Genomic DNA, 380,499 nt, shown 5'->3' on the forward strand with positions numbered 1-380,499 from the left:
CGCCGCAAAACCCAGCCCGCTCAGCGCATCGACGCAGTTACCGGCAATCTCTGGGCTTGAATCACGAAAATCGCGGCCGACCAGGATCGTAGCGCCAGGATTGACCCGCCCGCTGTCCAAGAGATAGCGGCCAAACGCGGTCGCATAAAGCGCAGAGGCGCGGCCCTTCAGGTCCTCAGAAAGGCCGCGAAGCCCGCTTGTCCCAAATTTCATCCTTTAAAAGCCCCCGGATGCGCTTGAATTCGTGATTGTTTTGAAAGCAATCTACACAGACTTCGTAAATTTTGGCGGCAGGCGACCAATAAAATGTCTGCCAATTCCCTTTTCGAAGCAAGTTCAAAGCTCGTACAGCGGCTCGCCGGAGGAGGCAATTGCATGAATGAACCGACGATAGCGCTGGAAGGAAGCTGGAGAAGCGCGCTCGCGGCGGAGTTCGAAAGTCCATACATGCAGAAGCTCAATGCCTTTTTGACGGCGCAGAAGGAGAGCGGCAAAAGGATATTTCCCAAGGGGGCGGAGTATTTTAGAGCCCTGGACCTGACGCCGCTTGCGGAAGTCAAAGTGGTGATCCTGGGGCAGGACCCCTATCACGGGCTGGGGCAGGCGCATGGTCTATGCTTCAGCGTGCGTCCCGGCGTCCGGATTCCGCCCTCGCTGGTCAATATCTACAAGGAGATGCAAACCGATCTCGGTATTGCGCCGGCACGCCACGGATTTCTTGAGCATTGGGCCAAGCAGGGCGTTCTGCTGCTCAACAGCGTGCTGACAGTGGAAGAGGCGCAGGCTGCGTCACATCAGGGAAAGGGGTGGGAGACGTTCACCGATGCCGTGATCGGCAAGGTGAACGATGAATGTGAGGCGGTGGTGTTCATGCTTTGGGGTGCCTATGCGCAACGCAAGGCAGCTTTTGTCGATAGCTCCCGTCACCTGGTCCTGAAGGCCGCCCATCCGTCGCCACTTTCTGCTCATAACGGATTTTTCGGTTCGGCTCATTTCTCGAAGGCGAATGCATTTCTGGAGTCTCATGGTCGCACGCCGATCGACTGGGAGCTTCCCGCTGCGCCACGGCAGCACGGATGAGGCATTCTGAACGACATTGCTTCGTCGTTCACTAAAAGGAAACAATGCGTTCCAGTCGGCAGGGCTATTCCAATCCGCTCGGAAGGCTCATCTATGACCCATCGAAAGCCCGCGCGGCGGGCCAGAAAGGGGTCTCAAATGATTGATCAAATCAAGGGTCTGCACCACGTCACGTCGATGGCTGGGGACGCCCGAACAAACAATCAGTTCTTCACCAACGCGCTTGGTCTGCGCCGTGTCAAGAAGACGGTGAACTTCGATGCGCCTGACGTCTATCACCTCTACTATGGCGATGAGACAGGCGCGCCGGGTACGATCATGACCTATTTCCCGTTCCCGCAGATGGCCCAGGGCCGTCCAGGCACCGGAGAGGTCGGAACGACCGTTTTCTCGATCCCGGAAGGATCGATCGGCTTCTGGAGCGATCGTCTCGCCAAGCTGAATGCAGGCGGTCTGAAGACCGAAGAGACGTTCGGCGAGAAGCGCCTGAACTTTGCCGGCCCAGACGGCGACGGCTTTGCGCTGGTCGAGGTCAAGGACGACAAACGCCTGCCCTGGACGCATGGCGGCATCGGCGAGGATCATGCGATCCGCGGCTTCCATTCTGTCGCCATGCGGTTGCGCGACGACGGAGCGACGTCCGAGCTTTTGAAGTTCATGGGCTATGAAGTGCAGGAAGAGCGTGACGGCGTGAAGCGGCTGACCATCCCTGGCGGCAACGGCGCGCACCTCGTCGATCTCGAGACGACGCCGAGTATCTCGCGGGCATTGCCGGGTGCCGGTTCTGTCCACCACGTCGCCTTTGCGGTCGAAAACCGCGAAAAGCAGCTGGAGGTCCGCAAGGCGCTGATGGACACAGGCTATCAGGTTACCCCTGTCATCGACCGCGATTACTTCTGGGCGATCTATTTCCGTACGCCGGGTGGCGTGCTGTTCGAAGTCGCAACGAACGAACCCGGTTTCAACAGGGACGAGGATACCGCGCATCTGGGAGAAGCGCTGAAATTGCCGCAGCAGCATCAGCATCTGCGTGCGTTGATCGAGCAGCATCTGCAGCCGCTTGAAGGCTAAGGCAGGGAGATTGTCATGACCGATAACAGCTATGTGTACCGGCTGCATGCCGGTGCACCGGGAAAGCCCATTCTGTTCGCTCTGCACGGCACGGGCGGGGATGAAAACCAGTTCTTCGATTTCGCAAGGCGCCTGCTACCGGACGCGACCATCGTTTCGCCGCGTGGCGATATCTCCGAATTCGGGGCGGCACGCTTCTTCAAGCGAACGGGTGAGGGCGTCTACGACATGACTGACCTTGCACGGGCGACCGAGAAAATGGCGGCGTTTGTCGGCAACCTTGCCGACGAGCACAGCGCGTCGGCAATACTCGGACTGGGCTTTTCGAACGGTGCCAACATCCTTGCCAACGTGCTGATCGAAAGAGGGCTGTTCGACGCCTCTGCGTTGATGCATCCGCTAATTCCCTTTCAGCCCAAGGCAAATCCGGGGCTTGCCGGGCGCAAGGTGCTGATCACTGCCGGCGAGCGCGACCCGATAAGCCCTGCAGGCGTAACGCAGGCTCTGGCCCATTACTTCGAAAGCCAGAAGGCGTCGGTCGTCACCGAGTGGCATGCGGGCGGCCACGACATCCGCCCGAACGAAGTCGATGCGGTCGGCGTTCTTTTCGCGCCCTACCGCTAAATGGCCCGATGCGACGGACAGTCCATGGAGGCTGTCCGGTTGCTCGGCTGCATGCTCCAAGCCAAGGAGCATGTTGGTATCTCATCAATCGTCCGGAACTCGCTTTCTGTTCATGCAGCGGGACCGTGGATGCTCGCCGGTGCAGGAAACGTCGCAAGTAAATTCTTCGGACCTTCGTCCGGTTCATGTTGTCTTAAGTAATTGTCTTGAGACTAGAGTTTCGTTGTTCCATGATGCTTCCGATGCGAAGAACTCTCGCGTCGTGCCTCATGACGATCGATGCAGATCGCTTCAGCCATGAACATGTTGTGCCTAGCTGCCGCTAGAATTATTATTCTCTAATATTCCGCCTGTGCGCGCTTGCGGTGGACCTGATTGGGAAGGTTGCATGAATTCGGAGTTTGCCGTTCGCCCGATGCGGCCCGGTGAGTTGGAGCTAGTGCTCGAATGGGCGCGTCAGGAGGGATGGAATCCGGGCCTGGACGATTCGCTTGCCTTCAACGACGCCGATCCTTCCGGCTTTTTCGTCGGTGCACTTGGCGAGGTGCCCGTTGGCTCCATTTCCGTCGTTAAATACGGCGAGGCATTTGCCTTCCTCGGCCTCTTCATGGTTCATCCGGATTTTCGCGGGAAGGGCTACGGCAAAGCCATCTGGGATGCTGGCATCGCATCTGCCGAAGGGCGCAGCATAGGTCTCGACGGCGTCCCCGCGCAGCAGGACAACTACCGCAAGGTTGGGTTTGAAGAGGCTTACAAGACGGTTCGCTATGGCGGCACGATCTCGTCCGTGCCGCCATCGACCCTGGTCGCGAATCCGGTGTCCGGTAAGCTCGACGGGCTGTTGCGCTATGATGCGACCGTCTTTTCCGCACCTCGACCGGCTTTCGTGGCCTCCTGGTGCGTCGGACGCAAGCACCGCCGAACGGCTGTCGTGCGCAAGAACGGCAAAATTCGCGGCTATGGGACAATCCGCCGTTGCTATGAAGGCTACAAGATCGGCCCGCTCTTCGCCGCCGAGGCCGACAGCGCGGCCGCGTTGCTTGCGGAGCTCGTACCGGAGGCGAAAGGCGCGCCTGTGTTCATCGACATTCCAAGCGAGAACAAGGAGGCGATCGCTCTCGCCGCAGGCATGGGGCTCGAACCTGTTTTCGAGACCGCCCGGATGTATCGCGGAACGGCGCCATCGATCCCGCTCAGGAACGTTTTCGGTGTGACGACGCTGGAACTCGGCTAATCCATGGCCGATGCCGGCACGGTCGGCACGGCACGCTTCGGCCGCCCTCTTTCGGCAATGGCGATGCCGCCGAGAGCCAGCGCCAGCGCGATGATATGAAACGTCTCGAGTTGCTCACCGAGCAGAGCCACCGAAAGCAGTGTGCCGAAAACGGGCACGAGGTTGATGAACAGCCCGGCTCGGTTGGCGCCGATCGATTCCACGCCCTTGATATAGAGTACCTGTGCGAGCAGGGAGGCGAAGATTGCCGTGTAGAAGGCGATCAGCCAGCCCCTCTGATCCGGCATTTGAGCTGCGCCTTGCGCGCTTTCCCAGACGAGCAGCGGGATCGCGGACAGCATGGCGCCGAGCGAAGGGACGGCCATCAGCGTTCGCCAGTCGAGCGGAGGCTTCCAGCGCAGGAAAATCGTGTACACAGAATAGGCCGCCACGGCGATCAGCATCAGTCCGTCGCCGCGGTTGAGGGCGAGCTGCAGCAGGGTCGCAAGGTCGCCATGGGCAGCTGTCAGTGCGACGCCGAAGAGCGTCAGTGCGAAGCCGGCGATCTGCGCGAATGAAATGGCGGTACGAAAGAAAACGAAATTGAGCAGGAAGATCAGCATCGGAATGCCGGCTTGCTCGATTGCGACATTGATTGCCGTCGTATACTTTACTGCCGAGTAGAGCATGGCATTGAAGAGCGTGTAGCCAATAATGCCGTAAAAGAAGAGCAGGGGCAGGTTTTTCCGAACGATCGGCCAGTCGCGCTTCAATTGGGGCACGGACAGGGCGGCAATAATCGCCGTCGCCAGGAACCAGCGCAGAGAGGTCAGCATCATCGGGCTGATGTGCCCGAGAGCAAGTTTTCCGGCGACGGCGTTTCCGCCCCAGCAAAGCGCCGCGACGACGAGACAAATATAGGCGGTAAACTGCACGGCCGATTCTTTCCTACGTGCGCGGGAAGGGCGCAAAACCACTTCGTATGATCGGGCAAATAGCCCGCGCTGAGCTGATTTGTCACGTAAAAAGCCGATTTGGGCGGCAATACAGGGTCGCTTTCCCAAAAACAAAGTTTTATAGATGCGCGGGTTTGAGCAGGGTGCGGTAGATCCGCCTTTAACAGGAAGACGTGAATGACGAACGTAGTCGTGGTCGGTTCGCAATGGGGTGACGAAGGCAAGGGCAAGATTGTCGACTGGCTTTCAGAACGCGCCGATGTGATCGTACGCTATCAGGGCGGACACAATGCTGGCCATACGCTGGTCATCGACGGCGTGAGCTACAAGCTTGCGCTTCTGCCCTCCGGCCTCGTGCGCGGCAAGCTCAGCGTCATAGGCAACGGCGTCGTGGTTGATCCGCATCATTTCGTCGCCGAAGTCGAGAAGCTGCGCGGTCAAGGTGTGACGGTGACGCCGGCGGTCCTTCGCATCGCTGAAAACGCGCCGCTCATTCTCTCCCTTCACCGCGACCTCGACGCGCTTCGGGAAGATGCTGCGTCCAACAGCGGCACGAAGATCGGCACGACGCGCCGCGGCATCGGCCCTGCATACGAGGACAAGGTCGGCCGTCGTGCGATTCGCGTCATCGACCTTGCCGAACCGGATACGCTGCGCATGAAGATCGAGCGTCTGCTGACGCACCACAACGCGCTGCGCCGCGGCATGGGTCTCGAAGAGATTTCCGGCGATGCGCTGGAAGCGGAACTGCTTGCTGTGGCCGACCAGATCCTGCCTTACATCGATCATGTCTGGCGTCTGCTAGACGAGCAGCGCAAGGCCGGTGCGCGTATTCTGTTCGAGGGTGCGCAGGGCGCGCTTCTCGACAACGATCATGGCACCTATCCTTTCGTGACGTCGTCGAACACGGTCGCCGGACAGGCGGCTGCGGGCTCCGGTCTCGGACCGACGGCAATCGGATATGTTCTCGGCATCACCAAGGCTTACACGACGCGCGTCGGGGAAGGTCCATTCCCCTGCGAGCTGAACGACGAGGTCGGCAAGCACCTTTCGACCGTCGGGCGCGAAGTCGGCGTCAATACGGGCCGCCCGCGTCGTTGCGGCTGGTTCGATGCCGTTCTCGTGCGCCAGACCGTGCGCACTTCGGGAATCACCGGCATCGCGCTGACCAAGCTCGACGTTCTCGATGGGCTGGACGAGTTGAAGATTTGCGTCGGCTACCGCCTTGACGGCGAAGAGATCGATTATCTGCCGGCAAGCCAGGGCGCGCAGGCACGGGTGGAACCCATTTACATCACGCTCGAAGGATGGAAAGAATCGACCGTTGGCGCGCGCAGCTGGGCCGATCTGCCAGCGCAGGCTATCAAGTATGTGCGCCAGGTCGAGGAGCTGATCGGGGCACCTGTCGCGCTCTTGTCTACAAGTCCTGAGCGAGATGATACGATACTTGTGACCGATCCGTTTGAGGACTAAGGTCGCGGGTCATTATTTGTGTGGTTCGGCTGCCGAACCACACTCTTAGAGAAAGTGCGAATGGCGGATTTTATCGCAGTTATCCGGCGGGCGGTTGACGGCCTGGCCGACAACACTCCCGAGATGCGGGTGAAGGTTTACGAGCGCGCTCGCGGTGCTGTTCAGCGGCAGCTCGAGAATATGAAGCCGCGTCCGCCGGAAGCCATGCTGCAACGGCAGCTTGAAAAGCTTGAAACCGCAATTCGCGAAGTCGAAGCAGAGCACGCCGTGGCCCTGCCGGCCGAGGTCGGAACGCCGATCGCCGATGTCGCTGCCGACATGGCGTCGCAGCCAGCGGGCGACGCGCAGGAGCAATCGGCCGCAGCTGAGCATGCTGAGCCTGTCGCGGATGCTGCTGAGGCGGAAGAACAACCGGTTCGCGAGCCGCTGCATCATGAAGAACCTGTAGCGGCTGAAGCGGCGGCAGTCGACGCGACTGACGACCACGAGCCTGCGCCGTACGGGGAGCCGGACCAATACCAGGAGCCCGCCTCGTACCAGGAGCCTGCCCAATACCAGGAACCGGCACCGGCACCGTATCACGACCTGCAAGCCGACGCTGCGATGGAGCCTCCTGCCCAGCAGGCAGAGCCTTGGACGGCGCAGGAGCCTGACGCACCTTACGTTCCCGAATCGGTTGAACCGTGGCAGGTGCCGCACTACGGTGAGGCTGCTCACGACGAGCGTCTCCACGATTTGTCACCAGAGCCTGTGGCCGAACCGTACCCGGACCCGGTCGAGGTTGCCGAGGAACCGGCGGAAGAAGTCGAGCCGGTCGCTCGGCCAGTCGCGGGCGATTTCGACCTCAGCAATCGTCTGGTCGAGCCTGTCCCAACATTCGACCGGGCGCCGAAGGAGTTCGTCGAGCTTAGCCGTGAAGAGCCGCTGCATGCCGACGCGGCCGCACATTTCGACCCCGTTTGGTCTGAGCCCGCCGAGAAAGTGCCAGAGCCTGTCAGCAAGGAAGCGGTGACCGATTGGGCCCTGGAAGAGTTGCGGCAGTTTTCCGAAACGGAACACGTTCAACCGGCAAACGATGCGGCGCGGGCATTCGAAGACGTGATTTCCGGGATCGAGAATCCGCCTGAGCCGGCGAAAATGCCCGCTGCCAATGAAGGTTTCTCGTGGGAGGCAGCAGCGTTTGACGACCTGCCTCCGATTGACAGCGAGAGGAAGGTTTCGGTCACCGCCCATTTCGACGACAGTGACCTATTCTCCGAAGTTCATGGCACGTCGAGCCCGAAGGGTGAAGCCGCAAGCAGCGATGCCTGGCAAGAGGCCACGCAGCTGCGGGGATACGACAATCGCGGCGTCGTAGCCGAGGATGACGCCGCGCTGTCGCCGACTGACAGCGACAGCGCTATCGCGTCCAAGTTCCAGGGCAAGAATTTCCGCATGGAGCCGAAGCGTCGTCGCTTCGGTCTCGGTTCGATTTTCGGCATTCTGCTCGCTCTGGGCGTGATCGGTGGTGGCGGTTATGCGGCATGGACCAACCAGGGCGCGTTGATCGATATGGTCAAGGGTCTCGTCAGCGCCGCGCCGTCTCAGACAGCCAAGACCGACCCGCAAGCGCCGGCAAAGCCTGGTACAGCGGCACCTGCATCGCAGGCCGGCGACCCAGTGGCAAAACCCGCCGAGAGCCAGAAGGAAGTTGCATCGCTGAACGACGGGTCCTCTGCAAATAGCAAATTCACCCAGCGGCTGCTTGCCGATGGTAGCGAAGTCGATACCGGTCCGGCTGCCGATGCAAGCGCTCAGACCGCTGAAGGCAAATCGGTTGCCGAGCAGAACGTCGCGTCTTCGGATGCTACGGCGCCTGCGGCATCGGCGACTTCGCCTGTTGCCGCGCCGGCTGGTGCCGCACCGGCAACAGGCGCGTCGGCTGCAGCCACGCCTGCCGCGACCCCGACCACAGCACCCGTTGGCTCAAGCGAAAAGCTGTTTCTCTATGAAGAGCGCATCGGGCAGAGCTCGCCGACGGCGATCCAGGGTTCTGTGGTCTGGAGCCTGCAGCACGAAGCGGGACCGGATGGGAAGCAGCAGGCCGTGGTTCAGGGCATGGTCACGGTTCCCGAGCGCAATCTGACGGCTCAGCTGAACTTCAAGCGCAACTCGGACCCGTCTTTGCCGGCAAGCCACATCGTTGAGGTCGTGTTCTCGCTGCCTCCGAACTTCGAGGGCGGCGCCATCGATAGCGTTCAGCGCATTTCGATGAAGCGGACCGAGCAGGATCGTGGCGATGCATTGATCGCGGTGCCGGCGAAGATCACCGACGACTTCCACATGATCGCGCTCAATGATTATCCCGACGCCCGCAAGGCCAATCTGGACCTTCTTGCAACCCGCGACTGGATCGACGTTCCGATTACCTATCGCAACGGCCGCCGGGCACTGCTGACCATGCAGAAGGGAACAACCGGCGGCGAGGCATTCGCCACGGCGATCAAGGAATGGGCCGCTTCCGGCGACGTGTCGACGAGCCAGTGATCCAAGACAAAATGGCATATAAAAAGGGCGGGTCCTAGGATCCGCCCTTTTTTTATGCGTGATGAGGAGGAGCTTAGGCTGTCGCTTCAACGACGCGAACCGCCTTTGCCCGCTCCAAGGCTTCCTTGCGCACAGCGTCCTGCACCTTCTCGAATGCGCGAACCTCGATCTGGCGGACCCGCTCGCGGCTGATGTCGAACTCGGTCGACAGGTCTTCCAGCGTAACAGGATCCTCCGAGAGACGGCGCGCCTCGAAGATGCGGCGCTCACGGTCGTTGAGCACGCTCATCGCCTTTGCCAGCATGCGGCGGCGCGTGTCGAGTTCGTCCTGTTCAATCAGAACGGCTTCCTGGCTCTCATGGTCGTCGACAAGCCAATCCTGCCACTGGCCGGAATCGCCTTCGGCGGCCTTGATCGGCGCGTTCAGCGAAGCGTCGCCGGACAGGCGGCGGTTCATCGAAACGACCTCCTCCTCGGAAACTCTCAACTTCGTGGCGATCTCGGTGACATGCTCGGGCTTCAGATCGCCTTCGTCGATTGCCTGGATTCGGCCCTTCAGACGGCGCAGATTGAAGAACAGCCGCTTCTGGTTGGCGGTCGTGCCCATTTTCACGAGCGACCACGAACGCAGGATATATTCCTGGATCGAGGCCTTGATCCACCACATTGCATAGGTGGCAAGACGGAAACCGCGTTCGGGATCGAACTTCTTGACGGCCTGCATCAAGCCGACGTTACCCTCGGAGACCACCTCGCCGATCGGCAGGCCGTAGCCGCGATAGCCCATGGCAATCTTCGCCACGAGGCGCAGATGGCTGGTGACGAGCCTGTGCGCGGCTTCGCGGTCGCCATGCTCCGAATAGCGCTTGGCGAGCATATATTCTTCCTGCGGTTCCAGCATCGGGAACTTGCGGATTTCGTCGAGATAACGGTTAAGACCAGCCTCACCGGCTGTAATGGACGGCAAACTACTCCGGGCCATGATTGCACCCTCCTATCTGAATTCCGGTCCCCGATCGAACGCGTCCCTGCGTTTTTAAAGGCGAACCGGGACATGCGGCTTTGTCCAAGCCCGCACTAGGTCAATGTACAGATAAGTATGGCAGAACAGCGGTTCAAGATATGGGGCAGCTTCACGAAGGCGTTACCCTTCTAGGCGCGCAACACCTCGACCAGCTTCACCATATCGTCCGGCAACGGCACTTCGAAGTGCATGACTTCTCCGGTGCGGGGATGCTCGAACTGCAGCATATAGGCATGCAGCGCCTGCCTGCCTAGGCCGTTCACCGCCTTCTTTGCTGCATCCGGCAAGAGGTTGGCCTTGGTCTTGAAATGCGCGCCGTAGACAGTATCGCCGAGCAGCGGATGGCCGATATGCGCCATGTGAACGCGGATCTGATGGGTGCGGCCGGTTTCCAGGTGGCATTCTACAAGCGCGGCAAGCGAGGTCGCGTCCGGTTTTTCGTGAAAGCGTTCGAGCACCTCGTAGTGGGTGATCGCCTCATCCGCATCTTGCGTGCCGGGGCGCTTGACCGCTCGACGCGTGCGGTCCCCGGTGTCGCGGCCAAGTGGCGCATTGACGGTGCCGGTCAGCGAGCGCGGGCGGCCCCAGACGATGGCTTGGTAGGCCCGTTCCAGCGGCATGGTGCGGCCATGGTCGGCAAATTGCAGCGACAGATGGCGGTGCGCGACATCGTTCTTGGCAACGACCATGACCCCTGTCGTGTCCTTGTCCAGGCGGTGGACGATGCCCGGGCGACGGACGCCGCCGATGCCTGAAAGCGTATCGCCGCAGTGATAGATGAGCGCGTTGACCAAAGTGCCGTTCCAATTGCCGGCTGCCGGGTGGACGACCATGCCGGCCGGCTTGGAGATGACGACGAGATCGTCGTCCTCGTAGAGAATGTCGAGGGGGATGTTCTCGCCCTTCGGCGTCGGGTCCTCAGGCTCCGGCAGATTGATTTCGAACGTGTCGCCCGGGCGTACCTTCTTCTGCGGATCGGCAACGACGGCCCCCTTCGAAGAGACCTGTCCTTCCTTGATCAGCACCTTGATGCGGCTGCGGGAGAATTCCTCCCCCAGCTGTGCCGTCATCCACGCGTCGAGACGGCCTTCGGCATGCGCATCGGCCGTCAGGACTTTCATAATGCCGGATGCTTGTTTAAAGGGGTCGTTCACGACGCTTCTTCTCCGAAGTATTTTATAGAAATGGGACGCCACAGATGACGAATATCCAGCCAGAAGTCGATCAGGAAGAAAAGCCCCTCGATCCGGCTATGGAAAGTGTCCGGCGCAAGATGATCCGCCTGCAGATCGTCTCGGGCGCCATCATGTTCGTGAGCCTTATGGCGGTCTTCGGCGCAGTTGTCTACAAGACGATGCGTGCCCCTGCGAAGGAACCGGCAGCCGTTGCGGCCCCAGGCGTACCGTCGGACTCGCCGATATCGACGACGGTCAGCCTCCCGCTCGGCTTCGTGATTGAATCCACGGCCCTGTCCGGTGGCCAGATCATGTTCTACGGCAAGACTTTCGATGGCGTGATGAAGGTCCTGGTGTTCGACATCAAGGCTGGCCGTACTGTCGCTGACGTGACCATCCACGGCGGCTGAGCGCCATGGCTTGCGGTCTCATCGCGATTGAAAGCGCCGACGATCCCCGCATCGCGGAGTTTCGCGACATACGCGAACGCGACCTGACCGGCCGGCAGAACCGCTTCATCGCGGAGGGCACCGTCGTTCTTCGGATGCTTGCCGAAGCACATCTCGGGCACGGCGACTTTGTCGCCGAGAAGGTCTTGTTGCTTCGAAACCGCGTCGATGGGGTTCGCGCGATCCTCGACCGGTTGCCGGATCATGTCCCGGTATACGTCGCGGAGGCAGAGGTGCTTGATCGCATCGTCGGGTTCCACCTGCACCGGGGCGTGCTTGCGCTTGGGAGGCGGGAGACCGCGAATGGCGATCTCATCGAGCGCCTGCCGGATCGCGCGCTGGTTCTGGTCGGCTACGGCATTTCAAACCACGACAATGCGGGCTCGATGTTTCGCAACGCGGCGGCTTTCAAGGCGGATGCCATCCTTCTCGACGAGACGTCGTGCGATCCGCTCTATCGCAAAGCACTTCGCGTATCCGTCGGTTCCGTGCTCACCGTGCCCTATCGGCGCGGCGGCGATGCGATTGATATCCTGACGCGGCTTGCAGCGCGCGACTTTGCGATCTGGACGCTGTCGCCGCGCGGCGAGATCGATATCCGCTCCATACCGCCATCTGATCGCATGGCGCTGGTTGTCGGCACCGAGGGCGAGGGGTTGCCGGAGGCGGTACTCTCGCGGTTCCGCAGCGCCCGCATCCCGCAATCTGTCGGTCTGGACAGCCTCAATGTCGCGACCGCAACCGGCATTGCGCTTTTCGCCATGTCCTCAGCCGCGAGGCGAATCTGAGATCAGCCTGCCTCCGAGAGGATCGTTGCCGCGCGCTGCGCGAGGTCGATGCGCTCGCCTTCCGGCGTGGCCGCGCTGTCGGGCAGGAGATCGCGAATGGGAGACGACGGCCCTTCGTTGATTGCGGTCAACGCCACCATGCTTGCGGCGATCGTGGCAATCTCTTCCCGTATCGCGCCGTCACCGGTCGAATCTGTCTTGACGCTCAGAAGTCTTTCGGACACGGCGGCGCTGCGGGCGCGGACCTCTTCGGCCAGGTGGGCAGCAATCGCTGCGGTGTCGAGCTCCGAGGCTGGTGCGTCGTCGGTTGCCCGATTCTCCTTGGCCGGTTCAGCCAATACGGGGGCAAGCCCGGCACTGCGAAGCGAACGGTTTGCCTTGCGCAAATCTACATTGGCGGCCTTGACCTGTTCCTTCAGCTTGGAAATTTCCTGTTGCCGCCGGTTGAGGAGCGCCGCGTTATCGGACAGTGCGGTGGCGTCCCTCCGGCCCTTGTCTTCAAGTCGCATGACTGCGTGCTCCTGCTGCGTCAGCTTCTGCTCGGCATCCTTGGCGCGCTTCTGCAGCAGGGTCACGTCCTTACGCAGGTTGTCGCGTTCGATGCGCAATGCATTCGATTTGAGATTCAGGCTTTCAATTTCGGTCTCGTGGGCTGCCATGTCGATCTTCAGGCCGTCGGCCTGATCCGCCAGCCGGTTGAGGCGCGTGCGCAACGCATCCAGCTCGCCTTCCTTGGAGGCGCTCGCCTGCTCGACAATATGGAGGCTGGTCTTCAACTGGCTGATGTAGTTCTCGTCCTTGCGCAAGTGGGAGCGCAGTTCAGCGGCTTCGACGCTCATATCGCCGATCTGCGCCTGGAGCGCACCGATCTCGGACGCGAAGTGACCGGCATCGCGCGCGATCGAATCATGCTTCAGTTGCAGCGACAGGGATTTTTCGCGCTCACGCATGAGGTCCTGCGTGGTGCGCGCGTTTTCCGCCGCGTAGAGCGCACGGGCCATGTCCTTCTGCGCGCGCACTTCCTGCGGGCTGAGCGGCATGGTCGCCCGCATGCGGTTCTCGGTATACCAGACAATGCGACGGTGAACGGCGGGCGATATCAGAAACCCGAGGAACGCCGCGGCCAGGAAGCCCAATCCGAACAAGAGAGCGTATTCGATCACGGCGAGGCCACTGCTTCCAGAAGTTGATTTGCGTCAGAACCAATGATTAAGCGGATGGCCCACAGAGAGCAAGTACCTGAAAAGGTGGTTGCGGCGGAGAGCCCGCCGTTGCGCAAGCTTCAGAACGGGTTCCAGGTCGGGTTCGGCGTTACCTTGAGATAGCCGACATTGAGGCCGAGGCGGGCGCCGACACCCGTGCGGATCGGCACCACAAGCACGTTATTGTTCTTGAGCAGCGTCATGCCAAAGCCGGCGACGACGAATGCCTGGCCGCTGACGCCACCGAAACGGGCGTAGATCGCGTCGGTCGATGGCAGGTCGTAGACCAGCATCATCACACGCGTGCCCTGGCCGCCGTAGTCGATGCCGAGGGAGGGACCCTGCCAGTAGAGCGGATGCTCACCGGCGTTCTTGGTGTTGAGCTGCCCTTCACCGTAGGTCAGGCCGGCTATGAAGGCTCCCGAGCCTTCCTGTCCGAGGATGTACCCATTCGGCAGCCCGTATTTCTGGAAGGCTGCTTCGATGACCTTGGCAAGACCGCCGCTGGTCGAGCCGAAGAACGAGTGTCCCGTATCGACGATTTCCTGCGCCGTGTAGTGTTCGCTGTTGGCCTGCTGTGCGGATGCCTGTGTTGCGGCCAGCATCACAGGCGACAGCGTCAATGCGACGAGCAGTCGGCAAAAAGCGGGAAATCTTCCGAAGATTGAGGGGCGCATGGCTGTCATCCGTTCATCATGGTCGGTACTTTGGTCCGTTTCCGGCGGTTCATGCATTTTGCGCGGATGGTCTTAACAATCGGTTTACCAAATATGGTGTCATTATGGCGCCAAACACGCGCGCAAACTTCGTGCAAACTTCGATGAAGCAACATGTGCGGCGGAATGAGACCGCCCTCTGGAGACGATGATGTCAAAGAACCCCAACCTCACCCTGACTGGCCCGGATCTGGCTGCGCTCCTTTGCAGCCGCGTTTGCCATGACGTCATTTCGCCAGTCGGTGCAATCAACAATGGCCTTGAGCTGCTCGACGAAGGCGGCGCCGACGCCGATGCGATGGATCTTATTCGCACAAGTGCGCTGAACGCCTCCGTCCGTCTGAAGTTTGCACGGCTTGCCTTCGGCGCCTCCGGATCGGTCGGCGCCTCGATCGACACAGGTGAGGCCGAGCGCGCTGCGAAGGATTTTGCGGCTGCGGAGAAGAAGACCGAGGTCACCTGGACCGGTCCGCGGGCTATTATCGCCAAGAACCGCGTCAAGCTTCTGCTCAATCTGTTCCTTGTTGCCTATTCGTCTATTCCACGCGGTGGGGTGCTCGATATCACACTGGAAAATCCCGAGTTCGATGCGAAGTTCAAGATCGTCGCGAAGGGAAAGATGATGCGTTTGCCGCCAAAGTTCGTGGAGATTTCCACGAGCGACATCGAGGAAGCCATCGACGCGCACTCCATTCAGCCCTACTACACCGTACTTCTTGCCGAGGAATGCGGGATGCAGCTCGGCCATAGTGCGACTGCCGAGGAGATTGTCTTTACGGCTGATGTGGTTGCCGCCTGAAAGCCTCCGGCACCTCACCACTTCCTCGGGGTAACAATTCCTTAGCCAAATCTTTCTATCCTTGAAGGCGAGACGCCCGCCGGACAGAAGCAGGGCCAAGGAGCAGGCATGCAGAGGTTCATGATCACCGACGCTTCGGACGTCGTCCGCAAGGTCGGAAGGCGTATTCTGTCCGAGCTCGATTTCCTGGTCAGCGAAGCCTCCAATCTCAGCGAAGCCCTTTCCCGTTGCGGGGCTGAAATGCCCGATTATCTGATCGTCGATTCCGGTATGGAAGGCGCGCTCGATCTGATCTCCACCATCCGCATGATGGAAGGTGGAAGGGAGGTCAAGATCTACTACTGCGTCGTCGAAGCCGATCTCAAGAAGCTGATGATGGGCAAGCGGGCAGGGGCCACGGATTTCCTGCTGAAGCCGTTCGACAGGAAGATCCTGACGTCCGTGTTCGGCAATCGCGCCATCGCCGCTTAGCGCGGTTTCACGCCGAGGGCACATCTGAAAGGGCCGGCCGCTCCAAAGGGCGGCCTTTCAATGGATGCCACAGACGAAAAATCCCGCCGGAAAGGGCGGGATTTCCTGTCTTCGCAAAGGGGATGCAGCGTCAGGCGGTTTCGGCGTACTCGGCGCCATCCGGCTCGCGCAGAACATAGCCGCGACCCCAGACGGTTTCGATGTAGTTCGCGCCGCCGGCAGCATTCGCAAGTTTCTTGCGCAGCTTGCAGATAAAGACGTCGATGATCTTCAGTTCAGGCTCGTCCATGCCGCCGTAGAGGTGGTTCAGGAACATTTCCTTGGTGAGCGTGGTGCCCTTGCGGAGCGAAAGCAGCTCCAGCATCTGGTATTCCTTGCCCGTCAGGTGAACGCGCTGGCCACCGACTTCGACGGTCTTGGCGTCGAGGTTGACGATCAGTTCGCCGGTCATGATGACCGACTGGGCGTGACCCTTGGAGCGGCGGACGATTGCGTGGATACGTGCAACCAGTTCGTCCTTGTGGAACGGCTTGGTCATGTAGTCGTCGGCGCCGAAGCCGAGACCGCGTACCTTGTCTTCGATACCGGCCATCCCCGAGAGGATCAGGATCGGTGTCTTGACCTTGGACAGGCGGAGTGTACGCAGGACTTCATATCCGGACATGTCGGGAAGGTTCAAGTCGAGAAGGATGATGTCGTAATCATACAACTTCCCAAGGTCGACGCCTTCTTCACCAAGATCGGTGGTATAAACATTAAAACTTTCAGACTTAAGCATCAATTCGATGCTCTGCGCTGTCGCGCTATCGTCTTCGATGAGTAGTACCCGCATTCTTATCCCCTTTACCGCCGCCGAAAGGTGGTCTGGCCCCTACGCGATACAGAAATGTCACTGCGTGATTTGGAAGCTGCCACGAAATGGTTAACAAATTCTGATTCACTCTGGCAAGAGGTAACGAATTTATTAAATAATTTGTCCATTTCGCTGTTTTCCAACGAGAATCCGCAAAGCCGACTTCTCAACTTTTACATTAAGAACGACTGGTAAGCGATTCATTCGACTCACCAATGAGAAGGTGCCGGAAATCGCGTAGTAATGTTTACCGACCCTTAAATCATCGGGACTATCATTAACGATGCCCGTAAACGAAAGGTTACCAGCGGTAGGTTTTTGTTAACACCGACGGAAATTTTTTGGGCAAGCCGTATGAAAGCGGCACGCAGGGGTGGTTTCAAGTGGAGCCTGGGTCTCGCATCACTGGAGTAATGCGTATGAAGTCGCGTGAGAGCCTAGTTCGTCTGAAGGAGTTTCAGGTGAACGAAAAACGTCGTCAATTGCAGCAATTGCAAATGATGATGTCCGAATTCGAGCGGATGGCGAAGGATCTGGAGAGCCAGATTGTCGTCGAGGAAAAGAAATCCGGCATTTCCGACCCGAATCACTTCGCCTATCCGACCTTCGCAAAGGCAGCACGCCAGCGCGCGGACAATCTTCAGGTCTCCATCAAGGAACTGAAGATGCAGGAAGAGGCCCTGGAGCAGACGCTCGAAGAGATGCAGGCGGAATATGCACGTGCCGCCGCGCTCGAAGAGCGCGACGGAGCGGTCCGGGCACGAGCCTAAGGCACGTCGGCGGACGCCTCAGGGCGTCCGGGCGGCGTCACCTGATAAAAGCCATGCATGGTGGGCCGCTGCCCGTCATACATGGCTTTTGGCGTTCACCTTGCCTTCAGGTGTTGACGACGTCGCGCCATTCTTCGTGCCGCTGCGATTGCGCCTTGAAGAATGGGCAAAGCGGAAATATCTTCCAGCCGCCTCTTCTGGCTTCCTCCACCGCGTGGAGCGCGAGCGCCTGGCCGACTCCTTTGCCACGCAAAGCGTCGGGAACACCGGTATGGTCAATGATGATGAGTTTCGGCGATGTGCGGGAATAGGTCATCTCGGCCTGATGGCCGTCGAGCTCGGCAATATAGCGGCCGCCCGATGCATTCTGTTCGTTCTTGATATCCATCGCTGTTCCCCTCGCAGGTTCTGTTGACCGGGAGGGTGGCACGGAGCGAGGACCGCGCCAAGACCACTGATGTAAACGCACTGTTCGATGGAATGCCGTTGGGACGGTTAGGGGCTCATGAGAGCCCCTCGCGCACTACACCATCGTCGCTCGCGCGGCCTTAGTCCGAGTGGTCTTTGATGGACTGGGGCCGAGCGGAAGCTTCGATTCCGTCGCATTGCGACGGTTAAATGCTTGTCATTCAATCAATAATTTCGTGCCGTGTTACGATCCCAGAGGAGTGAATTCGGCCCGATCAAATAGCTATTGCGTTTGGAAACTGATCAATGGCGGTATTGCTGGATGCGCGTCGTGCGCAGTCCGGCAAGGCCGTGACTGTTGATGGAGGACTGCCAGGATAAGAACTCCTCGACTGTCAGCGTGTAACGTTCGCAAGCTTCTTCCAAGCTCAACAAGCCACCGCGAACTGCCGCGACAACCTCTGCCTTGCGGCGAATTACCCAGCGCCGAGTATTCGGCGGCGGCAAATCCGCAATCGTCAGCGGGCTGCCATCGGGGCCGATGACATATTTCACTCGGGGACGTATCATTTCGGTCATTGGACTCTCTACACAACTCAAGACCACGAGAGCCACTCTAGCTTGTCACATTTAAAAATTGCCTAAGCGCATAGTAAGACTTTGATAATAAGTTTAGTCGACCGGCCACGGAGCAACATCGGGGAAACCGGCGGCCTTCCGTTGGGTAAATTTGCCATGCGTGCATGGGAGCCATGCACATTAGACATTGTGAATTTGACATTCGTCATCTTATAAGCACCGCAACATAGATGTAAGCGCAAGACCTCGTCTCCATTCTTCTCGTCATGCCCGGAATGATCAAGGCTATTTGCTTCGTATCCAGTCGGTACGGGCGCTGTTTGCTTTTCTGGTCTCCCGGGAGCCAGCACAGGCTGTTGGGCGAGAAATTCGGGCCGAAGCCGGACGCCAAGGGATAAACTCGATGAAGAAGCAAGTGCACGCCGTCTCTGACGGCGTAGGGGATGCTATTTTTTCGCGTTCAGATGTTGGGGCACCAATGCGCCAGACGCTTCTTGAGGAGCGGATCGGCGAAATGGCGAAGGACTCCGGCTTCGCCTACTATCTGGTGGCCGCCTTTCCGCGGGGGGACCTTAACGGCTTTGTTGTCAACTGTATTGCCAGCAACTGGCCGCAGGAGCTCATCGCGCTCTACGACGAGGTCGATCTTTTCTATTGCTGCAACCTCGTCAGCAGGATGAAGCGCTCGATCATGCCTGTCTTCTGTGACAAGGCGCCGTTCGAGAGCACGGCGGCAAACCAGGGGAACCAGCGTCTGACGACGCTCTTTCGCGATCACGGGCTGAAGAATACCTTCGCGTTTAGCCTGCACGACGCCGAGTTGCGGCAGTATATATTCGCCTTCTCCGGCGATCGGCCTGACCTTCCCCGCGACGAGACCATGTCTCAGCTATTCAGGGTGATGGAATTCCTCGACCTTTTTGCCCAGCACAATCCTGTCGATCGACCTTCGGAAAGCCTCAGCAACCGCGAGGTCGAATGTCTGCGCTGGTCGGCGGCAGGCAAGAGCAGCGACGAGATTGCCATCATTCTCGATCTCTCGCCACACACGGTCGTGGGCTATCTGAAAAGCGCGATGCGCAAGCTCGATTCGGTCAACCGCATGCAGGCAGTGGCACGCGCCTTCCGGTATCGTTTGCTCTAGCCACATTAAAGCATACCCGCAGAGGCTCCGCGATGGACCGCGTCCAGTGCGGCATTGATCGCGACAGAGCCGACCGTCGCCAGCGCTATGCTTTTCCATGCCGCGCCGTCGAAGCCTCGCGGGTGCCAGGCTTCAATAGAGAACGCGCGGCCAGATTGGGGGCGACAAATCGAGCCAGGCGCCGTCCTGCCACACGGCCACCAGCCCCGCCTTGCCTGAACCATACGCCGCTGCGCCGCAGGCGACGAGGTAGCCTCTCCCTCTCGGACAATTCGCCTGTGACCGCCAATTCGACGATGGTGCCGATACGCTGAAGTGCTTCATGGTGGGCACGCGTTTCTGCGCAGCGAGGGCAGGATGTAGGGCAGGGCGAGATTGTTGGTCTGGTCGGACAGAATATGGGCTCACCGTCCTGCCGACCTGGACTTTGGTGTGAATGAATCGCCGCAGATCGTAAAAGTCGGAGATGAAAGGCGCTGAAGGGGACTGTTTCGACACCGCTTCTCGGAAGGATTATGCCCGCTCGATCTCCGATGAAGCGCCACCCCAGGAAATAAAGTCCGGATTGGCGAAATCACAATCATGGGTCTGGCTGGTCTTTCCGTAGGTTAGCGGCTTGCCATCGAGCGTCAGGGTCGAGCCCCCCGCAGCACGCAGAACGGCGTCACCGGCTGCCGTGTCCCATTCCATCGTGCGGGTAAAACGCGGATAGACATCCGCTTGGCCCTCGGCCAGCAGGCAGAATTTCAGCGACGAGCCGATGTTGGTACATTCCGAAATGGCGTTCTTGGACAGAAACAGCGCTGTTTGCGGGCTGTCATGCGAACGGCTCGCCAAGGCTGTCCGTTTGACCGGCTGCGGGCGCACGCAGATGACCAGCCGCCGTTCGACGGCAAAATCTTGGTCGATAAACAGCTTTTCGGCCCTGCCGTTTTCTCCTGAAAAGGCAACCCCGAGGGCCGGCGCAAAAACGATCCCGACGATTGGCCGGCCGTCTTGGACCAATGCTATGTTGACCGTGAATTCGCGCCGTCTGTCGAGGAACTCCCGCGTGCCGTCGAGAGGATCGACGAGGAAGAACGATGCCCCGATGGCAGGAACGATGCCAGCGGCAACCGATTCTTCGGCGATGACTGGCACGTGTGGAAAATCGCGCCGGAGATGCTCCAGAATGATCCGCTCGGCGCGTTCGTCGGCGATCGTAACGGGGCTGTTGTCGGCTTTGCTCGCAGAGGTGCAGCCGCTCTTGAACACTTCCATGATGGCTTTGCCAGCTTCGAGGGCGGCGCGTTCAAATGTCTGGAGCATCACAATTGAATTGGATCCGTTTTTTACCGACTTCATACATATAGGTGACTTTATCTGGGATTGCATGATCGGCGCAATGCCCACGCGCATGGCCCGTGATTGGGCCAGGGACGATGCGCCCGGGGCGTTCGGCTGAAACGCCTCAACGGGACCAGCAACAGACTTTTTCGGTTAAAAGCCGCGTTTTGCGTCATTCGATGTTGAAAAAAACGACTTTCTGAGTGTGGAAAAGTCATTTTCACCAAAACGGCAAAGAACTTTGGAGCATTGCAATTTTGCACTTCCCTTTTGTCTTGAAAGCGGTATGAAATCGTAAATAAGGGCTCAACAAGGGCTTTAATAACAAGAGATGCAGGCCGATCCGGTTCTGCGTCCAGGGGAAATGGTTTATGGAATATTTTGTCCAGCAGCTCGTTAACGGGCTGACTCTTGGATCCATCTATGGGCTTGTGGCTATTGGCTACACGATGGTTTACGGCATTATCGGCATGATCAATTTCGCCCATGGCGATATTTTCATGATCGGCGGTTTTGCTGCCCTTATCGTCTTTCTCGTCCTTACATCGATGTTTGCAGGTCTTCCGGTCGCTGTTCTGCTGCTGGTGATGCTGCTCGTCGCAATGCTGATGACCAGCTTGTGGAACTGGACGATCGAGCGGGTCGCTTATCGTCCGCTGCGCGGCTCCTTCCGCCTGGCGCCGCTGATCACCGCGATCGGCATGTCGATCACGCTGTCCAACTTCATTCAGGTGACGCAGGGTCCGCGCAACAAGCCGATCCCGCCGATGGTGAGCAGCGTATACAACGTTGCGGGCATTTCGATTTCGCTGAAGCAGATCGTGATCATCGTCATCACTGCAGTTCTGCTGACGGTGTTCTGGTATCTCGTCAATCACACGGCTCTCGGACGCGCCCAGCGCGCCACCGAGCAGGACCGCAAGATGGCGGCGCTCCTCGGCGTCAACGTCGACCAGACGATTTCGGTGACCTTCATCATGGGTGCCGCGCTCGCGGCCGTCGCCGGCACGATGTATCTGATGTATTATGGCGTGGTGAATTTCAACGACGGCTTCGTCCCTGGTGTGAAGGCGTTTACCGCAGCCGTCCTCGGCGGCATCGGCTCACTGCCGGGCGCTGTGCTGGGCGGCCTGATGATTGGTTTGATCGAATCCCTTTGGTCGGCCTATTTCACCATCGCGTACAAGGATGTGGCGACCTTCGCCATCCTCGCTTTCGTGCTGATCTTCAAGCCGACAGGTATCCTGGGCCGGCCGGAAGTCGAGAAGGTTTAACGTCATGGCAAATGTTGAAAACGCCTCTGGCAAGCCCGCACCCGGACTTGTCCAGAAGGGTATTAAAGAAGCTCTGTTCGCTGCTGTCATCTCGTTTGGCATGTTCGTGCTCTATGTCGGTCTGAAGACCGACCAGAACATCAGCAACGAACTCATCATCGTTCAGCGCTGGGGTCTGCTGGCAATCTTCGTTGCTATCTCGGCGGTCGGCCGGTTCGCAGTCGTCGTCTTCCTGCGCCCGCACCTGGATGCGCGCAAGCTGGCGAAGGCACGGAGCGGCGAGCTGGATATCTCGACCGACAAGGGCTTCTTCCACAAGCACTTCCTGAAGATCGCGTTTGTCGCGCTGCTGCTCTACCCGGTCGTCATCGTGGCGCTCGTCGGTGCTCAAGGGTCGCTGAAATGGGTCGATAACTTCGGCATCCAGATACTGATCTACGTGATGCTCGCCTGGGGCCTCAACATCGTCGTCGGTCTCGCAGGCCTGCTTGATCTCGGTTATGTCGCCTTCTATGCGGTTGGCGCCTATTCCTATGCGCTGCTGTCGAGCTATTTCGGTCTGTCTTTCTGGCTGCTGCTGCCGCTCTCGGGGATTCTCGCTGCACTTTGGGGCGTCATTCTCGGCTTCCCGGTTCTTCGCCTGCGTGGCGACTACCTGGCGATCGTGACGCTGGCGTTCGGTGAAATCATCCGCCTCGTCATCATCAACTGGACCGACGTCACCAAGGGCACCTTCGGTATCTCCAGCATTCCGAAGGCAACGCTGTTCGGCATTCCCTTCGATGCGTCGCCTCACGGTTTTGCCAAGCTCTTCCACCTGCCGATTTCGTCTGCCTACTACAAGATCTTCCTCTTCTATCTGATCCTGGCGCTTTGCATGCTGACGGCCTACGTCACCATTCGTCTGCGCCGCATGCCGATCGGCCGTGCCTGGGAAGCGCTTCGCGAAGACGAGATTGCCTGCCGTTCGCTCGGCATCAATACGGTCACGACGAAGCTCACCGCGTTTGCAACGGGCGCGATGTTCGGTGGCATTGCCGGCTCCTTCTTCGCGGCTCGCCAGGGCTTTGTGTCGCCGGAATCCTTCGTTTTCCTGGAATCGGCTGTCATCCTCGCCATTGTCGTTCTTGGTGGCATGGGCTCGCTGACAGGCATCGCGATCGCCGCGATCGTCATGGTCGGCGGTACCGAAATGCTGCGCGAAATGGACTTCCTGAAGGCAATATTCGGGCCGGACTTCACGCCGGAACTCTACCGCATGCTGCTCTTCGGTCTGGCGATGGTCGTCGTTATGCTGATCAAGCCCCGCGGCTTCGTCGGAACGCGCGAGCCAACGGCCTTCCTCAAGGAGCGCAAGACCGTCTCCGGAAGCTTCACCAAGGAGGGCCACGGCTGATGAGCCCCCAGGAAACCAACATGACCAGCGATACTTTGCTCAAGGTCGAGCGCCTGTCGATGAAGTTCGGCGGCCTGATGGCAATCAACGACTTTTCGTTCGAAGCCAAGCGCGGCGACATCACCGCGCTGATCGGACCGAACGGCGCCGGCAAGACAACCGTGTTCAACTGCATCACAGGCTTCTACAAGCCGACGATGGGGATGATCACGATGCAGCAGAAGAGCGGCAAGGAATTCCTGCTCGAGCGGCTGACGGACTTCCGTATCACCAAGGAAGCCAAGGTTGCTCGTACGTTCCAGAACATCCGGTTGTTTTCCGGTCTGACCGTTCTGGAAAATCTGCTCGTCGCCCAGCACAACAAGCTGATGAAGGCGTCCGGCTATACGATCCTCGGCCTGCTCGGCGTCGGCAGGTACCGCGCAGAAGCGAAAGCCTCGATCGAGCTCGCGCGTCACTGGCTGGAAAAGGCCGACCTGATCGATCGTGCCGATGATCCGGCCGGCGATCTGCCCTACGGCGCACAGCGCCGCCTGGAGATCGCCCGTGCCATGTGCACGGAGCCCGAGCTGCTGTGCCTCGATGAGCCTGCTGCGGGCCTCAACCCGCGTGAATCGGCGGTGCTCAATGCGTTGCTGCGGGACATCCGGACCGACACCGGCACATCCATCCTGCTGATCGAGCATGACATGTCGGTCGTGATGGAGATTTCGGACCATGTGGTCGTGCTCGAATACGGCCAGAAGATTTCGGATGGTACGCCCGATCAAGTGAAGAATGATCCGAGGGTCATCGCGGCCTATCTCGGTGTCGAGGACGAGGAAGTGGAACAAGTGATCGCAGCCGTCGAGAACCTCGAGGGAGGCTCAAACTGATGACCGGTCAACCACTTCTGAAAGTTCAGGGCGTTGAAACCTACTACGGCAACATCCGCGCATTGGCGGGCGTCGACGTCGAGGTCAACCAGGGCGAGATCGTCAGCCTGATCGGCGCCAACGGCGCCGGCAAGTCGACGCTGATGATGACGATCTGCGGCAGCCCGCAGGCCCGCAACGGCTCGGTCGTTTTCGAAGGGCGCGACATCACGCGGATGCCGACGCACGAGATCGCAAGACTGCGCATTGCGCAGTCACCCGAGGGACGTCGCATCTTCCCGCGTATGACCGTCACGGAAAACCTCCAGATGGGTGCGGGTCTCGACAACCTCAAATATTTCAATGAGGACGTCGAGAAGATCTTTGCGATGTTCCCGCGTCTCAAGGAGCGCCAGTCGCAGCGCGGGGGAACGCTTTCGGGCGGCGAGCAGCAGATGCTATCGATCGGACGCGCGTTGATGGCACGTCCGAAGCTTCTCCTTCTCGACGAACCGTCGCTCGGTCTTGCGCCGCTGATCGTCAAGAGCATTTTCGAGGCGATCAAGAAACTCAACAAGGAAGACGGGCTCACCGTGTTCCTTGTCGAACAGAACGCCTTTGCGGCGTTGAAGCTGTCCGACCGTGCCTACGTCATGGTCAATGGCAAGGTCACCATGAGCGGCTCCGGGCGCGAGTTGCTGTCAAATCCGGAAGTGCGTGCCGCCTATCTCGAAGGCGGACGGCATTGAGCATGACGAAGGGGAGACTTTGATATGCAGGGACTTTTCTTTGAAAGCGATACCGGCGTTCGCAGCGTCATCCGTTTCGTGGTTGTGCTCATCGGATTCTGGACGGCATGGCGCTCCGGGCGCGCCGCCGCCGAGGGATGGAGCAACTATCCGCTGGTCATCGCCTACACACTTTTGCTGGGGGTCGCGATGCAGTTCCTGCATCACGCGCTCTTCGACGGGCCATTCCTCAGCGCATTTTACTACGTCATCGACGTGGTTCTTCTGTTGATCTTCTCGACGGCCGGCTATCGCTATCGCCGGACCAACCAGATGGTCAATAACTATTACTGGCTGTACGAAAAGACGTCCCCCTTCTCCTGGAAGGCAAAACATTGACAACCGGTTGAATCTAGGGACAGATTGCCCCTGGAGTAGAACAAGTTTCCTGGCGCGGTAAAGTGGGTATTGCGCTGGGTCGTGGAACGGAACCCGCTAAAAAATTGGGAGTAACATAATGAAGAAGTCTCTTCTGTCGGCAGTGGCTCTGACGGCGATGGTCGCCTTCAGCGGCAACGCTTGGGCCGACATTCTCGTTGCTGTTGCCGGTCCATTGACAGGCCCTAACGCGGCATTCGGTGCTCAGCTCCAGAAGGGTGCCGAACAGGCAGCTGCTGACATCAACGCTGCTGGTGGCATCAATGGCGAGCAGATCAAGATCGTGCTCGGCGACGACGTTTCCGACCCGAAGCAGGGCATCTCGGTTGCCAACAAGTTTGCAGCTGACGGCGTCAAGTTCGTGATCGGTCACTTCAACTCGGGCGTTTCGATCCCGGCTTCGGAAGTCTACGCCGAAAACGGTATCCTCGAAATCACCCCGGCTGCTACGAACCCCAAGTTCACCGAGCGCGGTCTGTGGAATACGTTCCGTACTTGCGGTCGTGACGACCAGCAGGGTGCGATCGCCGGCAAGTATCTGGCCGACCACTTCAAGGATGCCAAGATCGCTGTCGTTCATGACAAGACCCCTTACGGTCAGGGTCTCGCCGATGAAACCAAGAAGGCCATGAATGCCGCTGGTATCACCGAAGTCATGTACGAAGGCATCAACACCGGCGACAAGGACTTCTCGGCACTCATCGCAAAGATGAAGGAAGCCGGCGTATCGATCATCTACTGGGGTGGTCTCCACACCGAAGCTGGTCTGATCATCCGCCAGGCTGCCGACCAGGGCCTGAAGGCTACGCTCGTTTCGGGTGACGGTATCGTTTCGAACGAACTGGCATCGATCGCTGGCGACGCTGTCCAGGGCACCCTGAACACGTTCGGCCCGGATCCGACACTGAACCCGGCCAACAAGGACCTCGTTGCGAAGTTCAAGGCTGCCGGCTTCAACCCTGAAGCCTACACGCTGTACTCTTATGCTGCGCTGCAGACGATCGCTGCCGCTGCCAAGGCTGCCGCTTCGACCGATGCTGAAGCCGTTGCGGCTGCCATGAAGGCAAAGGGCCCGTTCCCGACCGTTCTCGGCGACATGTCGTTCGACGAAAAGGGCGACCCGAAGCTGCCTGGCTACATCATGTACGAGTGGAAGAAGGGTCCGGACGGCAAGTTCAGCTACTTCCCGCAGGAAGCGAAGTAAGAGCTTAGCCTCTGATCAGTATCGAAGCCCGGCACGCGTGCCGGGCTTTTTTCTTTCGGGGGATCGCTTTTAAGGACCCCTTGCCAGTCCGATGCAATTGCCGCATCGTCCCGGCTCAGCCAACAGATACGGAATTGCCATGTCCCGCCCGACGCTTCTCCTGACCCGGCGCTGGCCCGTCGCGGTCGAGTCCGCGCTGTCCCAGCGCTTCGATGTACGCTTCAATCATGAAGATCGTCCGCTGCAGGTCGAGGCAATAGCGGCTGCGTTGCGGGATTTCGACGCCGTGCTGCCGACGGTGTCGGACAAGTTGCCCGCTTCCGTCTTTGACGGCGGTCCGATCCGGACGAGAATTCTTGGCAATTTCGGTGTCGGCTACAATCACATCGACGTGGCGGCGGCGAGAGCGCGGGGCATCGCAGTCACCAACACACCGGGCGTGCTGACCGATTGCACGGCCGATATCGCCATGCTGCTACTCCTTTCGGTCGCGCGCCGCGGCGGGGAGGGCGAACGTCAGGTGCGCGCGGGCGACTGGCGGGGATGGTGCCCAACGCACATGATCGGCACGAAGGTCACCGGCAAGACGGTCGGCATCATCGGCTTCGGCCGTATCGGCAAGGCGTTCGCACAACGCTGCCATTTCGGTTTCGGCATGGATGTCCTCTTCTACAACCGATCGACGATCGATCCCGTGGAGGCAGCGCGTTATGGCGCCCGTCAGTTGCCGACCGTCGAAGATGTGCTCGTGGCATCCGACTTCGTGTCGCTGCATTGCCCGGGCGGAGCGGAGAACAGGCATCTTATGAATACGGCGCGGTTTGCGGCAATGAAATCAGGCGCTTTCCTGATCAACACCGCCCGCGGTGACGTCGTCGATGAGACCGCATTGATCTCGGCCCTGAACCAGGGTGTCATTGGCGGTGCAGGCCTTGATGTCTACGAGGCGGAGCCGCACGTGCCTGAGGAGCTCAGAGCCATGGAGAATGTGGTGCTGCTGCCGCATCTCGGTAGCGCGACCGAGGAAACCCGAACTGCGATGGGTATGAAGGTGGTGGACAACGTCACTGCGTTCTTCGAGGGCAGGGAGCCACCGGACCGGGTGGCTTGAGCTCACTGGGCTGGGTAAGAGATGTCGGGCGCTAGTTTCCGCTTTTTTCCGAATTGCGAAAACGCTCCATCCTTTTGTTTCGACGCAAGGCCGAACCCAAAACCGCTCTACACCTTTGCTCGAATTGCTCCAGGCGCGATCACGTATCGCACTGGATGATCTGGCCGTTGCAGCGCGTTGCAAAAATCCTCAGACGATCCACATCGTGGAGCCTGTCCTTTATTGCCCGCTGTAAGTCCATTGCAGCTACGACCCTCGTCAGGCCTTCTGCTGGCGTACGAGAGAGGGGGTCAAGAATGGCCGCCTAAGCCCGGTAAAGTCCGAGCCTTCGCGTTTCTGTCGTGGCGAGTGATTGCAGGCGGGCGACATCACATCTCGTGCAGGACATGCGCCGCCTTTACCGCTGCCGACGCGCGGTTTTCGACGCCAAGCTTCACGTAGATCTGTTCGAGATGTTTGTTGACGGTGCGGGCCGATAGGCCAAGGATTTCGCCGATATCGCGGTTGGCCTTGCCTTTTGCGATCCAGAGCAGCACCTCGGACTCCCTTTGGGTCAGGGAAAAACGCTGCCGGAGCACCTCGTCGTTGGCACGCTGATTGTTGGCGGTCAGGCGGAAGAGGTATTCGTCCGGGCCGATCGTTCCGAGGAAGGCAAGGTGGAGCACATCCTGGCCGCCGTGCGCGACAGAAATGGGGATTTCCCGCACGGACGAGGCGCGGTTCTTCATCCAGCCCCCGATCGTACCGATGACCGTATCCATACCGTCGTCGCTGCCCATGGCCGCGTTGACCAGACGCGTTGCCTGCGGCGTCGACCAGTGGATGTTCCCGTCACCTTTCACCGCCAGCAGGTGGCGACCGGCTGCATCAAGTGCCACGCGGGCGCTTTGGGCCGAACGGGCGTTTCTCAGGTGGACGCCGATGCGCGCGCGCAGTTCATCGATGTTGATCGGTTTTGTCAGGTAGTCGACGCCGCCGGATTCGAGCGCATGCACGACGTGCTCCGTCTCCGTCAGCCCGGTCATGAAGATGACGGGTATCTGGCTGATGGCAGGGTTTGCCTTCAATCGCCGGCAGGTCTCGAAACCGTCCATCGCCGGCATGACGGCGTCGAGCAGGATCAGGTCGGGGGTGATGCGTTCGACAATGCTGAGTGCGGCGGAGCCGGAGGTGGCAATCAGCACGGAGAAGCCGGATTGCTCCAAGGCATCGGTCAGAAAACCGAGCGCATCCGGCGAGTCATCCACCAGCAGAACGATATCGCGCGGGAGCTCAGCCAAGGGATTCTACCTTTTCGTCGAAGCGGTGCAGGAAGGTCATGAAGCCGTTGAGATCGAAGGCGGCGACATAGGAGCGAAGTTCTTCGGTAAATGGCTGATTTGCCTCTATCTTGGCAAGGTCTGCAAGTTTCGCTTCGATGCCTCTGATATAGCCGATTTCACCCAGCCTCAGCAGCTCCTGCACATGAGCGGCGCCTGGGCTTTGCAGGCGCTGCGTCGACTTGACGGGCGGCGTGGGCGGCGTTGCCTCGGCGTAGATCCATTTGAGGCCAAGATGCAAGGCAAGCTTGTCGCGCAACTGCCTGATATCGACGGGCTTGCCGATCGCGTCATTGTGGCTGTCGTCGCTGCCGCTATGGGCCGCGGCATCGCCGATGTTCGCCGACAGCATCACGATAGGCGACGTCTGCCCGGCCTCGCGCAGGCGAGAGACGAGCTGCCAGCCGTTCATGCCGGGCATCGATATGTCGACCAGGAAGAGGTCCGGCTGGATACCTTCTATCAAGGTCAGGCAGTCAGTGCCACCGGCCGCTGTCAGCACGACGAAGTCGAGGGGGGCGAGGATTTCGCGCATCATCTCGCGGTGATCCTCATTGTCGTCAACGATGACGATCGTGCGTCGAGGGCCGTCGTAGCTGACGATCTTCTTTTCCTGGGGCGGCGGCGTCATTTGGCGCAGGACGGCCGACAGCATCAGCCGGACGCGGAAGGTGGAGCCCTTGTCTTTCTCACTCGTCGCCGAGATCTCGCCGCCGAGCGTGTTGGTCAGCAGTTGAGTGATGGTCAGCCCAAGGCCCAGACCGGGCATCGGCCGTATGTTCTCGGCCTCGCCACGCTGAAAAGGTTCGTAGATGCGGCTGAGATCTTTCTCTGCGATGCCGCGGCCGGTGTCGGAAACCGTGAAGGTGGCAACCTGGCTGCGATAGCCGATGTCGAAGGTGACGATGCCTTCGTCTGTGAACTTGATGGCGTTGGAGAGCAGGTTGACGAGGATCTGGCGCAGGCGCTTCTCGTCGGTCCGCACGAATTGCGGCAGGGCCGGTGCACGCACATGGTTGAAGGTGAGGCCCTTTGCGTGAGCCTGCGGCCGGAACATGTCGACGACCTGGTCGAGAAAGTCCTGGATATTGATCTCGTTCGAATAGACCTGGAGGCGCCCTGCTTCGATCTTGGAGATATCCAAGAGGCCGTCGATCAGGCCGGACAGGTGTTCGGCGCTGCGGCGGATGACCTTGATCGAGGATTGGCGCGGGGTCGGGATCGTTTCGTCGCGCTCGAGAATCTGCGCGTATCCGAGCACTGCGTTCAATGGGGTGCGCAGCTCGTGGCTGAGGCCGACGACGTAGCGGCTTTTGGCGCGGTTGGCAGCTTCTGCGGTTTCCTTTGCGTTCTGAAGTGCCGCATCCGTCTTTTTGTGGGCGGCGATTTCCTTCAGCAGGAGCGTGTTCTGGCGCGAGGATTCTTCCTCGGCCACTACGCGGCTATCATGCGCCAGCACGTAGAACCAGCAGACCACGCCGGCAATGACGGCGAAGACGAAGAAAACGATCAGGATCGTCCCGTTGACGACCTCGGCGGTGGCCGGGGAGGCGGCGGACACCTGATGCGCGATCATGGCGAGAATGGCGCCCACGGCGGTCAGCGCGAGCACCACAGCGATGCCGTAGCGGCCAAGGCGCGTGGTCAGCTTCTCGATCACGGTTTCCGGTAAAACGGCCTTTGCCACCGTGCCGACTTGAGCGTTGAAGCGCGCCTTGGGCTTGCACATGTCATGGCAGCGGCTGTCGAGCGAACAGCACAGCGAACAAATGGGGGCGGCGTAGGCCGGGCACCATGCCATGTCCTCCGGCTCGAAGGGATGCTCGCAGACGGAACAGGTTATGTTCGTCAGGTTCTTCCAGCTATGGCGCGGCTTGCGCGCCAGATAGAACTTTCCCTTTGTGCCCCACGCGATCACCGGCGAGGCGGTCAGGGCAACCACCAGCGTGATATAGGGAGCGAGCGACGCTGCGACCGTGCCGAAGACGCCGAAATGGGCGATCAGCGCGATCGTTGCCGACAGCGTCATCGCGCCGAGGCCGACGGGGTTGATGTCGTAGAGGTGGGCGCGCTTGAACTCTATGCCGGGTGGGGCAAGGCCGAGCGGCTTGTTGATGAAGAGATCGGCCGAGATCGTGCAGAGCCACGCCATGGCGATGATCGAGAAGATGCCGAGGGTTTCCTCGAGCAGCTTGTAGATGCCGAGTTCCATGAGGAGGAGGGCAATCGCCACGTTGAAAACCAGCCAGATGACGCGGCCGGGGTGGCTGTGGGTAAGTCGCGAAAAGAAGTTCGACCAGGCGAGAGACCCCGCATAGGCGTTCATGACATTGATCTTCAGCTGCGAGATGACGACGAATGCAGCCATCAGCAGGAGTGCGGCGTTGTGCCAGGGGATCATGTAGCCGAAGGCCGTCAGATACATCTGCGCCGGATCGGCGGCGCGGTCGGCCGGCACGCCCGATGCGAAGGTGAGTACGACGAGGAAGGAGCCGGCGAGCAGTTTGGGCGCACCGATGACGACCCAACCGGGGCCGGCGAGGAATACGGCGAGGCGGTGACGCCATTTGGTCGGTTTCTCCGGTGGCAGGAATCGCAGGAAGTCTGCCTGCTCGCCGATCTGCGACATCAGCGCCAGAATGACGGCGGAGGCGGCGCCAAACTCGACAAGATCGAATGGCGCGACCGTGCCCGGCGGACCCGAGGCGTGGCGGATGCCGGAGAAGGCACGCCAGAGATCGAATTTCTCCCAGTCCGAGAAGGCGATAAACATGAAGGGCAGGACGTTGAGGACGATCCAGAAAGGTTGTGTGAGCAGCTGGAAGCGGCTGATCAGCCGGACGCCGTGCGTGACCAGCGGGATCACCATGACGGCGCTGATGATATAGCCGATCCACAGTGGAATGCCGAGCGTCAGCTCCAGGGCGCCGGACATGATCGACGCTTCGATCGCAAAAAGCATGAAGGTGAAGCTGGCATAAATCAGCGACGTGATGGTCGAGCCGATATAGCCGAAGCTGGCGCCGCGGGTCAGAAGGTCGATATCGACACCGTGGCGAATGGCATAGCGGCTGATCGGCAGGCCGATCGCCAGCATGGCGATGCTGGCGACGACGATGGCGAAGAAGGCGTTGGTCGTGCCGTAAGAGAGCGTGATCGCGCCGCCGATGGCTTCAAGCGCGAGGAAGGAAATTGCGCCGATTGCCGTCTGCGAGATGCGTTGCGAGGAGAACTGCCGCGCGCTCTTGGCGGTGAAACGGAGCGCGTAGTCCTCCAGCGTCTGGTTGGCGACCCAGCGATTGTATTCCCGTCTCACCGGGATGATGCGTTGGCGCGCTGCCATGCGTGTGTATCGGCCCCTTTATGCCCCTTGTGCGACGTTCGTAACATGTATCCGCACGGTTCTTAAGAGTGCACTGCAACGCAAAACTGCACATTTCGCCCCGTCTACTACGTCATATTACGTATACGCTTTCGCAGTGCAGCACCGGATAGTCCCTTAAGCAACAGTTAACTTGCGTTTTCGGTCTGTTGTCGAACAACAAGAGGGGATCAAGATGAATCTGAGATCATATGTTTCAGGTGCCGTTCTCGGCGCCGTCATGTCGGCTTCGGCCGCATTTCATGGAGCCGTTGCCGCTGACGACACCATCAAGGTCGGCGTTCTTCATTCGCTGTCCGGCACGATGGCGATCTCCGAAACGACGCTGAAAGACGCCATGCTGATGCTCATTGACGAGCAGAACAAGAAGGGCGGGCTTCTCGGCAAGAAGCTTGAAGCCGTCGTCGTCGATCCGGCTTCGGATTGGCCGCTGTTTGCCGAAAAGGCGCGCGAGCTGATCGAGAAGGACAAGGTCGCAGCCGTATTCGGTTGCTGGACGTCGTCCTCGCGCAAGTCGGTTCTGCCGGTTTTCGAAGAGTTGAACTCCATCCTGTTCTACCCGGTTCAGTATGAAGGCGAGGAGTCTTCGCGCAACATCTTCTACACGGGTGCCGCTCCGAACCAGCAGGCCATCCCGGCCGTCGATTACCTGATGGCAAAGGAAGGCGTTAAACGCTTCGTTCTCGAAGGCACCGACTACGTCTACCCGCGCACCACCAATAAGATCCTGGAAGCCTACCTCATCGCCAAGGGTATTCCGAAGGAAGACATCATCATCAACTACACGCCGTTCGGCTTCTCCGATTGGCAGACCGAAGTTTCCAAGATCAAGGAATTCGGCGCGGCCGGTAAGAAGACCGCCGTCGTCTCCACCATCAACGGTGACGCCAACGTTCCGTTCTACAAGGAACTCGGCAACCAGGGCGTCAAGGCAACCGATATCCCGGTCGTCGCCTTCTCCGTCGGCGAAGAAGAACTTGCGGGTCTCGACACCAAGCCACTCGTCGGCCACCTGGCCGCCTGGAACTACTTCGAGTCGGTGGAAAGCCCTGCCAACAAGAAGTTCATCAAGGAATGGCATGCCTACACCAAGAACGACAAGCGCGTGACCAACGACCCGATGGAAGCTGCCTATATCGGCTTCAACGCTTGGGTTAAGGCTGTCCAGGCTGCCGGCACGACCGACACGGACAAGGTTCTCGACACGATCATCGGCACCACGGTTCCGAACCTGTCGGGCGGCTATGCGACCGTCATGCCGAACCACCACATCACCAAACCGGTTCTCATTGGTGAAATCCAGGGCGACGGCCAGTTCGAAATCGTCCAGCAGACGCCTGCTGTCGTCGGCGACGAATGGTCAGATTACCTGCCGGACTCCAAGGATCTGATCTCCGATTGGCGCAAGCCCATGAACTGCGGCAACTTCAACGTTGCCTCGGGCAAGTGCGGCGGCAAGGGCTCCTGAGTGCGAACCCCGTCACTCCGATAGCCTGAATCAGCTTCCGTCCGGCCCTCCTGTCCGGGCGGAAGTTCCATCTTCGAAGTGCAGCCTTGATACTTCGGACGGCGAACGGTCCTCGCTGCGGATCGAAGCCGACTTGAAGGCATATTTTTCCCGATTGCGCCGGAAGGCCAACGATAACCGAGGCAAGAAAGCCGATGTATCGCGCCATCAAGATTTTGCTTCTGACGCTCTGCCTGGCAATGCCGGCCTTTGCGACCGTGCTCAAGGCACAGGAAGACATTCATCCGCTCATCGACGCGCTTGGTGTGGGCGATTTTCCCGAGCGCGAGGCAGCCATCAAGGCGCTTGTCGCATCAAAGAGCCCCCAGGTCAGCCAGATTCTGCAGCAGCTCGGCGCCGGTCAGCTTTACGTCAATCCTGACGGCGGCCCGGTTCTCCTGCAGGGCGGCACGGATGATGAACCGACCTATTCCGATCCGATCAGCGGCGAAGCCGCCAGCGACGTCGATCCCGACGTCATGTCCAAGGTCAAGATCAACAATTCGCTTCGTGGCGTCATCAGCTCTGCGATGAGCCAGCTGACGCTGCTGAGCCCGGACCGTGGCGCGCGGCTTGCCGCTGCCCAGGGCCTGCTCAGGGATGCCGATCCTGCAAATCTCGATCTCTTGAATTCCGCAATTGCAGGCGAGAAGGATGCCGACGTCAAGAACACGATGGAAGCGGCCCGCGCCGTGATGATGCTGAAGAGCGACGTCAGCGCCGAGGACAAGAAAGCCGCCATCGACACGGTTGCCGCCCGCGGAGGGCGCAACGCACTGACCATTCTGACCGCGGCGATGGAAACCGCGCCGGATGACCTCAAGGGCGAGCTCCAGGCGCATATCAACACGATTAATCGCAGTCTTGCACTGTGGGATGTGGTGCAGAACGTCTGGTACGGCCTTTCGCTCGGCTCTGTCCTCCTGCTCGCAGCCATCGGCCTTGCCATCACGTTCGGCGTCATGGGCGTGATCAACATGGCGCATGGCGAGATGGTGATGATCGGCGCCTACACCACCTATGTCGTGCAGGAGTACATTACCTCGACATTCCCAGGACTTGCTACCTATTCGCTGGCTTTTGCCGTTCCCGCCGCCTTCCTGTTTACCGGCCTGGTCGGCCTGGTGATTGAGCGCTCCGTTATCCGTTATCTCTACGGTCGTCCGCTTGAGACGCTGCTGGCAACCTGGGGCGTGTCGCTGATCCTTCAGCAGGCCGTCCGCTCCATCTTCGGGCCGACAAACCGCGAGGTCCGCAATCCGAGCTGGATGTCGGGCGCCTTCGAACTCGGCGGCCTATCGATCACCTGGAACCGTCTCTGGATCATTGTCTTCTCGATGGCCGTTTTCGTGACGCTGCTGATGCTCCTCAAACGCTCCGCCTTCGGTCTGCAGATGCGCGCCGTCACGCAGAATCGGCGAATGGCCTCGTCGATGGGTATTCGCACGGGGTGGGTCGACGCCTTCACCTTCGCGCTCGGCTCCGGCATCGCCGGGATGGCGGGCGTGGCGCTCAGCCAGATCGACAACGTCTCGCCCAACCTCGGCCAGAGCTATATTATCGATAGCTTCATGGTCGTGGTCTTCGGCGGTGTCGGCAACCTCTGGGGCACGCTGGTCGGCGCGCTGTCGCTCGGCGTCGTCAACAAGTTCCTCGAGCCCTTCGCCGGTGCTGTGCTTGGCAAGATCCTGGTGCTCGTCCTCATCATTCTCTTCATCCAGAAGCGGCCGCGTGGGCTCTTCGCACTCAAAGGAAGGGCGGTGGAAGCATGATTACGGCCTTCCTTCTCCGGTCTCTCGATCGCAAGATCGTCGTTGCACTCGTCCTTCTTCTGGCAACCGCCGTGCTGGTTCCCGCCCTCAACCTCATGACGGCGCCGAGCAACCCGCTGCATGTCCCGACCTACATCATGTCGCTGTTCGGCAAGTACCTGACCTATGCGCTTCTGGCGTTGGCTCTCGATCTCGTCTGGGGCTTTTGCGGCATTCTCTCGCTCGGCCATGGCGCCTTCTTCGCGCTCGGCGGTTATGCGATGGGCATGTATCTCATGCGCCAGATCGGCGCGCGCGGAAGCTACGGCGATCCTGTCCTGCCCGATTTCATGGTGTTCCTGAACTACAAGGCGCTGCCCTGGTTCTGGCACGGCTTCAACCATTTCTGGTTTGCGGCATTGATGGTGCTTGTCGTGCCCGGTCTGCTTGCCTTCGTGTTCGGCTGGTTCGCTTTCCGCTCCCGTGTCAACGGGGTCTACCTGTCGATCATCACGCAGGCGATGACCTACGCGCTGCTGCTCGCCTTCTTCCGCAACGACATGGGCTTCGGCGGCAACAACGGCCTCACCGATTTCAAGGATATCGTCGGTTACAACATTCAGGCGGATGGCACGCGCGCCGCTTTGTTTGCCGCGACTGCGCTGTTCCTGGCGCTCTCGCTGCTGCTGGCGTCCGCCATCGTGCGCTCGAAGTTCGGCAAGGTGCTGGTCGGCGTTCGCGATGCGGAAAGCCGCACGCGCTTCCTCGGCTACCGCGTCGAGCATTTCAAGCTGTTCACCTTCGTCGTCTCGGCGATGATGGCGGGGATTGCCGGCGCTCTTTATGTGCCGCAGGTCGGCATCATCAATCCGGGCGAGTTCGCTCCGGCCAACTCGATCGAAGTCGTCATTTGGACCGCAGTCGGCGGGCGTTCGACGTTGATCGGCCCGATCATCGGCGCCATCCTCGTCAATGGCGGCAAGTCTATCTTTACGGGTCTCTTCCCCGAATTCTGGCTCTTCGCGCTTGGCGGCCTCTTCGTCGCCGTGACCATATTCCTGCCGAAGGGGATCGTGGGCACGCTCGGTCAGCACATCGGCAAGCGCAAGGCGGTTTCCGGCGATGTGTCGTCTGTCAGGCAGGAAGACGGCGTCGATGCAAAAATCCAGGCCGCGGAGTGAGCGCCATGATCCCCGACGTCAAACCAAACAGCGTTCTCTACCTCAATAACGTCTCGGTCTCCTTCGACGGCTTCAAGGCGCTGAACTCACTCTCGATCGTCATCGAACCGGGCGAGCTGCGGGCCATTATCGGTCCCAACGGTGCCGGCAAGACGACGATGATGGATATCATCACCGGCAAGACGCGACCCGATGCCGGCGAGGTGTTCTTCAACGGTCAGACCGATCTGACGAAGCTCGACGAAGCCGATATCGCTCAGCTCGGCATCGGCCGCAAATTCCAAAAGCCGACGGTCTTCGAGAGCCACACGGTATGGGACAATCTGGAACTGGCGCTGAACCGAAGGCGCGGCGTCTTCCCGACGCTGTTCTACCGGTTGTCGGCGGCCGACCGCGAGCGGATCCTCGAGATCCTTGAAACGGTCAGGCTGACGCATCGCCGGGATGATCTGGCGGCCAATCTCTCCCACGGCCAGAAGCAGTGGCTGGAGATCGGAATGCTGCTTGCCCAGGAGCCGAAGCTGCTTCTTGTCGATGAGCCGGTTGCCGGCATGACGGATGCGGAGACGAGTGAGACGGCTATCCTGCTCAAGGAGATCGCCAGAACGCGTTCTGTCGTCGTGGTCGAGCACGACATGGGCTTCATTCGCGACCTCGGGGTCAAGGTCACCTGCCTTGCGGAAGGGTCCGTGCTTGCCGAGGGGTCGATCGATTTCGTGAGTTCCGATCCGCGGGTGATCGAAAACTATTTGGGGCGGTAAGATGCTGACAGTCGAAAACGCAAATCTGCACTATGGTGCCGCTCAGGCGCTTCGCGGCATCTCGATCAAGGCGGAGATGGGCAAGATCACATGCGTGCTGGGGCGTAACGGCGTGGGGAAGAGTTCTCTTCTGCGCGCTGTTACCGGCCAGCACCCGTTGTCTGGCGGTACCGTCACGTTCAATGACACGAAGCTCAACGGTCTGCCGCCCTATGCAAGAGCCAAGCAGGGAATCGGCTATGTGCCCCAGGGCCGCGAGATCTTTCCATTGCTGACGGTCAAAGAAAACCTGGAGACGGGCTATGCCCCGCTCGGCCGGCGCGACAAGAACATTCCCGACGACATCTTCAGCCTATTCCCGGTGCTGCAAAGCATGCTGGGACGGCGCGGCGGCGACCTCTCGGGCGGGCAGCAGCAGCAGCTGGCGATCGGCCGGGCGATGGTCACGCGGCCGAAAATCCTCGTCCTCGACGAGCCGACGGAAGGCATCCAGCCGTCTATCATCAAGGATATCGGCCGAGCGATCCGCTACCTGCGCGACAGTACCGGCATGGCGATCCTGCTGGTCGAACAGTATCTCGATTTCTGCCGCGAGCTTGCCGACTACGTCTACATCATGGACCGCGGCGAGATCGTGCATCAGGGGCGTGCCGAGACGCTGGACACGCCGGAGGCGCGCCGTCACCTGACCGTCTGATCGTCCGGCTGGCAATTGCTGCTTTTCAAGGCAGGCGATCTGTCTGGTTCGGCGTGGCTTGGTTGTGTTGTCGCGCTCTTGGGGCGGCACAAAAATTGCTTGCTTTCAATCATTTGCAGGATTGAATGAAAACAGCCGGGTAAACCCGCGGACTTTCGAGGGATGGTGAGGGGATGGAATGACGAACGCGGCCGCAGCCACGAGACCGCAAAGGGCCGAGGGGCGAGGGCATCTGGCTGCGAAGTCCCTTGGCGGTCGCACGCGCATCCGCGAACTCTATCAGGAGGGTGCCGCCAAGATCCGGCTGCCGGATACGTTCAACGCCTCCATGGAAGCGGTCATCATCAATACGGCGGGCGGGCTGACGGGGGGCGACCGGATGACCTGGAGCGTCGTGGCCGGCCCCGACACGCGCATCGACGTGACCACCCAGGCCTGCGAGAAGATCTACAAGGCGTCAGCCGGAACGGCTGAAGTGACGACGACGATCAAAGTCGGCGCCAGCGCGCGCGTCGACTGGCTGCCGCAGGAAACCATCCTCTTCGACCGCTCGTCGCTGTTCCGGAAATTGGATGTCGAACTTGACGAGGGTGCGGAGTTCCTCGCGGTCGAAGCCGTTCTGCTGGGACGCAAGGCGATGGGCGAGGCGGTGGAGACCGGTCTTTTTCGCGACCGCTGGCGCATCCGGAGGGCGGGCAAGCTATGTCACGCCGAAGATCTTTGCCTTGCAGGCAGCGTGTCCGCGCTCGCCGGCGAACAGACGGTCCTTGGCGGCAAGGTTGCCTTTGCAACGCTGCTTTATGTCGGGCCGTTGGCCGAAGCCTATCTCGGCGCCGTGCGATCGCTGCTCGACGGCCATATGGGCGGCGCCAGCAGCTGGGGCGGCAAGCTCGTCGTGCGGCTTGCGGCGCCCGATGGTTTCGCTCTCAGAAAAATCCTGATCCCGACCATTTCCGCCTTGCGCAACGGCGCGCCTGTGCCGAAAGTCTGGAATCTATAGTTTCAAGCAGATGGATGCACGATGAACCTAACACCGAGAGAAAAAGACAAGCTGTTGATTTCCATGGCGGCGATCGTCGCCCGGCGGCGGCTGGAGCGTGGTGTCAAGCTCAACTATCCCGAGGCCATCGCGCTCATTTCCGACTTCGTCGTCGAGGGCGCACGGGATGGCCGCCCGGTCGCGGAATTGATGGAGGCCGGCGCCCACGTCGTAGGACGCGACCAGGTGATGGAGGGTATTGCCGAGATGATCCATGACGTGCAGGTCGAGGCGACGTTCCCTGACGGAACGAAGCTGGTGACCGTCCACGAACCTATCCGCTGAGATCGATATGCTGGAGCTTCGACCCAACTGCGAGTGCTGCGACAGAGACCTGCCGCCCGATAGCCGTGACGCCATGATGTGCACTTTCGAATGCACTTTCTGCGCCGATTGCGCCGGCGTCGTTCTGCGCGGAGCCTGCCCGAACTGCGGCGGCGAGCTGGTGAGCCGGCCGGTGCGGCCGGCCGCGATGCTCGCCAAGCACCCGGCATCGACGAAACGTGTCCTGAAGGCCGAGGGCTGCCCGCCCAAGGCCGCGTGAGGAGAAGACCATGATCCCAGGCGAAATCATTACCGCGAGCGGCGACATCGAATTGAACGCCGGCGCGCCGACCATCACGCTCGACGTGTCCAACACGGGCGACCGACCGGTGCAGGTTGGCAGCCACTATCACTTTGGCGAAACCAATGCAGGTCTGTCCTTCGACCGCGAGAAGGCCCACGGCATGCGGCTGGATATTCCGGCCGGGACCGCGGTGCGCTTCGAGCCGGGGCAGACCCGCTCGGTGACGCTCATCCCGCTCTCGGGAAAGCGGGAAGTCTACGGCTTCCGCCAGCTTGTCATGGGCAAGCTCTAAGGCAATACCGGGAGGGGCCGATGCGCCTTGGAATGCACATCACTGCGGGGATGTTTGTGCTGTTTTTGGCCGGGGGCGCGAGCGCGCAGGCGGTCGATTGCAAGACCCCGACGACGCAGTCCGACATGACCTCGTGCGAGCAGGCGCGTCAGGGGGCCGCCGACAAGGCGCTGAATGCCCAGTACAAGAAGACGCGCGCCGCCATGGTCGCCGTCGACACTGACCTGGACGGTAACATGAAGGGGGCCGAGAAGGCGCTGGTCACGGCGCAGCGCGCCTGGATCGCATATCGGGATGCGGAATGCGAAGCGGAGGGCTTTCAGGCCCGCGGCGGTACAATGGAGCCGATGCTGGTCGCCGGGTGCATCGCCAATGTGACCGATGCGCGAACCAAAGAGCTGAAGACGCTCGAAGACACGATGAGCAACTGAGGTGGCAGGGTCTATCATGATCGTCGGCAATGGAGACATCGGGGAGACGGCAGCGGCTGCGGTGGCTGCTGCCGGGTTCGTCATCCGGTTCAACGAGTGCCGATCCTATGTGGCGAGCCCTGGCCGCACGGATGTCGTTGCGGTGTGCAACACAGGGCGCCCCGCAAAGACGATGCTGGGATCCCGGGAATGGGCGGAACACCCGGCGGTCCGAGAGGCGACGGCAATCTGGAGCGTTCGCGACCCCCAGAAATTCGCGGCCTTTCGCTCGCCGCTCGCCGTCTCCCATCCGGAACTCGGTGACTTCTGCGACGACTATACGGGTCAATTCAGCGCTTTCTGCGGCCATGCCGGCAAGACACATGTGGTCGTTGACAAACTGATTCATGAAGGCGTCGACACTGCGCTGGCGGCATTCGATCCCGACCCGTACGTCGTGCCGAGCAGCGGCCTGATCGTGATTGCCGAAGTCATGAACCAATTTCCAGATGCACACATCTTGCTCGCGGGCTTCGGCCATACGGGCTGGGAATGGCATCCGTTTGCTGCCGAGAGGCAGCTCGTCGACAGTTATGTCGCCGCTGGCCGCGTCACGCGGTTTCCGGCCATTGCATCCCTTTTTTCCTCCCAAGGAGCCTGACATATGTCCTACAAGATTTCCCGCGCCGCCTATGCCGGCATGTTCGGCCCTACCGTCGGCGACAAGGTCCGCCTCGCCGATACGGAACTCTTCATCGAGATCGAGAAGGATTTCACGACCTACGGCGAAGAGGTGAAGTTCGGTGGCGGCAAAGTCATTCGCGACGGCATGGGGCAGAGCCAGGCGACGAGGGCGGCGGGTGCTGTCGATACGGTCATCACCAACGTGGTGATCATCGACCACACCGGAATCGTGAAGGCCGATATCGGTCTCAAGGATGGCCGTATCGCTGCGATCGGCAAAGCCGGCAACCCGGACACGCAGCCAGGCGTTAACATCATCGTCGGCCCGTCGACCGAGGCCATTGCCGGTGAAGGCAAGATCATCACCGCGGGCGGGATGGACGCACACATCCATTACATCTGCCCGCAGCAGATCGAAGAAGCGCTGATGTCCGGCGTGACTTGCATGCTGGGCGGCGGTACGGGCCCGGCGCATGGCACGCTCGCCACCACCTGCACCGGGGCCTGGCACATCGAGCGGATGATCGAGAGCTTCGATGCGTTCCCGATGAACCTGGCGCTTGCCGGAAAGGGCAATGCCTCGCTGCCCGCAGCACTTGAGGAAATGGTGCTCGCGGGTGCTTCCTCGCTGAAGCTGCATGAAGATTGGGGCACCACGCCGGCTGCGATCGACTGCTGCCTTTCGGTGGCCGACGAATACGACATCCAAGTGATGATCCATACCGATACGCTGAACGAGAGCGGCTTCGTCGAAGATACGATCGGCGCGCTCAAGGGCCGCACCATCCACGCCTTCCATACCGAGGGAGCAGGTGGCGGCCACGCGCCCGACATCATCAAGATCTGCGGTCAGTCGAATGTCATCCCGTCTTCCACCAACCCGACGCGGCCCTATACGGTCAACACCATCGCCGAGCATCTCGACATGCTGATGGTCTGCCATCACCTGTCACCGTCGATCCCGGAAGATATTGCGTTTGCCGAAAGCCGCATCCGCAAGGAGACGATCGCCGCCGAGGACATCCTGCACGACATCGGCGCCTTCTCGATCATCTCGTCCGACAGCCAGGCCATGGGCCGCGTCGGCGAAGTGGCTATCCGTACCTGGCAGACGGCGGACAAGATGAAACGCCAGCGCGGTCGGCTGAAGGAAGAGAAGGGCGAAAACGACAACTTTCGTGTACGCCGCTATATCGCCAAGTACACGATCAATCCGGCCATCGCTCAGGGCCTCAGCCATGAGATCGGCTCGATCGAGGTCGGCAAGCGTGCCGATCTCGTCTTGTGGAACCCGGCCTTCTTCGGCGTAAAGCCCGAGATGGTCCTCCTCGGCGGCTCGATTGCGGCGGCTCCCATGGGCGATCCGAATGCCTCGATTCCGACGCCACAGCCGATGCACTACCGGCCGATGTTCGCTGCCTACGGCAAGCTGCGTACCAATTCGTCAGTCACTTTCGTCTCGCAGGCGTCGCTCGACGCAGGACTGCAGCAGAAGCTCGGCGTCGCCAAGAAGCTGCTGGCAGTCAAGAACACCCGCGGCGGCATCTCCAAGGCCTCGATGATCCACAACAATTTGACCCCGCACATCGAAGTGGATCCGGAGACCTACGAGGTGCGCGCCGATGGCGAATTGCTGACCTGCGAGCCCGCTACCGTGCTGCCGATGGCGCAGCGCTATTTTCTGTTCTAGGCAATCTTGGCGGCCGGCGCCAAGACGCCGGCCGTGTCTCGCCCGACACTTTAGCGAAATCCCCTTAAGGTTGTTATTTCACGGAGAAGTGTTCCACCTTGGGGCGGTGCGTCCGCAATGACACAACAGCAAAAAACCGTTCTAAAAACCTATTTAAAATCAGTGATTTGGGTTTCTGAACCGGCAATCTGATTCAGGTCCAAAAACGTAGCGTTTTCAGTCATTTTTCAGTTGACGACCAATTCATTGAACTCGGTCAAATCTTAGCGATTCACTTAAGAACTCGGCAGCGGTTGGCATCTAATCAATGTCCCTGGCGCTTGGCAAGAAGGTCGATTCGAATGAAAATTTCACTCCAGGCAGAGCTTGGCGATTTTCAGAATCGCAGTACGATTTACACGTTCGCTCTCAAGATGAGCTTTCTTGCGGTGATGCTTTCATCGGTCGCGATCGCGGTGCTCCTGCCGTTGTTCGACTTGCTGGGAATGTTGCCGGTCTCGCTTGCGCAGGCTGTCGTTTACGGCGTCGCACTTTCCTGGTTGATCGGCTGGACCGTCTCGTGGGCGCTTGCGTTGTTGGCCGGCAACGCCCTGCACCAGCTCAGCGTTTCGCGCGCCCAGTTCGAGCAGCTGAGCCGAACCGACATGTTGTCCGGTCTCCTCAATCGACGTGCATTTACCAAAGCGCTGGACGATGTCTGCGACGAGGCCTGTCTTGCGATCTTCGACGTGGACCGGTTCAAGGCCATCAACGACCGGTTTGGGCATGCCTGCGGAGATGCGGTGATCGTTGCCATATCGTCGTCGCTGGCGTCGTCGTTTGGCGACGGGTCCGTTGCAGCACGGCTCGGCGGGGAGGAATTCGGAGCGATCGTCGTCGGTGCGCTGCAGGAAGACCGCATCGCACAGGTCCGACTGGTCTGTGCCCGGCTCGCAGAACAGCCGATCGTCGTCGATGGTTGCGCGATGAACATTACGGTCTCCGCCGGCATCGCTGAGTTCGGCGCAGGGCGGAGCAAGGAAGCCGTATACTCCGCCGCCGACAAGGCACTCTATCTTGCCAAGGCGCTTGGTCGCAACCGCGTGGTGCACGAGGACGAAGGGCTGCATCGCAATCGGCGGCGGCATCTGATGGAAAGCAAAAAGGGCGCTCCGCCGATCGACAGCGACTTCGTCGCCGTCGTGAAGAATTTGGGATAGCAGCCGTTTCGGTGCTTTGACGCTTGCATGCGGCAGGGCTATTTTGCATGGTCAGGGTCTCAATCGAAATGGACATGTCATGCAGCACGTTACCTCCTATCTCCCGGCCGGCACGCCGTCGTCCAATCCCACCGGCAAGGTCGTTCTGCCGCATGATCTGAGGCACCTGCGCCGCAAGCTTCTGCATCTCGAAAATGGCGACATGGTCATGCTCGATCTCAAGGAGCCCGTGCTTTTCGCCAGCGGCGACATGCTGGTGCTGGAGGATGGAGAACTGATCGAAATCATTGCGGCGGACGAGAAGCTCTTCGAGATCAAGGGACGGGATCGGCTGCATCTGATCGAGCTCGCCTGGCATCTAGGCAACCGGCATCTGGGGGCACAGATCGAGGAAAACCGGATCCTGATCCTGCGCGACCATGTCATCCGTGCGATGCTCGAGGGCCTGGGTGCGACGGTGGCGGAGGTCTCAGAGCCGTTCCAGCCGGCGCGCGGCGCCTATCATTCTCACGGCCACGATCACGGCCATCACAACCATTCGCACGACTGAGCACGCATGACCGACGATGGCGATCTGCAGGCTCTGCTGCGGCTGATGGCATGGCTCTCGCCGGCCTTTCCGGTGGGCTCATTTGCCTATTCGGGCGGTCTGGAACGCGCCGTGAATGACGCTCTTGTACATGACACGCCATCGCTGGCGAACTGGGTCTCAGGGCTGATCGCTCGCGGTGCGGTCTGGAACGACGCCGTCCTTCTGGCGGAAAGCCATCGCGCCCAAGGAGAAGCCGCTTCGCTCGCAGCGGTCGCCGAGGTTGCGGAAGCCCTTGCCGGTTCGCGCGAGCGTCATCAGGAAACGATGCTGCTTGGGGATGCGTTTCTCACTGCCGCCGGCGCCTGGCCGGATGGCGTGTTCGACCGGCTGCCGCGGGCTGTGGCCTATCCGGTGGCGATCGGTGCCGTTGCGGGCGCGCATGGCGTCGTATCCGAAAAGGCGATCGCCGCTTTTCTCCACGCGTATGTGTCGCAGGCCATTTCAGCCGGCATCCGGCTTGGCGTTGCCGGTCAGAGGGATGGCGTGGCTATCCTTGCCGCCCTTGAAGGTGAAATCGCCGCGACCGCACGCCGAGCCGCGGCATCCACGCTGGATGATTTGGGATCTGCTTCTATCCAAGCCGACATCATGTCGCTTCGTCATGAGACACAGTCGACGCGGCTGTTCCGGTCGTGAGGTTTTCCGCTCGGAAGGGCTGTTGCAGGCCCGCCCTGCGTCATTTGCCGGTGGTCGCCTTTCGGGCGCCGCGCTATCATCCTTTTGGATTGGAGTTCAGAACATGAAATCAGCAAATGGACCTCTGCGGGTCGGGATCGGCGGGCCGGTCGGCTCAGGCAAGACGGCATTGACCGAGAAGCTCTGCAAGGCAATGCGCGACGAGTATTCGGTCGCCGTCGTCACCAACGATATCTATACGACCGAGGATGCCGAGGCTCTGATGCGCATGCAGGCGCTGCCGTCGGAGCGTATCGTCGGCGTGGAGACGGGCGGCTGCCCGCATACCGCTATCCGCGAGGATGCGACGATCAACCTGCAGGCCATTGCCGGGCTCAACGAGCGTATTCCCGATCTCGACGTCGTCTTCATCGAGTCGGGCGGGGACAATCTGGCTGCCACCTTTTCTCCTGATCTTGCCGATATCACCATCTACGTGATCTCCGTCTGCCAGGGCGAGGAAATCCCTCGCAAGGGCGGGCCGGGCATCACCAAGTCGGACCTTCTCGTTATCAACAAGAAGGATCTTGCACCGTACGTCGGGGCGGATCTCGATGTCATGGATCGCGATGCGACGCGCATGCGTCAAGAGCGACCGTTCGTGTTTTCCGACATGAAGCGCGGCGATGGCGTCGGCTCTATCGTGAGCTTTCTCAAGGAGCACGGCGGTCTCTGACCCCTAGATATGCTTCAGCGCATCCACATCGTCGATCGCAATGGCGCGGCCCTGAACGGTGACGCCGGCCGTGCGCAGGGCCGAAAAGGCGCGGGAAAGCGCTTCCGGCGCCAGACCCAGCTTGCGCGCAAGCAGGCTCTTCTGGAAGGGAAGGCGCAGCGAGGCCGCAGCACCGTTCTTCTGCGAATGGGTCAACAGATAGCTTGCTACGCGCTGTGGTGCGGTCTGCATGCGGTCGCTCGCCAGGCAATCCAGCGTCGACAACAGATGCCTGGACAGGCTGCGCATGATGGCGGTTGCGATGCGCGGCTGTTCCTCGAGCAGCTCCCTGACTTTTGCCAGATCGAAGCGTGCAAGGATCGCATGATCCATCGACTGCGCGCTATAGTTGTATCCTTCGCCGGACAGGATCAGGCATTCGCCGAAACTGTCGCCCGGTTCGCAGATGCTGAGGTCCGCCGCTCGCCCGTCGGCGCCCGGCCGATAGAGCCTGACATAGCCGCTGAGGACGCAGTAGAAGTGGTGCGCAGTCTCGCCTTCATAAAACAGGATGTCCTGACTTTCATAGCGAATTGCCACGGCGCAGGACAGAAGGGCATTGCGCTCATCGTCGTCGAGCCCCGAAGTTATCAGGGCACCGCCGAGCACCGCCCGTTGTGAACCGCTCAATTTCAAACCATTACTCATCAGTTTCTCCCTGGCTGCGCGGCAAGAGCCGCCACCCGCGACATACTGACGAGGATAACCGGAGCCTGGGGGTAAGGATTTGATCTCGATCAATTCCTGATCGGAAAAGGCCTCGTTTTTTCGGCGGTTGCCTTCACTTTGCACCGCCCACGACTTTCGGAATATCTCGCTGGCGCTGGTTGCACAGAAAGGATGTCGCCATTGACGGCATACAGATTTCTGTCGAGCTGTAACTGTCATGAAGATCGCGTCCGGCGAAAGCATCCATGCGCGATACGCAGGCTCCCGACGTGGGCCTTATTTTATGCCCTGAGTGCGGGCTGTGCCTCGTCAGGCTCGCAAATATCCCACTGGCAAGATCGACAAAAACATGGCGGGCGATGATCCCGTTCAGACTTCGTGCAGGCCAATGCGTGGACCCCCGGTGGAGGCAACCGCGACATCAACATGGACGACCTGCGCGAGCACAAGAAGCTCGCTCTGCGTCAAGCCGCATGACCAGCTTCTTGACCGCTTATCCTCCATCGGCGGTCTGCTTTTGACCGACACAGGTGGAAGCCATCGGTGTGAGGCTGGTCTCGGCATCGCCTGCGCCCTTGGCGGCACTTTGCGCAGCTCTTGTCGGTCGGCGTCCTGGTTTTCCGCAGCGTTACTCGGCTGCGAATGGCGGTAAGCGGACGACGTTTCCGCCCGATTTGCCGCGCTTCGTTTCCGGTTTCTCGATGGCGGAGACGCGGTCGTCGAGAGAGCCGACAGCCTCCGTCAGCTCTTCGCGCGACAATGGCAGCTCTTCCTGGTCCTTCTTGCCGACCAGGCGGCCGAACGTCCAGCCGAGCAGGCGGGACAGGTCGTCCATGATCAAAAAGAACGAGGGCACGACAACCAGAGACAGAACAGTCGACACGATGATGCCGCCGATCACGGCAATCGCCATCGGTGCACGGAACGAACCGCCTTCTCCGACGCCGAGCGCCGAGGGCAGCATACCTGCCGACATCGCGATCGAGGTCATGATGATCGGGCGCGCTCGCTTGCGTCCGGCCTCCACCATTGCTTCGACGCGCTGCATGCCGCGATGGCGCATTTCGATGGCAAAATCGACGAGCAGGATCGCATTCTTCGTGACGATGCCCATCAGCATAAGGATGCCGATCAGCACCGGCATCGAGAGCGGATTGTTCGTGACCAGCAGGCCGACGGCCACGCCACCGATGGCAAGCGGCAGCGAGAAGAGGATGGTGAAGGGCTGGATGACGTCCTTGAAGAGGAGGACCAGCACAGTCAGCACCAGCATCAGTCCCATCAACATGGCGTTGACGAAGCTCTGCTGCATCTCCTTCTGCACCTTGGTATCGCCGCTTTCGACAAGATGAACCGTGGGCGGAAGGTTGGCTTGCCTGACGATCTCGCGGAAGCGGGCGGATGCGGTGTCGAGCGCCACGCCCTGCGGCAAATCGGAGCCGATCGCGACGACACGGTTGCGGTTGTTGCGCTTGATCGAGCTGACGCCCTCCGAATAGTCGATATCGGCGACAGTGGCCAGCGGAACGGTTCCACCGCTGGCCGTCTGTATCTTCAGCGCCCGGAGCGCTGCAAGATCGCGTCGCATGTCAACCGAGGCCTGCACCCGGATCGGGATCTGGCGATCGTCCAGGCTGATCTTGGCAAGGGCTGAGTCGACATCGCCGATGGTGGCGACACGGATGGTCTCCGAGATCTGCTGCGGCGTAATGCCGAGGCGGGCCGCCTGATCCTTGCGCGGGCGAACCTGCAGCTCCGGGCGGGGCAGAGCACCATCGGCACTGACGTTTGCCAGCGACGGGTCGGCGCGCAGCTTTCCTTCCAGAATCCCGACGGCATTGCTCAGATCCTGTTCGTTCTTGGAGAGGAAGTTGAACGAAAGGTCACGCTCGCCGCGATCGTTGAGCTTCAGGATGCGAACGTCCGGGATGTGCCGGAGCTTGGCGAAGACTTCCTTCTCGATATCCCATTGCGGGCGGACGCGGCCGTGAAGTTCGACCTTCGGGAGGTGTGGGCCAATGACCGGGATCGATCCCAGAAAATCGTTCACAAGCTTCTTTACCAGGGACTGGTCGAGTTTCTGCAGAGCGAGTGTCACCGTTGCGCGGCGCAGTTCCAGATCGCCCTTCGGCGACGCGCCGCCGAGCACGAAGACGCTTTCAACGCCGTTGATATCCTTGACGTTCTTGAACACTTCGTCGGTGGTCGCCTCGGTGTCCTCAAGAGTCGCGTTCGGCGGCAGTTCGACGGAGAGAACGATACGGGACGCATCTTCGGGCGGCAGGAAGCTGCCCGGCACCTGCGCGAGCAGGGCCATCGAACCGATGAGGAACCCGATTGCTGCAATCAGCGTCGCATAGCGGGTCCACCAGCGGCTGGTCGTAACGCGCACGAGCCGCGTGTAGCCGCGGAAGAACCAGCCGTCATTGTCGTGGTGGTCTTCGATGCCGTCTTCGGCACGCATCAGATAGGCGGCCATCATCGGCGTGATGAGGCGCGCGACCATCAGCGAGAAGAAGACGGAGAAGGCGACCGTCAGACCGAACTGGATGAAATACTGGCCGGGAATGCCCGGCATGAACGACACCGGTACGAAGACGGCGATGATCGTGAATGTCGTGGCGATAACCGCAAGGCCAATTTCGTCTGCAGCCTCGATGGCGGCGCGATAGGGCGTCTTGCCCATTTTGATATGGCGCGCAATGTTCTCGATCTCGACGATCGCGTCATCCACGAGAATACCGGTCGCCAGCGTCAATGCCAGGAAGCTGACGAGGTTGAGCGAGAAGCCCATCAGGTCCATGATCCAGAAGGTCGGGATCGCCGACAGCGGCAGGGCGACAGCGGAGATCAACGTCGCGCGCCAGTTCCTGAGGAACAGGAACACGACGACGATGGCAAGCAGGGCCCCTTCGAGCAGCGTATGCATGGCCGCTTCATAGTTGCCGTAGGTGAAGTAGACCGAGTCGTCGATCAGCTCGATGTTGACGTTCGGGTTCTCGGCCCGCACCCTTTCGAGGCTCTTCGACACGGTTTCCGCGACACTGACTTCGCTGGCACCCTTCGAGCGGAACACGCCAAAGGTGACCACAGGCGTATCGTTGAAGCGCGAGAAGGATTTCGGCTCTTCGTAAGTGTCCTTGATGGCGCCGAGATCGGAGACCTTGACGAAGCGGCCGTTCGGTAGCGCGATCGTCGTATTGGCAAGTTCTGCAACATTGCGGGCGTCGCCGAGGACGCGGATCGCCTGCTCGCTGCCGGCAACCTGACCGCGGCCCGAGCCGAGGTCGACATTGGTGCCGCGAAGCTGCTGGTTCACGTTTGCGGCGGTGATGCCGTAAGCGTTGAGCTTGTCGGGATTGAGTTCGATCCGCACCTCGCGTTCGGCGCCGCCGTAACGGTCGACACGACCGATGCCGGTCTGACCCTGGAGCGAGCGTTTGACGGTGTCGTCAACGAACCAGGAAAGCTCTTCGAGGGTCATATCAGGCGAGGAGACTGCGAAGGTCTGGATCGCCTGGCCTTCGACGTCGATCTTGGAAACGATCGGCTCGTCGACGTTGGAAGGCAGGTTGCCGCGGATGCGGTCGATTGCGTCCTTGGTATCCTGCACGGCCTGTTCGGTCGGCACTTCCATGCGGAACATGATGACGGTCTGCGACTGGCCGTCGGTGACGGTCGACTGGATTTCGTCGATGCCGGTGATACTGGCGACGGAATCCTCGATCTCTTTCGTCACCTGCATTTCTAGCTCGGCAGGCGACGCGCCGCTCTGGGTCACGACGACCGAGACGAGCGGGACGTCAATGTTCGGGAAGCGCGTGATCGGCAGCTTGTAGAAGGCCTGAACGCCCACGAAAAGCAGCAAGGCAAAAGCCAGAAGCGGGGCAATGGGATTTCGGATTGACCAGGCTGAAAAGTTCATCGGGCCGTCTCTTAGTTGGAAGCCGGTGGCTGTTCGCGAACCGGCGTGATGCGGTCGCCGTCGCGGACGTAGGCGCCCGCCTTGGCAACGACTTCCTCGCCGCTCTTCAGCCCTTTGGTGATCTCGACATAGGCGCCATCCTGGATGCCCGTCTCAACCTTGACGAATTTCACGACATTGTCCTCGACCTTGCGGGCCGAGGAGCCGTCATTGCCGGTCAGCACGGCCGACAGCGGCAATGCGACATTGTCAGCCGTCCGCACGATGATTTCCGCGCTGCCGTACATGCCCGAGCGGGCCTTGCTGCTATCGTCGATCAGGATGTGAACCAGGCCAAGGCGCGTCAGCGGGTCGACCGTCGGCGAAACGAGGCGAACTGAGCCGGATAGCTTCTCCCGGCTGCCGGAAAGCGAAAGCGTTGCCTTCTGGCCGGGCTCGATCTTGACGATGTCGGTCTCGCCGACTTCTGCCACGAGCTCGATCTTGTCGTCGCGGATGATGGTGAAGAGCGGTTCGCCGGTGCCTGATGCAATCGCGCCGACCTTGGCGCTCTTGGCAGAAACAGTGCCGTCGACGGGAGTTTTGACATCCGTCCGTGCAAGTTTGAGATTGGCGTCGGCGATCTGGCTCTCTGTGACCTTGATATCGGCAATTGCGACCTGGATCGCCTGTTCGGCGGAAGATACGCGCGCGTTGGCGGAAGCTGCGGCTGCATCGGCCTGCTCGACCGTCGCTGTGGAAACGGTTCCCTTCTTCCCCATTTCCTGCGCGCGAGCCTGTTGCTGCCGCGCCTGTTCGGCATTGGCCTGTGCTTCGATCAGCTGAGAGCGCAGCTGTGCCAGGCTCGCCTCGTTCTTTGCCTTCGTTGCCTGCAGCTGGCTCTTCTGGAGCAGGAGCGCGTCATCGTTCAGCGTGGCCAGCGCGCTGCCGGAGCGGACCTTGTCGCCGACGTCGGCGTTCAACGCGCGGATCGACAGGCCCTCGACCTGGGGCTGGATGTATATCTCTTCGACCGGCTTTACCGTGCCGGTCGCAATCACGCGATCCACCAGCGTCCGGTTGGATGCCTTCGTTACCACGATCGCGGGCGGGCTCTGCTGCGGTTTGGCGACCGGTGCCTCCTGGGCAAACGCCGTCGAGGCCGCCAAAGCAGCCAGGAGCACAGTGGAGGCGCAAAGAATGTTGAGCGGCGTGCGTGCCATGCGTCTTCGTCCAGTCTTTCACAAGGTCAGCCAAACTCGCGCGTTGTCCTCAGCTCGCGAAAAGGCCTGTTTCCATATTTGTATGCTCAGAGGTATTCCCGCGTCTCTTGCCGTCTCTTACGTGAGAAGTCCCTCGTCCCGGCAAAATCGGATTGTACGTGGTATCGTTTTGTCCATCGCACAAGTCCGGCAGAAATTAATTCCTCATCAGATTCACAATAATTACCATCGGCATGCAAATCAATCACTGGTGGGTTATGCAAGCATTACGATAGTTGATCACTTTCGTATGTCATAATGACGTCCGTGCCAGTCGGGATGCGACACCGGCCTCGAAATTTCTCCCTTCTGCCAAAGAAAAACGCGCGGATCAGCTCCGCGCGTTCCTGTTCGAGCCGGATGCAGATTACTTGGCCGCTGCGTCCGTGATGTCGTGCGTCCAGGCGCCGGTAGGCTCCTTGCTGATGATTTTCTGATCGAGAAGTGCCTTGGCCGTACGATCATAGAGCGTCGTGTCGAGCTTGCCGGTGCCATCGCCGATCAGCTTGGCGACTTCGCCCATCATGCGCTTCTGATGGTTCTCGTCCTGGCCACCGGCATCGACGACGATCCCAGCCGCCTCATCGGGGTTCTCGACGGCGTACTTCCAGCCCTTCATCGAAGCCTTGACAAACTTGGCCATCTTTTCTTTGAAGGCCGGGTCCTTGAGCTTTTCTTCCGAGGCATAGAGGCCGTCTTCGAGAAGATCGTTGCCCATGGCGGTATAGTTGAAGACCGTCAGTTCTTCCGGCTTGAAGCCTGCATCGATCGCCTGCCAATATTCATTGTAGGTCATGACGGAGATGCAGTCGGCCTGTTTTTGAAGGAGCGGCTGCACATCGAAGCTCTGCTTGAGGACGGTCACACCGTCAGCGCCGCCTTCGGTCTTCAGGCCGAGCTTGTTCATCCAGGCGAAGAACGGATATTCGTTGCCGAAGAACCAGACCCCGAGCGTATGCCCCTTGAAATCGGCTTCGGTCTTGATCGGGCCATCCTTGCGGCAGATCAGCTCCATGCCCGACTTCTGATAGGGCTGCGCGATGTTGACGAGCGGAACGCCCTTTTCGCGCGCCACCAACGCACCGCCCATCCAGTCGACGATCACGTCGGCGCCGCCGCCAGCGATCACCTGTTCGGGCGCGATGTCGGGGCCGCCCGGCTTGATGTCGACGTCGAGACCTTCTTCTTCGTAGTAGCCCTTGTCCTTGGCAACGTAGTAGCCGGCGAATTGAGACTGGGTCACCCATTTCAGCTGCAGCGTCACCTTGTCTGCAGCCATGGCATTGGCTGCAGCAAGCGACATCGCGCTCGCCATCATTGCAACAATCAGTTTTTTCATTTTCTTGTTCCCTCTGAAGTTATGCCCCAATCCCGTTTGCGGGAATAAAGCGACGCCTAGCCACCACGGATAGACGGATGCCAGAAAGTCACCGCCCGTTCTGCAAGGGCGACGACGCCGTAGAAGACCGAGCCGGCAAGCGCCGCAACGGCGATTTCCGCCCAGACCATGTCGACATTCATGCGCCCGATCTCGGTGGAGATACGGAAGCCCATGCCGACGATCGGCGTACCGAAGAACTCCGCGACGATGGCACCGATCAGAGCCAGCGTCGAGTTGATCTTCAATGCATTGAAAATGAAAGGCATCGCTGCGGGGAGCCGAAGCTTGAGCAGCGTCTGCCAATAGCTGGAAGCGTAGGTCTGCATCAGGTCGCGCTCCATCGGTCCGGATGCCGCAAGGCCGGCGACGGTATTCACCAACATTGGGAAGAACGTCATGATGACAACGACCGCTGCCTTGGACTGCCAGTCGAAGCCGAACCACATGACCATGATCGGAGCGACGCCGATCATCGGCAGCGCGGAAACCATGTTGCCGATCGGAAGCAGGCCGCGGCGCAGAAAGGCGACCCGGTCGGCGAGGATCGCGACGACGAAACCGCTGGCGCAGCCGATGACGTAGCCGGCGAGCACGGCCTTGAAGATCGTCTGTCTGACATCTTCGCCCAACGTCGGCAGCGATCCGACAATGCGAGCGCCGATGGCACTCGGCGGCGGCAGCAGGACGAACGGAATGCCTGCGCCGCGGGTGAGCGATTCCCAGATGATCAGGATCCATGCGCCGAAGATGGCGGGAATCAGGAGTCGCAGGAGCGAGCGTTCGGAGCCGGATGCCGGTTTCATCTCGGAAAGCTCGGTGACGCAGCGCCAAGCCAGCAACCAGCAGGCGGCCATCAGGCAGAAGAAGGATTTCGTGGCAAGGCCTTCATTGCCGGCGATGGTGGACAATAGCACCCAGGCGGACCAATGCGCGCCGACGAACAGGGCGATGGTGACGTAGAGCCTCGACAGCGGGGCGAAAGAGACGAGTGCCGTTGCAACGATCAAGGCGATCGTCAAGGTCACCGTCGCATGCGACACCTGTTGCGGCGCACTGTCGCCGATGATCGGCAACGTCACCAGTGCCAAGGCGGTGAGGAATAGGGCGAGCGCCCCCTGCCAGGAAAACGCCATGTGCTTCATGCTGGTCTCCCGCCCATCGATTTGTTGACGAGCGTGGCGACCAGCCCGACGACCGCAATCAGAAGCGCCGCAAGAACCGAGCCGGCGACAAGGGCAGCCCAGATGTCGATGGTCTGGCTGTAGTAGGAGCCGGCCAGAAGCTTGGAGCCGATGCCGGCGACCGCGCCGGTCGGCAGTTCGCCGACGATGGCGCCGACAAGGCTTGCGGCGATCGCAACTTTCATCGACGTGAAGAGGTAGGGAACGGAGGCGGGCACGCGCAGCTTCCAGAAGGTCTGCGCTGACGATGCGTTATAGGTGCGCATCAGGTCGAGGAACATGACCTCAGGCGAACGGAGGCCCTTCACCATGCCGACCGTCACGGGGAAGAAGGACAGATAGGTCGAGATGAGAGCCTTCGGTATCAGCCCGGTGATGTTGATGGCGCCGAGGACGACGATCACCATCGGTGCAATCGCCAGGATCGGTATCGTCTGCGAGGTGATGATCCACGGCATGAGGCTGCGGTCGAGCGCCTTGATATGGACGATGCCAACGGCAATCAGGATGCCGAGCAGGGTGCCGAAGCTGAAGCCGAGGACCGTGGAGGAGAGGGTTACGCCACTGTGATAGACGAGGCTGCGGTTGCTGGAGAGCTTGCGCAGGAAGGTGTTCTCGAACACGTTCTGTGCCACCTGGTGCGGGGCAGGCAGCAACGGCTTCGGCTGCGAGAGCGTCTGTTCGATGAACTCGACGGTTCCGGGCGTCTGGTTGGCACGGGTGTTCATGTCGCGCTGGAAGGACGCGTTCATCAGCACGGCGGCAATGTACCAGATGACGACCAGCGCGCAGAGGATCGAGGCGACGGGGATAAACTTGTCCTTGAGTGTGTCCGGTTTCATGCCCCTTGCTCCTCTTCTCTCCAACGGGGAAAGGATGCCCCTAGGGCAGATGAGGGCCTGGGCGAGGAAGGGAGCGAACCGCCGGAGCGACAGGTGGCGGACGCGGGTGCAGCGAAGGTCCCCTCATCCGACCCTTCGGGCCACCTTCTCCCCACCGGGGAGAAGGAAATGCTGGCGATCCTAGTGGTCATAGCTGTGCCCCGCTCTCAGGCCTTCGCGGACGCGGTGGGCGATTTCGAGGAATTCGGGGGTCTCGCGGATGCCCAGGGGGCGCTCCTTGGGGAGGGGCGAGTCGATGATATCCGTTACACGGCCCGGGCGTGGCGACATGACGACGATCTTGGTCGAGAGGTAGACCGCTTCGGGGATCGAGTGCGTGACGAAGCAGATCGTCTTGTTGGTGCGCGCCCAGAGTTTCAGAAGCTCTTCGTTGAGGTGATCGCGAACAATTTCATCGAGTGCGCCGAAGGGCTCGTCCATCAAGAGCAGGTCTGCATCGAAGGCCAGCGCGCGGGCGATCGACGCGCGTTGCTGCATGCCGCCCGAAAGCTGCCACGGGAACTTCTTTTCGAAGCCGGAGAGGTTCACCAGTTCGAGCGCCTCGGCGATCCGTTTTTTCCTGTCGGCGGAGGGATAGCTCATGATCTCCAGCGGCAGGGCGATGTTCTTTTCGATCGTCCGCCAGGGATAGAGTGCGGGCGCCTGGAAGACATAGCCGTAGGCGCGCGCCCTGCGGGCTTCCTCCGGCGTCATGCCGTTGACGGTGATATCGCCCGAGGTCTTCTTCTCAAGATCGGCGATGACACGCAGAAACGTCGTCTTTCCGCAGCCCGAAGGGCCGATGAAGGAGACGAAGTCGCCCTTGCGCACATCGAGGTTGACGTTGCTCAGCGCATGCACCGGAGCATCGTTGGCCTGGTATGTGAGACAGAGATCCTTGGCGGATACGACGGAGGCAGCTTGCGTCAATGCTGATGGATCCTGTTTTCCCCGCGCCGCGGCGGTTTGCGTGATATTATGAGTACCGGTTTTCAATGAACCGGCAAGCTCCATGGAGGATGAGGATGGACGCGACATCAAAGCCTACCTGTCATGTTGTCCGCCCGAGCCATGCCTATGACGGCAAGCAGGGGCTGAGCTATTTCGAAGGTATCGCGGCCGAGACGGTCGGCGCCAAGGGCATCTGCATGCACCTCATGACGATTCCGCCTGGCGTGCGCGCCAAGGCTCATCTGCACGAGGCGCACGAAACGGCGATCTACATGCTGTCGGGCGAGGCGCACACCTGGTACGGCGACCAACTTGAGCATCACGTCATCGTTCACGCCGGCGAGCTGTTTTACATTCCGGCCGGTGTGCCGCATTTGCCGGCGAACCTCAGCAGCACGCCCTGCACGGCGATCATCGCCCGCACCGACCCGAACGAGCAGGAGAGTGTCGTGCTGCTCCCGGAATTGGACGCGCTGGTGCAGGGCTGAAGCCACTGATCAGACCCCGCTTGCCGGAATGCCCGATCGCTCGACCTTGCGCGGCGCGGTGATTTCCTTCCAGGTCGACAGCGCCTTACTGACGGCAGTGACCGGCTCGCGACTGACGAACTCGCCGTGGCCCTCGCGGGTCTTTATCGTATCCTCTTCGATCGCGACCACCCCGCGCGTCAGCGTGTAGCGCGGCAGGCCGGTGACTTGCTTGCCCTCGAAGACGTTGTAGTCGATCGCCGACTGCTGGGTCTTGGCTGAAATGGTCTTCGAACGCTTCGGATCCCAGACGACGAGGTCCGCATCCGCGCCAACCAGGATCGCACCCTTGCGGGGATAGATGTTGAGGATCTTGGCGATATTGGTGGAGGTGACGGCGACGAACTCGTTCATCGTCAGGCGGCCGGTATTGACGCCGTGCGTCCAGAGCATCGGCATGCGGTCCTGAAGGCCGCCGGTGCCGTTCGGAATCTTGGTGAAATCGCCGATGCCATAGCGCTTCTGGTCCGTCGTAAAGGCGCAGTGATCGGTGGCGACGACCTGCAATGAGCCGGAGGCAAGGCCTGCCCAGAGCGAGTCCTGATGCTGCTTGTTGCGGAACGGCGGGGACATGACGCGGCGGGCGGCATGGTCCCAGTCCTTGTCGAAGTATTCGGTCTCATCGAGCGTCAGGTGCTGGATGAGTGGTTCGCCATAGGCGCGGATGCCCTTCTGGCGGGCCCGGCGGATCGCTTCATGCGCCTGTTCGCAGGAGGTGTGGACGATATAGACCGGGCAGCCCGCCATGTCGGCGATCATGATGGCGCGGTTGGTGGCTTCGCCTTCGACTTCGGCGGGGCGGGAATAGGCGTGGGCCTCCGGGCCGGTGTTGCCTTCGGCCAGCAGCCTCGCCGACAGGGAGGCAACGACGTCGCCGTTTTCGGCGTGGACCAGTGGCAGGGCACCGAGCTCGGCACAGCGCTGGAAAGAGGCGAACATCTCGTCGTCGTTCACCATCAGCGCGCCCTTGTAGGCCATGAAGTGCTTGAAGGTGTTGATGCCTTTTTCCTGAACGACGGTCTTCATCTCGTTGAAGACCTGCTCGCTCCACCAGGTGATCGCCATGTGGAAGGAATAGTCGCAGTTGGCCCGGGTTGATTTGTTGTCCCACATCGTCAGCGCTTCCAACAGCGACTGGCCGGGCGAGGGGAGCGCGAAGTCGACCACCATTGTCGTGCCGCCGGCCAACGCTGCGCGCGTGCCGCTTTCGAAGTCGTCCGACGAGTACGTGCCCATGAACGGCATTTCGAGGTGGGTATGCGGATCGATGCCGCCCGGCATGATGTAACAGCCCGATGCATCCAGCGTCTCGTTTCCGGAAAGGTTCGGGCCGATTTCGACGATCTTGCCGCCGTCGATCTTCACGTCCGCCTTGTAGGTCAGGTCGGCGGTTACAACGGTTCCACCCTTTATGACTGTGCTCATGATCGTTCCCTCAGGTTTGATTTGCCGCGGCTCTGCGGTCGCCAGGAATAAAGAAGGCGGGAGTGATCCCGCCTTCCGTCATGCAACGATTTCCGCCGTCTCGACGACCGCATGGAAAAGGACATCGGCGCCGGCCGTGGCCCATTCCTTGGAGATCTCTTCCGCCTCGTTGTGCGAAAGGCCGCCGACGCAGGGGCACATGATCATCGTCGCAGGTGCGACCTTCGCAGCCCAGCAGGCGTCGTGGCCAGCGCCCGAGATAATGTTCATGTGGCTGTAACCAAGTCGCTCCGCAGCGTTGCGAACGGCGGTGACCAGCTTTGGGTCGAAGGTCACCGGCTCGAAGTGACCGATTGGTTCGATCGAACAGCCGACGCCGAGCGCGTCGGTAATCTTTGGCGCCTCGGCCTCGATCTTCGCGCGCATGCGGTCGAGCTTGGCCTTGTCGGGCGAGCGGATGTCGACGGTAAAGACGACCTTGCCCGGAAGCACGTTGCGGGAATTCGGGGAAAAGAACACCTGGCCAACACCGCCGACAGCGCCGGGCTGGTTTTCCATAGCGACGCCCTGAACCATTTCGATGATGCGCGACATTGCCAAGCCGGCATTGACGCGCAGGTTCATCGGCGTTGAACCGGTATGGGCTTCCCTGCCGGTCAGCGTGAATTCGAGCCACCAAAGACCCTGACAATGGGTGACGACGCCGATCTGCCTGTCCTCGGCCTCGAGGATCGGGCCCTGTTCGATATGATACTCGAAGTAGGCGTGCATCTTGCGCGCGCCGACCTCTTCGTCCCCGATCCATCCGATGCGTTTGAGCTCCTCGCCAAAGGTCTTGCCCTCTGGATCCTTTCGGTCATAGGCGTATTCCAGCGAGTGAACACCGGCGAACACGCCGGAAGCGAGCATTGCAGGCGCAAAGCGCGCACCTTCCTCGTTGGTCCAGTTGGTGACAACGATGGGATGCTTGGTCTTGATACCGAGGTCGTTCATCGTCCGCACGACTTCAAGCGCCCCGAGCACGCCAAGCACGCCGTCGTACTTGCCGCCGGTCGGCTGCGTGTCGAGATGTGAGCCGACGTAGACGGGCAGGGCGTCCGGATCGGTTCCGGGGCGGGTGGCAAACATCGTGCCGATCTTGTCGACGCCCATCGTCATGCCGGCGGCTTCGCACCATGTCCTGAAAAGGCTGCGCCCTTCGGCATCCGCATCCGTCAGGGTCTGGCGGTTGTTTCCGCCGGCAACGCCGGGGCCGATCTTTGCCATGGCCATGAGGCTGTCCCAGAGACGATCCCCGTTGACGCGCATGTTCTCGCCTGGTGCTGCCACCATATCCGTATTCCTCACCTGTTTTTTCGCAGTCATGCAAGGCGCATGCCCGCTTGTTCCCGCAGTCAATTTCTGGCGCGCTTGTTTGTTTTGTTTAGCGCCGGAAAATCGCCAGTTGCCTTTGTTTTGCATCTGGCAGATAATTTGACCGATTGGTAAACATTACAACTTCCATCGCCGGGCTCAAGACGAAAATCAGGAAAAATACAGACAAAATTGTGGGCAAATGATTATTTTTTGAGCAATCCGTCGAATTTGTTCGAAATCAAGCGAAGCAATTGAATTTTAAGGGAAAATAAGGGCGATATGGCAATTCCGAGAGCAGCGAGGACGCAGCGGCGTACGCGCATTCAGGAAGAGAAGGAGGAGCAGATCCTGGAAGCCGCGCTCGATGTGTTTTCGGTCAGCGGTTTTCGCGGTTCGACGATCGACCAGATCGCCGAAGTGGCGGGAATGTCGAAGCCCAATCTGCTCTATTATTTCCGAACCAAGGAGGCGATGCACCGGGCGTTGATCGACCGCGTGCTGTTCACCTGGCTCGAGCCGCTGCGCGCCTTCGATGCCGAGGGAAATCCGGAAAGCGAGATCCGCAGCTATATCAGGCGCAAGCTGGAGATGGCGCGCGACTTTCCGCGGGAGAGCCGGCTCTTCGCCAACGAAGTGCTGCAGGGCGCGCCGCATATCGAAGACGAACTCAAGGGGCCGCTCAAGGAGCTCGTCGATGAGAAGGCCGAGGTCATCCGCGCCTGGGCCAAGACCGGGAAGATCGCGACATGCGATCCCTATCATCTGATTTTCTCGATCTGGTCGACGACGCAGCATTATGCGGATTTCGATGTCCAGGTGCGCGCCGTCCTCGGTCAGGGACAGGCGGGCGATGGTCGGTTCGAGGATGCTGCCCGTTTTCTCGAGCAGCTGTTCATCGATGGGCTGACTATCCGGCCCGCTCAGCCGACCTCATGATTTGATGATCGGCGGCATTCGGCCAACAGCGCCCGCGACGCTTTCGATCGTGTAGGGCTTCTGCAGCACGGTGGCGGCGAAAGCGCCGTATGCTTGCGGGACACCTTCGCCGTAGCCGGTTGCGACAATCACGGGTGTCCCCTTTGCCGCCAGCCTTTCGGCCACTGAAACGCTTGTCTCCTCGCCGAGATGGACATCAAGCACAGCGAGATCGAAGTCATGACTGTCGATCGCCTCGAACGCCTGCGCAACGTTGGGGGACAGCGTGACGCGGTGCGCGCCCAACTGAAGGAAGATGTCTTCGCCATCCATCGCAACAATCAGATTATCTTCGAGCAAGAGGATGTCGAGGCCGTTCAGCGGTCTCACTTCGACAGGCTCAAGGGTGCCGTCATCCGATGGCCTTGATTGCTCGGAAACCAGGGCAACCTCGCCCTCGGCAAAGGTCGTAAATTTCGCGGGGATGCAGAAATGCGCTCGCAAGCCCTGTGGTTCGTATCGAACCTCCGCCTTGCCACCAAGCTCGTAGGGAATGGATCGGCGGATGATCGTTGTGCCAAAACCCTGCCGCGTCGGCTGCGCAACCGGAGGCCCGTCGCTTTCCTGCCAGTCGATGGCGAGATTACCGTCCTCATCCTTCCGCCAGGCGATCGTCACGGCGCCGTTATCGCCGAGGCTGCCGTACTTCGCGCTGTTGGTAACGAGCTCGTGAAATACCAACGCGGCGATCGAGAATGCCTGCGGCGCCAGCAGTACCTCCGGGCCGGAGATGGCAACGCGTGCCGCGTTCTTGCCGAAAAAGGCTGCGACTTCGGCCTGAAGCAGAACGCGGAGCGGCGCAGGTGCCCAGTGATCGCGCGTAATCTGGTCGTGGGCTCGCGCCAGCGCTTGGACGCGGCCCTCGAGATGGCCGATGAAATCGGACGCGCTGTCCGTCGTGCCGCGCGACTGGCGGATCAGCCCGCTGATCAGGCTCAAAATGTTGCGGACGCGGTGGTTTAGTTCCGCAATCAGGAGCTGCTGTCGCTCATTGGCCTGCTGGCGCACAGCATTCGCCTTGTCGGTCAAGCGCAAAACGACTTCGATCAGCGTCACGCGGATCGTCTCGGCGACACGCCGCTCGGCTAAAGAGAACGGATGCGAGCGATCCCGAACCAGCTCGGACCAGGTCTCGAAGCTCTTGCGCGGAGTGAGGCGCGGGCCGTTCGGGCCGTATTCCACCGGCTTGTGCGGATCACCCGCCCAACGGACGCGGCGGACGATCTCCTGCCGGAACAGGACCACGTAGTCTCGCGGCGATCGAGATATGGGAATTGCGATGAGGCCGGCCACGACCCCGCTCGGCATTACCCCGGGCGCGGATTGTGCGATGCTGTCGGTCGCAAAGACGCAGCCGGCCGCATTCCGGTTCAAAATCCGGACGAGTTCCGAAAACTGCTGCTGCGATGGCACCAGGCCGCTCAGTGCGGAGCGGCCGTCGATCCAGACACCGATTCCATCCGCGGGAATTGCGTCGGCAAGCGCCTCGATCAGCCAGGAGGGATCGTCCAGCAGGCTGGCATTGTCCGCGACCGATGTCAGAAGACGATCCGCGATCTGCCGGGCCTTCGTTTCGAATTCCAATGCCAGCCGTCGTTCGCGGCTTTCAAGACGGGAGGCGAACATCTGGCCGAACAGCTCCGAGACGGTGCGGCGTTCGAACGAGGGGAGACGCGCGGAATAATGATGGCAGGCCAACAGACCCCATAGCTTTCCGTCGACGACAATCGAGATGGAAAGCGATGCGCCGACCCCCATGTTCTTCAGGTACTCGATATGGATCGGCGATACCGACCGCAGGATAGACATCGACAGGTCGAGCGGGCGACCTTGCGCGTCGAGTGCGGGCAGCACCGGCACATTGACGGCATCGATGTCGGCAATGATCCTGAAGAGGTTGCGCGTATAGAGCGCGCGCGCCTGGACCGGGATATCGGAGGCAGGATAGTGAAGGCCGAGGAACGAACCGATACCCGCACGCGCTGCTTCCGCAACGACTTCGCCAGCGCCGTTTTCGTCAAACCGATAGACCATCACCCGGTCGAAGCCCGTCAGTGCGCGGGCTTGCCTTGCCCCTTCCCGGAAGAAGGTTTCCAGTGTCCCGGCCTGATCCAGCCTCGCCACCATGCTTCGGATCGACGCGGAAGAGCCCCCCTGGCTTGCCTCCTGCGAAGGTTCGGCCTCGAGGACGACCTGATCGTCGCTCATGTGAAGCGCAATGTCGAAAAGCGGGCCGCCTTCGGACAAGGCCACGCCGAACAGCCGCTCGACCATATCAGGCCCCCGCATGATGCTCAGACGATTGCGGAGCGCGTGCATGGTGCTCGAATGGATAATCTGCGAGACCGGCCTACCGGTGATCTCCTCATGGGACACGCCAACGAAATGTTCGAGGTTGGCGGAGGCGCGTGCCACCAGCCAGTCGGATGAAACGACCAGCAGGAACCCAAAGGGTTGAATGGCTCCCAGCCTATGGATCGGCTCGCGATCACAGTTGGTCAGATCGACCCTATCAATCTTGTCGGTCACGAGACGGCAAGCTCCAGCTGAAGCTCCGCTGCATTGCGGAAGAGAGCGAAAACAGTCCGGGCTGCTTCGACCGCCCGGGCCTCGTCTATGCCTGAACTATCCAGGGCATCCATGAAGCTCCGGGCGCCGCTCTTCGGGCCAAGCGGCGCCAGATAGCGCGACGGCAAAGATGCGGGCACCCTTTTGGCCAGCATGGCACCGCCCAATTTCGAGCCCTCGAGAACATAGGCCGCGCCCCATAGTGCCGCGTCACCTTCGAATGCCGGCACCGGTAACAGTGGGGCCGTGTGGGCACCAAGGTCTGCCAGATCGGCAACAAGCAAATGGCGGCGCCTGCGGGCCGGCCAGTCGGGCAATAGCGACTCGATACCGGCCCCTTCGAGGCGAACCTCCATGGCAGGGACGACCCTTGCGTGTGCTGAAAGAAAGGCGCAATACGCGATCGGATCTGCCAGATCGAACCGTCCAAAGATGGCGTCTACCGCGGCGTGGCAATCGCTTGTGTGGGCGCGAAGCGCGCTGCGAAGAGGCATACTGTTGATTTCCGATCCCGGCTATCGAGTTCCTGACAGGATTTCAGATATGAGGCAGAAGGTTCGCATTTCCACTGCAAACGTCAAGAAACTTGAACACTGCGGCCCGAGAATTCAATTAGGCGGGCGCTTTCACGCTCGCCCCGCGCCCCCATGAAAAGGCGGTGGAGGAGGCGGAGGCTGCCGACGCGAACGGTCCGCCGGCAATTGGTCAGGCAGCCGCTGTCACCTCGTCGCCTTCGAAGGCGAAACCTTCGTCGGCCCAGCCGGTCATTCCCCCGATCATCACCTTTACCAAGAGCCCGAGCCTGGCGAGGCGAAGGGCGGCCTTGTCGGTACCGTTGCAATGCGGGCCGGCGCAATAGACGACGAATAGCGTGTCAGCCGGCCATTGCGACATCCGGTGCGCGGTCATCTTGCCGTGCGGAAGGTTGATCGCGCCGGGGATATGGGACGCCGCAAAAAGCGTCGGCGAGCGTACGTCCAAGACGACGAAGTCTGTTGGGACGGCGCAAAGCGATGCGTGGACATCCCAGCAATCGGTTTCGAAGGCGAGCTTGCGGGCGTAGTAGGCGGTGGTGGCTTCAGGGGAGGCGGCGGGGATTTCGGTGACGGCGCTTGGCATGACATTTCCTTTCCCGGTTTGAATTGCCGTGGAGGATGCAAGATGATAGATCAGATGGAAATTGGCCATAATGACGATTGGCGTAAAGATCGTGCCAAATGCAGTTTCACTGTCCGGTCCTAGGGTTGTTGTGCTCGCCTATGACGGGCTCTGCACATTCGAATTCGGCATTGCCTACGAGGTTTTCGGACTTCCGCGTCCGGAGATGGGCGCCGGCTGGTATCGGTTTGCTGTGTGCGGCATAGAGCCCGGGCCGCTCGGGGCTGCCGGCGGATTGACGGTGACGGTCGATCGCGGCCTCGATATCCTCGACCAAGCCGACCTGATTGTCGTGCCCGGCTGGCGCGCCATCGATGCGCCGGTGCCGGATGCCCTGGCCGGTGCGCTCCGGGCCGCTCATGAACGCGGTGCGCGCATCATGTCGCTATGCTCCGGCGTTGCGGTCCTTGCGGCCTCCGGTCTGTTGAAGGGGCGCCGGGCCACGACACATTGGCGCTACGTTTCGTCGATTGCGCAGCGCTATCCCGATGTCAGTCTCGATGCGGGCGTGCTCTACATGGACGAGGGCAGCATCCTGACTGCGGCGGGCAGCGCGGCCGGGATCGATCTCTGTCTGCACGTGGTGCGCGGAGATTTCGGCACGGAGGCCGCCAACAGCGTTGCCCGCCGGCTGGTGGTCCCGCCGCATCGCGAGGGCGGGCAGGCGCAGTTCATCAGCGCGCCGGTGCCGCAGGAACGTGAGGGTGCGCGGCTCGGGCCGTTGTTCGAGTGGATGCGGTCACGCCTTGATGAAGATCAACCGATCAGCCTGCTTGCCCAGAGGGCGGGCATGAGCATGCGCACATTCCAGCGCCGGTTCGAGGCGACGACGGGCACAAGCGTTGGAGAATGGCTGCTGAAGGAGCGACTGCGCCACGCGCGCGAGCTTCTGGAAAAAGAGCTGGCGATATCGCTTGACGACATCGCCACCGCCAGCGGTTTCGGCACGTTGGCGACGATGCGACACCATTTCCGCAAGCGGCTGGGCACGAGCCCAAGCGCTTACAGGAAGGGGTTTGCTTGTGGCTGATTCTTGAGGCGCGAGAAGGAGGTCGCCTGTAGGTGCCTCCTTCCTGTGCTGGTCACAGGAATTCCGCCGACGGGGGTCTGCGCGATGGAAGACACGTCGCCATGTTTTCATCACGTCGATCACGTCGAGGTTCGGTAGCTCGGGCCATTTTCTTGATTGTGCTTTCGCGAGTGACGCTGAAAACAGTCATTCACGGCACAGCCGTGTCGTGGCTGGATTCCTGTGACATGCAAGGGAATGAGAAAGAGCGGAGGCGCCAAATCGCCCCCGCGGCACCTGTCGTGATCCTACTCCGCAGCCTGCTTGGCCATCGGATTGTTCGGATGGGTCGTCCAGTTGGCGTAGTTTGGATCGACAATCTTGCCGGTGCGCTTGTCAAGTTCGCCGGCGGGCAGCTGCTCCATGGTGATGCAGTTTTCGACCGGACAGACGTTGACGCAGAGATTGCAGCCGACGCATTCGTCTTCCATCACCTCGAAATGCCTGACGCCATTGACGAACTGGGTGATCGCCTGGTGCGAGGTATCCTCGCAGGCGATGTGACAGCGGCCGCATTTGATGCAGGCGTCCTGGTCGATCTTCGCCTTGGCGATGTAGTTGAGGTTCAGGTATTGCCAGTCGGAGACGTTGGGGACGGCGCGGCCGGTAATGTCGTCGAGGTTGCGATGACCCTTTGCATCCATCCAGCTGGAGAGGCCCGTGATCATCTCCTGAACGATCTTGAAGCCGTAGGTCATGGCTGCGGTGCAGACCTGCACATTCCCGGCGCCAAGCACCAGGAATTCTGCCGCGTCGCGCCACGTGGTGATGCCGCCGATGCCCGAGATCGGCAGTCCGTAGGTTTCGGGATCGCGGGCAATCTCGGCCACCATATTCAATGCGATCGGCTTGACCGCCGGGCCGCAATAGCCGCCATGGCTGCCGCGACCGTCGATCGACGGCTCGGGCGCGAACGTATCGAGGTTGACCGAGGTGATCGAGTTGATCGTGTTGATCAGTGAGACCGCGTCGGTGCCGCCGGATTTGGCGGCACGCGCCGGCTTGCGGACGTCGGTGATGTTGGGCGTCAGCTTGGTGATCACAGGCATCCGCGTGTACTGCTTGCACCAGCGCACGACCATTTCGATGTATTCGGGCACCTGTCCGACCGCAGCACCCATGCCGCGCTCGGACATGCCGTGAGGACAGCCGAAATTGAGCTCGATGCCGTCCGCACCGGTTTCCTCGACCAGCGGCAGGATCGCCTTCCAGGCATCTTCCTCGCATGGCACCATGATCGAGGCGATGAGCGCACGATCCGGCCAGTTCATCTTCACCTGCTTCATTTCGCGAAGGTTGGTGTAGAGATCGCGGTCAGTGATCAGCTCGATATTGTTCAAGCCGAGCAGGCGGCGGTCAGCGCCCCAGATCGCGCCGTAGCGCGGGCCGTTGACATTGACCACCGGTGGGCCCTCTTCGCCCAGCGTCTTCCAGACGACTCCGCCCCAGCCAGCCTTGAAGGCACGCTCGACGTTGTAGGCCTTGTCGGTCGGCGGCGCGGACGCCAGCCAGAACGGGTTCGGAGACTTTATGCCGACGAAGTTATTGCGGAGATCAGCCATTGTTCATTCTCCTCTTCACGCGACGGCTACGGCCTGCTGCACGCCGGCAGCAAGCACGCGGTTGATGGATTCTGCGGCATCGCGGCCTTGCGCTACTGCCGAGACGGTCAGGTCATCGCCGCCAAAGACGCAGTCTCCGCCGGCCCAGATCCCATGTAGAGACGTGCGCCCTTCGCCATCGATGGCAATGCGGCCGGATTCCATGCGCAACGCGCCGAGGCCGGACGCCTCGAACGTCTGGCCGATCGCCTTGAAGACCTGATCTGCCGCGATCACGCCGGTTTCACCGGTCGTCGTCAGGCGACCGTCGACCAGCTTGGTGTATTCGACCTCGATTGCGGCCACCTTGCCGTCCTTTGACAGGATCGATTTCGGCGCCAGCCAGTGGCGGATGATGACGCCCTTGGACGTCGCCAGGTCCTGCTCGAATTCGGAGGCGTTCATGTGCTCCTTGCCGCGGCGGTAGCAGATCGTCACCTCGTCGGCGCCGAGAAGCTTTGCCTGTACGGCGGCATCGATCGCTGTCATGCCGCCGCCGAGAACGATAACGCGGCGGCCGACCGGAATGCTCGCCTTGCTTCCTGCCTGGCGAAGGGCGGCAATGAATTCGACGGCGTCCTCCACGCCCGGCAGTCGTTCGCCTTCCACCCGAAGAGCGTTGACGCCGGCAAGGCCGATACCGAGGAAAACGGCGTCATATTCAGTCTGCAGGTCGGAGAGAGAGAAATCGCGGCCGAGCAGCTGCTCGTGCTTTACCTCGATGCCGCCGATCGAGAGGACATATTCGACTTCCTTCTGCGCGAAGTCATCGACGGATTTGTAGGTGGCAATGCCGTATTCGTTGAGGCCGCCCGATTTCGGCTTCGCGTCATAGATGACGACGTCGTGGCCGCTGACGGCAAGGCGATGTGCTGCGGCAAGGCCCGCCGGGCCGGCGCCTACGATTGCGATCCTTTTTGCCGTCGACGCAGCGCGGCTATAGAACTGCTTGCCTGCCTGCATCGCGGTATCGGTCGCATAGCGCTGCAGGCGGCCGATCTCGACGGGGCGCTCCTCGGCGGTGTTGCGCACGCATGCCTGTTCGCACAGATCTTCGGTGGGACAGACGCGGGCGCACATGCCGCCCAGAATGTTCTGGTCGAAAATGGTCTTGGCGGATCCGAGCGGGTTTCCGGTCGATATCTGCCTTATGAAGAGCGGGATATCGATCGAGGTGGGACAGGCCGTCATGCATGGCGCGTCATAACAGAAATAACAGCGGTCTGCAGCGACCAGCGCCTCATGTTTGTCGAGGCGCGGATGAAGATCGGAGAAATTGTCGTCGTACTCGGCGGACGAAAGCCGGCCAGCACGAATCCCAGTTTCCAGACGTTCCATTGAAGTTCCCTCATTATTGGTAAACGGCCAGTGGAAGGAAGCGTAACTCAGGTCAAAAAATTTATCAAACGGTAAAATTTTAGGCCTGGATTTCGGGGGGCGGCAGGCCTATCCACTTGTTATGAAAGCCTTTTTTGGATGCCGATCGGTCATCGACTGGGATATGCCGCAGCGATCGGTGGGCATCGCGGGCGCTGAGCGAAAAAAATTCAAAAAAAGCGCATCTTTTCGACGTGCGGTCGGAACCATTCGGGTGTCGGGCCGTTAACGCGATATCCGGACGGTGATCGCATCGACCCAAAATGCGCGCCCCCAAAACACCGTTCGGATCCGCACTCACGGTCCCCTCCCGGTGAGTGAAGACAGCCGGTGCGCCGCCCTCGCACTGGCTGTTTTCTTTCGTTGGATCTGGCTAGCGTACGCTGACCTGCTGAGGCGCGCGTTTGAGGATTTCGAACTCGGCGTCCGGGATCAGCAGATGGTATTCGATGCGCCCGGGCGACAGGCGAAGGTCGGCCTTGCCGTTGACCGAGGAGGGCACCACGCGCTCAAGCACGATCCTGCCGAAGCTGTTCTCGATGAATTCGTGTGTTGCGTTCCTGGCCGGCAGACTTTCGACCCACGAAACACGGATGGCCTTGCGGTCGGAAAGAACCGTCTCCTGGCAATCCAGCGTAATCGAAGGGGCACCGCCGGAAATGGCGCCGAAAGTGGCGGAGTTGACAATCAGCTCGTGCAGAGCCAGGCCAACGTGCACGGCGGCGTTCGGCGTCAGATGGACGTTCAAACCCGTGACGGGAAGCGGTCCAACAGTGTCGGGCCAGTAGGGGGCGAATTGCTTTTGCGTAAGCTCAAACAGGAAAGCACCGCGCCAACTTGAGTCCGTGATGAGATCTTGCGAGTTCGATAGTGATTGCAACCGTCCACGAAATTTTACGAGGAAGCTGTCGAGGGAAAGCGTGTTGCGGGCGGTCTGGGTCGCGATCCCCTGGATGATGGCGAGGAGGTTCTTGGAGCGGTGGGACAATTCCCGCAGCAAGGATTTCAGCACTTTCTCGCGGTGCCGTGCCTCCGTAATCTCGGTGATGACTGACAGCACGCCCTCTTCCTTGCCGAGGCCGACGCGCTGGACCTTGATCTCGTAGTGGCGCATCTCGCCGTCGATGGTGATATCGACCTCGGTGCTTGCCGGGCTACCGCTGTCGAGAACCGTCCGCTTCAGGGCTTCCAGGTTTCGTCCATGCGTTTCGCCGAACATATCGGCATCGCTGCCGCCTGGAACCGAGAAGGTCTGAAAGTGGGGGGGAAGGTTTTCCGTGTAGACGACGGCGAGATCGGGATCCTGGTAGACAACGGATATTCCGGCGCTGGCGAGCGCGCGTTCCATCAACAGCTCTTTGCCTTCCAAGGCGAAGGTCGTGCCGGCCAATGGTCCAGTCCTATTCACCCAGCCGCCTTCCTTCGATCCTTTTGACGCCGCAGGCGGATGAGTATATCCACCGGCGGCCAAGCCTGCTGATCGTTTCTATCTAGGCGCAAGCGCTGGATAAAATCTTAATATTTCGGGGAGCGCTCCAGATTGACTGGAACGCTCTCGATTTCGCTTTGTTCCGCAATGTGCGAAACATTGCGTCAAGCCGCTGCTTTGGTGGTTTCGTTGAAGAAAAGCGCCTGACTGATCAGTGCCTTTACCATGTCCGGGTTGAACGGCTTGGTCACGAGGAAGGTCGGTTCCGGGCGTTCGCCCGTCAACAGGCGCTCCGGGAAGGCCGTGATGAAAATCACCGGCACGCTCGACGTTTTCAGGATGTCATTGACAGCGTCAATGCCAGAGCTGCCGTCCGCGAGCTGAATGTCGGCCAGAACCATGCTGGGCTTCGTCTTGTTGTAGAGTGCAACTGCTTCCGCATGCGTGCGCGCGATGCCGGTAACGCGATGGCCGAGACTTTCCACCATCTGCTCGATATCCATGGCGATCAGCGGTTCGTCCTCGATGATCATGATATCCGTTGCCACCTGGCGGGAGATTTCGCGCGATGCGCTGTCGAGAAGCTTCGTGACTTCGTGTTCGTCCGCGGCCAGGATTTCGGCAATCTCTCCAACCCGGAAATTCTCGACGGATGCCAGGATGAAAGCCTGACGGGCGCGTGGAGAAACCTTGCCGAGATTGATCGTGGCCCGCTGCTCCCAGGCGTAGGGCGATGACGGCTCTGGAATTTGCACCGTCGCGGAACCAAACAATGCGGTGAAAAGTTTGTACAGTGCGACGCGGTCATCTGCCGTATCCGGGAAAATGGATATGTCCGCAATGATGGCTTCCAAAACTGCCGCGACATAAGCGTCGCCGGAGGTCTGTGTGCCGGTCAGGGCCCGGGAATAGCGGCGCAGATAAGGAAGGTGCGGCGCAATTCGAGTAGAAAGTGTCATTGATAGCTCCCGTATGCAGGGCCGGTAACGGCTCCAGTGGCATTTGAACGCAGCATGCGGCAAAAAAGTTCCTAGATATCAGGAACTTTTTTTTCTCAGGCGCATTCTGTTGGCGATAGTCGACGCAAATGAAGGGCGGGACCGTGGCGACCGGGATACGACAATGTGTATTCTATCTGTCCGGTGACGCACCCCAATGACAACAGGCAAGAAGTGAAAAGTTAATGACAACCCGCAAGAATGAAGAATTGGACGGCCATCGGGAGATGCGCGCGAGCGATGTCTTGGATCCCAACAGTCAGATCGGGGTGCGGTTGAGATCACTCTATGCAGCCGTTCAGGAAGAGGCGATCCCCGACCGCTTTCTCGATCTGCTGGAAAAACTTGACCAGGCCGAGCTGATGGCTTCGGCCAAAGCCGTCAAGTAGGGTGGACCGATGGAAAAGCAGCAACCAAGCTTCAAGCGCGAGCTTCTCGCCGCCCTGCCGAGTTTGCGAGCCTTCGCAATCTCGCTGATCGGCCGACATGACCGTGCTGACGATCTCGTGCAGGACACCATCATGAAGGCCTGGGCCAAGCAGGACCACTTCGAGATGGGCACCAACATGAAGGCATGGCTCTTCACGATCCTGCGCAACGAACTGTACAGCCAGATGCGCAAGGCCGGACGCGAAATACAGGACAGCGACGGCCTTTTCACGGAATCCATGGCGACGCACCCGTCCCAATACGGCGCGCTCGACCTTCAGGATTTCAAGAAGGCCCTCGAACAACTGCCGCCGGATCAACGCGAGGCGATCATTCTTGTCGGTGCATCGGGCTTTTCTTACGAAGAGGCCGCCGAGATCTGCGGCTGCGCCGTCGGAACGATCAAGAGCCGCGTCAATCGGGCTCGCCAGCGTCTGCAGGAATTGCTGCAGATTTCGGGTGAAGCCGATTTCGGACCGGACGCGACGTCATCACCCCTAACGTCGAAGGCGTTCGCCTTCTGATAAGCGCCCAGACGAACGGAAAGCCGGTACCTCGAGGGTGCCGGCTTTTTTGTGTTGGCGGGCCGTTTGGGTCAGTCGCTGCTCTTGGATCCCAACAAAGTGGACGCAACCAGTGCGGCGATTATCCCTGCGGTCAACAATGGCTGGGCACGGACAAGACCGATGCCGGCTGCAGCGAGAGATTCAACCGCCTGTCGCCGCTCCTTGGCGCGTCTCGCCTCCTGCGTATTGATGATGGTCATTGCGATTAGAACGACAATGGCGATCAGAAGGGCGCAGGCTGCCAGGAAAAGTGCTGCACCGATAGGACCATAGATGCCCGCGAGCCAGATGGTGCCCGCCACGACTGCCAAGGCATAGGCGGTCAGTACGAAGAGGACGGCTATGGCAATGAAAATACCGTTGCGCTTGGTTCGCGCAACGGTACGGTGAACGCTCGTGCCTACCAGGAGGCTGAGGATCGGGAACAGCATCTAGCCTCCTAACGGCGGGCAAGGAGAGCGAGGACAAGCCCGAAGGCTGCCACCGCGCCCACGGTCGCGATCGGATGTTTGCGCACGGTATCACGTACCTCGTTGGCGCCACGAAGATAGCCGTCTTGAAGCTCTCTTATCAAGTCCTCGCTTCGCCCCATCAGTTCATCATAGCCGGCGGACGCCTGATAGCGCACTTTGTCGCCTTGACGCCGTGAGCTCTTCCCGGCTGCTCGAGTGAGCGCCGCGATTTCGTCCCTCAGGGACGCAATCTGTTCTTCGATCGTCGATTCGATATCATGAAGCGTATCGCTGCCATTGCGACGGCTGCGAACGGAGTGAAGGAAGGAAGAAGCCACAGGTTTTCTCCATTGTTACGACGCCAATCCGCGTCGCCTGGTTCAACACTGGATCACCACCCAAGCTTGCATGAGGAATTTTGCCCGGCAATGACCCAAATCAAAGGCTTAACGCCCCCGACTTCCAAAAGTTCCGCGCTGGTCAGCCTTGCATGGCACTGTGGGCAAGGACGAAGGGGGTGTCATCGGCAGGCAACGCGTTGACACGCAGCGCGCAGCCGAACACGGATTGCATCGTATCGTCCGTCAGAACCTCGTGGACGCTGCCGCTGGCCGCCATCCGCCCCGACTGCATCAGCAGGATCCGGTCCGCAAAGAGGGCCGTCAGGTTCAGGTCATGCATTACTGCGATGACGCCGCCGCCGTCGTCGCAGAACTTGCGCGCCAGGCGCATGATGGTCAGCTGGTGGCTGATGTCGAGACTGGACACCGGCTCGTCGAGCAGGAGCCAGTTCGGTTCTCCCTCGGTGGCGGGCTCTGCAATCTGGCAGAGAACGCGGGCTAGCTGCACGCGCTGCTGTTCGCCACCGGAAAGCTGCTGGTAGAAACGCCCCTCGTACCCGCTGAGGTCTACGGATGCCAGCGCCGTTGCGGCAATCTGTTGGGCCTTTGCGGGATTGCGGTTGAGGCCGGACGTCAGACCCATGCGCACGACTTCCCGAACCGTAAAAGGGAAGGAGATGACGCTTGCCTGCGGCAGTACGCCCCTGATCGCCGCCAGTTGCCAGGGCTCAAGCGCGTTCACGTCATGCCCGTTGATGCGAATGCTGCCTTCGTAGGAAAGCTCGCCGGATACGGCTTTCATGATGGTGGTCTTGCCGGAGCCGTTCGGTCCCGCAATGGCGGTCATCCGCCCGGCTTCGGCGGTGAAGCCGACATCGTACACGATGGTCTTGCCCGACAGTCGGACGGAAACGCCGGATAGTTCGATCATTCTATGTCACTCAAAGGGCAAGGCGGGCGCGCTGGCGCAGCAGGATCCACAGGAAGAAGGGCCCACCGACCGCTGCGGTGATGATGCCGATCGGCAGTTCTGCGGGCGCCACGACCGTGCGCGCAATCACGTCGGCGAAGATCAGCAGCGAGCCGCCGAGAAGGGCCGACGCCGGCAGCAGAAAACGATGGTCCGGGCCGATTGCCATCCGCAGCACGTGGGGCACGACGATGCCGACAAAGCCGATGCCGCCACTGACGGCGACCGAGGCACCCGTGGCGGCCGCAACGCTGACGATCGCTATGTTCTTCAGCCGCTGCACCGGCACGCCCATGTGAAAGGCGGCAGCCTCGCCCAGCGTGAGCGCGTTGAGGCCGCGGGCTATGAACGGGATGACGGCGAACGAAAGCAGAATGATCGGCGCGGCGGCGGCAATCTTCGACCACGTGGCCCCGGCGAGCGAGCCCATGCCCCAGAATGTAAGGTCGCGAAGCTGCTGATCATTGGCCATGTAGATCAATAGGCCGGTCAATGCCCCGGCGAGAGAGCCCAGGGCGATACCGGCGAGCAGCATCGTTGCAACCGAGGTCTGTCCATTGCTGGTCGCGATACGATAGAGCAGAAGCGTGGTGAGCAGGCCGCCGGCAAACGCGGCGATCGGCAGTGCGTAGATGCCGAGCAGTGCATAGAGGGGCGCCGCGACCGTGCCGCCGAGCACGATCATGACGACCGCGCCAAAGCCTGCTCCGGAGGAAACGCCGACAAGGCCGGGATCGGCCAGCGGATTTCGGAACAGACCTTGCATGACCGCGCCCGACACTGCCAGGGAACCGCCGACAAGAAAGCCGAGAATGGCGCGGGGCATTCGGATATCGAAGATGATGATCCGGTCGCGGGCATTGAGCGCATCCGCAGATCCGGCTGCGTTGGCGATGACGTCGAGGAAGGATGCGTCGGACGCGCCCGTCGTGACCGAAAACAGCAACGACAGGACGGAACCGAGAAAAAGCAGGCCAATCGTCAGCAAAGCAACCGGTCCGCGGTCGCCGGCCCGATGCCGCTCGCGGAGCCTTGCCGGCGAAAACACTGCGCGTTCCCTTTCCATGGCGTCCTGCAGAGCCACGCTCAGCTCCCGTAGATCGCTGCGTTCAACTCACGAACGGCGCTTGCGGTACGAGGGCCGAAGCCGAGCAGATGGAGACCGTCCATGCGAACGATCGCCTTGTTCTGAATGGCGGGGGTCAATGCGAGTGCCGGCTGTTTCATCAGGTCGTCGTTCTTGGTCGATGCGCCGTCACCGCGGTTCATCATCAAGATCACGTCCGGCTTGGCCTCGATGATCGCCTCGTCCGTCAGCGGTTTGTAACCGGGGAAATCGCCGGCCGCATTGATGGAACCGGAGAGCTTGATCATGCCGTCGGCCGCAGTACCGGTTCCCGACGCCATCACCTTGCCGCCCTGCATGCTGAGGATGAACAGGATCCGCTTGCGCTCGCCCTCGGGGCGCCTTTGCGCATCGGCAATTGCGGCATCGAGATCGGATTGGACTTTCGCCTTGAGGGCCGCTGCCTTGTCCTCGACGCCGAGCAACGCTCCGACCTTCTCGATCTTCGCGAGAATACCCTCGTGGGTATAGGCATTGGGTACAGTCTCGAAGGGAACGCTTGCGCTCTTCAGGACCGTCAGGGCTTCGGGTGGTCCGGAGCCATCGACGGCAATGATCGCGGTCGGGTTCATTGCGAGAATTCCCTCGGGCGAAAGCGCGCGCATATAGCCGACGTCGGGCAGCTTCAGGGCCGCTTCCGGGAACATGCTCGTGGTATCGCGAGCGATCAGATGGTTTTCTTCGCCGAGTGCGTAGATGATCTCGGTGACGTCGCCGCCAACCGACACGACGCGGGCCGTGTCGACTTTCTCGGCAGCTTGCGCTGCGGGCGAGAAGGGGCCGCCGGCGAAGCCGACCAGGGATAAAGCGAGCGGCAGAGCCAGGAGGCCCCGCGCAACGGACGTCCGAAGCCTTGTGCGGCTTGCCTGCTTGCGCATCGTCATTTCCCCACCTCAGGCGGCAACGCTTGCTGCCGCGCGCGGCAGGTTTTCGATGATATTGCGCCAGTCGGTGCGCTCGTCGAAGCCTTCCTTTCGCTTGCCGAAGAACTGGATGATCATTTCGCCGTTGGCGTCATAGGCCTCGAGCGAGGTGACGTGACCGTCCTTGGTCGGCTTGCGCACTGCCCACGTCTCGGCGATGTGGTCCTGACGAAGGTGCAGGTGGAACGTCTCGTCGAGAACGTTGATCCAGGGACCCATCGGCTGCACGTTGAAGATCGGGCCGGAATGGATCTGCACGATGCCGTTGTTGGCGACGAAGCACATGATCGGCAGGCCGGCCTTGACGGACGCGTGCATCATCTCGGCTGTCGCGTCATTGTCCAGCTTCCAGGCATAGTCGTCGCCCACGGTGCGGACGGCCGCCTGGCGGCCGATCTTCAGCTTGCGCAGCATGCCGAAGAACTCGTGGGTATCCGTCAGTTTGCTCCAGTGATCGCGTAGCTCGTCGCGGCTGACGTCGCCGTTCTCGTCATTCGCCTTTGTCGCCTGTTCCGCGACGAATTCCTGCGACTGGTCGTCGAGCTTCAAGTCCTTGACGATGGCACGATAGGCCTCGACGTTGGAGGTCGGGCGCAGGTGGACCTTGTGGACGGCATTTCCGGCCTTGTCGAAATATTGCAGGCTGAGCCGCTCCTGCTCGCCGTCTTTCTTGGACACTGCAAAGCCGTGAGCCCAGCGGCCCGGGAAAATCCGCAGGTCGATGTTCTCGCCGAGCACGATTGCCGCGTGCGGGCCGGCATTGATGTTTTCGTAGACGCCGATCTTTTCATGGACGGCGCTCTCGTTGCGCGAAAGAGCCATGACTTCGCCGAGCTCGGCGACGCGCTCCAAAAGCTTCAGGGCGCTCCCGTCGATTCGGGTCGCGGTGATGCCGACTTCTGCCGCGACGAGCGCAGCCTCCGAGATTTTCAGCTGAGCGGCGATGTCGCGCTCGCGCATTTTCGGATTTTCGATGCGAAATGCGCGGATGTCGGCCGGAGCCGGTCTTGTGTCCTCAGTCATGTCCTAACCCCTTACTTATTCAGAATGAGCTTGCCCTGCCGGGTGATCTTCATGCGGTAGACGGCCCCATCGTGACGAATCATGATCTCGTTGGAGCCGCGGAAAATCTCGGCGCTCTCCAGAACCCGGATTCCGGCCGAGGCCTCCTGTTTCAAGGACGCACGCTCAAATGTTTCCGGCTTCTCGACCATCATTTCGGTTGGCTTGTTCCGCTCGTTCCATGGAGGGCAAATGCCCGCCTGGCTACAATTATCTTGACTTTCATAGTCATCATTTTTTAAACACGCAATAGCGGAGTTACATACTCAAGTTTCAAGAATTGTTGGAGAAGCGCGATGGCGGTCAAGAGGGTTGCAGCACTTTTGGCGGGTGGTTTTATAGCCGTCGCCGCTGTCGCTCAGGCCTTTGCCCAGGACGCGGCGGCAGTGTCGAGCCTCGACGTCGAGCTCAACGGTCTGGCGCCCTCGCAGAAGGGTTGCATGATGACATTCGTGGCGCTCAACAAGCTGGCCACGCCGATCAACAAGGTTTCCTTCGAACTGGCATTCTTCAACGACAAGAACGCCGTCGATCGTATCACGGTTCTCGATTTCCGGGATTTGCCGCAAGGCAAGAAGCGTGTGCGTCAATTCGACATGCCGAACGTCAAGTGCGAGAGCGTCACGCGCGTTCTGATCAACGACACGCCGGTATGCGACGGTCCTGCGACAGGCGAGTGCATGAAGGGTCTCGTGACCCGTTCCCAGGTTTCCGTACCCTTCGAGGGGTGAGCGATGCGCCGGGGATGATCTCCGGCTGGCTTCAGTTTCAACTGGCCGAGGCAAGTGCAGATGGTGGTTTCAGCAAGAGCCAAACCGAGACATGGTCTCATCGACGAGACGGTCTCTGATCTTGGCCTCAACGACAACAGCCCGGGCATGCATCCGGGCCACGAGTTGTCGGATCTTCGCAGTGCGCCGCGCCAGCCTGCCGCAGAAGCCGTGCTTCACTACACGCGCCTGTCGCTGATCGAACCGTTTCCGCAGGATCCTCGCAGCGCCAGCAGCGGCCAGGCGACTGTGCCGGCGATGGACGAAAACGTCGAGATGCAGGCGACGGGTTCTGTTATCGGCAAGCGTGGCGTCGCCATCGCGTGCGTCGGTTCGTTCATCTGTCACGTTGCCCTTGTCGTCGCCTTGCTGGTCGGCTTCGTCGTCACGCCGCAGGCGCCGGTGGAAGAAGCCGGCGAGGCCGTCAGCGTGATCATTCTCGGCGATTCCGAGGCGGATCAGGCCGCTGCCGGCGAGCAGGCCGAGGAGCCTCAGCCGGAAGAGATCGTAGCCGAGAGCGTGCAGCCGCAAACGATCCAGGCTGCCGAGGTTCCTCCCGTTGCGGAACCGGCCCAGGCCGAAGCCGTTACGCCGACACAAGAGGTGACGCGCGTTTCGCCCGAAAATGTCACGGCGGTGGAACCGGAAATTCTGACATCGCAGGCGCCGGCGCAATCCGCAGTGGTTCAGCCCATGGCGAGCGAAGTGCCCGCCGAGGTCCGCCCGGAAGTACTGCCGCTTGCGCCGACACCGCCTGCGGAAGTTGCACCGGTTCAGCCGACCGAGACAGCCGAAATCTCCCCTGAACCGGACAATACTTCGAAGCCGGATCCCAAGCCGGTGGCAGAGAAGCCCGTTCAAAAGCCGAAGCCGGTCGAGAAGAAGCAGCCGCCGAAGAAGGCCAAGGTCACCGCGGGGTCGCAGGGCGAAAACAATCAGGACAGCAAGCGGGGCTCGGCCGACGGCAATGAAGCCGCCGCTTCCGACCAGAACTCGCGCAGCGCCGGCAGCCGTGGAGGCGCAGGCAGCGCCGCCGTCGCCAACTACCCCGGCAAGGTGCAGTCACGCATCCGTCGCTCCGTGAAAGTGCCTACTGAATACAAGCGCATGAGCGCGTCGACGAGTGTCCGCATCCGCCTGTCGATCGGCTCCAGCGGCGGCATCAGCGGTTTGTCCGTTGCCCGAAGCTCGGGCATTCCCGAACTCGATCAGGCCGTTGTCGACGGCGTTCGCCGCGCCGCGCCGTTCCCGCCACTTCCTGCAGAATGGGGCAAGCCGGTCTGGACCTTCACGCAGGAGGTGCAGGTCACCGGCCGATGATAAAATATGATAAAAATAATCAACTTTATACTTTACTCTAAAAATCAGGTTTAATAAGGTCCGCTTGCACACGCAGGAATCGTGTGACGATCAACGAGCGAACGGGTGGTAAATGGCTCGCAAGGCGAAGAAGGGTTCGAACCGGGAGATCCGCGTCAGCGCGGATGCGCGGACGGCCCAGGAGGCTTCCGGGCGGTCCAAACTCGATGGACGCAGCTTTCTCTACGTAGGCGGCCGGGATTGCCAGGTGGCGCATCTTCGTCAGATCGCAAGCAGCTTCGGGGCAGAACTTATTCACCACGATGGCGGGCTGCGCGAGGCAGTGTCGCGCATCGATACCGTGCTTCCGTCGGTCGACTGCGTTTTCTGCCCCATCGACTGTATCAGCCATGATGCCTGCCTGCGCGTGAAGACCGGCTGCAAGAAGTTCGGCAAGACCTTCATTCCGCTCAGGAACGGCAGCAAGTCCAGCCTCGAGAGGGCGCTGAACACAATGAACGAACGAGACAACGCCCAATGAGTGAAAAGCGCCCTGACCGGTTCACGATGATCGGCCTGCACAAGCTGGCCGCCCAGAACGGTGACGGCCTTGTGCCGGAACTATACGATCTGCTGAAGAAGCATGCCGAGCAGCGCGAGCATTGCGCCAACGTTGCTGAATTTCCCGTGTGGGACGCCAGAATGCCGGGTGAGCAGCCTGAAAAGCCGCTTGGACTGGAGGCAGCGAACGGCGACAATGTCGTGGCTTTCGCGCCGGTGCATGCAAGCCGCAAACGCAAAGCGTGAGGATCGTTCAATGTATATTGCGATGAACCGTTTCAAGGTCGCCGCCGGCTCCGAATCCGCTTTCGAAGCCGTTTGGCGCAATCGCGATTCCAGCCTGTCGGAGGTGCCAGGGTTTGCGGAGTTCCGGTTGTTGCGCGGCAAGGTCAATGCCGAAGAGGGCTATACCCTGTTTTCCTCGCATACCGTCTGGCGGAGCGAAGAGGACTTCCTGAACTGGACCAAGTCCGAGAGTTTCCGCACAGCACATCGCAATGCGGGCGATCGCAAAACCATGTATATGGGGCCGCCCGTCTTCGAGGGTTTCACCGTCGTGGACGGCATCTAGGGATGGCCGACAGCCATCCCGATCGCATCGAGGTCCTGCCGGTCCTGCCATCGCTCGATATTGACGAGACGCTGGCCTTCTACCGCGGCGAACTCGGCTTCAACGAGATCGTCCACCAGGCGCCGGACTATCTCATCTTGAGGCGCGAGGGGATGGAACTGCATTTCTGGCGGGCGGCAGACCGTTCGCTTTGCGAAAACACGTCCGTTTATCTGCGTGGGGGAGGCATCGGAGCACTTCACGCCGAATACACCGCAAGAGGCGTCAAGAGCCTGACTAGCCTTGAGCTGCGGCCCTGGAACATGGACGAGTTCCATATCCACGATCCGCACGGTAATCTGCTGCGCTTCGGGCGCGTGCCGATTGCCTGAGGTTCAGGCGCGGATGCGGAAGAACGCCCCGATCGCCACAGCCAGCCAGCCGAACATCATCGCAAAGCCGCCGGTCGGCGCGGCCATCGGAAACAATCCGAGGCCAGCGTAACGGACCATCAGCAGATCCCCCGAAAACAACAGCGTGCCAATCCCGATCAGCAGGCCGGCGATTCCGGCTGTCTTCAGCCTTTCGGCGCCGATTGCCAGTGCCAGCAGGGCAGGTGCGTGCGCCAGGCACATCGCCGAAGCAGAGGCGATGAGATGGGCGTCGCCGCCGCCATGCGCGGCAGCGGCGGCCAAAGCGACGCCGGAAAAGCCGAAAAGGCCGGAGAAGGTCAAAAACAGCGGCACGACGCGCTGGTTGAAGGTCATGGCCGGTCCTGCTCCTTGTTCTGCATGTGGTGGGCGAGCCGCTCGATCGGCTGCCAGACAATGTCCCGCAGCGTTGCATTGCCGACCGTTTCGTCCAGGGCCCGGCGGAAGCAAAGCAGCCACTCGTCGCGTTCGACGGGACCGATCTCGGCAACGAAATGGCGGCTCCTGAGGCGCGGATGGCCACGCTTGTCGGTGTAGAGCGGCGGACCGCCGAGATAGCCGGTCAGGTATTCGTAGAACTTCTCTTCGCTGCCCCCAAGCGTCGGTGGGTGCACCGCACGGACATGCGATGCCTCCGCAAGGGTGTCCATCAGCTCGTAGAAGCGGCGCGACAGCGCGCGAACGGTCTCGTCGCCGCCGATCGCCTGATAAAGCGTGATGACTTGTTCGCTCACAATCCAGTTCCTTGAAATCCGTCCTTTAATGCACTGCCGCCGCGCGGATCGCAACAGCAACCGTCAGGCGCCGGCGCGGCATTTTGCGCCGCCGGCTCTGTGTTGGCGTCGTCTATCTAATCTTGACAAGACCGGCTGGACGGTATCTTTTACAGTAATGTCCCTAGCGCATCACCGTCGTAAGCAGCCCGCTCTCGTACGCCAGCAATTGCTGGAGGTCGCCGCGCGCCTGACGATGGAGCAGGGCATGGCCGCGGTTACGCTCGATGCGGTCGCTGGCACATCGGGGGTGAGCAAGGGCGGATTGCTGCATCATTTTCCGACGAAGAACGCGCTGCTGGACGCGCTTTTCGAAAGCCTGCTTGAACGGTTCGATTCGGATCTTGACGCGCGGATGCGTGACGATCCGGTCCCGCATGGCCGCTTCACCCGTGCGTATTTGCGGGCCGTTGTGGATCTGAAGGACAGCCCAGGGGAGGCCGCCCACTGGGCACAGGTGACGATCGCCCTCCTTGTCGAGCCGCGCCTTCGCCAGCGCTGGCGCGAGTGGGTTCAAACGCGCGCCGAAGAGTATGTCGGAACCGATTCCTCCGTGGACGCACAGATCGTCCGCCTCGCAGCGGACGGGCTCTGGCTCGCCGACATGCTCGACAGCCACGATCTCGAGCCTTCGCAACGCCGCGATCTCGTCGCGCGACTCCTCGAGTTGGCAGACAGATAGTCCAAGATAAAGCAGAGGATAGCGGACATGGCTCCCATTACCGTCTACGCGTTGCTGTTCGTCGCGATCGTGCTCGAGGTTATCGGCACCACGGCGCTGCAGCTGTCGCAGCAGTTCACGCGCGTCGGGCCGACCATTCTACTCGTCGTCTGCTATGCAGCGGCCTTCTATTGCCTGTCGCTGACGCTGAAGGTCATTCCCGTCGGCATCGCCTACGCAATCTGGAGCGCGCTTGGGATCGTTCTCATATCGCTTGTGGGGCTGGTCTATTTCAAGCAGCGGCTCGACGTGCCTGCGATCGTTGGGCTAGGTCTGATCATTGCCGGCGTGCTCGTGGTTAATCTGTTCTCGAAATCTCTGTCCCATTGATTCCCCCTCCGGTCCTACGCCGCGCCGGTTCTGGAGGCATGCGGGGAGGATTGTCATTCTATCGCCACATTTGACCCGATCTCACGGATGCCTGACTTGCGAAACAGGTTGCCATGTCGATATCCTGGCTCGAATTCGACAGTTTGCATTGCGTATTGGAAGACCCATGACTGACGGTACTGCTGAGACCACTCTCCCCGATACCTCCAACTCCAAGTCCGACGGTCAGTCGTTCGGGACCAGCGGCATCGCGCCGATGGATCGCCCCAGCGCGGTCACGCGGTTCTTCATGGGCATCGTCGCCTGGGCCGAAAGGCTCAATTTCAAATATGCGATACTCGGAAATCCGCCGGTCTATGAGACTGCGACGTTTCCCTGGGCGGCAGAGGTCGAGAAGGCGTGGCCACAGATCCGCAAGGAGCTCGACCGCGTTCTGGTGCGCCAGAGCGAACTGCCGACCTTCCAGGACATTTCCACCGACGTAAAGACGATTTCGACCGACAGCGGCTGGAAGACTTTCTTCCTCGTCGGCTTCGGCGTGAAGTCGGAGCAGAACATTGCCGCGTGTCCCGAGACCTGGCAGGCGGTACAGACGATTCCGGGCCTGAAAACGGCAATGTTCTCGATCTTCGAGCCCGGCAAACACCTGCCGGCGCATCGTGGCCCCTATAATGGCGTTCTGCGCCTACATCTCGGCATGATCGTGCCGGAGCCGGCCGACAAGCTCGCCATTCGTATCAAGGATCAGATCTGCCACTGGCAGGAGGGAAAAGCGCTGATTTTCGACGATGCCTACGAGCATGAAGCCTGGAACCATACGGACAAGACGCGCGTCGTGCTCTTCGTCGACTTCGTCAAGCCGCTCAAATTTCCGGCCCGCTTCGTCAATTGGGCGCTGATGAATCTTGCGGTATTCACGCCGTTCATTCGCGAGGGACTCGATAACCACAAGGAGTGGGAAAAGAAGTTCTACGCGCAGGCCGAAGCCTTCAGAAACCGGCCGCAGTCGCAGAAGGACTAGTTGTTGTTGGCCGCCGTCAGCCGGGACTTCGGTTTTGTCGCCAGGTAGATCACATAGTTTTCAGCGGCATCTGCCAGGTGAAGAGCGATTTCCTCTTCACGCCATCCCGCCGCTACGGCGCGGCGGACAACATCGGTAATCGCACCTGCGCAGACGCTTTCGCATTCCCGCGACCGGGCCATTTCTTCGGCGTTAAATCTTGGAGAGCGGATGTTTGTCATGGCCAAAGCTTGCCATAACGATGGGCCTTTTCAAGGCGATGCTAATGTATTGGTTAGCCGGTAAGGTTAAGTACGCGGGCTGTGTTCAGATGCGACCGCCGCTGTTGCCTCGAAAAGAAACGGCGGTCGCATATGCACTATTTTAGTACTTCCATACTGTTCTAATATATGGCGGATTTATTAATAATTTCCAAATGGCGATGCACTGAGTATACGCGGGCATGTTTGCAAGCCCGTGCGAATTCCTTTGCTTGCCCGAGAGAGTTTTCACGATCTTGCGAGAGTGCAGCAATAGAGGGAGCACATGCTTCATCATATAACTTTTGGCGTCTCGAAGATCGAGCACTCGGCCGCATTTGACGCTGCTCTCGCTCCCTCGGATAGGTCCGTGTTTGGGAAATCAGGCAATCGGTTACGCAATCCCCAGAGGGGGCGACAAAATAGCAATCAAGTTCTGTCCAGACGGGCAGCGCCCCTCCCGGTCCGGGCTTTCATCTCGCCTTCGCCTCGGGAAGCAGGCGCGACATTAATGCTGCTGCCGTAGCTCACGGCCGAACAGACAGCGGGCGGCCGGGCTTTCGGCCTCACTGCGGAACGAATTATTTCGCTGTATTCGTCGCGGACCCCGATGGTCACGAGTAGTCGTAAACGACAGAGCTTCGCCGATTTGTGAAGTCGAGGCCTGACTTCAGCTAGCCTTTGGCGGGGCAACGGTTTGTCGACCGCCCGGATTGTATCCGCCGCCGATGGCGACGTTGAGGGAGACGTAGTCCTTGGCCATCTGCTGGACGGAGGCGGCCAGGCTTGCCTGGGCAAGCGAGACCTGACGCTGGGCGTCGAGCACGTCGAGCAGCGAGGAGGCGCCGTCCTTGTAGCTGGCGGTCGACAGTTCGAGGGTTTCCTGGGTGGTCTTGACCTGGGCGCGCAGCGCACTCACCGTCAATGCGTCGCGGCGGACCGCCGACAGCGCGTTCTCGACTTCTTCGAYGGCCTGCAGCACCGTCTGCTTCCAGGTCAGATACTGGCTCTTGGCGTCGGACTTGGAGATGTCGACATTGGCGCGCAGGCGGCCGCCGTCGAAGATCGGCAGCGTCAGCGTCGGACCGAACGACCAGCTGGTCAGGCCGCCGCCGCTGACGCCGGCCGCCTTGAYGTAGGAGGGCGAGATGGCGCCCGACAGGGTGATCGTCGGGTAGAGCTGCGAGATGGCGACGCCGATGTTGGCGGTGGCGGCGGCCAGATTGCGCTCGGCGACGCGGATGTCGGGACGGTTGCGGATCAGGTCGGCCGGAATGCCTGAGGTGATGCCACCGCGGAAGATCGGCTGGGTCGAGCCCTTCATCAGTTCGTTGAGCATCGAGCCGGCCGGCCGGCCGAGCAGGGTGGCGATGTGATGGGCCGAGACGAGCACGCTGATCTCGAGGTTCGGGATTTCGGCCTGGGTCGACTGCACCAGACCTTCGGCCTGAACGACGTCGAGGCGCGAGGCGGCGCCGGCSTCGAGCTGGAACTTGGTGAGMTSGTAGGTTTCCTGGCGCGACTTGAGGTTGGCCTTCGACAGCGCCACGCGCTCCTGGAAGTAGCGCAGGTCGACGTAGGAATTGGTCAGATCCTGAATGTAGGYCAGCTTGGCAACGTCGGAGGTGGCATAGGCCGCATCGAGCGAGGCCTGGGCGCTTTCCTTGGACCGGCGGTACTGGCCGAAGAGGTCGAGCAGCCAGGAGACRTTGGCATTGGAGCCGCTGGTGTTGGTGGCGCCGGCGGAGGTGCGAAGACCGCCCATGCTGCCGCTGACCGTCTGGTTGGCGCCGACCAACAGGCTCGGCAGCGCACCGGCACCGGCCACCGTGACGTTGGACGAGGCGGCGTTGATGCGTTCCAGCGCCTGCTGGATCGTCAGGTTCTCGCTCAGGCCTTCACCGACCAGCGAGTTCAGCCGCGGATCTCGATAGGCCGTCCACCAGGCAACCGTCGAAACGTCGCTGTCGACTTTCGCCCCGCCCTCGTTGAACTTGGCCGGAAGCGGCATCTCCGGAGGGACGTGATCCGGACCACTCACGCAGCCCGCGAGAACGGATAACGCGGCAAGGACTGGATGGCGGCGCATGGGGTCTCCATCAACAACGGGCATTAAACGATTCACTATTGCCGTTAGTCGTTAATTTTTCACCCCCAGTCCACGTGCCTGACGTAACGTTTCGGGGCGCGGGGAGGGTGGCTGCCGAAATCCGATAACCATCGCCACACCTCATGTGGAATACCATTGAATTCTAATCGATAGGATGTTATCTAATTTCATGACCAAAGGAATGAACAAGACTTGGGCAGAGTTCGCACCCTTGCTTATGATTTGCGGGCGTGGATGGCGCCGGGCGTTGAACGCCGTTTTGACAGAGCACAAGCTTTCCGATGCCAGCGCCGCGCCGTTGATCACCTTGCTGCGCCATGGTGACCGGATCCCGCAAAACGTGCTTGCCGAGCGGGTCGGCGTGGAAGGGCCGACACTCGTTCGCGTGCTCGACAGTCTGGAGAATGATGGCTTGATCTGCCGGGTACCCGATGAAGCCGACCGGCGCATCAAGCTGGTGCAACTCACCGAAGGGGGCATAGCTGTCGCAAAGCGCGCCGAAAGCTGTGCGGCAGAGCTGCGAGAACAGATCCTTGGCGATATCGAGCCGGAACAGGTCGAAGCAGCCTTGGCCGTTCTGCGCGCGATCGCGGAGAAGACCGCGGCCCTAACCGGAATTCAGGACAATGACGAGCAGCAGTAATGCGATGGGCCTGCGTGTCGCGGACGTCGTTTTTTCCATCAAGACCTTCGCCGCAGCGATGCTGGCGCTGCTGATTGCGCTGTGTTTCGACCTGACCAATCCCTATTGGGCAGTCGGCACCGTCTATATCGTCGCACACCCCCTGTCGGGCGCGAGCACGTCGAAGGCGATCTATCGCCTGGTCGGGACAGCGCTCGGCGGCACCGTCACGGTCATCCTCGTCCCCAACTTGGTCAATTCGCCGGAACTTCTGACACTGGCGATCGCGTTTTGGATGGCGTTCTGCCTCGGCGTCAGCCTGCTCGACCGTACTCCGCGCAGCTATTCGTTCATGCTTGCCGGCTATACGACGGCACTCACTGGATTTCCGATCGTTGCCAATCCGGACACGGCCTTTACCTATGCGACCGCCCGCGTGGAGGAGATTGCGCTCGGCATCATCTGTGCCGCAGTCGTCAATCGTGTCGTTTTTCCTCGCCATGCCGGACCCGTCCTCGCCGGCCGGATCGATGCCTGGCTGAAGGACGGGGCGGAACTCGCGATCGGCACGCTGAACAGCAGGGGACGCGATGCATCGTTCCAGTCGGCGGCAAGCAAGCTTGCTGCCGATGCCGTCGATCTGCACAGTTTCACCACCCACGTCGCTTACGACACGTCAGCCCTTCGCGATATGGTCGGCCGCACCAGGACCCTCCAGCAGAGGATGGTTGCGATGCTGCCTGTCGTCTCGGGTCTTGCCGACGTTCTGCAGGCATTTGGCAGGGCAACGGACGGAAAGTTCACGCCTGCGGCCAATGCGTTGATCGATAGAGTGACCGGGATGCTCGCAGCGAAGGCGTCGTACGGCGACGAAGAGCGGCTGGAGCTTCTCTCCCTTATGGAAAGGGCAGAAGAGGAGGGCCGCGAACAGGAAGAGTGGAACGGGCTTCTAGTCCATAACCTGACGGCCCGCCTGCGCGACCTCCTTCAGATCTGGGGCGACTGTCTGGTCCTGCGTCAGGATATCGAATCGGGCACTCGCCATGACCTGCGCTGGAAGCGTTTCGGCACGCTGTTCGACCGCGCGCCGATTCACAAGGACTACGGCATGGCCATTCACTCAGGGCTGTCCGTCATGCTCGCGACCTTCATCGCGACCGCGATCTGGATGTTCACCGGCTGGCCGCAGGGAAGTGCAGCCGCGATGATGGCCGGTGTTCTCTGCTGCATCTTCTCGACCATGGACGATCCTGCTCCGATGATGCTGAAATTCCTGAATGTTGCAATCGTCACGGTTCTGGCTGCCTTTGTCTTCGAGTTCGGCTTGATGCCGCTGATCCACGGCTATGTTCCGCTTGCGGCCGCGCTCGGTCTTGTGCTCGTTCCAGCCGGGCTCATGATGACCCGGCCGTCGCTCGCTCTCTACGGTCTCGGCTTCTGCGTGAACTTTCCGAACATGCTTGCGCTGCAAGATCGGCTGAACCTCGATCTGTCATCGTTCCTGAATTCCAACCTGGCGATGATCGTGGGGATGATCGTCGCCTGCGGCACGACGGCGCTAGTGCGCTCGGTCGGCGCCGAGTGGAGCGCCTATCGGGTTCTTCGGTCGGGCTGGGCCGATATCGTGGCAGTGGCGCGCAAACGGGACGGACCGGACTTTACGCGGCTACTCAACCGGATGGTCGATCGGTTCGGACTGGTTGCGCCCAGGCTTGCGGTGATCCCGCCAGAATCGGCCGTCGCCCAGACCGATATCCTGCGCGACCTGCGCAACGGGCTGAACACGATGGAGCTGCAGCGCCACAGGCAGCTGCTGGCCCGCGACAAGCGCGACGCGATCGATAACGTGCTTGCCGGCGTTGCCGATCACTATCAGGAAAAGCAGCGCAAGCGCGATGCGCGACCCAGCGAAGGCCTGCTCAAGGCGCTCGATCATGCCCTGCAGCAGCTGGTTGACCTTACCCGGTCGTCGGCGGTCGAGGGCGCATGCCGGGCGATCACCGGGCTCAGGTACAGTCTTTATCCAGATGCCGCCTCCGCGCTGCCGGCGCTGTCGGCGGTGGACGGCAAGGCCGGCCGCCAAACAGCAAAGGAGAACGCAGCATGAGACCCGAAATCGATCTCTACGGCGTCTTCGTACCGACGCTCGGCGCAATTGCCGTCGTCGCCTTCGTCCTCAACGCAATCCTGCGGCGCGTGCTGGCTTTTGCCGGCTTCTATCGCCTCGTCTGGCACAGGCCGCTCTTCGATGCGGCAATGTATTTCTGCTTGCTCGGCGCGCTCGCGCTGTCTGTTAACAAGGTGTCATTATGAAATCGCTTCTCGCTTACTCCGGCCGCTTCCTGCTGACCGGCGCCGTGGTGGCGCTGGCGGGCGTGCTCGGCTGGCATCTATGGGACTACTACATGGACGAACCCTGGACGCGCGACGGCAAGGTTCGCGCCGATGTGGTCCGCGTTGCGTCGGATGTGTCCGGCATCGTCAGCGAGGTCGACGCCAGGGACAACCAGACGGTTCACAAGGGCGATATCATCTTCCGCATCGATCAGGCGCGATTCACGCTGGCATTGCGCCAGGCCGAAACCCAGATGCAAAGCAGCAAGGCCGCGCTCGACATGGCCAAGAGCGACCTGGAGCTTTACCGCAAACTCGGAGAAAGCTCGGTTACCCGCCAGAAGATCCAGCAGGCCGAGACGACTGTGCAACAGGACGAAGCGACATACGATCTGGCCGTCATCAGCCGTGATACGGCGCAGCTCAATCTCGATCGCTCCGTCGTGCGCGCGCCCGTCAACGGCGTTCTGACGAACTTCTCGATGCGCCCCGGAAACTACGTCGCCGCCGGAAGCGCGGTTACCGCGCTGATAGACAGCGATTCCTACTACATCTCCGGGTACTTCGAGGAGAACAAGCTCGATCGCATCCAGGTCGGCGACGAAGCGCTCGTCTACCTCATGGGCAGCAAGACCCCGCTGAAGGGCCATGTCGACGGTGTCGCCGGGGGTGTCGAAGATCGCGAGCGCAGCGATACGAGCGCTCAACTTGCCAATGTCACGCCGACGTTCACCTGGGTGCGGCTTGCACAGCGCATACCTGTCCGGGTCGCGCTCGACGACCTGCCGGACGGAACGGCTCTGGTTGCCGGGCGGACAGCCAGCGTGACCATCATCAACTAACCACCAATTTACGTTGGGGGGCCCGGGCCCTGCCCGCATTCCTGAAATTCACTGGTCCAGAACCTCCCGCTTTACGGCTTCTGCAAGCGGTGTCGCTCCTAAGGGATGCCTGTCGAGCGGTCCGTCGCGGTGATGGACCCGGCAGTGAACGAGGTCAGCCGCATCATGTGGCTTTGTCGGTCGTTGCAGCGCAAGAAGCCGATGTCGGCAAGCTTCGCGGCAATCGCTCAGCAGGCGCAACTCGACAATCTGCTGTCGATCGGCGCGCACGCCCTTCCCGAGGTCAATCGCGCACAGGAACGCTTTGCGCTGATTCCGGGTCTGTAAGGACGACCGTTCTGGGGACTCTCACCGTTATAGTCATGACGGGGTGGCCGCAAAATGCTCTTCAAGCAGCCGGGAGAGTTTCGACGCGACAGCGTCAATATCACTGGGTGCAACGCGCGCGATCCCGAAGAGCAATCCGGGCCGCGGTGTACCGATGTGAAAGCGCGACATGGATTGCGGTGCCATTCCGTGCAAACGGAGAGCTGCGACAACGGTCTCGTCGTCAGCCGCGGGGTCTCGAAACCAGGTCGCAAGCTGCAAGCCCCCGGAACCACTGCCGATATCAAGAAGGTGGCCGCAGTGGCGTTGCAGCGCCCCGACTGTTGCCGTCATTCTTTCCGCATACTTCGCATTCATCTGCCTCAGATGCGTCCGCAGACGGCCATCGCGGATGAAATCGGCGAGTGCTGCCTGGATATGGATCGCGACGGCGGCGCCGCGCATCCGGAGCGCCGCCGATGCGTCCGCCACCAGCCAGGACGGGACGACGGCATAGGCGACGCGCAGGCCAGGCGCCAGGATCTTGGAGAAGGTGCCGAGATAGGCAACGACGTCATGGCGGTCTATGCCCTGCAGTGCTGCGATCGGACGCGAGCCATATTGAAAGTCGCTATCGTAATCGTCCTCGAGCACCAGTGCCCGGCTTGCCTGCGCCATCTCAAGCAAGGCAAGCCGACGCTGCAGGCTCATTGTCGCGCCTGTCGGGTATTGGTGGGACGGGGTCACATATATCAGCCGCGGCTGGGGGCCTTCGGCCCGGCTGACGTCGATGCCGCTTTCGTCGCAGCAAACCGGTATGACGCGCGCACCGGCGGCGCGCAGCAGGGACTTTGCGGAGGGATATCCAGGCTCTTCCACCCAGGCGATATCGTCGCCCTCGGCGCGCACTCGCAATGACGCGAGCAGATCTATCGCCACCCTCGTGGATGGCACGACCAGCACCTGCTCGGGCCGGGCTGCCACGCCGCGCGTGGCCGTGAGATGTTGGACGATGGCCTCCTGGAGATCGCGAATGCCAGAGGCATCGCTGTAACCGAGATCGTGGATGCGCAGAGCGCGGGCCCGCGAGGCCAGGCAGCGTGCCCAGACCGCGTGCGGAAAATCGGAAAGATCGGGCACTCCGGGTTCCAGCAGCATTTCATTGGCAGGCAGCGCCGCTGCCAACGGCGGAGGCAGTGGAGGCGCATAGTGTCCGCCGAAAGGCGACATGGAAAGCAAGGCGACACGGCTTGCCGACCCCGCGGACGCTTCGAGATAGCCTTCCGCCTTCAGACGTTCATAGGCGCTCACGATCGTCGAGCGCGCGAGGCCGAGCGATGCGGCGAGCGCCCGCGTTGACGGCAGCGGCCGACCGGCCGGGATATGGCCCGAAAGAATGCGGTCGCGCATTTCCCGATAGACCTGACCTTCGAGGTCGCCAGCAGCTCGCTCTATGGGAATCCATGCGGAGGAAGAGAGGGACATGTGGGTCTTCAAAAGTGGTCTGCCTGGAATGATCAAAGTGGAAGTTTACGCCAGACCTCTTTACGTGAACAACAGATGGGCTGCAAAACGGTTCAGGAGGAACTGTGTGCGGCAAATGATGTTCCTTAGTGCGATAACAGGGATTTTCGATGAACCTCTTAGATTGGAAGGGCGTAGCGCGCCCCGACCGCGTGTCGCTGGATGGCCGCTACGCACGTCTTGAACCGCTGGACCCCGAGCGGCACGGCAACGATCTGTTGGCCTCGGCTCGGCAACCCGGCGCGGATGATCGTTTCCGCTACCTCTTCGAGGAGGCGCCCGCCGATCTTTCCGCCTTTTCGCCGTGGCTCGACAAGGCTGCTGCATCGCAAGATCCGCTGTTCTTTGCGGTGATCGACAAGAAGACCGGGCGGGCCGAGGGACGCCAGGCCCTGATGCGCATCGATACGGCAAACGGCGTGATCGAAATCGGCAACATTCTGTGGGGGCCGGCCATCGCGCGTACGCGCATTGCGACCGAAGCGCTATTTCTGTTTGCCAGCCATGCCTTTGACACGCTGGGCTATCGGCGTTTTGAATGGAAGTGCAACAATCTCAACGAACCCTCCAAGAAGGCTGCCTTGCGTTTCGGCTTCACGTTCGAAGGAATCTTCCGGCAACACATGGTCGCCAAGGGGAAGAACCGCGACACGGCATGGTTTGCCATGATTGACGCCGATTGGCCGCGCCTGAAGGCGGGTTACGAAGCGTGGCTGCAACCTGTCAATTTCGACGAGGCCGGGCAGCAGAAGTCCAGGCTTGGCTTCGAGTCATAAGACGAGATCAGCCGTACACCAGCCGGGCACACGCCAGCAACATCTGGCTGTGCCCAAGCCTTCATCGAAGCAAGCGGAATTGTCAATCTCTGGCAACGGGACGCGCCCGGTTCTTGTTCCAGTCCAGCCAGGCGTCGGCATGGGGAGTGGCGGGCGCGGGAGCGCCTTTCTGTTGCCCGGAAGCGGCGTGCCCGCCGGAATGATACAATGCACTCAAGAATGTCCTAATATTAACTATTGCTTAATTAAAAGAGCGCATCTTCATGGAGCTGCAAGGGAATATGTGCAGCACGCATGTAAGACATGGCAGTGCATTGACTTTGCTTAAAAAAAAGGGGTTCGCTGTCACCTGCTGCGAGCCCCTTTTTCTGTTTGAGGTCTGGCGCTACTGTCCGCCTGGAAGGGCTGGGGACGGCACGCCGACACGGATCGCCTTTGAGAAGTTCGGCGACAGGCCATTGTCTCGAGCCCGCTGGTCGATATGGGAGATGGCCCTCAGTTCTGCCAACGGAACCGATGTATCCAGGGCACCGCGATCATAGGCGTAGTCCGGGAGGTAGCCGTTGACGATGAGCCGCCAGTCGAGCGGGACCGTGTCACCCACCAGGCGCATCATCTTTACCACAGTCGTCGTACAGTTGGTGGTGATCGAGTTGTAGAATGCCGGGGTCTTGGCAAGCGCATTGGCATCGGCGACATACTGGCGCAGCAGGAGCCGTACTGCTTCCGGGGACGCTTTGAGCCGATAGATTTGCACGTCTTCGTCCCGAAAGTTTGATCGAACGCCGACGACGTCGCGTTCATCCGCGGCGATGATCACCAGCGAATTGCTCTTGAACAGATCGGCGAGCGGCGAAAACTCTCCGCCGATCCGACGACGCACTTCAATCGACCAGGGGAGTTGATCGCCATCCTCGAAGCCGAAGCTCATGATGACATGTGCAATCTCCGGCCCCCCCCAATATGACATGAACATGTCGATTGTCCGCAGCTTGCCGAGGTCGTAGGTCCGGGTCGTCCATCGCTCCGTGAACTCATCTTTGCCATGCCATTCGAAGTCGCGGACGTTGGTCAAGGTCAGCATGTCACCTTTGATTTCGCCCGTGACCTGGCGGGCGACCTCCGGAGCCCAGTCGGCTTGTCCCAAGGGCTTGATCGTAGCCCAACAGGCCACGACCATAACCAACGCGATTGCAAATGCGAGAATTGCCCAGAGACGCCGACGACCGAAGAGCATGGTGATCACGCAAAGCCCGAAAAGGCCGAACAGACCCGCGGCAAACCCTCTTGCGAATTCGGGAACCGGCAATCGGTACCAAATTGCCAGCGAAGACCACGCCGCCGCAAAGGCGACGACGAGTGCCAACGCAGCGATCAGAACAAGCCTTATCAGTCGAGGCAATCTCGTCTCCGTCTTTCGGGTCAATCGCAGCGGGCAGCGTGGAAGATCATTCGAAGGTAGCTACTTGCATGAGGAGAGACCATAGAGGTTAAACGAATGAAATGTGAACACAAACAATAAAGAAGTGCTTGCCCATCCTGCTATCGGCAGGCAATGGCAAAGGGGAATGCGTACTCCAGATCACGAGGCATTCATGAGCGGCGAGGGCGGAGCGGTATCACCCCGACTGTCTGCAGGACCGTCTTGGTCTCCTTCCCTAGGCTATCGATGAGATCGACGCATTCCGCGAGCGTGGGCGCGCGGCTGCGCCTTCGCACCGTTTGTGAGACCTACTCCTCAACGCGATTCGTGGCGTCACGATCGCGGTCGTATCGTCTTGTGAGCGGAAACGGCGGTAACCAGGACTCGCGACGGATGATCCAACTTTCATAGGTTGGCATCAGCTGGTCAGGGGCATCCAGCGATCCAAGGTTCACTTCGATCTCGTCTGCGGTGCGTGCGAAAACCGACGAGCCGCAGCGGGGACAGAAAAACCGACCGGCGTAGTCGCGTGTTTCGCCATCAATCGTCACAGCATCTTGCGGGTACACCGCGGAAGCGTGAAAAAGGGCCCCATGATGCTTGCGGCAGTCGAGACAATGACAAAGGCCGACCCGGTATGGAAGTCCAGACGCCACTATTCGGACGTTGCCGCACAGGCAACCGCCCGTGAACCGGTCCATACTGCGCCTCCTCTCATGAAACGGTCGGAATCTTTACAACGAACAGTGCGGGCATTGCAATTGCCGCTCCGGCTGCGAAACGTGGCTGGTCTCTTGGTCGATGGACCTGACGAGGTTGTCGGACCATACTTTGTAGGGGTTTCCGATATCGTTGCGGACGCCATCTTGGGCTTTATGTCGTAACAACAGGAGGTCAGAACGATGAACAGGTTCACGGTCGCCATAAACCAGGAATTCGAGGCGGACACTGCGGAGGAAGCGGCGCTGCTGATGTATCAGGCGCTCGCCAAGAGGCCACCGCTTTCATACGCAGTCACCGACGAAACGGACGCTGTCTTCACCCTTACTCTCGATCCCTCGAAGGCGGACGAATTTGCCAAGACAGATCAAACGGCTGACCCTGGCAACTGGTAAAATCGCCTGAAAAAGTCTGATGCTGATCTTAGGTGTCGGCAATACCTATGTGTACTGTCCTTGCGGCGGCTCGACATGCTGGCCTCCTAGCCACGGCGTTGACCGTGTCGCATGAGGAGTACACGATGATCGCGACGTCTCGGCCGGCTCGACACCGGCTGATTTCGTTTCAGGATCTGACGAATAGCGCACAAATACACGGCCAATCGCGGAGTGACCGCGAATGGTGAAAAAATTCGTTGCCCGTCAGAAATGGCCGGTTCCAGATGAGCTGGGGAAACCGTCAAGCCACCTCTCTTTGGGAAGAGGGATCATGCAACCGCCCCGCGGTCGATCGCTCGGCTGTTTCTAGTTCAGGGTGAGAGGCGTTTAGGCGGCGGGCTACGATATCATGGTTGAGCCATTGAACCGGACCAGAAGGCGATGACGATTCGCCAAAAATCAACTGCCCCGTAGCCTCCACCACGAGAGCGCTCAGGTGGTCGCTGATAAGCGCCTTGCCATCCCGATGCATCTGTGTGATCTCGTGAGACGTGCCGATGGTCAGATCCGACTGGGCTTGGCTGTTTGGCATTGGCCATGCCAAAAAATCGTAGAACGGGATCATCACTTCGCTTGCCTGCAGGGCGGTAATCTTGCGGATGACATCTTCCAACGTAAATCCGTCAGCAAGGAGCTCCTCGCAAGCGCGCCGCTGTTCAGCTGCCCACTCACCTCCGCCCTCTTTTCTCAATGCAAGCAGGAGGGGGATCAGCGGCAACTCGATGCCCGTAAACACGTCGGAGGAATTAGTGCGGATTTCAGGGCAGTTGTAGACGGTCGCTCTGACACCTACTGCCCATGCCTCTTCAGCTATGCCCTCGAGCCGCATCTTTGCGTAGCCCTGGGTGTAATTGGTGTAGGTCTGCCAGCGATAGTCTCCGTCGATAAGGATTCCCGTTCCGTGGTAGCCGTAGGCCGTATACCGGACCTGGCCACCTGACGCCTCTATGCGCTCGCGGATAGCCGAGCTGAACTCGATAAGATGCCGGAAGGTGTTCGCTGAGACCTCGTCGAAATTCCGAAGGATCAGCTTACCCAAGTCGCTGTCGAGCAAGGCCTGCGACGACATATGGCGGGGCCCTGTTCCCTTGTAGATGCGGTTGGCCAGAACAAGGAACACCTTCGCCTTCGGGATGCCGCCGGCCATGGTGTGGGCGAAAAATACATTCCGACCAGACGGTACCATGCCGTCGAGAACTTCCATCACCTGCGACATGGCTTCCGTGAACCGTTTGGTCCCAACTTTCTGGCAATCCTCGATGTAGGACCAGTCCAGCTTCTCGGCTTCCCAGCTCTCGAGCGTCATTTTCGAGAGCAGATCGGACGGTGTCAGGCCTCCCACAGGCGCATCAAGATCGAAGCCGGCCATGAGCGGAACATTGATGATCCTGCCGCCCAGCCGTGCCTCGGCTGCCGAAAGCTCGTCGGCGTTCAGCGGTCGCAGTAGGTTGTTCTCGTCACGGCGCCCGACCGTTATCCCAACAATTTCCATGCCGGCCTTTCGGGCCTCTTCCACCAACCCGGTCGCGTAGCCGCGCCCGAACAGTTCGCCGAAGAGGACGAAGACGTCACCTTTCCGAAAAACGTTGTTCTCCGAGATTCGTTCTAAAGCGATTGGGTTCTTCATGTTGCATGTTCTTTTGGTCGCGCCGTCATTGGCTCAGGTAATCTCTGACACTTACTTGAACCAATCGGGTAGGAATAAGAAGTAATATTGAGTGACAGACCATTTCACAAAGTGAAGCGTTGCGAGAGTGTTAGCTTCCATCAAAGCATCTCTCGGCAGCACGGCGGTCTAACGGAGATTGCCGAACGATTCGAGCAGGGGATGGTCAAGCGCCTAGTCCTTTCTCCGCACGAACAATGGTGGAGCTGGACCACCAAGGCCGCGCGCCACGGCCGCATTCGCGAGGTTACCTCGTAGGTACAGTGACAGCGTCGCAGTTGGGCGTGAACAGGCGTCCGGCTCAGAAATCGTAGAACCCCCGACCGCAATGACGAGCTTTTTGTAAACACTGGATCGCAGGGGATTCACATGGGGGGAAACCGCGGCATTATGGTGCAGTTCCCCATGCCTTCACTGACGTTTGGTAAGCGCTTGCTCGCTAGGGCCGCAAAAGATTGCTCACAACGAGGAACGGCGGCGCTACCATTCGGCTATTTTCGTGTAAAATCCCGGTGACGAACGGTGAGGGCAACGGCGAACTCATCAGACGCTAGACGGAGAAAGTGTTGTGAGATTGCTGACGCGCCTTTTCCAGAGGTTTCTGGTTTTCTGTCTTGGGCTACTCAGCGTCTGGCTGATAGTGTACGTCGTTTTCGATACTGCGGACCACAGACTTCCATGGGTTCTTGCGGTGTGCCTTACATATGGCTTGGCTGCTTATGTCATTCTGCCGAATGTGGTCCGGTTGTGCCTGAAGGTTCTGCATCGGGGGCTTATCCCTAGATACACGATCGCGGCTGATGGTCTGCCTGGCGATCCTGTAAATATCGTCCTCATAGGAACTCTTCAACAGCTCCGCGAGACCTTTGCAACAGTAGGCTGGTCTACCGCCGACCGTTTGGGGATCGCAAGCTCGTTGCGAATGATAGGAGCGTTTCTGATGAGCTCTGCCTATCCCACCGCACCTTTCAGTACTTTCTATCTCTTTGGGCGACGGCAGGACATAGGATTCCAAGAGCCCATCGACGACAGCCCCCGAAAGCGCCATCACATCCGCTTCTGGGCCCTTGGTCTCGCCCATTCCGAGGACGACATGAGCAAAACGAGCTTTTGGTTGAATACGGAAAAGCCGTCGCCCGACGAGCGCGTACTATGGGTCGGGGCGGGCACTAGAGATACTGGGCTTTCGCTAACGTGGCTAACGTTCCAAGTTACACATGCTACCGATTCGGATACAAATGCCGAGCGCGACTACATAGTCAATGAGCTGAGAGCAAAGCGCGTAGTCTGGGATGTCGCGCGGCACGAGGCTGGTTCACGTTTGATGACCGGAAAGGTTAATCACTACATCACCGATGGTGAGATCGCGTTTGCCAGCTTGACTGTCGGTGCCACAGGTGACGATCAAGCCGGTGCAGTCGTCGGGCCGGGTAAATGTTGATTTGGCAAGCTAGCAAGAACGAGTTCAGACCTGTCGAACGGGTTGGATCTGCGGCAGCGACGTTTCCAAGACGAGCGGCCGCCGCAATGCTGTGAGCATGATTGCCGGCCTGACCATGCGATTACGCCGACCTCTCAGAGGCGCGCGCCCGAAGAGATGGAGCATTGCACCGCTATATTATTGAAATTTCTATGTAATTTTAGCTTTGCTCTGCAGTCATCTTCCACACCCGGCAGCTCTCGAAATCTAACTTTCGCGTATTTGAAACACGGGAAGGTTTTAATTTAGGTTGACTTTCCCAAGGTAGGTGCGCTAACTTTCCCGTATGTGATACACGCGAAAGTTAGAAAATGCCTCTCCGCCTCGTTGGCGAAAATATCGATAAAAGCCGCGCGCACTATCAGGCTGAGACGAACAAGCTCGTCCAACTAATGCGGGGCATATATGTGGATGCCGGTGATGACGTTGAAGCGACAATCGTCAAGCACGCTGTCCGCATTGCAAAATATCTATATCCCCGGGCCTATCTGTCCGCCGCCAGCGCCGTGCTCTTGGGGCCGACCCGTGACGGTCGCTTGTTCCTGAGCGGGCGGCGAATACAGCGCACACGCCTGCGGTCGCTGGAAATCATTCAGAACCAGGCACCAGATCACGCCTCCATCGCATCCGCGGTGATCGACGACGGCATGGGCGAATTTCACGTCGAAGTCTCCTCCGTGCGTCAACGCTTTCTCGAAGCTTTTCGGCTGCGCAGCGAGCATGCGGCCTCGATCGATGAGGCCACGCGCGAAGCGATCGCGGCCCGGCTGATGGAAGAGTATCGCGACGCAAAAGGCGCAGCTGACGCGGTATGGGCGCTTGCACGAGAGAACCAGTGGTACCGCGAAGGCGAACTTGCCGAACGCTATCTTTTGCACCGCCCCGCTGCCGTGCCTACTCGCAACGAGGCTGCACTCGATCTGATCGTGGCATGGCACGGCAAGCCGATCGGCAATCTGGCACATGACGGCTTTGAATGGCGCTGGCGGCAGACTGACGAGAACGGACCTCCCTTGATCCGCCAAACGACACCCGGCAAACTTCCTCCTTTTATCCTCTCCCTTCTGCCGGAGGGCTGGCTTGAATCCGTCCTCAAGGACCGTGACGAACGCGCGATGCTGCGCTCTGGCAAGCGCTACATGTCGAACATCACGATTGTCGAAAGGCAAAGCGAACTAGCTGACCTCCCTGCCGACATTCTGTTGACGCGTCTCGCTGCCTTTTCCGAAGGGGGTATCTTCACGGGACGATATGACGGCCCTGGCCGGGGCGACATCGAGCAAAACTTTGAGCGCAATCTCGCGCAGATATTCGCGAGCGCCGAAACCCCGCGCCTCTCCGGCGTTCAAATCAAGGCCCCTATGTTCCTTGGCAGCGACGGGAGGCTTTCCCCAAGCATCGCCACGCCCTTTACCCATATCCTCAAGCCCGCCGGAACGAGCGGCTTTGAAGCGTTACCGGCGATCGAATGGCAATCTCTCACATTGGGGGCTGCCGCAGGGTTTGCGACGCCTTCGATGGCACTCGTTCCCATGCCAGACGGGATGCCGCCCGCTCTGCTGGTCGAACGTTTTGATATCCGCACCGACAAGAGCGACCGGCGGCTCCTAGCTATGGAAGATTTTGCATCTGTCCTAGGAGTACCGACAGAGGCAAAATACGACGGCACAATAGAGCGCATAGCTCGCGCTGTGCGTTCCCTTTCGACCGCCCCGGATGAGGATGTGATGCTCATCTTCAAGCGCGCGCTGTTTGCATGGCTAATCGCCGATGGCGACATGCATCTGAAGAACCTGGCGCTTCTAAAGGTCGCCGAGCCGGATAGCCGCCAGTTCAATTCTGTTAGCATGGCCCCGCTCTATGATGCGGTCACCACGCGTGTCTTTCCGAGATTGGAACGTGATCGAATGGCCTTGAAGCTGAACGCGAAAGATGACCGGCTGCGCCGTGCGGACTTCCGCACCACCGCCGGCATAATCGGAATCAGGGCGGCGGATGCCGACGGCGCACTCGACGAACTTGTCTCGCTGCTGAGGCCCTGTCTTGACGAAATTACGCTTCCGCCGGTGGCGCCGGCTGGATCACCTGTCAATGAGGCGGCACAACGCATGCTCGTCCTCGTCAGGAAGCGGCTCGATGACTTTGTTTGATCGATCTCATTTTGCGTGCATTCGCCGGCTGCAACCATTCGGTGGTCGTGAATAAACGAGAATGACGTTTCCCGCGCCGCCCCTCGAAGGATTCATCGTCGTCGTCCAGCATCGCCCGGACGTCGCCCGCGCCTCGAAGGCGCGCTCGCGCAGTCGGCGTTTCGTCGCTTGGTACGCCGGAGGGGCTGGCTGAGCATATCGACAAGCAGATGTCGCACTGTATTCGGACAAGAACGCGTGGCGAAATCGAGTGAAGATTGCGGCAGGTGATCGCCTCCGGATCTGACCAATCGCACAAACGCCGGGTACCGCGCTATGATAGTCGCGACATTACGTTCGGTCCTCAAGGAACTGCTCTGCCCCTTCGACGGGTTGGAGCCAAGTCTCGCGGCGCTTGATCCAGAGTTCGCACGTGGGCGTCAGGGGAGTCGGAGTGTCGGTCAGAATGCCTGGCTTGATTTCGCCCTCATGGCCGTCGGCCGAAACAGCCTCGATCCGCAGCTGGGACAAAACTGGCGACCATCATATTCGCTCGTCTCACCTTTGGTTTCGAAGTTGGCCGCAGGCCAGACACCGAAGAAGGTGAACGCCGACCCGCTTTCTTGCCTGCAGTCCGTGCAGTGGCAGATGCCAATCCGGCTCGCCGAGCCTCGGACGGCAAGTCGAGCGTCCCCGCATTTGCAAGATCCGGTCAGCGGCGTCATCTCGTCGAACCCTTGGCGTCGTCCACGACCTCGGTATCCGGCCGGTCGCCGCCATCCACGTGTTCCGTCTGCCAGTGCCCGTCGGGGAGCTGGTAGGTTATCTCGGCATCGCGTCCTTCGAGGTGCTGCCGCTCCGCTGCAGACTTGGCGGCTCTGAGCGCCGTGTCATGATCAGGGAAGGTCTCGGACCACACGTCGCCGAGCCTGTAACCGTAACCGCCGACATGCTGGCCCACATGATACGTGAGTTTTGTCATTCAATTTCCTCCGTTGGAGGGAGGTATCTAGGGCGGCGGGTGTGACGGTCCAACCATCCTTCGTTGACGGATTGAAGCTCTTTTTCACAGTCCTACGTGTTGAAGGAGGGAAGGAGCAGCTGAATGAACACAGAGCTCCACAAGCCCGACTTTAAGACGATGTCCGAAGCCGTGCAGGCTTGGTACCGCTTCTACGAGGTGGATCCGAAAGACGGCCTTTCCGACGTACTTCGCCAGGCGGCGATCGACTTCTACCAGGAGGGGCATCGCAATTCCGACGATATCGCGACAGCGCTCATCGGCACCTATGTCGGCGTCCACGCCACTCGCGTGAACGCGCCGACGTCGGTCGCATTGCATTGACCCCCAACCCTTTCATGGAAAGACGGCCTTGCGGGGTCGTGAGGAGACAGTCGAGACGCTTTCATTGTTGGCGTCGGTGCGACCTTCTGCCTGGTTTTATTGGAACCGCTTTGGCCACCATGGGTTAGCTTAACGAGGGACAACCACGGAGAAGACAAATGTCATTCAACGTACTGATTGTCGAAGATCAGCCCCTGATCGCTTTGAACCTGCAGGATGCGGTCGAAGAACTTGGCCACAACGCTGTCGGCATTGCGAGCAACATGTATCAAGCCCTCTTGCTTTCCACCGGCGCGGACATCGCGTTCGTTGACGTCAATCTTGAAGATGGGCCAACCGGGCCGATCATTGGCCGCACTTTAGCGGACACGGACATTTCGGTCTTGTTCATGACCAGTGATCCCGGCGCAATACGCGGCGCTGTGCCTGGAGCGTTGGGCGTCATCCAGAAGCCGATCCTCGATCTCGAGCTTGTCGAAGCGATCCAGTATGTCGCCGATCGGCGGGCTGGGAATACGGACATACCGCCGCCGAAATGCTTTATCGAATTTTCAAACGTCGCCTGAGGCGCTACACTCAACACGCCCGTAGTTCACGCTACACGCATCGTTGCGGTCTCCCGCACGAGCCGCAGTCGCTCAAGCTCGAGGCGAGCATCGGGGAGAGCACGATGAGCGGTCTCTGCAGGCTGGGATCGGGCGATAACGTCGGCGACGAGACTTGGAACCTACATCGGCGATCCCGGCATCTTCGAACACGCGTGAGGCGACCTCTCCTTCCCCAGAACGCTCAGATCGCTTTTGACGAGGTCAAAGCGAGCCAGGCGCCTGCGCCTGCGTCCATTGGAAAGTGATCCTCGATAGTAGAGTCAGAATTGAGTGTCAGTCCAGTTCGACTGTCACGTCGAGGAATTGCGGAAGTGCCTTTGAGAATGGGCAGATCTGACGCGCTTCATCGACTAAACTGATCGCCGTGCTTCTTTCGATACCAGGCATGACAATGCGCATTCGCGCCGTCAGAGCGTAGCCGTCGGCGCGGTTTGTTATCCCTACTTCGGCGCGGACGTTCACGTCTGCCTGAAGTGCCGCTTTACTCTTCAAGGCGACAAGCGCGATCGCGCTTGCCAACGATGCCGACCAGCCCGCTGCAAGAAGCTGCTCCGGGTTCGTTCCGATGCCTGTCGAACCCGGAGCTGAAAACCGGATGTCGAGAACTCCATCCGAGCTGCGTGAAACTCCGCTTTCGCGGCCGCCGATCGTTTCCGTCCTCGCCGTGTAAATCTCCTTCGGAATATTGCTCACCTAGATTCCCGTGCGCCCTTGTCTAAAGCTGGCGTCTTGTTGAATGGTCGTGGTTCAAGACGGGAGGGTCCCCCCGGCCTGCTCCTGTACGATGTATTCGGCGTACCAGTCCGGCCAGTTGACGTCGTACTCTCCGCCGTTCAGTTTCTCGTGTACGCCGTGGGCTGCGCCTGCTCGACGTAGCGTCGCCGCGAGTTCTCCCGCCGAGTTGAAGGTCGTCGCCGCTTCTTCGATCCGTCCTGGCTGCCGGATCGTTATTTCCTGAAGGAGCCAGCCATTGCCATCGGGGTCGCGGAACGACGCAAACGAGCGATAGCTTCGACCGTCGGGATCTCGGCCGCTCGTCCGGCGGCTCCCGAAGAGGTAGGGTTCATCCTCTCCGACGTAGATGCCGGCCGCGTCGTGGAACACTTCGCTGATCTCGATTCCATCCGCACGCAGTTTCTGACGCGCCGCAACGACGTCGGAGACGATCAGATAAAGGCCTTGCGAGGAGCCGGGGACTGCCGAAGTCACGTTCTTTCCGAATATGACCGAGCAGTCGGAGCCTGGTGGGGTGAATTGAAGCACCCGGAACTCGCCATCATCCGAAGCGTAGTCGGCGTCGGACCGCCATCCAAGCTTCGCATAGAAGCTCTTGGCTCGATCCACGTCGGAAACCGGTAGGACGACGATCTCCAGTTTCATATCCATCCTCGAATTCCGACCTAATGGTTGGTTGTCGCTCATCGTCATCTCCTGATGCGGTTGCCTGAGAGCGACGACGGCACTGGCCGTCATCGCACGTAGGTGTTGGGAGGTTTGATTCAGTTCGTTCCAGCCGCCTAGCTTGTGCGAAGCGTCTTCAGGCCGGTGCGAAGTTCTTCGGTGAGAAGCTTCGGTTGCTCCCACGCGGCAAAGTGCCCGCCCTTGGCGACCTTGCTGTAGTGGATGAGATTGGGATAGGCCTTTTCCGCCCAGCTTCGCGGGGTCTGGTAGAGCTCGTCGGGGAAAACGCTGACAGCCACGGGAACCTTGACCCCCTTGGGGCTGAAAAAGGCCAGCTTGTTCTCCCAGTAGAGGCGCGCCGCCGAAACCCCCGTGTTGGTGAGCCAGAATAGCGTGACGTTGTCGAGGATATCATCGGGGGTCAGGCCTTCGGGCGTGCCATCGAACGACCTTGCGATCAGATCCAGGCTGCGGGCGTCGTGATCGATCATAAAAGTCGCAAGACCAATCGGGGAATCCGCAAAGGCTGCTGCCGTCTGCGGGCGCGTTCCCATCCAGAACGCATAGTAGACATTCTTGTAGAAAGAGACGAGCTGGTCGTACGTGCTTCTCTCTTCGTCGGACAGACCCGATGGGGCCGGAGCACCGGAAAAGGTAGCCTGATCGATTTCAGTGGGTATGGCTCCGGGCATGTTGACATGGATGCCGACCAACTCTTTCGGCGCCTGCACGCCAATCATTTCGGTGACGACTGCACCCCAGTCGCCGCCTTGAGCCGTAAATCGCTTGTAACCCAAGCGCTGCATCAGGACGATCCATGCGCTTGCGATCCGCTCGGGACCCCAACCCGTTTCTGTCGGCTTGCCGGAGAAGCCGTAGCCGGGCAGCGACGGTATCACCAGATGGAAAGCGTCCGCGGCAGTGCCACCATGCGCGGTCGGGTCCGTGAGGGGTCCGATAATCTTCATCTGTTCGACGATGGAACCTGGCCAGCCATGCGTCACGATCAGAGGTAGGGCGTCTTCATGCTTTGAGCGGATATGCATGAAGTGGATGTCGAGCCCGTCGATTTCGGTAATGTAGTTCGGCACCGAGTTCATGCGGGCCTCGACCTTGCGCCAGTCGTAGTCCTTTTCCCAGTAGCGAAGAAGTTGCTTGATCGTCTTGAGCTGGACGCCCTGCGACTTGTCGGAAACAGTTTCCTGCTCCGGAAGCCGCGCTTGGGCGAGCCGTCGACGAAGGTCGGCAATGTCGGCCTCTGGAATGTTCACCTTGAATGGACGGATGGTGTCGCCGCCGGAAGCCGCGGCGGGCTTCGGCAGTAAGCTTGCTGCGTTCATTGCAACAACGCCGGCTGCTGCCGCTCCCCGAAGGGTGTGCCGACTTTGGTGGATTGTTTCCGATGTCACCTTGGGCATGAATTTCTCCTCGGGATTAACGCTTGAGCGGCTGCACCTCCGTGCTGCCGAATACCTACTCCCGCACGGCGAAGATTGCCCGTTATGCATTGTTAGATTTTCATAGCGGACGACGCCCAAGTCCCGCACGCGCTGGTTCGTGGCGAGAAGTGATAGTCTGAGCTATAATGCCAGAGACCATGAGGGGTCAGCGCCATGACAGCAGGGGGCGGTCCGGCCAGCGACGAGATTTCGTTCGGTCCATTCCGGTTGCGAGCGAACGAACGGCTGCTGACCAAAGAGGGCGTCGTCGTCGAGCTGGGAGCGCGCGCCTATGATATATTGATCGCGCTCACTTCCGCTCCCAACGAGGTCATCAGCAAGCAAGATCTTATCGCCCGCGTCTGGCCCGACGTCGTTGTCGAAGAGGGCAGCCTCAGATTCCATGTGAACAGCCTCCGGAACGCTCTTGGCGACGGTAAGGAAGGCGGTCGCTTCATCAAAACGCTTTCCGGGCGCGGCTACTGCTTCGTGGCCGCTGTTTCGGGCGCTTTGACCACGAACGAGAAGACAACTGCTACGCCCTCATATTTCCCTCATGCAAACCTTCCAGGCCGCCTGAACCGCATTATCGGCAGGGACGAGGACGTGTTGCAAATTACGGGCCAGCTCAGATCATCCCGTCTCGTCACTGTCGTCGGTGCGGGTGGGATCGGCAAGACCACAGTCGCCGTCGCGGTGGCCCATGGCTTAAGCGACGGTTTCGACGGCGCCGTTCTCTTCGTCGACCTTGGAATGCTCAGCGACCCCCGTCTGGTGACGACGGCGCTCGCATCCATGCTCGGGATGCCTGTGGGCGCTGGCGATATGCAGGCCAGCCTGATCGCGTTCTTACGCGACAAACGCGCGCTTCTCGTCCTCGACACATGCGAGCACGTCGTGGAGGCGGTTGCACTGCTCGCTTCTCGTTTGCTGGAAGCGGCGTCGCAGGTCTACATCCTGGCGACCAGCCGCGAGGCTTTGCAGATCGAAGGGGAACGGGTCTATCGGCTCGATTCCCTCGCTTATCCGCCCGATGACCGGGTGGTGTCGGCAGACACGATCCGGCAGTTTCCGGCAACGCGGCTCTTCGTCGAGCGTGCGGTCGCGCACGACTCCCATCTTGATATCGACGAAGCGGAGGCTACGGTCGTCGCTGGCATCTGCCGGAAACTGGACGGCGTCGCATTGGCGATCGAACTGACAGCCAGGCGCGTTGAATCCTACGGTTTACGACAGACGGCTGAGTTGCTTGATCAGCATCTGACACTCTTGTGGACTGGTTCACGAACGGCGCAGCCTCGACACAGGACGCTGCAGGCGACCCTGGACTGGAGCTACGAACTCCTGTCTGTCCTGGAGCGCGTCGTGCTCCGCCGGCTTGCGGTGTTTGTCGGACACTTCACTCTCGACGCCGCCGTGGAGGTCGTATCGGGTTCCGATCTTGAACGTTCGAAGGTGTTCGGTGCAATGGACAGCCTCGTTGCCAAGTCGATGGTCGTCACCCGCCCGATCGGCGCGATGCTGCGCTACCGACTTCTTGACACGACGCGCGCATACGCGATGGCGATCCCGCTCGAAACGCAAGAGCGCGCCGATCTCGCCATCCGACACGCTGACTATTACGGCCGCTGGTTGGCGCAGAGCGCGGGCGACTGGGCAAGCCAAACGACAGGATCTGAACGCGCCTCGTACTTCGCTGCCCTGAACAACGTCCGTGCCGCTCTCGAATGGTGTTTTGGCGAGGATGGCGAGACCACGGTCGGGGTGAGACTTGCCGCTGCCGCCGGACCTGCGCTTCTTGCAATGTCGCTGATGCCGGAAGCGCTCAGATGGTCGCAACGCGCTATTCTGGCGCTTGACGACAGCACGCGGGGAGGCGTCGAGGAGATGCATCTTCAGGCCGTTTTTGGAATGGTGGCGACGCATCTCCATGGAAAAATCGACGCTGTGCTCGTGGCCTTGAACCGGGGTCTGGAAATTGCCGAAGCGCGGCGGGACGTCGTCAATCAGGTCGGGCTACTCAGCATGCTGCGGACGTTCTACTTCCGCAGCGGAGACTTCAACACCGCGCACGCATACGCTCGCCGCTGCAAGGCCGCTGCCGACACCATCCAGGATTTCGCCGCGTCGGCACAAGCTCGGTCCATTCTGGGGAGATCGCTCCATCTGGCGGGCGAGCTGGTGGATGCACATGCCGAACTTGACGCAAGCCTGGTCGACTGGGCGCGGGCAGGGAGAACGACGATCTATCTCTCGCATGAGCTTCATTTCCCAAGTGAAGTGACGATGGCCAGAAATCTCTGGCTGCAGGGATACCCAGATCAAGCGACGGAGCGCGCTCAAAGGGTCATCGAGAGCGCGGTGAGAACCGACCGGGCTGCCGCGTTGGTCGTCGCCTTGGGATGGGCGGTTTCGGTTTTCCTTTGGAACGGAGAGTGGGAGCAGGCGCAGGAACACGTCGATGCCTTGATCTATCAGGCCGAAACCAATTCCTTGGGCCCGTTCGTCGCTGCAGGGCAGGCCCGCCGGGGAGAGCTCTTGATCCTTCGGGGCTCAGCGGAGGAGGGCATCAAGGATCTGAGGGCGAGCCTGGCCACCATCCATTCGATCGGCTACGAGGTGCTGACGACGGAGTTCAATATCTCGCTCATCCGAGGATTGAAGGCCGTCGGCAAGGCGATCGAGGCGAGGGAACTGCTGGAGCGGACCATTCGGAATGTCGAGATCAACGGTGACAACCTCTACATGCCGGAGCTTCTGCGCGTGAAAGGGAACCTGCTCCTTGCCGCGCCGCAGATGCATGATGAAGCGCAGGCATGCCTCCGGCGATCAATCGAGGTCAGCCGTCTTCAAGGTGCCCGTGGCTGGGAACTTAGGACTGCCACCGATCTCGCCCGCGTCATGACCTCACGTGGACACTTCGATGATGCTCGCAAGCTCTTGCAGCCGGTCCTCGGGCGGTACGACGAGGGAGCGGGTTCCGTGGATATCCGAGTGGCGGAACGGCTTTTGGCCGAGATACCCATGTCTTCCGCGTCATAGATTTTTCCGGCATCGAGTAAAGCGCCCGGCTGGTTCGTGTACGCGGACGTCAGACTACGGGAATCTGCACCATCGTGCTCTTGGAGACGCCGAGCCGCCGAAGTAATGTCGGCATCAGTCTCGGCACGTGGAGGGAACATGGATTACGTGAACATTGCGGCGATCGTGTTTTTCATTGTCGTCTGGATAGCATTGGAGCCGCTGATGGCGGCAGGCTGGCCCAGAAAGAACGATAGCCTGTCGGGGGATATGGTCAGGGTCCGGACCGCGTGGATGAGGGAGGTGCTCACACGCGACAATAACTTCATCGGCGACGCCGCGATCCTGGGGCACACCATCAATTCGGCCTCGTTCTTCGGCTCGGCGAACTTGATTGTCATCGTGGGTCTGAGCGGCGCATTGTTCATGGAGCCCAACTACGGCAGCGGCCGCGGCCTTATCGCAATGTTCGCTGCGCAGGACCCCGCATGGTTCTTCCAATGCAAGGTGCTGCTGATCATAGCGACCCTCCTGCGAGGTTTGTCCGATTTCATTTGGGCAGTAAGGCAGATCAACTATTGTCTGGCTGCGATCGGGGCCAGTCCGTCTCGGGAGGAGGAACGGGACATCGTGGCGTGGACGAACGCGCTGACAATGGTGCTGAATCCTGCGCTCCGATCTTTCAGCGTGGGCGTTAGGTCGTACTATTTTACCGTGGCAGCCGCATTCTGGTTTTTCGGACCAGTACCCTTTTTCGTCGCTACGCTGCTCGGCATGGGCCTGCTTGTCTGGCGTCAATCATGGTCCGACACCGCACAGGGCATTATGGCTATACGAAAGCTCCTTGATTAGGGTCAGGACTCGTTAAATCACAGCCAGAAGATAACGGTTGCAGCGATGCATATGCTTGAGAAGAAAGTGTGGGCGCAGCGGTCGTATCTGGTGTGAATTCGTCGCCAGTCCTTGAGCCTGCCGAACATGTTTTCGATCTTGTGGCGCTTTTTATAGAGTACCGGATCATGGGCGATCGCTAACTTGCGGTTTGCCCTCGAAGGAATACAGGCGGTGATTTTGCGCTCCGCCAAGGCATCTCGGAACCAGTCGGCATCATAGCCCTTGTCGGCAAGCAACGTCTTGGCTTTAGGAAAGGCCTCAAGCATCCGAGCGGCACCTTTGTAATCGCTCATCTGGCCTTCGCTCAACAGCAGGATCAGTGGTCTGCCGTCACCATCGCAAACCGCGTGTAGTTTGGAGTTCAGGCCGCCTTTGGTGCGTCCGATACGTCTGGGAACATCCCCTTTTTTAGCAGGCTGGCTGCAGTGCGATGTGCTTTCAGATGGGTGGCGTCGATCATCAACTGCTCAGGCTTGCCGCGTTTAGCCGTCAGTTCGGCCAAAATCCGGTTGAACACGCGCCGAGCCTGAAGGGCGCGAAGCAGTCGGACGCTTATGACGCGATTGTCGAAGAGAAAACTTACGAAACGCCTACGATCGCGATCGCGACCCTGCCGAAGATCGTCCGGGCGCAAAGGCGGAGGAACCGTCGAACGAGTGGCCCGGCGCGGTGCCGTGAGGACAATAAAAAAGGCCGGGGCGAAATCGCACCGACCCTTCAAACATCGCTCTTCACACCAGTGCCAGTACATCCGTGGTCAAAAGTAAGATAAGCAACTCCGGCAGTCGCGAACGCTCGTCGAGCACTCACCAGCAACGCCGATGACGATTAGATAGACGAGCAATGTGTTCGTTTCAAGACGTGCATACCGACTGCCTTATAGATCGTTACGACATCCAGGACGAAGCCCTAGCGAAGAAGTCCATCGCTATCGAACTCATCCCAGCCGCGGAGCTGCGACGTTGGTTCGTCCGACGTAACACCACTGGCCTTCTTCGCCTTGTCGGCCTTCTTCAATGAACGCGTCAGCTTTGCCTTGTACGCCGCCTTCCGACGGTTCTCCGCCTTGGCTTCTGCATCTTCCTCCCGCCATTGGTCTACGGCCCCGCGGTCAAGCAGGTCCGCGACCAGCTTCGGATCGAAGACATGAAAAGTGATCCTCCAGGCGCGGCCGTTCAGCCTTACGGTCCGAGTTCCTGGACTCGGCAGGCGGCCGTCCGCTAGCCAGCGGTGCCTTTCGCCGACCTTGATCGTGAGGATGTCCTGAATCTCCCGCGGAATGACGGGAAGGGTTTCGACGTCCTCCATCGCCTTTGCGACGACAGTGGCCGCCGCGTTGAAAACGGCTTTCTCGCTGGCAGGCATGGCGAGGATGACGTCGCTGCCGTCGAGAGCGAGCGACTTGTTCGAGGCGGCAGGAACTCGCGATTGAAGTTCTTGGAGAATTCCTTTTGCCCGCACTGCCGATCCCATGGTTGCCGCCGGTGACAACGTCCATGTCCTGATGAGCTCTACGTCGTTCTTTTCGTGTTTCGGCATGACGCGTAGATGGGATGGGCGCCCTTCCACGTCAACGAGTTAATTCGACCTAGAGAAGCCACGAAACGAGGAATAGCCCTCGCGAACTACCCGAGTTCCTCGGCAAGGCCGATCAGAAGACCTTCGGGTCCACGGATGTAGCAAAGCTTGTAGGCATCCTTATATCTGACCACCTCGCCGACGAGCTTGGCACCATGCCCGCGCAGTCTCTCAACCGCTTCCTCGACGTCGTCCACCGTGAACATGGCCCGCAGATATCCAAGGGCGTTCACTGGTGCGTTCCGATGATCGGCGATGACTTCAGGTCTGAGGAAGCGCGAAAGCTCCAGTCGGCTGCGGCCGTCCGGGGTGCGCATCATGGCAATTTCGACGTGCTGATCGCCCAGGGCAGTGACGCGACCAGCCCATTCGCCGTCGATCGTCGCACGGCCCTCAAGTTCGAGGCCCAGTTCCTCAAAGAAGGCTATCGTCAGCCCGAGGTCTTCGACGACGATCCCGATGTTGTCCATCCGCTTGAGCGCCACTCTCCATCCTCCGGTCTTGGTTGCAACTTTATTCTAGGACGTGGATGAGCCATCGGTCCTTCGGCAAGCTGTTTGCGGCACGAGCGAACTCCGACACGAGACCCGTGGTCACCGTCTCGATGCGTGAGTTGAACATCGCCGCCTTGGGCAACTCCTTCGCCCAGAAGGGGACTAGCCACCATCTCGCGGTCTCGGCCACCTGTTTGCCTACGGCGTCGTTGTGCACCATCAGGTCGTCCTGCGTCGGCGAGATGTTGAACCGTGCCGACGTGTTGCGGCCGCGTTCCTCGTGCCAGCGGAGATCGTAAAGATCGATGAAAGCTGGCCATTCATGCTCGAACGTGCACCTAGCGTACATCAGCGATCTCCTACTTCCTGAGGACCCGCAAGATCGCGCGCGAGATCTCGGTTGGCAAGCACGGAAGCATGTGGTTGTCGGCAAGCTCGACGAGAGCGGCCGCCACTTCAATTCAACACTTGCTCCATAATGCCGCAAACATACGCTCTCCGGTAGCAATTGCCACCAGCATAGGGGAGAGCGACGGCAGCTTTGCGGCTCAAAGTTGCCGTTCTCTGCCGTTCTGGGACATCACCAAAGCCACGAAGATAAGACCTCCCCTGTGTCTGTCCACGAAGTGGGCCTCGCAGGATCAAGCCGTACTCGCTGGTCCGTGTTGATCCGTTCTAGGCCGAAATCGATCACGGTCGAATTTCGGTCGAGTCAGACTTTTAGACGCTGGCCCCCACAAATCGCAGATGGCGATGACTCTTTTCACCTCGTTGGAACGTCGCGTTGTTGCGACCGTCGTCGAGCGGTCGGACTCCACCCAAATGAGGACTGAGAGATGGATCTGGAAGGAAAGCGAATCGTGGTTGTCGGCGGCAGCCGCGGCTTGGGGAGGGGGCTCGCCGAGGCATTTGTGGTTCGCGCGGCCGACGTCACCGTGGTAGCCCGAAACGCGGTTGCCGTGCAGGGGCCAGGCGAGCAACCGGCCGTCACCGCCATATCGGCTGATGCAACCGATGTCGACGCGGCATGGCGGATCATGGAGCAGACGCGACCCGATCTCGTCATCATGAATGCCGGTGCGGAACCGCCCATGGAACGGATCGACCGGATTGGCTGGGAGGCATTCACGACCAATTGGAATGTGGACGTCAAGGCCGCGCTGCACTGGGTACAGGCTGCTCTGACGTTGCCGATGACGCCAGGCGGGCTTGTCGTCCTGGTCTCCAGCGGGGCCGCCGTGCAGGGGTCGCCGCTATCGGGCGGTTATGCGGGAGCCAAGCGCGCGCAGTGGTTCATTGCAAAATATGCCGAGAGCCTGTCGGCGGAACTTGGCCTGGGTCTGCGCTTCCGGGTCATCGTTCCCCGGCAGATCTTCGCCGGAACCGGGGTGGGCGATACCGGCATCGCGGCCTATGCCGCGGCGGCGGGTCGGACATTTGCCGAACAGGCTGCCACCTGGCCGGACATGACGCCGCGGGCTTTTGGCGATATGGTCGCCGACCTGATCGGCAGGACAGGCCTCGCCGACGCCATGGTCTACGCGGTGCGTGGGGATACGGGTGTGACGGTCATCGAATGACAGAAGACGCTGCTCTCGAAGACGAAGAGAGGAAAACTCTGCTCGCAGCCCTGGCCAGGGAAGCGGACGCGCTTCGCCCCGAACTGCACCGCTATGCTGCTCGTCTGGTGGGTTCGGTGATCGACGGCGAGGATGTGATTCAGGACGCGTTTGCCAGGGTATTTGCGACGGCTGGCTCGATCCCGCCGGGTACGCCGCTGCGACCCTGGCTATTTCGCATTGTCCACAATCGAGCCATAGATGCCCTGCGCCAGCGCAGTACGCGCCGATCGGAGCCTCTTGAGATGGCTTTCGATCTGGCCGATATCAGCGCCGTCGGCCCGGAGGACGCGCTGATCCAGCAGGACGCGGTGCGGGTCGCCCTGGGCCACTTTGCAGAATTGCCGGTGCCGCAACGCAGCGCGGTGATCCTCAAGGATGTGTTGGGAGAGTCACTTGCGGACATCGCAGCGCTGCTGGAACTGAGTGTCGATGCCGTCAAGGCCCATCTGTCGCGCGGTCGGGCGAGATTGCGCGCCATGTCCGACGTGCGGTCCGAGGTTCCGCCACCGCCGAGTCCCGAGGTCCTGAACTTTGCAGCGCTCTTCAACGCCCGAGACTGGGACGCTTTGCGTCGCACGCTGGCGCAGGATGTTCGGCTTCGTCAAGCGCGCCGGCCGGAAATCTCTGACGCCGCCAATGTCGGTCGATTTTTCACCTTTTATGCCGAGTATCCCCCGGTCAGGATCGAACCGGCTTGGCTGGAAGGCCGGGAAATATTGCTGGTATCAGCCGAACCGTCGGGCGGTCCTTCATATTTCATGCTGCTCGAATGGCTGGGGCAAAAGATAACGCTGATCCGCGACCATCGCTATGCGACATATGTCATGGACGGTGCGGACGTAATGCTGGCCGCATCACGGTGACCTACATTGATTAAGACGCGCTTTCTCGAAGTCCAATTGCGGTCATTGGCTGTCTGCGCTTTCCAGGGGTCCGGCCCCACCCTTCGATATGATTGCCTCGGTCGACGCTAACAGTCCCAAAGGTGCCGCTTCCCGCCAAGGAGTGGTCGGTCGGCTCAGACCGATCACTCCTTGGCGGGAACGCGGAACAGTGGCGGGTCCTTCTGGACTGCCTTATACCGCACTTTTCTCGGGTTTTTGAAGTGGCAGTGCAGGCTCTCCAGCGCCGCCGCTGCAACGATGGCGTCCTGCCGGCCTGATCCGCGCGGCGCCTGCCAGGGAAGAACCATTCGAAATACAGACAGATAAGAAAGAGCACAAAGTGGACCGTGCCACGCACGGCGTTGAGCTCAGGCGACTGGACCGCGCTGGTCCACATCAGCGGGATCGGGATCTTCGCCGACTAAAAGTAGAATTGCATCCCGCTGCTGACTAAGAACGCGCCGGCAAGGAATTTGCGGCACTCGCGGCGCATCGCGACGTAGAGTGTAGGCAGCCCAATAACGATGATCGCGGCAACAAGATATGGAAGCATGGGCCTCATCCTGGGCTCGCGCTTGCCGCCGGCCCGTTATATGCCCAATATATAAAACAAGGTGGGCGAGGACGAGCGGCGCCTCGTGGAGGACGTGGCTCGGCTGCTCGTGCTATGAGGCGTACCACCCGTCGCCGCCCGGCTCTATGGGCGTCTGCTTCTCTGTCCTAATTCCGTCGGCCTCGACCAGATCACCGAGGATCTTGGGATCGGCAAGGGCAGCGCACCCATGGTCGGTTGCTGGAGAGCTCCACGCTGTCGCGCCGCCATCATGCGCCAGGTACGAAGCGCGCGCTTTTGCTTCAATCGGGAGAAGCATGAAATGGGCCTCGTTCTTAATCTTCTTGCCCAGACAATCGTCTGGTTCGGGCTCATGGGCGCGATCATCTTCGGTGTTGCAGGAACGATAGACTACACCGGCGGGTGGCTCTATCTGGGCGTGATGATCGCCATCTCAGTTGTATTTGGGTTGCACATGGCGCGCGTCGATCCCGGCTTGCTTCAAGAGCGCCTGAAGCCGCCCGTGCAAAGGGACCAACCGCTCGCGGACAAGCTGGCCCTGGTCGATAATGCCACCTTCCGTGCAGTGGGCAGGATGTGGCTTACTCCTGGCGGCGATTTTGCTCATATACTGGACCATGCGCACGAACAGCTTCGCGGCGCCGGTCGTGAAAATACAAAGGGACCGCGGGCAGGCGGTCATCACGACAGGCCTTATGCCATCGTCCGCCACCCGATGTATTTCGGCGCGCTTTTCTACATCGCTGGGACGTCGCTCGTGCTCGGCTCGTGGTGGGGCCGCCGCGTGCGCTGGCGCCTGATTCCGCTCGTCTGGTGAGACTGCCACCGCCCACATTCCGGCAAGACTGGCAACCGTCGCCAAGCAGCACTACTCTTGCGTGCGGGCAACCGCGCGAAGGAAGCTCTGTGGCCATCGATCCGTTCAAGCGCAAGACAATGCCGACAGCCGGACAAGCGGTGGATCTGTCCGGATGCGGACAGAACTTTGGCGGCGGCGGGGCGGCACCTGCAATGGTACGGGCAAGACACCAAACAAACCTCCCGAAGGATATGCCGTGACGCTGAAGCCGGGGACCTACGACGGTCTCGAAATCAAGGGCAATGTGAAAATGGTGGCGTCGTCAGAGACATCTGGTCAGTCGGGGGATGCTCAGCGGAAGTAAACGCTGACATGCCTTCCGATCAGGACAAGCCTGTCGAAGACCTGGCTGGGCTCAGGGTGCGATGGAGGAAGGTTCATGGTCCAGAAGCCCGTGCCAAGGGGATTCTGTTATATATTAGTTTCCTGAATCCACGCTTATGGGTTCACAGTCCACGCTTAGTGGTATCCAGTCCACGCTTTTGTGGCGATCCGGATGAAGATTGTGGCGCACCCGACAGGATTCGAACCTGTGACCTTTGGAATCGGAATCCAACACTCTATCCAGCTGAGCTACGGGTGCATGCCTGAAGCGATTTGAATCGCCTGTCCGATGCGTGGTTCTTAGCCTAGCTTTCTCTCAGCATCAATGTCCAAAATCGAAAAGTCCGCCGTTCTTGCAAACGGCGGACTTATTGTTCTCGTTCTGCGCGTTCAAACCTGCATGGCGCCGGGGCCGGGGATGGCTTTGGGCGGTACCTTTCCGAGGATGATCATGCCCAGGACCTCGTCCTTGGTGACGTCTTCGGTGCGAGCGTGGCCGACGACCTGGCCGTTCTTCATGACGGAGACTCGGTCGGCGAGGTCGAAGACGTCGTGGATATCGTGGCTGATGAGGAAGATGCCGATGCCTTCCTTCTTCAGCTGCTTGATGAGCTCGCCAACCTGGGCCGTTTCCTGCGGACCAAGGGCGGCCGTCGGCTCGTCCATGATCAGGATGCGGGCGTTGAAGAGGATCGCGCGGGCGATCGCCACCGATTGGCGCTGGCCGCCGGAAAGCGCCTTCACCGGCTCCTTGAAGCGGCGGAAGTTCGGGTTCAGGCGTCCCATCACCTCGCGGGCGGAAGCCTCCATGGCGACGTCGTCGAGCGTGCCCCACTTCGTTTTCAGCTCGCGGCCGAGGTAAAGGTTGGCCGCGGCGTCGACATTGTCGGCGACGGCGAGCGTCTGGTAGATCGTCTCGATGCCGTATTTCTTGGCATCACGCGGATTGCGGATGTCGGCCGGTTCGCCTTCGATCAGGATCTCGCCGCTGTCGCGCTTGTAGGCGCCGGAGAGGATCTTGATCAGCGTCGACTTGCCGGCGCCGTTATGGCCGAGAAGGGCGACGACTTCGCCGGGGTAGAGGTCGACGGAGGCGTTGTCGACGGCATGTATGCCACCGAAGGAGATCGAGATATTCTTCAGCTCGACAAGAGGCGTGTTCTTGCTTTGGGGAGTGCGTTGATCAGTCATGTTTCGGACTCCTCTTACTTGGCACGCGAGCGATAGACGGTGTCGAGCCAGACGGCAACGACGAGGACCGCGCCGACAACGACGCTTTGCAGCGGCGTGTCGACGTGGGCCAGCACCATGCCCGACTGGAGTGACTGCATCACGAGCGCGCCGAGCATGGCGCCGGCAATCGTGCCGGTGCCGCCCGCAAGCGACGTGCCGCCGATAACGGCTGCAGCGATCGTATAAAGTTCGTCAAGTGTGCCCTGGGAATTGGTGGCGGCGTTGAGACGTGCCGTCGAGATGGCCGCGGCAATCGCCGCCAGGATGCCCATCAGGGCGAAGATGCGGACGGTCACCCAGCGGGTCTTGATGCCGGCGAGCTCAGCTGCTTCCGGATTGCCGCCGATGGCGAAGACGTAGCGGCCGAAGCGCAGGCGGGTGGCGATGAACGTCATGATGATGCCGGTGATGATCGCGATCAGAACCGGAACAGCAATGCCGTATGGGATCTCAAGGCCGGCTTCAGGCCAGGGGATGTTGTTCGTTTCGGCGTATTTCTTGGCGATGTTGATCGGCCAGTAGTAGCTGTTGGCGATCCAGACCGCTCCGAGGATGAGCACGCAGGACAGGGCGGAGAGGAAATACTCCGCCCAGAGCGGACGGCGCGGGAAGCCGAAGCGCTTGCGCTGGCGGCGGGAGTTGATGATGCTGCCGATGACGAACAGGCAGGCGATGATGCCGACGATCCAGCTCCAGGTCGCACCGATTGAGCCTTCGGCGCCGCCGCCCATGATTCGGAAGGTCTGATCCATCGGAGCGACCGTCTGGCCGCTGGTGACCAGCCAGGTGGCGCCACGCCAGACGAGCAGGCCGCCGAGCGTCACGATGAACGAGGGAACGTTGAGGAAGGCGATGATGAGGCCCTGAAAGCCGCCGATCAGCGCGCCGGCCAGGATGCCGACCAAGAGGGTGATGATCCAGGTGAACTGGCTGTCAAAACCGACTATCCCCGGCAGGATCTTGGCCTGCGTCACGCCCATGATCATGCCGCAGAGGCCAAGCACGGAGCCGACCGACAGGTCAATGTTGCGGGTCACGATGATGAGCACCATGCCGGTTGTCATGATCGCGATATCGGTCGTCTGGACCGACAGGTTCCAGAGGTTGCGCGGCGTGAGAAACAGACCGCCGGTGATGAAGTGAAAACCGATCCAGATCAGGACGAGCGCGCCAATCATGCCAAGAAGGCGCGTATCGATTTCGGTGGCGCGGAAGAAGCGGCTGATAGCACTGCCCTCGGCCACGCTCGGTCCGCTTGAAGTTGTGGATTTTACCATTTCGGCCATGGGTTTGCCGTTCCCCCACTGTTTGGACTTGCTGCCGGACACCGTCAAACCGTTGCCCGCTTAGCGTCCTGTTCTTGTACTGACCATCGCCGTGCTTCCGGAATTTCGGTCGCTCGGGTCCCGCGACACGATACCGGCAGGGAATCAAAGTACGCGATGGTGCGATGAGGCGGAGAAACCATCGGTTGATAGTTCAAATCCGCGTCCGGCGCCGCAACGGTGCTGACCGCTGCGGCGCCGGTGATTTTTGCCTTGCGGCTTGCTGTTAGTCGCAAGCCTTGGTGCTGCCGGCCTTGACGCCCTGGCAGGCTTCAGCCTTGGAGATCCAGCCCGCGTCGATGACGACGTTCAGGTTGTCCTTGGTGATCGGAAGCGGCTTGAGGAAGACCGATTCCATGGCTACGCCCTTGGCGCCGCCCTTAAAGGTCTGAACGCCTTCGACTTCGCTCATTTTCTTGCCACCCGCCAGATCGAGAGCGATTTCGGCAGCGCGCTTGCCGAGCTCACGCGAGTCTTTCCAGACGGAAACCGTCTGCGTGCCGAGCGCGACGCGGTTCAGAGCTGCCTTGTCGGCGTCCTGACCGGAAACAGGCACGGAGCCGGCGAGGCCCTGTGCGTCGAGAGCGGCGATCGCGCCACCGGCAGTGCCGTCGTTGGCGGCAACAACGGCGTCAACCTTGTTGTTGTTCGCGGTCAGGAACTGTTCCATGTTGCGCTGCGCGTTTTCAGGCAGCCAGCCGTCGGTGTAGGCTTCGCCGACGTTCTTGATCTTGCCGGCGTCGATGGCGGGCTTCAGGACTTCCATCGCACCTGCGAAGAGGAAGTCAGCATTCGGGTCGGACGACGAACCCTTGATGAAGACGTAGTTGCCTTCCGGCTTGACGTTGAAAACGCCCTGTGCCTGCATGCGGCCGACTTCCTTGTTGTCGAAGGTCAGGTAGAACGCAGCCGGGTTTTCGATCAGGCGGTCGTAGCCGACAACCGGGATGCCTTCAGCAGCAGCCTTTTCAATCGCCGGGCCGATTGCGTCCGAGTCCTGAGCGAGGATGATGAGAGCGTTCGCGCCCTGAGAAATCAGGGATTCAACGTCCGTCAGCTGCTTTGCGGCAGACGATTGTGCGTCGGCGGAGATGTATTTTGCGCCCTTGGCTTCCAGTGCCTTCTTGATGGCAGCTTCGTCGGTCTTCCAGCGTTCTTCCTGGAAGTTGGACCAGGAAACGCCGACGACGAGGTCAGCAGCCATGGCAGCGGTGTGTACCGTCACAAGGATGGCAGCACCGGCCATCAGCTTCAAAATTGACTTCATATTATCCTCCCGAATGGATTGCGGCCAGCCCCAGCCAGTGGTTCCTCCGACCGCCGCGGTTTGCTGTCGAGAAGGTTTGAATTATTTTCTCGACAGTCGAGAAATTAAGTGTCAGAGATTTTTTCAACTGTCAACACTGCACTACCGGCTTAATTTCCATCGTGGAAAGGTTGTTGGAGATGGAGTGTGAAGGAGGGCGGAATGCGAGGGGGAGAGGCGGGCATACATGCTGACCAAGTCGAGCACGGAGTTGGTCCGGCAGCGTAACAGTGTGCTGGTGCTCGCCTCGCTTCGACGGCACGGCGCGCTTGCGCATACGGAGATTTCGGATTTCACAAAGCTTTCGTCTGCTACCATTTCGGCCATCACCGCCGATCTGGAGAAGGCGCAGATCATCGAGAAATCCGAGCATCAGGCGGCAGGCGGTCGGGGGCGGCCGCGGGTGCTGTTTCGGCAGCGGCGCGATTGCGGCTACCTGATCGTGGTGATCATTTCCTCGAACGGTGTCCAGTACTCGCTCGTCGATTATGCGGGGAAACTGATCGACCGGTTCAGCGAGGATCGATCGCACGATCCGGCCGGTGCGGAGCGCTTCGTGGCTTCGGTCCGAGCGGGCCTGGTGCGGCTGCTTGCCCGTTCACGGATAGTGCAGCAAAAGGTCCTGCTCATATCGATCAGCAGCAAGGGGCTGGTGAATTCGACCGAACCCGTGCTCCTCTGGTCGCCGATCTTCGGCAACGACCAGATCGACTTCGGTTCGGCGTTGCGACCAGATTGGCAGGCAAAGATCGTCCTGGATAACGAGACCCTGCTCGTTGCTGCTGCACTAGGTGCCCATGAAGAGAATCGGAAAGGCGCGGACTTTCGCTCGCTCGCTGCCTTGTCTCTCGGCCACAGCATCGGACTTGGCATCGTCAAGCGGACGGCGCCGGGAGAGCGCGAAATCTCGGCGCCCAATTTCGGGCACATGCTGCATATGGCGAACGGCGGCCTGTGTCGCTGCGGCAGCAAGGGGTGCATCGAGGCCTATGCGGGTTTCTATGCCATTCTCCGAATGGCCTTCGAGGTCCCACTCGATACGATCCCGGCCACGTTCGTGCCGATCGCCGAACTCGACAAGATTGCCGTCAAGGCGCGTCAGGGGCATCGCATGCCGACGTTCGCCTTCCGGCAGGCGGGTGTGGCGCTCGGCAATGGGCTTTCGCGCTTGCTGAGCCTGACGGAGCGCATGCCGATCGCAATCACCGGTCCCGGAACGCGCTACTACGATCTCCTGCGCCAGGGGATCGAGGAAGGCCTCGGCCAGTCGCATGCCGTGCGGATGGAAGGAATGCCGGAAATCCGGGTCGTCGCGGACGAGGAGATGCTCGTCTTCGAAGGGCATCTGAACAGAGCGTTGTCAGTAATCGACCAGGATATAGTATTGTCGGGCATACAGGGGACGATTTGAGCACCCGGACATTGGGCAGAGCAAGAAAGTCTCCGATCAACCGCGTGCAATGGAGTTGGTCAACGAGAAATGGCCGGGCAGATGCCCGGCCATCTCATGTGCGGCTTTCGGTCGGGAGAGGGGCCGTCAGCCGATCTTGATGAGCTTGCCTTCCTTGACGGATTGGAGGGCGGCGTCCGCCAGCACCAGCGCCGCAAGGCCGTCGGCACCCGAAGGCGAGATTGCAGTGCCCTTCTCGATCGACGCGATGAAACTCGCGATCTCGTTGGCGTAGGCCTGCGTGTAGCGGGTCATGAAAAAGTCATGCAGAGGCGGCCTGGTGTAGCCTTCGCCGTTGGCGACCTCGATGGAGACCGGGCGCTGGTTCTCGGCGGCGACCATGCCCTTGGAACCGTGCACTTCTATTCGCTGGTCGTAGCCGTAGGTCGCGCGGCGCGAGTTGGAGATGATCGCCTGCTTTCCCGACTTGGTCTGCAGGATCACCGAGACGCTGTCGTAGTCGCCGGCTTCGCCGATGGCCTTGTCGACGAGGACTGCTGCCGTGGCCGTCACAGAGACGGGCTCTTCACCGAGCAGGAAGCGGGCCATATCGAAATCATGGATCGTCATGTCGCGGAAGATGCCGCCGGAACGCTTGATGTAGTCGACGGGTGGGGCGCCCGGATCGCGCGACGTGATCGTTACCATTTCGACGTCACCGATGCGGCCGTCGTCGATGGCCTTGCGCACCGCCATGAAGTGCGGGTCGAAGCGGCGGTTGAAGCCGACCATCAGCTTGCCCTTGGCTTCGGCGACCACCTTGATGCAGGCGTTGACGCGGGCAACGTCGAGATCAACGGGCTTTTCGCAGAAGATCGCCTTGCCGGCGCGAGCGAAGCGCTCGATCAGGTCGGCATGGGTATCAGTCGGAGTGCAGATGACGACGGCGTCGATGTCCTTGGCGGCCTCGATCGCCTCGATGGTGCGGACCTCGCAACCGTATGCCGATGCGATCGCATCGGCAGCCTGCGGGAAGGCGTCGGCGACGGCCACCAGCTTGGCGTTGGCGTCGGCGCTGACCGCCTTGGCGTGGACCTTGCCGATGCGGCCGGCGCCAAGAAGACCAAATCTGACTGTCATGAGAACCTCCCTTGAATTCGGAATGAATTAACCGAACTGCTATAATTGTGGAATTTTCATTCCATTTTCTGTGCTCGACGTCAAGCCCGCCGCCCTTTCACATTTATGAAAACCATCCTAAAGACATGCGACAGGTTTACACGCGGGAACGACATGCAGTTGATTGATCCAAACCATCCGGTCTACCGCCCGATTTGGGTGCGCATTCTGATCGTCGCCGTCTGCTTCGGCTGGGCATTGATGGAAGCCACCAGGGGGGATCCATTCTGGGCGGTGCTGGCGGCCGGCGCGGGTGCCTATTCCATCTATATGCTGTTCTGGAGCTACAAGCCTCAGGCGCCGCTGCAGGCAGAGCCTGAGGCCACGAGCGAGCCGGGAGAGCAGGATGTCAGAAAAGAAGCGGAATGATCATCGACCGAACCGCTTGATCGCCTCATCGATCAGCAGGTTCGCGATCGTCATGCGCTTTGCGGCATTCTGGCGGAACAGCATGTCCACGCCGTCCGGATGATTCTTTTTTGCAAAGGCGCGGCGTTTCTCGCCAAGGCTTTGAACCGTATCGCGCGCCGAGATGGAGAGTTCGGCGGCAACGTCCTGTGGGGCAATGCGGGAGAGATGCTCGGGCATGACCGGCTCGGCCTCGGCCTGAGCCTGGGGGATCTCTTCCCCAGCCGGCACATTGAATTCCAGGATGTCGAGATAGGCCTGGCCGGGCTGCGCCGACGCGACCGACACTCCTTCCATCACGTTAAAGGCAAGTCCGGTCGTGAAGCCGTGAATGCGGCTGGAAGCCGGGACGTCATGCTCATTCCGATCGTCGTCGTCCGCCTTCAAGCGGTCGAGCACGGACTGGAATACCGATTGGCCAAACAGCATGGGCGCTTCCTTTCAACTGCGTGCATTAGATGCGCGCAACATGGCGCCGAGCTTGTCAGGCTGGGCGGCCCCTCTTGCTTTCGGCCAGGACCAGATCGTAGAGCAGCCGGGCGCTTGGAGGCAAAGCGCGTTCCCTTGCCGTAATCAGGCTGTAGGGCCTGACGTTGATCTCGAAATCAATCGGCAGCACCCGCACGTCTGCCGCCTTCGATTGCTGCGTGGCCAGAAACTGGGCGACATCGATGGCGATCGGCGCAATGGCGTCCGTTTGACAGATGATTGCACAGGTCAGCAGCAGCGACGAGGTATTGACGATGTTCTCAGGCAGCGGAACACTGTGAGTGAGGAAGAGATCCTCGATCGTCCGCCGCAGGAGCGTCCCGGGCGGCTGGAACACCCAATCATAAAGCGGTAGGTCGGCGAGGCTTGCGGACGCCTTATTCAGAAGCGGGTGACCGCTGCGAACGATCAGGCAGGCCCTCTCGACGCCGATTTCCTGAACCTCGAACAACCGCGGGTTCAGGTCGTCGGGAATACGGCTGATGATGAAGTCGTGCCGCGCGGCGAGCAGTTCGCGCGCCAGCACGTTGCTCGTCTCGACCTGGATATTCACCTCAATGCCGGGAAAGGCCGTCCGCACTTCCTTGATGGCCGGGACGACGAGGCTCATGGCCGGCGCGGTCACCGCGCCGATGAACACGGAGCCGCCCTTTCCGGACTTCAGTTCACCGATTTCGCGGCTAACCTCCCGCAGTTCCAACATGATCTTGCGCGCTCGTCTTGCGAGAGCCGCGCCGAAGGTCGTCAGCACGACGCCCCGCGCGACGCGCTCGTAAAGCGGGGTCTTCAGAATCGATTCCATTTCCGCCAGCATCCGCGACGCAGCCGGCTGTGAAATGTTCAGCGCTTCCGCTGCGGCTGAAATCTGCCCGCTATCTTCGATTGCGACAATCATGCGCAGGTGATTCAGCTTAAGCCCCGCCCTTAGAAGGCCGTCGTCCCCCAGGGTATCGGTTCGTATGTCGACGGTTTCGAGCGCCGGAGGTTCCAAAATAAACGCCATGGTTGCAGCCTCCCAACTGCGTTCCATCAAAAGTAATACTTTTTAACGATATACCAAAATTGTTATGCACTTTACCAGTTATTCTATTTGACAGTTATAGGAATCCATACCAGTTTGCCGCCGTGTGCTGGTTGGCACTCAACACGTGTGAGAGCGTGGAGGAGACCTACTTCGTTTCTCACAATCTGAAGTAATTATCCAAGACGGAACCTGCCACAGTTTCGGGGCGGGCGATTTTTCGTCCCGCCGATTTATTAACAAGGGAGAGAGAGATGAAATCCATTATCTCATTGATGGCTGCGGCTGCTTTCGGCGTCGCGTCGTTCGTAATGCCAGCGGTTGCCGCCGACAAGGGGACTGTCGGTATTGCAATGCCTACGAAGTCGTCCGCACGCTGGATCGACGACGGCAACAACATCGTCAAGCAGCTCCAGGAAGCTGGTTACAGCACAGACCTGCAGTATGCTGACGACGATATTCCGAACCAGCTGTCTCAGATTGAGAACATGGTCACGAAGGGCGCGAAGGTTCTCGTTATTGCTGCTATCGACGGCACGACGCTTTCCGACGTTCTCCAGAAGGCCCACGACGCAGGTATCAAGGTCATCGCGTATGACCGTCTGATCCGCGATTCGGGCAACGTCGACTATTACGCGACGTTCGACAACTTCAAGGTTGGTGTTCTGCAGGCTGGTTCCATCGTTGACGCCCTCGGCCTCAAGGATGGCAAGGGCCCGTTCAACATCGAGCTCTTCGGCGGTTCGCCTGACGACAACAACGCCTTCTTCTTCTACGACGGCGCTATGTCTGTTCTGCAGCCTTACATCGACAGCGGCAAGCTCGTCGTGAAGTCGGGCCAGTCCGGCATGGACAAGGTCGGTACGCTGCGTTGGGACCCGGCAACGGCCCAGGCTCGTATGGACAACCTGCTCTCGGCTAACTACACCGACGCGAAGGTCAATGCAGTTCTGTCGCCTTACGACGGTCTGTCCATCGGCATCATCTCGTCGCTGAAGGGCGTCGGCTACGGCACCCCGGACCAGCCGCTCCCGGTCGTTTCCGGTCAGGACGCTGAAGTTCCGTCGGTCAAGTCGATCATCGCTGGCGAGCAGCACTCCACGATCTTCAAGGATACCCGTGACCTCGCAAAGGTTACTGTCGGCATGGTCAACGCGCTGATGGAAGGCAAAGAGCCTGAAGTCAACGACACCAAGACCTACGACAACGGTGTAAAGGTCATCCCGTCCTACCTGCTGACGCCGGTAGCGGTCGACAAGACCAACTACGAGAAGATCCTCGTCGAAGGCGGTTACTACAAGGCTGACCAGCTGAAGTAATTGTTCCAAGTTGGCCGGAACCCGCTGCTTGCGGGTTCCGGTCTTCACTTTTATGATCGTCGCGCCGAGTTTCCGGCTGCTGGCGTTGGATATTGACTATGGACAATACAATCCTCGAAATGCGGAACATCACCAAGACGTTCCCGGGCGTAAAAGCGCTTGAGAATGTGAACCTCAAGGTTCGGCAGGGTGAAATCCACGCATTGGTGGGCGAAAACGGGGCCGGCAAATCGACCCTCATGAAAGTTCTCTCCGGCGTCTACCCCGCCGGCACCTATGACGGCGATATCGTCTATGAAGGTGACGTCCGCAACTTCAAGGTCCTCAAGGACTCTGAAGAGATCGGCATCGTCATCATCCATCAGGAGCTGGCGCTCGTGCCGCTTCTGTCGATCGCCGAAAATATCTTCCTCGGCAACGAAGTCGCGCAGAACGGCATCATCAAGTGGCAGGAAGCCTTCAACCGCACCAAGCAGCTGCTTGGCAAGGTCGGACTGAAAGAGTCTCCCGAGACGCTCGTGACAGACATCGGCGTCGGCAAGCAGCAGCTGGTCGAGATCGCCAAGGCGCTGTCGAAGAGCGTCAAGCTCTTGATCCTCGACGAGCCGACGGCTTCGCTCAACGAAAAAGATTCCGACGCGCTGCTCGATCTTCTGATCGAGTTCCGCAACCAGGGTCTGACGTCGATCATCATCACGCACAAGCTCAACGAAGTGCGCAAGGTCGCCGACCAGATCACGGTTCTGCGCGATGGCATGACGGTCAAGACGCTCGACTGTCATACCGAAGAGATCAGCGAAGACATCATCATCAAGAACATGGTGGGTCGCGAACTCGCCGATCGTTATCCGCCGCGCTCCGTGCCGATCGGCGAGACGATCCTTGAGGTGAAGAACTGGAACGCCTTCCACCAGCATCATCGCGATCGCCAGGTTCTGCACGACATCAACATCAATGTCCGCAAGGGCGAGGTGGTCGGCATCGCCGGCCTGATGGGTGCCGGCCGCACCGAATTCGCCATGAGCGTGTTCGGTAAATCCTACGGCCACAAGATCACCGGCGACGTGTTCATGGACGGCAAGAAGGTCGATGTGGCTACCGTCCGCAAGGCCATCGACGCCGGCCTGGCCTATGTCACCGAAGACCGCAAGCATCTTGGCCTCGTGCTTGGCGAGAACATCGTCCACAATACGACGCTCGCCAATCTTGCCGGTGTTTCGAGCGGAACGGTGATCGACAGTATCAAGGAATCCAAAATCGCATCGGATTATCGCACGAAACTGCGTATCCGCAGCTCCAGCATCTTCCAGGAGACCGTCAATCTTTCGGGCGGAAACCAGCAAAAAGTGGTGTTGTCCAAGTGGCTGTTCTCCGATCCGGAGATTTTGATCCTCGACGAACCCACGCGCGGTATTGATGTCGGTGCAAAATACGAAATCTATACTATCATCAACCAGCTCGCCGCCGATGGTAAGGGCGTTCTGATGATCTCATCGGAAATGCCGGAACTGCTTGGTACGTGCGACCGCATCTACGTCATGAATGAAGGACGTATCGTTGCGGAACTGCCAAAGGGAGAGGCGAGCCAAGAAACCATCATGCGCGCTATCATGCGCTCAGGGGAGAAGAAACAATGACTCCGGTCAACCCTTCAGCTGCCACCGAGGAAAGCAACGTCGTTTCCGTTACGGACTACATCCGCAGCAACATCCGTGAATACGGCATGCTTATCGCGCTGGTCGCGATCATGGTGTTCTTCCAGTTTTATACGGGCGGCATCCTGTTCAAGCCTGTCAACCTGACGAACCTCGTTCTGCAGAACTCGTTCATCGTCATCATGGCGCTCGGCATGCTGCTGGTCATCGTGGCCGGCCATATCGACCTTTCGGTCGGTTCGATCGTCGCCTTCGTCGGCGCGGTCGCGGCCATCCTGACCGTCAACTGGCAGATGAACTTCGTACTTGCGGGCATTCTCTGCCTGATCATCGGTGGTGCCATCGGCGCTGCACAGGGATACTGGATCGCGTATCACCGCATTCCGGCCTTCATCGTGACGCTCGCCGGCATGCTTGTCTTCCGCGGTCTGACGCTGTTCGTGCTCGGCGGCAAGAACATCGGCCCGTTTCCGAAGGACTTTCAGGTCATCAGCACGGGTTTCCTGCCCGGAGACATGATCGATTTCGGCGGCATTCCGCTACATTCCACTTCGCTGATCCTGACCCTGATCATCCCCGCCGTGCTGTTCTATCTCGCCTGGCGTCGTCGCAAGGTGAACGAAAGCCACGGCATCGACGTCGAGCCCACGAGCTTTTTCATTGCGCAGAACGTCATTCTCTCGCTGGCGATCCTGTTCCTCGGCTATCAGCTGTCGAGCTACAAGGGCCTGCCGAACGTTCTCGTCGTCATGCTTGTGCTGATCGCGGCCTACGCGTTCGTCACGCGTCGCACCACGATCGGACGCCGCATCTACGCGATGGGCGGCAACGAAAAGGCCACCAAGCTCTCCGGTATCAATACCGAGCGCCTCAGCTTCTTCACTTTCGTCAACATGGGCGTTCTTGCCGGTCTCGCCGGCATGATCATCGCGGCCCGCCTGAATTCGGCAACGCCGAAAGCCGGCGTCGGTTTCGAGCTCGACGTTATCGCAGCATGCTTCATCGGCGGTGCTTCGGCATCCGGCGGCGTTGGCAAAATCACTGGTGCGGTCATCGGCGCGTTCATCATGGGCGTCATGAACAATGGCATGTCGATTGTCGGCCTCGGCATCGATTTCCAGCAGATGGTCAAGGGACTGGTGCTTCTCGCCGCGGTCTTCTTCGACGTTTACAACAAGAACAAGGGCTAGGCGCCAAGCGCCAGCCACGCATTCGCCGTCGTATGAACTTACCGATCCGGCTCCTTCGGGAGCCGGAAAGGCGGAGCATTTTCCGCGCTATCTAAAAAAGGATGAAGACCGTGCTTATTTCGCAGATCAAGGGTTCCAACGGAGAGATCATCGTCGCCGTGCGCGAGCCGGGCGGTATCGCGAAAGCCGTCAAGGGTGCGGACAGCGTCTATGCGCTGGCCATGGAAGCGGCAAACAGCGGCAAGTCGCTGTTGCAGGTGATCGATTCGCACGGCCTCGGCGATGCCGTCGAACTCGAAAAGGCCTATGCCGAGGGCCGCTTGCTGCCGCCGATGACGCATCCTGATGCAGCGCACTTGCATCTGACGGGCACCGGTCTGACGCATCTTGGCTCCGCCGCAACGCGCGATTCCATGCACAAGAAGTCCTCCGAGGCGGCCGAGGAAACCCTCACCGACTCGATGAAGATGTTCAAGATGGGCCTTGAGAACGGCAAGCCGAAGGCCGGCGAGAAGGGCGTGCAGCCCGAGTGGTTCTACAAGGGCAACGGCTACGGCTCGGCTGCTCCCGGCGCGCCGCTTGTCTCTCCCTCCTTCGCGCTCGATGGCGGCGAGGAGCCCGAGATGGCCGGTATCTACGTGATATCAGAAGACGGCACGCCGTTCCGCGTCGGATTTGCGCTGTCGAACGAGTTTTCCGACCACGTCACCGAGCGGATCAACTACCTCTACCTCGCCCATTCCAAGCTGCGTCCCGCAAGCTTCGGCCCGGAAATCCGCATCGGCGCCGCGCCGGAGGATATCCGAGGTACCTCGCGCATCAAGCGCGGCGACACGGTGATCTTCGAAAAGCCCTTCCTTTCGGGCGAAGCGAACATGTCGCATACTTTCGCGAACCTCGAATACCACCACTTCAAGTACGGCCTGTTTCGTGTGCCGGGCGACGTCCACGTGCACATGTTCGGCACGGCGACGCTGTCTTTCGCGGAAGGCATCAAGGCTGAAGAGGGCGACGTCTTCGAAATCGAAGTCGCCGAATTCGGCTTGCCGCTGCGCAATCCGCTGCAGATCGAAGCTGAAGAAGAGATCGTCGTCAAGCAGCTCTAGTTTCACATGGCCCGGGCGCCTGCGCGACCGGGCCATTCTTTCGTAAACGGTAAAGGAGGCTTGTTTAGCCCATGACCATTTATCAGAACCTGATCGCCGGCGAATGGATCGGCACCGACGCGACGAAGAACATCAATCCGTCCGACACCAACGAAGTCGTCGGCCTGTACGCCGAAGGTTCGGCCGAAGACACGAGGAACGCCATTTCGGCCGCCAAGGCTGCTTTCCCGGCGTGGTCGCGCTCCGGCATCTGGGAACGCCACGTCATCCTGAAGAAGGCCGGCGACGAGATCATGGCCCGCAAGGACGAGCTCGGCGCGCTCTTGGCGCGCGAAGAGGGCAAGACCTTGCCGGAAGCGATCGGTGAAACCATCCGCGCGTCGCAGATCTTCGAATTCTTCGCGGGCGAAGCGCTGCGCCTTGCCGGCGAAGTCATCCCGTCGGTGCGTCCCAACATCGGCGTCGAGATCACGCGCGACCCGCTCGGCGTCATCGGCATCATCACGCCGTGGAATTTCCCGATCGCCATTCCTGCCTGGAAGATCGCGCCGGCTCTCTGCTATGGCAACACCATCGTCTTCAAGCCTGCCGACCTCGTTCCAGCCTGTTCCTGGGCGATCGTCGACATCCTGCATCGCGCCGGTCTGCCGAAGGGTGTGTTGAACCTGGTGATGGGCAAGGGCTCAGTCGTCGGCCAGGCCATGCTCGACAGTCCTGACATCGCCGGCATCACTTTCACCGGTTCGACCGGCACCGGCAAGCGTGTCGCCGTTTCCTCGCTCGAGCATAATCGCAAGTTCCAGCTCGAAATGGGCGGCAAGAACCCGATGGTGGTTCTCGACGACGCCGATCTCAGCGTTGCCGTCGAGGCGGCCGCCAATTCCGGCTTCTTCTCGACCGGCCAGCGCTGCACGGCATCATCGCGCCTGATCGTCACCGAAGGCATCCACGACAAGTTCGTCGCGGCGCTGACGGAGAAGCTCAAGACGATCGTCGTCGATCACGCCATGAAGCCCGGCACGCATGTCGGCCCGGTTGTCGACGCGCGCCAGCTGAAGACCGATACAGACTACATCGAGATCGGCAAAAACGAGGGCGCCAAGCTCGCCTTCGGGGGCGAGCTGATAACCCGTGACACGCCTGGCTTCTATCTGCAGCCGACGTTGTTTACGGAGGCGACCAACCAGATGCGCATTTCGCGCGAAGAGATCTTCGGACCTGTCGTGTCCCTCATCCGTGTCAAGGACTACGAAGAGGCGCTTGCGACTGCCAACGACACGCCGTTCGGCCTCTCCTCCGGCATCGCGACGACGAGTCTCAAGCACGCCACGCACTTCAAGCGCAATGCCGAAGCCGGCATGGTCATGGTCAACCTGCCGACGGCAGGGGTCGACTTCCACGTTCCGTTCGGCGGCCGCAAGGGCTCGTCCTACGGTCCGCGCGAACAGGGCAAATACGCTGCCGAGTTCTACACGACCGTCAAGACCGCATACACGCTGGCGTAATGACCGTTTGACGATCCGAGCCGTCACGAGGGCGGCTCGGGGTCACCCACAAGGCAAAGATAAATGAAAAAGAAAGCTGAATGGCCGCGCAGGCTGCGTTCGTACGACTGGTTCGGCGGCACCGGCAAGAATGCGATCATGCATCGCTCCTGGATGAAGAACCAGGGCCTTCCGGCCGATACGTTCGACGGTCGTCCGATCATCGGCATCTGCAATACCTGGTCGGAGCTGACGCCATGCAACGCGCATCTCCGAGACCTCGCCGAGCGCGTCAAGCGCGGCGTCTATGAGGCCGGCGGCTTCCCGGTCGAGTTTCCCGTTTTCTCCGTCGGTGAGAGCACGCTTCGCCCGACGGCGATGATGTTCCGCAACCTGGCGGCCATGGACGTCGAGGAAGCGATCCGCGGCAATCCGGTCGATGGCGTCGTGCTGCTTGGCGGCTGCGACAAGACCACGCCAAGCCTTTTGATGGGCGCGGCGTCCGTCGATATCCCCGTCATCCTCGTTTCCGGTGGCCCCATGCTGAACGGCAAGTGGCGCGGCAAGGACGTCGGTTCGGGAACGGCCATCTGGCAGTTCTCGGAAATGGTCAAGTCAGGCGAGATGTCGCTCGACGAGTTCATGGACGCGGAGCAGGGCATGGCTCGCTCGGCCGGCAGCTGTATGACCATGGGCACGGCCTCGACCATGGCGTCGATGGCCGAAGCCCTTGGCATGACGCTGCCCGGCAACGCTGCCATTCCTGCTGTCGACGCGCGCCGTCGCGTGATTTCGCAGCTTTCCGGCCGCCGTATCGTCGATATGGTCAAGGAAGATCTGAAGCCTTCCGATATCCTGACAAAGGAAGCCTTCGAGAACGCCATCCGTGTCAACGGCGCGGTCGGCGGCTCGACGAATGCCGTCCTCCATCTTCTGGCGCTGGCCGGCCGCATCGGCGTCGACCTGTCGCTCGACGACTGGGACCGCCTCGGCCGCGACGTGCCGACGATCGTCAACCTGCAGCCGTCGGGCAAACACCTGATGGAGGAGTTCTACTATGCGGGCGGTCTTCCGGTCGTCATCAAGGCGGTCGGCGAGATGGGCCTGCTGCACAAGGATGCGATCACCGTCACCGGCGACAGCATCTGGAACGGCGTCAAGGATGTCGTGAACTACAATGACGACGTCATCGTTCCGCGCGAAAAGGCGCTGACGCAGTCGGGCGGGATTGCCGTTCTGCGCGGCAACCTCGCTCCGAAGGGTGCTGTACTGAAGCCTTCTGCAGCCTCTCCGCACCTGATGCAGCATACCGGCCGCGCCGTCGTCTTCGAAAGCATCGAGGACTACCATGCGCGCATCAACAAGGACGATCTCGACATCGACGAGACGTGCATCATGGTGCTGAAGTATTGCGGCCCGAAGGGGTACCCCGGCATGGCCGAGGTCGGCAACATGGGCCTTCCGCCGAAGGTGCTGAAAAAGGGCGTCAAGGACATGATCCGCATTTCGGATGCGCGTATGTCCGGCACCGCCTACGGCACCGTCATCCTGCACACCGCACCGGAAGCCGCCGAAGGCGGACCGCTGGCGCTGGTGCAGAACGGCGACATGATCTCGGTCGATGTTCCCGCGCGTACGATCCAGCTACAGGTCTCAGACGATGAACTGGCCAAGCGCCGTGCGGCATGGGTCAAGCCCCACATGCCGATTTCGGGCGGCTACGGCAAGCTCTACATCAATACGGTCATGCAGGCCGATGCCGGCGCCGATCTCGACTTCCTGGTCGGCCCGCGGGGCTCGGACATTCCGTTGAACCGCGACAGCCACTGAGGCGTCACACAACCGACTTTGGACGGCGGGCGCTCATGAAAGGCGGGACGAGAGTTCCGCCTTCTTAAGCGGGTAGAGGCCGCTTTCGGTTTTTGGCGGACATCTCCGATATCAGACGGCAAATGGCCGGAGGGTTGGTCCTTGCCCCATGGCGGTCATTGACCACTTATTTCGCTTTTCCGAAGCCAGCGCTCCTTGGTACTGACATAAATTAGGGTTTTTGCGGCACCTCCGGATGACTGAAGGTCTGCGCCAATTCTTTTGGCAACCGCGACGGAGGCCTCATTTTCAGGGTGAATGAGGTGGATTGCCTCCAACCAGCCAAGCTCCTCGAACGCCCAAGTCAGGCAGCGATTTGCCGCTTCAGTTGCGTATCCCTTGCCCCAAGCATCGCGACTGAACGCCCAACCGATCTCGGGGCCGGGCCATGCGGGGGGGAACCAAGGCCCGGCGCGGCCTATCCAGCGACCGGTTGCCTTCTCAAACACCGAAAAATTGCTGAATCCTTGAATGCTCCACGCCCCCGCGAACAGGCAGAGATTGCGCCACGCACCGGTGGCATCTTGCTCACCACCGATGAACCGTGTGCCCTCGGAGTCAGCGAGGAAGGCAGTCCACGCTGGAAGATCAACGGCGCTGGGGGGACGCAAAAGAAGACGTTCCGTTTCTATCATTTCATGGCCTTTCAAGGAATGCCATCACCGGCCACAGCGCGTGCTCGCGTCGTCGCGCCATCGGCCCAGCCAACGCCGAGACGTCAGGCTGAGCGCCGGTCGCAAAGCGATCGGTGTCAAACTTGCGAGTCGATCGGCAGGAGTTTCACGAGGTCGGCGACGAGCCGCCGCCGGAATCCCGTTTCGGGCTCGTCCCCGTAGCTGACGATCTCGCCGTCCCGCACCGTCTTCCAGACGATCCCGCCATTCGGATCAAGGAAGACGCGGTAGCTGTTGGCAGGCGCGACGCCGGTCGCCATATAGGCAGTCAGCCTCGCGGCAAGCTCCGGACTCTCGATATACAGGCCCGCTTCCGTGTTGATCACGGCAGATCGCGGGTCGAGGTTGAAGCTGCCGATGAACACGGCCTTGCTGTCGAAGACCATGGCCTTGGTGTGCAAGGCCGCCCGCGACCGCCCGGAACGGAGCGACCAGCCCGGCCGGAAGGCGTCGGTGTCCGCGCGCAGCTCGTAGAGCTCCAGGCCGTACTCGAGTAGGCGCCTGCGGGTCTTGGCATAGACCGAATGCGCGGCGAGCTGGTTGTTCGAAGCGAGCGAGTTGGTCAGCACGCGCACCCGAACATTGCGCTCGTGCAGCGCCTTGACGATTGCCTGCGCCCCGGCGGGCAAGACGAAATAGGGCGCCTCGGCGAGCAGCTCCTCCTTCAATTCGGTGACCCGTCCGCGAATGAAGGCGACCACGTCGTCGGCCGCCTTGCCGCGGGCGATCGCTTCCGGGTCGTCGGCTATGATCCGGCCTGGCGCCCACACGAGACTGTCGCGCAGCTCCGCGCTCTGGGTCGCCAGCTCGCCGAGATCCTGATCGATCGGATAGGGGTAGTCAGCAGTAGCAATCTCCTGGCGCAAGCGGGTCAGGATGGCATCGAGATCGGCGGCTCCATAGGTGCGCTCGACGATGGTTGCGATCGGCACCGTCGAGGCGCTGTTCCAGTATCGGTCGAACACCTCCGACAGATCGCCCACAACAGGTCCGACCGCCAGCACATCCAGATCGCGAAAATTGGCGACGGTATTCACGCCATAGTAGTCGTCGCCGATATTGCGACCGCCAACGATCGCCGCCGAATTGTCGGCCACCACCAGCTTGTTGTGCATGCGGCGGTTGACCCGGCGGAAGTCGACAAGGAAGTCTAGTCTGGACCACCTCCGGTTTTTGGTCGGGTTGAATAGACGGATTTCGATGTTGGGGTGGGCGTCGAGGGCAGCTTTGACCTGATCGCTGGCTTTGTAGTAGGGATCGTCGACGAGGAGCCGCACCCTGACCCCGCGATCGGCCGCCCTCACCACCCGGTCGACGATGATCCGGCCGGTCGTGTCGCCGTCCCACACATAGTACTGCATGTCGAGAGTTCGCTCGGCCAGGTCGGCCAGCGCCAAGCGCGTGATGAACGCCTCTCGCGCCTCGCTCAAGAGGCTAAAGCCGGAGAGGCCCGGATGCGCAGCGGCGGCCGGGCCGAAGAACTGGCCCAACCGGGTTAACGCGGTATGCTCGAACCCCGTCATGGCCTTCGTCTCTGGTTAGCGGCGGCGGCGCCTAGTCCTCTTCGAGAAGCTTCATGAACCCCGCCTTCATCGTCGCGTCGTCTTGGGAGGCGAGAATCTGGTTGATGCAGCTGGTTTTTGTGCAGATCCAATTCGACCACTCCACGGCGCCAAAGTTGACCGATCTCGGGATCGACGCGTCGGCGGTCGGCCCAGTCATCGTCCTGGACGCACCCAATCCGGGCGCCAGGGAAAAGGCGCCAATGGACAGTGAGCGCCGCTGTTATCCCCGTCTGTATTGGGATGAAACGATAACACGGTTCACATGCAATGTCGTCACCGTTCAATGTGAGCGGTGCGAGCGAGGGTGCTGACTGGGGGATGATGGCGAATCGCCGCTGGCGATCTCCTGTGCAGCGCAGGTGACGGGATCATGCGGCGAGATCAATGGGGCTGGCTGAGAGAGGCCTCGGCGGGCATCTCTCAGGCCGTCGACCTTACGCATGACGATCGGAAGGCATTGACCTGACCGTTCTCGATCCCCCGCCAAAAGGGCGAGAATGAGGGAGGGAAAGGTGCCTGCAAGAGGTACTCTGCCGCAGCCCAACGACTTTGCAAATGTCACATCAACGTCGTCAGTGAAACGGGCGCACCTCGACCGGCGCGCGGCAGGCGACGGCGGCCTTGCGCCCCCATGCCAGCGCCTCGTCCGGGTCAGCTGCCTCCAGCACCCAAAAACCACCCACGTGCTCCTTGGTCTCCAGGTACGGCCCGTCGGTGACGAACACCTCACCATTGGCCTGCGCCCGCAGTGACCTCGCGCTGCTCGCCGGGCGCAGGCCGCCGACGAAAATCCTGACGCCAGCGGCCTTCATCTCGTCGTTGAGCGCGTCGATATCGCGCGACATCGCTTCGTCCTCCGCGACGGAGGGGTCGTAGCCATCGGGATGGTGAATAGCAACCAGGTACTGCGTCATGGCTCCTCCTGTAACAGCGTTTGCCGCAACGGGCGTTCGGGTAGGCCTGTTGCCCTGCCTTCAATATGAAGACGAACGGCCGAACCGCAATTCGACAAACAGTCCAAGAAATTCTCCCAACGCCGGCCTTCACATTGCTGTCGACTTCGATCCTGCCCTCATTGAGGAACCGGGACAGAAGGCTGAGCCTTCTGCATCATTCCGCAAAGCGTCTGCCCCTCATTCCCTGCTTGATACTGGCGTCCAGCACCGCGCGTCTGCGCGTTATGAAGAGAACCCCTGCGTTCAAGGACTGGAACGTGCCGGGTTCCCGCCACGAGGTCGAGAATGAGGAGCCACCGGCCTTGCAAAGCGCCACTATCAACATCGTCGGCGATCCAGAGAGGCGGGGCGAGATCTCCGCCTTTTCTTAGCCCGCCGGCAGTTCTACCGGAACGAATCCGGGCGCACTTCCGTTATCGCGGCAGGAGGGTGCGTGCCATGCCTGGAATTAGAAAACTGATTGTCCTCAGCGCCTTCAATCGCGACGACTACGGAAAGCTGGTACCAGCATTCGAGCCGCGGCAGATGAAGGGGGAGGACACGGCCGTCTATGTCGCTCAGACGCTGGTCAACGATTACGCGGGCGTGGTCGTCTGGTGCCGCGAGGGAAATGTCGCGATCGGCGAGCAGGGACCGTCGGTCATCCTGTTTCAGTCTGGACAAGTGCCCGAATTCAATTAGAGCATTCCGCTTTTGTTCGATTAGCGAAAACGCTCCATCTTTTTGTTTTTACGCAGTTCCGGAGGCAAACCGCTGCGCACTCTTGTGGAATTGCTCTAGACTGGCGGTGACGGCTATTATCAGACCGTGACGGACGAGGGTACAATGACCGTTTTTTCCGTCAGGCATATTACACACTATTCGTACAAACGACCGGTGGCATTCGGCCAGCATCGCGTGCTGTTTCGGCCGCGTGACAGTTTCGATCAGCGCCTTCTCGATGCAACGATGACGATCGAGCCGGAACCTGCTCAAATTCGTTGGATCCACGACGTCTTCGGCAATTGCATTGCCCTGGTGGATATGGATGGGCCTTCGGATCAATTGCGGTTCGAAACCAATATCCGTCTCGACCACACGCCGCAGGTTCCGATCGATTTCGAGATGGACAGCGAGGCGCTGACCTATCCCTTTTCCTACGACGATGAGGAGAAGCCCGACCTGTCCTGCACCATCGCCCGCTACTATGACGATCCCAATGGCGAGGTTGACCAATGGGCGCAGCAATTCGTCGGCGCCGGCGCTTCCGGGTGGACGGGTCACGTGCTGATGACGCTGTGCTTCGCGATCCGCCAGAGCTTCGTCTATGCCCGCCGGGTCGAGCGGGGGACGCAGACGCCGATCCAGACGTTGCAGCGGCGGCAGGGCACGTGTCGCGACTTCGCTCTGCTGATGATGGAGGCGGCCCGTTCGCTCGGCTTCGCCGCCCGTTTTGTCACCGGCTACATCTACGTGCCGGATCGCGATGGATCAAGGACGCTTGGCGGCGGTTCCACGCATGCGTGGTGCCAGGTCTATCTTCCCGGCGCCGGCTGGGTCGAATTCGATCCGACCAACGGGATTGTCGGCAATCACGATCTGATCCGCGTTGGTGTCGCGCGCGACCCGCGCCAGGCAATTCCGCTCTGGGGCAGTTATGACGGGAATGCAGACGACTTCGACGATATGGTCGTTCAGGTCAACGTGACCACCGAGCCATGATGTGCTGCGAGCGCTCACGGGTATGGAACTCATCGGCTCCCCTGACGTTCCCTGATAGCCTGCCGATCGACCGGCGTAGCTTTGCAAAGGAAACACCATGAAGATTCACGCTGGTTTCACGATAGGCTATCAATGTGTGCAGCCAACGCCGATGCTTCTGGTCCTGAACATTCATCCTTCGCGGCGGGGCGATCTGCTGACCGACCAGATGATCTCCTTCAATCAGCCGATCGATGCATGGGGCTACACCGACAATTTCGGCAATTCCTGCGCGCGGATCGTGGCGCCGGCGGGATTGACGACGATTTCGACGGAATTCGATATCTACGATACCGGCTTGCCGGACGTGGTGCCGGTGAACGCTGCGCAGCACGAGATCAAGGATTTGCCCGACGATGTGTTGGTGTTCCTTCTTGGCAGTCGCTATTGTGACACCGACCGGTTGGCTGACTTCGCTTGGGCAAATTTCTCGAATACGCAACAGGGATGGGCTCGTGTTCAGGCAATAGCCGACTTTGTCCACGGCCATATCAGGTTCGATTACATGAACGCCGATCTCCTGCGAACCGCCTATGGCGGCTATACTGACAGGACCGGCGTCTGCCGCGACTTCGCGCATTTGGCGATTACGCTTTGCCGATGCATGAACATCCCGGCGCGCTATTGCACCGGCTACCTCGGCGATATCGGTGTGCCCAAGGATCCGGCGCCGATGGATTTCAGCGCCTGGTTCGAGGTCTATCTCGGCGGGCATTGGCATACGGTGGATGCGCGACACAACACACCTCGCATCGGGCGTATCCTGATGGCGACGGGCCGCGATGCAACCGATGTTGCGCTTTCAACGGCTTTTGGCCCGGCAACGCTGGCACAGTTCGACGTCGTCACCGACGAGATTCCCGTCAACGACGCCGTGCCCATGCAGGCGCAGTTCAGCTCTGAGTCTGGCTCTGCATTTGCCCCTGGTCTTCGACCTTGACGATCACTGCGAGCTTTTCGCCCGGCGTGCCGATGCGCATGCCGGAAACAGGGGCGGCGTCCTTGTAGCAGAGCCCCGTGGCGACGCGCACGTAGCGCTCATCCGGGCAGATCTTGTTGGCAGGATCGAAGCCGACCCAGCCGAGGCCGGGGATATGGGCCTCACCCCATGCATGGGTGGCTGCCTGCTCGATCTTTTCTTCCATCATAAGGTAGCCGGAGATGTAACGGGCCGGTATCTGCAAGGTTCTCGCTGCCGCCACGAAGATATGGGCATGGTCCTGGCAGACGCCGCTCTTCTTCTCCAGCGCCTGCTCTGCCGTCGTGTCGGTGTCGCTGGTGCCGGGCCGATAGTCCACCGTTTCGTGGATGGCAGCCATCAGCGAGTGCATCCTCGCAAGGTCGTTGTCGCCGTTGACGCCCGTGATCAATTCCCTGATCAGCTTGCCCGGCTTCGTTCGCGGCGTGTCCCGCAGGAAAAGCCACAAGGGACAAAAGCCGGTATGCGGGCCAATGACGCCATTGCGGTCTTCCGTCTCGACTTCACCCTCCGCGACGATGCGCGTCACCTGCTGTTCGCCCTGCAGCGAAACAAGGTTGACGTGGTTTCCGAACTGATCGTCGTACTCGACCTCGGGTTTGGCGCCCTCGACATGCAGCGACCAGTTGAGGGTCGACTGGCCGGGGACCGCCGGTGGCGTCAGCCGCAGCCGCTGCAGCGAGAATGCAGCCGGCTCGTCGTAGCGGTATTCTGTGACGTGGCTAATCTTCAGTCTCATCTCGTGACCCGCCTATACGTAGAATCGGTACCCGTCGGAAATTTCCATGCCGAGCTGGTTGTTGCGTGTGACGAAATCCTCGAGGAATTCGTGCAGGCCCTGATCCATGATATCCTTGATGGCGCTGGTCTGCAGCGTCTTGCGGATGGAATCGGCCGTGTCGTGGGCGGGCAGCCGCTCGCCGTAATCCTTTGCAAGGTATCCGAGTTCGCTGACAATCTTCTCGTAGCAGTAGGCGAGCGAACGCGGCATCTGGCCATTGAGGATCAGGAAGTGGGCGATGTTCATGGCGCGGTATTCGCCGTCGTAGGCCCAGCTGTACGAGCGGTGGGCGGAAACCGAGCGCAGGATCGACTCCCACTGGACATTGTCGATCGACGTTCCGACGGCGGAGACGGCCGGCAGCAGGACATAGTACTTCACGTCGAGAATGCGGCTGGTGTTGTCGGCCCGCTCGATGAACGTGCCCATGCGAGCGAAATTGTACAGCTCGTTGCGCAGCATGGAGCCGTGCAGCGCACCGCGGATCAATCCCGCGCGGTGCTTGATGGCGTCGATGGCTTCTGGCATCTCGGCAGGCTTAAGCCGCCTGGACAGCAGAGCCTTGAGTTCGATCCAGAACTCGTTGGTCGCTTCCCAGGTTTCGCGGGTCAGCGCCGTGCGTACCATGCGGGCATTGTTGCGCCCGTAGTCGACGCAGGACATGACGCTCGAAGGGTTCGAGCGATCGCGCAGCAGATAATCGATCGCGTCGGCGCTGGTCAGTTTGGTGTGACCTTCGTCATAGGCTTCGCGAACACCCGCACTTTGCAACACGCCGTCCCAGTTGTCGTCGCCTGATCCGCTTCTGGTCAGCGACATGCGCAGACCGGCGTCGATGAGGCGCGCGATGTTTTCGGCGCGCTCGATGTAACGGAACATCCAATAGAGCCCGTTTGCAGTTCTTCCGAGCATCAGTCCTCCAATACCCAGGTATCTTTTGTGCCGCCGCCCTGGCTGGAATTAACCACGAGCGAGCCTTGTTTGAGTGCCACACGCGTCAGTCCGCCCGGAATGATCTGGACCTTGTCGGAAACCAGAACGTAGGGGCGAAGATCCACGTGGCGTGGAGCGATGCCCTTGTTGACAAGGATCGGAACGGTGGAGAGGGAGAGGGTCGGCTGGGCGATATAGTTGTTGGGTCGCGCCTTGAGCTTTTCAGCGAATTCGGCACGTTCCCTCTTGGAGGCCGTCGGTCCGACCAGCATGCCGTAGCCTCCCGAGCCGTGGACTTCCTTGACGACCAGCTCGTCGAGATGTTCCAGCACGTATTTCAGGCTGGAATCCTCCGAACAGCGCCAGGTCGGCACGTTTTCCAAAATCGCCTTGCGCCCCGTGTAGAACTCGACGATCTCGGGCATGTAGGAATAGATCGCCTTGTCGTCGCAGATACCGGTGCCCGGCGCGTTGGCGATGGTGATGTTGCCCGAGCGGTAGACGTCCATGATGCCGGGGATGCCGAGGGCCGAATCCGGACGGAATGTCAAAGGGTCGAGGAAATCGTCGTCGACACGGCGGTACAGGACGTCGATTGCCTCGTAGCCGCGTGTCGTGCGCATCTTCACCTTGCCGTCGATCACGCGCAGATCCGAGCCTTCGACGAGCTCGACGCCCATCGTATCGGCCAGGAACGAATGCTCGTAGTAGGCCGAGTTGTAGATGCCTGGCGTCAGCACTGCCACGCGCGGCTTGCCCTTGCAGCCCGGAGGTGCCAGCGATGCCAGGCTCTGGCGAAGCAGGTAGGGGTAGTTCTCGACCGGCCGAACCTTGTTTTCGTGGAACAGTTCGGGGAACATGTGCATCATCGTTTCCCGGTTTTCCAGCATGTAGCTGACGCCGGATGGCGTACGGGCATTGTCTTCGAGCACATAGAACTCATCTTCGCCGGTGCGCACGATGTCGGTGCCGACGATATGCGTGTAGACGCCGCCCGGCGGGCGGAAGCCGATCATTTCAGGCAGGAATGTGTCATTGCGCTCTATCAGTTCGCGCGGAATGCGGCCGGCGCGGATGATTTCCTGCTTGTGGTAGATATCGTCGAGGAAGGCGTTGAGGGCGATGACCCGCTGTTCGATGCCCTGTGCGAGCTTGCGCCATTCGCGGCCTGAGATGATGCGGGGGATGATGTCGAAGGGGATGAGCTTTTCGGAGGAATCGGCGTGCCCGTATACCGCAAAGGTAATCCCGGTTTTCCGGAATATGTTTTCCGCGTCGCGGGACTTGGCAATCAGATGCGCTCGATCTTGGTTGTTGTACCACTCAAAGTATTTCTCATATGGCTCTCGCGGACTTTCGTCCCCGGTGATCATTTCATCAAATGCCAAAGGTGTGGCTCCCCTTTTTTCTTCATTTGAATACAACGCAAATTGCAATGCAAGAACCATGCTCAGTTGGAGGAGAATATTCGCAAAATCGCCTTGGTCCATCAAAACAGCCGAAAAACTGGGCAATTACCGACATCTGGCGTATCGGTCTCCGCCGTCAATTGTTTTTGCCAGCTCAAAACATAAGCAACTGATCATTTTCCGCCCTCGGTGCGATTCAATTTCAGGCGATGGGCCTTTCGTCGATGCCCTGGGGTATCAATGAAACTTGACATAAGCATCAACCGTTCGCCTTTGACGGGAAGGGGCTAGCTCGGCTATCTGCCCCGCAGAGTACGTCTGAAGAGTCGCCCTATTTCCAAGAGTTGCCAATGTCGCTCGATCGTCTTGCCCCGGCCATCTTCGTTCTGCTGTGGTCCACGGGCTGGGTGGTCGCCAAATATGCGGCCATGCATTCCGAGCCTTTTACATTCCTTGCCATCCGCTATGGTCTTTCCGCGCTGGCGTTCCTTGCGCTGTGCATCGCCATGCGGGTCAACTGGCCGGAGAAGGCGGTTGTTCTCAGGGCGATCTATTCCGGGTGCTTTCTCCACGGATTCTATCTTGCCGGGCTGTGGTGGGCGATCGCCAACGGCGTGCCGGCCGGCATATCCGGCATCATCGCGGCGCTTCAGCCATTGCTGACCGCAATGGCCGCGCCGCTGCTTGTTGGAGAGCGGCTGGAAGGCGCGCAGAAGCTGGGTCTCGCGCTCGGCTTCTTCGGAATCGCGATCGCGATATCGCCGAAGCTCGTTGATCCAGCCAATGCAAATCTGGTCCATTCCCTGGTGCCGCTCGCGGTCAATCTGCTGGCAATGGGCTCCGTGACCTATGGAACGCTCTATCAGAAGAAGCGTCTGCAGAGCGGAAATCTTCCGGCGATCGCAACATTGCAGTATGTCGGAGCGTTGATCGTGACGGTGCCCCTGATGCTGGCCTTCGAAAGGATGCATTTCGACGGATCGGTACCGGCGATCGCCGCACTCGTCTGGTCTGTCCTGGGGCTCTCGATGGGCGGCGTCGGGCTGCTGCTTTACCTGATCCGTCGCGGCCAGGTGTCGCGCGCCGCGTCGCTGATCTATCTGATGCCGCCGGCCGTGGCGATCGAATCGTTCATCGCTTTCGGAGAGCCGCTAACGATGCCTTTGGTGATCGGAACCATCGTCGTGGTCACGGGCGTCTACCTGACCAACCGCAAGACGGTTGCCCCCCTGCAGGAGCAGCCGCAATAAAAAACGGCGAGATCTCTCCCGCCGTCCGTTTTCCTTCAATTTCCAAGGACTAGGCGCGTTCGCGGCGCTGGCCGCCGTTGCCGCCGCGCGATGGGCCGCCGCGGCGGTTGCCGCCGTTGCCTTCGCGACGTTCGCCGCGCTCGCCGCCGGTATTGGCCTGCACGCCGCGGTCCTCACCTGGCTTGCGGGCCGGGCGACCATGCGCGTTGCGTGCGCCGGCGCCGGGGTGATGACGGTTTGCGTCGCCGGAATTGGCGTTGCTGCCATGCGGCTGCGGGCGCTGCGGCTTGCGGGCCGGGCGGAAATCCGACGTCGCGGCCAGATCGTTGTCCGGACCGGCAGGTGCAGCCTCGCCACGGCGCTGGCCGCGGAAGTCCTCGTTGCGCGCGGACTGGCGCTCGGGACGCGGACGACGCTCGCGACGTTCCTCGTTGCCGGCACGGTGTTCGCCACCTTCGCCTTCGCGACGCGGGCGACGTTCCTGGCGGTTGCCGGTGCGGTTCTGTTCGCCGCGGCCTTCGCCGCCACGACCCTGGCCACCGCCGTTGCGGTTGCCGTTGGCGCGACGCGGAGAGGCGTTCATGCTGGTCGGCGCTTCGCCGCTTGCCACGGTGATATCGATGTTCATCAGACGCTCGATATCGCGCAACAGGCGGGCTTCGTCGGGTGCGCAGAAAGCGATCGCGATGCCATCGCGGCCAGCGCGGGCCGTACGGCCAATGCGGTGAACGTAGGCGTCGGGAACTTCCGGCAGGTCGTAGTTGTAGACGTGGCTGACGGCCGGGATGTCGATGCCGCGGGCGGCCACGTCAGTGGCAATCAGCGTCTTGATGTCGCCGTCACGGAACGCCTTGAGAGCACGTTCGCGCTGTCCCTGGCTCTTGTTGCCGTGGATCGACGCAACCGAGTAACCGATATGCTCGAGGTGCTTCATCAGCTTCTCGGCGCCGTGCTTGGTGCGCAGGAAGACCATGGCGCGGCCATCCGGGTTTTCGCTGAGCGATTTCTTCAGGAGGTCCGTCTTGTCGTTCTTGCCGTTGACGAAGTGTACGTACTGCTCGACCTTGTCGGCAGCCTTGCCCGGAGGCGTCACTTCGACCTTGATCGGGTCGACGAGGTATTCGCCGGCGAGATCGGCGATCGACTTCGGCATGGTTGCGGAGAAAAGCATCGTCTGACGCTTCTTCGGAACCATCTTGGCGATCTTGCGCAGGTCGTGCACGAAGCCGAGGTCGAGCATCTGGTCGGCTTCGTCGAGAACGAGGTAGCGCACTGCCGTCAGGCCGATGGCGCGGCGGTTGACGAGGTCAAGCAGGCGGCCAGGGGTTGCGACGAGGATGTCGGTGCCCTTTTCGAGCTGCAGCTGCTGCTTGTTGATCGACACGCCGCCGACAACGACGTTGATACGAAGATGCGACTTGCGGAGAAAGTTCTTCAGGCTGACGGCGATCTGGTTCACCAGTTCGCGGGTAGGGGCGAGGATAAGCGTCCGGGTGGTGCGGTTGTCAGGACGCTTTTCGTCCTTCAGGAGCTTTTCGATGATCGGCAGGCCGAAGGCGGCGGTCTTGCCGGTGCCGGTCTGGGCGAGGCCGATGAGATCGCGGCCTTCGAGAAGAAGCGGGATCGCCTTTTCCTGGATGGGGGTCGGCGTTTCGATGCCGAGCTGGAAAAGTGTGGCGACGATCGGCTTGGAAACACCAAGCGATTCAAAATTGGTCAAGTCATAACCTTTTTAGGGCGCGCCAAAACAAAATCGCCGGAACGCGGAGTGCGGCCCGGTGTTATTCTGGCGTCAAGCACCCCGCGTGAAGTGGGAACTTGTCTTGTTGGAAAAAGCTTTCCAGCGCTTCTGCCGCGTCTTGGGATGCGGCCTGTACGAAATGCGCTTTTGTCCTTCTTCCTGCATCCTATTTGCTGGCAGGGGCACGCTCACGCGGCGGCCGGAAGGTGAAAGCTGGCCTGCATTTGGTCTAGTTCGCTTGGAAAGTCAAGGGCACCGGCCAGAGAAAGGCTTCCCTAGCGCCGCTCTTTCGGCGGCGCCCGGCTGCCGGGCTGGTCCCTCAGTAGGGGCAGACACTCACCCTGTAGGCCGTTCCCCAGCCGTTGCGACGCCATTCGATATGGCAGCGACGGTAGGGCTGGTAGAAATGGGGGCGGTACTGGGATCTGTAGACCGAATAGGGTCGATAGGCCGGATAGTAGGATCGGTAGGGATAGCGGTAATAGGGGGCGCCGTACCGATACCCGTAAGCGTAGGGATAGCCATATCCGTCCGGGTAGCCATAGGTGTATGGATAGGGCCGCAGGCCCTGCGACAGCACGATGCCGCCGACGGCGCCGGCTGCGACGCCGCCCCAGAAGTAGTCGTTCGAGTGAGCCTCTGCCGGGGCTGCAGCGATGCTCGAAGCCATTGTGATCAGGCCCGCCGCCACGCATTTATGAAGTGCGGACATGTTCGTCTCCTTTCGTGGACGAGTCTCGGTCCTCGGGTCTTCCGAAGACCAAATGAACAACTAGCTCAACTCTATCATATTTCTCCTGGCGTTGCTTGCCGGGATACGACCGGCAGTATCCACGAATGGCACACGTCCTCCGGCCGACCCGGGCGTTGCGGCACATAATTTTCCGCCGTGGAATCGTCATGGTTAATGCATTGTTAAAGGCCTCGCGTCTAAGGTTCGAAGCGAACGGCAATTTCCTCAAGACCTTTGTGGCGGAGCAGCTTTTTGAGATCACGCGGGGACCTTCTCGAACTGGCATGCCGCCGGATCGCGGATCTGGAATACCCGGCCTATGTCAAGAACAGCGAGCTTCGATACGTCGCCGTCAACCAAGCCTATGCCGATTTCTTCGCGAAGGAAGTCTCCGACTTCATCGGCCGGCGCAGTCGCGAGCTGTTCGACAGGCCGGAAGAGCAAGACCGTGAGGACAAGGAGCGCCGGGCGCTCGTCTTTGCGAGCGAGGAAAGCGCCATTTGCTTCGACACGACAGGTCTCGGTTACGACAGGGTGCGGATCGAGAGCTTCATGCTGTCGCCGGAGCGCGTCTACGTCCTCGGCCTCTTCGAAACGGAGCACAAGGCGATGCGTGCGCGGGGCCGGCAGAAGGGTCCGTCCATCGACGGCTCAGCGGAACTCGATCTGCTGCGGGCGATCATGGAAGCCCTCCCGGTTGCTGCCTTCGCGCGCGACGAACACCATCGTCTGATCTATGCCAACGAACGTTTTGAAGTCTTTACGGGTCAATCGCGCGCGCAAGCTCTCGGAAAGACCGAGCAGGAGATGTTCGGCGAAGCCGCCGGAGACGTCGTTCACCGGGGCAACGCCGAGGTGCTGGAGACAGGGAAGGCGACCGAGGTCGAGAGCCTGCTGCCCGGAGCCGGCGACACGCGCTATCCGGTGCTTGCCCGCATCAACCGTTTCGAGGCATCGGGCGGCGAGCGCTATATCGTCGGTTCCTTTTCGGACGTCTCGTTGCTCAAGGAGCGCGAGAAGGAACTGATCGCCGCGCACGCCCACACCGAAGTACTGCATAGCGACATCGCAAGTATCCTGAACTCGCTGCCTGTCGGCGTTCTCATTCTTGAGAGCGATCTGACCATCCTTTATGGCAACGAGGCGTTCTACCAGATCTCAGATCTGCCGGGCCGTCGCTTCGAGGGGCGCTCCTACCGGGAGCTCGTCGAGCACAATCACGCGCTCGGCCGCTATGGCCCGGGGGAGACGTCCGAAGAGATCTACGCGCGGCGCGTCTGTCAGTTCCGCTCCGGCGAGCAGGCGCCGTCAGCCGAGATAAACTGGGGCACCACGTCCCTTGTTGTCGACAGTCGCCGGATAGCGAACGAGCGCGTGCTTCTAACCTATGCCGATATCACCACGATCCGCTTGCATGAGAAGGAGATCCATGCAGCGCGCGAGGCACTTGAAATCCTCGGCGAGCTGATGAGCGATGCGACGCAGGCCATGTCGCAGGGGTTGCTCATCGTCCAGGATGACGAAATCCTGCTCGGCAACGACGCGCTGGCCGGCATGCTTGATATTCCTGGCCGCTATCTCGAGGTCGGTCGGAAGTGGGCCGAATTCTTCACATTCTGTGCCGCCCGCGGCGATTTCCCGGACGATCCGGGTATTGTGCTCGGCGATCTCAGGCAGGCGCTTGGCGCGGGACAGGCCGTGTCGCGCGTCTTTCGTGTTCCCGAATGCCGCTGGGTGCAGATGGACATCACCGTCAGCGAGCGCCGGCACTGGGTGGCACTGTTCACGGACATCACAGCCATGAAGAGCCGCGAGGAGGAGTTGACGCTCCTGCTTGCGCGAGCCGAGGCGGCCGACAGGGTCAAGTCGGAGTTTCTGGCCAACATGAGCCATGAAATTCGAACGCCGATGAACGGCGTGCTCGGTATGGCCGAGTTGCTGGCCAATACCAACCTCGATACCCGCCAGAAGACCTTCGTCGACATCATCGAGAAGTCAGGCCACGCGCTGATGACCATCATCAACGATATCCTCGATTTTTCGAAGATCGACTCCGGTCAGATGACCCTGCGTCGGGTGACCTTCGATCCGGTCGAGGCCGTCGAGGATGTGGTCACGCTGCTATCGTCGCTGGCAGCGGAACGGGGCGTCGAACTGCTCGTTCGCACCGCTTCCGGCTTGCCGTCGGCCATTATCGGCGACGCGGGCCGGTTTCGACAGATCGTCACGAACCTTGTCGGCAATGCCATCAAGTTCACGGAGCGCGGTCACGTCCTTGTCGATATGGACTACACGGCAGGTGCTGCCGACGAAATCATGGCGACGATCCGCATAGAAGACACCGGCATCGGCATGCCGCGGGACCGGATCGATTCCATCTTCGGAAAATTCTCGCAGATTGACGGATCCTCGACGCGACGTCACGAAGGGACCGGCCTTGGACTTGCCATCACCGCCGGTCTGGTCGATCTCTTCGGCGGTTACATCGAGGTCGACAGCGAAGTCGGCAGGGGATCCGTCTTCACCATCAACCTGCCTTTCTTCGTTGCTGCGGCGCGGCCCGAGCCGAAGCCCTTGCCGATCAATGTCCGCGGCGCGCGCATTCTGGTTGTCGACGACAATGCTGTGAACCGCCAGATCCTGACGGAGCAACTGGCGCTGTGGGGTTTCGATGGGGCCGCTGCCGAAGATGGATTTGAGGGACTTGCGATCCTCGAGGCTGCGCGCGAGCTGGGTGTCGCGATCGACGCGATTGTGCTCGACTATCAGATACCCGGAATGAACGGCGGCGATGTCGCGCGAAAGCTGCGCGCCGACGCCCGCTTCGGCGACCTGCCGATCATCTTCATGACGTCGATGGACATTTCGGGCACTGAAAAAGAGTTTGCCGCTCTCAACGGTCAGGCGCATCTGATGAAACCGGCGCGGGCCAACGTCCTGCGCAATACCATTGTCGACGTCGTGCGGACTCACCGGATACGGATGGCAGCGGACGGCGGTGCCTGTTCGATCGTCGAAGCCGAGGCGAAACCGTCTGCCACGCTGCCGGTCGAACGGCAGGCGCCAGCGTTCATCGACGTGCTCGTTGCCGAGGACAACGACGTGAACCAGATCGTGTTCACGCAGATCCTGCAAGCCACCAACCTCACCTTTCTCGTCGTCGGCAACGGGCAGGAAGCCATCGAGGCCTTTGAAAAGCACTCGCCGCGGATCATCATGATGGATGTCTCCATGCCTGTCATGAACGGGCACGAGGCAACGCGCCGGATACGTGACACCGAGCGCGGGCAAGGCCATCGCGTGCCGATCGTCGGGGTTACCGCGCACGTACTGGAAGGCGACCGCGAACTCTGCCTGGACGCTGGCATGGACGACTACATGTCGAAACCGATCAGCCCCGAGCTTCTCGAAGAGAAAATCGGCTTGTGGCTCGGTCAGAGCGAACGGCGTTCGGCGAGCTAGGGCTTGACGCCGCAGAGCATCTCGCGCTTGCCGGCAAAGCCGCCACGCCGTTCTACTGCAAAGCCCGCGGCGATCAGGTTGCGTCGGACGAAGCCGGCGGCGGCGTAGGTCGCGAAGGTGCCTGCGGGCGCCGTCTTCGCGCAGACGAGGCGCATCAGTTCTTCCGACCACATGTCCGCGTTGCGCGATGGCGCAAAGCCATCCAGATACCACGCGTCGAAGACCTCCGGCGCTGCAGTAACCCCGTCGATCGCGCGGCCGCAGACCACACTGAGCCTGGTCTGATCGTCCAGCGCAAGCGACACGACCCCCTCCGGTGCGCCGGGCCACCGGGCTGCGAGAGCCTGACGCTCTGCATCGATTTCCGGCCAGTGCGACAGTGCGCGGTCGATCTCCTCGCGGCGCATGGGGTAGAGCTCGAACGACATGAAGTGCAGCTGCTGGCCACCCGACCGGAAGAGCTGCCACTGCCGCCATGTCTCTGCGAAGTTGAGGCCTGTGCCGAAACCGAGTTCGCCAATCAGGAAGGTGGCTCGATTCTGCCAGCGCTGTGGCAGGCCGTTGCCAGAAAGGAACACGTGACCGCATTCCAGACGACCATCCGTCTGGCAATAAAAGTGGTCGCCAAAGGCCGGTGAATAGGGCATATCGCCGTCGCGCCATTCAAGCGGCTGGTTTGCTCTGTCAATCTGATCGGGATCCGTATCTGTCATGCCAACAGCCGATAGTCCGGCCTTGCCTTCGGGTCAATCGTCCGCCGCGCTGCTGATCGTCGGCGGCGGCATCATGGGTCTGTGGGCGGCGGTTCATGCGGAGCGCATGGGGATCGATACGCTGCTGATCGACGAAGGCTCACTCGGGCAGGGCGCGAGCGGCGGGCTGCTCGGAGCCCTGATGCCGCACATGCCGGACAGATGGAACGCCAAGAAGCAGTTCCAGTTCGATGCGCTGGTGTCGCTGGAAGCCGAAATCGCAGCGCTTGAGAGCGAGACCGGTCTGTCGGCGGGCTATCGCCGCTCGGGGCGTCTCATTCCCTTGCCGAAACCGCATCTGGGCAAAATCGCGCTCGGACATTCCGCCGACGCCGAGCTCCATTGGGATGCTGGCGTCCGTCAATTTCACTGGCACGTTCTCGATGCGCCTCCCGTTGCCGGCTGGCTGGACGCCGCTGGAAACGAGGGAGGCTTCGTGCATGACACGCTTGCCGCCAGGGTTGCACCGCGATCCCTTGTCGCCGCCCTCGCCGCATTCCTGCGGGGCGCAAGGCATGTGCGGATCATCGAGAATGTCGCGCTTACCGGCATCGATCTCGCCTGCAATGTCGCAGCAACGGATGCGGGCGCCGTCGCGTTCGGCCACTGCATCGTCGCTGCCGGGTACCGTTCCTTCCCCTTACTCTCGCGTTACAGCCATGGCCTGACGCAGCCGCTCGGTCAGCCCGTCAAGGGGCAGGCAGCTCTGCTCAAAGCCGATGTCGATCCCTCGTTGCCGACAATCTTCCGCGACGGGCTCTATATCGTGGCGCACGAGGGTGGTCATGTCGCCATCGGCAGCACCAGTGAGAACCGCTTCGACGATCCCTATTCTACCGACGGACAGCTCGATGCGCTTCTGGCTGATGCAAGGGGTCTTGTGCCTGCGCTTCGCGATGCGCCGGTCGTCGAACGCTGGGCCGGCTTGCGGCCCAAGGCGATCGACCGTGACCCCATGGTTGGCGCGCACCCGTCCCACGAAAGCCTCATGGCTCTCACCGGCGGCTTCAAGGTAAGCTTCGGGCTCGCGCACCGTCTGGCCGAGTGGGTCGTCGTGAGCGCTGCCGGCCGCCAGCCGCCCTTCGAGCTTCCCGAGAGCTTTCAGTTCTCCAGTCACATCCGTGCCGCTTCCCGCTTAGCGTGAATTAGCAATCGCTGCCCTTCGTTATTCTGTCATGCAAATCACCTATCAGCTTGCGCAACAGCGAGGCGTTCCGAGCCATCGCCATAGGCCTACGGAGGGAATTGCATGCGCTACGCGATTTGTTTTACGCCCGCAGCCAGCGATCCGCTGTCCTATGCGGCTGCAAATTGGCTGGGCCGAAATGTGTTTTCAGGCGAGATGGTCGAGCCGACGGCGATCAGGGGATTGAGCATTCACGAGGTCGCGTTTCTGACCGCAGTGCCCCGTCGCTATGGCTTTCACGGTGTACTGAAAGCACCCTTCCGTCTTGCGCCCGGTGTCTCCGAGGAAGAGCTCCTGCGCGATATGATGCGCTTCTGCGGGACGCTGACGCCGTTTCAGATCCAGCAACTCGAGGTCGCCCGCACGGGCGGATTCTACAGCCTGGTTCCGTCTCTGCCCTGCGAGCACGTACACTATCTCGCTTCGGCGATCGTCCAGCAGTTCGACCGTTTCCGCGCGCCGCTCAGCGATGCGGATATCGAGCGCAGCGATCCCGACGGTCTTTCGGCTGCACAGTTTGCCAACCTGCACCGCTGGGGTTGCGCGCATGTGATGGATGAGTTCCGGTTCCACATGCCGGTCACGGGGGCCGTCAGGCATCATGACATGCCGCGGATCGAGCTGGCGCTCCGCAGCGTTTTCGGCCCCGTGCTTGCCGAACCGGTGAAGATTTCGAACGTCGCCTTGATGTTCGAGGAGGGTAGTGGCGGACCGTTTCGCGTGCATTCTCTGCATCCGATGGGGAAGGTTACCGCCCGCAGGGAGCGGATGGCGGTGCCTGCCTAAGAGATTGTGCCGTAAAGGCAAAACTCTGTTGCATACTTTCCGTCTCGACATTCCGTGTCCGGATGCTACCGTTCACCCGACGTTTCAGAAGGTGATTTCATGGTATCGGAGACTTATCCGCGCAATCTCGTCGGTTACGGCCGCAACACGCCCGATCCGAAGTGGCCGGGCGATGCGCGCGTGGCCGTCCAGTTCGTGATCAACTACGAGGAGGGCGGCGAAAGCTCGATCCTCGACGGCGATCCGGCCTCGGAAAACCTGCTGTCGGAGATCGTCGGGGCGGCGGCCTGGCCGAACCAGCGCAACCTCAACATGGAATCGATCTATGAATACGGGTCGCGCGCCGGCTTCTGGCGGCTGTGGCGCATGTTCACTGAACTCAAGGTCCCGGCGACTGTTTATGGCGTGACGCTGGCCATGGCACGCAACCCTGAAGCAGTCGCCGCCATGAAGGAAGCGGGTTGGGAGATCGCCAGCCACGGCTACCGTTGGCTGGAATACAAGGATTTTCCGGAGGACCTGGAGCGCAAGCATATTCTGGAGGCGGTGCGCCTGCATACCGAACTGACTGGAGAGCGGCCCTATGGCATGTACCAGGGCAAGCCTTCGGACAATACGTTGCGGCTGGTGCAGGAGGAGGGCGGTTTCCTCTATTCCTCGGATTCGTACGCCGACGATCTGCCTTACTGGGTGAAGGGCGCGGACGACAAACCGTTCCTGATCATTCCCTACACGCTCGAAACCAACGACATGCGCTTTGCGACGCCACAAGGCTTCAATTCCGGCGACCAGTTCTTCGCCTATCTGAAGGATGCTTTCGATACGCTCTATGCAGAAGGCAAGGAGGGCAGCCCGAAGATGATGTCGATCGGTCTGCATTGCCGCCTGGTCGGTCGTCCAGGACGCGCTGCCGCGCTTAAGCGGTTCATGGAATATGTGCTGAAGCACGACAAGGTCTGGATCCCGCGCCGGATCGAGATCGCCGAGCACTGGCACGCGCACCACAAGCCGGAAGCGTTCTGATGATCTCGCGCGACGATTTCGTATCCCGCTTTGGTGGCGTGTTCGAGCATTCGCCGTTCATTGCCGAGCGAGCCTATGACGACGGGTTTTGGGGCGGGGACCTGACCGTGGACCGCGTGCACACGGCGCTCTTGGCGATCTTCCGTGCGGCAAGCACTGAGGAGCGGCTCTGCGTTCTCAGTGCCCACCCCGACCTCGCCGGGCGGCTGGCGATTGCCGGCGAACTGACAGAGGACAGCCGCAAGGAGCAGGCCGGAGCCGGTCTTGACCGGCTGAGCGGCGAAGAGCATGCCCGGTTTACCGAACTCAACACTGCCTATGTCAAAAAATTCGGGTTCCCCTTCATCATCGCGGTAAAGGGGTTGAACAAGGACGATATTCTGGCCGCCTTCGAACAGCGGATCGCAAACAGCCGCGACGCGGAATTCGCGACGGCGACGGCGCAAGTCGAGCGGATTGCGTTGTTGCGACTGACGGCGATGCTGCCGGCCTGACGCGGCTCGATGTGCGGAGCGCTTTTCTCTTGTGTGTCCGTGGCTTATAGTTGTGGAACAGGAGCGACCACGATGAAACCATCTGAGATTTGGGAGAAGAACAGGCAGGCGATCCGCGAGGCGACGAAGCGCTTCAATACGGCGAACCCGCGTGTCTTCGGGTCGGGGGCGCGGGGCAAGGACAGGGCGGATAGCGATCTGGACATTCTGGTCGATACGTTGCCGGGCACGACGCTGTTTGATCTCTGCGGGTTGCTGGAAGAGTTGAAGGACATTCTGGGGGTGAAGGTGGATCTTGTGACGCCGGGCGGCTTGCCCCCGAAAATTCGGGATCGGGTTCTTGCCGAAGCTGCAAGCATATGAACGCAGACAGATTGGTTGACTACATCGATCGGATGCAGGCTGCCGCCGAGCAGGCACGCGCATTGACGGACGGCATGAGCGAAAAGGATTTCCTGGCCGATGTCCGAACACAGCTGGCGGTCACCATGTCGCTGGTGCTTCTTGGCGAAGCTGCCGCGCGGATCGGTGCCGATGATCCCGACTTTCTGAGCGATCATGCCGAAATCCCATGGAGCAAGATAAGGGGAATGCGAAATCTGATTGTGCATGACGACTATCGCGCCGATTTGACTGCCATCTGGAACACCGTCCGCGGCGAATTGGCGACAGTTCTCTCGCAGCTCGGTTCCATACGTCATTGGCGTATAGAGGGCGAATAATCGTGACACAATTGCTCGACATCCTTCCCCTCACCAAGTCCGCCTTCGCGCCCTTTGGCGATGTCATCGAAGCCGATCCGGAGACGATGCGGTTCATCAACAACGGCACGACAGAGCGGTTCCATGCGCTGGCCGCCGCTGAAGCGGCGGGCGAAGGCGCGCGCGTCATCATCAACCTCTTCCGCGGCCAGCCGCGCACTTTTCCATATGACGTCGGCATGATGGAGCGCCATCCGCTCGGCAGCCAGAGCTTCTCGCCGATTTCGGGCCGTCCGTTTCTCGTCGTCGTTTCGCAGGACACAGGCGGACAGCCGGGCAGGCCACAGGTCTTCCTGGCGCGCGGTGATCAGGGCGTGAATTATCGTCGCAACGTGTGGCACCATCCGTTGATAGCGCTCGGCGCAGTCAGCGATTTTCTTGTCGTCGACCGCGACGGTGCCGGCAACAATCTCGAAGAATACGTCTTCGAAACGCCCTTTCTCATCAGTGAGCCAGCCTTATGACCGGATTGACCACCCATGTTCTCGACACCGCTTCCGGCAAGCCGGCCGAAGGGCTGAAGATCGATCTCTTTCGTCTCGACGGGGAGGTCCGCCATCACCTCAGGACGGTCACGACCAATGCCGACGGGCGTGTGGACGGCGGACCGATCCTGGTCGGCGAAACCTTCAAGGCGGGAACCTACGAGTTGCTGTTTCATGCCGGCGACTATCTGCGCACGACGGGTGTCGCCCTGCCGCACCCGGCGTTCCTGGACATCGTGCCGATCCGTTTCGGGATCGCTGACGAGAACGGGCACTATCATGTGCCGCTGCTGATCTCGCCCTACGGCTATTCGACCTATCGGGGGAGCTAGACTGTGCGTTTTGCCGCCATCGCGGACGTTCACGGTAACCATCTGGCGCTCGAAGCAGTGCTTGGCGATATCGCCTCGCTGGGTATCCGCGACGTGGTCAACCTCGGCGACGCCTTGAGTGGGCCGCTCGACGCGGCGCGGACGGCCGATCTTCTGCTGCTCCTCGATGCCGACGCGGTGCATAGCGTGCGCGGTAATCACGATCGCTATCTCATCGAGACGCCGGCGGACCGGCTTCAGCCATCCGATGCGCATGCGCATGGACAGCTTGCCGAGCGGCACTTCGCCTGGCTGCGCAAACTGCCGTTCGACAGCGTCTTTCGCAACGAGGTCTATCTGTGCCACGCCACGCCGAAGGACGACAATCTCTACTGGCTGGAGAAGGTCACGGCCGAGGGCTGCGTGACTCTGCGGCCGCAGGCCGAAATAGAGGCGATGGCCGAGGGCATCGAGCAATCGCTCCTGCTTTGCGCCCACAGCCATGTCGCGCGCATGGTGCAGTTGTCGGACGGGCGGCTGATCGTCAATCCAGGCAGCGTCGGCTGCCCGGCCTATGACGACGATGCGCCATATCCTCACAAGGTCGAGGTCGGACATCCGCGAGCCTGCTATGCCATCCTCGACAAGACCGAGGCAGGCTGGGCGCCGACCTTCCGGACCGTGGCTTACGATCACATGGCGATGGCGAGGCTCGGGGCGAAGAACGGCCGGCCCGACTGGGCTTCGGCGCTGGCAACAGGTTGGGCGGGGTAGGGTCAGGGCGCCGCGTTATGCTCGATTTCGTGTTTGGCAGCGCTGCCAAAAGGCCGGAGAGCGATCGGCCGGCTGCTACGAAGCATCCCAAGCGGAATGTCCCGCTTGGGATGGGGAACCGTCACTCGACCAGCTACGCTCGTCGTGCTTGAATTGGACATGACCGCCCTTGCGGCCGACCTCAAACCAGCCGTCCTTTGCAGCACGCGGTAACGTCGGCGTTCTTCATCTCGTCAAATTATACACAACAGTGTGCATAATTTCACCTGGATCACTGCCGTCCGGCGATGATCGAGGAGTTGACGTCGTTGATGTCGCGCTTGCCGCAGAGGGCCATCGTAACGTCCAGCTCCTTGCGAAGGATGTTGAGCGCGAGGGTTACCCCGTCCTTGCCCATGGCACCGAGGCCGTAGAGGAAGGGGCGGCCGATATAGGTTCCCTTGGCGCCGAGCGCCACGGCCTTCAGCACGTCCTGGCCGGAGCGGATGCCGCCATCGAGATGGATCTCGATCTTGTGGCCGACGGCGTCGACGATCGACGGCAGGATGCTGATCGAGGAGGGGGCGCCGTCGAGCTGGCGGCCGCCGTGGTTGGAGACGATGATCGCGTCAGCACCGGTTTCGGCCGCCGATTTCGCATCCTCGACGTCGCAGATGCCCTTGATGATCAACGGGCCGCCCCATTTTTCCTTGATCCAGGCAACGTCAGCCCAGGAGAGCTGCGGGTCGAACTGCTCGGCTGTCCAGGAGGCGAGCGAGGAGAGGTCCGAAACGTTCCTGGCGTGGCCGACGATGTTGCCAAAAGTACGGCGCTTGGTCTGCAGCATGTCCAGGCACCAGAACGGGCGCGTCGCCATCTGCCAGATATGCTTCGGTGTAAACTTCGGCGGTGCGGAGAGGCCGTTGCGCAGGTCCTTGTGGCGCTGGCCTAGGATCTGCAGGTCGGCCGTCAGCACCAGCGCCGAGCACTTGGCTGCCTTGGCGCGGTTGATCAGGTTCATGACGAAGTCCTTGTCCTTCATCACGTAAAGCTGGAACCAGAAGGGCCTGGTCGTGACCGACGCGACGTCCTCGATCGAGCAAATGCTCATGGTCGACAGCGTGAAGGGAACGCCGGCTTCTTCCGCTGCGCGCGCCGCCAGCATCTCGCCGTCTGCGTGCTGCATGCCGGTCATGCCGGTCGGCGCAAGGGCCACCGGCATCGAGACCTTCTGGCCGATCATCTTCGTTTCCAGCGTGCGGTTCGTCATGTCGACAAGCACGCGCTGACGAAGCTTGATCTTGGCAAAATCGCTCTCGTTCGCCTGATACGTCGACTCCGTCCAGGCGCCGGAATCCGCATAGTCGAAAAACATCTTCGGGACGCGGCGCTGAGCGAGGTTCTTGAGGTCGGCGATGGTGAGAGGAGGGGTCATGGATAAGACTTTCACATCTGAATAATGCCATGGCCCTTAACATGAATTTCAGGCAGTTGTGTACCTCTTTCGTCGTTCAGGGGACAAGAATCAGGCTGCCTGCGGCACGCCCCTCCTCGAGGCGCTCCTGGGCTTTCGCCGCGTCCTCCAGGGCATAATCTGCGGCGATCGTGGCGGCGATGCCGGAGCCCAGCATTTCGACAACGGATTTGGCAGCAACCGCATAGTTGGCGGCATCGACGATATAGGCCATGACGCTCGGATGAGTAAGAGACCGGCCCGGTCGAAGTTCATCCACGGAGACCGGCGGAATGGGCCCGCCGGCCTGGCCGATGGTCGCCGCGACACCGAACGGACGAATGCACTGGATGGTTTTTGCCAGCATGGTGGCGCCGATCCCGTCATAGGCGACATCGACGCCGCGGCCGGATGTGAGGCGCTTCACCTCGCCGACGACATCGCCGTCACGCCCGACGATGAGGTGGTCGGCACCGTAGGAGCGGGCGAGTTCGGCCTTCTCCCGCGTGCCGACGGTTCCGATGACGGTTGCCCCGAGGCGCCTTGCCCAGCGCACGAGAATTGCGCCGAGGCCGCCGGCGGCCGCATGCACGAGAATGACCGTGCCGGGCTCGACCCGATAGGTTTGGGTCAGCAGCATGTAGGCCGTCATTCCCTTCAGCATCGAGGCGGCGGCGATACGCGATGGTATTTCATCTGGCAGCCGGATGGCACGTTTTGCGGGGAGCAACCTTGTTGCAGCATAAGCTCCAACGGGTGCGCCTGCATAGGCAATGCGATCGCCAGGGGTAAAGTCGGTGACATCGGCGCCGACCGCTTCGACGACCCCTGCGCCCTCGACACCCAGTACGGCCGGATAGGCAGGCAAGGGATAGAGGCCCTTCCGGTGATAAATGTCGAGGAAGTTCATGCCGATCGCGTCGTGGCGTATCCGGATCTCACCCGTGCCCGGCTGCTGCGGCGCGCGTTGCGAGACCCGTAGCTGTTCGATACCGCCCGGTGCCTGGAGTGTTACGATTTTGTCCATGTTCGAACTCCAATTGCTGTTGTCAGGGATCATGACCGATGGCGCATTGATCGGAAATTCCCTATTGTTGACCATCGAATGGGAAAAAACGATCAATGCTGGATTGGGAAAACCTTCGCCATTTTGCTGCGCTGGCACGGAGCGGGACGCTCCTGGGCGCTGCCCGTTCGCTCGGCGTGGAGCATGCCACGGTCGCCCGTCGCATCGCTGGCCTGGAAGCCCAGATGGGCGTGAAGCTGATCGACCGGCGCGGGCGACGCATCCTGTTGACCGCCGAGGGCGAACGCGTTGCCGGCATGGCCGAGCGGATGGGAGAGGAGGCGCTTGCGATCGAGCGGGTCAGGCTTGCAGCCGGCGCGACGCTGGCCGGAGATATCAGGATCAGCGCGCCGCCTGCCTTTGCTGCGGCATTGCTTGTGGCGCCGCTTGTCGCTCTCAGGCGGGAGCATCCCGATATCAACGTCGTCATTGTCGGCGAGACACGCTACGCTTCGCTCGACCGGCGGGAGGCCGATATCGCCGTGCGGATGACCATGCCGGATGAGGGCGACCTGACGGTCACGAAGCTCTGCGAGGTTGCGTTCGGCTTTTACGCCGCTCCTGCCTATCTGGCTTGCGTGCCGGAGCAGGACTGGAGCTTCATCGCCTACGACGAGACAATGATGACTTCACCGCAATACCAGCGGCTACTTGCGGTCGCGAACGGACGACGGGTGGCAATGCGGGCGACCACCCTGGAATTCCAGATCGCAGCCGCACGAGCCGGCGGTGGGGTTGCGATACTGCCGAACTTCCTGCTTTCCGGCATCGATGACCTCGTTGAGGCTATCGCGCAGCCGACGCCGCTGATGCGCGAAGTCTGGCTAGTCGTTCACTCGGATATCAGGAACGTACCGATCGTCCGCGCGGTGATGGAAGCTCTGAAGGCGTTCGAACGACAAAGCTAGATGTCGTTCTCGCCGCATGGCGCGGTGTCTTTGGGTTGCCGGAACGGGCGCCAAGATTGGGCGTCGGCGGCTCCCTTCGGTCGTTATGACACTGCGGCGCAGCGGATGGCACATCCTGATGTCGAGCGCCTTGCCGAAATCCGACCGCAGTCGCCTAGAGGCTGCCTTTCGCCGCCACGCCCGCAACATAGGTCTCCACGATCGCTCGGTCGTCGCCCATCGTCTGGAGCAGGAAGAGTTCTTCGCAGAGCGTCCTCACGACCTCCATCTTCAGTGCCATGGCGGGGGTCGCGGCGGCGTTCAACACGACGATATCGGCGTCGGTTTCTGCTTCCAGCGTGCCGATCCTGTCGGCTAACGACAGGGATCGGGCGTTGCCTAGCGTCATGTAGTAGTAGCTTTCAAGTGGGTTCAGCCGCTCGCCCAGCAGTTGCTGGATCTTGTAGGCCTCGTCCATGGTGCGCAGCATGGAGTAGCTCGATCCGCCGCCGATATCGGTGGCGACGCCTATTCTCACCGGCTTTTCGCGCCGTGCCAGCGCCTTCAGCGGGAACAGGCCGGAACCGAGGAACAGGTTCGAGGTCGGGCAGTGGACGGCGACTGCGCCGGCCTCGCTCATGGCATCGGCCTCGCGCTCGGAGAGGTGAATGCAGTGGCCGAAGAGCGTCCTGTCCCCGAGCAGGCCATAGCGGGCGTAGATGTCGGTGTAGTCGATCGCTTCCGGATAGAGCTCGCAGGTGAATTTGATCTCGTCGTGGTTCTCCGAAAGGTGCGTCTGGATGTGCAGGTCGGGGAATTCGCGGGCGAGCGCCTGCGTCGCTTCCATCTGTGCCGGTGTCGAGGTGATGGCGAAGCGCGGCGTGATGGCGACATGGTTGCGGCCCTTGCCGTGCCAGTCGGATATCACCTGTCGCGTTTCGTCGTAGCCCAGCTTCGGTGTGTCGAGCAGGCCCTGCGGGGCGTTGCGGTCCATCATCACCTTGCCGCCGACCATGCGCATGTTGCGTTTCATCGCCTCGGCGAAGAAGGCGTCGGCGGAGGTCTTGTGGACGGAGCAATAGGCGACCGCCGTCGTCGTGCCGTGGCGGACGAGTTCGTCGTAGAAATGCGTGGCGATCCTGTGTGCATGGGCGCTTTCGACGAAGCGGCACTCCTCGGGGAAGGTGTAGGTATCAAGCCATTCCAGGAGGTTTGCGGCATAGGAGGCGATGACCTGCATCTGCGGGAAATGCAGGTGCATGTCGATGAAACCAGGCATGATGAGATGCGGGCGATGATCGATTGTCACTGCATCGGTCGGTGCTGCGGCGCTAACCTTGTCATACGGACCGGATGCGACGATCAGGCCGTCTGCGATGAGCAGCCCACCATCGCTTTCATAGAGGTAGCTCTCGGTGTCGGTCAGGCTCTGCGGTGAACGCAGGAAAGACAGCAGCCGGCCGCGGAGAAGGGTGTGTGTCATGGGCTCTGCCTTTTCTGTGGCGTTTGCATGCCGCGGTTCCTGCACCGGATCTCTGCCGCGCGCCGCAGTCGAATGTTGACTGACATGGGATCTTCAACTCGATCCCGATCTTCGGGTTTGCCTCAGGGCGCCGGCTGGGCGGCGATCGCCGCCGGCGTATCGGCACAGCCGTATAGCGTCTTCTCCTCAAATGCCACAACCGCCTTGAACGAGTAGTGGCGATCAGACATTCCGTCGGAGCAGTCCTCGTTCGTGAGCGTCAGCTTGAGGCGAGCCGATGGGTCTGCGAGCGTCCAGGTGGCAGACCCTTGCCTGATGACAGGTCCCGGGTTCGCGTACCTGACGTCGTCCTCGCCCGGTCGGCTGAAGGTCAAGCCGCTCGCGCGGATCGTCATGCCCCAGAAGGGTTCTGTCCCAAGCGCGTTGAGGGCGCCGGAAAACTCGCCTGCCGCAGCCGGAGCATCGGCGGCCACCGCATTGGCGATGCCCTGGTCTGACATGCCCAAAACAGATGCCAGAAGGATGGTGCGGAGGGCCGACATCATTCCCGTTTGCCTTATTCCTGTTTGCCTTCGACGGCGCTTTCGAACCAGGCGACCAGCAGCTTGCGCTCATCAGGCGTGATGTCGGTCACGTTGCCGGGCGGCATCGCGTGGCTGCGTCCTGCCTGTATATAGATCTCGCGCGCATGGGCGGCAATTTCCGCGTCGTTTTCGAGGACGACGTTGTTCGGCGGCCGCGCCAGCCCTTCATAAACGGGCTCGGCGGCGTGGCACATGGAACAGCGCGTCGAGACGAGCTGCTTGACCGCAGGAAAGTGTACATCGCCGGCGAACTGCTGGAAGGCGGGAGCGACGGTTTCTGCCCCTGCATCCGTTTCTCCGGTCAGCACCTTCGGCACGGTCGAAAGCCACATGATCAGGATGAAGATGATGATGGTGGCGACCCACGTCCAGGTCGGGCGGCCCTTGCGGGCGTGCGTGGTGTTGAACCAGTGGCGGATGGTGACGCCCATCAGGAAGACCAGCGCTGCAATCACCCAGTTGTAGGCGGTGCCGAAGGCCAGCGGATAATGGTTCGACAGCATGAAGAAGATGACCGGCAGCGTCAGGTAGTTGTTGTGGAGCGAGCGCTGCTTGGCAATCGCGCCATACTTCGCATCCGGCGTGCGACCGGCGATGAGGTCGGAGACGACGATCTTCTGGTTGGGGATGATGATCATGAAGACGTTGGCCGACATGATCGTCGCCGTAAACGCACCGAGATGCAGGAAGGCGGCGCGGCCGGTGAAGAGCTGGGTGTAGCCCCATGCCATGAAGACAAGCACGGCGTAGAGCACGATCATCAGGCCCCAGGTGTTCCTGCCGATCGGCGACCTGCAGAGCAGATCGTAGACGATCCACCCGACGGCGAGCGAGGCCAGCGAAATCAGGATCGCGACAGGAGCGCTCACATCAAGCACATGCCGGTCGATGAGGAAGAGGTCGGCGCCGCCGTAATAGACGATGCAGAGCATCAGGAAGCCGGAGAGCCAGGTGAAATAGCTCTCGTACTTGAACCAGGTCAGATGCTCCGGCATCTGAGCCGGTGCCACCAGATATTTCTGGATATGATAGAAACCGCCGCCGTGGACCTGCCATTCCTCGCCATAGGCGCCCGGCGGAAGATGTGGGCGCTTCACAAGACCGAGATCGAGCGCGATGAAATAGAACGACGAGCCGATCCAGGCGATTGCGGTGATGACGTGGAACCAACGGGCGGCAAAAGCCAGCCACTCCCACGCTATGGCGTATTCATACATTCAGTTCCCCTATTCTTCCTCCGATTCAACACCATGCAAAAAGTTGGGCTCGGAGGAAAGGGGAAACGCGTCATTCGGAGCTCTTCCCCAAGCTGATATAGGTGCGTCCGTCTATCTCCGTTTTCGCAAACATTGCCGCACCGCCATCAACGCAAGATGTCGGCGTGAAGCGCTCGGGAAGTCCGCCGATACGGGACGATTGCGTCTCTGACGCCGGTAAGAGTTCTAGCTTCGCGGAACGCCTGAAGCGCAGCACCTCAACGTCGACGTGGCGCACCAGAACGAGTGCCCAGTCGCCTTCGTCGCCGACATATCCGATATCGAAGAGTGAGCATTGATCCTGTCGCGCGCGGGAACGTTCTGGTCCAGCCTGTCCTGATAGGGCCCTCGAAGCGCGGTTCCAGGAGTTCACGGGCCGGCAGCATTTCGCCCGCCTTGAGGTCTTCGAAGTCAACCGGGTTATGGAAATAGCTCGGGCCGTGGCGTTTGCGGATACGGCGAACAGGACGGCAACTGCACATGAAATACCCTGCATGCGGCCTCCCACAGCGTCGAAGAGCATGATCATCTCCATAGCGATGTATGTCTTCGGTTGCATTGTGTCCATGGATTTTCCGCATTTGGTGCAGTGTGTGCTCCACTTTGAATTTTAGCAGTCCTTGAAATGTTAAGACTCGGTTACACTTTCGTTTGAGGCCGCCGGGTTGAGGTGGAGATCGCTTTACTCACGGGCGGCGCATTCATCGACGGAGAAGATGCCGATGCGCAGCATTCTTGTGTTTTTGATGATTGCCTTTGCGACATGTGTCGAAGCACACGACGCTCCTTCCGGCTGGAGTTACGAACCCTACTGTTGCAATGGTGACAACGAGACCGGTGACTGCCAGATGATCCCTTCCAAGAGCGTGGCGGTTACCCCGCGCGGCTATCGCGTGACGCTGCTGCCGGGCGATCATCGTCTCGTCACCCATGCTCATGTCTTTCTACTGCCGATGACCAAGGCGATGAAGTCGGGCGACGGCGACTACCATATTTGCCTTTTTCCGAACGAGGACACGCCTCGCTGCTTTTATGCGCCGGAGATGGGGTATTGAAACTCGGCATCGTCTGCACGCGTGATTTCATCGACGATCCAGTTTCGGAACGCCCTGATCTTGGGCACGTTTCGGCGATTTTCGGCGTAGACCAGCCAGTAGCCGCGACCATCCTTGCAGGTGAGTTCGAACGGCTGGAATAACCGGCCTTGCGCCACTTCGTCGAGGTAAAAGGCGGGGGTCAGAATGGCGACTCCTTGGCCTGCAACGGCAGCACTCGCCTCGAATGCCTGTGCGCCATACTGGCTGCGTGGCCTCTCTTCCAGATCAAGATCGTGAAGCCCAGCGGCCGTGAACCACTGTTGCCACCATGGATCGCTCGGATCGATGATCCGCAGTTTCAACAAATCTTCCGGCCGATGAATTCCGCCGATGCTTTCGGCAAGCTTCGGACTTAGCATCGGCGTGAAATTGGTCTCGATCAGCTTGTCGGCACAGAGGCCGCGCCAGTTGCCGGTGCCGGAGCGGATGGCGACGTCAACCGCCTCGCGGCTGAAATCGACAAGCGCCTCGGCTGTCGAAAGCCTCACCGCAATCGCGGGATGTGCCAGCTGAAAGGAACCGAGGCGCCGGGCGAGCCAGTGGGAGGCGAAGGTGGCCACGGTATTGATCAGAAGTGTGGACTGGATGTCGCCGCGGGCTTGCGCCATTGCCTCGCTCAGCAGCGAAAAGGCTTCCGTCACCTTCGGTGCCAGCCTTGTGCCGGCATCCGTCAGGCTGATCTGGCGCGGGCGGCGCAGGAAAAGCGGTTCGCCGATATTCTCCTCCAGCAGCTTCACCTGATAGCTGACAGCGGTCTGCGTCATGCCGAGCTCTTCGCCGGCCCTTGTGAAGCTGCCGAGCCGGGCGACGGCCTCGAACACGCGCAAGGCGTTGAGCGGGAATTGTTTCGACAGCTTCATGAATAAGTTCTCTTTATGCATGCAGACGGTTGTTCGATTGGAACTGCAGCATTTTATGCCGCAGGCTGCAAGCCAAGACAAAGATTATCGAGGTGATGTCATGGACTGCGCCACTATTGAACAGGCTGAGAAGAGAACGGTTTCCCGACCCTCCCTATGGCTTTTTGGGGTCGCAAGGACGCTTGTCCGGCGCTTCGTACGACGGGAGCGGCTGGATCTGGAAGGCTTGCCGGATCGCGTCAAGCGTGACCTCGGCTTCATGGACGGCCGCGAGCCGCGCTACGAGGCGGAGCCCTGGCGGTAAGCCGCAAGCGCGGTGAGGATTTCGGCGGCAGTCATGGCAGCAATCACCTCCGGCCGCTTGTCCCTGACAGCAGTGCCGCCGATCGGCAGCGTCAGCCGGTCGAGCCATGACTTATCGCCGCCGCCCTCGCGCGCCAGCCAGCTTGCGAATGTGGCGCGCTTGGTGGCGGAGCCGATCATGCCGGCGTAGGCGAGATCGGGACGCGACAGGGCCTCGCGGGCGATCAGGAAATCGAGGGCGTGGTCGTGGGTCAGGATCACCACCGCGGCGCCCGCGGGCATATCGTTGACCAGCGCCTCCGGCATCGGCACGAGACGCGTCGCGGTCCAGGCCGGCAGGTTGGCCAGCTCTTCCTCGCGGGTTTCGACGACGGTGACGGAAACGGGCAGAGGGGCGAGTGCCGCGGCCAGAGCCCGGCCGACATGGCCGGCGCCAAAGAGGTAGATCTCCGGCAGGTTCTCGGCCGCGCCCCTTCGCTTTCTCTCCAGAGAGGAAACGACCGCATCCGTCACGCGCCGGAAGCGCAACTGCGTGCGCCCGCCGCAGCACTGCCCGATCTCCGGGCCGAGCGGAATGTCCATCGTCTCCACGCCGCCGCTACCGTCAAGCAATTGCCGCGCATTGCGGATCGCCATGAACTCGAACTGGCCGCCGCCGATCGTACCCCAGATGGCGTGTTCGCAGACCAGCATGAAGGTCCCGGCTTCGCGCGGCGTCGAGCCTTGCGTGCCGATGATTTCGATCAGGATGGAGTGGGGGCGCGTCGCGAGAAAGGCGCGAAAGTCGCTTCTGGGTATGACGCCGGAAAAAACCTCGCGGATCGCCATCGCTACACCTTCTTCATCCGTTCGACGGCCATCAGCACGCGCTCCGGCGTTGCGGGCGCGTCGAGCCGCGGGCATACCCTGTATTCGGCGACGCTGGCGACGGCCATGGAGAGGGCTTCCAGCACCGAGATCGCCAGCATGAAGGGCGGCTCGCCAACGGCCTTGGAACGGCCGATGGTGGCCTCTGCATTGGTGGACCATTCGGCCAGATGGACGTTGAAGACCTTCGGCCGGTCTGAGGCAAGCGGGATCTTGTAGGTGGACGGCGCGTGCGTGCGCAGCCGTCCCTTGGCATCCCACCACAGCTCTTCCGTCGTCAGCCATCCCATGCCCTGCACAAAAGCGCCCTCGATCTGGCCGATGTCGATGGCCGGGTTCAGGGAGCGACCGACATCGTGCAGGATGTCGGTGCGGTCGATCAGGTATTCGCCGGTCAGCGTATCGATGGAGACTTCGGTGCAGGAGGCGCCGTAGGAGTAGTAGTAGAACGGCGTGCCGCGGCCGGCCGCTCGATCCCAGTGGATCTTCGGCGTCTTGTAGAAGCCGGCTGCCGAGAGCTGGACACGCGCGAAATAGGCCTGCTTGATGAAGTCGGGGAAAGGCACTTCGTTTTCGCCGACGCGCACGCGGTTCGGCAGGAAGATCACGTCCGACGCGGGGACGCTCCATTTCTCGGCGGCAAATGCGACGAGCCGTTCCTTGATCTGGCGAGCGGCGTCGAAGGCTGCCATGCCGTTGAGATCGGAGCCGGAGGATGCAGCAGTGGCCGACGTGTTCGGTACCTTGGCCGTCGTGGTCGCGGTGATCTTCACATGCTCGATATCGACCTGGAAGCTGTCGGCGAGAACCTGGGCGACCTTGGTGTAGAGGCCCTGGCCCATTTCGGTGCCACCGTGGTTCAGGTGGATGGAGCCATCCTGATAGACGTGGACGAGCGCGCCTGCCTGGTTGAAGGCGGTCATGGTGAAGGAGATGCCGAACTTGACCGGCGTCAGCGCGATGCCCTTGCGGATATAGCGGCTGTCCCGGTTGAACTGGATCACCGCGTTGCGGCGGGCCTGGTAGTCGGACGACGTCTCGAGTTCCCCGACGATGCGTTCGAGGATGCTGTCCTCGACCTCCTGGTGATAGGGGGTAAGGGTGCGGCCGGAGCCGGGCTGGCCATAGAAGTTCAGCTTGCGGACATCGAGCGGATCCTTGCCGACCGCATAGGCGATTTCCTCGATGAACCGCTCGGCGCCGAGCATACCCTGCGGGCCGCCGAAGCCGCGGAAGGCGGTGTTCGATACCGTGTGGGTTTTCAGCGGTTTCGACGTCAGATGCACATGCGGATAGAAGTAACTGCTGTCGGCATGGAACAAGGCGCGGTCGGTCACCGGACCCGAGAGATCGGAGGAGAAACCGCAGCGTGCTGCATAGGTCGCGTCAACCGCGTGGATCACGCCCTCGTCGTCGAAGCCGAGCTCGTAGTCGACCAGGAAGTCGTGGCGCTTGCCGGTTGCCGTCATGTCCTCGTCGCGATCGGGACGGAACTTGATGGCGCGCTTCAGCTTCTTGGCGGCGATGGCTGCGAGCGCCGCAAACTGGTTGCCCTGCGTTTCCTTGCCGCCGAAGCCGCCGCCCATGCGGCGCACGTTCACTGTCACCGCGTTCGACGGAATATTCAGCACATGGCCGACGATGTGCTGGATCTCGCTCGGGTGCTGGGTGGAGGACCAGACAGTCACCTCGTCGTCCTCTCCGGGGATCGCCATGGCGATGTGGCTCTCGAGGTAGAAATGCTCCTGGCCGCCAATCCGCATCTGGCCTTTCAGCCGGCGCGGGGCGGTGCCCATCTCCTTCTTCGCCTCCCCGCGCTTCAGCGTCATCGGCGTGATAACGAGCGGGCTGTCGTTTGCGAGCGCGCCGTCGATGTCGCACCAGTGTGGCAGGTCGCGATACTCGATCTTCGCCTTGCGGGCGGCCCGGCGGGCGATGTCGCGGGTTTCGGCGATGACGGCGAAAATCGGCTGGTTGTGAAACTCGACCTTGCCGACGGCGAGCAGCGGCTCGTCGTGGCTGCCGTTGGAGCTGACGTCGTTGACGCCGGGAACGTCCTTGCCGGTGAAGACCCAGACAACGCCAGGGGTACGCGCAACCTCCGACAGATCCATGCCCGATATTTCGGCGTGCGCACGGTCGCAGAGGCCGAGTGCGCCGTGCAGGAGGCCGGCGGGTTCCGGCAGGTCGTCGATGTAGTCGGCAGTACCGGTGACGTGCTTATGGGCGGAATCGTGTCGGACAGATCCGTGCATCGGGCCTGAGATGACGACTTTCGGATCCGCGAAGGTCGATTTATCCATGGGATGGACCTCCGATCGCTGCGGCTCTGAGAGCCGCTCCCTTTGCCAACCTCGTTCCTGTGCTCGTCACAGGAATCCGGCCACGGCGTGTTGGCGCTGCGAGTGAATCCGCCTTGGCAATCGAAAAGTCTTTCATGTCCAAGGGCTTGGGCGGGCTGGATTCCTGTGACGAGCACAGGAACAAGGCACAGGAGGAGAGGGTCTTGCCAGCCATCGACGCTTGCAGACGAGGAATGGGTAGGAGCTTTCTCATCACGCCACCTCCTCGAAACGCTTCAGTTCCGCGGGCGTGCCCGAGGTTTCGAGGTAGAAACGCATCAGCAGGTTCTTGGCCGTCAACTGGCGGTATTCGGCGGTCGCGCGCCAGTCGGTGAGCGGTTGATAGTCGGCGTCGAAAGCGTCACGGGCGGCTTCGATCGTCGCCTCGTTCCAGGGGCGGCCCATCAGTTCCGTCTCGACGGCGCGGGCGCGCTTCGGCGTGCCGGCCATGCCTCCGAAGGCGATGCGGATGTCGTTGACGTCGCCTTCCGTATCCAGCGTCAGATAGAAGGCGCCGAGCACGGCGGTGATGTCCTCGTCACGGCGCTTGGTGATCTTGTAGACGGCGAACTGCGTGCCGTCGGCGGGGTAAGGCACGAAAATGCTCTCGACGAATTCGCCGGGGCGGCGGTCCTGCTTCCCGTAGTCGACGAAGAAGTCCTCCAGCCGCAGCATCCGCGTGCCTGCAACGGAGCGCAGCCTGACCGTGGCGCCGAGCGCGATCAGCGGCGGCGGGCTGTCGCCGATCGGCGAACCATTGGCGACGTTGCCGCCGATCGTGCCCATGTTGCGGACCTGCTCGCCGCCGATGCGGTCGATCAGTCGGCCGAGCGTCGGCACCTTGCGGGCAATGGCGCCAAAGGCGCGGCTGTAGGTGACGCCGGCGCCGATGGTAATGCCGCCGTCACCTGCGATGATCGACTGCAACTCCGGCAAATGATTGATGAAGACGACCGGGTTCAGCGCCCGCATCTGCTTGGTGACCCAGAGGCCGACATCGGTGGAGCCGGCGACGATGGTGGCGTTGGGCTCCTCGGCGAGTACCCTTGCCAGCGCCTCTTCCGAGCCTGGAACGATCAGCCGCTCCCCGCCCGAGGTGATCGTGATGGTCTCGTTGCCCCGCATCGCCCAGAGGCGGGCGACGATGTCGGATCGGGTCCGTTCCAGCGGATCGAAAATGGCACTCGGGCGGGCGCGGCTCACCTGCTCGGCAGCCTTGACGATCGGCTCGTAGCCCGTGCAACGACAGAGATTGCCCTGCAGCGCCTTTTCGATGTCGGCCCGGTTCGGGTTTTCGTTGGAGAGCCAGAGGCCGTATAACGACATCACGAAGCCCGGGGTGCAGAAGCCGCATTGCGAACCGTGGCAATCGACCATGGCCTGCTGCACCGGGTGCAACGCACCGTCCTTGGCCGCCAGGTGTTCGATGGTGACAACATGGGTCGCGTTCAGTGAGCCCACGAAACGAATGCAGGCGTTCACCGATTCATAAGCGAGCTTGCCGTCGATCAGCCGACCGATAAGGACGGTGCAGGCGCCGCAGTCGCCTTCCGCGCATCCCTCTTTCGTGCCCGTCAGCCGGCGCCTCAACCGGAGAAAGTCGAGAAGCGTCTCGGTCGGCCGGACGTCTCCTAGCGAAATGTCTTCGCCATTCAGGATGAAGCGGATGCTGTCGTTCATGATGTTCCTTGTTTTTTATCGTTTTTTTGAAGTTATGCCGCCGTCCAGCCACCGTCAATCGAGATGTGAGTGCCGGTGATCTGACGGGCATCGTCGCCGGCGAGGTAGAGAGCCAGCGCGCCAATCTCTTCCGCCTTGACGAATTCATGCGTCGGCTGGGCCTTCAGGATCACCTCGGTCTTGACCTGTTCCTCGGTCATGCCGCGCGCCTTGGCCGTATCCGGTATCTGCTTTTCGACCAGCGGGGTCAGCACATAGCCCGGGCAGATGGCGTTCACCGTGACGCCGAATTCCGCAAGTTCCAACGCCGCCGTCTTCGTCAGGCCCAATATACCATGTTTTGCGGCGACGTAGGCGGACTTGAACGGAGAGGCTACCAGCCCGTGGGCAGACGCGATATTGATGATGCGGCCCCGCTTCTTCTCCTTCATCAGCGGTATGGCAGCGCGCATGGTATGGAACGAGCTGGACAGATTGATGGCGATGATCTGGTCCCATTTTTCGATGGGGAAGTCCTCGATCTTCTCGACATGCTGGATGCCGGCATTGTTGACGAGCACATCGACGGAACCGAAGGTCCTGGCCGCCGTGTCGATCAGGTCGGCGATCTCGGCCGGTTTGGTCATGTCGGCTGGATGATGAAACGCCTTCGCCTTTGACATTGATACAAGCCGCTCGATTATCGCCTTGATTTCCTCGGGCTTTGCGAAGCCGTTGATGACGACATTGTCGCCCTTGCTGGCAAATGCGGTGGCGATCGCAAGCCCGATGCCGCTGGTGGATCCGGTGACGACAACTGTTCTGGCCATGCTTTTCTCCGATGCGCAATGTGCGGTGCACGAGGATATGAGGTTATGCGCAAAGCGGCTGCGCTGGCAATTGCGTTCGGGGCAAATCTCTTTTGTCGAATCGAACATGGAGCGCTTTCCTCGGTCGCCCGGCTGTCCTATTGATTCGATGCAATAATCACGATGCGGGGGAGGACTGGAATGGGCGGATATGTTCTGGCGATCGATCAGGGGACGACGTCGACGCGGGCGATCGTGTTCGATGGCGAAACGAAGATCGCGGGGGCGGGACAGAAGGAGTTCACGCAGTTCTACCCGCGCTCCGGCTGGGTCGAACACGACCCCGAGGAGATCTGGGACTCGGTCGTCTCCACAATCAAGATGGCCATCCGCGAGGCGAAGATCGAGGCGAAGGACATCGCGGCGCTCGGCATCACCAATCAGCGCGAGACGGTGGTCGTCTGGGAGCGCGACAGCGGCAGGCCGATCCACAACGCCGTCGTCTGGCAGGACCGCCGCACGGCGAGCTATTGCGACAAGCTGAAGAAGCAGGACCTTGAAAAGACGTTTACCAGGAAGACCGGACTGCTGCTCGATCCATATTTTTCCGGTACCAAGCTTTCATGGATGCTCGCCAATGTGAAGGGTGCGCGCGTGCGCGCCGCCAAGGGCGAGCTCTGCTTCGGCACGATCGATACATTCCTCATCTGGCGATTGACCGGGGGCAAGAGCTTCGCGACCGATGCGACCAATGCATCGCGGACGCTGATGTACAACATTGCGGACAATCGGTGGGACAAGGACCTGCTCGACATCCTGCGGGTTCCCGCAGCGATGCTGCCCGAGGTGAAGGACTGCGCCGACGATTTCGGCGTCACCGATCCCGATATCCTCGGCGCCGCGATCCCGATCCTCGGCGTTGCCGGCGATCAGCATGCGGCGACGATCGGGCAGGCCTGCTTCGAGCCAGGGATGATGAAATCCACATACGGCACCGGCTGCTTTGCGCTGCTGAATACCGGCGGTGACATTGTCCGCTCCAGGAACCGACTCCTGACCACCATCGCCTACCGGCTGAACGGCGAGACCACCTATGCGCTCGAAGGCTCGATCTTTATTGCCGGTGCGGCCGTTCAGTGGCTGCGTGACGGTCTCGGCATCATCGACAGCGCCTCGCGAACCGGAGAGCTCGCCGACCAGGCCGATCCGATGCAGGAGGTTTATCTGGTGCCAGCCTTCACCGGCCTCGGTGCGCCGCATTGGGATGCGAACGCCCGCGGCGCTATCTTCGGCCTGACCCGCAACAGCGGTCCGCGGGAGTTTGCCCGCGCTGTGCTGGAGGCGGTCTGCTACCAGTCCCGCGACCTGCTCGATGCCATGCACAAGGACTGGAAGGGCGGTGTCGACAGTACCGTCCTGCGCGTCGACGGCGGCATGGTCGCGTCCGACTGGACGATGCAGCGGCTTGCTGACATTCTCGATGCGCCGGTCGACCGGCCGGTGATCCTGGAGACCACAGCGCTCGGTGCGGCCTGGCTCGCCGGCAGCAAGGCTGGGGTGTGGCCGGATCGAGCAGGCTTTGCCAAGAGCTGGAAATGCAACCGCCGCTTCGAACCCGAGATGGACGAGAAGACGCGTGCGGCAAAGCTCAAGGGATGGCGGAGCGCGGTGAAGCGGACGCTGAGCGAGGAGTAGCGCATACCAGGGTCTGCCGGGGAGGGCGACTGACAGTGCCCTTCGCCACCTTATCCCTGTGCTTGTCCCAGGGATCCAGCCACGGCGCGTCGGCGCCGTGAATGTTGCCCTCTTCGTTGGAAGGAAGAGTTCTCTGCACGGGCTGGCGGCAACGTACAAAGGGATGGCGGCCAGTCACCACCACTTGGCTAGCATCGCATGAACCGCGACGATAACGAGAAAGGCAACAACGACGAGCGAAGCGGACCAGGCGACGAGACGATTGGCTTTTGCCAGAACCTGGGGCCTGACGTCACGCTTGGGATTGATTTTGTGTCGCCGCTTGTGGGCAGCGGTGGTCTGGGAGGATTTCTTGCCGTCAGCCATAATCGCCTCTTTGGCAGCCGTTGCTGGAAAGCCAATCTAGCATGAAAGGCGTGTGGTGGATGCGGCGGCGAGTTGGTCCAAGTGCTCGTACCGTGTGTTGAACCGAGCGATACGCATATGCGTAATTTACATCGATAACAGATCGATCCCGTGTCGGATTGGCAAAGCGTCGCTCGTCCTTGGTATCGTCTGTTCCATCAATTCAAAAGGATGATCATCATGCCAAATACCGTACGCCTGCACCGCGTTCTGGCAACCGACCCGGACAAGGTCTATCGCGCTTTCCTGGAGGCGGATGCGCTCGCCAAGTGGCTTCCGCCCAACGGCTTTGCCTGCACCGTGCATGGCTTGGAACCGAAAGTCGGCGGCAAATTCACGATGTCCTTCCGAAATTTTACGACAGGCAACAGCCACACGTTTGGCGGTGAGTATCTCGAGCTCGTTCCAGGCGAACGAGTGCGATACACAGACCGGTTCGACGACCCCAACCTGCCTGGCGAAATGGAAGTCACCGTGTTGTTGAAGAAGGTGTCGGTCGGCACCGAGGTGAATATAACGCAGGCGGGTGTACCGGACGCCATCCCCTTGGAAGCTTGTTATCTCGGTTGGCAGGAGTCGCTTCGAAACCTGGCAAGGCTCGTCGAACCGAAGATCGAGGAATAGCGCAGCAGGATCAAGCAAAGGCTGTCTTGGCGCGAAGCAGGCGTCGAGGTGACGTTGCCGGCAAACAGGCGCATGTCCTTCTGGTCGTTCGTAAATTTTTGCTGCACGTTGTCGGTTGTCGCGTTACTCCTTCGTCATTCAGGAAGAGGAGTAAGACATGCTTTATGCAATCCTTTGCTATGCCAACGAAGAGACGGTGTTCTCCTGGACCAAGGAGGAAGAAGACGCCGTGATGGCGAAGCTCCATGCCGTTCAGGATCCTATCGCCAAGGCGGGCAAGCTCGGGCCTGTCGGCCGGCTGATGCCGACGACGGCGGCGACGACCGTGCGCAAGGGCCGGGAAGAACCTCTGGTTCTCGACGGTCCCTTTGCCGAAACGAAGGAAGCTCTTCTTGGCTTCTATGTGGTCGATTTCGACACCCTGGAGGAGGCTGTTGCGTTTTCAAAGGAGCTTTCCGCCGTCAATCCCGGTTCCACCTCCTATGAAATTCGGCCGTTCTACGTCTTCAGGCCGGGAGAATTGTCGACATGACAGACATTGCCTGGATCGACGTGACGCTCTCCTCGGCCCGGCCGAAGGCGCTTGGCGCGCTGCTCAGGTACTTCCGCGATCTCGATATCGCGGAAGAGGCCTTTCAGGAGGCTTGCCTTCGCGCCATCCGCACATGGCCGGACAAGGGGCCCCCGCGCGATCCCACGGCATGGCTGATCTTCGTCGGCCGCAACAGTGGTATCGATGCGGTGCGCCGGCGGTCGAAGACCCAGGCGCTGCCCGACGAGGAGCTGATTTCCGATACCGGAGATGCGGAAAGCGATATCGCCGAGCGTCTGGACGATTCCAACTATCGCGACGATATCCTGCGGCTGCTCTTCATCTGCTGCCATCCCGACCTGCCCGCCACGCAGCAGATCGCGCTGGCGCTGCGCATCGTCTCCGGTTTGTCGGTGCAGCAGATCGCTCGCGCCTTTCTCGTCGGAGACAGCGCGATGGAGCAACGCATCACCCGCGCCAAGGCCCGCGTCGCGAAGGCAGGCGTGCCGTTCGGGGCCCCCGATGCCGCCGAACGGGCGGAACGGCTCTCGATCGTCAGCACAATGATCTATCTCGTCTTCAACGAGGGCTACAGCCAGGCTGATCCGAAGCACGAGGCCTGTGCCTTTAGCGGCGAGGCGATCCGTCTCGGCCGTCTGCTGCTGCGGATCTTTCCCGGCGAGCCCGAAATCATGGGGTTGCTGGCGCTGATGCTGCTGCAGATCTCCCGCCGCGAGGCCCGCTTCAACGGCGCCAATGACATCGTCCTGCTCGAAGATCAGGACCGTTCGCTGTGGAACCGGGAACTCATCAACGAGGCCCTGGCGCTGCTGGACAAAGCGATCCGGCATCGCCAGCCCGGCCCCTACCAGTTTCAGGCGGCAATCGCGGCATTGCATTCGCGCGCCAAGCGCGCCCAAGACACGGACTGGGAGGAGATCGAACTCCTCTACCGCGCGCTGGAACGCATCCAACCGTCGCCTGTTATCACGCTCAACCGCGCCGTCGCGGTGTCGAAGCTGAGGGGGCCGGAAGAGGCTCTGAGGCTTGTCGAAACGCTCGGCGAGAAGCTTGACGGCTATTTTTACTATCACGGCCTGCGGGGCGGTCTGCTGAAGCAGATCGGCCGTGCCCGCGAGGCACACGAAGCCTTCGACCGCGCCATTGCCCTTGCCCATTCGGCCGCCGAAGCGGCCCATATCCGCGGGCAGATCGACAGCCTGCAGAACGTGCCGGCTGTGCCTGCGGTGAAATAAATCTCGGAAGAATCCTTGACCTGTGTCGGAACGGCAAACCACCCGACGTCCTTGTGACAGCCTGACGATAACAGGTTTTGCCCAACAGGAGGAATGCTGAAAAATGACCGCCAACGCCGAACATGAACTGGTTCTTGTCCGCGAATTCGACGCGCCACGCGAGAAGATCTACAAGGCCTGGACCGATCCCGAGCTGATGAAGGAGTGGTTTGTGCCGCGCCCCTGGAGCATCGCCGAAGCCACGCTCGACGTTCGCCCCGGCGGCGCCAATGTGATCGTCATGCGCAGCCCGGAGGGCCAGGAGTTTCCAAACCGCGGCGTATATCTCGAAATCGTCGAGAACGAGAAGATCGTCTTCACCGATGCCTTCACCAGCGCCTGGGTGCCTTCCGAAAAGCCGTTCATGACCGCCATCATTCTTCTGGAAGATCTTGGAAACGGGCGGACCAAATACACCGCAAGGGCCGTGCACTGGACAGCCGAAGACAAGAAGACCCATGAGGAGATGGGTTTTTACGAGGGATGGGGAAAATGCGCCGACCAGCTCGCAGAGCTCCTCGCCGGGATGTGAATTTCAAGGACCGAAACAGGGGGATAGATCCATGTCTGCAATTTCTGATTCAAGCGTAAATCTGCCGCGCTGGCAAACCGTCACCGGGACCGTCATGAGCGGCGTGATCGTGGCGTTCCTTGTCTTCGACGGCGCGATCAAGCTTGTGCCGATTGGGCCTGTGACCGAGACGCTGACGGCGCTTGGCTATTCCGGCGATCCTCAGCTTGCACGAGGTCTCGGTGTCATCACCGTTGTCTGCGCGCTGCTCTATGCCATTCCGCGGACGTCCGTGCTCGGCGCGATCTTGCTCACCGGCCTGCTGGGGGGAGCGATCGCCACGCATCTGAGAGTAGGGAGCCCCGTTTTCTCGCACCTGCTGTTTGGCGTCTACCTGGGTCTCATCGCCTGGGGCGGGCTTTATCTCCGGTATGAAGCGGTTCGCAGAATGATTCCGTTCAAGCGCTGAAGTGGTTGAAATTGGAGTCGGATTTGGCAACGCGCCTTTTAAATTGGAGATCGGCATCCTGCAGTTGGAGCGGCGGCGCGACCCGGTTCAGGGAAGGGAATTGCGGCGCTGGATTGAGGAGGGCGTAAAAGACACTTTTTGGGGCCGGGCCCGAGATTGCAATTCTTTCTGCCGTGTTCAACCTCCCGGCCCCTGCGAGACACCTCCACAGCCGCGTCGGCCAGAGGGCGTGAGTTTGTTCTGGTCACACGGTATCGGAAAGATTTTCAAGGGATGGAGACAGAGATCATCGATCCATGGACTGCCCAAGCCTGGCCCGCCCATCAACATTCTAGAACAATTCCTTCTAGAATTTGAATTTGCTCCCGCTCTGCCCCATCCTTATCTGAAGGAATGGACTCAACGGGATGCAAGCCATGGAACTGGGCCTCTATACCTTTGCCGACGTGAACCCCGATCCGAGCCGGACCAGAGGTGCGGAGGCAGCCGAGCGGCTGAAACATCTGATCGAGGAGATCGAACTGGCCGATCAGGTCGGGCTCGAAGTCTTTGGGCTCGGCGAGCATCACCGGCCGGACTATGCGGCATCGGCGCCGGCGGTGGCGCTTGCGGCGGCCGCGGTGAAAACAAAGAACATCCGCTTGACGAGCGCCGTGACGGTGCTCAGCTCCGACGATCCCGTGCGAGTCTTCCAGCAGTTCTCGACGCTCGATCTTCTCTCCAACGGTCGCGCCGAGATCATGGCCGGTCGTGGCTCCTTCATCGAGTCCTTCCCCTTGTTCGGCTACAATCTCGAAGACTACGACCAGCTGTTCGAGGAAAAGCTCGATCTGCTGATGGCGTTGCGCGATGGCGAGATGGTGACATGGTCCGGCGAGATGCGGGCGCCCATCAACGGTCGCGGCGTTTATCCGCGGCCATTGCAGGATCCGTTGCCGATCTGGATCGCCGTTGGCGGCACGCCGCAGTCGGTGGCGCGCGCCGGGGCGCTGGGGCTCCCGGTGGCGCTGGCGATCATCGGCGGTGAGCCGCGACGGTTTGCGCCGTTGTTCGATCTCTACCGCGAGGCCGCTCGCAGGGCAGGGCAGGATGAGGCAAAGCTCAGGACAAGCATCAACGTCCACGGCTTCATCGCCGATACGACCGATGTAGCCGCCGATCAATTCTACGGCCGGCAGGCGGAGGTCATGAACCGCATCGGCCGCGAGCGCGGCTGGGGTCCGACGAACCGTGATCATTTCGACGCGTCGCGGGGCCCGAACGGCGCGCTCTTTGTCGGCGATCCCGAACTCGTCGCCGCGAAGATCATCGCCCATCATCGGCTCTTCAAGAACGATCGCTTCCTGCTGCAGATGGCTATTGGGCTGATGCCGCACGACCAGATCATGCGCGGCATCGAACTTTACGGCACGAAAGTCGCGCCTATCGTCAGAAAGGCATTGACTGAAAGCGGCGAAGGGGCGAAAGCCACCGCCTAAAGCAAGAGCATGATGCCGTAAAGGATGAGTTGGATTTCGACCGACGCCGTGCTCTCATTTTGACAGAGAGCCGGCCGACCGGCCCCGCGGAGGCCGGGAAGGGATTCATGATCATCGAACACGAAGACGAACTTCTTAAGCTGAAGGAAATCGGCCGGATCTGCGCCAATGCCCTGCAGATCATGGCGGATGCCCTTGAGCCGGGCATCACGACCATGGAACTCGATCAGATCGGTCGCAGGGTGCTGGAGGATGCCGGCGCGCGTTCGGCGCCCGAATTTTGCTACCAGTTTCCGGGTGCCACATGCATCAGCGTGAACGAGGAGATTGCCCACGGCATCCCCGGGTCAAGGATCATTCGGCCGGGAGATCTCGTCAATATTGATGTGTCGGCTGAAAAGGACGGTTTCTTTTCCGATACCGGTGCATCGTTCAGCGTGGCGCCGTCCCAGCACAAGATCGAGAAGCTCTGCCGCGATGGCAAGCGCGCGCTCTGGGTCGGCCTCAACCAGGTGAAAGCGGGCGAGCCGCTGGCCAAGATCGGCCAGGCGGTAGGCGCCTTTGCCGCCAGGAACCGCTACACGCTGGTCGCGAACCTTGCGAGCCATGGCGTCGGGCGCTCGCTGCATGAGGAGCCAGCAGAGCTTTCGACGTGGCCAGATCCGTCCGAAAAGCGGATCATGACCGATGGTCTCGTGTTCACCGTCGAGCCGTTCCTGTCGCTCGGGGCCACCTGGGCCGAAGGCGGAGACGACGCCTGGACGCTCTATGCAGATCCGCAGGCGCCGACCGTTCAGTATGAACATACGGTGGTCGCCACCCGAAACGGACCGTTGATCCTGACACTGCCTGACGGCGCGGCGTAGCGGTTTTTCAAAAAGGCGGTGACACCGTGCGGTGTTGCCCGGATCGTCCGCTTGCTCGCTCCCATGGGAAGCACGGCAGCGGGACCTTCCTTCGGGTCCGCCGTCGGGCGGAGGACGCCTGACCTAGTCGCGCTGACTTCCCTGTAGAATCTCTGCGGCCGCGCGTTCCAGGATGCCCGATATGCGCTTGGCTTCCTCCTTCGACCAGGGATAGCGTAGACGCAGTGCGGATTTCAGCAACATGCGAGCGGCCGCGACCTCGCTCTTGTCGTCCGGAAAGGCCTCGTCCTCACGATCGCCTCCGCGGCTCTCGGGGTCGAATATGCGGCGTACATGCGCCATCTTGGCGCCGATGCCTTCCAGCTTTCCAAGCGTCAGCTCGATCATGGAGCTGTTTTCCTCGACCAGTTTTCGGCCGCTCTCGGTGATGCGATAGAGCTTTTTCGTCCCCTCGATTTCGACGTCGGCAAGGCCTGTCTCTTCCAGGTACGTCAATGCGGGATAGATGACGCCCGGGCTCGGCACATAGAAGCCGCCCGAACGCTCCTCCAGCAGCTTGATCAATTCGTAGCCGTGACGCGGCTGCTCGGAGAGCAGGGCCAGGATTACCAGCTGCAGGTCGCCGGCCGCGAACTTCCGCCCCATCCGAAAACCGCCGCCACCCATCATTCCACCTCTAAAACCTCTCATGGTCACTCCTTATGATGTATCGTTCACTATGTCGTAAAACATATATCGTAAGATAATTGAATTCAAGAGCGGGCGAAGGTTTTTCGGAATTGATCGATCGATCAGAAAATCTTGATTGTCGCCGTCATTGTGCAGCGCGATAAGCAAAGCATGTTGGCACGAAATGAAACCTTCCCGACACATCTGTTCCGCACCGCCCTTGCCGGGGCAATTGCCATGGCCGCGGCCATGGGCTTTGGGCGTTTCTCCTATACACCGATCCTGCCGGGCATGATGAGCGGCGTGCCGCTTTCGGCCTCAGATGCGGGCTTCATCGCTTCGGCGAATTTCGTCGGCTATCTCGTCGGCGCCGTCCTTGCGGCCTATGGCTGGGCGGCCGGACGTGAACGCAAGGTGGCGCTGCTGTCGCTATCGGCAACGGCGCTGCTTTTGGCGGCTATGGCAATGACGAGTTCCGTCATGACCTTTGCGGCGATCCGCTTCCTCGCCGGCGTCGCCAGCGCGTTTGCGCTGGTCTTCACCTCATCGATCGTCCTGAGCCATGGGGCGGCCGCGGGCAACGATCACGTGCAGGCCGCGCATTTCGGCGGCCCCGGCGCAGGCATCGCCCTGTCGTCCGTCATGGTGATGCTGATCGGGCTTGCCTATCACGGCAGTCCCGATGCCTGGCGCTCCAACTGGATCGGCGGCGCGATCTTTTCTGCCGTCAGCCTCTTGGCGGTCTGGTTCCTCCTGCCGTCCGGTCCGGCTACCTCGGCGCAGACTGGAAAGGAGCCGGCGATCGTCTGGAACCGACCGATGCTCTTGCTGACGGCGTCCTACGGTCTTTTCGGGTTCGGCTACGTCATCACAGGCACCTTCCTGGTGACGATCGCGCGCATGGACGCCGCAGGGCAGATGGTGGAATTCCTCTGCTGGTTGATCGCGGGTCTCACGGCCTCGGTCGCTCTTTTCGCGTGGAAACCTCTCGTTCGTCCGCTTGGCTCGGGGAACGTCTATGTCGCCGCCTTGCTGGTGGAAACAGCGGGCGTGCTCGCAACCGTGCTGCTGCCGCGCTCCATAGCGCCGCTGATCGGCGGCGCGCTGTTCGGAGCTACCTTCCTGGCAATCACCGCCTACGGGCTGCAGATCGGCCGCAAGCTGTCGCCGGCAAGTCCGCGCCGGACGCTTGCCATGATGACGGCGGCCTTCGGTGTCGGGCAGATCGCCGGCCCCATCGTCGCCGGCCGGATCGCGGAGAGGACAGGCAGCTTCACGACACCCACCTACATGGCGGCGGTGACACTCGTGGTGTGCGCGCTGCTGGTTCTGCCCATCGTCAAGAAGGTCCCTTAAGGCGTTACAATTGCGTAACAATGGGTCGGGGCCATTGCCGCTTTCGGCGAACTGCCGTAGTTTTCGCCGCAATTGGTCTATTAGAGACTCCGAAGACTCCCGTTCAGGAAAGCAACGCATCCCGTGTTCGTATCGTATTTCCCAAAGCCGAAACTCTTCTTCATCTCTGCCGTGGCATGGGCGCTTCTTGCCGTTCTCGTCTGGTATTTCGGAGGCTCCAGCCTCGGTTCCGTCGTCGGCCTGCCGCCGCTCGCCGAAGGGCAGGAAGCTCCGATCGGGGCCTCGGTCTTCTGGTCGACGCCCTTCCTATGGTTCTATATCTATTATGCCATCGCGGTTGCGCTATTCTCCGGATTCTGGTTCAGCTACAGCCCGCACCGATGGCAGATGTGGTCGGTGCTTGGATCGGCGCTGATCATCTTCAACACCTACTTCTCGGTTCAGGTCAGCGTCGCCATCAACGCGTGGTACGGGCCGTTTTACGATCTCATCCAGCAGGCGTTGGCAAAGACCGCCCCGGTAACGGCGGCACAGCTCTATCTGGGGATGCTCGGCTTTGCCGGCATCGCCTTCATTGCGATCACGGTCGGCGTGCTCAACCTCTTCTTTGTCAGCCACTGGATCTTCCGCTGGCGCACCGCTATGAACGAGTACTACATGGCGCATTGGCCGCAGCTTCGTCACATCGAAGGCGCCTCGCAGCGCGTTCAGGAAGACACCATGCGCTTCTCCTCGACCGTGGAGAGTCTCGGCGTCAGCCTCGTCAGCTCCGTCATGACGCTCATCGCCTTCCTGCCCGTGCTTTTCAAGATCGGCGCCAGCATCACCGAACTGCCGCTGATCGGCGAAGTGCCGCATGCGCTCGTTTGGGCTGCGCTCTTCTGGTCGATCTTCGGCACGGTGTTTCTGGGTTTTGTCGGCATCAGGCTGCCGGGTCTGGAATTCCGCAACCAGCGCGTCGAGGCGTCCTACCGCAAGGAACTGGTGTACGGCGAAGACCATGCCGACCGAGCGACGCCGCCGACGGTCGCCGAGTTGTTCGCCAATGTGCGCCGGAACTACTTCCGCCTCTATTTCAACTATATGTACTTCAACGTCGCCCGCATTTTTTATCTGCAGGCGGACAACTTGTTCAGCCTGATCGTTCTCGTGCCGTCCATCGTTGCCGGCAAGCTGACCCTCGGTCTGCTGACGCAGATCAACAACGTGTTCGACCAGGTGCGCGGCTCGTTCCAGTATCTCGTCAATTCGTGGACGACGATCGTCGAGCTGCTGTCGATCTACAAGCGCCTGCGGACGTTCGAATCAGCGATCGGCGGCGAGCCGCTGCCCGACATCGACCAGCGCTATCTCGAGCGCGAGCCCGGCATCGTCCACGCCGACGGCTGACTGTATTGGGAAGCCTCTCCCGAACGGTAGAGCTCGAAGAATTTAAGCGCCGCGCATCGGACGGGATGGGCGGCGCTTTTCATGCAGAAGAAACGCTCGCGGAACGCGGAAGCGAACGGGCGGCAGGCGTGCGCCATGCAGCCACTAGCCTGCTGCTTGGAACCGGACTGCTCCCTCGTGCAGAAAGCAGGTCTTGTCGAACAGCTTAAGATCCAGCGGATTGGGCAGTCGGACGTCGGCGAGATCCGGACACGACTTCGTCGATGGATCGTAGGACCGGTCGATCTGGGAGGTGAAGACGATGATCGGTCCGGCGTCCTTGGCGAACGTCGTCAACGCGCGAACCTGGGTCACCGGGTCCGGATTAGCCCGCTTCTGATCAAGGAGCTGCAAGTCGTCCACAACCGCCAAGGTGCCACGAGGTGCCGCTTTCAACCGTCCGATGATGTGGCGGGCAATTATGGCGTCCGAGTTTTCGAACTCGACGGGACCATCGAAATCCGAGTGCCTCCGCCTACACGACCAACCAATGAGCCTAAAGTCCCGATGCCGACACCTGCTGCAGCTTGCCTCGTGCCTTGATCATTGGGATCGCTTCGGAATAGCTGACGCAGGCGACGTCCTGGCGATGGCAGACGTCGCTCACCAGCCTGTCGAGCGCGCGCCAATAGGCGCCGCCGTTCATCTCCACGAAGTGGAAGCCGAGCTGCAGCGGAATGCGGTTGCCGGAATACTGCTTGTCGAAGGCCTCGTTGAAAGCAGCGTATGCGCGATCTTCGAATTCCCGTGTGTCGGCCTTGTCTTCCTCGCCGTTGGAGTGGCGGACGAAGAGATTGTAGTCCATGCCGATAACAGGCTTTTCGCGCGGGCCTTCCGGGATCAGCGGCAGGCCGAAGCGGATGATGCCGCCTTCCTCGACGGGCATGGCCGGACCCTTGGTCACGAGGCTCGCATCGTAGCTGAAGCCCGCCTTCTTTTCCGCCGAGATCATGTCGGCGCCTGCAGTGGCCGAGAGGTAGGGAGCGCGAAAGCCGTGGATGCCGCGGTCGACCAGATCCTGCCAGCCCTTCGGCTCCTCGAGATCGACGCCCTTCCAGGCGTTCTTCAGCGTCGCATGGAAGGTCGCGTACTCCGCAGCCCAGTCGGCCTCGCTCCACTGGCGGCCGTCGAAGTGGCCGCAGGCGTGGCTGGAGATGTCGTGGCCTTCGAGATGGGCATGCCAGATGTTGCCCAAGCGCTCACGGATTTCGTCGTCGCTCTGCGCAAAGCCGACATTCGACTTTCCCTGTTTCTGATGCGGCGCCTGGTAGGCCTTCTTGGCTGCCTGGTTCATCAGGAAGGTGCAGGAAAGGAAATAGGTGAAGTGCGCGCCGTTCTTCGCCGCCATCTCGCGGCTCTTTTGCCATAATGCGTTGTCGTGCGCACCGTCGAAGGAGATCATAACCAACTGCTTCGGTTGGTCGGCGGCACCCGCGGCCGCCGGAATCAGCAGGGACAAGGCGAGGGAGGCTTGGAAAAAGGGACGAAACATGAGCACCGCGACAATTTGTTTGCGGCTTTCCTGTTACAGAATTGCGGCGAAGCTGCGGTGACGCTGGCGTTTTTTCCCGCCTGCCGCTAAGTCAGGTTACGCACAGGAGGCGCATCCATGACATTGCTCATAACAGGCATCATACTTTTCCTCGGGCTGCATCTGGTGCGGGTCGTGGCACCCGGCTTTCGCCAATCCATGATCACAAGCCTTGGGGAGAGCGGCTGGAAAATGGGCTATTCGGTCGTCAGTATCCTGACGCTGGTGCTCTTGATCTATGGCTTCGGTCAGGCGCGGCAGGTCACGGGCATGCTGTACAATCCTCCTGTCTGGATGGCGCATATTGCGATTGCGCTGATGCTGATTGCGGTCATCTGTCTGGTCGCCTCGCTGCTGCCGGCGGGGCATATCGCAGTCAAGACCAAGCACCCGATGGTGCTGTCGGTGAAGATCTGGGCGCTTTCGCATCTGCTGGCCAATGGCGAGACATCCTCGGTGCTCTTGTTCGGCGCTTTCCTGGCCTGGGGCGTCATCCTGCGGATTTCGCTGAAACGGCGCCAACGGGCGGGCGACGGAGCGCTGCGGCCCTTCGTGTCGGCAAAGTACGATTTCTATTCGGTGATCATCGGCGTCGTTGCCTGGGCGCTGATCACCTTCAAGCTGCACGCGTTGTTGATCGGCGTTTCGCCGCTCGCCATGTGACGAATCTTTCACATCCCCCTTACAACTGCCGCAAAATGGGGTAGAAGGCCCAACAATGTGCGTGCAACCCGCATGATTAGGCATATCCGCGGCCGGAGACGAGAATGGCATTCAACGACGACAGCTTCATTCGTGAAGTCAATGAGGAACTGCGTTCCGACCAGATGAAAGGCGCGTGGCGCCGGTTCGGCCGCTACCTGATTACGATCGCCGTTCTGATCGTGCTGGGCACTGTCGGCTACAAGGTCTACCAATACTGGGACGACAACCAGTCTTCGGGCACCGGCGACCAGTTCATTGCCGCCATGAAGCTTGCCGACGCAAACAAGAACGACGAGGCGATCGCCGCGCTCGACAAGCTGGAAAAGGAAGGCCATGGCGCCTATCCGGTGCTTGCCCGCCTGCGCGCTGCCACGGTGCTGTCGCAGAAGGGTGATACGGCTGGCGCCGTTGCTGCCCTCGATGTGATCGGCAAGGACGCCACCGCGCCGGAGGCCATTCGCGATGCCGCCAAGATGCGGGCCGGCTGGCTGCTGATCGAGACCGGCACCTACGAGCAGGTTTCGGCCCATGTCGAAGAAATGGCCGTTCCGACCAACGCATTCCGCCACTCCGCTCGCGAAGCGCTCGGTGTTGCCGCCTACAAGGCCGGCAACATGACCCAGGCGCGCCAGTGGTTCCAGGCGATCGCCGACGATGCGCAAAGCCCGCGCAATGTTGCCAATCGCGCCCAGATGATGCTTGATAACATTACCGCATCCGGCAAGGCGCCCGCCGCACAGGGCTGAGTTTAAGGAATTTCAATGAGCTTTACGGTCGCGATCGTTGGTCGCCCGAATGTCGGCAAGTCGACCCTTTTCAACCGCCTGGTTGGAAAGAAGCTGGCGCTTGTCGACGACACGCCCGGCGTCACCCGCGACCGCCGTCCCGGCGATGCGCGGCTCATGGGGCTGAACTTCACGATCATCGATACCGCCGGTCTCGAAGAGGCGCACGAGGAAAGCCTGCAGGGCCGCATGCGCGCCCAGACAGAAGCGGCGATCGACGAGGCCGACCTGTCGCTGTTCGTCGTCGATGCCAAGTTCGGCCTCACGCCAGTCGACAAGGATCTGGCGGAGATGCTGCGTCGCCGCGGCAAGCCCGTCGTGCTGGTTGCCAACAAGGCGGAAGCCAAGGGTTCCGACGGCGGTTTTTACGACGCCTATACGCTCGGCCTCGGCGAGCCGACGCCGATCTCGGCCGAACACGGGCAGGGGATGCTCGATCTGCGCGACGCCATCGTCGCGGCGATCGGCGAGGACCGCGCGTATCCGAAGGAAAAAGACGACGTCGCCGTCACCAATGTCGACATCCCGCAGGATCTGGAAGAAGACGAGGATTTCGAGCCGGCCTATGACGACACCAAGCCGCTGCGCGTGGCGATCATCGGTCGCCCGAATGCCGGCAAGTCGACGCTGATCAACCGTTTCCTTGGTGAAGATCGTCTGCTGACGGGTCCGGAAGCTGGCATAACCCGTGACAGTATTTCGGTTGAGTGGGATTGGCGCGGCCGTACCATCAAGATGTTCGACACCGCAGGCATGCGCCGCAAGGCGCGCGTGACGGAAAAGCTGGAAAAGCTCTCCGTTGCCGATTCCCTGCGCTCCATCCGCTTTGCCGAAACCGTGGTCATCGTCTTCGATTCGACCATTCCATTCGAAAAGCAGGATCTGCAGCTGGTGGATCTGGTGATCCGCGAGGGACGTGCCGCCGTTCTCGCCTTCAACAAGTGGGACATGATCGAGGACCAGCAGGCCGTGCTTGCCGACCTGCGCGAAAAGACCGAGCGCTTGCTGCCGCAGGCACGCGGCATCCGCGCCGTGCCGATCTCCGGCCAGACCGGCCGCGGCCTAGACAAGCTGATGCAGGCAATCATCGATACGGACATGGTCTGGAACAAGCGCATCTCGACCGCCAAGCTCAACCGCTGGCTCGAGCAGCAGCAGGTACAGCATCCGCCACCGGCCGTTTCCGGCCGCCGTCTCAAGCTCAAGTACATGACGCAGGTCAAGGCTCGCCCACCGGCGTTCATGATCTCCTGCACGCGCTCCGACGCGCTGCCGGAATCCTATACGCGCTATCTGATCAACAGCCTGCGCGTGGATTTCGACATGCCGAGCGTGCCGATCCGCATCCATTATCGCTCGCCGGAAAACCCGTACGAGTCGAAGAAGCGGCGGACGTAGTCGATGATGAGAGTGGTTCGGCCGCGTCCTGCGGCTGAACAGCCGGACATTTGCCGTCGCCTCAGGCGAATGGCGACGGATGCAGCAAATCTTGTTGTTGGCCCTCACGGGCTTTAGCTTCCGAAGTAATAGATCGGTTCACGGGTCAATTCCCCGCTGCCGAGGTGACCGTAGACATCATTTCCCAGAACCCAGAACGAGATTTTTTGCGTACTCAAGCAGAAAATGTAGTCGCCCGACACCCAGTGCTCGGCTTTATTGCCCGCGATAGGGTATAGATGGTCGCCGGCCTGATACATGACGGCCTTATGCGATTGTGCGTCGAATAAATAACGTTCTCCAGACATGTACCTTCCGATTCTATTGTTATTACAATTTCATGGCGCTCCCATTTTGTCTAATATTACTGCTTTCGGCTGTGGATTTGTTCTGATCCCTCGTGCGCAGCCTGCGAATGCGCGGCCTCTTGCAACCGGAGGTCTCGGCGTAGAAAGTTGCAGGGGGCTGTCGAATATGCCGACGATCAAACGTCTTAAGGTCGTAAGGGCCGAGGACGGAAGGTCTAGCGCCTGGGAGCGGATCGGATAACGTCGTCATGGAGGTTGCGGGCTATGAGTAATTCCTATCGCTGGGTTATCGTCGGCGCGGGTGCGTTGATGACCTGCGTTGCGCTTGGTGCAATGTTTTCGCTGGCCATTTTCCAGGGACCCATCGCAATGGACACCGGCTGGTCACACCTCGGCATCGCGAGTGCGATGACGCTCAATTTCATCGTCATGGGCATTGGCGGGTTCATGTGGGGCGCGGCAAGCGACCGCTTCGGTCCGCGTGTCGTCGTGCTGATTGGATCGGCGCTGCTCGGCCTTGCGCTGGTGCTGGCGAGCCGTGCGGGAACACTCGTGCAATTTCAGCTGACCTACGGCATCCTGGTCGGTCTCGCCGCCAGCACGTTCTTCGCTCCGGTGATCGCTGCCACGACGGCATGGTTCGACACGAACCGCAGCCTTGCGGTCTCCCTCGTTTCCGCCGGCATGGGCGTTGCACCGATGACCATCTCGCCCATGGCCCGATGGCTCATCTCGGCCTATGATTGGCGCACGGCGATGCTCATCATCGGCGTTTCGGCCTGGGTCCTTCTGGTGCCGGCAGCGCTGCTCGTGCGCAAGCCGCCAGCAGCCGCCACCGATGAAGGCGAGGCCGGCATCGCGGCCGAGGGCGGCCGGCCTGCGTTGTTGCAGGTGTTCCGTTCGCCGCAATTCCTCGTCCTTGGTCTGACGTTCTTCGCCTGCTGTGCAGCGCATTCGGGGCCGATCTTCCACATGGTGAGCTACGCGACGATCTGCGGCGTTGCGCCGATGGCGGCGGTCAGCATCTACAGCGTCGAGGGACTGGCGGGGCTTGGCGGTCGTCTGCTTTACGGCGGGCTCGCCGACAGGATCGGCGTGAAGCCGGTCATTGTCGCCGGCCTGTTGGTCCAAGCCATTGCGCTGGCCGCCTATCTCTTCGTCAGCCGACTGGGCGAATTCTACTTCTTGGCCGTGATCTTCGGCAGCGCCTATGGCGGCGTCATGCCGCTTTATGCGGTTCTGGCGCGCGAGTATTTCGGACCGCGCATCATAGGCACGGTGTTCGGTGCGGCGACGATGCTGTCCAGCCTCGGCATGGCGCTCGGTCCCCTCATAGGCGGCTGGATATTCGATACCTTTGCCAACTACTCATGGCTGTTCATCGGCTCCGCGATGGTCGGCCTCGGCGCGGCAGCGGTTGCACTGGCGTTTCCGGCTCTACCGAGCGAGAGACGCCGGCAGGCGATCGTGATGCCGGGGTGACAGAGGCTCCTGCTTGGCTTCTCTCTATCGCCCTCTTACCTGTGCTCGTCGCGCTTTGAAGTCCTTGAACGCAATAGACTGTTTTCACGGCGGACGCGCCGTGGCCGGATTTCCGCCACAGGGGCGAGAGTGAAGGAGTGAGCTTTGCGCACCGTATGCCACTGCAGGAGGTGCAATGCATAAGCGACGAACATTCAGCAAGTTCCTCAGACTGCAGCCATATAGGCCGCCGGGGGCCCCTAGACCGGTGACGCCGCATCCGGGTCGCCGAGCCTCTTGTTTCTCGGCAGCGACTTGGCGGCAAACTGCCAGGCTTTCTTCCATTTTGGCGTGAAGACGCCGTTGGCCGCACGAATGTTGTTGATGAACTGTTGGGTTGCCGCCTCCCAGGAGTACTGCGTGGCAAGCGCTCGCGCTTGTTCGCGCGAACAGGACAGCGCGGAAAGGCAGGCCGACCGAAGGTCCTCGTCGAGTGCGCCTACCTCGCTGTCTTCACCGATAATGTCGAGCGGACCGGTGACAGGGTAGGCGGCAACCGGAACTCCGGACGCCAGCGCTTCGAGGATCGTATTGCCGAAGGTGTCGGTCAGCGACGGGAAGACGAAGACATCTGCCTGCGCATAGATCCCGGCCAGTTCCTCCCCGAACTTCAGGCCGGTGAAGAGCACGCCGGGATAGCGCTTCTCGAGCTCGGCACGGGCAGGGCCGTCGCCGACGACGACCTTCGAGCCGGGCAGGTCGAGATTGAGAAAGGCAGGCAGGTTCTTTTCCAGCGCGACACGGCCGACGGTCATGAAAATCGGCCGCTGCAGGCCGAAAGGCCGATCCTCTGGTGCCGCGGGGTGAAACTGGTTGGCGTCGATGCCGCGGCTCCAGGGTACCAGGTTGCGGATACCCTTGTCGGCGAGCTCCTGCGCGAGGCTTGGCGTTGCCACCATGCAGGCAGCGCCGGCATTGTGGAACCACCGCACGAAGGCATAGAGCCAGCTCTTGGGAATAGGCAGGCGGGCAGCGACATATTCCGGAAAGCGGGTGTGGTAGCTGGTCGAGAACGGCATCCGGTTCTTCAGGCACCAGCGCCTCGCCGTCAGCCCCAGCGGGCCCTCCGTGGCGATGTGCACGTACGACGGCTTGTGCTTTCGTATCTCTCTTGCCACCCTGCGGTAGCTTGCGATCGAGAGACGGATTTCCGGATAGGTCGGGCAGGGGATGCTTCTGAAGCCCTGCGGCGTCACCATCGCAACCTCGATCGCCAGCTTTGCAAGCTCGCGGTTGGTATTCTCGATCGAGCGAACGACGCCGTTGACCTGCGGGTGCCAAGCATCGCTGACGATGACCAGCCGCTCCGGTTTGTCCAATGGCAATGCGGCGGCATTTTCGCCGTGAGGGATGTTCGACAGACGTTGCAGCATGACCCCGACCTTCATCCGCGCCGGTTACCGGATGACGGCGCATGGCTCCGGGCGGGCTCGGATGATCGATTCCCGCGATCTCATTTTGAGCCGTGTCGATGATGGAAATATTACAGTGCTGCCGGGTGCCCGATCGGGACCGTTCTCGTCGCCGTCAGGTCTGCGCTTCCGGACGCTAAGTCTCTGCCAGCCCGAGCTTTTCCCTGGCCACCAAAGCACCGTGTTCGCTGACCACGCGCGCAGCGATCCTTGCCGCAAAGCGAGCCGCCTTGGGCGCATCCTTCGTTTCGAGGTAGCGGGCCAGAAACGCGCCGTTGAAACTGTCGCCGGCGCTGGTGGTGTCCACGACCTCGGTCACCTTCTCCGCAGGCACGAAGCTTTCGTTGCCGTCGAAATTCAGGGTCGCACCTTCCGCCCCGTTCTTGACGACGACATGAGCGGAGCCAAGCGCTTTGTATCGGTGGATCGTCGCGTCGATGGACACGTCGCCGAAATGGGCAGCCTCGTCATCAAAGCCCGGCATGACGAGGGTCGAGGCGCGCGCACCTTCGCTGATCGTCGCGTGCATCTCGTCGTAGCTCGACCAGAGCCGCGGGCGGATGTTCGGGTCGAAGGCGACGAGCTTGCCGGCGGCCTTCGCGCGTCGAACCTCGGCAAGCAGCGTATCGGCGTCGCCGCGCGACAGGATCGCGAGCGTGATGCCGGAGAAATAGATCACGTCGCTCACCTCGATCGCCCGGCGCAGGAAATCGGGATCGGCAGCAAGCTGGCGGGCCGCCGAACTGTCGCGCCAGTAGCTGAATGAACGCTCCCCGTCTTTGAGGCTGATCATATAGAGGCCCGGCGCCTTGCCCTTGATGCGGCGGATCAGGTCGGTACCGATGTCCGCATCCTTGAAGAAGGCGATCATTTCGTCGGACATGGCATCGTCGCCAAGCGCCGTACAGTAGTCGACCGTCCATGCAGGCGGGAGGCAGGCACGGGCATACCAGGCCGTGTTCAGCGTATCTCCGGCAAAGCCCTTTCTCAACAAGCCGGCGCCGGCCTGCGAAAGCTCCACCATGCACTCACCGATTGATAGAAAACGTGCGCTCAACGACGGCCTCCCTGAATTCCCGTGCTTCGCTGATACGCGTTGAGACGGTTCGTGACAAGCGCGGCAAGATGGAGAAGAGGATGCAAAAGCGCGGCTATGCGATGCCGGCCGCCTGAGGCGCGCAAAATGGCGGCGTGCGGTTGTCTTTTGTGCCGTGCGCTTTAGTCTCAAGGCCGAGTCAAATCGCGCGGGGAACGACGGCAGATGGCATTGCAAGCGAGCGGGAATGCGGATTGGTGGCGTGGCGCGGTTGTCTATCAGGTTTATCCCCGGTCGTTTCAGGATACCAATGGCGACGGGATCGGCGATCTGAAAGGGATTACCCAGCGTCTTCCCTATATCGCATCCCTTGGCGTCGACGCGATCTGGCTGTCGCCTTTCTTCAAGTCACCGATGGCCGATATGGGCTACGACGTGTCGGACTATTGCGACGTAGACCCGATTTTCGGGACGCTTGCCGACTTCGACGCGATGATGGCCGCCGCCCATGCGCTCGGCATCAAGGTCGTCATCGACCAGGTGATTTCCCACACCGCGGATGTCCATCCCTGGTTCGTGGAGAGTCGTTCGAGCCGGACCAATCCCAAGGCCGACTGGTACGTCTGGGCGGATCCGAAGCCGGATGGCACGGCGCCGAACAACTGGCTCTCGATCTTCGGCGGACCAGGCTGGGAGTGGGACGGCGTGCGCCGGCAATACTACCAGCACAACTTCCTGACCTCGCAGCCAGACCTCAATTTCCACAGCAATGACGTGCAGGATGCCCTGCTTGAAACGGTGAGATTCTGGCTGGATCGCGGCGTGGACGGCTTTCGCCTCGACACGGTGAACTACTATTTCTGCGACAAGCTGCTGCGGAGCAATCCTCCGCACGAGCCCGATACCGGGGATGCAGGGCTCGATGCGCCGGATTCTAACCCCTATGGCATGCAAAACCACCTCTACGACAAGACGCAGCCGGAGAATATCGGCTTCCTTCGGCGTTTTCGCGCGTTGCTGGACCGCTACGAGGATCGGGCAACCGTCGGCGAAGTGGGCGACGGCGCGCGTTCGCTGAAGACGGTCGCGGCCTATACGAGCGGCGGTGACAAGCTGCACATGTGCTACACCTTCGACCTGCTCGGGCCCGATTTCAGTGCAGTGCACATCCGCAACTGCGTCGATGCCTTCCAGAAGGCGGTGGCGGACGGCTGGGTGTGCTGGGCCTTCTCCAATCATGACGTCAATCGCCATGTCAGTCGCTTTGCCAAGACCGAGGCGGAGCGGCCTGTCGTCGCAAAGCTGGCGATCTCCGTGCTTGCGGCGCTGCGCGGCTCGATCTGCCTCTATCAGGGAGAGGAACTGGGGCTGCCGGAGGCCGAGCTTGCCTTCGAGGACCTGCGGGATCCCTATGGCATCCGCTTCTGGCCGGCCTTCAAGGGGCGCGACGGATGCCGCACCCCGATGCCGTGGGAGGCCGCCAAGGCGCACGCCGGTTTTACGGCGGCTGAAAAGGCCTGGCTGCCTGTGCCCTACGAACAGGCGGCACTTTCGGTCGATACGCAGGAGACGGACGAGGCGTCTGTGCTCCATCACTACCGCCAGACGCTCGCCTTCCGGAAAAGCCGCCCGGCGTTGATCGACGGTGACATGGAGTTCATCGATACCAACCAGGATCTGTTGGCATTCACGCGGAGGAAGGCTGGAGAGACGCTGCTGTTCATCTTCAACCTGACGCGGCAGCCGGCGCAGTTCCAGCTTCCGGCGGGCATGGTGCTCGGCGACAGGCTTCCCATGCCGGGAGGTGCAGCGGTCGCCGGCGCGGGAGCCGTGAAGCTTGGGGCGCTGGATGCGTTTTGCGCGCGGGTGAACGCTTAGGTCCGGTCGCGCCTTCCTGCGATAGACGGACAGCGAAAATTCGGACGAGGTTTTTTAGACAGGCGATGCGAAATTGATCGCGGCCGCGCTCGGGTGATTGCGCGCGCCAGGGGAACCGTGGATGGCGCGCGAATATGTCCATGTCGCGCTCAGCAAGCGCGGCAATCCGACCCTGGAAACCATGCTGGCGGTACTGAAGGCGTTTGGCCTCGACTTGACGACAAGGCGCCATGCGGCGTGATCCCACGAAGTAGCCGATGGCCGGCGTTCACCCGATCAGCGCAAACTTGTCGACGTCCACCATCCCCTTGTCCGAGATCTTCAGGTGCGGAATGACCGGTAGCGGCAGGAACGCGACCTGCAGGAAGGGCTCCTCCAGGGTGGTTCCGAGCGCATAGGCGGCCTTGCGCAGATGGTGGAGCGTGTCGCGGACGCTTTCATGGGGTTCGAGGCTCATCAGGCCGGCGACGGGCAGGGCGATCTCGCCGGTGACCTTGCCGTCTTCGACCACCACGAAGCCTCCCTTGATCTCGCCGAGACGATTGGCTGCAAGCGCCATGTCGTCTTCGCTGACGCCGACGACACAGATGTTGTGGCTGTCATGGCCGACGGTGGAGGCGATCGCGCCCTTCTTCAGGCCGAAGCCCTGGACGAAGCCGTTGGCGTGGTTGCCGTTCTTGCCGTGGCGCTCGATGACGGCGACCTTGATGATGTCGTTGGCAAGGTCGACCGATGTCTGGTTGCCCTTGACCGGCAGCCGGTAGCGGCGGTGCTCGGTGATGATCTTCCCGGGCATGACACCGATGACGGGCGTTTCGCCATCGGCAACCGGCACGCCGAAGTGGGCGGTGTTGACGGGGCGGGCCTTGACGCTGTCGAGCCCGACGGGCGCCACCTGTTTGCGGGTGGCAAAGAGCTCGGCGGTGACCTTGCGTCCGGCCGAGAAGACCATCTCGGCCCTGCAGTTCTCCAGGCTGTCGACAACGACGAGGTCGGCGCGCCAGCCCGGCGCCACGAGACCTCGGTCGCGGAGCCCGAAGGCGCTCGCAGCCGAGATCGAGGCGGCGCGGTAGACGGCAAGCGGCGCGACGCCATTCTTGATTGCCGTGCGGATCATGTAGTCGAGATGTCCCTGCTCGGCGATGTCGAGCGGATTGCGGTCGTCGGTGCAGAGCGCGATGAACGGCGACAGGCGCTCGGTGATGATTGGCATCAGGGCTGCCAGGTCCTTGGAGACGGAACCTTCTCGCACCAGAATGTGCATGCCCTTGCGGATCTTCTCCAATGCCTCTTCGGCGGTCGTGCATTCGTGCTCGGTTCGAATGCCGGCCGACAGGTAGCCGTTGAGGTCGTTGCCTCTCAGCAACGGTGCGTGGCCATCGATATGATCGCCCTGGAAGGCAGCAAGCTTGGCCATGCAGATCGGATCCTTGTGGATCACGCCCGGGAAATTCATGAACTCGGCCAGACCGATGACCTTGGGGTGATCGCGAAACGGCAGCAGCTTCTCGATGGGGAGGTCGGCGCCAGAGGTTTCGAGATGCGTGGCGGGAACGCAGGAGGAGAGCTGGACGCGGATGTCCATGATCGTGTGCAGCGCCGAATCCAGAAAGAACTCGATGCCCTCGGTGCCCAGCACGTTGGCGATTTCGTGCGGATCGCAGATGACGGTCGTGACGCCATAAGGCAGGACGCAGCGATCGAATTCGTGCGGCGTGACGAGGGAGGATTCGATGTGCAGATGCGTGTCGATGAAGCCGGGCACGACTGTCCTGCCCGCTATGTCGATCTCGGTCTCGCCCTGATAGCTGCCGCAGGTGCCGACGATGCGGTCGCCTGATATGGCGATATCTGAAACCACACGTTCGCCGGTGACAAGATCGAAGAAGCGGCCGCCCTTGAGCACGATATCGGCAGGCTGTCGGCCGGTTCCCTGGTCGATAAGGCGTTCGAGCTTTGCGGTCATGGCGTCCTCGTTCTGATTGCGGTGAACTATAGCCCATATGTCGGGCAAAGCGAGGTCGCCGCATTCGCTGAGCGCTCGCTCCACAAACGAAATCGGGCGCCCGATAAAGGCGCCCGGTGAATGCTGTATCGAAAAGGCTGGGCCTATTCAGCCGGGACGATCTTGCCGGCTTCCCACTTGTAGAGGGCGAAGCTCTGCGAGGTCAGGTCGCCCGTTTCGCCATAGGTCAGCTTGCCGATTGCGGTCGCAACAGGCTCGCCGCTCTTCAGAGCCGTGGCAACGGCTTCCGCATCTTCGGCACTGCCGGCCTTCTCGATGCCGGCCTTCAAAACTTCGACGGCGGCATAGGCGTTGAGCGTGAAGGCTTCCGCCGGGATGCCCTTGGCCTTCAGTGCGTCGGCTGCTGCCTTGGAGTCGGGGCTCTTGGTTGCGTCCATGGCATTGGTGAAGACAGTTCCGGCCGCAGCATCCGTGCCGATGTTCCAGAACTCGCTGTTCGACAGGCCATCGCCGCCGATGATCGTGGCGTTGACGGAGAGGTCATGCAGCTGGCGGGCAAGAAGGCCGCCTTCCGGGTGGTAACCGCCGAAGTAGACGACGTCGACCTTCTCGGCCTTGAGACGGGTTGTCAATGCGCTGAAGTCCTTGTCGCCCGGGCTCAGTGCGTCGTCGAGAACTTCCTTGATGCCGCCAGCGTTCAGCGTGGCCTTGAAACTGTCGGCCAGGCCCTTGCCGTAGGCGCCCTTGTCGTTGATGATCGCGACGCGCTTGTCCTTGAAGTTCTTCAGAACGTAGTTGGCGGCGACTTCCGCCTGCTGATCGTCGCGGCCGCAGGTGCGCAGGATGTTTGTGAGGCCACGCTTCGTCAGGTCGGGTGCGGTGGCAGTCGGAGTGACCATCAGCACGCCATTTTCGGCAAGCACGTCGGAAGCCGGAATGGCAACGCCCGATGTAACCGGGCCGACCACGAAGCGGATGCCGTCGCCGACGATCTGGTTTGCCGCCGATACGCCCTGCTTGGGCTCGCCCGCGTCGTCAGCGTATTTCAGAATGACTTTTTCGCCGAGGATGCCGCCGCTCTTGTTGATTTCGTCAACTGCGGTCTGGGCGCCGTTCTTCACCTGGTCGCCATAGGCGGCGACCGGGCCGGTCAGCGGCGCGATCAATCCGATGGTGATGTCTGCATGGGCAAGCGGCGCAAAGGCGAGGGAGGCGAGGGAGGCGAGGATGGTCGCGCCCGACAATGTCTTGAGGTTCATTTCTCTATCTCCTTGGGTGGGTTACAAACCCGCGACTTTTCGGCCGCGGCGGCTACCCAAGTCGTACAACAGCCCGCAAGGGGATGCGCCAAGAGACGACGGATCGCGCGCGGCGAATGTGCCCGCCTGCCATGTTTGGCTTCGATGGGCGCACGGCAAGTTTCTTAGGAATTTACCGCCGAATACGCAAGAAGATAAAAAAACAGGGTCCGTTTTCGCCTGAATTGACAAAAACGGACCCTGGACGCGTAGTCTAGATGTTGTTCTGCAGAATTTCGCGCAGCTTGCCGAAAAGCTCGTCGATATGGTGCTTCTCGATGATCAGCGGCGGTGAGAGTGCGATGATGTCGCCTGTCGTGCGGATCAGGAGGCCCTTTTCATAGGCCTTCAGGAAAGCGGTGAAGGCGCGTTTCGTTGGCTCGCCGGCGATCGGGTCGAGCTCGATCGCGCCGATCAGGCCGGTGTTCCTGATGTCGATGACGTTCGGGCAGTCCTTCAGCGAGTGCAGCGCCTCCGCCCAGTAGTCCGAAAGCTCGGCGGCGCGGGTGAGAAGGCCCTCTTCCTTGTAGACGTCGAGCGTCGCAAGCGCGGCAGCCGAGGCGATCGGGTTGCCGGAGTAGGTGTAGCCATGCATGAACTCGATCATGTGCTCCGGGCCCTCCATGAAGGCATCATGGATCTCGGAGGTGACGAAGACCGCCCCCATCGGGATGACGCCGTTGGTCAGGCCCTTGGCTGTCGTAATCATGTCGGGCTTGACGTCGTAATACTGGGCCGCGAAAGGCGCGCCGAGGCGGCCGAAGCCGGTGATGACCTCGTCGAAGATCAGCAGGATGCCGTGCTTGGTGCAGATCTCGCGAAGCTTCTGCAGATAGCCCTTCGGCGGGATCAGGACGCCCGTGGAGCCCGAAACCGGCTCGACGATGACGGCGGCAATCGTGGAAGCGTCATGCAGCGTGACGATGCGCTCCAGCTCGGAAGCGATGTCGCCGCCGTGTTCGGGCTGGCCGTTGGTGAAGCTGTTCTTGCCGGGCTGATGGGTGTGCGGCATGTGATCGACGCCGGTCAGAAGCGTGCCGAACATCTTGCGGTTGGAGACGATGCCGCCGACGGAGATGCCACCGAAGTTGACGCCGTGATAGCCGCGCTCGCGGCCGATCAGGCGGAAGCGTGAGCCGTTGCCCTTCACGCGGTGGTAGGCGAGCGCCACCTTCAGCGCGGTCTCCACGGATTCGGAACCGGAGTTGGTGTAGAGAACGTGGTCCAAACCCTCCGGCGCGAGATCGACCAGACGGTTCGCCAGTTCGAAGGCCTTGGGGTGGCCGAGCTGGAAGGCTGGCGCGTAATCGAGTTCGCCAGCCTGCGCGCCGATCGCTTCGGTGATCTTCGTACGGCAGTGGCCGGCATTGACGCACCACAGGCCAGCGGTGCCGTCCAGCACCTGACGGCCGTCATGGGTGGTGTAGTACATGTCCTTGGCGCCGACGAAGAGCCGAGGCTCCTTCTTGAACTGACGGTTCGCGGTGAAGGGCATCCAAAAGGCGCGAAGGTCGTTTGGCGTGGCATTGAGGCGATTGGACATGCTGTTCTCCATGGCCGTTTCGGAGGCCGTTCCCGGTATTGGCTAGCGAAGCACCGTTTTTTTACTGCCCGGTCAAATTATCAGCGCATCCCGGGGCGTCAAGCGGAGGACACATGACTTTGCGTTGGTGCCCTCAAAAGGCACGCCTCACAAAAAACGACTGGCAAACAGAGGTTTGCCAGTCCAGAATATAACAAACGACTGAAAATGCGTGTCGCTCTACCGGGGCGGCCTAAAGCGGTGCCAGCGATAGGCTTGTCAGGCTGCCGACTTGGCACGGACCGGCTCGGCGTAGATTTGCGTCAGCGTTTCCAGGATACGGATGACCTGATCGGAAGTGCTGGAATAGTAGATCGTCTGCGCATCACGGCGCGTCTTGACGAGCTTCTGCGCCCGGAGTTTCGAAAGATGCTGGGACAACGCTGATTGGCTGAGACCGACCTCGGTCGCCAAAACACCGACCGGAATTTCGCCCTTCACCAGATTGCAGAGGATAAGAAGCCTTTTGGGATTGGCCATTGCCGATAATAAAGCTGCCGCAACGTTCGTGTTTGCGGCCAAATCAATTGTGTCCATAATCGTCTTCCCGATGTGAAACTGATTTCAAAAAACCACGCGTCTGCCTCAAATTGACTGACGCTGAAAACTAGCAACACCCTCTCAAGATTGTATATAGCTAAATTTGAGGTATTGAGTATTTTATGTTAGATATGTGTGAATAAAGTTCTGCAACCGACTGTGCGACAGTTTCAAGCTCGTAACGCAACAGAACGTCACCTGAAATCAGGTCAAACCCACCGCAATCCAGCCCGCAAATACCCCAAGCTTGACGGTCTGGGCCTTTCAGGGTGAGTGCGGCTTGCCTCGCGAGTGTGGGGTATTTTGCCAGCAGGTCGTGCAATATCTCCTCAGATCGGGTCGCCAGTGTTTCGTTCGCACTCGAACGAATCATCAGATCCGCACCCTCCAGAACGTAGGCTCGGCCGAACCCGCCGTTCATGCTCGCCGATTGCGGCACAAGCCGGAAGAAACGGAAATCCGGGAAGTCGATGTAGAGCTTTGCCTTGGCGTGGCGGTTCAGAAAGCGGCCGCGAATTCGTGCGTGGTCCGTGCCAACGCGCTCCACCGGTTCGGCGCGGCACTGCGTCGTCAGCCGCGCATGGGCGAGCGGGTCGCCCTTGCCGGGTTCGCCGGTCAGCAACGATGCGCGGGGATCGGCGTCGAGCGCATGGGTGTGCGCCGACAGGCCGGATACGAGAATGACGGGAACACCATCGATGTCGGTGCCGAGGAGCACGCGGCTTGCAAACGGAAACCCCGTTTCGGGGTCGAGAACGGCAATGGCGGCGTAGCGGGCGGAGCGGAGAAGGGTGCGAGCAAGCTTGCGCGCCTCTCCGTCCGTTTCCCTGAGAACGGAAGGTTGATCTTTCATGTCCACTTTCTGGCGGAAGTGGAGCATCCGATCAAGCCTGTTCTTTTCGCCTGTGTTGCGTCAGGCCGGCGACGATGTCCTGAGCCGAGATGGTGCCTATGACCGAGCCGTTTTCGACAACGCCGATGCTGCCTGGCTGACGCGCCAGCGCATCCAGGATGTCGATCAGCGGTGTCTGGGCGCGTGCGGTTCCGCTGACGGTGCCGGAAGCAGCATTGCCGAGCCCAGGCTGCATCACGTCCTGCGCGGTCAGCATGCTGATCGGATTCATGTGCTGGACGAAGTCGGCGACGTACTGATCTGCAGGGTTCTTGACGATATCCTGCGGCGTGCCGCACTGGATGATGCGCCCGCCTTCCATGATGGCGATGCGGTTGCCGATGCGGAAAGCTTCATCGAGGTCGTGGCTCACGAAGAGGATCGTCTTCTTCAGTCGCCGCTGGAACTCGAGAAGCTCGTCCTGCAGGCGCGTGCGGATAAGCGGATCGAGAGCCGAAAACGGCTCGTCCATCAGCAGGATCGGCGCACCCGTTGCAAAGGCGCGGGCGAGCCCAACGCGCTGCTGCATGCCGCCCGACAGCTCGTTGACCTTGCGGTCGGCCCATTTCGTCAGGTTGACCAGTTCGAGCTGTTCGCCGACGCGTTTCTTGCGCTCGGGTTCCGCCATTCCCGCGAGTTCGAGGCCGAAGCCCACATTGTCGGCGACGGTGCGCCACGGGAGCAGCGCAAACTGCTGGAACACCATCGAGACCGTGTGCATGCGCAGGTCGCGCAGGCCCTTGGCACTGGTCTTGTAGGGATTGACGGGGCCGGTGGCCGTCGACACGGAAACCTCGCCGCGCACCACCGGCGCAAGCCCGTTGACGGCGCGCAGCAGCGTCGATTTGCCGGAGCCGGAGAGGCCCATCAGCACCAGGATTTCGCCTTCCTCGATGGAAAGCGAGGCATCGGCGACGCCAAGCACCAGGCCGGTCGCAGCGCCGATTTCGTCGCGCGTCTTGCCCTGATCTGCGAGCTCAAGGGCGTTCTCCGGCTTGTCGCCGAAGACGATGCTGACATTGTCGAAGCGAACCGCGGTCATGCGCCATCTCCTTCACCCGCCGCGCGGAACATTCGGTCGAGAATAATCGCCAGGATGACGATGCAGAGACCTGCTTCGAAGCCCTTGGCGATGTTGACGGTATTGAGGGCGCGAACCACCGGCACGCCGAGCCCGTCGGCGCCGACGAGGGCTGCGATGACGACCATCGACAACGACAGCATGATCGTCTGCGTCAGGCCCGCCATGATCTGCGGCATGGCGAAGGGCAGCTCGACCTTGCGCAGCACCTGCATCGGGGTGGCGCCGAAGGATTCTGCGGCCTCGACCAGAGAGGGTGGCGTCGAGATGATGCCGAGACGGGTGAGGCGGATGGGAGCAGGGATCGCGAAGATGACGGTTGCGATCAGGCCAGGCACCATGCCGAGGCCGAAAAGGATAAGAGCTGGAATCAGATAAACGAATGTGGGAATGGTTTGCATCAGGTCGAGTATGGGACGCAGCAGGGAATTGACCCAGGGGCGGCGGGCAGCCGCGATGCCGAGCGGAATGCCGACGATCATGCTGACGAAGGTGGAGGCGAGCACCAGCGCAAGTGTTGCGGTCGTCTCTTTCCAATAGCCCTGGTTCATGATGAACAGGAGCCCAAGACAGGTGAAGACCGCCACGACGATCGACCGGCGCAGCCAATAGGCGATGGCGCTGATCCCGAAGACGACGATCAGCGGGTGTGGCTTCTGCAATATGAACAACAGACCGTCGATGACGTGCGAGAGAACGAAGGCAAGCTGGTTGAAGAACCAATCGGCGTTCGAAGTCAGCCAATCCACGAAGGCTTTCGCCGAGGGGCCGATGGGAATTTTAGCGTCGGTGATCCAGTTCAAGGGCTCGCCTATCCAGAAAGAACAACAATATCGATGATAGCGGGAGCGGGGCGGCGCATGCCACCCCGTTCGTCGTTATCAGAGGCCGAGGCTTTTCTTGACGACCGGAAGACCATCGCCGCTGCCATCGCGCGTTTTTACGCCGGCGAGCCATGGCTCAACAGCCGACGGATTGGTCTTCAGCCATTCCGTCGCCGCCTTCTCCGGGTCCTCGCCATCATTCAGGATCTTGCCCATGATCTGGTTTTCCATTTCAAGCGAAAAAACCATGTTCTTCAGCAGAGCGCCGACGTTCGGGCATTCGTTGAGATAGCCTGTGCGGACGTTGGTGAACACCTTGGCGCCACCGAAATCCGGCCCGAAGACGTCATCGCCACCCGTCAGGTAGGTCAGCTTGAAGTTCTCGTTCATCGGATGCGGTTCCCAGCCAAGGAAGACGACAGCCTTGCCTTCCTTTTCGGAGCGGGCGACCTGCGCCAGCATACCCTGTTCCGAGGATTCAACCACTTCCATGCCCTTTAGGCCGAAGGTGTCCTTGTCGATCATGTCCATGACGAGGCGGTTGCCGTCGTTGCCCGGTTCGATGCCGTAGATCTTGCCGTCAAGGTCGTCCTTGTGGGCGGCGATATCCTTGAAATCCTTGATGCCGAGTTCCGCGCCCTTGGCGTTGGTCGCCAATGTGTATTTTGCGCCGACGAGGTTCGGCCCGAACGATTCAACGGACTTGTCGTCGAGGAACGGACGAACGTCCTTTTCCTGCGTCGGCATCCAGTTGCCGAGGAAGATGTCCATGTCCTTGTTCTTCAGCGACTGGTAGGTGACCGGTACGGAGAGAACCTTGATGTCGGGGGTATAGCCGAGGCCCTTGAGGACGACTGCTGCGGTTGCGGTTGTGGCGGTGATGTCGGTCCAGCCCACGTCCGAAAAATGGACGGTGGAGCAGCTGTCCGGATCTGCTGCGACTGCTGCGGTTGCGACAGCGAGAGCGGCAACTGCGGTGGCGGTGATCAGTTTGAATGCGCTTGTCGTTTTCATTTACAGACTCCCAGTCTTACGTTCCCAAGCCAATCACCAATAGCTGAGTTTTACAAGCGACCACAGTGTGTTTGCGCCGCATCGCCGTACCCGATTGCGACGTGTTGCATATTTCTGGGAATCCCGAAATTTCAGGGACTTCGACGTATTTCGTGCGTGAATTTCCTGTGGCTAACAAAATGCGGGGCTTTTCTTCGCGGTTTCGAGCTCTCAAGAACGAAAATACGGAGAAAACGATGGCAAAGTTCTATTTCAACTACTCGACCATGAACGCCGGCAAGTCGACGATGCTGTTGCAGGCCGCTTACAATTACGAAGAGCGGGGCATGCGCGCCGTTCTCCTGATCGCTGCCTTCGACGAAAGGGCCGGCAAAGGCATCATCGGGTCACGCATCGGGCTTCAGGCCAACGCCGTCGCGTTCGAACCCGAAGCAGATCTGTTTGCCCTGATCGATGGCCTCAGCCGTGAAGGCGAGCCGATTGCCTGCGTTTTCGTCGACGAGGCGCATTTCATGACGCGCGAGCATGTCTGGCAGCTGGCACGCGTTGTCGATCGCCTGAACATTCCTGTCATGGTCTATGGCCTCAGGACCGATTTTCTCGGCAAGCTGTTTCCTGCCTCAGAAGAGCTCATGGCGATCTCGGACGAAATGCGTGAGGTCAGAACCATCTGCCATTGCGGACGCAAGGCAACGATGGTCGTGCGCCTCGACGCGAAGGGAAACGTGGCGCGGGAGGGAGCGCAGATCGAGGTCGGCGGCAACGAAAAGTATGTCTCGCTGTGCCGGCGTCACTGGGATGACGCCATGAACGGTGCCTGGATTGCCGAGGCAGTTTGAACTGCCGCTGTTTTCTTTGTGCAAGCGAAGGGCTAGTTTCAAGCCAATCGATTCCCGGGGTCGTCTGGTGCGCAAGCCTTTTTCGTTCGACACGACATATGAAGCCGCTCACGGGCTCGCGCAGGTGCTGCCGGGAACGGCTGCCGCCTGCACCGACTTCATCGATGAATTTGCGCGCAGGTCGGCCGAAATCGACGAAGAGCGCTTCCTGACCGAAAATCGGATGTTCCAAGCCTTCGTTGCCGACGGTACCGGTTTCACGGATCTGCTTGCCGAGCTGGTTTCCGGTCTCGATGTGCTGACGGTGAAGGTTTCCGCCGATCTGGACAGCTTTCGCGGTCTCACTGCGACGGAACGGCTTATCGGGCGCTTCTCGCGTCAGCGTATGTGGCGCCGCCACAGCGCACGGGTGCGGGCAGCACCCGTGGTCGACCGGCTGCGCGATCTCATGTACAAATCGGATGCCGTTGCCGGGTTGATCGCAAACTATCGCGCCGCTGCACTGTCGGCGCACAAGAAGGCCGAAAGAGGACTGGTTGACATCGTCGGACGCCGGCGGCGGCTTGTCGACGAGATCGACATCGCCCGGCTCCGCATCAAGGAGCTGAATGCCAAGGCGCTGACGACGCAGGGTCGGATCGGTCTCTACGGCAGCAAGGCCGAATGGGACGGGATGGAGCAGGCGCGCCAGACATTGAAGGTCGAGGCTGAGCGCATTTCCGCCAAGGAGCACGAGATGCGCGACGAAAGCCAGCGTCGCGAACGCTTCATCGGCATCTTCCAGCTGCTCGTGGATGCACTGAACAGTCACGTCGGCCGCTGCAATGCCCTCATGCGCAAGCTGACGATCGACACCGAGGAGCGGCTGCTGATCTACGAGGCGCAGGTAGATAGCGATATTCCGGGTTCGAAGGTCCAGATCTCGACGGAGCTCTTTCCGAATATCGCCGACGCCATCACGCTCTTCGAGCGCAACATGCTGCAGCCTCTGGAGCTGGAGCAGCGCAAGCGAACCGCCGACGCTGCCTTCGACAAGAGGTTTTCAGCCTTCGCGCACAAGGGCGAAGGCGAGCCGGGTGCGCCGCTCATCAACACCACGAAACTGTCATCGCTGTTCCGGTTCCGCTTTCAGCGACCGTAGCGTTCGCCGAAGAAACAATAATATCAGCGTCATGTTGTGATTTCCCGGGCAAACGCATATGTCAATGCGATGAAACCTCTTGCCGCATAGGAGTGGACGATGCTCGACTGGATCGCCGGTTTTTTCAGGTCGATCGGCCGGACGATCGGTCGCTTGGGGCGGCTTTTCACGGCGTGGGCTCTCTGGCCGTTTCTCGCGGCGCACGGTTGGTACGCGCGGCGCACATGGATAATCCGCCTGCCGATCATGGGCTTTGCGGTGCTGGTCGTGGCGCTCTACGGCTATTTCGTCTGGCAGACGCAGTCGTGGTCCGGTTTCAATCCGTCATTCGTCGATGAGTACCGTCTGTCCGAGCGTACCGTCCCGGCTGGAACGGACATTCCGGCTGTCGCCGGTGCCGCCCCGACTGCCAAGACCTGCCAGCGGTCGGCGATCGTCGACGTCGCGGCTGATCTTACCGATTTCAACGTCAACCAGAACGCGTGGATCTCTTCCATGCTGCTCTATCGGCTTGGATTTTTCGGAATCGACTGGGACCATACGCCGTTTCTCGACAACAAGGCGTCCTTCCAGCGCGGCGTGAACCAGGCCGTCCGACGGACGGCGGTGGAGCTGGTCGATTCGCTTGGCCGGGTTCGGGGCACATCAGGGATCAACAACGACCTGCAAAAGGCACGCGGAAACCTGCAGTTCGATGAATACAGCTGGTATTTCGGGCTCAACCCGTTCGGCCCGAAGACGCCGACGCCGAGTTACTACCGGTCGGCGATCGAAAGCCTGCGGAAGTTCAATGCGGATCTCGCCAGCTGTGACGCTGTGTTCGACGGCCGCGCCGACAACCTGATCCAGTTCATCGATCGCATCGCCAACGATCTCGGCAGCACCTCCGATGTGCTGGCGGAGCGTTCCGCCAACCATTCGAGCGGCTGGTTCGATACACGCGCCGACGATCGCTTCTGGTTCGCCTACGGCCAGCTATATGCCTACTACGCCATCCTGAGTGCTGCCCAATCGGATTTTTCGCGGGTCGTGACGGAGCGCAATCTCGGGGCGATTTTCGGAGCTACCATCAAGCAGTTTCAGGCAGCACTGCGGATCCAGCCGGCGATCATCTCCAACGGCAGCGAGGACGGCTGGATCATGCCGAGCCATCTTGCAACGATGGGCTTCTATATCCTGAGGGTGCGTTCGAATCTGGTCGAAATCCGCTCCGTACTCGACCGTTAGCCTGGATCAGCTGATCAGCTTCAGGCGGATCGCCTTGGCGACCAGCTGCGTGCGGTTGACGCAGTCGAACTTCTTCATGGCGCTGGTCATGTAGGCGTTCACCGTGTGATCCGATAGCGACAGGATCTGGCCGATCTCGATGGAGGTCTTGCCCTGTGCGGTCCAACGCAGCACTTCCCGTTCGCGGACTGAAAGCGTGGGATGTCCGACTTTATTGGAGGACTTTAGCTGATTGTAGGCGTCCAGCACGTGCAGCATCACCATGGTGAGCTCGTTGACCTCCATTTGGCCAGGCAACGCGCGCGTGCCTGCCAACTTGAACAGCAGTCCATGGCCATCAGAGGCGCGCCCCGGAATGGCGATGCCGATCTTCATGTCGAAGGCGCCTTTCAAGGCCCGCAGTTCCTCGGGAAAGATGCAGGCAGGGTCCGCCAGATTCCAGAGCCTCGGCACCACTGAGTCCGGGGTCTCTTTCGAGAGCACGGACTGCTGCATGAAACGGGCACGATCGAACTGGCTGATGTAGGATGCCGGAAGCGAGGTCTCGATCAGCAACGGCTTGAGCATGACACTATCGGGGGACGGCGCATCCATCAGCGTGATATACCTGAAGCCGAATGCATCAGACACGCGATTGAGGACTTGCGCAAATGCCGGTCGGGTTTTGACCGCAGCTATTTCTGCGGTCAGATGCGAGTGCCTTTCCGAGGTAGTTACGTAAGACATCAACGGGTCCCTGTCCGCCTGCATTTCGGATCATAAGATATTGGTCGTGGCCCATTGGCTAGCCGGAATTGACGTCTTTCACAGTGATTAAATTATGCCGTCGTGAGTTTAATCACAGCGCGCTTCCACCGGTTGTTTCTTAGCAACGGCAAAATCAACCGGTGCGCGCGAGTGTTTCAATTCACGCGCAGGTCGCGAGCGCATAAAGGCAACAGCCAGGGCTCGCCGGGGCTATTCTCCTGGCTGCACCGGGCGCCGGCAGCGGAGCCCGGCCGAATCGGTCCGGTTAGATCTTGTCGCCGCCCTTGGCTTTTTTCATCATCTGCTCGAGAAAGCCGAGCATCACGGCGGAGACGACGAAATGCCAGATGCATCACCGTCAGCCACATGATCTGACCATCCCTGTACTGGTTCACGTTGAGGAACACCTGCAGCAGATGTATGGACGAGATCGCGACGATCGACGATGCGACCTTGATCTTGAGGCTGCCGGCGTCAAGCTTGCCGATGAAGGAAACGTCGTCTTCGCTCTCGTCGAAACGGCTGACGAAATTCTCGTAGCCTGAAATCATGACCATCACGATCAGGCTCGCAACCAGCGCGGCGTCGATCAGGCCGAGCATGGCCAGAATCATTTCTCCCTCGTCGAGCACGAACACATTGCCTGCAACCTTCATGAACTTGAAGCCGAATGAAACCGCATAGACGGCCAGCGCCAGGGCCAGGCCAATGTAAAAGGCGACCAGTATCCATCGGCTGGAAAGGATGATGCGCTCGATAACGAGTTCGAGTGATTTCATGTCTTGCCCTCGCAAATGCAGAATCGATGGCCGGTCATAAACGCCACCGAGGTCCGTCGGCAACCGCGGCGCCCTTCAAACTTTCGGTATATTTCGCTATTCGGTTGAAATAAATGTGGCGCTGGTGGACGCGCAGACTGTGGAGAGTGGACATGGCAGAACACAAGGCCGACATCGAGATCGCGCGCGCGGCGAAAAAGAAACCTGTCTTCGAGATCGGTGAGGCGCTCGGCATTCCGGCCGCGCATCTTGCGCCCTACGGCCACGACAAGGCAAAGATCAGCGCCGCGTTCATCGCGGAGCAGGCGGCAAGGCCGGACGGCAAGCTGATACTGGTGACCGCGATCAATCCGACTCCGGCAGGCGAGGGGAAAACGACGACGACGGTCGGTCTCGGCGACGGCCTGAACCGCATTGGCAAAAAGGCCGTGGTCTGCATTCGCGAGGCATCGCTTGGACCCTGTTTCGGCGTCAAGGGCGGTGCGGCCGGCGGCGGCTATGCGCAGGTTATTCCGATGGAAGACATCAATCTGCATTTCACCGGCGATTTCCATGCCATCACGTCCGCGCACAATCTGCTCGCGGCGATGATCGACAACCATATCTACTGGGGCAACGAGCAGGACATCGACCTGCGCCGCGTCACATGGCGGCGGGTGATTGACATGAACGACCGGGCGCTGCGCCAAATGGTCTCTTCGCTCGGTGGCGTCACCAACGGGTTCCCGCGTGAGAACGGTTTCGACATCACCGTCGCTTCGGAGGTGATGGCGATCCTTTGCCTGGCGAGCGACCTCAAGGACCTGGAGATGCGGCTCGGCGACATCATCGTCGGCTACCGACGCGACAGGACGGCTGTCTATGCCCGAGACCTGAAGGCAGACGGTGCAATGGCGGTGCTGCTCAGGGATGCGATGCAGCCGAACCTGGTGCAGACGCTCGAGAACAACCCGGCCCTTGTTCACGGCGGCCCTTTCGCCAACATCGCCCATGGCTGCAACTCGGTGATCGCGACGAAGACGGCGCTGAAGTTCGGCGACTACGTGGTCACGGAGGCAGGTTTCGGGGCGGATCTCGGGGCCGAGAAGTTCTTCGACATCAAATGCCGCAAGGCGGGACTGAAGCCGGCGGCGGCGGTCATCGTTGCGACGGTGCGCGCACTGAAGATGAACGGCGGCGTGGGGAAGGAAGAGCTTGGAACCGAGGACGTTGCCGCCTTGAAGAAGGGCTGTTCCAATCTCGGCCGGCATGTTGCCAATGTCCGCAAGTTCGGCGTCCCCGTGGTCGTCGCCATCAATCATTTCGTGTCGGATACAGACGCGGAGATCGCCGCCGTAAAAGAATACGTCTCGCGGCTGGGCGCAGAGGCGATCCTGTGCCGTCACTGGGCCGAGGGCTCGGCCGGGATAGAGGAACTTGCCTACAAGGTCGTCGAGCTGGCGGAATCCGGGCAGGCCAGATTCGAGCCGCTCTATCCCGACGATGTCTCGCTGTTCGAGAAGATCGAGATCATCGCATCCAAGATCTACCACGCGGGCGAGGTGACGGCTGACAAGGCGGTGCGCGATCAGCTCCACCTCTGGGAGGAACAAGGCTACGGCCATCTGCCCGTCTGCATGGCGAAGACGCAGTATTCCTTCTCGACGGACCCCAATCTGCGCGGTGCGCCGGAGGGGCATGTCGTGTCTGTTCGCGAGGTCCGCCTGTCGGCCGGCGCGGGCTTCGTCGTTGCCATTACAGGCGAGATCATGACGATGCCAGGCCTGCCGAAATCGCCTTCGGCCGAACGGATCTATCTGAATGATCAGGGGTATATCGAGGGGTTGTTCTGATCGCGGGCCGGGCTGGGCGCGGTCTCCAACCCCGGCCGCAGCCCGGTTGGAAGCACTGAACGGATGAAATCATGCCGCTTTCAACAGGTTCACGAAGTATCGCCGTCGCTGCCGCGATGCTTTGGTTGGTCGCATCGGATGCGTCCATCGCCGACGAGCCGATCGATACGGAGCAGAGGATGGCAGATTTCATCAAAGGTGATCCAGACTGCCTGGAGTTCAGCGACGAGTGTTCGATCTGCGCCATGGCAGACGGCAAACCCGCTTGCTCCACCCCAAAAATAGCCTGCATCAAGAAGGCCTATGTCTGCACGCGACGCACAAAGCAGTGAGGAGGCGGTGCGCCATACGTCAGTGACAGTAGCGGAACCCGCCCTTGCGCTCGATCACATCGAGGTGGAAGTGAGTTTCGTGCGCAGCATCGCTCTCCGGGTCGAGGACGGTCGTGAAATAGAGGCAGCCTGCCGCACTGACAGTGCGCTGGAAGGCGCCGATCAGCGTCGGGTCTTCCAGGCGGGGCTTGACCGCAATGTCCTTTCCCTTCTCGAAACTGAAGCTTGCGACATCGATGGCGTTGCCACGGGCATGCTCTGAAACCTTGCCGGTCTCGGCGCTGTTTCGCAGCCGGCAGATGTAGGACGAGGCCTGATTGATGGTGGTTATCCTGCCCTGATCGGGTGCGGCCACAGCTGCGGCCGGAATGACACTCTCCTTCATCCAGCGGGCGAGCGCCAGCGCCACGGGGCATCTGAAGACACCGTCGGGTTTCAACTTGATTCCGGGCAGCGCCTCGGAAACCTTGATCGGCTTGTCGATGCCGCAACCGTTGCCGCCGTCGATACGGGAAATGTCCTGGAAGACCACGCCGAGGCTTCGCAACTCCGCCTCGCACTCGGAGTGCTCGTCGTCGCTCTCGGAAGCGATCGTCAGGTGCTGCTCTTCCAGCGTCTGTTGTGACGGAAGTTTCGGTCCCTGCTTTTCCGGCTGGGCGTCCGCCTTGTCTGCGGGTACCGGGGGCAAAGCCGGGCCGGCTTGCGCGGGATCCGGCTTCGGCTGCGGCTTCGGGGCGACTTCGATCTTGGCCGGGTCTTCCTGTTGTTCTGCGGGCTTTGCCTGAGGTGTCGGCCCCGTGGTCGGCAATTGGGCACCGGTTAGGATTGTGAGGCATATAAACGCCGTTGCGATTGCGAGTGTCTTCTTCACGCGTCCATCCGTCATATCGTTTCAGCGCAAGGGAAACGTACAGCGGTGGATTTCGTTGCATTTTCGCAACGTTGATCATCGTCGTGAAAACATGAGTTAATTATTCATGATATCTTCGCGACATATATTGACAACCATACTCATGTTTTTTATGCGGCAAGAAGAAGGCGGAACAGTTCCGTCGCAAAGCCTAGCCAGCCCATCGAAAGCGCGCATGCGTGACGACCAGCCAGCCCGGTCCTATTTTCTCAAGGGGTTGTTTTATGATCGTCCGGCATTCGCGTTCGGTTCTACTTGCCTGCACGGCAATTGCTATTGTCATGCCTTCCGCCATCGCCTTTGCGCAAAGCGCGCCTTCGGCTGCCCAGGCCGCTGAAGAGCAGAAGGCCAAGAGCGAGAGTGATACCTTCCTTTCGCCAATCATCGTGAAGGGAAGCCGCAAGGCAGCAAACGATCCCTATAACAAGCCGGGTCCGTCCAGCACGGTCACCGCGGACCAGATCGACCTTCAGGCAGGTCAGGGCACCGATGATCTGCTGCGCAGCGTTCCTGGGACGTCGACAGCCAACAATCCTCAGAACCCCGGCGTAGCCGTGAACATTCGCGGCTTCGAAGGCTCGGGCCGCGTGAACATGTCGATCGACGGCGTTCGGCAGAACTTCCGTTTCACCGGCCACGAGGCGCAAGGGTTTACCTATGTGGATCCAGCCTTCCTGGCAGGGATCGATGTCACCCGCGGTGCAGTGACTGGTATCGGGGGCGGTGCGCTGGCCGGCACGGTCAATTTCCGGACCTATGACATCGATGACCTGATCCAGGGCGACAAGAATTATGGTGGTATCGTTTCAGCGACGGTCGGAACCAACGAACTTGGTTGGTCCGAGTCGGCCATTGGGGCCTATCGGTTCAATGATGTCTTTGCCGTGCTCGGTGGTATCAGCAAGAGCGATCCGGGCAATTATGAAAACGGCGACGGCGTCACCGTGCCTTATACCGAGCAAGATCTGCTTTCCGGCATGCTGAAGGCTGAAATTACACCGAATGCGGAAAACACGATCAAGCTCGGCGGTATCACCTACGACAACGATTTCCTCGCGAATTCCTATTTCCAGACAGTGCAGAACAGGACGTTTACCGCGAGCTATGCCTATACGCCAGGCGATAACGACCTTATCGATTTCAAGACGGACTTTTACTACAATCGCCTTGAGATGAAATACGATACCAATGCGACAGGAGGCGGTGCTGCCGCTGGTCGCCGGATTACCGACACAGGCATCGGCTTCGACATCTCCAACACATCCAGATTCGATATTGGCGACGTCGCCGTCTCCACGAACTACGGTGTCGAATACTTCCACGACGATTACGACGTGATCAACAGCCGGACGCAGCCGCTGGGTGGCGTCAACGGTAGCGGCAAGAGCGGCGGTCTCGGCGTTTTCGATACGACGACGCTCACCTACGGCATGGCGGACCTGACGGTTGGCCTGCGCTATGACCACTTCGATATCGACGGGTCTGGCGCGGTCGTTGCCGGCAATCCGCTGGGGATGCGGGCCGGTCCCTACACGGTCAATACGTCCGATGGACGCCTGAACCCCAACGTTACCCTTGCACTGAATCCGACAGAGTGGTTCCAGCCCTATGTGACATATGCCGAAACGCAGCGCCCCCCGACCATCAATGAGACCTTCGCCGGCGGCACACACCCTGGCTCTACCGGTCAGAGCTTCTTCCCGAATCCATTCCTGGGGCCGGAAACCTCCAAGGGCTGGGAAGTTGGTGCCAACATCAAGGTAGATGGCATATTGGATGCAGGCGACAGCTTCCGCTTCAAAGCCAACTACTTCAACGACAACATCGACAACTACATAACGGCGGCGTTTGCCGGAGGTGGCAGACAGACTTTCTTCATCAACAACCCTGGTACGTCGAACGTGCGCGGCATTGAAATCCAAGCAGCGTATGACGCGGGCTTCGTCTTCGCCGATCTTGCCTATACCCACACAAACACGGACCTGCCACCGCAGGTCAACGGCTTCGGCGTGCAGAGCTACCTTCCGGAGAACATCTTCAGTGGTACCCTCGGCGGTCGCTTCCTCGAAGATCAGCGCCTGACCATCGGCACGCGCCTCTATGCTGCGGGAAAAGCCGACATCGGGCAAATCAATGCGACGAATGGCGGACGTCCTCGATATATGAGCGGCTATGGCGTCGTCGATCTCTTTGCCAACTACCAGTGGGAGAACGGCTTGGAATTGACGGCGAGCGTGACGAACGTCTTCGACAAGGCCTACACACCGGCTTCCAGCACGATCCAGACCACGACAATCGACACCGGCCGTGGTCGAACATTCATGGTGACAGCGAAGGCCAAGTTCTGATCTGAACAATTACATGAAAAGGGTGGCATTCGTGCCGCCCTTTTCATTCCCGCAATAGCCTCTTGCGCAATGCGCGATCTCACGCTAACAATTCCGCCCATGAACATGTCCTTGAACATTGCAATCTGGTGGTGGGCTCGCTGAAGCGGCCTCGACCAATCGTGTCCAAAGACGACGAGTGAGCCGCCCGGAAAAACGCCAGGCGGCTTTTTTGTTTTTAAGGCCGTCTGTCATCCAGGCCGATAACGGAGTGAAACAATGGTAACGATCCTTCGGGATGACGGAGCGGAGATTTACGAGACCAAGGGCGGCATCACCGTTACGCGGCAGCGCCGGGCCATTCCCTATGGCGATGCGGTCTCCTCCTATATCGACAAGCTCGACGAGCGCCGTGGCGCGGTGTTCTCGTCGAATTACGAATATCCAGGCCGCTACACCCGCTGGGATACAGCCGTAGTCGACCCGCCGCTCGGGATTTCCTGCAATGGCAGGCAGGTCTGGATCGAAGCCTATAACGAACGCGGCGAGGTGATCCTCGGCTTCGTTGCCGAACGGCTGAAGACGATCTCCGATCTGGTTCTGGGCACGGCCACGGCGCGGCGGCTGGATCTGACGGTCAAGACGCCTGATCGCGCCTTCACCGAGGAAGAGCGCTCGAAGATCCCAACCGTGTTCACGGTGCTGCGCGCCGTCACCGATCTTTTCTATTCCCAGGCAGACGCAAGCCTGGGCCTTTACGGCGCGTTCGGATACGATCTCGCCTTCCAGTTCGACGCGATCAACCTGAAGCTCGTGCGCCCGTCCGACCAGCGCGACATGGTGCTTTACCTGCCGGACGAAATCCTCGTCGTCGACAACTACTCGGCCAAGGCCTGGATCGATCGCTACGACTTCCAAAAGGGCGGCCGATCGACGGAGGGCAAGGCGGGCGACATCGCGGCCGAGCCGTTTCAGCGCACTGATGCCATCCCGCCGAAGAGCGATCATCGCCCCGGCGAATATGCCGAGCTGGTGGTCAAGGCGAAGGAAAGCTTCCGCAAAGGCGATCTCTTCGAGGTGGTGCCCGGACAGAAGTTCATGGAGCGCTGCGACAGCAAGCCTTCGGACATTTCCAAGCGGCTGAAGGCGATCAATCCGTCGCCCTATTCCTTCTTCATCAATCTCGGAAACCAGGAGTATCTGGTTGGCGCTTCGCCTGAAATGTTCGTGCGCGTGTCCGGTCGCCGCATCGAGACCTGCCCGATCTCCGGTACGATCAAGCGCGGCGAGGACCCGATCGCTGACAGCGAGCAGATCCTCAAGCTCTTGAACTCCAAGAAGGACGAGTCCGAGCTGACGATGTGCTCGGACGTCGACCGCAACGACAAGAGCCGCGTGTGCGAGCCCGGTTCGGTCAAGGTCATCGGCCGCCGCCAGATCGAGATGTATTCGCGTCTCATCCACACGGTCGACCACATCGAAGGCCGCCTGCGCGACGATATGGATGCCTTCGACGGGTTCCTCAGCCACGCCTGGGCCGTCACAGTGACGGGTGCGCCCAAGCTCTGGGCTATGCGCTTCATCGAAAGCCATGAGAAGAGCCCGCGCGCATGGTACGGCGGCGCCATCGGCATGGTCGGCTTCAATGGCGACATGAACACCGGCCTGACGCTGCGTACCGTGCGCATCAAGGACGGGATCGCCGAAGTCAGGGCAGGGGCAACCTTGCTCAACGACAGCATTCCCCACGAGGAAGAAGCCGAAACCGAACTGAAGGCCTCTGCCATGCTTTCCGCAATCCGCGATGCCAAGGCCGGCAACTCCGGCAAGATCCAGCGTGACGTCGCTGCCGTCGGCAAGGGCGTCAACATTTTGTTGGTCGACCACGAAGACAGCTTCGTGCACACGCTTGCCAACTACTTCCGCCAGACGGGGGCGACGGTCTCAACCGTGCGCTCGCCGGTGCCGGAGGAGATCTTCGACCGGCTGGACCCGGATCTCGTCGTGCTGTCGCCAGGCCCCGGCAATCCGAAGGATTTCGACTGCAAGGCGACGATCAAGAAGGCGCGGGCGCGCAACCTTCCGATCTTCGGCGTCTGCCTCGGCCTGCAGGCGATTGCCGAAGCCTATGGTGGCGAACTGCGCCATCTGGCACTGCCGATGCACGGCAAGCCCTCGCGCATCCGCGTGCTGGAGCCCGGTCTCGTGTTCTCCGGCCTCGGCAAGGAAGTGACGGTCGGCCGGTACCACTCGATCTTTGCCGATCCTTCGACGCTGCCACGCGAGTTCATCATCACGGCGGAGAGCGAGGACGGCACGATCATGGGCATCGAGCATGCCAAGGAGCCGATCGCGGCCGTGCAGTTCCATCCGGAATCGATCATGACGCTCGGCGGCGATGCCGGCATGCGGATGATCGAGAACGTCGTGGCGCATCTGGCGCGCAAGGCAAAGACCAAGGCCGCCTGAGGCAGTTCCGGCTTCGATGGAAGGAACCCGCGGCGCGGCCATTTATTGGACCTCGCCGCGACAATCACTCGGTCACCGTATTTATCGACGCGTCCTTCACCTTGCATCCGCTTGGTGCAGACAGGCATGGCTGCCGCGCGCTGCTTCAACGGATGAGGCATTGCGGATCGACTGGTTTTGGAGCCGATCTCTTCAAGGAGACTATGAGATGATATTGCCCCTGCGGACGATTGCCTTGGCTCTAGCCATGTCTACGACATGGTCGGTCGTCGCCTATGGCGACGACTATACCGCTTACAGCAAGACGGCCGAGAGCGTCACCGGCGATGTATCCTTCGACGATTTCAGCATCACTTTTGCCAACGGCGAGAGCCTGGCGTTTTCCGATCTCCTTGGCGATCATTTTATCGTCGATGGCAGGCGCGTGCCTGCGTCGCTCTACCGCGTCGAAGAACCGGGGGATCCGCTGCTGCTTAATGGCAACGCGCTCTGCGGGGTTGGCGACGTAACCTATGTGGCGTCCTGGTCGGCGGGCGACGGCCTTTCTGCAGTCGCGGTGTTTACCGGAAGTCAACCTCCGCGCAGTTCCGACGAGATGTGTGCCTCCTACATCTTCGAGGATTAAGATGGCGCGGCTTGCGAGCAAGCGACCCGCTGCAGAGTTCTGTTGACTTCCCGAGGCAAATCAGAACGTTCGGGAGCGATCAATGGGAAAGGCCTCTCTGTTCGCCATGGAGACATCGCTCTATCTGCCGGTCAAAGCTTTTCTGGAGGCTGCCGGCTATATCGTCAAAGGCGAAATCGGCGGGTGCGACCTCGTCGGGCTCAGCGATGCGGAACCGCCTGTCGTGGTCGTCTGCGAACTCAAGCTTTCCTTCAACCTCGAACTCATCCTCCAGGCCGTCGACCGTGCGGCGGCGAGCGATGAAGTCTGGGTCGCGGCACGCGTGTCGGCCAGGGGGCGCGGGCGGGAGGCCGACAAGCGCTATCGCGACCTGTGCCGCCGGCTCGGGATCGGCATGCTCGGCGTCTCCGATGCGGGCGAGGTCAGCGTCATCGTCAGTTCCGTCTCGCCCATGCCGCGCACCAACCCCAAGCGCCGGTCACGCCTTGTCAAGGAACACCAGCGCCGCCGCGGCGACCCTGCCGTCGGTGGCGGCTCGCGCGCGCCAATCATGACCGCCTATCGGCAGCAGGCGCTCGCCTGCGCCTCGGCGTTGCAGCAGGGACTAGTGCGGCCCCGGGATATGAAGGCTGTGGCGCCGGATGCCGGGAAGATCCTGCTCAGCAATGTCTACGGATGGTTCGAGCGGATGGAAAAGGGCGTCTACGCCCTGACGGCGGCAGGACAGGCGGCGCTTTTGCGCTGGCCGCAGCCTTTGATCGCCAAACCCGCCGGTGATGGTGCCGCTGCGCCGGGTATTGCCGACAGTCTGGCGGCGGGCACCGAATAAACGCGACAATCAACAGCCGCGCCGGCTCGACCCCTTTGACAAATCGCGCATTGTTGCCCATATGGCTCTCATTAGCCGCCTGCGCGATTTTCGCGTGGGCGGTTTTGCGTTTGAATGGCATGCTTCCTGCAATTCGTTCGCATCCGCACTGAGGCTGGCGCACTGAGGCTGGCGCACTGAGGCTGGCGCACTGAGGCTGGCGCACTGGGGCCGGTGCACCGAGACTGGCAGAGGGATCGATATGGACAATCAGGGCAATCTCACGGTTCGGCGGCTGGCGCTCTGGGGCATTCCGATGTCGCTGGGCGTCATGGGACTGAAGATGGTCGCATGGTGGGTGACGGGGTCGGTTGCGCTGCTGTCGGACGGGCTGGAGTCGACGGTCAATGTCGTTGCCGCCTTCATTGCCTTTTTCGTCATCCGCTATGCACAGAAGCCGGCCGACCACGATCATCCCTTCGGGCATCACAAGGCGGAGTATCTGTCGGCGGTCAGCGAGGGCGTGCTCATCGTCGTTGCGGCGCTGCTGATCGTCAACGAGGCGGTTGCCCATCTGTCCGATCCGCGGATGCTGGATGCGCCGGCGCTTGGCCTTGCCGTCAACTTCGCTGCGGGCGTCATCAACGCGGTCTGGGCGCAGCTTCTGATCCGGACCGGGCGCAAGTACCGCTCGCCGGCCCTCACTGCGGATGGCCAGCACATCATGTCGGATGTCGTGACCTCGGTCGGCGTTCTCGTCGGTCTGTTGCTGGCGCTCGCGACGGGTTTCGCGATCTTCGATCCGATCCTGGCCATCCTCGTTGCCGTCAACATTCTCTATCAGGGCTGGAAAGTCATTTCGCATTCGATTGGCGGGCTCATGGACCAGGCCGTCGAGACGCATGAGGAAGACGCGATCAAGCAGGCGATCGCGACGCATGGGGCGGGCTCGCTCGGCGTGCACGACCTGAAGACGCGGCGAGCCGGCGCGGTCACTTTCATCGATTTCCATCTTGTGGTGCCGGCCGCGATGTCTGTAAGGCAGGCGCACGATATATGTGACCGCCTTGAAGATGCCATCCGTGGCGTGCATCCGGGCTCCAGCATCGCCATTCATGTGGAGCCCGAGGGCGAAAAGGCCCATGGCATCCGCGTCAAAGTCATCAAGGAGGCTTGAATGCCCAATACAGACGTATCGACCCTCTCCATGCTGGGCCACGCGACGCAATCCCCGAAATCGCCTGGGGAAGCGGTGCTGGAAAAAGTGCCGTCGAACCATGCCGGTACGGACTATGTCGTGCGCTTCACCGCGCCTGAGTTCACCTCGCTCTGCCCGATGACGGGACAGCCCGATTTCGCCCACATCGTCATCGACTACATTCCGAACGAGTGGCTGGTGGAATCGAAAGCGCTGAAGCTCTTCCTGCACTCCTTCCGCAATCACGGTGCCTTCCACGAGGATTGCTCGATCTACATTGCCAAGCGGCTGGTGGAGCTGCTCGATCCCAAGTGGTTGCGGATCGGTGCCTACTGGTACCCGCGCGGGGGCATTCCGATTGACGTCTTTTGGCAGACCGGCAAGCCGCCTGAAGGCGTGTGGCTGCCCGATCAGGGCGTTGCGACCTATCGCGGTCGCGGCTGAGACTGCGACTTAGCCGTTCGGATCCAGCGAAAAGCTGGCGGGGTCCATCTCGATGTTGCGTCGTTCGCCCCCGAGCAAACCTTTCACGAGATTTCTTGCCTTGATGGTTTCGAGGCAGAGCCGCATGGCGTTCTTGCGCAGCTTGCTTTGTGGCTTGAACGCGGAGTCGCTGGATGTTCGCAAGAAAGCCGACTTCTCCGCGTGGTCGCCCAGAAATCGCAGCTGGATCACGGGTGCCGGCTCGATCTGATATGACTTGAGCCATGATCGGTGCCAGAAGTAGGCATCGACCAGCACATAGTCCTTCGTATCCTCAAGCATCCTGGCGGCGGCACGTGGACCGATGACGTAGCCGGCGAGGCCGAGGCGGTTCTGAAAAATGCGCGTTGCCCTATGGCCGCTGCCGTGGTCGATCCAAGTGGACGACTTTGCGAGGATATGGGGCAGAGGCACGAACTCGAGATCGTAGGCACAATTCCATTCGTCGTTGCGGTCACCTATGGCCTTCATTGCATCGGCGATGTCACCGGAAAGCACTGCGTCGTCTTCGAGTATCAGTGTCTTTTCACCTTTAACGACAACGGCTTTCCACGCCATCCTGTGTGAGGTGAAGCAGGCCACATCCTGGCGAAGCGTCGGGCTGGGCCAAGTGTTCGCGGCTTTCTGGCAGTCGTCATCCGACAGGTCGCTGGCTTCGAAGGCATCCAGGAACTCGTAGTCCAGCCCCAGCTTTTTCATCTGCTGCGATTGAAAGTGTCTTCTTTTTTCCTCGGCCTTGCGGCTGATGATGAGGATCTTCACTGATGTCTTGCCCAATAAAAGTGAAATATGACTTTGTCGAACCTTATCTGCCCCGTCTGTGGTTATCAATCGACGCATCGTCCGCCATGCCGCTCGCAGGAGTGAGCAGCGATCGGCGGAGCCTTGACCGCCGACCAACTGACACTGCGGGGCGAATGATCGTCCGGGTCGGATGTCAGACGCTGAACGTATCGTCGCTGCCGGAATCCGACTGGACATTATCGTTTTCGTCGTAGCTCGCCTCCTGCAGATCGGTGTCGTCATTGGCATCGTCATCGCTGACGGCGGCGCTTTTGTCGTCGCCCGCCGGCTGTGGCTTATCCTTGTCGTCCCCGAAATAGTTGTTGATGACAGTCTCCTCGACAGGCGCGCCACCGGGTGGATTGGTCCCCGACAAGGGCGAGCCGAGGCCCAGCGACGACATGTGGCTGCCGAGGATGCCGCTCAGCGAATTGGCGAGCAGCATGCCGCCGGCGACGCCGGCTGCGGTGCCCAGCGCACCTTGCAGGAAGCTTCCGCCTGCCGAGGGGGGCGACGGCTGCGGGTTCCATGGACCAGCCGGCTGCTGGGGCATCGCACGAGGGGCGGGGTCATAACTTCGATCCTGTTGGGCATTCAGGCGCGGCGCATTTCCCCATGGCCCCGAGGGTGGGGATGGCTGTTGCGTCTGGCCGCTGCCGAAGATCGAACTCAGGAAGCCGCCGCCCTGTTCGGCCTGCCGATGCTCGCTTTCGCGTGCTTCGAGTTCGTGGATGCGGGCTTCCAACTCCTTGATGTGGCTTGCCGCTGCCTCCAGCCCTTTTTCCTGCACGATGACGGCCTGGGCGAGATAGTAGGCCGCATAGGGCTGTTCGCGCGTTCCTTGGTCGATCAACGCTTCGGCATCGCGGTCGCGCGGCGTTGCCGCCGCGGTGCGAACGCGGTCGAAGAGGGAGGTCAACAACTGGCGTTCTTCGGGTGACATGGCCTGTCTCCTTGCTTGCTTGCGTACGGGTGTTTTCCGTGACAATGACGTAGGAACGGATTTGGGCTTTTCAAAGCCTGGCCAAGTTACATTTCAGTCAGCCGGTGATACCCTAACCATATCTTCACCCGTTCCGTGGCTTGTCTTTTTCCCGCATTGTTTTACGCATTGACTCGCACTATGTGCGGGGAACCCGAATTTACGTGAGAGAGGTTCGAATGAACGACGAAGACCAGGACGACAAGACGAAGGAACTGCCGCTCGGCAAGGAAACGGAGGCGAACCTTTTCAAGTCGCGTTCCATCTTCATCTATGGACCGATCAATCAGGAACTGGCGCAGAAGGTCTGCTCGCAGCTCGTGGCGCTTGCTGCAGCCAGCGACGACGATATCCGTATCTACGTCAATTCGCCCGGCGGTCACGTCGAGTCCGGCGATTCGATCCATGACATGATCAAGTTCATCAAACCGAAGGTCTGGATGATCGGCACCGGCTGGGTCGCTTCTGCCGGAGCGCTGATCTTTGTCGCGGCTCCGAAGGAGCGGCGCCTTTGCCTGCCGAACACGCGCTTCCTTCTGCACCAGCCGTCCGGTGGCACGCGTGGCATGGCGTCCGACATCGAGATACAGGCTCGCGAAATCATTAAGATGAACGAGCGCCTGAACAAGATCATGGCCGCGGCTACCGGCCAGACCTATGACAAGATCGCAGCCGATACCGACCGCGACTACTGGCTTTCGGCCGAAGAAGCGAAGATCTACGGTCTCGTTTCACGAGTCATCACCTCGCAGAGCGACATCTGATCGCACGAATGGAAAGCGCCCTTGCTCGCCGGACAGGCGGGCGAGGCGCTTTTTGTTTCTGTTCCTCCTACGGGACGAGGCAACAGCCCGGATCGAGGCTCGGTGGCGATCTGGTCCGGCGATCGTTGGAAGCTGCTCGACGCGTCGTCGCCAAGCAATCTTTGTGGTTCGACGTGCACAACAGCCGCAAAATTCAGCGATACGGCCGCAATAGCGACATTCTGGCCTTGCGTGACGCTGTCCGATCCGGCTCCATCGCCACGTCTTCCGCAAGAGTCCGGTCATGCTTAAAGATTTTTCCGTTCAAAGCCTCTTCATGGGCATTCTCACGGCCTTCGTCGGCTTTGCCAGTTCGTTTGCCGTCGTGCTGCACGGCCTGCAGGCCGTGGGAGCCAGCGAAACGCAGGCTGCCTCCGGGCTGATGGCCCTGTCGATCTCGATGGGCCTTTGCGCGATGGTTCTCAGCGTTGCGACGCGATTGCCGGTCAGCATCGCCTGGTCGACGCCGGGGGGAGCGCTGCTTGCCAGCACCGGTCTTGTTGAAGGCGGCTTCAATGCCGCAGTCGGGGCTTTTCTCGTGTGTGCCGCCCTGATCGTGATCGCAGGCCTGTTTCGTCCGCTCGGCCGGGCCGTTGCCGCTATTCCCGCGTCGCTTGCCAATGCCATGCTGTCGGGCGTGCTGATTGGACTTTGCTTTGCGCCGGTGAAGGCGATCGGGTTCAATCCGTTGCTCGGGCTGCCGATCGCGCTGGCCTGGATCGTCGTCGGTGCCTTCAAGCGGCTGTGGGCTGTGCCTGCAGCTCTCGCCGCCTTCGTGCTGGTGCTTGCCTTCGGCGTCGATATTCCGGACGGTGCGCTGGCGTCTGTCGAGCGGTCCTTGCTGCCGACGATCGAGTTCGTGGCGCCGGTGTTCAATCTCCCGGCCTTCATCTCGATCGCGCTGCCGCTGTTCATCGTGACCATGGCGTCGCAGAATATTCCGGGTATCGCCGTGCTGAAGGTCAACGGCTATGAGCCGAAGCCGGGGCCGCTCTTTGCCGTGACGGGACTGTTCTCGCTGCTTTCGGCGCCATTCGGCGGACACGCGGTCAATCTGGCGGCGATCACGGCGGCCATGTGCGCCGGGCACGACGCGCATCCTGATCCTGCGCGCCGCTATTGGGCGTCGCTGATCTCGGGCATCGGTTATGTCATTATCGGCCTTTTGGCCGGGGCGGTGACGGCTTTCGTGGCCCTGGCCCCGCCGATCCTGATCCAGGCGGTGGCTGGTCTGGCGCTCGTCGGTGCCTTCTCCAGTTCTGCCATGTCAGCTTTCCAGGCACCCGAAACGCGCGAGGCTTCGGCGATCACGTTTCTCGTTACCGCCTCCGGCGTTTCCTTCGGGGGCATTTCGGGCGCTTTCTGGGGACTGCTGGCCGGCGGGCTGATGATGGCGCTGTCACGCTTTGTGCAACTGACAAAGAAATAATCTGGGGGTTGCCAGTTTTTTATCCTCCGGCTATAAGCGCGACCATGAAGAACACGGGCATCATGATTTCTGAGCAGATTGCACGCGGGCGAATCGCCTTGCGTGACAATACGCGCGCCCTGACATCGCTTCTTCTCCTCGGCCTTACGCGCGGTTGCCGGGTCCGTTGAGGAGCGCCCGGCGGCCGAAAGCCCGCCCGGCCATAGCTCCTCGCGCCAATCCCCAGAATTGATCAACCGGATGCTTTTGCTCCGGATTCGTCATCGCCAAGCAGCACTCCATAAGCTATTACGCGGCTGGCCATATGACGGGAAGAGGAAGAGAAGACATGGACACGAAGACCCGCTCCCAGACCAAGGGCATGCCCGACGCGGCGATGAAGTACCGCCCCTATCCGCAGGTGAACATACCCGACCGCACATGGCCGACGAAGACGATCACCAAGGCGCCGATCTGGTGTTCTGTGGATCTGCGCGACGGCAACCAGGCTCTGGTCGACCCCATGGGCCACGACCGCAAGGCCCGAATGTTCCATATGCTTTTGGAGATGGGCTTCAAGGAAATCGAGATCGGTTTCCCCTCCGCTTCGCAGACGGATTTCGACTTCGCGCGCTGGTGCGTCGAGGAAGGCAATGTGCCTGAAGACGTTTCGCTGCAGGTTCTCGTCCAGTGCCGGCCCGAGCTGATCACCCGCACCTTCGAGTCGCTGCAGGGTGCCAACCGTCCGATCGTCCATTTCTACAATTCGACCAGCGAGTTGCAGCGCCGCGTCGTATTTGCCAAGGATGTCCAGGGGATCAAGCAGATTGCCGTGGATGCGGCCAAGATGATCAGCGACATGGCGGCCAAGGCCGGCGGCGGCTACCGTTTTGAATATTCGCCCGAGAGCTTCACCGGCACCGAGCTCGACGTCGCGCTGGAAATCTGCAACTCGGTCATCGAGGTGATGAAGCCGACGCCTGACAACAAGCTGATCATCAACCTGCCGTCCACCGTCGAGATGGCGACGCCGAACGTCTATGCCGACCAGATCGAGTGGATGTGCCGCAACCTCGACAACCGCGAGAACCTGATCATCTCGCTGCATCCGCACAATGACCGCGGCACCGGCGTTGCCGCCGCCGAACTGGCATTGCTGGCCGGCGCCGACCGTGTCGAAGGCACCCTCTTCGGCAACGGTGAGCGGACCGGCAACGTCGACGTCGTGACGATGGCGCTGAACATGTTCACCCAGGGCGTCGATCCCGAGATCGATTGCTCCGACATCGTGCGCATGAAGGAAGTCTTCGAATACTCGAACCAGATGGTGATCGGCGAGCGCCACCCCTATGTCGGCGAACTGGTGTACACCGCCTTCTCCGGCTCGCACCAGGATGCGATCAACAAGGGCATGAAGGCGATCAAGGTCGCCAATCACCCTGTCTGGGAAGTGCCGTACCTGCCGATCGATCCGCAGGACGTCGGCCGCTCCTACGAAGCGATCATCCGCATCAACTCGCAGTCGGGCAAGGGCGGCATCGCCTATATCCTGCAGCAGGATTACGGTCTTAACCTGCCGCGCAACCTGCAGGTCGAGTTCCGCGAGGAGATCCAACGCATTACCGACGAAGAGGGCAAGGAATTGCCGTCGAAGCGCATCTACGACCGATTCATCGAGCGCTACGTGACGCAGCCTGCGGGACGCATCAAGTTCATCGACCACCACACCTACGCCGATCCAGACCGCAAGGGCGTTCGCGTCGTCGCGGCCGAGATCACGGACAACGGAGAGACCAAGCGTATCGAAGGCAGGGGCAACGGACCGATCGACGGCTTCATCGATGCGCTCTCGCATTATCTCGGCATCGAAATGTCGGTTCAGGATTATTCGGAGCATTCTCTGCAGCACGGCTCGAACGCAGCCGCGATCTCCTACGTCGAGACGTCCTACCCAGGAGGCAAGCTGTTCGGTGCCGGTATCAGCACAAACATCGTGGGGGCGTCCCTGGAAGCAATCGTATCGGCGGCCAACCGCGTGCTCGATGTGAAGGCCGGCAAGGCCTGACCCTCAAATAGAGAATGGCAGGTGCCTTTTGTGGCGCCTGCCGCCATTGCCTCCCGGTTCAGATCGCCGTGGCAATCTGCATGGCAAGTTGGCTGAGCGAAGCCTCGGACGAGGGGCCAACGAGAACATAGGACGTGCCGGCATTGTGCCAGGCGACCAGGCCGATCTCGTCGCGGATCGTTTCCCTGAAGTCTTCCGTATCTGCCGGCTGGCTGTCCTTGCGGAAGGCGATCGTGGCCACATCGCCATCGGCGCTGGTGTAGATCAGCTGGCCTGCCGGTCGGTCGTCGGCCAGAACGACCCGGGCGCCCTGAAAGGTCCAACCGTCGGCAGCCAGATCCGGCACTCGGAATGCAACGCCCACGGCGGTGGTCAACCAGTTCGAGATCTCCTCCGCCTGGGAGGCGGGCACCTCGACGAGGTGGCGCGGCTGGCGCGCCATTAGGCGCTGGTAGGCGAGGATGTCACTCAGCCATTCGTTCGGCTCCGACGGGGCGGTTGCCTCTGCCGTCTGAGTGGCCGGGACGCCGACACGGCTGTTTGCCGCAAAATAACCGATGCCGCATCCGGCGACAAAAAGGATGATCGCCGCTGCCAGTGCCTGTGGCCCGGTGGGCGCGAGCTTCAGCGACGGGCGCGACAGGCGCGGTGCAAACGGGGCCTTGGGCGGCTGCACGCTCTTGATCGAGCGAACGAGCGCCAAGGGCACGGGCTCCTTGAGGATGTCGTCGAGGCGGCGCTTGCCGAAATCGGTGCCGTGGCGCAGCCTGTCGTAAAGGCGTCTTGCGCTGTCATCGGTCTGCAGCCGCTGTTCGAGTTCCAGCTTCTGTTCCGGTGTCGCTTCTCCGTCAAGGAGAGCGGTCAGTTGTGCATCGAGTGGCAGTTTTTTGAAATCGAGCAAATTCAATACCTATGGGAATGATCGTCGGCGAGGCTCGCGAAACGTGCTTTTGCGAGCGCCAGTTGTGAGGCTATGATTGATGCCGCAACGCCCATGATGTCTGCGGCCTGTTGATAGGTGTGTCCTTCGACTGCGACGAGCAGGAATGCGCTCGCAATGCCTTCCGGCATTTCGGCAATCATCTGGTGGATTGCATCGGAATCGAGCGCCGATGCGCGCTCGCGGACCGCATCGCGGATATCCGTGACGTTCGTTCGTGGTGCGGCGTGCGCCTTGCGCCTGCGGCTGTCATCGGCCCATTGCTGGCGCAGCAGCGTGTAGACCCTGCTTTCCAGCCGGCCTTCTCCCTGCCACTGATTGCTCTTCCCGATGGCCCGCTGACATGCCGCCTGCACGAGTTCGTCGGCGCTGGCTGCGTCGCCTGCAAGGGTCATCGCGAACCGGCGCAACCGGGGCAAAAGACCCACAAGGTCACGTCTGATATCGATGGTCGTCACGGGTTGACGCATAGTCTTTCCACATTGAGCGCATGGGCATTCGGGCAATCGCCGGGATGAAATCGATTTATATCGTCTCTGTGTCCTTTATGAAACAAATCGCGGATGCTGCGCAAGCACAAGCCGAGTTATCCCACGGGTTCTCAAAGCTTTTCTTCGTTCCGCCGGTTCGACGGGGCTCAATATGTTCGATAACCATTCAGCGATTGAAGAAGCGAGCGGTAGGCCCACGTGTTCTCGCCGCCGCGATCGCGGATTTCGACGAGTTGGACACGCGCTGCCTGTACGTCACCCTGTTCCATGAAAGCTTGTCCCATGTATGACCGCGCAAGAATATAATTCTGATCGGCCAGCAGGGCCTTGCGGTAGTACGACATTCCCAGCTCCATGCGGCCCGCCTTGCGGTTTGCATAGCCGAGATAGTTGAGGATGCGGGGATCGTTCTGGTTTTCGGCAAGGCGAAGTACGGTGATCGCATTCTCGTATTGTCCGGCGTAGGCAAATTCCCGCGCCGCCTTGTAGAGATCGTCGTCGTTGAAGCTGCTTTTCTTCGGAACGACGCATTCCTTCTTCTTCTTGTCCCAGATCTTGCCGCCGGCGCATTTGGTTGTCGTCTCGGTCTTCGGCGGCGGCTTGGTTTGGTCGGTCTCTTCGCCTGCGGCGAAGGCTGGGGCTGAAAAGGCGAGGGCGAGACAGCCGGCCAGGGCGAGGCTGCGGAAGCGATAGGCGGAATACATGCCGTAACTCCGTAAGTGAGCTGAGGTGTGAATTGTACGCCGAGCTCGCGAAATACCAAGAGGGTGCGTGCAGGATGTTGCGATGGCTGCGACGATCTTCAGGCGGCGAATCAAGTTGTGGCCAAAATGATTCCGTCCGCCGAGCTAAGCCCTGAAAATATTGACACTTTCCTGGCGTACGTCGGTGCCGTCGGCGTTGAGGCTGAAGCGCTCCGCCTTCAACTCCCAGGCTCCGGGAGAACCACCGATGCTGAAGAGGTTGTAGGCTGCCGCAGGCTTCATGCCACCTGGACCCTGAGACGCGGAGGCTATTCCGACAACCGGTACCGGCGCAGTCTGGCCACGAAGCCAGTGGATTGTATTGAGATGCGTGTGGCCGTGAAGCACGAGTTCGGCGCCGCCGGTCGAAATCATGGCGGCAAAGCGACGGATCCCGATCATCCGCTTGTGGAAGGACGTCGCGCCCCGGATCGGCGGATGATGGATCATCACGACGCGAAAGAGACCGGCTTCGCCGGCGGCCCGCAACATGTTGACGGTGTCGCGGGCCTGCCTGCTGCTGAAAAAGCCGCTGGCTGCAAACGGTGGTGTGGCGACAGCGGTCGAGCAGCCGACGATTGCGACTTTGCCCCGGACGCGCAGATAAGGAAAAATGTGGCGACCTTCTTCCCATTCCGGCGGAGCAAGGTCACCTCGCACGTAGTCATACCAGGCGCGCATCGACTTTTCATAGGCGCCGGGAACATAGGCGTCATGGTTGCCGGGAACGACCGAGTTGTCGGCCGGATCGCCAAGCTCTCTCAGCCATGCGGCCGCGGCGCGAATTTCGATGCCGCTGGCGAGGTTCACGAGGTCGCCGGTGACAGCAAGATGATCGACCTGCCGGGCGCGAATATCGTCCAGGAGAAGATCGAGGGTGCCACCGAAAAGGTGCTTGCGCCGATTGCGATGCCAGTTCACAAAGCCTGTGATGCGTTTGGAAAAGAGTTCGCGGACGGAAAGGCGGGGCAGGGGCCCCAGGTGGATGTCTGAGATGTGCGCAAGCTTGAACATGGGTTCACACATAGCCCAGGATGACTGCAATTCAAACACATCTGCTTGAACGTATTGATGGAATTGGAAGAAGCGTGAAACATATCCGCCCCTGGCAATCGCGATTGCTTATGCGTGTCGTCCATATGTACTTTGCCGTAGCGCGAGGCATGACCATGGGCGTTCGCGCCGCCTGCTTCGATGTGGACGGCCGGATCTTTCTGGTGCGGCACAGTTACGTGCCTGGCTGGCACATGCCCGGCGGCGGGCTCGAGCGCAGCGAGGTGGCCGAGGAAGCGCTGGTCAAGGAACTGCGTGAGGAAGGCAATCTGAAGATCGTCGGCCGCCCACGGCTTTTTCAAGTGTATTTCAACACGTCGGCCAGCAGCCGCGACCACGTGCTGTTCTACCGGGCAACAGTCGAACAGACAGCACCCCGCCCGCCGGACCGTGAAATTGTCGAGTGCGGGTTTTTCGCGCTCGACAATCTACCGCAGGGGACGACCGACGCCACATTCCGCCGGCTGGCGGAGCTGGCCGGCGAGTGCGAGCCCGCACACCTCTGGTAGGTACTGTTCGCTCAGGCGACGGCGCCTGCCCGGCGCAAGCAAAGGCTGTGGCTGTCTTCATGCGGCTCGGGCTTGTCATTCCTGCGCGGCTTGGCGCTACAGTTCGAGCTCCGGTCCGCTCGGCACGATGCCGGTCGGGTTGATGGTCCTGTGGCTGCGGTAGTAGTGGTCCTTGATATGCCGGAAGTTCACCGTCTCCTTGATGCCGGGCGTCTGGTAGAGGTCGCGCAGATAGGCGGCGAGGTTCGGGTAGTCGTCGATCCGGCGGACGTTGCACTTGAAGTGACCGACATAGACGGCGTCGAAACGCACCAGGGTGGTGAACAGGCGCCAGTCGGCTTCCGTCAACCGGTCGCCGAAGAGATAGCGGCCCTTGCCGAGGCGTCCTTCCAGCATGTCGAGTGTTTCGAACAGCTTGACCACACTTTCCGCGTAGGCGTCCTGGGCCGTCGCAAAGCCTGCCTTGTAGACGCCGTTGTTGACGGTGTCATAGACGATGGCGTTCAGCTCATCGATCGCCGGACGCAGGTCGTGCGGGTAGAGGTCGGTCGTCGAACCCGTGAGGTGATCGAAGGCGCTGTTGAACATCCGGATGATTTCGGAGGATTCGTTGTTGACGATCGTGCCGCTTTTCGTGTCCCAGAGAACAGGAACCGTGACGCGCCCGGAGTAGTGAGGATCCGCTTTGACGTAGATGTCGGAGAGCGCCTTTGAACCGAACAGCCGGTCGCCCGTGGCGCCGTCGCCGACCCTGAATTCCCAGCCTTTCTCCAGCATCAGCGGATCCACGACCGACACGGAAATCATGTCCTCGAGGCCCTTCAGCCTGCGGAAGATCAGCGTTCTGTGCGCCCACGGGCAGGCCAGCGAGACATAGAGATGATAGCGTCCGGCTTCCGCCTTGAAACCGCCGACGCCGGTGGGGCCAGCGCTGCCGTCCGGAGTGATCCAGTTGCGAAACTGCGAAGCCGCGCGCTTGAAATGACCCTTGCTTTCTTTCGTGTCGTACCAGACGTCATGCCAGACGCCGTCAACCAGCATTCCCATTATTCTGTCCTTCATTTCTTTCGTTGCCGCCAAAGATATCGCAGACTGCCGGACTTTGCAGGGCGGCAAAGATTGAACACTGCGTCACGTCATGTCGTTTCGCGCGTTTTTTCCATTGGACGAGGGAAATTTTTCCTGCTATCGGCCTTTTCACATTTTGGAACCCGATTGATGTTTGCACCAAGAAACCCGCGACGACGCTGATGCTCCCGAACGCCTCAAGGCGTGCTCGAGATCCGTTGTTTTCGTCTATCCGGTTTCTGTCTCATCATGCACAAGCACGATCTGGTCTACCTCACTGAGGATGCGTCGCACGACGCCGCTATCGAACACATCAACGAAGAAGCATTCGGTCCCGGCCGCCATACGCGCGCGGCTGCCCGTATCCGCGAGCAGGGACCGCACGATCTGTCGCTGTCCTTTATCTGCGCCGACGATGGCGAGACGATCGCTTCGGTCCGGATGACGCCCGTGATGGCGGGCTCGCTTGCGGGACACCTGCTCGGACCACTGGCGGTCCGGCCGTCGCACAAGAGCCGGGGTATCGGCCGCGAACTCGTCAGGATTGCGATCGAGGCGGCGAAGCGGCGGGGATCGGAAGGTGTCATTCTGGTCGGAGATCCGCCCTACTATGGTCCGCTTGGCTTCGAAAAGGTTGCCCACAACGCCCTGGCGTTTCCCGGTCCGGTCGACCCCGCCCGTATTCTGGTGGTTCCGCTCGCCAGGGATGCGCATGCGCGACTAAAGGGCACCATCGCCTGGAGAAAGTAAACTGCGCTGTCACGATCGCCATTGCCTTGAGGGGCGCTTTGCTCGATCTTTCATGAACTTGAGGAGAGTGTCGCCTTTCAATCGATGAGGCCCTGGATCGTGCAGAAACGGGTCGGTTCCAGCGCAGGCTTCTTGCAATCTTCGGGCTTGTCTGGACCGCGGATGCCATGCAGGTCCTCGCCGTCGGCTTTACTGCGGCGTCGATTGCCGCGACGTTCGGGTTGACGGTGCCGCAGGCATTGCAGACGGGGACGCTCTTCTTCCTCGGCATGCTGATCGGCGCTTTCGCCTTCGGTCGCCTCGCCGACCGGGTCGGGCGACGCAAGGTGCTGATCCTCACGGTTTCCTGCGACGCGGTTTTCGGTGCGCTGTCGGTCTTTGCGCCGGGTTTTGCCAGCCTGCTTGCCCTGCGTTTCCTGACGGGCATCGCGGTAGGAGGCACCCTTCCGGTCGACTATGCGATGATGGCGGAGTTTCTTCCAGCGAAAAGCCGCGGCCGCTGGCTCGTGGCACTGGAGGGCTTCTGGGCCATCGGCACATTGATCGTGGCGCTGGCTGCCTGGGGTGCCAGCGTTGCCGGGGTGCAGGATGCCTGGCGGTATATCTTCGCGGTCACGGCGCTACCGGCAGTCATTGGCCCGGCTTTGCGGTTCTTCGTGCCTGAATCGCCGCTTTATCTGCTTCGCACGGGCCGGACCGATGACGCCAAGACGATCGTCAATCGCGTGCTGACGCTGAATGGCAAGGCGCCGCTGGGGTCGCAAGACGAGATCGCCGTTGCGCCAAAGGGCGCGTCAGGTGGAATATTCTCCGATGCCCTTCGCCGCCGCAGCGTCCTGATCCTTGCAATATGGTTCCTCGTCTCCGTTTCCTACTACGGTGTCTTCACCTGGATGCCTGCAAAGCTTGCCGGCGACGGCTTCGGTTTCGTCAGGGGATACGGCTTTCTGGTTTTCGTGGCGCTTGCGCAGCTGCCGGGCTATGCGCTCGCGGCTTACGGCGTCGAAGCGTGGGGTCGCAAGCCGACGCTGATCGGGTTCTGCCTTCTGTCGGCGGTCGGGTGCCTGCTTTTCGTGGTCTCGGCAAACGATCTTCTGGTGGGCACGTCCTTGCTGATCATGAGTTTTGCCCTGCTCGGCACATGGGGCGCACTTTATGCGTACACCCCCGAACTCTACCCAACCGCCCTGCGGGCAACCGGCATGGGAACGGCCGGTGCGATGGCGCGGCTTGGCGGTCTCGTCGCGCCGTCGCTGATGGCGCTTGTCGTTGCCGAGGGGCTCGCGATTGCGATCGGGCTCTTTGCCGGCCTGCTGGTTCTGGCAGCCCTCGCGGCAATGGCGATGGATGCCGAGACGCGACAGACGGCCCTTGGCTAAGCCTTCGAGCGGCTTGGAGGCTTCGATCCGGCCCGGGCCTCAGAGCGCAACCAGCACCTTGCGTAGGAAGGTCCGCGTGCCGCCTTTCGGGAAATCCGGCAACTCACCGAAAATCTCGTATCCCTGCCTGAGATAGGCGCGCAGCGCCTGCGGGTTGAACGTGTCGATCCAGGCGCTGTGGCAGCCGCGCCGCGCCGCTTCCTCCTCCGCCTTGGCGAGGATCTTGCCTGCCAGTCCTTTGCCGCGTTCGCCTTCGGGAATGTACAGCAGCTGGGTGAACAGCCAGCCCCATGCCGTGTAGCCGGACAGGCCACCGGTCACCTTGCCGTCTGTATCTCGAATGAGAACTGCGAGCGCTTCGCGACCCGATGCGCCGACCTCGATGGTGTTGAAGGCGCTCAGCCTGTCGCCGATCGCGGCGAGGTCGTCGGGCGAGGGGGAGCCGGTCAGCTCGAACATGGCCAAAGTGTCAGCGTCCCTCACGCCACCACATCGCGCCGAAAGCCAAAAGAAGAATGCCGACGCCGGCAAAACCCGCAAACAGCGGCAGGGTATTGATGCCCTTGAGCACCGTCTCGCTGGTCAGGTGAATCTGCATGCGCTCGCTGTCTGCGACCCGTATCTGGCCGCGCACCGGCAGGATCGGCGGGATGGTGATCGCGCCGCCTTGATCCGAGACGCGCGTGACCAGACCCTTGGTCTTGTCGGTGATCGGCTTCAGGGCGTCGGCCGTCGAGATCATCGCCTTGAACTCGGGCGCGTCGACAGCGCCGACATGCACGAGCGTGGTCATCTCGCCGTTGCGGATCTCGAACAGGCCGATTTCGTCCATCTTCTTCTCGGCCTTGAACAGGCCGGGCTCGGATTGTGTCAGCGGCAGGGTTTCCGTGCGGCCCGAGGGATAGCGGACCGTGGCGCTGCCGGGGTTGTCGCCGATCGTCTGGCGGGTGATCTCCAGCGTGCGGCCGGAGGCACGCGCGGTCAGCGCCTCTTCTTCCAGCGCCGGCTCCTTCATCAGCCAATGGGCGATGCGGCGATAGAGGGAGACATGCGGACCGCCACCTTCGAAGCCGCGTGCCCAGAGCCAGCCCTGATCGGACAGCAGCATGGCGACGCGGCCCTGTCCGGCGCGGTTGAGCACCAGCAGCGGATGATTGTCGGCGCCGACCATGACCGTCTGGCCTTGCGGCGGCTCGACATCGACGCTGCGGAACCAGCGGCCCCAATGCGGCGGCTCGTCGGCCGAGCCATCGAGACCGCGCGTGACCGGATGCTTGCGGCCGTCTTCCGAAAGGCGAGGGTAGAAGGCCTTTTCGATCATCTGCCCGGTCGGTGCGGCCGGCAGGACGGAGGAGAGCGGCGTCAGCGCGATCGAATCCTGGCCCGCATGTTCGGGACCGGCGGCGATCAGCAGCGCGCCGCCGTTTTCGACGTACTGCGAGATGTAGTCGTAGTAGAGGATCGGCAGGACGCCGCGATGCTGGTAACGGTCGAAGATGATCAGGTCGAAATCCTTGATCTTGTCGACGAACAGTTCGCGTGTCGGGAAGGCGATCAGGGACAATTCATTGATCGGCGTGCCGTCCTGCTTTTCTGGTGGGCGCAGAATAGTGAAGTGGACCAGATCGACGGCCGCGTCCGACTTCAATAGATTGCGCCAGGCGCGCTCACCGGCGTGGGGCTCGCCGGAGACGAGGAGAACGCGCAGGTTCTCGCGGATGCCATCGATGACGTGGACGGCGCGGTTATTCGCTTCGGTGACCTCGCCGGGCAAGCCCGCAACCGAAAACTCAAGGACATTGCTGCCGCCGCGCTCCACCTTGAAGGAAAAGGGCGTATCCCGGCCGGGCGTGGCCTGCAGCGTGGCGATCTCGTCGCCGTTGAGCTTGACCGTGACGTTTGCGGTGCCGCCGGGGCTCGGGCCATCGTCGAAGACCCGCAGCACGAGTTGCTGCTCCTCGTTGACGATGCCGAAACGCGGGGCCTTGATGACCTCGATGCGCCGGTCGAATTCATTGGCCTTGCCGGTGATGAGGCCGTGAATGGGGGCTTCGAAACCGAGTGCCTGATTGACGCCAGGCACATCGTGTACCTCGCCATCCGTCAGCATGATAGCGCCGCCGATGCGGGCGGGCGGGACGTCGGCGACGGCTGCCGAGAGCGCGTTGAAGAGGCGGGTGGAGGGAGCGTCGGAATCTTCCGGCTCCGTGGCATCGACATAACGCGCCTCGATATCAGGGAAGCGCGCCAGGCGATCCTTCAATTGCGCCAGCGCATCGTCCGTCATCCTGATGCGTTCCGGCGTCTGCTGGCTCTGGCTGCGGTCGACGATGACGGGAACCACGGTCGAGAGCTGGTCGCGGTCTTCCTGTAGCAGCAGCGGGTTGGCCAAGGCTGCCAGGAGCGCCAGCGCCGCAATGCTTCGGACCCATGCGCCACGTATGCCGCGCCAGATGGCAAATGCCGCGATTGCAACAGCGAGAACGGCAAGCGTCGCCAGGACCGGCCAGGGGACGAAGGGCGAGAAATCAATTGTCATGTCATTGCCCCAGCCGTTCCAGGAGGGCGGGTATGTGAACCTGGTCCGTCTTGTAGTTGCCGGTGAGCATGTACATCATGATGTTGACACCACTCCGGTAGGCATATTCGCGTTGCATTTCATCCGGCGGGACCGTGGGCAGCAGCGGGGTGCCGTTTTCGTCCACGGCCCAGGCACCGGCGAAATCGTTTCCGGTGATCAGGATCGGCGAGACGCCGTCTGCCGTGGCGGTCGACTTCGCGTTGGCCGCGCGATTTTCCTGTCGTGCCTCGATCCAGAGCGGGCTGCCGGCATAGCGGCCGGGGAAGCTGGAAAGCAGGTAGAAGGACTTTGTCAGGACGTGGTCCGAGGGCACAGGTTCGAGCGGCGGAATATCGAGATTGGCAAGGATCTGCTGCAGCCGTTCGCCGTTGGCGCTTGCGGCGCCGCCGCCGGTATCGAGTGCGCTGAACTGATCGCGGGTGTCGAACAAAACCGTCCCGCCCGAGCGCATATAGGCATCGATCCTGTTGATGGCCGCAGCCGAGGGCATCGGTGCCGTGGCGGAAACCGGCCAGTAGATGATCGGATAGAAGGCGAGCTCGTCCTTCGTGAGGTCCAGCCCCACGGCCGGCGCCGGCTCAAGCGTCGTGCGGAACGTCAGGAACTCCGTCAGACCTTCAAGGCCCCGCTCCGATATGCGATCGACGTCCTGCTCGCCGGTGACGACGTAGGCGAGATGCGTATTGTCCAGCCTCTGGAATATCTGGCCGTCGCCAGGCTTGGCGTCGTCCGCGCTGGACTGGCCCGGCTGCAGGAAGAATGCGGCGCTGATGGCCACGGCGATCAGCGCGGCGGAGCGGACCGCAGGTCGCATGCGGGAGAAGGCGCCGCTCATCATCATCACGATCAGGCTGTCGGCGATGAGCAACAGGAAGGCGATCAGGAACAGCGCCGGCTTGGCAGACCATGTCTCGCCGCCGATCAATCCTTCACGGACGACCGTGATACCGCTCGCGTCAAGCGTCTTCAGTTCCGTGTTCTTCGGCAGCACGTTCAAGGCGGTGAATCCTTCCTCGGAGCCATAGAGACCCGGCGGATTTTCGAAGCCGGCGAGCGGCGTGACCTTGGCATTTGGGATCAGCGGCCGCGCGGAGCCGGTCTCGGTCGTCAGTGCGCCCTTCGCCGTCAACAGGCGGAAGGGAGGGAGCGCTTCGGCCGTGGTCGCGCCGCCGCCTTCGGCGGTAACACCGCCAGAACGGGAGAGCTGCACGAGGCGCCGCAGCATCTCGACGAAATTGCCCGATATGGGAAGATCAGACCAGGTGGCTTCGGCGCTGACGTGGAAGAGCACGATCCGGCCCGCGTTGATCGGCTTCATCGTCACCAGCGGCGTGCCATCGGCAAGGCTCGCCCAGGTTCTCTCGGCAAGGTCAGGCGTCGGCTCGGCGAGCACCTGACGTTTGATCGTGACATCGGTCGGCTTCGCCATGCCGGCAAACGGGCCGAAGTTGGGGAATTCGGCAAGCGGTTGCGGCTCGGCCCAGGAGAGGGCGCCGCCGAGGGCGCGCTCCCCCTGGCGAAGGGTCACCGGAACCAGCGGATCGTCGGCAGGTGCGGCGGCAAGGCGCGGCCCGGCGAAGCGCAGCAGTGTGCCGCCATTGGCGATCCAGCGTTGCAGGGGCTCGTAGGTTTCCTGTGGCAGGCGGCCGATATCGGCCATGACGATGACCGACGGGTTCTGTGACAGCAGTTCCGGAATCGCGGTCGCCAGATCGGGCGTGTTCGGCTCGATTAGGTCCGCATAGGGCTGCAAGGCGCGCTGGATATAGTAGAGCGGCGAAAGCAGAGGCTGGGACGTATCGCCGGCTTCGCCCGAAAGCAGAACGACCCGCCGGCGCTTGAAACCGTCGTCGAGCAGGTGGACAGCGCCAGCCGTCGGGTGGTTGTCGATGCTGATGCGGGCGAAATCGTTGCGCATTTCAAAGGGTGCTGCGATGGCGCCGGTGGCGACTGCCTGTCCGGGCTGGAAATCGACAGAGCCCGAAGCGATCGCTCGGCCCTGGGCATCCTGTGCCGTCAGCGGGAGGGACGCTGCAGCCGAGCTGTCCAGCCGCGTTGCCGTCACCGTCATCGCGTCGGCAGCATTGTTCGCCGCGGTAATCGCGACGGTTCCGGTCGCATCTCCGGTGATCAGCCGCAGCTGCGCCGGCTGGAGATCGGAAAGCTGGCGGACGATCGTGTCGTCGTCCTTCGATGCCGCGCCATCAGTCAGAAAGGTGAGCGTGCCGGGGTGGACGCCGTTGAGGGCCGCCCGCAATGCCTCGAAGGCACGCTGGCGGTCCGGCACCAGCGGCTTCGGTTCGGCGGCGCGCAGTTTCTCTCGCGCTACAGCAGCGGTGCCGGGCACCGCGTCGTTGGTCTGGTCGGCGGTGAAGGCGATGGCCACCGGCGCGCCCGCGGACTCGGCATCATCGATCAAGGCGTCGGCTGTCTGGACGCGGCGTGCCCAATCCGGAGAGGTTGCCCAGCCGTTGTCGACCAACAGCACCAGCGGACCGCCTGAGGCGAGCGAGCTGGTGCGCGGGTTGAAGACCGGATCGGCAATCGCGAGGATCACCGCGCTGGCAAGCAGCATGCGCAGCAGCGTCAGCCACCAGGGGCTCTGCGCCGGCGTCTCCTCACGCTTCAAGACGGTGGCAAGGATCTTGAGGGGTGGGAAAACTTCGGTCTTCGGGCGAGGCGGGGTCAGCCGCAGCAGCCACCAGATGACCGGCAGCGCGACGAGCGCGCCGAGGATCGCAGGATAGGCAAATGCGAAGGGTAGGGCGTTCATAGCTGCCCTCCGTGCGTGGCCTTGCCGGGCATGCCGGACAGATGCATATGCACGGCAACCAGCGCCTCGGAGGCGAGGTGATCGGTGCGATGGCTTACGAAGGTCCAGCCGAGATGGCGCAGCGCCTGGCCGAGGTCGTCGCGCCTCGCGAGGTAGGCTCTGCTATAGGCGTCGCGAACGTTTTCAGCGCGACCGGACGTCAGCTTGGCGCCGGTCTCCGGATCGGTGAATTCGGTCCTGCCGTTATAGGGGAACAGCTCTTCGGCCGGATCGGCCACCTCGATCACGTGGCCGCGCAGGCCGCGCCGCGCGAGCGGGCCGAGCCGGGCCATGATTGCCGGCGCATCGTCGAGAAAATCGCCGATCAGCACCAGATCGCTCCAGCCGCGGATCATCGCGGTTTCCGGCAATCCGCCGGTCAGCGGCGCATGCATCAAAGCAGCGGCAAGGCGCTCGGCCGCATTGCGGGCGGAGATCGGCTCCATGACGCCGGGGCATCCGACGCGTTCGCCGGAGCGCGCCAGGATGTCGGCAAGGGCAAGCATGATCACCAGCGCCCGGCTCTCCTTCGATGCATTGCCGAAGGTCGATTTATACATCATCGACGGCGACATGTCGGCCCAGAGCCAGATGGTGTGGGCGGCCTCCCACTCGCGGTCGCGGATATAGGTGTGATCGTCGCGGGCGGAGCGGCGCCAGTCGATGCGCGACAGGCTCTCGCCCTCTGTATAGGGACGGAACTGCCAGAAGTTTTCGCCGATACCGCGCTTGCGGCGGCCGTGCCAGCCGGCAATCACCGTGTTGGCAATACGCTTGGCCTCCACCAGGCAATCGGGCACCAGGCTGGCGCGCTGGCGCGCGCGCGCCAGCGCGTCTTTGCCCGGGGTCGGATTGACGATCTGTCCGATAGATGCCACGCGTGAGGCTTCCTTATCCCTTGGCCTGCTTGACCAGACCGGCGATGACGTCGCGGACCGACATTCCCTCGGCGCGTGCCGCGAAGGTCAACGCCATCCGGTGCTGCAGGATCGGTTCGGCAAGCGCGTGGACGTCGTCCAGCGACGGCGCGAGGCGGCCTTCATAAAGGGCGCGGGCGCGGGCGCATAGCATCATCGCCTGGCCGGCGCGCGGGCCGGGGCCCCAGGCGACGTTCTTGTCGGTCGACGCATTGCCCTGACCGGGGCGGGCAGAACGCACGAGCGCGAGGATGCCGTCGACCACCTTGTCGCTGACCGGCATCTGGCGGATCAAAGTCTGGATCTCGATCAGGCGCTCGGCATTCAAGACCGCTTGCGGCCTGGTTTCGCCCAATCCCGTCGTTTCGAGCAGGATCTGCCGTTCGGCGGCAAGTTCGGGATAGTGAACGTCCACCTGCAGCAGGAAGCGGTCGAGCTGCGCTTCGGGAAGCGGATAGGTGCCTTCCTGCTCCAGCGGGTTCTGGGTCGCAAGAACATGGAAGGGGCTCGGCAGATCGTAGCGCTGGCCGGCGACCGTGATGTGGTACTCCTGCATCGACTGCAGCAGTGCGGACTGCGTGCGCGGCGACGCGCGATTGATCTCGTCGGCCATCAGCAATTGTGCGAAGACCGGACCCTTGACGAAGCGGAAGGAGCGGCGGCCGCTCTCGTCCTGGTCCATCACTTCGGAGCCGAGGATATCCGACGGCATCAGGTCCGGCGTGAACTGGATGCGGTTTGCGCCCAGTCCGAGCACTTCGCCGAGCGTGGTGACAAGTTTGGTCTTGGCGAGCCCCGGCACACCGACAAGCAGCGCGTGACCGCCCGAAAGAACGGCCAGAAGCGTGTTTTCGACCACGCTTTCCTGACCGAAGATGACCTTGGATACCTCGCCGCGAACGGCGGCGATATCGGCAAGCGCTTTTTCGGCTGCGGCGACGATCGCCTTTTCATCGAGGGGGGCGTCGGTCTTCATCATACCCATCAGGTATCTCCAGCGGCTGATATCATTCGTCGCGAATCGGCGGACTTACACGTGTGCCTCATACCCGATAGAGTTATGAAGATGTTGCGGGCTGACAAGTTCGTTTCAAATGACTATCTCGTGACGTTAATGCGTTAAGGGCAAACCGGGACGGAAGAATGGCAGCCGAGGATATCAGGTCGACAGCGGATGCGGCAGATCTGGCCGCGCTTATTTCTCGTGCTGCCGGCGATAGCGGCGACAGGAAACGGGGGCCTGCGCCGGTCGACAAATGGAATCCGCCCTTCTGTGGCGACATCGACATGGAAATCCGCGCCGATGGCACCTGGTTCTACATGGGAACGCCGATCGGCCGGGCGCCGCTTGTCCGGTTGTTTTCGACGGTACTGCGCAAGGACGATGACGGGAAGACATACCTTATAACTCCTGTGGAAAAAGTGGGGATCAAGGTCGTCGATGCGCCGTTCGTGGCCGTCGAGATGAATGTTTCCGTGCGCAACGGCGAAGCGCTCCTGACCTTTCGCACCAATGTTGGCGATGTGGTGGAGGCGAGCGATGAGCATCCGTTGCGCTTCGTCATCCACGGCGGCAACAATGAGCTGAAGCCCTATCTGCATGTGCGCGGGCGGCTGGAGGCGCTCGTCTCGCGAGCCGTCATGTACGAACTTGTCGAACGGGGCGAGACTTGCACTGTCGACGGCGTCGAGATGTTCTGCGTGCGCTCGGGCGGACGGAGCTTTCCTGTCATGCCTGCCGACGAACTGAATGCGTTGTCGCGATGAGCTATGTGCCGACCGATCACCGATCGCTTTATTCGGCGGCTGAATTCCGCCGCCGGGCGCTGCATCAGGCTGGCGGACCGGTCGATCTTTCCTGGCGCAATCACGGCGATCACATACTCAACCCGGAGATCGTCGCGCAGGTGGAAGCCTTCAAGCTGCGCGATGCCGCGGTTCTGGTGCCGGTGGTCGATGACGGCGACGAGGCGCATGTGATCTTCACCAAGCGCACCGCGACGCTGCGCAAGCATTCGGGCCAGATCGCCTTTCCCGGCGGCAAGATCGATGCCGACGACGTTTCACCGGAACAGGCGGCAATCCGGGAGGCTGAAGAGGAGATCGGGCTCGACGGTTCGTTTGTCGAGACCGTCGGCCGGCTGCCGAACTACCTGGCGTCAACCGGCTTTCGCATTACTCCGGTTCTGGCGGTCGTAAAGCGCGGCTTCGAGCTGAAACCCAATCCCGATGAGGTTGACGACGTCTTCGAGGTGCCGCTGTCGTTCCTGATGAACCCGTCCAACCATACCCGTGACAGACGCATGGTGGACGGGCTCGACCGACATTTTTATCGGATGCCCTATGAAACATGGATGATATGGGGCATCACGGCCGGCATTGTCCGCACCCTCTACGAAAGGCTTTATGCATGACCAACCTTGCTCAGGAAGCATGGTTCAAGGACCCGGCGCTCGAGCGCGTGTTTGCGCTGCTCAATGCCGATGGCGGCGAGGGACGGGTGGTCGGCGGGGCGGTGCGCAACAGCCTCATGGGGCTGCCTGTCAACGATATCGATGTGGCAACGACGCTAACGCCCGAGATGGTGGTGGAGCGTGCGAAGGCCCTGGACATCAAGGCGGTGCCAACGGGTATCGATCATGGCACGGTGACGCTCGTGGTCAACGGCAAGCCATTCGAGGTCACGACACTGAGGGCCGATATCGAAACGGACGGGCGCCGCGCCAAGGTGGCATTCAGCACCGACTGGCGCACTGATGCTGAGCGACGCGACCTGACCATCAATGCGCTCTATGCCGATCAGCGAGGAGATATCGTCGATCTGGTCGGCGGGCTTGCCGATATCGAAAAGCGCAACATCCGCTTCATCGGCGATGCCGCGACGCGCATTGCGGAGGACTACTTGCGCATCCTGCGCTTCTTCCGGTTTTTTGCCTACTACGGTTCGGGGCGCCCGGATGCCGACGGATTGCGGGCGTCGGCTGCTGCGCGCTCGAAGCTGCGTTCGCTTTCCGCGGAAAGAGTATGGTCGGAGCTTCGCAAGCTTCTGTCCGCCGAGGACCCGGGCCGGGCGCTTCTCTGGATGCGACAGGCGGGCGTGCTCACCGAGATCCTGCCGGAGACCGAAAAGTGGGGTATCGACGCAATCCCGGCGCTGCTTGCAACCGAGAGGGCACTCGGCTGGAAGCCGGATCCGCTTCTTCGGCTTGCCGCGATGGTGCCGCCTGATGCCGCGCGTCTGGAGAAGATGGCAGCAAGGTTGAAACTGGCGAACGCCGAGGCTGCCTTCTTGAAAGCCTGGGCAACGTCAGCGCCGGTCAATGACGAGGTGTCGTCGGCTGCCTTCGACCGGCTGCTTTATCGCAACGGAACGGACGGGATTGTGGCAAGAGTCAAGTTGGCGCTCGCCGTCGCACGCGCCAAGGCGGAGGGCGAATTGAACGAAATGTCCCGTTCAGCCCGGCTCGGCAAGCTTCTCGATCACGCCAAGCATTGGAAAAAGCCGTCCTTTCCATTGAACGGCAGCGATGTCATGGCCGCCGGCATTCCCTCCGGTAGACGCATTGGCGAAATCCTGTCGGACTTGGAAAACCAGTGGGTCGAAGAGAATTTTGCGGCCGACCGGGCGGCGCTGCTCGCCCGGCTCGGTGAGCGGGTCAAATGATCAGGCCGCAGTCGCTTCGTTGCGGATACGGGCCTTGATGTTGTCCACCATGTTTTCGCGGATGACGGTTTCCCCGTGCGCACCCTTCATGTGCTCGACTGCGCGACGGACAACTTCCGCATCATCGTTCGCCCGTGTATGCCAACTGCATCCGGGCACAAGCGTTCCACATTCGAATAGCCTCATTCGTTCCTCCTGCCTTGAATTCGACGGTTCCCTCACGCTTTCGCGTCTGTTGTGAATGTTCGAAGTGGTGAGAAGGTTCCGGCCGGTGCCGCACCGGCCGGTTTGGTCGCGGTGTTATTCGGGCATTGCCCAGGCACGATAGCAATCAGTATTCGCCCTGTTGTCCTGGCCTTTTGCCAGGCGCGCCAACTCCTCCGGAGACCTGCCTCCGGCCAGTTGCAGCTTTACTTGCTCGACAAAGCAGGAAACGGGCAGGTCGGAGCCGCTTTTCGCTCTCAGCGCCTCGGCAAGCCGCAGCAGGAACTCCGGTGCATCGTTTTTTTGGGTTGGCTGCTGAACGCCAGGCGATGCCGGTGATCCAGTCTGTATCGTCATGACAATCCTCCTCCGATTGTTACGCACGTACATTTCCAAATTTAGTATCCGAACTGCTGTATTGAAAGCCTCTCACGGCCTTTTTTATCGACTATTCCTCCAGCGTCACGGCCAGCGAACCATGGGGGGCAGGGACGAGAGAATGGACTCGACATTTCCCCCTGTTTTCAGGCCGAAGATCGTCCCACGATCGTAGAGGAGGTTGAACTCAACATAGCGCCCACGGCGAATCAATTGTTCGTCACGATCCTGCTCTGTCCACTGTTTATTGAAGTTGGCGCGGACAATCCGTGGATAAACCATGGCAAATGCCCGTCCGACGTCACGAGTGAAGGCGAAATCGGCATCCCAGCCACCAGCCTCGTCACCTGAGTGGAGCCAGTCGTAGAAGATGCCGCCGATGCCGCGGTGCTCGTTGCGGTGCTTGAGGAAAAAATAGTCATCGCACCATTGCTTGAAGGCAGCATAGTCGGCGATGTCAGCGTGACTGCGGCAGGCGATTTCCATCGCCTTGTGGAACAGCCGGCTGTCCTCGTCTTCCTGTGTCCGGCGTCGGTCGAGAACCGGCGTTAGGTCGGCGCCGCCGCCGAACCAGCGGCTGGAGGTGACGACCATGCGCGTGTTCATGTGCACGGCCGGAACATGCGGGTTGACGGGATGCGCGATGAGCGAGATGCCGGAGGCCCAGAAGCGCGGGTCGTCCTTGGCCCCAGGCATCTGGGCACGGAGATCGGGCGCGAACTCGCCGTAGACGGTCGAGGTGTGGACGCCGACCTTCTCGAACACCCGGCCTTCCATCATCGACATGCAACCGCCGCCACCGGCGCCGTTTTCCCGCTGCCATTCCTTGGCGACGAAACGTCCCGGTTGCCGGTCAGAGAGCTGGCCGGTGGTCAGCTCGTCCTCCAGGGCTTCGAAAGAGGCACAAATCGTGTCGCGAAGCCCTTCAAACCAACTCCGGGCAGCCGTCTTCTTTTCCTCAATGTCCTCAGGCAGCCCGATCGGGAGTTCCGGTCTTTCCATCTACGTCGTCTCCGGTGAGCAGCGTCATCCGGCGCGACTCGTCATCTTGTCATTATCGACCCCTGATAGCAGGTGCACCGGGCTCTCGCCAGCGGCGGGCGCAGCCTGAGGCTATCTCAGATTCGACTCGCAAAATGCGACTTTCGATACTACCTTTTGCGTTAGAGGTAGGTTTTATGACAAAAATCCCAGGACCTCCGTCCTTTGACGGCTTGAAGCGAAGGATTGCCACGCACCGGGCAGAGGGCACGCCGCGCAAGAACGATCGTTTCGTTCGGCAGACCTATTGCCTCGCTCTGCTCGACGCCCGCGCCAAGGCGCGCGAGTGGTTCGACGAGTACCCGAAGGCTGCGTACTGGACCGAGGTTGAGAGCTGGCGCCAGCTCGACGGCGACCAGATCGAGTTTACGATGCGGCGATTGCCTTCCGCCGACTGACCGCTATTCGGCGGGTTTGCGCAACCGGCTTTCTATCAAGAGCCCACTTTCATCCAGAATAGGATGTGCCACCGAGACGATGTGAGCGTTGATGCGCTTCAGGTCGCGCAGCATGTCGAGGTGCAGGGAGCTTGTCTGCAGGCTGTCGGCGCGGCCGTCGCGCAGGCGCTCGAGATGTCGTTCGGACGACTGCTTCTCCATCCTCCGGACCTCGACCTTCACTTCCATGAGCTGCCTTGCCAGGTTGAAGTCGCGGGTGACGAGGATCGTCTGGGCGATGCGAAGGTTGTCGATCGTCAGGTGGAACAGCTTCGTCAGTTCCGCGTAGCCGTCGTCGGAGAATTTGAGGCCGAGCGACACCTTCTTGGTAACCTGCGGCAGCAGTCCCTTCTCGATGATGTCGCCTATGTGCTCTAGGTTGATCGCATAGTCGATCACGACGATCGAGCGACGGCCGTCCTCTTCGCTGAGGCCCTCGCGTCCGAGCTTGGAAAGATAGATCTTCACGTCCTGCTGGAGCCTGTCGACGCGCTTTTCCAGTGAAGGGATTTCCTTGAGTTTTGCGAGCTCGTTTCTCTCGAAGGCATCGGACGTGCGCAACAGCATCCGCTCGATCATGTCGCCGACGCCAAGCACCTCGCGGGTGGCGCTGGCCAGTGCCACCACAGGCGTCGAAAGCTCCTGCGGGTCGAGGTATTTCGGTCCATCGTCGGCGTGTGCGTCCTCGGGCACGAGGTTCAGCATCAGCTGTGACAGTGTTCGCGAAAACGGCCAGGCAAGGGCGGCAAGGATGAGATTGAAGCCGAGATGTGCGTCGACCGGCAGCTTGGCCGGGGAAAGCGGAAGCATTTCCAGTAGGTCGGCGCCGTAGCCTGCGAGCGGAAGCGCGACCAGACAGCCGATGGCCCGGACGATCAGGTTTCCAAGCGTGACACGTTTGGCCGAGGCCGGACCGGAGAGCGAGGCGATGACAGGCGGGATGGCGCCGCCGAGATTGGCGCCGAGGACAAGCACGATGACCAGTCCGGCCGACAGGATGCCCGTCGAGGCGAGCGACAGGATGAGCACCACAGCGGCGAGGCTGGACGACGAAATGAAGGCGATGCCGGCTGCAAACGCAAGTGCCACCGGCCAGGCGCCATCGAGCAGGCCGAGGAAGGCCGCGAGCGCCGGCGACTGGCGCATCGGCTCGGTCGCGCTGCTGAGGAGATGCAGCGACAACAGCATCAATCCGATGCCGATCAGCGCCGTGCCGCCGCCCTGGCGGCCGGTCGAACCGCTGCGGTAGAGTACGATCCCGGTCAGGATGACCAGCGGCGACAGCCATTCGATCCCGGTGGCGACGATCCAGGCGGTGACGGCGGTTCCGACGTTGGCTCCGAGGAGCACGATCTGAGCCATGCGAGGTTTGACCAGCTCGCGCTCGACAAAAGACGACACCATCAGCGCCGTTGCGGTCGAACTTTGCAACGCAACGGTGGCGACGAAGCCTGACAGAAAAGAGCGAAGGCCGCTACGTGTGCCCGATGCAAGGCCGGTTCTAAGCCTCGCGCCGAAGGCTCTCGACACGCCGTCCTTAACCTGAGCCAGGCCGAACAGCAGCAGAGCCACCGCACCGAACAGGTTGATCATGACGATTGTTGATTCCATGCGGCCTTGTCTTTTTCTATCTCTTGGCGTCTTGCGGCGACGCGTAATATCGAATCTCTCTTGACGTCAAATCATTGAAATCGTGGTGATCAGCTGGATTTTTTGATTGCTCGGCTAATAACTATACGCCGGTCTCGCGATTTCACAACGCCGTTCGCGACATATTCTGGGACGGAACCGGCATTTGTATGGAAGCGGCGCGAGATCAAGCCCACACGGTCTGTCGCATGGCCTCTCCCGTTATCATCGCCGCGGAGACGGCGAGGTTGATCGACCGCTGCCCTTCCACCATCGGAACGAGAATGCGGGCATCGGCCGTGTCGTGAACATGGTCGGGAACACCGGCGCTTTCGCGCCCGAAAAGCAGGATATCGTCGGGTCGGAATGCGAAGTCGGTATAGCGCCCGGACGCCTTGGTGGAGGCGAGAACAAGCCTGCGCCCGGCGGTCTGCCGCCACGCTTCGAAATGCTCCCAATTGACATGACGGGTGAGGGCGGCGGCGGCGATGTAATCCATGCCGGCGCGCTTGAGGTTGCGGTCCGAAATGTCAAAGCCTGCCGGCTCTATGATGTCGACGGCGCAACCCAGACAGGCGGCAAGACGCAGGATCGTTCCGGTGTTGCCCGGAATATCCGGTTGATAGAGTGCTACTCTGAGATCTGTCATGCTCAATCTCGCTTGGTCTGCCTTGGCCGAAAACTCGTATTGCAACTGTGATTTTGGCGCAACATGGTCATTTTTGAACCGAAAACGGCGAATTTTCGGCATTCAAGGGCTGGAATTTCAGACAATTTCGCGTTATCGGTGTGCATCTTCAATCGTCAACAGGGAGCGCCAAGATGGAAATATTTCGACGCATGTGCCTCCCGTCCGCGGATCCGCGACTGGCGACCTGGCACTCCTAGTGCCTTTTCTTTGTTGATTTCCCATTTCTGATTCCTTGCGCGGCTGTTGTGGCCTCGTCCCTTGAACGTCCGGTTCCCATATGAGCTTCAGCGCATCTTTTGCGCGGGGCAGGAGCCGGAACGCTGAAGTTTCGGAGCACTTTCATGTTTGCCTGGTTTGAACAGCGACTTAATCCCTTTCCGAGCGAGGACCCGACGGTTCCTCCGAGGGGACTCTATGCCTTCTGCTGGCACTACACCAAGCCGGCGGCACCCTGGCTCGGCATGATGGCCGTGCTGACCATGCTGATCGCGATCGGCGAAGTGGCGCTCTTCCAGTTCCTCGGCAATGTCGTCGACTGGCTGACCCACGCGGATCCGGCAACCTTCCTTGAAAACGAAGGCCACAGGCTTTTCTGGATGGGTGCGCTGATCCTGATCGGCCTGCCGCTGGCGGCCGTGCTGGACTCGATCATCATGCACCAGGTGCTCCTCGGCAACTATCCGATGATGGCGCGCTGGCAGATGCACCGCTTTCTGATGCGTCACAGCATGACGTTCTTTGCCAACGAGTTTGCCGGACGCGTCGCGACGAAGGTGATGCAGACGTCGCTTGCGGTGCGCGAGACCGTCATGAAGATCCTCGACGTCTTCGTCTACGTCGTCACCTACTTCCTGACGATGATCATCGTCATCGCGGCGGCCGACTGGCGGCTGATGATCCCGATCCTTGCCTGGCTCGGCATCTATGTCGGCATCGTCTCCTACTTCGTGCCGCGGCTTCGCAAGATTGCCGCCACGCAGGCGGATGCTCGCTCGATGATGACCGGGCGCGTCGTCGACAGCTACACCAACATCGCGACGGTGAAGCTGTTTTCGCACGCGGGCAGGGAAGAAACCTATGCCAGGGAAGGCATGAACGAGTTCCTGCAGACCGTGCATCAGCAGATGCGCAAGGTCACGATGTTCCACGCGGCCGTCTATATCAACAACTGCGTGGCGCTGTTCGTGATCTCCGGCCTGTCGATCTGGTTCTGGCTGAACGGCGGCATCTCGGTCGGCGCCATCGCGATCGCGATCGGCCTGGCGATGCGCGTCAACGGCATGTCGCAGTGGATCATGTGGGAAGTCTCGGCGCTCTTCGAGAACATCGGCACTGTCTATGACGGCATGGAGATGATGGCGAAGGACCACGACATCGTCGACCGACCCGGTGCGCCGCAGCTTGCCGCCAAGAAGGGGGCAATCCACTACGATCGTATCGGCTTCCACTACGGCAAGGCCAAGGGCATCATCGACAACCTTTCGCTCGACATCCAGGCGGGCGAAAAGGTGGGTCTCGTCGGTCGCTCCGGTGCCGGCAAGACGACGCTGATGAACCTGCTCCTGCGCTTCTACGATCTGGAGAACGGGCGCATCACCATCGACGGTCAGGACATTTCGCATGTGTCGCAGGAAAGTCTGCGCGAGCTGATCGGCGTGGTGACGCAGGATACTTCGCTGCTGCATCGCTCGATCCGCGACAACATCGCCTACGGCCGTCCGGATGCGACGGATGCCGAAGTGATCGAAGCCGCGAAGCGGGCGAATGCCTGGGACTTTGTCGAAGGCCTGGTCGACCTGCAGGGGCGCAAGGCTTTGGACGCACAGGTGGGCGAACGCGGCGTCAAGCTATCCGGCGGCCAGCGTCAGCGTATTGCGATTGCACGCGTTTTCTTGAAGGATGCACCGATCCTGGTGCTGGACGAAGCGACCTCGGCGCTCGATTCCGAAGTCGAGGCGGCGATCCAGGAGAACCTGTTTGCGCTGATGGAAGGCAAGACGGTGATCGCGATTGCTCACCGCCTGTCGACGCTGACCGAGATGGACCGACTGATCGTGCTCGACAAGGGGCGGATCATCGAGACGGGCTCGCATTCCGATCTCGTCCGGCAGGGCGGCATTTACGCCGACCTGTGGAACCGGCAATCGGGCGGCTTCCTGGCCGAGCATTCGGAAGATGCCGAAGAAGCAGCCGAATAGGCACGAAACGCCGTAAACGCAAAACGCCCTCCCTGGGATATCGGGAGGGCGTTTACTTGATGGGCCGGCTCAATCAGTGCCGATCGGCCGAAAGGCTATCTGCCCAGTCGATGATGCGGTGACCTTCGACCGCCATGCTGTTGGCGAATGCGAGGGCGCGCAACGCCATGAGGCGCCGCTCTTCTTCGCGGTCGATCCACGCGGCAATGGCGTCGGCAATGACGTCATCATAGGGAAGTTCAAGCTGTTCGATAATCGCGTCAAGCCTCTCCGCCAACGGCAGCGGAATACTCGACACGAGCGTCCTTGTTTGCATTGCGGCCGTCTCCCATGAAAAACTATGGTACTCCGAGATTGTGGCGAGTTCTGCTTCATTCAACGGCGATGCCGCTGATGTTACCGATTGTTACGAAAATATGAGGCTTTTCCGGCGGGCCCATTCCTTTCCCGTTCCGGCATATAAGCCTATATCGCAAATATGCTCCTGAATCGAATCTTTAGTGCCTTCGAAAACTGGATCGATCCCTTCCGACCGCGCGACAATATTCAGCCGCCGCGTTCGACGCGCGGATTTATCTCCTTCTATATTGGCCAGGCAAAGGCGCCGTTCATCGCCATGCTGGTGCTTGGCGGCATGTCCGCGGCGATCGAAGCGGCGCTCTTCTGGTTCGTCGGGCGCGTCGTGGATATTCTGGCGACTATTTCGCCCGCCGATGGGTGGAGCGGTCTTCTGGCGGCCCACGGTACCGAACTTGCCGTCATGCTCATTCTGATCGGCATCGTCCGGTTCGTCATTGCGCTGCTGATTGCGCTTGTCGATCAGCAGGTTATCACGCCGGGCTTCTACAATCTGGCGCGCTGGCAATCCTATCTGCACGTCTCCAGGCAGTCGTTGTCCTTCTTTCAGAGCGATTTTTCCGGGCGCATCGTGACCAAGGTGTGGTCGGCGGGCCAGGCGACCGGCGATCTGGTGACCTCGCTCATGGAGAGCGTGTGGTTCGTCGGGATCTATGCGGCCACCACGCTTTTCCTGGTCGCGCGGCTCGATCTTTCGCTGGCAATCGTCGTTCTGTGCTGGCTGTGCGCCTTCGGGTTTCTTGCGCGGTATTTCGTGCCGCGCATCCGCTTTCATTCCCGCGAAACGGCGGAAGCCGCCTCGATGCTGAATGGCCGCATGGTCGATGCCTACAGCAACATCCAGACGCTGAAACTGTTTGCAAGAGACGAGGAAACCGACCGATACATGCGGCGGGGCTTCGATTTCTATCAGGAAACCGTCCTTCGCTTCACGCGCTTCATCACGGGCGTGCGCGCTTCCATGGCGCTTCTCTCCGGCGTGATGATCGTGATGATGGCCGGGCTCAGCGTGCATCTGTGGCTGCAGGGCCTCGTCACTTCCGGCGCCGTGGCCTTCTCGCTGGCACTGGTGCTGCGGCTGAATTTTCTTCTCGGACGGCTGATGACACAGTTCAACGGCATCATGCGCAACCTCGGCACGATCCAGAACGCGGCCGAACTCATCTCACAGCCGCTGGGGCTGGTCGACCGACTCAATGCGTCGGATCTCGTCGTCGGCCGGCCGGGCATTCGCTTCGAGAATGTTTCGTTCCACTACGGCCGCACCAACGGCGTGATCGACGATTTTTCGCTGACCATCCACCCCGGCGAGAAGGTCGGTATCGTCGGCCGTTCCGGGGCGGGGAAGTCGACGCTCGTAAACCTCCTTCTGCGCCTCTACGATCTCGAGGGCGGGCGCATTCTCGTTGACGGTCAGGATATTGCCGCCGTCAAGCAGGAAACGCTGCGCATGCAGATCGGCGTTGTCAGCCAGGACACGTCGCTGCTTCACCGCTCCGTGCGCGACAACATTCTGTTCGGGCGCCCCGACGCGGGCGAGGGAAGGCTCCTCGAGGCTGCTCGTCGTGCCGAGGCGCTCGACTTCATCGAACGGCTTCAGGATCAGCAGGGGCGACGAGGTTTCGACGCCCATGTCGGCGAACGCGGCGTCAAACTCTCCGGAGGGCAGCGCCAGCGTATCGCCATTGCCCGCGTCATGCTGAAGGACGCGCCGATCCTTGTGCTCGACGAAGCGACTTCGGCGCTGGATTCCGAAGTCGAGGAGGCCATCCAGTCAAACCTCAACCGGATCATGGACGGAAAAACTGTCCTTGCGATCGCACACCGGCTTTCAACGATTGCTTCTCTCGATCGCCTGATCGTCGTGGACGAAGGAAAGATCATCGAGGATGGCACGCACGAGGCGCTGCTTCAACAAGGCGGCCTCTATGCGGAGCTCTGGGCGCGGCAGTCAGGCGGGTTTCTCGCCGTCGACTACGACGAGGCAACCCCTCGGTCAGCGGTCGATGGCAATCTCGGCCACGAGGCCAAAGTGGTTTGAGCCCATGCTGTCGTCCATCCGCTCGACCGAGGTCAACCGAAGGGGTGGGCGGGCGAGCACATGATCGATGGCAATGCCGAGGCGACCGGCCGTGATCGGCCAGGTGGCCGGTTCAGGGAAAACGGTCTTGAGGCCCGCTGTGCTGACGAAACGCTGAATGTGCGGATCGATGATCGCCGAATTGAAATCCCCGGCGAGAACGAACGGCCCCTCGATCGTGGCGACCGCGTCGCGCAAGTCAAGGAGTTCCTCCACCTGGAAATCGTCGAAATAGGGCTTGGCCAGGTGAACCGAGACGAAGGTAATTCTGGCGCCGTCGAAATCGATCACGGACCTGACAAGGCGGTTCGGCCAGAGGTCGCCGATGCTGCTGATTGACGTCTCGATGAATGGCCGCTTTGAGAGTACGAGCGTATCGCACCCGTCCGTACCGACGCCGCAGCCGATGCGATAGGGATATGTTCGTGTCATGCGTGGAATTTGAAGGCGCACCGGCTGCGCCTCGAGGATGTTGACGACGTCGGCGCCGGACGCGATCACGGCGTCGGCAATATGCGCTCCATTCTCAAAGTTGAAGTTCTCGATATTGAAGGATATCAGCCGGAATGGCTCCTGCGAGGCGGCAGTCGCGGGATCTGCTTGGAAGGCTTTCAGCATGACAATGCCGTGCCCGAGCAAGAATACGGCGCCGGCGAGCAGGACATAGGCAAACCAATGGCGTTTTAGCAGCAACAGCAGGAGTGCTCCCAGCAGCGCCACCAGCGCAAAATGGACCTGAAAGCTGTAGACGAAGGCAAGGAGCCACGTGTGCGTCACGTATCGAAGCGATATCGCCGCGAGCAGCAGCGACACGAGGACACTCCCCACACAGAACAAAGTGTCTTTCATCGCCGGGTGCCGAGAGTGGAATAACAATATGCCGGCGACCTAGCATGTGCCAGGATTTGGTGCAATGCAACAATGTTGCAAGCATGTGATTGTCTTAAAAAATCAACTCAAAATTCCCGCGACATTGTGCCCACATGCCCTTGCCAAGGCTGGACATAATTTGCGATGAGGCTTAGAACGCGCCGGATTGGTGGGGAATCTATGTTCGAACCGTGTCACGACAGATTCTTCGCCTTGAGGGGATGGGCGGAGTTCCGCGAAAATTGCGCAGAGGATTGTAAGCCGTGAGCGAACACGAAACGACAGGCGGGGTCTCGAGCGAGCCCACTCGCCGTGATTTCCTTTATCTCACCACAGGGATGGCGGGCGCGGTGGGCGCCGTTGCGGTCGCATGGCCGTTTATCGATCAGATGCGCCCCGATGCTTCGACACTGGCTTTGGCTTCCATCGAAGTTGACGTGTCCAGCCTCGAGCCCGGCATGTCGCTGACGGCGAAGTGGCGCGGCAAGCCGATCTTCATCCGCAACCGCACCGACGAGGAAGTGAAGGAAGCCGATGCCGTCGCGCTTGCCGACCTCAAGGATCCTGTTGCCCGCAACGCAAACCTTCCTGCTGATGCTCCGGCCACCGCCGTCGATCGCTCGGCAGGCAAGGATAAGGCGAACTGGATCGTCATGATCGGTTCGTGCACACATCTCGGCTGCGTGCCGCTCGGCCAGGCCGGCGAATACAATGGTTGGTTCTGTCCCTGCCATGGCTCGGTCTACGATACGGCCGGCCGCATCCGCAAAGGTCCAGCGCCGCAGAATCTGGCGATACCGACCTTTTCGTTCGTTTCCGATAAAGTAATCAAGATCGGTTGAGGGGGACTGATTTATGAGTGGCCATTCCAGCTACGAGCCATCAACCGGCCTTGAGAAGTGGATCGATGCACGCCTGCCGTTGCCTCGTCTCGTCTATGACAGCTTCGTTGCATATCCGGTTCCGCGTAACCTGAACTATGCCTATACTTTCGGCGCGATGCTGTCGGTCATGCTGATCGTTCAGATGCTGACCGGCATCGTGCTTGCCATGCACTACGCCGCCGAAACGACGGTTGCGTTCAACTCCGTCGAAAAGATCATGCGCGACGTCAATCACGGTTGGCTGCTGCGCTACATGCATGCCAACGGCGCATCGTTCTTCTTCATCGCGGTTTACCTGCACATCGCCCGCGGTCTTTACTACGGCTCCTACAAGGCGCCGCGCGAAATTCTCTGGATCCTCGGCGTTCTCATCTATCTCCTGATGATGGCGACCGGCTTTATGGGTTATGTTCTGCCCTGGGGTCAGATGTCCTTCTGGGGCGCGACCGTCATCACCGGCTTCTTCTCGGCGTTCCCGCTGGTCGGCGAATGGGTTCAGCAGTTCCTGCTCGGCGGCTTTGCGGTCGACAATCCGACGCTGAACCGCTTCTTTTCGCTGCACTACCTGCTGCCTTTCGTCATTGCCGGCGTTGTCGTCCTGCACGTCTGGGCACTGCACGTCACCGGCCAGACGAACCCGACCGGCGTCGAGGTCAAGACCAAGACGGACACGGTCCGTTTCACGCCTTACGCAACCCTGAAGGATGCGCTCGGCGTTTCGATCTTCCTGCTCGTCTACGCCTACTTCGTCTTCTACCTGCCGAACTTCCTCGGTCACGCCGACAACTACATCCCGGCAGACCCGTTGAAGACGCCTGCCCACATCGTTCCGGAGTGGTACTTCCTGCCGTTCTACGCAATGCTGCGCTCGATCACCTTCAACGTCGGCCCGATCGACTCGAAGCTTGCCGGCGTGCTTGTGATGTTCGGTGCGATCATCGTCCTGTTCTTTGTGCCGTGGCTCGACACCTCCAAGGTCCGCTCCGCGGTCTACCGTCCGTGGTACAAGCTGGCCTACTGGCTGTTCGTGATCAACGCGATCATCCTCGGCTGGCTCGGCTCACAGCCGGCGGAAGGCCTCTACACCACGATCTCGCAGATCTGTACGCTCCTTTACTTCGCCTTCTTCCTGGTCGTCATGCCGGTTCTTGGTCTCGTCGAGACGCCGCGCCGTGTGCCGAATTCGATCACGGAAGCCGTGCTTGAAAAGCGCAACAAGACTGCCGCGGCTGCAACGGCCAAGGCATAAGCGGGCGACGAGAGGGAATAAAAACATGAAAAAGCTTGTTGCAAGCATTCTGTCGCTCGCAATCGCCGCCGGTCTCGGCACTGCAGCTTTCGCCGAAGAGGCCACGCCTGCGGAACATCACGAAGCCGCGACGCCGCACTACCCGCTGAAGGAACCGAGGGAGGTCGATTGGACCTTTGCCGGCCCGTTCGGCAACTTCGACAAGGGCCAGCTGCAGCGCGGTTTGAAGGTCTACACGGAAGTCTGTGCTGCCTGTCACTCCATGAAACTTGTGCCGTTCCGCACGCTGGGCGACCTTGGCTACTCGGACGCGCAGGTAAAGGCTTTCGCTGCAAACTACGAAGTACAGGACGGTCCGAACGCCAGCGGGGACATGTATACCCGCAAGGCGGTTCCTTCCGACTACTTCCCCTCGCCCTTCGCCAACGCCGAAGCGGCCGCTGCCTCCAACAACGGCGCAGCACCGCCCGACTTCTCGCTGATCGCCAAGGCACGCGAAGTCGAGCGCGGATTCCCGCGCTTCGTCTTCGATATCTTCACGCAGTACCAGGAAGGTGGGCCGGACTACATCTACTCGCTGCTGACTGGCTACGAAGAGCCGCCCGCTGGCTTCCAGTTGCCGCAGGGTGGGCATTACAACCCCTATTTCCATGCCGCCGCAGTCTTGGCGATGCCGAAGCCGCTCTCGGACGGCCAGGTGACTTATGACGACGGCTCGCCGGCGACGGTCGACCAGTACGCCAAGGACGTTTCCGCGTTCCTGATGTGGGCAGCGGAACCGCATCTGGTTGCGCGCAAGCATACCGGCTTCATGGTCATGGTCTTCCTGCTGATCTTTTCGGGCCTGATCTACCTGACGAAGCGGTCGGTCTACGCGAACAAGGAACACTGAGAGCATTGCTCCTGTGTCACGAAAGGCGGCCCGGTGGCCGCCTTTTTTGTTGGTTCCGTCGAGCGCAATTGATAGGGTGCGCCGACCTCATAATCCCTGCACATATGGATCTTGCATGAACGATACGACCTCGGAGCTTGCTGCCAGCATCCGCTCCATTCCGGACTATCCCAAGCCCGGTATCATCTTTCGCGACATCACGACGCTCCTCGGCAATCCACGTGCTTTCCGGCGGGCGATCGACGAACTCGTTCAGCCCTATGCCGGCCTGAAGATTGACAAGATCGCGGGTATGGAAGCGCGCGGTTTCATTCTCGGCGGGGCGGTGGCGCATCAGTTGTCCGCCGGATTTGTGCCGATCCGCAAGAAGGGCAAGCTGCCGCATGACATCGTGCGGATCGCCTACAGCCTGGAATATGGCGTCGACGAGATGGAGATGCACCGCGATGCCGTGCAGCCGGGAGAGAAGGTGATCCTGGTTGACGATCTGATCGCCACCGGCGGTACGGCTGTCGGTGCGACGCAGCTTCTTCGTCAGATCGGCGCGGAAGTCGTGTCGGCGTGCTTCGTCATCGATCTTCCCGACCTCGGCGGACGCGCGAAGCTCGAGGCGCTTGGCGTCGAAGTTCGCACGCTTGTCGAATTTTCGGGCCATTGAGTCCCGATCATTCGAACTCCAGAACGCTGCCTTCGAAACGGATGACGGGCGTCCCGTCTTCGAGGATGCCCTCCGAAAGGATGGTGTTCAGCCGCATTCCGGGGCGTGACGCGAGTGCGCGGCTGTTGAGCAGAGTGTTGGAATAGTGCACCTCTTCACCAGAGAAGACCGGCCGCAGCCACTGCATGCTGCGAAATCCGGGGGAGGGGCCGAGCTTCGGCGGGGACGATCCCTCGCGCTTCAGTCGGGCGCATTCCTCCTCCCAGTAGGCCATGAAGACCTGCATCCAGGCGGCGCAGGTATGCCAGCCTGAGGCGCAGAGGCCGCCGAACAGGCTGTCGCGAGCGGCGTCTGCATCGAGGTGAAACGGCTGAGGGTCGAAGCGGGCGGCAAAGGCGATGATCCTTTCCGCCGTGAAGACGTAACTGCCGATATCGGTCTTTTCTCCGTAGGCATAGCGCTGCGACATCATCATGGGCGGGCCTCCGACGCGTTGCGCGTCGCGAACATGATCGATCCCTCCGACGCACAGACGAGCTCGCCCTTCTGATTTGAGACTTCATGCCGGAACTTGACGATGCCGATACCCGGCCTCGAGGTCAGGGCACGAGCTTCGGTCACCGTCGATGAGCCCGCCAGCGTGTCTCCTGCGAGCACCGGCTTTTTCCACTCCATGATATCGACGCCGGGCGCGCCCTGGGACAGGGAGTTGAGGATGAAGCTGTCTGCCATCATCCGCATGAGCATGGCCGAGGTGTGCCAGCCGGAGGCTGACAGACCTCCGAGGATGCTGGCGCGACCGGCTACTTCGTCGAGATGCATCGGCTGGGGATCGAACTCACGGGCGAATTCGATGATCTCAGCGGCGGTCACCGTCTTCGGACCGAGGGCGAAGGTGCGCCCCAGTTCGAAATCTTCGAACGTCAGCTTCTGATCGGTCAAATTGGTCTCCGCGTCATAGGAAGTTCACAAGGATTACAATAGCCTCCGGCCAGGCACAATGATTGCGCGGGATTTCAAGCATGAGTGGACTAAAGTCGATCCTCGATGAGGCCGAGCGGGACGGGGTGATTCCCCACCAGGCCGCCGACCGGCTTTTGCCGTTTCTGCTCGAGCGCGGTGTGCAGGTTGACGGTGAGCCGGCCGTGATTACAGGGGAGGGAGCGGCGTTTTCCGACACGGAGACGCCGAGCTTCGTTCGCGGCTTCCACGACATACTGATCACTATCGGCATCGTCGTTGCGCTGTCGGGGCTATGGGGCCTTGCTTCCGTCTATGCCGTGTTGCCGGCCATCGTTCTGTTGGCGGAGGTTCTCGTTCGCAGGCAGAGGCTGGCCTTGCCAGCCGTCGCGCTGACGATCGCGCTTGCGATCTGGACCGTCGTAATCTCTGCAAACTGGCTGGAAGGCCCTCTTACGATCGTTGGACTGGGCGACAACGCGGCGCTGGCGTTCACCCTGACCTTCCCGGTCGTTCTCGGCCTCTTCTATCTGCTTTACCGGATACCGCTTGCCCACGCGCTGTCGCTCATGGGGGCTTTTGTCGTCGTGCTGCAGCTTGTTCTGCGCGCTCTTGGCTGGCTGAGCGGCGACCCGCTGTATGCGGTCAACCATACCGGCGTTCTGTCGATGATTGCCGTTCTTTGCGCTGTCGGTCTTTTCGCGCTAGCCTTGAGGTTCGACCTGCGGGATCGGCTTCGGCTCACCGTTAACGCCGACATTGCCTTCTGGCTGCATCTCGGCGCGGCGCCGGCCTTGCTTTACAGCATCGTCTCGCTGACGGGGCTGAACGACAGTCTGCTTGATCCGGTGCAGACGGCGTCCTCCCGCACGCCAGTGGTGGTTGCGACAGTGGCAGCACTGATGCTCGTTGGGCTGATTATCGACCGTCGCGCCTTCGTGACATCCGGGCTCGTGTCGCTCGGCTTTGCGCTCTACGGCATTTTCCGCCAAGGCAATGCGCGCGTCGATACCTATATCTTCGTCACGCTGCTGACCGTTGGCGTCATCGTACTCGTCATCGGCACTGGATGGATGCCGCTCCGGCGCTTCGTCATGCGCCGGCTGCCGGCTGCGCTTCGCAATAGACTGCCGCCGGCATAGCCAGGGTATTTCCGCTTTTCTTCAAATCGCGAAAATGCCCTGTCTTTTCGTTTCTTCGCAAGTCCGGACGCAAAACCGTTGCGCACTTTTGCTGGAATTGCTCTGGGCGGCAGTCGCTTCTGCCTGCTTTAGGTATTGAAGCGGAAGTGGATCACGTCACCGTCCTGGACAACGTATTCCTTGCCTTCGTCCCGGCCCTTGCCGGCTTCCTTGGCGCCGACTTCACCCTTGAAATTGATGTAGTCGTCATAGGCGATGGTGAAGGCGCGGATGAAGCCGCGTTCGAAGTCGGTGTGGATGACACCCGCGGCGGCCGGCGCCTTGGTGCCGCGCACGATCGTCCATGCGCGCGTTTCCTTGGGGCCGACGGTGAAATAGGTGATCAGGTCGAGCAGGTGGTAACCGGCGCGGATCAGCCGGTCGAGGCCGGCTTCTTCGAGGCCGAGCGCCGACAGGAACTCCACAGCTTCCTCTTCAGGAAGCTGTGCCACTTCGGATTCGATTGCGGCGGAAATGATGATGCACTCAGCGCCTTGTTCCTTGGCCATGGCGGCCACGACTGTGGTGTGCTCGTTGCCCGTGGAAGCGTCAGCTTCGGCGACGTTGCAGACATACAGCACCGGGTGCGAGGTCAAAAGGTTGAGGCTCTTGAGGATCTCGATGTCTTCGGGCGCCAGCGTCTTCAGGAGCAGGCGCGCAGGCTTGCCCTCGTTCAGGAGCTTGATGACCGCTTCCATGACAGGCAGCTGCGCCAGTGATTCCTTGTCCTTGCTGGCCGCGCGCTTGCGGGTCTGCTCGACGCGGCGCTCAAGGCTTTCGAGGTCGGCGAGCATCAGCTCCGTCTCGATCGTGTCGGCATCACCGACCGGATTGATACGGCCCTCGACATGGGTGATGTCGTCATCCTCGAAGCACCGCAGGACGTGCACGACGGCATCGACTTCGCGGATGTTGGCGAGGAACTTGTTGCCCAGACCTTCACCCTTTGACGCGCCACGCACGAGGCCCGCGATGTCGACGAAGGAGATGCGGGTCGGGATGATTTCCTTGGAGCCCGCGATTGCTGCGAGCTTCTGCATGCGCGGATCGGGAACGGCGACTTCGCCGGTGTTCGGCTCGATCGTGCAGAAGGGATAGTTCGCCGCCTGCGCCTGCGCCGTCTTGGTCAGCGCGTTGAAGAGAGTCGACTTGCCGACATTCGGCAGACCGACGATACCGCATTTGAAGCCCATGGCCTGAAACCTGCTGTTTTTGAATTCCTTGGTCGTGCCTATGGGATAAAAGGCGCCTCCGGGTCAAGCTTTTCGCGCATGTCGGTGGCGTTCGATGCGGCCTTTTGCTTGAAACTGGTGCTCGCGATGCAATATAGACAACTGGCTGAGCATGTGCTCGCCTTTCCCATGTCATCAACGGGTGGACTTCCGATGAGTGACAACGATATTGCCGTGAAAACGAAAATCAGATCCAGGCCGAAGCTGGAACGGCCGAAGCTCTACAAGGTCATTCTCGTCAATGACGACTTTACCCCGCGGGAATTCGTGATCGCGGTGCTGAAGGTGGTGTTCCGCATGAGCGAGGAGACCGGATACCGGGTGATGCTCACTGCGCACAAGCTCGGCACCTCTGTGGTCGTGGTGTGCGCCAGGGACATTGCCGAGACCAAGGCGAAAGAGGCGGTGGATTTCGGCAAGGGGGCCGGGTTCCCGCTGATGTTCACCACCGAGCCGGAGGAGTAAGCTCTCAGGGGCGGCGCATCTGGTAACCGGTCTTGTTCTGGACAAAGCCGCAACTCTCGTAGAAACGCAGCGTGGCCGGCTCGTCGGATCCCGTCAGCAGCATGACCTTGTAGCAGCCTGCGCCCCAGGCCGCGTTTGCGGCATGCCGAACGAGTGCGCCGGCATGGCCGCGTTTTCGATGGTCGCGATGCGTGACGACATTCTCGATCAGGGCATATGACGCGCCGTTTCGCGTGAGGTTCGGGACGACAATCAACGTCACGGTGCATGTCGGCGCCTCATCGAGAACACCCATGAAGACGGTCATGCCGGGCTGAGCCAGCATCGCGGCGAAGCGCTCCTTGGCCTCAGCGCATTCGAGCGCAGGATCGCCGGGATTGAGTTGCCGATAGAGTTCGAGCAGGTTTTCGAGGTCGCCCGCCACGGCCGGGCGGATCGAAAAGGACGCGCCGGTCATCGGTTACTCTTCCTTCTTGCCGAACATCCTCTTCAGCATGTCGGCCATGGGGCCGCTTGCCGGCAGCTTCGGCTGGCTGTTGTTGCGTGCCTGGTGGATGTGCGACTTTGCGGCCGGCTTTTTCTCGGCCTTCGGCTTTTCCTCTTCGGCATTGCCGCCGACTGCAAGCGCCAGCTTGTTCATGAGCTGCGAATCTTCCTTCCGCACCAGCATGTCGGCATTGTCGGCCAGAGCATCGAGGAGGGGTTCCAGCCACACCCGGTCGCCCTTTGCGAAATCGCCGAGCACGTGATGCTGCACCATTTCCTTGACGCCGGGGTGACCGATGCCGAGCCGAAGACGGCGGTATTCCTTGCCGCAATGAGCATCGAGCGACTTGATGCCGTTGTGGCCGCCGTGGCCGCCACCGGTCTTGAGGCGGGCCTTGCCCGGCAGCAGGTCGAGTTCGTCGTATACGGCGACGAGATCGGCTGTCTCGAGCTTGTAGAAACGCATCGCCTCGCCAACGGATTCGCCCGAGAGGTTCATGTATGTCTGCGGCTTGATCAGCAGCACCTTCTCTCCGGCGATCTCGCCCTCGGCGATTTCCGCCCTGAACTTCTTCGACCACGGCGAAAAGCCGTGACGGCGATGAATGGCGTCGACGGCCATGAAGCCGATATTGTGGCGGTTGCCGGCATACTTGCCGCCGGGATTGCCAAGGCCCGCAATGATCAGCATGGCTCGTTCGTTCCTTGCAAAATGCTCTCGCCGTTCACCACCGCGAAACGCCGGCAAAGTCAAGCACAAGAAGCTGGCGGGCGGGCAGGAAAATCAATCGGAGCGATGCAGGCCGTATTTCATGAAGATGGCCTTCTGGGTGCCATCGGCAATCAGCTTGTCGAGGGCTGCCTGCATTCTCGCCAGAAGATCGTCCGGAAACCCCTTTTCGCACGCAATTCCCATCAGTTGCGAGGTAAGTACCGCGACCTTCTCAAGGGGCTGTTCCGTCTTCAGCCTGTCGAAATAGATCTCGGATATCGGCATCATGTCGATGCGGGCGTTGAGAAGTTTGCGAAGCGTCGCATTGAAGTCGGTCGCGACGTCCAGTTTGGTGAAGCCCTTCTCTCTGAGAACCGTCTCGGTATAGTCCTCACGCTGCGTTCCGATCGTGTATTTCTTGGCTTCCTCAAGATTCATGGCGGGTATGCCGGAGCCGGATCTTGTGATCAGGATGTTGTCGTCGACCAGCAACGGCTCGACCCATTTGAACATCGAATGGCGCTTGGCGTTGTGCGCTGTCGTGAAGACGCAGGTCATCTGCGTGGTTTGGGCGAGGCTATAGGCTCGCGCCCAAGGCATCATCTCGACGGCGTAGTCGATCCCGGCCGTGGTCATCATCCGGTCGATCTGTTCGATGGACGCGCCCTTGATCGCCTTGCCGTCGCGGTAGCTGAAGGGTGGGTATTCTTCCGTGAGCAGGCTGACAGTCGCCGCACTGGCCGACGCAAACGAAGGAAGGCACAAAAGGGCAAGGAGCAGCAGGCGTTTCATCGTGTGGCCTTCCTTTTGGCGTTTACGAAGCACGGGCGACCGGAATCGTTGCGACGGTCAACTGGTGGATCAGCTGCTCTGCATTCTGAGGGCGATGGAAGAGATATCCCTGGCCATAGTCCAGGCCCATTTCGCAGAGCGTCCGGCATTCCTCTTCGCTTTCGATGCCCTCGGCGATGACAGTGCAGTCCATCTTGTGGGAGAGGGTCGTGATGCTCTCGACCAGCATGCGGCTCTTGTGGCGCACCTCCGCATTGGCATCGTTGATCGAACGCGTGAACGACTGGTCGATCTTGATGATATCCACAGGGAAGCGGTTGAGGTAGCTCAGCGACGAATAGCCTGTTCCGAAGTCGTCCAACGCGATGCGGCAGCCGAAGCGGCGCATTTCGCTGACGATCGCGCGGATCGCCGGATTGTTGTGCATCAGGACAGCCTCCGTGATTTCGACGACAATGCGCTCCGGGCGGATCCCATGACGACCGAGCAGAGAGGCTAGGCGCGCGGGAAGAGCGGGCTCAAACTGCAGTGGGGAGAAATTGATGGCGAGATAGCTCTCCTGCATGCCGGACAGCTTCGAGATCCGGGCCAGGTGGGAGATTGCCTTTTCCATGATGACGTTGCCGACGCGGACGATCTTCGACGTCTCCTCCGCGACGTTGACGATCGCTGCCGGGGCCATCAATCCTTTCTGGGGATGGTTGAGGCGCATCAGCGCTTCGAAACCGGCGATCCCGCGGCCGCTGAGGTTTACGATCGGCTGTAGATGGGCTTCGAACCAGTCATCGGCCAGCCCGGTCTCGATGCAGTTTTCGATCTCGGCGCGGGCGCGGGCATGATCGAGCATGCTGGTGTCGAACATCTGCGCACCGTTCTTGCCGTCACGCTTCTTGGCGTACATCGCCATGTCGGATTTCTGCAGCAGTTCGGCCGCGTTGGCGGCATGGCGCGGATAGATCGCGATTCCCACACTGGCGCTCAGGTGCAGGTCGGGGCCGAACGGTTCGCTGAATATCGAGGCGATCTGCTCGGCCAAGGCATTTGCGCGCCGGGCGGCGTCCTTTGCCGGCAGCAGAATGGCGAATTCGTCGCCACCGAGGCGCGCTGCCTCGTCGGATGGTGCCAGATGGGCTTTCAACCGGTCGACGAATTCGCGCAGTGCCTTGTCGCCTTCGGCATGGCCGAGATTGTCGTTGATCCACTTGAACCGGTCGAGGTCGACGAAGAGACAAGCAAGTTCCTGGCCGGTGGTGTCCGCATCCCGGATCTTTCCGTCGAGCGCGTGCTCGAAGCCTTGCCGGTTGAGCAGACCGGTCAGGTGGTCGCTGATGGCCTGGCTATGGTTTCTTGCCTCGGAAGCCTTGAGCTCGGTGACGTCGGTCATCACCGAAAGCGACAGCATGTCGTGGCCGCCTGTGGCGTCCCTGGATTCCAGGATCAGCACGTCCATGACACGACCGTCTGCGCAGAGAAATTTGACGGTCACATCGAAGGCGGCCGCGTTTTCAATCTCATTCCTGCGATTGAGAAAGGTCTCGCGGGTGTTGGCGGTGACCAGATCGATGAACCTGCCGCCGATGACGTCCGGCCGTTCGTAGCCGGTGGCAACGAGCCAGTAGTCGCTGACGGCGGTAATGCGATCATCCTCATCCAGCGAAAACAGCATGGCCGGGGTGAGGCCGTAGATGTCGATTGCGCGGCGATGGGCGAGCTTCAGCTCCTTCTCCTCGCTTTCGAGCTTGGACTGCATCTCGTTGAAGCTGCTCGCAAGGCGGCCCATCTCGTCGTTGGAGTGCCAGTCAACATGATGGCGCGAGCCCAGTTGGCGCGTCGCTTCGATGGCTGCGATCAGGCGCTTCAGCGGTCTGATGATGAAGATGCGGTTGCCAATCAGTGCTGCGCTGAAAACGGTGAGAACGGCGAAGACGAAGATCGACATGAAGACGATCTCTTCACTCCTCATGCCGGAGAAGAGGCCGAGGGCGGGGTAGAAAACCGAGATGCTGCCGAGATTTTTCGGACCGTCGATCGTATTGTAGATGATGGCGCGCGAAACCTGCACAAGCTCGCCGCGGAATGATTTCGGTATGGTTGATTGCGTGACGTCGAGCTGGCCGGACTGATCCCGGACCTGGACCTTGACGATTGCGCCTTGCGAAACGACGGTCGCGCTGATCTGCGCGACGCTGTCCTCATCGAGATCCCACAGGGGTTTTGCCAGCGCCTGAGCATTGGCAACAAGAAGAACGGAGATGTGGTCGCGGATCTCTTTTTCTGCGCGTTCGGAAGACAGAAGGAGAAACAGAACAAATAGAGGCGCGACGAAGAGAAGCAGTGCCCCGCAAACGATTGCTAGAAATCTATTCTGAACGGAATGGTGCATGTGTTCCGTTTTCTCCTTGCCGCATTCTTTACCGCTTGCTGCCGCCGCAGCATCCCTCGTAAACGGTCCCAAATGCTTCCACCAAATGTATTAAATGTTGCTGAAACGGCCCCTTTCGCCCAAATGAAAAGGCCCGCTTTCAGGAGAAAGCGGGCCTTATGCTTTACAAATTATTGGAAGCTATCAGGCTTCAGCTTCGCCAGCTTCTTCGGTGCTTTCGACGCCCGCTGCCGGAGCAATGATCGTCGCGATCGTGAAGTCGCGGTCGATAACCGTTGTCACGCCCTTCGGCAGGGTGACTTCGGAAATGTGGATGCTGTCGCCGATCTTCTTGCCGCTGAGGTCAATGTCGAAGAATTCCGGAATCGCATCAGCCGGGCAATGAACTTCGATCTCGTGGCGAACGATGTTCAGAACGCCACCGATCTTGAGGCCCTGGGACTTTTCTTCATTGATGAAGTGAACCGGGATCTCGACGGTGACCTGGGTGTTGGCCGAAACGCGCAGGAAGTCTACGTGCATCGTGAAGTCGCGAACCGGATCGAGCTGATAGTCCTTCGGCAGAACCTTGAACTTCTTGCCGTCGACGTCGATCGTTGCAACGGTGGTCATGAAACCGCCGGCGTGGATGCGCTTCGTCACCTCATTGGTGCTGAGAGCGATAGAAATCGGGGCCTGCTTGTCACCATAGATGACAGCGGGTATTAAACCGTTGCGGCGAAGTTCACGGGCGGACCCCTTACCAACCCGTTCGCGCGCCTCGGCCTTGAGCTCGTAGCTTTCGTGGCTCATGACTTTTCCTTCCGAGGTTATTTGGAGAGCCCCGCGGTGGCAAATGCCTGTCGCGGAACTGGAGGCGGGTTTCCCCATCCTCATCCGCGTTGCCTCCAAGGGTGTCTGCGCGGACGCGTGCGCTATAGTATAGTTGTTCTGTAAAGGCAAGCGATGGCGGGCTTTCGAGCTGTATCCGCGTCCCGACAAGCTGCTGGCGAGCGTTGTTGTGCCGGAGAATTCAGAAGTTGCATAGCGTCGTCAACATTTAACCATATGGCCGGAATTCGCGCGCAATTAAGGATTGCTAACATCGGCAACGCTATGAAGGGCCGACATCAACGTGGTCCTTCTGCATGCTCCGCATCATTTCCTGTATCGCCGTCGAACACAGCCTGCCGCATCTGCTTTTCGCAACGACGATTTGCGTACTCGGTTCTCTGTTGACGGTACGGCTGTTTTCCAAGGTGAGGCGAACCCAAGGCCTGCAGAGACTCAACTGGCTGTTTCTGTCCGGCTTTGTCGGTGGAGCGACGATCTGGACCACGCATTTCATCGCCATGCTCGGCTATCATGCGCCGACGCTGTCGGGCTATGAGCCGGCAATGACGCTGCTGTCGCTCTTCATCGGGATCAGTTCAGCGATGATCGGATTTACCATTGCCTCCTTGCGACGCGAGAGAACCGCGCTGATCGAGGCCGGCGGCGCGATTGTCGGCCTTGGCGTCGCGGCGATGCACTATGTCGGGATCGCCGGTTTCATGGTTGCCGGCGATATCGAGTGGAACAGGGCCTATGTCATTGGCTCGCTGATCACCGCTGCGGCTTTCGGCGCGCTGGTGACGAACCGCGTCGCCCGACCCACGACCCGCTTCAGCAAATGCGGTGCAGCGCTTCCACTGATCCTCGCCATCGTCTCCACGCATTTCGTCGGCATGGCCGGCATGACAATCGTGCCCGATGCGGCCGTTTCCGTTCCGGTTGAAATTCTCTCTGTCGGGATCATGACAAGCCTCGTGGGGGCGGTGATGATCATCATCCTACTGCTCGGCGCTTCGACCTACATCATCGACATGCAGTCGACGGTGGCCGCGGTTGCGCGCTACCGCCATCTGTCGCTTCACGATCCGCTGACCCATCTGGCGAACCGGGCGGCATTGAACGAACATCTCCCGGCGCTGACCAAGAACCTTGGCGGCCCGACGGATCGTATCGCAGTCCTTTGTTTCGATCTCGATCGGTTCAAGGAGATCAACGATGTGCATGGCCACGCAGCAGGCGATGCGGTGTTGCGCGCGATCGGCGAGCGGTTGACCGCGGTGACCGGGAAGGGACAATTTGCGGCCCGTGTTGGCGGCGACGAGTTCGTCGTCGTCATGCGCGATCACATTGCAAGGTCGGAAGCTCCGGCATTGGCGCAGCGCTTGCTCGATGAGATCGAGCGGCCGGTGGAGTGGCACGGTCAGTCGCTGTGCGTCGGATCGAGCATCGGCATCTCTAGCTTCCCGGATCGGGCGCAGACGATCGACGATCTGCTTTCGCAGGCCGATGTCGCCATGTACCGGGCAAAGACATCGGTGGGCGGCAGCATCTGCTTCTACGACCCTTCGATGGACGAGGCCGCGCGGGCGCGCAGCGCCTTGGCAATCGAAATGCGCGAGGGCCTGAAGCGCAACGAGTTCCTGCTGTTTTACCAGCAGCAGAATGACACGGTCAGCCGTGAGGTCGTCGGACTGGAGGTGCTATTGCGATGGCGCCATCCGACGCGCGGCTATGTTTCTCCTGGCGAATTCATTCCGATAGCGGAAAAGACCGGTTTCATCATGGAGCTCGGCGAATGGGTTCTGCGCGAGGCCTGCGAGGAGGCCGCCACCTGGAAGAACCCCTTGCGAATTGCCGTGAACGTCGCGGCCCAGCAGCTGGCCGACAGCCGTCTGCCGCAGATCGTCTATCAGATCCTCATCGACACAGGCCTTGCGCCATCGCGCCTTGAGCTGGAGATCACCGAATCCGGCATCGTCGCCGACCATTCGCATGCGCTGAATGCGATCCGACGCCTGAAGGGGCTCGGTGTCAGAGTGGCGATGGACGACTACGGTACGGGCTACTCATCGCTCTCGACGCTGCAGAGTTTCCCGTTCGACAAGATCAAGATAGACCGCGCCTTCGTCGATGGTGTCGTCACCAACAAGCAGTCGGCGGCCATCGTACGTTCCACTCTCATTCTTGCGCAGAGCCTCGATATTCCGGTTCTCGCCGAGGGTGTGGAGAACGAAGAGCACATCGACTTCCTGCGCCGGGAGGGCTGCCTGCAGGTGCAGGGCTTCTTGTTTGGCAGGCCGGCGCCGCGTGAGGACATCGAGTCGATTGTGAACGGGCGGCCCTCGGCCGCTGACAATGGGTCACGAAACGCCGCCGCCTGAGCGTCATGCGCGGGCTGGCGGGTTGACATCGAACCTAAGCGACTTCACATGTGCGATGAACGCCACGGGGGAAATCCGGTATGAAGCTCAATACCATAACAGTCACGGGCGCCATCGTTCTCGGGGTGCTGTCGGCCGGGCAGGCGGCCGAAATCAATCAGCAGGGCGCACGCGATATCGAGAAAAATCTGACGAGGCTGCTGCCGAAGAAGTTGAGCAAGGATGGCTTTGTCACCGTCAATCCCGCGGGGAGCCGCTACGAGATCATCTACGATCTCGAAAAGCTGCTGAAGAACGTCAATCCCGCGGATTTTGCCATCAGCGGCGTTGCGCCGTGGTCGATATTCGCAACGCCGCAGGATGGCGGCCTCTGGAAGGTCGAGGGTAACAATTCGCTCAATGCCTCGGGTCATTTTTCGGCGGCCGGCCAGCCGAAGACCGATTTCACGTACACGGTGGATTCGCTGGTCTTCAGCGGCCTGTTTGATCCGGCGATCAGCTATCTGCGCTCGGGCGATTTCTCGTCGAAGGCGGTGCGGTTTTCGTCCAAGACCGATGCGGAGGACGTCAGCGTCGCTACTGACAGTTCCAGCTACAAGCTTACCTCCTCGCAGAGCGCATCCGCCGGGAGGACGAACTTCGCAGGCAGCGGAACACTCTCGGCGCTTGTCGAGAAGATCAGTGGTCGGAACGTTCCACCGGTCGAGATCCGTGCCGACACGGTCGATTTTGCGGCTGCGGTGAACGGTGTGCCGGCAAAGGAAATTCGCGATATCGTCATCTTCGGCCTCGATCACGCTGGGGACAAGAAGCTTCGGCGTGCCGATAGCGAAATGCTGAAGAACTTGCTCCGCAAGGCTTTTCCGTTGATGACGAGCCTCACTGAAACGATCAGTCTCAACAACCTGACGGTCGCGAACGTCGCCGGGAACGGTGGCGCGAAGACGTTGGACTATACGGTTGCGATGAGCGGGCCAAGCAATGCCACGCGGTTCGATATTGGCATGGCGGCGCGCCAGATCAGCGTCGACAGTTCGTTGGTGCCGGCAGCCTATTCGGCCTTCGTTCCCAATTCGGTTCAGGTGCAGCTGGCCCTTCCCGACATGGATCTTGCTGCCTTTGGCGAGGAGCTGCTGAAGGTCGATTTCTCCACGCCCACATCCGACAAGGAAAGCGAGAGGGCGTTTGAGAAGCTCGTCGAAGGACGCGATTTCGTCGTCGCGTTTCCGAAGATTGCCGCGGTTTCGAGCGTCTACGATGCCGATATCTCAGGCGAGATCCGGGGTGATCCGAAAACGAAGAAGGAATATTCCATGAAGGCGTCGATCGTGGCGCGTGACTTCGACAAGACCATCGCGGCCGTCCAGGAGCTGGCCAAGACCAGTCCAGATCTCAACCAGGTCTCCTTCGGACTGATGATGGCCAAGGGTTTTGCCAAGGCAGACCCTGATGGGCGCCAGCGGTGGGACATCGACATCGCGCGCAACGGCGCCATCACGATCAACGGACAGGTCGTCAAAGGTGCTGATTGAACGGGAAGGCGCGGCACCCTGAGTGGCGCTGCCTCGTCTCTTGCGGGGGCAGCGCGGCAGGTCCATTGTACGTCGCTGGTGTCCGCCTTGCATGAAAGCCGAGACTGAGCGGCACCCGGCGTCCTGAGGTCGGTTCCATGAAGTGTACCGTCTGCGGTTTTGCGATCGAGAGCGGCTTTGCGTTCTGCCCGAAATGCGGCGCACGGCAACCGATCACATGTGCCGTATGCGGCGAAGCCTGCCAGCCCGATTTCGCCTTCTGCCCGAAGTGCGGCAATGCAATCGCGGGATCCTCCGTGCGTGCGCGTGGCGGCGACACGACCCAGCGCGGACAACCGGTTCCGCAACCGGTTCCGCCGGCGCCCGACGAAGGTGCCGATCGCCGGCCGTTGACCGTGCTCTTTGCCGATCTCTGCGGTTTCACGACGCTCAGCGAGAAGACCGATCCGGAGGTCATGCGGGCCTTGCAGAACGAAGTCTTCGAGGAACTGACGCACGCGGTCGAGGCCTATGGCGGCTTCGTCGACAAGTTTGTGGGCGATGCGCTGCTGGCGCTCTTCGGAGCGCCGACAGCGCATGAGGACGATCCCGACCGTGCCCTGCGCTCCGCGCTCGAAATGATGGCGGGCGCCGAGCGCGTCGGCCGCCGGTGGCCGGCGCTGGAGGGGGTTCCGCTGCAATTGCATATCGGCATCAATACCGGGCCGGTCGTCACCGGCGGCTTCGGAGCGTCGGCGTCGCGCTCCTATTCCGTGACCGGTGACACCGTGAATACTGCGCAACGACTTCAATCGCTGGCAGACGCGGGGGCAATCCTGGTGGGGCCGACGACCCATCGGATGACACGACATGCGTTCGCCTTCGAGAGCCTCGGCGCACGGGCGCTTCGCGGCAAGAGCGGGGATGTCGAGGTGCATCGGCTGGTGGGACCGTTGGAGACACCGCATTCCGTGCGCGGATTGGAGAGCCTCGGGCTGCATGCCGACATCGTCGGGCGGGATGGCGAACTCCTGCGGATGGCCGATTGCCTGGAGCTTGCCTGCGGCGGCGGAGCGCAGTTACTCCAGCTCGTCGGCGAGGCGGGGATCGGCAAATCGCGACTGGTCAAGGATTTCCTGGAGCGGCTTCCCGGCGACGCTCGGTTTCAGAATGTCGTTGTCAGGCGTGCCGTCTGCTCGCCGCTCGGGGAGCAGTCCTATGGCACTTTGGCGGCCGTGCTGCGCAGTGCCTATGGGATTGCCGAGCGGGAGAACCCACAAAGGACGGTGGAGCTGCTCACATCGGGGCTGCGCGATCTGCATTTTCCCGATGAGGATGTCGCCGGTTTGACACCTCTGCTCTTCTGCGTCTTCGGCTTTGGCGATCCAGGCGAGGCGCTTCGCCATCTTGAACCCGAAAAGCTGCGGCGCCAGATCCTCTACGCCACGCGCACGATCATCGAACGGCGCTTGTCGCTGAGCCCGCTTCTGCTCGTCGTGGAAGACCTGCACTGGGCCGATACGGCCTCTGTCGAGGCATTGCGTTTCGTGCTCGACAGGCTCGATCGGGCGCGCCTGATGATGTTGACCACGGGCCGCTCGTCGGAGGAGAGCGAAGGTCTGTCGTCCAGCCGAACCAGTCGCACGGTCTTGCGGCTCGCGCCGCTGTCTCTCGACGACAGTCAAAAGCTGCTGACCCAATTCTTCGGTGCTGGAAGTGCAGTTCCCGCCGACATGCGGTCACGCATCCTGATGCGTGCGGGCGGAAATCCATTGTTCATCGAAGAGATCGTGCGGGGTTTGATCGAAACGGGAATGGTCAGGCTCGATGGCGAGAGATGGAGCGTCGCGGATGCCGAAATGGGAACGGAGATTCCCATCAGTCTGCAGGCGATGCTGTTGGCCCGCGTGGACCGCCTGCCTTTTGACGTGAAGCGACTGGCGCAGGAGGCCGCGGTGATTGGACCACGTTTCGAGGACGCGCTGTTGCGGGCGATCACGTCCGATCCCGCCCGCGTCGAGCCCTGCCTGGATTTCTTGTGCGAGGCGGAGATTCTGGAAGACGTCAGTCGGGATCCGGCGAAGACTGCCGGCTCCTATCGTTTTACGCAGGCCATGTTGCATGATGTCATTTACGCGAACCTCCTGTTGCAGCGGCGCAAGGAACTGCATGCCCGGATCGGGCACGCGATGGAGATCCTGCATGAGGGGTCGCCGTTGCGGCTCGAGGACATTGCGTTACTCGGCCGGCACTTGTGCCTCGCCGGTGAAATCGACAGCGGCGCCCGTTACCTGACGGCGGCGGGCGACCTTGCGCGCAAGACTTACGCGAACGATGACGCCATTCGCCTCTACCGAGAAGCGCTTGCGGCCATTGCGGATAATGCCGCGACTCTGCCGCAGCGGCTAGATCTGCTTGAGCGGCTTGCGGACCTCTACGGTCCCGCCGGAAACCGGGACAATGCACGCGATCACTACGGGCTGGCGCTGGCGATCTTCCGTGATGCCGGCAACCTGCCCGCTGCGGCAAGAATCCTACGCAAGCTTGGGCGTCTCCATCTGGACGCGGGCAGGCGGGATCTCGCCAATGACGATTTCGCGGAGGCGGCCGTGCTATTGAGCCGGAGCGATGCGCCGATCGAGCTTGCGCATCTGCTGCAGGAGCGGGGGCATCTTGCCTTTCGCATGGGCGACCAACGCGCAGCCGCGCGCTGCGCCGACGAAGCACTCGCCTGCCTCGATGCATCCGATTGCGTGACCTCGGAGGCGGCGCAGGTGCGTGCTGAGGCGCTGAACACAAAGGGGGTGGCGCTCGCGCGTCTTGGACATCACCGCGACGCCCTGCGCGAGGTCGAGCGAAGCCTTGAGGTTGCCGAGAAGGCAGAATTGCTGGGGGCAGCCTGCCGTGCCTACGCAAATCTCGGCGTGCTCTACACGATTGTCGATCCGGCACGTGCGATACAGGTCTGCCGGCGAGGGCTTGAGGTGGCCACGCATATCGCCGATCTCGCCTTTCAGGCGCGGCTTTATGCCAACCTTGCGGTCGCTTGCTGCACGTTCACGGATAATTGCGCCAAGGAGGGCGTCCCGGCTGCCGAGAGGGCGATCGAGATCGACCGGGCACTCGACCAGCGCGATCATCTGGCGGTGCCGCTGATCGTGCTTGGACAGATATATCAATGTCATGGCCAGCCGAAACTGGCGCGCGACTATTACGAGGAGGCGCTGAAGCTCGCAGTCGAAATTGGCGAGCCGCAACTGCTGTTTCCATGCTATGATGGCTTGGCGACGCTGAACCTGGAAAACGACGATATGGCGGAGGCCGAGCGGTATTTTACACTGGCTCAGGATGTTTGCGCCAAACACGGTCTGGATCCGGATGCTTTGGTGGTGTTGCCTTTTCTTGACTGAACTGACGCCGTTGGTCTTGCCCGAATGGGGCAGTTCGATGCCTGCCGGCGGTCGGCGCCCAGACCTTTTCCCCACCGACGCGCAGTGCGCCTGGCGAACATGTGAAGGAGGATGACATGCCGGAGATCCAGAGCGACAGACCCTTGCAGCCGGGCGATCGCGCGCCCAACGTCATTCTCGACGCGATCACGCGCCAGGGCAAAATATCGATAGACGATTTTCGCGGGCAGAAGCCGGTTCTGGTCGGTCTGTTTCGCGGCTTGCACTGCCCGTTCTGCAGACGGCAGATCGCCGCCATGGCAAGTCTGGCGGGGGACCTGCAAGCGAAGGGCGTGGAAAGCCTGACGATCGTCAATACGCCGATAGAGCGCGCTCGCCTCTATTTCCGGTATCACCCGATTCCCAACCTGCTTGCGGCGTCGGATCCCGACCGGATATCGCACCGCGCCTTCGGGCTTCCGAACGTCGAATTTACGGAGTCAGAGACGGCATGGCCCTACAAGGTCAGTCTCGATGCGTTCACCTCCATGCGCGTCGACCTGCCGGATCTGCCGGAGCCGATGGGCGCGATGGCTGCCATCGAATACCTCGACACGGCGGACGGTTACGAATTTACCGACGACGACCGCAGCATGATCGCCACGGGCGAGGGACAGCTCATCGGCGAGTTCCTGCTCGACCGCGACGGCGTCGTCCGCTGGTGTTTCACCGAGGTCGTAGACGATGGGCGGCGTCTGTTTGGCGTGCCGGCTCCGCAAGAGGTGATGTCCGCAGCGTCGCATATCGCCGCCTAGCCGGTCACCTCATGTCAGGCGCGATGAGATGGTCGCCAACATCACCGGTGGAATAAGCGTCAACTGGGGCGCTGTTCACCTGCCTCACGGGCGGCATTCACCTTGGCCGATGATCTGGAAACCGCTCGTGCGGGCCTGACGGGCGTTGGCCAACATCTGTGTGCGCAGGCCGCGCTGGCCGCAGACCGGCGCATACTCCATGGTCTACATTTGCGGCTGCGGCGGACGAGGGCGCGGCGGTCGCGAATAGCTGCGGTCGACATCAGCGGGGCATGCCGAAAGCATCGATATCGGAAAAAGCAGCGCGGACCTTTTCGGCGTTGTGAAACCGGCAAGCATCATCGGTCCACGTGCGGCTTGACTTCGTTCGAAATCCCAGCCGAAGGCTTCAAGCGCAAAGCCCTGTAACTGTTCGAGCATCTGCGGGTGCTCAGTCAAAGAGGCTGGAAACAGACTCTTCCTGACTGGTGCGGTTGATCGCTTCGCCGATGAGGCTGCCGGTGCTGACCACGCGGATGTTGTGGGCGGACAGTACGGCAGTCGTCGGCTGAATGGAGTCGGTGATGACCAATTCTCGAAGCTTGGAGGAGGTGACGCGGGTAACAGCACCGCCGGACAGCACGCCGTGCGTGATATAGGCTGTGACGCTGGTCGCGCCATTCTTCAGCAGCGCCTCGGCGGCGTTGACGAGGGTGCCGCCGGAATCGACGATATCGTCGATCAGGATGCAATCCTTGCCGGTGACGTCGCCGATGACGTTCATGACTTCAGATTCACCGGGGCGGTCGCGGCGCTTGTCCACGATCGCCAGCAGACAGTCGAGCCGCTTGGCAAGCGAACGGGCGCGCACGACGCCGCCCACGTCCGGCGAGACGACCGTGACGTTGCTGATATCGTAGTTTGCCTTGATGTCGCGCGACAGGATCGGCACGGCATAGAGGTTGTCCGTCGGAATGTCGAAGAAGCCCTGGATCTGGCCGGCGTGCAGGTCGAGCGTCAGGACGCGATCGGCACCAGCCTCGGTGATCAGGTTCGCGACGAGCTTGGCAGAGATCGGCGTGCGCGGTCCCGGCTTGCGGTCCTGGCGAGCGTAGCCGAAGTAGGGAAGAACGGCCGTGATGCGTCGTGCCGAAGACCTACGCATCGCGTCGATCATAATCAGCAGTTCCATCAAATGGTCGTTGGCCGGAAACGAAGTGGACTGCACAAGGAAGACGTCCTCGCCACGAACATTTTCCTGGATTTCCACGAAGATTTCCTGATCGGCAAATCTTCTGACGGTGGCTCTGCCTAAGGGCACATTGAGATAGTTGCAGATCGCTTCGGCGAGATGCCGGTTCGAATTGCCTGCGAAAACCTTCATCTTGGTCCGCCTGTTACCTGCTGATAGCCGCGCTTTTTAGCCAGCTTGTTCCCGAATGCAAGCGCAAAGGCGCCACAAGCTTCCTTATTTCTAAAAAGCTTGTGGCTTAGCCACCACGAGCTTCACGCCACGAAGAGAACTCGGTGATCGTCTTCGAGGCAATTTGCTGCATGACAGAGGCGGGGACGGCCGCCCAGGGATCCTGCGCTGCCGACGGCACGCTCTCCTGTCCCTGGATGCGGTGCAAGCGGGAGCCGCTGTTGTCCAGTACGTCCCAGACGTAGACGACCGTCACCTTGCCGCTGTCGGAAAAGGCGGAGAGATAGCCCTTCAGAATGTAGGAGCTGCTGTTGTCGTTGGAGCTCTTGATGGAAAGGCCGTGCGAACGCGCCTCGGCGCCGAGTTGACGCGACAACGGGGTTACCGCCTGGACCGGGGCGCCGATGATGGGCAGAAAGCGCACCGTCGCGCCGCGGCTTGTGCCCTGATTCAGCATTGCTGTCTGGCTTTGCTGCGCAGGCTGCTGCCGCGCCGGCTGTTCCAGCATGTCCTGTTCTTCGGCTTCAGCGTTCGAGACCGGCTCCGAAAGCGTCTTTCCCTTGATCGGGGCGGACGCTGCCGGCGGGCGGGCGTCGCCGTCGAGAGCGAGAGCCTGCGCCTCCATCGTCGTCGGAGGCGTGCCGGTGCCCTGCCTGTATCCCTGTTTTATGTAGGCCGGATGGTATCCGCCTTGCTGGTACGTGCCTTGTGGGGGCTCGGACGCAAATGCCTGTCGGCGCGGCGCCGTTCCTGCCATGCGTTCGACATCGCGTTGGGTCACAGGAGACGAGCGGACGCTGCCCGACGTGTCGCCTATGTCGACCAGCGGGGTGAGGGCATCCGTGGTATTGCAGGCCGATAGCAGGGTTAGGCAGGCCATGAGCGTGGGCGCCGTCGCAACTCGCGTCATCCCTCGGTTCGTCCTTCCCTCATGCGCGTGCCAGCCCCGGCCAACTTTATGACGGTCGGGGCTGGTCTGTGTCAATTGCGGATTCTTGGCCTGGACGCTTTACGTCAGGCGTTGATGAAATCCAGGGAATGACGGGACAGCGCTCGAGGCGCACCCTCGGTCGTCCGATAGGTCTGGCCAAGCGTCATTGCCGTTCCCGTATCGGAATCCATGATGATCATGTGGACGAAGAGCGACATACCCGCCTCGATCGGCTGGGGGTTCCCGACGTGGAACATCTGGTGCTCCATCCATGATGGCGAGAAGCGGGCGCCGAGCGAGTAGCCACAGGCGTTGAGGCGATGGCGGGCAAGCCCACGTTCGTCCATGATCTTGGAATGCATGTCGAAGACGTCGCCAAACGTGTGGCCAGGCTTCAGGACGGTTTCGATCGCCTGGATTGTTTCGAGGCAGGCATTGTAGAGTTCGCGATGACGATAGGCCGGTTCGCCGACGACGATCGTGCGCATCATCCCCGCATGATAGTGCGCGTAGGCGCCCGCCCATTCCAGCGTCAGCTGATCGCTGGAATCGAGCTTCCTGCGTCCGGCCTTGTAGCGGCAGAGGAGAGCATCCTGCGCGGAGCCGATGATGAACTCGTTGGCGGGGTAGTCGCCGCCGCCAGCAAAAACCGCCCCCTGCATGGCGGCGAGAATATCGGCCTCGTCGGCGCCGGGCTTCGTGAGCGCGATGGCGGCGTCAAGCGCGTCATCGGCCAGTGCTGCGGCGCGTTCGACATAATTCATTTCAGCCGGGCTCTTGATCAGCCGCAGACGGCTGACGAGGTAGGAAGCATCGAGGATCTGGCCGAAGGCCGCAAGCTGGGTGTCGAGCAGGCGGGCGACACGGCCGGTCATGCCGTGCGTGTCGTATTCGATGCCGATACGGGCGCCTAGCAAGTCCATTTCGACCAGCAGGTTCTTGAGGTCGACCGTCGGATCGGCGTTCACCCTGTCGACCCAGATGTGGATGTTCTCCAGGATCGACGTCTGCCTGGCCTGACGCAGATCGGCCGAGCGTGTAATGAGGGCCATCGTGCCGTCTGATTTGACCACCAGGGTCTGGAAGAAGCAGTAGCCGAAGGTGTCGTAGCCGGTCAGCCAGTACATGCTCTCCTGAGCGAAGAGCAGGACGGCGTCGAGCTTTTCTTCCTGCATCTTTTCCGTCAGGCGCGCGAGGCGGCTGGCGAACTCGGGCTTCTCGAAGTGCAAGGCCATACCGCTCAAATCTCCCTAATGGCAATCGCAGAAATCTGCCGGCCGTAGTCCGGCTCCTGTTTATGCGTCGTGCGCCGATAGGAGTAGAATCGCTCGCTATCGGGATAGGTGCAGAGCCCAAGGCTTTCCGCCCGGACGCCTGCGGCAAGCAGCCGGTCGACGGTGAGTGCGGGAAGATCGAACATCGCATGGCCGGGTTTTTGCGATGCCGTGAAATACTGCGAATATGCCTTGTTCTGGCTGACAAAACGGTCGACAAATTCGGGGCCAACCTCGTAGCTCTGGCGGCTGATCGATGGACCGAGGCAGGCGACGATCGCCTCCCGCCTGGCGCCAAGCTTCTCCATTGCATCGATTGTGTTTTCGAGGACGCCGGTCAGCGCGCCCTTCCAGCCGGCGTGGGCCGCGCCGATGACGTTTTTTTCCGGATCGGCAAACAGGATCGGCCCGCAATCGGCGGCGAGCACACCGAGCGCGATGCCGGGCGTTGCGGTTACCAACGCATCGGCGGGGGGGCGGGAACCGTCATAGGCGGCATCGACGACGACGACGTCCGGCGAGTGAACCTGGTGGACGGTCGCCAGTCGTTGGAGCGGCAGCGCGAACCAGCTTGCGACGCGCCGGCGATTTTCCTGCACCCTCTCGCGGTCGTCATTCGAACCAAGGCCGACATTGAGGCCGCGATAGATGCCATCGGACACGCCCCCTTGCCGGGTGAAATAGCCATGAACGATTGCGCCGCCTGTCGCCTGGTTCAGCAGCGCGCTTTGGATAGGTGCCGGGGATGGCGCATGTGTCATCAGTCATTCCGAGATTGGGTTTGGCGCTGCCTATGCGATCTTGTTCGGCAAAGCGTTTTTCGTTGCCACGGATGTTGGCCCAGCCGCGCGCGCTCTGTCAATCCACAGGGCGGAAAGGCATGAGACCGATATCGGGATGAGAAACCGCCATGACCTTGAACAGTTCCCCCATTTTTCCCTCGCCTTCGCCGGCAAGCCGATCGACGGCGGTCTGGACAATCTGCTGCGTGCGTGGCTCGTGATCGCGTCCGAGCGCGGCGGCACGTTCAAGAATGCCGAGCCCGACCAGAAAGTCTCCCTGGCGGAGGGCCCCGTTGACATGCAGCCCTGCCGAAGCGGCGGTTTGCGCGAGCGCCTGGAAATCGACGTGGCTGGTCAGATCTGCTTCGCCCGGATGGGCGAGCGCCGGGTCGAACTCATGCATGCGAACGGCCTGCAGCGTGTCACCGAAGCCGGTGACCAGATGACCGTAGTCGATCGCCAGCGCCGTTCCGTCAAAACGCTTGAGCCGCTCAGCGATTGCAAGCATCACGGATTGCCGGGCAGGAGAAATCTCGAAAAGCGTGCCTGCAGGCATGGACTGCGCCCCTTCCGGCAAAAGGGCAGGGTCGATGCCTGCGACGCCGGCACCGAATGCCAGTTCGCCAGCGGCGTCAAGGCCAACCATGCGCTCGCGAAAACCCGTCGCCGTCTTGACGAACTGACGGATAGGGATGGCGTCGAAAAGCTCATTGGCAACAATCAGCGTGAAGCCCGGCGGCACCTCGTCAAAATCTGCATGCCACTCGATCTTGCCCGCATGGTCCGCAAGGGTTTCCTGCTGGATGTTGCGCAGGCGCTCGCTGGTCTCCACGAGGTGCGCCTTCGTGGCTTCGAAAAGCGGCGGCGCGAGGCGGGAGATCACCCGCAGCATATCGGCCATCATGGTGCCGCGGCCGGGGCCGATCTCGACAAGCCTGACATCCGCGGGTGTCCCGTGACGCTGCCAGGCGTGAACGACGAAGACGCCGATCATTTCGCCGAACAACTGGCTGACTTCGGGCGCCGTCACGAAATCGCCAGAAAGCCCAAAGGGTTCGCGGGTGCGATAGTAGCCGTATTCGGGATCTGCGAGGCAGAGCGAAAAGAAATCGGTCACGCTGATCGGTCCGTTCGCCTGGATGATCGCCTTGATCTTTTCACCGAGTGCGGTGGTCACTTTTCTCCTCCTCCAACGGCCCAGATCAGTGCTGCAGGGCAGCCTGCCGGCGGGCACGGATCATGGCCCAGACGCCAAGTAGAAACATGGGAGACGAGAGGACCATTCCCATCGTCAGCCAGCCGGTGCCGAGAAGATAGCCAAGCTGGGCATCCGGCTCGCGGAAGAATTCAACGAAAATACGGGACAGGGCGTAGCCGCCGACAAACACGCCAGTGACAAACCCAGGCGATTTCAGTGCGCGCAACGCGTAGATCAATACGGCGAGCACGATGAGCAGCACGATGCCCTCAAGGCCGGCTTCGTAGAGCTGGCTGGGGTGGCGGGCAAAGGGGCCGCCCGTCGGAAAGACGACCGCCCATGGGACGTCCGCCAGCCGGCCCCAGAGCTCGCCATTGATGAAATTGGCAATGCGGCCGCAGAACAGCCCGATCGGAACGACGGCCGAGACGATGTCGAAAAGGCTCCACAACGGAATAGCGTTGCGCCGCGCGAAGATGATCATCGCAATCGTCGTGCCTGCCAATCCGCCGTGGAAGGACATGCCGCCGTTCCAGATCTGGATCGCGCGGATCGGGCTTTCGATCACTGAGGGCAGGTCGTAGAAGAGGATATAGCCGATGCGTCCGCCCAGCACGATCCCGAGCGCTACCCAGACGATGAAGTCGTCGAGCTGTGTCCTTGAGATCGGCGAGGCGTTGTCCGGCCAGAGCTTGTCGTTGCCCGCGATCAACCGCGCATAGTACCAGCCGAGCATGATGCCGGTGACATAGGCGAGACCGTACCAGTGGATAGCCAAGGGACCGATCGAAAACGCGATCGGATCGATGTCAGGGAAAGGCATGATGGCCAGAAGGTTGGCAGCTGTCGGCAAGGTGTTCCCATCCGTTGATGTCGGCGGAACATGGCGCTACGCCCGCAGACGGTCAAGTCGATTGTTAGTGATCCGTAATGCGCGGCGTGCTTATCCAGAGCAAAGCGCTTGCATCCTTAATGGCGAAGTCCTACCTCATCCTCATAGGCCGCGCAGGCCCGAACCTATTCACTTAAAAGGGAGAAGACCGCCATGACGACTGGAGCAAACCGCATCATGGACGAGTTCGCGAAGTTGATGACCGATGCCGCCGGCGCTGCCCAGGGCGTGCGCAAGGAGATCGAGACCGCGTTCAACGCGCAGGCCGAGCGCTGGCTGAACAGCATGGACATCGTCAAGCGCGAGGAATTCGAGGCCGTGCGCGAAATGGCGATCAAGGCGCGCGACGAAAACGAAGCCCTTTTGGCGCGCATAGCAGCGCTGGAAGCGAAACTTGCCGCAAAAGGCAATTAATCTCGTTTTGAGACAGGCCGTGGTGTGGCCTTTATGAGACACGCCGCGGCTACGGCCAAAAAAGCCGGTGCGGTTATCCACCTGTGGACACTGCCAAAAAAGCCAATTCGCAGAGTCGCTTAATCCCCCTTCTGTATGCAAATCCAAACACCTTTCCACAGTGGCGTTTCCGAAAACGGGCCTTTTGGGGCTGGTATGCCACCGGGTGCGTTATACACTGATTTTAAATGATGATTCGAAGCGGTTGGTAAGCTCCGGGCAGGTTCACTGCGTAAGTCTGGTAAGCGGTTCAACGATCATCTGAGTTGGTGGTTTCCGGGTAGCTGTATGCGTTTCTGCTGTGTCTCGTTGGACAAAGTCGTTGCGCATTCACTCCGGTCAAGAAGGTGCTGCATGAGCCTCATGGAATTGGAAGTCGAGCGTCAGTCGAACCCGGTCGATATGATCGAGTACGTCGCCGCCAACAACGACTGGGCTTTCGAGCGGTCCGGCGACGATGAGATCGCAATGACGGTCGAAGGCAAGTGGACGGATTACCACGTCTCCTTTTCCTGGATGGAAGAGTTTGAAGCGCTGCATCTCGGCTGCGCCTTCGATATCAAGGTGCCGGAACAGCGGATGAATGAAGTCACAAGGCTTCTGGCGGCGATCAACGGCCAGGTGCTGATGGGGCACTTCGATGTCTGGCGCCAGGAAGATGTGATCATTTTCCGGCAGTCTCTCCTGCTTGCCGGCGGTGCCGAGCCGACGAACAGACAGGTCGAGGTGCTGCTGGCCAGCGCGCTCGATACCTGCGAAGCCTACTATCAGGCATTTCAGTTCGTGATTTGGTCCGGCATGGAAGCCAACCGCGCAATGGAAGCGGTTCTGTTTGAAACGGTAGGTGAAGCGTAAAATGTCGTCAGTGCTTTCGTCTTCGGGCCCAATCGTTCTCGTCGGTGCCGGCAATATGGGAGGCGCAATGCTCTCCGGCTGGCTGAAGAGCGGTGTCCCGGGAGCTTCGGTGGTCGTCGTGGATCCGGGTCCTTCGGCACAGATGATGGATACCATCAGGGCCGCTGGCGCGACCCATGTGACGGCTGTTCCTTCCGACCTGACGGCGGGCGTGCTGTTTCTTGCCGTCAAGCCACAGGTGATGGAAGCGGTTCTGCCCCTGGTCAAGAGCGCGGTTGGCGCCACGACGGTGGTCGTCTCGGTTGCAGCAGGCAAAACGCTCGGCTTTCTCGAAAGGCATCTCGGCGAGGCCGCGATGGTTCGCGCCATGCCGAACACTCCGGCAATGGTGGGGCGTGGCGTAACCGGTGCCTTTGCCAACGGGCGTGTTACGCAAACGCAACGCGACCACGTGCATGCGCTTTTGCGCGTATCCGGTCCTGTCGAGTGGGTGCCTGACGAAGCCGATATCGATGCGGTCACCGCACTGTCGGGCAGCGGTCCGGCGTATGTGTTTTATCTCGTCGAATGCATGGCAGAAGCAGGCCGCAAACTCGGCCTGCAGGCGGACCTTGCCATGCGCCTCGCACGGGAAACGGTCGCGGGGGCTGGTGAACTCTTGCATCAGTCCCCCGACGACGCTTCGCGCCTTCGACAGAACGTGACGTCTCCAGGTGGCACCACTGCGGCAGCTCTTTCGGTGTTGATGGCCGAGGACGCGATGCAGCCGCTGTTCGACAAGGCGCTTGCGGCTGCGCGCAAGCGCGCCGAAGAACTTGCCGGCTGAGGCGCTGTGATGACCGAAGAGATCACCTACGCCGATTTCGAGCGTGTCGACATTCGCGTCGGAACGATCATCGAGGCCACTCCTTTTCCGCAAGCACGCAAGCCCGCGATCAAGCTGCTGATCGACTTTGGTCCCGACATCGGCGTGAAGAAATCATCGGCGCAGATTACGGTGCATTACACTTTGGAGGACCTTGTCGGACGGCAGGTTCTCGGCGTCGTCAACTTTCCGCCGCGCCAGATCGGCCCGTTCCGGTCCGAAGTGCTGACGCTCGGCTTCGAAGATGAGGCAGGCGCCATCGTGCTCGCCGCGACCGACAAGCCCGTCCCGAACGGCAAGAAACTGATGTGATCAGCGAATGCTGATGGGATCAGTGGATATCGCGGGAAAGCGGGTCGGTGAGGCGGTAGTCGTGGAATACGGCTTCGAAGCCCGCGCGCTTAGGTGAACAAAAGACCGGGCCGACCGCCAACTCCTTCAATTCCGGATCGAACCAGGCGAGGCGGGCCATTTGCCGCTCGGTCATGCGATCGGTCTTGAACTGGATGAAGAGGGCATCGCGGTTGCGCGTGACCCGCACGGCCATTCGCTCAAAATCATGATCGATGCGCAAGGCCGACCAATCGGAATTGCCGTTGGTCACGACGACGCTGAAATGTCTGGCTCCATCCGTGAATTCTATTCCACATTTCATCCAGTGCGTGGCATCGGCTCGCAGCATGATACCGGCCTGATCGTACAGTGTCTCGTAGCGCCCCGAGAAACAGAGTTCGGCGGTGAAATCGCCGCGTCGGGACTGATGCAGGAAATGGCCGTCGTCGCGATGAAATCCGTAGTAGGTACCCTGCCAGAAATCCGTTTTCTCGCCCGAGCGAACATGCAGCGCGCCGTCGCGCTCTTCGACGAAGGGCGGGGGATTGAACCACTTCATGTCATTTGCAGCGATGGTCATCGGATATCTCACGCAGGCAGGCGGATCGTTGCGCGCAAACCGCCCTGCGGACTGTCGCCCAGCGTCACGTTGCCCCCGTGGCTGCGGGCGATGTCACGGGCGATAGCAAGGCCAAGACCGGTGCCCGATGCATCCAGGTTTCGCGCTTCGTCGAGCCGGAAGAAGGGCTTGAAGACGTCCTCGCGGTTCTTCTCCGGAACTCCCGGGCCGTCGTCGTCGAACGTGATGGTCAGCCATTTCGCACTGTGTCTCGCGTCTATGCTGAGCGTGCTGGCATAGCGACGGGCGTTGGAGGCGAGATTTGTCGCCAGGCGGGTGAAGGCGGTCGGACGGACCGAAATGCTGTCGTCGCCTTCGATCGCATAGGTGAGCGTCTTGCCGTGCAAGGCGAAATCCGGCTCGAGTTTCTCGAAGAGTTCGCTGAGCTTCAGTTCGCCGACATCCTCTTCGACTTCGCTGCGGGCAAAGGCCATGTAGGCCTCCAGCATCGATTGCATGTCGTTGATGTCCTCATTCAATCCATGCAGATCCGGATGATCGCCCGCGAGCGCGAGCTGCAGCTTGAAGCGGGTCAGGATGGTGCGCAGGTCGTGGCTGACGCCGGTCAGCATGGCGGTGCGCTGCTCCATCTGGCGCTCGATACGTTCGCGCATGAGAATGAAGGCGAGACCGGCGCGGCGGACTTCGTCTGCGCCGCGCGGATAGAAGTTGTCCGCCTTCTGGCCCTTGCCGAAGCTTTCGGCGGCGGCGGCCAGCGTCTGGATCGGGCGGATCTGGCCCCGGAGGAAGAGAATGGAGATGGTGATCAGCACGAGCGATGCTCCAACCATCCATACGATGAAAATATGGGTGTTGGAGGCGTAGGTCTGGCTGCGCCTCGCCAGCACGCGCAGTATCTTGTCCTTGAGCTTTACCCGGATCTCCACAAGGTTGGAGTCGCCTACCGTGTCGATCCAGAACGGGCGCTTGATCTGGTCGCTGATCTCATCGCTCAAAATGCCATCCAGGATCGAGAAGAACGGCTTGATGCGCGGCGGAGGCAGTTCGCCGTCCTGTTCGATCGATATCTGCAGGCCGAGCTGGTCGCGCGCGATGCGCGTTGCTTCGCTGTAGTCGGTATCCTGAGGATAGGTCTCGATCATTTGAATGATAGCCGCAATATCGCGCGTCACTGCCATCGAGAGCCGCTGCGTGACCATCTGCCAGTGCCGTTCCATGAAAAGGGCGGCGACGACGGATTGCAGCAGCACCATCGGAATGATGATGATGAGAAGCGAGCGGACATAGAGGCCTTTGGGCAGCTGGCGGCGCAGCCAACGGCCAAACCATCGCCATCCGTAGGTAAGTGAGCGGTCCTCGCGCCGCAGGGAATCGAATGTCACCATCTAGATCGCCGGTCCTGACGTTGGGTCCTCAATCGATGCTCAGCCGATATCCTATACCACGAACCGTCTGGAGCCAGACCGGATTTGCAGGGTCGTCCTCGATTTTCCGGCGCAAGCGGTTGATCTGCACGTCGATCGTTCGCTCGCCGACATCCACGTCGCTTCCGATCAGCTCGTGACGCGGAATGGTGTCGCCGGCGCGTTTGGCGAACAGCAGCATGATTTCCTGCTCCCGGTCGGTGAGACGGACGACCTCGGAGGCTTTCTTCAGTTCCTTGCGGGTCAGCGAGAATGTGTAGGGGCCAAACATCACCTGTTCGATCTTCGGTGCGTCGTTCGTGGCATTGCGGCGCAGGATGTTGTTGATGCGCAGAACGAGTTCGCGTGGATCGAAAGGCTTGGGAAGATAATCGTCGGCTCCAGCCTCCAGACCGGCAATGCGACTGCCCGCTTCCGCGAGTGCGGTGAGCATGATGATCGGCACGCTCTTGATCGTGCGCAGGCCCTTCGTGACGTCGATCCCGGATTCGCCAGGCATCATCACATCCATGATGATCAGATCGAAGTCGAGGCCGGCCAGCTTGCGCCGGGCTTCGGCGCCGTCGGCCGCCACGGTTACCCGGAAACCGTTCTCGGTCAGGTAACGGTTAAGCAGGGCGCGAATGCGCGTGTCATCGTCCACAACGAGCAAATGCGCTGCATCGTCCGAAATAACTGTTTTCGCCGCCATTCAGTCCGCTTTCGAGTTTTGTCTGTTCCGCATGCCCCTCAGAAAGGCTTTCACACCTTCCCGTACTTCCGGAGTAGCTCCGTCGAATGCTCTCTCAATACGGCGCGATTGCGGCTCTGCCAGTGCAAAGGCCAGTTCGCGCCCCGTCTTGGTCGGATATAGCTTGCGCTGCCGTCTGTCCTGCGGCCCCGCAAGCTGCCTGATATACCCCGAATCGATGAGCTGTTTGAGTACCCGTGCGAGACTCTGCTTGGTAATCTTCAACGTATCCAGAAGATCGGCAACGGTCATGCCCGGATTGCGGTTAACGAAATGCACCACGCGGTGATGCGCGCGTCCGAAGCCGCTTTCCGACAGGATGGCATCGGGGTCGGAAACGAAGTCGCGATAGGAGAAAAACAGCAGCTCGATGATGTCGAAGTCGATGGTGTCGGTGTTTTCCATCGGCATCTTCAGCGGCTCTGGCTTGCCGGCTTTCGGGCTGGGCTGTCGTGCCAATTTGGCATTTCCTTTCTTATTCGGCGTCCTTCGGGAACTATCTGAAAAATTATGTCAGCTTTATTGACATAATTTTACGTCATTGTTAGCTTCCGCGGGCTTTGCGAAGCCAAAGAGATCGCAGTTTCCACCGAAAACCCGACCCGCCTTCGCAAAACTCCCGATCGACGCGCAATTTCCCCTACTTCAGTGGATAGAACGTATTTGGGACAACAATCAACAGGCATGGCGTAGGCGCGCCGAGGAGTGCAGGATGGCTTCAGTTCCTTTCGATCAGCTGGATGGCGAAATCTGGTTCAACGGTGAGTTCGTTGCGTGGAAGGATGCCAAGATCCACGTGCTGACGCATGGTCTCCATTATGCCAGTGCCGTATTTGAGGGCGAACGCGCCTATGGCGGCAAGGTCTTCAAACTCACGCAGCATAACGAGCGTCTGCACAGATCGGCGGAAATCCTAGGTTTCAAGATCCCGTATTCCGTCGCCGAACTGGATGCAGCCACGGTCGAGCTGTTGAAACGTCAGGGCTTTTCGGAGGCCTATGTCCGCCCGATCGCCTGGCGCGGCAGCGAAATGATGGGCGTTTCAGCTCAGTCGAACCGCATCAACGTCGCGATCGCCATCTGGCAGTGGGGCAGCTACTTCAACCCGGCTGAAAAGCTCAAGGGCATTCGTCTCGATATTGCCGAGTATCGCCGTCCTGACCCGAAGACGGCGCCGTCCTCGTCCAAGGCAGCCGGACTCTACATGATCTGCACCATTTCGAAGCACGCTGCCGAAGCCAAGGGCTATGCCGATGCACTGATGCTCGATTATCGCGGGCAGGTCGCAGAGGCGACTGGCGCAAACATCTTTTTCATCAAGGAAGGCGTCATCCATACGCCGACGCCGGATTGCTTCCTCAACGGCATCACCCGGCAAACCGTGATTGAGCTCGCCAGGCGTCGCGGGATTGAAGTCGTCGAGCGCGTCATCATGCCCGAAGAGCTTTCAACGTTCAGCGAATGCTTCCTGACCGGATCGGCCGCAGAAGTGACCCCCGTCTCTGAAATCGGTCCTTACCGGTTTACCCCCTCTACAATCTGCGAGACGCTGATGAACGACTACGTCAGGGAAGTTAACCCGGCTGCTGCGGCGGGATAACAATATGGCACGCGCGCTGCGGCCAGTTTCCATGGGAGGCCGGCCGTTTTTCTTGCGTGTGCTATCTTGCCTTGGCGACAACGGCACCGACGATCGTCGACAGGATGCCGCCGATCGCGCCGGCGATGGTTCTGGCGACTGCGCCCGCGATCACTGGGGTAATGAGTGGTAGTTCGCGCTTCCTCAAACGCATCGCCGACTGCGCCACCCAACGGGATGACCAGCCCTACAGGCGATCCGGCGTCCAGCGGGCAACAGGGCTATCGTCTGGATATCAGTATCTTAGCATATGAAAGGCGGCAGCGACATGGATAGCAACCGATGCGTGAAAAATCTGGCGCGTGCATTCCCGCACGAGAGGCGGCCCTGAGGCCGCCCTGCTGATCACCCGCTGGTCATCGATTTCCGCTGTTATCGATAGACATAGACAATACGTCTGCTGCCGGGATCCACCAGAACCGGCCGGTCGTTGATGCGCGCATAGCGATATTGGTAGTCGGGGATCTCCTGGAAAGTCACCTCGCCGGGGACTTGTGCGCCGACAACCACGTCGCCCCCGACGTCATATGTCCGACCCGGATTGGTTTCTATATAGGTCGTAACCGTCTCGGGCGGATCTATCGCTTCCACCGAGCCGACGGGGCCGAGCAGCTCGTCCCCGGGGGCTGGTTCGGCCGGAGCAACGCTGGCTGTCGTTTCATAGGTCACTATGGGAACGCCGAGATCGCCCCGGTGGTCCTGGACGATGACAGTATCGCCACCCTGGTCCATCTGCAAATATTGCGCGTAGACCCAGCCACGAACGCCGTTCACGTCGACCCGGCACCAGCGACTATCCTGAATGCAGCCGTCGAGGATGGTTTCCGAGCCGCGTGGGGCAACGCCTACGGATCGGTATTGCGTGCCTGGGCCTGCATGGATCGTAAGATCGTTGATGGCCGTCGCAGCCATTTCCGCCTGGGCAAAGCCGGCGCTTCCCGCGACGATTGCGCCAGCCAGGAAAAGTTCTCGCTTCAAGGTCATCTTGGTTCTCCTTCTTTCCAACGGGCTGGTAACGCCCCGCCTGACGGGAGGTTCCCAGATTTCCGACCACTGGCTGAGAGAGGGCTTTCTGACCGTTCAGTAACCAATTGAATTATTGTTGAAATCCTGATTTTCTTTCAGCATCACCTTGGGTTTCGTGGCTGTGACTTTTTGTGATGCTGCAGCGTCTCGCCATTTGGATATGACGTAATGTTTACAAAAATGGCGGTGTGCCGGCTTCATTTCCGGACTATATCGGTCCATCAGAAAGACGAAGCGAGGCACTCATGAGCATGCTCCAGGCAGGCATTATTCCTGTGACGGCGTTCCAGCAAAACTGCACGATCCTGTTCGATCCCGAGACGAAGGAAGGCGTCGTGGTGGATCCCGGCGGCGATGTGCCAATCATTCTGCAAGCGGTCAAGGACAACAACCTGGTCATCAAGGAGATCTGGCTGACGCATGGCCATCTTGATCATGCCGGCGGCGCCAAGGAGCTGAAGGAAGCATTGGGCGTCGATATCGTCGGACCGCATGAGGACGATCTTCCGCTGCTGACGCGCATCGAGACGCAGTCGCAGAAATACGGCTTGCCGGCGGGTATGCAGAACGTCCTGCCCGATCGCTGGCTAAAGGACGGCGACAGGGTATCTTTCGGCGAACATACGTTCGAGGTGTACCATACGCCCGGGCACGCTCCTGGCCATGTCATCTACTTCAACCGAGCGCAGAACTTTGCGCACCTGGGTGACGTGCTCTTCAGCGGCTCGATCGGCCGCACCGATCTGCCTGGCGGCAACCACCAGCAGCTCCTGGATTCCATTCGAGAGAAAGTGCTGCCTTTGGGCGACGACGTCGGTTTCATCTGCGGCCACGGTCCCGGCAGTCGAATCGGCGACGAGCGACGCAACAATCCTTACCTGCAGGGGATCTGACCCTGCTCAAAACAAAAGCGCCGCTGAAAAGCGGCGCTTGGTTTGCCTTCGGCTGACGTTATCAGTTCGCTACGCAGAAATGGCTTCGGCCGTCGTTGCCGATGAAGGTACCGCTCCGCGGATCGAACGAACGATAGCGATAGGAGCAAAAACGTTCCCACTGCGGCGTCCAGGGCTCGACCGCAGCACGGACCTGTACCGGGCGATAGTAGCGCGGCGGTGCACGATAGACCGGCGCATCGTCATACGCATAAGGGGGGTCAATGTAACGTGGTTCGTCATAACGCGGAGCGCTGGCGATTGCCGAGCCTACGATCAGGCCGGTTGCAAGACCGACTGCACCGCCTACGAGCGCATCGTTGTTGTGGTTGTGATAATGGTTATAGCGCCAATCGTCAGCCGATGCCGCACCGATCGACGAGAATGTGATGGCAGCAGCGGTTGCCGTCAGAAAGAGGGTTTTGGCGAGCCTATTCATCATGTCCTGTCCTGTTCAACTAATCAGCGGTCTTGCACCTTGATGATGTCAAGGTAAGGGCGGGGATGTGAATACAGGCTGAACGACAAAACCCGGCATTCCTGCCGGGCTTCAACTCGAATTGACAGCGTTGGCTAAGGTGTCAGCCCGGGCTGAAATATCAGCCCGAAATCTGCAGGTTGACAGCCTTCGGACCCTTGCCGCGGCGATCCGGCTCCGTGTCGAAGCTTACCTTCTGGTTTTCCGTCAGTCCGGCAAGACCCGAAGCCTGAACGGCTGAAATGTGAACAAAGATATCAGCGCCGCCACGGTCCGGCTTGATGAAGCCGAAGCCCTTGTCGGTATTGAAGAATTTTACAGTGCCAGTCTCGGCCATGCGTCAGGTCCTTTTATCTCTGCCCGTCATCCACACGGGCAGCATCACTGATAATGCCCCCTCTCGGAGGCGCTAGCAGGCAATTATTGAAATGTGAGAAAAAGGTCCCCTCTTACTCCGCCGGTCGCCACGGGACTTTTGCCCGATTTATCGGAACCAGCAGACCGGAATATTTGCGTCTCCGGCGCGCATATTATCAAGGACTTCCCATGCTCGCAAAATGCCCGAACGCCATGAGAGTGCTGCGATTATTTAATTTTGGCAAGCAAAAGTTTTCTTGCGGAGCGGCCGCGGCGAACCCGCTCCGGCGGCCTTATTTGGCTCTCGCGAAAAAAATCGCTCATAAGCAAGCGCTGATTAACGTTTTATATCGTCGGCAATATAGTTTAGGGGCAGATTTTCCCAAAAATGCAACGCTAGCGCGACCGATTAAAAATTAAAGTTTTTTTATCTTTTCGCCCTCACCCCAGACTTTGGCTCGTTTTCAGCCCGTTCGAGGCGCGGCGGCGCGTTATCTCGGGTACGATTTCAACCAGAAGCATCGCCAGGAACATCAGCGCGCAGCCGGCGTAGCCGAGCGGCGGAATCGTCTCGTTGAGAAGCAGGGCGCCAAGCGAAGCGCCAAAGAGAGCTTCCGACGACAGGAAGATTGCCGCCTGCGACGACGTCGTGTAGCGCTGGCCGATGATCTGAAGCGAGAAGGCGACGCCAGACGAAAAAAGCCCCACATACAGGATCTCGGGCGCGGCCGTCCGGACGGCTGTCCAGGTGATCGGTTCGGTCACGATGGCAACGGCGAGCGCGCAGACGGCGGTGATGGCAAACTGAGCGGTGGCGAGGCTAAGCGCCCGGCCGTTCTCCGATACGGCAATGCCTGCCAGTGTGATCTGTCCCGCCCAGAAGATGGCGCAGACGACCGTCAGGAGATCGCCTTGTGACAGGGCCGACAGTTGACCGCCGGACAGCAGGAAGATGCCCGATACCGCCATGACCGCGCCGGGCCAGATGATCCAGTGCGGAGACCGGCGCAGGAAGACGACCGCGATCAGCGGGACGAAGACGACGTAGAGCCCGGTGAGGAAGCTCGAGTTCGTCACCGTCGTCGTCTGCAGGCCAAGCTGCTGCGTTGCGGCGCCGCCGAACAGCGCAAGGCCCGTCAGCAGGTTGAGGGTGAGGTGGCGAGGCGTCGTCGTTGCGGTTGCCTTGCGGGCTTCGAGCAGCATGAAGGGCAACACAGCGACGGTTGCGACCGCAAAGCGAAGGCCAATGAACCAGAACGGCCCGATCGCCTTCATCGCCGTTGACTGCGCGACGAAGCCACCGCCCCATATGGCCGCTGCAAGCAACAGAAGAAGATTCGCCTGAACGCGCGTCATTGCATCCTCGATGTGGGGAATGGGTCGTATTGTGTTTCGAGCGTTAGCAGTTGCCTTTCCGTTGGGCAAGGGCGAAAAATGTCGCTGTTTTCGATGCTGCCTGACAGGAATGCGGTGTCGCCGGTGTCCGTTCCAGCCGTCATTGCGGCAAGCGGGATCAGGACGACGGATGCATCGCGAAAAAGGCAATCGACGTGACGACAGGGTACTCCGCCACGCCCCTCGGACGGAAGCCAGAGCCTAGGGAAGGGCAGGCGGCCCTGCTGCTGGATGGGCCGCAAATCGATGCGCCCGAGCATGTCGCCGGTCGCCAAGGTCTCAAGGATGATGCCAGCCCATGCCGACCGCTGCTTCGACTATGTCCATATGGTCGCGACCGACCGCATTGCCCTGGAGGCCCGGTTTGAGCTGCTGTTTCGGGCTCTCAAGCCGGATTGCATGCTCTGGATATCCTGACCGAAGAAGGCATCGCAGGTGCCGACGACGATTTCACAGGACGTGCTGCGCGAGGTTTTCCTTCCCCTCGGGCTTGTCGACGCAAAGGTTTGCGCGATCGACGAGGTCTGGTCGGGTCTGAAGTTCGTGATCCGCAAGATGTTGTGAGACAGTTTCTGGCGGCATTCAGCCATTGCGGTCCGGAGTGCGTGAGACGCGCAGCAGTGCGCCGTTGTCTTCATCGGTCACGATCAACAAGGCCCCATCGGGAGCCACCACGACATCCCGCATGCGGCCGTAGGTGCCGTCGAACATTCGTTCCTCTGCCACGAAGGCACCCGTGCTGTCGCGCTGCATGCGCGACAGCAGCTGGAATTTCAAGGCGGCAACCAGAAAATCGCCGTCCCACTCGGGAAACATCTTGCCGTGATAGATGGCGAGTCCGCCGGGGGCGATCGAGGGATCCCAATAGTAAAGGGGTTGTTCGAGCCCCTCCTTGGCGGTGCCTTCACCGATTTCCGCGCCGGAATAGTCGCGGCCATAGGTGATAACGGGCCAGCCGTAGTTCTTGCCGGGCTCTATGTGGTTGATCTCGTCACCGCCGCGGGCGCCGTGTTCGACTGTATAGAGTTTGCCGTCAGCGGTATCGAACGCGATGCCTTGAGGGTTTCGGTGCCCTTTCGACCAGATCTCCGGAAGCGCCTTCTCGCCGCCCCTGAAGGGATTGTCATTCGGTATGCCGCCGTCGGCATTGATATGAACGACCGCGCCGGCGTCGTCGTGCCAGTCCTGGGACCTGTCGCGATCGCCGCGGTCGCCGATGCTGATGAAGAGGGAGCCGTCCATGGCGACAGCGATGCGCGAGCCGTATTGAATGTTGCCGCTCGTGAAGCGCTTCATCGTGAAGATCGACTTGACGTTCTCAAGCGCTTTTCCATCCGCCGAAAGCGAGGCGCGAAAAGCCTCTGTGCCCGAGCCATCCTTGCTGGTGGTGGCGGCGGTGAAGTAGATCGTGCGGCTGGTCGCGAAATCGGGAGCGAGCTCGACATCCATAAGTCCACCCTGGCCCCGGTTTCTGACCTCGGGAACGCCGGAAATGGGCGCTGAAAGCTTGCCGTCTCGGACGATTCGCATGCGGCCGGGCCGCTCGGTCAGGAGATAAGCGCCATCCGGGAGGATTGCGACGGCCCAGGGATGTTCAAGTCCCTTGGCAATCGTCTCGACCTGAACTTCCACTTTCTTGGTCTGGACGACATCGGCGGCGAAGGCCTGAACGGAGACGGCAGCTGCCACTGCCAATATCGCGCTGAACTCAATTTCCCGAATTCTCTTCATCGTCCATCCCGTCGCTTGTCTCGAACAAGGTGGCGCTGTGGCATGTCGGCTTCAACCCTGCTCGGCCTTGGATAACGGGTTTGTGTTTGTCGCGGGAAGCGCGCCGGTCGGCATCGCGTCGACGAGGTCGGCCTCCACGATGTAGCGAAGCGATCCAGGTTCCGTTGCACCGAAGGGCCAACAGGTCGCGAGAACGAGGTGGCGTCCCTGCGCGGTGGGGTCGATGCCGCTCTGGTCCCACGGGACCACACGGCCTTCGGCGGCCTTGAAGGTCAAAATCTTTCCGTCACGCCTGGTAACTTCGATCTCGTCGCCCGGCCGCACGTCTTTCAACCAGCGAAAGTGCGTGTCGCGATGCGCGGCGATGACGGACGTACCCTCGTCGCCCGGCTGCGGTGTGTTGGCGAGCCATGCCGGCCCGAAGGCGAGTGCTTCGCCCGAGGCCCCGGACAGGACGATCGCGTGCTTTCCGAGGCGTGGGGCGCTGACCTCCGCCTCGGTGGTAAAGTCCGCCCACGGCCATGGCTTGGCATTTTCGCCGCGCAACTCGGCAGCGAAGGCTCTCCTCAACAGGACCTGGGAAAGCTCCGCCTTCGCCTTGATGTAGAGCCCGTCGCCAATCAGAATGGCTCCGTAGATCGCCAGGACTGCGATGCTGATGGCGATGGCTTTTTCGACAGCGGAGAAGCGGGGGAGGAGGGAGGCGCCCTGCTTGGCCCCATGCACGTCATAGGCTGTCGCGGCAGCTGTCGCCATTGCCAGCTCGAGGTAGGTCGGCAGCGGGTCGAAGTCGTCCGGCTCGTTGTACCCCATGGTTTTAGCCCGTCTAGTGGTCATTGCGCTTGGCTCCCGCAAACACGCCGCGCACCCGACGTCGCCAGACGGCCAATCCGCTTGCGGCTGTCATCGCAAGCAGCAGAGCGGTCAATCCGCGCATGATCTGCTCGTCGGCGCGCGTTGCCGTTTGCGGCAGCTTCACCGAGGCGGATTTCTGCGCAATGAGGGTTGCCGCTTTCGGTGTCGGCGCGGCCGCCATCCGTGTCGCCGCCAGCTCGGCGAATTCCTGCTGCGGAGCCGTCATGGCGTGATCGGGGGCCTTGCCTCCCGGCGTGGCGCGAGACGGTGCTGCCTCGCCGAAAACCTTCTCGAAATCCCAACCTTCAGGCAGGTTGAGCGGTACCTTGAGCGAGCCAAGGGGCTCGTCTGCGGCGCGCGCGGGGCTCACATCGACCGCGACGAGGCTGGTCATGCGCGAGACGAGGTGATGAGCGAGCGCGACGGTCTCGACGTCCTTGTCAACGGCCGCAGGGTCCTGACGTTCGTAGGCGCGCGCCTCGAGATCATCGATCTTCCGGCGTGCCCAGAGCTTCGAGATGCCATGGCCATCGGCTGCATTGGCAATGTCCATGTCGACGCGCCAGGGCTGCGCGCCCATCTTGCCTGTTATCTGCAGCTTGCCAGACGGCTTCTCGTCCGGCAGTTCCGCCGTCAGCACGACCGGTTCGCCGGAATAGAGGTCCGGCATCGGGTTGGGCGTGATGTCCTGCGCCTTCACGCCGGCGAAGGTTGCGGCGATATCGGTCATTGCCGGGTTTTGCAGCTTGTTGAAAAGCTCTGCCATGCGAATAGCAACCTGATCTGCTGATCCGATCTGGGTGAAGGTGCCGCGACCCATCTCGGCCGCTTTCGTCATGAAATAGGAGTTCGGCGCCGAGCCTATGCCCACCGTGAAGACGCGGGCGTCGCCGCGGTTCTGGGTGATCTCCATGAAAAGCTGCTGTTCGTTGCCGATCGCGCCATCGGTCAGGAATACCACTTGGCGAAGCGCACCGTTTGCGACCGGCCCCTGGTTGCGCAGGGCGTCCTGCAGGGCCGGCAGCATTTCGGTGCCGCCGTCCGCAGTCAGGCCGCTGATATAGGCAATTGCTTTCTCGCGATTGTCGGGTGAGGCGGCCACGAGGCCACTGAAGTAGTCCGTCATGGTGTCGTCGAACCGGATGACATTGAAACGGTCGCCCGGATTAAGCCTAGAGATGGCGAGCGTCAGGCTCTCCTTGGCCTGCTCGATCGATGGGCCGGACATGGAGCCGGAATTGTCGATGACGAAGACGATTTCTCGTTTGGCCGGGACTGCCGACGCATCATCCGTTGCCGGCGGGGTGACGAAGGCGAGCAGGTAGGTCTTGCCGTTCATGGTTTCACGGAAGAGACCTGCGCTCGGCGTCTTTCCCGGGGCAGCTTTCCAGGTCAGCTCGAAGTCCCTGTCAGCCGGAACACTCTCGCCTTTCAGCGTGATCGTCCTGTTGCGTTCCCCATCCTGCTTGATGTCGACGTCGTGAAACGAGGATTTGACGTCGCCGAGCTGAAAGCCGGCCTTGAGGCTTACGGTGAGAGCCACCGGATTGATCTTGGCGTTCTCGCGGGGATCGAGGGCGGGCGCTTCGATCTTCTCGCGATGTTCGACGGGATCGGCAGGCAATGCGAAGCCTGCGCCGTTGTTGAATTCCACGGTCTGCACGATGGGTGCTGGAGTGTATCGGGGTGCGACGACCATCGGGAAGCGGAGCGCGAATTCGCCCCCGGACTGGCGAGCGGCCTGCTGGTACTCGATCTGGATGACGACGGTTTCGCCGGGGCCAATGTTGGCGACCTGATTGGTGAAGATATTCGGACGCTGCTGCTCGAGGAGCGCCGCCTTCTTACCCTCGGCCTTTGCCTGCGCGTAGATCTCGCGGGCTTCCTGGCGCGGCTTGATCTGGCCCTCGATGAAGCGGTCGCCGATCTGCATTTTCAGGACGTCGACGGCCGAATTTTCCGGCAGCGGGAAGACATAGGTGCCTTCCACCCAGCCTTTGCTGGGGTTCTGGAACCGCTGCGTAACCTTGACGCGTGCGATGGGACCGGACACATCCATCTGGACATCGGTCTTCAGGCGCGGTGCCTCCACGAAGAGGCCGGGCTCCTTGGCCGGAAAAAGCAGTGAGCCTCTGTTGACGTTGTTCGGTCGCACGAGGCCGGCGAGCTGTTCGCTCTTTTGTTGGCTCTCGTCAGCGTAGGCAGCCGTCACCACCCCGAACGTCATGACAACAGAGGCGGCAAAGGCGACAAACACAACCAGCATTGACAGGCAAAGGCGACTGGCGCGCAGGCGCTTTACGGCAAATTCGTCTTCCGGAAACATGGCATGCCCTCAATAACCAATTTCGGATGCGTCAAAATGGGGCTTCGATCTCGGCGGGCTCACGACTGAAATGCGGCATGGCGCGGTATTTGTTGCGGCGAATTCGTGGCAACGGCGGAAATTGGCGAAGTTTTTGATTTCAGGGCGTAAATCGACCTGTGTTCAGAGACTGATTCAAGTTCTTCGCAAACCGGATCATGCCGCTTTAGCGAGCATGGCGCGAATCGGCGGCAGCTGTGGCCAATCGATCATGAAGAATCATTGGTCCCATAACGCCTTTGCGCTTGAAATGCCTGCTTACATTGGACATAGAGCTTAGCGCAGAGATCCGGTCCCGGCTTTCTGCCCAGATCAACCGTATAGGACCGCTATCATGGCCTTTCTTGCCGATGCTCTTTCCCGTGTGAAGCCTTCAGCCACCATCGCCGTTTCCCAGAAAGCACGCGAGCTGAAAGCCAAAGGGCGCGATGTGATCGGCCTTGGTGCCGGCGAGCCGGATTTCGACACGCCCGAGAATATCAAGAAGGCCGCCATCGACGCGATCAATCGCGGCGAGACGAAATACACGCCGGTCTCCGGCATCCCTGAACTGCGCAAGGCGATTGCCGCAAAGTTCAAGCGCGAGAACGGCCTCGATTATTCCTGGGAGCAGACGATCGTCGGTACCGGCGGAAAACAGATTCTTTTCAACGCCTTCATGGCGACGTTGAATACCGGCGATGAAGTCGTCATCCCCGCACCGTATTGGGTGTCCTACCCGGAGATGGTGGCCCTTTGCGGCGGCACGCCCGTCGTCGTCTCCGCAACGCAGGAAAACAACTTCAAGCTCCAGCCCGCCGATCTCGACAAGGCGATCACGCCGAAGACGAAGTGGTTCATATTCAACTCGCCATCGAACCCGTCGGGCGCTGCCTATACACATGCCGAGCTCAAGGCTCTGACCGACGTGCTGCTCAAGCATCCGCATGTGTGGATCCTGACAGACGACATGTACGAGCACCTGACCTATGGTGACTTCAAGTTCGTCACTCCTGTCGAGGTCGAGCCGAAGCTTTATGACCGTACGCTGACGATGAACGGCGTCTCCAAGGCCTACGCGATGACCGGCTGGCGCATCGGCTACGCAGCCGGGCCGCTGCAGCTCATCAAGGCAATGGACATGATCCAGGGCCAGCAGACTTCGGGTGCGACCTCGATTGCTCAGTGGGCTGCCGTCGAAGCGCTGAACGGCACGCAGGATTTCATTCCCGAGAACAAGAAGATCTTCGAGGGTCGCCGCGATCTGGTGGTTTCGATGCTGAACCAGGCCAAGGGCATTTCGTGCCCGTCGCCGGAAGGGGCCTTTTACGTCTACCCGTCCTGCGCCGGCCTGATCGGCAAGACCGCGCCGTCGGGCAAGGTCATCGAGACCGACGAGGACTTCGTCTCGGAACTGCTCGAAAGCGAAGGCGTTGCCGTCGTTCATGGCTCGGCGTTCGGGCTCGGACCGAACTTCCGCATCTCCTACGCAACGTCGGAGGCCCAGCTTGAGGAAGCCTGCAAGCGCATCCAGCGCTTCTGCGGCGCCTGCAAGTAGCTTTTCTGTTTGATATTGCGCTTGAAAACCCGCCGGATCCGGCGGGTTTTTTGTCGGAGGGGTGTCATGTCGCTTCTCAACGATCACAGATGACCAGGCTCAGAGAGAGAGCAAGCTGCTGCGCAAATTGAATCAGCCCTTGGCTCCAAGCCGTTGATCGCAGAATCCTATTGTCGTTTTGGCGGTGCCGTTTCTCCCGCTTGCGAAGCTGTCAGAGGCCCAAGGCCGTCAGCATGATGAACGTCGCGAAGAGGATGAAATGCGTCATTCCTTCGATGGCGTTCGTCTCGCCGTCGTTCAGGTTGATGGCCGCTGCAATGAGGGTGATCGCGACCATGACAGTCTGTGCCGGTGACATTGCCATGATGAAGGGTTGCCCGGTGTAGAGCGCTATCCCCTCCATGACGGGGACGGTCAGGATGACCGTCGAAAGAGATGCGCCCATGGCAATGTTGACCGTTGCCTGCATCCGGTTGCTCAGTGCGGCGCGCAGTGCGGTCATGATTTCAGGGGCAGCAGAGATTGCGGCGACCACGATGGCGGTCACGGCGACGGGCGTGCCGGTGCCCCTGAGGCCGGACTCCATCAAGGACGACATGACCTCGGCCAACGCGCCGATAATGACGACGCCGACGAGGATGGCGGCAATGGATGCCACCGTGGGCTCTTCGACATTGTGCTCGTCCGAGGCGTCCTTGGCGCGCTCGTGGCGCGGATAGCTGTAACTGAAGAAATAGCTGTGCTGGCCGACCTGCATGCGCAGGAACAGTGCATAAAGCGCAATCATCGCAACGATCGTGAACGCGGAGTAATAGTGCCATTTGTCATCGGGCACGAACTCGGGAACGATCATGGAAATGCCGATGGCAGTCAGGATCATGACCCCATAGGTCTTTCCCGAATTGTCGTTATAGGGCTGTTCTCCGTGCCTGAGGCCACCGAGCAGGGCGGCGAGACCGAGGATCCCGTTGATGTCCAGCATCAGCGCCGCGTAGATCGTGTCGCGCACGAGCGTCGGCGAACTCTCGCCGGTCATCATGATGGCGAGGATGATGACTTCGACGGCGACTGCCGACAAAGTCAGGATCATCGTGCCGTAGGGATCGCCAACCTTGATGGCGAGAATTTCCGCGTGGTGCGCGACGCGCATCGATGCGAGCACGATGGTGCCGACGAGGGCGAGGGCTGCAATCAGCGCTGCGCCCTGGCCCATTTGCATGACGTCATGCTCGGCCGCGTAGGCGATTACTCCCACGACGAGCGCCACAGCCATGTATTTTTCGTCTTTCAGGCGTGATGCTATCCCCAAGGGGCGGCTCCGACTTTGATTCATATCTCAAGTCTAAGGCGATGATTTTACATATCAAGTGAGCGGCCGCCCGGCCATGTTTGCAGTCTTGCGCATTTAATGGAATACTGACGTCTCGGTCAGCCGGAAGCATATCGCGGCGCCTCTCGTTTCTTGCCAAGCGGCCCCGCGGCGAAACCGGATCCAATTCGGTCTGCATTCGGGTGCGGAACAGAAGAAGAGGAGTGAGATGCATGGTCAAGGTGGTCTACGAAGTCGTCCCGCATGACGGGGGCTGGGCCTACCGGCTGGGAGATGTCTATTCCGAAGCGTTCCCGACGCATTCCGACGCGCTTGAGGCAGCCCGCATCGTTGCGGCCGAACAGCAGGTTGGCGGCGATTCCGCCGAGATCAGCTGGCAGGACGACAGAGGCAAATGGCATGAGGAATATGCCGAAGGCGGCGATCGGCCGGAGACCGAGGTGGTAGATGGCCACCGGATCATCCGTTCCGCTGACGCTTCGCCGCGCGCCTGATCGTTCCAACTGTCGATTGACGATCGGTCAGCCTGCACGGTTGCGCGGATTTTCCCGCACATAGCCAATAAGTCCCGCCACCAGCGCATCGAAGACGACGCGGTAACGCGATGCCGTCTTGATGCCCTCGTGCATCACGACCCAGGTGGCGAGCGGAATTTCGAAGGTCGGCAGCAGATGAACGAGATCCGGATCGCGTGCTGCAATGCCCCTCTGGCAGATGCCGATGCCGAGGCCGGCGCGAATGGCGGAGAGTTGGGCAAGCGGCTGGTCGGCCTTGAACGCGAAGTCGATGCCCTCGGGCATGGGGAAGCGCTTCATCATCGTCCTGATGTAGGCCGTCTGGCGATCGAAGCCGATGACCCTGTGGTCCGCCAGATCGGCAAGTGTCTGCGGCACACCCGCCCGTTCTAGATAGCGACGGTGCGCATGCATGCCGAGCGGGATATCACCGATCCGGCGCACGATCAGAGCGTCCTGGGTTGGCTCGGCCATCCGCACGGCGACATCGGCCTCGCGGCTGAGAAGGTCTTCGATCGTGTCGGATGCCGACAGCTCTATGCGCAGCTCCGGATAGGCGTCCATAAGGTGTGCGAGGATGGGAGGCAGCACCTCCACGCCGATGATCTCGCTGGCGCTGATGCGGACTGTCCCGGCAACCCGCTGCCGGTGACCCGATGCCACGCGCAGGAGGGCGGCCGATGTCGCCGCCAACGCCTCCGCATAGGGCCGAAGTTCCAGCGCGGCATCGGTTGCCAGCAGGCCGTTCGAGGAGCGAACGAAAAGCTTCGAGCCGATCCGTTCCTCAAGGGCGTCGATATGGCGGCCGATCGTGGGCTGTGTGAGCCCAAGCTCGCGCGCTGCGGCTGACAGCGAACCGTGCTGGAGCACGGCCAGCATGGTTCGAAAGAAATCCCAGTTCGGTTCCTTGTCCATACAGTTATGTATAGCTGGTGCACGTATTTCGTCAATTTTGTTTATGTCGGGACGGGCGCATAGTCCGGTTATCGAATTGACGGAGGCCACTATGACTGAGCAGACACGGAAGATTGCACTTATCCTTGGCGCGACCGGCGGTATCGGCGGGGAAGTCGCCCGCAAGCTTATGGCGCGCGGCTGGCAGATACGGGCGCTCCATCGCAATGCAGACAAGAGGAAGGCAAGCGAGCCGCGCTTCGAGTGGGTGCAAGGGGATGTCATGAACGCCAGCGATGTGCAGAAGGCGGCCGAGGGCGTGAGCGTGATCGTCCATGCGGTCAATCCTGCGGGATACCGCGACTGGGAAAAGCTGGTGCTGCCGATGCTTGACAACACGATCGCCGCCGCCGGTCCCGTCGGCGCCTGTATCGTGCTGCCGGGCACTGTCTACAATTTCGGGCCGGATTCGTTTCCCACCCTTCGCGAGGACAGCCCGCAGAATCCGGTGACGAAGAAGGGGGCGATCCGTGTCGAAATGGAAAAGCGCCTCAAGGCGGCTTCCGATGCAGGCGTATCGGTCATCATCGTCCGCGCCGGGGATTTCTTCGGTCCGACTGCCGCTAACAGCTGGTTTTCGCAGGGCATGATCGTTCCCGGCAAACCAGTGAAGACAATCCGAAACCCGGCAAGTCGCGACGTTGGACACCAATGGGCCTATCTTCCCGATGTGGCGGAGACCATGGTACGTCTCCTCGAGCGTGGCGATCGACTTCCGCCCTTCGCCGTCTATCACATGGACGGCTTCTGGGATGCCGACGGCAGCCAGATGGCTGCGGCGATCAATCGGGTCGTCGGCGGCAGCGCAAAGGTGCGGGCATTTCCCTGGTGGCTCGTGCCGCTCGCGGCACCCTTTGTCACCTTCATCCGCGAGCTGAAGGAAATGCGCTACCTCTGGCGCAAGCCGGTGCGCATGGCGAATGATCGTCTGGTCGCCGAGCTTGGTAGCGAGCCGCATACGCCGATAGACGAAGCGGTTTTGGCGACGCTGGTCACATTTGGTTGCCTGCCCGCGCCGCGTCGCGAAATGGCTTCTGCGCTCCTGACACGAGGAGCGAACTAGGCCTTCTGGAGTTCGGCGAGCGCGATGCGCGCGACGGCGAGCGGGCTCTCTGCGGCTTTGAGCGATCCGTCGCCGAGGAACCAGGCCGCCGAGAGGCCGGAATAGGCGGCTATCCACCGCAGCAGGCGTCTTGGCCCGATGCCGGCTTCCGCAGACACGATCTGCAGCTGCCTTTGCAGACGCTCGGGTGTCGTGACTGTCGGAAGGTCCTCGTTTGCGAAGGTGTTGGCGTAGTCGAAGCCGCGCTCGCCATAGAGCCCCTTGGGATCGATCGCCAGCCAGCCGTGCTCCTGAAAATCAAGGATGTTGCGGTGATGGATGTCACCATGCAGTACGACGTTATCGCGGGGATCGGCAAGGAGAGCCTCGGCTATTACGGAGCAATCTACGAGCGTGTCGCCGTATGTTCGCGCCGCCGGCGCGAGTTCGCGGAACCAGCGGCTCAGCGGAATGAGGTCTGGCAGAGGCTTGTTGCGCGGAGCGTGCAGCCGGGCGACCGTGTCGCAGATGATGCGGCTTGCCGCGTCGTCTTCGCCGTTCATCGCCATCGCGAGCAACGAGCGGCTGCCCTCGGCTCGTTCGAGCACGACGGCGTCAGCGTCGCAGGCATAGACCTTGGCAGCGCCGATGCCGTCCCACCATTGCATTACTGCGCCGCCGGCTCTTTCGGCCTCGTCATTGGCGATCTTCAGCATCGCCGGCCGGCTGTTCCAGAGAACGGGCAGGAGGTGGCTCGAGTGAGTTGTGATTGCATCACCGTCTGCGGTCAGCCGCCATCGGTCGAGATAGGATTCGAACATCGCTGCATGCTAGCTGCCCGGGACAAAAAGGAAATCCCGCCGGAGGGCGGGATTTCAGCTTACAGCTCTTACGCGGCGGTATCGAGCGCCGGGTAGTCCACATATCCCTTCGGGCCGCCGCCGTAGAGCGTTGCCTGATCCAGGTCGTTCAGAGGTGCGTTGTCCTTCAGACGTTCGACCAGGTCCGGATTGGAGATGAACGGCTTTCCGAATGCGACAAGATCGGCGCGGCCGCTCTCGACGGTATCGATTGCCAGCCCGCGGTCGTATCCATTGTTGACCATCCAGCTCGCTTTGCCTCCGGCCTTTTCGTAGGCCTCGCAGAGCGCCTTGTAGTCGAAGGGCTTGTCGCCCTGCTGGAAGTTGCGATCGCCGCCGGTGGCGCCTTCGATGATGTGAATGAAAGCGAGATCGTACTTTGCCAGTCCCTCGACCACGTAGGTGAAGATCGGCTGGGCGTCTGGATCGGATGCGTCGTTGGCAGGCGTCACCGGCGAGATGCGGATGCCGGTGCGGCGCGCGCCGATCTCCTTTGTGATCGCATCCACCACTTCGAACAGGAAGCGGGCGCGGTTGTCGATCGAGCCTCCATACTGGTCAGTGCGGTCGTTGATGCCGGCGCGCAGGAACTGGTCGATCAGGTAGCCGTTGGCCGCATGGATCTCAACGCCATCGAAGCCGGCGTCGATTGCTGCACGAGCGGCCTTGCGGTAGTCCTCGACGATGCCGGGGATCTCAGAGGCTTCCAGTGCGCGGGGTTCCGACGTCGGAGCGAAGCTGCCGGTGCCGTCCTCGTTGACAAGATAGGTCTTCGACTTGGCAACGGTGTTTGTCGAGGAGACGGGCTTGCCGCCGCTCGGCTGCAGGGTGGTGTGCGAGATACGGCCGACATGCCACATCTGCACGACGATCTTGCCGCCTTCTGCGTGGACGGCGTCGGTCACCCGCTTCCAGCCATCCAGAGCCTCCTTGCTGTAGAGGCCCGGCACGTCGGCATAGCCCTGACCCTGCTGGGTGATGGCCGTTGCCTCGGTAATGATGAGGCCCGCCGTGGCGCGCTGGCGATAGTATTCGACGTTGAGGTCGTTCGGGATTGCGCCCGGGGATCGATTGCGCGTCAACGGCGCCATGACGATGCGGTTCTTGAGGGCAATGTCACCGATTTCTGTGGGTTCGAAAAGCTTGGTCATGGGAGTCCTTTCTTGGTCTGCGGAAAGATCACTCGGCGGGAGCAGGCACGGCCTGGCCCCTGGCGGAGAGATAGGTGAGGGCGGTGGCGCCGAGACCGATGAGGGCCATCAGCGCGGCGGCAAGCGGAACGCGGGTCATGTCGAAACCCGCCTGGATCACGATGCCGCCTGCCCAGGCGCCGAGCGCGTTGCCGGTGTTGAAGGCGCCGATGTTGATCGTCGATACGAGATTTGGCGCAGCCTTGCCGAAGCGAACCACGCCGACCTGCAACGCGGGCACCGCCGCAAAGCTCGCCATCGCCCAGAGGAAGAGCGTGATTTCGGCCGGGATGAAGAAGCGGCTGGTAAAGCTGAACGCAACGGAGGTGATGGCGATCAGCGCGAAGATGCCGGCCAGCGTTGCACCAAGCTTCCAGTCGGCAAACTTGCCGCCGAGCAGGTTGCCGATGGTCAGGCCGAGGCCGATCAGGAACAGCGTCCAGGTGACGCCTTCGGGCGACAGGCCCGTGACGTCGCGCAGCAGCGGCGCGATGTAGGTGAAGAGCGCGAACATCGATGCGGAAAAGAAGACGGTGGTCGACAGCGCCAGCCAAAGGTGGCCGTTCTTCAGGGCGGCGATCTCGCGCAAGATGTTGCCCTGCTCCTCATTCTTGTCTTTCGGCAGGATTGCGCACAGGCCGATGATGGTGAGGATGCCGATGCCGGTAACGACTGCGAATGTCGAGCGCCACCCAAAGGCCTGGCCGATCGCAGTTCCCAAAGGGACGCCCAGCACATTGGCAAGTGTCAGGCCGGTAAACATCAGGGCGACGGCACGCGCCCGGCGATCGGGCGCCACCAGGTTTGCAGCAACGACCGAGCCGATGCCGAAGAATGCCCCGTGGCACAGCGCGGTAATCACACGGGCGACCATCAGGACCCAGTAGTCGGGTGACAGGGCGCACAGCAGGTTGCCGGCGATGAAGAACCCCATCAGAGCGATCAATGCGGTGCGGCGCTTCAGGTGCGCGGTCGAGACCGCCATGATCGGAGCGCCGACGGCGACGGCCAACGCATATCCCGTGACCAGCCAGCCTGCCTGCGGAATGGTGACTGAAAGGTCGGAAGCGACCTCGGGCAAAAGGCCCATGATGACGAATTCCGTCGTGCCTATCGCAAACGAGCTCAAGGCCAGAACAATGAGGGCAAGGGGCATTTTTTACAGGTCCTGAGCGAGCTGTTTCAGAAAGGCGGCAATGGTTTCTTCGTTGCGCTTGTAGAAAATCCATTGGCCGACGCGCTTGGTACTGACGAGACCGGCGCGACTCAATGTTCCCAGATGCGCCGAAACGGTCGATTGCGAAAGGCCGCAGCGCTCGAACTGGCTGGCACATACACCCATTTCCAGCGGATGCTCCTGAGAGCTGAAGTGCGCCTCGGGTTTCTTCAGCCAATTCAGGATCTCCATCCGCGTGGGATGGGACAGCGCCTTGAGGATTTCGTCTTTGTCCATCGTCATCAACCGAACTATAAATCGCTTATTGCCGATATATGGATTGGTCGTTTTCGATATTCAAGTCACGAGACGGTGATGCGTGCCTATTCTGTCTGGTTAAATTTTAAGCAAAAAAAGAGGGCCACCGAAATGTCGGGGCCCTTTAAGGTGTGAAGGTCAATAAACCTCCAGAGGGGAACAGCTAACGCGGTGGCACTGGGAGAGAACCACCATGTGCATCAGCTGAGTGCGATATGATGCTTTGGGAGGCGTATTTCAATGGCCGTTTACGCATGCCTGCTATGCGTTGCAGCAATTTATGCTGCGGTGCGAAAAAATAAGGCAAAAAAAGAGGGCCACCGGAAAGCCGGGGCCCTTGTAGGTGTGAAGGTCTAAACCTCCAGAGGGGAACAGCTAATGCGGTGGAACTGGGAGGAAAAGCCACCGTGTGCATCAGCTATGTGTGATATGGTGCTTTAATGGGCAAACGGCAACCATTTTTTGTGCATGCCAGACATGCGTCAGTTGCACAGCTTGCATTTTTCGGGGAAAAACAACTAGAAGTTCCAGTTTCTCGCCTTGCTGACGATGAAGTCCCGGAAAGCCTTGAGCTTCGCGGCATTTTTCATTTCATCTGGATAGCAGAAGTACGTGTCGAACGACGGTACGTCGGCATTGATCGGCAACTGGATGAGACCCGGATCTCTTCCAACGATGTAGTCGGGCAGGCATGCGACACCCATGCCGAGCAGGCATGCGCGCTTGATCGACGTCTGGCTGTTGATCTGCAGGTGCGGAATGCGCTTGTTGTCCGACGAGCGGCCCGCAACCTCGAGCCAGTTTACGTCGAGCAGATAGTTCGGCGCGGGTTCGCCGAAGGTGATGATCCGGTGGTTGTCCAAATCCTCAACCGCCTGGGGTTCGCCGTGGCGGTTGATATAGGAAGGAGCTGCATAGACGTGCATGTGCACGGTAAACAGCTTGCGCTGTATGAGATCGGATTGCACCGGCTGGCGCAGGCGGATGGCGCAATCGGCATAGCGCATGTTCACGTCCACTTCCTCGTTGTCGAGGATGAGCTGGATCTGAACATCGGGGTAGAGCTGCATGAACTCCTGGATCTTGTCGGTGAGCCAGCCCTGGCCGAGGCCAACGGTCGTCGTGACGCGCAGCTTGCCGGTCGGCGTTTCCGTCGTTTCGGTAAGCTGCATCTTCACCGTTTCCAGCTTCAGCAGCACGTCATGGGCGGTGCGATACAGCAATTCGCCCTGTTCGGTCAGGATCAGGCCGCGCGCGTGTCGGTGGAACAGCTTGGTGCCGACATCCTGCTCCAGTGCGCTGACCTGCCGGCTGATCGCGGATTGAGACAGATGCAGCTTATCGGCGGCATGCGTGAACGATCCCGCTTCGGCAGCTGCGTGAAAAATACGCAGCTTGTCCCAATCCAATGGCATTCCCCCACCCCTCATAGCCGATCTTACTCCGCGGCCACGGCGACGGGCATATGGCCCGTCAGATATCGTTCGGCTTCAAGGGCTGCCATGCATCCCAGACCAGCTGCGGTGATCGCCTGCCGGAACGTGTCGTCCGTCACGTCGCCTGCGGCATAGACGCCCTCGACGCTGGTCGCAGTCGAATCGGGCGCTGTCCAGAGATAGCCATTGTCCTTCAGCTTCAGCTTGCCATTGAACAGCTCGGTCGCCGGCGCATGGCCAATCGCCACGAAGACGCCGTGGACATGCAGCTCGCTGATCGCACCCGTGCGGGTATCGCGCAGCCGCGCGCCGGTTACGGAAGGCGGCATCGGGGGCTTGGCCGGCGTTCCCGTGATCTCGGCGACCTCGGTGTTCCACAGAACCTTGATGTTCTCCTTGGAGAACAGGCGCTCCTGCAGAATCTTCTCGGAGCGGAAACTGTCGCGGCGATGCACGACCGTTACCGACTTTGCTATGTTCGACAAGTAAAGCGCTTCCTCGACTGCGCTGTTGCCGCCGCCGACCACGATCACGTCCTTGTTGCGATAGAAGAAACCGTCGCAGGTGGCGCAAGCAGATACGCCGAAGCCCTGGAAATGCTGCTCGCTCTCGATGCCGAGCCACTTGGCCTTGGCGCCGGTGGCGATCACGAGCGTATCGGCTGTCCAGACCTGACCGCTGTCTGTGCGCGCCACGAACGGCCGCTGATTCATCTCGACCTCGGTCACAATGTCGTTGACGATCTCGGCGCCGACGTGCTTGGCCTGCTGCAGCATCTGATCCATCAGCCACGGACCCTGGATCGGATCGGCAAAGCCTGGATAATTCTCGACATCGGTTGTGATCATCAACTGCCCACCTTGCTCCATCCCGGCAATGAGCACCGGCTTCAGCATTGCACGTGCCGCATAGACTGCAGCCGTGTAGCCGGCGGGGCCGGAGCCGATGATGAGCACCTTTGTGTGGCGGGCGGACATGGTATTTCCTTTCGACTATCAGGAGGCGGCGGCTAAGAGGTGAATGCGGCCGTTTCGCGATCCATTCGCCATTTATGAACGACCAATGCTTTTATTCAAGGGCAGCCTTGCGTTACCAACAAGGCATTCCAACCGGTTGTGCAAGATTCGGTCATCGCGGCGAAACATTCTTGCGTATTGCGCTGCATTATATAGAAGCTGGCTTGAGCAATTTAAAGAAAGGCACCCGCTTGGTCCGCGCCGAACTTGACGCCATCGATATAAAGATACTGCGTGAGCTGCAGGCTGACGGTCGCATGACGAATGTAGAGCTCGCCGACAGGGTAGGGATATCAGCGCCGCCTTGCCTGCGACGCGTCCGCAAGCTCGAAGACTCTGGCATCATCGAGGGCTATCACGCGATGTTGAACAGCCCGAAGCTGGGCTTCGACCTGGTGGCATTCTGCATGGTCGGCCTCAAGCATCAGTCGGAAGCAAATCTCAAGGCTTTTGCGGCAGCAACCGGCCAGTGGCCCCTGGTGCGGCAGGCCTGGATGGTCTCAGGCGACAGCGACTTCCTGCTGCACTGCGTCGCGGAAAATCTGACGCGCTTTCAGGATTTCGTGATCGAGGTGCTGACCGCGAACGAGCATGTCGATACGGTACGTACCATGCTGACGATCCGGCAGGTGAAGAAGCTGGGTCTGGTCGAGGTGTGAGGGGACGCGGCATACGGCCGTACCGCTTGTGCCGCGTTGCCGGATGCCGTTGCCTTGTGGCCTTTCAAGTGAGCCTTTCGTAGACGTCCCGCAATTTCGTTGCCTCGCCCTCGATGCTGAAATTGACCGTCACGTGCGGCCTTGCGTTGGCGGCGTAGTGGGACAGGCGTACCTCCTGATCCATGAGCGAAGCGGCTGCGTCTGCCATCGCGCTCACGTCGTCGCGCCCGATCAGCATGCCGGTCGCACCGTCTCCGACCGCGATGAGTTCCGGAAATGCACCGACGTCGGTCGCAACCACAGGCACGCCGGTTGCCATGGCCTCCAGGGGCGTCAGGCCAAATCCCTCCCATCGCTGCGGGGCGATAAAGAGGTCGAGTGCACGGTACCATTCGTTGATATTGGTATGTTCGCCGACGAACAGAATACGGTCAGACAAGCCTGCGGCCGTCACCCGTGACTTCAGTCCGTTTTCGAACTCCAGATGTTGAGCCGTTGCTCTGCCGGCGATGATGGCGATCCAGTCGGGGCGATCCGGAAGGAGGCTGATCATGCTGTCGACGAAGACGTCCGTTCCCTTCTGGTGGCGAACGCGGCCGAAGCAGCCCACGATCTTCTTGTCGGGGTCAAAGCCTCGATCCAGCTTGGCCTGTGCCTTGTCGGCGGGCGGTGAAAACCGGTTCGTATCGATCCCGTGCAGGATCACCGTGTTCGGCACTTCGAGATAGGCCGCCGTCTTGCTGCTGGTGGCAATGACGGCATCCATCTTCGAGATCAGCCGCTTCGTCCAGCCGGAGTGCTTTCGCTGCGAGGCGGAGGTGAAGACGATCTTGAGCTTCATCCGCAGAATGTCGCGCATGACGATTGCGGGAAGCATCTCGATATTGCGGCGCGCATGCCAGATACGAAATTGCTTTCGGGAAGGCGCGCTCCATAGTTTCAGCAGATCCGGGAAGCGGACATGCGGAAAATTCGACGGCAGTCCCGGTCCGAGCGCAGCAATCTGTTGACCGAGCGCCCGCTGCACCGGGATCAGCTGAATGATCGTCGATGTGACGCCGGAGAGCCGCTTTTTGAAGTTCGGCGCTATGATCTCGACGTCACTGATATCGACAAGAGCGGATCGTGCGCGATCTGCCACGCGCCATCAGCCCCAGCTGATCGCGAGCACTTCGTAGGCCTTGGCGCCGCCAGGTGCGTTCACCTCGATCGAGTCGCCGACCTCCTTGCCGATCAGCGCGCGCGCGATGGGCGAGGAGATCGAGATACGGCCAGCCTTCACATCCGCTTCCTGGTCGCCGACGATCTGGTAGGTCTTTTCTTCGTCGGTATCCTCGTCAACGAGCTTCACCTTGGCGCCGAACTTGATCTTGTCGCCGGACATCTTGGAGAGGTCGATGACCTCGGCGCGTGCCGTCAGGTCCTCCAGCTCGCCGATGCGGCCTTCGTTGTGGCTCTGGGCTTCCTTGGCCGCATGGTATTCGGCATTTTCCGAAAGGTCACCATGCGCGCGTGCTTCGGAAATCGCCTCGATGATCCGAGGACGTTCTTCCTGCTGACGCCAGCGCAATTCTTCGTGCAGCTTGACGAAACCACCCTGCGTCATCGGTACCTTATCAACCATTTCTCTGTCCTTAACTCCCTGTGCCATCTCAGCCGACGACACAAAAGAAAACAGGTCCCGAAGGGGAACCTCGGAACCGTGCAACAAACCTAACTGTTCAGCTTATAGCAGATCGGTGCTGCTGATTTCCAGAAAATTCGAATGTGCGGGCCTGCAACCTTGTGCGACTTTTCACGTCAAACTGGAAAAACGAGCGCCAGCGGTTCCATGAGATCGAGCTTTTCGGTGGGACATAGGGTGAATATGTCTGTGACTATGTCAATCGAACACCGAACGGCAACCTTTCGGATGCGCCGATCCCGCGGTTCCTGTGGGGGGCGACCAAGAGTGTTTCCTTAGCGAGCGGCTGCCCCGGATAGACTGAAGTGAGGCGCGCAACTCCACCCCGACCAAAGTGATTCTGCTGGTCAGGCGAAAGGGTCAGTGGGATGGATCATCCCGGAAAAAGATCAGGACCCAAGCTTGCGCCAGGTCCTGATCCTTTGTTCACGTCGTGAAGGCGAGCGTGCCATCCGAACGCTTAATTGAAGTAACTTTGCAGCGGCCGCACTTCGAGATTGCCTGCCTTGAGCGCCTTGATCGCCTGGGCGGCGGCTTCGGCGCCGGCCATCGTCGTGTAGTAGGGCACCTTCTGCATCAGCGTGGCACGGCGAAGCGACTTGCTGTCGGAGATCGCCTTGTTGCTGTCGGTGGTGTTGATGACCAGCTGGACCTGACGGTTGCGGATCGCGTCCTCGATGTGGGGGCGACCTTCGAGCACCTTGTTGATCTTGGTGGCGGCGATGCCGTTTTCGGCGAGGAAGCGCGCCGTGCCGCCGGTTGCCAGAACCTTGAAGCCCTGTTCCACAAGGAGGCGGATCGCCGGCAGGACGCGGGGCTTGTCTTCGTCGCGCACGGAAACGAAGACCGTTCCGTCACGCGGCAGTTCGACGCCGGCGCCGAGCTGTGCCTTGGCGAAGGCAAGCGCGAAATCCGTGTCGAGGCCGATGACTTCGCCGGTCGAGCGCATTTCCGGGCCGAGCAGGATGTCGACGCCGGGGAAGCGGGCGAACGGGAAGACGGCCTCCTTGACGGCGATGTGCCTGAGGTTGCGCGGATCGGGCTTTTCGCCATAGGCCGCAAAGGTTGCATCGAGCTTTTCGCCGGCCATGGCGCGAGCGGCGATCTTCGCAATCGGTGCGCCGATGGTCTTGGCGACGAACGGCACGGTACGCGAGGCGCGCGGGTTCACTTCGAGGACGTAGACGGTGCCGTCCTTGATCGCGAACTGCACGTTCATGAGGCCGACGACGTTGAGCGCCCTGGCCATGGCCTTTGCCTGACGCTCCAATTCGTCGATCATCGCTGGAGACAGGGTGCGCGGCGGCAGCGAGCAGGCGCTGTCGCCGGAGTGAATGCCGGCTTCCTCGATATGCTCCATGATGCCGGCGACATACACGTCACTGCCGTCGGAAAGGCAATCGACGTCGACTTCGATGGCGTTGCTGAGGTAGCTGTCGAACAGAAGCGGGTTCTTGCCGAGCAAGGTGTTGATCTGGCCGGTCTTGTCGTTCGGGTAGCGCTGCTTGATGTCTTCCGGAACAAGTTCCGGAACGGTGTCGAGGAGGTAGGTCTGCAGCATCGATTCCGAATGGATGATCTGCATGGCGCGGCCGCCGAGGACGTAGGACGGGCGCACGACCAGCGGGAAGCCGATTTCGGTGGCGACAAGGCGGGCCTGCTCGACGGAGTAGGCAATGCCGTTGTTCGGCTGGTTCAGATCGAGCTTCATCAGAAGCTTCTGGAAGCGGTCGCGGTCTTCGGCAAGGTCGATCATGTCAGGCGCCGTGCCGAGGATCGGGATACCGTTCTTTTCGAGCGCTTCGGCAAGCTTCAGCGGCGTCTGGCCGCCGAACTGCACGATGACGCCGACCACTTCGCCCTTTTCCTGCTCGGCGCGCAGGATCTCGATCACGTCTTCGGCCGTCAGCGGCTCAAAATAAAGGCGGTCGGAGGTATCGTAGTCGGTCGAGACCGTTTCCGGGTTGCAGTTGATCATGATCGCTTCGTAGCCCGCATCCCTCAAGGCGAAGGCGGCGTGGCAGCAGCAATAATCAAACTCGATGCCCTGGCCGATGCGGTTCGGGCCGCCGCCGAGGATGACGACCTTTTTGCGGTCGGAAACGTCGGCTTCCGAGCGCGTGCTGCCCACGAACGGTGTCTCGTAGGTGGAGTACATGTAGGCGGTCGGCGAGGCGAATTCGGCGGCGCAGGTGTCGATGCGCTTGAAGACCGGGCGGACGTTCAGGCTGTTGCGCAGTTCCGCCACTTCCTTCGGCCGCTTGCCTGACAGTGTCGCAAGGCGCGCGTCGGAGAAGCCCATGGACTTCAGGGTGCGCAGGTTCGTTGCATCGCTCGGCAGGCCGTGCTCGCGGATGCGGGCTTCCATGTCGACGATCGCCTTGAACTGCGCGATAAACCACGGGTCGATCTTGCAGCCTTCGTGCACTTCCTCCGGGCTCATGCCCATGCGCAGCGCCTGGGCGACCATGCGCAGGCGATCCGGCGTCGGCGTGCCGATGGCTGCGCGGATGGCATTCTGGCTGCCTTCGCCTTCCTCGACGCCGGGGATCTCGATTTCGTCGAGGCCTGTCAGGCCGGTTTCGAGGCCGCGGAGCGCCTTCTGCAGCGATTCCGCGAAGGTGCGGCCGATCGCCATGACTTCGCCGACGGACTTCATCGCCGTGGTCAGGACAGGCGAGGCGCCCGGGAACTTCTCGAACGCGAAACGCGGGATCTTGGTGACGACGTAGTCGATCGACGGTTCGAAGGAGGCGGGCGTTGCGCCGCCGGTGATGTCGTTGTCGAGTTCGTCGAGCGTGTAGCCGACGGCGAGCTTGGCCGCGACCTTGGCGATCGGGAAGCCGGTGGCCTTCGAGGCCAGGGCCGAGGAGCGCGAAACGCGCGGGTTCATTTCGATGACGACGAGGCGGCCGTCCTTCGGGTTGACGGCGAACTGTACGTTCGAGCCGCCTGTTTCGACGCCGATCTCGCGCAGAACGGCGATCGAGGCGTTGCGCATCATCTGGTATTCTTTGTCGGTCAGCGTCAGCGCCGGGGCGACGGTGATCGAGTCGCCGGTGTGGACGCCCATCGGATCGATGTTTTCGATCGAGCAGATGATGATGCAGTTGTCCGCCTTGTCGCGGACGACCTCCATCTCATATTCCTTCCAGCCGAGAACCGATTCTTCGATCAGCACTTCAGTGGTCGGCGAGGCATCGAGGCCGCCGCCGATGATTTCGAAGAATTCCGAGCGGTTGTAGGCAATGCCGCCCCCGGTGCCGCCCATGGTGAACGAGGGGCGAATGATCGCGGGGAGGCCGACGACGTCGATCGCCTGGGCGGCAATCGCCATGGCGTGGCTGATGTAGCGCTGCTTGCGGTCGGTTTCGCCGAGGTTCCATTCGTTCTCGAGCGCATCGAGCGCCTTGTCGAGATCCGCGCCGGAGAGGCTTTCCTTCAGCTTGTTGCGCTCGGCCTCGTGCGTCTTGCGATCGGTATCCTTGATGTCGGTGGCATTGGCCAGCATCGAGCGCGGCGTTTCAAGGCCGATGCGGGACATGGCTTCGCGGAACAGGGCGCGGTCTTCTGCCATGTCGATGGCGGCCGGCTTGGCGCCGATCATCTCGACATTGTAGCGGTCCAGCACGCCCATGCGCTTCAACGAGAGTGCCGTGTTCAGCGCCGTCTGGCCGCCCATGGTCGGCAGCAGCGCATCCGGGCGTTCCTTGGCGATGATCTTGGCAACGACTTCGGGCGTGATCGGCTCGACATAGGTCGCGTCGGCCAGACCCGGATCGGTCATGATCGTTGCCGGGTTGGAGTTGACGAGGATGACGCGGTAGCCTTCCTCCTTCAGCGCCTTGCAGGCCTGGGTGCCGGAGTAGTCGAATTCGCAAGCCTGGCCAATGACGATCGGTCCTGCGCCGATGATGAGGATCGATTTGATGTCTTGGCGCTTCGGCATGGGCGTTTTTTCCACTTTCTAGCTGCGCAGAAAGCCGGCCAGGGTGGGAAGCACCGGCCGGGTCGCGCATGTGATGGTCTTTTCAGGCTAGAAGCGGCTTATAGGCAAATGTATTTGCAAACGGAACCCCAAAATTTGCGGAATCGACAGGAATCGAGGGGTTCTTTTCAGGCTACGCGAGATGCGGCAGCACAAGTGCGCGAATCTCTCCTGGACGCGCGGGATTGCCGATAGCTTCGAGCGCCTCGCCGAGGCCGATGCGACGGGAAATCAGGGGGTCGATCGTGATCATTCCGGAAGCGATCAGGTCGACCGCACGTCCGTGGGTGAAGGGATTGAGGAACGAGTTGACGAGCTTGATCTCTCGGAAGAGCAGGTCGAAAGGTTCTATCGCAATTTTCAATCCCTGCGGCATGACGCCGAGGATGACGACGGTGCCGCCGCGCCGCGCAAGGGCAGGCGCCTGTTCGACCGTTTCCGTGACGCCGGCACATTCGATCACCACATCTGCGCCGGCGGGCAGAAAACCGTGTGCGCCCGTCAGCCGTTCCACGATGTCGCCGGAGGTCGGGTCGGCCGTTGCCGTTGCGCCCAGGCTCTCGGCGAGGCGACGCTTCTGCGCGTTGCGCGTCACGAGGACGACGCGGGTGGCGCCGGCAAGGCGAGCGAGCTGAACGACGAGCAACCCGATGACGCCACCGCCGAGAACGACGACTGATGATCCGGCTTTGATATCGGCAAGATCGACGCCGTGAAGGCAGCAGGCAAGCGGCTCGCAGAAGGTACCGTGCAACGGATCAAGGCCTGCCGGCAACTCGAACGCCTGCTTGCGCGGGACGATCACATATTCGGCAAATCCACCATCGCGATGGATGCCGATTGCCTGGAGATTGCGGCAGAGATTGACGCGCCCGCGCTGGCATTCGGGGCAGCGGCCGCAGGCGATGTTCGGGTCGCCGGTGATGCGCATGCCGGGACGGAATTCTGCCACGTCTGAACCAACGGCCTCGACGAGGCCTGCAAATTCATGGCCGAGCGTTACAGGAGGTGACGAGGGAAACTCGCCGCGAAAGAGATGGCGGTCGGTTCCGCATATACCGCAAGCCTCGATCCGCACCAGCAGTTCGTCCGGCCCCGGAAAAGGCTTCTCGACTTCACGCAGGAACAGCTGCCCCGTCGCCTCCAGACGTACAGCTTTCATCGGTATTGCTCCTCCGCAGTCTCCCCTTCTTCAAGAAGAGCGAAAGGTGGAGTCGCGTCAAGCGGTTGCTTGCATTTCCTCAACCGAAACGGCGGGGGACGCTTTCGGCATGTGTGCGGCTGACGGGGATCTGGCTGCCGTCGCGGTCGGGATGACAAGTTGCCTTCACCGGCAGCGAGTGGCAGGCCGCTCTCGTCGCGCTGTTCATCCTTGATCATCTTCCGCCCAGGCGCGCAGCAGGCGCCTTGCATGATACGGCTGGAATTCGTCTCGTCCGCGGATATATAGACTATCCGAAGAGCATGCGTGGGCATCGCCGGGGAGAGCATCATGGAATGGAAAGGCCGGCGTCAGTCCGACAACGTCGAAGATCGTCGCAATGATCCTTCCATGGGTGGATTGGGCCAGGGCGGCGGCTTCAACTTTCCCTCCGGCGGCGGGATGGGACGGCGCGGTGGCGGCCTCAGCATCGGCACGATCATCTTTCTGGTGGTGATCTACTTTATATTCAAGGCGATGGGCATAGACCTGATGCAGGTGCTGGACGGCGGATCGGTCGGCGGCCCGGGTTACGAACAAAGCCAGTCCAGCGACCAGCCTCCCGCCAACGACGAGATGACGGCGTTCATGCGCACGGTACTGGCTGAGACAGAAGATACGTGGCAGGGCATTTTCAAGTCCATGGGGCATGAGTACGAGGAGCCACGAATGGTGCTCTTCTCCGGGCAGACGCAGTCGGCCTGCGGTTTTGCCTCCGCCGCGACCGGGCCGTTCTACTGTCCCAGCGACCATAAGCTTTATCTCGACACCAGCTTCTTCCGGCAGCTCAGCCAACAGTTCGGAGCATCCGGTGATTTTGCCGAGGCCTATGTGGTTGCCCACGAGGTCGGCCATCATGTGCAGAACCTGCTTGGCATCCTGCCCAAGTTCAACGAAGCCCGTCAGCGGATGAGCGAGGCCGACGCCAACAAGATGTCTGTTCGCGTCGAGCTTCAGGCCGACTGCTTTGCAGGCATATGGGGCAAGTTCACCCAGCAGAAGGGCATCCTTGAAGCAGGTGACCTGGAAGAGGCGCTGAATGCCGCCCAGAAGATCGGCGACGATACGCTGCAGAAGCGAAGCCAGGGCTACGTCGTTCCAGAGAGCTTCAATCACGGGACATCGGCGCAGCGCGCCAAATGGTTCAAGCGCGGTTTCGACAGCGGTCAGCTGTCGGCATGCGATACTTTCTCCGGGCCTGTTTGACCGGAAAACCGGCCTCGCTTTCACGAGGCCGGACCACATTTCACTTTTCACTGTCCATGTGCTTGAGCATCGCGTCCGGATAGCGGTTGCCTGCGGCCGAATCTCTCGGTACGGCGCGGTCGATGGCCGCCATGTCGGCGGCTGTCAGCGCGACTGCGCGTGATGCCAGTGCCTCGGTCAGACGATCGCGACTGCGGGCGCCGACAAGCGGCACGATGTCCTTTCCTTGGGCTGCGACCCAGGCTATCGCAATCTGGGCGACCGAAACGCGCTTCGCATCGGCAGTCTTGCGAAGTTCCTCGACGAGGGCAAGATTCTGGTCGACGTTACCCTCCTGAAAACGAGGGCTCATGCCGCGGAAATCGCCGGCGCTGTTGCCCTGTCCTTTCTGCCAATGACCGCTGATCAAGCCTCGAGACAGAACGCCGTAGGCGGTAACGGATATGCCGAGTTTGCGGCAGGTCGGCAGGATCCTGTCTTCGATGCCGCGGGAGATCAGTGAGTATTCTATCTGTAGATCGCAGATCGGATGGACGGCAGCCGCGCGCCGGATCGTCTCGGCGCCGACTTCGGACAGGCCGACGTGCCTGACATATCCGGCTTTGATCATGTCGCCGATTGCGCCGACCGTCTCCTCGATCGGTACATTCGGATCCAGCCGGGCAGGGCGGTAGATGTCGATGTAGTCGACATCGAGGCGCTTCAGAGTGTAGGCGAGGAAGTTCTTGATGGCCATGGGGCGGGAATCATAGCCGCTCCAGCCGCCCGCCGGGTCGCGCAGAGCGCCGAACTTGACGCTGATGACGGCGTCGTCACGGCGGCGGCCCTTGAGGGCCTCGCCGATCAACATCTCATTGTGTCCCATGCCGTAGAAATCGCCGGTATCGAGCAGGTTGATCCCGGCGTCGAGGGCTGCATGGATCGTCGCGATGCTTTCGGCACGGTCCGACGGACCGTACATGCCGGACATGCCCATGCAACCGAGTCCGAGGGCCGAGACGTGTGGGCCGGTCTGCCCCAAACGATAGGTCTGCATTTCGCTCTCCTTGTCAGACGCTGCGTTGCGTCTCGAGTGGGTTTTACCGCACGCTGCGTTGTGCGATAATCGGATTCAATGCGAACGGGCTGTGCGGTAAAATGGACAATGGATGATCTTCCTCTGAGTGATCTGGATGCTTTTGCCGCCGTTGCAAGGGAGCGCAGCTTTCGAGCTGCAGCGCGCAAGCGTGGCGTCTCCGCTTCCTCGCTCAGCGATTCGCTGCGGCGGCTGGAAGAACGCCTCGGCGTGCGGCTTCTCAACCGCACGACCCGCAGCGTGACGCCGACCGAGGCGGGGCAGCGGCTTCTGGAGCGGCTTGCACCGGCTCTCGGAGAAGTCGCTTCGGCCCTCGATCAGCTCGATAGCTTCCGGGAGGGCCCCTCGGGCATCTTGCGCCTCAACGTGCCGACGATCGCCGCCCGGCTGTTTATGCCAGACCTCGCCAGCCGCTTCCTCAAACTCTATCCACAGATCACCCTGGAAATCGTCGGTGAGGATACGTTCATCGATGTTCTTGCTGCCGGCTACGATGCCGGCATCCGCTACGACGAACGGCTGGAGCGAGACATGATCGCGGTGCCGATAGGACCGCGCAGGCAGCGCTATGTGACCGCGGCCGCGCCGGATTACCTCAGCCGTCGCGGCGTTCCGCGACATCCCAAGGAGCTGATCGATCACGATTGCATTCGTCATCGCTTTCTAAGCGGAGCAGGGTTGCCGTGGGAATTCGACCGCGAGGGCGAGACACTCATGATCACGCCGACCGGGCCTCTGGTTGCCAACGTGATCGAAATGCAGGTCGGAGCTGCGGTTGCCGGCCTCGGCGTCATTCGCACCTTCGAGGAAGTCCTTCTGCCGGCGATCGAGGCGGGCGCGCTCGTGCCCGTTCTCGAGGACTGGGTGACGGCGTTTTCGGGTCCGTTTCTCTACTATGCAAGCCGCAGGCACATGCCATCGGCGCTGCGTGCCTTTGTGGATTTCGTCAAGGTAGAGCACCGGAAGTCCGGTTAGGTGCGCCTTTTGTTCCGCCGTTCCATCAGCATAACTCGTAGCCCTATCAAAAGATTTGAAATGTTCACGTATTGTTTCGTTTGTTGGCTTGGGATATGTAGCATTCCCGGCGACGGGATCGTCTTTCCAGAAACAACACGCTGTAGAGATATCTCATGCTCGATCCGAAATTCGTTCGTCGCGGCCTGTTCCTCGTCTTCATGATTCTGTTCCTGGATGTGATCGGTATTGCGATCATCATGCCGGTGCTGCCCGTCTATCTGGAGCAGTTGACGGGCGGTTCCGTCAGCGACGCGGCGCTCGATGGCGGCTGGTTGCTCGTGGTCTATGCCGGGATGCAGTTTCTGTTTGCGCCGTTTCTCGGCAACCTCAGCGATCGCTTCGGCCGGCGCCCCATTCTGCTGCTGTCGGTGCTGACTTTTGCGATGGACAACCTCATCTGTGCGGTCGCCACCAGCTTCTGGATGCTGTTCATCGGCCGCGTGCTTGCCGGTATCAGCGGCGGCAGCTTTGCAACCTGTTCCGCATACATCGCCGACATCAGCAATGACGAGAACCGGGCCAAGAATTTTGGCCTGATCGGCATTGCGTTCGGAGTCGGTTTTACGATCGGGCCCGTGATCGGCGGCTTTCTGGGCGAATTCGGCCCACGCGTGCCGTTCTACGGTGCGGCGGCACTTTCGTTCGCCAATTTCGTTGCCGCCTGCTTCCTGTTGCCGGAAACGCTGGATGAGAAGAACCGGCGTGTCTTCGAGTGGAAGCGTGCCAACCCGCTGGGCGCATTGAAGCAGATGCGCAACTATGCCGGCATCGGCTGGGTGGGCGCCGTCATGTTCCTTTTCTGGCTGGCGCATGCAGTCTATCCAGCCGTCTGGTCTTTCGTCTCGACATACCGCTACGGCTGGAGCGAGGGGCAGATCGGGCTTTCGCTCGGCATCTATGGCATCGGCGCGGCCATTGTCATGGGCATTGTCCTGCCGAAGATCGTGCCCGTTCTCGGTGAGTGGAAAACCGCCGTGGTCGGCTTGTGCTTTTCGGTCGTCGGTCTGACAGGCTATGCTTTTGCGTGGCAGGGCTGGATGATCTATGCGGTGATCGTGCTCACAGTCATGGAAAATGTCGCTGATCCACCGCTGCGCAGCATTGCCGCCGGCAAGGTGCCGCCTTCGGCGCAGGGCGAACTGCAGGGCGCGCTGACGAGCCTCAGCAGTATAACGACGATCATCGGACCGCTTATTTTCACGCAGATGTTCGGCTACTTCACCGGGCCGGACGCGCCCGTCAACTTTGCGGGTGCCCCTTACCTGATGGCCGCTTTCTTCATCCTGGTTGCCGCCGTCGTGTTTCTGCTGAAGGTCAGACCCGCTGGGGTGGTCGGCGCGGTGAGCCATCAGAATTCATGATGTAATGATGAATTTTTCATCATTTGCATCGTTTTGAGTATTTTTTTGCGCCAATTTCGTCTACATCGTCGCGACGCTGACGCGCATCGTCGCAGTCAGCGATTGCAATCACAGGAACCGTGTCATGGATACGCCGATCGCTGCGGGAAAGCTGGCGCCGAAAAACGACAACCGTTGGAGCGCGCACATCCGCGCGACGCTGGCGCTCGGCATCCCGTTGATTGGCGCCCAGCTTGCTCAGCTCGGCATCAACACGACTGACGTGATGATCGTCGGATGGCTCGGCGCCGAGCATCTGGCGGCGATGGTTCTGGCCGGACAGTTTCTTTTCACCATTCTCGTCTTCGGTTCCGGCTTTTCGATTGCCGTCATTCCGATGGTTGCGCAGGCCTATGGGCGCGGCGATGTCGTCAGCGTGCGCCGGTCACTGCGCATGGGGCTTTGGGTCGTTCTGGCTTTCTGGGTCCTGATGTTGCCGGCTTTCTTCAACTCCGAAAGAATACTTCTTGCTGCGGGCCAGAAGCCCGAGGTCGCAGCACTGGCACACAGTTATATCGTCATCGGCCAGTTCGCCGTGCTTCCGGGCCTTCTCTACAACGTCATGCGCGCACTCGTCAGCGCGATCGGCAAAGCTGCGGTGATCCTGAACGTGACGATCGCGATGCTGGTGCTGAACGCCATCTTTGCCTATGCGCTTGTGCTCGGCCACTTCGGCCTGCCGGCGATGGGTCTCAAGGGCGCTGCGATCGTTTCGGTGATCGTGCAGACGGCGGGTTTCTTCTTCATCCTCGCCTATGTGCAAAGCAGGCCGGAAACACGGCGCTACGAGCTTTTCGTGCGGTTCTGGCGCCCGGACTGGAAGGCATTTTGGGAGGTGGTGCGGCTCGGCCTGCCGATCAGCGTCACGATCCTGGCGGAGGTAAGCCTGTTCACGATGGCATCGCTCTTGATGGGCCGGATCGGCACGATCGAACTTGCGGCGCACGGAATTGCGCTGCAATGGGCGTCGATCGCTTTCATGATTCCGCTTGGCCTTTCCCAGGCTGCAACAGTTCGCGTGGGGGTCGCGCATGGGCAGGGCGATCATGTCGCCCTGGTGCGGGCAGCCGTTTCGGTGTTTGCGATTGCCTGCGCCATCTCGGCTGTCGGCGGGTTGTTGTTTGCGATCATGCCCACGTTCTTTGCAGGCTGGTTCCTCGACACACACTCGGCCGAAGCGCCGCAGGTGCTCGCCTATGCCGGACCGCTGATCGTCATCGCAGGGCTTTTCCAGCTGGTCGACGGCCTTCAGGCGATTGCCAATGGTCTGCTGCGCGGGCTCAAGGACGCACGGGTTCCGATGATCATGGCACTGGTTGCCTATTGGCCGATCGGATTCTTCCTCGCCTGGTTTCTCGCCTTTCCGCTTGGCTTTGGCGGCATCGGCATCTGGCTCGGCTTCCTCATCGGGCTATTCGCCGCGGCCGTGATGCTGTGTGGGCGCTTCTATCTTCTCATGCGACGAAATGCATAGGTTTATGCCTGCGCCGGGAAATGATCGGCTCGAAACCATCCAGTCGATTCTTGATCCGTACGCGAGCGCATCGCAGACCTATTGCGCCACGCGGTCGTCCGGCCGGCCGTTCCAATGGCGGGGCAGGTCGTCGCCAATGATGTCCCAATCGATCTTCTCCGAAACCCAGACGTGATCGGCGGGCCCATAGGCCTGCGGCTGATCGAGACTTATCGTCATAACGTCGATGGTATCCGGATCGGCCGTGTTCTCATAGGTGAGTGGCGAGCCGCATGATCCGCAAAATTTCCTGATCACCTCAGCTGATGAGGTGAACTGTCTTGGTTCGCCGCTTTCGAACACGAATGTTCGCGCGGGAAAGACCACGAATGGAAGGGAGGGGGACGAGGCAATCCTGCGGCATGTCCGGCAGTGGCACACGCTGCTGTGCAGTGGAGCCTCGGCGATGCTGTAGCGGATGTCGCCGCACAGGCAGCCTCCTCTGTGGATCTTGGCGGCCTGCTCCATCGCTCTTGCCTCGCTCCGACGCCCTTGCGTCCCGTATGCACCCGCCCAAAAGAAAACCGCTTGCAGCGATCTGCTGCAAGCGGTTTTTCCGTGTTATCCATTCAAGGCTGCGCGCGATCAAGCGACAGGAAGGCTCAACGCTCCGACAGGGCCGGTTCGCCCTTCTTCTCGCGCACGAGGTTGACGAAGCGGCGGAAGAGGTAGTGGCTGTCCTGCGGGCCCGGGGATGCTTCCGGGTGGTGCTGCACGGAGAAGATCGACTTTCCGGCGACACGCAGGCCGCAATTGGTTCCGTCGAACAGCGAAACATGGGTCTCCTCAACGCCATCAGGCAGCGACTTCGTGTCGACTGCGAAGCCGTGGTTCATCGAGACGATCTCGACCTTGCCGGTCGTGTGGTCCTTCACCGGGTGATTGGCGCCGTGGTGGCCCTGATGCATCTTTTCGGTCTTGGCGCCGAGCGCCAGGCCCAGCATCTGGTGGCCAAGGCAGATGCCAAAGACCGGAATGTCGGTCTTGATCAGCTTCTGGATGACGGGCACCGCATATTCCCCGGTTGCGGCCGGGTCGCCCGGGCCGTTGGACAGGAAGATGCCGTCCGGCTGTATCGCGAGCACGTCCTCGGCGCTTGCCGTCGCGGGCATCACCGTCACCTTGCAGTCGAGGCCGGCAAAAAGGCGCAGGATGTTGCGCTTTACGCCATAGTCGAGGCAGACGATGTGGTACTTGGCGTCCTCAGCCTCGAGTTGGCCGTAGCCTTCGTTCCAGACCCACGGGGTCTGTGACCATTGCGATGACTGGCCTGACGAAGCGATCTTGGCGAGGTCGAGGCCTTCCAGGCCGCTCCATGCCTTGGCCTCGGCCTTCAGTGTCTCGATGTCGAAGACGCCGTTCGGGTCGTGGGCGATGACCGCGTTCTGTGCGCCGTTTTCGCGGATCCAGGCGGTGAGCGCGCGGGTATCGACGCCGCAGAGCCCGATGACGCCGCGTGCCTTCAACCAGGCGTCGAGATGCTTGACGGCGCGGTAGTTGGACGGGTCGGTCATGTCGGCCTTGAAGATGACGCCGACCGCGCCGTGGCGCGCTGCCGGCGTCAGGTCTTCGATGTCTTCGTCGTTTGTGCCGATGTTGCCGATATGCGGAAAGGTGAAGGTGACGATCTGGCCGAGATAGGAGGGATCGGTCATGATCTCCTCATAGCCTGTCAATGCCGTGTTGAAGACCACTTCGGCCTGGACCTTGCCGGTCGCACCGATGCCCTTGCCTTCGATGACGGTGCCGTCTGCCAGAACGAGCAAGGCAGTCGGCTTTTCGGTTGTCCAGGGTGCTGTCGCGGTCATCTTCATCCCGTTTCCGGCAGCCACACGTTCTTGGGCAACGCTGGCCGGCCATTTGGTTCGCAAGCATATGCGCGCGGCAAGGCGCGCGCTCTCAGGCCTGATCACGAATTTTGGTGCAGGTGGCGGTAAATAGCCGCGCTATTTCCTGAGGTCAATCTTTGTACCGCGGCCAAAGCCAGTTTTCTCCCGCTTTCTGCCTGGATTATCGCAATTTATTTGATCCCACGCATTCGTCTGGTTTATGAAGCGGCATTCAAACAGGAGTGATTATGATGTTGCGCGATCAACTCGCCGCCGCCCTCAAGGATGCGATGAAGTCCAAGAATGCCGAGCGGCTTTCGACCGTTCGCCTGATCCAGGCCGCGGTCAAGGACCGGGACATCGCCAATCGCGGCGCCGGCAAGGAACAGGCAAGCGACGACGAGATCCTGCAGATCCTTGCCAAGATGGTGAAGCAGCGCGACGAATCGGCGAAGATCTACGAAGAGAATGCGCGCCCGGAACTGGCCGCCAAGGAACGCGCCGAGATCACGGTCGTCCAGGACTTCATGCCCAAGCAACTCTCCGATGCCGACGTGCGCGCCAACATTGCGGCGATCATAACCGAGACGGGCGCTGCCGGCCCGAAAGACATGGGCAAGGTTATGGCGGTCCTGAAAGAGCGCTATGCCGGCCAGATGGATTTCTCCAAGGCCTCAGGTGCCGTCAAGGAACTGCTGAACTGATCACCCTCGTCTTTTGGCCCTCGCGATCGAGGGTCCGAGCACCGCTTCGGCTGCAGCATCGACAATGGCGAATTTCGCCGCCTGATAGCCCCAGTACTCCATGACGAAGGCGCGCGACAGCCAGACCTTGCCTTTGTAATGCGGCAGCTCCCAGCCGATGCTCCCCATCTCGGCGGCCTGCGTTAGCAGGCGCTTGAGATGGGTATTCGAGATCATGTACTGATCGCGGATTTCCTTCAGCGACAGCGTACCGATCTCGACGCGCTCGGCCGTGCGGTCGAACGAAGAGATTCGGCTCATCAGATCATCCATAACGAGGCCACCGGAGTTGGCCCAATTGAAGAGATTGTAGGTCGCACCGGGGTCGCGCACCGCGTCGCTGTCAATGATTTCCTTGGCAATCAGCGGCTGGATCCGCGCAAAGGCCAAGGGGGTCGCCATCGCTCGCTCAAGGCGTTTGCCGCCATCGAGATGGTCGAGAACGCCAAGGTGGGTGGCGATCCATTTGAAGAAATGCTCCTCGGCGGTTTCCGTTGGCTCCAGCAGTCGCGTGCGCTTGTCGGAGGCGCTTTCGGTCGATCGCAGAAATCGATAGGCAAGCATTTCCTGGATGAAGGCCGCGGCAGTGTTGCGACTTGCAATCTTGTGGCTGACCACAAAGCTGATAAAGCGGCCCGAATAGAGGGCGGCCTTCGTCTCGCCGGGATAGCCGTAGTGAAGTGCAAAGCCGCTATGGGCCATCAGCCAACGCTGTTGCGCGGCGAAGATGGAGGCGATTCGTGGACTTTCGCGATAGATCGCCAACATTTCTTGCGCACAGTGAAGCACTGCTGCAAAGAATGCGTCATTGTTGAGAAAATCTTCGATTTTGTGGGGCATGCAACCATACCAGTGAGGGCGCCTTCATCGGACATGGCCCTAGCGACTGTCAATTGCTTTCTTGGGCAAGACATCACCGTATTTACACAAATGACCGCCTGGCGGCCGGAAAGATGAAACCCAGACATTAGAGAAGGCAGGAGCTGGGGGAGCTCCTGCCTTCTTGCTCTTTGCTTCCGATTGGTTACGCAGGGTAAAAACCCAAGCCAACGGATATTTGCAAAGGCACCCTTGCGAGGCGGCGCCGGGGGTAGGGATGGTGCCTCGCTCGGGGATCGCTGTGTCGAGTTGGAAGTTATTGCGATGCGGCAGGCGATTCAAATTACAAAAAAATAATAATTGGTCCGACTGGCTGCCTTAAGTGTGGCGGCGCTCATCGCTCCAGCATCCCCAAGCGATCGCGGCGCCTTCCGGAATGACGGTTAAGTGATTGTTTTAAAAATATTGTTTCATCTGTGCCAGACTGACTGACAGGCAGCCAGCGGCTCGATTGTCGCGCCCGCCCATCACCAAAGACGGTATTGTCGCACCCCTGTCGCAGGTGCCGGTCACGCATTGTTGATGCTCGAAATGCGAACCTGAAACGTCGATATGCTGGCTGGGCCTGTGAATAGCGGGCCTTTGGGGCAAAGGTCGTGGCGTGTGCAGGCGAACTTGCCTATATGGAGAATAGCCAAGAGGTTTAGATGCGCTTTTCAAATTCCTTTCTCGACGAGATACGCGACCGCGTGCCAATTTCTGACGTGATCGGTCGCCGTGTGAGCTGGGACAAGCGCAAGACCAACGTATCGCGCGCCGACTACTGGGCGTGCTGCCCGTTTCATGGCGAGAAATCACCGAGCTTCCACTGTGAGGACCGCAAGGGCCGCTATCACTGCTTCGGCTGTGGGGTGACTGGCGATCATTTTCGGTTCTTGACCGAGCTGGAAGGGCTGAGCTTCCCCGAAGCTGTGCAGACGATCGCCGACATGGCCGGTGTCGCCATGCCCATCGCCGATCCCGTCATGGAGAAGCGCGAGAAGGAGCGAACCTCGCTTCTCGACGTGATGGAGCTCGCAACGCAGTTCTTCCAGGATCAGCTGCAGACGGCGATTGGCGCGCGGGCGCGAGCCTATCTGCGCGACCGCGGACTGACCGGGCGGACGATCGAGACCTTCCGGCTTGGCTTTGCCACGGACAGCCGCAACGCACTGAAGGAGTTTCTGGCAGGCAAGGGCGTTCCCAGGGAGCAGATCGAAGCCTGCGGGCTGGTGGTGCATGGGCCGGAGGTGCCGGTGTCCTACGACCGTTTCCGCGACCGCATCATGTTTCCGATCCTGTCTTCCCGAGAGAAGGTCATTGCCTTCGGCGGCCGCGCCATGTCGCCGGATGCGCCGGCCAAGTATCTGAACTCGAACGAGACCGAACTCTTCCACAAGGGTAACGTGCTCTATAACTTCACCCGTGCCCGGCGTGCGGCGCAGGGTGCGAACGGCGACGGCACGATCATCGCGGTCGAAGGCTACATGGACGTGATCGCACTGCATCAGGCAGGCATCGAGAATGCCGTTGCGCCGCTCGGCACCGCGCTTACCGAAAACCAGCTGGAGCTGCTGTGGAGAATGACGCCGCAGCCGGTGCTGTGCTTCGACGGCGACGGCGCCGGCATTCGCGCAGCCAATCGTGCGGCTGACCTGGCGTTGCCTCATATCAAGCCGGGGCGCACCGTGCGCTTCGCCATGCTGCCAGACGGCAAGGATCCGGACGATCTCGTGCGCAACGAGGGGCGTGCGCCATTCGACAAGGTGATGAGCCAGGCCAAGCCGCTGGCCGAGATGATCTGGGGCCGCGAGATCAACACCGGCCAGTTCGAAACGCCCGAGGCGAAGGCGGAGCTGGAGGCCAGGCTGAAGCAGCTGGTGGCCGTGATTGCCGACGAAAACGTCCGCCGGCATTACCAGCAGGATATGCGCGACCGGCTGAACGGCTTCTTTCAGCCGCAATTCCAGAATCGCTCCAACGAGCGACGCAATTTCGAGCGCGGTGGTGGGCAGAACAAGGGGCGGGCGAACGACGGGCAGCGCGGCGCCCGGGTCTCAGGCAGCGGCATTTCGGATCGGCTGGCGCGATCCGGGCTTGTCCGAGGCCATCAGGACCTGCCGGCGTTGCGCGAGAGCGTGCTTGCGCTTACCGTCGTCAATCATCCGGCGCTGATGCAGGACGAATACGATGAGATTGCCTCCATCGACTATGACAGCCGGGAGCTCCAGAGGCTCTGGTCCGGCATGCTGGGCGCTGCTGCTGCGGTTGCCGCGCCGCATCTGACGCGGGAATACCTGATCGAACGCCTGGAGGAACTTGGCTTTGCCGAACTGATCCGGAGCCTGGAGCAACAGATCCGCAATGCACGCCTGTGGATTGCCACCGAGGAGGCGGCGATGGAAGATGCGCGCGAGGGGTATCGCCAGGCGCTTGCCTTCCACAAGCGCGCCAAGGCGCTGCGCTGGCACAAGATCGAACTCGAGCGCGAGATTGCCGAGGCGACCGAGGCCGGAAACGGCGAGGTTATCGACCAGCTGATGCGGGCGCTGCAGGAGGTCCATTTCGAGGGACTTCGACTGGAGAACCAGGAAGCGATCGTCGACGGCTTCGGCGTGCTTTCCGGCCGGGTCAAAAAGGCAGCGAACCACTGATGCAACGAACGGAAGCGGCATTTTCGGCAGGTGATGCGCTGTTCGGCGCTGAGCGGTCACCGATCGACATCCTCAACCGTGTGTATGGCTACCCGACCTTTCGCGGCAAGCAGCAGCAGGTGGTAGAGCACATCGTCGCCGGCGGCGATGCCGTGGTCTTGTTTCCAACCGGAGCCGGCAAGTCGGTTTGCTTCCAGATTCCCGCACTCTGCCGTGAAGGGATCGGCATTGTCGTCTCGCCGCTGATTGCGTTGATGCGCGATCAGGTGGAGGCGATGAAGCAGCTCGGCATTCGTGCCGCAGCGCTGAACTCTTCCCTGTCGCGAGAGGAATTCATCGACGTTCGCCGCGCGATTTCAGCCGGCAAGCTCGATCTTCTCTATGTGACGCCGGAGCGCATTCTCATGGATGGCTTCCGCGATACGATCGGCAATTCGAAGATCGCGCTGTTTGCCATCGACGAGGCGCATTGCGTTTCCCAATGGGGACATGATTTCCGGCCGGAGTATCGCGAACTCGGCAAGCTCACGCAACACTATCCCGGTGTGCCGCGCATTGCACTGACGGCAACCGCCGATCCGCACACGCGCGACGACATCGTGGAACGTCTGGGCCTGAACAATGCCAAAGTGTTCACCACCAGCTTCGACCGGCCGAACATCAGTTACGAAATCGTCGAGCGCGACCAGCCGCGCCAGCAGCTCCTGCGATTCCTCTCGGGACACAAGGGAAACAGCGGCATCGTCTACTGCCTGTCGCGCGCCAAGGTCGAGGACACGGCCGGGTGGCTGAACACGCAGGGCATTCGCGCGCTGCCATACCATGCCGGGATGGACCGAGCGCTTCGCGATGCCAATCAGGACGCCTTCCTGAAAGAGGAAGATCTTTGCCTTGTCGCGACTGTTGCCTTCGGGATGGGGATCGACAAGCCGAATGTGCGCTATGTCGCACATCTCGATCTGCCAGGATCCGTCGAGGCCTACTATCAGGAGACCGGCCGCGCCGGGCGCGACGGGCTGCCGTCCGAGGTCTGGATGGCCTACGGGATGGCCGATGTCATCCAGCGGGGCCGCATGATCGACGAAGGCAATGCTGCCGACGAGATCAAGCGCGTGGAGCGCTCCAAACTCAACGCGCTGCTCGCCATCTGCGAGACAGCCTCCTGCCGCCGCCAGGCAATCCTTGCGCATTTCGGAGAGACCTCTGCTGGGAGTTGCAATGGCTGCGACACGTGCCTGAAGCCCGTAGAGACCTGGAACGGCACGGACACGGCGATCAAGGCGCTGGCCGCCATCTATCGCACCGGCGAGCGCTTCGGAACGGGGCATGTGGTCGATGTCCTTCTCGGCAATGTCAACGAGAAGACCGAACGGTTCGGTCACGCAACAATGCCGGTCTTTGGCGCCGGAAAAGACATTCCATCGCGAACATGGCAGTCGGTTTTCCGCCAGTTGCTCGCCATGGGCCTCATTCGCGTCGATCACAGCGCGTTCGGGGCCCTGAAGCTGGAACCGGAAGCCCGGGCGGTCTTCAAGCGCGAGCGCGAGGTCTTTTTCCGCAAGGATCGTCCGGCTTCCGAACGCCCGACAAAGAAGACGGCGCAAGTCGATCGTCGAAATGTGCTGTCGGGTGGCGACGGGGTATTGTTCGAGGCGCTGCGCGCCGAACGCACGTCGATCGCCAAATCGCTCGGTGTGCCGCCCTATGTCGTTTTCCCGGATACCACGCTGATCGCCTTTGCCACGGAGCGGCCGCGGACGCAGAAAGAGCTGCTCGGTATCTCAGGCGTCGGCCAGTCGAAGCTGGAGCGCTACGGCGATGCGTTTCTAAATGTCATCCTGGGGCACGGCGACTAGTCGGTAATCCAGACCGGTTGAGATCGAGCGCGGCGGCGGTCTATAAGGGCGGACCGGAAGGATAGAGTCATGGCCCAGAATATTTACGACAAGCCCGAGTTCTTCGAGGAATACAGCCAGCTCAGCCGGTCGGTGCACGGGTTGGACGGGGCGGCCGAATGGATGTCGATCCGCGCCGTTCTGCCAGAACTCTCCGGCAAACGGATTGTCGATCTTGGCTGTGGTTTTGGCTGGTTTGCGCGCTATGCTGCCGCGGAGGGCGCCAAGAGCGTTCTCGGGTTCGATCTCTCCGAGAAGATGATTGTTCGCGCACGGCAGGAGACGGCGGATGCGTGTATCCGTTATGAGATCGCCGATCTGGAGCATTTGGAACTGCCCGGCGCAGCCTTTGATCTTGCCTACAGTTCGCTCGCCTTTCACTACATCGAAAACTTCGCGCGGCTTGTCGCGATGATCCACAACGCGCTGACACCGGGTGCCGATTTCGTCTTCACCATCGAGCATCCGATCTACATGGCACCCACCGCGCCAATGTGGACCAAGGATGGCGCGGGACGCCGGATCTGGCCGCTCGACGGCTATTCGCGCGAGGGGCAGCGAACGACGGACTGGCTCGCCAAGGGTGTTGTCAAATATCACCGGACACTCGGCACGACGCTGAACACGCTGATCGGAGCCGGCTTTTCCCTTCGCCATGTCGAGGAGTGGCGACCGGATGCCGAGCAGCTCAACGATCATCCAGAATGGGCAGAGGAAACGGATCGACCGATGTTCCTTTTGATCGCAGCACAGCGCTGAGCGTGCGCAAGACAAGCGGGCGGCGATGTGCTAGTCCGGCGACATAGGGAAGCACCAAGAGAAGGGCCGTCAATGACCTCGCAATTCCTCTCTCATCTTCGCACCGAACTGGCCGAGCTGAAGGACGCCGGGCTCTACAAGTCCGAACGCGTCATCACCTCGAAGCAGGGCGGCGAGATCGCTGTTGCGTCGGGCGAGCGCGTGCTGAATTTCTGCGCCAACAACTATCTTGGCCTTGCCGACAACGAGGCGCTTGCCGAGGCCGGCAAGAAGGCGCTCGACCGTTACGGCTACGGCATGGCGTCCGTGCGCTTCATTTGCGGCACGCAGGAGGAGCACAAGCAGCTCGAAGCCCGCATTTCGTCGTTCCTCGGGATGGAGGATACGATCCTCTATTCCTCCTGCTTCGATGCCAATGGTGGCCTGTTCGAAACGCTGCTCGGCGAGGAGGATGCGATCATCTCTGACGCGCTGAACCACGCCTCGATCATCGACGGTGTGCGCCTCTCGAAGGCCAAGCGGTTCCGGTACGCCAACAACGACATGAAGGCTCTCGAGGAAGAGTTGAAGAAAGCCGAGGGCAGCCGCTTCAAACTGATCGCCACGGACGGCGTGTTTTCGATGGACGGCATCATCGCCAATCTGACGGGCGTCTGCGACCTCGCCGAGAAATACGGCGCGATGGTTATGGTGGACGACAGCCACGCAGTCGGCTTCGTCGGCAAGCACGGACGCGGATCGCCCGAACATTGCGGGGTCGAGGGGCGGGTCGACATCATTACCGGAACGCTCGGCAAGGCGCTGGGCGGAGCGTCCGGGGGCTATACGTCGGGCAAGACAGAGGTCGTTGACTGGCTGCGCCAACGCTCGCGTCCCTATCTCTTCTCCAATACGCTTGCGCCCGTTATCGCCGCCGCGTCGCTGAAGGTCTTCGACCTGATCGAGAACGGCGACGCGCTGCGCGGGCAGTTGTCGGCCAATGCGCAGCTTTTCCGTGCCGAGATGACGAAGCTCGGCTTCACACTGGCGGGCGAGGGACATCCGATCATTCCGGTCATGCTGGGCGACGCCAAGCTCGCGCAGGACATGGCGGCAATGATGCTGAAGAAGGGTGTCTACGTCGTCGGCTTCTCCTTCCCTGTCGTGCCCAAGGGCCAAGCCCGCATCCGAACGCAGATGTCAGCAGCGCATTCGAGCGCCGATGTCGAACGGGCGATCACGGCGTTTGCGGAGGCAGGCCGCGAACTCGGAGTCATTTGAAGAGTTTGAGGGAGTAAGATCATGTCGAACATGATGAAGGCGCTCGTTAAGGCTAAGCCCGAGGTCGGGCTCTGGATGGAGCAGGTGCCGGTGCCGGAGGTCGGCCCGAACGATGTGCTGATCAAGGTGAAGAAATCGGCGATCTGCGGCACCGATGTCCACATCTGGAATTGGGACCAGTGGGCGCAGAGGACGATTCCGGTGCCGATGGTGGTCGGTCACGAGTTCTGTGGCGTGATCGCCGAGGTCGGCTCCGCCGTGACCAAGTATCGCGTGGGAGAACGCGTTTCCGGGGAAGGGCATATCGTCTGCGGCAAGTGCCGAAACTGCCGCGCAGGAAGAGGGCATCTCTGTCGCAATACGCTCGGCGTCGGCGTCAATCGGCCGGGCTCCTTCGGCGAGTTCGTCTGCATTCCCGAGGCGAACGTCGTACCGATCCCCGACGATATTCCCGACGAGATCGCCGCCATCTTCGATCCCTTCGGCAATGCCGTTCATACCGCACTTTCCTTCGATCTCGTCGGCGAGGATGTGCTGGTGACGGGCGCCGGGCCGATCGGCATCATGGGCGCTCTCGTTGCCAAACGCTCCGGTGCCCGCAAGGTCGTGATCACCGACATCAACCCGCACAGGCTGGCGCTCGCCCGTAAGCTCGGGATCAATTACGTCGTCGACGCAGCCAAGGAGAACCTTACGGACGTCATGAAGTCGATCGGCATGACCGAAGGCTTCGACGTCGGGCTCGAAATGTCGGGCGCGGCGCCTGCGTTTCGCGACATGATCGACAAGATGAACAATGGCGGCAAGATCGCCATCCTCGGGATTGCGCCCGCGGGGTTCGAGATCGACTGGAACAAGGTGATATTCAAGATGCTCAATCTGAAAGGCATCTACGGCCGCGAGATGTTCGAGACCTGGTACAAGATGATTGCCTTCGTTCAGGGCGGCCTTGATCTGGCGCCGCTTATTACCCATCGCATCGGCATCGACGATTTCCGCGAAGGCTTCGAGGCAATGCGATCGGGCAATTCCGGCAAGGTCGTGATGGACTGGTAGGGGGAGGGACACATGATCTACGAGGGAAGCTGCCATTGCGGCGGTATCGCCTTTGAGGTGGAGGGAGATTTCAAGCAGGCCGTCGATTGCAATTGCACGCTCTGCCGCCGGCGCGGCGGATTGCTGGCTTTCGTTGCCCGCGACAAGTTCAGGCTGACGACGCCAGAGGAAAGCCTTTCGACCTATACTTTCAATAGCCATGTCATCAAGCATCGCTTCTGCGGCACCTGTGGCATAGCGCCCTTCGGCGAAGGTGTTCTGCCGGATGGAAACGCCATGGCATCGATCAATCTGCGCTGCATTCCTGCGATCGATCTTGGCGCGCTTGATATCGTGGCGTACGACGGGCAGTCGCGGTAGGTTTCTATACTGCCGCTCATGTGATATGTGCCGTTAGCGGCAACAGGATACCGAGAGGTGTCTTGCTGTCGGGCCATGAATCTCTGCGGCTCTTGTCTTCCTGCGGTGACATCCTATTTAAGGTTGGCAATCGCTTGAGCGGTTCCAAGCCTGTGGATAAGGCTTTTTCCGGGTTTTCTGCGGCTTTTTTTCTGGAAAAGCTTGACGAGAACAAAAATTGTGGGAATCACCGTTCGACTTGTAAAGCGGTGAACTGGGTCAAGGGCGGATCGCACAACCATGGCCGGACATTTGATGACAATAAAGCTCTGTCGTCCGGCGCCGGCAATCGTGGTTAATCAGGCATTAAATCTCATCCCGTTAGGTGGGGATCAGGTGATTCGAGACGACCGATTGCGGCGTGCGGGCCTTGATATGGCCGTCACCGCAGCGAGTTTGAATAGCGTCAGGAAGGCGACGATATAAATGGCAACCAAAGTCAAAGAGAATGAAGAAGCGGAAGTCGAACGCGACGGCGGCACCGACGGCCCTCTTCTGGATCTTTCCGATGACGCGGTCAAGAAAATGATCAAGGCCGCGAAAAAGCGCGGCTATGTGACGATGGATGAGCTGAATGCCGTCCTGCCGTCAGAGGAAGTGACGTCCGAACAGATCGAAGACACGATGTCGATGCTGTCCGATATGGGCATCAACGTCATCGAGGACGAGGAAGCCGAAGAGGCCGGCACCAGCGGCGGCGACGACGACGATTCCAGCTCCGACGAGGAAAGCGAAGGCGGCGAGCTTGCTCCTTCCGGCGGCACCGCACTTGCGACCGCCAAGAAGAAGGAGCCTACCGACCGTACCGACGACCCGGTTCGCATGTATCTGCGCGAAATGGGTTCGGTGGAGCTTCTGTCGCGCGAAGGCGAAATCGCGATCGCCAAGCGCATCGAGGCCGGCCGCGAAACGATGATCGGCGGCCTTTGCGAAAGCCCGCTGACGTTCCAGGCGATCATCATCTGGCGCGACGAACTGAACGAAGGCACGACGCTGCTTCGCGAGATCATCGACCTCGAAACGACCTACTCCGGTCCCGAAGCCAAGGCTGCTCCGCAGTTCCAGAGCCCGGAGAAGATCGAGGCTGATCGCAAGGCTGCCGAGGAAAAGGAAAAGACGCGCCGAGTCCGTACCGGCGACGACGACATCACCAATGTCGGCGGCGAAGGACTTCCCGGTGAGGAAGAGGAAGAGGACGAAGACGAGTCCAACCTCTCGCTTGCCGCGATGGAAGCCGAGCTTCGTCCGCAGGTCATGGAAACGCTCGACATCATCGCCGAGACCTACAAGAAGCTGCGCAAGCTGCAGGACCAGCAGGTCGAACAGCGGCTTGCGGCAACCGGCACGCTGTCGTCCGCCCAGGAGCGTCGCTACAAGGAACTCAAAGATGAGCTCATCAAGGCCGTCAAGTCTCTGTCGCTGAACCAGAACCGTGTCGACGCACTGGTCGAGCAGCTCTATGACATCTCCAAGCGGCTGATGCAGAACGAGGGCCGCCTGCTGCGCCTGGCGGAATCATACGGCGTCAAGCGTGACTCGTTCCTCGAGCAGTATCAGGGCGCCGAGCTCGATCCGAACTGGATGAAGTCGATCGGCAATCTGGCCGCACGCGGCTGGAAGGAATTCGCGAAGTCGGAAAACACGACGATCCGCGATATCCGCCAGGAGATCCAGAATCTGGCGACGGAAACCGGCATCTCGATCGCCGAATTCCGCCGTATCGTGTCGATGGTGCAGAAGGGCGAACGCGAAGCGCGCATCGCCAAGAAGGAAATGGTCGAAGCGAACCTTCGCCTCGTCATCTCCATCGCCAAGAAGTACACGAACCGCGGCCTGCAGTTCCTCGACCTCATTCAGGAAGGCAACATCGGCCTGATGAAGGCCGTCGACAAGTTCGAATACCGTCGTGGCTACAAGTTCTCGACCTATGCGACGTGGTGGATTCGTCAGGCAATTACCCGCTCGATCGCCGACCAGGCCCGCACGATTCGTATTCCTGTGCACATGATCGAAACGATCAATAAGATCGTGCGCACGTCTCGCCAGATGCTGCACGAGATCGGTCGCGAGCCGACGCCGGAAGAATTGGCCGAAAAGCTGGCCATGCCGCTCGAAAAGGTCCGCAAGGTCCTGAAGATCGCCAAGGAGCCGATCTCGCTCGAAACCCCCGTGGGCGACGAAGAGGATTCGCATCTCGGCGATTTCATCGAGGACAAGAACGCGCTTCTGCCGATCGATGCCGCCATTCAGGCCAACCTGCGCGAAACGACGACCCGCGTTCTGGCATCGCTGACGCCCCGCGAAGAACGTGTGCTGCGCATGCGCTTCGGCATCGGCATGAACACCGACCACACGCTCGAGGAAGTCGGCCAGCAGTTCTCGGTGACGCGCGAACGTATCCGTCAGATCGAAGCGAAGGCGCTGCGCAAGTTGAAGCATCCGAGCCGCTCCAGAAAGCTCCGCAGCTTCCTCGACAGCTAGGTCGCTCGTTCGGCAATCAGCCGACCGGCGCGTTTAAATCGGAAAGCCGGGCTCGTGCCCGGCTTTTTTCTTGATCGCGCGCTTCCAAAACGAGCGCTTTTCTTGTCGCTGCGTAGCGACAGGAGTACAATCCGCGCCACGGGGGAAGGGACCGACCGCAGCGTTTGAGCAAAGGTCGCCGATACGCCTGCGTGGACCAAGACCCTCCGTCAGGAGGTGTGACATGACCACTTACATCGTACTTATCAATTGGACGGATCAGGGCATTCGGAATGTTCGCGACTCGACGAAGCGTCTGGACGCGGCCAAGAAGTTGCTCGGCGATATGGGGGGCTCCTTCCAGCAGTTTTTTCTGACGCTTGGAGAGCATGATCTCGTTGCGGTCTGCGAGGCGCCCGACGATGCGGTGATGGCGCGGTTCGGCCTGTCTCTTGGAATGGGCGGCAATGTGCGCACGCGGACGCTGAAGGCGTTTCCGGAAGCTGCTTATCGCGAAATCATAGGGTCGCTCGGGTAGTCGCGAGGCTCGGGCAGTCGAGGTGCTGATGTCTTGCCGTTCCGCCTGCGCGGCCTCGTCAGGCTTCAAAGTAGCGCGTTCGGTCGAGATCAGGAATGAGCGCAGGCTGCTTGGGCGCCACCCCAGCAGCTGACGCGTCGGCTCGCTTGATGTCGGGCAGTCGAATGCTGCGAAATGGGTGAACCAGCCGAAGTGCTCGGCTGCCTCCTCGGGAGACTTGCTGACGACTGGCACGTTCAGTCGGCGTCCGATCACGCCGGCGATCTCCCGGAACGCTACGCTTCGGCTACACCGTGATACCGGGCGCCTGAGGCACTCTTTTCAAGCGCAAGCCTGAAGAGGCGGGCGGCATCGAGCCTGTGTACTGCAGACCAGTGGTTCAGCCCTTCGCCGATATAGGCAGAGACGCCCTTCTGACGCGCGATCCCCATGAGGATCGGAACGAACCCGTGATCACCATCTCCGTCGACAGACGGGGGAGGCGCATCAGTGACACGCGTACGCCCAGGGCTTTCAGCGCGGCTGCCGCCTCTTGCGACGCGACGCGGGGATTGGATGACGTTGGGGCCGGCACATCCTCCTCGGTCGCGACGCGACCCGGTGTAAGCAGGCCCGTTCCTGATGTGACGATCAGCGGACGGTCAGTGCCAAGGAGCGCGGAACCGAGCGCCTCGACGGCGCGTCGATCCGTCTCGCAGTTCTCCCTGAACCTGGAGAAGTCGTGGTTGAAGCCTGTGTGAATGATGCCGTCAGCGGCGACGGCGCCACTGCGCAAGCTCGCGATGTCCTCAAGATCACCGCGATGCACATCGGCGCCAGCAACGGCAAGTGATGCGGCAGCGGCATCTTGGCGCCGCGCTGGGGAAGGAGCCCGCGTCAATCGCTTGGAAGCTGGTGCGGATTGAGATAACGCATCTAATGCGGCCCAACCTGCAAGGGAATGCGACCTCTTCGTATCCCGCGGGATATAGGTCATTTTGAAATCCGCTTCGCAACGACCTGGGGATTATTGTCTTGTTGTTCTTGGTTGCTCACCATTTGCTGGCGGATGCCGTCTTTTTTGCTTTAAGGCTTGATGCTGCCTTCTTAAAAGGCCACATCGACAGCGTATCGTAGAGCACCGCGCGTGGGCATGCCGAAGATTCTGGAACATCGATGGGGGGCATTTGGCTGGGGCGTGTTTGCCTCGGTGCTGCTGCATCTCACGGTCGCTGCCTTCTTTTTCGTAAAATTGCCGGAGCGGCAGCCGACGCCGCCCGAAGAAGAGACCCTGAACGTGGACCTCGTGCCGCCGCCAGAGGAGAAGAAGCCCGAGGAGAAGAAGCCCGAGGCGCAAAAGCCGGAGGAAAAGAAGCCCGAGTTGACGGTGCCGGAAGAGCCGAAGCCCGAGGATAAGAAGGCGGAGGAGAAGCCTGCCGAAAAGCCGGCGGAGCCGCCGAAGGCGCAAGAAAAGGCGGAAGAACCCGCACCGCCACCGCCACCACCGCCGGAACAACCGAAGCCACCCGAGGAAAAACCGCCTGAGGAGAAGCCCTCGCAGGAGCAGCCGAAACCGGAACAACCGAAGGCCGAGGAGCCGAGTGCACAAGCTTCCGACCAGCCGGGCAAGCCGCAGCCAATACAACCGCTAAGGCCGGTCTTCGAATTTGGCGACAAGAACTCAGGGCCGCAAAAATCCGAGGTCGGCGATGCGTCCGCTGCCGGTGCCAGGCCTGACGTAACGCCGCCGAACGGCAAGCCGGAGCCGGTCGAAACAGCAACGGCGACGAAGCCACCGGTCGATGACAAGCCGCCGGCAAAGCCGGTGCCGGATGATATCGAGCTGCCGCAAGTCGAGGTAGGTGACACGCATCAGGAGAAGAACGGGCCGCCCGCGGAGGCGATCGGCGAGGCGAAAACGGACTTCGAGCAGGCAAAGCCGTCTGAAATGGCAAAGGCCGAGGAGCCCGCCAAGCCTGCACCGGATGCGCTCACCGAGGCCAAGACCCTGTTTTCACGGAATGCGACCGATGATCGCGTGGCCAAGACCGCCATGGACAATCTGCCCCGAGGCATGCGGGTCGCTCAGCTCTGCACCACCGAATTGCGCGAGCAGCTCAGGCACTCGCCCTCGGGTTATCGCCCCGAATTGCTGCCTTCCTACCGCCTGTCGAGTGGCACGGTGCTTGAAGTCAGGCGTGGCGCGTTTCGTGCCAGCGCCCGCTGGTACGACATGAGCTACCGGTGCGAGGTGGATGCCGAGGCCACAAAGGTCCTGTCCTTTGCTTTCGACGTGGGCGATCAGATCCCCAAAAGCCAATGGAAAAGCCGCGGGTTCCCTCAATAGGGGACTGATGTTTCAGACAATCCCAAGGGCTGCGCCCTCGGTCGTGCGAGGCGACATCTTTCTCCAGGCAGTTTTATACGCAAGTCGTATCGAATACCACAATTGGGGCTCTGGATCCCGCTGGCGAGTCCGCTAGCTTGGTTGTGTCGCCGCGCGACAGGCCGCGATCCGTGATCGCTCCAGTTCGGCACAAGACAGACCGCCTAGCCTTGTCCCATCGCCGGATGGTTGCGGCGGATGAAAGGACACTGGGACATGTCGATCGAGATCGAGCGCTTTTTCGAAATGCAGGACGAGGCCACCAAGGTGGCCTTTATCGAGAATCGCGGAGATGAACTGACCGATATTCTGGTTGCGTCTCTCGAAGAGACCCTGTCGATTCTGGCCGGCGAAATACAGCCGGAGACCGTGCACTGAGCCGCAGGAACGCCGTTTCCGCTTGCTTTTCTCACGTCACGCGTGGATGGACGTCGATGTTCATTCACCGCCATATCAGGGTGGACAGCGGTGTTTTCTCACCTTACGGTTTCATCGGTTGACCGGAGAATTTCACGCGGTTCCGCATCCCGCCTCTTTGCGGGCCAAGGAGATCATCGATGCGTACCGTCTGTTCTGCTTTGTCTCTTGCGATTTCCATGGTTCTGCTTGGCGAGCAAGCCGCTGCCGCTGACAAGACGGAGGTGGTCAAGTTCAGACCCGGCGCGCACTCGGCTACGTTGAAGGGATCACTGAGGGGCTATGACGGTGTGACCTACGTTATCGGCGCCAATGCGGGGCAGGCACTGTCCATCCTGTTCAGCCCGAAGAACCGAAGCTGCTATTTCAACGTGACTGCGCCAGGTGCCGAGGAAGCCGTTTTCAACGGGTCGGCCACCGGCAACGAATTCAGCGCCAACCTTGATGCCAGCGGCAACTACAAGGCGCTCGTCTACCTCATGCGCAACGCTGCGCGGCGCAACGAAACGTGCCAATACAGCATGACTGTCGAGATCAGCGGCTGAGTGCGAGCAGCCGGCTGAAGTTTGTCCTTCCCAAAGCCCCGTTGGCGACCGGATGGAGCGCGAGGCGAGATGGCAAAGAACCAGTTCCGAATGCTGAAGTCGGCTATCTCAGGCGTCGAGGCGGTGGTGGCGGAAACGAGCCATAGCTTTTCCAGGCATACGCACGAGCAGTTCGGTATCGGTCTCATCACTTCCGGCGCTCAGAAGTCGCTCAGCGGGCGCGGCATCGTAGAGGCTGGTGCGGGCGACCTCATTGCGGTGAACCCGAACGAGGTGCATGACGGGGCGCCGATCGGCGAGGGGCGTTCGTGGCGCATTCTCTATTTTTCGCCTGACGTGATCGGCAATTGCCTTTCCGACATCACGGAAGGTGAGCTGGCGACGGCGGAAATCCCGCATCCGGTGTTTCGCGATACGCGGATTACCGGACAATTCAGGGCGCTGTTTGCCGCAGCAACCGATGTGAATGCAGCAGATGGCCTAAATGCAGATGGCCCCAGTGCAAATCATTTGTCATGCGAGGAGGGCTTGCTGACGCTCGTTGCGGGGGTCATGCGCAAGCGTCCGGCAACCGTCCGCTTCGTCGTGCCGAGCGCGATCCGTATCGCGCAGGAGATGATGGATGACGATCCAGCCGGTGCGATTTCGCTTTCGGATCTGGCAAGGGCGAGTTCGCTCAGCCGGTTTCAGGTGCTGCGGGCATTCTTCAAGGCAACCGGCATGACGCCCCATGCCTATCTGGTGCAGCGCCGCATCCATCTTGCCCGACGGCTGATGGCGGTGGGTACTCCGCTTGCAGAAGCAGCGCTCGCCTCTGGTTTCTCCGATCAGAGCCATATGACGCGCGTATTCGTCAGCAAATATGGGATATCGCCAGGCAGCTATGCCAACGCGATGGTTTGAGCCGTCTGCAATTTCGTTCAAGATCTCGCGACGGCCTTCGGGTCTCCTGCAAGCCAACAGGAGAACGACGATGCGCGGACCTTTTCAAGGCTATCTCTGTCTCACGCTTGCAATGCTGACGGTTGGAAGCACGGTCACAGCCAGCAGGATCATTGCCGCGGGCATGCCGCCGTTCACGGCCACCGCTCTGCGTTTTGCTGTCGCTTTTCCCTTTTTCGTGCTCCTGATGAGGTGGAAGGGAGCGCGGCTCCCGAGGTTGGGACTGCGCCAATGGGTGATCCTCGTCGTCCAGGCGGGCGCCGGCAGTGTCGGCTATACGACGTTGTTGATATCGGGTTTGAAACTGACGACGGCGGCCGACGCGGGCGTGATCATCGGCACGTTGCCGATCGTCTCGGCCGTTCTTTCCATTGTGGTTCTGGGCGAGAGGCCGCATCGTTCGATCGTGCTGGCGATCGCATTGTCGGCAACCGGGGTGTTGTCCATCGCATTCTCGCCAGAGGCCGGGAGCGGATCGATGCTCGGGAACGGGTTGGTGCTTGGCGCGGTGATGTGTGAGAGCCTTTTCATTCTGCTGAACAAGACACTCGGCACGCCAATTCCGCCGCTGACCCAGTCCGCCTTGATGACCGGCATCGGTTTGATCGTCGCGACCACTCCGGCTCTGTGGGAGGCTGCGTCTCCCATCGACTTCCCCCAGGAGGCGATCGCGGCGGTGGTCTACTACGCGCTGGTGCCGACAGTCGCGGGCTTCATCCTCTGGTATGCAGGTGCAGAGCGCGTCTCGGGGGTCGAAGCATCGCTGTTTACGGCGATCGCTCCCGCATCCGCCGTGTTGATGGCCTTTGTCCTGCTCGGGGAGCCGCTTTCACTCAATCAACTGGTTGGAGTCGGATGCGTGCTTGCGGCAGTACTGGGGCTCGGGCTGTCTCGCCGAAGGACGACACTCGCCTCCTAGCAACCGTCATCTGCCGTGGCGGCCTTTATCGAGCGCTGAAGAGATTGCGATAGTCGCGCGGTGTCATGCCTTTCACGGCGCGAAACTGCCTGTTGAAGTTCGCCAGCGAATTGTAGCCCACAAGCTCGGCGATATGGCGGATTGGCTGAGCTGTGCCCGAGAGGCGCGCGCAGGCATCTCCGATCCGCATGTGAACGATGTAGTCGGATATGGTCCGGCCGGTGTGGCGGATGAAAAGCCGATGCAGACCGGAGGGACTGAGTGCTGCGATATCCGCCAATGCCGGCAGGGGAACCGGACGGGCATAGTGCGTGTGGATGTGGGTCAGGACCCTGTCTATGCGTTCGCGGCTTTCGCCGGGAGCGCCCTGCAGCGGCGATGTGCTTGCGAGTGGTCGCGATTGATCCGCCGAAAGGCTGTGCAACACTGACAGCAAGGTCAGGAGCCGTTCCGCCGGCGAACACGAGAATAGGCTTTCGAACATGCTGCGGACCGATCCGGCAGCGTCCTGCGTGAACTGAAGACCGCCGCCTGCCTGCGCAAGCATTGCCGCGACGCTGCGGAATTCGACGAAGTCGCGCGCCATCTGTCGCGCCCAGTCAGGATGGAACCACATCACGAGTGCGATATGCGGCTGGTCCTGCTTGATTTTCTCACGCGAGAACCATGTATGCGGCAGGTTGGGCCCGACGAGGACAAGGTCGCCATCGTCGTATTCACCGACATGGTCGCCGATGAAGCGCTGGCCGCGAGAGTTGAGCGTCAAGGTCAGTTCGAACTCCGGATGATGATGCCACTGGAATGGAATGGCATCGTCCAGCCGTCTGTTCAGGCGGCTCAGTGAGCTGTTTGGCTCAAGTGGAAGTTTTTCGAGATAGGGCCTCATTCGGCACGGAACTCCACTCAGAAGCCAAAATAGTATCATAACTTGCCAAATTCTGGCAACATTCTCCCCTGCCGACGTCTATTCTTTCTACATCGCCTGACGAAACAGGGATCGATCAGATGGAGGAAAGATATGCAGCAGGCTTTGAAGCGCGACGCCCATCCTACGACGGCATCGACAACGACGCAGCTCAAGGGCATCAAGAAGAACCTGCCGCTTCGCGTGCTTTCGCAGGAGGATTGGCAGCACTGGATCACCAAAGGCTATGTGATCGTGCGGCAGGCAGTGCCTGCGGAGAATGTCGAGCGGCTTGTGGAGGTGCTCTGGCGTTTTGACGACAAGGACCCGAACGATCAGTCGACGTGGTACGCGCCGCAGCGACGCGAGCACAAGATGAAGGAACTCAACAACACCGGCATGCTGGAGATCTACAATCACCAGGCGCTTTGGGATAATCGCATGGAGCCGCGCATATACGGCGCCTTCGTCGATATCTGGGATCGCGAAGACCTTTGGGTGACGATCGACCGGGCGAACCTCAATCCGCCGAAGAAGGTGAAGGGCAATCCGAACGGCTTTATCCACTGGGATGTCGATACGTCAATCCGTCCTTTGCCAATCGGCGTGCAAGGCGTTCTCAGCCTGAAAAAGCAGGACGGCGACGTCGGCGGTTTCCAATGCGTACCGGAGCTCTTCGAGCATTTCGAAGAATGGGTCAAGACGCAACCGGAGGACCGCGATCCGATGCACCCCAATACGGCCGGCCTGTCCATCGTCAACATCGACATGGAGCCAGGTGACCTGATGATCTTCAACTCGCTGCTGGCTCACGGCGTTCGTCCCAACCATTCCGACAATCGGGTGCGCATGGCGCAATACGTCTCCATGCATCCGGCCGAACACGACAACGCTGCCGAACGCGAGGAACGTATCCACCTCTGGCGGGAACTCGACTACCCGAAGCGTGATGCCTTTCCGGGGGATCCGCGTGAATGGGAAAAGCACAACGGATCCACTGCGGAACTGTCCCCCCTTGGCCGCAAGCTGCTCGGTCTTGACCGCTGGTGATCGATAAATCTGCGGGGAGCTGGCATCAGCTCCTGCAATCCGGCAGTTGCCGGGTTCCCGGTCGAAGACCTGCCCGTCTAGACAAGGCACATGATGCCTGCGTTTGAGGGTGTGAAACCGCACTTTCGGTAGAAGTCGGCGAGATGGGGTTCGAAGTCGACATGCAGCCATTGCGCCCCCCGCGCACGCGCGCATTCTTCTGCGGTCTTGACGAGCGCCGTTGCAACGCCTCGATTGCGAAACTCGGGATGTACGCAGGTGTCGAGAATGAACGCGTGCACGCCACCGTCCCAGGCGACATTCACAAAGCCTGTGAGCCGCCCGCCGTGATAGGCGCCGACATGCGCAAGGCTTCGAGAGAGTTTCGGCATGAAATCGCGTACGTCCGTTTCGCTCCACGCCGCTTCCCAGAGCGCGTTCAACTCGCTGTTTGACGGATGCGGATCGATACGCAATTCCATTATGGCGCTCCCCTGTGGCGGAGCACGACAATAGCGAGGATGGAATGCCTGGCAAACCGAGTGTGCAGCCCGGGCCGACCCCACCCTGATTTTACGAAGGAAACGCTGCGGCGAGCGAGTGGACTGGAGGTCTGGACCGACAGGGCGATCCTTGAGACCCACAAGGATGGTCCGGCAGGGAAACCGGCCCATCCCCGTAACTGATCGGAGGTCAACCGGATCAGAAAACGCAATACTATTGGGGCCCCGGGCGAAGCCGGGGCACCGGGATTTCAGATCAAAACGCGCGCTGCAGGCGGAAGAAGCCCGTCGTCACGTTGTCGCCGTGGTCCTGATCCGTGTAGCTGACGGTTCCCTTGGCGTACATGTTGTCGACGATCTGGTAGTCGAGGGTCACACCAACGCGCCATGCATCATCGCCGAAGTCGGCGTCGTCTTCGCTCGCCCGATATTCGCCAAAGTACTGGACTGCAGGCGTGATGGTGAACTTATCGGTAGCCTTGAGAGCGTATTCAGCAGCAACCGTCCACTTGGAAGCGGAGTAGTAGCTGTTGATGCCGCTTGCCCAGGCTGCTGCCAGGCCGAGCGTACCCGGACCGATTTCAGCATAGCCGATTGCGCGGACAGCACCTTCTTCATTGTCCGTGTCATACCCGCCGATGACCTGGTAGGCGAAAGCGCCAGCCTTGCCACCAACGCCGACGGCGATGCCGACGTTGTTCGGGTTTTCGCCGGGGGCGTAGTATCCGTCTTCCAGCTCGTCGACGCTGATGCCAGCGTAGAAATCGCCGGATTCGTACTGGTAGCGGAACGAGTTGTGCAGCGTCGAGTAGCTGGAGAGGGTGTCCGTCTCGCCGCTCAAATCATCATCCCACCAGCTGTAGAACAGACCGGCGCGGAAGCCCGCGACGTCGATATAGGCCGAGTCAAGCTTTGAGTCCTGGTCGGTCTGGTTATTGCCATCGACGCGCAGAACGATAACGCCGGTGAGCGCCCCGTACTCGGTGTCGCTCTTGGCTGTGAACTGTACCTGGGCGCGGGTCCACATATTGTAGTCGCTGACGCCGCTTTCGTCCGGGCCGCCATCAACCTGAACGCGAACGTAGCCTTCAATCTTCAGGCAGGTCTCGGTGCCGGGAATGTAAAAATACCCCGTGCCGTACGCGTCGCAGACGCGGACGTATTCTACCGGCTCCGGGTTAGCCGCGACGATCGCGTCAGCAGCGAAGACCGGGGAAGACGCAGCAGCAAGCGCCGCGGCCGAGGTCAACAAAACCATCCGTATGTTCATTTGAAATCCATTTCCTTTTCGAAGGGACTGCCGCCACGGCCGAAAAGGCAAATGGCAGCTGTTCCGGTAATTGCCTTTCGGCGCGCGGATCAGCGAACCGCTGACCCCTCCTTCTCATCGTTAAGTAAATCTATCAATTCTCCCGTGATCAAAATCGCATTCCGTAGCATCGTTTGGACAATGATGTGATTTTTATGTAACAATATCAAATAGATATATAGAATCTACCGTTGCGCCGCGGTGGCACGGCGCATCAACAAGCAGGACTGTTACGAAGGCTCACGAGAGCGCTGTGGCGACGCCGTCGAGACGACACCGAGAGGGAATTGCAGGCGCGAGATAATACCGCGTGGTCGGCAATTGAAGGTCGTTGATTGGAACGCAATGTTCCAAATTTGGAACGAAAGTTTCACTCTTGCCGTTGGCATCGCCGATCAAGAGGCGTAAGCGACGTGTCGGGAGGAGCTTGAATACGCATTTGTAGAGACGAGGTGTTCGGTGCCTGCCGCAGACGCTACATTTCCTGATATGAACGATTTCGCTTATTTCGCTGCCGTGGTCCGCCATGGTGGCTTTTCGGCTGCCGGGCGCGTCCTTGGGTTGCCGAAATCAAAGCTCAGCAGGCATATCTCGACGCTTGAGGAGCGGCTGGGGGTGAGGCTGATCGAGCGGACCGTGCATCGCTTTCGCGTGACGGAGATCGGCCAGTCTCTGTATGTATACTGCGAAAACATGCTGCGCGAAGTTGACCGTGCTGCAAAGGCCGTGAGCGAGGCCAACGGAGAGCCACAAGGTTCGGTTCGAATAAGCGTGCCGACCGGCCTTCTTGAAGGCGCGCTGGGCGGCATGCTTCCGGAGTTCCTGATCCGATACCCCAAGGTCCAGCTGCAGATCCTGGCATCCGATCAGCGTGTCGACATCATAAACGACCGGCTCGACCTTGCCGTGCGTGCGCAATTGGCGGAGGAGACCGATTCCGAACTGACGATGCGGGTTCTCAGCAAGGTGGATCTGATCCTGGTCGCCAACAGGGATCTTGCAAGGACCCTGCCGCGTCGCTGCGGCATCGAATGCCTTGCCGACGTGCCGACAGTGTCCTTTACCGGTGCCATGGCCGAGTGGAAGGAGACCGATGTCTGGGAGTTCAAAGGGCCCGACGGAACGCCTTACAGACACGAGCACAGACCTCGCATGAGCTGCCGCAGCGTTCCTGCTATTCTCGAGGCAGTCTATGCGGGGGTCGGCGTCGGCCTGCTTCCCGACCACGTTTGCGCCGAGGGCATCCGGGAAGGGCGCCTCGTGCATCTGCTTCCCGACTATCAGATGTCCCAGGCCACCATCTATCTGGTGTTCACGGCATCTCGTGGCTTGCCCACGGCGGTGCGGGCGCTCGTCGACTTCCTCGTCGAGCAGTTCCGGAATTTTCGGGCGCCGACCCAGGCAACCGAAGCGTAGACGCGCTGACGGGGGTCAGGTCATGACCGGTCGCCTGCTTCAGCCCGCATAGGCGTCGTCAAGCGCGGCAACCTCAATCTTGACCATCTGCATCATGGCGGCCTGTACGCGAATTGCTTTTTGCGCGTCGGAATCGTTGAGATAGCGCATCAACGCATCCGGGATGATCTGCCAGGCAACCCCGAACCGGTCCTTCAGCCAGCCGCATTGCTGCGGTTTGCCGCCGTCGAGCAGCCGCTCCCAGTAATAGTCGACCTCAGGCTGGTCCTTGCAATGCACGAAGAACGAGATCGCTTCGGTGAACTTGAATTGCGGACCGCCGTTCAGGCCCATGAACTGCTGTCCCTCCAATTCGAAGGTGGCCGCGAAGGCCCTTCCATCCGGGCCGCGTTTGATCTGTGCTGCGCCGGCGTTCTTGAATATGCCAGAATAGAAGGTGATCGCTTCGTCGAGTTGGTTGTCGAACCAAAGACACGGGGTGATTTTCTGCATCGGCTTTTCCTCCTGGCGGTTACATGTGTCGAGGACGCGCAAAGGGGAGATATTCCGACATGGGCGGTTCGATTTTTCCCGACGAACCGTCCGCGATCTTGCCCCTCCCGCAATGCGCCTATTCTTACTGAGGTGTCGGTTCGCAGCAATCCTGTTCGTCCTTGAACCGGTGCATAGCCAAGGGAGCGAAGAACATGTCCTATGTCGATGGATTCGTCGTTGCGGTGCCCAAGCAGAACATCGAGGCTTACAAGCTGTTTTCGGCGACGACGGGCGCAGTATGGAAAGCTTACGGCGCGAAGGAATATGTCGAATGCATAGCCGACGACGTGCCATATGGAGAGTTGACATCATTTCCACGCGCGGTCCAGGCAACCGACAATGAAGTCGTCATCTTCTCCTGGATCGTCTACGACTCGCGCGAGCAGCGTGACGATATCATGTCGAAAGTGATGTCGGACTCACGTCTGCAGGGTGACGAGTGGAAGACGATCTTTGACGGAAAGCGGATGATCTTCGGAGGCTTCAAGCCGTTTTTGCGGCTCTGAGCAAGAGCCAAGCGGGATTGACATCAACAGCGACGGGCGCCACGTCTGCCGGAGACAATGCTTCCGGAGAACCGTCATGCCGCAAAAGATCATCAGCCTGTCGACGCGCGGGCCGGGCCTCTACGAGTTTACGGATGAGGTTTCTGCCTTCGTTCGGTCCTCTGGCGCGGGCGAGGGGCTCTTGACCGTCTTTGTTCGGCATACCTCCTGTTCGCTGCTCATCCAGGAAAATGCCGATGCCGACGTTAGAACCGACCTCGACGCCTTCTTTCGCCGCCTCGTGCCACCCTCATCCGATCCGTCGATGCGGTGGATCGTCCATACCACGGAGGGCCCCGACGACATGCCGGCACACATCAAGGCGGCACTGACGCAGGTTTCGATCGGTATCCCGGTCACGAGCGGGCGGCTGGCGCTCGGCACGTGGCAGGGGATTTATCTGTTCGAACATCGCGACAGGCCACACCGGCGCGAGGTCGTGCTGCATCTCGGCGGCTGAACTGAAACTGAATGGATGGTTCGAACATCGTTCATTGTCAGTCGGTTATGGTCTCGACAATCCCGAAAGGGAGATCGATGAAACGAGAATCGAGAGTTTGCCATGCATCATTTCCTCGCCAAGGCTTCGCTTGCCTGCCTTGTTGCGCTGGCTTCCATTTGCGCAAGTGCCCCGATCGCCGCGGCAACTCCTGATCGCGCAGCCGTTCTGGATGTCCCGTATCGGCCGACCAGCGGCTGCTCGCCGGTGCAGGCTGTCCAGAGGGCGCGCTTTGCCGGTTTGCGCGACGCAAGGGTGACCAGCATTACACCGCGCCGCATGGTTGTTTCTGGTCGCGGATATCGTGGCTGGGACCGGATGACGTTCGCAAACCTCCGCGGATGCCCGATGATGCGCCGCTGACGACGCGTCCGGGCGCGCGAACCGGTTCGCCTTAGCCGTGCCATTTTCCGCCTGCTTTGTGCGAATCGCATATGACTGTGCACCTCCGGAAGGGCTCTCCGACCGGTGACAATGAATCGAAAGCAGTGCGACCCGCTTGTCGCGCGCATATGGAGATTTCGATGATGCAATTTCTGACCAAGGCGGGTTTTGCCTTGGTGCTCGCCGCCGGCACGCTTGCCGGGGCCGCGGCACCGGCATCCGCTCAGGTGGACATCTATATCGGCGATGGACGTCCGCCACCACCTCCCTGGTACGGACGCCCACCACCGCCACCTCCGGGCTACGGCCGCCCACCACCGCCGGGTCAAGGCTACGGCTACGGCCGCCCGCGCGGCTGTGATCCGCGTCTCGCGGAAGATATTGCTCGCGATTATGGCTTCCGCCGTGCCCGCGTGGTTGACGTTACGCCACGCCGCGTAATCGTTCAGGGCTGGTCGCGTCGCGGTGCCGACGAAATCAGCTTCGGCAACGTTCGCGGCTGTCCGGTCCTTGGCCGATAGTTGCTGATGTCGGCTGAATTGGAACAACCCCGCCTGCGTGTCCGCAAGCGGGGTTGTTCCGTTTTGAGCGGAGAGAACAAGGTCAGCGTGTGGAACCGCCCTACGTTGGTCTGGTCTGATCCCCGTCAGGCTCGAGCGATGTCGCGAGCGGTGCCTGATTGTCGGTGGATACCACGGCTCTTGGCAGGGGGGTTCCGCGCTTGCGTTCGCGCGCCAGCGTCAACAGGCCCGAGCAGATGATCAGGATGATCCCACCTGCCATCGGCAGATCGATCGTATCGTCGAAGATCAGATAGCCGAAGGCGATTGCCCACAGCATCTGGCTGTATTGGGGCGGCGCAACCAGATTTGCCGGCGCGATGCGCGCGGCGGTCATCAGCAGCACGTTGCCGGCGGCGCCGAGCAGGCCGTAGCTGGCAAGGAAAAGCCATTGGCGCGGCGTCGGAACGATGACCTGCGAAAGCATCAGAAAGCCACTGACGATCAATGTACCGAGCAGCGCCGCTCCATAGAGTGACAGGCGCTTTTCTGCGGGTCCCATCTTTCTGAGGACGACGATTGAAATTGCCGCCGTCAGGCCGCCGATTGCGGCCGCGAGATGACCGGCCGACAATTCCCGAAAGCCGGGGCGAAGGACAACCAGGACGCCCGCAAAGCCGACGATAACGGCGGCCCATCGCTGCCACCGGACATCTTCCTTCAGGAAGATGACTGACAGGATCGTGACGAAGGACGGCAGGAGAAACAGCAGACAGAAGGCTTCCGCCATCGGCAGCAGGGTGAAGGTAATGATCGAGGCGATCGCACCGACCGCGCCGCAAACGAAGCGTAGCAGCCACAGCCAACGATTCGACGATCGAACGACGTCAAGCCAGGAATCGTCCTTGGCCTTGATGAAGGGAAGGGCCGAAGTCCCGAACAGGGCGCCGATGAAGGCGATCTGGTAGGCAGGGACGCTGCCGTGCAAAATCTTGATCGACGCGTCGCTGAACGCAAACACGGCGTAGGCGGCAAACGCAATGATAACACCGCGCACCGGCGAATTAATAGCTGTCATGAGGCCAGAATCATTTGGAGGATAGCTTTGTCAAAGTGGCTCAGCGAGGCGGGCAAAGCGAGCGCGCAAAGCGAATAGCTGCCATGCACAATCGAGGGCGTCAGACGCTCCCGCATTGAGCAGCGTCACGGCCTGGCCCGTGCGGTGACATGCTTTGCAAAATCCAGCAATATGGGGCGCTGGCCGACCAGAATCTTGGTCTCGGCGTCAACCAGGCCGAACCATTTCGCCCGATCGACCTCCGGAAACGCCTGCATCCCGCCCGAATGGGGCGGCCATTCGATGCTAAAGGGGTTGCTGGTGATCGCACTCGCGTCGACATCTGCCTCGACCGCCCAGGCGACAACGGTCTTGCCGCCCGGTTGCCTGTAGGAGCCGAGAGCGGCGAACGACCCATCGATGTTGACGCCGATCTCTTCCTTCGTCTCGCGGATGGCTGCGGCAAGATCATTCTCGTGCTCGTTAACAAGCCCTTTGGGGATCGACCAGCAACCGTCGTCCTTCTTTGCCCAGTACGGTCCGCCTGGGTGCACCAGCAGAACTTCATAGTCGGTTTCGTGGCGCCGGTAGATCACCAGACCGGCACTTCGCTTCGCCATGTCGATCCTCTCTGAACCTGTCAGTTCGACCCACGGCGGAGCGCTGCTGCGTAGTCGCGATATATGCTGAGGCAGTCGGTATAGCTCAGCGACTCGTTGGCGCCGTAGACGATATGGGCGCTAGCTGCATTGGTTGCCGCTTCCTCGGAGACGAAAAGGATCGCCTCGCCGAGCGACTTTCCCGTGATCGGCGCGTCTGTGCCGTCCTCCAACGTGATGCCCTTGATGATCGCTGCAATCTGGCGATGGCTGAAGACTGCCTGTCTATCTTCCGGTGTCATGGTGCTTACCTCGGTCTGAAAATGAATGCTTCTATTCTAGCCTCTCACAGGAAGCAGCGGCCGGTGGTCGGTTATCGTTGAGACGAGGTCGGGCGCTTTTGACGCGTCTTCGATAAACATGTCCGGTGCTACCGAGCGGACTTGGCTTCGCTTGCCGGCCGCTGTCTGCAAACGCGCGGCGAGTATCCGCCGACCGTCCTTACAGGCCCCATGATCGAAAAGTTGCCGCTAGGGTAAATATGGTTCGATCGCCGTCCGACAAGATCGCGATGGCAGCAATCGCCAATGATTTCGGCATGCTGGGCCGATTGGCAGGACCGGGCGGCGTCACTATATGAAAGGTACTGCGAAACGAAAACGAGCGGCGACCGACATGTTTCAAGCGGCGAAGATTGATCAGACCGACAAGGTGGAATTCTACCGGGAACTGAGCCAGCAACTGAAGGGCCTCCTGCACGGCGAAAGCGATGTGATCGCCAATGCTGCAAACACATCGGCATTGATGTTCGAGATGATGCCCGATTTGAACTGGGCGGGTTTCTACTTTCTGAAATCGAAGGACGAGCTCGTCCTGGGACCGTTCCAGGGGAGAACCGCCTGTGTCCGCATCGCCGTGGGTCGCGGCGTCTGTGGGACTGCCGTTGAAAAGGGGATGTCTGTTCTAGTCGAGGACGTTCATGCGTTTCCGGGGCATATCGCCTGCGATGCCGCTTCCCGTTCCGAGCTGGTGGTGCCACTGCGCCATGACAACAAGATCCTGGGGGTCATCGACCTCGACAGTCCGATCGTTTCGCGCTTCGATGCCGACGATCAGGTCGGCATCGAAGCGCTGGCCAGGATTTTCATCGAGGCCAGCTACTAATCTCGTGCAGGCTCAGTGATACTTTTGCCGTTCTCGGACCAGGATTGCAGGAGCGTTGAGGCCGGCGATCGGTTGCGTGACGTCCGAGGGGATGTCGCCGGAAAGCTGCAGGGCGAGATAGCGGGCGCAGCACACTCTCAGAAACGAGGTGAAGTTTCCGAGATCGTGACCCGCGTCGATCGACTCGTGATGCAGTCGCGTGATCAGTTGCGTGACGTTCATGCGATCACGGCGGGCGATTTCCTCAAGCGTCGACCAGAAAAAGTTCTCCAGCCGAACGCTCGTGACCATGCCATCGATGCGCAGTGAACGCGTCGTGCTCTCCCAGAGTTTTGCGTCCGCCTTGATGAACAGCTCGCACATCTCTTCCCTCCCTTTGCCCGTCTCCTCAGGCGGCGTTCGTTTCTAGCAGGGACGCTGCGTCAAGCACAGTCATGAACTGCCGCAGCCACGAGGGATGGGCGGGCCAGGCCGGAGCCGTGACGAGATTGCCGTCGCAGACGGCGTCGCTGATGGCGATGTCAGCATAGATGCCGCCCGCAAGCTCGACTTCGGGCCGGCATGCGGGATAGGCCGAGCACGTGCGCCCCTTCAGCACGCCGGCAGCAGCCAGCAGCTGTGCGCCGTGGCAGATCGCGGCGACCGGCTTTCCCGTCTCGAAAAAATGACGCACGGCCTTGATGACATCCGGGTTGAGCCGCAGGTATTCCGGCGCGCGACCGCCAGGGATCACCAGCGCATCGTAGTCTTCGGCACGGATGCTCGAAAAGCTGGCGTTCAACGCGAAGTTATGACCTCGCTTTTCCGAATAGGTCTGGTCGCCTTCAAAATCGTGGATGGCAGTCGCGATGGTTTCGCCTGCATTTTTTCCAGGGCAGACGGCGTGCACGGTGTAACCGCAGGCAAGCAGCGTCTGGAACGGCACCATCGTCTCGTAGTCTTCCGTGAAGTCGCCCGTAATCATGAGAATTTTCGAAGCTGGCATATGTTTTCCTCCCAGAACAACGTCGAGAGCTTAGCAAGGTGCAGGCATGCGAGGGTACTAAGGGAATACTACAGCAAAAATTCCGCTTCTCGGCCGCGACAGCCCGCCTGCGTGTGACAGACCGCACGGAACACCCCACGCGGGTGCGCCGTGCAACGGAAACGCTCGGCCCCAAAAAAAGGATGCGCTCTGCATCGAGCGCATCCCTCCAGATCTTGACAGGTCAGAAGCAGCGATCAGTGCTTCTTTTTCTTGGCGTCATCGTCCATCAGCTCGTACCACATGGCGTTGAGGACGGCGAAGGCTGCGGCCAGAGGCAGGCCGAGGATCCATGCAAAATACCACATCGTCTATCTCCTTCAGTAAGCGTGGCCGCTCTTGTCGTTGACGGTCTGCTCGTCGACTTTGCCCCAGAGCACCTTGTAGACCCAGGCGGTGTAGGCGAAGATGATCGGCAGGAAGATCACCGATACCACCAGCATGATGAAGAGCGTCAGGTGGCTCGACGAGGCGTCCCACACCGTCAGGCTCGAATTGGGGTCGAGCGAGGAGGGGAGGATGAACGGGAACATCGAAAGGCCCACGGTCGAGATGATCCCGAAGATCGACAGCTTGCTGAAGAGCAATGTCGTCACTTCCAGCTTTGCCCGCATGCAGATGAACGCTGCCGCTGCACCGAGGAAACCGAGGATCGGTGCGATCAACATCCAGGGATAGGCTGCGTAGTTCGCCAGCCACGAGCCGTCGTGCGCTGCTGTCTTCAGCAACGGATTGGAGGGGCCGGCCGGTGTGACGTCGCTGGTGATGCTAAAGCCGTGGACGCCAAGCGCCAGGAAGATGCCGCCGAGAGCAAACAGCATGATCACGGCAAGCGCTGCGATGCTGCCGTAGCTCCTTGCACGCTCGGCAACCGGCCCGCTTGCCTTGAGGACCAGCCACGAGGCGCCGTGCAGGACGAGCATGGCGACCGACAACAGACCGCAGAGCAGGGCATAGGGATTGAGCAGGCCGAAGAACGTGCCTTCGTAGAAGATCCGCATGTCAGCAGGATCGAAGCGGAAGGGCACGCCCTGCAGGACGTTGCCAACGGCAACGCCAAAGATCAGCGACGGCACGAAGCCGCCGATGAACAGCGCCCAGTCCCAGTTGTTGCGCCAACGGGGGCTTTCGCGCTTCGAGCGGTACTTGAAGCCAACCGGCCGCAGGATGAGCGCGAAGAGGATCGCGAACATCGCGAGGTAGAAGCCGGAGAACGAAACGGCATAGAGCGGCGGCCAGGCAGCGAAGATGGCGCCGCCTCCGAGGATGAGCCAGACCTGGTTCCCTTCCCAGACGGGGCCGATCGTGTTGATGGCGACACGTCTTTCCGTGTCCGTCTTGGCGACGAAGGGCAGCAGTGTGCCGACGCCAAGGTCGAAGCCATCGGTGGCGGCAAAGGCGATCAGCAGCACGCCCAGAAGCAGCCACCAGATCACCCGCAGGGTTTCGTAGTCTATGAGTTCGTGCAGGATCATGGCGATCACTCCGCAGCAGGAACGAGGATTTTAGAAATGAGCTCGGCGTCCGGCTCGTCGTCCGGTGCCGGTCCCTTCTTGATGGCCCGGATCATCAGGGTCATCTCGATCACGATCAGCACCGTATAGAGAGTGGCAAAGCCGATGATGGTCAGCAGAACCGTGCTGGCGCCGAGGCTGGAGACGGCCAGTGCGGTCGGCAACACCCCTTCGATGACCCAGGGCTGGCGGCCGATCTCGGCAACGATCCAACCTGCTTCGATGGCAATCCATGGAAGCGGGATCGCCAGAACGGCGATTTTCAGGAGCAGCGGATACTTGTCGAGATGCCGCCGTGCGGAGAGCCAGAAAAATGTCGCCGTCAGCAGGATGAAGAACATTCCAAGGCCGACCATGATGCGGAACGACCAGAAGAGGGTCGGCACATGCGGGATCGTGTCACGTGCCGCCTGGGCAATCTGCTCGTCCGTCGCCTGGCGCGGGTCGTCGACGTAGCGCTTCAGAAGTAGTGCGTAGCCAAGCTCATGGCCGAGTTCCTCGAAGGAGCTGCGGACTTGCTGGGCGACCTGACCCTGGGCAGGTGCGGCGCGGATCTGCATCAGCGCATCGTAGGCTTTGATGCCGTCGCGGATGCGCACTTCGGCCTGTTGTTCGAGCTTATCGATGCCTGGAATTTCGGTCGTCAGCGAACGCGTACCAATCAAGCCCATGACCCACGGAATGTGGACTGCGAAATGCGTTTCGCGTGCCTGCTGATCGGGGAAGCCGAAGGCCGTGAAAGCTGCCGGCGCCGGTTCCGTCTTCCACATCGCCTCGATCGCGGCGAGCTTCATCTTCTGGTTCTCTGTTGCGAGGTAACCGCTTTCATCCCCGAGCACGACGACCGAGAGTGCGGAGGCGAGGCCGAAGGATGCGGCAACGGTCATGGACCGCTTGGCGATTTCGATATGCCGTCCCTTCAACAGGTACCAGGCCGAGACGCCGAGGACGAAGATCGAAGCGCAGACATAGCCCGCCGACACGGTGTGGACGAACTTCGCCTGGGCGACAGGGTTGAAGACCACGTCGAAGAAGCTGGTGATCTCCATGCGCATGGTTTGCGGATTGAGCGCCGAACCGACGGGGTTCTGCATCCAGCCGTTGGCGATCAGGATCCAGAGCGCCGAGAAATTGGAGCCGAGCGCCACGCACCAGGTCGCAACGAGGTGGCCGACCTTGGACAGCTTGTCCCAGCCGAAAAAGAACAGGCCGACGAACGTCGCCTCGAGGAAGAAGGCCATCAGCCCTTCGATCGCCAACGGTGCACCGAAGATGTCGCCGACGTAGTAGCTGTAATAGCTCCAGTTCATGCCGAACTGGAACTCCATGACGATGCCGGTGGCGACCCCGATTGCAAAGTTGATGCCGAAGAGCACGCCCCAGAATTTCGTCATCTGCCGCCAGATCTGGCGGCCAGTCATGACGTAGACGGTTTCCATGATCGCAAGCAGCACAGAGAGGCCGAGCGTCAGCGGCACGAACAAAAAGTGATAGAGCGCAGTCAGCGCGAATTGGAAGCGCGATAGCGCGACTATGTCTAGTTCCATTGTCATTCTCCCACGGCCCCACGGGGTACGAAGAGTTTTCCGCCATGCCGGATTGCCTGGCGGGTTATGCGGTTGCGGCTCAATCCGGTCTCAGCCGGTTCAGAGCCCTTTCGAACGCCGCCTCTCCACGGCGTGAAACTTCCTTGATGCGACCGCCCTCGAGAACGGCGATGACGTCGGCAATTGCCGCCTCCCGGCGGATATGCGTGGCGATCACGAGCGAGCGGCCATCTGACTTCCCTGCGAGCCGGGTCATTACATCGCGCGCGACGGCGCCATCGAGGCCTTCTGTCGGCTCGTCCAGCAACCACAGCGGCGTGTCGCGCAGGAAAAGTCGGGCGAGTGCAAGGCGGCGCGCCTGGCCGCCGGACAGGCCCATGCCGCCTTCGCCAAGCGCTGTGTCGAGCCCGAGCGGCAGGGTCCCGACATCGCAGACTAGCCCGGCTTCAGCCAGCGCGGTGCGAAGCTCGTCATCTGTGGCGTCAGGCTTTGCCAACTGGAGATTGCCGCGAAGCGTATCCTGGAAGAGTTCCGTGCGTTGCGTCAGCAGCGTCGTCGGCAGGCTTGAAACGTTGCCCGCGACCGGCTGCATTTCGGCTGAAAGAAGGGCGAGCAGCGTCGATTTTCCAGCGCCGCTGTCGCCAACCAAAGCGAGCCGTTCACCGGCTGCAAGTTCCAGCGTGATCTCTCCGGCGGCCAGTCTGTCGGACGTTTCATACCGCGCGCAGACGTTGGAAAGTTGCGCTGCAAGTCCCGGATCCGGCCAAGCGTTTCGATAGGTCGCCTCATCGACCGACAGGCGTGGCGCGATGCGGCTTGCCGCCAGAAGCGTCCGGCCGAGTTCCATGGCGCCACGGCGCAGTGCACCGAAGGGCTCGACAGCGGCAAACGCAATCAGGATACCGAGCGCTGCGACCGGCGGCGTGATCCCGCCGGATCCGCAAAGCGTTGCGACGGCGAGCAGCGAACCCGTCAGCAGCGCCGTAGAGGCAAGGCCGAAGCCGATGGTCACGCTGGATTCGATGCGGTTGAGCCGATCGTCGGCATCTGCTGCGTATCGGTCGGCTGCTGCAATGGCATCACGCTGGGCGTTCAACCGCCCGGCCATCAGCAGATCGGTCTGGCCGGCGACAAGATCGATCGTCCGCGCCCGCAACGCCTCGATGCCGTGGGTGCGGCGGCGGGCGTGCCTGGCAGCGCGACGGCCAGCCATCAATGGGATGCCGAGGCCGGCGGCCAGCAGCCAAAGACCGGCCAGCAGTCCGAACAGGGGATGCATGAGGCCAAGCGCGATGCTCGTCCCGATTGCCGCAGCAACAGCGACACCTGCGGGCACGAGGACCCTGAGATAGAGCGAATCCAGCGCATCGATGTCCCCCGTGAGGCGGAAGAGCAGGCGCGCCGGACGGCGCATCAGCTCTGTCGCCGCACCGGCCCGGGCAAAGCCGCGGAAAAGCCCTTCGCGCAGGCTTGCGAGCACGCCGAGCGTTGCGTCATGCGTCGTCAGCCGTTCGCCGTAGCGTGCTGCGGTGCGCCCGATGGCAAGGAGGCGGATGCCGGCCGATGGCGCGAACACATCGAAGGTTACGGCCGTTGTTATCGATATTCCGGCAATTGCGGTCGCGGTGATGAACCAGCCCGAAAGGCCGAGCAGCGCAATCCCCGCGGCAACCGTTGTCGCCGAGAGCGCCGCGCCGATCAGAAGACCGCGCCGCTGGCTGGCGAAAAACAGCCTGATGACGGGCTTCAGATGGGAAACCGATATGCTCATTCGGCAGCCTCCCGCGCTGTTTCCGTGTCCAGGTTTATGGTCCGGCTCATGCGCGCGGCAAGGCGCGGATCGTGGGTCGCCACGACCAGTGTCCTGCCGTTTGCAAGGGCAAGCAGGCGGTCGGTGATTTCTCTTGCTGTCGTCGCGTCGAGGTGGGCTGTCGGCTCGTCGGCCAGGATGATGCCGACCTCGGGATTGGCTGCGGCGCGGGCGATGGCAAGGCGCAGCGCTTCTCCGCCGGAAAGACCGATGCCGCTTTCCCCGAGCGGCCGGTGGCCGTAGGCCTTGGCGACGGGATCAAGCCTGGCGAAGTCCAGCGCGTCAGCCGCCTTGCGCGGCGAAACCTCCGGCCGGCCGAGTGCCACGTTCTGCGCCATCGTCCCTGCGAAGATGTGCGGTTTCTGGCCGATCCAGGCGATTGTCGGCTGTGCCGCGATTGTGGCACGCTCGCTGCCGATGGTGATGCGGCCGCTTTCGCAGGGCGCGAGACCGGCCATCAGGGCGAGCAAGGTCGACTTGCCGGAACCGCTTGTGCCGACAAGCGCAATGTGTTCGCCGGCGCGGATATGAAGATCGAAGGCGTCGACGGCGAGAGGGGCTTCCTTGCCATAACGGAAGCTAACGTTTTCGAGCCTCAGGTCGCTGCCGCTGTCTGCTGCGACGGACTGACGGGGTATCGCCCCGAGCATGATGCCGTCCTCGCCCAGCGCTTCGAGGGATTTGAGGGCGGCCTCGCCGGCGGCGCGGTCGTGCCAGACAGCGGACAGCTCGCGCAGCGGCTCGAAGAAGGCGGGGGCAAGCAGCAGGACGAAGAGGCCGCTCGTCAGATCGAGGCCGCTTGCCCATGCGCCGAAGCGGATCTCGCCAAGCAGCGAAAAGCCGACATACACCGCGACCATCGCAACGCCGAGCGCCGCAAAGAGTTCGAGAACGGCCGACGACAGGAAGGCGATCTTCAAGACCGCCATCGTCCGGGTCCTGAGTGATTGAGCATCTGCTCTCAGCTTGAGAGCCGTGGCATCCACGGCGTCGAGGGAGCGGATGGTTGCAAGCCCGCGCAGGCGATCGAGCAGAAAGCCGTTCAGGCCACCGGTTGCCGCGAGCTGCTTCTCGCTCGCAGCCTGGGCGCTCCAGCCAATGAGTGCCATGAAGACAGGAATGAGCGGCATTGCGAACAGGAGGATGGATGCGGCGACCCATGAAAACGGGAGGATGCAGGCAAGGATCACCAGCGGTACTGCGCTCGCCTTGAAACGGCCGGGCTGGAATCGGGACAGATAGGGGACGATCAGTTCGGCCTGCTCCCCAAGAATGCTGGCCGCCTGCCCGGACGACGGGCGCGTGGCGTCCACCGGCGAGCGCCGCGCTACCGCTGCGACGGCTGCTGCCCGGCGGAGGGTGAGCTCGGTGCGGGCCGCCTGGAATGCCATGCGGCCGCCAGCCGCGTCGAGACAGCATTTGGCGATGCCGAGGAGGGCAATGAAGGCGGCCGGCCACACAACGCCCCCGACCGTACCGCCATTTGCCAGACGCCCGACGGCGATAGAAAGACATGCTGCCTGCGGAATCCATAGTAGCGCGGCAACGGTCTGGATCGCAGCGGCCTCTCTCAGGCTGGAAGGCTTGCGCACGGATTTGCCCGGCTCGCCGGAAGCCTGCTTTCCATTTGCGTCGAAGTGAGCACTCGTCATGGCGCTAACTCTTGTTCGCAGGATTGGGCCGGCGGCCGCGGCCGAGCGAAACGACTCGGTCCTTGGCCTCCAACAGCTTCGTCACTTTCGCTCCTAGCGAGAGTAACGTCGCCAGCCGTTCAGTTTCAAGCTGTTTTACGTCCTCATACCAGTGCGTTAGCTGTTCAATCAAGGCGTGCATCTCGCTCATGCGCTCCTGCGCATGGCGTTCGGCCTCGCTTGCCGGTCGTTGCATGAGGATTTCGCGAAGGACAGAAAGGGTAGGATCGACTTCCCGTTTCTTGCGTTCCTCTGCCAGGGTTCTCAGAATCAGCCAGACGTCATCAGGGGTGGTGAAGAAATCGCGACGGTCGTCCGGTTTGTGCTTGAGAAGGACGAGGTTCCATGTCTGCAGTTCGCGCAGGCTCATCGACACGTTCGAGCGCGAGATGCCCAGTGAATCGGCGATCTCTTCTGCGCATAGCGGGGACGGCGAGACATAGAGCAGGGCGTAGATCTGCCCGACGGTGCGGTTGATTCCCCACCGCGAGCCCATTTCGCCGAAGTGCAGGACAAAGGATTGAACAAGCGGCGGGAGGTTCATTGTGCTTTCCGTTATGTCTGTGATTTCAGAAATTTCTGAAATTACTATAGCTGCGTCCATACTGAGAACAATCGGCAAGTGTTGGCTGCGGCAATGTGGCGTTGCGGTCGGTCTTGGTGAGGTTCGCCTGGGAGCCCGCTTGATCCGGATCAAACGGCTTGAGAATGTCTCGCCTGTCCAACGCCGACGCCATGGTGCGGACGAATGGACGTCCCTGGGGCGTGAGCGCAAATCTCTCCCCGTCAAAACGCTTGGAGCCGTCGGCGTCTTGGTGATGCACGCGCATCGCATCGCTGCAGACCGCATGGGCCGCCTTGCCGGAGCGGGCGCGCAAGCCGGTGATCGAAAAGACGTAGCGCCACATCAGGCCTTCAATTGTACCAGCCGCTGCGCGATCGCTCTGCGATAGCGCAAAGCCGCGCGCGACGGGGAGGCGGCCCTCTGAGACCTGTGGCACTATTGCCCCGTCGCGGAGACGTTCTGGACATAGCCTTGCGGCAAAGGGCCGATCGAGGAGGCGCCGAAGCCGATCAGGCTATCCGCGCCATCCGCGGAGTAGCCCTGGAAACTCCGTTGCAGGGCGCCCTTTGAGACGGCGCGTGCCGCGCTGTCGTCCGGTCTGGCTGAATCGTCGAGACCGCCAGGTCCGAATCCGGCTCTAACAATTGCCTGAGCACCCACCCTTGCCATCTCGAAGCGATCGATCGGGCCGGTCGCGAACGCACCCACTTTGATCGGGATCGAGAAAACGCTGTTGTCCGACAGCAACGGTGCTCTATGCTTCGCGAGGAGCTGATTTGATGCGCAAAGACATACATAACTCAAACATCCCAGTACGTTGCGTAAGTTGCGAGGTTCGCCACAAGGGCATGTGCGGCGCGCTCAACGCGGACGAGCTTTTGGCACTGTCCGCCCACACGCGGCTCGTCAATCATGATGCCGGCGAGGAACTTGCGGGCGAGAAGATGGCGGCCGAATCCTATGCCACCGTCATTCGGGGCGTCGTGAAGCTGACGAAGACGTTGGAGGACGGTCGCCAGCAGATCGTCGGCCTGCAATTCGCGCCGGACTTTCTGGGCCGATTGAATGCTGTGGAAAATGCGGTCTCGGCCGAGGCGGCGTCCGATGTGAGCCTCTGTCGCGTTCCGAAGGCGGCACTCGAGCGGATGGTGAAGAGCAATCCTGCCCTCGCGGAGCGCCTTATGGCGCAGACGTTGCGCGAGCTCGACGAGGCACGCGAGTGGATGGTCACACTCGGACGCAAGACGGCAGCCGAAAAAGTCGCAAGCTTCCTGTTGCTGATCGCAACCCACCTTGATCCGGAGGCAGAAGGCGACAGCCGTCGTTTCGACCTGCCTTTGTCGCGCGCCGATATTGCCGACTTTCTGGGGCTGACGATCGAGACGGTGTCGCGCCAGCTATCGCGGCTCAAGGCCGATGGGATCATATCGATTGCTGCCAACAGGCATATCGAGGTGCCACGACTTTCAGGGCTCAAGGCGTGCTGCGGATCTTGACGGAGATGCGCGCGACGGTGATCGAATGCGTGTTGCCGAGCCCGCCCATTTTGTGCAGGAGTGCTTGTTTCTCGCTTTCATAACGCCAAAAGAGATCATTCATGCCCGCCGCGCAAGCCAATCAGCTCGTTTCCCGATTGTCGCCCCCACCGATCCCGTCCGTTCTCGCATGGGCGCGCGAATACGGGGGAGGCAAGGGGCCGCTGGTCGACCTTTCTCAGGCCGTGCCCGGTTATCCAGCGCACCCCGACATGCTGCGACTGCTCGGAGAAGCGGCAGCGTCGCCAAAAACGACCGGCTACGGGCCGATCGAGGGTGAGGAGGTGCTGCGCGAGGCTTACGCGCAGCACATGTCGGCGGTTTATGGGGCGCCGGTGTCGGCGGACAATGTTCATATCACGGCCGGTTGCAATCAGGCCTTCATGTCGGTGGCGATTGCGCTCGCGGGTTCCGGCGATACCGTGGCGCTGACCAATCCCTTCTATTTCAACCAGGATACAACGCTGTCGATGCTCGGCATCAGGCGTGCGCTGGTCGAGTGCGATGCCGAAAACGGATTCCTGCCGGACGTTCGCTCCGCCGAAAGGGCCTTGGCGGGTGGCGCAAAGGCGCTTGCGATCGTGACGCCGAACAATCCGACCGGCGCGATCTATCCACCGGAATTGCTCCATGAGCTGTTTATGCTTTGCCGGAAGCATGGCGCGTGGCTGATCGTCGACGAGACCTATCGCGATTTTCTGCCAGATGGCTACGGCGCGCCGCATCCGTTGCTGACCATTCAGGGTTGGGAGGATACGCTCGTCCTGCTCTACAGCTTCTCGAAGTCCTTCTGCATTCCGGGCCATCGGCTTGGAGCGATCACCGCCGGCGTGAACGTCATTGCCGAGATCACCAAGGTCATGGACAACATGCAGATCTGCGCGCCGCGCGCGGCGCAGGTTGCCGTTGCCGGAGCGATGCCCATTCTTGCCGACTGGCGCGCCGGCAATCGGGCGGAAATCACACGGCGCGCGGATGCGCTGATATCAGTCATGGCGGCACTGCACGGCTGGGAGATCGGCGCCATCGGCGCCTATTTTGCGTTCATCCGGCATCCGTTCGAGGCCCTGAGCTCGTCGGCGGTCGCAGAAAAGCTTGCGAAGGAGGCTGGCGTCGTCTGCCTGCCCGGAAGCTATTTCGGAGAGGGGCAGGAGCGCTACCTTCGACTGGCATTCGCGAATGCCGATGCGGCCTCAATCGCGCTTCTGGCCGATCGGCTGGGGTGATGCGCCTGAAGCTCTGCTGGTTTGATATATTCTATCCGGAGACGATAAGACTTCCGGTGATCCAATGTCCGACCAGACAAACAGGGTCTGCCGGCCGGGCCTTGCGATGACGACTGCGTATCGTTTTGGCGGACACATCCACCTTTCCTCGTTCCTGTCCTTGTGACGGAAATCCAAGCCACGGCGCGTCTGCGCCGTGGGAAGGGCCTTTTCCCGTTCAAGGACCTGAACGCCCTCGTCTTTGTGACGAGCACAAAGACGAGGGCGGCGACAGGCGTTGCCAAAGCAGACCATCGACACAGCAGGGCTTTGAAAGCCTTGGCAGTTCCGCGTGCTCTAAACGACGATCGTCAGCGGCGGTATGCGCTGATCCTGCGGGCTTTCCTGTTCCTGAGCAGCCAGCAGATTGAGCTCTCGCCGTTCCTTTTCCGACACGATCGCGAGGTCGATGACCTTCTGCAGGTTCGCGGCGTGGCGGAACGTCGGGTCGTCCTGCTTGCCGGTTCTCACAGCCTCGGCGAAACGCTGGTAGTTGGTCAGCACGGCGGGAACCTCGATATCGCGCCAAAAGGCGGTCTCGATGTCCTCGCCAAAGCAGCCGCGCAGGTCCGAGCCATCGGGGCGATGCACGACCTCCAGGCTGCCCTTTTCACCATAGATGCGCAGCTTCAGCTCATTGAGGTGGCCGGTCGCCCACCGGGTGGCGTGGATGACGCCGAGCGCACCGTTGGTGAAATCGACGGACATCGTGAAGCTGTCATTGGCGTCGAGCAGATATTCGCCGATCTGGCCGCCCGGTGCCTTGTTGAAGGTCTTGAGGCGGGCGAAGACATGGTCGATATCGGTCGCGGCGCCGTAGGCGGCGAAGTCGAGGATGTGGATGCCGACATCGCCGAGCACGCCGTTCGAGCCATGGCCGGTCGAAAGGCGCCACAGCCAGCGCGATTCCGTGCGCCAGTCGCCCCATGCGCGCGAAACCAGCCAGCTCTGCAGATAGGAGGCCTCGACATGGCGGATGGTGCCGAGCTCGCCGGCCAGCACCATTTCGCGGGCACGCTGCAGCGGTGCGACGTTGCGGTAGGTCAGGTTGACCATGTTGATGACACCGGCGGCTTCCGCCGCTTCCGTCATCTCCAGCGCATCGGCGTAATTTTCCGCAAGCGGCTTTTCGCAGAAGACATGCTTGCCCGCGGCAATCAGCGCCAGGCTGGTCGCATGGTGGATGCGGTCGGGCGTGACGTTGGTGGCGGCATCGAATTCGCCCCAGGCGATCGCTTCCTCCAGCGTGCGGAAACGCTTGTCGATGTGGAAGTGATCGGCGAATTCATCGAGGCGAGCCTGATCCGTGTCGACGGCGCCGACCACTTCCACGCCATCGATGGCGAGGAAGTTGGCAACCTGGTTTTTGGCCATAACGCCTGTTCCAAGAACGAGTAGACGCATTTGCTCATGCTCCTCAGCGGTAACCGGCTTCGCCGGCCTGGTGCAGTCTCGGACCGCGCTCGACGATCGGCTCAAGCGCCTTCTCGACCGGAACGTTCGGTGCATCGGTGATGCTCTTCAGATCACCCTGCGGATTGTAGGCCCATTTCACGGCGTTGATGAGCACCTTCTGGACGTTCGCGTCATGGTAGGTCGGATAGGTCTCGTGGCCCGGGCGGAAGTAGAAGATGTTGCCCGCACCGCGGCGCCAGGTGAGCCCCGAGCGGAACACCTCGCCCCCCTGGAACCAGGAGATGAACACCGTTTCGAGCGGCTCCGGTACCGAGAACTGCTCGCCGTACATTTCTTCGTTTTCCAGCACGAAGTTCTCGTCGATACCTGCCGCGATCGGGTGACGCGGGTTGATGGTCCAAAGGCGCTCGCGCTCTCCGGCCTCGCGCCACTTGAGCGCGCATGGGGTGCCCATCAGGCGCTTGAAGATTTTCGAGAAATGGCCGGAGTGCAGCACGAGAAGGCCCATGCCTTCCCAGACACGCTTGGCAACACGCTCGACGACTTCGTCGGAAACGGCGCCGTGGTCCTTGTGACCCCACCAGGTCAGGACGTCGGTCTCGGCGAGGCGCGCTTCGGTCAGGCCGTGTTCCGGCTCCTGCAGCGTTGCCGTCGTGGCCGTGATCGCCGGATCGCTGTTCAGGGCGTTGGCGATGGTCGTGTGCATGCCGTCGGGATAGATGCCCCGGACGATGGCGTTGGTGGTCTCGTGGATGTTTTCACCCCAGACGATAGTGCGAATGGACACGTCGATACTCCTTCATGCGGATGTTGGATCAGCCGGTGGGAAGCCGGTCGATCGGTGGTTCGGGCGGGTGTCAGGCAGCGCCTCGAAGGGGCGTCCTTTCTAGCGCGCGGCCGGATTGGTCGAAACGGTGAATGTGGATGTCGACGGGGGATACCCCAAGCGTCTCGCCGGGTCGATGACGTGATACGCCGGTCTCGCGGACAACGAGCGGTTCGCCGGAGCCGATATCGAGATAGACGAAACTGTCCGAGCCGAGGATTTCGCAGTGGATGACTGTGCCGGTCCATGCGGGCGTGTGCTGGACGATCTCGACGTGCTCGGCACGTACGCCGATCGTGTGCGCGCCATAGCCAGCGGAGAACGCGCCGGACAGGAAATTCATCTTCGGCGAGCCGATGAAGCCAGCGACGAACACGCAATTCGGTGTCTCATAAAGTTCCAGCGGCGTGCCGATCTGCTCGACGACGCCGTCGCGCAGCACGCAAATCCTGTCGGCGAGGGTCATCGCCTCGACCTGGTCGTGGGTGACGTAGATCATCGTCGTGCCGTGCATGCTGCGGTGGAGCTTGGCGATCTCCAGACGCGTCGCCACACGCAACGCTGCGTCCAGGTTCGACAGCGGCTCATCGAACAGGAAGACCTTTGGGTCACGCACGATGGCGCGGCCGATGGCGACGCGCTGGCGCTGGCCGCCGGAGAGCTGGCGGGGCAAGCGCTCCAGGTAGGGAGAAAGCTGCAGGAGGTTGGCGGCCTGTTCGACCCGGGACTTGCATTCGTCCTTCGTCCGCCCCGCGAGCTTCATGCCGAAGGCCATGTTCTCGAAGACGCTCATGTGCGGGTATAGCGCGTAGGACTGGAAGACCATGGCGATGCCGCGCCTGGAAGGCGCGCAATGGTTGACCGCTTTGCCGTCGAAGGAGAGCGTGCCGGAGCTAATGTCCTCCAACCCTGAGATCAGTCGCAGAAGTGTCGACTTGCCGCATCCCGAGGGGCCGACGAAGACCATGAACTCGCCCTTTCGGATGTCCATGGTCACGCCCTTGATCACGTCGAATGCGCCGAAGCTCTTGCGGATATTATCGAGTCGAATCTGTGCCATATCTTGCTTTCTTCAACCTTTGACGCCGCCGGCGGTCAAACCGGAAATGATGCGACGCTGGAATATCAGGACCAGGACAACGACCGGCACGGTCACGATGACCGATGCCGCCATGATGTTGCCCCAGGGGATTTCAAACTGGCTGCCGCCCGACAGGAGAGCGATCGCGACCGGCACCGTTCGCTGAGCATCCGAAGAGGTAAATGTTAGGGCGAAGAGGAATTCATTCCAGGCCGTAATGAAGGCGAGCAGGCCGGTGGTGACCAAAGCCGGCCACATCAGCGGCATGAAGACCTGCGTGATAATGACCCAGGGCGATGCGCCATCGACGATCGCCGCTTCCTCGATTTCGATGGGCAGATCCCGCATGAAGGTGGTTAGCACCCAGATGGTGAAGGGCAGGGTGAAGATCATGTAGGAGAAGATCAGCGCAAACGGCGTGTTGAAGATGCCGATCCAGCGGATGAGCTCGAAGAGGCCCGCCAGCACGGCGATCTGCGGGAACATCGACACCGACAGGATCGTCAGCATCAACAGCCCGCGGCCACGGAAGTGAACGCGAGCCAGCGCGAAGGATGCGGTGACAGCAAGGAGCAGCGAGGCCGCGACCACGACGCAGGCGACCAGCAGCGAATTGCCGAGGCTGCGGATGAAGCTGCCCGTCGTCAGCACGCTGGCATAGTTGGCCAACGAGATCGAGGTCGGCCAGTAGTTGACCGCAAACAGTTCGGTGCCCGCTTTGAAGCTCGTGAGGATCGCGTAGTAGAACGGGAAGATGGCGATGATCACGATGACGCCGACAAGGAGATAGAAGAGCGTGTTCTTTGTGGCCGTGAGGAGCATCAGCGTTCGCCTCCGCCAAGTTTGACCCGGCCAAGCCAGATGTAGAGCACGGTCACGGTTGCGATGATCAGGAAGAGGACAGTGGAGGCCGTTGCGCCATAGGCGAACTTGTCGAAATCAAAGAGGTTTTCGCGCGCCATGACGGACATCGTCTTGGTCTTGGCGTTGTTCGGCGTCAGCACGTAGATGAGGTCGAAGATACGCATGGCGTCAAGCATGCGGAAGATGACGGCGACCATGATGGCTGGACGGACGAGCGGCAGGGTCAGGCGCCAGAAGACCTTGATCGGATTGACGCCATCGATCTTGGCGGCCTCGTAGATATCGGCCGGAACCATCTGCAGGCCGGCGAGAATGAGCAGTGCCATGAACGGCGTCGTCTTCCAGATGTCGACGATCAGCACCGCAATCATTGCCGTGTCCGGATTGGCCGTCCAGGCGATCTTCTGGCTGATCAGGCCAAGTCCAAGCAGGATGTCATTCAGGATGCCGAACTGATCGTTGAGCATCCATGCCCACATCTTGGCGGAGACGATTGTCGGGATAGCCCAGGGAACGAGGATCGCAGCGCGTACGATCCCGCGTCCCGCGAACTGGGCGTTCAGCACCAGGGCGACGATCAGGCCAAGGGTGGTTTCGATGGAGACCGAGAGGATGGTGAATTTGAGCGTGTTCGAGACGGCGCCCCACCAGGCGGGATCGGCGAGAAGGCCGCTATAGACGGTGCGGCCGCTCTTCAGCGTGACCCATGAAAGGTAATTCTTGAAGCCCACGAATTGCGCGTCGCCGAGGCTCGTCAGCGATGCGTTGGTGAAGCTGAAATAGATGGTCCTGAAAAGCGGCCATCCGGCAACGACGGCCAGAATGAACAGCGTCGGCGCCAGGAATATCCAGGCCGACCGGACACGCTCCGAGCGCAATTGCGAAAATCGTCTGGTGGCGCGGACGTTCGACCCGAGGGGTTGGGAGACTGCGGCTTCAGTCATGCGTGAGATACCCGCTTCTGGAGGCGATGGAGGGTGGCATTTGGAAGACAGCAGCGGCGGTGCCCGCCGCTGCCGGTTCGACCTGTCACCAGCTGTCGCCCTTGAGCGTCGTCAGTTCTGCTTCGAGAAGCTCAAGGTTTTCCGCAGCTGTTCCGCTGCCCGAGAGGGAGTTGTGAACGGCCGTCCAGAACTTGGAGGAGACCTCGTTGTACTTGACCTTGGTCGTGGCTGAGGGACGCGGCACGGCGTTCTGGAAGATCGGCTTCCAGTTCGGCATGAACGGCTGGGCCGCAGCAACGTCCTTGTCGTCGTAGAGCGCCTGCAGCGTCGGCAGGTTGGAAAGCTCGATCGCACGCTGCTTCTGGCTGTCCTTGGAGGTCAGGAACTTCACCAGGGCCACCGCGGCGTCGGGGCTCTTGGAATATTTGGAGACGGCGAGGTTCCAGCCGCCGAGTGTCGAGGAGGGTTGGTCGCCTTGCGTAGCAACCGGCAGCGTGGTCACGTCGAACTTGCCCTTGACGGCGCTGTCTTCGCCATTGCCGAGTGCGTAGGCATAGGGCCAGTTGCGCATGAAGACGGCGTTTCCGGTCTGCCAGACGCCGCGGGACTCCTCTTCCTGGTAGGCAAGCACGCCAGATGGAGAAATGCTTCCAACCCAGCTCTTGGCACGCTCGATGGCGGCTGCGGCCTTTTCGTTGTTGATGGAGATTGAACCGTCGGTTTCAACGATCTGGCCGCCGCCGGAGGACTTGATCCATTCCAGCGCGTCGCAGGTCAGGCCTTCATAGGCGTTGCCCTGGAAGACGTAGCCCCAAAGATCCTTCTGGCCGGCGGCGCGTTCCTTCTCCTGGATTTCCTTGGCGGTTGCCGCCATCTCGTCCCAGGTCTTCGGCGGCTGCTTGCCGTATTTGTCGAGCAGGTCCTTGCGGTAGAAGAAGGCCGGAGCATCGGTGTAAAGCGGCAGTGCCACGAGGCGGTCGTTGACGGTCTGAGAGGCGATGATCGAGGGGAAGAAATCGCCCACGACATCCTTGGCGGCATCCTTCAGATCGAGAAACTGTTCGGCCAACTGAGGCGCCCAGATGACGTCTGTCTGGTAGACGTCGACATCCTGGTTTCCGGCTGCAAGCCACAGGCGGTATTGCGAGAACTGCTCGGTGGATGACGACGGCATGGTCACGATGCTGACCTTGTTGCCGGTCTCCTTCTCGAACGTGTCGAGCTGCTTGCGCAAAAGGTCAAGGTTCTTGCCAGTCGAGCTTGCCGAAATGCTGATGTCGGCCGCGAAAGACGGCTGCACAATGCCGAAAAGGGCGGTCGCGAGGGCGACCGCAGTCAAACGAATTTTCATATCTTCCTCCCAAAAAGAACCAAATGACCTGCGAATTGAAATCGGTTTGGCTGGAAAAAACTGTCAGAACGGAGATTTGGTGTCAAGGGGGCAATGAAAGTGCCGATGGAATACGGGAGTAATTCATGTTAAATTAAAGAAAAACATGTAGATGGTTCTGTTTCCTCTTGTGGAAAGCAATCGGTGGCCCGCTGCGAACAATAATTAAAATTGAAATCGATTTGGCTTGTTGCAGAATCCGGCTGTTCAGACATAAGCGGCTCAGTAGTCTACGGTGTGCACAAGATTGAAAAGCTGATCATGAAAGACGCGTCGGAGCATGAAACTTAAAGAGTTCGCCAAACAAGTCGGCCTGTCTCCGACGACCGTCAGCAGGGCGCTCAGCGGCTATCCCGAGGTCAGCGAAACCACCCGTGCTCGCGTCACCGAGGAGGCAATCAGGCTGGGGTACCGGCCGAACGTCAATGCCGTACGTCTGAAGACAGGGCGGGCCGGTGCGATCGGCGTGGTCATGGGCCGCGCGGGCGAGTTTCATTTCGCGGAGTTCATGGCCGGGATGGCGGAGCGGCTGGTGTCCGAGGATACCGATATTCTGGTCATTCCCATGGCAGATCCCGATCATAGCGACGAGATGCAGCACTATCGGCGCCTTGTCGAGAGCCGGCGCGTCGACGCGATCATCGTGCATTCGCCGAGGCCGAACGACGAGCGCATTGCACTGCTTCATGAACTCGCAATGCCGTTTCTTGTCCACGGGCGTTCGGACATCGACGTGCCGCATGCATGGCTCGACATTGACAACGAAGGGGCAATCCGCCGGGCGACCTCGCATCTGATCGATCTCGGCCATCGGCGGATCGCGATGATCAATGGCCGCCCGGGCGCTACCTACGCGCTTCATCGCGACAGCGGGTTCCGCAATGCCCTGCAAAGCCATGGGATCGAACCCGATCCGCAGCTGATGGCGAGCGGCAACTTCACCGACGAACTCGGCTTTCGCTTTGCGCGCTCGTTTCTCGAACAGTCAAATGCGCCGACGGCGATCGTTGCGGGGTCGATGATGACGGCTCTTGGCGTCTATCGTGCTGCGCGATCGCTGGGATTGCAGATCGGACGCGACGTCTCGGTGATCGCTCACGACGATGTGTTTCCTTATCTGACCGCCGACAACATGGTGCCCTCGCTGTCTGCGACGCGATCCTCGATGCGTGCGGCCGGCACGCGTTGCGCCGATCTCGTCCTTCAGCTTCTGTCGGGGAGATCACCGCTCGAGATCCACGAGTTGTGGCCGGTCGAACTGATCCTGCGCGAATCGACAGCGCCATTCCGGCAGCCTAAGGCTTGAACAAGTGAGGCTCGGTGTTGTCCTTTGCAGCGTCGATGTCCAGGTCAGGATTGCACGGAACGAGGATAGGGGCAGGCAATGGATTTCATGCGAATGCTGAAGTCTTTCGAGGAGTTCCTCTACGAGGTGGTCTCCTGGATGGTCTTCTATCCCATAACCCTGTGGCGGACTATTCGCCATCCCGGCGCCATGATGCGCTATGCCGATGTCGAGCTTTGCGACGATGCGTCCGAGCAATATACCGACACGCTCAGCCCGCCGCTGTTTCTTGTGATCACGCTCTTCCTTGCGCATGGCCTGGAGCTGAGTTTCAGCAAGATCGAGGCTCCCTGGATACGTCCGTCGTTGCTGGAAAGCGATTCCAATCTGATCCTCTTTCGGGCGATTGCCTATAGCGTCTTTCCGTTGCTGATGGCGGCAAAACTGTTGCGCAGGCGCGGAACACCGATCGATCGCAGCTCGTTGAGGCCACCGTTCTACAGTCAGTGCTACGTCGCGGCGCCGTTTGCCCTTGGGATCAACGTTGCAAGTCTGCTCCTGCGGATCGGCCATGAGATAACACAGCTCGCGGGGCTTGCCGCTTTGGCCGTCGTGATCGTGTGGTACGCGACGATCGAGACGCGGTGGTTCAGGGCCGATCTGAAAATCTCCACCGGGCGGGCGCTCGCCATGGTGACCGTCGCGATCCTCCAGGGCGTGGTGATTGTCGTCATATGCGCGATTCCGATCGTGTACGGCACAGCGCCGGGCGGCACCTGAACTCCACCCGGTAGAATATCGCGCGGTTCGCGCAAACTCTGGAAAGAAGATTTCACACCGGACGATATTTCAGGCGGCGATTGATTGAATGACGGGGTCTGGCGCTCCATATTAGTCACAGTTGTTTCATAAATGTCGGCCATTCCTCCCGGTCGGCGAGACAACTGTTCCCCTCTGGAGGTTTTGACCTTCACGATTGAGCCATCGTTCACACGATGGCTTTTTTTTGCCCATCGCCAAGGCTGCATGCGCGGGAACCTTCACGGGCGCGTGCCCGTTCCTGTCAAGCAGACAACCTTGGACTGGAGCAAAGCCCCATGCAGCTGGTTGGTACACAGGTCATTCCCGCACACGGCGGGAAGCAGGGTTTTACGGTGGAGTTCGTCGGAAGTGGCGGCGAGGTGGTTTCCGTGTCGCTGCGCAATGATGGCGATCGTACCCTTAACGCGGGAAATGCCGTCGATCGTGCCAGGGCTATCATGTCGGAACTTGCGTCATCGGACCCGAGCAACACCACGCGAAGCGACGTCGGTGCCTTGCAAAGCGCTCGAAGTGCCGGGGATGCGGGAACGATGGAAGAGCAGCTTGACGAGGGGCTGGAAGATTCGTTTCCAGCAAGCGATCCGGTGTCGATTACAACGTCGGCCATTCCGACCGGGAAAGTTCGCAGGCACTGACTTCATGTCGATCCCGTCGGCGCAACAGCTAGCCTACTTGCGGCTCGTTCCGTCTGGGACGGCACAGGCCTCGCCGCCTGCAAAAAGACGGGAGCGGGTGAGAAACCGTTTCTCGCGGCCGTTATCGAGCGAGAACATGCCGCCGCGACCGGGCACCACGTCGATGATCAGCTGCGTATGCTTCCATGCTTCGAACTGGCCGGCGCTGATGTAGACCGGCACGCCTGCGATCTCTCCCAGCCTGACATCGCTCTCGCCGATGATGAACTCATTGGCGGGATAGCACATCGGCGATGAGCCATCGCAGCAGCCGCCCGACTGGTGAAACATGATATCCGGGTGGTCCCGCCTGATGTCATCGATAAGCCCGATGGCTGCGTCTGTGGCAAGGACGCGCGGTTGCCCGTCGACGGTGGTTTCCATGGTTTCTTTCCTTTGCGGCGAAAACCCGCCCCCTCATGGGGAGCGGGTCGCACCTGCGTGGGGCCCTTTCTCAGAAGAAGCCGAGCGCCTTCTCGCTGTAGCTCACCAGCATGTTCTTCGTCTGCTGGTAGTGGTCGAGCATCATCTTGTGCGTCTCTCTGCCGATGCCGGACTGTTTGTAGCCGCCGAAGGCCGCGTGCGCGGGATAGGCATGGTAGCAATTGGTCCAGACGCGGCCCGCCTGGATTTCGCGGCCGAAGCGGTAGCAGCGGTTCGCGTCGCGGCTCCATACGCCGGCACCGAGGCCGTAGAGCGTGTCGTTGGCGATCTCGAGGGCTTCCTTCTCGTCCTTGAAGGTCGTGACGGAGACCACGGGGCCGAAGATTTCCTCCTGGAAGACGCGCATCTTGTTGTGACCCTTGAAGATCGTCGGCTTGACGTAGTAGCCGTTGGCGAGTTCGCCGCCGAGATCGTTGCGCGCGCCCCCCGTGAGGACCTCGGCCCCCTCCTGCCTGCCAATGTCCAGATAGGCGAGGATCTTCTCCAGCTGCTCGTTGGAAGCCTGCGCGCCGATCATCGTTGCGCTGTCGAGGGGATTGCCATGCCTGATTGCTTCCACGCGCTTGACCGCCCGCTCCATGAAGCGATCGTAGATCGATTCCTGGATGAGGGCGCGGCTTGGGCAAGTGCAGACCTCGCCCTGGTTCAGCGCAAACATTGCGAAGCCTTCAAGCGCCTTGTCCAGGAAGTCGTCGTCTTCAGCCATCACATCGGCAAAGAAGATGTTCGGGGATTTTCCGCCGAGTTCCAGCGTCACCGGAATGAGGTTCTGGCTGGCATACTGCATGATGAGGCGACCGGTCGTCGTCTCTCCGGTGAAGGCGATCTTGGCGATACGGGGGCTGGTGGCAAGTGGCTTGCCCGCCTCCAGGCCGAAGCCATTGACGATGTTGAGCACGCCCGGCGGCAGAAGGTCGCCGATCAGTTCTGCCCAGACGAGAAGCGAGGCAGGGGTCTGTTCGGCCGGCTTGATGACGACGCAGTTTCCAGCGGCAAGCGCCGGCGCCAGCTTCCAGGCGGCCATGAGGATCGGGAAGTTCCAGGGGATGATCTGGCCGACGACGCCGAGCGGCTCGTGGAAGTGATAGGCGACGGTGTCGTGATCGATCTCGCCGATCGAACCTTCCTGGGCGCGGATGCATGACGCGAAATAGCGAAAGTGGTCGATCGCCAGCGGAATATCGGCGGCCATGGTCTCACGGATCGGCTTGCCGTTGTCCCAGGTCTCGGCCTGCGCCAGGAGCTCCAGCTTGTCCTCCATGCGGCTCGCGATCTTCATCAGGATGTTGGAGCGATCGGCGGCCGACGTGCGGGCCCACTTGTCCTTGGCGGCATGCGCGGCGTCGAGGGCGGCGTTGATGTCCTTTTCGCTGGAGCGTGGAATTTCGCAGAGCTTGCCGCCGGTGACGGGCGTGATGTTGTCGAAATACTTGCCTTCGATCGGCTCGCGCCACTCGCCGCCGATGAAGTTGCCGTATTTCAGCTTGAACGGCGACTCGACGATTTTCTGATGCAGCATGTCATCCTCCCTTGAGATGAGCGGGTCCGGAAGCGAACCCATGGGAGGAAACCTGCGCGCCTTTTCGGTCGGGAAACAGGTCTGTAAACCGATACCGCACTGCACTGTGTCGCAGTGGTGCGACAGGCCGGCGGCCGCAAATCCCGTCAGTGAAGGTTGAGCTTCTTCATCTTCCTGTGCAGCGTCGCGCGGCTGATGCCGAGTGCAATTGCGGCCTGCGAGACGTTGCCGCCCGAGCGAGAGAGCGCACGCAGCAGGGCGGCGCGCTCGGCGTCGAGGAGGTCCTCGTCGTCGGAAAGGCGTGTTTCCTGCAAGGCATCCGCTGCGGGGATACCCGCTGCTATGCGCCTGTCGTCAAGCTTCAGGGCAAGACGGGCAGCTCGCGTGGCACCCAGCACCAGGTCATGCCGGTCGACGGCAAGCAGGGCCGATGCCGGGTTCGCGCCGGCAGGTACCATCAGGAACCGGGCGCCGGCAAAGGCGCTGCGAAAGAGATTGATCTCGATCCGCATCGCGGCATCGCGCACCATCTGGGCGATGATGGCGAGCGTCATCTCGTTGACATCGTCGCGGCAGGTGGAGATGTCGAGCGCCGCCGCCAATTGCCCGCGATGATCGCGGATCGGCGCCGTCGTGCAGCTCAGGTTGATGTTCGAACAGAAGAAGTGCTGGTCGCGAAAAATGGAGACCGCGCGCTCGTCGGCAAGGGCAGTGCCTATGCCGTTCGTCCCGATGCTGGCTTCGGTCCAGACCGAGCCGGTCCAGAGACCGAGATCGTGAAACTGCTTGTCGTCACCGGTCGCGCCGCGCCGCTCCAGCGCAATGCCGTTGCGATCGGTCAGCAGAAGACAGCAGCCGGCCTTGCCCGTGGTCGTGAACAGCCGGTCGAGTTCGTCCGAAGCACTGGCGATCAGTTGCTCGGATTCATCGCAGGCGCTTCTGAATTCGTGGTCGGTCAGGCGCAACGGCGTGCGCCGGTCTTCGGGAGCAAGCTGGTGCATGGCAATGCAGCGGCGCCATGAAGCAACCACCGACGAACTGGCCGCGGCCGAATCTCTCTGTGTACACGTGTAGACGTGCTCGGCATGAGCAGATTGCTCGTGCATTGGCTCCTCCCACCAACCGTCAGCTCAATGTGGCGGAAACCCCAGCTGTTGGCAACTCGGGCCTGAGGAAGGCGGCCATTGCGCCGCGGTGCTCAAGCGCTGAAACTGTCTCAGAATTGCGACACCTTGCAAAGGCGATGGATCGCTGCGGCGTGCACTCGATTTCTCGATGATGCCTTCGACAGGGCGTGGAACTTTTCGCCGCCTGAGCGGTTTAGGTCTTTCATCACCATGAGGTCGGGTTCGATGACGCGCATCCGCAGGTTCGATCAGAAAAACAGCCGGATGGACGGGCGCGATCGGCTGATCGTTTCGCTTTACGCTCAGCTCAAGGCCGAGCGACAGACACGCGAGACGCTAGAATGGGTCATTCGCAATGGTGCCCTTTCGAAAGAGGTGCTGGAGGCGATCGCTGCCGATGCCGTGCCGGTGGTGACAAGCGACGATATCGCTTCCGTCGAGAAGATCATTGCCTTGGACGAGCGGCGGCGGCGCAGGGCGCGGGACACCTAGCGGGACGACACCAAGAGGGGAGCGTGCAATGGCAGCACGGGCAAGCTGGAAAGGCCATCTGAAAGTGGGGGATCTTGTGTGCGCCGTCGGCCTTTATACGGCGGTGTCCGTGTCCGACCGAATCTCGTTCAACATCATCAATCGCAAGACCGGTCATCGCGTCGAGCGTCAATTCATCGATGGTGAAACCGGCAAACCGGTGGAGCGCGACGATCAGGTCAAGGGGTACCGCCTGGACAGCGGCGAGTACATCCTGATCGAAGGCGAGGAGCTTGCGGAGCTGGTGCCTGAAAGCGACAAGGTTCTCAATGTGCAGAGCTTTGTGCCAGACGACGAAATCAACAAGCTTTATTTCGACCGGCCTTACTATCTGGCACCGGTGAGTGACGACGACGAGGAAGCCCTTGCCCTGATCGCTCGCTCGATGCGCGACCAGAAGGTGGCCGCGATCGGCGAGGCCGTGCTCTTCCGCAAGAAACGGACGGTGCTGATCCGGCCGCAGAACGATGCCGTTATCGCGACAACGCTGAGCTACGACTACGAAGTGCGCAACGCGGAAACCGTCTTCAGGGATATTCCGGAGATGAAGTTCGACAAGGAAATGCTCGAACTGGCCGGCCACATCATCGCCACCAAGAAAGGCGCCTTCAAGCCGCAGGAATATGTGGACCGCTACGAGACGGCGCTTGCAGAACTGGTGCAGGCGAAGATCGAGGGTAGGGCACCTCCAATGAGGAAGCCGCCGCCGCAGGGCAAGGTGATTGACCTCATGGAGGCGCTTCGCCAGAGTGCCAAGGTCAGCGTCAAGTCTGCCAGCGGCAAGCCTGCCGGAAAGACCGCCAGGGATAGCCGGACGGAAAAAGCGGGCTGACGATGGCTCTCGAAACCTATCAGGCAAAGCGCGATTTCAAGGTCACACCGGAGCCGAAAGGCCGCCGGCGTGAGGAAGCCGCGCGGGTCAGCAATGCGCTCAGCTTCGTTATCCAGAAGCACGATGCGACAAGGCTCCACTATGATTTCAGGCTCGAGCTCGACGGCGTGCTGAAGAGCTGGGCCGTGACGCGCGGCCCAAGCCTCAATCCCGACGACAAGCGCCTCGCCGTGCATGTGGAAGACCATCCCCTTGCCTATGGCGATTTCGAGGGGATCATTCCGAAAGGGCAGTACGGCGGCGGTACAGTCATCGTCTGGGACCGCGGGACGTGGACGCCGCACGGCGATGCCCACAAGGGTTACAAGAAAGGTCACATGGAGTTCGACCTCGACGGCGAGAAGCTCAAGGGGCGCTGGCATCTGGTACGGATCCATGCCAAGCCGGGCGAGAAGCAGGAGAACTGGCTGCTGATCAAGGCACAGGACGAGGAGGCGCGCCATAAGGGCGATATCCTGAAACTGCGCCCAGAATCGGCAAAGACCGGCCGGAAGATCGAGGAGGTGGCGAAGAACCCGGACGCGACGTGGCGATCACGACCGAAGGGCAACGCGAAGACCGTTGCTGCCGCACCGAAAGGAAGTCCCGCAAAGGCGTTGTCGTACGACAGGCCGAAAGGCGCGCAGAAGGCCAGGCTGCCCGGCTTCATCGAGCCGGAGCTTGCGAAGCCGAAGCCGAAGCCTCCGGCTGGCGAGGACTGGATTCATGAGATCAAGTTCGACGGATACCGACTGCAGATCAGGCTAGCGAAAGGCAGGGTGACCATGCTCACCCGCAGCGGCCTTGATTGGACCGATAGGTTCGGCAAAAGCCTCGCCGATGCGTTCTCGGCGCTGCCTGCCGACACTGCGATCATCGACGGAGAGGTGGTCGTGGAGCGCAACAATGGCGTCTCCGATTTTTCTGCCCTGCAGAACGAGCTCAGCGAGGGCCGCGGCGAGCGGTTCGTGTTCTATGCCTTCGATCTGCTCTATCTCGACGGCGATGACCTCAGGAATGCGGCGCTCACGGATCGCAAGTCCCTGTTGGAAAAACTGCTGTCGGGCGATGGCGAGACAATTCGCTACAGCACGCATTTCGTCGAAGACGGCGCGCGCGTGCTCGATCACGCCCGCCTGCTTGGACTGGAGGGAGTTATCTCCAAACGAGCCGATAGCCCATATATTTCCGGGCGCACGGGTGACTGGGTCAAGTCGAAATGCTCGAAGCGGCAGGAGTTCGTGGTTGGCGGATATGTGCCGTCGACAGCGACCAGAGGGGCTATCGGTTCGCTTGCAATGGGATACTACAAGGACGGCAAGCTGAAGCATGCCGGCAGGGTCGGAACCGGTTACTCGGTCGCGACGGCGCAGATGCTCTACGATCGATTGTCGGCGAGCGAGCAGAAGAAGAGCGTCTTCGACGATACGTTGACGGCGCAGGAGCGCCAAGGTCTGGTCTACGTGCAGCCGCGGCTAGTCGCGGAAGTGGAATTTCAGGCATGGTCGGGCGACGGCAAATTGCGGCACGCGGCCTTTCGGGGACTGCGCGAGGACAAGGCGGCAGGGGAAGTGATGCGCGAGACAGAAAACACGACCGCTCGGGAGCTGCCGCAGTCCAGCGTCACGCTTACGCACCCGGACCGGATCTATTGGCCCGACGAGGGTGTCACCAAGCAGGGACTTGTGAGTTACTACGCGCAGGTCTGGCGCCTCATTGGGCCCTATGTGGTCAACCGTCCCCTCGCGCTTCTGAGGTGCCCGGACGGGATCAGTGGGCATCAGCGGTTCTTCCAGAAGCATGCGTGGAAAGGCATGAATCCGAACATCGATCAGATAGCCGATCCGAAGGACAGGGGCGGCGAGAAGTTGCTGCGGATTGCCGATTTCGATGGCATGGTCGCGCTCGTCCAATCAGCGGTGCTGGAAATCCACCCCTGGGGCGCAACCACCGACAGTTGGGAAAAGCCGGACATGATCACGATGGATCTCGATCCGGCCGAGGATGTGACGTGGGGCGACGTGATCGCCGCGGCACTCGAGCTGAAGCAACGCCTCGAAGGCGCGGGTCTGGCGGCTTTTGTGAAGACCTCGGGCGGCAAAGGTCTCCATGTGGTGACACCGCTGCAGCCAAAGGCCGGTTGGGTTCAGGTGAAGGCCTTCGCCAAGACTCTGGCGGACACAATGTCGAAGGACCAGCCGGACAGATATCTGGCGACCGCCACGAAGGCGAAACGGAACGGCAAGATCTTTATCGACTACTTGCGCAACGGGCGTGGCAATACGGCGGTTGCTGCATATTCGACGCGTGCGCGGCCGGGCGCCGCGGTTTCGATGCCGCTCGACTGGAGCGAGCTGACAGACGAGATCGGCCCGGCCTATTTCACCGTCGACAATGCGCCCGCTCGTCTTGATGCCATGTCCCGGGATCCCTGGGAGGGCTTTTTTTCTGCAGCGGTGCCGCTGCAGAAACCGAAATGACGGTGCATTGCACGCAAAATCAGTGAGACTTCGGGCGCCCGCTATCCTTGGAGAGGCTTTTCTTAAGCGCGTCCATGATGTTGACAACGTTGCCAGTCGGCTTCGCGGTTGGCGGCTTGGTTGCAGCCGGGGACGACTTCACAAGGTTTTTCTCCTTCGCGCGGATCATCGCCCTGATCCGCTTCTGAACGGGATCCTGAACCATGGAGGGCTTCCAGTCGTCGGTTCTGTCCTTGACGAGCTTGTTCATCAGCGCAAGCACCGTTTCATCCACGTTGCTTTCGGTATCGAGCGTGGCCGCAGGCTGACGGACTTCGTCGCCGAAGTGGAGCGTCCAGAGGATGATGCCTTTCCCCTGTGGTTCCAGCAGGACCGCGCGCTCGCGCCGATAGAGGACAAGGCGCGCGATGCCGACCACGTCGTTCGCCTTCATCGCCTCGCGTATGACGCAGAAGGCTTCGACGCCGACCTTGTCTTCCGGTGCAAGAAAATGCGGTTTGTCGTACCAGATCCAGTCGATCGAGCCACGCGGAACGAAGGTGTCGATATCGATCGTGCGGGTGCTTTCCAGCCCGACTTCGTCGATCTCTTCATCCTCGAGAATGACGTAGTCGTCTTCGCCCCGCGGATAACCCTTGACCTGGTCCTTGTCCGGGATCGGCTTGTGCGTGACGCTGTCGACATACCGGCTTTCCACCCGATTTTTTGTCTTTCGGTTCAGGACGTGGAAGCGAAGCTGGTTGCTATCCGTAGTCGCAGGCGTCAGCGATACTGACGCCGTGACGAGCGAGAGCTTGAGGTAGCCCTTCCAATAGGTCTGACGCGCCATTTGTCCCCCGGCGCTCTTGGCGCCATCTTCAAAAGCCACAATGCGACAATTTCGCATAACGAAGGGAGGGGCGGTTTGGTTCCATCGCACGAACGACTTTGTGAGGGTCGGGCGTCTAGGCGTCCGCTACCGGCGGCAGCAATTCCCGTCCCGATATCCGGTCGACCGAAATAGCGAAGAAAATCGGAACGTCTGTCTCCGCTGAACCGGTGCCCGGTTTGGAGGAACCAGGCTCCCACCACAGTGAACGCTTCTGCAACAGGGACCAGGCGTGGATGCGCTCGTTGTGCAGTTGGGTGGTGTCGGGCAGTTCCTGGTAAATACCCTCGACGACGACGCTCTTCCACAGGTGACGTTGGCCTGCATCCTCCACCTGAATGCAGGCGTGTGGATTGGTGCGCATCCAATTTATCTTCTGGCCAGGCAGAGAGAAGACGTAGACCTTTTCCTCGTCGAAGGCATAGTGAATCGGCACGACGTAAGGACGGCTGTCATGAACGCAGGCGAGATGCCCGACGTTCCCCCTTGCAAGGAGTTCCCTGCATTCGCGTTCCGTCATGTCTCTAACGCTCATGGGTGCCATCCCCGGTGCTGGCGAGGCGCGGCATGGAATGCTGCGGCATCCTGTGCCTGCCCGACCACGGAGCTGCTCTCTCCGACGTCTCGGTTCATGTTCTCCAATGTTGCCTCGAAGAGCTCCTGCGCGTAGGCAATCGCCGAGTCCGCATCCGCAGGCGAGAGCTTGATGTCCTCGCATTTCGACCGCATGGCGCAGCGAATGGCGGAAAGGACATCCTGGGCGGCGTGCTTGTCTCCAGCTTTCACGAGAAGGCTCAAGGACGTCATTGCAACAACTTCCAGGACCGTTATTCGGCCCTCTATTTCGCCCATCGACGGAATGGCGAGGCTCGCTCCATTCCCGCAACCATCACGTTTAGCATTGTACATTGTGGGCTCCTTTGCGGCATTGTCTGATCTTGTGGCGCGGCAGGCATCCGCCGGCAGACTGGCCATCCATTGGATTTCGACCGAGAGCGATCGCAGGAAGTGCCTCTAAGGGGCCCGCGCGATTGCAGTGCGCATCGCCGGCACGGTCGACTTCGGCCGTGCCATTCGACGTTCTCACGAGGCAACGCGCGCAAGGACGCGGGTCGGCGCGGTCGGCCGCCCCTGGTTCCTAAAAGCGATGCCTAGGGGCTCCGAGGCTTCGGCGACTGTGTTTGGTCTCACCGAACGAAGCATGGGCCGAAGCGACAATGGTGTGTTTCCGACAAGCACTTCATCATCGATGGGCCTTGCAACCGGCCCGGTGCAGACGCCTCGGTCTCTCCCACACCACGCATCGAACTCGGTGCGCAGACCACCCAGATCGTCGGGTGAGAATGTTCCGTTGTGATCAAGTCTTGGAAGGGACATGGCGTAATTTCCCCTACTGGGGCAAGAGCAGTTCGCTCTCAAGCGGCAACGCCCGTTTCAGTGGTTGCCGACAGGTCATCGTATACCTGCCGCACAGCTGTGTAACGCGATTTAATCAGGGCGGGGCGACTAAATCGGCAAGCGTTATCCTACCAGAGAACGCCCTTGAGCGTGACGTAGAGGATAAACGCCAGACTGATCGCCGGTGTCGATTTGATCAAGAACTCAAGATACCGGAACTGGCCGATGTAAAGCGCGGTATTTTTCCAGGAATGGACGCTTGTTGCGGAAGACATGATGTCCTCCTTTGGTTGGGGCTAGGGAAGGCCTTACCGCCCTTGAAAGCAGCGCCCGTTCACATGCTGCCACCACAACGAATATGGGGAGTCGGCACAGATGCCACAAGGCCGCACAACCGTTCAGGACCGCATGCGATCAACGAAAATCCTGAGCCGTGAGTGTGAAATTGTTTCCTCGACGACGGGCGTAGGCCCTGGATGCAGCCTCTTGGATTGACGGTCGTGTTGCATCGAAGGCGTTCAGGCATGCAGCTTCAGAAGCGCTTCTCAACGCCTCCGCTTCGACCAGGAACCTTACCTCGAACATGCCGTCGTATCCGAGAAAACGCACACCGTGTCTCGTCTCGTCAAAACTACGGCTTCTATTGGGAAATATAAGCGCCATTGCAGTCCAATCCTTTGGTGGCAAAGCGCCCGTGCCGTCGCGCAATGATTTGATGTCTTGCAAACAATCCTGATTGATGAGGATCGCGGTCGGGAACGGTGCGCGTTGGTCGCTCGGTCGGCTGTTCGGCGTTCAGTCCAACGCCACACCCAAGGCGACTTCTCCGTCTCGCGTATATTATTGCGCCTTTGCTGGCCGTTTAACAACAACAGAGTTTATCTGTCGCCGACTATCGCCGCAGCTGGGTAGCCCACGGTCATCAATGGATGGTGTAGGAGACAAATTTGTCCTCGAGCAGCGCCTCTGTCGTTGCGACAAGCCGGACGGCGCCAGCAATGATCTCGTCGGAGTACTCGGTATCGGCAACAGCGATGTCGTCGGTCAACTTGCGGAGTGTTTCTCTCGTTTCCAGCATCGTAGGCAAGAGCTCCAGCTGGCCAGCCTCCGCCAATCCGTGCGTCAGATGTACAATCGTTTTCGCAAGATGATCGATGAGCGCGCGTCTTTCCGTGACCGACAGCGCCGACGGCTTCTTGAGTATTGTTTCTCCGGTAGGATGCATGGCGGAGCTCCCTCTAAAGATTAAACTGTCCTTGTCTGGCGCATAATCAATGCCTGCTGTCAAATCAGCTTGCGCTATGCTCGTAAAGGGCGCACCGTTGCCTATCGGCGGTCATTTTGCGGGCACCTCCGCTTGAGGTCAGAGTGCCCCAGCCCCAACAAAGGAGGACGCGATGTCTTCCACCAGCAACCATTTTTTCGATGTCGCCAACCTGAGGATGCTGGATCGCATTCTCAGAAAGTCCGGATTTCGCGGTGGCGAGACACGGGCGACCGACGAAGGGGAGATAAAAGCGACAAACTTCCTCATTCAGAGTTTCCTGGCCGGGAATGTCGATGAAGCAGCACTGAGGTCCGCCCTGAAAATGCATATCGCGATGAAGCCTGGAGCAGGTCCAATCGTATTGTCCCGGGACGATGCCTCGCTGGCCAGATGGCAAGACGACGGCGGCGCTCCATTGAAATCCTACCGAATCACTCGGTACACGGCGGCAAAGTATACAAGCGCGCCGTTGCGACCGGGAGGCTATCGGTTTCCCAAAGCCACATTTCGGGATTGAGCCCATGACGCCCTTGCGTTTTCGGGATTGCCTGTTTGCCATCCGATGGAACCTGGCCACGCTGGCGAACGCCATCGAGTGCGACCTGGCGGACGTTACCGCTTGGGAGACCGGCGACGCGGACGTTCCGCAGGAGGTTGCGATCTGGCTTGAAAAGCTCGCCGAGATTCACTGGCAGTTGGGGCTGCCCATTGCGCGTAGCGCGAAGACATCAAGCGCCGCGGGAAGTTAGCCATGAAAAACGGTCAAGACAGGTTGAATAGGGGTGGAGCCCGCGAGTTCGGGAGCTTTCCCAGTGAGCAGCCTTTGAACAAGGAAACGAGCGCACCGACAGCAGATGACCTCATTTCGGAGGCGCGCCAGGCACGTTCACCCTCGGCGCTTTGGCAGGCGGCTGCTGTCGAGAAGTTCATCCCTCGACCGCACACACCGTCGAAATCCATCCGCCGCCGCAGGTTAGCCGGTACTTTCCCCGCTTGATGAAATCTGCCGATCGATCATGTGCGCATAAGGCCGGAATAGCAGTCGTAGACACCAACCGCGCAACGCCGGACTGGGCGACGGGCAACACCCGCCCAGCATTGTCGATTGCACCTCGTCGAGTGCTGGCAACCCCGCCTTTCGGAGATCGGCGATCAGCCGCGCCCGATCTGCAGGCTGGAAATTGCGCGCCTTGAGTTCGCCTACGATGTTGGGAATGAAATCGGGTCGCATTTCGTTGAAACGCGACGCTTCCAGGCGGGCATCCTGGAGCAATCCCGCATCGACATAGACAACTGCAGCGACGGCATGGAAAAGCGGGAATTTCTGCAGATCCGCCTGGTTGATCTCGATGAGCGCAGTTCGGTTGTCGCCCAGCATGTAGGCGGCGAACGCCCGCATTCCGTGATAGAAGCCGGCGCCGCCGGGGTTGAGGGCAAGCGCTCGGTCGAGCAGCGTGGCGCCGCGCTGCCACTGCCCACTCATCGCCAGTCGCGTTCCAAATTCTCCCAGGAACTCGGTGTCGTTGGGGTTGGAAGCAAGTGCCTGTTCGCCGACATGAAGTGCTGCCGGAACCTGCTTGCTGAAGAACAGGGCGGTCATCAGGTCTTGAAGGGCGCGCGTGTTGCCAGGGTCCAGTTGAACGGTGCGCCGGGCCGTTTGAAGGCTGCGCTCGACCGGCGCGGGTGCGTTCGGCCTCGGATTGAACACGAAACGATCCTCGTCGAGATAAAAGATCGAGAGCATGGCCCACGCGGTCGCAAAGGACGGATAACGGGCGACAGCGCTCTCGAGACAATCTCGTACTTCCGCATGGCGCCTTGTGCTCAACTCTGCCCGATAGCTATAGAAGCTCAAGGTGCAGCCATAGATACCCAGGTTATCGGGCGGCGGATTGGCGGCATCTGCCTGCGCCATTATGCCGTATGGTTGTGCTACGGCTGCCGCAACTTTGTTGGCAACATCTGACTGGATCGCGAAGAGGTCGCGGGTGCGCAAGTCGTCATCGTAAGTTTGGGACCATAGTATTTCGTTGGTCTCCGTATCGAGGAGACGTGCCGTCACGCGGACACGCGGACCGGAGATGCGGACGGCCCCGGCTAGAGCATTTCACCTTTTGACAGAAGCATAGCCGGCATTTGTAAGATAGTTGGCGCATTCGTCGGGTTGGATTGTTTCGACCAGCCTGCCTATGTGGCGCCAGGTATCGTCAATTGTTCGGCGTTGCGCGTGCCGCATCCAGTGTTTGATCTTCGAAAAGGCCTGCTCGATCGGATTGAGGTCCGGCGAATAGGGCGGCAGGAACCAGAGCCGCGCACCGGCGGCTTTGATTGTTTGACGGATGGCAGCCGATTTGTGGC

General features: G+C 60.8%; 377 protein-coding genes, 1 tRNA gene and 9 pseudogenes. 190 read left to right on the forward strand and 197 right to left on the reverse strand.

Annotated elements, in window-relative coordinates; translation table 11 throughout:
- Window positions 1-213, reverse strand: a pseudogene (locus AC1D2R_RS08715) (phosphomannomutase); the annotation flags it as partial.
- A 162-nt stretch (window positions 214-375) separates the two neighbouring features.
- On the opposite strand from AC1D2R_RS08715, the gene ung reads away from it, so the two are divergent.
- The 4 genes from ung (at window position 376) to AC1D2R_RS08735 (ending at window position 4,009) form a co-directional block, all read left to right on the forward strand.
- The gene (gene ung, locus AC1D2R_RS08720) at window positions 376-1,080 is read left to right on the forward strand and encodes a uracil-DNA glycosylase (RefSeq protein WP_477966794.1); all 705 of its coding nucleotides are present in this window, start codon (window positions 376-378) and stop codon (window positions 1,078-1,080) included.
- Between the two features lie 138 nt (window positions 1,081-1,218).
- Window positions 1,219-2,151, forward strand: coding sequence for a VOC family protein (locus AC1D2R_RS08725; RefSeq protein WP_477966796.1), 933 nt, complete (start codon window positions 1,219-1,221; stop codon window positions 2,149-2,151).
- 15 nt (window positions 2,152-2,166) lie between these two features.
- Complete coding sequence (locus tag AC1D2R_RS08730; RefSeq protein WP_477966798.1) at window positions 2,167-2,775, forward strand: alpha/beta hydrolase; 609 nt, start codon at window positions 2,167-2,169, stop codon at window positions 2,773-2,775.
- Between the two features lie 388 nt (window positions 2,776-3,163).
- On the forward strand, window positions 3,164-4,009 hold the full coding sequence (locus tag AC1D2R_RS08735; RefSeq protein WP_477966800.1) for a GNAT family N-acetyltransferase: 846 nt from the start codon (window positions 3,164-3,166) through the stop codon (window positions 4,007-4,009).
- Here AC1D2R_RS08735 and AC1D2R_RS08740 read toward each other — a convergent pair.
- Window positions 4,006-4,923, reverse strand: a complete 918-nt coding sequence (locus AC1D2R_RS08740) for a DMT family transporter (RefSeq protein WP_477966802.1) — start codon at window positions 4,921-4,923, stop codon at window positions 4,006-4,008. The two genes, AC1D2R_RS08735 and AC1D2R_RS08740, sit on opposite strands and share 4 nt — an antisense overlap.
- 198 nt (window positions 4,924-5,121) lie before the next feature.
- Here AC1D2R_RS08740 and AC1D2R_RS08745 point away from each other — a divergent pair, with 198 nt between their 5' ends.
- A complete protein-coding gene (locus AC1D2R_RS08745; protein ID WP_477966804.1) occupies window positions 5,122-6,417 on the forward strand; it encodes an adenylosuccinate synthase in 1,296 nt (431 codons plus the stop codon).
- A 60-nt stretch (window positions 6,418-6,477) separates the two neighbouring features.
- On the forward strand, window positions 6,478-8,943 hold the full coding sequence (locus tag AC1D2R_RS08750; protein WP_477966806.1) for a hypothetical protein: 2,466 nt from the start codon (window positions 6,478-6,480) through the stop codon (window positions 8,941-8,943).
- A gap of 73 nt (window positions 8,944-9,016) precedes the next feature.
- Here AC1D2R_RS08750 and rpoH read toward each other — a convergent pair whose 3' ends face one another.
- Together rpoH and AC1D2R_RS08760 are read right to left on the reverse strand one after the other, a co-directional pair.
- Entirely contained in the window at window positions 9,017-9,925 is a 909-nt protein-coding gene (rpoH, locus tag AC1D2R_RS08755; protein ID WP_477966808.1) for an RNA polymerase sigma factor RpoH, read from the reverse strand.
- A gap of 170 nt (window positions 9,926-10,095) precedes the next feature.
- Complete coding sequence (locus AC1D2R_RS08760) at window positions 10,096-11,121, reverse strand: RluA family pseudouridine synthase (RefSeq protein ID WP_477966810.1); 1,026 nt, start codon at window positions 11,119-11,121, stop codon at window positions 10,096-10,098.
- Window positions 11,122-11,165: 44 nt separating this feature from the next.
- Between AC1D2R_RS08760 and AC1D2R_RS08765 the strand changes: the two genes are divergently transcribed.
- Together AC1D2R_RS08765 and AC1D2R_RS08770 are read left to right on the forward strand one after the other, a co-directional pair.
- Entirely contained in the window at window positions 11,166-11,552 is a 387-nt protein-coding gene (locus tag AC1D2R_RS08765) for a hypothetical protein (RefSeq protein WP_477966812.1), read from the forward strand.
- A 5-nt stretch (window positions 11,553-11,557) separates the two neighbouring features.
- Window positions 11,558-12,379 carry a TrmH family RNA methyltransferase gene (locus AC1D2R_RS08770; protein ID WP_477966814.1) on the forward strand — a complete coding sequence of 274 codons (822 nt, stop codon included), beginning with the start codon at window positions 11,558-11,560 and terminating at the stop codon, window positions 12,377-12,379.
- Between the two features lie 2 nt (window positions 12,380-12,381).
- Here the strand turns inward: AC1D2R_RS08770 and AC1D2R_RS08775 are convergent, their stop codons facing one another.
- Together AC1D2R_RS08775 and AC1D2R_RS08780 are read right to left on the reverse strand one after the other, a co-directional pair.
- Window positions 12,382-13,542 carry a hypothetical protein gene (locus tag AC1D2R_RS08775; protein ID WP_477966816.1) on the reverse strand — a complete coding sequence of 387 codons (1,161 nt, stop codon included), beginning with the start codon at window positions 13,540-13,542 and terminating at the stop codon, window positions 12,382-12,384.
- 119 nt (window positions 13,543-13,661) lie between these two features.
- A complete protein-coding gene (locus AC1D2R_RS08780; protein WP_477966817.1) occupies window positions 13,662-14,258 on the reverse strand; it encodes a DUF1134 domain-containing protein in 597 nt (198 codons plus the stop codon).
- 187 nt (window positions 14,259-14,445) lie between these two features.
- On the opposite strand from AC1D2R_RS08780, the gene chpT reads away from it, so the two are divergent.
- Window positions 14,446-15,096, forward strand: coding sequence for a histidine phosphotransferase ChpT (gene chpT, locus AC1D2R_RS08785; RefSeq protein WP_477966819.1), 651 nt, complete (start codon window positions 14,446-14,448; stop codon window positions 15,094-15,096).
- A 108-nt stretch (window positions 15,097-15,204) separates the two neighbouring features.
- Window positions 15,205-15,567 carry a response regulator gene (locus AC1D2R_RS08790; protein WP_477966821.1) on the forward strand — a complete coding sequence of 121 codons (363 nt, stop codon included), beginning with the start codon at window positions 15,205-15,207 and terminating at the stop codon, window positions 15,565-15,567.
- Window positions 15,568-15,697: 130 nt separating this feature from the next.
- On the opposite strand, the gene ctrA is transcribed toward AC1D2R_RS08790, so the two are convergent.
- Entirely contained in the window at window positions 15,698-16,399 is a 702-nt protein-coding gene (ctrA, locus tag AC1D2R_RS08795) for a response regulator transcription factor CtrA (protein ID WP_003542362.1), read from the reverse strand.
- 440 nt (window positions 16,400-16,839) lie between these two features.
- Between ctrA and AC1D2R_RS08800 the strand changes: the two genes are divergently transcribed.
- On the forward strand, window positions 16,840-17,190 hold the full coding sequence (locus tag AC1D2R_RS08800; RefSeq protein ID WP_477966823.1) for a flagellar export protein FliJ: 351 nt from the start codon (window positions 16,840-16,842) through the stop codon (window positions 17,188-17,190).
- A gap of 106 nt (window positions 17,191-17,296) precedes the next feature.
- On the opposite strand, the gene AC1D2R_RS08805 is transcribed toward AC1D2R_RS08800, so the two are convergent.
- Window positions 17,297-17,620 carry a GNAT family N-acetyltransferase gene (locus AC1D2R_RS08805; protein WP_477966824.1) on the reverse strand — a complete coding sequence of 108 codons (324 nt, stop codon included), beginning with the start codon at window positions 17,618-17,620 and terminating at the stop codon, window positions 17,297-17,299.
- 281 nt (window positions 17,621-17,901) lie between these two features.
- Entirely contained in the window at window positions 17,902-18,177 is a 276-nt protein-coding gene (gene sciP, locus AC1D2R_RS08810) for a CtrA inhibitor SciP (protein WP_007533628.1), read from the reverse strand.
- 403 nt (window positions 18,178-18,580) lie between these two features.
- Between sciP and AC1D2R_RS08815 the strand changes: the two genes are divergently transcribed.
- Complete coding sequence (locus AC1D2R_RS08815) at window positions 18,581-19,321, forward strand: helix-turn-helix transcriptional regulator (protein WP_477966826.1); 741 nt, start codon at window positions 18,581-18,583, stop codon at window positions 19,319-19,321.
- A gap of 513 nt (window positions 19,322-19,834) precedes the next feature.
- Here the strand turns inward: AC1D2R_RS08815 and cysQ are convergent.
- On the reverse strand, window positions 19,835-20,629 hold the full coding sequence (cysQ, locus tag AC1D2R_RS08820; RefSeq protein ID WP_477966828.1) for a 3'(2'),5'-bisphosphate nucleotidase CysQ: 795 nt from the start codon (window positions 20,627-20,629) through the stop codon (window positions 19,835-19,837).
- 389 nt (window positions 20,630-21,018) lie between these two features.
- Here cysQ and AC1D2R_RS08825 point away from each other — a divergent pair, with 389 nt between their 5' ends.
- From AC1D2R_RS08825 to AC1D2R_RS08855, 7 genes are all read left to right on the forward strand, one after another.
- A complete protein-coding gene (locus AC1D2R_RS08825) occupies window positions 21,019-21,921 on the forward strand; it encodes a branched-chain amino acid ABC transporter permease (protein WP_037062432.1) in 903 nt (300 codons plus the stop codon).
- Between the two features lie 4 nt (window positions 21,922-21,925).
- Window positions 21,926-23,317, forward strand: coding sequence for a high-affinity branched-chain amino acid ABC transporter permease LivM (gene livM / locus AC1D2R_RS08830; RefSeq protein ID WP_477966830.1), 1,392 nt, complete (start codon window positions 21,926-21,928; stop codon window positions 23,315-23,317).
- A 20-nt stretch (window positions 23,318-23,337) separates the two neighbouring features.
- On the forward strand, window positions 23,338-24,192 hold the full coding sequence (locus AC1D2R_RS08835; protein WP_477966832.1) for an ABC transporter ATP-binding protein: 855 nt from the start codon (window positions 23,338-23,340) through the stop codon (window positions 24,190-24,192).
- Window positions 24,192-24,920 carry an ABC transporter ATP-binding protein gene (locus AC1D2R_RS08840; protein WP_477966834.1) on the forward strand — a complete coding sequence of 243 codons (729 nt, stop codon included), beginning with the start codon at window positions 24,192-24,194 and terminating at the stop codon, window positions 24,918-24,920. Before AC1D2R_RS08835 ends, AC1D2R_RS08840 begins: the two co-directional genes overlap by 1 nt.
- A gap of 24 nt (window positions 24,921-24,944) precedes the next feature.
- A complete protein-coding gene (locus tag AC1D2R_RS08845) occupies window positions 24,945-25,298 on the forward strand; it encodes a DUF6867 family protein (RefSeq protein WP_477966836.1) in 354 nt (117 codons plus the stop codon).
- Window positions 25,299-25,416: 118 nt separating this feature from the next.
- On the forward strand, window positions 25,417-26,541 hold the full coding sequence (locus AC1D2R_RS08850; RefSeq protein ID WP_477966838.1) for a branched-chain amino acid ABC transporter substrate-binding protein: 1,125 nt from the start codon (window positions 25,417-25,419) through the stop codon (window positions 26,539-26,541).
- A 139-nt stretch (window positions 26,542-26,680) separates the two neighbouring features.
- Complete coding sequence (locus tag AC1D2R_RS08855; RefSeq protein WP_477966840.1) at window positions 26,681-27,652, forward strand: 2-hydroxyacid dehydrogenase; 972 nt, start codon at window positions 26,681-26,683, stop codon at window positions 27,650-27,652.
- Between the two features lie 368 nt (window positions 27,653-28,020).
- On the opposite strand, the gene AC1D2R_RS08860 is transcribed toward AC1D2R_RS08855, so the two are convergent.
- Both AC1D2R_RS08860 and AC1D2R_RS08865 read right to left on the reverse strand, forming a co-directional pair.
- The gene (locus tag AC1D2R_RS08860; RefSeq protein ID WP_477966842.1) at window positions 28,021-28,932 is read right to left on the reverse strand and encodes a response regulator; all 912 of its coding nucleotides are present in this window, start codon (window positions 28,930-28,932) and stop codon (window positions 28,021-28,023) included.
- Complete coding sequence (locus AC1D2R_RS08865; RefSeq protein ID WP_477966844.1) at window positions 28,925-32,314, reverse strand: hybrid sensor histidine kinase/response regulator; 3,390 nt, start codon at window positions 32,312-32,314, stop codon at window positions 28,925-28,927. Before AC1D2R_RS08865 ends, AC1D2R_RS08860 begins: the two co-directional genes overlap by 8 nt.
- A 214-nt stretch (window positions 32,315-32,528) precedes the next feature.
- Between AC1D2R_RS08865 and urtA the strand changes: the two genes are divergently transcribed.
- The 16 genes from urtA (at window position 32,529) to ureG (ending at window position 46,075) form a co-directional block, all read left to right on the forward strand.
- Complete coding sequence (urtA, locus tag AC1D2R_RS08870) at window positions 32,529-33,821, forward strand: urea ABC transporter substrate-binding protein (protein WP_477966846.1); 1,293 nt, start codon at window positions 32,529-32,531, stop codon at window positions 33,819-33,821.
- Window positions 33,822-34,015: 194 nt separating this feature from the next.
- Entirely contained in the window at window positions 34,016-35,632 is a 1,617-nt protein-coding gene (gene urtB, locus AC1D2R_RS08875; protein WP_477966848.1) for an urea ABC transporter permease subunit UrtB, read from the forward strand.
- Window positions 35,629-36,792 (forward strand): urea ABC transporter permease subunit UrtC, encoded by a 1,164-nt coding sequence (urtC, locus tag AC1D2R_RS08880; RefSeq protein WP_477966850.1) that lies wholly within the window; start codon window positions 35,629-35,631, stop codon window positions 36,790-36,792. Before urtB ends, urtC begins: the two co-directional genes overlap by 4 nt.
- A 5-nt stretch (window positions 36,793-36,797) precedes the next feature.
- Entirely contained in the window at window positions 36,798-37,553 is a 756-nt protein-coding gene (urtD, locus tag AC1D2R_RS08885) for an urea ABC transporter ATP-binding protein UrtD (RefSeq protein WP_477966852.1), read from the forward strand.
- 1 nt (window position 37,554) lies between these two features.
- Complete coding sequence (gene urtE, locus AC1D2R_RS08890; RefSeq protein WP_477966854.1) at window positions 37,555-38,250, forward strand: urea ABC transporter ATP-binding subunit UrtE; 696 nt, start codon at window positions 37,555-37,557, stop codon at window positions 38,248-38,250.
- 178 nt (window positions 38,251-38,428) lie between these two features.
- Window positions 38,429-39,250 carry an urease accessory protein UreD gene (locus tag AC1D2R_RS08895; protein WP_477966856.1) on the forward strand — a complete coding sequence of 274 codons (822 nt, stop codon included), beginning with the start codon at window positions 38,429-38,431 and terminating at the stop codon, window positions 39,248-39,250.
- Between the two features lie 21 nt (window positions 39,251-39,271).
- Window positions 39,272-39,574: an urease subunit gamma gene (locus AC1D2R_RS08900; protein WP_057472140.1), complete on the forward strand. Its 303-nt coding sequence runs from the start codon at window positions 39,272-39,274 to the stop codon at window positions 39,572-39,574.
- 7 nt (window positions 39,575-39,581) lie between these two features.
- Window positions 39,582-39,833: a DUF1272 domain-containing protein gene (locus AC1D2R_RS08905; protein WP_477966858.1), complete on the forward strand. Its 252-nt coding sequence runs from the start codon at window positions 39,582-39,584 to the stop codon at window positions 39,831-39,833.
- A 10-nt stretch (window positions 39,834-39,843) separates the two neighbouring features.
- Complete coding sequence (locus AC1D2R_RS08910; RefSeq protein ID WP_477966860.1) at window positions 39,844-40,149, forward strand: urease subunit beta; 306 nt, start codon at window positions 39,844-39,846, stop codon at window positions 40,147-40,149.
- Between the two features lie 20 nt (window positions 40,150-40,169).
- Entirely contained in the window at window positions 40,170-40,580 is a 411-nt protein-coding gene (locus AC1D2R_RS08915; protein ID WP_477966862.1) for a lysozyme inhibitor LprI family protein, read from the forward strand.
- A 16-nt stretch (window positions 40,581-40,596) separates the two neighbouring features.
- Complete coding sequence (locus tag AC1D2R_RS08920; protein WP_477967239.1) at window positions 40,597-41,220, forward strand: Urease operon accessory protein; 624 nt, start codon at window positions 40,597-40,599, stop codon at window positions 41,218-41,220.
- A 3-nt stretch (window positions 41,221-41,223) separates the two neighbouring features.
- A complete protein-coding gene (gene ureC / locus AC1D2R_RS08925) occupies window positions 41,224-42,933 on the forward strand; it encodes an urease subunit alpha (protein WP_477966864.1) in 1,710 nt (569 codons plus the stop codon).
- A 341-nt stretch (window positions 42,934-43,274) separates the two neighbouring features.
- Window positions 43,275-44,132, forward strand: coding sequence for a GGDEF domain-containing protein (locus tag AC1D2R_RS08930; protein ID WP_477966866.1), 858 nt, complete (start codon window positions 43,275-43,277; stop codon window positions 44,130-44,132).
- Between the two features lie 79 nt (window positions 44,133-44,211).
- Window positions 44,212-44,682: an urease accessory protein UreE gene (gene ureE / locus AC1D2R_RS08935; RefSeq protein ID WP_477966868.1), complete on the forward strand. Its 471-nt coding sequence runs from the start codon at window positions 44,212-44,214 to the stop codon at window positions 44,680-44,682.
- 6 nt (window positions 44,683-44,688) lie between these two features.
- Window positions 44,689-45,360, forward strand: coding sequence for an urease accessory protein UreF (locus AC1D2R_RS08940; protein WP_477966870.1), 672 nt, complete (start codon window positions 44,689-44,691; stop codon window positions 45,358-45,360).
- Between the two features lie 103 nt (window positions 45,361-45,463).
- A complete protein-coding gene (ureG, locus tag AC1D2R_RS08945; protein ID WP_477966872.1) occupies window positions 45,464-46,075 on the forward strand; it encodes an urease accessory protein UreG in 612 nt (203 codons plus the stop codon).
- A gap of 3 nt (window positions 46,076-46,078) precedes the next feature.
- Here the strand turns inward: ureG and AC1D2R_RS08950 are convergent, their stop codons facing one another.
- The 7 genes from AC1D2R_RS08950 to AC1D2R_RS08980 form a co-directional block, all read right to left on the reverse strand.
- Complete coding sequence (locus AC1D2R_RS08950; RefSeq protein WP_477966874.1) at window positions 46,079-46,762, reverse strand: Crp/Fnr family transcriptional regulator; 684 nt, start codon at window positions 46,760-46,762, stop codon at window positions 46,079-46,081.
- 649 nt (window positions 46,763-47,411) lie between these two features.
- Window positions 47,412-50,708 (reverse strand): efflux RND transporter permease subunit, encoded by a 3,297-nt coding sequence (locus tag AC1D2R_RS08955; protein WP_477966876.1) that lies wholly within the window; start codon window positions 50,706-50,708, stop codon window positions 47,412-47,414.
- 11 nt (window positions 50,709-50,719) lie between these two features.
- Window positions 50,720-51,910 carry an efflux RND transporter periplasmic adaptor subunit gene (locus tag AC1D2R_RS08960; RefSeq protein WP_477966878.1) on the reverse strand — a complete coding sequence of 397 codons (1,191 nt, stop codon included), beginning with the start codon at window positions 51,908-51,910 and terminating at the stop codon, window positions 50,720-50,722.
- A gap of 406 nt (window positions 51,911-52,316) precedes the next feature.
- Complete coding sequence (locus AC1D2R_RS08965) at window positions 52,317-53,288, reverse strand: ABC transporter substrate-binding protein (RefSeq protein WP_057472124.1); 972 nt, start codon at window positions 53,286-53,288, stop codon at window positions 52,317-52,319.
- Window positions 53,289-53,344: 56 nt separating this feature from the next.
- On the reverse strand, window positions 53,345-54,472 hold the full coding sequence (locus AC1D2R_RS08970) for an ABC transporter permease (RefSeq protein WP_477966880.1): 1,128 nt from the start codon (window positions 54,470-54,472) through the stop codon (window positions 53,345-53,347).
- Window positions 54,469-55,353 (reverse strand): ABC transporter permease, encoded by an 885-nt coding sequence (locus tag AC1D2R_RS08975; RefSeq protein ID WP_477966882.1) that lies wholly within the window; start codon window positions 55,351-55,353, stop codon window positions 54,469-54,471. The genes AC1D2R_RS08970 and AC1D2R_RS08975 overlap by 4 nt, the downstream gene beginning before the upstream one ends.
- A 180-nt stretch (window positions 55,354-55,533) precedes the next feature.
- The gene (locus AC1D2R_RS08980) at window positions 55,534-56,322 is read right to left on the reverse strand and encodes an ABC transporter ATP-binding protein (protein WP_477966884.1); all 789 of its coding nucleotides are present in this window, start codon (window positions 56,320-56,322) and stop codon (window positions 55,534-55,536) included.
- Window positions 56,323-56,417: 95 nt separating this feature from the next.
- On the opposite strand from AC1D2R_RS08980, the gene AC1D2R_RS08985 reads away from it, so the two are divergent.
- Window positions 56,418-56,831, forward strand: a complete 414-nt coding sequence (locus tag AC1D2R_RS08985; RefSeq protein ID WP_477966886.1) for a cupin domain-containing protein — start codon at window positions 56,418-56,420, stop codon at window positions 56,829-56,831.
- Window positions 56,832-56,840: 9 nt separating this feature from the next.
- Here the strand turns inward: AC1D2R_RS08985 and hydA are convergent, their stop codons facing one another.
- Both hydA and AC1D2R_RS08995 read right to left on the reverse strand, forming a co-directional pair.
- On the reverse strand, window positions 56,841-58,295 hold the full coding sequence (gene hydA / locus AC1D2R_RS08990) for a dihydropyrimidinase (RefSeq protein WP_477966888.1): 1,455 nt from the start codon (window positions 58,293-58,295) through the stop codon (window positions 56,841-56,843).
- Window positions 58,296-58,373: 78 nt separating this feature from the next.
- Window positions 58,374-59,627, reverse strand: coding sequence for a Zn-dependent hydrolase (locus tag AC1D2R_RS08995; RefSeq protein ID WP_477966890.1), 1,254 nt, complete (start codon window positions 59,625-59,627; stop codon window positions 58,374-58,376).
- Window positions 59,628-59,930: 303 nt separating this feature from the next.
- Between AC1D2R_RS08995 and AC1D2R_RS09000 the strand changes: the two genes are divergently transcribed.
- Entirely contained in the window at window positions 59,931-60,587 is a 657-nt protein-coding gene (locus tag AC1D2R_RS09000; RefSeq protein WP_477966892.1) for a TetR family transcriptional regulator C-terminal domain-containing protein, read from the forward strand.
- Here the strand turns inward: AC1D2R_RS09000 and AC1D2R_RS09005 are convergent.
- The 3 genes from AC1D2R_RS09005 to AC1D2R_RS09015 all read right to left on the reverse strand — a co-directional run bounded on the left by AC1D2R_RS09005 (window position 60,582) and on the right by AC1D2R_RS09015 (window position 64,313).
- The gene (locus tag AC1D2R_RS09005) at window positions 60,582-63,155 is read right to left on the reverse strand and encodes an HWE histidine kinase domain-containing protein (RefSeq protein ID WP_477966894.1); all 2,574 of its coding nucleotides are present in this window, start codon (window positions 63,153-63,155) and stop codon (window positions 60,582-60,584) included. The two genes, AC1D2R_RS09000 and AC1D2R_RS09005, sit on opposite strands and share 6 nt — an antisense overlap.
- Window positions 63,152-63,688: a biliverdin-producing heme oxygenase gene (locus AC1D2R_RS09010; protein ID WP_477966896.1), complete on the reverse strand. Its 537-nt coding sequence runs from the start codon at window positions 63,686-63,688 to the stop codon at window positions 63,152-63,154. The genes AC1D2R_RS09005 and AC1D2R_RS09010 overlap by 4 nt, the downstream gene beginning before the upstream one ends.
- Window positions 63,689-63,899: 211 nt before the next feature.
- Window positions 63,900-64,313 (reverse strand): rhodanese-like domain-containing protein, encoded by a 414-nt coding sequence (locus tag AC1D2R_RS09015; protein WP_477966898.1) that lies wholly within the window; start codon window positions 64,311-64,313, stop codon window positions 63,900-63,902.
- 70 nt (window positions 64,314-64,383) lie between these two features.
- On the opposite strand from AC1D2R_RS09015, the gene ftrA reads away from it, so the two are divergent.
- Window positions 64,384-65,382 carry a transcriptional regulator FtrA gene (gene ftrA, locus AC1D2R_RS09020; RefSeq protein WP_477966900.1) on the forward strand — a complete coding sequence of 333 codons (999 nt, stop codon included), beginning with the start codon at window positions 64,384-64,386 and terminating at the stop codon, window positions 65,380-65,382.
- Window positions 65,383-65,669: 287 nt separating this feature from the next.
- Here ftrA and preA read toward each other — a convergent pair whose 3' ends face one another.
- The 4 genes from preA to AC1D2R_RS09040 all read right to left on the reverse strand — a co-directional run bounded on the left by preA (window position 65,670) and on the right by AC1D2R_RS09040 (window position 70,787).
- Window positions 65,670-66,983 (reverse strand): NAD-dependent dihydropyrimidine dehydrogenase subunit PreA, encoded by a 1,314-nt coding sequence (gene preA, locus AC1D2R_RS09025; protein ID WP_477966902.1) that lies wholly within the window; start codon window positions 66,981-66,983, stop codon window positions 65,670-65,672.
- A gap of 15 nt (window positions 66,984-66,998) precedes the next feature.
- Window positions 66,999-68,360 (reverse strand): NAD(P)-dependent oxidoreductase, encoded by a 1,362-nt coding sequence (locus AC1D2R_RS09030; RefSeq protein WP_477966904.1) that lies wholly within the window; start codon window positions 68,358-68,360, stop codon window positions 66,999-67,001.
- A gap of 412 nt (window positions 68,361-68,772) precedes the next feature.
- Window positions 68,773-69,789, reverse strand: a complete 1,017-nt coding sequence (locus AC1D2R_RS09035; RefSeq protein ID WP_477967240.1) for a sensor histidine kinase — start codon at window positions 69,787-69,789, stop codon at window positions 68,773-68,775.
- A gap of 203 nt (window positions 69,790-69,992) precedes the next feature.
- A complete protein-coding gene (locus AC1D2R_RS09040) occupies window positions 69,993-70,787 on the reverse strand; it encodes a response regulator (RefSeq protein ID WP_477966906.1) in 795 nt (264 codons plus the stop codon).
- Window positions 70,788-71,053: 266 nt separating this feature from the next.
- On the opposite strand from AC1D2R_RS09040, the gene AC1D2R_RS09045 reads away from it, so the two are divergent.
- Window positions 71,054-71,215, forward strand: a complete 162-nt coding sequence (locus tag AC1D2R_RS09045) for a NepR family anti-sigma factor (RefSeq protein ID WP_477967241.1) — start codon at window positions 71,054-71,056, stop codon at window positions 71,213-71,215.
- Window positions 71,216-71,224: 9 nt separating this feature from the next.
- Window positions 71,225-71,779 carry an RNA polymerase sigma factor gene (locus AC1D2R_RS09050; RefSeq protein WP_057472110.1) on the forward strand — a complete coding sequence of 185 codons (555 nt, stop codon included), beginning with the start codon at window positions 71,225-71,227 and terminating at the stop codon, window positions 71,777-71,779.
- A gap of 71 nt (window positions 71,780-71,850) precedes the next feature.
- Here the strand turns inward: AC1D2R_RS09050 and AC1D2R_RS09055 are convergent, their stop codons facing one another.
- The 7 genes from AC1D2R_RS09055 to hemP all read right to left on the reverse strand — a co-directional run bounded on the left by AC1D2R_RS09055 (window position 71,851) and on the right by hemP (window position 76,850).
- Window positions 71,851-72,252, reverse strand: coding sequence for a hypothetical protein (locus AC1D2R_RS09055; RefSeq protein ID WP_477966908.1), 402 nt, complete (start codon window positions 72,250-72,252; stop codon window positions 71,851-71,853).
- A gap of 8 nt (window positions 72,253-72,260) precedes the next feature.
- Complete coding sequence (locus AC1D2R_RS09060; protein WP_477966910.1) at window positions 72,261-72,611, reverse strand: ElaB/YgaM/YqjD family protein; 351 nt, start codon at window positions 72,609-72,611, stop codon at window positions 72,261-72,263.
- 142 nt (window positions 72,612-72,753) lie between these two features.
- Complete coding sequence (locus tag AC1D2R_RS09065; protein WP_477966912.1) at window positions 72,754-73,545, reverse strand: heme ABC transporter ATP-binding protein; 792 nt, start codon at window positions 73,543-73,545, stop codon at window positions 72,754-72,756.
- A gap of 10 nt (window positions 73,546-73,555) precedes the next feature.
- Window positions 73,556-74,650, reverse strand: a complete 1,095-nt coding sequence (locus AC1D2R_RS09070) for a FecCD family ABC transporter permease (RefSeq protein ID WP_477967242.1) — start codon at window positions 74,648-74,650, stop codon at window positions 73,556-73,558.
- Between the two features lie 20 nt (window positions 74,651-74,670).
- Window positions 74,671-75,594 (reverse strand): heme/hemin ABC transporter substrate-binding protein, encoded by a 924-nt coding sequence (locus AC1D2R_RS09075; RefSeq protein ID WP_477966914.1) that lies wholly within the window; start codon window positions 75,592-75,594, stop codon window positions 74,671-74,673.
- Between the two features lie 9 nt (window positions 75,595-75,603).
- A complete protein-coding gene (locus tag AC1D2R_RS09080) occupies window positions 75,604-76,656 on the reverse strand; it encodes a hemin-degrading factor (RefSeq protein ID WP_477966916.1) in 1,053 nt (350 codons plus the stop codon).
- Between the two features lie 11 nt (window positions 76,657-76,667).
- Window positions 76,668-76,850, reverse strand: coding sequence for a hemin uptake protein HemP (hemP, locus tag AC1D2R_RS09085; protein ID WP_477966918.1), 183 nt, complete (start codon window positions 76,848-76,850; stop codon window positions 76,668-76,670).
- Between the two features lie 141 nt (window positions 76,851-76,991).
- Here hemP and AC1D2R_RS09090 point away from each other — a divergent pair, with 141 nt between their 5' ends.
- The 6 genes from AC1D2R_RS09090 (at window position 76,992) to AC1D2R_RS09115 (ending at window position 80,267) form a co-directional block, all read left to right on the forward strand.
- Window positions 76,992-77,426 carry a hypothetical protein gene (locus tag AC1D2R_RS09090; protein WP_477966920.1) on the forward strand — a complete coding sequence of 145 codons (435 nt, stop codon included), beginning with the start codon at window positions 76,992-76,994 and terminating at the stop codon, window positions 77,424-77,426.
- Between the two features lie 60 nt (window positions 77,427-77,486).
- Window positions 77,487-78,785 (forward strand): energy transducer TonB family protein, encoded by a 1,299-nt coding sequence (locus tag AC1D2R_RS09095; protein WP_477966922.1) that lies wholly within the window; start codon window positions 77,487-77,489, stop codon window positions 78,783-78,785.
- Window positions 78,786-78,897: 112 nt separating this feature from the next.
- The gene (locus AC1D2R_RS09100; protein ID WP_477966924.1) at window positions 78,898-79,305 is read left to right on the forward strand and encodes a DUF2325 domain-containing protein; all 408 of its coding nucleotides are present in this window, start codon (window positions 78,898-78,900) and stop codon (window positions 79,303-79,305) included.
- Window positions 79,302-79,571, forward strand: a complete 270-nt coding sequence (locus tag AC1D2R_RS09105) for a hypothetical protein (protein WP_477966926.1) — start codon at window positions 79,302-79,304, stop codon at window positions 79,569-79,571. The genes AC1D2R_RS09100 and AC1D2R_RS09105 overlap by 4 nt, the downstream gene beginning before the upstream one ends.
- Window positions 79,572-79,581: 10 nt before the next feature.
- Window positions 79,582-79,896 (forward strand): heme-degrading protein HmuQ, encoded by a 315-nt coding sequence (gene hmuQ, locus AC1D2R_RS09110; RefSeq protein WP_477966928.1) that lies wholly within the window; start codon window positions 79,582-79,584, stop codon window positions 79,894-79,896.
- Window positions 79,897-79,898: 2 nt separating this feature from the next.
- Window positions 79,899-80,267 (forward strand): bleomycin resistance protein, encoded by a 369-nt coding sequence (locus AC1D2R_RS09115; protein WP_477966930.1) that lies wholly within the window; start codon window positions 79,899-79,901, stop codon window positions 80,265-80,267.
- Window positions 80,268-80,270: 3 nt separating this feature from the next.
- Here AC1D2R_RS09115 and AC1D2R_RS09120 read toward each other — a convergent pair whose 3' ends face one another.
- Together AC1D2R_RS09120 and AC1D2R_RS09125 are read right to left on the reverse strand one after the other, a co-directional pair.
- Complete coding sequence (locus AC1D2R_RS09120; protein ID WP_477966932.1) at window positions 80,271-80,642, reverse strand: DUF423 domain-containing protein; 372 nt, start codon at window positions 80,640-80,642, stop codon at window positions 80,271-80,273.
- A complete protein-coding gene (locus AC1D2R_RS09125; protein WP_477966934.1) occupies window positions 80,639-81,040 on the reverse strand; it encodes a group II truncated hemoglobin in 402 nt (133 codons plus the stop codon). The genes AC1D2R_RS09120 and AC1D2R_RS09125 overlap by 4 nt, the downstream gene beginning before the upstream one ends.
- A 157-nt stretch (window positions 81,041-81,197) precedes the next feature.
- Here AC1D2R_RS09125 and AC1D2R_RS09130 point away from each other — a divergent pair, with 157 nt between their 5' ends.
- From AC1D2R_RS09130 to olsC, 3 genes are all read left to right on the forward strand, one after another.
- Window positions 81,198-81,761, forward strand: a complete 564-nt coding sequence (locus AC1D2R_RS09130) for a TetR/AcrR family transcriptional regulator (protein WP_477966936.1) — start codon at window positions 81,198-81,200, stop codon at window positions 81,759-81,761.
- A 36-nt stretch (window positions 81,762-81,797) separates the two neighbouring features.
- A complete protein-coding gene (locus tag AC1D2R_RS09135; RefSeq protein ID WP_477967243.1) occupies window positions 81,798-82,130 on the forward strand; it encodes an SMR family transporter in 333 nt (110 codons plus the stop codon).
- Window positions 82,131-82,296: 166 nt separating this feature from the next.
- Window positions 82,297-83,151 carry an ornithine lipid ester-linked acyl 2-hydroxylase OlsC gene (olsC, locus tag AC1D2R_RS09140; protein WP_477966938.1) on the forward strand — a complete coding sequence of 285 codons (855 nt, stop codon included), beginning with the start codon at window positions 82,297-82,299 and terminating at the stop codon, window positions 83,149-83,151.
- Here the strand turns inward: olsC and AC1D2R_RS09145 are convergent.
- The gene (locus tag AC1D2R_RS09145) at window positions 83,148-83,372 is read right to left on the reverse strand and encodes a hypothetical protein (protein WP_477966940.1); all 225 of its coding nucleotides are present in this window, start codon (window positions 83,370-83,372) and stop codon (window positions 83,148-83,150) included. The genes olsC and AC1D2R_RS09145 overlap by 4 nt on opposite strands.
- A 304-nt stretch (window positions 83,373-83,676) precedes the next feature.
- Between AC1D2R_RS09145 and AC1D2R_RS09150 the strand changes: the two are divergent.
- A pseudogene (locus AC1D2R_RS09150) lies at window positions 83,677-84,014 on the forward strand (VOC family protein).
- Between the two features lie 46 nt (window positions 84,015-84,060).
- Here AC1D2R_RS09150 and AC1D2R_RS09155 read toward each other — a convergent pair.
- Window positions 84,061-85,479 (reverse strand): efflux transporter outer membrane subunit, encoded by a 1,419-nt coding sequence (locus tag AC1D2R_RS09155; RefSeq protein WP_477966942.1) that lies wholly within the window; start codon window positions 85,477-85,479, stop codon window positions 84,061-84,063.
- A gap of 202 nt (window positions 85,480-85,681) precedes the next feature.
- Between AC1D2R_RS09155 and AC1D2R_RS09160 the strand changes: the two genes are divergently transcribed.
- The 5 genes from AC1D2R_RS09160 (at window position 85,682) to AC1D2R_RS09180 (ending at window position 89,625) form a co-directional block, all read left to right on the forward strand.
- Window positions 85,682-86,143 (forward strand): MarR family winged helix-turn-helix transcriptional regulator, encoded by a 462-nt coding sequence (locus tag AC1D2R_RS09160; protein WP_477966944.1) that lies wholly within the window; start codon window positions 85,682-85,684, stop codon window positions 86,141-86,143.
- Complete coding sequence (locus AC1D2R_RS09165; protein ID WP_477966946.1) at window positions 86,127-88,229, forward strand: FUSC family protein; 2,103 nt, start codon at window positions 86,127-86,129, stop codon at window positions 88,227-88,229. The genes AC1D2R_RS09160 and AC1D2R_RS09165 overlap by 17 nt, the downstream gene beginning before the upstream one ends.
- Complete coding sequence (locus tag AC1D2R_RS09170; protein WP_477966948.1) at window positions 88,226-88,435, forward strand: DUF1656 domain-containing protein; 210 nt, start codon at window positions 88,226-88,228, stop codon at window positions 88,433-88,435. The genes AC1D2R_RS09165 and AC1D2R_RS09170 overlap by 4 nt, the downstream gene beginning before the upstream one ends.
- Window positions 88,432-89,298, forward strand: a complete 867-nt coding sequence (locus AC1D2R_RS09175; protein WP_477966950.1) for an efflux RND transporter periplasmic adaptor subunit — start codon at window positions 88,432-88,434, stop codon at window positions 89,296-89,298. Before AC1D2R_RS09170 ends, AC1D2R_RS09175 begins: the two co-directional genes overlap by 4 nt.
- A gap of 144 nt (window positions 89,299-89,442) precedes the next feature.
- A complete protein-coding gene (locus AC1D2R_RS09180) occupies window positions 89,443-89,625 on the forward strand; it encodes a hypothetical protein (RefSeq protein ID WP_477966952.1) in 183 nt (60 codons plus the stop codon).
- Between the two features lie 33 nt (window positions 89,626-89,658).
- On the opposite strand, the gene pdxR is transcribed toward AC1D2R_RS09180, so the two are convergent.
- Complete coding sequence (gene pdxR, locus AC1D2R_RS09185) at window positions 89,659-91,089, reverse strand: MocR-like pyridoxine biosynthesis transcription factor PdxR (protein ID WP_477966954.1); 1,431 nt, start codon at window positions 91,087-91,089, stop codon at window positions 89,659-89,661.
- A gap of 149 nt (window positions 91,090-91,238) precedes the next feature.
- Here pdxR and AC1D2R_RS09190 point away from each other — a divergent pair, with 149 nt between their 5' ends.
- On the forward strand, window positions 91,239-91,904 hold the full coding sequence (locus AC1D2R_RS09190; RefSeq protein ID WP_477966956.1) for a GNAT family N-acetyltransferase: 666 nt from the start codon (window positions 91,239-91,241) through the stop codon (window positions 91,902-91,904).
- Window positions 91,905-92,289: 385 nt separating this feature from the next.
- Here the strand turns inward: AC1D2R_RS09190 and AC1D2R_RS09195 are convergent, their stop codons facing one another.
- Together AC1D2R_RS09195 and AC1D2R_RS09200 are read right to left on the reverse strand one after the other, a co-directional pair.
- A complete protein-coding gene (locus AC1D2R_RS09195) occupies window positions 92,290-93,306 on the reverse strand; it encodes an Lnb N-terminal periplasmic domain-containing protein (RefSeq protein ID WP_477966958.1) in 1,017 nt (338 codons plus the stop codon).
- A 329-nt stretch (window positions 93,307-93,635) separates the two neighbouring features.
- Window positions 93,636-94,028, reverse strand: coding sequence for a GFA family protein (locus AC1D2R_RS09200; protein WP_477966960.1), 393 nt, complete (start codon window positions 94,026-94,028; stop codon window positions 93,636-93,638).
- A 201-nt stretch (window positions 94,029-94,229) separates the two neighbouring features.
- Here AC1D2R_RS09200 and AC1D2R_RS09205 point away from each other — a divergent pair, with 201 nt between their 5' ends.
- Window positions 94,230-94,442: a hypothetical protein gene (locus AC1D2R_RS09205; RefSeq protein ID WP_477966962.1), complete on the forward strand. Its 213-nt coding sequence runs from the start codon at window positions 94,230-94,232 to the stop codon at window positions 94,440-94,442.
- A 283-nt stretch (window positions 94,443-94,725) separates the two neighbouring features.
- Here AC1D2R_RS09205 and AC1D2R_RS09210 read toward each other — a convergent pair whose 3' ends face one another.
- A complete protein-coding gene (locus AC1D2R_RS09210; RefSeq protein WP_477966964.1) occupies window positions 94,726-96,111 on the reverse strand; it encodes an enoyl ACP reductase FabMG family protein in 1,386 nt (461 codons plus the stop codon).
- A 775-nt stretch (window positions 96,112-96,886) separates the two neighbouring features.
- Here AC1D2R_RS09210 and AC1D2R_RS09215 point away from each other — a divergent pair.
- Both AC1D2R_RS09215 and AC1D2R_RS09220 read left to right on the forward strand, forming a co-directional pair.
- A complete protein-coding gene (locus tag AC1D2R_RS09215) occupies window positions 96,887-97,591 on the forward strand; it encodes an LssY C-terminal domain-containing protein (protein WP_477967244.1) in 705 nt (234 codons plus the stop codon).
- Between the two features lie 350 nt (window positions 97,592-97,941).
- A complete protein-coding gene (locus AC1D2R_RS09220) occupies window positions 97,942-99,780 on the forward strand; it encodes a HipA domain-containing protein (protein ID WP_477966966.1) in 1,839 nt (612 codons plus the stop codon).
- Between the two features lie 330 nt (window positions 99,781-100,110).
- Here AC1D2R_RS09220 and AC1D2R_RS09225 read toward each other — a convergent pair.
- Both AC1D2R_RS09225 and AC1D2R_RS09230 read right to left on the reverse strand, forming a co-directional pair.
- A pseudogene (locus tag AC1D2R_RS09225) lies at window positions 100,111-100,484 on the reverse strand (GFA family protein).
- Window positions 100,481-100,741, reverse strand: a complete 261-nt coding sequence (locus AC1D2R_RS09230) for a hypothetical protein (RefSeq protein WP_477966968.1) — start codon at window positions 100,739-100,741, stop codon at window positions 100,481-100,483. Before AC1D2R_RS09230 ends, AC1D2R_RS09225 begins: the two are co-directional and overlap by 4 nt.
- Before the next feature lie 123 nt (window positions 100,742-100,864).
- On the opposite strand from AC1D2R_RS09230, the gene AC1D2R_RS09235 reads away from it, so the two are divergent.
- Together AC1D2R_RS09235 and AC1D2R_RS09240 are read left to right on the forward strand one after the other, a co-directional pair.
- Window positions 100,865-101,104 carry a hypothetical protein gene (locus AC1D2R_RS09235; protein ID WP_477966970.1) on the forward strand — a complete coding sequence of 80 codons (240 nt, stop codon included), beginning with the start codon at window positions 100,865-100,867 and terminating at the stop codon, window positions 101,102-101,104.
- A gap of 158 nt (window positions 101,105-101,262) precedes the next feature.
- Window positions 101,263-101,670 carry a response regulator gene (locus AC1D2R_RS09240; RefSeq protein WP_477966972.1) on the forward strand — a complete coding sequence of 136 codons (408 nt, stop codon included), beginning with the start codon at window positions 101,263-101,265 and terminating at the stop codon, window positions 101,668-101,670.
- 315 nt (window positions 101,671-101,985) lie between these two features.
- Here the strand turns inward: AC1D2R_RS09240 and AC1D2R_RS09245 are convergent, their stop codons facing one another.
- The 3 genes from AC1D2R_RS09245 to AC1D2R_RS09255 all read right to left on the reverse strand — a co-directional run bounded on the left by AC1D2R_RS09245 (window position 101,986) and on the right by AC1D2R_RS09255 (window position 104,531).
- Window positions 101,986-102,405, reverse strand: coding sequence for an Ohr family peroxiredoxin (locus AC1D2R_RS09245; RefSeq protein ID WP_477966974.1), 420 nt, complete (start codon window positions 102,403-102,405; stop codon window positions 101,986-101,988).
- Between the two features lie 54 nt (window positions 102,406-102,459).
- Window positions 102,460-103,134 (reverse strand): VOC family protein, encoded by a 675-nt coding sequence (locus tag AC1D2R_RS09250; RefSeq protein WP_477966975.1) that lies wholly within the window; start codon window positions 103,132-103,134, stop codon window positions 102,460-102,462.
- Window positions 103,135-103,229: 95 nt separating this feature from the next.
- Window positions 103,230-104,531 (reverse strand): epoxide hydrolase family protein, encoded by a 1,302-nt coding sequence (locus AC1D2R_RS09255; protein WP_477966976.1) that lies wholly within the window; start codon window positions 104,529-104,531, stop codon window positions 103,230-103,232.
- Between the two features lie 195 nt (window positions 104,532-104,726).
- Here AC1D2R_RS09255 and AC1D2R_RS09260 point away from each other — a divergent pair, with 195 nt between their 5' ends.
- Both AC1D2R_RS09260 and AC1D2R_RS09265 read left to right on the forward strand, forming a co-directional pair.
- Entirely contained in the window at window positions 104,727-107,594 is a 2,868-nt protein-coding gene (locus tag AC1D2R_RS09260; RefSeq protein WP_477966978.1) for an ATP-binding protein, read from the forward strand.
- Between the two features lie 138 nt (window positions 107,595-107,732).
- Complete coding sequence (locus AC1D2R_RS09265) at window positions 107,733-108,425, forward strand: DUF599 domain-containing protein (RefSeq protein ID WP_477966979.1); 693 nt, start codon at window positions 107,733-107,735, stop codon at window positions 108,423-108,425.
- Between the two features lie 17 nt (window positions 108,426-108,442).
- On the opposite strand, the pseudogene AC1D2R_RS09270 reads toward AC1D2R_RS09265, so the two are convergent.
- A pseudogene (locus AC1D2R_RS09270) lies at window positions 108,443-108,984 on the reverse strand (IS5 family transposase); the annotation flags it as partial.
- Here AC1D2R_RS09270 and AC1D2R_RS09275 point away from each other — a divergent pair.
- Window positions 108,910-109,239, forward strand: coding sequence for a hypothetical protein (locus AC1D2R_RS09275; RefSeq protein WP_477967256.1), 330 nt, complete (start codon window positions 108,910-108,912; stop codon window positions 109,237-109,239). The pseudogene AC1D2R_RS09270 and the gene AC1D2R_RS09275 overlap by 75 nt on opposite strands.
- 137 nt (window positions 109,240-109,376) lie before the next feature.
- Here the strand turns inward: AC1D2R_RS09275 and AC1D2R_RS09280 are convergent, their stop codons facing one another.
- The 3 genes from AC1D2R_RS09280 to AC1D2R_RS09290 form a co-directional block, all read right to left on the reverse strand.
- Window positions 109,377-110,006 (reverse strand): hypothetical protein, encoded by a 630-nt coding sequence (locus AC1D2R_RS09280; RefSeq protein ID WP_477966980.1) that lies wholly within the window; start codon window positions 110,004-110,006, stop codon window positions 109,377-109,379.
- Between the two features lie 86 nt (window positions 110,007-110,092).
- Window positions 110,093-110,530, reverse strand: coding sequence for a VOC family protein (locus AC1D2R_RS09285; protein ID WP_477966981.1), 438 nt, complete (start codon window positions 110,528-110,530; stop codon window positions 110,093-110,095).
- Window positions 110,531-110,558: 28 nt separating this feature from the next.
- The gene (locus AC1D2R_RS09290; protein WP_477966983.1) at window positions 110,559-110,888 is read right to left on the reverse strand and encodes an SOS response-associated peptidase family protein; all 330 of its coding nucleotides are present in this window, start codon (window positions 110,886-110,888) and stop codon (window positions 110,559-110,561) included.
- 487 nt (window positions 110,889-111,375) lie between these two features.
- Between AC1D2R_RS09290 and AC1D2R_RS09295 the strand changes: the two genes are divergently transcribed.
- Window positions 111,376-112,119 carry an SDR family NAD(P)-dependent oxidoreductase gene (locus AC1D2R_RS09295; RefSeq protein WP_477966985.1) on the forward strand — a complete coding sequence of 248 codons (744 nt, stop codon included), beginning with the start codon at window positions 111,376-111,378 and terminating at the stop codon, window positions 112,117-112,119.
- Window positions 112,116-113,024 carry an RNA polymerase sigma factor gene (locus AC1D2R_RS09300; RefSeq protein ID WP_477966987.1) on the forward strand — a complete coding sequence of 303 codons (909 nt, stop codon included), beginning with the start codon at window positions 112,116-112,118 and terminating at the stop codon, window positions 113,022-113,024. The genes AC1D2R_RS09295 and AC1D2R_RS09300 overlap by 4 nt, the downstream gene beginning before the upstream one ends.
- A gap of 442 nt (window positions 113,025-113,466) precedes the next feature.
- Here the strand turns inward: AC1D2R_RS09300 and AC1D2R_RS09305 are convergent, their stop codons facing one another.
- Window positions 113,467-113,598, reverse strand: a complete 132-nt coding sequence (locus AC1D2R_RS09305; RefSeq protein ID WP_477966989.1) for a hypothetical protein — start codon at window positions 113,596-113,598, stop codon at window positions 113,467-113,469.
- Between the two features lie 322 nt (window positions 113,599-113,920).
- Here AC1D2R_RS09305 and AC1D2R_RS09310 point away from each other — a divergent pair, with 322 nt between their 5' ends.
- Together AC1D2R_RS09310 and AC1D2R_RS09315 are read left to right on the forward strand one after the other, a co-directional pair.
- Window positions 113,921-114,436 (forward strand): isoprenylcysteine carboxylmethyltransferase family protein, encoded by a 516-nt coding sequence (locus AC1D2R_RS09310; protein WP_477966991.1) that lies wholly within the window; start codon window positions 113,921-113,923, stop codon window positions 114,434-114,436.
- A gap of 154 nt (window positions 114,437-114,590) precedes the next feature.
- The gene (locus AC1D2R_RS09315; protein WP_477966993.1) at window positions 114,591-114,782 is read left to right on the forward strand and encodes a hypothetical protein; all 192 of its coding nucleotides are present in this window, start codon (window positions 114,591-114,593) and stop codon (window positions 114,780-114,782) included.
- Window positions 114,783-114,984: 202 nt separating this feature from the next.
- Here the strand turns inward: AC1D2R_RS09315 and AC1D2R_RS09320 are convergent.
- The 4 genes from AC1D2R_RS09320 to xylF form a co-directional block, all read right to left on the reverse strand.
- A tRNA-Arg gene (locus AC1D2R_RS09320) sits at window positions 114,985-115,061 on the reverse strand.
- A gap of 131 nt (window positions 115,062-115,192) precedes the next feature.
- Window positions 115,193-115,993 (reverse strand): ATP-binding cassette domain-containing protein, encoded by an 801-nt coding sequence (locus AC1D2R_RS09325; RefSeq protein WP_477966995.1) that lies wholly within the window; start codon window positions 115,991-115,993, stop codon window positions 115,193-115,195.
- A gap of 14 nt (window positions 115,994-116,007) precedes the next feature.
- Window positions 116,008-117,321, reverse strand: coding sequence for a sugar ABC transporter permease (locus tag AC1D2R_RS09330; protein WP_477966997.1), 1,314 nt, complete (start codon window positions 117,319-117,321; stop codon window positions 116,008-116,010).
- 265 nt (window positions 117,322-117,586) lie between these two features.
- The gene (xylF, locus tag AC1D2R_RS09335; RefSeq protein ID WP_477966999.1) at window positions 117,587-118,627 is read right to left on the reverse strand and encodes a D-xylose ABC transporter substrate-binding protein; all 1,041 of its coding nucleotides are present in this window, start codon (window positions 118,625-118,627) and stop codon (window positions 117,587-117,589) included.
- Between the two features lie 226 nt (window positions 118,628-118,853).
- Here xylF and AC1D2R_RS09340 point away from each other — a divergent pair, with 226 nt between their 5' ends.
- Window positions 118,854-120,077, forward strand: a complete 1,224-nt coding sequence (locus AC1D2R_RS09340) for an ROK family transcriptional regulator (protein WP_477967001.1) — start codon at window positions 118,854-118,856, stop codon at window positions 120,075-120,077.
- A 126-nt stretch (window positions 120,078-120,203) separates the two neighbouring features.
- On the opposite strand, the gene iolG is transcribed toward AC1D2R_RS09340, so the two are convergent.
- Window positions 120,204-121,196 carry an inositol 2-dehydrogenase gene (gene iolG / locus AC1D2R_RS09345; RefSeq protein WP_477967002.1) on the reverse strand — a complete coding sequence of 331 codons (993 nt, stop codon included), beginning with the start codon at window positions 121,194-121,196 and terminating at the stop codon, window positions 120,204-120,206.
- 153 nt (window positions 121,197-121,349) lie between these two features.
- Here iolG and AC1D2R_RS09350 point away from each other — a divergent pair, with 153 nt between their 5' ends.
- Window positions 121,350-121,604, forward strand: coding sequence for a hypothetical protein (locus AC1D2R_RS09350; RefSeq protein ID WP_477967003.1), 255 nt, complete (start codon window positions 121,350-121,352; stop codon window positions 121,602-121,604).
- Here the strand turns inward: AC1D2R_RS09350 and AC1D2R_RS09355 are convergent, their stop codons facing one another.
- Window positions 121,605-122,072, reverse strand: a complete 468-nt coding sequence (locus AC1D2R_RS09355) for a hypothetical protein (RefSeq protein WP_477967004.1) — start codon at window positions 122,070-122,072, stop codon at window positions 121,605-121,607.
- A 55-nt stretch (window positions 122,073-122,127) separates the two neighbouring features.
- A complete protein-coding gene (locus AC1D2R_RS09360; protein ID WP_477967005.1) occupies window positions 122,128-123,135 on the reverse strand; it encodes a LysR family transcriptional regulator in 1,008 nt (335 codons plus the stop codon).
- A gap of 272 nt (window positions 123,136-123,407) precedes the next feature.
- On the opposite strand from AC1D2R_RS09360, the gene chvE reads away from it, so the two are divergent.
- From chvE to araD, 6 genes are all read left to right on the forward strand, one after another.
- Window positions 123,408-124,472 carry a multiple monosaccharide ABC transporter substrate-binding protein gene (chvE, locus tag AC1D2R_RS09365; RefSeq protein WP_477967006.1) on the forward strand — a complete coding sequence of 355 codons (1,065 nt, stop codon included), beginning with the start codon at window positions 123,408-123,410 and terminating at the stop codon, window positions 124,470-124,472.
- Window positions 124,473-124,570: 98 nt separating this feature from the next.
- Window positions 124,571-126,109 (forward strand): multiple monosaccharide ABC transporter ATP-binding protein, encoded by a 1,539-nt coding sequence (mmsA, locus tag AC1D2R_RS09370; protein WP_477967007.1) that lies wholly within the window; start codon window positions 124,571-124,573, stop codon window positions 126,107-126,109.
- Window positions 126,106-127,317: a multiple monosaccharide ABC transporter permease gene (mmsB, locus tag AC1D2R_RS09375; protein WP_477967008.1), complete on the forward strand. Its 1,212-nt coding sequence runs from the start codon at window positions 126,106-126,108 to the stop codon at window positions 127,315-127,317. Before mmsA ends, mmsB begins: the two co-directional genes overlap by 4 nt.
- Before the next feature lie 110 nt (window positions 127,318-127,427).
- Entirely contained in the window at window positions 127,428-128,423 is a 996-nt protein-coding gene (gene araD1 / locus AC1D2R_RS09380) for an AraD1 family protein (protein ID WP_477967009.1), read from the forward strand.
- Window positions 128,424-128,494: 71 nt separating this feature from the next.
- Window positions 128,495-129,928, forward strand: coding sequence for an aldehyde dehydrogenase family protein (locus AC1D2R_RS09385; RefSeq protein WP_477967010.1), 1,434 nt, complete (start codon window positions 128,495-128,497; stop codon window positions 129,926-129,928).
- Between the two features lie 63 nt (window positions 129,929-129,991).
- Window positions 129,992-131,737, forward strand: coding sequence for an L-arabinonate dehydratase (gene araD / locus AC1D2R_RS09390; RefSeq protein WP_477967011.1), 1,746 nt, complete (start codon window positions 129,992-129,994; stop codon window positions 131,735-131,737).
- Between the two features lie 155 nt (window positions 131,738-131,892).
- Here the strand turns inward: araD and AC1D2R_RS09395 are convergent, their stop codons facing one another.
- The 4 genes from AC1D2R_RS09395 to AC1D2R_RS09410 form a co-directional block, all read right to left on the reverse strand.
- The gene (locus AC1D2R_RS09395) at window positions 131,893-132,411 is read right to left on the reverse strand and encodes a GNAT family N-acetyltransferase (RefSeq protein ID WP_477967012.1); all 519 of its coding nucleotides are present in this window, start codon (window positions 132,409-132,411) and stop codon (window positions 131,893-131,895) included.
- 116 nt (window positions 132,412-132,527) lie between these two features.
- The gene (locus AC1D2R_RS09400; RefSeq protein ID WP_477967013.1) at window positions 132,528-133,973 is read right to left on the reverse strand and encodes a phospholipase D family protein; all 1,446 of its coding nucleotides are present in this window, start codon (window positions 133,971-133,973) and stop codon (window positions 132,528-132,530) included.
- Window positions 133,974-134,004: 31 nt separating this feature from the next.
- Entirely contained in the window at window positions 134,005-134,172 is a 168-nt protein-coding gene (locus tag AC1D2R_RS09405; protein WP_477967014.1) for a hypothetical protein, read from the reverse strand.
- A 415-nt stretch (window positions 134,173-134,587) separates the two neighbouring features.
- Entirely contained in the window at window positions 134,588-134,929 is a 342-nt protein-coding gene (locus tag AC1D2R_RS09410; RefSeq protein ID WP_477967015.1) for a YciI family protein, read from the reverse strand.
- A 480-nt stretch (window positions 134,930-135,409) separates the two neighbouring features.
- Here AC1D2R_RS09410 and AC1D2R_RS09415 point away from each other — a divergent pair, with 480 nt between their 5' ends.
- The 3 genes from AC1D2R_RS09415 (at window position 135,410) to AC1D2R_RS09425 (ending at window position 137,651) form a co-directional block, all read left to right on the forward strand.
- Window positions 135,410-135,652, forward strand: coding sequence for a hypothetical protein (locus tag AC1D2R_RS09415; protein ID WP_477967016.1), 243 nt, complete (start codon window positions 135,410-135,412; stop codon window positions 135,650-135,652).
- Window positions 135,653-135,796: 144 nt separating this feature from the next.
- Window positions 135,797-136,672, forward strand: coding sequence for a transglutaminase family protein (locus AC1D2R_RS09420; RefSeq protein WP_477967017.1), 876 nt, complete (start codon window positions 135,797-135,799; stop codon window positions 136,670-136,672).
- A 97-nt stretch (window positions 136,673-136,769) separates the two neighbouring features.
- Window positions 136,770-137,651 (forward strand): transglutaminase-like domain-containing protein, encoded by an 882-nt coding sequence (locus tag AC1D2R_RS09425; RefSeq protein WP_477967018.1) that lies wholly within the window; start codon window positions 136,770-136,772, stop codon window positions 137,649-137,651.
- Here AC1D2R_RS09425 and AC1D2R_RS09430 read toward each other — a convergent pair.
- The 3 genes from AC1D2R_RS09430 to AC1D2R_RS09440 are packed head-to-tail and all read right to left on the reverse strand — an operon-like array spanning window position 137,605 to window position 140,792.
- Window positions 137,605-138,429, reverse strand: coding sequence for a transglutaminase family protein (locus AC1D2R_RS09430; protein WP_477967019.1), 825 nt, complete (start codon window positions 138,427-138,429; stop codon window positions 137,605-137,607). The genes AC1D2R_RS09425 and AC1D2R_RS09430 overlap by 47 nt on opposite strands.
- A 12-nt stretch (window positions 138,430-138,441) precedes the next feature.
- Window positions 138,442-139,383 (reverse strand): alpha-E domain-containing protein, encoded by a 942-nt coding sequence (locus AC1D2R_RS09435; RefSeq protein WP_477967020.1) that lies wholly within the window; start codon window positions 139,381-139,383, stop codon window positions 138,442-138,444.
- On the reverse strand, window positions 139,383-140,792 hold the full coding sequence (locus AC1D2R_RS09440; RefSeq protein ID WP_477967021.1) for a circularly permuted type 2 ATP-grasp protein: 1,410 nt from the start codon (window positions 140,790-140,792) through the stop codon (window positions 139,383-139,385). Before AC1D2R_RS09440 ends, AC1D2R_RS09435 begins: the two co-directional genes overlap by 1 nt.
- A 371-nt stretch (window positions 140,793-141,163) precedes the next feature.
- On the opposite strand from AC1D2R_RS09440, the gene AC1D2R_RS09445 reads away from it, so the two are divergent.
- Window positions 141,164-142,063: a DMT family transporter gene (locus AC1D2R_RS09445; RefSeq protein ID WP_477967022.1), complete on the forward strand. Its 900-nt coding sequence runs from the start codon at window positions 141,164-141,166 to the stop codon at window positions 142,061-142,063.
- A 49-nt stretch (window positions 142,064-142,112) separates the two neighbouring features.
- Here the strand turns inward: AC1D2R_RS09445 and AC1D2R_RS09450 are convergent, their stop codons facing one another.
- Together AC1D2R_RS09450 and AC1D2R_RS09455 are read right to left on the reverse strand one after the other, a co-directional pair.
- Window positions 142,113-143,783: a DEAD/DEAH box helicase gene (locus AC1D2R_RS09450; RefSeq protein ID WP_477967023.1), complete on the reverse strand. Its 1,671-nt coding sequence runs from the start codon at window positions 143,781-143,783 to the stop codon at window positions 142,113-142,115.
- 340 nt (window positions 143,784-144,123) lie between these two features.
- A complete protein-coding gene (locus AC1D2R_RS09455; protein WP_477967024.1) occupies window positions 144,124-144,516 on the reverse strand; it encodes a hypothetical protein in 393 nt (130 codons plus the stop codon).
- A gap of 273 nt (window positions 144,517-144,789) precedes the next feature.
- Between AC1D2R_RS09455 and AC1D2R_RS09460 the strand changes: the two genes are divergently transcribed.
- Window positions 144,790-147,999, forward strand: coding sequence for a response regulator (locus AC1D2R_RS09460; RefSeq protein WP_477967025.1), 3,210 nt, complete (start codon window positions 144,790-144,792; stop codon window positions 147,997-147,999).
- On the opposite strand, the gene mnmC2 is transcribed toward AC1D2R_RS09460, so the two are convergent.
- On the reverse strand, window positions 147,996-148,712 hold the full coding sequence (gene mnmC2 / locus AC1D2R_RS09465) for a tRNA (5-methylaminomethyl-2-thiouridine)(34)-methyltransferase MnmC2 (RefSeq protein ID WP_477967026.1): 717 nt from the start codon (window positions 148,710-148,712) through the stop codon (window positions 147,996-147,998). The two genes, AC1D2R_RS09460 and mnmC2, sit on opposite strands and share 4 nt — an antisense overlap.
- Between mnmC2 and AC1D2R_RS09470 the strand changes: the two genes are divergently transcribed.
- The 9 genes from AC1D2R_RS09470 to AC1D2R_RS09510 all read left to right on the forward strand — a co-directional run bounded on the left by AC1D2R_RS09470 (window position 148,711) and on the right by AC1D2R_RS09510 (window position 154,571).
- Window positions 148,711-149,895, forward strand: coding sequence for an NAD(P)/FAD-dependent oxidoreductase (locus AC1D2R_RS09470; protein ID WP_477967027.1), 1,185 nt, complete (start codon window positions 148,711-148,713; stop codon window positions 149,893-149,895). The genes mnmC2 and AC1D2R_RS09470 overlap by 2 nt on opposite strands.
- A 105-nt stretch (window positions 149,896-150,000) precedes the next feature.
- Window positions 150,001-150,723, forward strand: coding sequence for a DUF1045 domain-containing protein (locus tag AC1D2R_RS09475; protein WP_477967028.1), 723 nt, complete (start codon window positions 150,001-150,003; stop codon window positions 150,721-150,723).
- A gap of 99 nt (window positions 150,724-150,822) precedes the next feature.
- The gene (gene puuE, locus AC1D2R_RS09480) at window positions 150,823-151,746 is read left to right on the forward strand and encodes an allantoinase PuuE (RefSeq protein ID WP_477967029.1); all 924 of its coding nucleotides are present in this window, start codon (window positions 150,823-150,825) and stop codon (window positions 151,744-151,746) included.
- Window positions 151,746-152,240, forward strand: a complete 495-nt coding sequence (gene uraD, locus AC1D2R_RS09485) for a 2-oxo-4-hydroxy-4-carboxy-5-ureidoimidazoline decarboxylase (protein WP_477967030.1) — start codon at window positions 151,746-151,748, stop codon at window positions 152,238-152,240. Before puuE ends, uraD begins: the two co-directional genes overlap by 1 nt.
- Window positions 152,241-152,312: 72 nt before the next feature.
- A complete protein-coding gene (locus AC1D2R_RS09490; protein WP_477967031.1) occupies window positions 152,313-152,603 on the forward strand; it encodes a nucleotidyltransferase family protein in 291 nt (96 codons plus the stop codon).
- Window positions 152,600-152,962: a HepT-like ribonuclease domain-containing protein gene (locus AC1D2R_RS09495; RefSeq protein WP_477967032.1), complete on the forward strand. Its 363-nt coding sequence runs from the start codon at window positions 152,600-152,602 to the stop codon at window positions 152,960-152,962. Before AC1D2R_RS09490 ends, AC1D2R_RS09495 begins: the two co-directional genes overlap by 4 nt.
- A gap of 2 nt (window positions 152,963-152,964) precedes the next feature.
- Window positions 152,965-153,465: an ureidoglycolate lyase gene (locus AC1D2R_RS09500; protein ID WP_477967033.1), complete on the forward strand. Its 501-nt coding sequence runs from the start codon at window positions 152,965-152,967 to the stop codon at window positions 153,463-153,465.
- Window positions 153,462-153,818, forward strand: a complete 357-nt coding sequence (gene uraH / locus AC1D2R_RS09505) for a hydroxyisourate hydrolase (protein WP_477967034.1) — start codon at window positions 153,462-153,464, stop codon at window positions 153,816-153,818. Before AC1D2R_RS09500 ends, uraH begins: the two co-directional genes overlap by 4 nt.
- 3 nt (window positions 153,819-153,821) lie before the next feature.
- On the forward strand, window positions 153,822-154,571 hold the full coding sequence (locus tag AC1D2R_RS09510; protein ID WP_477967035.1) for a metallophosphoesterase family protein: 750 nt from the start codon (window positions 153,822-153,824) through the stop codon (window positions 154,569-154,571).
- A 2-nt stretch (window positions 154,572-154,573) separates the two neighbouring features.
- Here the strand turns inward: AC1D2R_RS09510 and AC1D2R_RS09515 are convergent.
- The 3 genes and pseudogenes from AC1D2R_RS09515 to AC1D2R_RS09525 all read right to left on the reverse strand — a co-directional run bounded on the left by AC1D2R_RS09515 (window position 154,574) and on the right by AC1D2R_RS09525 (window position 157,030).
- Window positions 154,574-154,800 (reverse strand): annotated as a pseudogene (locus AC1D2R_RS09515) (type II toxin-antitoxin system HicA family toxin).
- Window positions 154,801-154,842: 42 nt separating this feature from the next.
- On the reverse strand, window positions 154,843-155,985 hold the full coding sequence (locus AC1D2R_RS09520) for an alpha-hydroxy acid oxidase (protein WP_477967036.1): 1,143 nt from the start codon (window positions 155,983-155,985) through the stop codon (window positions 154,843-154,845).
- Between the two features lie 76 nt (window positions 155,986-156,061).
- A complete protein-coding gene (locus AC1D2R_RS09525) occupies window positions 156,062-157,030 on the reverse strand; it encodes a quinone oxidoreductase family protein (RefSeq protein WP_477967037.1) in 969 nt (322 codons plus the stop codon).
- Window positions 157,031-157,125: 95 nt separating this feature from the next.
- Between AC1D2R_RS09525 and AC1D2R_RS09530 the strand changes: the two genes are divergently transcribed.
- A complete protein-coding gene (locus AC1D2R_RS09530) occupies window positions 157,126-157,977 on the forward strand; it encodes a LysR family transcriptional regulator (RefSeq protein WP_477967038.1) in 852 nt (283 codons plus the stop codon).
- 154 nt (window positions 157,978-158,131) lie between these two features.
- On the opposite strand, the gene guaD is transcribed toward AC1D2R_RS09530, so the two are convergent.
- From guaD to AC1D2R_RS09550, 4 genes are all read right to left on the reverse strand, one after another.
- Window positions 158,132-159,439, reverse strand: a complete 1,308-nt coding sequence (guaD, locus tag AC1D2R_RS09535) for a guanine deaminase (protein WP_477967039.1) — start codon at window positions 159,437-159,439, stop codon at window positions 158,132-158,134.
- 122 nt (window positions 159,440-159,561) lie between these two features.
- Window positions 159,562-159,984 (reverse strand): COG3650 family protein, encoded by a 423-nt coding sequence (locus AC1D2R_RS09540; RefSeq protein ID WP_477967040.1) that lies wholly within the window; start codon window positions 159,982-159,984, stop codon window positions 159,562-159,564.
- 11 nt (window positions 159,985-159,995) lie between these two features.
- Entirely contained in the window at window positions 159,996-161,240 is a 1,245-nt protein-coding gene (puuD, locus tag AC1D2R_RS09545; RefSeq protein ID WP_477967041.1) for a urate hydroxylase PuuD, read from the reverse strand.
- A gap of 70 nt (window positions 161,241-161,310) precedes the next feature.
- Window positions 161,311-161,847, reverse strand: a complete 537-nt coding sequence (locus tag AC1D2R_RS09550; protein WP_477967042.1) for a hypothetical protein — start codon at window positions 161,845-161,847, stop codon at window positions 161,311-161,313.
- Window positions 161,848-162,001: 154 nt separating this feature from the next.
- Here AC1D2R_RS09550 and AC1D2R_RS09555 point away from each other — a divergent pair, with 154 nt between their 5' ends.
- Window positions 162,002-162,334 (forward strand): hypothetical protein, encoded by a 333-nt coding sequence (locus AC1D2R_RS09555; RefSeq protein WP_477967043.1) that lies wholly within the window; start codon window positions 162,002-162,004, stop codon window positions 162,332-162,334.
- Here the strand turns inward: AC1D2R_RS09555 and AC1D2R_RS09560 are convergent.
- Entirely contained in the window at window positions 162,310-163,236 is a 927-nt protein-coding gene (locus tag AC1D2R_RS09560; protein WP_477967044.1) for a LysR substrate-binding domain-containing protein, read from the reverse strand. The two genes, AC1D2R_RS09555 and AC1D2R_RS09560, sit on opposite strands and share 25 nt — an antisense overlap.
- 100 nt (window positions 163,237-163,336) lie before the next feature.
- Between AC1D2R_RS09560 and AC1D2R_RS09565 the strand changes: the two genes are divergently transcribed.
- Window positions 163,337-163,540, forward strand: coding sequence for a hypothetical protein (locus AC1D2R_RS09565; protein WP_477967045.1), 204 nt, complete (start codon window positions 163,337-163,339; stop codon window positions 163,538-163,540).
- Here AC1D2R_RS09565 and xdhC read toward each other — a convergent pair.
- The 4 genes from xdhC to AC1D2R_RS09585 form a co-directional block, all read right to left on the reverse strand.
- On the reverse strand, window positions 163,516-164,367 hold the full coding sequence (gene xdhC / locus AC1D2R_RS09570; protein WP_477967046.1) for a xanthine dehydrogenase accessory protein XdhC: 852 nt from the start codon (window positions 164,365-164,367) through the stop codon (window positions 163,516-163,518). The genes AC1D2R_RS09565 and xdhC overlap by 25 nt on opposite strands.
- Window positions 164,368-164,369: 2 nt before the next feature.
- Entirely contained in the window at window positions 164,370-166,709 is a 2,340-nt protein-coding gene (xdhB, locus tag AC1D2R_RS09575; protein ID WP_477967047.1) for a xanthine dehydrogenase molybdopterin binding subunit, read from the reverse strand.
- A 252-nt stretch (window positions 166,710-166,961) separates the two neighbouring features.
- The gene (gene xdhA, locus AC1D2R_RS09580; protein WP_477967048.1) at window positions 166,962-168,428 is read right to left on the reverse strand and encodes a xanthine dehydrogenase small subunit; all 1,467 of its coding nucleotides are present in this window, start codon (window positions 168,426-168,428) and stop codon (window positions 166,962-166,964) included.
- A 32-nt stretch (window positions 168,429-168,460) separates the two neighbouring features.
- Entirely contained in the window at window positions 168,461-169,237 is a 777-nt protein-coding gene (locus AC1D2R_RS09585; RefSeq protein ID WP_477967049.1) for a 3-hydroxybutyrate dehydrogenase, read from the reverse strand.
- A 180-nt stretch (window positions 169,238-169,417) separates the two neighbouring features.
- Between AC1D2R_RS09585 and glpK the strand changes: the two genes are divergently transcribed.
- Entirely contained in the window at window positions 169,418-170,911 is a 1,494-nt protein-coding gene (glpK, locus tag AC1D2R_RS09590; protein WP_477967050.1) for a glycerol kinase GlpK, read from the forward strand.
- A gap of 174 nt (window positions 170,912-171,085) precedes the next feature.
- Here glpK and AC1D2R_RS09595 read toward each other — a convergent pair whose 3' ends face one another.
- Window positions 171,086-171,277, reverse strand: a complete 192-nt coding sequence (locus AC1D2R_RS09595; RefSeq protein ID WP_477967051.1) for a hypothetical protein — start codon at window positions 171,275-171,277, stop codon at window positions 171,086-171,088.
- Between the two features lie 219 nt (window positions 171,278-171,496).
- Between AC1D2R_RS09595 and AC1D2R_RS09600 the strand changes: the two genes are divergently transcribed.
- From AC1D2R_RS09600 to map, 7 genes are all read left to right on the forward strand, one after another.
- Window positions 171,497-171,940 carry an SRPBCC family protein gene (locus AC1D2R_RS09600; RefSeq protein WP_477967052.1) on the forward strand — a complete coding sequence of 148 codons (444 nt, stop codon included), beginning with the start codon at window positions 171,497-171,499 and terminating at the stop codon, window positions 171,938-171,940.
- A gap of 157 nt (window positions 171,941-172,097) precedes the next feature.
- Window positions 172,098-172,472 (forward strand): YciI family protein, encoded by a 375-nt coding sequence (locus AC1D2R_RS09605; RefSeq protein WP_477967053.1) that lies wholly within the window; start codon window positions 172,098-172,100, stop codon window positions 172,470-172,472.
- Window positions 172,469-173,728: an RNA polymerase sigma factor gene (locus tag AC1D2R_RS09610; protein ID WP_477967054.1), complete on the forward strand. Its 1,260-nt coding sequence runs from the start codon at window positions 172,469-172,471 to the stop codon at window positions 173,726-173,728. The genes AC1D2R_RS09605 and AC1D2R_RS09610 overlap by 4 nt, the downstream gene beginning before the upstream one ends.
- A 103-nt stretch (window positions 173,729-173,831) precedes the next feature.
- Entirely contained in the window at window positions 173,832-174,299 is a 468-nt protein-coding gene (locus AC1D2R_RS09615; protein ID WP_477967055.1) for an SRPBCC family protein, read from the forward strand.
- A gap of 31 nt (window positions 174,300-174,330) precedes the next feature.
- On the forward strand, window positions 174,331-174,747 hold the full coding sequence (locus tag AC1D2R_RS09620; RefSeq protein ID WP_477967056.1) for a DoxX family protein: 417 nt from the start codon (window positions 174,331-174,333) through the stop codon (window positions 174,745-174,747).
- Between the two features lie 416 nt (window positions 174,748-175,163).
- Entirely contained in the window at window positions 175,164-176,225 is a 1,062-nt protein-coding gene (locus AC1D2R_RS09625) for an LLM class flavin-dependent oxidoreductase (protein WP_477967057.1), read from the forward strand.
- A gap of 107 nt (window positions 176,226-176,332) precedes the next feature.
- Complete coding sequence (gene map / locus AC1D2R_RS09630) at window positions 176,333-177,091, forward strand: type I methionyl aminopeptidase (RefSeq protein ID WP_477967058.1); 759 nt, start codon at window positions 176,333-176,335, stop codon at window positions 177,089-177,091.
- A 123-nt stretch (window positions 177,092-177,214) separates the two neighbouring features.
- Here map and AC1D2R_RS09635 read toward each other — a convergent pair whose 3' ends face one another.
- Window positions 177,215-177,781, reverse strand: a complete 567-nt coding sequence (locus tag AC1D2R_RS09635; protein WP_477967059.1) for a PadR family transcriptional regulator — start codon at window positions 177,779-177,781, stop codon at window positions 177,215-177,217.
- A 150-nt stretch (window positions 177,782-177,931) separates the two neighbouring features.
- Here AC1D2R_RS09635 and AC1D2R_RS09640 point away from each other — a divergent pair, with 150 nt between their 5' ends.
- The gene (locus AC1D2R_RS09640) at window positions 177,932-179,116 is read left to right on the forward strand and encodes a YbfB/YjiJ family MFS transporter (protein ID WP_477967060.1); all 1,185 of its coding nucleotides are present in this window, start codon (window positions 177,932-177,934) and stop codon (window positions 179,114-179,116) included.
- A 123-nt stretch (window positions 179,117-179,239) separates the two neighbouring features.
- Entirely contained in the window at window positions 179,240-180,505 is a 1,266-nt protein-coding gene (bacA, locus tag AC1D2R_RS09645; protein WP_477967061.1) for a bacteroid development protein BacA, read from the forward strand.
- 144 nt (window positions 180,506-180,649) lie between these two features.
- Here the strand turns inward: bacA and AC1D2R_RS09650 are convergent.
- A pseudogene (locus AC1D2R_RS09650) lies at window positions 180,650-181,009 on the reverse strand (DNA helicase); the annotation flags it as partial.
- A 31-nt stretch (window positions 181,010-181,040) separates the two neighbouring features.
- A complete protein-coding gene (locus AC1D2R_RS09655; protein ID WP_477967245.1) occupies window positions 181,041-182,003 on the reverse strand; it encodes a polysaccharide deacetylase family protein in 963 nt (320 codons plus the stop codon).
- On the opposite strand from AC1D2R_RS09655, the gene AC1D2R_RS09660 reads away from it, so the two are divergent.
- The 4 genes from AC1D2R_RS09660 (at window position 181,923) to der (ending at window position 184,963) form a co-directional block, all read left to right on the forward strand.
- Entirely contained in the window at window positions 181,923-182,126 is a 204-nt protein-coding gene (locus AC1D2R_RS09660) for a hypothetical protein (RefSeq protein ID WP_477967257.1), read from the forward strand. The two genes, AC1D2R_RS09655 and AC1D2R_RS09660, sit on opposite strands and share 81 nt — an antisense overlap.
- Window positions 182,127-182,153: 27 nt before the next feature.
- Entirely contained in the window at window positions 182,154-182,738 is a 585-nt protein-coding gene (locus AC1D2R_RS09665; protein WP_477967062.1) for an NnrU family protein, read from the forward strand.
- 104 nt (window positions 182,739-182,842) lie between these two features.
- A complete protein-coding gene (locus AC1D2R_RS09670; RefSeq protein ID WP_477967063.1) occupies window positions 182,843-183,526 on the forward strand; it encodes a tetratricopeptide repeat protein in 684 nt (227 codons plus the stop codon).
- A gap of 15 nt (window positions 183,527-183,541) precedes the next feature.
- A complete protein-coding gene (gene der / locus AC1D2R_RS09675; protein ID WP_477967064.1) occupies window positions 183,542-184,963 on the forward strand; it encodes a ribosome biogenesis GTPase Der in 1,422 nt (473 codons plus the stop codon).
- A gap of 113 nt (window positions 184,964-185,076) precedes the next feature.
- Here der and AC1D2R_RS09680 read toward each other — a convergent pair whose 3' ends face one another.
- On the reverse strand, window positions 185,077-185,310 hold the full coding sequence (locus tag AC1D2R_RS09680) for a hypothetical protein (RefSeq protein WP_477967065.1): 234 nt from the start codon (window positions 185,308-185,310) through the stop codon (window positions 185,077-185,079).
- A gap of 264 nt (window positions 185,311-185,574) precedes the next feature.
- On the opposite strand from AC1D2R_RS09680, the gene AC1D2R_RS09685 reads away from it, so the two are divergent.
- Window positions 185,575-186,792, forward strand: coding sequence for an MFS transporter (locus AC1D2R_RS09685; protein ID WP_477967066.1), 1,218 nt, complete (start codon window positions 185,575-185,577; stop codon window positions 186,790-186,792).
- Between the two features lie 239 nt (window positions 186,793-187,031).
- Here AC1D2R_RS09685 and AC1D2R_RS09690 read toward each other — a convergent pair whose 3' ends face one another.
- Both AC1D2R_RS09690 and AC1D2R_RS09695 read right to left on the reverse strand, forming a co-directional pair.
- Window positions 187,032-188,204: a glycosyltransferase family 4 protein gene (locus tag AC1D2R_RS09690; RefSeq protein WP_477967067.1), complete on the reverse strand. Its 1,173-nt coding sequence runs from the start codon at window positions 188,202-188,204 to the stop codon at window positions 187,032-187,034.
- A 175-nt stretch (window positions 188,205-188,379) separates the two neighbouring features.
- Window positions 188,380-189,300 (reverse strand): sugar kinase, encoded by a 921-nt coding sequence (locus AC1D2R_RS09695; RefSeq protein WP_477967068.1) that lies wholly within the window; start codon window positions 189,298-189,300, stop codon window positions 188,380-188,382.
- Window positions 189,301-189,504: 204 nt separating this feature from the next.
- Here AC1D2R_RS09695 and bglA point away from each other — a divergent pair, with 204 nt between their 5' ends.
- Window positions 189,505-191,157, forward strand: coding sequence for a beta-galactosidase BglA (gene bglA / locus AC1D2R_RS09700; protein ID WP_477967069.1), 1,653 nt, complete (start codon window positions 189,505-189,507; stop codon window positions 191,155-191,157).
- A 268-nt stretch (window positions 191,158-191,425) separates the two neighbouring features.
- Here the strand turns inward: bglA and ade are convergent, their stop codons facing one another.
- From ade to AC1D2R_RS09740, 8 genes are all read right to left on the reverse strand, one after another.
- A complete protein-coding gene (gene ade, locus AC1D2R_RS09705) occupies window positions 191,426-193,123 on the reverse strand; it encodes an adenine deaminase (protein ID WP_477967070.1) in 1,698 nt (565 codons plus the stop codon).
- A gap of 143 nt (window positions 193,124-193,266) precedes the next feature.
- Window positions 193,267-194,382, reverse strand: a complete 1,116-nt coding sequence (locus tag AC1D2R_RS09710; protein WP_477967071.1) for a branched-chain amino acid ABC transporter substrate-binding protein — start codon at window positions 194,380-194,382, stop codon at window positions 193,267-193,269.
- Window positions 194,383-194,635: 253 nt separating this feature from the next.
- Window positions 194,636-195,964: an omega-aminotransferase AptA gene (gene aptA, locus AC1D2R_RS09715; protein WP_477967072.1), complete on the reverse strand. Its 1,329-nt coding sequence runs from the start codon at window positions 195,962-195,964 to the stop codon at window positions 194,636-194,638.
- 258 nt (window positions 195,965-196,222) lie between these two features.
- Window positions 196,223-196,540, reverse strand: a complete 318-nt coding sequence (locus AC1D2R_RS09720; RefSeq protein WP_477967073.1) for an ArsR/SmtB family transcription factor — start codon at window positions 196,538-196,540, stop codon at window positions 196,223-196,225.
- A gap of 100 nt (window positions 196,541-196,640) precedes the next feature.
- A complete protein-coding gene (locus AC1D2R_RS09725) occupies window positions 196,641-197,396 on the reverse strand; it encodes a HugZ family pyridoxamine 5'-phosphate oxidase (protein WP_477967074.1) in 756 nt (251 codons plus the stop codon).
- A gap of 31 nt (window positions 197,397-197,427) precedes the next feature.
- Window positions 197,428-198,477 carry a choline ABC transporter ATP-binding protein gene (gene choV / locus AC1D2R_RS09730; protein WP_477967075.1) on the reverse strand — a complete coding sequence of 350 codons (1,050 nt, stop codon included), beginning with the start codon at window positions 198,475-198,477 and terminating at the stop codon, window positions 197,428-197,430.
- Window positions 198,474-199,319, reverse strand: a complete 846-nt coding sequence (choW, locus tag AC1D2R_RS09735; protein ID WP_477967076.1) for a choline ABC transporter permease subunit — start codon at window positions 199,317-199,319, stop codon at window positions 198,474-198,476. The genes choV and choW overlap by 4 nt, the downstream gene beginning before the upstream one ends.
- Window positions 199,320-199,397: 78 nt before the next feature.
- The gene (locus AC1D2R_RS09740; protein WP_477967077.1) at window positions 199,398-200,354 is read right to left on the reverse strand and encodes a choline ABC transporter substrate-binding protein; all 957 of its coding nucleotides are present in this window, start codon (window positions 200,352-200,354) and stop codon (window positions 199,398-199,400) included.
- 236 nt (window positions 200,355-200,590) lie between these two features.
- Between AC1D2R_RS09740 and AC1D2R_RS09745 the strand changes: the two genes are divergently transcribed.
- The 3 genes from AC1D2R_RS09745 (at window position 200,591) to AC1D2R_RS09755 (ending at window position 203,561) form a co-directional block, all read left to right on the forward strand.
- On the forward strand, window positions 200,591-201,193 hold the full coding sequence (locus AC1D2R_RS09745) for a thymidine kinase (RefSeq protein ID WP_477967078.1): 603 nt from the start codon (window positions 200,591-200,593) through the stop codon (window positions 201,191-201,193).
- 67 nt (window positions 201,194-201,260) lie between these two features.
- A complete protein-coding gene (locus tag AC1D2R_RS09750) occupies window positions 201,261-202,334 on the forward strand; it encodes a hypothetical protein (RefSeq protein WP_477967079.1) in 1,074 nt (357 codons plus the stop codon).
- Window positions 202,335-202,433: 99 nt separating this feature from the next.
- Complete coding sequence (locus AC1D2R_RS09755) at window positions 202,434-203,561, forward strand: DUF2333 family protein (RefSeq protein WP_477967080.1); 1,128 nt, start codon at window positions 202,434-202,436, stop codon at window positions 203,559-203,561.
- Window positions 203,562-203,567: 6 nt separating this feature from the next.
- Here the strand turns inward: AC1D2R_RS09755 and AC1D2R_RS09760 are convergent, their stop codons facing one another.
- Both AC1D2R_RS09760 and AC1D2R_RS09765 read right to left on the reverse strand, forming a co-directional pair.
- Window positions 203,568-204,287 carry a response regulator transcription factor gene (locus tag AC1D2R_RS09760; protein WP_477967081.1) on the reverse strand — a complete coding sequence of 240 codons (720 nt, stop codon included), beginning with the start codon at window positions 204,285-204,287 and terminating at the stop codon, window positions 203,568-203,570.
- 286 nt (window positions 204,288-204,573) lie between these two features.
- A pseudogene (locus AC1D2R_RS09765) lies at window positions 204,574-205,087 on the reverse strand (TIGR00645 family protein).
- 152 nt (window positions 205,088-205,239) lie between these two features.
- On the opposite strand from AC1D2R_RS09765, the gene AC1D2R_RS09770 reads away from it, so the two are divergent.
- Complete coding sequence (locus AC1D2R_RS09770; protein ID WP_477967082.1) at window positions 205,240-206,919, forward strand: formate--tetrahydrofolate ligase; 1,680 nt, start codon at window positions 205,240-205,242, stop codon at window positions 206,917-206,919.
- A gap of 71 nt (window positions 206,920-206,990) precedes the next feature.
- On the forward strand, window positions 206,991-207,251 hold the full coding sequence (locus AC1D2R_RS09775) for a hypothetical protein (RefSeq protein ID WP_477967083.1): 261 nt from the start codon (window positions 206,991-206,993) through the stop codon (window positions 207,249-207,251).
- Between the two features lie 19 nt (window positions 207,252-207,270).
- Here the strand turns inward: AC1D2R_RS09775 and AC1D2R_RS09780 are convergent, their stop codons facing one another.
- Window positions 207,271-208,122, reverse strand: a complete 852-nt coding sequence (locus tag AC1D2R_RS09780) for an extensin-like domain-containing protein (RefSeq protein ID WP_477967084.1) — start codon at window positions 208,120-208,122, stop codon at window positions 207,271-207,273.
- A gap of 263 nt (window positions 208,123-208,385) precedes the next feature.
- Between AC1D2R_RS09780 and AC1D2R_RS09785 the strand changes: the two genes are divergently transcribed.
- From AC1D2R_RS09785 to queF, 6 genes are all read left to right on the forward strand, one after another.
- The gene (locus AC1D2R_RS09785) at window positions 208,386-210,509 is read left to right on the forward strand and encodes a TonB-dependent receptor domain-containing protein (RefSeq protein ID WP_477967085.1); all 2,124 of its coding nucleotides are present in this window, start codon (window positions 208,386-208,388) and stop codon (window positions 210,507-210,509) included.
- Window positions 210,510-210,767: 258 nt separating this feature from the next.
- Window positions 210,768-212,957, forward strand: coding sequence for an anthranilate synthase (locus tag AC1D2R_RS09790; RefSeq protein WP_477967086.1), 2,190 nt, complete (start codon window positions 210,768-210,770; stop codon window positions 212,955-212,957).
- Window positions 212,958-213,165: 208 nt separating this feature from the next.
- On the forward strand, window positions 213,166-213,582 hold the full coding sequence (locus tag AC1D2R_RS09795; protein ID WP_477967087.1) for a hypothetical protein: 417 nt from the start codon (window positions 213,166-213,168) through the stop codon (window positions 213,580-213,582).
- Between the two features lie 106 nt (window positions 213,583-213,688).
- Window positions 213,689-214,411, forward strand: coding sequence for a DUF2161 domain-containing phosphodiesterase (locus AC1D2R_RS09800; protein ID WP_477967246.1), 723 nt, complete (start codon window positions 213,689-213,691; stop codon window positions 214,409-214,411).
- Window positions 214,412-214,652: 241 nt separating this feature from the next.
- A complete protein-coding gene (emfA, locus tag AC1D2R_RS09805; RefSeq protein WP_477967088.1) occupies window positions 214,653-215,567 on the forward strand; it encodes a CDF family cation efflux transporter EmfA in 915 nt (304 codons plus the stop codon).
- Window positions 215,568-216,032, forward strand: coding sequence for a preQ(1) synthase (gene queF / locus AC1D2R_RS09810; RefSeq protein ID WP_477967089.1), 465 nt, complete (start codon window positions 215,568-215,570; stop codon window positions 216,030-216,032).
- A gap of 9 nt (window positions 216,033-216,041) precedes the next feature.
- Here queF and AC1D2R_RS09815 read toward each other — a convergent pair whose 3' ends face one another.
- Together AC1D2R_RS09815 and AC1D2R_RS09820 are read right to left on the reverse strand one after the other, a co-directional pair.
- The gene (locus AC1D2R_RS09815) at window positions 216,042-216,833 is read right to left on the reverse strand and encodes a glycosyltransferase family 25 protein (protein WP_477967090.1); all 792 of its coding nucleotides are present in this window, start codon (window positions 216,831-216,833) and stop codon (window positions 216,042-216,044) included.
- 175 nt (window positions 216,834-217,008) lie between these two features.
- Complete coding sequence (locus AC1D2R_RS09820) at window positions 217,009-217,797, reverse strand: DUF2076 domain-containing protein (RefSeq protein WP_477967091.1); 789 nt, start codon at window positions 217,795-217,797, stop codon at window positions 217,009-217,011.
- 218 nt (window positions 217,798-218,015) lie between these two features.
- Between AC1D2R_RS09820 and AC1D2R_RS09825 the strand changes: the two genes are divergently transcribed.
- The 3 genes from AC1D2R_RS09825 to leuA all read left to right on the forward strand — a co-directional run bounded on the left by AC1D2R_RS09825 (window position 218,016) and on the right by leuA (window position 222,112).
- The gene (locus AC1D2R_RS09825; RefSeq protein ID WP_477967092.1) at window positions 218,016-218,600 is read left to right on the forward strand and encodes an ATP-dependent Clp protease proteolytic subunit; all 585 of its coding nucleotides are present in this window, start codon (window positions 218,016-218,018) and stop codon (window positions 218,598-218,600) included.
- Window positions 218,601-218,883: 283 nt separating this feature from the next.
- Window positions 218,884-220,068, forward strand: coding sequence for a benzoate/H(+) symporter BenE family transporter (locus tag AC1D2R_RS09830; protein WP_477967093.1), 1,185 nt, complete (start codon window positions 218,884-218,886; stop codon window positions 220,066-220,068).
- A 328-nt stretch (window positions 220,069-220,396) separates the two neighbouring features.
- The gene (gene leuA, locus AC1D2R_RS09835; RefSeq protein WP_477967094.1) at window positions 220,397-222,112 is read left to right on the forward strand and encodes a 2-isopropylmalate synthase; all 1,716 of its coding nucleotides are present in this window, start codon (window positions 220,397-220,399) and stop codon (window positions 222,110-222,112) included.
- Window positions 222,113-222,170: 58 nt separating this feature from the next.
- Here the strand turns inward: leuA and AC1D2R_RS09840 are convergent, their stop codons facing one another.
- From AC1D2R_RS09840 to AC1D2R_RS09855, 4 genes are all read right to left on the reverse strand, one after another.
- Entirely contained in the window at window positions 222,171-223,013 is an 843-nt protein-coding gene (locus AC1D2R_RS09840) for an anti-sigma factor family protein (RefSeq protein ID WP_477967095.1), read from the reverse strand.
- 2 nt (window positions 223,014-223,015) lie between these two features.
- A complete protein-coding gene (locus AC1D2R_RS09845) occupies window positions 223,016-223,522 on the reverse strand; it encodes an RNA polymerase sigma factor (protein ID WP_477967096.1) in 507 nt (168 codons plus the stop codon).
- A gap of 167 nt (window positions 223,523-223,689) precedes the next feature.
- Window positions 223,690-224,247 carry a tetratricopeptide repeat protein gene (locus AC1D2R_RS09850; protein ID WP_477967097.1) on the reverse strand — a complete coding sequence of 186 codons (558 nt, stop codon included), beginning with the start codon at window positions 224,245-224,247 and terminating at the stop codon, window positions 223,690-223,692.
- 144 nt (window positions 224,248-224,391) lie between these two features.
- A complete protein-coding gene (locus AC1D2R_RS09855) occupies window positions 224,392-225,330 on the reverse strand; it encodes a metallophosphoesterase family protein (RefSeq protein ID WP_477967247.1) in 939 nt (312 codons plus the stop codon).
- Between the two features lie 80 nt (window positions 225,331-225,410).
- On the opposite strand from AC1D2R_RS09855, the gene AC1D2R_RS09860 reads away from it, so the two are divergent.
- Window positions 225,411-225,848 carry an NUDIX domain-containing protein gene (locus tag AC1D2R_RS09860; RefSeq protein WP_477967248.1) on the forward strand — a complete coding sequence of 146 codons (438 nt, stop codon included), beginning with the start codon at window positions 225,411-225,413 and terminating at the stop codon, window positions 225,846-225,848.
- 96 nt (window positions 225,849-225,944) lie between these two features.
- On the opposite strand, the gene AC1D2R_RS09865 is transcribed toward AC1D2R_RS09860, so the two are convergent.
- Complete coding sequence (locus AC1D2R_RS09865; RefSeq protein ID WP_477967098.1) at window positions 225,945-226,895, reverse strand: glutathione S-transferase family protein; 951 nt, start codon at window positions 226,893-226,895, stop codon at window positions 225,945-225,947.
- A gap of 270 nt (window positions 226,896-227,165) precedes the next feature.
- On the opposite strand from AC1D2R_RS09865, the gene AC1D2R_RS09870 reads away from it, so the two are divergent.
- Both AC1D2R_RS09870 and AC1D2R_RS09875 read left to right on the forward strand, forming a co-directional pair.
- Window positions 227,166-227,666, forward strand: coding sequence for a GNAT family N-acetyltransferase (locus AC1D2R_RS09870; protein ID WP_477967099.1), 501 nt, complete (start codon window positions 227,166-227,168; stop codon window positions 227,664-227,666).
- Window positions 227,667-227,746: 80 nt separating this feature from the next.
- Entirely contained in the window at window positions 227,747-229,045 is a 1,299-nt protein-coding gene (locus AC1D2R_RS09875) for an MFS transporter (protein ID WP_477967249.1), read from the forward strand.
- Window positions 229,046-229,084: 39 nt separating this feature from the next.
- Here the strand turns inward: AC1D2R_RS09875 and AC1D2R_RS09880 are convergent, their stop codons facing one another.
- The 5 genes from AC1D2R_RS09880 to AC1D2R_RS09900 are packed head-to-tail and all read right to left on the reverse strand — an operon-like array spanning window position 229,085 to window position 236,340.
- A complete protein-coding gene (locus AC1D2R_RS09880) occupies window positions 229,085-229,510 on the reverse strand; it encodes a GNAT family N-acetyltransferase (RefSeq protein WP_477967250.1) in 426 nt (141 codons plus the stop codon).
- A gap of 4 nt (window positions 229,511-229,514) precedes the next feature.
- Window positions 229,515-231,584, reverse strand: coding sequence for a hypothetical protein (locus AC1D2R_RS09885; RefSeq protein ID WP_477967100.1), 2,070 nt, complete (start codon window positions 231,582-231,584; stop codon window positions 229,515-229,517).
- 1 nt (window position 231,585) lies between these two features.
- On the reverse strand, window positions 231,586-234,399 hold the full coding sequence (locus tag AC1D2R_RS09890) for a DUF4159 domain-containing protein (RefSeq protein WP_477967101.1): 2,814 nt from the start codon (window positions 234,397-234,399) through the stop codon (window positions 231,586-231,588).
- Window positions 234,396-235,316 (reverse strand): DUF58 domain-containing protein, encoded by a 921-nt coding sequence (locus tag AC1D2R_RS09895; RefSeq protein WP_477967102.1) that lies wholly within the window; start codon window positions 235,314-235,316, stop codon window positions 234,396-234,398. The genes AC1D2R_RS09890 and AC1D2R_RS09895 overlap by 4 nt, the downstream gene beginning before the upstream one ends.
- Before the next feature lie 13 nt (window positions 235,317-235,329).
- Window positions 235,330-236,340 (reverse strand): AAA family ATPase, encoded by a 1,011-nt coding sequence (locus AC1D2R_RS09900; RefSeq protein ID WP_477967103.1) that lies wholly within the window; start codon window positions 236,338-236,340, stop codon window positions 235,330-235,332.
- A gap of 158 nt (window positions 236,341-236,498) precedes the next feature.
- Between AC1D2R_RS09900 and AC1D2R_RS09905 the strand changes: the two genes are divergently transcribed.
- Genes AC1D2R_RS09905 through AC1D2R_RS09915 form a run of 3 tightly spaced genes read left to right on the forward strand, consistent with a single transcriptional unit; the run spans window position 236,499 to window position 239,019 of the window.
- Complete coding sequence (locus AC1D2R_RS09905; RefSeq protein ID WP_477967104.1) at window positions 236,499-237,122, forward strand: DUF1285 domain-containing protein; 624 nt, start codon at window positions 236,499-236,501, stop codon at window positions 237,120-237,122.
- The gene (locus AC1D2R_RS09910; protein WP_477967105.1) at window positions 237,119-237,769 is read left to right on the forward strand and encodes a CoA pyrophosphatase; all 651 of its coding nucleotides are present in this window, start codon (window positions 237,119-237,121) and stop codon (window positions 237,767-237,769) included. The genes AC1D2R_RS09905 and AC1D2R_RS09910 overlap by 4 nt, the downstream gene beginning before the upstream one ends.
- Entirely contained in the window at window positions 237,766-239,019 is a 1,254-nt protein-coding gene (locus AC1D2R_RS09915; protein WP_477967106.1) for a CCA tRNA nucleotidyltransferase, read from the forward strand. Before AC1D2R_RS09910 ends, AC1D2R_RS09915 begins: the two co-directional genes overlap by 4 nt.
- Here the strand turns inward: AC1D2R_RS09915 and AC1D2R_RS09920 are convergent, their stop codons facing one another.
- The 3 genes from AC1D2R_RS09920 to hemF form a co-directional block, all read right to left on the reverse strand.
- The gene (locus tag AC1D2R_RS09920; protein WP_477967107.1) at window positions 239,020-239,205 is read right to left on the reverse strand and encodes a DUF1059 domain-containing protein; all 186 of its coding nucleotides are present in this window, start codon (window positions 239,203-239,205) and stop codon (window positions 239,020-239,022) included. It lies immediately after the preceding gene.
- A gap of 114 nt (window positions 239,206-239,319) precedes the next feature.
- Entirely contained in the window at window positions 239,320-239,580 is a 261-nt protein-coding gene (locus AC1D2R_RS09925; RefSeq protein WP_477967108.1) for a hypothetical protein, read from the reverse strand.
- Between the two features lie 105 nt (window positions 239,581-239,685).
- Entirely contained in the window at window positions 239,686-240,603 is a 918-nt protein-coding gene (gene hemF / locus AC1D2R_RS09930) for an oxygen-dependent coproporphyrinogen oxidase (RefSeq protein ID WP_477967109.1), read from the reverse strand.
- A gap of 176 nt (window positions 240,604-240,779) precedes the next feature.
- Here hemF and AC1D2R_RS09935 point away from each other — a divergent pair, with 176 nt between their 5' ends.
- Window positions 240,780-241,040: a hypothetical protein gene (locus AC1D2R_RS09935; RefSeq protein ID WP_037058665.1), complete on the forward strand. Its 261-nt coding sequence runs from the start codon at window positions 240,780-240,782 to the stop codon at window positions 241,038-241,040.
- Window positions 241,041-241,043: 3 nt separating this feature from the next.
- Here the strand turns inward: AC1D2R_RS09935 and AC1D2R_RS09940 are convergent, their stop codons facing one another.
- Both AC1D2R_RS09940 and AC1D2R_RS09945 read right to left on the reverse strand, forming a co-directional pair.
- Complete coding sequence (locus AC1D2R_RS09940; RefSeq protein WP_477967110.1) at window positions 241,044-242,690, reverse strand: Na/Pi cotransporter family protein; 1,647 nt, start codon at window positions 242,688-242,690, stop codon at window positions 241,044-241,046.
- A gap of 205 nt (window positions 242,691-242,895) precedes the next feature.
- A complete protein-coding gene (locus tag AC1D2R_RS09945; RefSeq protein ID WP_477967111.1) occupies window positions 242,896-243,357 on the reverse strand; it encodes a tRNA (cytidine(34)-2'-O)-methyltransferase in 462 nt (153 codons plus the stop codon).
- Between the two features lie 383 nt (window positions 243,358-243,740).
- Here AC1D2R_RS09945 and AC1D2R_RS09950 point away from each other — a divergent pair, with 383 nt between their 5' ends.
- Window positions 243,741-245,597: an ABC transporter ATP-binding protein gene (locus AC1D2R_RS09950; protein ID WP_477967112.1), complete on the forward strand. Its 1,857-nt coding sequence runs from the start codon at window positions 243,741-243,743 to the stop codon at window positions 245,595-245,597.
- Between the two features lie 73 nt (window positions 245,598-245,670).
- Here AC1D2R_RS09950 and AC1D2R_RS09955 read toward each other — a convergent pair whose 3' ends face one another.
- Entirely contained in the window at window positions 245,671-245,913 is a 243-nt protein-coding gene (locus AC1D2R_RS09955) for a hypothetical protein (RefSeq protein ID WP_477967113.1), read from the reverse strand.
- A 162-nt stretch (window positions 245,914-246,075) separates the two neighbouring features.
- Here AC1D2R_RS09955 and AC1D2R_RS09960 point away from each other — a divergent pair, with 162 nt between their 5' ends.
- On the forward strand, window positions 246,076-247,995 hold the full coding sequence (locus tag AC1D2R_RS09960) for an ABC transporter ATP-binding protein (protein WP_477967114.1): 1,920 nt from the start codon (window positions 246,076-246,078) through the stop codon (window positions 247,993-247,995).
- Here the strand turns inward: AC1D2R_RS09960 and AC1D2R_RS09965 are convergent.
- The gene (locus tag AC1D2R_RS09965) at window positions 247,951-248,883 is read right to left on the reverse strand and encodes an endonuclease/exonuclease/phosphatase family protein (protein ID WP_477967115.1); all 933 of its coding nucleotides are present in this window, start codon (window positions 248,881-248,883) and stop codon (window positions 247,951-247,953) included. The two genes, AC1D2R_RS09960 and AC1D2R_RS09965, sit on opposite strands and share 45 nt — an antisense overlap.
- Window positions 248,884-249,167: 284 nt before the next feature.
- On the opposite strand from AC1D2R_RS09965, the gene petA reads away from it, so the two are divergent.
- The 4 genes from petA to AC1D2R_RS09985 all read left to right on the forward strand — a co-directional run bounded on the left by petA (window position 249,168) and on the right by AC1D2R_RS09985 (window position 252,587).
- Entirely contained in the window at window positions 249,168-249,746 is a 579-nt protein-coding gene (petA, locus tag AC1D2R_RS09970; protein WP_477967116.1) for a ubiquinol-cytochrome c reductase iron-sulfur subunit, read from the forward strand.
- Window positions 249,747-249,759: 13 nt separating this feature from the next.
- Window positions 249,760-251,037 (forward strand): cytochrome b, encoded by a 1,278-nt coding sequence (locus AC1D2R_RS09975; protein WP_477967117.1) that lies wholly within the window; start codon window positions 249,760-249,762, stop codon window positions 251,035-251,037.
- Between the two features lie 25 nt (window positions 251,038-251,062).
- Window positions 251,063-251,929 carry a cytochrome c1 gene (locus AC1D2R_RS09980; RefSeq protein ID WP_477967118.1) on the forward strand — a complete coding sequence of 289 codons (867 nt, stop codon included), beginning with the start codon at window positions 251,063-251,065 and terminating at the stop codon, window positions 251,927-251,929.
- A gap of 115 nt (window positions 251,930-252,044) precedes the next feature.
- On the forward strand, window positions 252,045-252,587 hold the full coding sequence (locus AC1D2R_RS09985) for an adenine phosphoribosyltransferase (protein WP_477967119.1): 543 nt from the start codon (window positions 252,045-252,047) through the stop codon (window positions 252,585-252,587).
- A 7-nt stretch (window positions 252,588-252,594) separates the two neighbouring features.
- On the opposite strand, the gene AC1D2R_RS09990 is transcribed toward AC1D2R_RS09985, so the two are convergent.
- Window positions 252,595-253,062, reverse strand: coding sequence for a MaoC/PaaZ C-terminal domain-containing protein (locus AC1D2R_RS09990; RefSeq protein ID WP_477967120.1), 468 nt, complete (start codon window positions 253,060-253,062; stop codon window positions 252,595-252,597).
- A complete protein-coding gene (locus AC1D2R_RS09995; RefSeq protein ID WP_477967121.1) occupies window positions 253,059-253,529 on the reverse strand; it encodes a MaoC family dehydratase in 471 nt (156 codons plus the stop codon). The genes AC1D2R_RS09990 and AC1D2R_RS09995 overlap by 4 nt, the downstream gene beginning before the upstream one ends.
- Before the next feature lie 80 nt (window positions 253,530-253,609).
- On the opposite strand from AC1D2R_RS09995, the gene AC1D2R_RS10000 reads away from it, so the two are divergent.
- A complete protein-coding gene (locus AC1D2R_RS10000) occupies window positions 253,610-254,689 on the forward strand; it encodes a hypothetical protein (RefSeq protein WP_477967122.1) in 1,080 nt (359 codons plus the stop codon).
- 128 nt (window positions 254,690-254,817) lie between these two features.
- Here AC1D2R_RS10000 and ychF read toward each other — a convergent pair whose 3' ends face one another.
- Window positions 254,818-255,921, reverse strand: a complete 1,104-nt coding sequence (ychF, locus tag AC1D2R_RS10005; RefSeq protein WP_477967123.1) for a redox-regulated ATPase YchF — start codon at window positions 255,919-255,921, stop codon at window positions 254,818-254,820.
- 192 nt (window positions 255,922-256,113) lie between these two features.
- Here ychF and clpS point away from each other — a divergent pair, with 192 nt between their 5' ends.
- Window positions 256,114-256,425 (forward strand): ATP-dependent Clp protease adapter ClpS, encoded by a 312-nt coding sequence (gene clpS / locus AC1D2R_RS10010; protein WP_477967124.1) that lies wholly within the window; start codon window positions 256,114-256,116, stop codon window positions 256,423-256,425.
- Between the two features lie 4 nt (window positions 256,426-256,429).
- On the opposite strand, the gene AC1D2R_RS10015 is transcribed toward clpS, so the two are convergent.
- The 5 genes from AC1D2R_RS10015 to AC1D2R_RS10035 form a co-directional block, all read right to left on the reverse strand.
- Entirely contained in the window at window positions 256,430-256,882 is a 453-nt protein-coding gene (locus AC1D2R_RS10015; protein ID WP_477967125.1) for an N-acetyltransferase family protein, read from the reverse strand.
- A 3-nt stretch (window positions 256,883-256,885) separates the two neighbouring features.
- Window positions 256,886-257,602: an aminoacyl-tRNA hydrolase gene (pth, locus tag AC1D2R_RS10020; RefSeq protein WP_477967126.1), complete on the reverse strand. Its 717-nt coding sequence runs from the start codon at window positions 257,600-257,602 to the stop codon at window positions 256,886-256,888.
- Between the two features lie 93 nt (window positions 257,603-257,695).
- The gene (locus AC1D2R_RS10025; RefSeq protein ID WP_477967127.1) at window positions 257,696-258,415 is read right to left on the reverse strand and encodes a substrate-binding periplasmic protein; all 720 of its coding nucleotides are present in this window, start codon (window positions 258,413-258,415) and stop codon (window positions 257,696-257,698) included.
- Window positions 258,416-258,437: 22 nt separating this feature from the next.
- Window positions 258,438-260,798, reverse strand: coding sequence for a putative bifunctional diguanylate cyclase/phosphodiesterase (locus AC1D2R_RS10030; protein ID WP_477967128.1), 2,361 nt, complete (start codon window positions 260,796-260,798; stop codon window positions 258,438-258,440).
- Between the two features lie 183 nt (window positions 260,799-260,981).
- Window positions 260,982-261,590, reverse strand: a complete 609-nt coding sequence (locus AC1D2R_RS10035) for a 50S ribosomal protein L25/general stress protein Ctc (protein ID WP_477967129.1) — start codon at window positions 261,588-261,590, stop codon at window positions 260,982-260,984.
- 335 nt (window positions 261,591-261,925) lie between these two features.
- On the opposite strand from AC1D2R_RS10035, the gene AC1D2R_RS10040 reads away from it, so the two are divergent.
- From AC1D2R_RS10040 to AC1D2R_RS10055, 4 genes are all read left to right on the forward strand, one after another.
- A complete protein-coding gene (locus tag AC1D2R_RS10040) occupies window positions 261,926-263,992 on the forward strand; it encodes a putative bifunctional diguanylate cyclase/phosphodiesterase (RefSeq protein WP_477967130.1) in 2,067 nt (688 codons plus the stop codon).
- 80 nt (window positions 263,993-264,072) lie between these two features.
- Entirely contained in the window at window positions 264,073-265,524 is a 1,452-nt protein-coding gene (locus AC1D2R_RS10045; RefSeq protein ID WP_477967131.1) for a hypothetical protein, read from the forward strand.
- A 137-nt stretch (window positions 265,525-265,661) separates the two neighbouring features.
- Window positions 265,662-268,913 carry an adenylate/guanylate cyclase domain-containing protein gene (locus AC1D2R_RS10050; RefSeq protein ID WP_477967132.1) on the forward strand — a complete coding sequence of 1,084 codons (3,252 nt, stop codon included), beginning with the start codon at window positions 265,662-265,664 and terminating at the stop codon, window positions 268,911-268,913.
- Window positions 268,914-269,029: 116 nt separating this feature from the next.
- Window positions 269,030-269,707 carry a peroxiredoxin-like family protein gene (locus tag AC1D2R_RS10055; protein ID WP_477967133.1) on the forward strand — a complete coding sequence of 226 codons (678 nt, stop codon included), beginning with the start codon at window positions 269,030-269,032 and terminating at the stop codon, window positions 269,705-269,707.
- Window positions 269,708-270,137: 430 nt separating this feature from the next.
- On the opposite strand, the gene AC1D2R_RS10060 is transcribed toward AC1D2R_RS10055, so the two are convergent.
- From AC1D2R_RS10060 to lgt, 6 genes are all read right to left on the reverse strand, one after another.
- Complete coding sequence (locus AC1D2R_RS10060; RefSeq protein ID WP_057469286.1) at window positions 270,138-271,070, reverse strand: ribose-phosphate pyrophosphokinase; 933 nt, start codon at window positions 271,068-271,070, stop codon at window positions 270,138-270,140.
- 106 nt (window positions 271,071-271,176) lie between these two features.
- Complete coding sequence (locus AC1D2R_RS10065) at window positions 271,177-272,019, reverse strand: hypothetical protein (protein ID WP_477967134.1); 843 nt, start codon at window positions 272,017-272,019, stop codon at window positions 271,177-271,179.
- Window positions 272,020-272,123: 104 nt separating this feature from the next.
- Window positions 272,124-273,275, reverse strand: a complete 1,152-nt coding sequence (locus AC1D2R_RS10070; protein WP_477967135.1) for a M24 family metallopeptidase — start codon at window positions 273,273-273,275, stop codon at window positions 272,124-272,126.
- 5 nt (window positions 273,276-273,280) lie between these two features.
- Window positions 273,281-274,075: a peptidoglycan editing factor PgeF gene (pgeF, locus tag AC1D2R_RS10075; RefSeq protein ID WP_477967136.1), complete on the reverse strand. Its 795-nt coding sequence runs from the start codon at window positions 274,073-274,075 to the stop codon at window positions 273,281-273,283.
- Between the two features lie 97 nt (window positions 274,076-274,172).
- Complete coding sequence (locus AC1D2R_RS10080; protein ID WP_477967137.1) at window positions 274,173-275,273, reverse strand: class I SAM-dependent methyltransferase; 1,101 nt, start codon at window positions 275,271-275,273, stop codon at window positions 274,173-274,175.
- Between the two features lie 25 nt (window positions 275,274-275,298).
- Window positions 275,299-276,147: a prolipoprotein diacylglyceryl transferase gene (gene lgt, locus AC1D2R_RS10085; RefSeq protein ID WP_477967138.1), complete on the reverse strand. Its 849-nt coding sequence runs from the start codon at window positions 276,145-276,147 to the stop codon at window positions 275,299-275,301.
- Window positions 276,148-276,339: 192 nt separating this feature from the next.
- Here lgt and AC1D2R_RS10090 point away from each other — a divergent pair, with 192 nt between their 5' ends.
- The 4 genes from AC1D2R_RS10090 (at window position 276,340) to AC1D2R_RS10105 (ending at window position 278,671) form a co-directional block, all read left to right on the forward strand.
- A complete protein-coding gene (locus tag AC1D2R_RS10090; protein WP_477967139.1) occupies window positions 276,340-276,600 on the forward strand; it encodes an accessory factor UbiK family protein in 261 nt (86 codons plus the stop codon).
- A gap of 393 nt (window positions 276,601-276,993) precedes the next feature.
- Window positions 276,994-277,494: a type III secretion system chaperone family protein gene (locus AC1D2R_RS10095; RefSeq protein ID WP_037058615.1), complete on the forward strand. Its 501-nt coding sequence runs from the start codon at window positions 276,994-276,996 to the stop codon at window positions 277,492-277,494.
- A 1-nt stretch (window position 277,495) separates the two neighbouring features.
- The gene (gene proC, locus AC1D2R_RS10100; protein WP_477967140.1) at window positions 277,496-278,320 is read left to right on the forward strand and encodes a pyrroline-5-carboxylate reductase; all 825 of its coding nucleotides are present in this window, start codon (window positions 277,496-277,498) and stop codon (window positions 278,318-278,320) included.
- Window positions 278,321-278,329: 9 nt separating this feature from the next.
- Complete coding sequence (locus AC1D2R_RS10105; RefSeq protein WP_477967141.1) at window positions 278,330-278,671, forward strand: tRNA-binding protein; 342 nt, start codon at window positions 278,330-278,332, stop codon at window positions 278,669-278,671.
- A gap of 19 nt (window positions 278,672-278,690) precedes the next feature.
- Here AC1D2R_RS10105 and AC1D2R_RS10110 read toward each other — a convergent pair whose 3' ends face one another.
- The 4 genes from AC1D2R_RS10110 to AC1D2R_RS10125 are packed head-to-tail and all read right to left on the reverse strand — an operon-like array spanning window position 278,691 to window position 281,885.
- Window positions 278,691-279,272, reverse strand: a complete 582-nt coding sequence (locus AC1D2R_RS10110) for a DUF1349 domain-containing protein (protein ID WP_477967142.1) — start codon at window positions 279,270-279,272, stop codon at window positions 278,691-278,693.
- Window positions 279,273-279,280: 8 nt separating this feature from the next.
- Window positions 279,281-280,657 (reverse strand): ATP-binding protein, encoded by a 1,377-nt coding sequence (locus tag AC1D2R_RS10115; RefSeq protein WP_477967143.1) that lies wholly within the window; start codon window positions 280,655-280,657, stop codon window positions 279,281-279,283.
- Between the two features lie 28 nt (window positions 280,658-280,685).
- Window positions 280,686-281,387 carry a response regulator gene (locus tag AC1D2R_RS10120; protein WP_477967144.1) on the reverse strand — a complete coding sequence of 234 codons (702 nt, stop codon included), beginning with the start codon at window positions 281,385-281,387 and terminating at the stop codon, window positions 280,686-280,688.
- Complete coding sequence (locus tag AC1D2R_RS10125; protein ID WP_477967145.1) at window positions 281,388-281,885, reverse strand: MarR family winged helix-turn-helix transcriptional regulator; 498 nt, start codon at window positions 281,883-281,885, stop codon at window positions 281,388-281,390. It abuts the gene before it with no gap.
- A gap of 253 nt (window positions 281,886-282,138) precedes the next feature.
- Between AC1D2R_RS10125 and AC1D2R_RS10130 the strand changes: the two genes are divergently transcribed.
- Window positions 282,139-283,026, forward strand: a complete 888-nt coding sequence (locus AC1D2R_RS10130; protein WP_477967146.1) for a branched-chain amino acid aminotransferase — start codon at window positions 282,139-282,141, stop codon at window positions 283,024-283,026.
- A 61-nt stretch (window positions 283,027-283,087) separates the two neighbouring features.
- On the opposite strand, the gene AC1D2R_RS10135 is transcribed toward AC1D2R_RS10130, so the two are convergent.
- Together AC1D2R_RS10135 and AC1D2R_RS10140 are read right to left on the reverse strand one after the other, a co-directional pair.
- A complete protein-coding gene (locus AC1D2R_RS10135; RefSeq protein ID WP_477967147.1) occupies window positions 283,088-283,219 on the reverse strand; it encodes a hypothetical protein in 132 nt (43 codons plus the stop codon).
- 218 nt (window positions 283,220-283,437) lie between these two features.
- Window positions 283,438-284,049 (reverse strand): DUF1236 domain-containing protein, encoded by a 612-nt coding sequence (locus AC1D2R_RS10140; RefSeq protein WP_477967148.1) that lies wholly within the window; start codon window positions 284,047-284,049, stop codon window positions 283,438-283,440.
- A 287-nt stretch (window positions 284,050-284,336) separates the two neighbouring features.
- Between AC1D2R_RS10140 and AC1D2R_RS10145 the strand changes: the two genes are divergently transcribed.
- Window positions 284,337-284,984 (forward strand): MBL fold metallo-hydrolase, encoded by a 648-nt coding sequence (locus tag AC1D2R_RS10145; protein WP_477967149.1) that lies wholly within the window; start codon window positions 284,337-284,339, stop codon window positions 284,982-284,984.
- 61 nt (window positions 284,985-285,045) lie between these two features.
- Here AC1D2R_RS10145 and AC1D2R_RS10150 read toward each other — a convergent pair whose 3' ends face one another.
- The 3 genes from AC1D2R_RS10150 to AC1D2R_RS10160 all read right to left on the reverse strand — a co-directional run bounded on the left by AC1D2R_RS10150 (window position 285,046) and on the right by AC1D2R_RS10160 (window position 287,214).
- Window positions 285,046-285,462, reverse strand: coding sequence for a BA14K family protein (locus AC1D2R_RS10150; RefSeq protein WP_477967251.1), 417 nt, complete (start codon window positions 285,460-285,462; stop codon window positions 285,046-285,048).
- 160 nt (window positions 285,463-285,622) lie between these two features.
- Complete coding sequence (locus AC1D2R_RS10155; RefSeq protein ID WP_003581120.1) at window positions 285,623-285,838, reverse strand: cold-shock protein; 216 nt, start codon at window positions 285,836-285,838, stop codon at window positions 285,623-285,625.
- A gap of 461 nt (window positions 285,839-286,299) precedes the next feature.
- On the reverse strand, window positions 286,300-287,214 hold the full coding sequence (locus AC1D2R_RS10160; protein ID WP_477967150.1) for a DMT family transporter: 915 nt from the start codon (window positions 287,212-287,214) through the stop codon (window positions 286,300-286,302).
- A 285-nt stretch (window positions 287,215-287,499) separates the two neighbouring features.
- Between AC1D2R_RS10160 and AC1D2R_RS10165 the strand changes: the two genes are divergently transcribed.
- On the forward strand, window positions 287,500-287,670 hold the full coding sequence (locus AC1D2R_RS10165; protein WP_477967151.1) for a hypothetical protein: 171 nt from the start codon (window positions 287,500-287,502) through the stop codon (window positions 287,668-287,670).
- 18 nt (window positions 287,671-287,688) lie between these two features.
- Window positions 287,689-287,817, forward strand: coding sequence for a hypothetical protein (locus AC1D2R_RS10170; RefSeq protein ID WP_477967152.1), 129 nt, complete (start codon window positions 287,689-287,691; stop codon window positions 287,815-287,817).
- A gap of 18 nt (window positions 287,818-287,835) precedes the next feature.
- On the opposite strand, the gene AC1D2R_RS10175 is transcribed toward AC1D2R_RS10170, so the two are convergent.
- Genes AC1D2R_RS10175 through AC1D2R_RS10185 form a run of 3 tightly spaced genes read right to left on the reverse strand, consistent with a single transcriptional unit; the run spans window position 287,836 to window position 292,165 of the window.
- The gene (locus tag AC1D2R_RS10175; RefSeq protein ID WP_477967153.1) at window positions 287,836-288,984 is read right to left on the reverse strand and encodes a PQQ-dependent sugar dehydrogenase; all 1,149 of its coding nucleotides are present in this window, start codon (window positions 288,982-288,984) and stop codon (window positions 287,836-287,838) included.
- A gap of 51 nt (window positions 288,985-289,035) precedes the next feature.
- On the reverse strand, window positions 289,036-289,821 hold the full coding sequence (locus AC1D2R_RS10180) for a class GN sortase (protein WP_477967154.1): 786 nt from the start codon (window positions 289,819-289,821) through the stop codon (window positions 289,036-289,038).
- Window positions 289,811-292,165: a marine proteobacterial sortase target protein gene (locus tag AC1D2R_RS10185; RefSeq protein WP_477967155.1), complete on the reverse strand. Its 2,355-nt coding sequence runs from the start codon at window positions 292,163-292,165 to the stop codon at window positions 289,811-289,813. Before AC1D2R_RS10185 ends, AC1D2R_RS10180 begins: the two co-directional genes overlap by 11 nt.
- Window positions 292,166-292,538: 373 nt before the next feature.
- Here AC1D2R_RS10185 and AC1D2R_RS10190 point away from each other — a divergent pair, with 373 nt between their 5' ends.
- Window positions 292,539-293,741 (forward strand): pyridoxal phosphate-dependent aminotransferase, encoded by a 1,203-nt coding sequence (locus AC1D2R_RS10190; RefSeq protein WP_477967156.1) that lies wholly within the window; start codon window positions 292,539-292,541, stop codon window positions 293,739-293,741.
- A 211-nt stretch (window positions 293,742-293,952) separates the two neighbouring features.
- Here the strand turns inward: AC1D2R_RS10190 and AC1D2R_RS10195 are convergent, their stop codons facing one another.
- Entirely contained in the window at window positions 293,953-295,050 is a 1,098-nt protein-coding gene (locus AC1D2R_RS10195) for a calcium:cation antiporter (protein WP_477967157.1), read from the reverse strand.
- 233 nt (window positions 295,051-295,283) lie between these two features.
- Between AC1D2R_RS10195 and AC1D2R_RS10200 the strand changes: the two genes are divergently transcribed.
- Window positions 295,284-295,565: a DUF2188 domain-containing protein gene (locus AC1D2R_RS10200; protein ID WP_477967158.1), complete on the forward strand. Its 282-nt coding sequence runs from the start codon at window positions 295,284-295,286 to the stop codon at window positions 295,563-295,565.
- Window positions 295,566-295,592: 27 nt separating this feature from the next.
- Here the strand turns inward: AC1D2R_RS10200 and AC1D2R_RS10205 are convergent, their stop codons facing one another.
- The gene (locus AC1D2R_RS10205; RefSeq protein ID WP_477967159.1) at window positions 295,593-296,501 is read right to left on the reverse strand and encodes a LysR family transcriptional regulator; all 909 of its coding nucleotides are present in this window, start codon (window positions 296,499-296,501) and stop codon (window positions 295,593-295,595) included.
- Window positions 296,502-296,592: 91 nt separating this feature from the next.
- On the opposite strand from AC1D2R_RS10205, the gene AC1D2R_RS10210 reads away from it, so the two are divergent.
- On the forward strand, window positions 296,593-297,603 hold the full coding sequence (locus tag AC1D2R_RS10210; RefSeq protein WP_477967160.1) for an SDR family NAD(P)-dependent oxidoreductase: 1,011 nt from the start codon (window positions 296,593-296,595) through the stop codon (window positions 297,601-297,603).
- On the opposite strand, the gene AC1D2R_RS10215 is transcribed toward AC1D2R_RS10210, so the two are convergent.
- From AC1D2R_RS10215 to trxB, 6 genes are all read right to left on the reverse strand, one after another.
- Entirely contained in the window at window positions 297,600-298,403 is an 804-nt protein-coding gene (locus AC1D2R_RS10215; RefSeq protein ID WP_477967161.1) for an aminoglycoside phosphotransferase family protein, read from the reverse strand. The genes AC1D2R_RS10210 and AC1D2R_RS10215 overlap by 4 nt on opposite strands.
- A gap of 68 nt (window positions 298,404-298,471) precedes the next feature.
- Window positions 298,472-299,593, reverse strand: a complete 1,122-nt coding sequence (locus tag AC1D2R_RS10220) for an alkene reductase (protein ID WP_477967162.1) — start codon at window positions 299,591-299,593, stop codon at window positions 298,472-298,474.
- 28 nt (window positions 299,594-299,621) lie between these two features.
- Window positions 299,622-300,788: an MFS transporter gene (locus AC1D2R_RS10225; RefSeq protein WP_477967163.1), complete on the reverse strand. Its 1,167-nt coding sequence runs from the start codon at window positions 300,786-300,788 to the stop codon at window positions 299,622-299,624.
- Window positions 300,789-300,791: 3 nt separating this feature from the next.
- Window positions 300,792-301,085 carry an ArsR/SmtB family transcription factor gene (locus AC1D2R_RS10230; RefSeq protein WP_477967252.1) on the reverse strand — a complete coding sequence of 98 codons (294 nt, stop codon included), beginning with the start codon at window positions 301,083-301,085 and terminating at the stop codon, window positions 300,792-300,794.
- 539 nt (window positions 301,086-301,624) lie between these two features.
- Entirely contained in the window at window positions 301,625-302,521 is an 897-nt protein-coding gene (locus AC1D2R_RS10235) for a LysR family transcriptional regulator VtlR (protein ID WP_037058572.1), read from the reverse strand.
- Window positions 302,522-302,544: 23 nt separating this feature from the next.
- Window positions 302,545-303,519, reverse strand: coding sequence for a thioredoxin-disulfide reductase (gene trxB / locus AC1D2R_RS10240; RefSeq protein ID WP_477967164.1), 975 nt, complete (start codon window positions 303,517-303,519; stop codon window positions 302,545-302,547).
- 230 nt (window positions 303,520-303,749) lie between these two features.
- On the opposite strand from trxB, the gene AC1D2R_RS10245 reads away from it, so the two are divergent.
- Complete coding sequence (locus AC1D2R_RS10245; protein ID WP_477967253.1) at window positions 303,750-304,217, forward strand: Lrp/AsnC family transcriptional regulator; 468 nt, start codon at window positions 303,750-303,752, stop codon at window positions 304,215-304,217.
- Window positions 304,218-304,281: 64 nt separating this feature from the next.
- Here the strand turns inward: AC1D2R_RS10245 and AC1D2R_RS10250 are convergent, their stop codons facing one another.
- From AC1D2R_RS10250 to AC1D2R_RS10270, 5 genes are all read right to left on the reverse strand, one after another.
- Window positions 304,282-305,358 carry a glycosyltransferase family 4 protein gene (locus AC1D2R_RS10250; RefSeq protein ID WP_477967165.1) on the reverse strand — a complete coding sequence of 359 codons (1,077 nt, stop codon included), beginning with the start codon at window positions 305,356-305,358 and terminating at the stop codon, window positions 304,282-304,284.
- A gap of 6 nt (window positions 305,359-305,364) precedes the next feature.
- A complete protein-coding gene (greA, locus tag AC1D2R_RS10255) occupies window positions 305,365-305,841 on the reverse strand; it encodes a transcription elongation factor GreA (RefSeq protein ID WP_057469257.1) in 477 nt (158 codons plus the stop codon).
- A gap of 520 nt (window positions 305,842-306,361) precedes the next feature.
- Window positions 306,362-309,850, reverse strand: coding sequence for a carbamoyl-phosphate synthase large subunit (carB, locus tag AC1D2R_RS10260; RefSeq protein WP_477967166.1), 3,489 nt, complete (start codon window positions 309,848-309,850; stop codon window positions 306,362-306,364).
- Between the two features lie 172 nt (window positions 309,851-310,022).
- Window positions 310,023-311,051 carry a zinc-dependent alcohol dehydrogenase family protein gene (locus tag AC1D2R_RS10265; protein WP_477967167.1) on the reverse strand — a complete coding sequence of 343 codons (1,029 nt, stop codon included), beginning with the start codon at window positions 311,049-311,051 and terminating at the stop codon, window positions 310,023-310,025.
- Window positions 311,052-311,130: 79 nt separating this feature from the next.
- Window positions 311,131-311,259 carry a hypothetical protein gene (locus AC1D2R_RS10270; protein WP_477967168.1) on the reverse strand — a complete coding sequence of 43 codons (129 nt, stop codon included), beginning with the start codon at window positions 311,257-311,259 and terminating at the stop codon, window positions 311,131-311,133.
- A gap of 122 nt (window positions 311,260-311,381) precedes the next feature.
- On the opposite strand from AC1D2R_RS10270, the gene ypfJ reads away from it, so the two are divergent.
- On the forward strand, window positions 311,382-312,296 hold the full coding sequence (ypfJ, locus tag AC1D2R_RS10275; RefSeq protein WP_477967169.1) for a KPN_02809 family neutral zinc metallopeptidase: 915 nt from the start codon (window positions 311,382-311,384) through the stop codon (window positions 312,294-312,296).
- Between the two features lie 40 nt (window positions 312,297-312,336).
- On the opposite strand, the gene AC1D2R_RS10280 is transcribed toward ypfJ, so the two are convergent.
- Entirely contained in the window at window positions 312,337-313,332 is a 996-nt protein-coding gene (locus tag AC1D2R_RS10280) for an aldo/keto reductase (RefSeq protein WP_477967170.1), read from the reverse strand.
- A gap of 108 nt (window positions 313,333-313,440) precedes the next feature.
- Here AC1D2R_RS10280 and AC1D2R_RS10285 point away from each other — a divergent pair, with 108 nt between their 5' ends.
- From AC1D2R_RS10285 to AC1D2R_RS10295, 3 genes are all read left to right on the forward strand, one after another.
- The gene (locus AC1D2R_RS10285) at window positions 313,441-314,346 is read left to right on the forward strand and encodes a LysR family transcriptional regulator (protein ID WP_477967171.1); all 906 of its coding nucleotides are present in this window, start codon (window positions 313,441-313,443) and stop codon (window positions 314,344-314,346) included.
- A 155-nt stretch (window positions 314,347-314,501) separates the two neighbouring features.
- Window positions 314,502-315,749 carry a TCR/Tet family MFS transporter gene (locus tag AC1D2R_RS10290; RefSeq protein ID WP_477967172.1) on the forward strand — a complete coding sequence of 416 codons (1,248 nt, stop codon included), beginning with the start codon at window positions 314,502-314,504 and terminating at the stop codon, window positions 315,747-315,749.
- A 124-nt stretch (window positions 315,750-315,873) separates the two neighbouring features.
- A complete protein-coding gene (locus AC1D2R_RS10295) occupies window positions 315,874-317,262 on the forward strand; it encodes an MATE family efflux transporter (RefSeq protein WP_477967173.1) in 1,389 nt (462 codons plus the stop codon).
- Between the two features lie 78 nt (window positions 317,263-317,340).
- On the opposite strand, the gene AC1D2R_RS10300 is transcribed toward AC1D2R_RS10295, so the two are convergent.
- A complete protein-coding gene (locus tag AC1D2R_RS10300; RefSeq protein ID WP_477967174.1) occupies window positions 317,341-317,769 on the reverse strand; it encodes a GFA family protein in 429 nt (142 codons plus the stop codon).
- Window positions 317,770-317,903: 134 nt separating this feature from the next.
- Window positions 317,904-319,109, reverse strand: a complete 1,206-nt coding sequence (gene carA / locus AC1D2R_RS10305) for a glutamine-hydrolyzing carbamoyl-phosphate synthase small subunit (RefSeq protein ID WP_477967175.1) — start codon at window positions 319,107-319,109, stop codon at window positions 317,904-317,906.
- Between the two features lie 272 nt (window positions 319,110-319,381).
- Here carA and AC1D2R_RS10310 point away from each other — a divergent pair, with 272 nt between their 5' ends.
- The gene (locus AC1D2R_RS10310) at window positions 319,382-319,834 is read left to right on the forward strand and encodes a GatB/YqeY domain-containing protein (RefSeq protein ID WP_477967176.1); all 453 of its coding nucleotides are present in this window, start codon (window positions 319,382-319,384) and stop codon (window positions 319,832-319,834) included.
- On the opposite strand, the gene AC1D2R_RS10315 is transcribed toward AC1D2R_RS10310, so the two are convergent.
- The gene (locus AC1D2R_RS10315; RefSeq protein ID WP_477967177.1) at window positions 319,835-320,713 is read right to left on the reverse strand and encodes a hypothetical protein; all 879 of its coding nucleotides are present in this window, start codon (window positions 320,711-320,713) and stop codon (window positions 319,835-319,837) included.
- Window positions 320,714-321,399: 686 nt separating this feature from the next.
- Between AC1D2R_RS10315 and dnaG the strand changes: the two genes are divergently transcribed.
- The 9 genes from dnaG (at window position 321,400) to AC1D2R_RS10360 (ending at window position 331,752) form a co-directional block, all read left to right on the forward strand.
- Window positions 321,400-323,385: a DNA primase gene (gene dnaG / locus AC1D2R_RS10320; RefSeq protein WP_477967178.1), complete on the forward strand. Its 1,986-nt coding sequence runs from the start codon at window positions 321,400-321,402 to the stop codon at window positions 323,383-323,385.
- Complete coding sequence (gene recQ, locus AC1D2R_RS10325; RefSeq protein WP_477967179.1) at window positions 323,385-325,241, forward strand: DNA helicase RecQ; 1,857 nt, start codon at window positions 323,385-323,387, stop codon at window positions 325,239-325,241. The genes dnaG and recQ overlap by 1 nt, the downstream gene beginning before the upstream one ends.
- A gap of 69 nt (window positions 325,242-325,310) precedes the next feature.
- Window positions 325,311-326,039, forward strand: a complete 729-nt coding sequence (locus AC1D2R_RS10330; protein ID WP_477967180.1) for a class I SAM-dependent methyltransferase — start codon at window positions 325,311-325,313, stop codon at window positions 326,037-326,039.
- Window positions 326,040-326,111: 72 nt separating this feature from the next.
- Window positions 326,112-327,299, forward strand: a complete 1,188-nt coding sequence (locus AC1D2R_RS10335; RefSeq protein ID WP_477967181.1) for a glycine C-acetyltransferase — start codon at window positions 326,112-326,114, stop codon at window positions 327,297-327,299.
- 21 nt (window positions 327,300-327,320) lie between these two features.
- Window positions 327,321-328,355: an L-threonine 3-dehydrogenase gene (tdh, locus tag AC1D2R_RS10340; RefSeq protein ID WP_477967182.1), complete on the forward strand. Its 1,035-nt coding sequence runs from the start codon at window positions 327,321-327,323 to the stop codon at window positions 328,353-328,355.
- Between the two features lie 12 nt (window positions 328,356-328,367).
- Entirely contained in the window at window positions 328,368-328,715 is a 348-nt protein-coding gene (locus AC1D2R_RS10345; protein WP_477967183.1) for a GFA family protein, read from the forward strand.
- Between the two features lie 62 nt (window positions 328,716-328,777).
- Entirely contained in the window at window positions 328,778-329,053 is a 276-nt protein-coding gene (locus AC1D2R_RS10350; RefSeq protein WP_477967184.1) for a hypothetical protein, read from the forward strand.
- Between the two features lie 127 nt (window positions 329,054-329,180).
- Window positions 329,181-331,235: an RNA polymerase sigma factor RpoD gene (rpoD, locus tag AC1D2R_RS10355; protein ID WP_477967185.1), complete on the forward strand. Its 2,055-nt coding sequence runs from the start codon at window positions 329,181-329,183 to the stop codon at window positions 331,233-331,235.
- Window positions 331,236-331,458: 223 nt separating this feature from the next.
- On the forward strand, window positions 331,459-331,752 hold the full coding sequence (locus tag AC1D2R_RS10360) for a GYD domain-containing protein (protein ID WP_115107785.1): 294 nt from the start codon (window positions 331,459-331,461) through the stop codon (window positions 331,750-331,752).
- Window positions 331,753-331,810: 58 nt separating this feature from the next.
- Here AC1D2R_RS10360 and AC1D2R_RS10365 read toward each other — a convergent pair.
- Window positions 331,811-332,728, reverse strand: a pseudogene (locus AC1D2R_RS10365) (SDR family oxidoreductase).
- Window positions 332,729-332,884: 156 nt separating this feature from the next.
- Between AC1D2R_RS10365 and AC1D2R_RS10370 the strand changes: the two are divergent.
- The 5 genes from AC1D2R_RS10370 to AC1D2R_RS10390 all read left to right on the forward strand — a co-directional run bounded on the left by AC1D2R_RS10370 (window position 332,885) and on the right by AC1D2R_RS10390 (window position 336,940).
- Window positions 332,885-334,078, forward strand: a complete 1,194-nt coding sequence (locus AC1D2R_RS10370) for a DUF930 domain-containing protein (protein WP_477967186.1) — start codon at window positions 332,885-332,887, stop codon at window positions 334,076-334,078.
- A gap of 255 nt (window positions 334,079-334,333) precedes the next feature.
- Window positions 334,334-334,495 (forward strand): hypothetical protein, encoded by a 162-nt coding sequence (locus AC1D2R_RS10375; protein ID WP_477967187.1) that lies wholly within the window; start codon window positions 334,334-334,336, stop codon window positions 334,493-334,495.
- A 179-nt stretch (window positions 334,496-334,674) separates the two neighbouring features.
- A complete protein-coding gene (locus AC1D2R_RS10380) occupies window positions 334,675-335,079 on the forward strand; it encodes a hypothetical protein (protein WP_477967188.1) in 405 nt (134 codons plus the stop codon).
- Window positions 335,080-335,148: 69 nt separating this feature from the next.
- On the forward strand, window positions 335,149-335,982 hold the full coding sequence (locus AC1D2R_RS10385) for an AraC family transcriptional regulator (RefSeq protein ID WP_477967189.1): 834 nt from the start codon (window positions 335,149-335,151) through the stop codon (window positions 335,980-335,982).
- Between the two features lie 70 nt (window positions 335,983-336,052).
- Window positions 336,053-336,940, forward strand: a complete 888-nt coding sequence (locus tag AC1D2R_RS10390) for a DMT family transporter (protein WP_477967190.1) — start codon at window positions 336,053-336,055, stop codon at window positions 336,938-336,940.
- A gap of 25 nt (window positions 336,941-336,965) precedes the next feature.
- On the opposite strand, the gene AC1D2R_RS10395 is transcribed toward AC1D2R_RS10390, so the two are convergent.
- On the reverse strand, window positions 336,966-337,826 hold the full coding sequence (locus AC1D2R_RS10395) for a helix-turn-helix domain-containing protein (protein ID WP_477967191.1): 861 nt from the start codon (window positions 337,824-337,826) through the stop codon (window positions 336,966-336,968).
- A 132-nt stretch (window positions 337,827-337,958) separates the two neighbouring features.
- Here AC1D2R_RS10395 and AC1D2R_RS10400 point away from each other — a divergent pair, with 132 nt between their 5' ends.
- Entirely contained in the window at window positions 337,959-338,894 is a 936-nt protein-coding gene (locus AC1D2R_RS10400) for a phytanoyl-CoA dioxygenase family protein (RefSeq protein WP_477967192.1), read from the forward strand.
- A 77-nt stretch (window positions 338,895-338,971) separates the two neighbouring features.
- Here the strand turns inward: AC1D2R_RS10400 and AC1D2R_RS10405 are convergent, their stop codons facing one another.
- Entirely contained in the window at window positions 338,972-339,358 is a 387-nt protein-coding gene (locus AC1D2R_RS10405; protein ID WP_477967254.1) for a GNAT family N-acetyltransferase, read from the reverse strand.
- A 274-nt stretch (window positions 339,359-339,632) separates the two neighbouring features.
- Entirely contained in the window at window positions 339,633-340,646 is a 1,014-nt protein-coding gene (locus tag AC1D2R_RS10410) for a porin (protein ID WP_477967193.1), read from the reverse strand.
- A 528-nt stretch (window positions 340,647-341,174) separates the two neighbouring features.
- On the opposite strand from AC1D2R_RS10410, the gene AC1D2R_RS10415 reads away from it, so the two are divergent.
- Complete coding sequence (locus tag AC1D2R_RS10415; RefSeq protein WP_477967194.1) at window positions 341,175-342,101, forward strand: LysR substrate-binding domain-containing protein; 927 nt, start codon at window positions 341,175-341,177, stop codon at window positions 342,099-342,101.
- Window positions 342,102-342,140: 39 nt separating this feature from the next.
- Here AC1D2R_RS10415 and AC1D2R_RS10420 read toward each other — a convergent pair whose 3' ends face one another.
- Window positions 342,141-342,593 (reverse strand): VOC family protein, encoded by a 453-nt coding sequence (locus AC1D2R_RS10420; RefSeq protein ID WP_477967195.1) that lies wholly within the window; start codon window positions 342,591-342,593, stop codon window positions 342,141-342,143.
- A gap of 194 nt (window positions 342,594-342,787) precedes the next feature.
- On the opposite strand from AC1D2R_RS10420, the gene AC1D2R_RS10425 reads away from it, so the two are divergent.
- The 4 genes from AC1D2R_RS10425 to AC1D2R_RS10440 all read left to right on the forward strand — a co-directional run bounded on the left by AC1D2R_RS10425 (window position 342,788) and on the right by AC1D2R_RS10440 (window position 344,584).
- On the forward strand, window positions 342,788-343,141 hold the full coding sequence (locus AC1D2R_RS10425; protein ID WP_477967196.1) for a DUF1428 domain-containing protein: 354 nt from the start codon (window positions 342,788-342,790) through the stop codon (window positions 343,139-343,141).
- 76 nt (window positions 343,142-343,217) lie between these two features.
- Window positions 343,218-343,640: a secondary thiamine-phosphate synthase enzyme YjbQ gene (locus tag AC1D2R_RS10430; RefSeq protein ID WP_477967197.1), complete on the forward strand. Its 423-nt coding sequence runs from the start codon at window positions 343,218-343,220 to the stop codon at window positions 343,638-343,640.
- Between the two features lie 102 nt (window positions 343,641-343,742).
- Window positions 343,743-344,042 carry a hypothetical protein gene (locus AC1D2R_RS10435; protein ID WP_477967198.1) on the forward strand — a complete coding sequence of 100 codons (300 nt, stop codon included), beginning with the start codon at window positions 343,743-343,745 and terminating at the stop codon, window positions 344,040-344,042.
- Between the two features lie 161 nt (window positions 344,043-344,203).
- Entirely contained in the window at window positions 344,204-344,584 is a 381-nt protein-coding gene (locus tag AC1D2R_RS10440) for a hypothetical protein (protein WP_477967199.1), read from the forward strand.
- A 100-nt stretch (window positions 344,585-344,684) separates the two neighbouring features.
- On the opposite strand, the gene AC1D2R_RS10445 is transcribed toward AC1D2R_RS10440, so the two are convergent.
- From AC1D2R_RS10445 to AC1D2R_RS10455, 3 genes are all read right to left on the reverse strand, one after another.
- Window positions 344,685-345,641 carry a DMT family transporter gene (locus AC1D2R_RS10445; protein ID WP_477967200.1) on the reverse strand — a complete coding sequence of 319 codons (957 nt, stop codon included), beginning with the start codon at window positions 345,639-345,641 and terminating at the stop codon, window positions 344,685-344,687.
- A gap of 125 nt (window positions 345,642-345,766) precedes the next feature.
- Window positions 345,767-346,240 (reverse strand): NUDIX hydrolase, encoded by a 474-nt coding sequence (locus tag AC1D2R_RS10450; protein ID WP_477967201.1) that lies wholly within the window; start codon window positions 346,238-346,240, stop codon window positions 345,767-345,769.
- A 20-nt stretch (window positions 346,241-346,260) separates the two neighbouring features.
- The gene (locus AC1D2R_RS10455) at window positions 346,261-346,521 is read right to left on the reverse strand and encodes an RNA-binding protein (RefSeq protein ID WP_477967202.1); all 261 of its coding nucleotides are present in this window, start codon (window positions 346,519-346,521) and stop codon (window positions 346,261-346,263) included.
- 373 nt (window positions 346,522-346,894) lie between these two features.
- On the opposite strand from AC1D2R_RS10455, the gene AC1D2R_RS10460 reads away from it, so the two are divergent.
- Window positions 346,895-347,383 carry a GAF domain-containing protein gene (locus tag AC1D2R_RS10460; protein WP_477967203.1) on the forward strand — a complete coding sequence of 163 codons (489 nt, stop codon included), beginning with the start codon at window positions 346,895-346,897 and terminating at the stop codon, window positions 347,381-347,383.
- A gap of 12 nt (window positions 347,384-347,395) precedes the next feature.
- Here the strand turns inward: AC1D2R_RS10460 and AC1D2R_RS10465 are convergent, their stop codons facing one another.
- From AC1D2R_RS10465 to AC1D2R_RS10510, 10 genes are all read right to left on the reverse strand, one after another.
- Window positions 347,396-347,746 (reverse strand): ribbon-helix-helix domain-containing protein, encoded by a 351-nt coding sequence (locus AC1D2R_RS10465; RefSeq protein ID WP_477967204.1) that lies wholly within the window; start codon window positions 347,744-347,746, stop codon window positions 347,396-347,398.
- Window positions 347,747-347,771: 25 nt separating this feature from the next.
- A complete protein-coding gene (locus AC1D2R_RS10470) occupies window positions 347,772-348,368 on the reverse strand; it encodes a DJ-1/PfpI family protein (protein WP_477967205.1) in 597 nt (198 codons plus the stop codon).
- A gap of 236 nt (window positions 348,369-348,604) precedes the next feature.
- Entirely contained in the window at window positions 348,605-348,715 is a 111-nt protein-coding gene (cydX, locus tag AC1D2R_RS10475; protein ID WP_477967206.1) for a cytochrome bd-I oxidase subunit CydX, read from the reverse strand.
- 12 nt (window positions 348,716-348,727) lie between these two features.
- Complete coding sequence (gene cydB, locus AC1D2R_RS10480; protein ID WP_477967207.1) at window positions 348,728-349,882, reverse strand: cytochrome d ubiquinol oxidase subunit II; 1,155 nt, start codon at window positions 349,880-349,882, stop codon at window positions 348,728-348,730.
- Window positions 349,883-349,887: 5 nt separating this feature from the next.
- On the reverse strand, window positions 349,888-351,468 hold the full coding sequence (locus tag AC1D2R_RS10485; protein ID WP_477967208.1) for a cytochrome ubiquinol oxidase subunit I: 1,581 nt from the start codon (window positions 351,466-351,468) through the stop codon (window positions 349,888-349,890).
- Window positions 351,469-351,547: 79 nt separating this feature from the next.
- Window positions 351,548-353,239 carry an amino acid ABC transporter ATP-binding/permease protein gene (locus tag AC1D2R_RS10490; protein WP_477967209.1) on the reverse strand — a complete coding sequence of 564 codons (1,692 nt, stop codon included), beginning with the start codon at window positions 353,237-353,239 and terminating at the stop codon, window positions 351,548-351,550.
- Window positions 353,236-354,930 (reverse strand): thiol reductant ABC exporter subunit CydD, encoded by a 1,695-nt coding sequence (cydD, locus tag AC1D2R_RS10495; RefSeq protein ID WP_477967210.1) that lies wholly within the window; start codon window positions 354,928-354,930, stop codon window positions 353,236-353,238. Before cydD ends, AC1D2R_RS10490 begins: the two co-directional genes overlap by 4 nt.
- A gap of 4 nt (window positions 354,931-354,934) precedes the next feature.
- Window positions 354,935-355,513 (reverse strand): GbsR/MarR family transcriptional regulator, encoded by a 579-nt coding sequence (locus tag AC1D2R_RS10500; RefSeq protein ID WP_477967211.1) that lies wholly within the window; start codon window positions 355,511-355,513, stop codon window positions 354,935-354,937.
- Between the two features lie 25 nt (window positions 355,514-355,538).
- Entirely contained in the window at window positions 355,539-355,970 is a 432-nt protein-coding gene (locus AC1D2R_RS10505) for a hypothetical protein (RefSeq protein WP_477967212.1), read from the reverse strand.
- Window positions 355,970-356,281 (reverse strand): hypothetical protein, encoded by a 312-nt coding sequence (locus AC1D2R_RS10510; RefSeq protein WP_477967213.1) that lies wholly within the window; start codon window positions 356,279-356,281, stop codon window positions 355,970-355,972. Before AC1D2R_RS10510 ends, AC1D2R_RS10505 begins: the two co-directional genes overlap by 1 nt.
- A 32-nt stretch (window positions 356,282-356,313) precedes the next feature.
- Here AC1D2R_RS10510 and AC1D2R_RS10515 point away from each other — a divergent pair, with 32 nt between their 5' ends.
- The gene (locus AC1D2R_RS10515; protein ID WP_477967214.1) at window positions 356,314-357,030 is read left to right on the forward strand and encodes a Crp/Fnr family transcriptional regulator; all 717 of its coding nucleotides are present in this window, start codon (window positions 356,314-356,316) and stop codon (window positions 357,028-357,030) included.
- 101 nt (window positions 357,031-357,131) lie between these two features.
- Window positions 357,132-358,295 carry an aminotransferase gene (locus AC1D2R_RS10520; protein WP_477967215.1) on the forward strand — a complete coding sequence of 388 codons (1,164 nt, stop codon included), beginning with the start codon at window positions 357,132-357,134 and terminating at the stop codon, window positions 358,293-358,295.
- A gap of 336 nt (window positions 358,296-358,631) precedes the next feature.
- On the opposite strand, the gene AC1D2R_RS10525 is transcribed toward AC1D2R_RS10520, so the two are convergent.
- The 6 genes from AC1D2R_RS10525 to AC1D2R_RS10550 form a co-directional block, all read right to left on the reverse strand.
- A complete protein-coding gene (locus AC1D2R_RS10525) occupies window positions 358,632-359,738 on the reverse strand; it encodes a Gfo/Idh/MocA family protein (protein ID WP_477967216.1) in 1,107 nt (368 codons plus the stop codon).
- Between the two features lie 13 nt (window positions 359,739-359,751).
- A complete protein-coding gene (locus AC1D2R_RS10530) occupies window positions 359,752-360,537 on the reverse strand; it encodes a ThuA domain-containing protein (RefSeq protein WP_477967217.1) in 786 nt (261 codons plus the stop codon).
- A 70-nt stretch (window positions 360,538-360,607) separates the two neighbouring features.
- Window positions 360,608-361,636 carry an ABC transporter ATP-binding protein gene (locus AC1D2R_RS10535; protein ID WP_477967218.1) on the reverse strand — a complete coding sequence of 343 codons (1,029 nt, stop codon included), beginning with the start codon at window positions 361,634-361,636 and terminating at the stop codon, window positions 360,608-360,610.
- A 12-nt stretch (window positions 361,637-361,648) separates the two neighbouring features.
- On the reverse strand, window positions 361,649-362,479 hold the full coding sequence (locus tag AC1D2R_RS10540; protein WP_477967219.1) for a carbohydrate ABC transporter permease: 831 nt from the start codon (window positions 362,477-362,479) through the stop codon (window positions 361,649-361,651).
- Window positions 362,479-363,465: a carbohydrate ABC transporter permease gene (locus AC1D2R_RS10545; RefSeq protein ID WP_477967220.1), complete on the reverse strand. Its 987-nt coding sequence runs from the start codon at window positions 363,463-363,465 to the stop codon at window positions 362,479-362,481. The genes AC1D2R_RS10540 and AC1D2R_RS10545 overlap by 1 nt, the downstream gene beginning before the upstream one ends.
- An 85-nt stretch (window positions 363,466-363,550) precedes the next feature.
- Window positions 363,551-364,816 carry an ABC transporter substrate-binding protein gene (locus AC1D2R_RS10550; RefSeq protein ID WP_477967221.1) on the reverse strand — a complete coding sequence of 422 codons (1,266 nt, stop codon included), beginning with the start codon at window positions 364,814-364,816 and terminating at the stop codon, window positions 363,551-363,553.
- Between the two features lie 319 nt (window positions 364,817-365,135).
- On the opposite strand from AC1D2R_RS10550, the gene AC1D2R_RS10555 reads away from it, so the two are divergent.
- The 3 genes from AC1D2R_RS10555 to AC1D2R_RS10565 all read left to right on the forward strand — a co-directional run bounded on the left by AC1D2R_RS10555 (window position 365,136) and on the right by AC1D2R_RS10565 (window position 367,597).
- Window positions 365,136-366,161: a substrate-binding domain-containing protein gene (locus tag AC1D2R_RS10555; RefSeq protein ID WP_477967222.1), complete on the forward strand. Its 1,026-nt coding sequence runs from the start codon at window positions 365,136-365,138 to the stop codon at window positions 366,159-366,161.
- Window positions 366,162-366,239: 78 nt separating this feature from the next.
- Window positions 366,240-366,920, forward strand: coding sequence for a permease (locus AC1D2R_RS10560; protein WP_477967223.1), 681 nt, complete (start codon window positions 366,240-366,242; stop codon window positions 366,918-366,920).
- A 317-nt stretch (window positions 366,921-367,237) separates the two neighbouring features.
- The gene (locus AC1D2R_RS10565) at window positions 367,238-367,597 is read left to right on the forward strand and encodes a hypothetical protein (protein WP_477967224.1); all 360 of its coding nucleotides are present in this window, start codon (window positions 367,238-367,240) and stop codon (window positions 367,595-367,597) included.
- A gap of 33 nt (window positions 367,598-367,630) precedes the next feature.
- Here the strand turns inward: AC1D2R_RS10565 and AC1D2R_RS10570 are convergent, their stop codons facing one another.
- From AC1D2R_RS10570 to AC1D2R_RS10580, 3 genes are all read right to left on the reverse strand, one after another.
- Window positions 367,631-368,020: a DUF779 domain-containing protein gene (locus AC1D2R_RS10570; RefSeq protein WP_477967225.1), complete on the reverse strand. Its 390-nt coding sequence runs from the start codon at window positions 368,018-368,020 to the stop codon at window positions 367,631-367,633.
- 70 nt (window positions 368,021-368,090) lie between these two features.
- On the reverse strand, window positions 368,091-369,599 hold the full coding sequence (adh, locus tag AC1D2R_RS10575; RefSeq protein WP_477967226.1) for an aldehyde dehydrogenase: 1,509 nt from the start codon (window positions 369,597-369,599) through the stop codon (window positions 368,091-368,093).
- Between the two features lie 146 nt (window positions 369,600-369,745).
- Entirely contained in the window at window positions 369,746-370,705 is a 960-nt protein-coding gene (locus AC1D2R_RS10580; protein ID WP_477967227.1) for a helix-turn-helix domain-containing protein, read from the reverse strand.
- A gap of 246 nt (window positions 370,706-370,951) precedes the next feature.
- Between AC1D2R_RS10580 and AC1D2R_RS10585 the strand changes: the two genes are divergently transcribed.
- Genes AC1D2R_RS10585 through ligD form a run of 3 tightly spaced genes read left to right on the forward strand, consistent with a single transcriptional unit; the run spans window position 370,952 to window position 374,608 of the window.
- Entirely contained in the window at window positions 370,952-371,218 is a 267-nt protein-coding gene (locus AC1D2R_RS10585) for a hypothetical protein (protein WP_477967228.1), read from the forward strand.
- 28 nt (window positions 371,219-371,246) lie between these two features.
- Window positions 371,247-372,089, forward strand: coding sequence for a non-homologous end joining protein Ku (gene ku, locus AC1D2R_RS10590; RefSeq protein WP_477967229.1), 843 nt, complete (start codon window positions 371,247-371,249; stop codon window positions 372,087-372,089).
- Window positions 372,090-372,091: 2 nt separating this feature from the next.
- Complete coding sequence (ligD, locus tag AC1D2R_RS10595; protein ID WP_477967230.1) at window positions 372,092-374,608, forward strand: DNA ligase D; 2,517 nt, start codon at window positions 372,092-372,094, stop codon at window positions 374,606-374,608.
- A 19-nt stretch (window positions 374,609-374,627) separates the two neighbouring features.
- On the opposite strand, the gene ku (AC1D2R_RS10600) is transcribed toward ligD, so the two are convergent.
- From ku (AC1D2R_RS10600) to AC1D2R_RS10625, 6 genes are all read right to left on the reverse strand, one after another.
- Complete coding sequence (ku, locus tag AC1D2R_RS10600; RefSeq protein WP_477967231.1) at window positions 374,628-375,437, reverse strand: non-homologous end joining protein Ku; 810 nt, start codon at window positions 375,435-375,437, stop codon at window positions 374,628-374,630.
- Window positions 375,438-375,552: 115 nt separating this feature from the next.
- Window positions 375,553-376,011 (reverse strand): pyridoxamine 5'-phosphate oxidase family protein, encoded by a 459-nt coding sequence (locus tag AC1D2R_RS10605; protein ID WP_477967232.1) that lies wholly within the window; start codon window positions 376,009-376,011, stop codon window positions 375,553-375,555.
- Window positions 376,008-376,385: a hypothetical protein gene (locus tag AC1D2R_RS10610; RefSeq protein ID WP_477967233.1), complete on the reverse strand. Its 378-nt coding sequence runs from the start codon at window positions 376,383-376,385 to the stop codon at window positions 376,008-376,010. Before AC1D2R_RS10610 ends, AC1D2R_RS10605 begins: the two co-directional genes overlap by 4 nt.
- 617 nt (window positions 376,386-377,002) lie before the next feature.
- A complete protein-coding gene (locus AC1D2R_RS10615) occupies window positions 377,003-377,149 on the reverse strand; it encodes a hypothetical protein (RefSeq protein WP_477967234.1) in 147 nt (48 codons plus the stop codon).
- 139 nt (window positions 377,150-377,288) lie between these two features.
- Entirely contained in the window at window positions 377,289-377,537 is a 249-nt protein-coding gene (locus tag AC1D2R_RS10620; protein WP_477967255.1) for a DUF1488 family protein, read from the reverse strand.
- Between the two features lie 259 nt (window positions 377,538-377,796).
- Window positions 377,797-378,099 (reverse strand): hypothetical protein, encoded by a 303-nt coding sequence (locus tag AC1D2R_RS10625; RefSeq protein WP_477967235.1) that lies wholly within the window; start codon window positions 378,097-378,099, stop codon window positions 377,797-377,799.
- 172 nt (window positions 378,100-378,271) lie between these two features.
- On the opposite strand from AC1D2R_RS10625, the gene AC1D2R_RS10630 reads away from it, so the two are divergent.
- Both AC1D2R_RS10630 and AC1D2R_RS10635 read left to right on the forward strand, forming a co-directional pair.
- Window positions 378,272-378,658 carry a hypothetical protein gene (locus AC1D2R_RS10630; RefSeq protein ID WP_477967236.1) on the forward strand — a complete coding sequence of 129 codons (387 nt, stop codon included), beginning with the start codon at window positions 378,272-378,274 and terminating at the stop codon, window positions 378,656-378,658.
- Window positions 378,659-378,662: 4 nt separating this feature from the next.
- Window positions 378,663-378,890, forward strand: coding sequence for a hypothetical protein (locus tag AC1D2R_RS10635; RefSeq protein WP_477967237.1), 228 nt, complete (start codon window positions 378,663-378,665; stop codon window positions 378,888-378,890).
- A 344-nt stretch (window positions 378,891-379,234) separates the two neighbouring features.
- On the opposite strand, the pseudogene AC1D2R_RS10640 reads toward AC1D2R_RS10635, so the two are convergent.
- Window positions 379,235-380,242, reverse strand: a pseudogene (locus tag AC1D2R_RS10640) (adenylate cyclase); the annotation flags it as partial.
- Between the two features lie 6 nt (window positions 380,243-380,248).
- On the reverse strand, window positions 380,249-380,499 hold a 251-nt coding region (locus AC1D2R_RS10645; protein WP_477967238.1), incomplete at its 5' end, for a transposase.

This window comes from Rhizobium sp. P1_C7, from assembly GCF_056406295.1.

Excerpts from the sequence above, each read along its gene's own strand:
- AC1D2R_RS09720 (WP_477967073.1), bottom strand. The coding sequence starts at position 196,540 with ATGGACACAATTGATTTGGCCGCAAACACGAACGTTGCGGCAGCTTTA.
- AC1D2R_RS08855 (WP_477966840.1), top strand. The coding sequence starts at position 26,681 with ATGTCCCGCCCGACGCTTCTCCTGACCCGGCGCTGGCCCGTCGCGGTC.
- AC1D2R_RS09200 (WP_477966960.1), bottom strand. The coding sequence starts at position 94,028 with ATGGACCGGTTCACGGGCGGTTGCCTGTGCGGCAACGTCCGAATAGTG.
- carA (WP_477967175.1), bottom strand. The coding sequence starts at position 319,109 with ATGACCGCGACAGCACCCTGGACAACCGAAAAGCCGACTGCCTTGCTC.
- AC1D2R_RS09900 (WP_477967103.1), bottom strand. The coding sequence starts at position 236,340 with ATGGGTATGATGAAGACCGACGCCCCCCTCGATGAAAAGGCGATCGTC.
- AC1D2R_RS09360 (WP_477967005.1), bottom strand. The coding sequence starts at position 123,135 with ATGGCGTTTATTTTGGAACCTCCGGCGCTCGAAACCGTCGACATACGA.
- AC1D2R_RS09640 (WP_477967060.1), top strand. The coding sequence starts at position 177,932 with ATGTTGGCACGAAATGAAACCTTCCCGACACATCTGTTCCGCACCGCC.
- AC1D2R_RS09755 (WP_477967080.1), top strand. The coding sequence starts at position 202,434 with ATGCTCGACTGGATCGCCGGTTTTTTCAGGTCGATCGGCCGGACGATC.
- ftrA (WP_477966900.1), top strand. The coding sequence starts at position 64,384 with ATGACGATTGGCGTAAAGATCGTGCCAAATGCAGTTTCACTGTCCGGT.
- AC1D2R_RS10300 (WP_477967174.1), bottom strand. The coding sequence starts at position 317,769 with ATGGAGCAGGCCGCCAAGATCCACAGAGGAGGCTGCCTGTGCGGCGAC.
- AC1D2R_RS10315 (WP_477967177.1), bottom strand. The coding sequence starts at position 320,713 with ATGCCCCACAAAATCGAAGATTTTCTCAACAATGACGCATTCTTTGCA.
- AC1D2R_RS09260 (WP_477966978.1), top strand. The coding sequence starts at position 104,727 with ATGACAGCAGGGGGCGGTCCGGCCAGCGACGAGATTTCGTTCGGTCCA.
- AC1D2R_RS09395 (WP_477967012.1), bottom strand. The coding sequence starts at position 132,411 with ATGATAGAAACGGAACGTCTTCTTTTGCGTCCCCCCAGCGCCGTTGAT.
- AC1D2R_RS08750 (WP_477966806.1), top strand. The coding sequence starts at position 6,478 with ATGGCGGATTTTATCGCAGTTATCCGGCGGGCGGTTGACGGCCTGGCC.
- AC1D2R_RS10555 (WP_477967222.1), top strand. The coding sequence starts at position 365,136 with ATGAAACTTAAAGAGTTCGCCAAACAAGTCGGCCTGTCTCCGACGACC.
- AC1D2R_RS10445 (WP_477967200.1), bottom strand. The coding sequence starts at position 345,641 with ATGACAGCTATTAATTCGCCGGTGCGCGGTGTTATCATTGCGTTTGCC.
- AC1D2R_RS10560 (WP_477967223.1), top strand. The coding sequence starts at position 366,240 with ATGGATTTCATGCGAATGCTGAAGTCTTTCGAGGAGTTCCTCTACGAG.
- AC1D2R_RS10465 (WP_477967204.1), bottom strand. The coding sequence starts at position 347,746 with ATGTGCGAGCTGTTCATCAAGGCGGACGCAAAACTCTGGGAGAGCACG.
- AC1D2R_RS10380 (WP_477967188.1), top strand. The coding sequence starts at position 334,675 with ATGCGTACCGTCTGTTCTGCTTTGTCTCTTGCGATTTCCATGGTTCTG.
- AC1D2R_RS09145 (WP_477966940.1), bottom strand. The coding sequence starts at position 83,372 with ATGACAAACATCCGCTCTCCAAGATTTAACGCCGAAGAAATGGCCCGG.
- AC1D2R_RS10175 (WP_477967153.1), bottom strand. The coding sequence starts at position 288,984 with ATGAAGAGAATTCGGGAAATTGAGTTCAGCGCGATATTGGCAGTGGCA.
- mmsA (WP_477967007.1), top strand. The coding sequence starts at position 124,571 with ATGGACAATACAATCCTCGAAATGCGGAACATCACCAAGACGTTCCCG.
- ade (WP_477967070.1), bottom strand. The coding sequence starts at position 193,123 with ATGACCGCAAAGCTCGAACGCCTTATCGACCAGGGAACCGGCCGACAG.
- AC1D2R_RS10455 (WP_477967202.1), bottom strand. The coding sequence starts at position 346,521 with ATGACACCGGAAGATAGACAGGCAGTCTTCAGCCATCGCCAGATTGCA.
- ureE (WP_477966868.1), top strand. The coding sequence starts at position 44,212 with ATGCAGCACGTTACCTCCTATCTCCCGGCCGGCACGCCGTCGTCCAAT.
- AC1D2R_RS10130 (WP_477967146.1), top strand. The coding sequence starts at position 282,139 with ATGGCTTCAGTTCCTTTCGATCAGCTGGATGGCGAAATCTGGTTCAAC.
- AC1D2R_RS09305 (WP_477966989.1), bottom strand. The coding sequence starts at position 113,598 with ATGCTTCCATATCTTGTTGCCGCGATCATCGTTATTGGGCTGCCTACA.
- AC1D2R_RS10070 (WP_477967135.1), bottom strand. The coding sequence starts at position 273,275 with ATGGCCTTGCACTTCGAGAAGCCCGAGTTCGCCAGCCGCCTCGCGCGC.
- AC1D2R_RS09850 (WP_477967097.1), bottom strand. The coding sequence starts at position 224,247 with ATGTATTCCGCCTATCGCTTCCGCAGCCTCGCCCTGGCCGGCTGTCTC.
- AC1D2R_RS09955 (WP_477967113.1), bottom strand. The coding sequence starts at position 245,913 with ATGCAAACAAGGACGCTCGTGTCGAGTATTCCGCTGCCGTTGGCGGAG.
- AC1D2R_RS08975 (WP_477966882.1), bottom strand. The coding sequence starts at position 55,353 with ATGAAACCGGACACACTCAAGGACAAGTTTATCCCCGTCGCCTCGATC.
- AC1D2R_RS09065 (WP_477966912.1), bottom strand. The coding sequence starts at position 73,545 with ATGATCGAACTATCCGGCGTTTCCGTCCGACTGTCGGGCAAGACCATC.
- AC1D2R_RS10585 (WP_477967228.1), top strand. The coding sequence starts at position 370,952 with ATGACGCGCATCCGCAGGTTCGATCAGAAAAACAGCCGGATGGACGGG.
- AC1D2R_RS08895 (WP_477966856.1), top strand. The coding sequence starts at position 38,429 with ATGACGAACGCGGCCGCAGCCACGAGACCGCAAAGGGCCGAGGGGCGA.
- bglA (WP_477967069.1), top strand. The coding sequence starts at position 189,505 with ATGGCATTGCAAGCGAGCGGGAATGCGGATTGGTGGCGTGGCGCGGTT.
- queF (WP_477967089.1), top strand. The coding sequence starts at position 215,568 with ATGCCCAATACAGACGTATCGACCCTCTCCATGCTGGGCCACGCGACG.
- AC1D2R_RS10155 (WP_003581120.1), bottom strand. The coding sequence starts at position 285,838 with ATGGCCGAGACTGGCACTGTAAAATTCTTCAATACCGACAAGGGCTTC.
- AC1D2R_RS09420 (WP_477967017.1), top strand. The coding sequence starts at position 135,797 with ATGACCGTTTTTTCCGTCAGGCATATTACACACTATTCGTACAAACGA.
- AC1D2R_RS08955 (WP_477966876.1), bottom strand. The coding sequence starts at position 50,708 with ATGAACTTTTCAGCCTGGTCAATCCGAAATCCCATTGCCCCGCTTCTG.
- AC1D2R_RS10120 (WP_477967144.1), bottom strand. The coding sequence starts at position 281,387 with ATGGCGGCGAAAACAGTTATTTCGGACGATGCAGCGCATTTGCTCGTT.
- AC1D2R_RS10150 (WP_477967251.1), bottom strand. The coding sequence starts at position 285,462 with ATGAATAGGCTCGCCAAAACCCTCTTTCTGACGGCAACCGCTGCTGCC.
- AC1D2R_RS09610 (WP_477967054.1), top strand. The coding sequence starts at position 172,469 with ATGACAGACATTGCCTGGATCGACGTGACGCTCTCCTCGGCCCGGCCG.
- AC1D2R_RS10515 (WP_477967214.1), top strand. The coding sequence starts at position 356,314 with ATGCGCAAAGACATACATAACTCAAACATCCCAGTACGTTGCGTAAGT.
- AC1D2R_RS10570 (WP_477967225.1), bottom strand. The coding sequence starts at position 368,020 with ATGGAAACCACCGTCGACGGGCAACCGCGCGTCCTTGCCACAGACGCA.
- AC1D2R_RS10095 (WP_037058615.1), top strand. The coding sequence starts at position 276,994 with ATGAGCCTCATGGAATTGGAAGTCGAGCGTCAGTCGAACCCGGTCGAT.
- AC1D2R_RS09055 (WP_477966908.1), bottom strand. The coding sequence starts at position 72,252 with ATGCTGTTCCCGATCCTCAGCCTCCTGGTAGGCACGAGCGTTCACCGT.
- AC1D2R_RS09120 (WP_477966932.1), bottom strand. The coding sequence starts at position 80,642 with ATGACCTTCAACCAGCGCGTCGTGCCGCTGTTTTTGACCTTCTCCGGC.
- AC1D2R_RS09795 (WP_477967087.1), top strand. The coding sequence starts at position 213,166 with ATGATATTGCCCCTGCGGACGATTGCCTTGGCTCTAGCCATGTCTACG.
- AC1D2R_RS10230 (WP_477967252.1), bottom strand. The coding sequence starts at position 301,085 with ATGGACAAAGACGAAATCCTCAAGGCGCTGTCCCATCCCACGCGGATG.
- AC1D2R_RS10140 (WP_477967148.1), bottom strand. The coding sequence starts at position 284,049 with ATGACCTTGAAGCGAGAACTTTTCCTGGCTGGCGCAATCGTCGCGGGA.
- uraH (WP_477967034.1), top strand. The coding sequence starts at position 153,462 with ATGACCGGATTGACCACCCATGTTCTCGACACCGCTTCCGGCAAGCCG.
- AC1D2R_RS10330 (WP_477967180.1), top strand. The coding sequence starts at position 325,311 with ATGGCCCAGAATATTTACGACAAGCCCGAGTTCTTCGAGGAATACAGC.
- AC1D2R_RS10545 (WP_477967220.1), bottom strand. The coding sequence starts at position 363,465 with ATGACTGAAGCCGCAGTCTCCCAACCCCTCGGGTCGAACGTCCGCGCC.
- AC1D2R_RS09775 (WP_477967083.1), top strand. The coding sequence starts at position 206,991 with ATGCCGCTTTCAACAGGTTCACGAAGTATCGCCGTCGCTGCCGCGATG.
- AC1D2R_RS10090 (WP_477967139.1), top strand. The coding sequence starts at position 276,340 with ATGACGACTGGAGCAAACCGCATCATGGACGAGTTCGCGAAGTTGATG.
- AC1D2R_RS09665 (WP_477967062.1), top strand. The coding sequence starts at position 182,154 with ATGACATTGCTCATAACAGGCATCATACTTTTCCTCGGGCTGCATCTG.
- ureC (WP_477966864.1), top strand. The coding sequence starts at position 41,224 with ATGTCCTACAAGATTTCCCGCGCCGCCTATGCCGGCATGTTCGGCCCT.
- AC1D2R_RS10290 (WP_477967172.1), top strand. The coding sequence starts at position 314,502 with ATGCTCGATCCGAAATTCGTTCGTCGCGGCCTGTTCCTCGTCTTCATG.
- AC1D2R_RS10375 (WP_477967187.1), top strand. The coding sequence starts at position 334,334 with ATGTCGATCGAGATCGAGCGCTTTTTCGAAATGCAGGACGAGGCCACC.
- AC1D2R_RS09070 (WP_477967242.1), bottom strand. The coding sequence starts at position 74,650 with ATGGAAAGGGAACGCGCAGTGTTTTCGCCGGCAAGGCTCCGCGAGCGG.
- AC1D2R_RS09910 (WP_477967105.1), top strand. The coding sequence starts at position 237,119 with ATGAGCTATGTGCCGACCGATCACCGATCGCTTTATTCGGCGGCTGAA.
- AC1D2R_RS09915 (WP_477967106.1), top strand. The coding sequence starts at position 237,766 with ATGACCAACCTTGCTCAGGAAGCATGGTTCAAGGACCCGGCGCTCGAG.
- AC1D2R_RS08910 (WP_477966860.1), top strand. The coding sequence starts at position 39,844 with ATGATCCCAGGCGAAATCATTACCGCGAGCGGCGACATCGAATTGAAC.
- AC1D2R_RS10200 (WP_477967158.1), top strand. The coding sequence starts at position 295,284 with ATGGTCAAGGTGGTCTACGAAGTCGTCCCGCATGACGGGGGCTGGGCC.
- AC1D2R_RS08970 (WP_477966880.1), bottom strand. The coding sequence starts at position 54,472 with ATGAAGCACATGGCGTTTTCCTGGCAGGGGGCGCTCGCCCTATTCCTC.
- AC1D2R_RS10295 (WP_477967173.1), top strand. The coding sequence starts at position 315,874 with ATGGATACGCCGATCGCTGCGGGAAAGCTGGCGCCGAAAAACGACAAC.
- AC1D2R_RS09310 (WP_477966991.1), top strand. The coding sequence starts at position 113,921 with ATGGGCCTCGTTCTTAATCTTCTTGCCCAGACAATCGTCTGGTTCGGG.
- AC1D2R_RS10565 (WP_477967224.1), top strand. The coding sequence starts at position 367,238 with ATGCAGCTGGTTGGTACACAGGTCATTCCCGCACACGGCGGGAAGCAG.
- AC1D2R_RS09560 (WP_477967044.1), bottom strand. The coding sequence starts at position 163,236 with ATGAAGCTGTCGAAACAATTCCCGCTCAACGCCTTGCGCGTGTTCGAG.
- hemP (WP_477966918.1), bottom strand. The coding sequence starts at position 76,850 with ATGATGGTCGAGAAGCCGGAAACATTTGAGCGTGCGTCCTTGAAACAG.
- ypfJ (WP_477967169.1), top strand. The coding sequence starts at position 311,382 with ATGGAATGGAAAGGCCGGCGTCAGTCCGACAACGTCGAAGATCGTCGC.
- AC1D2R_RS09220 (WP_477966966.1), top strand. The coding sequence starts at position 97,942 with ATGCCTCTCCGCCTCGTTGGCGAAAATATCGATAAAAGCCGCGCGCAC.
- araD (WP_477967011.1), top strand. The coding sequence starts at position 129,992 with ATGAAAAAGAAAGCTGAATGGCCGCGCAGGCTGCGTTCGTACGACTGG.
- AC1D2R_RS09595 (WP_477967051.1), bottom strand. The coding sequence starts at position 171,277 with ATGGCTGACGGCAAGAAATCCTCCCAGACCACCGCTGCCCACAAGCGG.
- AC1D2R_RS09685 (WP_477967066.1), top strand. The coding sequence starts at position 185,575 with ATGAGTAATTCCTATCGCTGGGTTATCGTCGGCGCGGGTGCGTTGATG.
- AC1D2R_RS09325 (WP_477966995.1), bottom strand. The coding sequence starts at position 115,993 with ATGACTGATCAACGCACTCCCCAAAGCAAGAACACGCCTCTTGTCGAG.
- uraD (WP_477967030.1), top strand. The coding sequence starts at position 151,746 with ATGATCTCGCGCGACGATTTCGTATCCCGCTTTGGTGGCGTGTTCGAG.
- AC1D2R_RS10385 (WP_477967189.1), top strand. The coding sequence starts at position 335,149 with ATGGCAAAGAACCAGTTCCGAATGCTGAAGTCGGCTATCTCAGGCGTC.
- AC1D2R_RS09430 (WP_477967019.1), bottom strand. The coding sequence starts at position 138,429 with ATGAGACTGAAGATTAGCCACGTCACAGAATACCGCTACGACGAGCCG.
- AC1D2R_RS08765 (WP_477966812.1), top strand. The coding sequence starts at position 11,166 with ATGACGAATATCCAGCCAGAAGTCGATCAGGAAGAAAAGCCCCTCGAT.
- AC1D2R_RS09330 (WP_477966997.1), bottom strand. The coding sequence starts at position 117,321 with ATGGCCGAAATGGTAAAATCCACAACTTCAAGCGGACCGAGCGTGGCC.
- AC1D2R_RS08920 (WP_477967239.1), top strand. The coding sequence starts at position 40,597 with ATGATCGTCGGCAATGGAGACATCGGGGAGACGGCAGCGGCTGCGGTG.
- AC1D2R_RS09525 (WP_477967037.1), bottom strand. The coding sequence starts at position 157,030 with ATGGACAAAATCGTAACACTCCAGGCACCGGGCGGTATCGAACAGCTA.
- AC1D2R_RS08995 (WP_477966890.1), bottom strand. The coding sequence starts at position 59,627 with ATGGTGGCAGCACCAGGCGAGAACATGCGCGTCAACGGGGATCGTCTC.
- AC1D2R_RS08725 (WP_477966796.1), top strand. The coding sequence starts at position 1,219 with ATGATTGATCAAATCAAGGGTCTGCACCACGTCACGTCGATGGCTGGG.
- AC1D2R_RS10165 (WP_477967151.1), top strand. The coding sequence starts at position 287,500 with ATGCGCCCGAGCATGTCGCCGGTCGCCAAGGTCTCAAGGATGATGCCA.
- urtB (WP_477966848.1), top strand. The coding sequence starts at position 34,016 with ATGTATCGCGCCATCAAGATTTTGCTTCTGACGCTCTGCCTGGCAATG.
- AC1D2R_RS09315 (WP_477966993.1), top strand. The coding sequence starts at position 114,591 with ATGCGGACAGAACTTTGGCGGCGGCGGGGCGGCACCTGCAATGGTACG.
- AC1D2R_RS10050 (WP_477967132.1), top strand. The coding sequence starts at position 265,662 with ATGAAGTGTACCGTCTGCGGTTTTGCGATCGAGAGCGGCTTTGCGTTC.
- AC1D2R_RS10610 (WP_477967233.1), bottom strand. The coding sequence starts at position 376,385 with ATGTACAATGCTAAACGTGATGGTTGCGGGAATGGAGCGAGCCTCGCC.
- AC1D2R_RS10630 (WP_477967236.1), top strand. The coding sequence starts at position 378,272 with ATGTCTTCCACCAGCAACCATTTTTTCGATGTCGCCAACCTGAGGATG.
- AC1D2R_RS08865 (WP_477966844.1), bottom strand. The coding sequence starts at position 32,314 with ATGGCAGCGCGCCAACGCATCATCCCGGTGAGACGGGAATACAATCGC.
- ung (WP_477966794.1), top strand. The coding sequence starts at position 376 with ATGAATGAACCGACGATAGCGCTGGAAGGAAGCTGGAGAAGCGCGCTC.
- cydD (WP_477967210.1), bottom strand. The coding sequence starts at position 354,930 with ATGACGAGTGCTCACTTCGACGCAAATGGAAAGCAGGCTTCCGGCGAG.
- AC1D2R_RS10490 (WP_477967209.1), bottom strand. The coding sequence starts at position 353,239 with ATGAGCATATCGGTTTCCCATCTGAAGCCCGTCATCAGGCTGTTTTTC.
- dnaG (WP_477967178.1), top strand. The coding sequence starts at position 321,400 with ATGCGCTTTTCAAATTCCTTTCTCGACGAGATACGCGACCGCGTGCCA.
- AC1D2R_RS10105 (WP_477967141.1), top strand. The coding sequence starts at position 278,330 with ATGACCGAAGAGATCACCTACGCCGATTTCGAGCGTGTCGACATTCGC.
- AC1D2R_RS08845 (WP_477966836.1), top strand. The coding sequence starts at position 24,945 with ATGCAGGGACTTTTCTTTGAAAGCGATACCGGCGTTCGCAGCGTCATC.
- AC1D2R_RS09010 (WP_477966896.1), bottom strand. The coding sequence starts at position 63,688 with ATGCCTCTTCGCAGCGCGCTTCGCGCCCACACAAGCGATTGCCACGCC.
- AC1D2R_RS09475 (WP_477967028.1), top strand. The coding sequence starts at position 150,001 with ATGCGCTACGCGATTTGTTTTACGCCCGCAGCCAGCGATCCGCTGTCC.
- AC1D2R_RS09290 (WP_477966983.1), bottom strand. The coding sequence starts at position 110,888 with ATGTACGCTAGGTGCACGTTCGAGCATGAATGGCCAGCTTTCATCGAT.
- AC1D2R_RS08840 (WP_477966834.1), top strand. The coding sequence starts at position 24,192 with ATGACCGGTCAACCACTTCTGAAAGTTCAGGGCGTTGAAACCTACTAC.
- AC1D2R_RS10190 (WP_477967156.1), top strand. The coding sequence starts at position 292,539 with ATGGCCTTTCTTGCCGATGCTCTTTCCCGTGTGAAGCCTTCAGCCACC.
- AC1D2R_RS09165 (WP_477966946.1), top strand. The coding sequence starts at position 86,127 with ATGACGAGCAGCAGTAATGCGATGGGCCTGCGTGTCGCGGACGTCGTT.
- AC1D2R_RS09295 (WP_477966985.1), top strand. The coding sequence starts at position 111,376 with ATGGATCTGGAAGGAAAGCGAATCGTGGTTGTCGGCGGCAGCCGCGGC.
- AC1D2R_RS10605 (WP_477967232.1), bottom strand. The coding sequence starts at position 376,011 with ATGAGCGTTAGAGACATGACGGAACGCGAATGCAGGGAACTCCTTGCA.
- urtC (WP_477966850.1), top strand. The coding sequence starts at position 35,629 with ATGATTACGGCCTTCCTTCTCCGGTCTCTCGATCGCAAGATCGTCGTT.
- ligD (WP_477967230.1), top strand. The coding sequence starts at position 372,092 with ATGGCTCTCGAAACCTATCAGGCAAAGCGCGATTTCAAGGTCACACCG.
- AC1D2R_RS08835 (WP_477966832.1), top strand. The coding sequence starts at position 23,338 with ATGACCAGCGATACTTTGCTCAAGGTCGAGCGCCTGTCGATGAAGTTC.
- AC1D2R_RS09555 (WP_477967043.1), top strand. The coding sequence starts at position 162,002 with ATGCGCAGCATTCTTGTGTTTTTGATGATTGCCTTTGCGACATGTGTC.
- AC1D2R_RS09205 (WP_477966962.1), top strand. The coding sequence starts at position 94,230 with ATGAACAGGTTCACGGTCGCCATAAACCAGGAATTCGAGGCGGACACT.
- AC1D2R_RS09495 (WP_477967032.1), top strand. The coding sequence starts at position 152,600 with ATGAACGCAGACAGATTGGTTGACTACATCGATCGGATGCAGGCTGCC.
- AC1D2R_RS08825 (WP_037062432.1), top strand. The coding sequence starts at position 21,019 with ATGGAATATTTTGTCCAGCAGCTCGTTAACGGGCTGACTCTTGGATCC.
- tdh (WP_477967182.1), top strand. The coding sequence starts at position 327,321 with ATGTCGAACATGATGAAGGCGCTCGTTAAGGCTAAGCCCGAGGTCGGG.
- xdhB (WP_477967047.1), bottom strand. The coding sequence starts at position 166,709 with ATGGATAAATCGACCTTCGCGGATCCGAAAGTCGTCATCTCAGGCCCG.
- AC1D2R_RS10000 (WP_477967122.1), top strand. The coding sequence starts at position 253,610 with ATGAGTGGACTAAAGTCGATCCTCGATGAGGCCGAGCGGGACGGGGTG.
- AC1D2R_RS08850 (WP_477966838.1), top strand. The coding sequence starts at position 25,417 with ATGAAGAAGTCTCTTCTGTCGGCAGTGGCTCTGACGGCGATGGTCGCC.
- AC1D2R_RS10615 (WP_477967234.1), bottom strand. The coding sequence starts at position 377,149 with ATGTCTTCCGCAACAAGCGTCCATTCCTGGAAAAATACCGCGCTTTAC.
- AC1D2R_RS09740 (WP_477967077.1), bottom strand. The coding sequence starts at position 200,354 with ATGAAAACGACAAGCGCATTCAAACTGATCACCGCCACCGCAGTTGCC.
- AC1D2R_RS10270 (WP_477967168.1), bottom strand. The coding sequence starts at position 311,259 with ATGAACAGCGCGACGAGAGCGGCCTGCCACTCGCTGCCGGTGAAGGCA.
- AC1D2R_RS09820 (WP_477967091.1), bottom strand. The coding sequence starts at position 217,797 with ATGTCACCCGAAGAACGCCAGTTGTTGACCTCCCTCTTCGACCGCGTT.
- AC1D2R_RS09725 (WP_477967074.1), bottom strand. The coding sequence starts at position 197,396 with ATGAAAGATCAACCTTCCGTTCTCAGGGAAACGGACGGAGAGGCGCGC.
- AC1D2R_RS10310 (WP_477967176.1), top strand. The coding sequence starts at position 319,382 with ATGTTGCGCGATCAACTCGCCGCCGCCCTCAAGGATGCGATGAAGTCC.
- AC1D2R_RS08965 (WP_057472124.1), bottom strand. The coding sequence starts at position 53,288 with ATGAAAAAACTGATTGTTGCAATGATGGCGAGCGCGATGTCGCTTGCT.
- AC1D2R_RS10535 (WP_477967218.1), bottom strand. The coding sequence starts at position 361,636 with ATGGCACAGATTCGACTCGATAATATCCGCAAGAGCTTCGGCGCATTC.
- AC1D2R_RS10580 (WP_477967227.1), bottom strand. The coding sequence starts at position 370,705 with ATGCACGAGCAATCTGCTCATGCCGAGCACGTCTACACGTGTACACAG.
- AC1D2R_RS10210 (WP_477967160.1), top strand. The coding sequence starts at position 296,593 with ATGACTGAGCAGACACGGAAGATTGCACTTATCCTTGGCGCGACCGGC.
- AC1D2R_RS09080 (WP_477966916.1), bottom strand. The coding sequence starts at position 76,656 with ATGACTGAGGACACAAGACCGGCTCCGGCCGACATCCGCGCATTTCGC.
- AC1D2R_RS09175 (WP_477966950.1), top strand. The coding sequence starts at position 88,432 with ATGAAATCGCTTCTCGCTTACTCCGGCCGCTTCCTGCTGACCGGCGCC.
- AC1D2R_RS09130 (WP_477966936.1), top strand. The coding sequence starts at position 81,198 with ATGTCCCTAGCGCATCACCGTCGTAAGCAGCCCGCTCTCGTACGCCAG.
- rpoD (WP_477967185.1), top strand. The coding sequence starts at position 329,181 with ATGGCAACCAAAGTCAAAGAGAATGAAGAAGCGGAAGTCGAACGCGAC.
- AC1D2R_RS09470 (WP_477967027.1), top strand. The coding sequence starts at position 148,711 with ATGCCAACAGCCGATAGTCCGGCCTTGCCTTCGGGTCAATCGTCCGCC.
- AC1D2R_RS09585 (WP_477967049.1), bottom strand. The coding sequence starts at position 169,237 with ATGGCCAGAACAGTTGTCGTCACCGGATCCACCAGCGGCATCGGGCTT.
- AC1D2R_RS09710 (WP_477967071.1), bottom strand. The coding sequence starts at position 194,382 with ATGAACCTCAAGACATTGTCGGGCGCGACCATCCTCGCCTCCCTCGCC.
- AC1D2R_RS08790 (WP_477966821.1), top strand. The coding sequence starts at position 15,205 with ATGCAGAGGTTCATGATCACCGACGCTTCGGACGTCGTCCGCAAGGTC.
- AC1D2R_RS09935 (WP_037058665.1), top strand. The coding sequence starts at position 240,780 with ATGACAAAAATCCCAGGACCTCCGTCCTTTGACGGCTTGAAGCGAAGG.
- hemF (WP_477967109.1), bottom strand. The coding sequence starts at position 240,603 with ATGGAAAGACCGGAACTCCCGATCGGGCTGCCTGAGGACATTGAGGAA.
- cysQ (WP_477966828.1), bottom strand. The coding sequence starts at position 20,629 with ATGCTCCAGACATTTGAACGCGCCGCCCTCGAAGCTGGCAAAGCCATC.
- pdxR (WP_477966954.1), bottom strand. The coding sequence starts at position 91,089 with ATGTCCCTCTCTTCCTCCGCATGGATTCCCATAGAGCGAGCTGCTGGC.
- AC1D2R_RS10625 (WP_477967235.1), bottom strand. The coding sequence starts at position 378,099 with ATGCATCCTACCGGAGAAACAATACTCAAGAAGCCGTCGGCGCTGTCG.
- AC1D2R_RS09540 (WP_477967040.1), bottom strand. The coding sequence starts at position 159,984 with ATGATGTCGGCCCTCCGCACCATCCTTCTGGCATCTGTTTTGGGCATG.
- AC1D2R_RS10040 (WP_477967130.1), top strand. The coding sequence starts at position 261,926 with ATGCTCCGCATCATTTCCTGTATCGCCGTCGAACACAGCCTGCCGCAT.
- AC1D2R_RS09635 (WP_477967059.1), bottom strand. The coding sequence starts at position 177,781 with ATGAGAGGTTTTAGAGGTGGAATGATGGGTGGCGGCGGTTTTCGGATG.
- chvE (WP_477967006.1), top strand. The coding sequence starts at position 123,408 with ATGAAATCCATTATCTCATTGATGGCTGCGGCTGCTTTCGGCGTCGCG.
- AC1D2R_RS09240 (WP_477966972.1), top strand. The coding sequence starts at position 101,263 with ATGTCATTCAACGTACTGATTGTCGAAGATCAGCCCCTGATCGCTTTG.
- AC1D2R_RS10265 (WP_477967167.1), bottom strand. The coding sequence starts at position 311,051 with ATGAAAGCTGTACGTCTGGAGGCGACGGGGCAGCTGTTCCTGCGTGAA.
- AC1D2R_RS09745 (WP_477967078.1), top strand. The coding sequence starts at position 200,591 with ATGGCAAAGTTCTATTTCAACTACTCGACCATGAACGCCGGCAAGTCG.
- leuA (WP_477967094.1), top strand. The coding sequence starts at position 220,397 with ATGGACACGAAGACCCGCTCCCAGACCAAGGGCATGCCCGACGCGGCG.
- AC1D2R_RS09405 (WP_477967014.1), bottom strand. The coding sequence starts at position 134,172 with ATGACTGGGCCGACCGCCGACGCGTCGATCCCGAGATCGGTCAACTTT.
- AC1D2R_RS09230 (WP_477966968.1), bottom strand. The coding sequence starts at position 100,741 with ATGACAAAACTCACGTATCATGTGGGCCAGCATGTCGGCGGTTACGGT.
- cydX (WP_477967206.1), bottom strand. The coding sequence starts at position 348,715 with ATGTGGTATTTTGCATGGATCCTCGGCCTGCCTCTGGCCGCAGCCTTC.
- AC1D2R_RS10620 (WP_477967255.1), bottom strand. The coding sequence starts at position 377,537 with ATGGCGCTTATATTTCCCAATAGAAGCCGTAGTTTTGACGAGACGAGA.
- glpK (WP_477967050.1), top strand. The coding sequence starts at position 169,418 with ATGGGCGGATATGTTCTGGCGATCGATCAGGGGACGACGTCGACGCGG.
- AC1D2R_RS08940 (WP_477966870.1), top strand. The coding sequence starts at position 44,689 with ATGACCGACGATGGCGATCTGCAGGCTCTGCTGCGGCTGATGGCATGG.
- urtA (WP_477966846.1), top strand. The coding sequence starts at position 32,529 with ATGAATCTGAGATCATATGTTTCAGGTGCCGTTCTCGGCGCCGTCATG.
- AC1D2R_RS10220 (WP_477967162.1), bottom strand. The coding sequence starts at position 299,593 with ATGACCAAGCTTTTCGAACCCACAGAAATCGGTGACATTGCCCTCAAG.
- AC1D2R_RS09980 (WP_477967118.1), top strand. The coding sequence starts at position 251,063 with ATGAAAAAGCTTGTTGCAAGCATTCTGTCGCTCGCAATCGCCGCCGGT.
- AC1D2R_RS10470 (WP_477967205.1), bottom strand. The coding sequence starts at position 348,368 with ATGCCAGCTTCGAAAATTCTCATGATTACGGGCGACTTCACGGAAGAC.
- AC1D2R_RS10345 (WP_477967183.1), top strand. The coding sequence starts at position 328,368 with ATGATCTACGAGGGAAGCTGCCATTGCGGCGGTATCGCCTTTGAGGTG.
- trxB (WP_477967164.1), bottom strand. The coding sequence starts at position 303,519 with ATGTCCGCCCGCCACACAAAGGTGCTCATCATCGGCTCCGGCCCCGCC.
- AC1D2R_RS09235 (WP_477966970.1), top strand. The coding sequence starts at position 100,865 with ATGAACACAGAGCTCCACAAGCCCGACTTTAAGACGATGTCCGAAGCC.
- AC1D2R_RS10635 (WP_477967237.1), top strand. The coding sequence starts at position 378,663 with ATGACGCCCTTGCGTTTTCGGGATTGCCTGTTTGCCATCCGATGGAAC.
- AC1D2R_RS09670 (WP_477967063.1), top strand. The coding sequence starts at position 182,843 with ATGGCATTCAACGACGACAGCTTCATTCGTGAAGTCAATGAGGAACTG.
- AC1D2R_RS09255 (WP_477966976.1), bottom strand. The coding sequence starts at position 104,531 with ATGCCCAAGGTGACATCGGAAACAATCCACCAAAGTCGGCACACCCTT.
- AC1D2R_RS10390 (WP_477967190.1), top strand. The coding sequence starts at position 336,053 with ATGCGCGGACCTTTTCAAGGCTATCTCTGTCTCACGCTTGCAATGCTG.
- AC1D2R_RS09190 (WP_477966956.1), top strand. The coding sequence starts at position 91,239 with ATGAACCTCTTAGATTGGAAGGGCGTAGCGCGCCCCGACCGCGTGTCG.
- AC1D2R_RS09825 (WP_477967092.1), top strand. The coding sequence starts at position 218,016 with ATGAACGACGAAGACCAGGACGACAAGACGAAGGAACTGCCGCTCGGC.
- AC1D2R_RS09015 (WP_477966898.1), bottom strand. The coding sequence starts at position 64,313 with ATGCCAAGCGCCGTCACCGAAATCCCCGCCGCCTCCCCTGAAGCCACC.
- AC1D2R_RS09090 (WP_477966920.1), top strand. The coding sequence starts at position 76,992 with ATGGCGGTCAAGAGGGTTGCAGCACTTTTGGCGGGTGGTTTTATAGCC.
- choV (WP_477967075.1), bottom strand. The coding sequence starts at position 198,477 with ATGACCGCGGTTCGCTTCGACAATGTCAGCATCGTCTTCGGCGACAAG.
- AC1D2R_RS08730 (WP_477966798.1), top strand. The coding sequence starts at position 2,167 with ATGACCGATAACAGCTATGTGTACCGGCTGCATGCCGGTGCACCGGGA.
- AC1D2R_RS08735 (WP_477966800.1), top strand. The coding sequence starts at position 3,164 with ATGAATTCGGAGTTTGCCGTTCGCCCGATGCGGCCCGGTGAGTTGGAG.
- AC1D2R_RS09400 (WP_477967013.1), bottom strand. The coding sequence starts at position 133,973 with ATGACGGGGTTCGAGCATACCGCGTTAACCCGGTTGGGCCAGTTCTTC.
- AC1D2R_RS09520 (WP_477967036.1), bottom strand. The coding sequence starts at position 155,985 with ATGACCCCTCCTCTCACCATCGCCGACCTCAAGAACCTCGCTCAGCGC.
- AC1D2R_RS09050 (WP_057472110.1), top strand. The coding sequence starts at position 71,225 with ATGGAAAAGCAGCAACCAAGCTTCAAGCGCGAGCTTCTCGCCGCCCTG.
- AC1D2R_RS10430 (WP_477967197.1), top strand. The coding sequence starts at position 343,218 with ATGCCGCAAAAGATCATCAGCCTGTCGACGCGCGGGCCGGGCCTCTAC.
- AC1D2R_RS10060 (WP_057469286.1), bottom strand. The coding sequence starts at position 271,070 with ATGAAGGTTTTCGCAGGCAATTCGAACCGGCATCTCGCCGAAGCGATC.
- AC1D2R_RS10225 (WP_477967163.1), bottom strand. The coding sequence starts at position 300,788 with ATGCCCCTTGCCCTCATTGTTCTGGCCTTGAGCTCGTTTGCGATAGGC.
- AC1D2R_RS09445 (WP_477967022.1), top strand. The coding sequence starts at position 141,164 with ATGTCGCTCGATCGTCTTGCCCCGGCCATCTTCGTTCTGCTGTGGTCC.
- AC1D2R_RS09170 (WP_477966948.1), top strand. The coding sequence starts at position 88,226 with ATGAGACCCGAAATCGATCTCTACGGCGTCTTCGTACCGACGCTCGGC.
- ku (WP_477967229.1), top strand. The coding sequence starts at position 371,247 with ATGGCAGCACGGGCAAGCTGGAAAGGCCATCTGAAAGTGGGGGATCTT.
- urtE (WP_477966854.1), top strand. The coding sequence starts at position 37,555 with ATGCTGACAGTCGAAAACGCAAATCTGCACTATGGTGCCGCTCAGGCG.
- AC1D2R_RS09030 (WP_477966904.1), bottom strand. The coding sequence starts at position 68,360 with ATGGAACGTCTGGAAACTGGGATTCGTGCTGGCCGGCTTTCGTCCGCC.
- AC1D2R_RS10135 (WP_477967147.1), bottom strand. The coding sequence starts at position 283,219 with ATGCGTTTGAGGAAGCGCGAACTACCACTCATTACCCCAGTGATCGCG.
- proC (WP_477967140.1), top strand. The coding sequence starts at position 277,496 with ATGTCGTCAGTGCTTTCGTCTTCGGGCCCAATCGTTCTCGTCGGTGCC.
- AC1D2R_RS09000 (WP_477966892.1), top strand. The coding sequence starts at position 59,931 with ATGGCAATTCCGAGAGCAGCGAGGACGCAGCGGCGTACGCGCATTCAG.
- cydB (WP_477967207.1), bottom strand. The coding sequence starts at position 349,882 with ATGATCCTGCACGAACTCATAGACTACGAAACCCTGCGGGTGATCTGG.
- AC1D2R_RS09210 (WP_477966964.1), bottom strand. The coding sequence starts at position 96,111 with ATGAAGAACCCAATCGCTTTAGAACGAATCTCGGAGAACAACGTTTTT.
- AC1D2R_RS10045 (WP_477967131.1), top strand. The coding sequence starts at position 264,073 with ATGAAGCTCAATACCATAACAGTCACGGGCGCCATCGTTCTCGGGGTG.
- AC1D2R_RS10280 (WP_477967170.1), bottom strand. The coding sequence starts at position 313,332 with ATGCAGACCTATCGTTTGGGGCAGACCGGCCCACACGTCTCGGCCCTC.
- adh (WP_477967226.1), bottom strand. The coding sequence starts at position 369,599 with ATGCTGCATCAGAAAATCGTCGAGTCGCCGTTCAAGCTGAAATACGGC.
- AC1D2R_RS10370 (WP_477967186.1), top strand. The coding sequence starts at position 332,885 with ATGCCGAAGATTCTGGAACATCGATGGGGGGCATTTGGCTGGGGCGTG.
- AC1D2R_RS10525 (WP_477967216.1), bottom strand. The coding sequence starts at position 359,738 with ATGCGTCTACTCGTTCTTGGAACAGGCGTTATGGCCAAAAACCAGGTT.
- xylF (WP_477966999.1), bottom strand. The coding sequence starts at position 118,627 with ATGAAGTCAATTTTGAAGCTGATGGCCGGTGCTGCCATCCTTGTGACG.
- emfA (WP_477967088.1), top strand. The coding sequence starts at position 214,653 with ATGGACAATCAGGGCAATCTCACGGTTCGGCGGCTGGCGCTCTGGGGC.
- AC1D2R_RS09690 (WP_477967067.1), bottom strand. The coding sequence starts at position 188,204 with ATGCTGCAACGTCTGTCGAACATCCCTCACGGCGAAAATGCCGCCGCA.
- AC1D2R_RS09300 (WP_477966987.1), top strand. The coding sequence starts at position 112,116 with ATGACAGAAGACGCTGCTCTCGAAGACGAAGAGAGGAAAACTCTGCTC.
- AC1D2R_RS09350 (WP_477967003.1), top strand. The coding sequence starts at position 121,350 with ATGCAGTTGATTGATCCAAACCATCCGGTCTACCGCCCGATTTGGGTG.
- AC1D2R_RS09115 (WP_477966930.1), top strand. The coding sequence starts at position 79,899 with ATGGCCGACAGCCATCCCGATCGCATCGAGGTCCTGCCGGTCCTGCCA.
- AC1D2R_RS09355 (WP_477967004.1), bottom strand. The coding sequence starts at position 122,072 with ATGCTGTTTGGCCAATCGGTATTCCAGTCCGTGCTCGACCGCTTGAAG.
- AC1D2R_RS09095 (WP_477966922.1), top strand. The coding sequence starts at position 77,487 with ATGGTGGTTTCAGCAAGAGCCAAACCGAGACATGGTCTCATCGACGAG.
- AC1D2R_RS10400 (WP_477967192.1), top strand. The coding sequence starts at position 337,959 with ATGCAGCAGGCTTTGAAGCGCGACGCCCATCCTACGACGGCATCGACA.
- chpT (WP_477966819.1), top strand. The coding sequence starts at position 14,446 with ATGATGTCAAAGAACCCCAACCTCACCCTGACTGGCCCGGATCTGGCT.
- recQ (WP_477967179.1), top strand. The coding sequence starts at position 323,385 with ATGCAACGAACGGAAGCGGCATTTTCGGCAGGTGATGCGCTGTTCGGC.
- AC1D2R_RS08950 (WP_477966874.1), bottom strand. The coding sequence starts at position 46,762 with ATGAGTAATGGTTTGAAATTGAGCGGTTCACAACGGGCGGTGCTCGGC.
- AC1D2R_RS08960 (WP_477966878.1), bottom strand. The coding sequence starts at position 51,910 with ATGGCACGCACGCCGCTCAACATTCTTTGCGCCTCCACTGTGCTCCTG.
- AC1D2R_RS09975 (WP_477967117.1), top strand. The coding sequence starts at position 249,760 with ATGAGTGGCCATTCCAGCTACGAGCCATCAACCGGCCTTGAGAAGTGG.
- iolG (WP_477967002.1), bottom strand. The coding sequence starts at position 121,196 with ATGACAGTCAGATTTGGTCTTCTTGGCGCCGGCCGCATCGGCAAGGTC.
- AC1D2R_RS09410 (WP_477967015.1), bottom strand. The coding sequence starts at position 134,929 with ATGACGCAGTACCTGGTTGCTATTCACCATCCCGATGGCTACGACCCC.
- preA (WP_477966902.1), bottom strand. The coding sequence starts at position 66,983 with ATGGCTGATCTCCGCAATAACTTCGTCGGCATAAAGTCTCCGAACCCG.
- AC1D2R_RS09275 (WP_477967256.1), top strand. The coding sequence starts at position 108,910 with ATGGGTGGCGTCGATCATCAACTGCTCAGGCTTGCCGCGTTTAGCCGT.
- AC1D2R_RS09280 (WP_477966980.1), bottom strand. The coding sequence starts at position 110,006 with ATGCCGAAACACGAAAAGAACGACGTAGAGCTCATCAGGACATGGACG.
- AC1D2R_RS09940 (WP_477967110.1), bottom strand. The coding sequence starts at position 242,690 with ATGGAATCAACAATCGTCATGATCAACCTGTTCGGTGCGGTGGCTCTG.
- AC1D2R_RS08930 (WP_477966866.1), top strand. The coding sequence starts at position 43,275 with ATGAAAATTTCACTCCAGGCAGAGCTTGGCGATTTTCAGAATCGCAGT.
- AC1D2R_RS10485 (WP_477967208.1), bottom strand. The coding sequence starts at position 351,468 with ATGGAACTAGACATAGTCGCGCTATCGCGCTTCCAATTCGCGCTGACT.
- AC1D2R_RS10160 (WP_477967150.1), bottom strand. The coding sequence starts at position 287,214 with ATGACGCGCGTTCAGGCGAATCTTCTTCTGTTGCTTGCAGCGGCCATA.
- AC1D2R_RS10015 (WP_477967125.1), bottom strand. The coding sequence starts at position 256,882 with ATGACCGGCGCGTCCTTTTCGATCCGCCCGGCCGTGGCGGGCGACCTC.
- AC1D2R_RS08915 (WP_477966862.1), top strand. The coding sequence starts at position 40,170 with ATGCGCCTTGGAATGCACATCACTGCGGGGATGTTTGTGCTGTTTTTG.
- AC1D2R_RS10520 (WP_477967215.1), top strand. The coding sequence starts at position 357,132 with ATGCCCGCCGCGCAAGCCAATCAGCTCGTTTCCCGATTGTCGCCCCCA.
- AC1D2R_RS09960 (WP_477967114.1), top strand. The coding sequence starts at position 246,076 with ATGCTCCTGAATCGAATCTTTAGTGCCTTCGAAAACTGGATCGATCCC.
- AC1D2R_RS09340 (WP_477967001.1), top strand. The coding sequence starts at position 118,854 with ATGCTGACCAAGTCGAGCACGGAGTTGGTCCGGCAGCGTAACAGTGTG.
- xdhC (WP_477967046.1), bottom strand. The coding sequence starts at position 164,367 with ATGGCGATCCGCGAGGTTTTTTCCGGCGTCATACCCAGAAGCGACTTT.
- AC1D2R_RS09075 (WP_477966914.1), bottom strand. The coding sequence starts at position 75,594 with ATGACGATGCGCAAGCAGGCAAGCCGCACAAGGCTTCGGACGTCCGTT.
- AC1D2R_RS09890 (WP_477967101.1), bottom strand. The coding sequence starts at position 234,399 with ATGAACGCCCTACCCTTCGCATTTGCCTATCCTGCGATCCTCGGCGCG.
- pth (WP_477967126.1), bottom strand. The coding sequence starts at position 257,602 with ATGCTGATCATTGCGGGCCTTGGCAATCCCGGCGGCAAGTATGCCGGC.
- AC1D2R_RS09785 (WP_477967085.1), top strand. The coding sequence starts at position 208,386 with ATGATCGTCCGGCATTCGCGTTCGGTTCTACTTGCCTGCACGGCAATT.
- AC1D2R_RS09600 (WP_477967052.1), top strand. The coding sequence starts at position 171,497 with ATGCCAAATACCGTACGCCTGCACCGCGTTCTGGCAACCGACCCGGAC.
- AC1D2R_RS09925 (WP_477967108.1), bottom strand. The coding sequence starts at position 239,580 with ATGACGATACAGACTGGATCACCGGCATCGCCTGGCGTTCAGCAGCCA.
- AC1D2R_RS09605 (WP_477967053.1), top strand. The coding sequence starts at position 172,098 with ATGCTTTATGCAATCCTTTGCTATGCCAACGAAGAGACGGTGTTCTCC.
- ctrA (WP_003542362.1), bottom strand. The coding sequence starts at position 16,399 with ATGCGGGTACTACTCATCGAAGACGATAGCGCGACAGCGCAGAGCATC.
- AC1D2R_RS10360 (WP_115107785.1), top strand. The coding sequence starts at position 331,459 with ATGACCACTTACATCGTACTTATCAATTGGACGGATCAGGGCATTCGG.
- AC1D2R_RS09985 (WP_477967119.1), top strand. The coding sequence starts at position 252,045 with ATGAACGATACGACCTCGGAGCTTGCTGCCAGCATCCGCTCCATTCCG.
- AC1D2R_RS10035 (WP_477967129.1), bottom strand. The coding sequence starts at position 261,590 with ATGAGCCACGAAAGCTACGAGCTCAAGGCCGAGGCGCGCGAACGGGTT.
- carB (WP_477967166.1), bottom strand. The coding sequence starts at position 309,850 with ATGCCGAAGCGCCAAGACATCAAATCGATCCTCATCATCGGCGCAGGA.
- mnmC2 (WP_477967026.1), bottom strand. The coding sequence starts at position 148,712 with ATGACAGATACGGATCCCGATCAGATTGACAGAGCAAACCAGCCGCTT.
- AC1D2R_RS08985 (WP_477966886.1), top strand. The coding sequence starts at position 56,418 with ATGGACGCGACATCAAAGCCTACCTGTCATGTTGTCCGCCCGAGCCAT.
- AC1D2R_RS09565 (WP_477967045.1), top strand. The coding sequence starts at position 163,337 with ATGGACTGCGCCACTATTGAACAGGCTGAGAAGAGAACGGTTTCCCGA.
- AC1D2R_RS10335 (WP_477967181.1), top strand. The coding sequence starts at position 326,112 with ATGACCTCGCAATTCCTCTCTCATCTTCGCACCGAACTGGCCGAGCTG.
- AC1D2R_RS10115 (WP_477967143.1), bottom strand. The coding sequence starts at position 280,657 with ATGGTGACATTCGATTCCCTGCGGCGCGAGGACCGCTCACTTACCTAC.
- AC1D2R_RS08800 (WP_477966823.1), top strand. The coding sequence starts at position 16,840 with ATGAAGTCGCGTGAGAGCCTAGTTCGTCTGAAGGAGTTTCAGGTGAAC.
- AC1D2R_RS09770 (WP_477967082.1), top strand. The coding sequence starts at position 205,240 with ATGGCAGAACACAAGGCCGACATCGAGATCGCGCGCGCGGCGAAAAAG.
- AC1D2R_RS10410 (WP_477967193.1), bottom strand. The coding sequence starts at position 340,646 with ATGAACATACGGATGGTTTTGTTGACCTCGGCCGCGGCGCTTGCTGCT.
- AC1D2R_RS10500 (WP_477967211.1), bottom strand. The coding sequence starts at position 355,513 with ATGAACCTCCCGCCGCTTGTTCAATCCTTTGTCCTGCACTTCGGCGAA.
- AC1D2R_RS09160 (WP_477966944.1), top strand. The coding sequence starts at position 85,682 with ATGAACAAGACTTGGGCAGAGTTCGCACCCTTGCTTATGATTTGCGGG.
- AC1D2R_RS09490 (WP_477967031.1), top strand. The coding sequence starts at position 152,313 with ATGAAACCATCTGAGATTTGGGAGAAGAACAGGCAGGCGATCCGCGAG.
- AC1D2R_RS10440 (WP_477967199.1), top strand. The coding sequence starts at position 344,204 with ATGATGCAATTTCTGACCAAGGCGGGTTTTGCCTTGGTGCTCGCCGCC.
- AC1D2R_RS09045 (WP_477967241.1), top strand. The coding sequence starts at position 71,054 with ATGCGCGCGAGCGATGTCTTGGATCCCAACAGTCAGATCGGGGTGCGG.
- AC1D2R_RS10395 (WP_477967191.1), bottom strand. The coding sequence starts at position 337,826 with ATGAGGCCCTATCTCGAAAAACTTCCACTTGAGCCAAACAGCTCACTG.
- AC1D2R_RS10285 (WP_477967171.1), top strand. The coding sequence starts at position 313,441 with ATGGATGATCTTCCTCTGAGTGATCTGGATGCTTTTGCCGCCGTTGCA.
- AC1D2R_RS09870 (WP_477967099.1), top strand. The coding sequence starts at position 227,166 with ATGCACAAGCACGATCTGGTCTACCTCACTGAGGATGCGTCGCACGAC.
- AC1D2R_RS10025 (WP_477967127.1), bottom strand. The coding sequence starts at position 258,415 with ATGAAACGCCTGCTGCTCCTTGCCCTTTTGTGCCTTCCTTCGTTTGCG.
- AC1D2R_RS09625 (WP_477967057.1), top strand. The coding sequence starts at position 175,164 with ATGGAACTGGGCCTCTATACCTTTGCCGACGTGAACCCCGATCCGAGC.
- AC1D2R_RS09550 (WP_477967042.1), bottom strand. The coding sequence starts at position 161,847 with ATGGACACAATGCAACCGAAGACATACATCGCTATGGAGATGATCATG.
- AC1D2R_RS09530 (WP_477967038.1), top strand. The coding sequence starts at position 157,126 with ATGCTGGATTGGGAAAACCTTCGCCATTTTGCTGCGCTGGCACGGAGC.
- AC1D2R_RS10540 (WP_477967219.1), bottom strand. The coding sequence starts at position 362,479 with ATGCTCCTCACGGCCACAAAGAACACGCTCTTCTATCTCCTTGTCGGC.
- AC1D2R_RS10185 (WP_477967155.1), bottom strand. The coding sequence starts at position 292,165 with ATGTTTCCGGAAGACGAATTTGCCGTAAAGCGCCTGCGCGCCAGTCGC.
- hmuQ (WP_477966928.1), top strand. The coding sequence starts at position 79,582 with ATGTATATTGCGATGAACCGTTTCAAGGTCGCCGCCGGCTCCGAATCC.
- AC1D2R_RS10460 (WP_477967203.1), top strand. The coding sequence starts at position 346,895 with ATGTTTCAAGCGGCGAAGATTGATCAGACCGACAAGGTGGAATTCTAC.
- urtD (WP_477966852.1), top strand. The coding sequence starts at position 36,798 with ATGATCCCCGACGTCAAACCAAACAGCGTTCTCTACCTCAATAACGTC.
- AC1D2R_RS10415 (WP_477967194.1), top strand. The coding sequence starts at position 341,175 with ATGAACGATTTCGCTTATTTCGCTGCCGTGGTCCGCCATGGTGGCTTT.
- xdhA (WP_477967048.1), bottom strand. The coding sequence starts at position 168,428 with ATGAACGACAGCATCCGCTTCATCCTGAATGGCGAAGACATTTCGCTA.
- AC1D2R_RS09425 (WP_477967018.1), top strand. The coding sequence starts at position 136,770 with ATGAAGATTCACGCTGGTTTCACGATAGGCTATCAATGTGTGCAGCCA.
- AC1D2R_RS10435 (WP_477967198.1), top strand. The coding sequence starts at position 343,743 with ATGCATCATTTCCTCGCCAAGGCTTCGCTTGCCTGCCTTGTTGCGCTG.
- AC1D2R_RS09455 (WP_477967024.1), bottom strand. The coding sequence starts at position 144,516 with ATGTCCGCACTTCATAAATGCGTGGCGGCGGGCCTGATCACAATGGCT.
- AC1D2R_RS09920 (WP_477967107.1), bottom strand. The coding sequence starts at position 239,205 with ATGAGGCTATTCGAATGTGGAACGCTTGTGCCCGGATGCAGTTGGCAT.
- greA (WP_057469257.1), bottom strand. The coding sequence starts at position 305,841 with ATGGTTGATAAGGTACCGATGACGCAGGGTGGTTTCGTCAAGCTGCAC.
- AC1D2R_RS09945 (WP_477967111.1), bottom strand. The coding sequence starts at position 243,357 with ATGACAGATCTCAGAGTAGCACTCTATCAACCGGATATTCCGGGCAAC.
- AC1D2R_RS09385 (WP_477967010.1), top strand. The coding sequence starts at position 128,495 with ATGACCATTTATCAGAACCTGATCGCCGGCGAATGGATCGGCACCGAC.
- AC1D2R_RS09865 (WP_477967098.1), bottom strand. The coding sequence starts at position 226,895 with ATGGGAATGCTGGTTGACGGCGTCTGGCATGACGTCTGGTACGACACG.
- der (WP_477967064.1), top strand. The coding sequence starts at position 183,542 with ATGAGCTTTACGGTCGCGATCGTTGGTCGCCCGAATGTCGGCAAGTCG.
- AC1D2R_RS10110 (WP_477967142.1), bottom strand. The coding sequence starts at position 279,272 with ATGACCATCGCTGCAAATGACATGAAGTGGTTCAATCCCCCGCCCTTC.
- AC1D2R_RS10065 (WP_477967134.1), bottom strand. The coding sequence starts at position 272,019 with ATGACGCGAGTTGCGACGGCGCCCACGCTCATGGCCTGCCTAACCCTG.
- clpS (WP_477967124.1), top strand. The coding sequence starts at position 256,114 with ATGAGTGACAACGATATTGCCGTGAAAACGAAAATCAGATCCAGGCCG.
- AC1D2R_RS09100 (WP_477966924.1), top strand. The coding sequence starts at position 78,898 with ATGGCTCGCAAGGCGAAGAAGGGTTCGAACCGGGAGATCCGCGTCAGC.
- AC1D2R_RS10145 (WP_477967149.1), top strand. The coding sequence starts at position 284,337 with ATGAGCATGCTCCAGGCAGGCATTATTCCTGTGACGGCGTTCCAGCAA.
- AC1D2R_RS09990 (WP_477967120.1), bottom strand. The coding sequence starts at position 253,062 with ATGATGATGTCGCAGCGCTATGCCTACGGAGAAAAGACCGATATCGGC.
- AC1D2R_RS09790 (WP_477967086.1), top strand. The coding sequence starts at position 210,768 with ATGGTAACGATCCTTCGGGATGACGGAGCGGAGATTTACGAGACCAAG.
- AC1D2R_RS10215 (WP_477967161.1), bottom strand. The coding sequence starts at position 298,403 with ATGTTCGAATCCTATCTCGACCGATGGCGGCTGACCGCAGACGGTGAT.
- AC1D2R_RS10235 (WP_037058572.1), bottom strand. The coding sequence starts at position 302,521 with ATGCCATTGGATTGGGACAAGCTGCGTATTTTTCACGCAGCTGCCGAA.
- guaD (WP_477967039.1), bottom strand. The coding sequence starts at position 159,439 with ATGACACACACCCTTCTCCGCGGCCGGCTGCTGTCTTTCCTGCGTTCA.
- AC1D2R_RS10450 (WP_477967201.1), bottom strand. The coding sequence starts at position 346,240 with ATGGCGAAGCGAAGTGCCGGTCTGGTGATCTACCGGCGCCACGAAACC.
- AC1D2R_RS09040 (WP_477966906.1), bottom strand. The coding sequence starts at position 70,787 with ATGACACTTTCTACTCGAATTGCGCCGCACCTTCCTTATCTGCGCCGC.
- olsC (WP_477966938.1), top strand. The coding sequence starts at position 82,297 with ATGACTGACGGTACTGCTGAGACCACTCTCCCCGATACCTCCAACTCC.
- mmsB (WP_477967008.1), top strand. The coding sequence starts at position 126,106 with ATGACTCCGGTCAACCCTTCAGCTGCCACCGAGGAAAGCAACGTCGTT.
- AC1D2R_RS08745 (WP_477966804.1), top strand. The coding sequence starts at position 5,122 with ATGACGAACGTAGTCGTGGTCGGTTCGCAATGGGGTGACGAAGGCAAG.
- AC1D2R_RS10055 (WP_477967133.1), top strand. The coding sequence starts at position 269,030 with ATGCCGGAGATCCAGAGCGACAGACCCTTGCAGCCGGGCGATCGCGCG.
- AC1D2R_RS09415 (WP_477967016.1), top strand. The coding sequence starts at position 135,410 with ATGCCTGGAATTAGAAAACTGATTGTCCTCAGCGCCTTCAATCGCGAC.
- AC1D2R_RS09860 (WP_477967248.1), top strand. The coding sequence starts at position 225,411 with ATGCGTGTCGTCCATATGTACTTTGCCGTAGCGCGAGGCATGACCATG.
- AC1D2R_RS10205 (WP_477967159.1), bottom strand. The coding sequence starts at position 296,501 with ATGGACAAGGAACCGAACTGGGATTTCTTTCGAACCATGCTGGCCGTG.
- sciP (WP_007533628.1), bottom strand. The coding sequence starts at position 18,177 with ATGACCGAAATGATACGTCCCCGAGTGAAATATGTCATCGGCCCCGAT.
- puuE (WP_477967029.1), top strand. The coding sequence starts at position 150,823 with ATGGTATCGGAGACTTATCCGCGCAATCTCGTCGGTTACGGCCGCAAC.
- AC1D2R_RS09760 (WP_477967081.1), bottom strand. The coding sequence starts at position 204,287 with ATGTCTTACGTAACTACCTCGGAAAGGCACTCGCATCTGACCGCAGAA.
- AC1D2R_RS09845 (WP_477967096.1), bottom strand. The coding sequence starts at position 223,522 with ATGCGTCAACCCGTGACGACCATCGATATCAGACGTGACCTTGTGGGT.
- AC1D2R_RS10180 (WP_477967154.1), bottom strand. The coding sequence starts at position 289,821 with ATGACCACTAGACGGGCTAAAACCATGGGGTACAACGAGCCGGACGAC.
- ureG (WP_477966872.1), top strand. The coding sequence starts at position 45,464 with ATGAAATCAGCAAATGGACCTCTGCGGGTCGGGATCGGCGGGCCGGTC.
- AC1D2R_RS10030 (WP_477967128.1), bottom strand. The coding sequence starts at position 260,798 with ATGCACCATTCCGTTCAGAATAGATTTCTAGCAATCGTTTGCGGGGCA.
- AC1D2R_RS09615 (WP_477967055.1), top strand. The coding sequence starts at position 173,832 with ATGACCGCCAACGCCGAACATGAACTGGTTCTTGTCCGCGAATTCGAC.
- AC1D2R_RS09885 (WP_477967100.1), bottom strand. The coding sequence starts at position 231,584 with ATGACAATTGATTTCTCGCCCTTCGTCCCCTGGCCGGTCCTGGCGACG.
- AC1D2R_RS10550 (WP_477967221.1), bottom strand. The coding sequence starts at position 364,816 with ATGAAAATTCGTTTGACTGCGGTCGCCCTCGCGACCGCCCTTTTCGGC.
- ychF (WP_477967123.1), bottom strand. The coding sequence starts at position 255,921 with ATGGGCTTCAAATGCGGTATCGTCGGTCTGCCGAATGTCGGCAAGTCG.
- AC1D2R_RS08780 (WP_477966817.1), bottom strand. The coding sequence starts at position 14,258 with ATGCGCCCCTCAATCTTCGGAAGATTTCCCGCTTTTTGCCGACTGCTC.
- AC1D2R_RS08900 (WP_057472140.1), top strand. The coding sequence starts at position 39,272 with ATGAACCTAACACCGAGAGAAAAAGACAAGCTGTTGATTTCCATGGCG.
- AC1D2R_RS10425 (WP_477967196.1), top strand. The coding sequence starts at position 342,788 with ATGTCCTATGTCGATGGATTCGTCGTTGCGGTGCCCAAGCAGAACATC.
- AC1D2R_RS08770 (WP_477966814.1), top strand. The coding sequence starts at position 11,558 with ATGGCTTGCGGTCTCATCGCGATTGAAAGCGCCGACGATCCCCGCATC.
- AC1D2R_RS09265 (WP_477966979.1), top strand. The coding sequence starts at position 107,733 with ATGGATTACGTGAACATTGCGGCGATCGTGTTTTTCATTGTCGTCTGG.
- livM (WP_477966830.1), top strand. The coding sequence starts at position 21,926 with ATGGCAAATGTTGAAAACGCCTCTGGCAAGCCCGCACCCGGACTTGTC.
- pgeF (WP_477967136.1), bottom strand. The coding sequence starts at position 274,075 with ATGACACATGCGCCATCCCCGGCACCTATCCAAAGCGCGCTGCTGAAC.
- AC1D2R_RS09965 (WP_477967115.1), bottom strand. The coding sequence starts at position 248,883 with ATGAAAGACACTTTGTTCTGTGTGGGGAGTGTCCTCGTGTCGCTGCTG.
- ku (WP_477967231.1), bottom strand. The coding sequence starts at position 375,437 with ATGGCGCGTCAGACCTATTGGAAGGGCTACCTCAAGCTCTCGCTCGTC.
- AC1D2R_RS09680 (WP_477967065.1), bottom strand. The coding sequence starts at position 185,310 with ATGTCTGGAGAACGTTATTTATTCGACGCACAATCGCATAAGGCCGTC.
- puuD (WP_477967041.1), bottom strand. The coding sequence starts at position 161,240 with ATGTATGAATACGCCATAGCGTGGGAGTGGCTGGCTTTTGCCGCCCGT.
- AC1D2R_RS08815 (WP_477966826.1), top strand. The coding sequence starts at position 18,581 with ATGAAGAAGCAAGTGCACGCCGTCTCTGACGGCGTAGGGGATGCTATT.
- AC1D2R_RS09105 (WP_477966926.1), top strand. The coding sequence starts at position 79,302 with ATGAGTGAAAAGCGCCCTGACCGGTTCACGATGATCGGCCTGCACAAG.
- AC1D2R_RS09250 (WP_477966975.1), bottom strand. The coding sequence starts at position 103,134 with ATGAGCGACAACCAACCATTAGGTCGGAATTCGAGGATGGATATGAAA.
- map (WP_477967058.1), top strand. The coding sequence starts at position 176,333 with ATGATCATCGAACACGAAGACGAACTTCTTAAGCTGAAGGAAATCGGC.
- AC1D2R_RS09620 (WP_477967056.1), top strand. The coding sequence starts at position 174,331 with ATGTCTGCAATTTCTGATTCAAGCGTAAATCTGCCGCGCTGGCAAACC.
- AC1D2R_RS09800 (WP_477967246.1), top strand. The coding sequence starts at position 213,689 with ATGGAGACATCGCTCTATCTGCCGGTCAAAGCTTTTCTGGAGGCTGCC.
- AC1D2R_RS09905 (WP_477967104.1), top strand. The coding sequence starts at position 236,499 with ATGGCAGCCGAGGATATCAGGTCGACAGCGGATGCGGCAGATCTGGCC.
- AC1D2R_RS09435 (WP_477967020.1), bottom strand. The coding sequence starts at position 139,383 with ATGCTCGGAAGAACTGCAAACGGGCTCTATTGGATGTTCCGTTACATC.
- hydA (WP_477966888.1), bottom strand. The coding sequence starts at position 58,295 with ATGAGCACAGTCATAAAGGGTGGAACCGTTGTAACCGCCGACCTGACC.
- AC1D2R_RS08905 (WP_477966858.1), top strand. The coding sequence starts at position 39,582 with ATGCTGGAGCTTCGACCCAACTGCGAGTGCTGCGACAGAGACCTGCCG.
- rpoH (WP_477966808.1), bottom strand. The coding sequence starts at position 9,925 with ATGGCCCGGAGTAGTTTGCCGTCCATTACAGCCGGTGAGGCTGGTCTT.
- AC1D2R_RS09830 (WP_477967093.1), top strand. The coding sequence starts at position 218,884 with ATGCTTAAAGATTTTTCCGTTCAAAGCCTCTTCATGGGCATTCTCACG.
- aptA (WP_477967072.1), bottom strand. The coding sequence starts at position 195,964 with ATGTCCAATCGCCTCAATGCCACGCCAAACGACCTTCGCGCCTTTTGG.
- AC1D2R_RS10420 (WP_477967195.1), bottom strand. The coding sequence starts at position 342,593 with ATGCAGAAAATCACCCCGTGTCTTTGGTTCGACAACCAACTCGACGAA.
- AC1D2R_RS09950 (WP_477967112.1), top strand. The coding sequence starts at position 243,741 with ATGTTTGCCTGGTTTGAACAGCGACTTAATCCCTTTCCGAGCGAGGAC.